The sequence below is a fragment of the Pseudomonas sp. MWU13-2105 genome (assembly GCF_023242315.1).
In the GTDB taxonomy this organism is placed as follows: domain Bacteria; phylum Pseudomonadota; class Gammaproteobacteria; order Pseudomonadales; family Pseudomonadaceae; genus Aquipseudomonas.
In genome coordinates this window covers 1-456,585 of record NZ_JALLIY010000002.1, presented here as the reverse complement: position 1 = coordinate 456,585, position 456,585 = coordinate 1, and the positions used below count along the sequence as shown (strand labels likewise).

The following is a 456,585-nucleotide window of genomic DNA, read 5'->3' as shown; positions in this document are numbered from 1 at the left end:
CTACACGCTGCTGTCAACACCTCTTTTACTCCGCTTTCGATCGAGAAGATCGAACCGCTGAAGAGGCGAAAACACACTGCCTTTTTCAGCTACTTCTGGGCCTCGATGAACTGAAGCGAACCACCTGCCAAAACCCTCAAAACCTTTGTAACTCATTGAATCCCAAAGGCTTTTCCGTTTCGACTGCGCCGGAAGTGGGGCGAATTATAGAGCCACAGGATTTCCCGTCAACGCTTATTTTCACTTTTCTGCCACAAAGATCAAAAGCAGCGCAAAAACGACTATGGGAGCCAGCGGCTCCCATAGTGTTGTTTTCTATCTATAAAGCAGTGTTACTCGGCCTTGAGGGTGATCCGGGCAAATGCCTTCTTCCCCGCCTGGCAAACATGGGTAGCGCCCAGCTTGTATATAAAGGCGCGATCGACAACCTCACCATCTATACGCACACCACCGGAACCCAGCAGATCGCGAGCGACCGCCGAGTTCTTCACCAGGCCGGCTTTATTCAGGACAGCGGCAATCGGCATGTCTTCAGTCGCGCTGATCTCAACCTCAGGCAGATCGTCCGGCAGCTCGCCATCTTTCATGCGATTGCCCGCCGCACGGTGGGCATTGGCCGCAGCCTCCTCACCATGGAAACGCGCGACGATTTCCTCAGCCAGCAGGATCTTGATATCACGCGGATTCGCACCCGCCTCGACATCCTTGCGCAGCTGATTGATCTCATCCATCGAGCGGAAGCTCAGCAGCTCGAAGTAGCGCCACATCAAGGCATCCGGGATCGATACCAGCTTGCCGTACATGACGCCCGGCGCTTCCTGGATCCCCACATAGTTACCCAGGGACTTGGACATCTTCTTCACGCCATCCAGCCCTTCGAGCAGCGGCATGGTCAGAATGCATTGAGCCTCCTGCCCATAGGCGCGTTGCAGCTCACGCCCCATCAGCAGGTTGAACTTCTGGTCGGTACCGCCCAGCTCGACATCCGCGCGCAGCGCAACCGAGTCATAGCCTTGCACCAGCGGATAAAGGAACTCATGGATGGCGATCGGCTGGTTGGTGGTATAGCGCTTGTCGAAGTCGTCACGCTCGAGCATGCGCGCCACGGTGTACTGCGAGGTCAGGCGAATGAAGTCCGCCGGCCCCATCTTGTCCATCCAGGTGGAGTTGAACGCGACCTCGGTCTTGGCCGGATCGAGGATCTTGAACACCTGGGTCTTGTAGGTCTCGGCATTGTCGAGCACCTGCTCACGCGTCAGCGGCGGGCGCGTGGCGCTCTTGCCGCTCGGATCACCGATCATGCCGGTGAAATCGCCGATCAGGAAGATTACCTGATGCCCCAGCTCCTGGAACTGGCGCAGCTTGTTAATAAGGACTGTGTGGCCCAGGTGCAGATCCGGTGCCGTCGGGTCGAAGCCGGCCTTGATACGCAGCGGCTGGCCACGCTTGAGCTTCTCGACCAATTCGGACTCGACCAACACCTCTTCCGCACCACGCTTGATCAGCGCGAGCTGCTCTTCAACCGACTTCATAACCAACCTGCAAGGCTCAGATTCAAAGGGGACCAACCATACAAGATCGCCGCCCAAATACAAGTTTTGCCCGGCATACGGGCACGAAACGCCCGCCCGAACATGACAGACTTGCTTCAGCGATGATTTGGTTATATTTTATACAGTTATTTCATCTTCATCATGTCATTCATCTTTTCCAATTCATCTTCTTCAAAGTCAAATTACCTATGACCACAGAGCCGACTAAAGCGCCCCCGCTTTATCCGAAGACCCACCTGCTGGCCGCAAGTGGCATCGCCGCCCTTCTCAGCCTGGCGCTACTGGTATTCCCTTCCAGTGACGTAGAAGCCAAGAAGACAACGCTGAGCCTGGAGCTGGAAACCCCAGCGGATCAACTGACACAAGACAAAGACGCTGTCGAACTCGATCAAGCCACAAATGAAGGCAATCCATCGCCTTTCGCGCAGATCGACAACAGCGCCGAAGAGCCCCACGAGACCGCCAAGACCGAGCCGGCACCCGAGGAAAGGAAGCTGCCTGGCCACCGGGAAGTCACCGTAGCCCGGGGCGATACGCTTTCCACCCTGTTCGAGAAGGTCGGGCTGCCCGCTGCTTCAGTACATGAGGTCTTGGCCAGCGATAAACAAGCCAAGCAGTTTTCCCAACTCAAGCATGGCCAGCTCCTGGAGTTCGAGCTGACTCCCGACGGCCAGTTGAACAACCTGCACAGCAAGGTCAGCGACCTTGAAACCATCTCCCTGACCAAGGGCCCGAAAGGTTTCACCTTCAATCGCGTGGTCACCCAGCCGGTGGTACGTTCGGCCTATGTGCACGGGGTGATCAGCAGCTCGCTGTCACTCTCCGCGCAACGCGCCGGCATGCCCCACAGCCTGACTCGCGAAATGGCCCATGTCTTCGGCTACGACATCGACTTCGCCCAGGACATCCGCCCCGGCGACGAATTCGAAGTGATCTACGAGCAAAAAGTGCTCAACGGCAAGACTATCGGCACCGGCAATATCCTTTCCGCGCGCTTCACCAACCGCGGTAAGACCTACACCGCCGTGCGCTACACCAACAAGCAGGGCAACAGCAGCTATTACACGGCTGACGGCAACAGCATGCGCAAGGCCTTTATCCGCACCCCGGTGGATTTCGCCCGCATCAGCTCGCGCTTTTCCATGGGCCGCAAGCACCCGATCCTGAACAAGATCCGCGCCCACAAAGGCGTCGACTATGCCGCTCCGCGCGGTACGCCGATCAAGGCCGCCGGCGATGGCAAGGTTCTGCTGGCCGGTCGGCGCGGCGGCTACGGCAATACCGTGATCATCCAGCACGGTAATACCTACCGGACCCTGTACGGTCATATGCAAGGTTTTGCCAAGGGCATCCAGACCGGCAGCAACGTCAAGCAGGGCCAGGTGATTGGCTATATCGGCACCACCGGGCTGTCGACCGGCCCGCACCTGCACTACGAGTTCCAGGTCAATGGCGTACACGTCGACCCGCTGGGCCAGAAACTGCCCATGGCCGATCCGATCGCCAAGTCCGAACGCGCCCGCTTCCTGCAACAGAGCCAGCCGCTGATGGCGCGCATGAACCAGGAAAAATCCAGCAAAGTCGCTTCGGCCAAACGGTAAACCACGATGCTCTACATAGGTGTGATGTCCGGAACCAGTCTTGATGGGCTGGACATTGCCCTCGTGGCGCTCGATGACTCCATCCAGCTGCTGGCCAGCCACTACATTCCCATGCCCGACGCTTTGCGCGTCGAGCTGCTTGGCCTATGCGCCAGCGGCCCCGACGAGATAGCCCGCAGCGCGATCGCCGAGCAGAACTGGGTAAACCTTGCCGCCCAAGGTATCAATACCCTGCTGGAGCAACAGCAACTCGGACCCGAGTCGATTCGCGCCATTGGCAGCCACGGCCAGACCATCCGCCACGAACCGGCACGCGGCTTTACCGTGCAGATCGGCAACCCGGCCTTATTGGCGGAACTGACCGGCATCACCGTCGTCGGCGATTTCCGCCGCCGCGATGTGGCAGCGGGCGGCCAGGGCGCGCCACTGGTGCCGGCCTTCCATGAGGCGCTTTTCGAAGAACGCGAAGGCCAGCGCGCCGTGCTGAATGTCGGCGGCTTCAGCAATCTGAGCCTGATCGAGCCGGGCCAGGCGGTAGCCGGCTTCGACTGCGGCCCAGGCAACGTGTTGCTCGATGCCTGGATCCAGGATCAACGCAACGAACCCTACGACCGCAATGGCCGATGGGCGGCCAGCGGCCAGGTTGAACCGCGGCTGCTACAGGCGCTGCTCAGCGATCCGTTCTTCCAGACCAAGGGCCCGAAAAGCACCGGCCGCGAGGTTTTCAACCTGACCTGGCTGAAGCGACACCTGGGGCGCCTGCCGCCCCTCGCAGCCGAAGACATCCAGGCTACCCTGCTCGAACTCAGCGCAAGAACCATCGTCGAGTCGCTGACTGGCGCCCAGCAGAACACGCAAGAGTTACTGGTCTGCGGCGGCGGCGCCCATAACGCGACACTCATGGCCCGGCTCAGCCAGTTGCTGCCCGCCACCCGGGTTGCCAGCACCGCCAGCCATGGCGTGGACCCCGACTGGGTTGAAGCCATGGCCTTCGCCTGGCTGGCCCGATGCTGCCTTGATGGCATCGCCGCCAATCGCCCCAGCGTCACCGGTGCCCGCGGCCTGCGGGTGCTCGGCGCGATCTACCCCGCCTGACACACAGCAAAACGCCGCGAAATTCGCGGCGTCGAGGGTAAAGCGCTATCTGCGATCAGATCGAGAACGACGACCCGCAACCACAAGTGGTGGTGGCATTCGGGTTCTTGATCACAAAACGCGAGCCTTCCAGGCCTTCCTGGTAATCCACCTCGGCACCCGCCAGGTACTGGAAGCTCATTGGATCGACCACCAGGCTGACGCCTTCGCGCTCGACGATGGTGTCATCATCGGCCACTTCCTCATCGAAGGTGAAGCCGTACTGAAACCCTGAACAACCGCCGCCCGTAACGAATACGCGCAGCTTCAAGCGATCATTACCCTCTTCATCGACCAGGCTCTTCACCTTGTGCGCGGCACCGTGGGTGAATTGCAAAGCCGTGGGGGTGAAGGATTCGACGCTCATGCTGACTATCTCCCGGCGCTACGCCGCCATAATGCGTGATGACGGGCATTATCCGCTTCTCCTAGAAAAGCGGTCAACTATTGTTGTTACGATATATCAACCAACATGGCCTCACACCATGGAGCTCGCGATGGTCGTTAACGATGACGCGAGGCATCTAATGCCCCGCACCGCCTGGACTACCAACGCGAGCAAGCTCGCTCCTGCAAGAGGATCGATGCCTTACGGCAGCATGCCCGCGTGGGACAGGCCCAGGCGCTCGTCCAGACCGAACAGGATGTTCAGGTTCTGCACCGCCTGGCCCGAGGCGCCCTTGACCAGGTTGTCGATTACCGACAACACCACCACCAGGTCACCATCCTGCGGACGGTGCACGGCAATCCGGCAGACGTTGGCGCCACGCACGCTACGGGTTTCCGGATGGCTGCCGGCCGGCATCACATCGACGAACGGTTCGTTGGCATAACGCTTCTCGAACAGCGCCTGCAGGTCTACCGAACGGTCGACCACGGTCGCGTAAAGCGTGGAGTGGATACCACGGATCATCGGCGTGAGGTGCGGCACGAAGGTCAGGCCCACGTCCTGGCCCGCCGCGCGGCGCAGCCCCTGGCGGATTTCCGGCAGGTGACGATGGCCCTTGACCGCATAGGCCTTCAGGCTTTCGGAGGTTTCCGAGTACAACGAGCCGACGCTGGCACCGCGACCGGCACCGCTGACGCCCGACTTGCAGTCAGCAATCAACCGCGTTGTATCCGCCAGGCCGGCTTCAAGCAGCGGCAGGAAACCCAGTTGGGTCGCGGTCGGATAACAACCCGGTACGGCAATCAGGCGCGCCCGCTTGATCTGCTCGCGGTTCACTTCCGGCAGGCCGTAGACCGCCTCGTCCAGCAACGCCGGCGCACCGTGCGGCTGGCCATACCACTTGGCCCATTCTTCGGCATCCTGCAGGCGGAAGTCGGCGGACAGGTCGATGACCTTGGTCCCGGCGGACAGCAGCTCACCGGCCAGGGCGTGGGCGACACCATGGGGCGTGGCGAAGAACACCACGTCACAGGCACCGAGAGTCTTGATGTCCGGCACGCTGAACGCCAGGCCGTCGTAATGACCGCGCAGGTTCGGGTACATATCGGCCACGGCCAGGCCGGCCTCGGATCGCGAAGTGATAACTGCCACTTCTGCCTGCGGATGCTGTGCCAGCAGACGCAGCAATTCGACACCGGTGTAACCCGTGCCGCCGACGATACCGACCTTGACCATGACCTGCCCCTCAACGAAACCACTGGAAAGGCCACGATAATAGGGGCCATGCGCGCCTGCGACAACCGCCAAGGTGACGTGCGGACGCACAAGCCTCTACTATTCGGCCTACCGTGAACCTGGGAATAACCAAAAATGCTCTATCTGTGGGTCAAAGCCTTTCATATCGTCAGTGTCGTCTGCTGGTTTGCCGGCCTGTTCTATCTACCGCGCCTGTTCGTCTACCACGCCCAGAGCGAGGACAACGTCAGCCAGGAACGCTTCAGCGTCATGGAACGCAAGCTGTACCGCGGCATCATGGGCCCGGCGATGATCGCCACGCTGGTCTTCGGCGGCTGGCTGATCGCCCTCAACCCGAGCATCTTCAGCCAGGGCGGCTGGATCCATGCCAAGCTGACCCTGGTGGTGGTGCTGATCGGCTATCACCATATGTGCGGGGCCCAGGTAAAACGTTTTGCCCGTGGCGAAAACACCCGCAGTCATGTCTTTTATCGCTGGTTCAATGAAGTGCCGGTTCTGCTATTGCTGGCTATTGTCATCCTGGTCGTTGTCCGGCCGTTCTAGCCAGCCGTCCCCCCCTGCCCGGAGCACATTCCATGTCGTTGCCCACCCTGCTCGAACAACGCCTGCGCTTACCCGTGGTGGCCGCGCCGATGTTCCTGATTTCCAACCCGCAACTGGTGCTCGCCTGCTGTCGCAACGGGGTGGTGGGCAGCTTCCCCGCCCTGAACCAGCGCGAGAGCAGTGGCTTCAAGGCCTGGCTCGAGGAAATCGAAGCCGGCCTGGCGACCCTGGACAATCCGGCGCCGTACGCCGTCAACCTGATCGTGCACAACAGCAACCCACGGCTCCAGGCGGATCTGCAGATCTGTATCGAGCACCAGGTGCCGATCGTTATTACCAGCCTGGGCGCGGTCAAGGAGTTGGTGGACGCCGTGCACAGCTATGGTGGCCTGGTGTTCCACGACGTGACCACCCGCCGCCATGCCGAGAAAGCCGCCGAGGCCGGTGTCGACGGGCTGATCGCCGTGGCGGCCGGTGCCGGCGGGCATGCCGGCACCTGGAGCCCGTTCGCCCTGATCGCTGAAATCCGCCAGTTCTTCGACAAGACCCTGCTGCTGGCCGGCTGCCTGAACCACGGTCACGAGATTCTCGCCGCCCAGTTGCTCGGCGCGGATCTGGCCTACTTCGGCACGCGCTTTATCGCAACCACGGAAAGTCATGCCCCCGAAGCTTATAAGGAGATGCTGCTCACATCCCAGGCGGCCGATATCGTGCACACTGCGGCGGTATCCGGGGTGCCCGCGAGCTTTATGCGTCAAAGCCTGGAAAATGCCGGTTTCGACCTCGCCGCGTTGCAAGGCAAGGGCGAGGTGAACTTCGGCGCCAAGCTCAAGCCGCTCGGCGACGAGGCCAAGGCCTGGAAAACCGTCTGGTCGGCCGGCCAGGGCGTCGGTGAGATCGATGACCTGCCCAGCGTCGACCAACTGGTCGCCCGGCTCGATGCCGAGTATCGCAAGGCCCAGGCACTGGCCGCAGAGTTGCCCCGGCACTGGCCACGACCGTAACATCCGTGTTGCAGGCTTACCCTGCAATGCCAATGACATGTGACAAGGACGCCCTTCATGAGCGAAAACCGCTTCAAAATCGTGTTCGACGGCACCTTGCAGGCCGGCGTGGACAAAAGCACCGCCCAGTTCAACCTGGCCGCGCTGTTCAAGACCGACGTGGCTTCGGTGGAACGGCTGTTCAGTGGCCAGCCGGTCGCCCTGAAGCGCGACCTTTCGGCCGCCGAGGCCGAGTCCTATCTGCAAGCCTTGCGCAAGACCGGCATCGAAGCCCGCCTGGAGGCCGAACCGGCGGCCGTCGAACTGAGCCTGGCGGATATCGATGACCTGCCGGCCAGCACCGCGCCAGCGGAGCCAGCGACTTACCAGTCACCCTACGCGCCGCCGCAAGCCCAGGTCGGCGATACCCTGCCCGCCTTCGGCCAGCTCCAGGCCTTCACCACCCGCGGGCGTATCGGCCGGCTGCGCTACCTGGCCTGGAGCATGGTCCTGATGTTCGTGACCCTACCGGTGGCCGGCGCGATCTTCGCCTTCGCCATGGGCACCGCGGCAGCCTCGCTGAACACCGCGATCACCATTGGCGTCGTACTCGGCGGCGCTGCCTTGATCGCCTTCATGGTCTTTTCCATCCAGATCGCCGTACAACGCCTGCACGATATCGGCTGGTCCGGTTGGCTCTGGCTACTGACCCTGGTCCCCTTCGTCGGCAGCCTGTTCCCCTTTGTGCTGATGTTCTGCCCCGGCAATAGCGGCGCCAACCAATACGGCGCACCGCCCCCACCGAACAGCACCGCGGTCAAGGTCTTGGCCGTGCTCTCGGTCGTCTGCGGGGTCATCTTTGGCATCGTTGCGGTAACCGGCGGTCTGAGCAACCTGGAGAGAGACTACAACAACGAATCGACCAGCTATTCGCAAAGCAGCGACGCCGTCAGCGCCGACGAGGCCGACAGCCCCGACGATGCGGCAGCGGCAGCCGAATCCGCGCCGCCCGCTGTAGACTATGAGCAAGATGAAAAAGAATAACCGCTTCTGAGCCTGCGACCCTCTGTCCCAAGGCTCGGAGCCGTTGTGATGGAGAATTGCATGACCCGTTACGCCCTGATCACCGGCGCCTCCAGCGGTATTGGCCTGGCCCTGGCCGAAGCCCTGGCGCGCCGTGGCCGCAGCCTGATTCTGGTGGCCCGCCAGCGTGATCAGCTGGAAACCATTGCCCTGGAACTGACCCAGCGCTTTGGCGTCGAGGTGTTGTTTCGTGCCTGCGACCTGAGCGAGCCGCTGCGCCTGTCCGGCTTCCTGTTGGAGCTGGAGGAAGGCGAGCGACAGATTGACCTGCTGGTCAACTGCGCCGGCCTCGGCACTTGCGGGCCGTTCCTGGCCCAGGATTGGGGGACCGAGCAAGACCTGATCGAAGTCAATATCCTCGCCCTGACCCGACTTTGTCATACCCTGGGTAACCTCATGGCGATACAGGGTGGCGGGCAGATTCTCAACGTCGCCTCCATCGCGGCGTTTCACCCGGCGCCCTGGATGAGCAGTTATTACGCGAGCAAGGCTTACGTGCTGCACTTCTCCGAAGGCCTGCGCGAAGAGCTTAAGAAAACCGGGATCAAGGTCTCGGTGCTCTGCCCCGGCCTGACCCGGACCGCGTTCTTTCGCAACGCACAGCTGGCCGTAGAAAAGCTTTCGCACAGCAAACTGATGATGAGCCCCGAAGAAGTCGCACTGTACGCGGTACGCGCGCTGGAGAAGAACCGCGCGGTGATCATTCCCGGCTGGCGCAACCGCTGGCTGGCCCGCGTCCCGCGCCTGATGCCGCGCTGGGCGATGCGCAAGCTCGCCGGTGTCGCGACCAGGACCTATTGCCCGCGCTGAAACTTGAACTCACGGCCGTGTCCGTACAGACTCTGGCCCGAACCACTCAACGGAGAAACAGCTGTGGATACTCTGTTCACCAAGATCATCAACAGAGAAATACCCGCGAAGATCATTTACGAGGATGACCAGGTCCTGGCCTTCCACGATATCGCCCCGCAGGCACCGGTGCATTTCCTGGTTATTCCGAAAAAGCCGGTACGCACCCTCAATGACCTGACCGAAGACGACAAGGCCCTGGCCGGACATATCCTGTTCACCGCCCAACGTCTGGCCCTGGAGCTGGGTTGTGAAAAAGGCTTCCGCGTGGTGATGAACTGCAATGAAGAGGGTGGACAAACCGTCTATCACATTCATATGCACGTACTGGGTCAGCGCCAGATGCACTGGCCACCGGGCTGATACAACTTCACGAACACCCCGATCTGTAGGAGCAGGGCTTGCCCGCGAAGCTTTTAGCGTCCTTGCGGACCTCGTCGCTGCGATACGGCGACCCGACAAGCCAGGCTCCTGCAGGACTAACGGTGTCTGCAAGATCGCGTACAGCAGCAACATCCCCCCGCCCCCCTGACCCAACGCAAACCTTCCGCTCTCGATTGCGGTAAACTGCAGGCCGAGATTTTTCCCGGAGGTCAGCATGACTACCCAACGTCACTACTCGCCGATTGACCGTCTTCTGCTGCAAGCCGATACCGCGATGCGCACCTTGCTGCCGTTCAGCGGCCAGCCCTACCGCCCTTCGCCGGCTATCGTGCAGCCCGACGCGCCGATGAGCGAAGACGACAGCCGTCACGTCGCCGGCCTGATGCGCATCAACCATACCGGGGAAGTCTGTGCCCAGGCCCTCTATCAGGGCCAGGCCTTGACCGCCAAGCTGCCCCATGTGCGCGCCGCCATGGAAAAGGCTGCCGAAGAAGAAGTCGATCACCTGGCCTGGTGCGAACAGCGCATCCGCCAGTTGGGCAGCCATCCCAGCGTGCTCAACCCGCTGTTCTATGGCCTGTCCTTCGGCATCGGTGCCGCCGCTGGGCTGATCAGCGACAAGGTCAGCCTGGGCTTTGTCGCAGCCACCGAAGACCAGGTGTGCAAACACCTGAACGAACACCTGGAGCAGTTGCCGGCCGAGGACGAAAAGTCCCGGGCGATCCTTGAGCAGATGCGCATCGACGAAGAACATCACGCCGAGTCCGCGCTGAACGCCGGCGGCTTCCGCTTCCCGGCTCCGGTGAAGTTCGGTATGAGCCTGCTGGCCAAGGTCATGACCAAGAGCACCTACCGCATCTGAGCCACCGCGGCTACGCCAAGAAACAGGTAAAAAAAGAAGGGCGCCACTCGGGCGCCCTTCTTTTTTGGCCAGGAAACTTACGTCGGCATATTGCGTGCGTAAAAAATCTCCAGCATTTCGTGCTTCACCCGCTCGGTCACCTGGGCACGCTGCTCCGCCGACAGGTTGTTGGTCGCGTCGCCGAACAGGTAGTTGTCCAGTTCGAACTCCTTGAGCAGCATCTTGGTGTGGAACATGTTCTCCTGATACACATTCACATCCGTCATCTGATAGCTCTTGCGGCTGTCTTCCGAAAGATAGTTCTGGATCGAGTTGATCTCGTGGTCGATGAAGTGTTTCTTGCCTTCGACATCACGGGTGAAACCACGTACGCGATAATCGACGGTGACGATGTCCGAGTCGAACTGGTGGATCAGGTAGTTGAGGGCTTTGAGCGGTGAAATGACGCCGCACGTCGACACATCGATGTCCACACGGAACGTCGCGATACCGTCGACCGGATGGATTTCCGGGTAGGTATGCACCGTGATGTGGCTCTTGTCGAGGTGAGCCAGGATGGTCTCGGGCAACGGGCCCGGGGATTCTTCGATCTGACTGTCGGTCGGGGTCACCGGCTGTTCGGAGATCAGGATCGTGACACTGGCACCTTGAGGGTCGTAGTCCTGACGCGCGATGTTCAGGATGTTGGCACCAATGATATCCACCACTTCCGTGAGGATCTGCGTCAGGCGTTCCGCGTCGTATTCCTGGTTGATGTACTCGACGTAGGCCTGCTGGTCCTGCGGGGTTTCCGCATAGCAGATGTCATAGATGTTGAAGCTCAAGGTCTTGGTCAGGTTATTGAACCCGTGGAGCTTGAGTTTGCTTTTCACCGTTAAAAACTCTCTATATCGATGCGGCACCGCCGCGTGATCAAGCATGCCCGTCAGTTGTGAACGACACAGCTGCGTAGGACGGTTAACACCTCTTCGCGATGGCGATTTTGGTTGTCTGTTCGGGTCCGTGGCCGCAGGTGTGCTGCTGGCCAGGCGCCCTGAAAAAAGTGGCGCATTATGCAGACCTGAACGACTGATCGCCAGAGTCTGCATGGACTTTATGATAGTTGAATGTCGACTCAGCCGAGTTCGATGATCTCGTAATCATGGCTGATGGCAACGCCAGCGGCACCGAGCATGATCGAAGCCGAGCAGTATTTCTCCGCTGACAGCTCGATCGCCCGCTTGACCTGGGCTTCCTTCAGGCCGCGGCCCTTGACCACGAAGTGCAGGTGGATCTTGGTGAACACCTTGGGGTCTTCGGTGGCGCGCTCGGCCTCGAGAAAGGCTTCGCAGCTCTCAACCGGCTGACGCGACTTCTTCAGGATGCTGACCACGTCGAAGTTACTGCAACCGCCCAGGCCCAACAGCAACATTTCCATGGGACGAACGCCCAGGTTACGGCCACCGCTTTCCGGCGGACCGTCCATGACCACCACATGCCCGCTACCGGACTCTCCGAGGAACATGGCTTCGCCAGCCCATTGGATGCGTGCCTTCATCACCTAGACTCCACTGCTGAAAAAAGGGAGCCAGCTTAGCACAGCGGCCCGCCCCGACAGGAAACCGGCAATGGGCGACGACTGGTCAAGCGAGCACATAAATTCCCCATTTTCCACACAATGCCTCTGTTATGCTGGCGCCAAATCACTGGCGTTATGCCAGCCTTGCAGCTATGCCTAAAACAACAAACCACACCGTGCAGTCTTTTCGGGAAACAACCATGGTTGCTCTGGCTTCCGCTTCCGCCCCCAAGATCAAGAACCTCGACAAACTGCTGATGCATTGTCAGCGCCGCCGCTATCAGGCCAAGAGCAATATCATTTGTGCCGGTGACCGTTCGCAAACCCTGTTTTTCATCATCAAGGGCTCAGTCACGATCCTCATTGAAGATGACGACGGGCGGGAAATGATCATCGCCTACCTCAATTCCGGGGACTTTTTCGGCGAGCTCGGCCTGTTCGAACAGGCCGGCCTGGAGCAGGAGCGTAGCGCCTGGGTACGGGCCAAGATCGAGTGCGAAGTGGCAGAGATCAGCTACTGCAAATTCCGCGAACTGGCCCAACAGGACCCGGATATTCTCTACGCCCTCAGCGGCCAGATTGCCCAGCGCCTGCGCAACACCACGCGCAAGGTCGGTGACCTGGCATTCTTCGACGTCACCGGCCGCGTGGCCCGTTGCCTGCTCGAACTGTGCAAACAACCCGATGCCATGACTCACCCCGACGGCATGCAGATCAAGATCACCCGCCAGGAAATCGGCCGGATTGTCGGCTGCTCGCGGGAAATGGTCGGACGGGTGCTCAAGGATCTGGAAGAGCAGAACCTGGTGCACGTCAAAGGCAAGACCATGGTGGTGTTCGGCACCCGTTAAGGGTGGAAGATATCCTGCAGCATCTGTTGGTACAGCTCGCTGAGCCGCTCAAGGAATAGCGGCGCGGCATAGACTTCATGCAAGGCGACATGGCTTTGCGCCCGGACCCGGGCATCCAACTGGCAGGTCTGGTTGAAGCGATTGACCGCGGCCACCATCGAGTCGCGCTCGTTATCCATCAACATCGCACCGTGCACCAACCCCACGGGCCGAGTGCCACCCTGGCTCTGGCGCCAGCGCTGGGCGGTGCCGACCATCTTGCGAGCATTGAGGTTGACGTTGAAGCGACCGTCGCAGAACGCGCCATCGATTTCGCCCAGGGATGAAACACCGCCCAACTCATCCAGCGCATCGCAGATCGGCTGGCACAGGCGCCGATAGCCGGTCTCGATACGATTCTGGTCACCTTCGTGACGGGGCGGGGCATACACCAGGGCGATATTCACTGTAGCGCCGGACTGCGGTACCGGCTCGCCGCCGGTTTCACGCAGCAATACCGGCCAACCGCTGGCTGCCAGGGCATCGCAGGCGGCGTCGAAACCCGGCAAGCGATTCAAGCGCCGTGGCATCACCAGCGCGCGATCGCTGGGCTGCCAGAACAACAGCCCCCAATCCTGCTCACCGGCACAGACCGAGGCCAGCAGATCCTGTTCGGCACGCAGGCCGGCTTCGACGGTGAGGGCAACGAGCTGGGGCATCGAGGTCATCCTGATAACGAGCCCTGCTCAGTCGAGGGTCGAGCCAGTGATTGCCGGGGCGCCACGCTCCGGGAAAAACAGGCGCTGCAATTCATCGCCCGGGCTGTCCGCGCGCATGAATGCCTCGCCCACCAGGAACGAATAGACTTCGCTGATTTCCATCAACTCGACATCCGCCCGGTTGAGAATACCGCTCTCGGTAATCACCAGGCGATCACGGGGGACCATCGGCAACAAGTCGAGGGTGGTTTCCAGGCTGACCTCAAAAGTATGCAGGTTGCGGTTGTTGATCCCGATCAGCGGCGTATCCAGCACCTTCAAGGCCCGCTCCAGTTCGGCGGCGTCATGGGACTCCACCAGCACATCGAGACCGACGCCCTTGGCCACCGCGGCCAATTCAGCCATCAAAGCATCGTCCAGCGCCGCGACGATCAGCAGGATGCAATCGGCGCCGAGGGCACGGGCTTCGACGATCTGATACGGGTCGACCATGAAATCCTTGCGGATCACCGGCAGCTTGCACGCCGCGCGCGCCTGCTGCAGGTAGAGGTCGGCGCCCTGGAAATAGTCGACGTCGGTCAACACCGACAGGCAGGTCGCCCCGCCCTTTTCGTAGCTGCGAGCGATGTCGGCCGGAATGAAGTTCTCGCGGATCACGCCCTTGCTCGGCGAAGCCTTCTTGATTTCGGCAATCACCGCCGGCTGCTTCTGCTTCGCCCGCTCGATCAGCGCCTGGGCGAAACCGCGCGGCGCGTCGGCGATCCGAGCCATGGCCTCGAGCTCGGCCAGACTCACGCGAGCGCTGCGCTCAGCCACTTCCTCGGCCTTGCGGGCGAGGATCTTTTCCAGAACGGTTGGCACACTCATCCTTCATTCTCCTGCTTGAATACGGCGGTGAACGCGCCCAGCTCTTCGAGCTTTTCCCGGGCGAGGCCGGTGTGCAGTGCATCGTGAGCCAGGGCAACGCCTTCTTTGAGGCTGCTGGCATGGTCGGCGGCATACAGCGCGGCACCGGCATTGAGCACGATCATTTCCGCGGCTTTCTGGCCGTTCTCGGTCTTGCGACGCCCCAGGGCATCACGGATCAGTTCCAGGGATGCCGCCGGGCTCTCGACCACCAAGCCAAACAGACTCTGGCTTTTTATACCCAAGTCTTCAGGCTGGACCCAGTATTCAGTTATTGCACCATCTTTCAGCTCCGCCACGAAGGTGGGTGCGGCCAGGCTGAATTCATCCAGGCCGTCCTGGGAATGCACCACCAGTACGTGCTTGCTGCCCAGGCGGTGCAGCACTTCGGCCAATGGCCGGCAGAGGGCCTGGGTGAACACGCCGACCACCTGATGCTTCACGCCAGCCGGATTCGTAAGCGGGCCGAGCATGTTGAACAGGGTGCGCAAGCCCAGGTCGCGGCGCGGCGCGGCGGCATATTTCATCGCACGGTGGTGGGTCTGGGCGAACATGAAGCCGATCCCGACATTATCGATGCAGCGCGCCACCTGGACCGGCGTCAGGTTCAGGTAGATGCCGGCGGCCTCCAGCAGGTCGGCACTGCCACTTTTACCCGACACCGCGCGGTTGCCATGCTTGGCCACGGTGCAACCGGCAGCCGCCACGACAAAGGCGGAAGCGGTGGACACGTTGAAAATATTCGCCCCGTCACCGCCGGTGCCGACCACATCGACCACACCGTCGAGGGTCTTGAGTTCGACCTTGTCGGCCAACTCGCGCATCACCGAGACCGCGCCGACGATTTCGTCGATGCTTTCGCTCTTCATGCGCATGGCCATCATAAAGGCGCCGATCTGCGCCTCGGTGCATTGCCCGGTCATGATTTCACGCATGACATCGCGCATTTCATCGGTGCTCAGGTCCAGATGGCCGACGATACGGCCCAGCGCAGTCTTGATATCCATGAAAACTCCTTAGCGCGTGCCGCCGGTCTGTTTGAGAAAGTTGGCGAACAGCTCGTGGCCCTGCTCGGAGAGAATCGACTCGGGGTGGAATTGCACCCCTTCGATGTTCAGTGTCTTGTGGCGCAAGCCCATGATCTCGTCGACCGAGCCGTCGTCCAGCTGGGTCCAGGCGGTCAGTTCCAGGCAGTCCGGCAAGGTTTCGCGCTTGACGATCAGCGAGTGATAGCGGGTAACGGTCAACGGCAGGTTCAGGCCTGCGAACACACCCTTGCCTTCATGGAACAGCGGGCTGGTCTTGCCGTGCATCACCTGGCGGGCACGCACCACATCGCCGCCAAAGGCCTGGCCGATGGATTGATGGCCGAGGCAGACACCGAGGATCGGCAGCTTGCCGGCAAAATACTTGATCGCCTCCAGGGAAATACCCGCCTCGGTCGGCGTGCAGGGCCCCGGCGAGACCACGATGCGTTCCGGCTTGAGGGCTGCGATTTCGGCCACGGTCAATTCGTCGTTGCGCACGACCTTGACGTCCGCGCCCAACTCACCGAGGTATTGCACGACGTTGTAGGTAAACGAGTCGTAGTTATCGATCATCAGCAACATGACAAAAAGCTCCTCAGGCGTCGGACGCGGGGGTTTGTTCAGCGAGGGCGACAGCACGGAACATCGCGCGACGCTTGTTCAGCGTTTCTTCCCACTCCAGCGCCGGCACCGAGTCGGCGACGATGCCGCCACCGGCCTGCACATGCAGCTCGCCGTCCTTGATCACCGCGGTGCGAATGGCGATGGCGGTGTCCATGTTGCCGTTCCAGGCGTAATAGCCGACCGCGCCGCCATACACGCCACGCTTGACCGGTTCCAGCTCGTCGATGATTTCCATCGCGCGGATCTTCGGCGCACCGGACAAGGTGCCCGCCGGCAGGATCGCGCGCAGGGCGTCCATGGAGGTCAGGCCGTTCTTCAGTTGCCCGGTGACGTTGGAAACGATGTGCATCACATTCGAGTAACGCTCGATCACCATCTTCTCGGTCAGCTTCACCGAACCGATCTCGGAGACCCGGCCGGTGTCGTTGCGGCCCAGGTCGATAAGCATCAGGTGCTCGGCGATTTCCTTGGCGTCGGACAGCAGGTCGTCTTCCAGTGCCCGGTCGGCTTCCTCGCTGGCGCCACGCGGACGGGTACCGGCGATGGGACGGACGGTGATCAGGTTGTCTTCGACTCGCACCAGCACTTCCGGCGAACTGCCGACCACATGGAAGTCGCCGAAGTTGAAGAAGTACATGTACGGCGTCGGGTTGAAGCAGCGCAACGCCCGGTACAGGTCGATCGGCGCGGCCTTGAAGTCGATGGACATGCGCTGCGACGGCACGACCTGCATGCAGTCACCGGCGAGGATGTATTCCTTGATGGTATCGACCGCCCGCTCATAGTCACCCTGGGTGAAACTCGAACGGAACAGCGGGTCGGCGGCTGGCGGCCGATCGAGCTCCAGGCCGCGACGCGGGGTGATCGGCTGGCGCAGTTGCTCAAGCAGTTCCCGCAGGCGCGCCTGGCCTTGTTCGTAGGCGTTGTCCTGGGCTGGATCGGCGAGGACGATGGCGTGCATCTTGCCCGCCAGGTTGTCGAACACCACCACGGCATCGGAAACCATCAACAGGATATCCGGCACGCCCAGCGGGTCCGGGTTCGGACACTTGCCCAGACGCTTCTCCACGTAGCGCACGCAGTCATAACCGAAGTAACCCACCAGCCCGCCGTTGAAGCGCGGCAGCCCGGCAATGGTCGGCACGTTGTAGCGCGCCTTGAAGGTCTCGACGAAGTCCAGCGGGTCCTCGGCTTCGCAGCGCTCGATCTCGACGCCGTCATGGGTCACGCTGACCTGATGGTCATGCACCCGCAACACCGTGCGGCACGGCAGGCCGATGATCGAATAACGGCCCCATTTCTCGCCGCCCTGTACCGACTCCAGCAGATAGGAGTTGGGTTGGTCGGCCAGTTTCAGGTAGATCGACAACGGGGTATCGAAGTCGGCCAGGGTTTCGCAGGCAAGCGGGATGCGGTTGTAGCCGGCAGCGGCCAAACGCAGGAATTCTTCGCGGGTCATGATATGCCTCGTGGCTTGAGGGTCGAACAGTCAGGTATGCAAACACGCCGGATAACCGGCCAGGATCAAGTCAGGCGCGCCAACGCCAGCGGGCCAGGGCCTTGATGACTTTCATCCAGAGTTTGCGAGTGACCACCACGATGGGGTTTCCAGGAGGGGATTGAACACAGTCCGCCGACATTAGCTCAGCGCCAGCTTCCAGGCAACCGGGAATCAGCGCGCGCAGGTCGTCGATGACCAGAGCCGGCTGTTCTTCGGCGATCGGCCGGCCATGGTTGTAGCCATAGCTGAGGGCCACGCAGGTGACACCGGCGGCCTTGGCAGCCTGCACATCACTGCGCGAGTCACCGATGAACAGGCATTGCGAGGCCGGGATACCGGTCATTTTCATCACGTGGAACAGCGCCGCCGGGTCCGGCTTGCGCTGCGGCAAGGTATCGCCGCCGATGATCAGGCGGAAAAACCGTCCCAGTTTCATTTCATCCAGCAAGGGTGCGACAAACTGTTCGGGCTTGTTGGTGATCAGGGCCATCTCCATGCCCTGCTTGTGCATCCAGCTCAGGGTTTCCTGGACACCGGGATAGACCTGGGTCAGCTCATGGCCGCCGGCATAGGCCTCCATGAAGATCGCCAAGGCCTGCTCGGCTTCGCCGTCATCGACAGCGGAATGATCGAGACCACCAGCCAGCGCCCGGCGCACCAGGACCGGCACGCCGTTGCCGACCCACTCGCGGACCCCATGCAGCCCGGCCACCGGACGTCCGAGGGCGAGCAGCATTTTATCCACCGCCAAGGCCAGGTCGGGCACCGAATCCACCAGTGTCCCATCCAGATCGAACATGACCAGCCTGGGCAGACGGTCCGGAAAAAGCTGCTCGAACACGGTCATGATCGAGCCAGCGCCAGTTCGGCGCGCATTTTCTCGATGACTTCACGGTAGTCCGGCGCATTGAAGATCGCCGAGCCGGCGACAAAGGTGTCGGCCCCGGCGGCGGCGATTTCGCGGATATTGTTGACGTTCACGCCGCCGTCGATTTCCAGGCGAATATCGCGGCCCGAGGCATCGATCAAAGCCCGCGCCTCACGCAGCTTGTCGAGGGTGCCGGGGATGAACTTCTGCCCGCCAAAGCCCGGGTTGACGCTCATCAGCAGGATCATGTCGACCTTGTCCATCACGTACTTGAGCACGTCCAGGGGCGTGGCCGGGTTGAACACCAGGCCGGCCTTGCAACCACCTTCGCGGATCATTTGCAGGGAGCGATCGACGTGCAGCGTGGCTTCCGGGTGGAAGGTGATGTAGGTCGCACCGGCGTCGATGAAGTCACCGATGATGCGGTCCACCGGGCTGACCATCAGGTGCGCGTCGATGGGCGCGGTGATGCCGTACTTGCGCAACGCCGCGCAGACCATCGGGCCGATGGTCAGGTTGGGTACATAGTGGTTGTCCATGACATCGAAGTGCACGATGTCGGCTCCGGCAGCGAGCACGTTGTCCACTTCCTCGCCCAGGCGGGCGAAATCGGCGGAGAGAATCGACGGAGCAATGGCGAAGGGCTGCATGACGCACCTTTTTTGAGCAGAATCACAATGGCGGGCATTGTATACCGCCCGCTTTGCCCCGCCCACCGTGACCGCGACGATTGGCCGGACAAGCCCGCAATGCCCGCGCCAAAGCCCTCAGTAAGCGGCGCGGTAGATTTTTTCGATATCCACGGCGCTCAGCCGCCGCGGATTGTTGCGCATCAGACGCTCGGTAGCCGCCGCTTCCTCGGCCATGGCCGGGATCGCGTCCAGGGGCACGCCGAAGCTTGCGAGGCCGGCGGGGATTTCCACGGCGGCACATAGATCGGTCATGGCGGCGACGGCCTTGTCGGCCGCCTCGATCAGGCTCAAGCCGGTCACATTGACGCCCATGGCGATGGCTATGTCCTGCATGCGCTCGACACAGGCGATTTTGTTCCAGCTCATGACATAGGGCAGCAACAGGGCATTACTGACCCCATGGGCGATATTGAAGCGCCCGCCCAACGGGTAGGCCAGGGCATGCACGGCACCGACGCCGGCATTGCCGAAGGCCATCCCGGCCATCAGGCTCGCGGTGGCCATTTCTTCACGGGCCTGGAGGTTGGAGGGGTTGGCGTAGGCTTTGGGTAGCGCCGTGGCGATCAGCTTGATCGCGCCAATGGCCAGGGCGTCGGTGATCGGCGAGGCATTGAGTGACAGGTAGGCTTCAATGGCGTGGACCATGGCATCCACGCCGCTGGCGGCGGTCACGCTACGCGGGCAGGTCAGGGTCATCTGCGGGCTGACCAGCGCCACGTCCGGCAGCAGGTAATCGCTGACGATGCCCTTTTTCAGTTGGGCCTGCTTGTCGGAGAGAATGGCGACATTGGTCACCTCGGAGCCGGTGCCGGCGGTGGTCGGGATGGCAATCAGCGGCGGCCCCTTGCGCGGCACCTGGTCGATGCCGAACAGGTCCTCCAGAGCCCCGTGATAACCGGCGTAGGCACCGACGCTCTTGGCGATGTCGATGGCGCTGCCACCGCCCAGGCCGATCAGACCGTCATGCCCACCTTCGCGGTAGGCCCGCATGCAGTCCTCGACAATGGCGATTTCCGGGTCGGGCAGCACGCGGTCGAAGATGTCATAAGTGCGCCCACCCAAGTGGGCCAATGCCAGCTCGACGGTCCCTGACTTGACCAGTGCCGCATCGGTCACGATCAACGGATGGTCGACATTCAGCCGGGTCAGCTCATCAGCCAATTGCTCGATGGCGCCACGGCCGGTGATCAATTTATGGGCGATCTTGAATGAGGAAATGCTCATGCTCGCAGCCTTCTTGTCGTGATGATCAGGGCACGAGCAAGCATAACCGGGATTGGCTTTACGCTGTCATGCAGAAGTTGCATTCAGAGCGTGAATGGGAAGCGTGTCTCATGAACGCCAGCAAACCTGTGGGAGCCGGCTTGCCGGCGATGACGAGCGCAAGAACGATACAAGACTCAAGGGCCTCATCGCCGGCAAGCCGGCTCGGTTTTTCGCGGCGCCCTCCAGGCGCCCTTCTCATACCTGGGTGGTGCGCAATTTCTCGCTACGCCCACGCAGCCACTCCAGGGTCAGCAGCAGGATCACCGAGAAGGCAATCAGCAGGGTCGCCGCCGCGGCGATGGTCGGGCTGAGGTTCTCACGAATGCCACTGAACATCTGCCGGGGCAACGTTGCCTGTTCGGGGCCGGCGAGGAACAGGGTCACCACCACTTCGTCGAACGAGGTCGCAAAGGCAAACAGAGCCCCGGAAATCACCCCCGGGGCGATCAGCGGCAGGGTCACCCGACGGAACGCCGTCAGGGGCGACGCACCCAGGCTGGCGGCAGCGCGCACCAGGTTGTGATTGAAGCCTTGCAAGGTCGCCGACACGGTGATGATCACAAAGGGCACGCCCAACACCGCATGCACCACGATCAACGAGAAGAAACTGTTACCCAGCCCCAGCGGGGCGAAGAACAGGTAGCTGGCCACACCGATGATCACCACCGGCACCACCATGGGCGAGATCACCAGGGCCATCACCAGCGGCTTGCCGGGGAAATCGCCGCGGGTCAGGCCGATCGCCGCCAGGGTCCCGAAGACCATCGCCAGCACCGTGGCCGCCGGGGCGACGATGATGCTGTTGCGCAAGGCGCGCATCCATTCCGCCGAGGCGAAGAAGTCCTGGTACCAGTGCAGCGAGAAGCCTTGCAGCGGATAGACCAGGAAACTGCCCGAGTTGAACGACAGCGGAATGATCACCAGCACCGGCAAGATCAGGAACAGCAGGATCAAGCCGCACAGAATGCGCGAACTGTAGAACCAGACCCGCTCGACGGGCGACATGTAGGGGCTCAGCATTTCTTATTCTCCTTAGCTCAGGCGCAGGCGGCTGGCGCCGACCAACCGGCTGTAAATCAGGTACAGGACCACGGTCGCCAGCAGCAGCAAGCCACCCAGGGCGGTCGCCATGCCCCAGTTGATGCTGGTGTTGGTGTAGAACGCCACGAAATAGCTGACCATCTGGTCGTTCGGGCTACCGAGCAATGCCGGGGTGATGTAGTAACCAATCGCCAGGATGAACACCAGCAGGCACCCCGCGCCAACACCGGCATAGGTCTGCGGGAAGTACACCCGCCAGAAGCTGGCGAACGGATGACAGCCCAGGGAAATCGCCGCGCGCATATAGGTCGGCGAAATGCCCTTCATCACGCTGTAGATCGGCAGGATCATGAACGGCAGCAGGATGTGCACCATGGAGATGTAGACGCCGGTGCGGTTGAACACCAGTTCGAGGGGCTTGTCGATCACGCCCATGGCCATCAGCGCGCTGTTGATCAGGCCACCGGATTGCAACAGCACGATCCAGGCCGCGACCCGCACCAGGATCGAGGTCCAGAACGGCAGCAGGACAAGGATCATCAACAGGTTGCTCTGCCGTGACGGCAGGTTCGCCAGCAGATAGGCCAATGGGTAGGCCAGCACCAGGCAGATGGCGGTGATCACCAGGCCCATCCAGAAGGTGCGGGCAAAGATGTCAAGGTAGATCGCCTGGTCCGGCGTGGCCGGGGCCAGTTCGCCGAGGTCGTCGATCCGATGGTCGACGGCCGCCAGCAGGTAATAAGGGGTGATGCTGCTGGTGTTGCGCCGGATCGCCTGCCAGTACGCCGGATCGCCCCAGCGTTCGTCGAGGGCTTCCAGGGCTTCTTTATAGGAGGCCGGCTCGGTCTTGAAGGGCAAGGCCCGGGCGGTCTTGGTCAGCAGGCTGCGATAGCCGGCCAGTTCCATGTTCAGGCGCTTGGACAGATCGCCCAGGGTCTGATTCTTGCGGGCGTCGCCGAGGTCTTCGCTCAAGGCTTTGTAGACCGGCTCACCGGGCAGGCTCTTGCCATCCCAGGCGGCAACGGCGGCCACGGTACGCGGCATGGCGCCGACCACTTCCGGGTTACCGACACTTTTGTAGAGCAGCGCCACGATGGGCACCAGGAACACCAGCAACAGAAACAGCACCAGCGGTGCAATCAAGGCCTGGGCCTTCCAGCGGTTGACCCGCTCGGCACGCGCCAGGCGCTGCTTCAAGGTGGGACTGGTGACCTCGTTCAGAGGAACGGTGAGGGCCATGGCGAACTCCGGAATTCTTTTATTGTTACAGCGGGTGGCGTCCCGTTTCGGGACACCGCCTGTTGTTCTTCTGAAACACACAAACCCAACGGGCAGAACACAAACCCTTGTGGGAGCCGGCTTGCCGGCGATGAGGCCCTTGAGCCTTGCGTCGATTTTCCAACGCCATCGCCAGCAAGCCGGCTTCTACAGGGTTATGCAGCGTCTGCCGGCGCGTGCTCTGTTACTTGGCCGCCCAGGCGTTGAAGCGCTGCTCCAACTGCTCGCCGTTATCCGCCCAGAAGGCCACGTCGATCTGCACCTGGTTGGCGATGTTTTCCGGGGTGGTCGGCATATCTTTCAGGATGGCTTTATCGAGCAACGGTACCGCTTGGACATTGGCCGGGCCGTAGGCGATGTTTTCCGAGTAGACCTTCTGCTGCTGCGGCATGACCGAGAAGGCGATGAATTTCTTCGCCGCTTCAAGACGCTCGCCCTTCAGGCCTTTTGGAATCGCCCAGGCGTCGAAGTCATAGACACCGCCGTTCCAGACCACCTTCAGGTTGCTTTCTTTCTGTACCGCGGCGATCCGACCGTTGTAGGCCGAGCTCATCACCACGTCACCGGAGGCGAGGTACTGCGGTGGCTGGGCACCGGCTTCCCACCACTGGATATTCGGCTTCAGCTCGTCGAGCTTCTTGAACGCACGGTCCTGGCCGTCCTTGCCCGCCAGTACCTTGTAGACGTCTTTCGGCGCAACGCCGTCAGCCATCAACGCGAACTCCAGGGTGTACTTGGCGCCCTTGCGCAGGCCACGCTTGCCCGGGAATTTCTTGGTATCCCAGAAGTCGGCCCAGCTGGTCGGTGCGCTGCTCACTTTGTCGGCGTTGTAGGCCAGGACCGTCGACCAGACGAAGAAGCCCACGCCGCAAGGCTGGATGGCGCCCTTGACGTAGTCTTCGCTCTTGCCGAACAGCGCCGGGTCGAGAGGCTCGAACATGTCTTCGTCGCAACCGCGGGACAGCTCGGGCGACTCGACTTCCACCAGGTCCCAGGACACGCTCTTGGTGTCGACCATGGCCTTGACCTTGGCCATTTCACCGTTGTACTCACCGGCAACGATCTTGCCCTTGCCCGCCGCCTCCCACGGCGCATAGAACGCCTTGACCTGTGCGGCCTTGTTCGCGCCACCAAAGGACACCACGGTCAGGTCAGTCGCCGCCATGGCATTTGCCGCGCACATCAGCCCAAGGGTCAGGGCGCTGAATTTCAGGGATTTAAGCATTTATTCTTCTCTCCACAGTGCAGGTTGGTGAAGCACGGGGCGATGGATTCGCCTCTTGGGTTACCGCGCTCAGCTGGCGTCCAGTAATGGATCGAGCGCGCGAACGTGCTCCACCTGCCAGCCGAGAGGTACGACGTCGCCGACCGCCAGGGCTGGGTCCAGCTCGGCAATCGGCTGTTTCACGAAAAAGTCGGTCTTGCCGCAGACTTCCAGGCGCACACGGACGTGGTCGCCCAGGTAGATGAACTCGGCCACACGGCCCGAGAAGCGGTTGGCGCAGGACTCGCTGGAGCCGTTGAGGCTGATGCGTTCCGGACGGATCGACAGCGTCACCGGCTCGCCGGTCTTGCCGACATTCACCGCCAGCGCCTCGACCTTTTCACCGCGGCCGAGCTCGACCACGCAGCGATCACCACTGTGACTGTGCAGGCGGCCGTTGAGGCGGTTGTTCTCGCCGATGAAGTTGGCAACGAAGGTGTTCTTCGGTTCTTCGTAGAGGGTCCGTGGTGGCGCGATCTGCTGGATCTCACCCTGGTGGAACACTGCAACGCGGTCGGACATGGTCAGGGCTTCGCCCTGGTCGTGGGTCACGTAGACCACGGTCACGCCGAGGCGCTGGTGCAGGTGCTTGATTTCCATCTGCATGTGTTCGCGCAACTGTTTGTCCAGGGCACCGAGGGGCTCGTCCATCAGTACCAGCTGGGGCTCGAACACCAGGGCCCGGGCCAACGCCACCCGCTGCTGCTGGCCGCCGGACAACTGCGCCGGGTAGCGCTGGGCAAACTTGTCGAGCTGGACCATCCCCAGCACCCGTTTGACCCGCTCACTGACGTCGGTCTTGCTCAAGCCACGCACGGTCAACGGGAACGCCAGGTTCTCGGCGACAGTCATGTGCGGGAACAGGGCATAGTTCTGGAACACCATGCCGATGTCGCGTTTGTGTGGCGGGACATTGTTGATGGAGCGGCCGGCCAACTGGATTTCGCCGGCGGTCGGGGTTTCGAACCCGGCCAGCATCATCAGGCTGGTGGTCTTGCCGGAGCCGGAAGGCCCGAGCAGGGTCAGGAACTCGCCCTTGCGAATATCCAGGTTGAGGTCTTTGACGATCAGGTTCTCACCGTCGTAGCTTTTTTGTACGCCACGAAAGCTGACCAGTACATCGTTCGCCCCAGCGCTTGAATCAACCTCGCTCATACCCTCACCTTTTTGTTTTGGACTGCCGTGGGGCTAAGCCTAGTGAAGGCTCGCGGCAGCGCAAATCGGCAGGCGGGAGAGATTGGCCTCAGCCGTCTGGAAGAATTGGGGTAGGGATCGCCCTACAAGGATGGCGGGATTGGATATGCCCACGGGCCATTCCTGGCGGCAAGGCCCGGAACAGCGTCAAAGGGCTGTCGAAAACTGTCGCAAATGGATATGCGCGCGGGGTTTTCTTTTGTAGGAGCCAGCTTGCCGGCTCCCACTGGGACCGTGTCGTTGACAGAGGGCGCGCGTGCTCAGAGCAACTTGTGCTCCATCGCGTATTTCACCAGTTCGGCCAGGGAGGTGATGTTGAGTTTCTGCATCAGGCGCGCCTTGTGGGTACTGATGGTCTTGCTGCTCAGGGCCAGTTGCTGGGCGATGTCGTTGACGTTGGCGCCCTGGGCCAGGCGCTCGAAGACCGAGAACTCGCGCTCCGAAAGCAAGGCGTGCAGTGGCCGCGAATCGGTCAGGCCGACTTCGAAGACCATGCGGTCGGCCAGGTCCGGATCAATGTAGCGACCACCGGCCGCAACCTTGCGGATCGCCGTCAGCAACAGCGCCGGATCGCTGTCCTTGGTGGCGTAGCCGGCGGCACCGATCTTGAGCGCGCGCGCCGCCATCTGCGCCTCGTCGTGCATGGACAGCACCAGGATCGCCGGCGGATTGTTCAACGCGCGAATCCGCGGGATCGCCTCCAGGCCATTGACACCGGGCATGGAGATGTCCAGCAGGACCACTTCGCAGGGGATCTGGCGCAGGACTTCGAGCAGTTGTTCACCATTGCAGGCCTCGCCCACCACGGACAGGTCCTTGGCCAGACCGATCAACTGCTTGATGCCCTCGCGGACAATGGTGTGGTCTTCAGCTACCAGTACGCGGATCACGCTTATCTCCAGGTTGAGTCAGTCGGACTGCTTTCGCCGGCTCGCCGGCGATAGGGTCATCAGGGCCTACACGTCCAACGGCACCCGCACACTAAGGGTCGTGCCCTCGCCCACCACGCTTTCCAGCCGCAGCGTGCCGCCGAGCATCAACACCCGCTCACGCATGCCCACCACGCCAAAGGAGGTCGGCCTGCCACTGTCAGAGACGAATCCTACGCCATCATCACTGATGGTCAGGCATAAATCCTCGCCCTCAATAGCCAGTGTCAGTTCAACAGTATGCGCCTGGGCATGGCGCATGACATTGGTCAGTGCTTCCTGGAGGATACGGAACAAGCCAATGGCCTTGGCATCGCTGAGAGCCGGCAGATGCTCCGGCACTTGCACCAGGCAGGGAATCTGCGTCCGCGCCTCGAAGCGCCGGGCCTGCCACTCGATGGCCGAGGCAATCCCGGCATCGAGAATCGGCGGACGCAAGGCGGTCGCCACATCCCGGACCAGCTGGAACAACTGCGCAATCAGCTTCTTCATGCTGTTGAGCCGGTCATTCAGGCCGGGATCGAGTTGGGCATAGGCCAGTTCGCACATAGAGGTTTCCAGCTTGAGCACAGTCAGCATCTGACCCAGCTCATCGTGAACTTCCCTGGCGATGCGTGCCTTTTCCTCTTCACGGACGCTTTCCAGGTGCGCCGACAGCTCGCGCAACTGTTCACGGGACGCGGCCAGCTCCAGCTCGATGCGCTTGCTTTCACTGATATCCCAGACGATGCCGTCCCAGACCACGGTACCGTCCTCCAGGCGACGGGTGATGGCCTTGATCTCGGCCCAGCGCTGCCGACCTTCACGGGTCATGATCCGGCCTTGCCAGGACCAGTCGCTGTCCGCATCGAGGGCACGGTCCTGGGTCTCGTGGTAACCAGCCTTGTCGTCCGGATGTACCAGGCTGCGCAGCCCGATGTCCTGCCGACGCAAGGTCGCCGGGGCATAACCGACCAGGCTTTCGCTACCTTCGCTGATGTAGGGAAAATGCAGCTCTCCGGTCAGCGGTACACGCTCCAGGCGAAACACCAGGCCCGGCACGTTGGCGGCGATCGCCTTCAAGCGCGCCTCACTTTCCTGCACCGCCGCCAGCGCGCGACGGCGCTCGGTGACGTCGTTGAGGTAGACAACCAGGTATTCACCCCCGCGAAAACGCAGGAAACTCAACGACACATCGGCCGGCAGGATGCTGCCATCGGCGCGAATACACTGGGTCTCAAAACTTTGCGGCCCTTCCTCACTGGCCCGGGCACGTTTCCACAGGTTCAACCAGCGATCCATGTGCAGGTTGGGCTCGAAGTCGATCAAAGGACGATCGAACACCCCGCCCGGCGGATAGCCGAGCATCTCTTCCGCCGCCCGGTTGGCGTAACGGACATGACTGTCCCAGTTGACCCAGAGAATCCCCACCGTGCTCTGGTCGATGGAAAACTGGGTCAGGCGCAGGGCCTCTTCGCTTGCCTCACGCCGGGCGAGGGTGTCCCGAGCCGCGAGCAACTCATGCTCCAGGCTATGCTGCTGGCGACGCAGCCAGAAGACAATCGCCAGGCCTGCCAGCAGCAACACCGCCAGCAACAGGCAAAGGTTTTGCCAGAACCCCGGCGACTCGGCCAGGCGCGGATACTTCGGTTGCAGCCAGCGGGCATGCAATTGCTCCAGATCCCGGGCAGGGATGGCGTGCAGGGCCTTCTCCACGACAGCAGCCAGTTCCGGCCAGTCCCGCCGCGTCGCGACCCGCAGCAACTGTGGCAAGCCGATATCGCCGACCACCGCCAGCCCGGCGAACTCCTCTTCACTGGACAGGCGACTGAGCTGCGCCTCGTCGATCACCGCATAACGGGCCTGCTGGCTCGCCAACAATTGCAGGGCCTGGCGCTCCAGCGGCACGCCCTGCAAGTTCAGATTGGGGTAGGTGTTGCGCAGGTAATCGGCAACCGTGCTGGGCATGCGCACGGCCACGCGGGTCTGGCTGTCGAGCTTTTCCAGCTCCACGGCGCCGGCACCGTTGCGCTCGCCCACGACCAATTGCGGCACGCGCATGTAAGGATCGGAGAACAGCCACAGACGCAACCCCAGCGGGGTCTGGGTCAGGCCCGGCGCCAGGTCGATCTCGCCCTCGCGCAAGGCTTTTTCCAGTTGCGCCTGATCGGGAAAGTTACGCCAGGTCAGCTCGACATCGAGGCTCTTGGCGACCCAGGCCATGAGCTCCACGTTGGCCCCGGACAAGCGCTGCAGCCGGCGGTCGTATTGCGCATATGGCGCCTGCAGGACCAGGCCAACCCGCAGTTCGCGGTGCTGCTCGATCCACTCGTGCTGTTCGCCGGACAAGACAATCCCCGGCCCATGGGGAGCAGGCGCCGCCCAGGCCATCAAGGGAAAACACAAACAGCCGATAACCCACAGGCAGCAAAACCGTATCATTCGACGCTCACACACTGACAAATGCTGACCAACCCATTAGGCTCTGTACGATAACTGCTTGCACGACGATCATGCTGTGTTAAAAACAGGCTCGGACGAACGAAGTGAGAACGTCCGAAAGACGACCCGGAGGGCGAGCGAAGCGAGTAATGCTCATTTAGTGGACTAAACTGCGCTTCCTCGCCTGTTTTTGCCTTGCCTGATCGCCGCTCGGCGAGTTCTCGTACAGACCCTAGGCTGCCAGGATGACTCTGGCCTGGAAAATCCGATGCCCCTTCTCTACCGCCTGGCACTGCCTGCGCTGTGCCTGTCGCTGATACTACCTTGTGCCACGCCCGTCATGGCCGCCGACCCGACGCCAGCCCCGGCGCAAAAGCCCGCCGACAAGCCGGTGGAGCGCCAGCCGCTGCCTGAGCGTAGCCAGGAAGACGCGACCGCGCTGGAGCGACAATTGCCCCAGCAGGAACAACAGCAACTACAAGCCGGCGGCGACAGCTTCCTGGCCTTGTGGAAACCGGCCAACACACCTTCCCCCCTGGGCGCCGTGATCCTGATTCCCGGCGCCGGCGAAAGCGCCGACTGGCCCCAGGCAATCGGTCCGTTGCGGCGCAAGTTCCCGGATGCCCAGTGGAGCAGCCTGAGCCTGACCCTGCCGGACCTGCAAAGCGACGCAATCCAGCCACGGCTGGCCGAGGCGCCCAAGGCCCCGGCGGCGACCGCCAGCAACAGCAAGGACGCCAGCACCACGGCCAAGCCCATCGAACAGGCGGCCAGCGCCGAAGCCGAGGTGGTCGACCAGGCCGCCGCGCAAACCGCCGAAGACCAACTGAAGGCCGATGCTGATCGGATCTTCGCACGAATCGACGCGGCGATTGCCTACGCAAAACAGCAAAATGCCCGCAGCGTGGTGCTCCTGGGTCATGGTACCGGTGCTTACTGGGCCGCCCGCTACATGAGCGAGAAGCCCTCGCCGCAGATCCAGAAACTGCTCCTGGTGGCCGCGCAGACGCCGACCACTGCCCCACAGAACCTGGCTCAGATCACCCCCGGACTGAAACTGGCGACGGCGGACTTCTTCTATCAGGACCGGCCACTGGATCGCAAAGCCGCGCTGGAACGGTTGCAGGCCAGCAAGCGGCAAAAAACCTCGAGCTACAACCAGATTGCACTGAAGGCCCTGCCGGGCAATGCCGGGCAGGAGCAATTGTTCCGGCGCATCCGCGGCTGGTTGAACCCGCAGGATGTCGGCGGTCTCTGAAGCGGACCGCCTAGCGGAAATCCCTTCGCTCGCGAATCAGCACATAGGCATTGTGCAGATCGCGGGTTTTCTCCGTGGCCTCGCGCACTTGTAACGGCGTCGCACCGTTTCCCGCCACCTTGTCGGGGTGGTGGCGGCTGAGCAGGCGTCGATACGCCCGCTTGATTTGCGCGGGCTCACTGTTGGCCGCCACACCCAATAACAGCAGCGCCTCCTCGTAAGTTCCAGTCGCGCTCGACAGCGTCTTGCGACCAGGCTCGTAGTCATTGGCCAGGGCCTGGACCTGTTGGCTGGTCCAGCCCAGCCATTTGCCCCAGAGCATGATCAGCTCACGCTCCTTCGACCCGACCCGGCCATCGGCCCAGACCATTCGCCAACACGCCCGCAAAACGCCTTCGGCGGCATGGGGCTGCTCCTTCAGATGGTTCAGGTAGCCGCGCAGACGATCACGCCCCGACTTGCCCCGGTTGAACGCGGCAATCGCTCGGCGCCGCGCCGCGTCGTGCATGTCCAGTTGGCGCATTTCCTCGCGCGCCTGCTGGATATGTCCGTCGACCACCTGCCCATCGCTCTTGGCCAGTCGTCCCAGCAGGACAAACAGCAATTCATCGTTGCGCAACGCCGGCTTGCCCCCCAGGCGTTCGCGCAAATGTGCAAAACTGTGCAACTGCAGGCGCCGATCCAACGCCTGCCCGAGTAACGCGCCCAACATGGCCCCCGGAATACTGGCGATAGCAAAACCCGCCCCGGCTCCAATCAGAGTCCCTGGCCACAACATAATCAGTGTCTCTCTTTCAACAGTTGCTCGACTTGCGCCAGGCGCTCCACGGTGCCGACATCCACCCAATGCCCGTGCATGTGCTCTCCACTTACCAGCCCCCGCGCCATCGCCTCGCGCCACAACGGCGCGATCTTGAAGGCAGCGTCCGAGCAGCCGGCAAACAGCTGCGGATGCAGGACTGAAATACCGCTGTAGGTCAGTTTCTCGCCCTGGGTCCCACCGTCATACAGTCGACCGTCGAACAGGTTGAAGTCGCCCCCGGCCGGGTGATGCGGCGGATTGTCGACCATGACCAGGTGCGCCAGGCCGGTGATCGGCCGACGCAACGAGGCAAAATCATAGTCGGTCCAGATATCGCCATTGACCACCAGGAAAGGCTCGTCACCCAGCAGCGGCAAGGCACGAAAAATCCCGCCGCCGGTTTCCAGCGGCTCGCCCTCCGGCGAATAGGCGATGCTCAGGCCGTAGCGGGAACCGTCGCCCAGATAGTCTTCGATCTGCTGTCCGAGCCAGGCGTGGTTGATCACCACCTGCGTGAAACCGGCGGTCGCCAGCGCGTGCAGGTGATAGTCGATCAACGGCGTGCCATTGGCGCGGATCAGCGGCTTGGGGGTGTGCAAGGTCAACGGACGCATCCGTTCGCCTTTGCCGGCGGCCAGGATCATCGCCTTCATACCACGGCTCCCACCGGCTGACGCAGACCGGCCAGCAACTCACCCAGCTCGGCCAGCTCAGGCCGGCGTGCGACCACTGCTTCTATATAAGCGAAGAAACGTGGCACATCCGCCAGGTAACGTGGCTTGCCATCGCGATGACAGATACGCGCAAAGATCCCGATCACTTTCAGATGGCGCTGCACACCCATCAGGTCGCTGGCCCGGAGGAATTCCTCGGAATCGGCCTGCACAGCAACTCCCGCACCTATCGCCCGATGCCAGTAGTCCAGCAGCCAGCCACGGACCCGCGCCTCCGGCCAACTGAGGAAAGCGTCCTTGAACAGACAGGTAATGTCATAGGTCACCGGCCCGTAGACCGCGTCCTGGAAATCCAGCACGCCGGGGTTGGGCTCGCTGGCCATCAGGTTGCGCGGCATATAGTCACGGTGCACCAGCACTTTCGGCTGGGCCAGGGCGCTGTCGATCAGCAGGTCGCTGACCCGTTGCCACATCGCCAGTTGCGCGGGATCGAAAGCCCGTCCCAGCTCATGCCCCACGTACCACTCGGGGAACAGCTCCAACTCACGGCGCAGCAAGGCCACGTCATAACTCGGCAGTTCACTGTCCATCGGCAGTTGCTGGAAGGCCAGCAAGGCATCGATGGCATCGGCGAACAAAGCATCGGCATTGTCGGTGTCAATCACATCCAGATAGGTCTGGTTGCCCAGGTCGCTGAGCAAAAGAAAACCGTTTTCCAGATCCTGTGCGTGAATTTTCGGCACGTTGATTCCGGATTTCGCCAGCAAATGGGCGATATCCACGAAGGGTTTGCAGTTTTCCCGGGGTGGCGGAGCGTCCATCACGATCAGACTGCGGCCCTCGCCCTCCCAGCGGAAATAACGTCGAAAACTCGCGTCACTGCTAGCCGCGGTCAACGTGGCCGGGGGGATGGCGCCCCGGCCTTCGGCCAGAAAGAGCTTTTCCAACTGCAGATCCAGCCAAACTTTCAGGTGTTGCAAGCGTACATCTTGGTCAGGCATTACATGGGTCTCCGACGACGCTAGCCGTCAAGCGGGTGTTGCTTTATTATCCAGCATCTTGTGCGACACGCGTAGCGTGCCTCCAGCTTGGCGATGAGGAGTCATCGTCAGGGGTTTCTCTACTGAGAACCAATAGTCCGGCACCCAATCCGGGAAACAAAACCGCCCAAGAGGTCCATCGCTTAAAAGGACTCGTTGACGCTGCGGCGCAATAGCGAAACCCAAAGGCCGCCCAGCACTCGGACGCGCGGCTATGGTCCCTCAAGGACCGGGAGTGCTCTGTCACAGCGCAGGAATCGACATGCATAAGCGTCGAATTCATACAGCAGATGTATCGGCAGGCCAGGCAGATCTCCACAATTGTTTTTCAGGAGTTTTGTCCAGACTGACCGGCAACTTTGGCTTGATGATTGCCGTTTTCACAGCAGTCATGGTTATGGCCATCCATCTCGACAAGTAGCGCTTCACATCGGCCGTTTGGCCTCACCCTGGCGGGAAGAATCCCCGCAGGGGTTCCTCTTGCCTGAAAACAGGAGGAAACATCATCTCGACAGGCCGCTCAAGGTCCCTGTCAATTTCCAACCGGAGACACGAGCGAAAGCTCCGTCTGTCATTGTCCAACCATTGCCTTCATGGAGTGGGAGCGGACTCGTTGTGCGACCAACGATAGCCTAGGAAGACATGCGTCACTGGTAACGGTGAGGTATGAAGCTCTTCCAACAACGTAGCCCCCGCAAGGGCATGAACTTACCGCGAGGTAAGCCATGGATGCTCGGAGCAGTACCGGGTTGAGGCGCTAGGCTGGCTGGCACGGGTAACGTAAGTGAACTGCTGATAAACGCCGTAAGGATAACCATGCCCAAACTGCTGTCAGGCATGAACCAAAAGGTACGGGGCCAGTTATTCCTGTGGGATGTGGGAATACGTCGCTACAAAGGCCCCCGGTGGAAAGGCAGACCCTAAACCAATCGTGTGACAGACAGGGAACGTGGTAAGCCCGTATGGCTGCCTTCGGGCAGGTGAACCGCAAGGGGATCTGTTGGCTATGCGGGTATGGGATCGCAGAGAAAGCGAACGCCGGACTGTAATCGTTCGGATAGGGGTTGGAACATCACCCCACGGGAAACCGGGCAGACTTCTGCGTGGTCTTTTATCGCATGAATGCTGAGTGAGACTGTCTCAATGAACACGGAGGTCCCGCGGTAGCGGACCTTCTATTAACCCACCCTGACGGGGACGTCCATTCCCGTCAGGGGATGCATACGTCTTCGCTTGGGGAAACTTGAGAGGAAGGCAGCATGTTAGAACACAGCCAAATGGCCGTGTCTGCGCCTTCCGGCGCTCCGCAACAATGGCACGACATCGATTGGTGCCGAGTCCAGCGGAACGTCCGGGCGATGCAGTTACGGATTGCGAAGGCTTGTAGGGAAGGCGACTGGCGCAGAGTGAAAGCCCTGCAACGAATGCTGACCCGCTCACCCTCGGCCAGATATCTGGCCGTACGGCGAGTCACTGAAAACCAGGGCAAGCGTACGGCGGGAGTCGACCGCGTGCTCTGGGATACACCCGACGCCAAATGGAAAGCGGTCGATGGAATGAAGCGGCACGGATACAAGCCCCGGCCCTTAAGGCGGGTATTTATTCCAAAGTCGAATGGAAAGGAACGCCCTCTGGGCATCCCGACCATGGCGGACAGAGCAATGCAGGCGCTGCATCTGCTAGCTCTGGCCCCCATTGCTGAAACTACCGGTGATCCGAACAGCTACGGCTTTAGGATCGAAAGATCCACGGCGGATGCAATGGGACAGCTGTTCGTTTGCCTATCCAAGAAGCTCTCAGCCAAATGGGTTTTGGAAGCGGACATAAAAGGTTGCTTCGACCATATCAACCACGACTGGCTGATCAACAACGTCCCTACGGACAAAGTGATCCTTCGGAAATGGTTAAAAGCTGGAGTGATTCATAAAGGCCAGCTACAGGCAACGGATGCCGGTACGCCACAAGGCGGGATTATCTCGCCGACCTTGGCAAACATGACGTTGGATGGCCTGGAAACACAGCTCAAGCAACATCTGGGCGTGACAAAGGCCAAGAAGCTGAAAATCAACGTGGTGCGGTATGCGGACGATTTCGTCATCACCAGCGACTCGAAAGAGGTACTGGAAAATGAGGTCCGCCCTTGGATAGAGCATTTTCTGGCGGTACGCGGACTACAGCTCTCTCCCGAGAAAACGCACGTCATTCACATTGAGAAGGGCTTTGATTTTCTGGGTTGGAATTTCCGCAAGTACGATGGGAAGCTTCTGATCAAGCCAAGCAAGAAAAACGCGAAAGCGTTCTACCGCAAGGTAAAGGAGGTCATCAGTACCAACAAAGCGGTATCACAGGAGGATCTGATCCACCTGCTGAACCCAATGCTGCGGGGCTGGGCACTGTATCACCAACCCGTAGTAGCCAAGAAAGCGTACAGCCGCATGGATTTCCAAATATTCCAAGCAATATGGCGCTGGGCAAGACGGAGGCACTCGAACAAAAGCCTCGACTGGATCAGAAAGAAATATTTTCAGACCGTCGATGGCCGAAATTGGGTGTTCTGCACCACGTTACTGACAGAGGCAGGTGACAAGAGGGCGATCAGGCTGTACACCCTGGAGGATACGCCGATCGAGAGGCACAGAAAAATCAGCGGGGAATACAACCCGTTTGATCCTGAGATGGAAGAAATGGGCGAGAAGCTTCGGATGTCCCGGATGTTCGGGAAGCTGAAATACCGCAAGCAGGTATCAACCCTGTTTCAATCACAACAAGGGCTCTGTCTACTTTGCAAGAATCCCATAACTAGGGAGACTGGGTGGCATGACCACCACATCATTTATCGCTCACAAGGCGGTGGTGACTCGCTAAACAACCGGGTACTATTGCATCCCATTTGCCACCAGCAGCTTCACGCTCGTGGTTTGACAGTGTGCAAACCGGCTCCCGATTCTGGGGGTTCAATAAAGACTTGAGCCGTATGCGCTGAAAGGCGCACGTACGGTTTTTAGGGGGGAGCAGGCCAGAGATGGTCTGTTCCTACCCAACTTTCTGACCATCGATAGGCGTGTGACCCCCACCGCGGGCAGATGGCACGCAGGAAGCCCGGACTAATAAGATGGCATTGAAATCCCCCGCGTTTCGTAAAAAATTTCCGTTGCTGGTTACCGGCGGTTTGCTGGCTCTGCAACCTCTTGCCACCCCATTCGCGGTCGCCGCGGAACAGTATGACTGCTCCGTCTCTGCTTCCGGCTCCTGGGATTGCGCGCCCAAGACCACTACGGCCCAACTGCCGCCACGCCCCGTGCATGACGGCAGCGCCGAGGCCCTGGGTAGCAATGCCCCGGCGGACAGCGGTTCCAGCAGCGAGAAAGCCGCCGGCCCGGTGCTGGTCACCGAGGCCAAGGGCCGCGGCCTGAAGTCGCGCAGCGCCGACTACAGTCACCTCGACTGGGTCCCGCGTGAGAAGCTGACTGCCGCACAGTTGGCCGAAACCGGTCCTTATTGCTCTGGTTCCTATATCGAACCAATTCGTCCTGGCATGAATGACACGACGAATAAAAGTGACGCGCCGACCTTTATCGGCGCCAAGGCCTCGCGCTATGAACAGGACAAGCAGGTCGCGACACTGGCCGGCGACGTCGTCATGCGCCAGGGCAGCATGCAGGTCGAGGCCGACGAAGCCAGCCTGTACCAGGCGGAAAACCGTGGCGAGCTGAACGGCAACGTGCGCGTTCGCGACCAGGGCGCCCTGCTGGTCGGCGACCATGCCGAAGTGCAACTGGACACCGGTGAGTCCAAGGTCGACAACGCCGAATATGTGATGCATAAATCGCATATCCGCGGTAACGCGCTGTATGCCAAGCGTGCCGAGAACGCAATCATCCGTCTCAAGGACGGCACGTACACCACGTGCGAACCAAACAGCAATGCCTGGCAGCTCAAGGGTAATAACATCACCCTGAACCCGGCGACCGGTTTCGGTACGGCAACCAACGTGACCTTGCGAGTGAAGGACATCCCGGTCCTCTATACCCCGTATATCTACTTTCCGATCGACGACCGTCGCCAGTCCGGTTTCCTGCCGCCGAGTTTCTCCAGTGACAGCACCTCGGGCTTCAACCTGACCACGCCTTACTACTTCAACCTGGCACCGAACTACGATGCCACGTTGTATCCGCACTACATGAGCAAGCGCGGCATGTTGACCGAAGGTGAGTTCCGTTACCTGACCAAGTCCACCGAAGGTCAGTTCGGCGGTGCATTCCTGAGTGACGAAAGTAACGACCGTTCCAAGCAGTCGGACGCAACCAAAGATCGCTACATGGTCAACTGGCAGCACAAGGGCGGCTTGGATTCACGTGTACTGACCACCGTCGACTACACCAAGATCAGCGATCCGTATTACTTCCAGGATCTGCAGAGCAACCAGGTCGGTGTCAGAAGCGTCGACTATGTGAATCAACAGGCAACCGCGAGCTATCGCGGCGACGACTTCACCGCCCAATTGAATGTGCAGGCCTATGAGTTGGCGAGCGTGGCGGTTATCACTCCGTACAACCGCCTGCCACAACTCACCCTCAGCGGTAGCCTGCCTTATCATCCGGAAGGCCTCAATTTCACCTACGAAACTGAAGCCACTCGCTTCGAGCGGAGCCTGGAAAGCGGGACCTTCGCCGACAAGGATGGCGTCACCGCGCCGCGCCTGGACACCAACGTGACCGGCCTGGCCCGTGCCAACGGCGACCGCCTGAACCTCAAGCCGGGTGTCAGCCTGCCACTGAACTGGACTTATGGCTTTGTCACGCCGTCGCTCAAGTATCAGTACACCCAATACGATCTGGACCTGGGGTCGCTGGGCCAGTCTCAAATCGTGGCAGCCCAGGCGGCTAATCCGAATTACATCGGTGGGACCTACAGCACCTCACAGAGCCGTGGCGTCCCTATCGCCAGCATCGACAGCGGCCTGTACTTCGACCGCAACACCGAACTGTTCGGCACCAACTATCGCCAGACCCTGGAACCGCGCCTGTTCTATCTCTATGTTCCGGAGAAAGACCAGAAAGACATTCCCGTATTCGACACTGGCGAATACAGCTTCAACTATGCCTCGCTGTTCCGTGAAAACCGTTTCTCCGGCAACGACCGCGTCGGTGACGAGAATAAACTGTCCCTGGGGGTCACCAGCCGCTGGATCGAGGACAACGGTTTCGAACGTCAGCGCGTGAGTGTTGGCCAGGCTTACTACTTCAAAGATCGCACCGTGCAATTGCCGGGTGTCGACTTCAATACCCGCGCCGACGCCAAGACCAATGTCTCGCCGTACGCCCTGGAGTACGCCTACAACTTCAACCGCGACTGGCGCGCCACCGCCGACTACAACTGGGATCCGAAAAGTCACCAGCCACGTTCCGGCAGTGCGATGTTCCACTACCAGCCTGAAGACAACCCGAACAAGGTTATCAACGCCGGCTATCGCTATCGCAACGACCAGGTGATCTACAACCAGAACACCGGCCAATGGCAGTTCGGCGGCGACTATGGCACCCCTGGCCAACCCGGCTACGTGAAGGACTACTACAAGATCGAGCAGCACGACTTCTCGGTCATCTGGCCGGTCGTCCCCCAGTGGAACGTCATCAGCCGCTGGCAGTACGACTACAACCGCAACCGTACGCTGGAAGCCTTTGGTGGTTTCGAGTACGACAACTGCTGCTGGAAAATGCGCCTGATCAACCGCTACTGGGTCCAGTATGACGAGTTCAGCCAACAAGCTCCGCAAAACGAACGAGGCGACCACGGCATCTTCCTTCAGTTTGTCCTGAAGGGCCTGGGTGGCGTCATGGGCAACAAGGTAGAGAGCTTCCTCGACAAAGGCATTCAAGGTTATCGTGAACGTGAAGATCAAGCTTTCTGATTGTCTGCGCCCGCTGATGCTGGGCGCGCTGGTCCTGAGTGCGGCGGTTCATGCCGCCGTACGGCCCCTCGACAACGTCGTGGCCATCGTCGACAACGATGTGATCATGCAGAGCCAACTGGACCAGCGCGTCCACGAGGTTCAGCAGACCATCGCCAAGCGTGGGGGCGGCGTGCCGCCCACCAGCGTCCTCGATCAACAGGTCCTGGACCGGCTGATCGTCGAAAACCTGCAACTGCAGATCGGCGAGCGCTCGGGTATCCGCATCAGCGATGATGAGTTGAACCAGGCCATCGGCACCATTGCCCAACGCAACAACATGAACATCGATCAATTCCGCGCAGCCCTGGCGCACGACGGCCTCTCTTATGAGGACGCCCGTGACCAGGTTCGCCGGGAAATGATCATCAGCCGTGTACGTCAGCGTCGTGTCGCCGAGCGGGTCCAGGTGTCGGAACAGGAAGTGAAGAACTTCCTCGCCTCGGACCAGGGCAAAATGCAGCTCTCCGAAGAACTGCACCTGGCCAATATCCTGATCTCGACCCCGGACAGCGCCAGCTCGCAAGTCATCCAGGCGGCAGCGGCGCAGGCCCAGGATATCTACCGGCAGCTCAAGCAAGGCGCTGACTTCAGTCAGCTGGCCATTGCCCGCTCCGGCAGCGACAACGCCCTGGAAGGCGGCGACATGGGCTGGCGCAAGCCGGCCCAGTTGCCACCACCGTTCGACCGCATGCTGAGCAGCATGGCGATCGGCGATATCAGCGAGCCGACACGCACCCCAGGTGGATTCATCATCCTGAAGGTCCTGGAGAAGCGCGGTGGCGAGACGCAGATGCGCGACGAAGTGCATGTCCGTCACATCCTGATCAAGCCCAATGCCATTCGCAGCGAAGCCGAAACCCAAGCCCTGGCGCAGAAGCTCTACGAGCGGATCTCCAACGGCGAAGATTTCTCTACCCTGGCCAAGAGCTTCTCGGAAGACCCGGGCTCGGCGCTCAATGGTGGTGACCTGAACTGGGTCGACCCGAACGCACTGGTACCGGAATTTCGCGAAGTGATGGCCAAGACCCCGCAAGGCGTCCTGTCCAAGCCGTTCAAGACCCAATACGGCTGGCACGTCCTGGAAGTCCTCGGCCGTCGCGCCACCGACAGCACTACCCAGGCCCGCGAACAGCAAGCCATGACCGTGCTGCGTAACCGCAAATACGATGAAGAGCTGCAAACCTGGCTGCGTCAGATCCGCGACGAAGCCTACGTTGAAATCAAGCTCCCCGGCGCGGAACAGGCGCCAAAGTGAAACCGCGGCGTTTCGCATTGACCCCCGGCGAGCCGGCGGGCATTGGTCCAGACCTTTGCCTGCTGCTCGCCTCGCAGCCCCAGCCCTACCCCCTGATTGCCATTACCAGTCGCGACCTGCTCCGTGAGCGGGCCACACAACTGGGCGTGGCCGTCAATCTGCTGCCCGTGGCTCCAGGCCAATGGCCTGAGCAACCGGCACCAGCGGGCAGCCTGTATGTCTGGGACACCCCGCTGGCGAATCCGGTCGTCGCCGGGCAACTGGACCAGGCCAATGCCGCCTTTGTCCTGGAAACCCTGACCCGCGCGGGCCAAGGCTGCCTGGACGGCGACTTCGCCGGCATGATCACCGCCCCGGTGCACAAAGGCGTGATCAACGAATCCGGGATCGCCTTTTCCGGCCATACCGAATTCCTCGCCGACCTGACCCACACCGCCCAGGTGGTAATGATGCTGGCGACCCGCGGACTGCGCGTGGCCCTGGTGACCACCCACCTGCCCCTGAGGCAAATCGCCGATGCCATTACCCCGGAGCGCCTGGAGCGGGTCACCCGCATCCTGCATGGCGACCTGCGGGAAAAGTTCGGCATCGCCAACCCGCGTATCCTGGTCTGCGGGCTCAACCCCCATGCCGGCGAAGGTGGGCACCTGGGCCACGAAGAAATCGACATCATCGAACCGACATTGGAGCGCCTGCGCGGCGAGGGCATGGACCTGCGTGGCCCGCTGCCTGCCGACACTCTGTTTACCCCCAAATATCTGGAGCACTGCGACGCGGTGCTGGCGATGTACCACGACCAGGGCCTGCCCGTGCTGAAATACAAAGGTTTCGGCGCCGCAGTCAACGTGACCCTGGGCTTGCCGATCATCCGCACTTCGGTCGACCACGGCACCGCCCTGGACCTGGCCGGCAGCGGCAATATCGACACCGGCAGCCTGCAAGTCGCCCTGGAAACCGCCTACCAGATGGCCGAGACCCGTTTATGACCGAGCAATACCAACACCGGGCGCGCAAGCGTTTCGGGCAAAACTTCCTGCACGACGCCGGCGTGATCGACCGCATCCTGCGCGCCATCCATGCCAAGCCCGAAGACCGCCTGCTGGAAATCGGCCCGGGCCAGGGCGCCCTGACCGAAGGCCTGCTGAACAGTGGTGCACAACTGGATGTCGTCGAACTGGACAAGGACCTGGTGCCGATCCTCAACCAGCAATTCGCTGGCCGGGACAATTTCAGCCTGCACCAGGGCGACGCGCTGAAGTTCGACTTCACCAGCCTGAACCCGGCGCCCAACAGCCTGCGGGTGGTCGGCAACCTGCCCTACAACATCTCCACGCCGCTGATCTTCCACCTGCTGCACAACGCCAGCCTGATTCGCGACATGCACTTCATGCTGCAGAAAGAAGTGGTCGAACGCCTGGCCGCAGGCCCTGGCGGTGGCGACTGGGGTCGCCTGTCGATCATGGTCCAGTACCATTGCCGCGTGGAGCACCTGTTCAATGTCGGCCCGGGCGCCTTCAACCCGCCGCCCAAGGTCGAGTCGGCCATCGTGCGCCTGGTGCCCCACGCCGTCCTGCCCCATCCGGCCAAGGATCACCGGCTGCTGGAGCGCGTTGTGCGCGAAGCCTTCAACCAGCGTCGCAAAACCTTGCGCAACACCCTCAAGGCCCTGCTCAGCAATGCCGAGATCGAAGCCGCCGGCGTTGACGGCAGCCTGCGCCCGGAACAGCTCGACCTGGCCGCCTTCGTGCGCCTGGCCGACAAACTCAGTGAGCAGCCAGTCCCGGCACCCGACGCCAACTGATCCCGCGGGTAGCAGGCCAGCGTGGATGTCTGGCCTACTACCCGGGACTTGACCTAGACTGGGCTTCGTCCAGCGTCTCTTGCGCTTCAGCTTCCAAGGCCTCTTGCATGTCCGATCCTCGTTACCAGGTCGACGTCAGCGTCGTCACCCGCTTCCTTGCAGAACAATCGCAACCCGAGCAGAACCGCTTTGCCTTCGCCTACACCATCACGGTGCAGAACAACGGCGAACTGCCCGCCCGGTTGATGTCGCGGCATTGGGTGATCACCGATGGCGACGGTCACGTGGAAGAAGTCCGCGGCGCCGGCGTTGTCGGCCAGCAACCGCTGATCGAGGTCGGCCAGAGCCACACCTACAGCAGCGGCACGGTGATGACGACGAAAGTCGGCAACATGCAGGGCAGCTATCAGATGCTGGCCGAGGACGGTAAGCACTTCGACGCCGTGATCGCGCCCTTCCGCCTCGCCGTCCCGGGGTCCCTGCACTGATGGCGGTGTACGCCGTCGGCGACCTGCAAGGCTGCCTGGAACCGCTCAAGTGCCTGCTCGAACGCGTCAGGTTCGATCCGGCCCAGGATAAGCTGTGGTTGGTCGGCGACCTGGTCAACCGGGGCCCGCAATCCCTGGAAACCCTGCGTTTCCTCTACGCTATGCGCGACTCGCTGGTCTGTGTACTGGGTAACCATGACCTGCACCTGCTCGCCGCCGGCCATAACGTCGAACGCCTGAAAAAAAGCGATACGCTGCGCGAGATCCTCGACGCGCCGGATCGCGCCGACCTGCTGGACTGGTTGCGCCGCCAGAAGCTGCTGCACCATGATGCCGAGCGCAATGTGGCCCTGGTCCATGCCGGCATTCCGCCCCAATGGACACTGAAGAAAGCGCTCAAATACGCCGCCGAAGTGGAAACCGCCTTGCGCGACGACAACCTGCTGACGCCTTTCCTCGACGGCATGTACGGCAATGAGCCGAACAAATGGAGTAGCGACCTGCAAGGCGTGACCCGCCTGCGGGTGATCACCAACTATTTCACCCGCATGCGCTTCTGCAGCGCCGACGGCAAGCTCGATCTCAAAGGCAAGGAAGGCGCCAACACCGCGCCCCGCGGCTACGCCCCCTGGTTCAGCTACAAGGAGCGCAAGACCCAGGGCCTGAAGATCATCTTCGGCCACTGGGCCGCCCTTGAAGGCCAATGCGACGAGCCCGGCATCTTCGCCCTCGATACCGGCTGCGTCTGGGGCGGCGCGATGACCCTGATGAACGTCGATACCGGCGAACTTCTGACCTGCAAATGCGATGCCCAGGGTGGCGTCGCTCCGCCACCGACCCTGGCCGAGCGCTTTCGAGCCTGGTTATATCGCTAGACTGAAAGACCTACCCGCCCCCGACGGAGCCCAGCATGACCGAATTCAAACGTATCCCGCCCGAACAAGCCCAGGCCCTGCGCGAGCACGGCGCCGTGGTTGTCGACGTCCGCGACCCGCAGGCTTTCGCCCTGAACCACATCAGCGGCGCCCGCCACCTGGACAACCACAACATCGCCGATTTCATTCGCGCCGCCGACCTCGATGCGCCGCTGGTGGTGTGCTGCTACCACGGCAATTCGAGCCAGAGCGCGGCCGCCTACCTGGTCAGCCAGGGCTTCAGCGAGGTCTATAGCCTCGATGGTGGCTTTGAGCTATGGCGCACGACCTATCCGTCAGAAATTGCTCAAGATATTTCCGAATAATTTTTTTCTTTTGCTGGAGCCCGCGGGATTCGCGGGCTAGAGCCTTTCCTGACGAACGGTCAGGCGCAACTAATTGCTCATCTTGACTTGCCCCCGCCGATTCCGAACTATCCTTAAGCGCAGGCCATCCAAATCAGGGGAGAGCCGGTACACCGGCGTACGGGTCATCGGTAGTAATTTTCAAAGTGGTCGTCGCTTTGAAGGTGTTCTGGGGGGTAAACGGCAACGGCTTTCGCGGTTGCATGCCAGCACTGGACTGATTGATCCGGCACCGGCTCCACGTATCGAGCGAGGTGACGTCATGAGCATTTTCAGCCATTTCCAACAACGCTTCGAATCCACACGGCAAGAAGAACTCACGCTGCAGGAGTACCTCGAACTGTGCAAAAAGGATCGCAGCGCTTACGCGTCGGCAGCTGAAAGGCTGCTACTGGCAATCGGCGAGCCCGAACTGCTGGATACGTCCACCAACTCACGGTTGTCGCGCATCTTCTCCAACAAGGTAATTCGGCGCTATCCGGCCTTTGAAGACTTCCACGGGATGGAAGAATGCATCGACCAGATCGTCTCGTATTTCCGCCACGCCGCCCAAGGCCTGGAAGAGAAGAAGCAAATCCTCTATCTGCTCGGTCCGGTGGGCGGCGGTAAATCGTCCCTGGCCGAAAAGCTGAAACAGCTGATCGAGAAAGTCCCGTTCTACGCCATCAAGGGATCGCCGGTCTTCGAGTCGCCCCTGGGGTTGTTCAACGCCACGGAAGATGGCGCGATCCTCGAGGAAGACTTCGGAATTCCGCGGCGCTACCTGAACACCATCATGTCGCCCTGGGCCACCAAGCGCCTGGCCGAATTCGGCGGTGACATCAGCCAGTTCCGGGTGGTCAAGCTCTACCCTTCGATCCTCAACCAGATCGGCGTGGCCAAGACCGAACCGGGCGACGAAAACAACCAGGACATCTCCGCCCTCGTGGGCAAGGTCGATATCCGCAAGCTCGAAGAGTTTCCACAGAACGACGCCGATGCCTACAGCTACTCGGGCGCCCTGTGCCGGGCCAACCAGGGCCTGATGGAGTTCGTGGAAATGTTCAAGGCACCGATCAAGGTGCTGCACCCCCTGCTGACCGCTACCCAGGAAGGCAACTACAACAGTACCGAAGGCCTGGGGGCGATTCCGTTCACCGGCATCCTGCTGGCCCACTCCAACGAATCGGAGTGGCACACCTTCCGCAACAACAAGAACAACGAAGCCTTCATCGACCGGATCTACATCGTCAAGGTCCCGTATTGCCTGCGGGTCAGCGACGAAGTGAAGATCTACGACAAACTGTTGTTCAACAGCTCCCTGGCCAAGGCCCACTGCGCGCCCGACACCCTGAAGATGCTGGCCCAGTTCACCGTGCTCTCGCGCCTCAAGGAGCCGGAAAACTCGAACATCTACTCGAAAATGCGCGTCTACGACGGCGAAAATCTCAAGGACACCGATCCGAAGGCCAAGTCGATCCAGGAATACCGCGACAACGCCGGTGTCGACGAAGGCATGAACGGCCTGTCGACCCGCTTCGCCTTCAAGATCCTCTCGAAAGTCTTCAACTTCGATCCCCACGAGATCGCCGCCAACCCGGTGCACCTGCTCTACGTGCTGGAACAGCAGATCGAACAGGAACAGTTCCAGGCCGAAACCCGCGAACGCTACCTGCGCTTCCTCAAGGAATATCTGGCGCCGCGCTATATCGAGTTCATCGGCAAGGAAATCCAGACCGCGTACCTGGAGTCCTACAGCGAATACGGCCAGAACATCTTCGACCGCTACGTGCTGTACGCGGACTTCTGGATTCAGGATCAGGAATACCGCGACCCGGAAACCGGCGAAATCCTCAACCGCGTAGCCCTGAACGAAGAGCTGGAGAAAATCGAAAAACCCGCCGGCATCAGCAATCCGAAGGATTTCCGCAACGAGATCGTCAACTTCGTCCTGCGCGCCCGGGCCAACAACAACGGCAAGAATCCGACCTGGCTCAGCTACGAGAAGCTGCGGGTGGTGATCGAGAAGAAAATGTTCTCCAACACCGAGGATCTGCTGCCGGTCATCAGTTTCAATGCCAAAGCCAGCAAAGAGGATCAACAGAAGCACAACGACTTCGTCACCCGCATGGTCGAACGTGGCTACACCGACAAACAGGTACGACTGCTCTCCGAGTGGTACCTGCGGGTCAGAAAATCGCAGTAGTAACGGCAGCTGCAAGCGGCACTCGACAAGCCGCGGGCACGTTTATCGACGTGCTTGCGGTGCAGGAGCTGACCGCTTGTCTTTAAGCTTCCAGCTTGGCGCTTGAAGCTTGTAACTTGAAGCTGTCCGGAGGGCTCCTCATGAGCTATGTGATCGACCGACGTCTCAATGGCAAGAACAAGAGCACGGTGAACCGTCAGCGCTTCCTGCGGCGCTACCGTGACCATATAAAAAAGGCTGTCGAGGAAGCCGTAAGCCGGCGCTCCATTACCGATATGGAACACGGCGAGCAAATCAGCATCCCCGGCCGCGATATCGATGAACCCGTGCTGCACCACGGCCGTGGCGGCAAGCAAACCGTGGTGCATCCCGGCAACAAGGAATTCACCAGCGGCGAGCACATCCCCCGGCCTCCCGGCGGCGGTGGCGGCCGTGGCCCGGGCAAGGCCGGCAACTCGGGCGAAGGGATGGACGAATTCGTCTTCCAGATCACCCAGGAAGAGTTTCTCGAGTTCATGTTCGAGGACCTGGAACTGCCGAACCTGGTCAAACGCAACCTTACCGGCACCGACACCTTCAAGACCGTCCGCGCCGGGATCAGCAACGAGGGCAACCCCTCACGGATCAACATCATCCGCACCCTGCGCTCGGCCCACGCGCGGCGGATCGCCCTGTCCGGCAGCAGCCGCGCCAAACTCAAGGAAGCCAAGGCCGAACTGGAGCGCCTGAAACGCGAAGAGCCGGACAACTTCGGCGATATCCAGGAAATCGAGGCGGAAATCGAGAAACTCAGCGCGCGTATCCATCGCATACCGTTCCTCGACACCTTCGACCTCAAGTACAACCTGCTGGTCAAGCAACCCAACCCCAGCTCCAAGGCGGTGATGTTCTGCCTGATGGACGTGTCCGGCTCCATGACCCAGGCGACCAAGGACATCGCCAAGCGCTTCTTCATCCTGCTGTACCTGTTTCTCAAACGGAACTACGACAAGATCGAAGTGGTGTTCATCCGCCATCACACCAGCGCCCGGGAAGTCGACGAGGAGGAGTTCTTCTACTCACGGGAAACCGGCGGCACCATTGTTTCCAGCGCGCTGAAGCTGATGCAGGAAATCATGGCCGAACGCTATCCGACAAACGAGTGGAACATCTACGCCGCCCAGGCCTCCGACGGCGACAACTGGAACGACGATTCGCCGATCTGCCGCGACATCCTGATCAATCAGATCATGCCGTTCGTGCAGTACTACACTTACGTTGAGATCACCCCTCGCGAACACCAGGCCCTGTGGTACGAATACGAGCGCATCAGCGAGGCGTTCAGCGATACGTTTGCCCAGCAGCAGCTGGTGTCGGCCGGTGATATCTACCCGGTCTTCCGTGAACTCTTCCAGCGCAGGTTAGTGACATGACCGCCAGAGAGCCGAAACAACAGAAGCGCCAACCCCTCTCCACCGGTTCGGAGTGGACCTTTGAGCTGATCCAGGCCTACGACCGCGAAATCAGTCGTATCGCCAACCGTTATGCCCTGGACACCTACCCCAACCAGATCGAGGTGATTACCGCCGAGCAGATGATGGACGCCTACGCCTCCGTCGGCATGCCCCTGGGTTATCACCATTGGTCCTACGGCAAGCACTTTCTCAGCACGGAAAAATCCTATAGCCGCGGCCAGATGGGCCTGGCCTACGAGATCGTGATCAACTCGGACCCGTGCATCGCCTACCTGATGGAAGAAAACACCATCTGCATGCAGGCACTGGTGGTGGCCCATGCCTGCTATGGCCACAACAGCTTCTTCAAGGGCAACTACCTGTTCCGCACCTGGACCGATGCCAGCTCGATCATCGACTACCTGGTCTTCGCCAAGCAGTACATCATGCAATGCGAGGAGCGCCATGGCATCGACGCGGTCGAAGACCTGCTCGACTCCTGCCACGCCCTGATGAACTACGGTGTCGACCGCTACAAACGCCCCTACCCGATTTCCGCCGAAGAGGAACGGCGGCGGCAGAAAGACCGCGAAGAGCACCTGCAAAAGCAGATCAACGACCTGTGGCGCACCATCCCCAAGGGCGCGGACAAATTCAGCGACAAGGACAATGCGCGCTTCCCCTCCGAACCCCAGGAAAACATCCTCTACTTCATCGAAAAACACGCGCCGCTGCTGGAACCCTGGCAACGGGAAATCGTGCGGATCGTGCGCAAGATCGCCCAGTATTTCTACCCGCAACGCCAGACCCAGGTGATGAACGAAGGCTGGGCGACGTTCTGGCACTACACCCTGATGAACGACCTCTACGACGAAGGGCTGGTCACCGACGGCTTCATGATGGAGTTCCTCACCTCCCACACCAGCGTGGTCTTCCAACCGGGTTTCGATAGCCCCTACTACAACGGCATCAACCCCTATGCCCTGGGGTTCGCCATGTACCGCGACATTCGGCGGATGTGTGAACATCCCACTGACGAAGACCGCCACTGGTTCCCGGAACTGGCCGGCAGCGACTGGCTTTCGAGCATCAAGTTCGCCATGAGCAGCTTCAAGGACGAGAGCTTCATCCTGCAGTACCTGTCACCCAAGGTGATTCGCGACCTCAAGCTGTTCAGCATCCTCGATGACGACCAGCGCGACGACCTGCTGGTACCGGCCATTCATGACGAAGGTGGTTACCGGACCATCCGTGAAACCCTGGCCGCCCAGTACAATCTGGGCAACCGCGAGCCCAACATACAGATCTGGAGCATCGACCGCCGTGGCGACCGTTCGCTGACCCTGCGTCACCAGCAACACGACCGCAAACCCCTGGGCGACTCAACCGAGGAAGTGCTCAAGCACCTGCACCGGCTCTGGGGTTTCGATATCCACCTGGAGACCCTGCAAGGCGACCAGGTCATGAAAACCCACCACGTCCCGCCCAAGGGCGAGCACAGCGAAGGGGAATATGGTCGGCTGGACCTGGCCGTGATTCATCTCTGAAAACCCGCCCGACCTCCGCTGACGCGACGCACGGGTTATCCTGTCGTGCCAACGGAGGTTTTTCATGCAGATTTATAAAGTCGGCGGCGCGGTTCGCGATCGCCTGCTGGGTCAGCCGGTCACCGATATCGACTGGGTGGTGGTGGGTGCCAGCGCCGAAGACATGCTCGCCAAGGGCTTTCGCCCGGTCGGGGCGGACTTTCCGGTGTTCCTTCACCCCGCGAGCGGCGAGGAATATGCCCTGGCCCGGACCGAGCGCAAGAGCGGACGCGGTTATGGCGGATTCACCTTCCACGCCAGCCCCGATGTCACCCTCGAAGAAGACCTGATCCGCCGGGACCTGACCATCAATGCCATGGCTGAAGACGAGCACGGCAACCTGACCGATCCCTACCACGGCCAAGCCGACCTCGATGCTCGCCTGTTGCGCCATGTTTCCCCGGCTTTTGCCGAAGATCCACTCCGGGTCCTGCGCGTTGCCCGCTTTGCCGCGCGGTATGCCGCCATGGGCTTCAAGGTCGTCCCCGAGACCCTGGCGTTGATGCGCCAACTGGCCGAATCGGGCGAGCTACAGGCCCTGACGCCGGAGCGCAGCTGGAAGGAAATCTCCCGCGCACTGATGGAAGACCAGCCCCAGGTGTTTATCCAGGTGCTGCGCGACTGCGGCGCGCTCGCCGTGTTGCTTCCGGAGGTCGACGCACTGTTCGGTGTACCGCAACCTGAAGCCCATCATCCGGAAATCGACAGCGGCGTGCATACCTTGAGCGTGCTGGAGCAAGCCGCACGCCATCAGCAGCCCTTGACCGTGCGCTGGGCGTGCCTGCTGCACGACCTCGGCAAAGGGCTGACACCCGAAAGCGAATGGCCAAAGCATATTGCCCACGAGTTCAAGGGACTGAAGCTGATCAAGGCGGTGAATGAGCGCTACAAGGCGCCGCGCGACTGCCAGGAGCTGGCCTTGCTGGTGGGCGAGTACCACACCCACGGTCATCGCGCCCTGGAGCTCAAGGCCTCGACTTTGCTGGAGTTGCTGCAGAGTTTCGATGTCTATCGACGACCGCAGCGTTTCGAGGAGTTTATCGCCGCCTGCGAGATGGATGCGCGCGGACGCCTGGGGCTGGAGCTGCGAACTTATCCACAGGCGGATTATTTACGCGGGGCGGCGGCGGCGGCCAAGGCAGTTGCGGTTCAGCCGCTGCTGGAGCAGGGTTTCAAAGGACCGGAACTGGGTGAAGCGCTCAAGCGTGAGCGCCTCAAAGCCCTCAAGGCCTACAAGGCCTACAAGGAAAAAAGTACTGGCTGAAACGCCCTCTCCCTGCGGGAGCCGGATTTATCCGCGAAGAGGCCCTTGAGGGGGTCAAAAGCTTCGCGGGCAAGCACCGCTCCCACATTGGCTATCGGGTCGCATGCAAGCTCTTGATCCGACACTAAACATCCTGGGAGCCGGCTTGCCGGCGATGGCGGCCGAACAATCGCTGCTAGGCTTGCGGGCCTCATCGCCAGCAAGCTGGCCCCCACAATGACCGCGCCGACCTTACGACCTACAACAGATCCGGCGGCGTCAACTGTACCCCACGCCACTCAAACGCCACGGGGGCCAGCACCTGGTCGATCCGCGCCTCTTGCCACAACGCCGCGAAAGACTTCCCCGCCTCGGGATGCAACCGATCAGGGGCAATCAGCGCCAACGGCCACAACACAAAGGCATTCCTGAGAATTTCCGCCCGCGGCAGGATCAGCCCGTCGAAATTCCCAGCCAGCCCACCATACAACAGCACATCGATATCCAGCGGCAACCCCTTGCGGTCCGGCGCATAGCGGCCATTGTCGGCCTCGATGAACTTCAAGCGGCGATCCAGCTCCAGCAACGGCAGGTCGGTAAACGCCGACACCACCAGGTTGAAGAACGGCCCGCTCTTGATGCCCACCGGCTGGCTTTCGAACACCGCCGAACAGCGGATATCCACCAGGAAAGCCGCCAGCGCGTCCAGCCCGGCCCGCAAGTGGGTTTCGCGCTCGATATTGCTGCCGAGCCCGAGATAAACCTGAGTTAGCGACATCCGCGCTCGATCTCCACGCCCACGCCCTTGGCCGCCGCAACGGCGCCCGGCTTGGTCAGCTTGAGGTGCAACCAGGGAATCTGGAACTCGCTCATCAGCACCTGGGCCAGGCGCTCAGCGAAGGTTTCCACCAGTTGGAACTGCGACTGCTCGGCAAACAGCTGGATGCGCGCGGATACGCTCGCATAATCGAGGGCCAGGCTCAGATCGTCGCCGGCCGCCGCCGGGCGGTTGTCCCAGGCAAAACTGAGATCAAGGCGCAAGCACTGACGGATGCCGCGCTCCCAGTCATAGGCACCGATCACGGTGTCGACTTCCAGGCCCTCGATAAACACTCTGTCCAAGCACTTCTCTCCGCAGCACGACAAGGGCGCAATGCGCCGTTAGAATCAGGGCGTCCCCGCCCGGAATAGTTAGCATGTTTTGGTTACTGGCGATCCTCGCCTACCTGCTCGGCTCTCTGTCCTTCGCCATTTTGCTCAGCCGCCTCACCGGAAATCCCGATCCGCGAATGAGTGGCTCGGGCAATGCCGGCGCGACCAACATGCTGCGTTTGGCCGGCAAGAAGCTGGCCATCCTGACCTTGCTCGGCGACCTGTGCAAAGGCCTGCTGCCGGTGCTGATCGCCGGTTTCGCCGGGCTGTCGCTCCAACAGCAAGCCTGGGTCGGGCTCTGCGCCGTCCTCGGCCACCTGTTTCCATTGTACTTCCGCTTTCGCGGCGGCAAAGGTGTCGCCACGGCCGCCGGCATGCTGCTGGGGCTGTATCCGCCCGCGGCCTTGCTGGCCCTGCTGACCTGGCTATTGACCTTCCACCTCACCCGCACCAGCTCGTTGGCCGCCCTGATCGCCACGCCGCTGACCCTGCCGCTGCTGGCCTGGCAGGAACCGGCCGCCTTGCTGCCGATGAGCGTGGTGACCGGACTGATCGTCTGGCGCCATCGCGGCAATCTACGCGACCTTTTCGCAGGGCGCGAACGACATTTCTGATCCTGGACATGAAGAGGGCGCCCCCCCCATCCATTGAGCCCGACTCAGATCGCCGACAACTGCTCCATCGGCCAACGTGCTTGCACACTGATTGCCAGGCTTTCCTTTTGCCCGGCCTGCAAGCGCTGGCAGCCGGCAAACGCGATCATTGCGCCATTATCGGTGCAGAATTCGGGACGGGCATAGAACACATCGCCTCTCATCTCACCGAGCATTTTTTCCAGCGACACACGCAGGGCCTTGTTGGCGCTGACGCCCCCGGCGATCACCAGGCGCTTCATGCCCGCCTGCTTCAACGCACGCTTGCACTTGATGGTCAAAGTCTCCACCACCGCCTGCTGGAAGGCCAGCGAGATGTCGCTACGGGTTTGCTCGCCGTCGTCTCCAGCGCTGACACACTGCTGCCAGGTATTCAGGGCGAAGGTTTTCAAACCGCTGAAACTGAAATCCAGCCCCGGGCGATCGCACATCGGCCGCGGGAAGACGAAGCGCCCCGCTACACCCTGCTCGGCCAGGCGAGCGATTTCCGGGCCGCCCGGATAATTGAGCCCCATCATCTTCGCGGTTTTGTCGAAAGCTTCGCCGGCCGCGTCATCCAGGCTTTCCCCGAGCAACGCGTATTGGCCGATGCCATCGACCCGAACCAGCTGCGTATGCCCGCCGGAGACCAACAAAGCGACGAACGGAAATTCCGGCGGCCGCTCTTCCAGCATCGGCGCCAGCAAATGGCCTTCCATGTGGTGCACGCCCAAGGCCGGGATGTCCCAGGCAAAAGCCAGCGCCTGGGCGCAGGAAGCCCCGACCAGCAAGGCCCCGACCAGGCCAGGGCCGGCCGTGTAGGCAATCGCGTCGATCTCGGTCGGCGCGCAGTCGGCCTCGGCCAGGACCTGGCGAATCAACGGAAGCATGCGCTTGACGTGATCGCGGGAGGCCAGCTCCGGCACCACGCCACCATAGGCGCGATGCAGGTCGATCTGGCTGAACAGCGCATCGGCGAGCAGCCCGCGCTCACTGTCGTACAGCGCGACGCCGGTTTCGTCGCAGGAAGTTTCTAATCCCAGTACTAGCATGGGTTTGCGCCTTGTAGAGGCTAGATTCGAAGGCGCGCATAATAGTCGTCACTCCAGGCCCCTACCAGCGGTTTTCGATCAGAGGCTTTGCATTCCGCGTCATGAGGGGTTAACATCCGCAACCCTTAAAAACCGACGATCTCCAGTGCGCTTTTGCCTGAGGACGTCGACCCCGGTAATGAATGAAGGTAGCTCTGGATGCCAGCCGTCAAAGTTAAAGAGAACGAACCCTTCGACGTAGCTCTGCGTCGTTTCAAGCGCTCCTGCGAAAAAGCCGGTGTTCTGGCTGAAGTTCGTAGCCGCGAATTTTACGAGAAGCCGACTTCGGAGCGTAAGCGCAAGGCAGCAGCTGCTGTCAAACGCCACGCCAAGAAAGTTCAGCGCGAACAGCGCCGCGCCGTTCGTCTGTACTAATACACAGACGTTCGTTGCAAGCTTCTGCCAAGCCCGGCCCTCAGCCGGGCTAATGGCATTTGCGGATATCGCTTGATGCTTCACCGTCGAAGCCGCCGATGCGACCCAGACGAACCTGCTTGACCCCGTCAGACCTGGCACTCGCCAGCGGTGCGCGTCTTTACTGACGAGCCTTCCAAGGCTAACGACGAGCACACCCTTTCCGTTCCAGCTATCGAGCACTCTGCGATGATGAGAACGCCATGGCCGGGCTAATTCCCCAAAGCTTTATTGACGACCTGCTCAACCGCACCGACATCGTCGACGTGGTGAGTTCCCGTGTGCAACTGAAAAAGGCCGGCAAGAACTACACCGCCTGCTGCCCGTTTCACAAGGAAAAGACTCCGTCCTTCAGCGTCAGCCCGGACAAGCAGTTCTACTACTGCTTTGGCTGCGGCGCTGGCGGCAACGCCCTCGGCTTTCTCATGGACCACGACAACCTGGATTTCCCCCAGGCGATCGAGGACCTGGCCAAAGCCGCCGGCATGGAAGTCCCCCGCGAGGAAAGCGGGCGCGCGCACAAGCCGCGCCAGCCGACCGATTCACCGCTCTACCCGCTCCTGACCGCGGCCGCCGACTTCTATCGCCAGGCCCTGAAAAGCCATCCGGCGCGCAAGGCGGCGGTGGACTACCTCAAGGGCCGCGGCCTGACCGGCGAGATTGCCCGGGATTTCGGCCTGGGCTTCGCTCCGCCGGGCTGGGACAACCTGTACAAGCACCTCGCCAGCGACACCCTGCAACAAAAGGCCATGATCGACGCCGGCCTGCTGATCGAGAACGCCGAAACCGGCAAGCGCTACGACCGTTTCCGCGACCGCGTGATGTTCCCCATCCGCGACAGCCGTGGCCGGATCATCGCCTTTGGCGGCCGGGTGCTGGGCGACGACAAGCCGAAATACCTGAACTCCCCGGAAACCCCGGTATTTCACAAGGGCCAGGAGCTCTACGGCCTGTTCGAGGCGCGCAAGAACAACCGCAACCTCGACGAAATCATCGTCGTCGAAGGCTACATGGACGTCATCGCCCTGGCCCAGCAAGGCCTGCGCAATGCCGTCGCGACCCTGGGCACCGCCACCAGCGAAGAACACCTCAAGCGCCTGTTCCGCGTGGTACCCAACGTATTGTTCTGCTTCGACGGCGACCAGGCTGGCCGCAATGCCGCCTGGCGCGCCCTGGAAGCAACCCTGGGCAGCCTGCAGGACGGCCGCCGCGCACGCTTCCTGTTCCTGCCCGAAGGCGAAGACCCGGACACCCTGATTCGTGCGGAAGGCACCGATGCCTTCCGCGCCCGGATCAACCAGCACGCGCAGCCGCTGGCGGATTATTTCTTCCAGCAACTGACCGAAGAGGCCGACCCGCGCTCGCTGGAAGGCAAGGCGCACATGGCCACCCTCGCCGCGCCGCTGATCGACAAGGTACCAGGCGCCAACCTGCGCACCCTGATGCGCCAGCGCCTGACCCAGATCACCGGCCTGACCCACGAAACCGTCAGTCAACTGGTGCACAATGCACCGAGCGAAGCGCCACCGGCTTATGATCCCGGCATCGACTATGACGCCATGCCCGACTATTCGGACTATCATGCGCCACAGCAGGAGGCCTACGCCCCCCAGCAGGAGTGGACGCCGAAAAAGCCCGGGGCGGGCGGCAAGAAATGGGACAAGAAACCCTGGGACAAGAATGGCAAGCGCGGCGGCGACCGCGACGAGCCTCGCGGCCCGCGGATCCCGGCCGCCGTCGAGCCACCGACGCTTACCGCCCTGCGCACCCTGGTCCATCACCCGCAACTGGCCGGCAAGGTCGAGACCGCCGGTCACCTCGCGGACGAAGAAAACACCCATGCACAGCTGCTCGTGGCCTTGCTCGAAGCCGTGCAAAAGAATCCTGGGCTAAGCTCATTTCAACTGATTGCGCGTTGGCACGGCACCGAGCAGGGTCGATTACTCACCCGTTTGGCGGAAAAGGAGTGGCTGATTGAAGGAGAGAACCTTGAACAACAGTTTTTCGACACCATAACCAGCTTGTCAGCCCGTCAAACCGAGCGAAAGCTGGAACAACTCATCAGGAAGTCGCGACAGGGCGATTTGAGCGCTGAAGACAAAATTCAGCTGCTTGATCTACTAAAACGCAATCTTCCTGCATCAAACCCGACCTCAACTGGCGCGTGAGGTCATAGCTCGGGTATAATCCTCGGCTTGTTTTTTGCCCGCCAAGACCTTCAGTGGATAGGGTGTTATGTCCGGAAAAGCGCAACAGCAGTCTCGCCTCAAAGAGTTGATCAGCCGTGGTCGTGAGCAGGGTTACCTGACTTACGCGGAGGTCAACGACCACCTGCCGGAGGATATTTCAGATCCGGAACAGGTGGAAGACATCATCCGCATGATCAACGACATGGGGATCAACGTATTCGAGAGTGCTCCGGATGCGGATGCCCTTTTGTTGGCCGAAGCCGATACCGACGAAGCCGCTGCCGAAGAAGCAGCGGCTGCGTTGGCGGCCGTGGAAACCGACATCGGTCGCACTACCGACCCGGTGCGCATGTACATGCGCGAAATGGGTACGGTAGAGCTGCTCACACGTGAAGGCGAAATCGAAATCGCCAAGCGTATCGAGGAGGGCATCCGTGAAGTGATGGGCGCAATTGCGCACTTCCCTGGCACGGTTGATCACATCCTCAGCGAATACGATCGTGTTACCAGCGAAGGCGGTCGGCTGTCCGACGTCCTGAGCGGCTACATCGACCCGGACGATGGCATTGCGCCGCCGGCCGCCGAAGTACCGCCGCCTGTCGATGCCAAGGCGGTGAAAGCCGACGACGACACCGACGACGAAGAAGCCGAAGCCAGCGACGACGAAGAAGAAGCCGAAAGCGGTCCCGATCCGGTCATTGCCGCACAGCGCTTCGGCGCCGTGGCCGAGCAGATGGAGATCACTCGCAAGGCCCTGAAAAAGCACGGTCGCAACAACAAGGCGGCGATTGCCGAACTGTTGGCCCTGGCCGAGCTGTTCATGCCGATCAAACTGGTACCGAAGCAATTCGAAGGCCTGGTCGAGCGTGTTCGTGGCGCCCTGGATCGCCTGCGTCAGCAGGAACGCGCCATCATGCAGCTGTGCGTGCGTGATGCCCGCATGCCGCGTGCCGACTTCCTGCGCCAGTTCCCGGGCAACGAAGTCGACGAAAGCTGGACCGATGCCCTGGCCAAAGGCAAGAGCAAGTACGCCGAAGCCATTGGTCGCGTACAGGCCGATATCGTCCGTTGCCAGCAGAAGTTGACCGCGCTCGAGACCGAAACCGGCCTGACCATCGCCGAGATCAAGGACATCAACCGTCGCATGTCGATCGGTGAGGCCAAGGCCCGCCGCGCGAAGAAAGAGATGGTTGAAGCGAACTTGCGTCTGGTGATCTCCATCGCCAAGAAGTACACCAACCGTGGCTTGCAATTCCTCGACCTGATCCAGGAAGGCAACATCGGCCTGATGAAGGCGGTGGACAAGTTCGAATACCGTCGCGGCTACAAGTTCTCGACCTATGCCACCTGGTGGATCCGTCAGGCGATCACTCGCTCGATCGCCGACCAGGCCCGCACCATCCGTATTCCGGTGCACATGATCGAGACCATCAACAAGCTCAACCGTATTTCCCGGCAGATGTTGCAGGAAATGGGTCGCGAACCGACCCCGGAAGAGCTGGGCGAACGCATGGAAATGCCTGAGGACAAGATCCGCAAGGTATTGAAGATCGCTAAAGAGCCGATCTCCATGGAAACCCCGATCGGTGATGACGAAGACTCCCATCTGGGTGACTTCATCGAAGACTCGACCATGCAGTCGCCAATCGATGTCGCCACCGTTGAGAGCCTTAAAGAAGCGACTCGCGAAGTACTCTCCGGCCTCACCGCCCGTGAAGCCAAGGTTCTGCGCATGCGCTTCGGCATCGACATGAATACCGACCACACCCTTGAGGAAGTCGGTAAGCAGTTCGACGTGACCCGTGAGCGGATTCGCCAGATCGAAGCCAAGGCGCTGCGTAAGCTGCGCCACCCGACGCGAAGCGAGCATCTACGCTCGTTCCTCGACGAGTGATACCAAAACCCCCGGCTCGCCGGGGGTTTTGCTTTCTGCAGATTCCCCCTCTCTCTATCCGCCACCCGCGCGCCGCCCGTCTACACTCGAATCATCCCTCCGAGCCATAACGAGACCGTTATGCCCAGACTGACGGCCCTGCTTCTGTTGTCGCTGCTTACCTGGACCGCAACGGCTGGCGCGTTGAATCTCACCGATGATGAACGTGACTGGCTGAAAGCCCACCCGCAGCTGCGCCTGGGTGTCGATGCCTCGTGGCCGCCCTTCGAGTTCAGGGGCGAAGGCGGCGCCTACCAGGGACTGGCGGCCGATTACATCCACCTGATCGAAGACCGCCTGGACATCAAGCTCAGCCCCATCGAGCCAGTGAGCTGGACCGAGGTGCTGCAAATGGCCAAGGCCGGCCAGGTCGACCTGCTACCCGGCATCATGTCGACCCCGGAACGCCAGACCTACCTGTCCTTTACCCGTCCTTACCTGGACTTTCCGATTGTTATCCTGGCCCACGAAGGCGGTGCCAAACCCCATAACATGAAAGAGCTGTATGGCTTGAAGATCGCCGTGGTGGAGAACTACGCGCCCCACGAGCTGTTACGCAGCCATCACCCGGACCTCAACCTCGTGGCCCTGCCCAACGTCAGTTCGGCCCTGCAGGCCCTGGCCACCGACGAAGTCGACGCTGTCGTCGGCGATCTTGCCTCGAGCGTCTGGAGCCTGCGCCAGCTCAAGCTCGAAGGGCTCTACGTCAGCGGCGAAACACCCTATCGCTATCAATTGGCCATGGCCGTGCCGCGAGATCAGAAAATCCTCGTGGGGATTCTCGACAAAGTGTTGGCCGACATGAGCGTCGCCGAGACCGAGGCGATCCAGAAACGCTGGGTAGGCAACGTCCTGATCAATCCCACGTTCTGGAGCGACCTGCTGCTCTACGGCCTGCCTGGTTTCCTGCTGCTGGTCAGCGTGCTGGTGGTGGTCATCCGCATCAACCGTCGGCTGAGTTCGGAAATCTCCCGGCGCGTGGCTCTCGAACAGGAACTGCGCAGCAGCGAATACCATTATCGCGGCCTGGTGGAGAGCCTTTCGGCCATCGCCTGGGAGGCGCGCCTGGACTACACCTACACCTATGTCTCGCCCCACGCCGAAGCTTTGCTCGGCTATCCGCTGGCCCATTGGCTGATCCCCGGCTTCTGGCGCAGCATCACCCATCCCGCCGATCTGACCCGCGCCCAGGCTTTCTGCGATACGGAAATCTTCGAAGGCCGCGACCACACGCTCGACTATCGGGTGATCAGCGCCGATGGCCGCACACTCTGGGTGCGCGATCTGGTCAGCCTGATCGAACATGACCATGAACCGCTCATTCGCGGGCTGATGATCGACATCAGCGAAATCAAACGCACCGAAGAGGCATTGCGCCTGTCCGAGCAAAAGTTCGCCTCGGTCTTCCGGCAATGCCCGGACATCCTGGTCATCGCCCGCCTGTCCGACGGCTGCCTGCTGGAAGTCAACAAAGCCTTCGAGGAACAGATCGGCCTGCAGGGCCGCGAGGTGATCGGGCATACCGCCACAGAACTCAACATATGGGGCATCGACGGTGTCGGCGCGGGACTGTTGCAACGCTTGCAGGGCGGCAGTATCCGCAACCTGGAAATGCCCTTCAGACGCAGCAATGGCCAATTGTTTACCGGGTTGATCTCCGCCGAGCCCTTCGAGCTCGACACCACCCCGGCCCTGGTGGTGGTGGTCAGGGATATCAGCCAGCTCAAGCAAACCCAGCAGCAACTGCAGACCTCCGAAGAAAAGTTCGCCAAGGCCTTCCATGCCTCCCCCGATGGCTTGCTGCTGAGCCGGCAAAGCGATGGCCTGCTGCTGGAAGTCAACGAAGGCTTCAGCCGCCTTACCGGCTACAACGCCGCCACCTCGCTGGACCGTTCTACCCAGGACCTGGGCATCTGGGTCAACCTGAACGAACGCAAGCACATGCTCGAACTACTGCAGCGCGATGGTTTCGTCCGCGACTTCAGTTGCCATATCCGTCGCAACGACGGGCAGATCCGCCTGTGCGAACTCTCCAGCCGGCCGCTACCGATCGGCGGCGAGGACTGCATGCTGACCATCGCCCGGGACATCACCGAACGCCACGTCATGCAGGAAAAGCTGCAACAGGCCGCCACCGTCTTCGAAAGCACCGCCGAAGGCGTACTGATCACCGACACCCAGCAACACATCAGCGCAGTCAATCGGGCCTTCAGCGAAATCACCGGCTACAGCGAAACCGAAGCCCTCGGCCACACCCCACGCCTGCTTGCTTCTGGCCAGCATGACAGCGCCTTCTATGCCGCCATGTGGCACCAATTGACCGCCGAAGGCCATTGGCAAGGCGAGATCTGCAACCGGCGCAAGAATGGCGAGCTCTACCCCAGCTGGCTGACCATCAGCGCCGTACGTAACCGCGATAACATCATCACCCACTTCGTCGCCGTGTTCGCCGACATCTCCAGCCTGAAACATGCCCAGGCGCGTCTGGACTACCAGGCCCACCACGACCCGTTGACCGGACTACCCAACCGTACCCTGTTCGAAAGCCGCTTGCTGGCCGCCCTGAACAACCAGGCCGAGAACGGCGGCCAGGGCGCGGTGCTGTTTCTCGACCTTGACCGTTTCAAACACATCAACGACAGCCTTGGGCATCCGGTCGGCGACCTGTTGCTCAAGGGCATTGCCATCAGGCTCAAGGAACAGCTGCGAGACATAGACACCGTGGCCCGCCTGGGCGGCGACGAGTTCATCATCCTGCTGCCGGGCCTGCAGCAGGCCAGCGATGCCACGCACCTGGCCAACAAACTGCTGGGTTGCTTCAGTGCGCCGTTCCAGGCTGGTGAGCACGAGTTCTTCATCAGTGCCAGCATCGGCACCAGCCTCTACCCCAAGGACGGCAGTGACGTCGCCACCCTGGTCAAGAACGCCGACGCGGCGATGTACCGCTCCAAGGCCAAGGGCCGCAACCGGGTGGAAAGCTACACCCGCGACCTGACGGCCCAGGCCAGCGAACGCGTAGCCCTGGAACACGAATTGCGCCGGGCCATCGAGCGCGAGGAACTGCACCTGCTCTACCAGCCCAAGATCAGTCTCGACAGCGGCCACCTGGTGGGGGCCGAAGCCTTGATTCGCTGGCAGCATCCGACCCTTGGCGAGGTGCCACCGGAGCATTTCATTCCACTGGCCGAAGAGAACGGCATGATCCTGCAGATTGGCGATTGGGTACTGGAGCGCGCCTGCCGGCAGATGCAGCGCTGGAACAGGACCCATGGCGACTTCGGCCCGCTCTCGGTCAACCTCGCCGGCGCGCAGTTGCGCCAGCCGAACCTGCTCGCGCGGATCGAGCAGTTGCTCAGGGACTACCGGCTGGAGCCGGGTTGCCTGCAGTTGGAGATCACCGAAAACTTCATCATGAGCCAGGCCGAGGAAGCCCTGGAGGTTCTGCATCAGCTCAAGCGCCTGGGAGTGCAACTGGCCATTGATGACTTCGGTACCGGCTATTCGTCACTGAGCTACCTCAAGCGCCTGCCATTGGATGTGCTGAAAATCGACCAGTCGTTCGTGCGCGGCCTACCGGATGATCCCCACGATGTCGCTATCGTCCGTGCCATCATCGCCCTGGGCCGCAGCATGCAGTTCACAGTGATTGCCGAGGGTGTGGAGAACCAGGCACAGCAGGCGTTCCTGGCCGCCGAGGGCTGCGAACAGATCCAGGGCTACATCGTCAGCCTGCCGCTACAGGCCGAGGAATTTGCCGCAACCTTTCTTCATATGCGGCTTTCGGAGTTTTCGGATAGCCCCCGCGAGAAACCATCGCTATAATTCGCGGCCTACTGAGGGCCTATAGCTCAGTTGGTTAGAGCAGAGGACTCATAATCCTTTGGTCCACGGTTCAAGTCCGTGTGGGCCCACCACCTTTGAAAGCCGCGCAGTGCGCGGCTTTTGCGTTTCTGGCAAAGCGAACTTTCCAGCGCGGAAAACTGCCCCCTTCCTGAAAGAACACTGCGGGCCGACCACAATGGCGTGGCCGATGTGGCAAGCCGTGAGAATTTTGCCTTCGCCCCCCACCTACCTTGCCCACCCTTGATGGTGCTCGCCACCCACGGAACACCAGACCCGGAATGCAAACAGGGCCGGCAGTGCGAGCAAATCCTCGATCTGCCTAGCCGACTAAAGTCGCTCCCCATCCCCCTGCAGTTCCCCCGGGGTATGGCTTATATTGCCCCGCTTCAACCAAACACGGCCTGTGCCAGCAAGTTCGCAGCACTTTAAGGAAAGATAATGTTCAGAAGTTTCAGCCAGGCCCTGAGTAATATCGGTGTCAACGCCAAGCTTGCCTTGGGCTTCGGCCTGCTGTTGTTGATGACTTTGCTGATTGCGCTGACCGGCTGGCACAGCACCGCCAACATGATCGAACGCAGCAACAAGATCAGTGCCATCGGCACCTTGAGTTCCCTGACCAACGATTTGCGCGCCAAACGTCTACGCTACCTGGCTGATCGTAACGAACAGAACAGCGCAGCCGTGTCACTCGTACTGGACCGTATCCAGGAGCGTCAGCGGTCCCTGAGTGGCGCACTGAGTATTCCGGCAGACCTGCAGCTTATCGAGGAACAAGGCCGCATCGTCGGGGACTATCGGACCCACTTCAACACGCTTGAGCAAACCTTCAAAGAGCGTGAAGCCTCGCTCGCGAAGTTGGTACAGAGCGCAGCGCAAATCACCGACGCGCTCAATGAAGCCACCCAGGATCTCGTTAACGCCCCAGCGGTTGAAGGACAAGACGAACATCTGCGTCTGAGCCAGTTTCAAGCCACTAGCTTGCTCGCCGTACATATCCAGCAGGCGCGCATCGTGGTGTACGGTTTCATCTACAGCAATGATCCGAGCAAAGAGCAAGGCGCCCTGGCCAGTATCGACCAGATCACCAGCGAACTGCTCAAGGTTCGCGCCGCCGCCGCTCAACAACAAGGCATCCTGACGCAAGCGGAACACCTGCTGCAACAGTACCGTAAGGATGTGCAGAACTATGCCGCGCAAGTACACACCAGCCTGGAAACGCTCGATCAGATGGCGGCGTTGGGCGTCAGGCTTGAAGACCTTAGCCAGAAGCTCATGGACAACCAGAGCCAGACGCGGGATAGCGAGGCGGAAAGTGCCCGCCAATTGCTGATGATCAGCACACTGCTGGCATTAGCCCTGGGCATCCTCGCGGCCTGGTTTATCACCGGGCAGATCGTCCATCCGCTGCTGGAAACCCTGAAAGTCGCGGAGCGTATCGCGGGCGGGGATCTCAGCCACGATATCAAGACCGCGCGACGTGACGAGCTGGGCCAATTGCAGCGCAGCATGCAATACATGACGGTGAGCCTGCGCAAGCTGATCGAAGGCATCAGCCTGGGCGTCACCCAGATTGCCAGCGCAGCGGAAGAGTTGTCAGCTGTTACCGAGCAGACCAGCGCGAACGTGAACAGCCAAAGAGTCGAGACGGATCAGGTCGCGACCGCCATGAACGAAATGGCCGCCACCGTCCAAGAAGTGGCACGCAATACCGAAGAAGCCTCAAATGCCGCCGCGGCTGCGGATACAGAAGCGCGCGCCGGTGAAAAAGTGGTCGGTGAAGCGATCGATCAAATTGAGTTACTGGCCATCGAAGTCGGCAACTCCACCGAAGCGATGAATCTTCTGGAGTTGGAAAGCGAAAAAATCGGCGGCGTGCTCGACGTGATCAAAGCCGTGGCTGAACAAACCAACCTGCTGGCACTCAATGCGGCCATTGAGGCCGCGCGAGCCGGTGAAGCCGGACGCGGCTTTGCGGTCGTGGCCGACGAAGTCCGAAGCCTGGCCCAGCGCACGCAAAAATCCACCGAAGAAATCGAGGGGCTGATCGCCGGCCTGCAAAGCGGTACCCAGAAAGTCTCGGCGGTCATGGAAAGCAGTCGTGTCCTGACGGATAACAGCGTCGACTTGACCCGTCGCGCCGTGACATCGCTGGAAAGCATCACCCGCACGGTGTCGACGATCCAATCGATGAACCAGCAGATTTCCGCCTCCGCCGAGCAGCAGAGTGCCGTGGCCGAGGAGATCCATCGCAGCTTGCTCAACGTGCGCGACATCTCCGAGCAAACCGCGGGTGCCAGCGAGGAAACGGCGGCCTCCAGTGTCGAACTGGCCAGGCTGGGCCACGAGTTGCAGGAAATGGTCAGCCAATTCCGCACTTGAGAACAAGCCAGCACCTGAGCGGCATGACCGAGTGCTGGAACAACAGCCACCGAGAGCGGTGGTTGCTAATGGAAATTGCTCTTCATGCTTGCACGGCTGGCTGAGTAGTCTGAAACCCAACGCAGCATGCGCCACTTCAATCAAGTGGGCGCTCGTCTAATCCCGCTGAGGTGTGATGGGGTGAGGACGAGGGCTCGACAATGAACATAGACTACCGGGTAGATCCTGATGAAACCGAGCCCGCGCAACTGACAAAAATATTGAGCGGCGGCAAACAGGCGGCGCGCAGAATCAAACAAGCACAGATTCTGCTGGCCGCCGATGTCGGGATCAGTGATGAAGAGATTATTCCTCCAGACCAGCGCCCAGCCCTTATTGCAGCTCGAACCCCTGGCTTTTCAAAGCGACGACGCAAGCATCATGATCCTGTTGCGCGTTACCGCCCGAGATGCCGATTGCTCCGACGACCTCAGCATTGAGAATGATTGGGTAGCCACCGCCGACCGCGACAAGTCGAGGACGATGCGCCAGTTGGGCGACCTGCCCATTCTCGAGGATCTCGTTCCACTTCTGCGTAGCCAAGCCGAACGACGCGGCGGTCCAAGCCTTGTCGATGGCAACCTCAGCAGTCAAAAAAGCCGCTTTGTCGGAACGTTCGAAAGCCTTCAAGTGACCGGCTGCGTCAGTAATGGCGATCGTAACCTCGATGCCGATATCGCGGCAGGCCGCGCGTGCGGCATCGATCAAGGATAATGCGGCGTCGCGGGAAATGGTCGAGATGGCGACCGTTTGGCGGGACTGGGTGATTGCAGGTGCGTTCATAGTGCCTCCGATTGCGTGGCAAGTTGTCGTGAGGCGAATTCTGTATTGGTAAGATAAAATTGATAAGGCCCATTCACGGCTATTACTTTCAAATGAAAATTGAAAATATCGGCGACCTGGTGGTACTGGTATATACGGCGCGCACTGGCAGCCTAACCGGGGCGGCCAAGGTCATGGGGGTGACCCCGGCAGCCGCTAGTGCGATGCTCAAACGGCTGGAAACACAGTTGGGTACACGCTTATTCGAGCGCTCGACACGCGCCATGCGTTTGACCGAGCAAGGCCAGACGCTACTTGAATACGCGAGCCGCGCATTTGACCTGGTTGCGGAAGGGGAGGCTCAGGTAGCGGCGGAGCATACGGGCCTGGTTGGAAAGTTGCGCGTGGCGGCGCCTTCCGATCTGGCCCGAACCACGTTATTGCCCTGGTTCGATGAATTCCTTGCCCTGCATCCAGCTATCGAGTTCGCCCTGGCAGTCGGGGACCGAACACTCAATGTCATACAGGATGAAGTAGACATCGCCATTCGATACGGCAATCTGGCGGATTCTCGTATGGTTGCACGCCCGCTATTGATGCAAAGGCCTATCGTTACGGCATCGCCCGAGTATTTGAGACGGCATGGTACGCCCATGACCCCGCTCGATTTGGCGCAGCATAACTGCCTTGTATTTGGCCGTGGCGGGCAGGAACACCGTCTGTGGAAGTTCTCCAGGAATGGTAAGGACATGCAGGTGCGGGTGAGTGGTGACCGCTGCGTCGACGACGCATCCCTCGCCCGCGAATGGGCCATCGAGGGCGCTGGCTTTCTATTCAAGACCCCGCTCGAATTACTACCAGAACTAAGGGCAGGGCGTCTGGTACGTGTCCTGCAGGACTGGGAAACCGATCCCTATCCCTTGCAGGCGCTGCTCCCGAGTGGGCGGTTCGTTCCAAACCGGGTGCGCGTCTTCGTGGCATTCATCTCCGACAAGTTCAACCAATCGGCATTCGGCGAGCATATAACAGCGCCACGTGACTGACAGGACATTGGCTTTAAATGTGACGTATACCGAACCTTTTTGAAAAACCAAAGCCGCTAGACGATGGGCGAATAAATTACACAATCGGCTCACCATATGAGCCGAATATGCCATTTATTCGGCTCACGCTCATGCGGAGTCCTCTATGAACGATCTGCGTCACTGGATCTGGCAGCAGCCCGACGGGCCTCATTTCACCTGGCAGGAAAAGGCCCTGACGCCGCTGCTGCTGAAATGCGTGTACGCCCAGAGACGCCTGCTCGGCATGACCGCCGCCATAGGACCCGCTACCAGATTCCCGGCCTGTGCGGCACTACCACCTGACAAGGAATATAACTCCAAAGGAATTTTCCATGGTTTCTGATCTGAGACAATGGAGGCAAACAATGAGAAACAATAAGATCAGAACCGAGCTCTATCTTGACGTCCTATTCCTGTTCTTCGTGGTGCAAGCGGTCAGCCGACCGATTCATAGGGCTATCCAGCTATTCGGCTCACACCAGGTAGTGCAGTCCCCGAACGAACGCTTCGAATCCCACCAATGCATCCGAGTCTGTAACATGTGGGGTGTCTTCAACACCCGCCACCGGAGCCCCAACCTTGTCCGACACCCGCCCACTCGCCCTCGACGAAATCGACCGTCAGTTGATTTCCGCCCTGCAGATCAATGCCCGCGAAAGCGTGGCGATGCTGGCGCGGCAGCTGGGGATTGCGCGTACCACGGTCACCTCGCGGCTGGCCCGCCTGGAAAAGGCCAAGGTGATTACCGGTTATGGCGTGCGCCTGGGTCAGCGAGTGGTTGATGGCGGTTTGCAAGCCTATGTCGGGATCACCGTCCAGCCGCGTTCTGGCAAGGATGTGGTGCGGCGTCTCAGTGCCATGGCGCAGATCCAGCAACTCTGTGCCGTGAGTGGCGAGTTCGATTATGTAGCGTGGCTGCGCAGCGATTCGCCGGAACAGCTGGACCAGTTGCTCGACCAGATCGGCAGCGTTGAAGGGGTGGAGAAGACCACGACCTCGATCATTCTCAGTAGCAAGGTGGATCGGGGGCAGCCGGTTTAAACCCACCTTGCAGATAGCGTCTTGCCCCTGGGCCCATAACGCCAGTCGAACGCGGTCATTGTAGGAGCCGGCTTGCTGGCGATAGGGCCAGTGAGTCTTGCATCGCCCGGTCGGACGCTATCACCGGCAAGCCAGCTCCTACAGGATCGCGTCAATTCGAATAATAGCTTCGTCATAAAGCATCGCTTTCAGTCAAAACGACGACACTTTGCGTCTTATTAACGCACTCCCCGCTCCCTACAATGGCCTCAGTCTTTTCCTATCTATACTCCAGCCGGACACTCCGCCCGGCCCGAGTCGCCAGCAAGGTCAGCCATGAACAAGAACAATCGCCATCCTGCCGACGGTAAAAAACCCATCACCATCTTCGGCCCGGACTTTCCGTTCGCCTTTGACGACTGGATCGAACACCCGGCCGGACTGGGCAGCATCCCGGCGCAAAACCACGGCGCCGAAGTGGCGATTGTCGGTGCCGGGATCGCCGGGCTGGTGGCCGCTTACGAACTGATGAAACTGGGCCTCAAGCCGGTCGTCTACGAGGCCTCGAAAATGGGTGGGCGCCTGCGCTCCCAGGCCTTCGAAGGCGCCGAAGGCATCATCGCCGAACTCGGTGGCATGCGTTTCCCGGTGTCCTCCACCGCGTTCTACCACTACGTCGACAAGCTCGGCCTTGAGACCAAGCCCTTCCCCAACCCGCTGACCCCGGCTTCCGGCAGCACGGTGATCGATCTCGAAGGCGAAACCTACTACGCCGAGAAACTCGCCGACCTGCCCGCCCTGTTCCAGGAAGTGGCCGACGCCTGGGCCGATGCCCTGGAAGACGGCTCGCGCTTCGGCGATATCCAGCAGGCCATTCGCGACCGTGACGTGCCGCGCCTGAAAGAACTGTGGAACACCCTGGTGCCACTGTGGGACGACCGCACCTTCTACGACTTCGTCGCCACCTCCAAGGCCTTCGCCAAGCTGTCGTTCCAGCACCGCGAAGTGTTCGGCCAGGTCGGCTTCGGCACCGGCGGCTGGGACTCGGACTTCCCCAACTCGATGCTGGAAATCTTCCGTGTGGTGATGACCAACTGCGATGACCACCAGCACCTGGTGGTTGGTGGCGTTGAACAGGTACCGCTGGGCATCTGGCGCCATGTACCACAGCGCTGCGCCCACTGGCCGTCCGGCACCAGCCTGAGCAGCCTGCACCATGGCGCGCCACGCACCGGCGTCAAGCGCATCAGCCGCGACGCCGACGGCCAGTTCGCGGTCACCGACAACTGGGGCGATACCCGTCACTACGCCGCCGTCCTCGTCACCTGCCAGAGCTGGCTGCTGACCACCCAGATCGAATGCGAGGAATCGCTGTTCTCGCAGAAGATGTGGATGGCCCTGGACCGCACACGCTACATGCAGTCCTCGAAAACCTTCGTCATGGTCGACCGCCCGTTCTGGAAGGACAAGGACCCGGAAACCGGTCGCGACCTGATGAGCATGACCCTCACCGACCGCCTGACCCGCGGCACCTATCTGTTCGACAACGGCGACGACAAACCGGGCGTGATCTGCCTGTCGTATTCGTGGATGAGCGACGCCCTGAAAATGCTCCCGCAGCCCATCGACAAGCGGGTGAAACTGGCCCTCGATGCACTGAAGAAGATCTACCCGAAAGTGGATATCGCCGCGCGCATCATCGGCGATCCGATCACCGTGTCCTGGGAAGCCGACCCGCATTTCCTCGGTGCCTTCAAAGGCGCCCTGCCCGGCCACTACCGCTACAATCAGCGGATGTACGCGCACTTCATGCAGGCCGAGATGCCGGCCGAACATCGCGGCATCTTCATTGCCGGTGACGATGTATCCTGGACCCCGGCCTGGGTCGAAGGCGCGGTGCAGACTTCGCTCAACGCCGTGTGGGGCATCATGAACCACTTCGGTGGACGCACCCACGCCGAGAACCCGGGACCGGGCGATGTCTTCAATGACATCGGCCCGATTGCCCTGGCCGACTGAAAGGAACGCGCTTGTGCAGATCGCTCTCTATCAATGCCCGCCGCAACCGCTGGATGTCGCGGGTAACCTGCAGCGCTTGCAGCGCCTGACCGGTGAAGCCCGCGGCGCGGATGTGCTGGTACTCCCGGAAATGTTCCTGAGCGGCTACAACATCGGCGCCGAAGCGGTCGGGGCCCTGGCCGAAGCCAGCGATGGCCCCAGCGCACAACATATTGCCGCCCTCGCCCGGGCGGCGAACATGGCGATTGTCTACGGCTACCCGGAGCGCGCCGAGGACGGCCAGCTCTACAACGCGGTGCAACTGATCGACGCCCAGGGCCAGAGCCTGTGCAACTACCGCAAGACTCACCTGTACGGCGACCTCGATCATTCGATGTTCAGCGCCGGCCCCGACCACTTTCCGGTGGTGGAACTGGGCGGCTGGAAATTCGGGCTGCTGATCTGCTACGACGTCGAGTTCCCGGAAAACACCCGGCGCCTGGCCTTGGGCGGCGCCGAGGTGATCCTGGTGCCGACGGCCAATATGGTGCCGTTCGATTTCGTCGCCGATGTCACCATTCGCGCCCGGGCCTTCGAGAACCAGTGTTTTGTGGCCTACGCCAACTACTGCGGCCATGAGGGCGACATCCAGTACTGCGGCCAGAGCAGCATCGCCGCGCCGGACGGCAGTCGCCTGGCCCGTGCCGGCCTGGATGAGACCTTGATCGTCGCCACCCTGGACCGTTCGCTGATGCAGGCCTCCCGGGCCAGCAACCGCTATCTGCTGGACCGCCGTCCGGCGCTCTATACCGGGCTGAGCCAGGACTGAGCGGGCGTTATCCGCTAAAATGGGCGTTCCTCTTCCAAGGAAACGCCCATGCCCCTGCCAACCGCCCCCGACTCCGAAGGTCCAGCGTCCTCGAACGAAGCCGGGGAGCTGGTGCAAACACCGCCGCCCGTACCGCCCTCGGAACCCGCCGAGCGCGCCGGCCTGATTCGCGGACAAACCAGTGCCCACCGAGGGCTGCGCACCTTCGCCCAGGACCGCTCACGCAATCGCCGCGAACGCTAGGCCAATATCTGCAGGCCGTATTTCTGCACGATGCTCAGCAACTTGAGCGCCATGCCACTGGGTTGCTTGTCACCCGCCTCCCACTGCTTCACGGTCGAGGCACTGGTGTTCAGGTAACGGGCGAAAACCGGTTGGCTGACATGGTTGCGCTCACGCAATTGCTTGATCTGCTCCGGCGCGATTTCATCCGGCACCTGCGCCAGGCAGGACTCATCGAACTCGCGCATGGTCGCCTTGCTGATCGCGCCAATGGCCTGCAACGCGCTGGCGGACTCATGAATCGACTCCAGCGCCTCGCTTTTAAATGTCTTGGTCATGACCTATCTCCACAAACGCTTTCATTTCCAGTAGCTGTTGGACCTGCTGCTCACTGAGTCCCTCATAAGCCTTGGCCAACGCCTTGAAGGCACTGAGCTCCTGCGCCGTGATATTGCTCTGATCGATTTTGGCGAACAGAAACTGGAAGACCCAGTAACAACGCCCCCTCGCCAATACAATGGAACGATGGCGGTTCTCGTTGAGGCGTTTCTTCCAGACACCGCCGCCCAGATTATCCGCCCGACCACTGATGACTTCTCTCATAGCCGCGACCAGCGCTGCATCGGTGATCAGTGCCTTTCTCGCATCGACGCTGAAGCGCCGGGTTTTGAAAAACCTGTATGGCATGGAAATCCTTCTCCGTTAAACATGCCACTTAGTGGTATATAAATTCAAGTCCGTCACACACCTCGTTGGCCGGACTCCTGGAGGAACGTCCTTGTGCGAAACAGTGCGCTTGAGCGCCGCCGACAAAAAAAACGCCCCGTGCCAAAAGAGTCAGGCACAGGGCGACGCGTTATACCGCGAGACGGTTCGGGAATTAGTTGAAGAAAAAGAGTCGGTCAGTGTCAGACGGCAATACCTTTGCGACACTGCACCTGGGCGGTTCGCACTCGGGAAAAGGCATGGGCCAGGCGCTGCAACATCTCGTCGATGTCGCTCTTGCTGACGTTCAGCGCCGGAGAGAAACGCAGGCAGTCGGCTTTCGGTGCATCGAGCAGCAGCCCTTCCAGCAGTGCGGCCTTGACCAGCGCATCGGCCGACTCGTCAGCCAGGGTCAAGCCCCAGAGCAAGCCGGTCCCGCGCAATTCTCCCTGTGCATAACGTTGCGCCAGACGCGTCAGCCCTTCACGCAGGTACTGTCCGGTTTCACGCACCTTGCTGAGAAAATCACCCGCGAGCAGCGTCTCCAGCACCGCCAACCCGGCGCTGCACATCATGGCATTGCCGTGATGACTGCCACCGATTTCGCCTGGTGCAAAACAGCCCGCCTTGCCCCGCGCCAGCAGGGCGGCCAGCGGCACGCCGCCGCCCAGGCCCTTGCCCAGGGTGATGATGTCCGCCTTCACCCCATACTGCTGCTCGACCAGCAAGGTGCCACAGCGCCCCATGCCGGTCTGCACTTCATCCAGGATCAGGAGGATGCCCAACTCACGGCATAGCCGCTCGACGCCCTTGAGGTAGTGTCCGGTCGCCGGAATCACCCCCGCGGCACTCTGGATCGGTTCCAGCATGATCGCGACGGTCTTGGCGTCCACGGCCGCATGCAAGGCCGGCAAATCATTGAACGGCACCTGGCTGAAGCCCGGCAGGCGGGGTTCGAAGCGATTGTCGAAGGCATCCGGCGCCGACGCCGCGAGGGCACCGAAACCGCTGCCGTGACAGGCATTGCTCAACGAAATGATCCGCGACGCGCCACCGCGATACAGCTGCCCCCATTTACGCGCCAGCTTGATCGCCCCCTCACAGGCTTCGGAGCCGCTGTTGAAAAAATGCACCTGGTCGCAGCCGGTGCTCTCGCACAATCGCTGAGCCAGATTCAATTGCCCCTGGTTATGCAACCCGCCGCCGACGTTGATCAAGCCATAGGCCTGATCGGACAAAGCCCGGGCCAGCACACCGGGACTGTGGCCCAGACTGTTGCTGCCACCGCCCTGGCTGAAATCCAGGTAGGCCTGACCCTGCGCATCCCACACCGAGGAGCCCTGGCCGCGCACGAACACCGGGGCAGGGCGCTCCGCCGCCGGCATCAGGTAGGCATGGGTGACACTGTCACGCCGGGTGGCTTGTCGATACTCGGCCGTCAAGTCATCGAGACTCGGCGCGGTGCGCCGCAAGCTGAACAGGTTCATGCGCGCAGCCCTTCCAGAGGCAGGCCGAGCAGCCGCGCCGACCAGTCTTCGACCCGCCCGCTGCGCAGGCGCTTGATGGCCGTATCGCGCCAGCGCGAGGACAGCGCCGGACAATCCACCAGTTTCTTCAGCCCCGCATGCTCCAGGGGCTCCTGATAGAAGGCATGCAGCGCCCAGGCCACGGTCAGGCCGGGGTAGCTGCGCTGAATCAGTTCGAAGGGTTGATCGGCGCTGACAAACCCCGACTTCAGCACCCGATAGAACCAACCGCAGCGCCCTGTGTCCTGGGCTTCTTGCGGCAGCTCCGGCAATGTCCCGAGGCGGCTGAGGCGATAGCAGGCCGAGCGCGGTTGACTGACCTGCAACAACGCGCCGCCCCAGCGAAACAGATCGCCCAGGCAGACCTGCTCTTCGCTCAGGCCCCGCGTCGACAGATTCTCGCCAAAGGCCGGTGCCGCCCAGTCGAGTTGTGGATAACGTTTGCGCCAGTAGGCGTAATGCTCGGCCGGGTAGTGATGCAGCGCCCGTTCCGGTCCGGTATGGAAGCGCGGATCGCCATGCTCGTCACTGCCCAGGCCCTGTGGCCACAACCAGAGCCGGTTGGCAACCCGGTGTTTATCCGTATCCCCCACCAGACCCTGGCCGAGATTTTTTGCCTTGCCTATGTAAACACCGTCCACGTAAACAGTATTCATCGCACGCTATGGCCCTGTAAGCCCTTTTAATTGCGGGTAGACTAGGCTTCCCCGGCACTTGCGGCCATTTCGTTTTTCGAGCATTTTTAATAAGTACAGCTTATGGATTTCAAGCAACTGCGTTATTTCGTCGCGGTGTATGAAGAAGGCCATGTCGGGCGGGCCGCGGAGCGCCTGTCGATCTCGCAACCCGCCCTCTCGCAGCAGATCCGCCAGCTCGAACACAACCTCGATGTGGCCCTGTTCGAACGCAGCAGCAAGCGCCTGCTGCCGACCCTCGCGGCGCATACGCTGTACAACCATGCGCTGCCACTGCTCGATGGCCTGCAACGGGCCCGCGACGACCTGCGCAACTTCCAGGGCCAGGCCCTGCGCACCCTGGCCATCGGTGTACTGCAGACCGTGCACACCAGCCTGGTGCCGCAGATGCTGGAACGGGTGCGCAAGGCCCAGCCGCACCTGGTGGTGCAGATCTACGAATTGACCGGCATGGAGATCGAACGACGCCTGCTCAACGGTTCGCTGGATATCGGTATCAGCTACCTGCCGCCGCGCCAGCCCGGCTTGCACGGAGTGCTGTTGTACGAAGACGAACTGCAACTGGTGATTCCCAGCGATCATCCATTGCGCGAATTCAAGAAGGTCTCCCTGAGCCAGGCCGCAGAACTGCCGATGTTGCTGCTGGGCGAGGAGTTCCAGATCCGCCAGATCTGGCAGGGACAACTGGCCAACCTGGGGCGACGCCCTCAGGTCCAGGCCGAGCTGAACAATATGGCCGGCATCCTCGACAGCCTGCCGCACACGCGGCTGGCAACAGTGCTACCGGGCCGCTCGCGCCATGAGCATGACGACGACCTGCTGCTGTGGAAGCCGCTGACCGAACCGCGGGTCGCCTTGAAAGTGGGGCTGGTGTGCCGCGACATGCAGCGCCAACAGGCGACGCTGGAGTTGTTGCGCAACTTGCTCGAAGACGTGACAAACCACCCGGGCGGGCATCCACCAGCGGTACGCGAAGGACTGAACTGACTGCTACTTTTTCACGGGCAAAAGAAAACCCCGCCGAGGCGGGGCTTTGCAGACTGTTTCCCTGACATCCCTTTCACTCCGCCGTCCTGGCAGAATCCTACGTGTCCCTGTTGTTGCTTTGAGCTTCCTGCTCGACGTCCTTGGTACAAAGATTATCGCTGGATCCAATCTGGCGATAGGGGCAAAGAGCAGCGCGTTATGTAAGTAAATGCTTACAAGACATCCGAAGAATCAAAATTGCTCGGCATCCAGTAGGAACAACGACTCGCTCCCAGCTTTTACCGAGGCCGTCAGCGAGTGAATACGCGGCAACAGACGCGCGAAATAGAACCGCGCCGTGCCCATTTTGCTTGCGTAGAACGTCTCCTGACTCTCCTTGCCCAACGCTGCCTTGGCCATCAACGCCCACATGTAGGCATAGGCGGTGTAACCGAAGGCTTGCAGGTATTCGACAGATGCCGCACCGATCTCGTCCGGATTGCTCTTGGCGCGTTCCAGGACCCAGGCCGTCAGGTCATCGAGATTATCCACGGCGGCGCTCAGCGGCTGGGTGAACTCGGCCAGCCCGACGTCGGCGGTGTTGATGAAATGGCGAATCTCTTCGGCGAACTGCTGGTAGTAGACGCCGCCGTTGCCGACGATCTTGCGCCCCACCAGGTCCAGGGCCTGGATACCGTTGGTGCCTTCGTAGATCTGGGTGATACGCACATCGCGCACCAGTTGCTCCTGGCCCCACTCGCGGATATAGCCATGGCCGCCGAACACCTGCTGGCCGTGCACGGTGGTCTCCAGGCCGAGGTCGGTGAGGAATGCCTTGGCCACCGGGGTCAGCAAGGCCACCAGGCCATCCGCGCGCTCGCGGGTGCCGGAGTCTTCGCTGAACTTGGCGGTGTCCAGTTGCATTGCCACGTAGGTGGAAAACGCCCGGCCACCTTCGTTGGAGGCTTTCATGGTCAACAGCATGCGCCGCACGTCGGGGTGCACGATGATCGGGTCGGCGACCTTGTCCTTGGCCTTCGGTCCGGTCGGCGAACGGCTTTGCAAGCGATCGCGGGCGTACTCGACAGCGTTCTGGTAAGAACGCTCGCCCGATGCCAGGCCCTGGATACCCACCCCCAGGCGCTCGTAGTTCATCATGGTGAACATCGCGGCCAGGCCCTTGTTCGGCTCGCCGATCAGGTAGCCCACGGCTTCGTCGAAGTTCATCACGCAGGTCGCGGACGCCTGGATGCCCATCTTGTGCTCGATGGAACCACAGCTCACCGGATTGCGCGCGCCGAGGCTGCCATCGGCGTTGACCAGGAACTTCGGCACCAGGAACAGCGAGATGCCCTTGGGACCGGCCGGGGCATCCGGCAGCTTGGCCAGCACCAGGTGAATGATGTTCTCGGTCAGGTCGTGTTCGCCGCCGGTGATGAAGATCTTGGTCCCGCTGACCTTATAGGAACCGTCCGCCTGCGGCTCGGCCTTGGTGCGGATGATCCCCAGGTCGGTACCGGCATGGGGTTCGGTCAGGCACATGGAACCGGCCCAGACGCCCGAATACATGTTCGGCAGGTAGGCGGCTTTCAGCTCTTCGCTGGCGTGGGTATTGATCGAGACACAGGCACCGGCCGTCAGCATCGGGTAGAGGCCGAAGGCGAGGCTGGAAGAGTTGATCATTTCTTCGACCTGGGCCGACACCGCCTTGGGCATGCCCATGCCGCCGAAGGCCGGATCACCGCCGACGCCGACCCAGCCGCCTTCGGCGTAGGTCTGGTAGGCCTGCTTGAAACCGCTCGGCGTGAACACCGCGCCGTTGTCCCAGCGACAGCCTTCCTCATCGCCGCCGCGGCTCAGGGGTGCGATGCTCTTGGCGGTGACCTTGCCGGCCTCTTCGAGAATCGCCTCGACGGTTTCGGCATCGACGCTCTCGGCCAGGGCGGGCAGTTGGGCCCAGAGCTTCGCCACCTCGAACACTTCATTGAGGACGAAGCGCATATCGCGCAGGGGCGCTTTGTAGTCAGCCATGGCAAACCTCGCAGGATCTAAACGACAGGCCCCGGATGGGGCCGATTTTCTATGGCTTGAGTTTACCCCAACAACTTTTACGACACATAGGGTCTATGCGTGACTTTTTTGTTATTTTTGGTCACAACCCTATCGGCGTCATGCGCCTCCTGTCCCGACGCCTTCGCGACGGTGTGGCGATTCGACAAGCTCCGCTCCCACAGGTTTTGTGCCGTGCACGAGACTCGTGTTCGACACGGATATCAATGTGGGAGCGGAGCTTGCCCGCGAAAGGGCCCTCAAGATCGCCAACTCGCTAAAGAGAAAACAGCTCCGCCGGCAGGCGCATCAGGCACTCACTCCCCGCTTCCACCGCCGCCCGATGGGCGGTCGTGCGCGGTAGCAGGCGCTTGAAGTAGAACTCGCAGGTCGCCAGCTTGCCCTGGCAATACTCGGCCTCACCGCTACCGTCGTCCAACTGGGCCTGGGCCACCAGTGCCATGCGCAACCAGAGGTAGGCCAGGATGATGTAGCCGCTGTACATCAGATAATCCAAGGCCGCCGCGCCCACTTCATCCGGGTTCTTCAGCGCCGCCATGCCGACCTGGGTGGTCAGTTCGCCCCACTGCTGGTTCAAGTCGCCCAACTGCGCCACATAGTCCTTGAGCTGTGGATGCCCGGCATTCGCCAAACAGAACTTGTGCACGATCTTGGTAAAACCGCGCAGTAACCTGCCCTGGCTGCCAAGCACCTTGCGCCCCAGCAGATCCAGCGCCTGAATCCCGTTGGTGCCTTCATAGATCGGCGCGATCCGGCAATCGCGGACCAGTTGTTCCATCCCCCACTCACGAATGAAGCCGTGGCCGCCGAACACCTGCATGCCATGGTTGGTCACCTCAAGACCAGTCTCGGTCATGAAGGCCTTGCAGATCGGTGTCAGGAACGCCAGCAGATCCTCGGCCTCCTGGCGCTGCGTCGCATCGGCGCCCAGATGAGCGATATCCAGCCACTGCGCGGTGAAGTAGGTCAGCGCCCGGTTACCTTCGTTGAAGGCCTTCATGGTCAGCAGCATGCGTCGCACATCGGGATGCACGATGATCGGGTCGGCGACCTTGTCCGGCGCCTTGGGACCGCTGAGCGAACGCATCTGCAGGCGGTCGTTGGCGTAGCGGATCGCGCCCTGGAAGCTTGTCTCGCCCAGGCACAGGCCCTGCATGCCGGTGCCGAGCCGAGCATGGTTCATCATGGTGAACATGCAGTTCAGGCCCTTGTTGGCCTCGCCGATCAGAAAGCCCCGGGCCTCGTCGAAGTTCAGCACGCAGGTCGCGGAAGCCTTGATCCCCATCTTGTGCTCGATGGAGCCACAGTGCACAGCGTTACGCTCGCCGGCATCGCCGGCGGCATTGACCAGGAACTTAGGCACGATGAACAGGGAAATGCCCTTGGTACCCGCAGGCGCGTCCGGCAGCTTGGCCAGCACCAGATGCACGATGTTCTCGCTCATGTCGTGCTCGCCGGCGGAGATGAAGATCTTGCTGCCGCTGATTGCATAGCTGCCGTTGGCCTGGGGCACGGCGCGGGTCTTGATCAGCCCCAGGTCAGTGCCGCAATGGGCCTCGGTCAGGCACATGGTGCCGGTCCAGCGCCCCTCGGTCAGTTTACTCAGGTAGGTGTTTTTCTGCTCCTCGGTGCCATGGGCATGGATCGCCGACATGGCGCCGTGGGTCAGGCCCGGGTACATGCCCCAGGAGGTATTGCTGGAGCCGATCATCTCGCTGATCACCAACCCCAGGGACAGCGGCAGGCCTTGCCCGCCATAGGCCGGATCCGCCGCCAGGCCATGCCAACCGCCTTCGACATACTGGGCAAAAGCCTGCTTGAAGCCCTGGGGCGTGGTCACCACGCCATTATCGAAATGGCAACCCTCTTCATCGCCGGAGCGGTTCAGCGGCGACAGCACCTGCTCGCAGAACTTCGCGCCCTCCTCCAGGATCGCGCCGACCATGTCGGGGCTGGCATCGCTGGCGCCGAGGGTGAGGTAGTGGGTGTGGAAATCGAAAACATGGTCGATCAGAAAACGCATGTCGCGTAGCGGGGCTTTGTATTCAGGCATGGTCGTTTCTCCGGCAGCAGATGCCTCAACCTACTGTCCTGCCCGAGCCCGGACAATCACCGTCCAAGCGCTGAATGCTCCACCATCACTCAGCCGACGGCTTCACCCGTGCGAACCGCGCCACGCCGGCTCTGCCCCGCCGCGACCACGCAGTTACGCCCCGCGCCCTTGGCGGCATAGAGCGCCTGGTCGGCGGACTTGAGCACTTCCTCCGGGGTGCGCTGCTCCGGCTGACGCTCGGCGACACCGATACTCACGGTCACCGAGACACTGGTAGCCCCGCTGCCGGCCCGGCGCTGCCGCCCCTGCTGGTCGTCCTGGGGACGGTTGTCCTGGTTGCGCAACTGGATATGGTAATTGGCGATCACTTCACGAATGACCTCCAGGTGCGGCATGCACTCTTCCAGGCTCTTGCCGGCAAACACCACCGCGAACTCTTCACCGCCGTAGCGATAGGCGCGACCGCCGCCGCTGACCTTCGCCAGCTTGCTGGCCACCAGGCGCAACACCTGGTCGCCGACGTCGTGACCGTGGGTGTCGTTGAATTTCTTGAAGTGGTCGACGTCGGTCATCGCCAGCACATAGTTGCGCCCCAGGCGCTGCATGCGTTCGTTCAGCGCGCGGCGTCCCGGCAAACCGGTGAGTTCGTCGCGGAAGGCCATCTGATAGGCCTCATGGGCCACCGCCGCGGCAATCATCAACATCACCTGGCTGCACATGATGTTCAGGGTGAACGGCAGGATGAAGGTCTTCGGCAACATCCAGAACAACCCGAGCAAGCCGGTCAGTTGCGCCGCGTGCAGCGGTCGCGGATTGCGCCAGTACTGGACCGCGAGCAAGAGGAAGGAAGCGAAGAACACCGGGTAGGACAACTGGATCAGGCTCATCCAGTCCCCGTGCAGCGAAGGCCAGCGGATTTCCGCCAGCCAGTCGAGCAAGGTTTGCGGATAACTCTGCTCCAGGCCCAGCGCCACGCTGCCCACCGCCAGCAGCACGGCGAACCGCGCGACCATGTCCTGGAACAGGTGCGTACGTTCCTGCCAGGCGGCGTACACGCCAAACAGCAGCGGCAGTAACAGGCAACACAGGTGGAAGACCACTGCGGCGTCCTCGCGGACCTTGCCGTGATCCCGGTAATAATCGGTCTGGGTGGAAAGCAGGAAATAGGCGATGTACACCGTCACCATCAGGAACAGTTCGCGCTGGCGTCGGTATACCGCGCAGTAGGACCCGCCCAGCAGCAAAACCAGGGTCGGCAGCACGTTGAACAGCGAGGTGAAGAAGACGTTGAGTTCCTTGACGTAGGCAGCCGCGAGCCCCGCAAGCAACAACAGGAGAGAGGGTAAAAAATGACCAGCATGGACAGCGGAAGAACGCGGCAAGGGTAAAGCTCCGACCGGCAAAGCAATAAATGGCATTGTGCCTGTATTCTAAGAACTAAAGTACGGCAATGTGACATCAGTCACAAATGCCATCTCTTTAACGGCAGCGCGGCGATTCTTCTTAGCGATTTAGTCGGGAATTTTTTCTCTGCGCGGCGCCACCGGCCGCACGCAAAAAAGCCGCTTCTCCCGAAGGCGAAGCGGCTTTGGCGGAGGACTCAGCAGGGCTTAGTAGCCCAGGCTGAAGTTCTCTTCCTTCATGTCCATCAGGTTGTTCGCGCCCGACAGCATGGTTGCCACGTGAGTACGGGTACGCGGCAGGATGCGTTGGAAGTAGAAACGCGCGGTCTGCAGCTTGGCGGTGTAGAAGCCTTCCTCGGTGGTACCGGCAGCCAGCTTCTCGGCCGCCAGGCGCGCCATGTCGGCCCAGAAATAAGCCAGGCAGGCATAACCGGAGTACATCAGGTAATCCACCGAAGCGGCACCGACTTCTTCACGGTCCTTCATTGCGGCCATGCCGACTTTCATGGTCAGCTCACCCCATTCCTTGTTGATGGCCGCCAGCGGTGCGACGAACTCGCTGACCGCCGCGTTGCCTTCGTTGGCCTGGCAGAACTTGTGGACGATCTTGGTGAAGCCCTTCAGCGCTTCGCCCTGGGTCATCAGCACCTTGCGCCCCAGCAGGTCGAGGGCCTGGATGCCGGTGGTGCCTTCGTACAGCATGGAAATGCGGCTGTCGCGCACGTTCTGCTCCATGCCCCACTCGGCGATGAAGCCGTGGCCGCCGTAGATCTGCACGCCATGGTTGGCGGCTTCGAAGCCGACTTCGGTCATGAACGCCTTGGCAATCGGGGTCATGAAGGCCAGCAGTGCATCGGCTTTCTTCTTCTCTTCTTCATCCTGGCCGTACTTGACGATGTCGACCTGTTTGGCGGTGAAGTAGACCATCGCACGGTTGCCTTCGGCGAAAGCCTTCATGGTCAGCAGCATGCGCCGCACGTCCGGGTGCACGATGATCGGGTCGGCGGCCTTGTCCGGCGCTTTCGGACCAGTCAGGGAACGCATCTGCAGACGCTCGCGCGCATATTTCAGGCCGCCCTGGAAACCGATCTCGGCGTGGGCCAGGCCTTGCAGCGCGGTCCCCAGGCGAGCGGTGTTCATGAAGGTGAACATGCAGTTCAGGCCCTTGTTCGGCGGGCCGATCAGGAAACCGGTGGCCGCGTCGAAGTTCATCACGCAGGTGGCGTTGCCGTGGATGCCCATCTTGTGTTCGAGGGAACCACAGGAAACGGCATTGCGCGCACCGACGCTACCGTCGGCGCTCGGCAGGAACTTGGGCACGATGAACAGCGAAATACCCTTGGTACCGGCCGGCGCATCCGGCAGGCGGGCCAGGACGATATGGACGATGTTGTCGGCCATGTCGTGTTCACCGGCCGAAATGAAGATCTTGGTGCCGCTGACCTTGTAGGAACCATCAGCCTGAGGCTCGGCCTTGGTCCGCAGCATGCCCAGGTCGGTACCGCAGTGCGGTTCGGTCAGGCACATGGTGCCGGTCCACTCGCCGGAAACCAGCTTGGTCAGGTAGGCCTCTTGTTGCTCAGGAGTACCGTGTTCGGAAATGGTGTTCATCGCGCCATGGGACAGGCCCGGGTACATGCCCCACGACCAGTTGGCTTCGCCGACCATTTCGCTGACCGCCAGGCCCAGGGACTCCGGCAGGCCCTGGCCGCCGTGTGCGACGTCGTGGGCCAGGCTTGGCCAGCCGCCTTCGACGAACTGCTTGTAGGCTTCCTTGAAACCGGTCGGGGTCTTAACGCCGGACTCACTCCAGGTGCAGCCTTCGGTGTCGCCGACCCGGTTCAACGGGGCCAGTACCTGCTCACAAAACTTGGCGCCTTCCTCGAGGATGGCGTCAACCATGTCCGGGGTAGCGTCCTGGCAAGCCGGCAGGCTCTGATAGTGCGCTTCGTAACCGAGCAGCTCGTCACGGACGAAGCGAATATCACGCAAGGGGGCCTTGTAGTCAGGCATAGCGATAAACCTCTGCTGATGAATCCTGGAATAAGCGACCGCGTCGATTTGCCACGCCGGTCAAACGGTTGTTTGAAACATACGTTTGCGCTCAATCCTTGTCAAGTGTCGTTCATGCTCCATTCGTCATACACGGGTGAAAGAGGCGCAGGAAAAGGCCGGCGGCCTTGAAGGGCGGCCAGGGGCGTGTAGTAGAAAGAATAGTCGAGGGTAAGCGGGTGCTTATGAAACGAGGGAGAAGTTCAGGAATTGCCGCTGTGGCGAGCGGGCTTGTCGGAACGCCGCACCGCCGCTCTGGGTTGCGAAGCAGCCCTAAAACCTGCGAATCCGGTGCATCAGGTAGACCGAGGCGGCCGGTTTTGCGGCTGCTGCGCAGCCGAGCGTGGGCAAGCCCACTCGCCACAAATCTCGGTCAGGCTTGAGATCATTCGTAGTTGAACAGCATTGGGGTTGCCCCCCACATCAAGCGTAGGTATCGATCAAAGTACCCAGCGCCTGATCCGCGGCCTTGGCTACCTTGGCGCCCAACTCGACCTGAAGCTTGCCCTGGGACATATCCACCATGGTGCTCGACAGATCCTGCTGACTGCGATCCACCGACAACAGCCGGTTGACCTGGGTATCGGACGACTGGCTCTTCAGCGAGCGCTCGGCAATGGTATCGGCCACCTGGCTGGCCGATTGATCGACGCGATTCTGCCCGGTCCGAATAGTGCTCAGACCGGCATACAGAGCGGTATTTCCTGAGATTTCCATGGGCAAACTCGACTGGAGACAGAATCGACAGTCTGCATTTAAGCAGACCTGTCAAAGAAACACCCGTCAAAAACAGTAATGGCAGATTGCCTGTTGATAGCCAGAATCTTAGGGATGCCTCAATCAAGCCGCAGACGCCGCCGCACGGCGCCTAGTCCAGCAGGTCCAATTGCAGGTACTGCGCCACGGCTCCGGCGCTCGCCACCTTGAGCCGCGGCACCCGCCCCAGGCAGGGCGCGGGCAGGCGTTCGGCGAGGGTCGCGAGGTTCTCTTCCAGGCGCGAAGTCTTCGGATCGATGATATTGGCGACCCAGCCGGCCAGTTGCAGCCCATCGCGGCCGATGGCTTCGGCGGTCAGCAGGGCGTGGTTGATGCATCCCAGACGCACCCCCACCACCAGGATCACCGGCAAGGCCAGCCCCTGGGCCAGATCCGACAGACTGGCCTGATCCGCCAATGGCACCCGCCAGCCTCCAGCGCCCTCAATCAAGGTGAAGTCGGCCTGCTTGGCCAATATTTGTCGCATCGGTCTGAGCAAGGACTGCACGGTCAACTTGACCCCCGCCTCACGCGCCGCCAGATGCGGGGCAATTGCCGGCTCGAAGGCCACCGGATTGACTTCGGCATAGCTCAACGGTAACGAGCATTCGGCCAGCAACGCCAGGGCATCGGCATTGCGCAACCCCTCGGGCGTCACCTCGCAACCGGACGCCACCGGCTTGCCCGCCGCAGTGCTCAGGCCGGCCTGACGGGCCGCGTGCAGCAGCCCGGCGGCAATCGTGGTCTTGCCCACATCGGTGTCGGTGCCGGTAATGAAATAGGCAGCACTCATAGCGGTTTCTCCAGAATGGCGTAGACCACCTGATAGGTCGCCGGCAAACCCTCGGCCTGGCGAAACGCTTCATAGGCCTGCATCAACCCGAGAATCCGTGCCCGCCCGGTCAAACCGCCCGGCCGGCCGGGGTTGAGGTTATGCGCGCCCAACGCCTTGAGTTCATGGGTCAGGCTGCGCACATCCGGGTAGTACAGCACCTGCGGCCGGCTTTCCAGGCTGACCACGCGCAAACCGCTGTTCCGGCACAACTGCTGATAGTCGCTGAACAAGCGGAAGCGGTTGACGTGCACCAGGCCATCCACCGCCCGCCAGCTTTCCCGCAACTCGTGCAGGGTGCCGACACACAGGCTGGCAAAGGCCATTACACCGCCCGGTCGCAGTACCCGGTGGGCTTCGCCGAGTACCGCGGCGAAATCGGCACACCACTGCACGGCCAGACTGGAGAACACCAGGTCGCAGCTGCCGGCCTGCAATGGCAGGCGCTCGGCGTCCCCGGCGACAAAGTGCCGGGCGCCGCCCAAGGGACGGGCGTGCTCCAGCATGCCCTGGGCAATATCCAGGGCCACGCCTTCGCCCGACGCGAAGTGAACGCCGAGGGCCCGGCTGAAATAGCCGGTGCCACAGCCCATGTCGAGCCAACGGGACGGACTCAACCCGGCCGGCAAGCGGCCGAGCAATTCGTGGCCGACATCGCGCTGCAATTGGGCAACGCTGTCATAACTGGCCGCCGCGCGGGAAAACGAGGCAGCCACCTGACGCTTGTCGGGCAAACCGCCCGGCAATACAGGGTGGGAAAGATCAGTCATCACCGGACTCATGCAAAAAAGCCTGGATAGCCCCCGCCACTCCGTGGGGGTCGTCCAGTAGAAAGGCGTGGCCAGCCTGTTCGATCAGGCCGATTTCGACATCCGGCAACAGCGCCAGCAAATCACCGGCGGCCTCCGCCGGCACCAGGCCATCCTGGCCGGCGAACAGGTGCAGTTGCGGACCGCGATAGGCTTGCAGGGCCTGGCGAGTGTCCAGTTGTGCCAACACCTCCAGCCCGTTCAACAGGCTTGCTGGCGTGGCATGCGGCGCACCGCCCAGGAGCAGTCGCGCCTGCCCGCGCGGGTCCGCCGAACCCTGGGCGCAGAGCAGACTGAAGCGCTTGAGGGTGGTTTGCGGATCGGCGCGACAGCCGGCCAGGAACAGGTCGAAGGTGTCGTTCGGCATCGCCGCGGACCAGCCGTCACTGACCACGAAACACGGGTTGCTCGCCAATGTCAGCAAGCCGCAACAGCGCTCGCCACGGCGGGTCGCCAACGCCGAGGCAAGCATCCCGCCCAGGGACCAACCGCCCAGCCAGGCGTTGTCCGGCAGGCTCGCATCGAGTTCGTCGAGCCACTCGTCGGGGTCCCCCGAGACCAGTTCCGGCAAGGGTTCGATTTCCACCCGCAAGTGTTCATCCAGCCCGCGCAAGGCGGCGGCCAGGGGCTCCAGCGGCGAGATGCCGAGGCCCCAACCGGGCAACAGGATCAGACGATCACGCATGGTTCGGCTCCAACGGCTCAAAGGGGCCCAACACGCTGAAACACGCGGCCAGCCCCTCTAACAATAGCTGCACCTGCGCCTCGCTGTGAGCCGCGGACAAGGTCACCCGCAGCCGGGCACTGCCCGCCGGGACGGTCGGCGGACGAATCGCCGTGACCATCAGCCCGCGCTCACGCAACAGTTGCGAGAAGCGCAGCGCCCGGCCGCTGTCGCCGATCAGGATCGGCTGGATCGGGGTGAAGCTGTCCATCAGGGTCAGGCCGATCTGTTCGGCGCCCTGGCGGAACTGGCGGATCAGCCCATTCAAGTGCTCGCGCCGCCAGTGTTCGGTGCGCAACAGTTCCAGACTCTTCAACGTCGCGCAGGCCAGGGCCGGCGGTTGGCTGGTGGTATAGATGTAGGGCCGGGCGAACTGGATCAGGCTTTCGATCAACTCCTCACTGCCGGCGACGAAGGCGCCGGACGTGCCGAAGGCCTTGCCAAGGGTACCGACCAATACCGGCACGTCTTCCTGGCTCAGACCGAAATGCTCGACAATGCCGCCGCCGTTGGCCCCCAGCGGGCCGAAACCGTGGGCATCGTCGACCATCAGCCAGGCGCCCTTGGCCCGCGCTTCACGGGCCAGGGCCGGCAAGTCGGCGAGGTCGCCGTCCATGCTGAAGACCCCGTCGGTGACCACCAGGGTATTGCCGCTGGCTTTCTCCAGGCGCTTGGCGAGGCTGGCGGCGTCGTTGTGCAGGTAACGGTTGAAGCGTGCCCCCGAGAGCAACCCGGCATCCAGCAGCGACGCATGGTTGAGACGGTCCTCCAGCACCGTGTCGCCTTGCCCGACCAACGCCGTGACCGCACCGAGGTTGGCCATGTAGCCGGTGGTGAACAACAGCGCACGTGGCCGACCGGTGAGATCGGCCAGCGCCTCTTCCAGCGCATGATGCGGCCCGCTGTGACCGATCACCAGGTGCGATGCACCGCCGCCGACACCCCAGCGCGCCGCGCCGGCCTGCCAGGCTTCGACGACCTGCGGATGATTGGCCAGGCCCAGGTAATCGTTGTTACAGAAGGCCAGCAGGGGCTGGCCATCGACCACCACTTGCGGGCCTTGCGGACTCTCCAGCAGCGGGCGCTGGCGATAGAGGTTTTCGGCACGCCGGGCGGACAGCCGGGCAGCGAGATCGAAGGACATTGGGGCCTCGCAGATGCGATCCGAAGAACACTGTGTGGGAGCAGGATTCATCCGCGAAGGCGTCTTCAAGATCGCTAAAAGCTTCGCGGATAAATCCTGCTCCCACACAGCCGAGCGGTGTCTTGGGTGATCAGATAGCGGCGTTGTAGAACTGCTCGCTGCTCTTTTGCTCCACCAGGGCCTGCTCGATGGCCGCCTGGTGCACTTCGTCGGCGTGCTCTTCACGGGCCTCGGGGAGGATGCCCAGGCGCGTGAACAACTGCATGTCCTTGTCGGCCTGCGGGTTGGCGGTGGTCAGCAATTTATCGCCGTAGAAGATCGAGTTGGCACCGGCGAAAAACGCCAGGGCCTGCATCTGGTCATTCATCGCCTCACGGCCCGCCGACAGGCGGACGTGGGATTGCGGCATGAGGATCCGCGCCACCGCGAGCATGCGGATGAAATCGAACGGATCGACGTCATCGGCATTTTCCAGCGGTGTACCGGCGACCTTGACCAGCATGTTGATCGGCACCGATTCCGGGTGTTCCGGCAGGTTCGCCAGCTGGATCAGCAGCCCGGCGCGGTCGTCGAGGGACTCACCCATGCCGAGGATACCGCCGGAGCAGATCTTCATCCCGGCATCGCGGACATAGGCCAAGGTCTGCAGGCGCTCGCTGTAGGTACGGGTGGTGATGATGCTGCCGTAGAACTCCGGCGAGGTATCGAGGTTGTGGTTGTAGTAGTCCAGGCCGGCGTCGGCCAGGGCGGCGGTCTGGTCCTGGTCGAGCTTGCCCAGGGTCATGCAGGTTTCCAGGCCCATGGCCTTCACCCCCTTGACCATCTGCAGCACGTAAGGCATGTCCTTGGCCGACGGGTGTTTCCACGCCGCGCCCATGCAGAAGCGGGTCGAACCTATGGCCTTGGCCCGCGCGGCCTCCTCCAGCACCTTCTGCACTTCCATCAGCTTTTCTTTTTCCAGCCCGGTGTTGTAGTGGCCGGACTGCGGACAGTACTTGCAGTCTTCCGGGCAGGCGCCGGTCTTGATCGACAGCAGGGTCGACACTTGCACGCGATTGGCGTCGAAGTGCGCGCGGTGCACGGTCTGGGCCTGGAACAGCAGGTCGTTGAACGGCTTGACGAACAGAGCCTTGACCTCGGCCAAAGACCAATCGTGACGCAAAGTGGCGGTGATGCTGGCGCTCATCGGCGGAGTTCCTTGTTTTATGCTGGGCAAGCGGCTGGGGCAAAGGAATACCCACAGACGCGACACGGATGCTCGGCATATTTAAGGAAGACGCATGCACTGTCAACCACGATACACAGGACCGGTTTACATCTGGTTAAAAAACAAACAAACTTGTTTGTTGTGCGATGAGGCCACCGACACCCCTCACCCGATCTGTACCCCCTGCGAGAGCGAGCTGCCCTGGTTGATGGATGCGTGCCAGGTCTGCGCCCTGCCCTTGTCGGCGGCGGGGCTGACCTGCGGGCAGTGCCTCAAGCAGCCGCCGGCCTTCGAGCAGGTGATAGCACCCTGGACCTACCGTTTCCCGCTGGACAGCCTGATCACCCGTTTCAAGCACCAGAGCCAATGGCCGTTGGGGCGACTGCTGGGGGAGTTGCTGGCCCAGGCGTTGCGCGTGCGCTTTGACGATGGCTTGCCAAGGCCGGAGCTGTTGCTGCCGGTACCCATGGCGACCCGGCGCTTGCGTCAACGGGGTTACAACCAGGCGGCGATGCTCGCGACCTGGCTGAGCCAGAACCTGGAAATCTCCGCAGATGAACACTTTCTACTGCGTGTTCAGGACACCATCGCGCAACAGGAACTGGATGCCAGGGCTCGCCGACGCAACCTGTTGAACGCCTTTGCCTTGGCGCCCGGTGCACAGGTCGAAGGCCTGCACCTGGCGCTGGTGGACGATGTGCTGACCACCGGCGCCACCACCGAAAGCCTGGCCCGACTGCTGATGAAGGAAGGTGCGCGACGGGTCGATGTCTATTGCCTGGCGCGGACACCGAGCCCGGAAAGCCGCTAGCCGTCCCAGGGACACCAACAAAACCTGTGGCGAGCCGGCTTATCAGTCAAATTCGAAACAGAACGCGGTCTTGTGGCGAGCGGGCTTGCCCGCGTTCGGCTGCGAAGCGGCCGCAAAACCGCTCAACTCGGTTGACCGGACACACGGCGCGCCCAGGTTTTAGGGCCGCTTCGCGCCCAGGAGCGGCGGTGCGGCATTCCGACAAACCCGCTTTCCACAAATCTCGGCCAAACTCAAGATCGCTCTTAACCAGGCGGAATCAGGGATTGTCAGGACGCCGCAGCGCGGCGATAGCGTCCACAAGGCCTATACAAGGATTACCGGGCCTCATCGTCGGCAAGCCGGCGCCTACAGAAGCCGCGTTCGGCTTGACGTCGCGGATACCGAGAGGCACCTTGCCCAATACCGCCTGCCACCCGAAGTCCGTCCCATGTCCCTGCCCGTCCTGCTGACCCAACACATCGTCCGCCGACCACAACGCATCGCCCTGCTGCAACATATCGCCGAACAGGGCTCGATCACCCGCGCCGCGAAAAGTGCCGGCCTCAGCTACAAGGCGGCCTGGGACGCCATCGACGAGTTGAACAACCTGGCCCAGAAACCCCTGGTGGAACGTAGCGTCGGCGGCAAGGGCGGCGGTGGCGCAAAGTTGTCCGCCGAGGGCGAACGGGTGCTGCGTCTTTACCAACGGTTGCAAACTATCCAGGCCCAGGTCCTCGCGGCCGCCGAAGACAGCGGCGACCTCGACCTGCTTGGCCGCCTGATGCTGCGCACCAGCGCCCGTAACCAACTCCACGGCACCGTGCAGGACATCACCAGCCAAGGACGCAACGACCTGGTGCGCCTGGCCTTGGCCGGGGGGCTCACGCTGCGGGCGCAGATCACCCATGACAGCACCCTGCGCCTGGAGTTGGCAAGCGGCACCGAAGTGGTCGCCCTGATCAAGGCCGGCTGGCTGGAATTGGATGCAATCGGGCAGCCGGCAAAATCTGGACACAATTCTCTGGCCGGTCAAATCGAGGAAATTTCCGCGGATGAAGACGGACCTTCGGAAGTCAGGATCGCGCTGGCGAACGGACAAACTCTCTGTGCGCTGGCAGCACCGGAGCAGATAAAAAATCTCGGCTTGGGGGTCGGAAGCCCGGTGCAGACGGTGTTTGCACCGTCCCTGGTGATTCTGGGCACACCGTTATGAGGCCATCGCCAGCAAGCCGGCTCCTACCGAAGAGCGCATCCCCCTTGTAGGAGCCGGCTTGCCGGCGATCGATCGCGCAGTGATCCCCCGCTTTTCCTGCAACAAATCCGTCACAACGCATTACTAAGGTGAGCCCCTGACCCGCAGGGAGCCTGATCATGAATCTCTTAGACGAAAACCAACCGACCGACCTGGAACAGATGGTCGGCCTCAGCCGTCGTGGCTTTATCAGTGCCGGCGCCTTGTGCGGCGCGGCGATGTTCCTCGGCGGCAACCTGCTGACCCGCAGCGTGATGGCCGCCAGTGTCGGCGCAGCCTCCGGCAAACTGCTGGGCTTCGACAGCATCCCGGCCGCCAGCACCGATACGCTTACATTGCCCCCGGGTTACAGCGGACAAGTGCTGATCAGCTGGGGCCAACCGCTGACCAAGAACGGCCCGGCCTTCGACCCGAGCGGCAACGGCACCGCTCAGGCCCAGGAAGTGCAGTTCGGCGACAACAACGACGGCATGAGCCTGTTCCCCTTCCCCGGCGACGACAACCGCGCGCTGATGGCGATCAACAACGAATACACCAACTACCGCTACCTCTACCCCCACGGCGGCCAGCCACAATCCCTCGAAGACGTGCGCAAGGCCCAGGCCAGCGAAGGCGTCTCGGTGATCGAAATACAGCGCAAGGACGACCAGTGGCACTTCGTCCAGGGCTCGCCCTACAACCGGCGGATCCACGGCAACACACCGATCCGATTCGGCGGCCCGGCAGCCGGCCATCCCTGGCTGCAGACCCAAGCCGACAAGCAGGGTCGCAAAGTCCTCGGCACCTTCCAGAACTGCGCCAACGGCAAGACCCCCTGGGGCACCTACCTGACCTGCGAAGAGAACTTCACCGACTGCTTCGGCAGCAGTAATGCCGAACAGAAATTCGATGCCGCGCAAAAGCGCTATGGCGTCGTTGCCAGCAGCAAAGAGATCAACTGGCACACTCACGATTCGCGCTTCGACATGGCCCTGAATCCCAACGAGCTGAACCGTCACGGCTGGGTGGTGGAAATCGATCCGTTCGACCCACAGTCGACGCCGGTAAAGCGCACCGCCCTGGGCCGTTTCAAGCACGAGAACGCCGCCCTCGCCGAAACCCGTGACGGCCGTGCCGTGGTCTATATGGGCGACGATGAACGCGGCGAGTTCATCTACAGGTTCATCAGCCGCGACAGGATCAATCACAAGAACCCCAAGGCCAACCGCGACCTGCTGGATCACGGCACCTTGTATGTCGCACGGTTCGACAACGGCGACGGTAACCCGGACCGGCCGAAGGGCGCTGGCGAATGGGTGGAACTGAGCTTCGGCAAGAACGGCATCGATGCCGGCAGTGGTTTCGCCAGCCAGGCCGAGGTGCTGATCCACGCCCGCCTGGCCGCCAGCGTGGTCAAGGCCACCCGCATGGATCGTCCGGAATGGATAGTCGTCAGCCCCATCGACGGCCAGGTCTACTGCACCCTGACCAACAACTCCAAGCGCGGCGACGAGGGCATGCCAGCCGGCGGACCGAATCCCCGGGAGAAGAACGTCTACGGGCAGATCCTGCGCTGGCAGGCCGCCGGCAATGATCATGGCGCCAACACCTTTGGCTGGGACCTGTTCGTGGTCGCGGGCAACCCTGCCGCGCACCCCGGCACGGCCAAGGCCGGCTCATCCAATATCACCCCGCAGAACATGTTCAACAGCCCCGACGGCCTGGGTTTCGACAAGGCCGGCCGCCTGTGGATCCTCAGCGACGGCGACTACAGCAACGCCGGGGACTTTGCCGGCATGGGCAACAACCAGATGCTCTGCGCCGATCCGGCCAGCGGCGAGATCCGTCGCTTCATGGTCGGCCCGGTGGGCTGCGAAGTGACCGGCATCAGCTTCGCGCCAGACCAGAAGACCTTGTTCGTCGGCATCCAGCATCCCGGTGAGGCCGGTAACTCGACTTTCCCCGAGCATTTGCCGAACGGCAAGCCGCGCTCGTCGGTGATGGCGATCCGGCGAGAGGATGGCGGGATTATCGGCGCCTGATCAACCCAGCTCGAAAATGCCCCCCCCTGCAGGAGCTGGTTTGCCGGCGACGGCGTCCCTGAGGTCGATACTGGACTCAAGGACCTCATCGCCGGCACGCCGGCGCCCACAAAGACCGCGACCGGTCTGGGGAGCAGCCACGCAACCCCAACGTCTTCGCGGGCAAGCTCCGCTCCCACAGGTTTTCTGTCGTAGGCGGGATCCAGGCTTGACTCAAATATTGCGGGAGCGGAGCTTGCCCGCGAAGAGGCCGGAACAGCCGACACCTTTCTGCGCCCCGGTGCGCTAACATGCTTGGCCGGACGCGGCCGCCTGCCGCCCGCAGGAGTCAGCATGTCCCACCCGTTTGAAACACTCACCCCCGACCTGGTGCTCGACGCCGTGGAAAGCATCGGCTTTCTCAGTGATGCCCGGGTCATGGCGCTCAACAGCTACGAAAACCGTGTCTATCAGGTGGGCATCGAAGACAGCGAACCGCTGATCGCCAAGTTCTACCGCCCGCAGCGCTGGACCAACGAGGCCATTCTCGAGGAACACAGCTTCACCTTCGAGCTGGCTGAGCGCGAAATCCCCGTCGTCGCCCCGATGATCCACAACGGCGCCAGCCTGTTCGAACACGCCGGCTTTCGCTTCACCCTGTTCCCCCGGCGGGGCGGCCGGGCACCGGAGCCGGGCAATCTCGACCAGCTCTATCGCCTCGGCCAACTGCTCGGCCGCCTGCACGCCGTGGGCGCCACCCGTCCGTTCGAACACCGCGAAGCCCTGGGAGTGAAGAACTTCGGCGACGACTCGCTGACCACCCTGCTGGAAGGCAACTTCATTCCCCGCAGCCTGCTGCCGGCCTATGAGTCCGTGGCCCGCGACCTGCTCAAGCGGGTAAAACAGGTCTACGCCGAGACCCCACACCAGAACATCCGCATTCACGGCGATTGCCACCCCGGCAACATGATGTGCCGCGACGAGATGTTCCACATCGTCGACCTTGATGACTGCCGCATGGGCCCGGCGGTGCAGGACCTGTGGATGATGCTCGCCGGCGATCGCCAGGAATGCCTCGGCCAGTTGTCGGAGCTGATGGACGGCTACAGCGAATTCCACGACTTCAATCCCCGCGAACTGGCGCTGATCGAGCCCCTGCGCGCCCTGCGCCTGATGCACTACAGCGCCTGGCTGGCACGGCGCTGGGACGACCCGGCGTTTCCCCACAGCTTCCCGTGGTTCGGCAGCGAGCGTTACTGGGGCGATCAGGTCCTGGCCTTGCGCGAACAACTTTCCGCATTGAATGAAGAACCGCTGAAATTATTCTGACGGTTGTGGCAGGATTTAGCGGCGGCGGCGTCTGAAAGGACGCCATCGCGAGCAAGCTTGCTCCTACAAGAGCACGTTTGTTTGCCAGGCTCTGCCACCCTCCCGACGCGCCCGGAACCCATGCTCTACACGGCCCGTGTAGGAGCTGGCTTGCCAGCGACAGGGCCCTTAGCCTCACCGCACCAACCAAGACCAGCGCATCACCCCCACAATTAGTCAGCAGCCTAAGCAAGGACTCTGCATGCAAGCCGCCAACCCGCGTCGCGGGTACATCCTCGGCCTCAGCGCCTACATCATCTGGGGCCTGTTCCCGATCTACTTCAAAGCCATCGCCGCCGTACCGGCCGTCGAGATCATCATCCACCGCGTGCTCTGGTCGGCCTTGTTCGGCACCCTGTTGCTGATGGTCTGGAAACACCCGGGCTGGTGGCGCGAACTGCGCGACAATCCGCGCCGCCTGGCGGTCCTGGCCCTGAGCGGGACCCTGATTGCCGCCAACTGGCTGACCTACGTCTGGTCGGTGAATAACGGGCGCATGCTCGAAGCCAGCCTGGGCTACTACATCAATCCGCTGGTCAACGTGCTGCTGGGCATGCTGCTGCTGGGCGAACGCCTGCGCCGCCTGCAATGGATCGCCGTCGGCCTGGCCGCAGTGGGCGTGGCGCAGCAGGTCTGGCAGGTCGGTAGCCTGCCCTGGGTCTCGCTGGTGCTGGCACTGACCTTCGGCTTCTACGGGCTGATCCGCAAACAGGCACCGGTCAAGGCCCTGCCGGGGCTGGTGGTGGAAACCTGGATGCTGGTGCCCATCGCCCTCGGCTGGCTGTTGCTGCACCCGCTCGCCACCAGCGCCCAGGCCGAATTCTGGAGCACCTCGCAAGCCTGGTGGCTGATCGCCGCCGGCCCGGTCACGCTGATCCCGCTGGTGAGCTTCAACGCGGCGGCGCGTCACCTGCCCTACACCACCCTGGGTTTCCTGCAATACCTGGCACCGACCCTGGTCCTGCTGCTAGCCGTGCTGCTGTACGACGAACACCTGACCTCCAGCAACCTGGTGGCCTTCCTGTTTATCTGGACCGGATTGGCGGTGTACAGCGTCGATGCCTGGCTCAGCCTGCGCAAGCGCAGCTGATCAAAAAACACACAAAAGCCTGCATACCTTGCTGCACTTGGGCTGTAGGCTTCTACCCCAAGGTTATCCACAAGCCGGTCCACGGCGTTTGTGCACAAGCCCTTGAAACTGCTCGTTTTTCGCTCAAGTCTTGGAAAGCCCCGGCCGGCCTGGCCGGGCGCCGGCTCTCCCCAGGTTATCCACAGGCCCGTCCCCGTTAAAACTGGATAACCCGCCTCACTCTTCGTCGCCGCGCAACATCAACTCCACCATCAGCTCATCGGCCAGGGTTTCCAGGCACGACTGCAAGGCTTCCAGCGGCAGCTCCAGGGGCACCGCCAGGATCGCCTCGGCATGAAACAGCAGGTCACCGCTCATGGGCGCGGGGCTCACGTCGGTCACCAGTTGCTCCAGGTTGATGCCCTGTTCAGTCAGCAATCGGGTGATATCCCGCACAATACCCGGGCGATCATTGCCCACCAGTTCCATCGCGATGGGTTTCCACTGGCCGGGAGTTTCGCCGCTACCGGGAATCACCTGGATCTGGATACCCTGGCTGGCGAGTGCCTGGAGCGCCTTGATCAACGCATCATGGGCCTGGGTCGGCGCCTCGACCCGGACAATCCCGACAAACTGCCCGGCCAGGCCCGACATACGGCTTTCCAGCCAGTTGCCGCCGTGCTCGGCGATACACAGGGCAATCTGTTCGACCTGGCCGGCCTTGTCGGGTGCGAATACAGTCAGTACGAGATGGTCCACGGGATAGCCCTCTTGTCGTTGATCGGTCCAGTATAGGCAAGGGGTGCCCCCACGACGACGGGCTTGAAAAAACAAGCCTCCGTTCTTGCAGAGGCTTGCACAACACCTACCGGGCTAAGCACCTGGAAACTTATGACACCGCCTGAACATTTGCTTCTCGTTGGCCAGGCCCCCGCTCTTGTCAGCAACGAGGACGGGACTATTCTCGCTGAAGGAAGAAAGAGTCAAAACTTCCGAGTTAGCTGCAGATCTACGTATATATACATAATCGGGTCTTGACTCTTCGAAATCCCACCATATATCAAAAGGCATGGACTTGCTTGTAACGATGAGCTCACCGAGATCCCCTATAGCCAAGTACAAGTCGAATGGAAAACATTGAATTGTGTAACCATCTCTGCCGGCTGGTTCTATCATCCAGAGCACGAACAGCAGATCACTGGCAATACTGACCACGTGATCATTGCCATGCAAAGTGAAAAGCGCAAGCTTGCCCAACTGACCGGTGACGAGTTGGGCCCCGACAGCAAAAATCAGGGGTTTTTACGCCCCTGGCCACTCTTGCATCTGCTTGCCAAAAACAGCACTCATAATACAACTTTGAATTTTTGACTGTTGGCCCCTGTGCGTCTGAGGCAGAGGACCTCAGTATCGTCTGCCGCACTGGCTCCTTCGACAGACAAAACCTTACCGGAAAAGGCTAGATTTTCGATATACATATAATTACTTCCCGCATCCGTAATTTTCCAAAATTGACTATCCTGCCCACTATCAACTGCAGCAAGGACTTCATCTTTAGAACTAGCCGCAGTCATGACCCTGTCAGCGGTGGCACTTCTGATTTGATAAGCCTTTTTTAAGTCGCTATAAGTTAACACCCAGAGGTAAAACGGACCGGACTTACTTGTAATCCTTATTATAGGATCGGATGCGCTGCGAAAAAAAAGAAAACTATCTCCGAAGTTCAAAGCCGTGAATATTTTTTGTGTCCCTGCTGAAACAGATCCTCCCCGGCTTGGGCCATCTTCAAGCGCCTGGTCTGGCGTTGCAGGTTCAGGGGTTTTGGTGCTCTTTTTCATTGCCGTTCTCCTTTGCTTGCTGATTGAGGCAACAGCAATGGATACAGCAATGGCGAAAACCCGAGGCAGCTTGCCAACGACTGGCTGATACATAATACCCAACCCCCCAGTATAGCTTGAGAATGAAAGGCGCAAGCTTGCACCTGGCCCTGACTGACCGGCGACGCTAAGCCCGCACTTGAAGCCAAGCCCCCTCCCCGACAGTCACCGCCGCCCCTCCAGCCAGTCAACCGACCGAAAAACAAATCGTGTACGATTTTCAGATTTATCTGGAACAATCCATGCTTTTCTTGAGAGCATCAGCGGCTAGTGCGTGACCGGACAGAACCCAATGGTCGCGAAACGACGTATTTAGTCTAATTTTCACAACCGCAATGCATCATGTAGTATGCGCCGGCACGCACTACATAACGTTGGATGGACGTCTGCCCGAGTGTCTGTGAGATCACGGAAAGCCCCGCCGGCTCAGGTCGGCCGGGCGAGCCCAGCCGCCCGCGAGGGCATGTTCTGGTACTGTGTTCAGAGAAGCACGCAAGGCTTTAAACAGAAGAGCTGAATAGCTGAGCAGAGTGAGGCAAGCAATGACTGAACACGTTCAAGTCGGTGGCCTTCAGGTCGCCAAAGTCCTGTTCGACTTCGTGAACCACGAAGCCATTCCCGGTACCGGCCTGACCGCCGACCAGTTCTGGGCCGGTGCCGACAAGGTCATCCATGACCTGGCGCCGAAGAACCAGGCCCTACTCGCCAAACGCGATGATTTCCAGGCTCGCATCGACGCCTGGCACCAGTCCCGGGCCGGCCAGGCCCACGACCCCGTGGCTTACAAAGCCTTCCTGCAAGACATTGGTTACCTGCTGCCAGAAGCGGCGGATTTCCAAGCCACTACCCAGAATGTCGACGACGAGATCGCCCGCATGGCCGGCCCGCAGCTGGTGGTGCCGGTAATGAACGCGCGTTTCGCCCTCAACGCCTCGAACGCCCGCTGGGGCTCGCTGTATGACGCGCTCTATGGCACCGATGCCATCAGCGAAGCCGACGGCGCGGAAAAAGGCAAAGGCTACAACAAGGTCCGTGGCGACAAGGTCATCGCCTTCGCCCGCGCCTTCCTCGACGAAGCCGCGCCCCTGGCGGCCGGCTCCCATGTCGACTCGGTGGGCTACAAGATCGTCGACGGCAAGCTGGTGGTCAGCCTCAAGGGCGGCACCAACAGCGGCCTGCGCAACGACGCCCAGTTGATCGGATTCCAAGGTCAGGCCGCGGCCCCTGGCGCGATCCTGCTGAAGAACCATGGCCTGCACTTCGAAATCCAGATCGACGCCAGCAGCCCGGTCGGCCAGACCGACGCCGCCGGCGTCAAGGACCTGCTGATGGAAGCGGCCCTGACCACCATCATGGACTGCGAAGACTCGGTCGCCGCCGTCGATGCCGATGACAAGGTGGTGATCTACCGCAACTGGCTCGGCCTGATGAAGGGCGACCTGGCGGAACAGGTTGCCAAGGGCGGCACCACCTTCACCCGCACGATGAACGCCGACCGCACCTACACCGCCGTCGACGGCAGCGAACTGAGCCTGCACGGTCGCTCACTGCTGTTCGTGCGCAACGTCGGTCACCTGATGACCATCGACGCGATCCTCGACAGCCATGGCAACGAAGTGCCTGAAGGCATCCTCGACGGCCTGGTCACCAGCCTCGCGGCGATCCACAGCCTCAACGGCAACAGCGTGCGCAAGAACAGCCGCACCGGCTCGGTCTATATCGTCAAGCCGAAGATGCACGGCCCGGAAGAAGCCGCGTTCACCAACGAGCTGTTCGGCCGTATCGAAGACGTCCTGAACCTGCCGCGCAACACCCTGAAAGTCGGGATCATGGACGAAGAGCGACGCACCACCGTCAACCTGAAAGCCTGCATCAAGGCCGCCAGCGAGCGCGTGGTGTTCATCAACACCGGCTTCCTCGACCGTACCGGCGACGAGATCCACACCTCCATGGAGGCCGGCGCGATGGTGCGCAAGGCGGCCATGAAGACTGAGAAATGGATCGGCGCCTACGAGAACTGGAACGTCGATATCGGTTTGAGCACCGGCCTGCAAGGTCGCGCCCAGATCGGCAAGGGCATGTGGGCCATGCCCGACCTGATGGCAGCGATGCTCGAACAGAAGATCGCCCATCCACTGGCCGGAGCCAATACCGCCTGGGTGCCATCGCCCACCGCCGCCGCGTTGCACGCGCTGCATTACCACAAGGTCGACGTGTTCGCCCGCCAGGCCGAACTGGCCAAGCGCGCGCGGGCTTCGCTCGACGATATCCTGACCATCCCGTTGGCGAGCAATACCGACTGGTCGGCCGAGGACATCCGCAACGAACTGGACAACAACGCCCAGGGTATCCTCGGCTACGTGGTGCGCTGGATCGACCAGGGTGTCGGTTGCTCGAAGGTGCCGGACATCCATGATGTCGGCCTGATGGAAGACCGCGCCACCCTGCGCATTTCCAGCCAGCACATCGCCAACTGGCTGCGCCATGGCGTGGTCACCCAGGACCAGGTCATGGAAAGCCTCAAGCGCATGGCTCCGGTGGTCGATCGGCAGAATGCCGGTGATGCGCTATACCGCCCGCTGGCCCCGGACTTCGACAGCAACATCGCCTTCCAGGCGGCGGTCGAACTGGTGATCGAAGGGACCAAGCAGCCCAACGGCTACACCGAACCGGTGCTGCACCGTCGGCGTCGCGAGTTCAAGGCCCGTAACGGCCTGTAATCCCGCGCTGAAAACAAAAAGCCCTGATCGGTAACGATCAGGGCTTTTTCATTCCAGGCATCCTGCTGCGCCGCACACCTTAGTAGGAGCGAGCTTGCTCGCTCCTACACCACCATCCCCAGCTCGCGCTTGACCAGCTTCAGCAACTGCGTGGTATCGATAGGCTTGAGCAGGAAATCCACCACGCTCAAATGCATCGCATCAATGGCATCGCGCACATCGGCATTGCCCGAGACGATGATGATCGGCAACGCCGCCCGCTCCGAGCCGCGCACCTTGCGGATCAGGTCCAGCCCGTCGTCGGCCATGCGCAAATCGGTGATCAGCAGGCCGATGCCGCGGTTGGACTCCAGCAAGGCAAAGGCGGCCGCGCCACTGGCGGCGGTCACGCAATGGATATCGTGCAGGGCCAGGATTTCCGACAGCAGTTCCCGGGCATCCTGATCGTCATCGACGATCAGGACCCGCTGATACGACAATTGCGGCGCCTGCATCACCTGCAGAATGGCCTCGCGCTCGGCATCGCTCAAAATATCGTGGTCGGACATACGGCTCTCTGGTATCCCTTGGCAATCCAATTCCCTAGCACAGTGCTCAGACATCGCTAAACGGATGCTCAATGTGCACTTCGTCGGAAAGTTTTCCAAGTCGATATTTGTTAAGAATCTGCTTATTCAACTGTAGGTCATTTCACAAACCTAGACTTACGTCCAATGGGCACCCGGGAAGCGGGGGCCGACCATGCTTGCAACAGCGATTCTTCGCACCCACCACAACGAACAAAAAGCGGTAGCGGTCATGAGCAAAGCGGATGCTTTTACCCAGGCCGGGAAGACTGCGGTGTTGCAGAACATCCACGGCACCTTGCAGTTCCTGCAGCGATTCCCGCCCTTCAACCAGATGGAGAACACCCACCTGGCCTATCTGGTCGAGCAGTGCCAGTTGCGTTTCTACGGCACTGGCGAGAGCATCATCAAGCCCAACGACGGGCCGGTGGAACACTTTTATATCGTCAAGCAGGGCCGCGTGGTCGGCGAACGCCCGTACACCGCCAAGGACGGTACCGAAACCGTCTTCGAGATCACCAGCGGCGAGTGTTTCCCCCTAGCGGCGTTGCTCGGCGAACGGGCCACCCGGACCGAACACCTGGCCGGCGAAGACACCTTCTGCCTGCAATTGAACAAAGCGGCGTTCATCAAGCTGTTCTCCTCCTCCGAGGTTTTTCGCAACTTTGCCCTGCGCAGCGTCAGCAGCCTGCTCGACCAGATCAACCAGCAGGTCCAGCGCAAGGCCGTGGAAACCCTGGGCACCCAATATTCGCTCAACAGCCGCCTGGGCGAACTGGCAATGCGTCACCCCGTGACCTGCAGCCCAGGCACCCCGCTGCGCGAAGCGGTGAGCCTGATGCACGAGCAACAGGTCGGCAGCATCGTGGTGGTCAATGAAGCCAAGGCTCCGGTCGGTATCTTCACCCTGCGCGACCTGCGCCAGGTGGTGGCCGATGGCGTCCAGGACTTCAGCCAACCCATCGACCGGCACATGACCCAGGCGCCTTTTGCCCTGAGCCCGGACCACAGCGCCTTCGACGCCGCGATTGCCATGACCGAACGGCACATCGCCCACGTCTGCCTGGTCAAGGAGCAGCGCCTGTGCGGCGTGGTGTCCGAACGCGACCTGTTTTCCCTGCAGCGGGTCGACCTGGTGCACCTGGCGCGGACCATCCGTAGCGCGCCACGCCTGGACAGCCTGATTGCCATTCGCGGCGAGATCGGCCCGTTGGTGGAACGCATGCTGGCCCATGGTGCATCGTCGACCCAGATTACCCAGATCATCACCTTGCTCAACGACCACAGCGTCTGCCGGGTCATCGAACTGACCCTGGCCGACAAGGGCGACCCGGGCGTGCCGTTCAGCTGGCTGTGCTTCGGCAGCGAAGGCCGCCGCGAACAGACGCTGTACACCGACCAGGACAATGGCATCCTCTTCGAGGCCCGCGATGCCGCGCAGGCCGCCGAGATTCGCGGCAAGCTGCTGCCCCTGGCGCAGCAGATCAACCAGAACCTGGCACTGTGCGGTTTCAGCCTGTGCAAGGGCAACATCATGGCAGGCAACCCCAAGCTGTGCCTGTCGCGGGCCGAATGGGCGCGGCTGTTTGCCGCCTTTATTCGCGAAGCCACCCCGGAAAACCTGCTGGCATCGAGCATCTATTTCGATTTGCGGGTGGTCTGGGGCGAGGAGCAGGGCTGCGAACAACTGCGCCAGGGCATCCTCGAGCAGGTCGCCGACAACCGGCTGTTCCAGCGCATGATGGCCGACAATGCCTTGCGCCAGCGCCCGCCAGTGGGTCGTTTGCGCGAGTTCGTGCTGACTCGCAACGGTGGCGACAAGGCGACCCTGGACCTAAAAGTCCAGGGCCTGACCCCCTTCGTCGACGGCGCCCGCCTGCTGGCGCTGGCCAATGGCGTCGAAGCCGGCAATACCATCGAACGCCTGCGCCAGCTGGTGGCCAAGGAGGTGATCGAACGCCTTGACGGCGCGGCCTATGAGGAGGCCTACCACTTCATCCAGCAGACCCGCCTGCAGCAGCATCAACTGCAAACCCGGCACAACCTGCCGCACTCCAACCGGGTCGATCCGGACAGCCTCAACCAGCTGGACCGGCGCATCCTGCGCGAAGCCCTGCGCCAGGCGCAACGCCTGCAAAGCAGCCTGGCCTTGCGGTATCAACTGTGAAGCTGTTTTCCTGGCTGAGAGCCAGCGGACCGACACTGGATGCCACGACACTGGCACGGCTCAGCCAGTTGCCCGCCGCCAAGCCCCTGGGCGAGTGCTCGCTGCGGGACCAGCGCTGGATTGTCGTCGACCTGGAAACCAGCGGCCTGAACCTGAGCCGCGACCAGGTGCTGTCCATCGGCGCGGTGGTCATCGAAGATGGCGCCATCGACCTCGGCCAGTGTTTCGAACGGACGTTGCTGCGCCCCGGGCAGAGCGTCAATCCCAGCGTGCTGATCCATGGCCTGGGTCCGAGTGCGTTGGCCGCTGGCAGCGATCCGGCGCAAGCCTTGCTGGAGTTCATGGAGTTCGTCGGCGACAGCCCGCTGCTGGCGTTCCATGCGCCCTTCGACCAGCACATGCTTGCGCGCGCCCTGAAAGACAGCCTCGGTTACCGCCTGCAACATCCATTTTTCGACGTTGCCGATATAGCGCCATTGCTGTGCCCGCGGGCGACCTTGCGCGAAGCCGGGCTTGACGATTGGATCGAGTATTTCAAGCTGCAGGTGGAAGATCGGCATAACGCCAGCGCCGATGCCCTGGCCACCGCCGAACTGGCGTTGATCCTGTTCAGCCGGGCGCGGCAGCAGCAGATCCATAGCCCGCTGAATCTGCAACAGCGTCTGGGCCAGTGGAAGCGTCGCCAGCAGACGCCTTCCTTCTAAAGGCTGCCACATCCTCTTGTGGGAGCGGAGCTTGCCCGCGGAAGCGTCAGTCCTGGCGCCGCAGTACCTGAGGGCCTCATCGCCAGCAAGCCGGCTCCCACAAGGTCCATGTCCATCCAGACAAATGGCACACGGCCAACCGACCAGCAGCCATTGCGCCTTTTCCAGCGCCCTGACACAATCGCGAATAATTCTCGTTAGTTTAAACTTCTTGTCGGTGATGTCCGTTGTCGTCAGTCCGAAGCCCCCATCATGCCCTTGTCGGTGCGTTGTATCGCGACCATCGCAGCTGGCTTCTGGCGTGGCTGCGCCGCAACATCGCTTGCCCGCAGCGGGCCGAAGACCTGAGCCAGGACACCTTCGTCCGCCTGCTGGGCCGCGACCAACTGCCCAACCCTCGGCAACCCCGGGCGTTCCTGGTGGCCATCGCCAAGGGCCTGCTGTTCGATCACTTCCGCCGCGCCGCGCTGGAACAGGCCTACCTCGGTGAACTGCTGCTGATCCCGGAAGACGAGCAACCGTCCCCGGAAGCACAGCACCTGATCCTCGAGGACCTGCGGGCCATCGACCGGCTGCTGGGCAAACTGTCGAGCAAGGCCCGCGCCGCGTTCCTCCACAGCCGCCTGGATGGCCTCGGTCATGCCGAGATCGCCGAAAAGCTCGGGGTTTCCGTGCCCCGGGTGCGCCAATACCTGGCCCAGGGCATTCGCCAGTGTTATATCGCGCTGTACGGCGAACCGACATGACCCCGTTCAGCGCCAAGCCGGTGTCCGCCCGCGTCCTCGATGCCGCCATCGCCTGGCAGTTGTGCCTCGACTCAGGTAGCCGCAACACGCTGGAGCAGGCCGAGTTCGAGAAATGGCACGCGGCCCATGAAGAACACGCCCGTGCCTGGTCGCAGTTGGGCCTGCTCGACCAACGCTTCAGCGGCACCAGCGGCCCGGCGCGCGGCGCCCTGTTGAAATCCCGCGACGGCGTTCGACAGCGGCTGCGCAAGCTCGGTAGCGGCCTGGCCAGTGTGATGCTGGCTGGCGGCCTGGCGCTGTTCCTCGGCCATCGTTACCTGCCCCTCGATTACTGGCTGGCCGACCAGCGCACCGCCACCGGCGAGCAACGCACCCTGCACCTGGCCGATGGCACCGTGATCCAGCTCAATACCCACAGTGCCCTGGATGTGCGCTTCGATGAGAGGACCCGACGCATCGTCCTGCGCGAGGGTGAGATCCTGATCGAGACCGGGCATAACGATGCCCGGCCGTTTATCGTCGAAACCGATGCCGGGCGCATGCGCGCGCTGGGCACACGCTTCCTGGTCAAGCGTGAAGATGACGGCACGCGATTGAGCGTCCTGCAATCGGCGGTGGCCGCCCGCCCGCAGGCCGGCACCGACGAACAGATCCTCCATGAAGGCCAGCAGGTGCTGATGCAGCGTGACAGCCTGGGTCCACTGCTGGCCCTCAACCCCGGCGCCGATGCCTGGACCCGGGGCATGCTGGTGGTGGACAACGTGCGCCTGGCCGACATGCTCGAGGAGTTGGGCCGCTACCGTCGCGGCCATCTGGGGGTCGACCCGAAGGTCGCCGACCTGCGGATCAGCGGCAGCTTCCCGCTACACGACACCAACCTGGCGCTGAGCGCGTTACTGCCGACCTTGCCGGTGCGGATCGCGCGGCATACGCAGTGGTGGGTGACGGTGCAGGCCAAGGCCGAGACCAGGCCCTGAGCCGAATCCGAGATGAACTCTGTGGTGAGGCTGCTTGCCCCAATCCCAGCCAGTTCAAAAACCTCAAGCCGAACGCGGTGTTGTGGTGAGCGGGCTTGCCCGCGCTCGGCTGCACAGCAGTCGCAGAACCGGCTATCCCGGTCTGCCTGATACACCGAGTTCTCCGGTTTTAGGGGGCTTCGCCCCCCCAGAGCGGTGGTGTAGCGTCCCGACAAGCCCGCTCGCCACAAGGTAGATCACGGTTTGCGCCTACCGCCGATGTGAATCTAAATTATTTTCAATCAGCTCTATCACTTTCTGGATTTCGTCCGGCCCATAGGCATTGAGAAACATTTCCATTCAGGAACCCGCCCTATGTCCCGCTCGCTCGATACCTTGCTGCGCCCCAGTCTTCTCGCCGTCGCCATCGCCCTTGGCAGCCCGCTGCTCAGCCCGACGCTGGTCGCCGCCGAAGAGGCGGCCAGCGTCCATGCTTATAACCTGCCGGCCGGGCCGCTGGGTTCGACCCTGAGCCAGCTCGCCAGCCAGGCCGGCCTGGCCCTGAGCCTCGACCCGGCGCTGGCCTCGGGCAAGACTTCGGTACCGGTCAAAGGCCAGTTCGATGCCATCAGCGCCCTGCACACCGCTCTCGGCGGTACCGGCCTGCAGTTGCTCCAGAGCAGCACGGGAACCTACACCCTGATCGCCATCCCGGGCGGCGTCGTGGCCTTGCCGGAAACCACTGTCACCGGCCAGGGCATCGCTGAAAGCGCCTGGGGCCCGGTCGAAGGCTATACCGCCACGCGCACCGCCGCCGGCACCAAGACCGATACGCCAATCGTCGAAGTCCCACGCTCCCTGTCGGTGATCACCCGCCAGCAGATGGACGACCGCAGCGTGCTCAACCTCAACGACGCGCTGCGCTATGCCGCCGGCGTTACCAGCAGTGGCTACGGCTCCGACTCCCGGGCCGACTGGCTGCGGATTCGCGGTTTCGACCCGACGCAGTTCCTCGATGGCCTGCCGCTGCCCAAAGGCTCCTACGCCAACCCGAAAGTCGAGCCCTGGGACCTGGAGCGCATCACCGTGCTGCGCGGTCCGGCGTCCTCGGTCTACGGCCAGACGCCACCCGGTGGCATGCTCGACATGGTCAGCCGCCGCCCGCAGGCTGAAAGCGCACACGAAATCGAACTGCAGGCCGGCAACAACGAGCACAAGCAGATCAACTTCGACAGCAGCGGAAAAATCGATGACGAGGGCCGGTTTCTCTACCGTGTCAGCGGCGTGGTGCGCGACAGCGGCTCGGCCACCGATCATATCCCCGACGAACGCTACAACATCGCCCCGAGCCTGACCTGGAATATCGCCGACGACACCCATCTGACCCTGATTTCCCAGTACACCCACGACAACACCGGCATCACCGGGCAGTTCCTGCCCCTGCAAGGGACGAAGATCGACTCGCCGTTCGGCCCGATCTCCCACGGCAAGGACCTGGGTGACCCGAACTGGGAGTTCTACCACCGCACCTATTACGCACTCGGCTATGCCTTCGATCATCGCCTGAACGACGTCTGGCGATTCAAGCAGAACCTGCGCTACACCAAGAGCGAACTGGACTTCCAGGGCCTGACCGTGGCCAACGGCGTCAACGCGGTCGACGCCGACGGCAACATCGGCCGCTCCGCCGGTATCGTCAACGAAGACATCGCCCAGATCGCCGTGGACAACAACTTCCAGGCCGACTTCCAGACCGGCGCCCTGGCGCATACGCTGTTGCTCGGCCTGGATCACCAGCGCTCCGACACCGACTACCGCTGGCAATACGGCACGGCGCCGGGCACCAATGTCATCCGCCCGATCTACGGCCAGAATTTCGCCAATATCCAGTACTTCGACCTGTACAACTACAACCAGAAGACCGACCAGACCGGCCTCTACGCCCAGGACCAGATCAGCCTCGACCAATGGCGCCTGACCTTCGGCGGCCGCGAGGACTGGGTCCACACCGGCACCACCTTCAACAATAACAACGGTGTCACCAGCACCCAGCGCGACAGTGCCTTCAGCGGCAACGCCGGCCTGAACTACGTCTTCGACAACGGCGTCACGCCCTACATTTCCTATACCGAGTCCTTCCAGCCGGCCGCCGGGGCCAATGTCAGCGCCACCAGCTCGCTCAAGCCGACCCAGGGCCGCCAGTACGAGACCGGGATCAAGTACCAACCGCCTGGTAGCAGGACCCTGCTGACCGCCGCCGTATACGACCTGCGCCAGAAGAACGTCTCGATCACCGAGAACAGCATCACCAGCCAGATCGGCGAGATCAAGGCCCAGGGCCTGGAGCTGGAAGCCACGGCCGACATCACCGACAACCTGAAGCTGGTGAGTTCCTACAGCTACACCGAGACCCGGATCCTCAACGGTGACGACAAAGGCAACCGCGTACCGCAGATCCCTCGCAACCAGGCGACCTTCCGTGGCGACTACACCTGGCATGACGGTGTGCTCGACGGCTTTGGCATCGGCGCCGGGATGCGCTATGTCGGCGACACCTATGGCAACCAGAGCAACACCTATCTCGGTCATGTCGGTGCCTACACCATCTATGACGCCTCGCTGCACTACGACCTCGGGCGCCTGCACCAAAGCCTCAAGGGCGCCGCGCTGGCCGTGGACGCCAAGAACCTGTTCAACAAGGACTACCTCGCCACCTGCGACGGCTACTGGTGCTACTACGGCGACGAACGCAGCGTGGTCGCCAGCGTGAACTACAAGTGGTAACCGCACCCGCATACACCCTGATCACGCGGACCACCTGAAACACCGCGAACCTTGTGGGAGCCGGCTTGCCGGCTCCCACAAGGTTCTGCGGCTTTCCAAGATCCCATTTGCTTAGCGGGACAACCTTGAGGCAAGCCCTTTTCTATAGCGGCCCCCATCCAGACTGTGGCGAACCATGAAAAGCCAAACCATCCGCCGCTGGTCCCTTGTCCACACCTGGACCAGCCTGATCTGCACCCTGTTCCTGCTGATGCTGGCACTGACCGGTCTGCCGTTGATCTTCCACCATGAAATCGACCACCTGCTGGGCGACGCCGCCGAGCTGCCGGCACTGCCCGCCGATAGCCCGCGCCTGGACCTGCAGCAACTGGTCCGCGCCGCCGCGGCCCATCGCCCGGGCGAAGTCATGCAGTACTTCGGCTGGGACGAGGACGAGCCCAACGGCGTGACCACGATCATGGCGCAAACCGCCGGCACCGAACCCAACGCCTCCCACACCTTCATGCTCGACGCCCGCAGCGGCCAGGCCGTGGAACTGCCCTCGGCCAACAGCGGGCTGATGATGGTCATGCTGCGCCTGCACGTGGATATTTTCGCCGGGCTTCCTGGCAAACTGCTGCTGGCCTTCATGGGGGTGCTGTTCGTGCTGGCGATCATCTCCGGCGTGGTGCTCTACCTGCCGTTCATGCGCCGGTTGAGATTCGCCAGCGTGCGCCGGCATAAATCCACCCGCCTGCGCTGGCTCGACCTGCACAACCTGATCGGCATCGTGACCCTGACCTGGTGCCTGGTGGTGGGCATCACCGGGGTGATCAGCGCCTGTGCCGACCTGCTGATCGCAGCCTGGCGCACCGACAGCCTCGGCGCCATGGTCGCGCCGTACCGCAACGCCCCGCCACTGACCGAGCTCGCCCCGGCCACCCGCCTGCTGGAAATCGCCGCCGACGCCGCCCCCGGCATGAGCCCGGACTTCATCGCCTTTCCCGGCACGCGCTTTTCCAGCGAACACCACTACGCGGTGTTTATGAAAGGCAGCAGCCACCTGACCTCGCACCTGCTGACCCCGGTGCTGATCGACGCCGCTACCCTGCAAGTCACCGCTATCGGCCAGCGCCCCTGGTACATGGACGCCATGGGCCTGTCGCAACCGCTGCATTTCGGCAACTACGGTGGCAGGCCGATGAAGGTCCTCTGGGCGGTGCTGGATGGCTTGACCATCATCGTGCTCGGCAGCGGCGTGTACCTGTGGTGGATACGTCGAGGGGCCAGCCGGAAAAACGAGGGCGCACAATGAAACCGCACTCATCGATTTTCTGGAGGGTCTTCGGCATTCCCACGCTGATCGCCCTGCTCAGCGCCGCCGGCCTGTTCGCCGCGCTCCTGGGCGATGGCGCCTGGGACGCGCTGAGCTGGCTGGGGCTGGGAATTCCGGCGGCTATTTCCCTGCGTGGCCTGTTGGACAATCACAATGGGTAACCGCCGGTGAGACCTCAAGACAAAGCGCTACGCAACTTGGAACGGGGCGTGCCCGTGAAGCTTTCAGCAATCTCACGGGCCTCTTCGCGAGCAAGCTCTGCTCCTACAAAGACCGGGTTCGGTCTTGACTGACTGGCCTTGAGCAAACGGGCCAACTCCGCGCCCCATTGCTGATCCTCGCGCAACCCCAGCGACCTACTCATGGGCGGCTCCGGTATCAAGGTTCAGCGCTCCGGCAGGCTTGCCCTGGCCGATCCCGTACCAATCGAGTTTGCGGGTCAGCACCATGAACACCCCGAGCAGGCAGAACAGCAGCAGCGAGCCCATCAGCAACGCATAGTCCTCGGCGCTGAGCAGTCCGTAGAGCAAGCCATACAAGGCGGCCAGGGCGACAGCGAAGCCAAGGCCATGGGCCAGGCTGCGCAACACATGACAGACATAAAAACCGATCAACCCGACACAGGCACCAGCCGACAACAGATATGCCAGGCCAAACCCCAGGTGCTCGGACAACGACAGCAACAGCAGATAGAAGAAGGCCAATGCAACCCCGACCAGGGCATACTGGATCGGGTGTACCGCCAGGCGCTTGAGCACTTCGAACAGGAAGAAGCCGGCAAAGGTCAGGGCGATGAACAGCAGCGCATATTTGATCGCCCGGTCGGACTTGAGGTACTGGTCCACCGGCTCGATAAAACTCACGCCGAAGCTGCGGGCCTTGAAGCCGTCGCAGTCGCTGGTCTGCAGGCAGTTGTTCAGGGCTTCACGCAGATTGGTGGAGAAGAACGACGTCTGCCACTGGGCACTGAAACCCTGGTCGGTCACTTCCCGCTTGACCGGCAGGTAGTTGCCGATAAAGCTCGGATGCGGCCAATCGGCGCTCAAATGGATAGTGCTGGTCTTGCCCACCGGCAACACCTGCAACTGACCGGTACCCTGTAGCACCAAGTCGAAGGAGAAATCGAGGCGTTGCTCCTCGCGGCCATCGACGCGCGGCAAGTTCACATGCACACCGTCGCCCAGCCAACTGACCTGGGTCCCGGGCCGGAACTCCAGGTTCTGGCTGCCCACCTGCAAGGTCAGGGCGTTTTCGATGCCACGGATATCGCTGATGCCCACGGCCAGGTACGGTTCGTCGAAGCGATAATCGGCAAAGCCTTCAGTGATGCCCAATTGCAGCGGCAACACAAAGTTACCGCTGATCCGGTTATTGGCGTGAAACAGCCGCGCTTCATAAATGCCCCGCGAGCGCAGCTCGGTCTGGACCTTGCCATCGAGCTCGAAACGCTCCGGCAAAAAATACAGCCGCCCGCTGACTTCGCTGCTTTGCTGGTAGCGCTCGCCCTTGGCATCGGTCTTCCATTCGCGGACCGTCTGGCGATACGGCACCACCAGCAGCGGACCATTCAATTGCTGGCTGTAGCTGGAACTGCGGGCGATATCTTCCAGGACGCCGTCACGCAAGCGCTGGCGTTCGCTGATCACCCCATCGATCATCATCAACGGAACCAGCAACAACAGCATCAGTAGGGCAATCGCCCCGAGTTTTATAGCCAGACCGCGGTTCATGGGTTCTCTCCCTGTTGGTATGGGGGAGAGTCTGCGCAACCAGTGTGGGGGCTTGATGGGGCGAATGTGGAGACTGTGTGGAGATGCCGTGTTTATCCGGGAAAGCTCAGGCTGACCTCGACGCCACCGAGCACATTGCCGATGTGCAATTCGCCGCCGTGCAGCTTCATCACTTCCTCGACAAAGTTCAGTCCCAGCCCGGTACTTTTGCGACCGCTGCCCGGCCTTGGAAGGGAGTAGAAACGCTCGCTCAATCTTGGCAGCGCATACTCGGGGATCGCCTCGGCCTGGTTGAACAGCGTCAGGCACAGCTCCCGGCCAAGGCGTTCGGCCTTGAAGCGCACAAGTCCTTGCGGCGGAGTGAAATCCAGCGCGTTGTCCAGCAGATTGCCGATGGCCTGGCGCAGCAGGAACGGTTCGCCAAACAGCGTCAGGTCCGGCGCGATCGACTGCTCCACCTGCAAGTGCCCGCGCTCGATTCGTGCGGCCTGGGCCTGCAACACCTCATCCACCAGTTTGGCCAGTGGGACCTCTACCTGCTCCTCCAATGCCTGACGCTGCTCCACCAGTGCCAGGTTCAGCAGTCGCTCGATCAACTGCTGCATCCGCGCGCTTTCGCTGTCGATATTACTGACGAAGCGCTCACGCTGAGCCTCCGGCATCTCGCCCTGCAACAACTCCGCTGCCCCGCGAATCGCCGCCAACGGGCTTTTCAGTTCGTGGGTCAGGGTGTGTACATAGCGCTCGACATAGGCCTTGCCCTCCAACTGCGTACGCATATGCTCCACGGCGTTGGCCAACTGCGCCATCTCGCCACCGCGATAGCGCGGCAACTCGGCTTTATGACCTTCGCTGACCGCCTGGGCGTAAGCGGTCAGGCGCCGCAACGCCGCACTCAGCCACCAGGACAATAGTGCGCCGAACAACAGGCCGAGGCCGATCAACCCGGCGCCGTATAGCAGCAGGCGATGCTCAGTGCGGTCCACATAAGGCTGCAACGAACTGTTCGGCTTGGCCACCGTGACCACGCCAATAATCTGGCCGTTATCGGTGATCGGCGCGCCAACGTGCATCACCGAAGAGTTCGGGTCGCCATCCACCGTGCGGGTCGAGCGGGCGCCGTACTCGCCGCGCAGGGTCAGGTAGACATCGTTCCAGTTCGAATAGTCCTGCCCCACCGCCTGCTCGGCGGAATCGAGCAATACCATGCCGTGGGCGTCGGTCACGTAGATCCGGTGGTTGACCTGATTCTTCTCCAGCCCCCAGATGGTCGCCGCCGGCTTGCGCTGGCCGTAGGCTTTCAGTGCCTGCGGCAGGCGACTCTGGCTGAGGGTGCCGTTCTTCACGTCGTCGTGGAGGATTTCCGCCAGCAGGTTGGCGGTGTCCACCAGGGTTTCCTCGGTGGACTGACGCACGCCTGGGCGGATTTCCTTCATCACCGTGTTCAGCACGAAATAGCCGGTCAGACCGACGAAAAGGAAGTACACCAGGAAAATCCGGATCCCCAACGGCATCAGCTGTTCCCCGGACTGTAGCTGTAGCCCAGGCCGCGATGGGTCTGGATCGGTTCGGCATCGCCAGCCACCGCCCGCAGCTTGGCGCGCAGGCTCTTGATGTGACTGTCGATATTGCGCTCGTAGCCGGCATCCGCCGCCACGCCCAGGGCATCGAGCAACTGCTCGCGGCTGAAGACCCGTTCGGGTTGTTCCAGCAGGCTGGCGAGCAGGCGGAATTCGTGGCGGGTCAGGTTCAAGGGCTGGCTGCGATAGCTGATCTGTACCCGTTCGTGATCGACCAGGAAGCGCTCGCTGGAAACCGCCGACAGCGCCGGGGGCACCACACGCTTGAGGATCGCCCGCACCCGCGCCGCGACTTCCCGTGGGCTGAAGGGCTTGACCACATAATCGTCGGCACCGATTTCCAGGCCCACCACGCGGTCGATCTCACCATCGCGGGCGCTGAGGAACATCACTGGCACTTCGGTAAAGCGCCGCAGTTGCTTGCATACCTCGAACCCGCTGATATCCGGCAGGCCGATATCGAGGATCAGCAGGTCGGCGGGCATCGCCCGCTGGTGCTCGACCGCCGCACCACCCAGGTTCAGCCAAGTGGTGGTGAACCCTTCACCCTGCAGGGCATAGATCAGGGTATCGGCAATCGCCGCTTCGTCTTCGACAATCAGGATATGGGGCATGGCGTCCGAGCACTGGTATTGATCGCGCAACGGTGCCGCAGCCAGTACGCGGCGTCAATCGGCGGACAGACCCGCGCGCACCTTGTTGGTCCAGAAACCTGATACTTCTACCAGTAGGCAAGCGCCCGAAATCAGATAACACTGGGCCCAGGTACTCTCGATCTTGCACGGAGCCCGAGCGATGCCAACCGCCGCCCAGAAAACCCTTCTATGCAGCTATCGCTACGACCCACTGGATCGGCTGGTCGATTGCTTGCCGATCAACCAGGCCAATCTCCAGCGCTTCTACTGCAAAAGCCGACTGGCCAGCGAGATTCAGGGCGCGACTCAAACCAGCATTTTCCAGCACGACGAACAGCTGCTGGCCGAACAACGGCGTCATGGCCGCGCCTTCGACACCCACCTGCTCGCCACCGACGCCCAGCGCTCGGTGTTGCAGAGCCTCAGTCTCGGGCAACGCCAGTCCAGCGCCTATGCCCCGTATGGTCACCGTACGGCGGAAAATGGTGTGCTCAGTTTGCTTGGATTCAATGGCGAAAGAGCGGATGCCGTGACCGGGCATTATATATTGGGCAATGGTTATCGGGCATTTAACCCTGTATTGATGCGTTTCAATAGCCCGGACAGTTTCAGTCCATTTTATGAAGCTGGCCTCAATAGCTACGCTTTCTGCCATGGGAACCCCATAAACCTTATAGATCCCAGTGGGCACTTTCCCTTACAGTCTTTTCTCACAAGGCTTTCAGAGCTCTATTTAAACTTCATCGAAGTACCTTTCATGGGAGTTAAAACGAAAGCCATCACGAACTACAAATCTATAGGTGATGGAATTTACACCCTCACTGACATATATAAAGGCAAGCCACGACTAACTATAGAGGCTCACGGAGGTCCACCCGTCGACGGAAAATACCCGTACATTATCGAAGGAAAAAAACCCATAACTCCAAAACAGCTTTACTCCAAACTATTAGACAACGACATAATACCAGAACAATTCGACAATATCAGACTAGCCGCCTGCTATTCAGCCAACGGAGATCAGTCATTTGGCTTGCAATTTAACCAGATAACAAACACCCCTGTAAAAGCATTTAACGGAATTGTATCAATCGCTCCATCACAGACCCAAAAAAACCTACCTATAGGTGTAGTTGATAAAAAAGCAACAACGTACGTAACCTATCAGAAGCGCGGAATGTTTAAATTATTTGCTCACTATAAGCCTCAAAAATTCGCCAATCACATCAGGCAAACCCAAGGATGACCCGAAATAGTCATGTAGCTCTAACCACTCTCAGGCCTCGCCGAACGGTGAATCGATCAAAAAACGATCGATTCATTTACTCATTTTTGAGTTTTTAGGTGTGCGGTCTCACAACGACTCTTTCAACTTTTAACACGCACCACTCAACAATCCGGCTTATCCGCCGTATAACGCCGCGCCGGATTCACCGCTGCACCGAACTCACGCAGCGCCTTGGCGCCGATCAGCAGCGGGTAGTTGAAGCTGCTGCGGTTGGTCAGGTTGACCTCCACGCTGCGCTTGACGTTACCCAGGCACATCTCCAGTTCCACCACCGGGCGCTTGCTCGCGTCGCTGGCTTCGCCGTCTTCGTCTTCCTCGGCGCGGGTCTTGATCTTGCTGATGCGCGCAACCTTGTGCTCATAGACCTTGCCGTCGGCATCGGCCGTGCCCAGGCGGAAACGTACCCAGTCCTCGCCGTCGCGTTTGAACAACTCGATATCCTTGGCCGACAGCGAGGCGGTCAGGGCACCGGTGTCCATCTTGGCCTTGAAGGTCTGGCCGATTTCCGGCAGCTGGATGTATTCGTAGCGCCCGTAGAGGGTCGGTTCGGCTGCCATGACCGGCAGGGCCAGGAGGGACAACAGGGCAAGAATGGATTTCACTTCGGCTGTACCTTTGAGTGGACGCACAAGGGGCGCCATTTTAGACCGCTGTTCGCGCGTTGGTTCATGAACAAATCTGACAGACCACTATCAACCTATCCGACATCCCGTGAAACATTTGTCGCCCGGGCAATTTGGCGTCTGCCCGCGCCCGCCTTTATCATGGCGCGCCCTCACGTTTTGAAAGAGTCCCTGTATGCGCCGCCTGCTCACCGGCAGTTTCGTCACGCTCCTGCTTTTGCTCAACACGCTGGTACTGTTCGGCCCGCTGATGCTCTTCGCTCTGCTCAAGCTGCTGCTGCCCGGTCGTTTTCGCGACTACGCCAGCGCGGCGGTGATGTGGATCGCCGAAACCTGGGCCGAGATCGACAAGCTGATCTTCGCCCTGTGCATCCCCACCCGCTGGGATATTCGCGGCGCCGAAGGCCTGCGTCGCGACACCTCGTATCTGGTGGTCTGCAACCATCAATCCTGGGTCGATATCCCGGCGCTGATCCAGACGCTCAACCGACACACACCGTTCTTCAAGTTCTTCCTCAAGAAAGAACTGATCTGGGTGCCGTTCCTGGGCCTGGCCTGGTGGGCACTCGACTACCCGTTCATGAAGCGCTATTCCAAGGCCTTCCTCGACAAGCATCCGGAACTCAAGGGGCATGACCTGGAAATCACCCAGGCCGCCTGCGAGTTGTTCAAGCGCCAGCCGGTGACCGTGGTCAACTACCTGGAAGGCACCCGCTTCAGCCCGGCCAAGCGCCAGGCACAGGATTCGCCCTTCACTCACCTGCTCAAGCCCAAGGCCGGCGGCGTGGCCTTCGTACTGGCGGCCCTGGGCCAACAGCTGGACGCGATCCTCGACGTCACCGTGGTTTATCCACAGGAGCGGATTCCGGGGTTCTGGGATTTGATCAGCGGCAACCTGCCCAAGGTCATCATCGACTTCCAGACCCGCGAGTTGAGCGCGGACCTGTGGCAGGGCGACTACGAGAACGACCCGCTGTTTCGCCAGCGGATCCAGGACTGGGTCAACCAACTCTGGAACGAGAAGGACCTGCGCATCGCGGCCTTGCGCAGCGAGAGCGCATCGACAGACCACCCTGCTTGACCACCAGCCGTGGGGATATATCCGCGGATAGCCCGGCAAGGCCGCTGATAGCTCCGCTCCCACAGTCTTCGGCCGTATGTGAACTCTCGGTTCGACACAGACATTGTGGGAGCCGTTCGATGCGTTTTTATTCGAGCCCGATGCTTGATCAGTTACCGGCGCCCCAGATGCCCCCCAGGCTCTTGAGCAGCGGACCACCGACGCCCTGCTGCCCGAGGTATTGCAGGATCACCGGGGCAAACTGGCCGACCATGCCGCTGTCCATGCCCAGGGCGCCGAAGGCCTGGTTCAGGTCACTGGTGTTTTGCACATTGCCCAGCGCGCTGCCCACTGCCGACGAGTTGCCCGACTGGCCGAGCAAACCGCCCAGGCCGGCCAGGGCGCCACCACCCGACAGTTGCTCGAGTCCCGGCACGCTCTGGCTCAACTGCGAATAATCATTGCCGCTGAGCTTGTTCTTCGCCAGGCCGAGCATCGCACCGGTGCCACCCACCGCCTGTTCCGGGGTGACATGCAATTGCGAACCCAGGGCACTGAGCAGGCCACCCGCCGGTGCCACCGCATTGCCATTCTGCCCGCCCTGCATGGACGAGACCGCATTGGCCGCGTCGTTCAGGCTGAACGCCGCGAACACCGGGGTAGCGGCGAATGCCATGAGCGAAGCCAGTACAACACCGCGAGAAATCTTCATTGCCACACCTCGAAAGTCATCAAGACCACCCGCCGGCAGGGACGGGCGCTGAACACTTGCCGTTGGAGTCAAAAAACCCGGACTTGTTCCGCGCATACCGAATCCTCCCACCACCCTTGTAAAAAAACTGTACGGCCGGTGCATCCGATCCTCGATCCCTTGCGTATATCGGGCACGGACAGAACTCCCTGACCGACTTCGTACCGACAAGGATCCCTCATCATGAAACGCACCTCGATCAAAGCCCCCCTGATTGCCAGCTTGCTGACCCTCGCGTTGTCCGCCGGCCTGACCCAGGCGGCCAGCATGAGCATGGACCACGACAGCGTGACAGTCGGCGGACAAAGCATGCTGCCGAGCAAGGACATCGTCGATAACGCAGTCAATTCCGCCGACCACACCACCCTGGTCGCCGCCGTGAAGGCCGCCGGCCTGGTTCCTACCCTCAAGGGCCAGGGCCCGTTCACAGTCTTCGCCCCGGTGAACTCCGCCTTCGCCGCCCTGCCCGCCGGCACCGTCGACAACCTGCTCAAACCGGAAAACAAAGGCACTCTGACCCACATCCTCACCTATCACGTGGTGGCCGGAAAACTGGATATGGCCGAGCTGGCCAAGCGCATCAAGGCCGGTGGCGGCAAGACCGAGCTGACCACCGTGGCCGGCGGCAAGTTGTGGCTGACGATGAACGGCCCGCACAACATCGTGATCAAGGATGAGAAAGGCAGCACCGCCGACATCACCACCTACGACGTGATGCAATCCAATGGTGTGATCCAGGTGATCGACAAGGTGCTGCTGCCTAAAAGCTGAAGCCCTCCCAGCCGCCGCTCTATCTGTAGGAGCCAGCTTGCTGGCGATGAATTCAAGGACGCCGGGGTGTTTCAGGCATCCCGTTCCATCGCCGGCAAGCTGGCTCCTACAGGGGCCGCGTTGGCTGTAATGACGGGGCTATGGCCGAGATCGTGCCACCCGCGAGGAAACACCCATGAATGGAACAACCGCGTGCCGTGAACTACCCTCAGCCGGTAACGAGCGCAACGCGCGGCCCATACATCGTCTTTTGATTGTCTGGAGAACAGCCATTTCCACCGCCGACGCCGATCAACTCAGGCAACTGTTGGCCCACTGCTCGCAGGGCAACCGCCACGCTTTTGAAACGCTGTATCGCAGCGTCGCCCCGCGCCTGCACGGCGTGGCTTTGCGGTGCCTGGGTCGGGCCGACCTGGCCGAGGAAATCCTCCAGGAGAGCTTCGTGCGCATCTGGAACAACGCCTCGCGCTACGAAGCGCACCTTTCGGCGCCGATGACCTGGATGGTCAATATCACCCGCAACCTGGCCATCGACCAGTTGCGCAGGTTGCGTGAAGTGCCCCTGACCGATGGGCAGGAAGACAGCTTGGCTGACGACAGTCCGTCGGCCCACGAACTGCTCGACAGCGCCCGCGAGGCCAGCGCCCTGAACCGCTGCCTGGCGACCCTGGAAAGCCCGCAACGCCAGGCAATCACCCTGGCCTATTTCCATGGTTTGTCCTACGCGGAACTGGCCGAACAGTTGCCCGCGCCCCTGGGCACGGTCAAGTCCTGGATACGCCGCGGCATGGAACGCCTGCGCAGGTGCCTTGAATCATGAACTACCAGAATCCCCGCCTGCGCCGTGCCCTGGCCGCCGACTATGCCATTGGCCTGATGTCCAAGGCCGCGCGCCGGCGCTTCGAAGAATTGATGCGCGATGACGCGAAACTGCGCGCCCAGGTTGCCGAATGGCAAGAAAACCTGATGGCCCTGACCGAGTCCGTGGCCGATCAGCCGGTGCCGGATCGCGTCTGGCAAGGCGTTGTCGCACGGATCGACCCGCAACGCTTGCACCTGCCCGAGAAACGGCGGTTCTGGAGCGGACTGCGGATCCTCGCAGCGGCGTGTTCACTGGTGCTGGTGGTCGCCCTGGGCGTGTTCTACAACCATGATCCGGCGAGCGCCAGCGCGACCCTGCTCAGCGGCACGCAAACCCCGGCATTGCGGGTCCAGGCCCATGCCGGCTATCTGCAAGTGGAGCCCTTGAGCCTGGCGGCGGTGCAAGCCGACCGCAGCCTGGAACTCTGGGTGATTCCGGTGGGCGGCAAGCCGGTGTCCCTGGGACTGCTACCAAAAGAAGGCAAGGGGCGAGTCGAGTTGAGCGAAGCGCATAAGGCGTTGCTCGGCACCTCGGTGGTGCTGGCGGTCAGCCTTGAGCCAACGGGCGGCTCGCCGACTGGGCAACCGACCGGACCGGTGTTGTATCAAGGACCGCTGGCGGCGCTTTGAAGCCAAAAGCCGCGTGGTCCTTGCAGGATCAGCGGCGCTCCATACTGACTATTGCGCAAGGTATTCAATAGCGGCCTGCACCAACGGCCGCGCCCATTGTGGTGTGCCCTGCAAGGCAGCGGCATCTTCCGGATCCGGGAAAGTGATCTGTCCAGCCACCATCTCCAGAATCAGCACGGGGTCTGGAATATCCTCGCCCGGCGCGGCGTCGGTGCTGTTATCGAAGACTTGCAAGTGCGCCAACAATGGCATCAGGCTGACCAGATTCGCTCGAGAGGAGACCCAACGCTCGCGAATCTTCTTTTCCGCAATATCGTGACCACCGACAGACACGCGAAAACGTACCCGTTGCAGATGCTGCTCCGCAGAAGACAATCCGCAAAACAGCATCACCACATCATGAGTCCGGGCGGCCTGTGCCAGCAAACGCGCAATCGTGTTACCACCCAGCGTGGTTTCGAACGCATGGTTGTGCCCCTGGAGCAACGCGGTTTCCAGCCGGGAGCGACCGTACTCCCAAGCCAGGGCATTAGCCTGAACAGGATCAATGCCCCGGGAACCGAGCAACTCACGCGCCATGCTATCCGGGTTGAACCACTCCAGCCCGTGTTCCGCCAGGAGCGCACCACCTACCGAGCTTTTACCGGCACCATTGACACCTGCCAAGACGAAAATGTAAGGACGTTCGCTGGGTAACACTTCACTCATCAGTAGGAAGATCCGGCCTTGGGTCGCTTGCCCAGCTTGCCTTTGGCCGCCAGCAGCGAGCGTACGCCAGTGACAGATTCAGGCTGTTGCAGAACCTCCAGGCGGGCATCGAAACGCTGGGTCAACTCCTCCAGGGCCGATTGCTCCCGGGCCTTGTAGGCTTGTACTTCGGCGATCAGTTGCTGATAGGTCTCGGCGGCCAGCAGCACCATTTCCACGGTCGAGTGGTTGGTTACGGCCACGGTACCGGACTGATGGACCAGACGGACAACGTCGGCCCACTTGTTCTTCACCTGGGAGGCATTCTGGCGGGGCAGATCAAGCAGGTCAGGCAAGGCAATCATGGCAAGTGCTCGCAAGCTGGGAGGGCCTGTTCACTATAGCAACGCTGCAGAAATCTGGCTATTTTTGCCATATTTTTGTTTTTTCAAGAGCTGTTATGCAGGGTGCTTTCCATAACTATCTATCACCGTCCCCCGCTCGACATTGGCGAAGATGACTGTGCAGGACAACCCCCCTCAATCAATGCACAGAGGCTTGAATATGGATATGTTCACCAGCGCAATCATCGAAGCAGGCATCGACACCCTGTCTGCTCTCGCGGACGCCGACCATGCGACCTGCCTGGAACATCAGCCCCTCGAAAACGGCTATAGAAAGTTTGTGTTTTTCCTGAAAAAACGCCCGGACGAAGAGCAACTCGAAGTCAGGATCAACGCCCGAATCAGCCTGTTGTACGACTGCAACATGTCTGATTACCTCCGGCGCGAGGGCCTCGAGAGCAATCTTGAGAAAACAACGGCCGGTTATTACCGGCTCGCTCGACCGCTTTATGCGTCAACGAAAATGGGCTGCCCGCCCCCCAAGCATGTAGAAACTCATAAGCTCAAGGGCCAGGGCTACACCCTTCCTTACAACAGCAACACCCCCATCGTTATCCATGCCTTCGCGGGCTTCGATCCGAAGGAAGATGTGCATATCTCCTACGACATCATCGAAAAGGCCGCGATCAACGCGATAGGTCTCTAAGCTCAAAAAACCGCTAGCCCCCCCCTGGAATGTCGAGCGGACAAAAAAACCACCTCGCCTTTCCAGAGCCAAAATAAAAACCGCAGCATTAAAAAGGGCGACCGAAGTCGCCCTTTTTCCGTCTTGCCCTTTACTGCTTACGCTGCACTGAACAGCTTGTGCGGGTCAATCACGAACTTCTTCGGTACGCCCGAATCGAACTCGCCGTAACCGCGTGGCGCGTCATCCAGGCTGATCACTTCGACGCCGACGATATCGGCGATCTTGATCCGATCCCACATGATTGCCTGCATCAGCTGGCGGTTGTACTTCATCACCGGAGTCTGGCCGGTGTGGAAGCTGTGGGACTTGGCCCAGCCGAGGCCAAAGCGGATGCTCAGGCTGCCGATTTTCGCGGCGGCATCCACCGCACCCGGGTCTTCGGTCACGTACAGGCCCGGAATACCGATCTTGCCCGCCACCCGGACCACGCCCATCAGCGAGTTGAGCACGGTGGCCGGAGCCTCGTGCTTCACGCCTTCATGACCGTGACCACGGGCTTCGAAGCCCACGGCATCGACGGCGCAGTCCACTTCCGGCTCGCCGAGCAACGCGGCGATCTGCTCGTGCAACGGGGTGTCCTTGGACAGGTCGGCGATTTCAAAACCCTGGGCCTTGGCGTGGGCCAGGCGGATAGGGTTGACGTCACCGATGATCACCACCGCCGCGCCCAGCAGGCGTGCCGAAGCCGCCGCCGCGAGACCGACCGGACCGGCACCAGCGATGTACACGCTGCTACCCGGGCCAACGCCCGCGGTGACCGCGCCGTGGTAGCCGGTGGGAAGGATGTCGGACAGGCAGGTCAGGTCGCGGATTTTCTCCATGGCCTTGTCGCGATCCGGCAGTTTCAGCAGGTTGAAGTCGGCGTACGGCACCAGCACGTATTCGGCCTGGCCGCCGGTCCAGTCGCCCATGTCGACATAACCATAGGCACCGCCGGCACGGGCCGGGTTGACGGTCAGGCAGACGCCAGTGTGCTGCTCCTTGCAGGAGCGGCAGCGCCCGCAAGCCACGTTGAACGGTACCGAGACCAGGTCGCCGAGCTTCAGGTTCTCGACATCGCGGCCCTTCTCGATCACTTCACCGGTGATTTCATGACCCAGGACCAGACCGGTCTGGGCGGTGGTACGGCCACGGACCATGTGCTGGTCCGAACCACAGATGTTGGTGGAGACGACGCGCAGGATGACACCGTGCTCAATCTTCCTGCCGCGTGGGTCCTGCATTTTCGGATAGTCGATTTTTTGCACCTCGACCTTGCCATTGCCGAGATACACCACACCACGATTGCCAGACATGCTTTCACCTCGCTGTTGTTTTTATGTAGCAACACGTTGCCAGGGGGCAGCGCGTAGATTGCTCGGGTTATTGCCTGTGGTTGTTGCGTTGTTTTTACGGGCTCCATCGCCGGTAAGCCGGCTCCTACAGGGGTGTTGCGTCACGGCAGGCACCGCGCCCACTGCGGGAGATTGCTCGGGTTACTGCTTGTGATTGTTGCGTTGTTCTTGCGGACCTCTTCGCGGGCAAGCTCCGCTCCCACAGGTCCCGAGTCGTATGTACTTTCTGAGTACGACACAAACCTAATGTGGGAGCGGAGCTTGTCGGATCGCCGCACCGCCGCGAAGGTCGTAAAACGACCACCTTTTAAAGCACTACTGTTCGGTTGGCGTTCAGAAAAACCCGGCGTTCAATGTGATAACCCACCGCCCGCGCCAACGTCAGCCCTTCGATATCGCGGCCCTTGGCGATCAGGTCCTCGGGGTAGTGACTGTGGTCCACCACCTCGACGCCCTGGGCGATGATCGGGCCTTCGTCCAGGTCGTTGTTGATGTAGTGCGCGGTAGCCCCCACCAGTTTCACACCCTTGTTGTAGGCCTGGTGATAAGGTTTGGCGCCCTTGAAACCGGGCAACAACGAGTGGTGGATATTGATTGCCTTGCCGTCGAGCTTGCGGCACAGCTCGGGCGAGAGCACCTGCATGTAGCGGGCAAGGATCACCAGCTCCGCGCCGGACTCCTCGATCACCTGCCAGACCTGGCGCTCCTGGCCCGGCTTGTCGTTCGGGTCCAATGGGAAATGGTAGTAGGGAATCTGGTGCCAGTCGGCCAGGGGCTTGAGGTCCGGGTGGTTGGAGACCACGGCGGCCACGTCCATGGACAATTGACCGATACGCTGGCGATAGAGCAGGTCGTTGAGGCAGTGATCGGCCTTGGAGACCATGATCACCACTTTCGGCCGGTAGTTCGGCGCGGTCAGTTCGAACAGCATGCCGAAGGACTCAACGCGCAGGGCCAGGCCGGCGCGGAAGGCCAGCTCGTCGAAACCGTCAGGCTGGCGAAACTCCACGCGAATGAAGAAACGCCCCGAGAGGCGATCATCGAACGAATGGTGTTCAGTGACGTAGCAGCCCTGTTCGAACAGGTAGCGGGTCACCGCATCCACCGTGCCGAGCACGCTGGGGCAGTCGGCGGTCAAAATCCATGTATCGGGGGCGCGGCTCATGCGGTGACTCCTGTTCTTGAATACCTGCACGCCAACCGGCGCAATACAAAACCTGTGGCGAACCTGGTTACTGTGGCGGGGGGGCTTGCCCCCGTTCGGTTGCGAAGCAGCCGTAAAACCGGTAATCGCGTAGTGTCAGACAAACCGCGCCTTCAGGGTCTGGGGCTGCTTCGCAGCCCCGCGGGGGCAAGCCCCCTCGCCACATTGAGTCCACTGAACACGTTGAATCTGTATCAGGCCTGGACGCTGAGACCGTATTCGGCCGCCGCATCCTGCAACCACAACCACCAGTAATCCGAGAAGCTGCGACGGATCACCAGCTCCCAGGTGTCTTCGGCGGTATGGCGGATCATCAGCTGCGACTTGGCGAAGACAGTGCCGACGGCCTTGCCCACCGGGAAGTTGTCCGGGTGCACGTCGTAGCTGGTGGATTTCATCAGCACCTGGCGCACGTTCGGGCCGCTCAGCTCCAGCAGTTGCTGGCCGCCGCTGACATTGACGATGGCGATATGCAGGTCACCCAGGGCTTCGCGCAACGCCTTCTCGGCCGCGAACTCTTCGCCGCTCGGAACGATCAGCAGCCACTCGTCGGGGCCGAGCCATTGCAGGCTGGTCTCGCCCTTGGCCACCACGGTCAGCGCCACCGGCAGCTCCAGGCCGAGGGCCTTGTGCACGCCGGCGGCGAAGGCCGCGTCATGGCCGTCGCCACGGATGGTCAGGTGACCGAGCAATTTCTTTTCCCGCACGGTCACACCGGCGTTCTTGCGGCCTTTACCCACCAGGCTGGCGAGGTCGGCGTGGTGCAACGACGACTCGGCCTTGGCCCCGGAAGTCGGGCGTTGTTGGTAAACGTTGGCTGTGGTCATGTGAAACACCTGTGTTGAATTCTGTCTTTGCGGTGGGTCAGTGCCTGACTCCACCTCATGAACAACCGCTCCCACTGGACTACGGCGTCAGATGTTCTGGCGGTCCCCTTTAGGATCGAAGAACACCGAAGAAACGATTTCCGCCTCAATCACGCTGCCATCGGCCAAGGGTGCGAACACCCGCTCACCCATGCGCTTCAAGCCGCCCTTGACCACCGCCATGGCAAACGAATAGCCAAGCGAGTTGTGGGCATAGCTGGAGGTGACGTGACCGACCATCTTCATCGGGATCGTCTGCTTGGTGTCGAACACCAACTGCGCGCCTTCCGGCAGCCACTTGGTCGGATCGATCGGCTTGAGCCCGACCAGTTGCTTGCGCTCTTCACGCACGCAGTCTTCACGGTTCATCCCGCGCCAGCCGATCCACGAGAACGGCTTGGTCCGGCCCACGCACCAACCCATGTTCAGGTCGTCCGGGGTCATCGAGCCGTCAGTGTCCTGGCCGACGATGATGAAGCCCTTCTCGGCCCGCAGCACGTGCATGGTCTCGGTGCCGTACGGGGTCAGGTTGTACTGCTTGCCGGCCTCGACGACCTTCTCCAGCACACCCATGGCGTAGTCGGCCTGGACGTTGACCTCGTAGGACAACTCGCCGGTAAAGGAAATCCGGAACACCCGCGCCGGCACACCGCCGACCAGGCCTTCTTTCCAGGTCATGAACGGGAACGCGTCCTTGTCCAGGTCGATGTCGGTGACTGCGCTGAGCAGCTTGCGGCTGTTCGGCCCGGACAGGGTCATGGTCGCCCAGTGGTCGGTCACGGAGGTGAAGTACACCTTCATGTTCGGCCATTCGGTCTGATGGTACAGCTCCAGCCACTGCAGGACGCGAGCCGCACCGCCGGTGGTGGTGGTCATCAGGAAGTGGTTGTCGGCCAGACAGGCGGTGACGCCGTCGTCGAAGACCATGCCGTCTTCCTTGCACATCAGGCCGTAGCGGGCCTTGCCCACATCGAGCTTGGTCCAGGCGTTGGTGTAGATGCGGTTGAGGAACTCACGCGCGTCCGGGCCCTGGATATCGATCTTGCCCAGGGTCGAGGCGTCGAGCAGGCCGACGCTGTCGCGCACGGCCTTGCACTCACGCTTGACCGCGGCGTGCAGGTCTTCGCCGTTACGCGGGAAGTACCATGGACGTTTCCACTGGCCGACGTCCTCGAACTTGGCGCCCTGCTTCACATGCCAGGCCTGCAAGGCGGTGTAGCGCACCGGCTCGAAGATATGCCCGCAGTGCCGGCCGGCGACCGCGCCGAAGGTCACCGGCGTGTAGTTCGGACGGAACATGGTGGTACCCATCTGCGGGATGGTCACGTTCAGCGAACGGGCGGCGATGGCCAGGCCGTTGACGTTGCCCAGCTTGCCCTGGTCGGTACCGAAGCCCAGTGCGGTGTAGCGTTTGACGTGTTCGACCGATTCGAAGCCTTCGCGGGTCGCCAATTCGATGGCGGCGGCGGTGACGTCGTTCTGCAGGTCGACAAATTGCTTCGGCGCCCGTGCAGTGGCTTTTTCGTGGGGTACCTGGAACAGCGCCAGGGTGGGCTCTTCCAGACGCGACAGGGCTTTGGGCAGCACGCCTTCGACAGCCTTGAAACCGGCTTCGCTGGCGGCGCGAACGCCACCTTCAAAACCATCGGCCAGGGCATCGGCCAGGACGTACACGCCGTTGATGCCGCCGACGCATACGCGTTTCTGCGGTGCTTCGCCGGGCACGAAACCGAGGATATCTTCGCGCCAGGTCGGCTTGCCGCCCAGGTGCGAGGCCAGGTGGACCACCGGGCTGTAGCCGCCGGAGCTGGCCACCAGGTCGCACTCCAGCCATTCGCCTGGGCTGGTGACTTTATGCGCCTTGACGTCGATGGCGGCGACGCGCGCCGCGGTCACGTGCTTGCTGCCACGGGCTTCGATCACCGCACTGCCGGTGAGGATGCGAATCCCCTTGGCCCGTGCTTCTTCCACCAGCGCACCGCGTGGGTTGCTGCGGGCATCGGCGATGGCCACCACTTGCAGGCTGGCATCGAGCCAGTCCAAGGCCACGCGATAGGCGTGATCGTTGTTGGTGCTCAGCACCAGCTTCTTGCCCGGGGCCACGCCGTAACGGCGGACGTAGGTCGAAACGGCACCGGCGAGCATGTTGCCCGGCACGTCGTTGTTGCCGTAGACCAGCGGACGCTCATGGGTACCGGTGGCCAGGACCACGCGTTTGGCGCGGACCCGGTGGATACGCTGGCGCACCTGGCCGATCGGCGCACGGTCACCGAGGTGATCGGTGAGGCGCTCGTGAATGGTCAGGAAGTTGTGATCGTGGTAGCCGTTGACGGTAGCCCGTGGCAACAGCAGCACGTCCGGCAGGCCTTTCAATTCGGCGATGACGCTGGCGACCCACTCGGCCGCCGGCTTGCCGTCGAGGCTTTCGCGGGAGTCGAGCAGGCTGCCGCCGAACTCTTCCTGCTCATCGGCCAGGATCACCCGCGCGCCGCTGCGCGCGGCGGCCAGTGCGGCGGCCAGGCCGGCAGGGCCGGCACCGACGATCAGCACGTCGCAGTGCTGGTTCATGTAGTCGTAGGTGTCCGGATCGTTCTCGGTCGGCGAGCGACCGAGGCCGGCGGCCTTGCGGATGTACTTCTCGTAGGTCATCCAGAACGACTGCGGGTACATGAAGGTCTTGTAGTAGAAACCCGGCGGCATCAGCTTGCCGCCGACCTTGCCGAGAATCCCCATCATGTCGTTGTTGACGCTCGGCCAGCCGTTGGTGCTGGTGGCCACCAGGCCCTGATACAGCGCTTGCTGGGTGGCACGCACGTTGGGGATCTGGGTGGCTTCGGTGGCGCCGAGTTGCAGCACCGCGTTCGGCTCTTCGGCACCGGCGGCGAAGATGCCCCGGGGACGGGAATACTTGAAGCTGCGGCCGACGATATCAACGCCGTTGGCGAGCAACGCGGCGGCCAGGGTGTCGCCTTCAAAGCCTTTGTAGACCTGGCCGTTGAAGGTGAAGCTCAAGACTTTGTTGCGGTCGATCCGACCACCGTTGGACAGGCGATTGACCTGGCTCATACCTTCTCTCCCACAGCCGCGCCGGGCACTTTCGAACTGTCTGCTTTAGCGGTGAATTGCGGCTTCTCGCCAATCTTGTAGCTTTCGAGAATCTCGTAGGTGACGGTGTCGCGGGTCACGTTGAAATACTGCCGGCAACCGGCAACGTGGTCCCACAGCTCGTGGTGCAGGCCGCGCGGGTTGTCGCGGAAGAACATGTAGTCGCCCCACTGCTCGTCGGTACAGGTGCCCGGGTCCAGGGGACGCGGGATATGCGCCTGGCCGGAAGCGTGGAATTCCTCTTCGGAGCGCAGCTCGCCGCAATGAGGACAGAAGATATGCAACATAGGGATTTCTCCTGTTAGTGGGCGACCGCAGCAGCACCGTGTTCGTCGATCAACGCACCGTTATGGAAACGGTCGATGGAGAAGGGAGCGGCCAACGGGTGCATTTCACCCTTGGCCAGGCTCGCGGCAAACACGTTGCCCGAGCCGGGGGTAGCCTTGAAGCCGCCGGTGCCCCAACCGCAGTTGAAGAACATGTTCGGGACCGGGGTTTTCGAAATGATCGGGCAGGCGTCCGGGGTGGTGTCGACGATGCCGCCCCACTGACGGTTCATGCGCACGCGGGACAACACCGGGAACATCTCGACGATGGCCTGGATGGTGTGCTCGATCACCGGATACGAACCGCGCTGGCCGTAGCCGTTGTAGCCGTCGATACCGGCACCGATCACCAGGTCGCCCTTGTCGGACTGGCTGATGTAGCCGTGCACGGCGTTGGACATGATCACGCTATCGATGATCGGCTTGATCGGCTCGGACACCAGCGCTTGCAGCGGGTGCGACTCGATCGGCAGGCGGAAGCCGGCCAGCTTGGCCATGTGCCCGGAGTTACCGGCGGTGACCACACCGACACGCTTGGCGCCGATAAAGCCCTTGTTGGTCTCGACACCGATGCACACGCCGTTTTCCTTGCGGAAACCGATCACTTCGGTCTGCTGGATCAGGTCCACGCCGAGGGCGTCGGCCGCACGGGCGAAGCCCCAGGCCACGGCATCGTGACGGGCCACGCCGCCACGACGCTGGACGGTGGCGCCCATCACCGGGTAACGGGCATTCTTCGAGCAGTCCAGGTACGGAATCTCGTCCGCCACCTGTTGGGCGTTGAGCAGTTCGCCGTCGACGCCATTGAGGCGGTTGGCACTGACCCGACGCTCCGAATCACGGATGTCCTGCAGGGTGTGGCAAAGGTTGTAGACACCACGCTGGGAGAACATCACGTTGTAGTTCAGGTCCTGGGACAGGCCTTCCCACAATTTCATCGCGTGTTCGTACAGGTGCGCCGATTCGTCCCACAGGTAGTTGGAACGCACAATGGTGGTGTTACGGGCGGTGTTGCCGCCGCCCAACCAGCCCTTCTCGACCACGGCGACGTTGGTGATGCCATGTTCCTTGGCCAGGTAGTAGGCGGTCGCCAGGCCATGCCCGCCACCGCCGACGATGACCACGTCATAGACCTTTTTCGGGGTCGGCGTGCGCCACATTTTCTGCCAGTTTTCATGATGGCTGAGAGAGTGCTTGAAGAGGCCGAAGCCCGAATAGCGTTGCATAGTCATTTACTCCAAAACCGCTCTCAGCGATAAACCGGGAAGTCCGCGCACAGGGCTGTCACGTGCTTGGCGACGTTCGCCTCGACATCGGCGTCGCCGAGGTTGTCGAGGATGTCGCAGATCCAGCCGGCCAGCTCGACGCACTGGGCTACTTTGAAACCACGGCTGGTGACGGCCGGGGTACCGATGCGCAGACCGGAAGTGACGAACGGCGACTGCGGATCATTCGGCACGGCATTCTTGTTCACGGTGATATGGGCACGGCCCAGGGCGGCATCGGCCTCTTTGCCAGTCAGGCCCTGACGGATCAGGCTGACCAGGAACAGGTGGTTGTCGGTGCCGCCGGACACTACATCGTAGCCGCGTTTGATAAATACGCCCGCCATGGCCTGGGCGTTATCGATCACTTGCTGCTGGTAGACCTTGAAGCTCGGCTCCAGCGCTTCCTTGAAGCTCACGGCCTTGGCGGCGATCACATGCATCAGCGGGCCGCCCTGGCCGCCGGGGAATACCGCGGCGTTGAATTTCTTTTCCAGCTCTTCGTTGGCCTTGGCCAGGATCAGGCCGCCACGGGGACCGCGCAGGGTCTTGTGGGTGGTGGTGGTGACCACATCGGCATACGGCAGCGGGTTCGGGTACAGGCCCGCGGCGACCAGGCCGGCGACATGGGCCATGTCGACGAAGAAATAGGCGCCCACTTTGTCGGCGATTTCACGGAAGCGTGGGAAATCGAGGGTTTTCGAGTAAGCCGAGAAACCGGCGATGATCATTTTCGGCTTGTGCTCGACGGCCAGGCGCTCGACTTCGTCATAATCGATCAGGCCGGTGTTGGTGTCGATGCCATACTGCACGGCGTTGTAGAGCTTGCCGGAGAAACTGACCTTGGCGCCGTGGGTGAGGTGACCGCCGTGGGCCAGGCTCATGCCCAGTACGGTGTCGCCGGCGTTGAGCAGGGCCAGGTAGACCGCGGCATTGGCCTGGGAACCGGAGTGCGGCTGGACGTTGACGTAGTCGGCGCCGAACAGTTGCTTGGCGCGTTCGATGGCCAGGGCCTCGACCTTGTCCACGTGCTCGCAGCCGCCGTAGTAGCGCTTGCCCGGATAGCCTTCGGCGTATTTGTTGGTCAGGCCACTGCCCTGGGCCTGCATGACGCGCTTGCTGGTGTAGTTTTCCGACGCGATCAGCTCGATGTGATCTTCCTGGCGCTGCTCCTCGGCATTCATGGCCGCCATCAGTGCATCGTCATAACCCTGGATCTGGTCTTGCTTGCTGAACATCGCGTCTCTCCCAGCGGCGGCGGTGCGCCATTCGTCTCGGTGAGGCCTTTACCTTACGGCAGTGCCCTTTGGATGCGATGGTATGGCCGACGCAGACCGATCAAATGCCTATGGACGCCACGCAAAGGTGCGTTTACGACATGACTTCAAGCACAAGGATGATCAATGCCTGGACAACCCCGTGGGAGCGGAGCTTGCCCGCGAAGGCGTCGGCACTGTCGAGCTATTTTGTGTGTTGCTGACCCTGGCCCCTTCGCGGGCAAGCTCCGCTCCCACAACTGTGCCTGTGCGATAAGGTCAATTCTGGTTACAGTGCGCACCATAATCGTTCACAAGGACCGGGCCATGACCGACAAGAGCCAACAATTCGCCAGCGACAACTACTCCGGTATCTGCCCCGAGGCCTGGGCCGCCATGGAACAGGCCAACCACGGCCACCAGCGCGCCTACGGCGACGACGAATGGACCCAGCGCGCCGCCGACGGTTTCCGCCAGCTGTTCGAAACCGACTGTGAAGTGTTCTTTGCCTTCAATGGCACCGCGGCCAACTCCCTGGCCCTGTCGTCGCTGTGCCAGAGCTACCACAGCGTGATCTGCTCGGAGACCGCCCACGTCGAAACCGACGAATGCGGCGCGCCGGAGTTTTTCTCCAACGGTTCCAAGCTGCTCACCGCGCGTACCGAAAACGGCAAGCTGACCCCGGACGCGATCCGCGAGATCGCCCTCAAGCGCCAGGACATCCACTACCCCAAGCCCCGCGTGGTGACCCTGACCCAGGCCACTGAGGTCGGCAGCGTCTACACCCCGGATGAAATCCGCGCCATCAGCGCCACCTGCAAGGAACTCGGCCTGCACCTGCACATGGACGGTGCGCGCTTCTCCAATGCCTGCGCCTACCTCGGTTGCACCCCAGCCGATCTGACCTGGAAGGCCGGCGTCGACGTGTTGTGCTTCGGCGGCACGAAAAACGGCATGGCGGTGGGTGAAGCGATCCTGTTCTTCAACCACGACCTGGCGGTGGATTTCGACTATCGCTGCAAGCAGGCCGGACAGTTGGCCTCGAAAATGCGCTTTCTCTCGGCGCCCTGGGTCGGCCTGCTGGAAAACGACGCCTGGCTCAAGCACGCCCGCCACGCCAACCACTGCGCGCAGCTGCTCAGCAGCCTGGTCAAGGACATCCCCGGCGTGGAACTGATGTTCCCGGTGGAAGCCAACGGCGTGTTCCTGCAACTGTCGGAAGCGGCCATCGCCGCGCTGACCGCCAAGGGCTGGCGCTTCTACACTTTCATCGGCAAGGGCGGCGCACGCTTCATGTGCTCGTGGGACACCGAGGAAGAGCGGGTGCGGGAACTGGCGGCGGATATTCGAGAAGTCATGTCCATCTAGCCCAACTTCTTTCAATCGCGCTTTTCAAGATAAAGCGCGATATGGCTTGCTCGACTTTTCAACCAGCCAAATATCCTGAGCCGTTATGAAATTTCACAATAAACCGCTGCACCCTGATCAGCAACGGGAATACCCTCGCACGCAAACAATCAACAGTAAAAAATAAACCTTATAGAAAACAATCCTCTGCTCCCGGGCTCACGCCCTATCAAACTCAAAACACAAAACCCAAGCGGCGTCTACTGTCAAGTTTGACAGTAGACGCGTGCAGCGCTCAAAAACAAGATCAGTACGACCTTGAGCGATGAGGCAGGCAATACGCACTCCGTAGTATCAATTGAGGCAGGGAAAATAGTCTTTCTTCAATAATTGATATAAAGAAGAGGTGACTCACCATGCCACGGGCGCTGGAGATCTATATTTCTTTCATCGATGGGCCACACTATGTGGTCCCCCACAATGATGCACATCGAGAGATTCTTGTTGGCGCGCAGAACGGCGACTTTGTTGTCGTAACCGTTAATGGAAAACAACACTTTGGAAGGGTAGTCGAAAAAACATCATGATGGGCGCCGATCAGAACTGGGCGCTTAGTTTGCTTCTACTGCAACGCCCAATACCACCTAACGTTGAAAAACTTCAAAACAAACCTGCTTGAATGTCATCACCCTAGCGGGTTGGCATAACGGGTTCATTTATCCATGGATAAGTCATTAACACGACCCACCTATTCAATACAGATAAACGAACCCGTCACCCGGCCATGAATATAGACAAGCTTTGATCACCGCCGACACTCCAGTGCTCGGCCCAGGACGGCCAACGCATCCAAACGGGACTATCCGGGCTGCCCAACCGACCGCGCAATCACCTCGACCGTGGCGCTGACCTGCTCCTGGTAACGGTCGAGCTCCTCGCGGTGACGCTGCTGTGCTTCGATCTGCTGCGAGCACAGGTTCAACGCCGCCAATACCAGCAGTTTATCGCCGATCAGCGTGGGGAACTTCTTCTTGGTGTCGGCCAGGGCGGCCCTGAGCATCACGGTCGCATCCTGCAACGTCCGTTCCTGGCCGGCGGGTGCCTTGATCGAATAGTCCTCGCCGAGGATCGAAATGACCGTCACCCCATCGCTGCTGGTTCTCATGCGCTCACGGGACCCGCGCTGACACGCTCGACCAGCGCCTGGATACGGGCGGCGGTGGTGCCGTGCTTTTCTTCCTGCTCCATCAGGCTCAGTTGCAGGCTTTCATTTTCATCCCTGGCCTGGGCCAGCTCGGTGCTCAGCGCGGTATTGGCGGCCAGCAGCTCCTGTTTTTGCTGAACCAGCTCGCTGACCAGTTGTTCCAGTTGACTGAGGGAAGCTTCCAACATTTTTCTTGATCTCTCGGGCAGTTTCAAAGGGCGCGTACGATAAAGAAAAGCCCCCTTGTTTGCCAGGGGAAAACTGTCGCAAAGCCTTGATTTTCCTGGCGGGATACTTTTCTTCGAACCTTAGGGACTGCGATTGCCAGGACATGTTCCCCACCCCCTGTCGGAAACCTTCAACTGCGACAAATACGCGCAGGGACTTAAGACTTTAGTCTAATGACCGATAGGTCTTTCAGACACGTTTTAAAAGCCGCACGGAATGCGCCCTCCTCTCAGGTAGCCACCATGTCCCTACGCAACATGAACATTGCCCCGCGCGCATTCTTCAGCTTCGCCCTGATCGGCGCGCTGATGCTGATCCTGGGGATATTTGCCCTGAACCAGATGAGCAAGATCCGCGGAGCGGCCGAAGAGCTCAGCACCAACGGTGTACCGAGCATCAAGAGCCTCGACGATCTCACCCAACTGACCCTGCGCCTGCGGGTCTTATCCTATCGCCTGGTGACCAACCGTGCGCCCGACGAGCAACAGAAAATCCTCGACCTGCTCACGCAGCGCAACCAGCAGATCGGCAAGGCCCAGGCCATTTACGAAAAACTGATCACCAGCCCGGAAGAGCGCACGGCCTACGACCAGTATGTGCAAGTGCTCGGCCAGTACCGTCAGCTCGAAGAGCGCATGAAGGGCCTGTCGCGCAACAATCAGGTCAGCGAACTGGCGAGCCTGATCAACACCGAGTTACTGGCCAACTCCGACCAGATCAATAACGTGCTCGCCAAGCTGGTGGAAATCAATACCCAGCAGACCAGCGATACCAATCAACAGGCCTCCGACCAGTACGCTTCGGCGTTCAACCTGGTGGTGGGCTTGCTGGTGGTGGCCACCGGCCTGACCTTGCTGTTTGCCTGGCTGCTGACCAACAGCATTACCCGCCCCATCGCCGACGCCCTGACCGCCGCCGAGCAGATCGCCGAAGGCGACCTGACCCGGCCGATCAAGGTCGAGGGCAACGACGAAGCCGGTCGCCTGTTGCAGGCCATGGTCAAGATGCAGCAAAAACTACGCGACACCCTGCAGCGTATTTCCGGCTCGGCGACCCAGCTTGCATCCGCGGCGGAAGAGCTGAACACCGTCACCGACGAAAGCGCCAAGGGCCTGGTGCGGCAGAACAACGAGATCGAGCAGGCCGCTACCGCCGTCAATGAAATGACCAGCGCCGTGGAAGAAGTCGCGCGTAATGCCGTGAGCACTTCAGAAGCCTCGAAGAATGCCACCGCCTCGGCCGGTGACGGTCGCGACCTGGTGCAGGAAACCGTCGGCGCCATCGAACGCATGAGCAGCGATGTACAGAGCACGGCGACGCTGATCGGCAACCTGGCCAAGGAGTCCCAGGACATCGGCAAGGTGCTCGACGTGATTCGCGGCCTGGCTGACCAGACCAACCTGCTGGCCTTGAACGCGGCGATTGAAGCGGCACGGGCCGGGGAAGCCGGTCGTGGTTTTGCCGTGGTGGCGGACGAGGTCCGCGCCCTGGCGCACCGTACCCAGCAGTCCACCAGCGAAATCGAACGGATGATCGGCAGTATCCAGGGTGGCACCGAGCAGGCGGTGGATTCGATGCGCAACAGCACCGAGCGGGCTGAGTCGACCTTGAACATCGCCAAGGGCGCGGGGATGGCGCTGGATACCATCAACACGGCGATTGTCGAGATCAACGAGCGCAACCTGGTGATCGCCAGTGCGGCGGAAGAGCAGGCTCAGGTGGCCCGCGAGGTGGATCGCAACCTGGTGAATATCCGCGATCTATCGGTGCAATCGGCGACCGGGGCGAACCAGACCAGCGCGGCCAGCAGTGAGCTGTCGCGCCTGGCGGTGGATTTGAACAGCATGGTGGCGCGTTTTAGTCTGTAAACCTCAAAGCTGCGGATCGCCGCCCCTTGTGGCGAGGGGGCTTGCCCCCGCTCGGCTGCGCAGCAGTCGTAAAATCAGCAAATGCGGTGTGTCAGGCTGACCGTGTTTTCAGGGTTTGGGGCTGCTTCGCAGCCCAACGGGGGCAAGCCCCCTCGCCACAAAGAGACCGCGGTCTTTCTGTCAGTACTCGATCCGCACATCGCCCTTCGGCACGCTGCAGCACGACAGGATATAACCCTCGGCCACATCGTCGTCGGTGATCCCGCCGTTGTGCTCCATCTCCACTTCACCGCCCAGCTTCAACACCTTGCAGGTGCCGCAGATGCCCATGCCGCAGGCCTTGGGAATCATCAGGCCAAGCTTGGCCGCCGCCGCATGCACGGTTTCCCCCGGCGCCACGCGAATGCTCTTGCCGGTCGCGGTGAACTCCACCTGGTGCAGGTCCGCGGCATCCACTTCCGGCGCCTCGGCGGCCTGTTCGGCCTGTTCCACCGCGTCGGCTCGCGCCTCCGCAGGGGTCGCGCCAAACGACTCCTCGTGATAACGGCTCATATCGAACCCGGCCGCCTCCAGCAGACGCTTGACCGCGTTCATATACGGCGTCGGGCCGCAGCAGAACACTTCGCGTTCGAGGAAGTCCGGCGCCATCAGTTCCAGCATCTTGTGGTTCAGGTAGCCACGATAGCCGGCCCAGGGCTCGCCCAGGCCGTGCTTTTCACAAATCAGGTGCAGGCTGAAGTTATCGATCCGCGACGCCATGTGCTCCAGCTCGCGGTGATAGATGATGTCCTTCGGCGAACGGGCGCTGTGGATAAACACCATGTCGACATTCCCGTTGGTGTCGTAGAACCAGCGGGCCATGGACATCACCGGGGTGATACCAACGCCGCCGCTCAGGTACAGCACCTTCGGGCTCGGGAAATCGATGGCATTGAACAACCCCACCGGCCCATGCACCGCCAGCTCCTGGCCCTCGTGCAGGGTGTCGTGCAACCAGTTCGAGACACGGCCGCCGGGTACACGCTTGATGGTCACGGAAAAGCTGTAGGGCACCGAGGGCGAGCTGGAAATGGTATAGGAGCGCATGATCGGCTCGCCTTCGATCTCCAGCTCCAGGGTGACGAACTGCCCCGGCTTGAAAAAGAACATGATCGGCTGGTCAGCCATGAAGCAGAAGGTGCGTACATCCCAGGTTTCCTGGATGACTTTCACACAGCGCACGATATGCCGACCATTGGCCCAGGTCTGGGTCGTTACCGGATTCAGGAAGTTGTTCGACATATTGTTCTCCACCGCCGACTGTCGGCTCTATGTTGGCGATTCTGCGCAAGGGTCGAAGCGACCATTTACCTATCCGCGACATTGGCATGCTTATCGCGACCAGCCCGCAACGACCGGGGGTTGCGCGTCGGGAACGGATTCGGCCATGTCGCCCATGGATAAGGTTCGTGTCGCTGCCAGCCGCACACTCCATCGCAAATGATCCACTGTATTTCCGTACTTGCGTGCTAACCGTATCAGCCACTATTCGCCGGCCACACCGCATGGCCATGAGGACTAAATCGATGGACGTCACCGCAACCCTGAGCTTGGGCGATCCGCTGGAACCCGCACGCAAGGCCACCGCGCAAATGCTGCAAGAGCGCGAGCGCACCTTCTCCCTGCCGCAACCGTTCTACTCCGATGAGCGGCTATTCGAAATCGATATGCAGGAAATCTTTCAGAAAGAGTGGTTGATCGCCGGCATGACCTGCGAAATCCCGACCAAGGGCAACTACATGACCCTGCAGATCGGCAAGAACCCGATCATCGTGATTCGCGGCGCCGACGGCGTGGTCCACGCTTTCCACAACGTCTGCCGCCACCGCGGTTCGCGCTTGTGCACCAGCGACAAGGGCAAGGTCGCCAAGCTGGTCTGCCACTATCACCAGTGGACCTACGAGCTGGATGGCCGCCTGCTGTTCGCCGGTACCGAGATGGGCGCCGACTTCGACATGAAGCAGTACGGCCTCAAGCCGGTACACGTGAAGACCTCCGGTGGCTACATCTTCATCAGCCTGGCGGAAAACCCACCGGCCATCGATGAGTTCCTGACGACCCTGAACCACTACATGGAACCCTACGACATGGAAAACACCAAGGTGGCGGTGCAAACCACCTTGATGGAAAAGGCCAACTGGAAGCTGGTGCTGGAGAACAACCGCGAGTGCTACCACTGCGGCGGCTCCCACCCGGAACTGCTGAAAACCCTGCTGGAATGGGACGACGTCACCGACCCGCGGGCCGACCAGAAATTCAAGGACCACGTGGCCGAATGCACCGTGGCCTGGGAAGCCGAGAAGATCCCTTACGCCCACGCCAGCTTCGGCCTGCGTAACCGCATCGTGCGCATGCCGCTGCTCAAGGGCACCGTGTCCATGACCATGGACGGCAAGCAGGGCTGCAAGAAGCTGATGGGCCGGATCAAGAACCCGGACCTGGGCTCGATGCGCATCCTGCACCTGCCGCATTCGTGGAACCACTGCATGGGCGACCACATCATCGTGTTCACTGTGTGGCCAATCAGCGCCCAGGAAACCATGGTCACCACCAAGTGGCTGGTGCACAAGGATGCGGTCGAAGGCGTCGACTATGACGTGGCGCGCATGCGCGAAGTCTGGGATGCGACCAACGACCAGGACCGTCGCCTGGCCGAAGAGAACCAGCGCGGGATCAACTCCACGGCCTACCAGCCGGGCCCGTACTCCAAGACCTACGAGTTTGGCGTGGTCAACTTCGTCGATTGGTACAGCGAGCGGATGTTGAGCAACCTGGGGGCCGAGCCTGCGCCGTACCTCAAGGGCGTGCCGGTGCACGGCTAAGGTCAAAAGCTTCGCGGGCAAGCTCCGCTCCCACAGGGGTTTTGTGATCGGTCGCAAAACTGCGGTACGACACAGATCCTGTGGGAGCGGAGCTTGCCCGCGAAGACGCCGGTACAGTCAACACAAGCCTACCCGTGAGACGACCACCTCAGCGACCCATCCTCGCCAATGAACTCCTCGATAATATTCTCCCCGCTCAAGCGCACCTTGACGTAACCATTGAGCACCCGCTCCGGGTATTCGTCGTCCATGGCATTCTTCGATTCGGAAAACAGCACCCGCTCGTTACCGTCCAGCTCGCTGGTCACGCCATAGGGGATCGCCCCATGCCCGGCACAGCGCGCCCGCAACCCGCCCTGCTCGGCATAGACGATGCCATTGTGCAGATGCCCCCAGTACCAGTAGTCCGGCACACGCCCCAAGGCATCACACACCGGTTGGTACAGCGCGGTCTTGTTTTTCCCACCGATATCGAACCCCTGATGATGGCTGAGCACCAGCAGTTTCTTGCCCTTGGGCAGGCTTTTCAGCCAGTCGATCTGCTGCTGGTTCAAGGCACCATCCATATAGAGATTGAGTGGCGCCGAGGCATAGGCCGAATCCAGCCCGACAATCAACCAGTGGTCGTTGTACAAGGCGAAGTAACTGGTGCCCTGCTGCACCGGGAAACGTGAGTTGAGTTCCGCGAAATAGCCATGGGCACCGCTGTACATCTCGTGGTTGGAGTTGAGGGTGAAGGCGCCGTGCCTGCCTATCGGCCAGCCGGCCATGTCGACATCCTCCTGGGAGCCGGTGCCGGCGTAATAGACGTCGCCCAGGTGAATGGTGAAATCGGCCTGGGCCAGTTGCATCTGGTTGGCTACATTGACCGCCGGGGCATGGCTTTCAAACGGCCCGGTGCCCCAGTCGCCGGCAATCGCCAGGGTCGCGTCATTGTCGATCATCATCACCATCGGCGTGCTGCCGAAGGTTGCATGGCGCCGCAGGTTCTCGATCCACTTGATCAGCGCCTCGCTCCACAACAGGTCGAGCAGCTCCCATTTGCGACAGCCCAGCAATGTACCGTCCTTGAGCACCCGGGTCGGCAGCTGTGCCTCCGAGGTCGGCAAGGCCTGGGCGCTCCCCAAATGCAGGATCGACAGTCCATGGGACAACTCCCACGGCACCGACGGCTCGTCCGTCGGCAGCTCGCCGTGCTCCAGCACGTACTGGGCCTGGTCATGCCCGCGTTGCAGCAACGCCTGGATGGCCTGGAATTCCTCGGGCTCGATATCGCTGACGAGCTTTTTCCAGGACAACTCCATCCGGGCTTTCAGACCACTGAGACGGACGCGGATTTTCGCAAGTTCATGTTCCAGATGAGGCAAGTTCATGGCTGTCTCCCTACAACGTCTTCATGAATTCGATCAGCGCCCATTTTTCGGCGTCGGTCAGTTGGGTCCCGTACAGGTGTCCACTGTTGTGGTTACCCTCCAGGCGTGTGTCGTACCTGAAGTAGGTCGGCGCCTGGACCTGGACGCCGCTGGTGACGAAACCGACCTTGACCGGGTCGTAGACATCCGAGCCGGTGTTGAATAGCACCGGGCGTTTCTCCGGTGTCTGCAGCAGGTCCCACAGGCTCGGCACCGAGCCGTTGTGCAGGTACGGTGCGCGCATCCAGATACCGTCGGTGGGGGTATTGCTGTAGCTCTGGGTCTTGCGATAGGCGTTGAAATCGAATGGCGGTTTCTTGAAACCATGGAACGCCTGCACCAGGCCGACGGTGAAGGAATCAAGGCGATGGGGGTCGGTGCCCAGCTGGTCGATATTGGTCGTGACCTGGCCGGTGTCGGTCTTGCCGAACTCATGGCAGCCCGCGCAGTTGTTGTCCCAAAGTGGCTTGCCCTGGGCCACCCGCGCCTGATCCAGGGCGAACGGCCAGGCCGGCGGCTTGGTGCCGAGCAGCCAGTTGGTGACCCGGTTGAAACTCTCCGGCAGCACTGACTGCGGCGTCGCGCCGACGGCCATGGCGGCGGCGTAGTTGCGCTCGTGGATATCGTTGTTGTTGCCGTCCCAGTGCAGGTACAACGATTCGCGCGGCTTCTGGTTCCAGATCTGCGGCAGGTCGACGGTGCCGATGGTCGAGTCATCCGGAAAACCGAAGACCACCATCTTGGTCGGGTTGAAGGTATCCGTGCGTCCCGGCCCCTGTGCCGGCCGCAGTTTCTGCCAGGCGTAGGCCTGCTTCTGCTTGAGCAGCGCGGTCTTGGCCATGGGGATGATCAGGTAGCGGTTGTACAGGCGCTCGAAGAAGCCCAGCTGGAACTTGCCATTGATCGCCGTCATCACCGCATCGGTGGTGAATTTCGGGTCGCTGGCGCAATCGTAGGCGAACCACTGGAAGGCTTGCAGTTGCAGGGTATTGGCCGGCGCCGTGACGACCGGCTTGCTGACATCGCCCGCCGAGGCGCGGTAGGAGCCGGTGTGGCACAGGGCGCAGTTGGGCTCCACGGTCGGGTAGCCGATCTGCCGCTTGGCCATGCCGATGGGCAGGTCGCGGCCGTTTTCAAAGAGGAAGCCGAACGCCTCCCAGCCACCCGGCCTGGGCATTTTTTCCGGGCACATCTGCGGCAGCACGGCAAACAGGTAATAGGGGATTCGCGCCTCGATGCCCAGGCCGATGGCGGCATACTTGAAGTGGTCTTCGTCGGAGGCGAATTTCTCTTCGGGGACGACCCGGAGCATGTTGTACCAGCTCTCGTAGCCGATAAAACCCAGTACCAGCAGGGTGATCAGCAGGCCAACCCGGAAGCCGTGGCGCCGCCAACGGACTTCCCAGCCGTGACACCAACTATGCCAGCCATCGACCAGCAAGGCCCAGGGCCGGTTGGCCGGCGTGCAACCCATGTAGAGCGTGACACCCAGCAGCAGGAACATGCTCAGGTCGCCATAGAGCATGGGTACGAACACCGAAGGGCTGTTGCTGGTCTGGACCAGATAGATCCAGAACGCCACGGCGACCAACCGGCTCAATACGCATAACCAGGAGTGGATCACAAAGCGTCGGGCGTTGAAGCCCGAGGGCATGTAGAACAGGCTGATCCCCACCAGCAACATGCCGGCGTTTTCCAGCCAGGGGTCCGAGAGCACCGGCGGCAGGCCGACCAGCGAGGTCAGCAGTGCCGGAGCGAACAGGGCAGGCAGTGCGAACACCATGTTCATCACGATGCCTATCCAGATAAAGCGTTGAAACCAGCGGATGTAATTGTCCATATCACCCTTCCTTGTTATGCGGGAGCACCCTTCTTCTTGCGGCCAACGGGCTAACTTGTGGCAAGCGGGCTAACTTGTGGCGAGCGGGCAAGCCCCCTTGCCACAACCACAAGTAAGCCTCCACCCCACAACAAGCTCGCTCACCACAGGTGCCGGCCTCAGCCCAGCGCGGTTTTCTCCAGATGTTCAAGGATCAGCGGATACACATCGACCACCGCGCTCTTGCCGAACATGCAATCGATATGGCCATAACCCGGCACCACATGGCGGCTGAACAACTCAGGGCCATGCAGGTCGACCAGGCGGTCATAGGTCTTCTCGGTGCTTTCCGGCAGGTAGCACTGGTTGTCGGCGCCGCTGATAAAGCAGATCGGCAACTGCAGTCGGTTGAAATGCGGCATGTAGACATCGTTGCCCTTGAAGTCCACCAGGTGGCCCTTGCGGCAGATCAGCGCCAGGTGCTCGAAGGTCTGGATATTCGATTGGCCGAACAGTTCGTGCAGGTTGTCGTGCAGGGTTTCGTTGAGGGTGTCGTGGCGGTACAGCGAGGCATACATGAAGGTGATCCGGTGACAGACCGGGTTGGTGCAATAACCCTGCGCCTCGATCCGCGCATAGACGTTCAGGGCTTTGTCATAGAGCTTGTTGAACCAGCTTTCCTTGCTGTCGGCATAGGCCGTCAGCGACTTGATCCCCACCGCATCGAGCATCCCCGGCAGGTGCAGGCCGGCCTTGATCCCGGTGGCCGTGGCCACCACCGTGTCCGCGGCGATCTGCGAGCAGACCACCGAGCGCACATCCTGCAGCCCCGCCAGCAACGACATGAAGAAGGTCGTCGCGCCGTAGCAATGCACCACGCACTGCACGTCCAGGGCGCCGGTGGCCTGGCGGATCTGCGCAATGGCCGCCTTGTAGTCGTACTCGGCGATCTGGTCGCCGTTCCACTCGTGCTTGCTCGCCGGCAACAGGATACTGACGCGCAAATCCAGCAGCCAGACGTCATAGTCGTGCTTGCACAGGTACTCCAGCAAGTTGGTCTGGATGGTGTCGGTGGAGAAGATATTCGAGCCCACGCCCAAGCCATGCACCAGCATCACCGGACCTTTGCTGCCGGCCTGGTAGCGGGTCAGGCGCAGCTGGACCTTGTCCTCGGTCTCGAAGAAATGCACGCTCGGCACCGGCGCATCCAGCGGCCGCTTGTGCCGGGGCGGCGCATCCGGGTTGAAGTAGATATCGCCGGCAAACACCCCGCCATAGCTGTCCCAGAGAATCCCGGCAAAGAATTTGCCGAAACGCGCCAGGGCCTCGATCCGCTCGCGCTCGTTGCGGGCATTGAGCACCTTCATGGTGGTCATCTGCTTGGCGAAGTCGGCGGGCTGGATATGCATGACGCCGGAGCCGATCACCGCGCCGCTCTTGTCCGCGCCCTGATACAGCGTGACATAGAGGGTGCTGGTGTCCGGCCAGATATTCAGCACGCCATTGTCTTCGGGGACGGTCTTGAAGGCGCTGAAGTAATAGTCGCGACCGTCCTCGGCGGTCAGTTTCATGTCGTAGTTCATATGGCGCACGCCGACCTGCTCCTGGTACTGCTCGAACAGGTTGAACACGCCGTTGCTGGCCGTCAGCGGATAAGGCGACAACGCCGGGGCATTGAGGGTGCCGACCAGGGTCGCGGCGTGCTCCGGTTCCTTGATCAGGCGATTGAGGTCGTTGGCGGTGATGGTCAGGGTGAACTCGATGGGTGAGTTCTGCGCCTCACCGCTCCTGGCGGCCGCCTGGTAGCGCGCCAGGTCCGTGCCCTGGGGCTGGGTAAAGTCCCTGGAGAAATAACCTTTCATGGTTTCGGTGAACTGCACCCCCAGGGTCGGTGGCGCCACCGGTTTGCGCGGTGCCGACGGCAGGCGGTAGTCGATGATCCAGCCGCGATCGGCGGCCAGCAGGCCCATGTTGCGCTCGCTGACCGCCGAGATGGTCAGCAACGGGTTGACCGCCAGTGAGGTCGGAATCACCGCCCCGTCGGTTACGTACAGCCCCGGATACACCGCGTTGCCGTGGGTCCCGCTGAACACCTGGCCCTTGTGGTTGACCACACCCTGTCCGGCGTCTTCGCCCATCACGCAGCCACCCAGCGGGTGCACCGAGACGATGCTGTGCTTGAGCAACTTGGTCCAGATCGGGTTCGGCACCCAGACCCCGCCCAGGGCCTTGGTCGACTGGTGCAGGCGCTCATTGCCGAGCTTGAAGTTTTCCTGCTCGCCCACGCCCGGCCAGTCAATGCGCAACTGGTCCCGGTCATCCAGCAGCATGCGCCCCTTGCCGTCGTCATGGCTCATGATCAGGTAGGTCTGCATATTGTGCAGCGCGCCGTAATACGGGCCGCGCAGGAAGCTTTCCAGCTCGCGGGCCTTGTAGTGAAGCTCGGCGCTGACGCCCTTGTCGGTGGCCTCGCCGATCATCCCGGCAAAACCCGCCATGGCCGGCACCATGGGCCGTCCCAGCGCCCCCGGGATCGACCCCTCTTCGATCACCATGCGGCTGCGCCAGTCGCCTTCGGTGCGCATGTCGATGATCGAGGTGATGCACGGCCCGACCGGTTCCATCTCCTTGGCCGAGTGGGCACCGAAACCGATGCCGTTGATGGTCTGTTCGCAATTGTGGCCGAAGCCGAGGATATCGCCGTTGCCGCTCATGTGTTCGCCGAGCTGATCGGACATCGGCACGCCTTTGCTGCGCGAACGCAGGAGGATTTCCGTGGAGCCCAGGGTGCCGGCGGAGACCACCACGATGTTGGCCTTGACGAACAGGGTCGGCGCCGAGAATTTCTCGCGGCCACTGTCCAGGTACTGGAAGTGCACGATCCAGCCATCGCCATCGCGTTCCAGGTGCCGGACCTCGGCCTGGCAGAAGATCTCCGCGCCGTGGTTCCAGGCATCCGGCAGGTAGTTCATCAGCGTGGTGTTCTTGGCCTTGTTGTTACAGCCCGAGACGCAGTCGCCGCACTGGTTGCACGGCAGTTGCTCAACGCCGACATGGTTGAGGTTGTTGGGCAGCTTATCGAAGGTCACGTTGATCGGTGGCGTATAGAAATGCGCTTTTTCCTCGAGGAAATCCGCCGACTTGCGGTTGGCGTCCAGCTTCGCCAGTTTCGGTCCGGAGGCCGGATACGGGTTGGGCTTGAGCATTTCCCGGGCACGCGCATAACCTTCGGCCAGTAGCGTGTCACGGTGTTCGCGTACCGCCCGCGGCCAACGCGGGTCATCGAAGACCCCCGGCTCCGGCTCCAGGGACACATTGGCATTGATCAGCGAGGTGCCACCCAGGCCGCAACCGACCACCACGTTCTGTTGGGCATTGACGTGCAGGTCGAACAAGCCGGTACGCGAGCCGATATGGCCGTCCGGATCATGCACCTGCAACTCCTCCGTCGCCGCGACCATGGTGTTGGGGTATTCCCCCGGCTGGATCTCGCGCCCGCGTTCCAGCAGGCAGACACTTTTCCCGGCACGCGCCAACCGCGACGCGGCGATACCGCCGCCGTAACCGGAGCCGATCACAATGACGTCGTAGCGTTCCTTGATCTCACTGATGGATGTCGAAATCCGTGGCATGGTCATTTCCTCTATCAGGCTAGGTCGGGCAACTCTGCGATTGCCGCTACAGGGGCAGACGGTGATGCAACAAACGCACGCGCACACGGGTTCTCCAGACAAGCCGGGCATGCAGGCGAAGACGGGGATGGCGCTCAGGCGCTATAGGCGAGCACGCTGATTTGTGGCATGGCGGTGAATGCGCCTGGGAACCAGGGCACTGGCCCGGGCCACGGCATTGAAGGTGGGGAGTGGCGGTGGACGGTGGTGCTTTGGGCGACCCATCAAGCGTTCTCCCTGAACCTGATATGGATGCGAATAAGTTGTGTCCTTGAGCCATGAGTGAAGACTTTGCACAAGGGGGTGTCAATAAACCCCCTTAGAACTGTATGAAATTTGATCTATAACGTTGCACGCTATAAGAACCGGGGCTTACAGACCTTAGCGAACAACTTATCCACAGAACCACCCACAGCAAATGTGGGCAAGTGGCAGTTTATGCACCGTCGGCGCTGATGGAATCTGAATAAAATCCGTGACTTATCCAGAAAGGCCTATTCGGGCAGCCTTTGATCATTTTTTGACCTAAACCTTGTAAGCCACGATTTTAAAGGCCTGTAGAGGACCGCGAACACCTTATCCACAGAAGCGCCAACAGACTTTGTGTGCAAGTCGGGCACTTTCCCCATCGTCTGTGGAAAACCGCTGAAAGCCGCGAGATATGAAGGTTACAGCTCGATCAAAGGCCATAAAAAGCTTAATTGTGCATTTTTTAACCATCCCTCTGTAGACCATATAAAACAAGGCCTACAGAGGACAGCAAACATCTTATCCACAAATACGCCAACAGACTTTGTTAACAAGTCAGCATCGGCACAATACCCAGCAACGTCCTTATCCACATAAAAATCTGAATAAAAACCGTCGGTTAGGTTGATCATTTTTCGTACGAAGGGCTACAGGCGTTGATCGGCATGGGCTGTAGCCATGCACAAACACCTTATCCACAGGCCGGCCCACAGTCTCTGTGGACACTTGTTCATCGGGCGAGGGTTGCCGGCTCTACAGAAGAGAAAATGACGCCAACCAACAGCCGGCTACACTCTTCCACAGCGCGCCATGTTCTTGCAGTGAAGGTGTCTTGGCAGGACGCATTTGCGAGGGAGCCCGATGCGCCATCCATGCACAATGCTCGTCTTCCTCTACCTGATAATGGCCAGCAGCGCCGCGGCCAACTGCTTTCAGGACGCCGGCGAGCGGTATCACATCGACCCGTTGCTGCTCTACGCCATCGCCCAGGTCGAGTCGGGCATGAACCCGGCGGCCCTCAATACCAACCGCGACGGCAGCCGGGATATCGGCCTGATGCAGATCAACAGCCGGCATCTGCAGCGTCTGGCGACCTTCGGGATCGACGAGCAGAAGCTACGGAGCGAGCCTTGTACCAGTGTCATGGTCGGGGCCTGGATTCTGGCGCAGTTCGTTCAGCAGTTGGGTTACGGCTGGCAGGCCGTGGGCGCCTACAATGCCGGCGCCCTGCCGGAGCAGGGCGCCGGTCGCGAGCGCTACGCATTGCAGGTGTGGCACTACTACCGTGCCCTATTGACGTTGTACCGACCGACACGGCGCTGAACAGCGCCGGAACCGGCCTCAGCGCAACACGCCTTCCTCGATCAACAACTTGAGAATGGCGTCGGCCCCGGCCTCGGCGCTGACGCCCTTGAGTACCTGACCGCCGCCGCCACTGGCCTTGGCCGTGGCCGCCTTCATCCGGTCGGCGCCGCTCTTGGCCTTGATCACCTTCAAGCGCTTGGGCCGTGGCTTGGCCGGTTGCAGCAAGGCGCCGGTGAATAACTCATCCTCCAGCACCTCCACTTCCTCGGCCTGCAGCACGCCACGTTGCGCCGGGCCGTAGGCGCTCTGCCGAGGCTTGGGCGCGGCGTTATCCACTGTCGCGAGAAACGGTAGGCGGACTTTCAAGCGCCGCCGCTGCCCGCGTGGCAAGGCTTGCAGTACATGGGCCACGCCGTTTTCGATGGACTCGACCTGGGCCAGGCCCACCACCAGCGGCCAGCCGAGGTTTTCCGCCAGCAGGAACGGCAGCATGCCCGAACCTTCACCGGTTTCCGCCTGGCTCCCCGTGAGCACAAGCTGAGCCCCGGTATCGCGCAGATAATCGGTCAGGACCGGCAGCGCATCGGCCCCGGCCGGTTGTTCCAGCACCCGCAACTCGTCCAGGCCCATGCCCAGGTACGCGCGCAGCGCCGGCTCCGAGACATCGCCGGCATGCACCACCTGCAAGTTATCCCCAGCCAGTTGCAAACCCAGTTCCACCGCGCGGGCATCCTGTTCGGCGCGACGGGCGCGGCCGGAGGTCGGGTGGGCGCCGATGGAGACCAGGCTGATTACATTCGTACTCATGACGTCATCCCTACCTTAAGCCGCATCGCGCTTGGCGCCGTTGCGGTATGCCGTCACCGCCGCGATCAGGGCGCGGAAGATCTCGCTGCTTTCGCCGATCACCGACAGGTCGGCGCGCTTGATCATGTCGCAACCCGGATCGAGGTTGATCGCCACCACCTTGTCACAGGCACCGATGCCTTGCAGGTGCTGGATCGCCCCGGAAATCCCCACGGCCACATAGACCCGCGCGGTGACCCAGGTGCCGCTGGCGCCGACCTGACGGTCGCGGCTCATGAAGCCGTCGTCGACCGCCACCCGCGAAGCACCTTCGGTGGCGCCCAGGGCTGCCGCTGTTTCGTGGAACAGTGCCCAGTCCTTGACCCCATTGCCGCCGGAGAAAATAAACTCGGCCTCGGCCATCGGAATCGCTCCCGGGTCCACCGCCACCGCACCAAGATCCTCGATCCGCGGCAGGCTGCGAGCGATGCTTGTGGATAACTCCACGGGCAAGGCTTCATGTCGGGTTTCGCTGACCGGTTCGGCGCATTCGGCAGCGGCCAGGATCAAGCGCGCCAATGGCCGCGCCAAGTCCTGCAGGCCAGCACCGGCGCGACCGATGCACTGCTCGCCCTTGACCTGCCAGACCCGCGTGGCCGGGCGTTCGCCCAGGCTGGCGGCAAACCGTCGACCCAGCTCGCCACCACCGCTGCGGCTGTCCGGCAGCAACCAGTGACGCGGATTGAACTGGTTATCCACAGCCCGCAGGCCCTGGACCCGTTGTTCCGGTGAATAACCGCTGAATTCATTGCCGTCGAGCACCAACAGGCGGTCGACGCCGGCGGTTTCGAAGGCGGACTCCTTGTGCTCGCCAAAGACCACGGCCAACACCGCTCCGTCCTTGCCCGCCATCTGACGGGCCAGGCCCAGCAGGTCGCGGTCGTGACTGCTCAGGCGACCGCCGACCATATCCGGCACCACACTGATATAGAACGCCGGTTGCGGCACCTGGTGCAGCGGCAACTGCGCCTCGACGCTGGCCGAACGCTTGGTCGCGCCGCCCTGCTGGGCGCCGCTGCGGTCGATGCGCTTGATGCCGTTGGGGCCGATAAAACCGACGCCATGGACATTCTTGCGGATAAGGCCGTTAGGTCCCATCCAGCTCTGTTGCTGCGGTTGCATGGCTGCGTGCAACGGGTGCAGGCGGTTACGGGCGATCCACTCGGCGCGAGGGTCACGGCGGATAATGTCGCTCATCAGTGCACCTCCGCGGGTTCACGCTTGGGGGCTGGTTTGCTTGGCGCCGCCTCTTCAAGCAGGGCGTCGGCGACCAGTTCGGCCAGGTCCTTGATCAAGGGGCGCGGTTCGACCACGCCTTCGAGCATCGCCGTGCATTGCGGGCAACCGACGGCCACCAGTTCGGCGCCGGTTTCGCGAATGTCGTCCATGCGCATGTCGGGAATCCGCTGTTTGCCGGGAATATCGGTGATCGGCGCGCCGCCACCACCGCCGCAGCAACGGGAACGGAAACCGGAACGCTGCATTTCCTTGACCTCGATCCCCAGGGCGCGCAGCACGTCACGCGGTGCTTCATACTCGCCGTTGTAGCGACCGAGGTAGCACGGATCGTGATAGGTCACGCTGTTGCCTTTGTGCTGCCCGAGGTTCAAGGCACCGGCACCGATCAGCTCGGCCATATAAGTGCTGTGATGCTGCACCTGATAGTTGCCGCCAAAAGCACCGTATTCGTTTTTCAGTACATGGAAACTGTGCGGGTCGCAGGTGACGATGCGCTTGAAGCTGTACTTGGCCAGGGTCTGGATATTGCGCTTGGCCAACAGTTGGAAGGTCGCCTCGTCGCCCAGGCGCCGGGCCACGTCGCCACTGTCGCGCTCTTCCAGGCCGAGTACCGCGAAGTCGACCTTGGCCGCCTTCAGTACTTTGACGAAAGCCCGCAGGGTGCGCTGGTTGCGCATGTCGAAGGCACCGTCACCGACCCAGAACAGCACGTCGGTGGTTTTCTTCTCGCCGAGCAGATTGAGGTTCAGGTCCGCCGCCCAGTTCATCCGCCCACCCGGAGCGAAACCGCCGGGGTTGTCGGTGGCGATCAGGTTTTCCAGGACTTCGGCGCCCTTGTTCGGGGTGGCGCCTTTTTCCAGGGTCAGGTGACGACGCATATCGACGATCGCATCGACGTGCTCGATCATCATCGGGCATTCCTCGACGCAGGCGCGGCAGGTGGTGCAGGACCACAGGGTCTCGGCGTCCACCAGGCCGTTGACGATCGGCTGGTGCGGATTGCCGGAATGCTCGCCGATGGTTTTGCCTGGATACGGGCTGCCGGCGAAACTCGCATCAGTGCCGCCGGCCAGGCCGACCACCATGTCCTGGATCAGTTTTTTCGGGTTCAGCGGCTGGCCGGCGGCGAACGCCGGGCAGGCGGCTTCACATTTACCGCACTGCACGCAGGCGTCGAAGCCCAGCAGTTGGTTCCAGGTGAAGTCCTTGGGTTTCTCCACCCCCAGCGGTGCTTTCGGATCGCTCAGGTCCAGCGGCTTGAGGCCGGTGGAACGGCCGCCGCCGAAGCGTTCGGCGCGACGGTGCCAGGCCAGGTGCAGGGCACCGGCGAAGGCATGCTTCATCGGGCCGCCCCAGGTCATGCCGAAGAACAGCTCCGATACGCCCCATAGCACACCGATGCCGAGAATCACGGCCATGACCCAGCCACCGAAGTCTTCCGGCAGGATACCGGCCACCGGTAGGGTCACCAGGAAGAACGACGCCGAGAATGCCAACAGGCTTTTCGGCAGGCGCATCCACGGGCCTTTCGACAGACGGCTCGGCGGGTTGCGACGGCGCAGATAAACGAAGATCGCGCCGACAAACATCAGCGCCGACATCAGCAGCAAGGCATAGCCGAGGATCTGGTTATGCAGGCCGAAGCCGTGCACCAGGATCGCCAGCACGATCGACGCCACCGCGCCGCCGGCCGTGGCGACGTGGGTGTTGGCGATGTATTTGTCCCGCGCCACCACATGGTGCAGGTCGACCATATAGCGCTTGGGCATGGCGAAAAGGCCGCCGAGCAGATCGACTTTCGCCGGTCGGCCGCGACGCCACATGGCTACCCGCCGCAATGCGCCGAGGACGCCAAGGCCCAGGGCAGCAAACAGCAGGATGGGAAGAAGGGTGTTCAACATGGTGCAGCTCCCAAAGACCTCGGGTTTCGCAAGGGGCCATATGCATGCAGGTGAAGAGCATGCACCTACTTGTGGCGAGCGGGCTTGCCCGCGCTGGGCTGCGAAGCGGCCCTAAAACCGGCTACCTCGGTCTATCAGGTAGACCCAGGTAGCAGACTTTGCGACTGCTTCGCAGCCGAACGGGGGCAAGCCCCCTCGCCACAACAAGCCCCTCGCCACGGTGATGCCGTTAGAAATCCTTGCACAGACGCAGCGCGTCATAGATCGCCGCGTGCGTGTTGCGCTGGGCCACACAGTCGCCGATGCGGAACAGCAGGTAGCCATCACCCGCCTCGCTCAGCGAAGGCTGCGGCTTGATCGCAAACAGGGCTTCGACATCGATCTGGCCCTTGTTGCGCGAACCTTCCTTGAGCCCGTAGTAGATTTCCTCATCCGGACGCACGCCGTTCTCCACCACTACCTGGTCGACTACCCGCTCTTCCTTGGCGCCGGTGTATTCGTTCTCCAGCACCGCCACCAGCTTGTCGCCCTCGCGATAGACCTTTTCCAGCATCATATCGCCGGTCATGATCACTTCTTTCGGGTACATGCTGCGGTAGTAAGTCGGGAACGACGTACCGCCAATCGCCACGCCCGGCTTGATATCGTCGGTGACGATTTCCACCTGGCTGCCCTTGTCGGCGAGGAAGTCGGCCACCGACATACCAGTGAATTCGCAGATGGTGTCGTAGACCAGCACGTTCTTGCCCGGTGCGACCTTGCCATCGAGCACGTCCCAACTGCTGACCACCAGCCCTTCGGCGGCGCCCCAGTGTTCATTCTGCTCCAGGTTCGGATGCCCACCCACGGCCAGCACCACGATATCCGGGCGCAGGTCGAGGATGGTCGCCGCATCGGCGGCGGTGCCCAGGCGCAGGTCGACCTTCAGGCGTGCCAGCTCCAGCTGGAACCAGCGGGTAATACCGGCGATCTGGTCACGTTGCGGCGCTTTCGAGGCCGTGGTGATCTGCCCACCGATAGCGTCTTTCTTCTCGAACAGGGTCACGTCGTGCCCACGTTCGGCGGCCACGCGAGCGGCCTCCATCCCGGCAGGACCGGCCCCGACGATCACCACCTTGCGCTTGATCCCGGTGGATTTCTCGATGATGTGCGGCACGCCCATATATTCACGGGAGGTCGCGGCGTTCTGGATGCAGAGCACGTCCAGACCCTGGTACTGGCGGTCGATGCAGTAGTTGGCGCCGACGCATTGCTTGATCTGGTCGATCTGGCCCATCTTGATCTTGGCGATCAGGTGCGGGTCGGCGATATGTGCGCGGGTCATACCGACCATGTCGACATAACCGCCTTCAAGGATGCGGGTAGCCTGGTTCGGATCCTTGATGTTCTGCGCGTGCAGCACCGGAACCTTGACCACTTCCTTGATCCCGGCCGCCAAGTGCAGGAACGGCTCCGGCGGGAAGCTCATGTTCGGGATCACGTTGGCCAGGGTGTTGTGGGTGTCGCACCCCGAGCCGACCACGCCGAGGAAATCGAGCATGCCGGTGTCGTCGTAATACTTGGCGATCTGCTTCATGTCCTCGTGGGACAGGCCATCCGGGTGGAATTCGTCACCGCAGATGCGCATGCCGACACAGAAGTCGTCGCCGACTTCCTTGCGCACGGCCTTGAGCACTTCCAGGCCGAACTTCATCCGGCCTTCGAAGGTACCGCCCCATTCGTCGGTGCGCTTGTTGACCCGCGGGCTCCAGAACTGGTCGATCATATGCTGGTGCACGGCGGACAGTTCGACGCCGTCAAGGCCCCCTTCCTTGGCCCGGCGCGCGGCCTGGGCGTAGTTGCCGATCACCCGCCAGATCTCTTCCGGCTCGATGGTCTTGCAGGTGGCACGGTGCACCGGCTCACGCACGCCCGAGGGCGACATCAGGGTCGGCCAGTTGAAACCGTCCCAGCGCGAGCGACGCCCCATGTGGGTAATCTGGATCATGATCTTGGCGCCATGCTTGTGCATGGCGTCGGCCAGGTTCTGGAAGTGCGGGATGATGCGGTCGGTGGACAGGTTCACCGAGCTCCACCATTCCTGCGGGCTGTCGATCGCCACCACGGACGAACCGCCGCAGATCGCCAGGCCGATACCGCCCTTGGCCTTCTCTTCGTAATAACGGATATAACGTTCGGTGGTCATCCCGCCGTCGGTGGCATAGACCTCGGCGTGGGCGGTACTGAGCACGCGGTTGCGGATGGTCAGTTTGCCGATCTGGATCGGCTGGAACATAGCTTCGAAAGCCATAATGCGATCCTCGACTTACAACGGCTTGACAGTGAACAGGCCATCGTCGTGACCTTCTTCGGAACCACCGTAGACCTGCTCGGCAACGGTGCGGATCGCGCTGCCACGGGCGGCCAGGATCTGGTCCATGGCGCCGGCGAACCAGCCGGTGAACATATAGTCGACCTTGCGCCCGACCTTGCCGTAGACGTAGACGAAGGCCGAGTGTTCGAGCTTGACGCTGGCGGTGCCTTTGTCGAGGTCGATGTCCTGGATCTTGAACAGGCCCCAGCCGCGTTGCGACAGGCGCTTCATGTAGTGCTCGAACACCGCGACGCCTTCCAGGCCATGGCATTCGGCTTCTTTTTCACACCAGTGCCAGGCGGACTTGTAGCCGGCCTTGTAGAGGATCTCGGCGTAGGCCTCGGCGCCCAGGACTTCTTCGATACCCATATGGTTGTTGACGAAGAAGTGCCGCGGCACGTAGAGCATCGGCAGGGCGTCGGAAGTCCAGACACCGGTTTCGCTGTCGACTTCGATAGGCAGTTGCGGGGCGATTTTAGCCATGGGTAACACTCCAGAATTCGTTGATCGCGGCTGGCCGCTTACACCCTGCGCGACCGGCGCGCAGGGTGTGTGTCAGTTGGGAAAAGACCGCGGCGTTATTCGCCCCAGACGTCCTTGAGGACGGTGACCCAGTTTTCGCCCATGATCTTGCGCACCACGCGCTCGGGGTGACCGCGCTTGAGCAGGGTCTCGGTGAGGTTGGGGAACTCGCCCACGGTGCGGATGCCCAGCGGGTTGATGATCTTGCCGAAGCTGGTCAGGCGACGGGCATAGCCCTTGTCGTGGGTCAGGTATTCGAAGAAGTCCTGGCCGTGGCCCTGGGTGAAGTCGGTGCCGATACCGATGGCGTCTTCGCCGACGATGTTCATCACGTACTCGATGGCCTCGGCGTAGTCGTCGATGGTCGAATCGATGCCCTTGGCCAGGAACGGCGCGAACATGGTCACGCCGACAAAACCACCATGGTCGGCAATGAACTTCAGTTCGGCATCGGACTTGTTGCGCGGATGCTCTTTCAGACCCGAAGGCAGGCAGTGGGAGTAGGTCACCGGCTTCTTCGATTCGAGGATGACTTCTTCGCTGGTCTTGGAGCCGACGTGGGACAGATCGCACATGATGCCGACCCGGTTCATCTCGGCGACGATCTCGCGACCGAAGCCCGACAGGCCGCCATCACGCTCGTAGCAGCCGGTGCCCACCAGGTTCTGGGTGTTGTAGCACATCTGCACGATACCGACGCCCAGTTGCTTGAAGATCTCGACATAGCCGATCTGGTCTTCGAAGGCGTGGGCATTCTGGAAACCGAAGAGGATGCCGGTCTTGCCCAGCTCCTTGGCCTTGCGAATGTCGGCGGTGGTACGCACCGGCATCACCAGGTCGCTGTTCTCGCGGATCAGCTTCTGGCTCGAGGCGATGCTGTTGACGGTGGCCTGGAAGCCCTCCCACACCGACACGGTGCAGTTGGCGGCGGTCAAGCCACCTTTGCGCATGTCCTCGAACAGTTCGCGGTTCCACTTGGCAATGATCAGCCCGTCGATAACGATGCTGTCGGCGTGCAGTTCGGCTGGGCTCATCAGGCTGTCCCCTATTGGCGATTCACGCGCCGAATCGTCTGCCGGCGCTTTGGGATCAGCATATGCCCAGGGGACCGCAGAGCCGGGTGCAAAAACGACAGGGGAATTGCCGAAAGCGTCAATCCGCGACAAAGGGGCATTGCCGCACGGATTTCCGGGTCGTAGGTTTAAGTACTTGTCCATGTACGACTATTCTTTGACGCGGGCTTGAGACAGAATTGCCCTCCATCGCTCTGCCACCTCTTTTGATCAAGGATCGGGACGCCGCAATGAAATCGATTTTCCTGGCTTTGGCGCTTGTCAGCCTGACTGCCCACGCGGCCGAAGACGCGGACAACTCGCCCTGCGACGCGGTCGAAAACGACCAGCAGACCCTGGAGTGCGCCACCTACAGCAAGAACACCGCCGAGCAATTGCTCAAGGAAAACTTCGAAGCGCTGCTGGAGCGGGTCAAGACGCAATACGCCAATGACAAGGCGCAAGCAGCCGATATCACCGGCAAGCTGCAGGCTGCCCAACAGCTCTGGATCAAGTCGCGGGATGCCGATTGCGCCATTGCGCCGCTGCCGGCCAAACCCGGGACCAAGCCGTTCACCATTGACCAATACGACTGCCTGGCGAGCAAGAGCGACGAACGGTCGGAGTTTCTCGAGTCGATTGCCCAGGAATAATCCCGGGCGGCTGTCTACACTGGAGCGCATCCCGTCCTGAATTGGCTGTACAGGCGAGTCGTTGACGATCATCACAGGATCTTCATATGCGCTCACTTTCAGCCATTCCGCTGTATGCCTTGGCAATTTTTATCGCCATTGTGCTGTTTATTGAAATCGGTCGCCGCATCGGCAACCGCCATCTGGCCCTCGACCCCGAGGGTGCGCGGACCGGCACCAGCGCTATCGAAGGCGCGGTTTTTGGCCTGTTGGCGCTGTTGATCGCCTTTACCTTTTCCGGCGCGGCCACCCGGCTGGATGCCCGGCGCAATCTGATCGTCGAAGAAACCAACGCCATGGGCACCGCCTGGTTACGCCTGGATCTGTTGCCGCCGGCCAACCAACCGGCCTTGCGCCAGGCGTTTCGCGACTATGTGGACGCGCGCATCGCCTACTACCACGACCTCAACGAACTCGACCGTTCCAGCCTGGACAACGCGCGGGGTAATGCCTTGCAGCTGGAGATCTGGAAACAGTCGGTCGCCGCGCTGCCGCAGATGCCCACGCCAGCGCTGGGCTCAAATCTGCTGCAAGCCCTCAACTCAATGATCGACATCACCACCACCCGTGGGGTGGCACAGGAAACCCACCCTCCGCTGGTGATCTACCTGATGCTGGTCGCCCTGACCCTGGTCAGCGCCCTGTTCATCGGCTACGACATGGCCGGCACGGCCAGGCGCAACTGGCTGTACAGCCTGGGTTATGCGCTGGTGATGGTCTGCGTGCTGTATGTGATCCTGGATTTCGAGTACCCGCGGATCGGCGTTATCCGCGTCGACTACTTCGACCAGATCATGCTCGACCTGCGTAAAACCATGGATTAACACGCCCTGCACGGACAGCGACTAGACTGGGCAGTGAACCCACTCATTCAAAAGGAACTTGAATGTACGCGCCCCGAGAAACCGAACAAGACTACCTCTTTACCCGAGGCGTCCTGCTGCTTTTCCTGATTTTCCTGGCCTTTGGCATGGCGGCGTTATCCAAGAGCGGCGGGCTGCTGTATGCCGCCATCAAGGCGGCGCCACGGGAAGTGACCGGCACCATCACGCAAATCATCGACACCCGCAGACAGGCATCCCCAGTGGATATCTACTACGCCTTCGACTACGAGTTGGGCAACCGCGGCCAAGGCGTTCACTCCCTGAACGCGATGGTGGTGAACCCGACCTACCAGATCGGCGATCATGTGCAGATTGTCTATTCCGACTGGTTTCCGAGCTTTCACAGCCTGAAGAGCGAATTCAGCTTCAAGCGCGCGGACTTCTATATCTTCAGCGCCAGTGTGAGCCTGATTGCGCTGTGCCTTTGCCTGCTGTGCTGGAATTACCGGCAGATGGCCAGGTTTCGTGAGGAAGGTGTCTACTACTGATTGACCCCTGAATAGCTTGGCCCGCCGACGTAACATCAGGACAATGTTCAGGCGTTGTCCTGCGGGAAGATATAAGTAAGCATTCGCAATTCTTATAAAAGACTTATATCATCCCATGAATACGATTTTCTGGACCCGAAAGGCGGCCAAGCAACTTCTGAGATTGCATTCCCGGGATCAGGTTCACATTCGCGATTCAGTGACCATCCTTAGCGGCATGCCGGACGTCAGCGACGTCAAGGCGCTGAGTCAGCATGACTATGGCTACCGTATGCGAGTCGGTCGCTACAGGATTCTGTTCGATTGGGAAGGGACGATCAAAGTAGTCAGTATTCAAGAGGTCAAGAAGCGCGATGAACGTACCTACTGAAATCCAGATCATCAACGGTGCCGACGGGCGGCCGGCGTTCGTTGTCATCCCTTATGCGCAATACGTGGCGCAGCAGACAGAAGCCGACTTGATTCCCCACGAAGTCGTCAGCCGCATCGTCGATGGCGCCACTCCCATTCGCGCGTGGCGTGAGCATCTGGACCTGACGCAGGATGAAGTGGCCAAGCGCCTGGGGATTTCCCAGCCGGCCTATGCCCAGCAGGAGTCCGTGAACAAGCCCCGCAAGGCGACCCGCGAGAAAATTGCCGCGGCCTTCGGCATCAAAGCCGACCAACTGGAACTCTAAGCCTTTCCTCTTTTTTCCAAGGACTCCAATGACCCTCTGCGGCATCGAAATCAAAGGCAGCGAAGCCATCTTCGCCATCGCCACCTTGCAGGGCAGCGCCCTTGCGCATGTGGCCGTCGCCATCAAGAAAATTGCCCTGGACGAGGATGATGAAGCGGCCAACGTCAAAGCCTTCGCCGCCCAGATCAAGGCGTTCGTCCAGGACGCGGGCATCGAGCGGATTGCCATCAAGAAGCGCAGCAAGAAAGGCGAATTTGCTGGTGGGCCGACCACCTTCAAGATCGAAGGGATTTTCCAGTTGCTGGAAAACTGCGAGGTGACGCTGCTGTCGCCACAGACCATTAACGCGCAGAACAAGAAGTTCGACTTCGCCCTGCCGGCCACATTGAACAAATATCAACATGAGGCCTATAAAACGGCCTGTGCGGCGCTGATGAAAAAGTAAGCAGACTTGAACCCATTTCCAAGGTACCGCGAACACTGTGGGAGCTGGCTTGCCGGCGATAGCGGTGGTGAATGTAACATCGCAATCGCCGGCAAGCCGGCTCCCACAACGACAGCGTTCAGCCTTCCTATCCTGTTTCGCCGAAGCGCCACCCAGGCCGTACACGCCAATGCAACAGCCAGCTCCTACGCCTTGATCCCGCGCCGATCCTCCCGCGGACACTGGGCAAATCGCGCCCGGTAGCTGCGGGTGAAATACGACGGCGATTCAAACCCACTGGCGATGCTCACCTCCAGCACGCTCATGTCCGTCTGGCGCAACAACTGCCGCGCCTTCTCCAGCCGCAAGCCCAGGTAGAAATTGCTCGGTGTGTCCTTCAGGTACAGGCGAAACAACCGCTCCAACTGGCGCCGCGTGACCTTGATCGATTCCGCCAGCTCCAGCGTGCTCAACGGCGGCTCCATGTGCTGCTCCATCTCGCCGACCACCTGCACCAGCTTCTTGTTGCTGATGCCATAACGCGTGGCGATCTGCATGCGTTGGTGATCCTTGCGCGGGCGGATGCGCCCGAGCACGAACTGCTCGGAGACCTGGATCGCCAGTTCCGGGCCGTGGGCCTGGCCGATCAGGTCGAGCATCATGTCGATGGACGCGGTACCGCCGGCGCAGGTGATCCTCCGGCGATCGATCTCGAACAGCTCCTGGGTCACTTCCAGCTGTGGATAAGACTCCTTGAAGGCCTCCAGCGCTTCCCAGTGCAGGGTCACCCGGTGCCCTTCCAGCAGGCCGGCCTCGGCCAGCACCACAGTGCCGGTATCGATACCGCCGAGGGTCACGCCCTCATGATCCAGACGCCGCAACCAATGCGCCAACGTCGGAGTGACGAACTTCAGCGGCTCGAAACCGGCCACCACCAACAGCGTGGCGCCCTTCTTCAACGGCTCCAGCGCCGCATCGGCGTTGACCGACATGCCATTGCTCGCCAGCACCGCTCCACCGTCCGCACTCAACACATGCCAACGATACAGCTCGCCGCGAAAGCGATTGGCCACCCGCAGGGGCTCGATCGCCGAGATAAAGCCCATCGCCGAAAAACCCGGCATCAACAAGAAATAGAAATCCTGGGACATGGAACGCGCTCGCAAGACGGGTAGCGTTCCCGACGTGATACGCCAGTTGCGCGACGGCCACAAGAGCACAGGTCGCTGCTGTGCAAGAGTCGGTCGCCGCTGTGCGTTTTCAGCAAGGCCCGGCTGCGTAACGTGGCATCACCGGCGCACGAAAGACGCCGGAACCGACAATAAACGACCTGCCGAGGAAACCATCATGAAACGACTGATCAGCCGCTGTGCGCTCGCACTCACCGGTACCGCGCTCCTGAGCACAGGGGTCATGGCCGCGGAGCAAGCCTCCTGCCAGAACGTTCGCCTCGGTGTGGTCAACTGGACCGATGTCATCGCCACCAGCGCCATGACCCAGGTCCTGCTTGATGGCCTGGGCTACCAGGTCAAGCAGACCAGCGCGTCCCAGCAGATCATCTTCGCCGGTATCCGCGACCAGCGCCTGGACATGTTCCTCGGCTACTGGAACCCGCTGATGACCCAGACCATCACCCCGTTCGTCGACGCCAAGCAGGTCAAGGTCCTGTCCGAACCGAGCCTCAAGGACGCCCGCGCCACCCTGGCCGTGCCCACCTACCTGGCCGACAAGGGCCTGAAGACCTTCGCCGACATCGCCAAGTTCGAGAAAGAGCTGGGCGGCAAGATCTACGGCATCGAACCCGGCTCGGGCGCCAACACCCAGATCAAGGAAATGATCGCCAAGAACCAGTTCGGCCTGGGCAAGTTCCAACTGGTGGAGTCCAGTGAAGCGGCCATGCTCTCGGCGGTGGATCGCGCCGTGCGCCGCAAGGAAGCCGTGGTGTTCTTCGGCTGGGCGCCGCACCCGATGAACGTCAACGTGCAGATGACCTACCTCACCGGTAGCGAAAACGCCCTGGGCCCGAACGAAGGCATGGCCACCGTCTGGACCGTCACCGCGCCGACCTACGCCGAACAATGCCCGAACGTGAACAAGCTGCTGAGCAACCTGACCTTCAGCGCCGCCGACGAGAGCCGCATGATGCAACCGCTGCTCGACCACAAGGACGCGCTCGAGTCGGCCAAGCAGTGGCTCAAGGATCACCCGCAAGACAAGGCCCGCTGGCTGGAAGGAGTGACCACCTTCGATGGCAAGCCGGCCGCAGAAAACCTGCAATTGACCAGCAAATAAATCACCGAAAATCGCACCCGCAGCCCTTGATGGCTGCGGTGTGAACCACCACGCCTGTAAGGAACCCGCACCATGAACCACGACGTCATCATCACCTGCGCACTCACCGGTGCTGGCGACACGACCGGCAGAAGCCCTCACGTTCCGGTCACGCCCAAACAGATCGCAGCGGCTGCCGTGGAAGCGGCCAAGGCCGGCGCCACCGTGGTGCATTGCCACGTGCGCAATCCCGAGACCGGCAAGTTCAGCCGCGACGTGGCGCTGTACCGCGAAGTGATGGAGCGTATCCGTGAAGCGGACGTGGACATCATCGTCAACCTCACCGCCGGCATGGGCGGCGACCTGGAAATCGGTGCCGGCGAGAACCCGATGGAGTTCGGCCCGAACACCGATCTGGTCGGTCCGCTGACCCGCCTGGCCCACGTCGAGGCGCTGCTGCCGGAAATCTGCACCCTGGACTGCGGCACCCTGAATTTCGGCGACGGCGACACCATCTACGTCTCCACCCCGGCGCAACTGCGCGCTGGCGCCAAACGTATTCAAGAGCTGGGCGTGAAAGCCGAGCTGGAAATCTTCGACACCGGTCACCTGTGGTTCGCCAAGCAACTGATCAAGGAAGGCCTGCTGGACGATCCGTTGTTCCAGCTGTGCCTGGGCATCCCATGGGGCGCTCCGGCGGACACCACCACCATGAAAGCCATGGTCGACAACCTGCCGGCGGGCGCGGTGTGGGCCGGTTTCGGCATCGGTCGCATGCAAATGCCGATGGCCGCGCAAGCGGTGCTGCTGGGCGGCAACGTGCGGGTCGGCCTGGAAGACAACCTGTGGCTGGACAAGGGCGTGCTGGCGACCAACGGTCAGTTGGTCGAACGCGCCGCGGAAATCCTCAGCCGCCTGGGCGCCCGCGTCCTGACCCCGGCTGAAGGGCGGGTGAAGATGGGGCTGACCAAGCGCGGTTGATCGATACATTTTCGGACCTTTGGGAACGGGCCCGTCCGCGATTGTTTGGCGACCTCAGGGGCCTCTTCGCGGGCAAGCTCCGCTCCCACAAAGTCCGAGTCGTCAGCACCTTCTGTGCACGGCAAAAATATTGTGGAAGCGGCGTTTTTCGGATGGCCGCACCGCCACGAAGACGGTGGTACAGGCACAGCCGCTTACACGGCGTGCACTTAAACATCGAGCTGCCCACCTCAAACCGACACTTTTGCAGGAATTTGCCATGAGCTTTATCACCGAAATCAAAACCTTCGCCGCCCTGGGCAGCGGTGTCATCGGCAGCGGCTGGGTCTCCCGCGCCCTCGCCCACGGCCTTGACGTTATCGCCTGGGACCCGGCGCCCGGCGCCGAAGCGGCCCTGCGCAAGCGCGTCGCCAATGCCTGGGGTGCCCTGGAGAAACAGGGTCTGGCCCCGGGTGCTTCGCAAGAGCGCCTGCGCTTTGTCGCGACCATCGAAGAGTGCGTGAAAGACGCCGACTTCATCCAGGAAAGCGCCCCCGAACGCCTGGAGCTGAAACTCGAACTGCACGGCAAGATCAGCGCCGCGGCCAAGCCCGATGCCCTGATCGGTTCCAGCACCTCGGGACTGTTGCCCAGCGAATTCTACGAAGGCGCCACCCATCCGGAGCGCTGCGTGGTCGGACACCCGTTCAACCCGGTGTACCTGCTGCCGCTGGTGGAAGTGGTCGGCGGCCAGAACACCGCGCCAGAAGCCGTGCAGGCGGCAATGAAGGTTTATGAATCCCTTGGCATGCGCCCCCTGCACGTACGCAAGGAAGTCCCGGGCTTTATCGCCGACCGTCTGTTGGAAGCGCTGTGGCGCGAGGCCCTGCACCTGGTCAACGACGGCGTCGCCACCACTGGCGAAATCGACGATGCGATCCGCTTTGGCGCCGGCCTGCGCTGGTCGTTCATGGGCACCTTCCTGACCTACACCCTGGCCGGGGGCGATGCCGGTATGCGCCACTTCATGGCTCAGTTCGGCCCGGCGTTGCAATTGCCGTGGACCTACCTGCCGGCACCGGAACTGACCGACAAGCTGATCGACGATGTGGTCGACGGCACCAGCGAGCAGTTGGGCAAACACAGCATCTCGGCCCTGGAACGCTATCGTGACGACTGCCTGCTGGCGGTGCTGGATGCGGTGAAAACCACCAAGGCCAAGCATGGCATGAGTTTCAGCGAGTAAGTTTATCGGTGTCCGGGCGGGCCCCTTCGCGGGCAAGCTCCGCTCCCACAAGGTCAGATGTCGTACACAACAATAAGTGCCCGACACAAACCCTGTGGGAGCGGAGCTTGCCCGCGAAGACGGCCTCCCAAGCACAACACCTCTGCGATCAGCCCACTTCAGGGAGCCCTGCATGCCCACCCTCACCACCTACACCACCGAAGTCATCCCGGACTGGGTCGACTACAACGGCCATCTGCGCGACGCCTTCTACCTGCTGATCTTCAGCTATGCCACCGACGCCCTGATGCTGCGCCTGGGCATGGACAGCGACAACCGCGAAGCCACCGGCAGCTCGTTGTTCACCCTCGAACTGCACCTCAACTACCTGCACGAAGTGAAACTCGGCGCCCAGGTCGAAGTGCACACCCAGATCATCGGTCACGACGCCAAGCGCCTGCACCTCTATCACAGCCTGCACCTGGTGGGTGGCGACAAGGAACTGGCCGGCAACGAACAGATGTTGCTGCACGTCGACCTCGCCGGCCCGCGCTCGGCGCCCTTCACTGACGCCGTGCTGGAAAAACTGCAAGCCATCGTCGAAGACCAGAGCGAGCTTCCCCCCCCGGAATACATCGGTCGCGTCATTGGATTGCCCGCGAAAAAATAACACCCCCCGAAAAGGAGCTCACCGTGAACACCGCCGCCGCGTTTGCCGATTTCCGCAGTTACCCGCTGATCAGTGCCCTGACCGCTGTGCATCCGCTAGCGGACCGCGTCGAGGTGTACTGGGCGGACGGGCGCATCAGTCCGTACCATCATGTCTGGCTACGGGACAACTGCCCGTGTCCGCAGTGCGTGTACACGGTGACCCGGGAACAGGTGTTGGAGATCGTCGATGTGCCCGAGGACCTGGCGCCGGCCGCCATCCGCATCGACGACGGCGGCTGCCTGTGCATCGACTGGCAGGACGGCCACGCCAGCCGCTTCGACCCGGGCTGGCTGCGGGCGCATGCCTATGACGACGAGACGCGTGCCGAACGCCAGGCCGGCAAACCGAAAAGCCGGATGTGGAGCAGTAGCCTGGAGCTGCCGGTGTTCGAGTTCGCCGCCCTCAGGGAAGACCCGAAAGCCCTGCTGCACTGGTTATTGGCATTGCGCGACACCGGCCTGACCCAGGTCCGCGGCGTCCCCACCGAGCCTGGTGCGCTGACCGAGGTGGCGAAGCTGATCGCGTTTGTCCGCCAGACCAACTTCGGCGTGCTGTTCAACGTGCAGTCCAAGGCCGACGCTGACAGCAACGCCTACACCGCCTTCAACCTGCCGCTGCACAGCGACCTGCCGACCCGCGAGCTGCAACCGGGCCTGCAATTCCTGCATTGCCTGGTCAATGACGCCGAGGGCGGCGAGAGTATTTTCGTCGATGGCTTTGCCATTGCCACCGCGCTGCGCCGGGAGGATCCGGCGGCGTTCCGCGCCCTGAGCGAAATCCCGGTGGAGTTCCGCAACAAGGACCGGCACAGCGACTACCGTTGCCTGGCGCCGGTCATTGCGCTGGACAGCACCGGGCAAGTCAGTGAGATCCGCATGGCCAACTTCCTGCGCGGCCCGTTCGAAGCGTCAGTGGAACAGATGCCGGTGTTGTACGGCGCCTATCGGCGCTTTATCGCCATGACCCGCGAAGCGCGTTTCCGCGTGATGCGGCGGCTCAACCCGGGCGAGCTGTGGTGCTTCGACAACCGCCGCACGCTGCACGCGCGCAATGCCTTCGACCCGGCCACCGGGGCACGGCATTTCCAGGGCTGCTATATCGACCGGGATGAATTGTTATCGCGGATATTGGTGTTGCAGCGCTGAGTCCTGGGCAAACTGACAAATCGCGTTCCCGGGCCTGCTGCGCCCTGAGCTTGGCTTGCCAGCAAAGCTTTTGGCGATCTTTAGGGCCTCTTGGTGGGCAAGCCCACAGGCAAAAAAAACCCCGATCAAGCCGTGACAGGATCGGGGTGAGAGAGTGTGTCCACAGAAACCCGGACCGAGGGTGACCAAACCGTCGACAGGTCTACTGGTACCCAGTGTGCTCGCTTGCCCTACCGGCGAGTTAGCCGAAAACGACCTGTTCATAGGTATCAGAGCCACTCGGGCAATCGGCTCTTGCCGACACCGCGCAGGGCTACCAGAATCGAAACACGACCACATCGGAACAAGGACCAGCGCCATGATGTACGCGGATCTGATTGACCAGGAAGACCTGTTGGGCCAACTCAAATCCCTCGGCCTGCAAGTGCCGAGCGGGGCCACCGCCGAGCAGGCCTGCGAATGTGCCGTACGCGGCCTCGACGACACCCGGGCCTATGAGCTGCGCAAGATGGTCAAGGACATGTACACCAGCAGCGCGACGATCCTGCCGGCGGTGCGCCAGGCGATCGACAAGCAGTTGTTGCCGGCATTGGCGCAGTACCAGCAGACGCGGCCCTGACAGAAAAAACACAAGACCGTGGCGAGTGGGCTTGCCCACGCTGGGGTGCGAAGCGCCCCTAAAACCGGCAAACCCGCTCTGTCAGTCAGATCGCGATGGCAGGTTTTGCGGCTGCTACGCAGCCGAGCGCGGGCAAGCCCGCTCGCCACAAGACCGTGCTCGGGTTCAAATTACATGAATAGGTATTAGGGCGGCCGCCAAACCGGGCCGCCCCAAGCAACCGGGCTTACAGCCTCACACTGGCAAACGTCGACTCATTACGCGCCTGGCTCAACGCCGACATCGGCCCGGACAACGGCGCCAATACCAACGCCTGCGGAATCGGCATCATCGCTACCTGCTGCGTGGTGTTGGAACCGACGCGCTCGTCACGTGGCGGAATACCGAAGTACTCGCGATAGCACTTGGAGAAGTGCGGCGTCGAAACAAACCCGCACACCGACGCCACTTCGATGATCGACATCGGCGTCTGCTTGAGCAACTGCCGCGCCCGGATCAGGCGCAGCTTCAGGTAGTAGCGCGACGGCGAACAGTGCAGGTATTTCTGGAACAAGCGCTCCAGCTGTCGACGGGACACGGCGACATACACCGCCAGTTCGTCCAGATCGATCGGTTCTTCCAGGTTGGCCTCCATCAGCGCGACGATTTCCTGCAACTTCGGCTGGTTGGTGCCGAGCATGTGCTTGAGCGGCACACGCTGGTGATCCTGCTCATTGCGGATACGCTCGTAGACAAACATCTCCGAGATCGCCGCCGACAATTCACGGCCATGGTCACGGCTGATCAGGTGCAGCATCATGTCCAGCGGCGCGGTGCCGCCGGAGCTGGTGAAGCGGTTGCGGTCGAGGGTGAACAGGCGGGTGCTCATGGCCACGCGCGGGAAGGCTTCCTGCATCGCCGCCAGGCACTCCCAATGCACGCTGCAATCGAAGCCGTCGAGCAACCCGGCACAGGCCAGGGCCCAACTGCCGGTGCACACGGCGCCGAGGCGGCGCGACTGACGCGCCTGGCTCTGCAACCAGGACACATGCTCGCGTGTGACGGTGCGTTGAATGCCGATACCGCCACAGACAATCACGGTGTCCATCGCGGGCGCTTTGTGCATGGAGGCGTCAGGCGTGATCTGCAGGCCGTCGCTGGCCCAGACCTGCCCGCCGTCGACGCTCAGGGTCGTCCAGCGATACAGCTCGCGACCGGACAACTGGTTGGCCATGCGTAGGGGTTCTACGGCGGAGGCCAGGGAAATGAGCGTGAAATTATCCAGCAGCAGGAAGCCGATGGATTGAGGCGCACGGTTCTGGGGTTGAGCCCCGGACTGGAACGACGTCATCGCGATATCTCCTCACACAAAGCGGGTGATGGCCTCAGGCGGAGGCTCTTGTTATGGCCCTCATTCTCTTGCAGAGAGGGGCTTTGATATCGACAGAGCAATTGCCGTGCCGAAAGTTGAATGGGTATTCAATAACTCCTGAAAACGACATCCAGATGTGTCTATATAGCCCCTGCCACGAGTGCGGGTTATAAGCCGTGGGGAAGCTCTGCAGACGCCCTGGCCAGGTGCCTTGAGCACTTCGGTAGCACTTGTGTGCCGGGCGCTGGGCAGCTCCGGGAAGGAGTGTCACCGCAAGCACAGTCGACCGGCGGTAACGGAGTAAACGCAGGTCGTTGCGAAGGACCGCCAGTTATCTGTTTGCGACGCGCCAAAAGGTGGCGCGGCATGGGGTGAATGGGCGATTTGTGCACAGGTTTTATTCTGCGTCGCCTGGACGGACGCCTTCGCTGCGGTGCGGAGCTTGCCCGCGAAGAGGCCGGCACAATCAGTACATCTTCCGGATCAGCACTCCACGGCACTGACCGCCAACCCACCCCGCGAAGTCTCTTTATACTTGTCATGCATATCGGCGCCGGTATCGCGCATGGTGCGGATCACCCGGTCCAGGGAAATGAAGTGCTGGCCATCGCCACGCAAGGCCATCTGCGCCGCGTTGATCGCTTTCACCGCGGCAATCGCATTACGCTCGATGCACGGCACCTGCACCAACCCGCCGACCGGATCGCAGGTCAGCCCGAGGTTGTGTTCCAGGCCGATTTCCGCCGCGTTGCACAATTGCTCCGGCGTCGCTCCGAGCACCTGCGCCAAACCCGCCGCCGCCATGGCGCAGGCCGAGCCCACTTCGCCCTGGCAACCGACCTCGGCCCCCGAGATCGAGGCGTTCTTCTTGCACAGGATGCCCACCGCCGCCGCCGCGAGGAAATAGTCGACGACATTGGCGTCGGTTACCACCTCGCTGAACTTCATGAAGTAATGCAGCACCGCCGGGATAATCCCCGCCGCGCCATTGGTCGGCGCCGTGACCATGCGCCCGCCCGCCGCGTTCTCTTCGTTGACCGCCAGGGCGAACAGGTTCACCCACTCCATCGCGCTCAGGGTCGAGCCGATGACATTGGGTTTGTTCAGTTCCTGCAGGCTACGGTGCAACTTGGCCGCGCGCCGACGCACATTCAGGCCGCCAGGCAGGATGCCCTCGTGCTTGAGGCCCTGTTCGACGCAATCCTGCATGGCACGCCAGAGCTTCATCAGGCCGCTGCGGATCTCGTCTTCGCCCCGCCAGACCTTTTCATTGGCCAGCATCAACTCGGCAACGCTCAGGCCATGCCGCTGGCACAACTCGAGCAATTCCACCGCACTGGAAAAATCATACGGCAGCACCGTGCGGTCCATGTCCGCCACGCCGCTTTCCGCCTGGGCCTGGTCGACAACAAAACCACCGCCCACCGAATAGTAGGTATCGCGATGCAACTCGCCAGCTGCGTCTTCGGCCACCAGGGTCATGGCGTTGGGATGGAAGGCCAGGTTCTCGTCGATCAGGCGCATGTCCCGTGCCCAGACGAACGGAATCGCCAGGCGGTTGTCCAGCAACAAGGTGTCGGTTTCACGCAAGGTGGCGATGCGCAGGCCGATCTGCGACGGATCGATCGCGTCCGGCCATTCGCCCATCAGGCCCATGATTACCGCGTTGTCGCTGCCGTGGCCGATGCCAGTAGCCGACAGCGAACCGTAGAGCTGCACCTCGACCCGCGTCACCCGCTCGAGCTCGCCGCGCTCACGCAGCCCCTGGACGAACAACGCCGCGGCGCGCATGGGCCCCACGGTGTGGGAACTGGAGGGACCGATACCGATCTTGAACAGGTCAAACACACTGATTGCCATTGTTGCGAAGTCCTCTGAGTGCCTGTTCCAGACGCCTGAGCGTCCGGTGGCGGAGCTGCTACGCTCAAGGATCGCAATCCGCCGGGATAAAACATCATCAGCCTTTTGACAGCCCCCGCGACGTCTCACACCGACGCACCCATGTCCAGTAACGCCAGCGTCCGCGCACAGGTAATTTCCGGCGTTTTTTTGCGGCGCAGAGGGGAAAAAAGGCCGGAAAAAAGCTGTAAACGACCTCACCGACACTGGAAGCGACCCTCCCTGTACTGGATACGACGCACCCTGTAGGCGACAGATTTAGGCTGGTACATGATCAGTCTCGACTCGATTGCAAGGCACCGGGGTAGAGCCGTCCTCAGCGCCTACAACCGCAACACAATAACTAAGAGCGATCGTCCAGTCGGACCACTGCCAAAAATAAACACCCAGGAGTCCACCCCATGAAAGGTTCCCCGTCGTTGTTGTTGGCCGCCATGCTGAGTCTGCCGATGCTGGCCCAGGCCGCAGAGCCGGCACAGTGCAGTACCGTTAACTTCTCTGATGTCGGTTGGACGGACATCACCGCCACCACGGCAACCACCAGCGTGGTACTCGACGCCCTGGGCTACAAGACCAAGACCACGATGATTTCCGTGCCGGTGACCTACAAGTCCCTGGCCGACGGCAAGAACATGGACGTATTCCTCGGCAACTGGATGCCGACCATGGAAAACGACATCAAGGCCTACCGCGATGCCGGCACCGTGGAAACCGTGCGCACCAACCTCAAGGGCGCCAAGTACACCCTCGCCGTCCCTCAAGCGCTGTACGACAAGGGCCTGCATGACTTCGCCGATATCGCCAAGTTCAAGAAGGAACTGGACGGCAAGATCTACGGCATCGAACCAGGCAACGACGGCAACCGCCTGATCCAGAGCATGATCGACAAGAACGCCTTCGGTCTGAAAGACGCCGGCTTCAAAGTCGTCGAATCCAGCGAAGCCGGCATGCTCTCGCAAGTCGACCGCGCACAGAAACGCGACACCGCCGTGGTCTTCCTGGGCTGGGCGCCGCACCCGATGAACAAGCGTTTCAAGATCCAGTACCTGACCGGCGGCGACGACTACTTCGGCCCGGACTTCGGCGCCGCGACCGTCCTGACCAACACCCGCAAGGGCTACACCCAGGAATGCAGCAACGTCGGCCAACTGCTGAAGAACCTCGAGTTCACCGTCGACATGGAAAGCTCGCTGATGGGCAACATCCTCGACGACAAGATGAAGCCTGAAGCCGCGGCCAAGGCGTGGTTGAAGAAGAACCCACAGGTGTTGACCACCTGGCTGGCGGGCGTGACCACCATTGACGGTAAACCAGGCCTGGAAGCCGTGAAAGCCAAGCTCGCGCAATAACCGCCAGGTCCGGGCGGGTTCGCCCGCCTGGACCGGCATTTATTTCCCCGCATGTGGACGTTCAATACCATGCTGACTGAACATAAAATCCCCCTGGGCCAGTACATCGCGGCGTTCGTCGAATGGTTGACGAAGCACGGTGCCAACTACTTCGATTTCATCGCCTCGACGCTGGAAGCGATGATCCACGGCGTGACGTTCGCGCTGGCCTGGTTCAATCCGCTGGCATTGATCGCGCTGATCGCGGCGATCGCCCACCTGATCCAGCGCAAATGGGGGCTGACCGCCTTCGTGATTGCCTCCTTCCTGCTGATCCTCAACCTGGGGTACTGGCAGGAAACCATGGAAACCCTGGCCCAGGTGATGTTCGCCACCCTGGTCTGCGTGGTCATCGGCGTGCCGCTGGGCATCGTCGCCGCGCACAAGCCGATGTTCTACACCCTGATGCGTCCGGTCCTCGACCTGATGCAGACCGTACCGACCTTCGTGTACCTCATTCCAACCCTGACCCTGTTCGGTCTGGGTGTAGTCCCCGGTCTGATCTCCACGGTGGTGTTCGCGATTGCCGCGCCCATCCGCCTGACTTACCTGGGTATCCAGGATGTACCGCAAGAACTGCTGGACGCCGGCAAGGCCTTTGGCTGCTCGCGCCGTCAACTGCTCTCACGGATTGAACTGCCCCACGCCATGCCGAGCATCGCCGCCGGTGTCACCCAGTGCATCATGCTGTCGTTGTCGATGGTGGTGATCGCCGCACTGGTAGGTGCCGATGGCTTGGGCAAACCCGTGGTCAACGCACTGAACACCGCTGATATCGCCCTCGGCTTCGAAGCCGGCCTGGCGATCGTATTGCTGGCAATCATGCTCGACCGTATCTGCAAACAACCCGACGCACAGGTAAGGGGTGACGCATGAGCATCATTCGCTTCGACAAGGTAGACGTCATCTTCTCCAAGAACCCGCGAGAGGCCCTCGCGTTGCTGGACAAAGGCCTCAAGCGTGAAGAAATCCTGAAAAAGACCGGACAGATCGTTGGCGTGGAGAACGCCAGCCTGGAAATCGAAAAAGGCGAGATCTGCGTACTGATGGGGCTCTCCGGCTCCGGCAAATCCAGCCTGCTGCGCTGCATCAACGGCTTGAACACGGTCAGCCGCGGCCACTTGTTCGTCGAGCATGAAGGACGGCAGATCGACATCGCCAACTGCACCGACGCCGAACTGAAGATGATGCGCACCAAGCGTATCGCCATGGTGTTCCAGAAGTTCGCCCTGATGCCCTGGCTGACGGTGCGCGAGAACATCAGCTTCGGCCTGGAGATGCAGGGCCGTCCAGAGAAGGAACGCCGCCAGCTGGTGGACGAGAAGCTGCAACTGGTGGGCCTGGAACAATGGCGCAACAAGAAGCCCGACGAACTGTCCGGCGGCATGCAACAACGCGTGGGCCTGGCCCGCGCCCTGGCGATGGACGCCGACATTCTGTTGATGGACGAACCTTTTTCGGCCCTCGACCCCCTGATCCGCCAAGGCTTGCAGGATGAACTGCTCGACCTGCAACGCAAGCTGCACAAGACCATCGTGTTCGTCAGCCACGACCTGGATGAGGCCCTGAAGCTGGGCAGTCGCATCGCTATCATGAAAGACGGGCGAATCATCCAGTACAGCAAGCCGGAAGACATCGTGCTCAACCCGGCGGACGAATACGTGCGCACCTTCGTCGCCCACACCAATCCGCTCAACGTGCTCTGCGGGCGCAGCCTGATGCGTACCCTGGACAACTGCAAGCGGGTCAACGGTTCGGTGTGCATCGACCCGGGCGGCGATTCGTGGATCGACCTGGCCGAAGGCAACACCATCAAGGGGGCGCGCCAGAACGGTGCCAGCCTGAACCTGCAAAGCTGGGTGCAGGGGCAAGCGGTGGAAGCCCTGGGGCGCACGCCGACGCTGGTGGACTCGAACATCGGTATGCGCGATGCGTTGCAGATCCGCTACCAGACCGGCCACAAGCTGGTCCTGCATGACAACAACAAGGTGGTGGGGATTCTCGGCGACAGCGAGCTGTATCACGCGCTGTTGGGCAAGAACCTCGGTTGAGACACCTGTAAGGACGCCGCGAGCGCATCGCGGCGTCTCTGTTTTCGGAATGTCGTTTTACCACTGACTGCAGGGGGGAAGAGCCACCGGATAACGGTGATTCGGCTTGACCCCGGTTTTTTGTTAATTGAACGTTCAATCAAAACAAAATAGACTGGTCCCCATACCGGTAGCCGCTTCCTGGCTACCAGCAGGTCTGAGGAGAGGTGCACGATGCCCAAGGTCGGTATGCAGCCCATACGCCGCCAGCAATTGATCGCCGCCACGTTGACGGCGGTCGACCAGGTCGGGATGGCGGATGCCAGCATTGCGTTGATCGCCCGCTTGGCCGGGGTTTCGAATGGCATCATCAGCCACTACTTTCAGGACAAGAATGGCCTGATCGCCGCCACGATGCGCTACCTGATGAATGTCTTGATCGAGAACGTCGCCGCGCGCCGCCGGGTGCTGACAGACGACAGCCCCAGGGCGCATCTACAGGTGATTATCGAAGGCAACTTCGATGCCAGCCAGGTCAATGGCCCGGCGATGAAAACCTGGTTGGCCTTCTGGGCCACCAGCATGCACCACCCGTCTTTGCACAGGTTGCAGCGGATCAACGATCACCGTCTGTATTCCAACCTGTGTTGCCAGTTCCGCCGCGTCCTGCCGCTGCCCGCAGCACGCAGCGCGGCACGTGGACTGGCCGCGTTGATCGATGGTTTGTGGTTGCGCGGCGCGCTGTCGGGAGACGCTTTCGACACCCAGCAAGCACAACGTATCGCTTATGAATACATGGATTTCCAACTGGCAAAACAGGTGTGCATAAGCGGCCAAGAACGCTTCGGCACCTGAACGATCGCGGACTCGGGTTGCCCCGGCTACAGGGCTCCCGCTCCAAGGTCAGCCAACCCACACTGCACTTGCGAGGACACTATGGCCCGTTTCGAACTGCAAAAACTCTACATCGACGGCGGTTACTCCGACGCCAGCGGCGATGCCACTTTCGATGCCATCAACCCGGCTAACGGTGAAGTGCTCGCCACAGTGCAGCGTGCGACCAAAGAAGACGTCGAGCGCGCCGTGGTCAGTGCCGAAAAGGGCCAGAAAATCTGGGCCGCAATGACCGCCATGGAGCGTTCGCGGATCCTGCGGCGCGCCGTCGACATCCTCCGTGAACGCAACGACGAACTGGCCGCCCTGGAAACCCTCGATACCGGCAAGGCTTACTCCGAGACCCGTTACGTCGACATCGTCACCGGTGCCGATGTGCTGGAATACTACGCCGGCCTGGTGCCCGCCATCGAAGGCGAGCAGATCCCGCTGCGCACCACCTCGTTCGTCTACACCCGTCGCGAACCACTGGGCGTGGTCGCCGGGATCGGCGCGTGGAACTACCCGATCCAGATCGCCCTGTGGAAATCCGCACCGGCCCTGGCCGCCGGCAACGCGATGATCTTCAAGCCCAGCGAAGTCACTTCGCTGACCACCCTGAAACTGGCCGAGATCTACACCGCGGCCGGCGTGCCGGACGGCGTGTTCAACGTCCTGACCGGCAGCGGCCGTGAAGTCGGCACCTGGCTGACCGAACACCCGCGCATCGAGAAAGTCTCCTTCACCGGCGGCACCGACACCGGCAAGAAGGTCATGGCCAGCGCCTCCAGCTCATCGCTCAAGGACGTGACCATGGAACTGGGCGGCAAGTCGCCGCTGATCATTTTCGACGATGCCGACCTCGACCGCGCCGCCGACACCGCGATGATGGCCAACTTCTACAGCTCCGGCCAGGTCTGCACCAACGGCACCCGCGTGTTCGTCCCGAGCCGGCTGAAGGCCGCCTTCGAAGCCAAGATCGTCGAGCGCGTGGCACGGATCCGCGTCGGTAACCCGCAAGACGAGAACACCAACTTCGGCCCGCTGGTCAGCTTCGCCCATATGGAGAGCGTGCTCGGCTACATCGCCAAGGGCAAGGAAGAAGGCGCGCGCCTGCTGTGCGGTGGCGAACGCCTGACCGCCGGTGACTTCGCCAAGGGCGCTTTCGTCGCCCCGACGGTGTTCACCGACTGCAGCGATGACATGACCATCGTCCGTGAAGAAATCTTCGGCCCGGTGATGAGCATCCTCAGCTACGAAACCGAGGAAGAAGTGATCCGCCGCGCCAACGACACCGAGTTCGGCCTGGCCGCCGGTGTGGTCACCCGCGACCTGAACCGCGCCCACCGGGTGATTCATCAACTGGAAGCCGGTATCTGCTGGATCAACGCCTGGGGCGAGTCCGACGCCAAGATGCCGGTCGGCGGATACAAGCAGTCGGGTGTCGGGCGTGAAAACGGCATCAGCTCGCTGAACAACTTCACCCGGATCAAATCGGTACAGGTCGAGTTGGGTGAATACAACTCGGTGTTCTAAGCCAACACGGAGCCTGCGGTTGGGCCAATCGTGGCGAGGGGGCTTGCCCCCGTTGGGCCGCGAAGCGGCCCCAAACCCGGGCTCCGCGTTGCCTCAGACAGAACACGGTCGCTGACTTTGCGACTGCCGCGCAGCCGAACGGGGGTAAACCCCTTCGCCACATTTGAATCGCATCGGCCTGCGCCCGACCCACCTCAACGAGGGCTGCATTTCATGTCCCAAGAATTCGATTACATCATCATCGGTGCCGGCTCCGCCGGTAACACCCTGGCCACCCGCCTGACCGAAGACGCCGGTGTCAGCGTCCTGCTGCTCGAAGCCGGCGGTCCCGATTACCGCTTCGACTTCCGCACCCAGATGCCCGCGGCCCTGGCTTTCCCGCTGCAGGGCCGGCGCTACAACTGGGCCTATGAAACCGACCCGGAACCGCATATGGACGGGCGCCGCATGGAGTGCGGACGCGGCAAGGGCCTCGGCGGCTCCTCGCTGATCAACGGCATGTGCTACATCCGCGGCAACGCCATGGACTACGACGGCTGGGCCAAGCTGCCAGGCCTGGAAGACTGGGCCTATCTCGACTGCCTGCCGTATTTCCGCAAGGCCGAAACCCGTGACATCGGTCCCAACGACTACCACGGCGGCGAAGGCCCGGTCAGCGTGACCACACCCAAGGCCGGCAACAATCCACTGTTCCACGCCATGGTCGAAGCCGGCGTGCAGGCCGGTTACCCGCGTACCGTCGACCTCAACGGCTACCAGCAGGAAGGCTTCGGTCCGATGGACCGCACCGTGACGCCCAAGGGCCGTCGTGCCAGCACCGCCCGCGGTTACCTGGACATCGCCAAGCAGCGCTCGACCCTGACCATCGTCACCCACGCCCTGACCGACAAGATCCTCTTCGAAGGCAAGCGTGCGGTCGGCGTGCGTTACCTGCTGGGCTCGGCCGAAGAGCCGGTCGAAGTCCGCGCGCGCAAGGAAGTCCTGCTGTGCAGCGGTGCCATTGCCTCGCCGCAGATCCTCCAGCGCTCCGGCGTCGGCCCGGCCAAGCTCCTGCAAAGCCTGGACATCCCCGTGGTCCACGACCTGCCGGGCGTCGGTGAAAACCTCCAGGACCACCTGGAGCTGTACCTGCAATACGCCTGCACCCAGCCGGTCTCGCTGTACCCCTCGCTGCTGTGGTGGAACCAGCCGGCCATCGGTGCCGAATGGCTGTTCAACGGCACCGGCATCGGCGCCAGCAACCAGTTCGAAGCCGGCGGTTTCATCCGCACCCGCCCGGAATTCGAATGGCCGAACATCCAGTACCATTTCCTGCCGGTGGCGATCAACTACAACGGCAGCAATGGCGTGAAGGAGCATGGTTTCCAGGCACACATGGGCTCCATGCGCTCACCGAGCCGCGGTCGGGTGCAGGCCAAGTCCAAGGACCCGCGCCAGCACCCGAGCATCCTGTTCAACTACATGGCCACCGAGCAGGACTGGCAGGAGTTCCGCGACGGCATCCGCCTGACCCGGGAAATCATGCAGCAACCGGCCCTGGATATTTACCGTGGTCGTGAAATCAGCCCGGGCATCGAAGTGCAGACCGACGAGCAACTGGACCAGTTTGTCCGCGAGCACGCCGAGACCGCGTTCCACCCGTCGTGCTCGTGCAAGATGGGCAGCGACGAGATGGCGGTGGTCGACGGTCAGGGTCGGGTGCATGGCATGCAGGGCCTGCGGGTGGTCGATGCGTCGATCATGCCGATCATCACCACCGGCAACCTGAATGCGCCGACGATCATGATCGCCGAGAAAATCGCCGACAAGATCCGTGGCCGCCAGCCCCTGCCACGCAGCAAGGCCGACTATTACGTGGCGGGCGACGCGCCGGTGCGCGGCAAGCCGCTGCGTGAAGTGAGTCGTACCGCGCAGTAACCCGCCAGCCCCCTGCCACCACTCGTTGTGGCCAGGGGGCAATCCCCAATGCCGCTCAGCTCAAGATATTTGAAGTAGAACGCGATCTTGTGGCGAGCGGGCTTGCCCGCTTGCCACAAGGTAGGTTATCTCCGTACCAAACCCTCCACTTCGGCCACACAACGTAAACAATCCCCACACTGCCCCGCCCTTGCTCCTACCCACCGCGCAGGCCTAAGCTAATGGCGCGCAAACGTTTCACCCCGCCCCAATTCGACACGCCGCCACATTGCTGGCCACGAGGCTTTCCCATGTTTGATGTCGTATCTTCGAGCAAATGGCCCACCGGCTACCTGATCAACCCGAACCCTGAACCACTCGATCCAAAATGGCTGAAGGAGTTCAGCAAGATCCCGGCCGCCGCGGTCAGCGATTGCCTCGGTCGTAACGTCGGCGGCCTGGGCCTGCGACCGTTCCACGGCAACACCCCGATGCTTGGCAATGCCCTGACCGTGCGTGTGCGTCCGGGCGATAACCTGATGATCCTCAAGGCCATGCAGATGGCCCGTCCAGGCGATGTGCTGGTGATCGACGGCAGCGCCGACCTGACCCGCGCCGTGTTCGGCGGCATCATGCGCGCCATGGCCCTCAAGGCCGGGATCGTCGGCGTGGTGATCAACGGCGCGCTGCGCGACCTCGACGAATGGCAGACCGGCGAACTGCCGGCCTATGCCATCGGTGGTGTGCACCGTGGCCCGAGCACCGACGGCGGTGGCGAGATCAACGTACCGATTTCCTGTGCCGGCATGCTGGTCACCCCGGGCGACCTGATGATCGGCGACGGTGACGGCGTCGTTGCCGCGGCCCGCGCCGAACTGCCGGAGTTGCTGGTGCGCTGCCATGACCTGCTGGCGCGGGAAAAAGCCACCCTCGCGGCGATTGAAGCAGGCACCCTGGACCCGGACCGCTTCGACGCGATCCTGCGCGCCAAGGGCTGCCCGCTCTAAGGTCAAAAGCCTCAAGAGCTTCGCGGCGCTGCGGCGATCCGACAAGCCCTGCTCCTACAGGGTGGCGGACACAACTTCTGTGAACGACAAAAAACTGTAGGAGCAGGGCTTGCCCGGGAAGAGGCCCTCAAGACCGCCAGAGTCCTCGCCGGTAAGCCAGGCTACAGAGTCACAGCGCTAGTAAAATCGCCTTTTCCTGACAGACTGGCATTGGGGGCGTCCATACCTTTGCCCTCACGGCCGCCGCCATTTCCAGGGAGGTTCCCCATGTTCGACTTCCACCCCCAGCTCAAGCAGCGTTTCGCCGGCTTGCGCACGGGCGCTGAATTCTTCTCGCTGCGTTACGTGCGCGAATCCGGCCAATACCTGTCGGTCCGCAAGAACGTCGCGGAACCCCCGAGCCTGCGTCTCGACGAAGGCGCCATGCTGACCGTGCGGGTCAACGGCGTCGAAGCCTATGCCGCCACCAACGATCTATCCCAGGCCGGGCTGCAAAGCGCCCTCGATCGCGCCGAAAACTACGCCCGCCTGATGGCCCCCCACGCCCTGCTCGACCTGCGCCAACAGGCCGTGTCCAGCGACCGCGCCGATTACCGCTCGCTGCAGCTCGACCTGCCCTTCCCGTCCCTGAGCGACTGCTACGCCCTGCTCGGCGCCGAATCCGCCGCCGTGCCCAAGGATGAGCGGCTGGTCAACTGGGAAGCCAGCCTCGGCCTGACCCAGGTCGAACAGATCTACCTCAACAACGTCGGCGCCGAACTGCGCCAGGCGCTGCGCTTCGTCTACCCGGGCCTGAGCGTCACCGCCTACGACGGCGCGGACAGCCAGACCCGCACCCTGGGTCGGGAAAACTTCGGCCAGCAAGGCGGCGCCGATGTCATCAGCCGTTCCGGGCTGATCGGCTCCGGCAGGCGGATCGCCGACCAGGCCCTGCAACTGCTGCTGGCGCCCAACACCCCGCAAGGCCCGCGCGACCTGCTGCTGACCCCGGACCAGATGATCCTGCAGATCCACGAATCCATCGGCCACCCGCTGGAGCTGGACCGCATCCTCGGCGATGAGCGCAATTACGCCGGCACCAGCTTCGTCAAGGCCAGCGATTTCGGCAGCCTGCAATATGGCTCGGCGCTGCTCAACGTGACCTTCGATCCGACCATCGCGCAACAGCTGGCCAGCTACGGCCATGACGACGACGGCACCCCGGCCCGCAAGGAATTTCTGATTCGCGAAGGCCGCCTGTTGCGCCCGCTGGGCGGCGCACTGTCGCAGTTCCGCTCCGGCCTCGACGGAGTCGCCAACAGCCGCGCCTGCAGCTGGAACCGTGCGCCCATCGACCGCATGGCCAACCTCAATATCGAACCGGGCGACCAGTCCTTCGCGCAACTGGTCGGCGGTATCGAGAACGGCATCCTGATGTCCACCAACCGTTCCTGGTCCATCGACGACGCCCGCAACAAATTCCAGTTCGGCTGCGAATGGGGTCAGTTGATCGAGAACGGCGAACTCAAGGGCGTGGTGAAAAACCCCAACTACCGGGCGATCTCCGCACAGTTCTGGCGCAAACTCAGCGCCGTCGGCAATGCCGAGACCTTCCAGGTGCTGGGCACGCCGAACTGCGGCAAGGGCGAGCCGAACCAGGTGATCCGGGTCGGGCATGCATCGCCCGCCTGTGTCTTCAGTAATGTCGATGTGTTTGGAGGAGATGCCTGATGAGTACCTCACTGAGTCAGGTCGAACACTTCCGCGCCCTGGTCGAGGGTTTGCAGGAACAACTGCACGCCACGGAACGCTTTACCCTGGGTTATGCCGCCGAAGCGTCGGACTTCATTCGCTTCAACCACGGCCGGGTGCGTCAAGCCGGGCAGGTGCAACAGGCCAGCTTGAGTTTCAAGCTGATCAACGACGGTCGCCACGCCGACTTGCAGATCACTCTCTCCGGCGAACCGGAGCCGGACCGTCAGCGCCTGGCGGACGGCCTGCAACAACTGCGCGAAATCCTCCCGCTGTTGCCGGCGGACCCGTACCTGTTGCTCAACCACAACGCCTGGCAAAGCCAGAACGTGCAGAGCCATGCCTTGCCGGAGACGGCCCGGGTACTGGAGGAAATCAGCCGCGCTTCGGTCGGCCTGGATATGGTCGGGTTTTATGCCGCCGGGCCCATCAGCCGCGGCTTTGCCAGTTCCGACGGGGCCTTCGGCTGGCACCAGGCCAACAGTTTCAACTTCGACTGGAGCCTGTTCCACGATAACGGCCAGGCGGTGAAGGCCAGCTACGCCGGGCATGACTGGGACAGCGACGGCTTTGCCCGGCGCTTCCAGCAGGCCCGGGAACAGCTCGAGTTTCTCGGGCGCCCATTGCGTACCCTGGCACCGGGCGAGTATCGCGCCTACCTGGCACCAGCGGCGCTTGAGGAAGTCATGGGCATGCTCTGTTGGGGCGGTTTCTCGGCCCAGGCTATCGGCAGCAAGCACAGCCCGCTGCAGAAGCTCTATGCCGGCGAGGCCAGCTTCAGCCCCAGGGTCTGGCTCGGTGAGCAGATCAGCGGCTCGCTGAGCCCGGCGTTTTCCAACGAGGGTTATCCACGCGCCGATGTGTCGCTGGTGGCGGCGGGCGCGGCTGATCAACAATTGATCAATTCCCGCAGTGCCGCCGAATACGGGCTGACCACCAACGGTGCCGGCGCCGGCGAGTACCCCGGGGCCTTGCAGATGCGCGCCGGGCAGCTGGCCCAGGCCGATATCCTCAAGCAACTGGGCACTGGCTTGTACATCAGTAACCTGTGGTACCTGAACTACTCGGACCAACCGGCGGCGCGGATGACCGGCATGACCCGCTTCGCCACCTTCTGGGTGGAAAACGGCGAGATCCAGGCGCCGGTCAGCACCATGCGCTTCGATGACAGTGTCTACAGCCTGTTGGGTAGCCAGTTGGAAGCCCTGACCGAGGAGCGCGAACTGCTGCTGTCAGCGAGCACCTACGACCAGCGGCAGACCGCCTCGAACCTGCTGCCGGGGGCGCTGATCAGCAAGCTGACCTTGACCTTGTAACACCACAAAACCCACTGGGAGCCGGTTTGCCGGTAATGGCGACCGATCAGGCGATGCAAGGCTCACTGACCTCATCGCCGGCAAGCCGGCCACAGGCTCTACAGCGGTCACAGCATCGCGCTGACCGAAATACCCGCACACCTATCCGTTCAGCCAGTTGCCCTCACGCCGTCCGGCGCGCTATACATCCCCTCTGCTTTCTTCACACTATCAAAACGCCACCTTCGTACAGCAATATCCAGAAAAACCAGGCTCTACCCGCGATTTTCTGACTCAACACCGCACCTCTTTCTCCCCCCGAAAGTGCTTTGCTGGAGCTTGATATGAATCATGGAAGCTTTGTCATCAACAACCTGTACCGGCATTTCAACATCCACGTCGAGCGCCTCGGCGACGACCCGCGGCGCAAGACGGTCCTGCTGGTCAATGGCGCCCTGGCCACCACCAGTTCCTTCACCCGCACCAGCAAGTGCCTGGCCGAACACTTCAACGTGGTGTTGTTCGACCTGCCCTTTGCCGGGCGCTCGCAACCCTACAATCCCGATCCGGGGTTGGTGACCAAGGACGACGAGGTGGAGATCCTCCTGGCCCTGGTGCGGCGCTTCGAGGTCAATCACCTGGTGTCAGCCTCCTGGGGTGGCATTTCCACCCTGCTGGCCCTGACCCGGCACCCGCCGACTATCGAAAGCTCGGTGGTGATGGCCCTGGCACCTGACCTGAACCCGCCGATGCTGGCGTACGTGCAACGGGTCCACGAATTGATCGCGGTGGACGATAAATCCGCCATCGGCCACCTGCTCAACGACACTGTCGGCCACTACCTGCCGACGCGCCTCAAGGCCACCAACCACCAGCACCTGTCATCGATGCCGAGCACCGAGTACCGCCAGGCGCGCTTCCATATCGACCAGGTGCTGCAACTGGGCGACGGCAACTACCTGCGGGGACTGTCGGCGATCCAGAGCCCGGTGCATTTCATCAACGGCGCCAAGGACATCTACACTCCGGCCGAAGGGGCACGGGTGTTTCAGGAATACATCCCCCGATGCAGTTTCTCCGTCGCCGAGGACACCGGCCATCTGCTCGACCTGGAATCTCGCCAGGCGGCCAACGCGGTGCATCAGGCATTGCTGGGGTTTCTGCTACCGACCAGCGCCGGATAGCCGCCAATAAGGCCCGGCACACTATCCGCATCGGGCGAGAACCTGTGGGAACGGAGCTTGCCCGCGAAGCTTTTGACGGCCTTGGGGGCCGCCTCGCAAATAAATCCGACTCCAACAGGACTTGTGTCCGACAACAGAAAGCAAGCGCGCCTACACCGTTCCTGACCGATCAGGCATACTGCAACTACGTAGCCAGCTAACAAATAGAGCCGCCCATGCCCGAACGCGCCCCTCTCGACGTAACAACCGCTCGCTGGCTACCATGGGTGGTGGCCATAGCCTTCTTCATGCAGTCCCTCGACGGGACCATCCTCAACACCGCACTGCCGGCCATGGCCCAGGACCTGGCGGAAAACCCCTTGCGCATGCAAGGCGTGGTGATCGCCTACATGCTCACCGTGGCCCTGCTGATCCCGGCCTCGGGCTGGATTTCCGACCGTTTCGGCACCAAGCGCATCTTCTTCGGCGCGATCCTGCTGTTCAGCATCGGCTCCCTGTTCTGTGCCCTGTCGAGCTCGCTGAACATGCTGGTCGGCGCACGTATCATCCAGGGCCTGGGCGGTTCGCTGATGCTGCCGGTCGGGCGGCTGGTGGTGCTGCGGGCCTACCCGCGCTCGGAGCTGGTGCGGATCATGGGTTTCATCACCATCCCCGGCCTGCTTGGCCCGTTGATCGGTCCGACCATGGGCGGCTGGATGGTGCAATACCTGACCTGGCACTGGATCTTCCTGATCAACCTGCCGGTGGGCCTGCTCGGCTGCTATGCGGTATGGAAGTTCATCCCGGACCTGCGCGGCAGCGAACGCACGCGCTTCGACGGCATCGGTTTCCTGCTGTTCGGCGCGGCGATGCTGCTGATCACCATCGCCATGGAGGGCCTCGGCGAACTGCAACTACCGCACCTGCGGGTCATGTTGCTGCTGTTCGCCGGCCTCGCCTGCCTGGCGGCGTACTGGTTGCGGGCCGGGCATATCGACAATCCGTTGTTCGCCCCGTCGCTGTTCAAGACCCGGACCTTTGCCGTGGGCATCCTCGGCAACCTGTTCGCCCGCCTCGGCAGCGGCGCCCTGCCGTTCCTGGTGCCCTTGCTGCTGCAAGTGGCCCTGGGTTACTCGCCGTCCCAGGCCGGGATGAGCATGTTGCCCCTGGCGGCGGCAGCGATGTTCGCCAAGTCGATTGCCCGGCCGCTGATCGAGCGCCTGGGTTATCGCATCGTGCTCACCGGCAATACCCTGGCGCTGGGCATCATGCTCGCGGTCCTGGGCCTGGTCACCGAGCACACGCCTTACCCCCTGTTGCTGGCCATGCTGGCGATTGCCGGGGCGATCAACTCACTGCAGTTCACCGCGATGAACACCGTGACCCTGATCGACCTCGACGACAAATCCGCCAGCAGCGGCAACAGCCTGCTGTCGGTGGTCGCGCAACTGTCCCTGAGCCTTGGCGTGGCCTGCGCCGGCGCCCTGCTCGGCGGTTTTACCGCCGCCGTCGGCAACGATGGCGTGGAGACGGTGCTCGGTGCCTTCCAACTGACCTTCCTCACCGTGGGCGTCATGGCGATGCTGGCGGCGGCGATTTTCCTGCAGCTTTCACCCCAGGACGGGCGGCGGGCCAGGGAGGTTCAGGAGCAACACATCGAGCACTGACATGGTGACGGAATACTCATTCCTGACTTTCGGCAGGGACCCAATGTGGCGAGGGGGCTTGCCACAAGCGTGGGTTCAAAGCCCAGCTTTCCTGAAATGGCTTAGCACGGGCACTATTTGGCTACTTTTCGTCCAGAATTTGCAGCGCCGCCAGTCGGGACTGATACACTGCGCGACATTTTGTTTTGCAGGCCCGTCCCGTGACCACCATCGCCACCGCGTTTAACTCTTTGCCACTGTCCGCCGCCATGCTGGCTAACCTCGACTCCCTCGGTTATGCCCAGATGACGCCGATCCAGGCGCAAAGCTTGCCGGTGATCCTCAAGGGCATGGACCTGATCGCCCAGGCCAAGACCGGCAGCGGCAAGACCGCCGCCTTCGGCATCGGCCTGCTGAACCCGATCAACCCGCGCTTCTTCGGCTGCCAGGCGCTGGTGATCTGCCCCACGCGCGAACTGGCCGACCAGGTCGCCAAGGAAATCCGCCGCCTGGCCCGCGCCGAGGACAACATCAAGGTGCTGACCCTCTGCGGCGGCGTGGCCCTGGGCCCGCAAATCGCCTCCCTGGAACACGGCACGCATATCATCGTCGGCACTCCGGGGCGCATCCAGCAGCACCTGCGCAAGGGTTCGCTGGTCCTGCACGGCCTCAACACCCTGGTCCTCGACGAAGCCGACCGCATGCTCGACATGGGCTTCTACGACGCCATCGAGGAAATCATCGCCCAGCTTCCGGAGCGGCGGCAGACCCTGCTGTTCTCCGCCACCTACCCGGTGAGCATCAAGCAACTGGCCGCCAAGTTCATGCGCAATCCACAGCAGGTCAAGGCCGAGGCAATGCATGCCGACAGCCAGATCGAGCAGCGCTTCTACGAGATTTCCCCGGAAGAGCGCATGGAAGCCGTGGTCAAGGTGCTCGACCATTTCCGCCCACAATCCTGCGTGGCGTTCTGCTTCACCAAGCAGCAGGTCCAGGAAACCGTCGACACCCTGACCGCCAAGGGCGTGTCCGCCGTCGCGCTGCATGGTGACCTGGAACAACGCGACCGCGACCAGGTCCTGGCAATGTTCGCCAACCGCAGTATCTCCGTGCTGGTGGCCACCGACGTGGCCGCGCGCGGCCTGGATATCGATGCGTTGGACATGGTGATCAACGTTGAACTGGCGCGCGATTCGGAGATGCATATCCACCGCGTCGGCCGTACCGGACGGGCCGGCGAGACCGGCCTGGCGATCAGCCTGGTAGCACCGTCCGAAAGCCTGCGCGCGCGGGCCATCGAGGAAGTGCAGAAATCGCCGTTGAACTGGGACCAGCTCGACAACCTCAAGTCCCAGGGTGGCAGCCCGCTGCTGCCGGTCATGAGCACCCTGTGCATCAGTGGCGGGCGCAAGGACAAGGTCCGCCCGGGCGACATCCTCGGCGCCCTGACCGGCGATGCCGGGATTCCCGGTACCCAGGTCGGCAAGATCGCGATTTTCGACTTCCAGGCCTATGTGGCAGTGGAGCGCGGCGTCGCCAAGCAAGCCTTGCAGCGCCTGAACGACGGCAAGATCAAGGGCCGCTCGCTGCGCGTGCGGATTCTCTGAAACGGATCTGCATCCTGGGATCACTGTAGGAATGGTGCTGGTGTAGCTGATGGTGCTTTTTGTGGGAGCGGAGCTTGCCCGCGAAGCTTTTGGCGGCCTCAAGGGCCTCTTCGCGGGCAAGCTCCGCTCCCACAGGTTTAGTACTGTTCTGAAGATCTCTGTTGTGCTTGCAAGACCGCGTTCCCCCTACCTGAACTCCCGAGGACATCGTTGTGCCCGTTACTGAAGTTGTGATCATCGGCGCCGGTGCCGCCGGCTTGATGTGCGCCTTTACCGCCGCCGCCCGCGGGCGCCAGGTGATGCTGATCGACCACGCCAACAAGGCCGGCAAGAAAATCCTGATGTCCGGCGGTGGTCGCTGCAATTTCACCAACATGTACAGCGAGCCCGGCAACTTCCTCTCGCAGAACCCGCATTTCTGCAAGTCGGCCCTGGCACGCTATAGCCAATGGGATTTCATCGCGATGGTGGCCAAGCACGGCGTGCCCTATCACGAGAAAAAACTCGGCCAGCTGTTCTGCGACAACAAGTCCAGCGACATCCTCGGCATGCTCCTCGACGAGTGCGACCAGGCCGGCGTCAGCCTGCACCTGGACACTGCCATCCAGCACATCGAAAAGCTGGAAAGCGGCTACCTGCTGCAAGCCACCCTCGGCCAGATCACCTGCCAGTCACTGGTGATCGCCACCGGCGGCCTGTCGATCCCGACCCTGGGCGCGACCGGCTTCGGCTATCAGGTGGCCAGGCAGTTCGGCCACCAGGTGTTACCGACCCGTGCGGGCCTGGTGCCGTTCACCATTACCGATCAACTCAAGGAACTCTGCACCGAACTGTCGGGGACCTCGGTGGATTGCCTGGTGAGCTGCAACGAGCAGAGCTTCCGGGAAAATATCCTGTTCACCCACCGTGGCCTCAGCGGCCCGGCGATCCTGCAGATTTCCTCGTTCTGGAATCCCGGCGATACGTTGCATATCAACCTGCTGCCGGACCATGACGCGCTGGACTGGCTGCAACAGCAACAGGCCGAACGGCCCAACAGCGAACTGAAAACCCTGCTCGGCGAGCTGTTCACCAAGAAGATGGCCAACCTGCTGGCCGAGCACTGGTTCGTCTCCAAGCCGATGAAGCAGTACACCCCGGCGGAGCTGGCCGAGGTCGCGCAGAAGCTCGGCGACTGGCGCCTGGTGCCGGCCGGCACCGAAGGTTATCGCACCGCCGAAGTGACCTTGGGTGGCGTCGATACCCGGGAAGTGTCGTCGAAGACCATGGAATCGCTGAAAAGCCCGGGGCTGTATTTCATCGGCGAAGTGCTGGATGTCAGCGGCCACCTGGGCGGCTTCAATTTCCAGTGGGCCTGGGCCTCGGGGTACGCGGCGGCGCAATTCGCCTGACCTTTGCCGGCGATGGCGTTCGAACAGGCGATGCAAGGCGCAATGGCCCACCTCCAGACTGATAACAGGCCACATCCAGGGACAATCGTTGATCACGGAACAAATATTGCTGTAGACCTATGTGGCGTCATTGCAATGCCGCCCGTCTACCCATCATTCTGATCAACCGCTCGGCAGGCTCTCTCACCTTCATGGCATCGACCTCGTTCAACCAGTCCCTGCGCCGTCTTTGGGCGCTGGACAAATTCAGCTATAGCGTTCGGGTGTTTATCGCCCTGACCGGCATCATGACCCTGTGCTGGTTGCAGAACGAGATGAAGCTCTTGATCCCGCTGTTCCTCGGGGTCATCGCCAGCGCCCTGGCCGAGACCGACGACAGTTGGCAGGGCCGCCTCAATGCCCTGGCGGTGACGCTGGTGTGCTTCAGTGTCGCGGCGTTCTCGGTCGAGCTGCTGTTCCCCTACCCACTGCTCTTCGTCTGTGCCATGGCCCTGGCGGCCTTTGCCCTGACCATGCTCGGCGCCTTGGGCGAACGCTATGGCGCCATAGCCTCGGCGACCCTGATCCTTTCGGTCTACACCATGATCGGCGTCGACCAGCGCGGCGGCGAAGTCGCCAACCTCTGGCACGAGCCGCTGCTGCTGGTGACCGGCGCGGCCTGGTACGGCGTGCTCTCGGTGCTCTGGCAGGCGCTGTTCTCCAACCAACCGGTGCAACAGAGCCTGGCCCGGCTGTTCCGCGAGCTGGGCTACTACCTCAAGCTCAAGTCCTCGCTGTTCGAACCGATCCGCCAACTGGACGTCGAAGCCCGGCGCCTGGAACTGGCGCAGCAGAACGGCAAGGTGGTGGCGGCGCTGAACAGCGCCAAGGAAATCATCCTGCACCGGGTCGGCAACGGCCGGCCGGGGTCGAAGGTCAGCCGCTACCTGAAGCTGTATTTCCTCGCCCAGGACATCCACGAGCGCGCCAGTTCCTCGCACTACCCCTACAACGCCCTGGCCGAAGCGTTCTTTCACAGCGACGTGCTGTTCCGCTGCCAACGCCTGCTGCGCGAGCAAGGCAAGGCCTGCCAGGCCCTGGCGGTGTCGATCCAGTTGCGCCAGCCGTTCGTCTACAACGCCAGCTTCGCCGAAGCCCTGGGCGACCTGCATGCCTCCCTGGAGCACCTGCGTATCCAGAGCAACCCGGCCTGGCGCGGCCTGCTGCGTTCGCTGCGAGCCCTGGCAGCCAACCTCGGCACCCTCGACCGCCTGCTGAGCGACGCGAGCAACCCCGACAGCCTCGCCGACGCCACCGACAGCAGCCTGCTGGACCGTTCGCCGCGCAACCTCAAGGATGTCTGGACGCGCCTGCGCACCCAACTGACCCCGACCTCGCTGCTGTTCCGCCACGCGCTGCGCCTGCCGCTGGCACTGAGCATCGGCTATGGCATGGTGCATCTGGTGCATCCGTCCCAGGGCTACTGGATCATCCTCACCACCCTGTTCGTCTGCCAGCCGAGCTACGGCGCCACCCGGCGCAAACTGGGCCAGCGGATCATCGGCACGGCCATCGGCCTGACCGCCGCCTGGGCCTTGTTCGACCTGTTCCCGAGCCCCTTGATCCAGGCCTTGTTCACCATCGCCGCCGGGGTGGTGTTCTTTATCAACCGCACCACCCGCTACACCCTGGCGACCGCCGCCATGACCCTGACAGTGCTGTTCTGCTTCAATCAGGTGGGTGACGGCTACGGCCTGTTCCTGCCGCGCCTGCTCGACACCCTGCTGGGGGCGCTGATCGCCGGCCTCGCGGTGTTCCTGTTCCTGCCGGACTGGCAGGGTCGGCGCCTGAACAAGGTGCTGGCCAATACCCTGAGCTGCAACAGCCTGTACCTGCGCCAGATCATGCGCCAGTACGCCCAGGGCAAGAGCGACGACCTCGCCTACCGCCTGGCCCGGCGCAATGCCCACAACGCCGACGCGGCACTGTCCACCACCCTGGCGAACATGCTGATGGAGCCCGGACACTTCCGTAAGGAAGCCGACGTCGGTTTCCGCTTCCTGGTGCTCTCGCACACCTTGCTCAGCTACCTCTCGGGGCTCGGCGCGCACCGTGACAACCAACTGCCGGAAGCCGTGCGCGATCATCTGCTCGAGGGTGCTGGCAGCACCTTGGCGGCGAGTATCGAAGAGATTGCCCTCGGACTGGCGAACAAGACCCCCATCGCCATTCAAAGCGATGCCGAGGAAGCCCTGGCCAGTGAGTTGGAACAGATGCCGGACGAGATCGACGAGATCCAGCGGCTGGTGCAGACCCAACTGGCGCTGATCTGCCGCCAGCTGGGGCCGCTGCGCACCCTGGCGGCGCACCTGATCAAGGGCCCGGAAGAAAACGCAGAATCCTGAAAACGCCACGCTCCCCCGTAGGAGCAGGGCTTGCCCGCGAATGGGCCCTTGAGTCTGGCATTGCCCCTGCGGCGGTCATCGCCAGCAAGCCAGCTCCTACAAGGTTTCGCGGAGCTGGTTACATCCCGTGCGACTTGAGCAGGCGCTCATAGCTGCCGTCGGCCTTCATCGCCGCGATCTCGCGATCGAAGCCGGCGACAATCTGTTCATGCTGCGGATTCTTCAGGCTGACCAGGATATGCAGGCTGTTCTCGCTCAGCGGCTTGGGCAGGAACTCCACGGCGTTGCGTACCCGCGGCGCCTCGCTCTTGAGGTAGTAGCGCGCCACATACTCGTCTTCCAGCGTCAACTTCACGCGGTCCGCCGCGAGCATGCGCACGGCCATGGCGAAGTTGTGCACCGGGATCTTCTGCAACTGCGTGTCGCCATCGAACTCGGCGCTATAGGCATAGTCACGCACCACCGCAATCGGCAGGTCGTGCAACTGGCTCAAGTGATCGAACTCGATGGCCGATTCCTTGCGCTTGAGAAACAGCACGCGATTGACCAGGTACGGTGCCGAGAACTGCCCCAGCAGGGTGCGTTCGTCGCTGTACCAGGCATTGACCAGCACGTCATAGCGCCCTTCGCCCACGCCTTTGAGCGCCCGCGCCCAGGGTACCTGCTCGAAGTCGCTGGCATAGCCGGCCCGCGCCAGCGCCGTGCTGACGATATCGGTGGCCAGACCGCCGTTGACCAATGTCGCATCGGTAAACGGCGGCCAGCCATCTGCCACCAAACGCAATTTATCCGCGGTGGCTCCCTGTGAAAGCAGCAGCAATCCAAGCAAAACAAAAGCTCGATGCAATCGCGGCATGCTAAAGATCCTTAGCGAGCACATAGCCCAGCAGAGTTAGCCGAAGCCCGAGGAGGCCGTCTCGAAACAACCGGCCACATCCCTGGTCCTAACATTAGCTCATTCGAGCCATAGCAAAAGCATGGCCCAGCAGATTACACAAAGATGACGATGCCGGGCAAAGTGAATGATAGCAAGTAGCCGCTATCTAACCGAAACGCGCGCGCACAACCCCCGCAAGGAGCCTTCCAGCTCCACTCCTGGCGGGCAAAAAAAATCTTGGTTGGCGACCTCGGGCAAGCCGCCTAGTATCGATATCAACTGATTGAATCCCGAGGCGAGAATGACCATCGATTGGCTCTGCAAACATCATGGCGATCTGAGCAAGGAACAGTTGTACGGCATCCTGAAACTACGGACCGAAGTCTTCGTGGTCGAACAGAAATGTCCCTATCAGGAAGTCGACGGCCGCGATCTGGAGGGCGATACCTGCCATCTGATGGGCTGGTGCGATGATCGGCTGGTGGCTTACCTGCGCCTGCTCGACCCGATGTCCCAAGGCGGCGACGTGGTGATCGGGCGGGTGGTGATCGCCCCCGAGGCCCGCGGCCAGGGGCTGGGGCACGAGTTGATGGCCCAGGCCTTGAAACACGCCGAGAAGCTCTGGCCAGGGGTGCCGATTTATCTGTCGGCCCAGGCCCACTTGCAGGTTTATTACGGGCGTTATGGGTTCGCGGTGGTGGGCGAGGTGTATCTGGAAGACGATATCCCGCATATCGGGATGCGCAAAAGCTGAGGTTTGTGCTGCTCTCCAGGGCCTCTTCGCGGGCAAGCACAGACAGCGCAAAAACTCAGGGATAGCCCAGCACCTGCTTGATCGAAGCCAGGTTACGACCGATCCAGCCTTTGTCGATGGCGCCCCAACTACGAATCCGGTACCGCCCGGCATGATTGCGCGCGCCGTCCTCCTGCTCGAACTCGCAGATGATGTCCAGGTCCGCCAGGGCCAGGATCGTATCCTGCGCCGTGCGCCGGGGCATGCCGGTGGCTTCGGTCAGGGCCGGAACGCTGCTGGCAACCTCGCTGTCGATCAGCCAGGCCACGTACAGGCGGCGGTAGAAACTGCTCTTGGTCTTGCTGACGTCCATCCGGTAGTCCTTGGGGTTGACCTTCCAATGCTTCGACTCAAGCGTGCGCCCGGCGCCTACGGGTTGGCGGACTTGCCCTGCAGGTCACGCCAGGTCAGGTACACCCGCAGGTCGAACTCCAACTGGTGATAACCGGGCTGCATGTATTCACACAGCTGGTAGAACGCCTTGTTGTGATCGGATTCCTTGAGGTGCGCCAGTTCGTGCACCACGATCATCTTCAGAAACTGCGGCGCCGCCTCCTTGAACAGCGAGGCGATGCGGATTTCCTTCTTGGCCTTGAGCTTGCCACCCTGGACCCGCGAGATCGCGGTGTGCAGGCCGAGAGCACGATGGGTCAGGTCCAGGCGGTTATCGAAAAGCACCTTGTCGATGGCCGGCGCATTGCGCAAATGTTCCTGCTTCAACGCCAGGGCATAGCTGTACAGCGCCTTGTCGCTCTGCACCGCATGCCGTTCCGGATAACGCTGGCTCAGGTAGTCGCCCAGGGCGTCCCGGGCAATCATCTGGCGAACCTGTTCCTGCAAGGACGTGGGATAAGCCTGAAGGTATTTCAGCACAGTCATGACAGGCCTTACGTACACCTAAAAGAAGCCAGTGTAGCGAATTCAGGCGGACAACGCGCTCCAGTCAAACGCCGAGCCGAAGCCGGTAGCGTCCTTGGCCGTCAGCGGTCGGGCCACCAGGAAGCCCTGGACCATCGGGCAGCCATTGGCCTTGAGCCACTGCCACTGCTCCACGGTTTCCACCCCTTCGGCGATCACCAGCAAGCCGAATTGCTCGCACAGGTCGATCACCGTGCGGGCCAGGGCCGCATCCCGCGGCGAATCGAGGATCTTGGCGATCAACTGGCGATCGAGCTTGAGTGTGTCCAACTCGAGGTCGCGCAGGTGGTTCAGCGAACAGTGCCCGGAACCGAAGTCGTCCAGGGCCACGCGCACACCCTGGGCGCGGATCCGCCGCAGTTGCTTGCGCGAAGACTCGAAGTCCTGCATCAAGGCCGCCTCGGTCACCTCCACTTCCAGTTGGTGCGCCCGCAGGTCATGGCGCTCCAGCACTTCCTGCAGCTCGTCCGCCAGGTTCGGCATGCTGAATTGCGTGGCGCTCAGGCTGACGCTCAGCACCAGGTCATCGGCGAACACGCCGCTCCAGGCGTGCCGCTGGGTCGCCGCCTGGCGATAGATCCAGCTGCCCAGCCGGCTGATCAGGCGCACTTCTTCCAGCAATGGCAGGAACAACCCCGGCGGCACATCGCCGACACTGGGATGGTGCCAGCGCAGCAAAGCCTCGAACCCACGCAGGCGGCCGTCGACGAGGGACACCTGGGGCTGGTAGACCATCTTGAATTCCTTGCTCTCGATGGCCGTGCGGACGCTTTCCTCCAGCATCAAGCGCGAGCGCGCGCGACCGTTCATCTCGTGATCGTAGTAGCGATACTGCTGGCGGCCGGCACGCTTGGCTTCGTACATGGCAATGTCCGCCGCCCGCAACAGGCCATCGAGGTTGGCCCCGCAATCCGGGTAGGTGGCAATGCCGATGCTGACCCCGAGCGTCATTTCCATGCCGTCGATCTGTTGCCGAATCGATACCCGCTCGATCAATCGCTCGGCGATTCTCGCCGCCTGCTCGGGGTGCTCCAGGTTGAGCAAGGTGGTGAACTCGTCACCGCCCATGCGCGCCAGGATATCGAAGGGATTGAGGCAGGACTTCAACTGCTCGGACACCCAGCGCAGCACCCGGTCGCCGGCTTCATGGCCAAGGGAATCGTTGACCCGCTTGAAGCCGTCGAGATCCAGGTACATCAGCACCAGCGACTTGTCCGCGCCGTCGCTGCGGCGCAAGGTATTTTCCGCGGTCTGGTAGAAGCCGCGACGATTGAGCAGGCCGGTCAGCGGATCGGTCACCGCCTGGAACTCCAGTTGCTGGTGCAGATGACGCACCACCGACATGTCCAGCACCGTCACCACCATGGCCTTCTGGTCGGCGGGCAGCGGCGCGCAGGACAAGGCCACCGGCAGCATCTGGTCCTGGCTGGTGCGCAGGTACGCATCATGGACCCGATAGGTTTCGCCCTTGCAGTACTCTTCGTACAGCGGTGAGGTCTGCCAGTCGCTAAAGTGCGGGTTCTGCAGGAAATCCAGGAACGGCTGGCCGACCAGGGTTTGCAGCGACAGGTTGAGCAAACGCGAAATCGCCGGGTTGGCGAACCGGATCGTGCCGTCGTCGTTGACCACCAGAATACCTTCGGCGGCATTCTCCAGCACCGAGGCATTGAATGCCCGGGCCGCCTCCAGGTCGCGGCTCAGGCATTGCAAGGCACGGCGATTGTGTTGTTGCTCCAGCAACGCCTGGACCTTGGGCCTGAGAATATCGGGATTGAAGGGTTTGAACAGGTAATCCACCGCGCCGCTGGCATAACCCTTGATCACGGCGTCCTGGGACTGCTCGTTGGCGGTGAGGAAAATAATCGGGGTCAGACGCGTACGCTGGCTGCCGCGCATCAGGCGGGCCACTTCAAAACCGTCCATCCCGGGCATCTGTACATCCAGCAGCACCAGGTCAATCTCATGCTCAAGCAGTAACGTCAGTGCCTCAATGCCTGAGGCGGCGGTGACCACCTGCCAATCCTGACGTTCCAGCAAGGCACGCATGCTGATCAGATTTTCAGGGTAATCATCGACGACCAGAAGGACGGAACTACCATCACCGGGTATCTGTTGCACGCAATCCATGCTGCTTCTCTTGTTCGAGGAACTCCGCCGGAAATCATCAAAGAAACCGGGCTAAACCTAAGGACTACTCTAGACCGGGATTGTGCAAAGCGTAGTGAGCAATAGGCCATCATCCAGGCATCACCACAATCTCCCGACTAACGGTCGCTGAACGCCCCCAGGACGCGGCTCGGAAAACGCCTCAGGCCTGCAAGGCCGCGTCGTACCACGGTGACGACCGTCAGTACGGCCGGTCAAGGTTATGAGGTTCTATATTGCGCGATAGGTTCAATTTCGTAGATCTCGTCGAAACGCACCGTATTGTACAAGCCGAATTCGCCATGATAGGTCAGCGTTCGGTGGGTCCAGTCGATGCCACACAGCTCGCCGCGCTCGGACTCCACCGGCCCGCCGTGCAGCCTGCCGCGCAGGGTGATCTTTTGTTTGCGCTTGAAGTACTTCAGATATTCAGGCTCGTTCTGTGCTTCCTCTTTGTCCATAGTGAAACCCTTTTCTTGTTAGCTACCGGACCTTTATCCTGTGAATTCACCTGTTGAAAAACAACTGTCATAAATAACAGGTGTCTATATCGCTTTTTAATAAAAGCTCAACACGATCATTCTATGCATGGCCATAAGCCTCCTGTTCGGCGGCGGATTGACGTCAACCGTTCGCCGGATCGGCGTTAACAAACTATTCTTCAACCGTTATAAAGGACGCCGAAAGCGCGAGCCAAAGCGGTTTGTCTGAATTTTCCCAGACTGAATCGCTGCCCGCGCGCAAGCGGTTTATACGGAAGGAACGGACATGATCGACCTGACAACCTGGAACCTCAGCGTTCCCGTCGGCACTCCGCCAGCGACGATCGATACGCCCAAGCTGGTACAGGGCTTCAAGGATCAATACTTTCACTCCGACAGCGGCACCTTGTTCTTCTGGTCGCCGGTCACCGGTTCCAAGACCGAAAACGCCATCTACCCGCGCAGCGAATTGCGCGAGACCTGGCCCGATGGCCGGCTGCGCAACTGGTTGTACAGCGAGTCCAACAACTACCTGCGCGCCACCCTGGCGGTGAATCAGGTGCCCTCCTCGGGCAAGATCGTCGTCGGCCAGATCCATGCGTACAACAGCACCCAGCCGATGCTCAAGGTCGAGTACCAGTACAAGGACAGCCGCAAGACCGGGATCATCGTGGTGAAGATCCGCAACCACCCCGACGACAAGGAAAGCCGGGTGATCGAGATCGCCGATAACGTCCCCTTGGATAAATCCTTCACTTATGTGATTCACCTGAGTCGCGGCGGCTACCTGAGCGTGCACGCCGCCGATGCGTCCTGGTACACCCAGATCAGCAGCACTTGGCGGGAAAAACCGCTGTATTTCAAGGCCGGGGTCTATGTACAGGACAATACCGGCTATACCAGCGAGGGCGGGAAGGTGACCTTCTACAAGCTCGATATCGATCATGTGAAGAGCTGAGGCCGGCCAATCATACGGCTCACCTGAGTCCGAACACTTACCCTGTGGGAGCGGAGCTTGCCCGCGAAGGGGTCCCTGAGACCGCTAAAATCTTCGCGGACAATCGAACGTCGACCGGCCGCGCCTACCGATCATGTGGCGTTTTCAATAATTCTATTTCCTTAATTGAGCGGCATTGGGGCTTGCCCGCTCGCGCCCCCTAAACTTCACCGACTATTTAAAACACAGCTTTATATTTTAAGGCACTACTCACTATTCGGAAATTGTCTATACACCTGTCACTTCTGACAGTAGACCAGTTTGCAACGCCCGATCAACATGTTCAGCAACGAGCCATCAGAAGTGTATTTTCCCTGAGGCGTTGGTCTACGTGGTGTCACTCCGAAAACAATGTCTATCCAGTAAACATCACGCCTGTACTACACGATGAATAAGGAAACCCATCATGAAAAAAGAAAGCACATCTCCTGAGCAGACGCCCAAGGGCGCCCCTGAGACGCTTTTTCAAGTTACAGCCGGCGTCTATAAGATTCGCACAGCTTTAAACAACTCCAGCCTTGTGGACATGGCACTCACTGAAAATAGCGACCGCACCCATAATGTTAAGCTGTATCACGCCAATGATGAACCCGAGTCCACGTGGCAAATCCATCAAGCACCCAACGGCAAATACCGGATTAAGAATGGAAAACACGCTCATTTATCACTCACAACTAGCGACGACTGGGTAATTGCCAAATCTGACAACACTACATATCCAAATATGTGGACCTTTAAGAAAGCAGACGATGAATTTGTTTTTATCGAAGCTGACAGCAAAGTTATGGACGTGAGAGGTTCCAGCACGAAAGATAACACCCCTATTATCGTTTGGCCCAATCAAGAGTCGAGAAACCAGAAATTCAAACTGATAAAAATAAGGGACCTTTAAAGTCATAGTAAAGCTGTATTGATAGCGCAAGGGTGCCAGTCACCGCATTGGGAAAGATGCGCCGATTGCGGGTCTATTGGCGCATCGCCCTGCTCAACGATTCGATTGCATTGGCTCTTGATACCGCTAAAAGCTTCGTCGGGACGTCGCCCGGATCAAGCCCCGTTTCCACACCGTATCATTTCAGATCCAATGCCCTTAAGTGACCAACAGGGACGACCTGTCAGAATTTTACACTGTCATTTGCAGGGCATTTCCTAGAAAATTGTAATCGCCCCCGAGCGGCTTGCGCCCTTGAATTCTTCGCGTCTAGTCTTCGTTCACCACTGCCTATCAGTGGTCGGATGTGGAAGTCCGAAGCACAGAAAAGTGCACAGAAGCTCAAATACGAATACGACTGTTCGTTCGTGTCATGGCGGCTGTGCGCGGGGTACCTTCGGGTGCGCCGGGGTTTTCTGTGGCCCGGTCTTCCACACCTGCGTACAGCTGCCACCTTCTTGCGTGGAAGTGAGAGCCGGCAGCTTCTTGTCATCCACAGGAAGTCACGAATCATGAAAAAGCTCGTCCCCGATCCACCCATCAACTACCCCATCAGCGCATCACCGCGATCCTCAAGGAAACCAACGAGGCCTTGCTGCAAGTGATGCGCGACAGCAAACGTCCCCTCCTGGACACCCTGCCCTCCACCGGCCTGAGCACCTTTGGCTGCCTCGACGGAGAACATCAACCGTTGTTTGCCGTGCGCCCAGGAATCAGTGCCGAAGAAGCGTTGCGGCATGTTTCTCTGCTGCTGATTGGCGCGGAAGAAATCTCCGATGAAATCACCGAGGCCAGCGGCGTCGAGCGCGGCCTGATCGGCTCCATGGTCCGCTCCGTGGAAATGGCCCGGGCGGTGGTGGATGCATTGCTGGAAGGCGAGGTCATACAGTCGACGTAAAGCTTCAAAACAGAACCAGAAGGGCTAATGTCCGTCAGCAAATAAAATGTGAGGCCGAGCCGGACCTTGTGGCGAGCGGGCTTGCCCGCGCTGGGGTGCGAAGCGCCCCCAAAACCTGCAATCACGGTGTATCAGACGTACCCGGGACCATGGTTTTACGACTGCTGCGCAGCCGAACGCGGGCAAGCCCGCTCGCCACAATTCTGCACCTCCGCACCTCCGCACAAAGAATGGGATCTGTAATACACGGTAAACCTTCCACTCCTTCCATCGTCGTGCGCGCTGCTAGCGTTAGTAACATCTCCTCCAGCAAAGAGAGTGCAACGGATTGCCTCGACATCCCGACTCACATCGCCTGCGTATCGGTCGATACTCCGAACCTGGCCGCGCCTACCTGGTCACGGCAGTGGTGCATAAACGATCACCGCTATTTGCCAACTGGCAGTTGGCACGCTTGCTCGTCGCCGAAATGAGGCGAGCCCATGAGCAAGGCCGGGTGGAATCCATGGCCTGGGTGATCATGCCGGATCACTTCCATTGGCTGTTTCAACTACACCATAGTCATCTCTCACAGGTTATTGGCAGCATCAAATCCCGCAGTACGCTGACCATCAATCGAGCCACTCATGGTTGCGGCCGTTTCTGGCAAAGCGGTTATCACGACCGAGCCATTCGTGATGGCGAAGACTTACGCAACACCGCTCGATACATCGTCGCCAACCCTCTGCGCGCGGGCTTGGTCGAACAGATTGGGGACTACCCGCTGTGGGATGCCATTTGGCTTTGAAGCAAGCAGCCGAAACGATGGCAGGCGATGCTCTCACACCGCCGTTATCCCCTATGTGGCGAGCGGGCTTGCCCGCGCTGGGGTGCGCAGCGCCCCCAAAACCTCTAGGCACGGAGTATCAGATATAGCGCAAACTATGATTTTACGACTGCTACGCAGTCGAACGCGGGCAAGCCCGCTCGCCACAAATACCCGCAAGACTTGAGATCATAATCCTTCGAACAGCACAAAAGACGCCCCCCCGAGTAAATGGATTAAAGATCAGCATTTTTTAACCTATAGCGGACATTTTTCACTGTGCGAACAGTTAGTCCGTCTTGGCGGACATTTCCAAGCATCTGGCGTACGGCGGCTGAATCAAAGCGCTCAAAAAACGAACAATAAAAAACCGTCTTACGACGGTTTTTTATAACCCCAAGTGGTCTTAGTTGACCTTGGCGTTCAACTCACCCTTCAAGTAACGCTGGAACATCGCTTCCAGCGAGACCGGTTTGATCTTCGAAGCGTTGCCGGCAGTACCGAAAGCTTCGTAACGAGCGATACACACGTCACACATGGCCGTCACGGTGGCGCCGAAGAACTTGCGCGGGTCGAACTCGCTCGGGTTGGTGGCCATCAGGCGACGCATGGCACCGGTGGAAGCCAGGCGCAGGTCGGTGTCGATGTTGACCTTGCGCACGCCGTGCTTGATGCCTTCGACGATTTCCTCAACCGGCACGCCGTAGGTTTCCTTGATGTCGCCACCGTACTGGTTGATGATCGCCAGCCACTCTTGCGGCACCGACGACGAACCGTGCATGACCAGGTGGGTGTTGGGGATGCGCTTGTGGATTTCCTTGATGCGGTCGATCGCCAGCACGTCGCCGGTAGGCGGCTTGGTGAACTTGTAGGCGCCGTGGCTGGTGCCGATGGCGATAGCCAGGGCGTCGACCTGGGTCTTCTTGACGAAGTCCGCGGCTTCTTCGGGGTCGGTCAGCATCTGGCTGTGATCGAGCACGCCTTCGGCGCCGATACCATCTTCTTCACCGGCCATGCCGGTTTCCAGCGAACCCAGGCAACCCAGCTCGCCTTCAACTGAAACGCCACAGGCGTGGGCCATGGCCACGGTCTGTTGGGTCACGCGGACGTTGTATTCGTAGTCGGTCGGGGTCTTGCCGTCTTCGCCAAGGGAACCGTCCATCATCACCGAGCTGAAGCCCAACTGGATGGAGCGCTGGCAGACGTCCGGGCTGGTGCCGTGGTCCTGGTGCATGCACACCGGGATATGCGGGAACTCTTCGATGGCGGCCAGGATCAGGTGCCGCAGGAACGGCGCGCCAGCGTATTTGCGGGCACCGGCCGAAGCCTGGACGATCACCGGGGAGTCAGTCTTGTCAGCGGCTTCCATGATGGCGCGCATCTGCTCAAGGTTGTTGACGTTGAAGGCTGGAACGCCGTAGCCGAATTCGGCTGCGTGGTCCAACATCTGGCGCATGCTGATAAGTGCCATTGTGCGTGTCTCTCCCGGTCGAGGGTCGTTAATCGTGCAAGCCTGCCGGAGCGGCGGCTGCTATTCAAGTCATTGCAGATCAGGGGTTACCCCGGATCGCTGGTTCAGTCGTACAAAAATCCTCTGGGTCGACACGTCCTTTGTAGGAGCTGGCTTGCCGGCGATGAGGCCAGTCAGCCTTGCATCGCCTGATCGGCCGTCATAGCCGGCAAGCCAGGCTCCTGCAAGGGTTGTATCTCCCCGGCCTAGGGCGCCTTGCAGGCCCGGCCGATCAAATCGTTGGTGGCAACCCAGTAAACCAGGCCTTCCTCACCTTTTTTGTGAAACGCCAAGACGTTGTCGCTGTACAGCACACCACTGTCGACCGCACCGGCCTCGGGCTTGAGGCGATAGACTTGGTCCCCGCTGGCCAAACGCACGTCAACCGCCCGCTGCGCACTGTCGGTATAACGCCAGAACACTTCGGCCTGGCTGTCACAGGTCCAGCGTGTCCAGTTGTCCGCCGGAGCCGACGACTGGTTGAAAGTGGCATTGAAGGCGGCGCAGCCACCCAGTGCTACCAGTGAAACAAGGGCGATTAAGCCTTTCATGCCGGTTCCTCGACTGGCGACCCCTGGCCGCCAGCACTGCATGTAGTGAATCTGACCCGTCAAGGACAACCCTGTTCCCGGGTCCCGGACGCTGTGTCGTATTTTTCCAACCCGTCCGGGCCCAGGCGCTTGTTGATCACCGGGGCGGTTTCCGCCTGCCAGTCGGCCTGGTAGCAACCTTTATCGGCCGCCGGAGCGGCCTCCGCCGCAGGTACGGCCTTGGGCTTGCCGGCACAACCGACCAGCAAACCGGCCAGGACCAGCAACGTCAACGGCTTGACCATATGAAGACTCCCTGTCGAAGGCCAGTACCGGCTCAACCCTTGGCGCGGCTTTCCAGCACTTCCACGGCCGGCAGTACCTTGCCCTCGACGAATTCGAGGAAGGCGCCACCACCGGTGGAAATGTAGGAGATATCCTTGGCAACGCCATACTTGTCGATGGCCGCCAGGGTGTCGCCACCGCCGGCAATGGAAAACGCCGAGCTATCGGCGATGGCCTGGGCCAGGACCTTGGTGCCGTTGCCGAACTGGTCGAATTCGAACACCCCGACCGGACCGTTCCACAGGATGGTCTTCGACGACTTCAGCAGTTCGGCAAAGTGCGCGGCGGTCTGCGGGCCGATGTCGAGGATCATGTCGTCAGCGGCGACGTCGGCGATCAGTTTCACCGTAGCCACGGCGCTCTCGGCGAACTCCTTGGCCACCACCACGTCCACCGGCAACGGCACGCTGACCTTGGCCGCGATGGCGCGGGCAGTGTCCAGCAGGTCCGGCTCGTAGAGGGACTTGCCCACCGGATGACCGGCCGCCGCGAGGAAGGTGTTGGCGATACCGCCACCCACAATCAGTTGGTTGCAGATCTGGCTCAGGCTGTTGAGCACGTCGAGCTTGGTCGAGACCTTGGAGCCGGCGACGATGGCGGCCATCGGCTGGGCCGGCGCGCCCAGGGCCTTGCCCAGAGCCTCCAGTTCGGCGGCGAGCAAGGGACCCGCAGCGGCGACCTTGGCAAACTTGGCCACACCGTGGGTCGACCCCTCGGCACGGTGCGCGGTGCCGAAGGCGTCCATCACGAACACGTCGCACAGGGCGGCGTATTGCTTGGCCAGCTCGTCGGCGTTCTTTTTCTCGCCCTTGTTGAAGCGCACGTTTTCGAACAGCACGATATCGCCGGCCTTGACCTCGACACCGTTCAGGTAGTCGGCCACCAGCGGCACTTCGCGGCCCAGGGCCTTGCCCAGGTAGTCGGCGACCGGTTTGAGGCTGTTCTCGGCCGAGAACTCGCCTTCGGTCGGACGGCCCAGGTGCGAGCAGATCATGACTGCCGCGCCTTTTTCCAGGGCCAGCTTGATGGTCGGCAGCGAGGCCAGGATACGCGCATCGCTGGTGACAACTCCGTCCTTGACGGGGACGTTGAGGTCTTCGCGGATCAGTACGCGCTTACCTTGCAGATCGAGGTCGGTCATCTTCAACACGGTCATGGGTCGCAATCTCTGGTTTACGGTTTGTGGTGAATGGTGTGCAGGTAGTGCTCTGCAACATCCAGCATTCGGTTGGCAAAACCCCATTCGTTGTCGAACCAGGCCAGTACGTTTACCAGCCGCGGGCCGGAAACTCGGGTCTGACTCGCATCGACAATCGCCGAATGGGGGTCATGGTTGAAATCACAGCTGGCGTGGGGCAGCTCGGTATAGGCCAGCAGGCCCTTGAGCGGGCCATGGGTGGCGGCCTCGCGCAGGATCCGGTTGACCTCCCCGGCATCGGTGTCGCTGACGGTCTGCATCGTAATGTCGAGGCAGGACACGTTGACCGTCGGCACCCGTACGGCTTTGGCCTGGATTCGGCCGGCAAGTTCCGGCAGCAGGCGTTCGATACCACGGGCCAGGCCAGTGGACACCGGGATCACCGACTGGAACGCCGACCGCGTGCGGCGCAGGTCTTCGGCGTGGTAGGCGTCGATCACCGGCTGGTCGTTCATCGCCGAGTGGATGGTGGTGATGGAGACGTATTCCAGCCCGATGGCCTGGTCCAGCAGGCGTAGCAACGGCACCCCGCAGTTGGTGGTGCAGGAGGCATTGGACACCAGGCGCTCGTCGCCGGTCAGGCAGTCCTGGTTGACGCCGTAGACGATGGTGGCGTCGACATCGGTCTCGCTGGCCATCGGCTGGGAAAACAGCACCCGGGGGGCGCCGGCGGCGAGGAAGCGCTCGCCGTCCTCGCGGGTGTGATAGGCGCCGGAACACTCCAGCACCAGGTCGACGTCGAGCGCGGCCCAGTCGATTTGTTCGGGGGAGGCACAGCGGAAGACTTTCACGCAGTGGCCATTGATATGCAGACAATCGTCCTCGACCCGCACTTCGCCGGGAAAGCGACCGTGGGTGGAGTCGAAACGTGTCAGGTATTCGAGGCTGGCCATATCGGCCAGATCGTTGAGGGCAACGATTTCAAAAGCGGCCCGATCCCCTCGCTCGAACAGCGCACGCAGGACACAACGACCGATACGGCCGTAGCCGTTGAGTGCAACTCTGTAAGGACGCGGTTGGGGCATGGGGATCTCGCCGAAGCTTGAATATCAAGCACCCCATGCCGAGGCAGGGGTTTTGTGGGAACGGGCTTGCCTGTGAGCCTGGGAGTGAGGCGGTGTCTGTGAGGCCGCCTTCGCGGGCAAGCTCCGCTCCCACAGGTTTGATGTCGAGCCAGAATTCCTTGGCCAGGCACCGATACTGTGGGAGCGGAGCTTGCCCGCGAAGAAGCCGGAGCAGGCGCCGCCACTCTCGAACTCAGTCTTCCAGCAGCTCTTCAGCCTGGCCCAGGATGTTTTCCAGGGTGAAGCCGAACTCCTCGAACAAGGCTGGCGCAGGCGCCGACTCGCCGTAGGTGGTCATGCCGATCACACGACCTTCCAGGCCCACGTACTTGTACCAGTAGTCGGCATGCGCGGCTTCGATGGCGATCCGCGCGCCCACTTGCAGCGGCAATACCGCCTGCTTGTAGCTGGCGTCCTGGGCATCGAAGATGCTCGTGCAGGGCATCGACACCACACGGACCTTGCGGCCCTGTTCGGTCAGCTTGTCGAACGCCTGCACCGCCAGGCCCACTTCCGAACCGGTGGCGATCAGGATCAGCTCAGGCTCGCCGGCGCAATCCTTCAATACATAACCACCGCGGTTGATGCATTCGATCTGCACGGCATCGCGGTGCTGATGTTGCAGGTTCTGCCGCGAGAAAATCAGCGCCGAAGGACCGTCCTTGCGCTCGATGGCATTTTTCCAGGCCACGGCGGATTCCACCGCGTCGGCCGGACGCCAGGTGTCGAGGTTCGGCGTGCACCGCAGGCTCGCCAGTTGCTCGATCGGCTGGTGGGTCGGACCGTCTTCGCCCAGACCGATGGAGTCGTGGGTATAGACATGGATCACGCGCTTCTTCATCAGCGCCGACATGCGTACCGCGTTGCGCGCGTATTCCATGAACATCAGGAAGGTCGCACCGTAAGGCACCAGGCCGCCGTGCAGGGAGACACCGTTCATGATCGCGGTCATGCCGAATTCGCGCACGCCGTAGTACATGTAGTTGCCGCTGGCGTCTTCGGCGCTGACGCCCTTGCAACCTTTCCATAGGGTCAGGTTGGAACCGGCCAGGTCGGCCGAACCGCCGAGCAGCTCAGGCAACAGCGGGCCGAAGGCGTTCAGGGTGTTCTGGCTGGCCTTGCGGCTGGCGATGGTTTCGCCCTTGGCCGCGACTTCGGCGATATAGGCCGAGGCTTTTTCCGAGAAATCCGCCGGCAGTTCGCCGCTCAGGCGACGCACCAGTTCATTGGCTTCCACCGGGAAGGCCGCGGAGTAGGCAGCGAAACGCTGGTCCCACTCGGCTTCGACAGCACGACCGGCTTCCTTGGCATCCCACTCGGCATAGATATCGGCCGGGATTTCGAACGGGCCGTAATTCCACTTCAGCGCCGCCCGGGTCAGGGCGATTTCCGCGTCACCCAGCGGGGCGCCGTGGCAATCTTCCTTGCCTTGCTTGTTCGGCGAACCGAAGCCGATGGTGGTCTTGCAGCAGATCAGGGTCGGACGCTCGCTTTTGCGCGCGGTCTCGATGGCGGTCTTGATCTCTTCCGGATCATGCCCGTCGACGTTGCGGATCACCTGCCAGTTGTAGGCTTCGAAACGCTTTGGCGTATCGTCGGTGAACCAGCCTTCGACTTCGCCGTCGATGGAGATGCCGTTGTCATCGTAGAAGGCGATCAGCTTGCCCAGGTCCAGGGTCCCGGCCAGGGAAGCGACTTCGTGGGAAATACCTTCCATCATGCAACCGTCACCAAGGAACACATAGGTGTGGTGGTCGACGATGTTGTGGCCCGGGCGGTTGAACTGCGCGGCCAGGACTTTCTCCGCCAGGGCGAAGCCGACGGCGTTGGCCAGACCTTGGCCGAGCGGGCCGGTAGTGGTTTCCACGCCCGGGGTGTAGCCGTATTCCGGGTGACCCGGGGTGCGGCTGTGCAACTGACGGAAGTTTTTCAGGTCGTCGATCGACAGGTCGTAGCCGGTCAGGTGCAGCAACGAGTAGATCAGCATCGAGCCATGGCCGTTGGACAGCACGAAACGGTCACGGTCGGCGAACGACGGGTTGCTCGGGTTGTGCTTCAGGTAGTCACGCCACAGTACTTCGGCAATATCCGCCATACCCATGGGGGCACCGGGATGGCCGCTGTTGGCTTTTTGCACGGCATCCATGCTGAGGGCACGAATGGCGTTGGCACGCTCACGACGGCTGGGCATCGCTGATCTCCTGGGGATGTTGATTCGAAAGTAAATAAAACGAAACGGAAAAAAGGCGAGCATTTTCCCTCAGGGACCGCCAAGGGGCAATGACAGATAGTCACCGCAAGGCGTTTTTCCTGCGGATAGTTGCGCATTCCTCGGATGAAACCTTTCCGCCGTGGATCTGTATAGACCAGCGCAGGCCTGAAAGTGCCACTTATCGTTCAATATCAAAACTTTTTGATATTGGTCTTGCTAGGCCGTCGATGGGTCACTAGACTGCTGGCCTTATGAATTTACGTGTGCCCGCGATTCGTCATGACGCCAGCGACGACCTGTCCGCCCTGTGCAAGGCTGGCGGCGATCCGTTGCGCCTGAACGTCTTGCGCGCCCTGGCCAACGATTCGTTCGGCGTGCTGGAGCTGGCGCAGATCTTCGGCATCGGCCAATCGGGCATGAGTCACCATCTGAAGGTACTGGCCCAGGCCGACCTGGTGGCGACCCGTCGCGAAGGCAATGCAATCTTCTACCGCCGTGCCCTGCCCCACACTGAACGACTGGGTGGCAAGCTGCACGCGGCGCTGCTGGAGGAAGTCGACGAGCTCGACCTGCCAGGTGATGTGCAAGCCCGTATCGGCTTGGTACACGGCCAGCGTGCCGCCGCCAGCCAGGACTTTTTCTCACGGGTGGCGGAGAAATTCCGCGCCCAGCAAGACTTGATCGCCGGCCTGCCGCAGTACCGCGAAAGTGTCCTCGCACTGCTCGACAAGCTGAGCTTCGGCCCCCAGGCCACCGCCCTGGAAGTCGGCCCCGGCGACGGCGCCTTCCTGCCGGAACTGGCACGGCGCTTCCAGCAGGTCACGGCGCTGGACAACAGTCCGGCCATGCTCGAACTGGCCCGCCAGGTGTGCGAGCGCGAGGCGCTGGGCAATGTCAGCCTGCAACTGGCCGATGCCTTGCAAGACCAGCATGGGCCGGTCGACTGCGTGGTCTTGAACATGGTGCTGCACCATTTCGCCGCGCCGGCCGAGGCCCTCAAGCAGATGGCCGGCCTGCTGCAACCTGGCGGTAGTTTGTTAGTGACAGAATTGTGTAGCCACAACCAGAGCTGGGCCAGGGAGGCCTGCGGTGATCTCTGGTTGGGGTTCGAACAGGACGATCTGGCCCGTTGGGCCATCGCCGCGGGGCTCATGCCCGAGGACAGCCTCTATGTAGGCTTACGTAATGGTTTCCAGATTCAGGTTCGCCATTTTCAGCGACCGGCTGGCACCACTCTCCATCGGTAACTCAGGAAAACCATCGATATGAGCGAATATTCCGTTTTCACCTCCGAGTCCGTGTCCGAAGGGCATCCGGACAAAATCGCCGACCAGATCTCCGATGCGGTGCTGGATGCCATCATTGCTGAAGACAAGTTCGCCCGCGTCGCGTGCGAAACCCTGGTGAAAACCGGTGTCGCCATCATCGCTGGCGAAGTGACCACGTCGGCCTGGGTCGACCTCGAAGACATCGTCCGTAACGTGATCCTCGACATCGGCTACAACAGCTCCGACGTCGGCTTCGACGGCGCCACCTGCGGCGTGATGAACATCATCGGCAAGCAGTCGGTGGACATCGCCCAGGGCGTTGACCGCAGCAAGCCGGAAGACCAGGGTGCCGGTGACCAGGGCCTGATGTTCGGCTACGCCAGCAACGAGACCGCGGAACTGATGCCCGCGCCGATCGCCTTCTCCCACCAACTGGTGCAGCGCCAGGCCGAAGCCCGTAAATCCGGCCTGCTGCCTTGGCTGCGCCCGGACGCCAAGTCGCAAGTGACTTGCCGTTACGAAGGCGGCAAGGTTGTCGGTATCGACGCCATCGTGCTGTCGACCCAGCACAATCCGGAAGTCTCCTATAAAGACCTGCGCGAAGGCGTGATGGAACTGATCGTCAAGCACGTGCTGCCTGCCGAGCTGCTGACCAAGGACACCCAGTTCCACATCAACCCGACCGGCAACTTCATCATCGGTGGCCCGGTGGGCGACTGCGGACTGACCGGCCGCAAGATCATCGTCGACAGCTACGGCGGCATGGCCCGTCACGGCGGTGGCGCGTTCTCCGGCAAGGATCCATCCAAGGTTGACCGTTCCGCCGCCTACGCCGGTCGCTACGTGGCCAAGAACATCGTTGCCGCCGGCCTCGCCGACCGTTGCGAAATCCAGGTGTCCTACGCCATCGGCGTCGCTCAACCGACCTCGATCTCATTGAACACCTTCGGCACCGGCAAGATCAGCGATGACAAGATCATCAAGCTGGTTCGCGAAATCTTCGACCTGCGCCCATACGCCATCACCACCATGCTCGACCTGCTGCACCCGATGTACCAGGAAACCGCGGCCTACGGCCACTTCGGTCGCACCCCGGAGCAGAAGACTGTCGGCGACGACACCTTTACCACCTTCACCTGGGAAAAGACCGACCGCGTCGACGCGCTGCGCGCGGCTGCCGGCCTGTAATGTAGCCTGCGTCACAAAAGCCCCCCATGGCTGGCCATGGGGGGCTTTTTCATGCCTGGCGAAACTTGCACGCCGGGGCACGGATCCCTAGAATCGCGCCCCCTCTCGAACCCTTTCCCACTTGGATATTGCGCGGCGCCTGTTCGAGATTCCCTTTCGTGCCGCCAATCGAACATTGAGGTTTGTCATGCGTTTCTCCACTCTCGCCCCTGCCGCCATCCTGCTCGGCCTGTTCTCCCTGTCCGCCCAGGCCGCCGACCTCAGTACCCTGGCCGGTGGCCTGACCTCGCAACTGGGCGGCGGCGCGGCCGCACCAGCAACGGCCACCACCGCAGGCTCGGGCCCGTGCAACAAGCAGATCCAGGACCTGCAGGCGAAGATCGACAGCGCCAAGGCCAAGGGCGACGACCTGAAGGTCAGCGGCCTGCAAATGGCCATGGACCAGGCATCCAAGGGCTGCACCAAGCTCAACGGTCAGGCGGCCGCGGCCCCACAAGCAGCCGCGGCCCCCGCGACTGCCGGCCAAGACCCCAAGGCCCAGGCCGCGGATGCTGGCATGAAGGCACTGGGTGGCCTGCTCAAGTAAGCTGACACACGCAGTAAAAAAGCCCCGCCGGTCGCGGGGCTTTTTTATGCGTGACGTGATCTAGGCTTGGGTTTTAGTTCGAGCAAGGATGCTCAGAATGCGCCTGTTCAGTGGTTTCCTGCTGTTTGCCCTCTGCCTCGCGGCCCATGCCCAGACGTGCCCGGACTGGCAGGCGGAACGCGCCCGAGGCGAAATCGACGCCCTGCAGGAGCAGTTGGCCGAATGGGACCACGGCTACCATCGCCTGGGCCTCTCGGCGCTGGCCGACGAACTCTACGACCAATCCCGCCTGCGCCTTGAGCAATGGCGCGCCTGTTTCCAACACCCCTCGGGCAAGCCGGCAACAGCGGCAGGCGCGAGCGGCCCCGCCCGCCACCCGAGCGCCCATACCGGCCTCGACAAACTGCCCGACGCCGAGGCAGTCCGGGCCTGGATGCGGGGTCGCGCGGGCCTGTGGATTCAGCCCAAGGTCGATGGCGTGGCCGTCACCCTGGTGTATCGCCGGGGCCGGCTGCACCAGGCCATCAGCCGCGGCGACGGCTTGAGCGGGCAGGACTGGACCGCCTCGGCGCGCAAGATTCCGGCAATCCCCGACAGCTTGCCGGTGGTCCGCGACCTGGTCCTGCAAGGCGAGTTGTACTGGCGTTTGCCGAACCATGTGCAGGCCCGCCAAGGCAGCCTGAATGCCCGGGGCACGGTGGCCGGGTTGATGGCCCGACACCAGCTTGGCCGTGCGGAGGCGGCGGGTATCGGCCTGTTTGTCTGGGACTGGCCGGAGGGGCCGGCGACACAGGAGGAACGGCTGGACGAATTGCAGGCACTGGGCTTCCCGGACAGCAAGACCTACAGCCAGCCCATCGCCGATTTCAACGAAGCGCGGTACTGGCGCGATCACTGGTACCGCCAGCCGTTGCCGTTCGCCAGCGACGGCATCGTCCTGCGCCAGAGCCGGCGGCCCGCCGCAACAGCCTGGCAGGCCCAGCCGCCCTCCTGGAGCGTGGCCTGGAAATACCCCCATGCCCAGGCCTTGGCCCATGTGCGCAAGGTCAGTTTCAACGTCGGGCGCACCGGGCGAATTACCCCGATGCTGGAACTGACGCCGGTACGACTCGATGACCGCCGGATCAAACGGGTCAGTCTCGGCTCGCTGCAACGCTGGCAAGCCCTGGATATCCGCCCCGGCGACCAGGTGGCGATCAGCCTCGCCGGCCTGACCATTCCGCGCCTGGACAGCGTGGTCTGGCGCAGCCAGCAACGTGAGCCGCTGTCCATCCCCGACCCCAGGCACTTCCATGCCCTGAGTTGCTGGGAATATGGCCCGGGCTGCGAAAGCCAGTTTCTCGCCCGCCTGCGCTGGCTAAGCGGCAAGCAGGGGTTGGATCTGCCGCACCTGGGCGGCGGCACCTGGGAAAAGCTGCTGGCCAGCGGACGGGTCACGCGACTGCTCGATTGGTTAACCCTGGAGGGGGAAGAGCTTGCTACCATTGCCGGCTTCGGCCCGCGCAGCCATGCGCGATGGCTGGAGACGCTGCAGTTGGCCCGACAACGGTCGTTCGAGCGCTGGCTCAAGGCGCTGGGGCTGCCTCCCAGCGCGACGGCTGCGCTGGACGAGCCCTGGCCGGTATTGGCAAGCCGTACGGCCGAGGGGTGGCAGGCGATACCCGGTATCGGCGCGGAGCGGGCCATGCAACTGAGCGCATTTTTCCGCGCCCAGGAAGTACAGGCCCTGGCCGAATCATTACGTGATGCCGGGATCGCGGGATTTTAAGGAGACAATCCCTGTCTATTTCAGATTATTCATACAGACAGCACGGCCATCTATTTTCAGAGTGACTGTTTTTCAATCAGTGTTTCAGTCCGGAGTGTTTATGCGATTTTTTCCACCGCTGGCGGTTTTCACCTTGTGCAGCGTCCTGGCCGCCCCCCTGCTGGCCGCCGAAGAACCCACCGAACTGACCGGTTGCGCGGCCAAGCGCCAGGCCATCAGCAGCCAACTCGAGATCGCCAGGGCCCAGGGCAACAGCGAACAACAGGCCGGCCTGGAAAAGGCACTCGATGAAGTGACCACCCATTGCACCGATGCCTCGCTGAAAAGGGAGCGGGAAAACAAGGTGCTCGACGCCAAGCACGAAGTCAGCCGCCGTCAGGCCGACCTCGACAAGGCGATGAAAAAGGGCGATCCGGACAAGATCAATAAACGCAAGGAAAAGCTCGCCGAGTCACGCAAGGACTTGCAGAACGCGCTGGATGAGCTGGACAAGTAGGCCGGCGGAATTGAAAACACCGTACAACCAGGAGCGGGCTTGCCAGCGATGGCGATCTCACATTCATCACCGCCTCGCCGGCAAGCCAGCTCCTACATTAGTCTCCGCCGCTCTTGCTCTCAATGATCGCGAAATTCCTTATGACAGGCATCGCAAGCATCCTCGACCTTCTCGACCGCCGGCTTCAGGGTACTGGCCTTGTAAGGCTGGACCTGACTGGCAACCCGCAGCTCCCCGGTAGCCGCTTCCAGCGAACGCGCCAGCTCCTGGAAATGTGCCTGCTTCTGCCAGACCGTGTCCTTGGCGCTGGTATGCTCCGCTTCCTTGACTTGCGGGAAGTGCTTCCACGGCTCACGGGACAGGCTGTCGAGCTGGTTCGCCCCCGTGACGAAACGCGGTCCGTCGAACGGGATACGGCCACGCAACATGCCACCCAGGTCTTCGCTGGTCTTGAGCATCTGCTTGAAAATGGCCTTGCGTTGTCCCAACGGGGAGTCAGGATCGACGCCGCCGCAAGCACTGAGGGTCAGGCAGGCCAGCAATACAACAGAAAGGCTTTTAAGAGTCATGATGGCTTCAGGTCACGGGAAACGGCGGCCAGTATCCTCGTCTCATCACCAAAGACCAATAGCTGGAAGCGCCCTTAACCACACTAAGTCAATGGATTTGCTGAACAGAGTCTGAACAGGCAATCACCCTAGGAATTTACTGCTGTATGAACACCACTTTCAAACGATTGGCCGCAAGCCTTTGCGTCCTCGCCCTGCTCGCCGGCTGCAAGCCCAAGCAACCCCCAGCGCCCCCGCCCCCCGTGACCACCTACCTCAAGACGGACTGGCAGGCGCTGCCGACAGTGTCCGACGCGGACCTGCAGGCGGGTTTCAGTTCGTGGCGCAGCGCCTGCGCCCGGCTCAAGGCCGATGCCAACTGGGGCCCGACCTGCCTGGCAGCCGCCAATGTGGCCGATACCCCGGCGACCATCCGCGACTTTCTCCAGCAGAACCTCGAGGTCTACGGCCTACGCTCGGCACAGAACAGTGCCGACGGCCTGATCACCGGCTACTACGAGCCGGTCTACCCTGGCAGCCTGACCCAGACCGCCAGGGCCACGGTGCCGGTCTATGGCGTACCGGACGACCTGATCATCGTGCAGCTCGACAGCCTCTACCCCGAACTCAAGGGCAAGCGCCTGCGCGGCCGGCTGGAAGGTCGCGTGGTGAAACCCTATGACGACGCGGCGCTGATCGCCACCCAGGGCGTCAAGGCTCCGGTACTGGCCTGGCTGACCGACCCGATGGACCTGCAATTCCTGCAGATCCAGGGCTCGGGGCGGATTCGCCTGGACAACGGCCAACAGTTGCGGATCGGTTACGCCGACCAGAACGGCTACCCCTACCGCGCGATCGGTCGCTGGCTGGTGGAACAGGGCGAGTTGAAGAAGGAAGACGTCACCATGGGCGCCATCAGCGCCTGGGCCAAGGCCCATCCGACGCGGATCCCGCAATTGCTCGGCAGCAACCCCAGCTATGTGTTCTTCGCCCGCAACCCGGACAGCAACGAAGGGCCACGCGGTTCGCTGAACGTGCCGCTGACCGCCGGTTATAGCGTGGCGGTGGATCGCAAGGTGATCCCGCTGGGCAGTTTGTTGTGGTTGTCGACCACCAAGCCGGACGGCAGTGCCCTGGTCCGCCCGGTGGCGGCCCAGGATACTGGCGGCGCGATTGCCGGCGAGGTCCGCGCCGACCTGTTCTGGGGTACTGGCGATGCGGCGGGGCAACTGGCCGGGGATATGAAGCAGAAAGGTAATATCTGGATGCTGTGGCCCAAGGGCGTGGCGCTGCCCAAGGCGCCGGATGTCGGTAGCTGATCCTGCGCCGCCCGTTCGATCGCCTTCGCGGCGGTGCGGAGCTTGCCCGCGAAGAGGCCCGGACAGAAGCTGTATAACCCAATGACTGAAACGCCCCTCAGATCGACACGAAAAAGAACGCCGCGATCAGGGCCACGCCGACAAACCACACCAGCGAGCGCAGCATCGCCCAATCCGCCAGGTAGCAGATGATGTAGAGCAGGCGGCTGGTGATGAACAGCACCGCCAGCACATTGATGGTCACCAGCGATGCGACGCCGGCGATATGGGCAATGATCACCGCCGCGGCAAACGCCGGAGTGACCTCGAAACTGTTCAACTGCGCCGAATGGGCGCGCTTGGCGAAACCCTCCAGGCCTTCGAGAAAGGCTCGGGGATCATGATTCTCCCGCGGGCCGAACTTGCCGCCACTGAACTTGGCGATGCCAATGCACAGGTAAGGCAGGAAAATCGCGATCAATACACACCAGAAAGCAGCGGTCATAACAAATTCCTTGAAAAGTGCCCGACGGCGTCGCCCACAACACTAGCGCATAACCGGACACACCACAGAAACCGATTCGCCAACGCTGTGCAGCTGTTTATACTGAGCGCACCACGCCGCACTTCATGCGCATAGACCTATTCCTATAAATTCCGCTTCTGCTCGATCGCTCGCGATCGGGCCAGTGGCATGCGTACACCCGGCCCTGCTGCCCAAAGAGATCGACCGCATGCCGCTCGCCTTGCTTGCCCTCGCCATTGCCGCCTTTGGCATCGGCACCACCGAATTCGTCATCATGGGCCTTCTGCCCGATGTCGCCCACGACCTGGGCGTCAGCATTCCCAACGCCGGCCTACTGATCACCGGATACGCCCTGGGCGTGGTCTTCGGTGCGCCGATCCTGGCCATCGGCACCGCGAACATGCCGCGCAAGGCCACGCTGCTGGGCATGACCCTGATGTTCATTCTCGGCAATATGCTCTGCGCCCTGGCACCGAACTACGCCACCCTGATGGCCGCACGGGTGGTCACGGCGTTGTGCCATGGCGCGTTCTTCGGCATCGGTTCGGTGGTGGCCGCAGGCCTGGTCGCCCCCAATAAACGGGCCCAGGCGATTGCAATGATGTTCACCGGCCTGACCCTGGCCAATGTGCTCGGCGTACCGCTGGGCACCGCCCTGGGGCAATACGCCGGCTGGCGTTCGACCTTCTGGGCGGTGTCGGTAATCGGGGTGATCGCGGCCATCGCGCAGTGGGTCTGGCTGCCGAAGCACATCGCCATGGACAAGGCTGACCTGGCCAGCGAGTTCCGCGTCCTGGGCAAGAGCAATGTGCTGCTGGCCCTGGGCATGAGCGTGCTGGCCTCCACCAGCCTGTTCAGCGTCTTCACCTATATCGCGCCGATCCTGCGGGACGTCACCGGCGTCAGCCCCCACGGCGTCACCCTCATGCTGTTGTTGTTCGGCGTCGGCCTGACGGCGGGCAGCATGCTCGGCGGGCGCCTGGCCGACAGCCGCTTGCTGCCGGCGCTGGTGGGCATGGCCCTGGCGGTGGTGCTGGTGCTGGCGGCGTTCAGCCAGACCAGCCGCGCGCTGATCCCGGCGGCGATCACCCTGGTGCTGTGGGGGATCTTTGCCTTTGCCCTGTGTCCGATCCTGCAACTGCTGATCATCGACCAGGCCCATGAAGCACCGAACCTGGGTTCGACCCTGAACCAGAGCGCCTTCAACCTGGGCAATGCCGCCGGCGCCTGGATCGGCGGGCTGGTGGTCGGCAGCGGTATCGACCTGGCGGACCTGCCATGGACCGGGGCGTTGAGCGGCTGCGTCACGCTGCTGGCGGCGCTGTTCTTTATCTTCCAGCAGCGCCGCAACCGGCAACTGGTCAACGCTTAAGCGTCAGCGTCTTTCACCACTGGTTGGTATTTCAGCAGATCGCCGGGCTGACAATCGAGCGCCTCACAAATGGCCTCGAGGGTCGCCAGGCGAAAACCCTTGACCTTGCCCTGCTTCAACAACGACAGGTTCTGCTCGGTAATGCCAATTCGTGCCGCCAGGTCCTTGGACTTGACCTTGCGCATGGCCAGCATCACATCCAGCGTTATTTCAATCGGCATCGACACGTCCTACTAGATGAATTGTTGATTCTCACGGGCCATCTGGCAGGCATTACCCATGATCCGCGCCACCAGCATGACCGCGGCGGCCAGGAACAAGGCCACCAGTTGAGCAGGGCTGAAGCCGAGACTCAGCAGGCGCTCTCCCGGTGGCAGCAACAGGGTTATCCACACGCTCATCAGCGGGTACAGCAGCACACTGCACAGCACCCAAAGGCTGACACTCTTGCCCAGCGCGCCCAGCAAGTCGGCGGTTTCCCGGGAAAAATACTCACCTTGCGCATAGGTCTGGAACAATGCACGCAACGCTTCCAGGCCACGCGTCAGGATCAGCAACGGAATGCTGCTCAGCAGCATGCCACCGCCCACCTGCCACCAGGGCATGACGGCAATATCGACCTCAAGCTCCCCGACCAGGGCGGTCAGGTTGAAGCCCAACCCGTGCTCGACCAGCACCGGAAACAGCCAGCAAGCCAGGTTCAACAGCAACATGCTCACCAGCAAGACCAAGGTGGCATTTGCCAACCAACGACTGTGCCTGATCAAACGATCTTCGTTCATTGAATACTCCTGTCAGTTCTTTGGTCGGATGACCCGGCAAAGAAACTAACAGGGAATAAAATTATCGCAAAACGATAATTTATTGCAAAATAACAACAAAAAATGCCCTTATGCCACAACCCAACCGATCACTTCTGGACCGGCTCGTCGTCCTTGAACTGATCCTTCACATAGCGGATCTCGGTCCGCCCGTGAGGCGATGGCAGGCCATCCTCGCCGAGATTGACGAAGACCATCTTTTCCACGGTCAGGATGCTTTTGCGGGTGATCTTGTTGCGCACTTCGCAAGTCAGGGTAATGGACGTACGGCCGAACTCGGTGGCGGTGATGCCCAGCTCGATGATGTCGCCCTGGCGCGAGGCGCTGACAAAGTTGATTTCCGAGATGTACTTGGTCACCACGCGCTGGTTGCCCAGTTGGACGATGGCGTAGATCGCCGCTTCCTCGTCGATCCAGCGCAACAGGCTACCGCCGAACAGCGTGCCGTTGGGGTTGAGGTCTTCGGGTTTGACCCATTTGCGGGTGTGGAAATTCATGCTCACTCCTGACCGTCTTGCCGATTGATACCCGGCATCATGGCAGAGCGGACGGTCAAGCTCCATGCAGGGTCGACTATGGTCGTCATCGACAATCTTGATGTTGCCGACAGAAACCCTTGGGAAGTCCGTTCCGGGCAGCTATAATGCCCACCGTTTCAAAACGGTCATCTTCCCTTGATACCGTTTTCCCGCCACCTGTCCGAGGGGCGCTGCAGCAGGTTCGACCTGTCAGGCTCGGATGGGGCGTTGTTCGCTCGGGGCTCCCTGCACGGACACTAAACGCACAACGGCGCCCATTCGCATACTACGAATGGAGGCTCTTCATGAGCGCTGTCAACACGCCTGCAGATTTCAACGACTATAAAGTCGCCGACATGTCCCTGGCTGCCTGGGGCCGTCGCGAAACCATCATCGCCGAATCGGAAATGCCGGCCCTGATGGGTCTGCGCCGCAAATACGCCGGTGAGCTGCCACTCAAAGGCGCCAAGATCATCGGCTGCATCCACATGACCATCCAGACCGCCGTGCTGATCGAGACCCTGGTTGTCCTGGGTGCCGAAGTGCGCTGGTCGTCCTGCAACATCTTCTCGACCCAGGACCAGGCCGCTGCCGCCATCGCCGCCGCCGGTATCCCGGTGTTCGCCTGGAAAGGCGAAACCGAGCAAGAGTACGAGTGGTGCATCGAGCAGACCATCCTGAAAGACGGTCAGCCTTGGGACGCCAACATGATCCTCGACGACGGCGGCGACCTGACCGAGATCATCCACAAGAAATACCCGGCCATGCTGGAGAAAATCCACGGCGTGACCGAAGAGACCACCACTGGCGTGCACCGCCTGCTGGACATGCTGGCCAAGGGCGAGCTGAAAATCCCGGCCATCAACGTCAACGACTCGGTGACCAAGAGCAAGAACGACAACAAGTACGGCTGCCGTCACAGCCTGAACGATGCCATCAAGCGCGGCACCGACCACCTGCTGTCCGGCAAGCAAGCGCTGGTGATCGGCTACGGTGACGTGGGCAAGGGCTCGGCCCAGTCCCTGCGTCAGGAAGGCATGATCGTCAAGGTCTCCGAAGTCGACCCGATCTGCGCCATGCAAGCCTGCATGGACGGTTTCGAAGTGGTTTCGCCGTTCCTCAACGGCCTGAACGACGGCACCACCGCCAGCATCGACACTGCCCTGCTGGGCAAGATCGACCTGATCGTGACCACCACCGGTAACGTCAATGTCTGCGATGCGAACATGCTCAAGGCCCTGAAGAAGCGTGCCGTGGTCTGCAACATCGGTCACTTCGACAACGAAATCGACACCGCTTTCATGCGCAAGAACTGGGCTTGGGAAGAAGTAAAGCCACAGGTGCACAAGATCCACCGCACCGGCCATGGCGATTTCGACCCACAGAACGACGACTACCTGATCCTGCTGGCCGAAGGCCGCCTGGTGAACCTGGGCAACGCCACTGGTCACCCGAGCCGCATCATGGACGGCTCGTTCGCCAACCAGGTACTGGCACAGATCTTCCTGTTCGGCCAGAAATACGCCGACCTGTCCGCCGCTCAGAAAGCCGAGCGCCTGACCGTTGAAGTACTGCCGAAGAAACTCGACGAAGAAGTGGCCCTGGAAATGGTCCGCGGCTTCGGCGGCGTGGTCACCCAACTGACCAAGACCCAGGCCGACTACATCGGCGTGGCCGTCGAAGGTCCGTTCAAGCCGCACGCCTATCGCTACTGATACGCCCGGCTCCTTGTAGGCGCGAGCTTGCTCGCGATAGCGGTGTCACCGAGACTCCGCATCGCGTTCATCGCGAGCAAGCTTACGCCTACGAGAGCCAGCGTCCGGCTTTCGCGTTTCCAAGGATCCGACCATGTCCCAAGATCGTCGCTACAGCTTCGAGTTCTTCCCGACCAAGACCGACGCTGGGCAGGAAAAACTGCTCGCCACTGCCCGTCAGTTGGCCAGCTACAATCCCGACTTCTTCTCCTGCACCTACGGTGCCGGTGGCTCGACCCGCGACCGCACGATCAACACCGTGCTGCAGCTCGAGAGCGAAGTGAAGATTCCCGCCGCACCGCACCTGTCCTGCGTCGGCGACAGCAAGGCCGACTTGCGCGGCCTGCTGGAACAATACAAGGGCGCCGGCATCCAGCGCATCGTCGCCCTGCGCGGTGACCTGCCTTCCGGCATGGGCATGGCCAGCGGCGAATTGCTGCACGCCAATGACCTGGTGAGCTTCATTCGTGAAGAAACCGGCAGTCACTTCCATATCGAAGTCGCCGCCTACCCGGAAATGCACCCGCAAGCACGCAATTTCGAAGAAGACCTGCGCAATTTCGTGCGCAAGGCCAACGCCGGCGCCGACAGTGCGATCACCCAGTACTTCTTCAACGCCGACAGCTACTTCTATTTCGTCGAGCGTGTCCGGGCGATGGGCGTGAATATCCCGATCGTGCCGGGCATCATGCCGATCACCAACTACAGCAAGCTCGCGCGGTTCTCCGACGCCTGCGGCGCGGAAATCCCGCGCTGGATCCGCAAGCAACTGGAAGCCTACGGTGATGACACCAAGAGCATCCAGGCCTTCGGCGAGCAAGTGATCAGCCAGATGTGCGACCGCCTGCTGCAAGGTGGCGCTCCAGGGTTGCACTTCTACACCCTGAACCAGGCGGAACCGAGCCTGGCGATCTGGAACAATCTGAAGCTGCCGCGCTGAAAACTGCAAGCCCCTGGAAATCCGGGGGCTGCAATCCGGTCATCCGAGAGAAAACGCTCCAGAGCTTCTATTCGCTGCTCTAGCGTCGTACTCTCCAGCCATGTCCGTCATTGCCCGCCTTCTGACAGCCGTGCTTTTTGCCAGCCTGAGCTTCGCCGCTCAAGGTGAAAAGCTGCGTATTGTCACCGAACCCTGGGCCCCTTACGTCTACGAAGAAAACGGCCAGGCCAAAGGGCTCGACTACGAAACCACGGCCATTGTCTTCCAGCGCCTGGGCGTCGAGGTGGACTGGCAGTTCCTGCCCTGGAAACGCTGCCTGATGCTGCTGGAACAAGGCCAGGCCGATGGTGCCCTGGATATCTTCCAGAACCACGAGCGCGACAACAGCCTGCTCTACCCCGGCGAGCCCTTGTCGGAGGTGGAGTTCGTGTTGTTCTATGCCAAGGCCCGCCCTCACCCATTCAGCACCCCCGGCGATCTCAAGGGCCTGACCGTCGGCACCTCACCCGGTTATCTATACGGTTCGGTGTTCAAGGACACCACGGACCTCAAGCGCGAAGACGGGCCCAGTCACGAAGCCAACTTCGGCAAACTGGTCCGCGGCCGCATCGACCTGCTGATCACCGATCGCCGGGTCGGCCAACGCCTCTTGAAACAACTTCAGCTGCAGGACCAGGTCGACCAGTACCCGAAGGTGATTGCCCGGGAAAACCAGTACCTGGCGGTCCGTCGCAACGCCGGGATGGACCTGCTGGTCCAGCGCTTCGGCACCGAGTTGCGGCGTTTCAAGCATGAACCGGCCTATGCCGAGCTGGTTGCCCGCTATACTGACAAGGCCAAAAACCCAAAGCCTTGAAGCATTCGCGACCTGTAGGAGCCGGCTTGCCGGCGATGGCGGCCGACCAGGCGATGCAAGGCTCACGGGCCTCATCGCCGGCAAGCCGGCTCCTACAAAAGAAGCACGTATTGGCGCCACGATAACGAAAGCACAAACCGTTGAGCAGCAGGAAAGCGGCGCGCGGCGTTTGCTCTGTTATACTCCGGCGTTCCCGCCAGGCTCACGCCCGGACGCTCGACCTTGCATCAGGTATTCCGACACTGCGACCAGCGCCGCCCAACGGCCCGCGCGAGCAGTGCGTAGAGCCTCAAGGCCCAGCAGGACCGGACGGGATGTGCCCACCAGGGGTCTGTAAGAAAGCTCGCCGGGCTGCAAGACATGCGCCCAGCTTTCCTCCTACAGAACCTGAAACGCCATTCGCGCCAGGCAAGATTCCCATCGGGCCAAGCCCTTACTGAACAGGATTACTCATGTCCTTTGCTTCCCTCGGTCTCTCCGAGGCTTTGGTCGCTGCCATCGAGGCAGCCGGCTATACCGAGCCTACTCCGGTGCAACAGCGGGCCATTCCCGCCGTGTTGCAAGGTCGCGACCTGATGGTCGCGGCACAGACAGGTACGGGTAAAACCGGAGGCTTCGCCCTTCCGATTCTGGAACGGTTGTTTCCCAACGGTCACCCGGACAAATCCCAGCGTCACGGCCCGCGCCAACCCCGCGTGCTGGTCCTGACCCCGACCCGTGAACTGGCTGCCCAGGTCCACGAGAGCTTCAAGGTCTACGCCCGCGACCTGAAATTCGTCAGCGCCTGCATCTTCGGCGGTGTCGGCATGAACCCACAGGTCCAGGCCATGTCCCGTGGCGTCGACGTACTGGTGGCCTGCCCGGGTCGTTTGCTCGACCTCTGCGGCCAAGGCAGCGTCGATCTGTCCCACGTGGAAATCCTCGTGCTGGACGAAGCCGACCGCATGCTCGACATGGGCTTTGTCCATGACGTGAAGAAGGTCCTCGCGCGCCTGCCGTCCAAGCGGCAGAACCTGCTGTTCTCGGCGACCTTCTCCAAGGACATCACCGACCTCGCCGGCAAGCTGCTGCACAACCCGGAACGCATCGAAGTCACGCCGCCGAACACCACGGTCGAGCGTATCGAACAGCGTGTGTTCCGCCTGGCCGCCAGCCACAAGCGTTCGCTGCTGGCGCACCTGATCACCGCCGGCGCCTGGGAACAGGTCCTGGTGTTCACCCGCACCAAACACGGCGCCAACCGCCTGGCCGAGTACCTGGACAAGCACGGCCTGAGCGCTGTCGCCATCCACGGCAACAAGAGCCAGAACGCCCGCACCAAAGCCCTGGCTGATTTCAAGGCCGGTGAAGTGCGCATCCTCGTGGCCACCGATATCGCCGCTCGCGGCTTGGATATCGACCAGTTGCCGCACGTGGTGAACTTCGAACTGCCGAACGTCGATGAAGACTACGTGCACCGTATCGGCCGTACCGGTCGCGCCGGGCGTTCGGGCGAGGCCATTTCCCTGGTCGCGCCGGACGAAGAAAAGCTGCTGAAAAGCATCGAGCGCATGACCAAGCAGAAAATCGCCGATGGCGACTTGATGGGTTTTGACTCCAGCGCCGTGGAAGCTGAGAAGCCGGAAGTGCGCGAGCGTCCGGATGTGCGTAATCCACGTACCCCCCCTCGCGGTCCGAAGGGCGATGGCCCGAATGGCGGCGGCGGTGGTGGCGGACGTCGGGACAAGGGCAAGGACAAGGGCGGCAAGGAAAAAGCCCCTGCGAACGGGCGCGGTGAGCGTCCAGCCCGTGAGCAGAAGCCCCGTGAAGGGACTCCGGCCCGCGAACAGCGTCAGCCAAGCCAGCCGCCGCGCCCGTCGGCCGATCGTGCTCCGGATGAGTTCCTGGATGACGATGTGGATAACTTTGGCAACCGCGTTGATTACGTGCCCCAGGCCAAGCCGGCCCAGGGTCGTGGTCGTCGTCCGGGAGCTCCGGCTCAGGGCGCGGGCGCCGGTGCTCCGCGTACCGGACAGCCACAGGGTCGTCAGAATGGGCCGCGCAGCAGTAACGGCGCGACTACCGGTACTCCTCCGGCCAAGCGCAGCGGGCCACGCAATGGCGCTCCGCGTGATGGCCAAGCCCGTCGCGAAGAGTCGCGCAATCGGCGTCCGAACCGGGATGATCAGCCTCGGGAAGAACCAGCGGTGCAAAACCCGCGTGGGCCAGGGCCGAAGATCATTCACAAGGAGTCGAAGAGCGATCGCTTCCCGACACCTGAGCAGTTGGATCAATTGCCAGGGCGTCCGCGCGGTGAGAAACCGGCGCTGTTGACTCGCAATCGCTGAGTTTGTAGCGCAATAAAAAATGCCCCCGGTTCGTGAGAGCCGGGGGCGTTTTTTTGTCTGGCGTAAAGCACCGAAACCTGACACTTAACTGCGGGAGCAGAGCTTGCTCGCGAAGGGGACCTTGAAGCCGCCAAAAGCTTCGCGGGCAATCGAGCGTCGCGGCTGCTCCTACAGTCTCAGCATTACTTCGCTTTCACACCCTCAAACGTGATGTACAGCTCTACCGCATCAGACGCCGGACCCAAATCCATCATCTTGCCGAAATCCGAACGCTTGATATGCGCTACACCTTCGAAACCAGCACGGTAGCCGCCCCATGGATCCTTGCCTTCACCCAGGAAGGTAGCCTTGACCACGATCGACTTGGTCACGCCATGCAGGGTCAGGTCGCCAGTGACGTCAGCCGTGTCCTTGCCATCGGCATTCTTGCCGGTGGATTTGACCGCGGTGGAGACGAACTTGGCATCAGCAAAGGTGGCAACCTCGAGGAAGTCCTTGCTGGAGATGTGCTTGTCGCGCTCGGCATTGTTGGTGAACACGCTGGCGGTACGCACGTTGACTTCAATTTTGCTGTCTTCAGGCTTGGCCGCATCGAAGCTGAACTTGCCGTCCAGGTCCTTGAAGGTACCCATGATGAAGCTGTAGCCCAGGTGGCTGATCTTGAAATTGACGAAGGCGTGCTGGCCTTGCTTGTCGATCACATAATCCGCAGCCATCGCCTGACCGGCAACAAACAATGCAGAACCGATTGCCAGAGCGGCGAGAGTCTTTTTCAACATACTTCTATTCCTTTTGAGTCGAGGTTGAACATCAGGCTTTGCGACCCAGCATGCGGGTCAGCGTCGCATCACGGTCGATAAAGTGGTGTTTCAGGGCAGCCAGAGCGTGGAGAAGCGCAAAGATCACCACCGTCCAGGCCAGGAACAAATGCACGCTGCCAGCCACATCCGCCTGATCGGGGATGCTGGAAATCAAGGCAGGCACATCGAACAGGTTGAACACCGGAATCCCGACACCTTCGGCGGTGGAAATCAGGTACCCGGAAAACATCAAGGCAAACAAGCCGAGATAGAGGAACGCATGACCGAACTTGGCTCCCAGGCGGGTCAGTCGACCATGATTGGCCGGTGACGGCGGCGGCGGGCTGATAAAACGCCAGATCAGCCGCAGCACCATGACCGCGAACAGGGTCAGGCCAATACTTTTATGCAGGTCCGGGGCCGCCTTGCGCCACTCGCTGTAGTAGTCGAGCCCGACCATCCACAAGCCCAGCGCAAAAAGACCGAACACCACCAGGGCAACGCCCCAGTGCAGGAAGATACTGACAGCACCGTAGCGAGAGGATGAGTTGCGTAGCTGCATTGCCGGAATCCTGTAAGTGATGCGCCCAAGACTAATGGTTTACCTATCGAATTAAAGCGGAAAATTTCGCTTTGAAATATCGAAAAATACGATCATCAGTCTGAAACGAGCGGGTTAAGAAAATATTAAGGTCGTCTCCAGGGTAAACACCCGGGCGCGCGGTTTTATTCACCCCAGCCGTGGGGCCAGAGCGCGGCCATGGGTTGTCCTGCGGCCGCGCATTGCATAGGCTTGCGCGATTGTGTGTCCGCCCGCGTCGCGGACTGCCTGCCGGAGAGTCGAAATGAGCCTGAACAACCAGTGGATGCAACGCGATCTCGCGGTGGTGTGGCATCCCTGCACCCAGATGAAAGACCACGAGCAACTGCCGATGATCCCCATCAAGCGCGGCGAAGGCGTCTGGCTGGAGGATTTCGACGGCAAGCGCTACCTCGACGCGGTCAGTTCCTGGTGGGTCAATGTGTTCGGTCACTGCAACCCGCGTATCGGCCAGCGCATCAAGGACCAGGTCGACCAGCTCGAGCATGTGATCCTCGCCGGTTTCAGCCATCAGCCGGTGATCGAGTTGTCCGAACGCCTGGTGAAGATGACGCCCGAGGGCCTGACCCGCTGCTTCTATGCCGACAACGGTTCGTCCTGCATCGAAGTCGCGCTGAAGATGAGCTTTCATTACTGGCTCAACCGCGGCCTGCCGGACAAGAAGCGTTATGTCACCCTGACCAACAGCTATCACGGCGAGACCGTGGCGGCGATGTCGGTGGGTGATGTGCCGTTGTTTACCGAAACCTACAAGGCCCTGCTGCTGGACACCATCAAGGTACCCAGCCCGGATTGCTACCTGCGTCCGCAAGGCATGAGCTGGGAAGAGCATTCGCGCAACATGTTCCTGGTCATGGAACAGACCCTGGCGGAAAACCACGCCAGCGTCGCCGCGGTGATCGTCGAACCGCTGATCCAGGGCGCCGGCGGCATGCGCATGTACCATCCGGTCTACCTCAAGCTGCTGCGCGAGGCCTGCGACCGTTATGGCGTGCACCTGATCCACGATGAAATCGCCGTGGGTTTCGGCCGGACCGGGACCATGTTCGCCTGCGAGCAGGCCGGTATCCGCCCGGACTTCCTGTGCCTGTCCAAGGCCCTGACCGGCGGCTACCTGCCGCTGGCGGCGTGCCTGACCACCGAGGACGTCTACAGCGCCTTCTACGACGACTATCCGACCTTGCGGGCGTTCCTCCACTCCCACAGCTACACCGGCAATCCGCTGGCCTGTGCGGCGGCCCTGGCGACCCTGGATATCTTCGAGCAGGACAACGTCATTGAAAACAACAAGGCCCTGGCCCGGCGCATGGCCAGCTCGACCGCGCACCTGGTGGACCATCCGCACGTTTCCGAGGTTCGCCAGACGGGTATGACCCTGGCGATCGAGATGGTCCAGGACAAGGCGAGCAAGACTGCCTATCCGTGGCAGGAGCGCCGTGGCCTGAAGGTCTTCCAGCACGCCCTGGAGCGCGGCGCCTTGCTGCGGCCGCTGGGCAGCGTGGTGTATTTCCTGCCGCCGTATGTCATTACCCCGGAGCAGATCGACTTCCTGGCTGAAGTGGCCAGCGAAGGGATCGATATCGCCACCCGCACGGGTGTCAGCGTGGCGGTGCCGGGCAATTTCCATCCGGATTTCCGTGATCCGGGCTAGAGGACAATAATAAAGACCTGTGGCGAGCGGGCTTGCCCGCGCTCGACTGCGAAGCAGTCGTAAAACCGGATATCTTGGTCCATCTGATAGACCGGGTTCGCTGGTTTCAGGGGGGCTTCGCGCCCCAGCGCGGGCAAGCCCGTTCGCCACAGAGATATCATCCGCCTGAGCAAATACGATTTTCAGCAGAGACTTCAGATGAGACTGTCCCGCTTCTTTATCGACGCCCCCCTGGGCCTCGGCGAACACGAACTGCCCGAGGCCCAGGCCCACTACATCGGCCGCGTGCTGCGCATGGCCGAAGGCGACGCCCTGCAAGTGTTCGACGGGTCGGGCACGGAATTCCTCGGCAGCTTGCTGGAAGTCGGCAAGAAGCGCGTACGCGTGCAACTGACCGAAAGCTTCGCCGGGCAAACCGAATCCCCCCTGCACATCCACCTCGGCCAGGGCCTGTCCCGGGGCGAGCGGATGGACTGGGCGATCCAGAAAGCCACCGAATTGGGCGTGAGCGAAATCACCCCGATCGTCAGCGAACGCTGCGAAGTCCGCCTCAAGGACGAGCGCGCCGACAAGCGCCTGGCCCATTGGCGGCAGATCGCGATCAGCGCCTGCGAACAGTGCGGGCGCTCGACACTGCCGGTGATTCATCCGCCACTGTTGCTGGCCGAGTGGGTGAAACAGACCGAAGCCGAACTCAGGCTGGTGCTGCACCCGGTGGCGGAGCCGCTGACCAGCCACCCCAAGCCGGGGACGCTGGCGTTCCTGATCGGCCCGGAAGGCGGGTTGTCGGACGGCGAAGTGGCCCAGGCCGCGCAAGCCGGTTACCTGCCGGCGCGCCTTGGCCCACGGGTACTGCGGACCGAAACCGCGCCGGTGGTGGCCTTGGCCGTGGCCCAGCAGCTGTGGGGCGATTTCTGATTTTCTGACACACCGCACACCCTGTAGGAGCCGGCTTGCCGGCGATGGCGGCCGATCAGGCGATGCCAGGCTCACTGGCCTCATCGCCGGCAAGCCGGCGCCTACAGGAGTCCGTGTTCACCATTGGATCGTGGCGTCAGATCACGTACCAGGAAATCGCCACGAAATGCAGCACGCTGCCGGCAATCACGAACAGATGCCAGATCCCGTGGGCATGCCGCAGTCGATAATCCAGGGCAAAAAAGATGATCCCCAGGGTATACAGTGCCCCGCCGGCTGCCAGCCAGACAAACCCTGCCGTCCCCAATGCGGCGAGCAGCGGTTTGACCGCCACCAGCACGATCCAGCCCATCACCGCGTAGATCACGATGGACAGGATCCGCGCCTCTGAACGCGGCTTGATCTCCTGCAACATGCCGATCACCGCCAGGCCCCAGACGATCCCGAACAGCGTCCACCCCCAGGGCCCACGCAGCGTCACCAGGCAGAACGGCGTGTAGCTGCCGGCAATCAACAGGTAGATCGACAGATGATCGACCTTCTGCATGATCACCTTGGCCCGCCCGCGCACGCTGTGATAAACCGTCGACGCGCTGTACAGCAACAACAGGGTCACGCCATAGATCGCTACACTGACAATCTTCCAGGGGCTGCCGTCCAGGCTCGCCACCACCAGCAACCAGACCGCCCCGATACACGCCAACACGGCCCCTACCAGATGGGTCCAGGCGTTGAGTCGTTCCCCATGATACATCTGCTACTTACCTCGCTTGATCGATACAACTGCGCGCAAGGCTCAGGCCTGGCGGACAAAAGCACAAGGGTCTTGGCGTGGTACCGCCAGGAAGGCGCTTTGTAGCGTCACCTTCCGATAAAAAACAAAGCCCCCCCGCCCTCTATATATCGCTCCATAAGTTAAGAAAAAAAGACCTGTCCACACATAAAATGAAAGGTCCGGAAAGGTTTGCGCCGGACAACAATACACACCCCGCCCTGCTCCTTGATGGCCATCGGCGGCAACATCGTGGCCATGGGCGATATCCACCGCTACACCGAGCCCCAGATGAACCGGATCAACGCCGCCGTGGTCTATTTCAGTCGGGTCAATACCCTCTGGCCGATCATCGTCGGCGTCGCGCTTGGCTTGCTGAGTCGCACCCTGGGCGCCAACTGGTTCTGAAAAAAGCCCCAGCCAAAACCCCGGGACTTGGGCACAATCGGGGCATTCGAAAAAGAGCCCACGCCATGCTGATCGACGAAGAGCTGACCCTGAAAAAGCTGGAGGTGTTCCTGGCCTTCATGCGCACCGGCAACCTGGCGCGGGCGGCGGCCGAGTTGCAGACCAGCAATGTCAGCGTGCATCGGGCCATCCACTCCCTGGAAAATGCCCTGCGCTGCCCGTTGTTCAAGCACGAAGGGCGCAACCTGACCCCGCTGGAAAGTGCCTATGTGCTGGAAGAGCGCGCGCAGAAGCTGATCCAGGATGTGCTGGAAACTGTCCGCATGACCCGCGAAGCCGCCGGCTTCTCCGCCGAGCGTTTCAAGCTCGGATCGCTCTATTCGCTGACGGTAAAAACCGTGCCGCAGCTGATCATGGGCCTGAAGATCCGTCGCAGCGAGCTCAATATCGACCTGATCCTGGGCTCGAACTTCGACCTGCTGTACAAGCTCAAGAACATGGAAGTGGACGCGATCCTGGTATCGCTGGATGAGACCACCAACGACTCCGACTGCGAGCACCTGCCGCTGTTTTCCGATGATATTTTCCTGGCGACGCCCGCCGACTCGCCCTTGTCCCAACAGGACGAAATTGACCTGGCGGACCTGAAGGACATGACTTTCATTACCCTGACCCAGGGCTTCGCCACCCACCGGGACGGCAATCGGGTGTTCGAGCAGGCCGGGTTCGAGCCGAAGGTGGCGATGCAGGTCAACGATATCTTCACGCTGTTGAGCATGGTCAGTTCCGGCGTCGGCTATGCCTTGCTGCCGGGGCGGATTGCGGCGGTGTACGAGAATCGGGTGAAGCTGATTCCGTTACAGGCGCGCTACCGCCTGCAACAGCATATCGGGGTGGTGTTTCTGAAGGCCAAGGAGCGTGATCCCAACTTGTTGGCGCTGTTGGCGGAGTGTCGAATGTATGCCAACAGGTTGACCTGAGCTGCCCATGGGCAGGTTCGATCATGCATTTTCGGTGGTCTCGAGGGCCTCTTCGCGGGCAAGCTCCGCTCCCACAATGTCCACGGAGGACGAAGGTTGAGCGCACGACTCATAACTTGTGGGAGCGGAGCTTGCCCGCGAAAAAGTCAGAACAGGCACCGCATTATCAGGGTCAGCCCAGCAACCCGCGCACGATGAAAAACAACAGCGAAGGCCCCAGCAGGCAGCCCAGCCCAGTATGGAAGGTTGCCGTCAGCGCGCCATAGGGCACCAGCCGCCGATCCGTCGCCGCCAGCCCGGCGGTCACCCCACTGACCGTCCCCGCCAGGCCACCGAACACCATCGCCGAACGCGGGTTGTCCAGGCCCATCCAGCGCGCCGCCACGGGTGTGCCGACCATCACCAGGATCGCCTTGATCAAGCCCGTCGCAATCGACAGCGCCACCACCTCGGAACTCGCGCCGATCGCCGCCCCGGTCACCGGCCCGACAATATAGGTCACCGCCCCGGCACCAATGGTGGTGATGCTCACCGCATCGCGATAGCCGAAGGCCCAGGCCATGCTCGCCCCGACAATGAACGGCAGCAACGTACCCAGCAGCAAAGCCAGGGCACCGATCAATCCGGCCTTCTTCGCCTCCGTCGCCTGGACCTCGAAGGCCGTGGCGACGATGGCAAAGTCGCGCAGCATCGCCCCGCCCATCAAGCCGACACCGGAAAACAGCGCCACATCCGCCAAGCCCTTCTGCCCGCCGGTCAACGTGCCGCCGATCCAGGCCAGCAGCAGGCCGATGGCGATGGCAATCGCCGAGCCGTGGATCCGGCCATAGGTCAGGCGCTTGGACAGCACCACCGACACCCACATCACCAGGCCAACACCGGCAAATGCGGTGATCAACCCATTCTGTCCCAGGTCCTTGCCAATGAGATCCCACATATCAGCGACCTCCCGCGACGGTGGAAGTCGGGGTAAGCGCGACCGGCTCTTCCGGCAACGGCTCGCCTTTATGGGTCCGGCTGATCAGGGCAATGGTGCAGCCGCAGACCAGCACCGAGCCAATCGCCGCCAGCAGCGCCAGCGGTCCGCCGTGCAACGCCGCGACCACGTTCTGGTTGGCGGCCATGGCGACTACCACCGGAATGTACATGGCGCCCCAGAAACCGACGCCCATCTCGCAATCCCTGGTCAGGCCACCGCGTTTGTGCATCCACAAACGGACGCAGATCAGCAGGATCATCGCGATCCCGACCCCGCCGACATTGGATTTCACACCCAGCAATACGCCCAGCATGTCACCCAGAATCACCCCTGCCAGCGTACAGATCGCCAGCAGTGCCACACCGTAGATAATCATTCTTGTTGTCCTCACATTGCATTGTCGAAGTTGTTGTTTTTGTCCTTCGAAGCAGCAGCCGGTGTTTATCGGTGACGGCGTCCCTCCTCATCCAGCAGCGCCTTGAGGGTGTCCAGGCGGGCCGCATCGAACGCGATGACGGTGCCTTGCTCGAACACCCGGCGCGCCAGGCCGGTAAGGACCGAACCCGGAGGCAGTTCAATCTGCAGGCGGGCCCCGCGCTCATAGGCGCTTTGCACGGTGCCGCGCCAATCGACGACCCGGCACATGTTGAAGGCCAGGTCATCGCGGATCTGTTCAGCGCTACGCAGCAGTCGCGCGCTGCTGCCGCTGAGGTAGCCCAGGCGCGGTGCCTGCATCGGCACCTTGGTGAAGGCGGCGGCCAGCACCCGGGCCGGTTCGTCCAGCAGCGGACAATGGGACGGCACGCTGACCGCCAGGCGCCGGGCCACGCCAGCCTTTTGCATCAGGGCCACCAGGGCGCTCATTGCCGCGTCGCCCCCGGCGATCACGCATTGGTTATCGGCGTTGATATTCGCCAGGTAAACCGGCGTGCGCTCGCTATGCACCTGGGCCAATAACTTATCCACAGCCGTCAGTTCCAAGCCGATCAGGGCGGTCATGCCATAGCCCTGTGGATAAGCTTGTTGCATCAGTTCGCCGCGCAGACTGACCAGGCGCAGGGCATCGCTGAAGCTCAGCGCCTCGGCCAGTACCGCTGCCGGGTAGGCACCGATGGACAAGCCTGCGACGTAATCCGCCGGTGCGCTGTTTTCCATGAGCAGGCGGGCACAAGCCACACCGGCGACCAGCAGGCAAAGCTGCACCGCCCGGGTCGAGGCCAGGGCTTGCGGGCTATCCAGCAAGCTCGCGTCCTCGCCCAGCACATCGCTCGCCTCGTGCAGGCACCCGCGAACGATCGCGGCGTCGGGTAGACGATGCAGCATGCCGGGCTGTTGCGCGCCCTGGCCGGGAAACACCAGCAAGCTGCTCATGCCGCTTGCTCCCGGGCATTCCAGGGATCGAGCACCAGTTGCACACCCGCGGCCCGCTTGAGCAGGACACGACGTGCCGGGCCCGCCCACTCCAGCAATGCCAGCGCGCCCAGTGGGGTTTGCAGTTGCAGGTCGACGCGACAGAACGGGTTGTCTAGTTGTAACAACAAACCATTGGCCTGACGACGCGACAGCGCTTGCGGTACGCGCAGAATCAAATCCAGGTCGCTGTGTTGATGCAACGTCGGCAAGCCGCTGGCCAACTCGAAACCGGCACTGCCGCTGACCCCCCAGACCAGACCCGACGCATTCAACAACGGCCGCAGGTAATGCAGCGCCTGCAGGGCCGGCCAGTCCTGTGCACAGACTTCAATATCGATAAGGGCTTCGGGCCGCACGCAGCGCTCGACCAACGCCCGTGGCATCAGCGTGGCGAAACGCTGCTCGCGCAAAGCCCCGCGCACGCCCACCGGCACCTGATCCGGTGCGGTCAGCGCCCGGCGGACCACCACCGGCTGGCCGAGGCCCAGTGCCTCGCCCACCCAGGCCGGCGCAGCCGCCGGCAACTGCTCTGGGGTCAGCCCCCAGAGCAGGTCGTGGGGCAGGAAGTCGTCGTCAGCGCGCATCACGGCTCACCACTGTTCGCGCAACAGTTGCCGAACCCGGCTCGACGCCGCCCGATTGCTCGCGCCGAGCCGTCCACTCAAGTCCGTGCCCTTGGCCGCGACATCGTGGATGGCCTCGACCAGGCAGTCTTGGACTTGCGCCAGATCGGCGGCGGTAGGCTGTTCGATCTGCTCCACGCCCAGGGTTTTCCACAGAAGGCCGAGACTGGCGTAGCTGTCGATGTCATAGGCCATCGGCGGCACGCTGGCGGCCAGGGCCTCCAGCTCTTCGACGCTGCGCAAGGTCACCCGCGCCGCCGACGCCTTGCCCATGGCATGCACCATCACTCCGGGATCGCGCAGGGCGATCAGCCGGTTGGCCTGATAACCGTGGGCGAGGAACGCCCCGGACATCGCCTTGCCCACCAGCAGTGCGATCACCGCATGCCCCGCCAGGCGAGCCCGGGCATAACTGTCCACCGCGCCGGCCAAGGCCTGGTGAATGCCCAGGGCTTCTTCACGACGGCCATAAGCCTGGCTCGGCACATCGACAATGGCGATCAAGGCGCGCTTCTCGGCACGACCGCTGTCGGCCTCGATCACCTCGTCCACGGCCTTGGCCAGGCCCCAGCCTTCGAGCAGTCCGACCTCGCCGTTGCGGGCACGGACAAAGCGGTTGGCCGGATCGGCCACCACTGCCAGAAAGCGCACCGGCTGACCCGCGAGCTGGGCGTCCGCGACCTTCAATGAAGGTGGCAAGCCGGACACGTCAACGGCATCCGCCGCCAGCGCCTGGAACCAGTGCAAACCACGCAGGGAATAAGCGCTCATGGGCGATCTCCTTGGAAAAGACGGCGTACCGTGGCCGGGTCGATTTGCGGTTCGGCATCCAGCTCAGCGAGCCGTTGCAGGTACCAGTCAGCCAGCCGACTGCGCTGCACGTCGGGCAAGCCGGCCGCCAGCAGCGCGGCAACCTGTTGCCGGATCGAGGCCACATCGTCGGCCACATAACGATCCACCAGACCGCTGGCGAAACGCTGCTCGCCGCCGGTCAGGCTCCAGATAAACGGCCGGTCACGGGAGTCGTATTCGTCCAGCCCCGCCTCCTGCTCGATCACTTGCGGGCCGTTGAGCCCCAGGCGCGCTTCCTGGGTCACCAGCAGATAACTGCACAGCGCCGCCGCGATGGACATGCCGCCAAAACAGCCGACGCTGCCGGCCACCACGCCGATCACCGGCTGATAACGGCGCAGGTCGACAATCGCCGCATGGATATCGGCGATGGCCGCCAGCCCCAGATTGGCTTCCTGCAAACGCACGCCGCCGGTTTCCAGCAGCAACACGGCGCGGGTCGGAATGCCATTGCGGTTGTCTTCAGCCGCCAGCTCCAGGGCACCGGCGATTTTCGCGCCACCCACTTCACCGAGGCTGCCGCCCTGGAAGGCGCCTTCGATGGCGGCGATCACCACCGGCAAACCATCGATACTGCCCTTGGCGATCACCACACCGTCGTCGGCCTGGGGCACCACGCCCTGGCGTTCAAGCCAGGGCGACATGACCCGGGCAAAGGGGTCGAGCAATTCACGAAAACTACCGCTGTCGAGCAAGGCCCGGGCGCGCTGGCGGGCGCCAAGTTCGACGAAGCTGTGCTTGTGCAACAAACGCTGGCTGTCAGTCATGGCCGATCTCCTCGAAACCTTGTTCCAGGCGCAGTCGGACCACACCGGGGGTGGCTCCGAAATCGTGGATATCGATAGCCAATGCCGGCGGCAACTGGCCGTCGAACAGACGCTCGAACAGGTGTTGCCAGCGCGAAGCACTGCCGTTCACCGAGGTGGTCACCTGGATCGACAAGGTGCCGGGAGGGCCGGGCTGCAGCAGCACTTCCAGGTCACCCGAGCCGACGCAGCCCACCAGTGCGCGGCCTTTGGGCGGTTGCCCGGCGGGGAATTCAAAGGACAACTTTTCCATCACAAGGCTTCCTGTTCGAGGCGGTCGATCAGCAGGCAGGCGGCAAGCAGATCCGCCGCGCCTCCCGGTGAAGCGTTCATCGCCAACAGCTGTTGATCCAATTCATGCAGGCAGCGGCGGCCGGCCAGGCTGGCACTGCCGCCCGCTTCCAGCACGGCGCGGGCGCCCTGTTGCATGGCCTGCAAACCCAGCACGCCGGCGCGGTAGAGCACGCAGGTGTCAGCCAGGTCGGTCATGATTGCGAGCAAGGCATCCAGCCGGGCGTTCTGTTCGCCGTGGCCGGCAAGCCGGCTGCGTTTGAGTTGCGGCAGGCCGAGGCGAGTCACCGCCGGAAAGCCCAGTTGTGCCTCTTCGCGAGCACCGCGCACGCCGTAGCGTTGGGCGACCTGGCTGCCGTGGCTGGCGGTGCGGGGGGCGTAGCGGTCTTCCAGCAAGGCCAGGCGGGCGGCGCGCAGGGTCAGGGTATTGGCACTGATGGCGCTTGGGTCCAGTGCGGCTGCGGCTACCAACAACCCCAAGGCCCAGATCGCCCCGCGATGGGTGTTCACCCCGCCAGTGGTCTGCAGCATCGCCAGCTCGCCTTCGCGACCGATGCGGCCCAGGGCTTCACGCAACGACAGGTCGATAGCGGTTGCCGGTGACAAGGCGCCGTGTCGGACGGCTGAACGCCCACAGGCACTCTTGTGCTTTTCAGATAGCACTTCACAGGGGGGCAAGCCCCATCGCCACAATGTCCGCTCTTGGCTGGCGATAGCAGCATCGGCCATCTCCTTGAACATCGGCCACAGCGACAACGCCGAAGCATGCATCAGGCCCAGGTGCAGGTCGGTATGGGCACCGTTGCCACGGCGATCCACCAACGCCGGCTTGGGCGACAGGTCGGCTTCGTCGATCAATGCTTCCACCGCGAAGTCCGCCAGGCGCTCGGCCAGGGGCAGGGGCAGGGGTTGGGCTTGCAGATTGAAGGCGTGCATTTACCAGCTCCTGAATTTGGCGGGCGGGTTGTAGAGGCCTCCCGACCATTCCACCAGGTCGGCCACGCTCTTGGCCGCCAGCAATTCGCGACTGGCATCGGTGCGCCGGATACCCAAGTCTTCGGGCAAGGCGATCAGGCCTTCGCGACGCATCCGCAGGGTGTCCTTGGGGTTATGCCGCAAACCGATAGCCGTGACACCGGCTACGGCGGCGATCATTGCCTGACGCTCTTCCAGGGAGCGGGCCTTGTACAGGTAGGCGATGCCCTCTTCGGTGAGCAAATGGGTGACGTCGTCACCGTAGATCATGATCGGCGCCAACGGCATCCCGCTTTTCCTGGCCACTTCCACGGCATCGAGGGTTTCGACGAAGGTCGGTTTTCCGCCCTCCTGGAAGGTCTCGACCATCTGTACCACCAGCTTCTTGCCGCGTTCGAGCAAGGCTTCGGGCGCATCGCTGGTATCCAGGCGCATATCCAGCCAGGCCGGAGTGCCATGCCGGCGACCGCGCGGATCATGGCCCATGTTCGGCGCCCCGCCGAAACCGGCCAGGCGGCCACGGGTGACGGTAGACGAATGACCGTCACCGTCGACCTGCAAGGTCGCGCCGATAAACAGGTCAACCGCATACTGCCCGGCCAATTGGCAGAACATCCGGTTCGAACGCATCGAACCGTCGCGCCCGGTGAAGAACACATCCGGGCGGGCCGCGATATAGTTTTCCATACCCAGCTCAGTGCCGAAGCAATGCACGCTTTCGACCCAGCCGCTTTCGATGGCGGGAATCAGCGTCGGGTGCGGGTTGAGCGTCCAGTTGCGGCAGATCTTGCCCTTCAGGCCCAGGGACTCACCGTAGGTCGGCAGGATCAGCTCGATGGCTGCGGTGTTGAAACCGATCCCGTGGTTGAGGGACTGCACATTGTGTTTTTCGTAGATCCCGCGAATCGCCATCATTGCCATCAGCACATGCACCGGCTTGATATGACGCGGGTCGCGGGTGAACAGCGGCTCGATATAGAAAGGTTTGTCGGCCACCACCACGAAGTCGACCCAGGACGCGGGAATATCCACCCGGGGCAACTCGCTGACATCATCGACCAGTTGATTGACCTGGACGATCACGATCCCGTCGCTGAACGCCGCCGGCTCGATCAATGCCGGGGTGTCTTCGGTGCTGGCCCCGGTGTAGATATTGCCGGCGCGGTCTGCCATGAAGCCGGCGCTGAGTACCACGTTGGGGATCAGGTCCACCACCAGGCGCGCATAGAGTTCGATGTAGGTGTGAATCGCGCAGATTTCCAGCAGGCCGTCTTCCAGCAACTGGCTGATACGCAGGCTCTGGGTGCCGGCGAAGGAGAAGTCGAGCTTGCGGGCGATGCCACGTTCGAACAGGTCCAGGTGCTCGGCGCGACCGACACTGGGCATGATCATGTGCAAATCGTGGAGCTTGGCCGGATCGGCTTTTACCAGGGACCGGGAGAGGAAATCCGCCTGCTTCTGGTTATTGCCCTCCAGCACCACCCGGTCGCCAGGCATGATCAGGGCTTCGAGGGCGGCGACGATCTTGTCGGTCGGCAACACCACGCCATCGGCGAGGGCTCGCACCTGCTCGAGACGGCGCTGCTTCTCGGTGCGCCGCCGCGTCCAGCGCGAGTCGGGGGATATTGTTGTCATGCTCACTCCACGGGTTCGCTTTCGTGGAGTAGACAGTAGGAGTGAATCGCCCGGGCATCAATCAAGCCCAGCGGCAGATCGTTACGCTTGGGGTAATGGTTATTATTGAATAAGCGAGAGGTAGCACACCCGTGAGATTTCTGGCGTCTGGGCCGCCTTCTTCGCGGGCAAGCTCCGCTCCCGCAATATTCGGGTAATACGCAAGTTCAGTGTACGACGCAAAAAACGGTGGGAGCGGAGCTTGCCCGCGAAGAGGCCAGCGGCCGTTACGCAAACGCTCGGACTGCCCACGGCGCTTATCAGACCAGCCCGGACTCCAATACAAACCGCTTGTCGGTCAACCGCTTCACCCTGTCAGTTCTGACAGTAGGCAAACGACCGTCTCCAGCTTCTACTGAAAGCTGCGCTGTGATCTCCAATGTCCGGCTCCACGGGCAGGATCAAAAGCGCCTGTGACCGGAGAAACAAACATGAAAAACCTGGATGATTTTACCGATTTCAAAGAAGGTAATTGGAACGGCTGGAAAAATGGCCCGGGAATTCGACCCGCCGGAGAGCTCAAGACCGAAAAAGGTTCGAATACGTTCTGGTCCGGCAAGCTGGAAAAGGAACGGGGGAGCGCGACGGGAATTCAGCCATCCCTTTTTAAAGAGTTTGCTATTCAGGACGGAGAGGAGAGGAAAGCACAGTATCACGTAACGTTCGATTATCGCATTCACCCACTGGAACCGGGTGAAGCGGAACAGATCGCGATCACGGTTACCACGGAGACCACAAGGCAATGGGTCAATAATTGGACGCAGCCTGACACTGAGCTCAACAAGTGGCATCACGTAACGTGGGGCTTTATCGGCAAGCTTTTCGCGGACGGTTCGAAACAAGTCTGGATCGGTACGCGAGGCGGGGCAGATTTCGAAACGTCCCGCAAGGTGGACATTGACAACATCCGAGTCCAGCGACTTTCCTTTCAGTATGAGCAGAGATCCCAAACCTCCGCCTGAACGGCTTGCTCGCGAAGGGCCGGCAGCCGTTATGCCAGAGTCCGGGTTGTCAGGCCAACCCGGACTCCAGTACCAACTGTTCCAACCCCAGCAGGTCAGGTACCTTCGCCACCCACTCGCCGACCTGCACCGCCGCCTTCTCCAACCGGTACAGCGGCACATCGACAAAACTCAGCTGGCTGTCGAGCTTGTACGAACGCGGGATCCCCTGGATCACCAGCGCGATGAACTTCAACTCCGGTCGCCCGCCGAGCGCATTGAGCACCACGATCCGCGCCCGATCCCCCACCGCCAGCGGACAGCCACAGGCGGCCTCGAAGCTGATCAGCGGCAATTGCTGATTGCGCCAGGTCACCTGCCGTAAATACCACGGTGGCGCATCACTGGCCGGTTCGCCGCGCTGGTAGTCGATCAACTCCGCCACCGCGACATTCGGCAGCAACAGGTAACGATCCGCCAACGGCAGCATCAGCCCCGTCAGGCTGCTGGTGCTGTGCTCATGCATGAAGCTGGCTCCAATGGGCTATGCTCTCCAGCAACGCCGACTCCTGGTAGGGCTTGCCCAGGTATTCGTTGACGCCAATGGCCATGGCCCGGTCGCGGTGTTTCTGCCCGGTCCGCGAAGTGATCATGATGATCGGCAAGTCCTTGAGCCGCGCATCGTTACGGATCCGCGTCGCCACCTCGAAACCGTCCATGCGCGGCATTTCAATGTCCAGCAGCATCAGGTCCGGGGTGTGCTCCTCCAGCAACATCATGGCATCCACCCCATCCTTGGCCGTCAGCACGTTCATGCCGTTGCGTTCCAACAGGCGACTGGTGACCTTGCGCACGGTGACCGAGTCGTCCACCACCATCACCAGGGTCGGACGCACCGGCGTCGCATCCACGCCGTTACCATTGGACGAGGACTGTACCGGCGGCCGTGCCAGGGCGTTGCGCACATGGGCAATCAAATCGAGAATCAGCACCACGCGACCATCGCCGAGGATGGTCGCCCCCGACAGCCCCGGCACCGCGGCGAACTGCGGCCCGAGGTTCTTCACCACGATTTCCCGCGAACCCGCCAGGGCGTCCACTTGCAGCGCCATGCGCTGGTCATTGCAGTGCACCAGCAACACCGGCAGCGCCAGGTTCTGGCCGAGCAACTTCGGCTTGCCCACGGTTTGCAGCAGTTCACCGAGGTAGCGCAGTTCATAGGTCTGCCCGGCGTATTCGTAACGCGGCGGATCCAGTTGGTAATAACCTTCCAGTTCCCCCGGCAACACCCGCACCAGCCCTTCCACGGTGTTCAACGGCACCGCATATTGCTCGTCGGCACACTGCACCATCAACGCACGGTTCACCGAGACGCTGAACGGCAGGCGGATCTGGAAGTGCACGCCCTGTCCCGGGATGGAATCGATGCGCATGCTGCCGCCCAGTTGCCGCACCTCTTCGTGGACCACGTCCATGCCGACGCCGCGCCCGGAAATCTGGGTGATCTTTTCCGCCGTGGAAAAGCCCGGCTGGAGGATGAACTGCAACACGTCGCGATCGCTGATCGGCATGTCCGGCTCCAACAACCCGCGCTTGATCGCCTTGCGCCGTACCGCTTCGAGCGGCACCCCGGCGCCGTCATCACGAATATCGAAGACGATGTCACCACCTTCGTGGGACAGGTCCAGGGTGATCAGCCCCTGTTCCGGCTTGCCGGCGGCACGCCGGCCTTCGGCATTTTCCAGGCCGTGGTCGACGGCATTGCGCAACATATGCTCCAGGGGCGCGACCATGCGCTCCAGGACATTGCGGTCCATCTCGCCCTCGGCATTGCCGACGACGAAATCGACCTCCTTGCCCAACTCCCCCGCCACCTGCCGGACGATGCGCTTGAGGCGCGGCACCAGGCGCTCGAACGGCACCATGCGCGTGCGCATCAGGCCTTCCTGCAACTGGGTGTTGACCCGCGCCTGTTGCGCCAACAGGTTTTCCGCATCCTGGTTGCGCCCGGCCAGGGTTTCCTTGAGATCCAGCAAGTCGGAGGCGGATTCGAACAAAGCTCGCGACAGTTGCTGCAACTGCGAATGCCGGTCCATTTCCAGCGGATCGAATTCTTCATAACCCAGGCGCTCGGCTTCCACCTGCTGACGGCTGAGAATCCGCCCCTGGGTCTCGGTATCGAGGCGGCGCAACTGGTCGCGCATGCGCTCGATGGTGGTCTCCATCTCGTTGAGCGCGATCCTGGCGTCATTGACCTGCTGTTCGATACGGCCACGGAAGATCGAGGTTTCGCCCGCCAGGTTGACCAGGTCTTCGAGCACATCCGCCGAGACCTTGACCATATCCTGGGCCGCCCGCTCGGCCTCGGTCACCGTCGGCACCTCGGGCTTGGCCGCGGCCGGCGCGACAACCGCGGCCGCGACCGGTAGATTGACCGGCGACTGCCGGCCAAACGCCTGGATATCCTGGATCAGCGCATCGGCGGGCAGTACCGGCTGTTCGGCGCGCACCGCATCGAGCATCTGCGCCAGTCGATCATGACCGGCCTGCAACAGGCCGAATAGCTCGACACTCGGTTGCAGCAGCCCCGCCGACAATCCTTCGTAGAGAAACTCCAGCTCATGGGCCAGGTCGCCGATCGGCGCGATTTCCACCATGCGCGCACTGCCCTTGAGGGTGTGCAGGTCGCGCAGCAGGGTTTCCACGTCCTGGCGATTTGCCGGCTCAGTCTGCCAGCGCAGCAAGGCCGCGCCGGAGCTTTCGAGGATATCGAAACCTTCTTCAAGGAAGATCTCCAACAACTCCGGGTCGTTGCCGGTAAGGGCCCCAGGCGTTTCTGCGGCTTCGCTGACTTCCAGCGGCGCGCTGCTACCCTGGCGGAACAGACGCAAGCTCTCGATCAGCGCACTCGGATCGCCCAGGGGTTGATGCCCCTGGAGCTGGTCGAGCAGGACCGCCAGGCGGTCATGGCTTTTCTGCAACAGCAGCGCCAGTTCGGGAGAATGACTGAAGCGCCGGTCCACCAGCCCTTCATAGAGATTTTCCAGCTCGTGGGCCAGATCGCCCACCGGGCCGATCTCGGCCATCCGCGCGCCGCCCTTGAGGGTGTGCAAGTCGCGTTGCAGGGACAACAGCGGCGTGGCGTTGTCCGGCTCGTCGAGCCAGCGCAGCAAGGCCGCGCCGGCACTGTCGAGGATATCCGCGGCCTCTTCGAGGAAGATCACCACGATCTCATCGTCGAGGTCCACCTCATCGAGAGCCTGGCTCGCCTCGGCAGTCGCGGCGCCCAACTCGGCAACGCTCAGGGCACGACTGCCGTCAGTCTTGATCAAGCCGGTGGCGGACGGGTCGAGGGCCTCGTCGAGCAGCTCGCGCAAGGCCCGGAGCCGTTCCGGCTGTGCTTTGATTTCCTGGCCGGCGGCCAGTTCGTCGAACATGTTGATCAGCGCTTCATGGGCGTTCTGCGCCTCATGGAAAAACCGCTCGCTGACCGCCAGGCTGCTTTCTTCGACCGCACCGTACAGGTCGAGCAAGGCTTCGCAGAGCTCGTCCACCGGGTGCAGGTCGGCACTGTGGGCGCCCTGGCCGAGGGTGGTCAGTTCGTCCAGCAGCTCGTTGAGTTCCTGGCGCTCGCCGGGGTGCTGTTGCCAGCGCAGCAGCAGGTTCTCCGCGTCGAGCAGGATGTCCATGCCCTGGGCGAGGAAGTTGTTGATCAGTTGCGGGTCGCGCTTGGTGCTGCTGGCCACGCTGAGCAAGGACTCCAGCCGGGCCGCGAGCAGCGCCTCGGCACGCCGGATCAGCTCCGGGGCACCGTCGATGGCCGCCAACGGATCGTCCGCCAGTTGCTTCAAGCCCTGGTGCAACAGGACCTCGGCCTCCAGCAGCAGCTCGACCTCGTCCAGGTCCAGTGGCAACAGGTGGGCCTTGAACTCACGCACCAGATGGTAGAACGGCGCCGCCAGTTCGGCGATCGGTCGCACGCCCGCTACGTAGGCGCTGCCCTTGAGGGTGTGCAAGGCACGTTGCAATTCGTCGCTGGCGGCCAGCGGCAGGTGTTCGGTGGCCTGTTCGAGGAAATGGTTGAGGCTGTCCAGGTGGGTCTCGGCCTCGTTGCGGAAAATCTCCAGCAACTGCCGGTCGATCGACTCATCCTCGGTCTCTGTCTCGTCCCCGCTCCCGCTCTCGCCCGAACCCGCCAACTCATGGGCGCGGGCGGCCAACAGGTCGACATCGTCGCGCTGACGCTGGGCCTGTGCGGCAAACTCGCTGACCAGTTCCGGCAACACCCGCAGCACATCGTCGAGCAATTGGTGGACCGCGGCGTCGGCCTCGACGCTGTGTTCGAGCACACGGTTGAGCAGGTTCTCCACGGCCCAGGCCAGCTCCCCCAGTACCAGCGCCCGGACCATCCGGCCGCTGCCCTTGAGCGTATGGAACGCCCGGCGCAACTCGGTCAGGGCTGACTTGCTCTCGGTATTCAGCGCCCAGCGCGGCAGGTATTCGCGCAGTACATCGAGCACTTCCGCGCATTCTTCAAGGAAGACTTCACGTAATTCATCGTCCACCGGCGCCTCGTCGCCCGGTGGCGGCAGCAAACTGCCCGGCACCTGGCGGGCCGGCGGGTTGAGAGCCGACACCGGGCTGGCCAGGACATCGGCCAGGGACTGCACCACCTGCGGGTTGTCCAGCGTCTGCAAGTCCTGCATCACCAGGGCTTCGTTGGGGCTGAGGACATCCTCGAGCACCGGCACGTCCTGTTCGGCAGGCGTATAGCCAAGGGCGTCGAGGCTTTCCTCGGCCATGTCCAGCACCCGTTCACCCGGCGCCTCGTGGTCTTCGCCCAAGCGTTCGAGGTAGTACTCGATACTGGTCAGGGCATCGGCCAGGCGGTCAAGTTGCTGCCAGGACGGCGGTTGCGGGCCATTCAACAGATGGTCGTGGATATAACGATTGCAGGTTTCCAGCAGGCTCGCGGCCCGGCCGAGGGGAATCATCGACAAGGCGCCACGGACCTGGGTCAGCAGCTCGGGCAAGGGTAGCAAGCGCTCGCGGTCCCAGTCGGCATCGATGTACTCGATGATCAGGTCCTTGGCCTGTTGCAGGCAGATCCGCGACTCCTTGACCACCAACTGGTGGATCTGGGTCAGGTCGGTGGTCGGCAGGCGACTTTCCTCGCGACTTTCCGGTTCCACGGTGCCGATCATCCCGGCCAGGGTCGCCTCGACGTAGAGCAAGGCCCCGGCAACGTCCATCAGCACCGCGTCATTCGGTTCGCGCTGGCCCTGGACCAGGCCCAGGACCACCGCCGTCTGGTCGATGATGACCTTGCGCGGCTGACCGAAGCCGAGCACCGCCAGGGTATCGGCGATCTGCCGCAGGGGCGCCAGCAGGCTGGACAGCTCGTCGGTGTGCTGGCGGTCGCCACGCACGAACAGATGCAGGCGCTCCTTGACCCGCACCAGCTCCTCGCACAGCGCCGCGACCACCGAACGCATCGCATCGCGGTCCGGACCGGCCAGGCGCGCCCGCTCTTCGTCGACCACTGCCGTATCCGGCAGGGCCTCATCGAGGCCATAACGTTCTTTCAAGGCAAACATCTGCGCCGTCGGCTGCCGCGCCTTGGCGATATAGAACAGCAGGCTCTTGAGCAATTCTTCCGGGGCCGGCTGATTGATTCCGGCAATGCCCTGCTCCAGCAGGCGCTTGAGTTCCTTGTCGGAGTCCTTGAGCAGGCTGCGCAGGGCCGGGCTGTTGGCGATGGTCCCGGCAAGCATGCCCTCGACCAGCGCCGAAGCGACTTGCCAGAGCGCGCCCAACGGCGCCTCCAGGCAGAGGCTTTCCAGGCGCGCGAAGACCTTGGCCATATAGCCGAGGTTGGTCTCGTCGTCCTGTTCGCGCAGCAAACCGACCAGCGCGGTCTGCAGCATTTGCCGCAGCTTGCGCAACAAGGCCGGCAGTTCCGCCGGGGTCAATTCGGCGAGGCTCGCCTCGTCCAGCGCGGGGACCTCCGGCAGGGTCGGGCTGAACAGGCTGGTTTCCGAGAGCAGGCTTTCGCCGCGGGCGCTGCGCAGGTCGTTGAGCAGCGGCAGCACCACCAACGGCAGATCGCGGCGGGCACTGTGGACCCGGTCCAGGTACAGCGGCATCTGCCCCAGGGCCTGGCGCAGCAATTTCAGCGCTTCCGGCAGATCGACCACCCGTCCTTGCTCCACGGCCAGGGCCAGGGCTTCGGTTTCTTCGGCGAGTAGGGCCGCACCGTAGAACTCGACCATCTGCAGGCTGCCATGGACCTGGTGGATGCATTCCAGGCATTCGGCGATGTCCTGGGCCGAGTGCGCCGGCTCATCGTAGGCATCCAGGGCCTGGCGCGCCTGCTTCAGGGTATCGGCGATTTCGCCCTTGACCCATTCCAGGGCCACATAGTCGTGCTGATCGCTCATGACGACTCCACTAACGGGTTTCACGCGCATCTTGCGTCGCCGGCAAGGTAAAGCCGGAGACCGAACGCCGCAGTTGGCTGGCCATTTTCGCCAGGTTGCCGATGCTCTCGGCAGTGGCGGTCGAACCCGATGAGGTCTGGGTGGTGATCTGCTGGATCACGTTCATGGTCAGCGAAATCTGCCCCGCCGACGAAGTCTGTTGCTGGGCCGCGTTGGAAATACTCTGGATCAAGGCGGCCAGGGTCTTGGACACGCCTTCGATCTCTTCCAGGGCCACCCCGGCATCCTGGGCCAGGCGGGCGCCGCGCACCACTTCGGTGGTGGTCTGCTCCATGGAGATCACCGCCTCGTTGGTGTCGGTCTGGATCGCCCGCACCAGAGTCTCGATCTGCCGGGTCGCCGCCGACGAACGTTCCGCCAGGCGTTGCACTTCATCGGCCACCACCGCGAAACCGCGCCCGGCATCGCCGGCCATGGACGCCTGAATCGCCGCGTTGAGGGCGAGGATATTGGTCTGGTCGGCAATGTCGTCGATCAGGCTGACGATATCGCCGATTTCCTGGGAAGACTCGCCGAGACGCTTGATCCGCTTGGCGGTGTCCTGGATCTGTTCGCGAATATTGTCCATGCCGTGGATGGTGTTGTGCACCACCTCGTTGCCCTTGTTGGCGATTTCCACCGAGCGTTCGGCCACCGCCGACGACTCGGCGGCATTGGCCGAGACCTGGTCGATGGACTCGGCCATGTCGCTGATGGCGGTGGAGGCTTCGGAAATCTGCTGGGCCTGGTGCTCGGAGGCCTCGGCCAGTTGCATGGCGGTGGCCTGGGTTTCCTGCACGGCGGCGGCGACCTGGCCGGCGGTGAGGTTGATGGTGGCCACCAGATCGCGCAACTGGTCGACGGAATAGTTGATGGAGTCGGCAATGGTCCCGGTGAAATCTTCGGTAACCGAGGCGGTCACGGTCAGGTCACCGTCGGCCAGGTCCTCGATTTCATCCAGCAGGCGCATGATCGCGTGCTGGTTGCGCTCGTTCTTCTCGGCGGTCTCGTGCAGTTGCCGGTTGGTCTCGCGGACCATCACCAGGCCGATCAGGATGATCGAGGCCAGGGCCAGCAAGCCGAGGACATAACCACCGATGGTGTCCAGGGAGCGTTCGCCGGCGAGGTTTTCAAAACCGTTGGCCAGGTGCGAGGCTTCGTCCAGCAGGGTTTGCGACAGGCTGAAGATATTGCCCGCCGACTCGCGGACCTGGAACAGCTGCGGCGAGGTTTCGAGGATTTCATCCACCGAGCCCGAGACGAATTCGAAGAGCTCGGCGATATCCCCCAGGCGGGCGCGGGCGTCCTTGTCTTCGACCTGGGTGATTTTCAGGGTCGCATTACCCTGCAGCATGCCGTTGAGCACCTGGCCGAAACGGGCGGCGTCGCGCCCGAAGGCATCGGCGGCCTGGGACGAGGTTTCATCGCCGGCCAGCACGGTGTTCACCGCGCCGAGGATCCGCTCGGCGAGCAACGACTGGCGCTGGGCCATGGCCACCTGCGCCGCCGGGGCGCCGCGTTGCAGGAGGATTTCCACGACCTTTTCGTATTCGACCTGCAACTGCGGCACGGTTTCGGCCAGGGTCGCGGCCACCTGATGCAACGACAGCACGGTCTGTTCGCTGGCGAGGATGGCGTCGGTGTTGCGCAGCAGGTTTTCCCAGTCCTGCTGCACGGCGTGCATTTCCGTACGCACGGCGGGCGGCGCGGCGGGCAGCCCGGTGGTCGGGTCGCCTTTCTTCAGGTAACCCCAGCGCTGGGCGAAATCGTTGCGCGCATCGCTCAGCAGCTTGAACGCCGCGGCCTTGCCGGACGCCGCCTCGGTGGCGTTCTTGGCGATCCGCTGGGACAGCACCCGCAGCTCGCCGGCATGGCTGATGTATTGCTTGTCGTAGGTGGACTGGGTGTTCAGGTAGGCGAAGTTGGCGAACAGCAGCATGATGAACACGATCAGGGCGATAAACAGCACGATGATCTGCGAACGACTGCGCGAAGCTGCCAACGGTTTGCCCGGTTTAGCGTTTGTCATCGATCAGGCCCCTGCCTGTAAGGCCACATCCAGAAACCCCGGCGCCTGCGCCAGGGCAAACGGGCTGAACACCCACCAACTGCGTTCACGCTCGAAACGGCCCTGGACAAAGGGCGCCACCGCCGCATCCGGCGGCGGCAGTGCAAGCCCTTGCTGGCCGCCCCGGGGAAAGTGTTGCAGGCCAGCCACTTCATCCACCATCAGGCCGGCGAACACATCTTTGTACTCCACCACCAGCACCCGCCGCTGTTTGCGCAAGGCGGACAGCTCATGACCGAAAAAACCGCACAGGTCCATGATCGGCAGCAGGCGTCCGCGCAGGTTGGCCACGCCCTTGACCCAGGGCTTCACCCCCGGCAACAGGGTATGACGCGGCTCATGCAGGACTTCGCCGACTTCGCCCATCGGCGCCACGTACCAGTGCTCGCCGAGGCGAAAGCCGATGCCGCTCCAGGTATCCTGGCGGGCCTGCTGCGACGGCAGGTCGGCCGCCAACAGGCGACAGCGCTGGTCGATTTCCAGCAGCAGCTGGAAGGCGGTCTGCGACGGGCTCATGGGCGCGGGCCGTCAGCCGGCGAGGACGCTGTTCAGGGTCTTGATCAGGGTGTCTTCTTCCACCGGTTTGGTCAGGTAGTCGCGAGCGCCCTGGCGCGTGCCCCAGACCTTGTCGGTTTCCTGATCCTTGGTGGTGATGATGATCACCGGGATATGGCTGGTTTCACTGTCCTTGGTCAGCTGCCGGGTGGCCTGGAAGCCATTGAGGCCGGGCATGACGATGTCCATCAACACCGCGTCGGGCTTTTCCTGGCGGGCCAGGGCCACGCCATCGGCGCCGTTCTCGGCCTTGAGCACCTCATGACCGTGCTTTTCCAGCATGCCGGTCAGTTTGTACATTTCAGTCGGCGAATCATCGACGATCAGGATACGTGCCATGGTGTTCCCCACTGCTTATAAGGCGGGCGGCCAGGCGGCCGGCCGTCAATGTGCTTGTTCTACCGCCGCGAAACCCGGCACATGGGCCTTGATCGCGGCCAGCAGTTCTTCCTTGCTGAACGGTTTGGTCAAAAACTGATCGGAACCGACGATACGCCCCTTGGCCTTGTCGAACAGGCCGTCCTTGGAGGACAGCATGATCACCGGCGTGGACTTGAACGCACGGTTGTTCTTGATCAGGGCGCAGGTCTGGTAGCCATCCAGGCGCGGCATCATGATATCGACGAAGATGATACCCGGATGATGGTCGGCGATCTTGGCCAGCGCATCGAAGCCGTCGATGGCCGTGATCACTTCGCAACCCACGTGTTTCAACAGCGTCTCGGCGGTTCGGCGAATCGTCTTGGAGTCGTCGATGACCATCACTTTCAAGGCTGTGGAATGCTGTTCCATATCTGCTCTACCATCGCCACAGCGACTCGATTGACTGCATTTAAGCGCTTTTCAGGCGCGAAGCCCTTGATGTGTAAGCGCTTCGAGCGGCATGCGAGCCTTTTTAGCACAGTCTCAAGATGCAATCTATCAACCGCCCCCGACCCCACCGGGACAGGCGGTTTTTCCTTGACCGGGAATCGGTGTAGCGCCACTCTGACGCCACTTTTTCAAGCCATTTCGGCCATCACGGCCCATAGAGGATATAGCCCATGAGCGTTCGTCTCGGGATTGTCATGGACCCCATCGCCAACATTTCCTATAAAAAGGACAGCTCCCTGGCGATGTTGCTGGCCGCCCAGGCGCGCGGCTGGAGCCTGTTCTACATGGAGCAGCAGGACCTGTACCAGGATGCCGGCGTGGCGCGGGCGCGGATGCGGCCACTGAAAGTCTTCGCCAACCCCGAGCACTGGTTCGAACTGGAAGCCGAGACCGACACGGCCTTGAGCGACCTGGACGTGATCCTGATGCGCAAGGATCCGCCCTTCGACATGGAGTTCGTCTACTCCACCTACCTGCTGGAACAGGCCGAGCGCGCCGGGGTGCTGGTGGTCAACAAGCCGCAGAGCCTGCGCGACTGCAACGAAAAACTCTTCGCCACCCAGTTCCCGCAGTGCACGCCGGCGACCCTGGTCAGTCGGCGCGCCGATGTGTTGCGCGAGTTTGCCGCCAAACATGGCGATGTCATCCTCAAGCCGCTGGACGGCATGGGCGGTACCTCGATCTTCCGCCACCGGGTCGGTGATCCGAACCTGTCGGTGATCCTCGAGACCCTGACCGCCCTGGGCAGCCAGCAGATCATGGCGCAGGCCTACCTGCCGGGGATCAAGGACGGCGACAAGCGTATCCTGATGGTCGATGGCGAGCCGGTACCGTATTGCCTGGCGCGGATCCCCGCGGCCGGTGAAACCCGCGGCAACCTGGCGGCCGGTGGCCGCGGCGAAGCCCGTCCGCTGACCGAGCGCGACCGCTGGATCGCCGCCCAGGTCGGTCCGACCTTGCGCGAAAAAGGCCTGCTGTTCGTCGGCCTGGACGTGATCGGCGAGCACCTGACGGAAATCAACGTCACCAGCCCGACCTGCATCCGCGAAATCGACAACGCCTTCGGCACCGACATCGGCGGCCTGCTGATGGATGCCATTGAGCGCAAGCTGCAAGCCCGCTGATGTAGAACAGCCGAGAAAAAACCAACATTGCGTTATCATGCCGGGCTCTTGATACGTGCGATGTTGGTTTCCTGGTCATGACGCTTCCCGCCGATCTGCCTCCCGAACTGTCCCGCGCCGGCGTACGCCCGGCGGATCGGCTCGGCTTCACGCTTTTCCTGGCGGCGCTGATCCACCTGGCAGTGCTCCTCGGCGTGGGCTTCACCTTCGTCGAGCCCAAGCAGATCAGCAAGACCCTGGAAATCACCCTGTCCACCTTCAAGAGCGAGAAGCCGCCGGAAAAAGCCGACTTCCTCGCCCAGGACAACCAGCAAGGCAGCGGCACCCTGGATAAGAAGGCGATTCCCAAGACCACCGAGGTCGCGCCGTTCCAGGACAACAGCATCAATCAGGTCACCCCGCCGCCGCCCGCCAAACAGGAAGTGACGGAAGCGGCACCGAAAGCGGTGGTCACCACGGTGGCGCCGAAGCCAAAGAAAGCGGTGATCAAGCATGAGCAGGTCAAGACCGAGACCGCCCCCCAGGAGCAGGCACCGACGTTCGACAGCTCACAGCTGACCAGCGACATCGCCAGCCTTGAAGCAGAGTTGGCCAAGGAACAGCAACTGTATGCCAAGCGCCCGCGGATTCATCGCTTGAGCGCGGCCTCGACCATGCGCGACAAGGGCGCCTGGTACAAGGATGACTGGCGCAAGAAGGTCGAGCGCATCGGCAACCTCAATTACCCCGAAGAAGCCCGGCGCCAGCAGATCTACGGCAACTTGCGGCTGATGGTCTCGATCAACCGCGACGGCTCGCTGTATGAAGTGCTGGTGCTCGAGTCCTCCGGGCAGCCGCTGCTGGACCAGGCGGCGCAGCGTATCGTGCGCCTGGCGGCACCGTTCGCGCCGTTTACCGGCGATCTGTCGGATATCGACCGCCTGGAGATCATCCGCACCTGGCGTTTTTCCCGGGGCGACAAGCTGTCCAGCAACTGACCGCATCCAATTGAATGCCCCTGGCGGACCTCGAACCTGTGGGAGCGGAGCTTGCCCGCGAAGGCGCCCTTGAGATCGCTAAAAGCTTCGCGGCGGTGCGGCGATCCGACAAGCTCCGCTCCCACAGGTTCCGCGCCCGAAGTGCAAGCGTGCCGCATCAAGCACTCGATCCGCTTGTCAGGTCGCCCGCCCACGGCCACACTAGGGCTCATGAAAAACCTCACCCCGACGTACCTCAAGCATCACTTCCTGATCGCCATGCCGCATATGGCCGACCCGAATTTCGCGCAGACCGTCACTTATATAGTCGAGCACAGCGCGAACGGTGCCATGGGGCTGGTGATCAACCGCCCGCAATCACTGAGCCTGGCCGATATCCTTGAACAGCTGCGCCCGGACATCGAGCCGCCGGCCCTCTGCCAGCATGTGCCGATCTATACCGGCGGCCCGGTACAGACTGACCGCGGTTTTGTCCTGCACCCCATCGGCAAGACCTACCAGGCCACCGTCGAACTGGAAGGCCTGGCACTATCCACCTCCCAGGACGTGCTGTTCGCCATTGCCGACGGCGACGGCCCGCCGCGCAGCCTGATCGCCCTGGGCTATGCCGGCTGGGAAGCCGGGCAACTGGAAGCGGAACTGGCCGACAACGCCTGGCTGACCTGCCCGTTCTCCGCGGACATCCTCTTCGAAACCGATAGCGACGCACGCCTGGCCGCCGCCGCCGCGCACCTGGGCATCAATCTCAGCCTGCTCACCAGCCAGGCGGGCCACGCCTGATGGCCGCCATCCGCCTGCTGCTGGGTTTCGACTACGGCACCAAACAGATCGGCGTCGCCGTCGGCCAGATGATCACCGGGCAAGCCCGCGAACTGTGCACCCTGAAGGCACAGAACGGCATTCCCGACTGGAACCAGGTCGAAGCCCTGATCAAGGAGTGGCAACCCGACGCCGTGGTGGTCGGCCTGCCGCTGAACATGGACGGCAGCCCCAGCGACATGTGCGCCCGGGCGGAGAAATTCGCCCGCCGGCTCAACGGTCGCTACAACCTGCCGTTCTTCACCCAGGACGAACGCCTGACCACTTTCGAAGCCAAGGGTGAACGCATGGCCCGGGGCGGCCAGAAAGGCACCTATCGCGACAACCCGGTGGATGCCATCGCCGCCAAGCTGCTGCTGCAAAGCTGGATCGAAGAACACCCGACGCCCGCCGAATCCTGAACCGCGGCGGCGCCCGAACCTTTCACCCTCGCCTTGATTCCCCGCAAGGGCCCTTGAAGGAGCAACCATGAGCCTGCCCAATCCCGCCGACCTGATCAGCCAGATGGCCGTCGATCTCAACGCCCACCTGAGCAAGCGCGGCATTGCCGAGCCGCGTTTCATCGGCATCCGTACCGGCGGCGTGTGGGTCGCCCAGGCGCTGCTCAAGGCCCTCGGCAGCCCGGCGCCCCTGGGCACCCTGGATGTGTCCTTCTACCGCGACGACTTCAGCCAGAACGGCCTGCACCCGCAAGTGCGCCCGTCCGAGTTGCCGTTCGAGATCGAAGGCCAGCACCTGGTGCTGATCGACGACGTACTGATGAGCGGCCGGACCATCCGCGCCGCCCTCAATGAACTCTTCGACTACGGCCGTCCGGCCAGCGTGACGCTGGTCAGCCTGCTCGACCTCGATGCCGCCGAATTGCCGATCCGCCCCGATGTGGTCGGTGCAACACTGTCGCTGGCTCCCACGGAACGGGTAAAATTGTCCGGCCCCGCGCCGCTCCAACTCGAACTTCAAGACCTCGCCCTTTAAGAGTCCTTTGCGATGACGCCTCTAGACGCCAAGCGCCCGCTGCAGCTCAATGATCAGGGCCAGCTGCGCCATTTCCTCTCGCTCGATGGCCTGCGCCGCGAGCTGTTGACCGAAATCCTCGACACCGCCGACTCCTTCCTCGAAGTCGGCGCCCGGGCAGTGAAGAAAGTCCCGCTGCTGCGCGGCAAGACCGTATGCAACGTGTTCTTCGAGAACTCGACCCGCACCCGCACCACCTTTGAAATGGCCGCCCAGCGGCTGTCGGCGGACGTGATCACCCTGAACGTGTCCACTTCCTCGGCGAGCAAGGGCGAAACCCTGCTCGACACCCTGCGCAACCTCGAGGCCATGGCCGCCGACATGTTCGTCGTGCGCCACGGCGACTCCGGCGCCGCGCATTTCATCGCCGAACACGTCTGCCCGCAGGTGGCGATCATCAACGGCGGCGACGGCCGCCACGCGCACCCGACCCAGGGCATGCTCGACATGCTGACCATCCGTCGGCACAAGGGCGGTTTCGAAAACCTCTCGGTGGCCATCGTCGGCGACATCCTGCACTCGCGGGTGGCCCGGTCGAACATGCTCGCGCTCAAGACCCTGGGTTGCCCGGATATTCGTGTGATCGCGCCGAAGACCCTGCTGCCGATCGGCATCGAGCAATACGGGGTGAAGGTCTACACCGACCTGGCCGCAGGCCTGAAGGACGTCGACGTGGTGATCATGCTGCGCCTGCAGCGTGAACGCATGACCGGCGGCCTGCTGCCCAGCGAAGGCGAGTTCTACCGCCTGTTCGGCCTGACCACCGCGCGCCTGGCCGGGGCCAAGCCGGATGCCATTGTCATGCACCCGGGACCGATCAACCGTGGCGTGGAGATCGAATCGGCGGTGGCCGACGGTGCGCATTCGGTGATCCTCAACCAAGTTACCTACGGCATCGCCGTACGCATGGCCGTGCTGTCCATGGCCATGAGCGGGCAGACCGCCCAGCGCCAACTCGACCAGGAGAACGCCCAGTGAAACTCAGCATACTCGGCGCCCGCGTCATCGATCCGAGCAGCGGCCTCGATCAAGTGACCGACCTGCACCTGGACGCCGGCAAACTGCTTGCCATCGGCGACGCCCCGGCGGGTTTCGCCGCCGTTGAAGTGATCGACGCCAAAGGGCTGGTGGCCGCTCCCGGGCTGGTCGACCTGAACGTGTCCCTGCGCGAGCCGGGCTACAGCCGCAAAGGCAGTATCGCCAGCGAAACCCGCGCGGCGGCGGCCGGCGGCGTCACCAGCCTGTGCTGCCCGCCCAAGACCAAACCGGTGCTGGACACCTCGGCGGTGGCCGAACTGATCCTCGACCGCGCCCGCGAAGCCGGCTACACCAAGGTGTTCCCCATCGGCGCCCTGAGCAAGGCCCTGGAAGGCGAGCAACTGGCTGAGCTGGTGGCCTTGCGCGACGCCGGCTGCGTGGCCTTCGGCAATGGCCTGGAGAGCTTCCGCAACACCCGCACCCTGTGCCGGGCGCTGGAATATGCGGCGACTTTCGACCTGACGGTGATTTTCCACTCCCAGGACCATGACCTGGCCTACGGCGGCCTGGCCCATGAAGGCCCTACCGCGAGCTTCCTCGGTTTGCCGGGGATTCCGGAAACCGCCGAGACCGTGGCCCTGGCCCGGGACCTGTTGCTGGTGGAACAGAGCGGCGTGCGCGCGCACTTCAGCCAGCTGACCAGCGCCCGTGGCGTGGCCCTGATCGCCCAGGCCCAGGCCCGCGGCTTGCCGGTGACCGCCGATGTGGCCTTGTACCAGTTGATCCTGACCGATGAAGCGCTGATCGACTTCTCCAGCCTCTATCACGTGCAACCGCCGCTGCGCACCCGCGTCGACCGCGACGGTTTGCGCGCGGCGGTGAAGTCCGGGGTGGTGAGCGCCATCTCCAGCCATCACCAGCCCCATGAGCGCGATGCCAAGCTGGCGCCGTTCGGCGAGACTGAACCGGGCATCAGCAGCGTCGAGCTGTTGCTGCCGCTGGCCCTGACCCTGGTGGAAGATGGCCTGCTGGACCTGCCGACCCTGCTCCAGCGCCTCAGTGCCGGTCCCGCCGAGGCCTTGCGCCTGCCGGCGGGCAAGCTGGCGGTGGGCGCGGCGGCGGACCTGGTGCTGTTCGATCCGAGCACCTCGACCGTGGCCGGTGAACACTGGTTGTCCAAGGGCGAGAACTGCCCGTTCCTCGGCCATGCATTGCCGGGAAGCGTGCGTTATACGCTGATGGATGGGCGGATCACGCACCAGGCCTGATCCCCACCTGTAATTGTGGGATGGCTATAACTGTGGCGAGCGGGCTTGCCCGCGTTCGGCTGCGAAGCAGTCGTAAAACCGATCACCTCGGTCAACCTGATGTACCGAGGTTTCTGGTTTCAGGGCCGCTTCGCGCCCCAGCGCGGGCAAGCCCGCTCGCCACAGGACCGCGCTCGACTTCAAACTTTCTGATTCAGCCCCGCCCGCTGTTCCTCAGCGACACCTGGTCATTCAGCGTCCAGAAGTCATACAGCACGCCCAACCCCAGCAACCCGCCCGTCACCAGGTAAAGCAGCCCGGTCAGCCACTTGCCCATGTACATCCGGTGCACACCGAGCAGCCCCAGGAACGTCAGCAGCAACCAGGCGACGTTGTAGTCCAGCGGACCCGCAGTGAAACGCAGGTCCGCCTCGCGGTCCATGCTCGGAATCAGGAACAGGTCGATCAGCCAACCGATCCCGAATACCCCGAAGGTAAAAAACCAGATCGTCCCGGTAATCGGCTTGCCGTAATAGAAGCGGTGTGAACCGGTAAAACCAAAAATCCACAGCAAATACCCGAGTAAAACGTTGTGGGTATTCGCGGGTGTGCCGTCCTGCCGATAGGTGTTCATCAACGCCGTCTCCGAGCCCGATAGATAAATATTTCGTAATTTCGTGTGACTTTTTTACTGTCTCAAAACATGTAACAAACCCTTACCAGAAATCGCTGAAAGCCTTGTGGGGCCTGACTTTCACGTGACCCATGGGTCGGTTTGCGCAGCTGCGGGCCACTTCAACCCCCTGTATTGATTCGACAAACGGGCCCAGAAGTGACCAAAAAGCTGTTATAAAGTTGCGCGATCACCCATTTAGAGCCTTGCCTAATGCGTCCATTTTTCAAGACATGGCTAACCATCTGCCTATTAATGCCACTGGCCGCCCACGCCACCAACCGTGAGCAACGTCTTCCTTCCGTCAACGGTCACACTGCCAAATCACCGGTTTCCGTTGCCCATGCTACCGATCTGAGCGCGCCTGTGGTCAAGCGCCCGGGCAAACACGGCAGCCATGGCAAAGCCCATCATAATACCGTGGCCGCCATCAATCCGGCCGCACCGAACGCCAAGCAGAGCAGCGCCGTGCTCAGCCGTGCGGTGAACGTGTTGGGGACGCCCTATCGCTGGGGCGGCAGCAGCCCGAGCAAGGGCTTCGACTGCAGCGGCCTGGTCAAGTATGCCTTCAATGGCGTAGCCGCCAGTGACCTGCCGCGGACTTCCAATGCCATGGCCGCCGGCCACGGGCAGAAAGTCGCGCGCAAGGATCTCAAACCTGGCGACCTGCTGTTCTTCACCCTCAAGAGCCGCAAGGTCAACCACGTGGCCATCTACCTGGGCAACGACCGGTTTATCCATGCGCCGCGACGCGGCAAGTCGGTGAGCATCGACACACTGAAGAAGCCGTACTGGGATAGCCACTACGTGATTGCCAAGCGAGTGATCCCGAAAGAGCAGAACCATATGCGGGTTGTGCAGCGCTGATCGGATTGGTGGTGCGCCTGTGAAGCTTCAGGCGCTCTCGTGGGTCTCTTCGCGGGCAAGCTCCGCTCCCACAATGACCGAGTCAATCTCAGAGTTTGGATCCACCCGGCTCCCACAGGTTTTCAGCCGTACACAAGACTCAGGCACGAGCCGAATCTAGTGTGGGAGCGGAGCTTGCCCGCGAATACGGCAGAACAGCCACCACAAGACTCCTAGGCCGGCCCCAGGCTCAAGCTATCCGCCCCGTCGCCACCCGCGCCCTTCTCCAGCTTGATCATCAGCCGCAAGTCATTGGCCGAGTCGGCGTACGCCAAGGCATCGCGGTAACTGATCGCGCCCTCCTGATATAGCGCATACAACGCCTGGTCCAAGGTCTGCATACCCTGTTCGGTCGAGCGTTTCATCAACGGTTTGAGTGCCTTGATCTCGCCCTTGCGAATCAGATCGGCCATCAGCGGCGTATTCAGCAACACCTCCACCACCACGCGCCGGCCCTTGCCATCGCGACTCGGTATCAGTTGCTGGGCGACAATCGCCCGCAGGTTGAGTGACAGCTCCATCCAGATCTGCGGATGACGGTCCACGGGAAAGAAGTTGATGATCCGCTCCAGCGCCTGGTCGGCATTCGGCGCGTGCAGGGTCGCCAGGCACAGGTGCCCGGTTTCCGCGAAAGCCAGGGCGTGGCCCATGGTTTCCCGGGTGCGTACTTCGCCGATCATGATCAGGTCCGGGGCCTGGCGCAGGGTGTTTTTCAGCGCCACCTCATAGGAGTCGGTGTCGATCCCCACTTCACGCTGGGTAATGATGCAGTTCTGGTGTTCGTGGACGAACTCGATGGGGTCCTCGACCGTGACGATATGACCGCTACCCCGCAAGTTACGGTGGCCGATCATCGCCGCCAGGGTGGTCGACTTGCCGGTCCCGGTCGCCCCGACGAGCATCACCAGGCCGCGCTTGAGCAGCGACAGTTGCTCGATGATCGGTGGCAGTTTCAGTTCGGCCAGATCGGGAATCCGCGTCTCGATGCGCCGCAACACCATGCCCGGTTGGCTGCGCTGGTAAAAGGCGCTGACCCGGAAGCGGCCGATATCCTTGGGATGGATGGCGAAATTGCATTCGTGCAGATGGGTGAAGTCCAGCTTCTGGCGCTCGGTCATCAGCCCGAACACTGCGTCGCGAGTCTGCTCCTGGGTCAACGGCGTGCGACTCACCGGCTGAATCTGGCCATTGACCTTCAGAGAAGGCGGCAGGCCAGGGGTGATAAACAGGTCGGAACCGCCCTTCTCGACCATCAGGCGCAGCAGTTTCTCGAACTCCATGAGCTTCTCCGCGTCGAATCAGGCACACACTTGTCTGACAGCGTAGAAGCTCGTGGGGCTTACGTCAGAAGTTGTCCGGAATCTTCGCCTTCTCCCGGGCGTTGTCACGGGTGATCAGGCCCTTGCTCAGCAGGTCCTTGAGGCACATGTCCAGGGTCTGCATGCCCAGCGAACCGCCGGTCTGGATCGAGGAATACATCTGCGCCACCTTGTCCTCGCGGATCAGGTTACGGATCGCCGGGGTACCGAGCATGATCTCGTGGGCGGCAATCCGCCCGCCGCCGACCTTCTTCAGCAGGCTCTGGGAAATCACCGCCTGCAAGGATTCGGAAAGCATCGAGCGGACCATCGACTTCTCCTGCGCCGGAAACACGTCGACCACCCGGTCGATGGTCTTGGCCGCCGAGGTGGTGTGCAGCGTGCCGAACACCAGGTGACCGGTTTCCGCGGCGGTCAGGGCCAGGCGGATGGTTTCCAGGTCGCGCATCTCACCCACCAGGATCACGTCCGGGTCCTCACGCAGGGCCGAACGCAGGGCCGCGGCGAAACTCTGGGTGTCGCGGTGCACTTCGCGCTGGTTGACCAGGCACTTCTTCGATTCGTGGACGAACTCGATCGGGTCCTCGATGGTCAGGATATGGTGATGCTTGTTGTTGTTCAGGTGGTCGACCATCGCCGCCAGGGTGGTGGACTTGCCCGAACCGGTCGGTCCGGTGACCAGCACCAGCCCGCGCGGCACCTCGGTGATCTTGCGGAACACCTCGCCCATGCCCAGGTCGCTCATGGTCAGGACTTTCGAAGGAATGGTGCGGAATACCGCGCCCGAGCCCCGGTTGTGGTTGAAGGCGTTGACCCGGAACCGTGCCACGCCCGGCACTTCGAAGGAGAAGTCGGTTTCCAGGAACTCTTCGTAGTCCTTGCGCTGGCGGTCGTTCATGATGTCGTAGATCAGGTCGTGGACCTGTTTGTGATCCAGCGCCGGCAGGTTGATCCGCCGTACATCGCCGTCGACCCGGATCATCGGCGGCAGGCCCGCCGAGAGGTGCAAGTCCGACGCGCCCTGTTTGGCGCTAAAGGCCAGCAGCTCGGTGATATCCATGAGACTCCCCAATACAGGTAGAATGCCGCAGACTTTTGACCTGCTGGCGAATTTGAATGACCACGATAGCAGACAACATCAGCGCCGTTGCAGCCCGCATCGCCGCCGCCGCACAAGCCACCGGCCGCGACAGCGCCAGTATCGGCTTGCTCGCCGTGAGCAAGACCAAGCCGGCCGCCGCCGTGCGTGAAGCCTATGCCGCGGGCCTACGGGACTTTGGCGAGAACTACCTGCAGGAAGCCCTGGGCAAACAGGGTGAATTGACCGACCTGCCCTTGTGCTGGCACTTTATCGGCCCCATTCAATCGAACAAGACTCGCGCCATCGCCGAGCATTTCGACTGGGTGCACTCCGTGGATCGCCTGAAAATCGCGCAACGCCTGTCCGAACAGCGCCCGGCCAACCTGGCGCCGCTGAATATCTGCATCCAGGTCAATGTCAGCGGCGAGGCCAGCAAGTCCGGCTGCGCCCCGGCCGACCTGCCGGCCCTGGCGGCGGCGATCAGCGCCTTGCCGAACCTGAAGCTGCGCGGGCTGATGGCGATCCCCGAACCCACCGAAGAGCGTGCCGAACAAGACGCCGCGTTCGCCACCGTGCGGACCTTGCAAGACAGCCTCAACCTGCCGCTCGACACACTTTCCATGGGCATGAGCCACGATCTCGAGTCGGCCATTGCCCAAGGCGCCACCTGGGTGCGGATCGGTACCGCGCTGTTTGGCGCCCGCGATTATGGCCAGGCCTGAAATGGCCTCACACACTCGTTTCAAGGATCCGTCATGAGCATGAGCAAGAATCGAATCACTTTCATCGGCGCCGGCAACATGGCGGCCAGCCTGATCGGCGGCCTGCGGGCCGAGGGTCTGGACGCCGCGCTGATTCGCGCCAGCGATCCAGGTGCCGAGACCCGTGCGCGGGTCTCGGCCGAACACGGTATCGAAGTGTTCGCCGACAATGCCGAGGCGATCCTCGGGGCTGACGTGGTGGTCCTGGCGGTCAAGCCGCAGGCCATGAAAGCCGTGTGCGAAGCCTTGCGCCCCAGCCTGAAAGCCAATCAGCTGGTGGTGTCGATTGCCGCCGGGATCACCTGTGCCAGCATGAACCGCTGGCTCGGCGAGCAACCGATCGTGCGCTGCATGCCGAACACCCCGGCGCTGCTGCGCCAGGGCGTCAGCGGCCTGTTCGCCACCGCGCAGGTCTCCGCCGAACAGCGCCAACAGGCGCAGACCCTGCTGTCGGCGGTGGGCAGCGCCTTCTGGCTGGACGAAGAACGGCAACTGGACGCGGTCACCGCGGTGTCCGGCAGCGGCCCGGCGTATTTCTTCCTGCTGATCGAAGCCATGACCGCCGCCGGCGAAAAGCTCGGCCTGCCGCGCGACATCGCCAGCCAACTGACCCTGCAGACTGCCCTGGGCGCCGCCCATATGGCCGTCGCCAGTGATGTCGAGGCCGCCGAGCTGCGCCGACGCGTAACCTCGCCCGCCGGCACCACGGAAGCCGCGATCAAGACTTTCCAGGCCGGCGGCTTCGAAGCCCTGGTAGAAAAGGCGCTCGGCGCCGCCGCCCATCGTTCGGCCGAAATGGCCGAGCAACTCGGTCAGTAACCCACGAGGGAACACTTAATGTTTGCATTCAATAGCGCTGCCATTTTTGTCATTCAAACCCTGGGCAGCCTTTATCTGTTGGTGATTTTGCTGCGGTTCATCCTGCAACTGGTCCGGGCCAACTTCTACAACCCGCTCTGCCAGTTCACCGTCAAGGCCACCCAGCCGCTGCTCAAGCCGCTGCGCCGGATCATTCCAAGCATGTTCGGCCTGGACATGTCCTCGCTGGTGCTGGCGATTATCGTGCAGATGCTGCTGATGGCGGTGATCCTGCTGCTCAGCTACGGCGTCACCGGGAATATCGCCTACCTGGCGATCTGGGCGGTCATCGGCATCACCTCGCTGTTCCTCAAGGTGTTCTTCTTCGCCATGATCATCAGCGTGATCCTCTCCTGGGTCGCCCCCGGCAGCCATAGCCCGGCGGCCGAGCTGGTATTCCAGATCAGCGAGCCGGCCCTGGCGCCGTTCCGCAAGATCGTGCCGAACCTCGGCGGCCTGGATATCTCGCCGATCCTGGCGTTCCTGGTGATCCAGTTGATCCAGAGCTATGTGATTCCACCGCTGGCGGTCATGAGCGGCATGCCGGAAGTGCTGTTCCGCTTGATCTGATCAGCGTGGGGGCGGTGCTTGCAGCGCAAGCAGGACCTGTTGCAGGCACAGCGCCTATCATGGGAGCGGAGCTTGCCGCTGCTCCCCCCGCTCATTAGACTTACGCCTCATTCAAGCGTGAGCAGGGTCGATGTCCACTGTCTTTCCCCACGATTCCGTCGGGCTGGTCGTGCCGCAAACGGCACACTTCAGCGAGCCCCTGGCCCTGGCCTGTGGCCGTTCCCTGCCGGCCTACGACCTGATCTACGAAACCTACGGCACCCTCAATCCCGCGGCGAGCAACGCCGTGCTGATCTGCCATGCCCTTTCCGGCCATCACCACGCCGCCGGTTTCCATAGCCCGGATGAGCGCAAGCCCGGCTGGTGGGACAGCTGCATCGGCCCCGGCAAGCCCATCGACACCAACAAGTTCTTCGTCGTCAGCCTGAACAACCTCGGCGGCTGCAACGGCTCCACCGGCCCGAGCAGCCTCAACCCCGAGACCGGCAAACCGTTCGGCGCCGATTTCCCGGTACTGACCGTGGAAGACTGGGTCCACAGCCAGGCCCACCTCGCCGACCGCCTCGGTATCGGCCAATGGGCCGCGGTGATCGGCGGCAGCCTCGGCGGCATGCAGGCCATGCAATGGAGCATCACTTACCCCGATCGCGTGCGCCATTGCGTCGCCATTGCCTCGGCCCCCAAGCTGTCGGCGCAGAACATCGCCTTCAACGAAGTGGCACGCCAGGCGATCCTCACCGATCCGGAGTTCCACGGCGGCTCCTTCCAGGAACACGGCGTGATTCCCAAGCGCGGCCTGATGCTGGCGCGCATGGTCGGGCACATCACCTACCTGTCCGATGACTCCATGGGCGAAAAATTCGGCCGTGGCCTCAAGAGCGAAAAGCTCAACTACGACTTCCACAGCGTGGAATTCCAGGTCGAGAGCTACCTGCGTTACCAGGGCGAGGAGTTTTCCGGACGTTTCGACGCCAATACCTACCTGCTGATGACCAAGGCCCTGGACTACTTCGACCCGGCGGCCAACTTCGGCGATGACCTGGCGAAAACCTTCGCCGGCGCCAGCGCGCGCTTCTGCGTGATGTCCTTCACCACCGACTGGCGCTTCTCGCCGGCCCGCTCGCGGGAAATCGTCGATGCGCTGATGGCCGCGCGCAAGGACGTCTGCTACCTGGAAATCGACGCCCCACAGGGCCACGACGCTTTCCTGATTCCGATCCCGCGTTACTTGCAGGCGTTCGGCAACTACATGAACCGAATTTCGCTGTGAGGACGCCATGAGAGCCGACCTGGAAATCATCCAAGACTGGATCCCCGCCGGCAGCCGCGTGCTCGACCTCGGCTGCGGCGACGGCGAACTGCTGACCTGGCTGCGCGACCACAAGCAGGTCAGCGGCTACGGCCTGGAAAACGATCCGGACAATATCGCCACCTGCGTGGCCAAGGGCATCAACGTCATCGAGCAGGACCTGGACAAGGGCCTCGGCAACTTCGCCAGCAACAGCTTCGATATCGTGGTCATGACCCAGGCCCTGCAAGCCGTGCACTACCCGGACAAGATCCTCGACGAAATGCTCCGGGTCGGCCGCCAGTGCATCATCACCTTCCCCAATTTCGGGCACTGGCGCTGTCGTTGGTACCTGGCAAGCAAGGGCCGGATGCCGGTCTCGGAGTTCCTCCCGTACACCTGGTACAACACGCCGAACATCCACTTTTGCACCTTCGAAGACTTCGAGGCGCTGTGTCGCGAACGCTCGGCCAAGGTCATCAACCGGCTTGCCGTGGATCAACAGCACCGCCATGGGTGGGCCAGTAAGCTATGGCCTAATCTGTTAGGGGAGATCGGCATTTATCGCGTCAGCAGTCCGGGCCTCGCCGATCATCAGCTCGCGGTGTAAACCACACGGTTTCGAGGAGAATGATCATGCTACGTTCCATTGTGTTTCTAGTGGCGGTCTGTTTCGGCGTCACGGCCATGGCCGCCGACGCCATCAAGGGCGAGCGCCAGGAAGTGTTCGGTGATATCACCGTGCACTACAACACCTTCAATTCCACCTATATTCAACCGGACGCTGCCCAGCGTGCGGAGTTGGTACGCAGCAAGAACCAGGGCGTGATCAACATCTCGGTGGCCAAGGCCGGCAAACCGCTGGTCGCTCAGGTCAGCGGCAATGTGAAGGACCTGACCGGCCAGAATTTCAAGCTGGTGTTCAAGCAAATCACTGAGCAGGGCGCCGTCTATTACCTCGCGCAATATCCGGTCCCACAGCAGGAAAACCGCACCTTCGACATTAGCGTCACCACCGGTGGCGATACCCACACCTTCAGCTTCAATCAGGAACTTTTCCCAGGCGAATGATGAATTTCAGCCAACTGGTACTGGCCAGCCACAATGCCGGCAAACTCAAAGAACTCCAGGCCATGCTCGGCGGCTCGGTGCAACTGCGCTCGATCGGTGAGTTCAGCAGCGTCGAACCGGAAGAAACCGGTTTGTCATTCGTCGAAAACGCCATCCTGAAAGCCCGCAATGCCTCGCGTATTTCCGGCCTGCCGGCGCTGGCCGACGACTCCGGGCTGGCGGTGGACTTTCTCGGCGGCGCGCCGGGCATCTATTCGGCCCGTTATGCCGACGGCCAGGGCGACGCGGCGAACAACGCCAAGCTGCTCGAGGCCCTGAAGGACGTCCCCAGCGCCGAGCGCGGCGCGCAGTTCGTCTGCGTGCTGGCCCTGGTACGGCATGCCGACGACCCCTTGCCGATCCTCTGCGAAGGCCTGTGGCACGGGCGCATCCTCACTGCCGCCAGTGGCGAGCACGGCTTCGGCTACGATCCGCTGTTCTGGGTACCGGAACGCGACTGCTCGAGCGCCGAACTGGGTCCGGTGGAGAAGAACCAGCTCAGCCACCGCGCCCGCGCCATGGCGCTGTTGCGCCAGCGCCTGGGCCTGCAATGACCCAGCCCGACTCCGCGCTGCCGCTGATCCACGGCAACGCGCCAACACCGCGGGCGACCATGCCAGACCTGCCGCCCCTGGCGCTGTACATCCATATCCCCTGGTGCGTGCGCAAATGCCCGTATTGCGACTTCAACTCCCACGCCGCCAGCCCGGTGCTGCCGGAAGAGGAGTACGTCGACGCGCTGCTGGCCGACCTCGACCAGGACCTGCACGCGGTGTACGGCCGGGAGTTGAGTTCGATCTTCTTCGGTGGCGGCACCCCCAGCCTGTTCAGCGCCCAGGCGCTGGGGCGCCTGCTCAGGGGCGTCGAAGCACGCATCCGCTTTGCCGGTGATATCGAGATCACCCTGGAAGCCAACCCCGGGACCTTCGAGCAGGAAAAATTCATCGCCTATCGGCAGTCGGGGATCAATCGGCTGTCCATCGGCATCCAGAGCTTCCAGGAAGACAAGCTCAAGGCCCTCGGCCGCATCCATAGCGGCGGCGAAGCGGTGCGGGCGGCGGACATGGCGCGCCAGGCCGGCTTCGACAACTTCAACCTGGACCTGATGCACGGCTTACCGGACCAGTCCCTGGAGGATGCCCTGGGCGACCTGCGCCAGGCCATTGCCCTGCGGCCCACGCATCTGTCCTGGTATCAGCTCACGCTGGAGCCAAACACGGTGTTCTGGAACCAGCCGCCGACGCTGCCGGAAGACGACACCCTGTGGGATATCCAGGAAGCCGGCCAGGCCCTGCTGGCCGAGCACGGCTACGCCCAGTACGAAGTCTCGGCCTACGCCCAGCCCGGGCGGGCGGCGCGGCACAACCTCAATTACTGGAGCTTCGGCGATTTCATCGGTATCGGCGCCGGCGCCCATGGCAAGCTCAGCCACCCGGACGGGCGCATCGTACGGACCTGGAAAACCCGCCTGCCGAAGGACTACCTGAACCCGGCCAAGGCCTTCCAGGCCGGGGAAAAGGCCCTGGCCAACGAAGAACTGCCGTTCGAGTTCCTGATGAATGCCCTGCGCCTGACCGCGGGCGTTGACGCCGTCTTGTTTGCGCAACGTACCGGGCTTAGTCTCGACAGCTTGAACGAAGCACGCGCCGAGGCCGAACAAAGCGGCCTGTTGCAGGTCGAACCGTCACGCCTGGCGGCCACCGATCGCGGGCAGCTGTTTCTCAACGACCTGCTGCAATACTTTTTGACCTAAGGAAACCCCATGGACCTGGTACTCGACCTGCTCGCCACGGTATCGCGTTGGAGCCGCAGCAACCTGTCGGAAATCGCCCTGGCGCTGGTGGGCTGCCTGCTGGTGCTGTTTGGCGCGGACATCAAGGGTTGGATCGATCAGCGCCTGGGCAGCATTGCTGGCGCCTTGCGCGTACCGCTGCTGGCCCTGCTGTGCATGATCGGCAGCGGCGCGGCCTTGATCTACGCCACGCCCTGGGTGGTGCGCGGCTTGAGCCAGTTCAACAACTACAGCCTGGCGCCGGTGTTGTTGGTGGTGCTGGTGTTGATCGGGGTGGTGGCGGATCGGCGCTGATTGGAAAACGCCGAAACCTGTAGCTCGATTGCCAGCAAAGCTTTTAGTAGTCTTGGGGGATTCTTCGCGGCGGTGCGGCGATCCACAAGCTCCGCCCCCACAAGTTCTGTATTCGACCACTCATCTATGGCACAACAGGAATCCTGTGGGAGCGGAGCTTGCCCGCGAAGCTCTTGGCGGCCTTGAGGGCCCCATAGCCGGCAAGCCGGCTCCACAGGGGTTGCGCGGCGTCCGACGCGCCTCAGCGCCTCAGCGCCTCAGCGCCTCAGGCCAGCTTCTCGAACTTCAGGTCCCAGACCCCATGCCCCAGCCGCTCGCCACGGCGTTCGAACTTGGTGATCGGACGCTCGGCCGGACGCGGCACGCATCTGCCGTCTTCGGCCAGGTTGCGATAACCCGGGGCAACGTTCATCACTTCCAGCATGTACTCGGCATACGGCTCCCAATCGGTGGCCATGTGCAGGATCCCGCCGACCTTCAGCTTGCTGCGCACCAGCTCGGCAAACGACGCCTGGACGATACGGCGCTTGTGGTGCCGGCTCTTGTGCCACGGATCCGGGAAAAACAGCATCAGCCGATCCAGGCTGTTGTCCGCCACGCAGCGGTTGAGCACTTCAATGGCGTCGCAGTCGTAGACCCGCAGGTTTTTCAACCCCTGGGTCAGCACGCCATTGAGCAGCGCGCCAACACCCGGACGATGCACTTCGACACCGATAAAGTCCTGCTCCGGCGCCGCCGCCGCCATTTCCAGCAGGGAGTGGCCCATGCCGAAGCCGATTTCCAGCGAGCGTGGCGCCGAACGGCCAAACACCTGGTCGAAATCCACCGGCGCATCGGCCAGCGGCAGGACGAACAGCGGCGTGCCCTGCTCCAGGCCCTTCTGCTGGCCTTCGGTCATGCGCCCGGCGCGCATCACGAAACTCTTGATACGGCGGTGTTGGCGCTCGTCACCGGCTTCCGGCTGGAGCGGCGTGTCGTTCGATTCAGTCATCAAAGGCTCTTACTTGATCAGACCATCCAGCGGCGAGGAGGCGCTGGCATAGAGTTTTTTCGGCATGCGCCCGGCCAGGTAAGCCAGGCGGCCGGCAACGATGGCGTGTTTCATGGCTTCGGCCATCAGGATCGGCTGCTGGGCGTGGGCGATGGCCGAGTTCATCAGCACCGCTTCACACCCCAGTTCCATGGCGATGGTGGCGTCGGAGGCGGTACCGACACCGGCATCCACCAGCACCGGGATCTTGGCTTCTTCAAGGATGATCTGCAGGTTGTACGGGTTGCAGATCCCCAGCCCGGTACCGATCAGACCGGCCAGCGGCATGACCGCGATGCAGCCGATTTCCGCCAGTTGCCGGGCGATGATCGGGTCATCGCTGGTGTAGACCATCACGTCGAAACCTTCCTTGACCAGCACTTCGGCGGCCTTGAGGGTTTCGATCACGTTGGGGAACAGGGTTTTCTGGTCGGCCAGGACTTCCAGCTTCACCAGGTTGTGACCGTCCAGCAGCTCACGGGCCAGGCGGCAGGTGCGCACGGCTTCGATGGCGTCGTAGCAACCGGCGGTGTTCGGCAGGATGGTATAGCGATCCGGCGGCAGGATATCCAGCAGGTTCGGCTCGCCCGGGTTCTGCCCGAGATTGGTCCGGCGCACCGCCACGGTAACGATCTCGGCGCCCGAGGCCTCGATGGCCAGGCGGGTTTCTTCCATATCGCGGTATTTACCGGTACCCACCAGCAGACGGGACTGATAGGTACGGCCGGCCAGCACGAAGGGCTTGTCGCTGCGAACAGTGCTCATTCGGAAATCCTCTTGAAAGGTTGAGGGCTTGCAGGGTGGATCAGGGCATGGGACCGCAGGGGCGATTAACCGCCGCCGATAGCGTGTACCACTTCGACCTGATCGCCTTCACGCAGGGCGGTATCGGCATGCTGGCTGCGCGGAACGATATCCAGGTTCAGCTCCACCGCCACCCGCCGCCCGACCAGGTCGAGCCGGGTCAGCAGCGCCGCGACGGTCTCGCCATCGGGCAGTTCAAAGGGTTCACCGTTCAATTGAATGCGCATGCGCCGGGCTGCCATCATTTTTAGGGGTCAGCATTCTAGCCCGATCAGTCCGGGCGACCCAAGCCATTCGTCGACCTGGCGGTCAGCTCAAGCCGCCTGCAGGCGCCAGGCGGCCAGACCGAGGCAGAACCAGCCGATCAGGAAGCCCAGGCCACCGAACGGGGTGATGATGCCCAATTTGCCGATACCGCTCAGGGTCAACAGGTACAGGCTGCCAGAGAACAGGATAATCCCGATGGCGAACGCAGCCCCGGCCCAGGTGACCAAACGCCCCGGAACATGGGTTGCCAGCAAGGCGACGCCGAACAGTGCCAGGGCATGCACCAGCTGATAGGTCACGCCGGTGTGGAAAATCGCCAGGTACTCCGCGCTCAGGCGGTCTTTCAGGCCGTGGGCGGCAAAGGCACCGAGGGCGACGCCGGTAAAACCGAAAAAGGCGGCCAGCAGCAGAAAACCACGCAACATGACGAACTCCATTCAGGGGGCACAGGGTCTGTATAATGGCCCGCTCCCACGCCCCGGCCAAGCCATCTCTATGTTGCAATTCCTTTTCCGCCGCCTTGTCACCGCCCTGAAATGGTTCGCCATCGGCAGTGTGTTGCTGGTGCTGCTGTTTCGTTGGGTGCCGCCGCCCGGTACCGCGTTGATGGTCGAACGCAAGATCGAGTCCTGGACCGACGGCGAGCCCATTGACCTGCAACGCAGCTGGCGTCCGTGGGAGCAGATCTCCGACGAGCTGAAAGTCGCGGTGATGGCCGGTGAGGACCAGAAATTCCCCGAGCACTGGGGTTTCGACTTCGATGCGATCCAGGCCGCCTTCGAGCATAACGAGCGTGGCGGATCGATTCGCGGCGCCAGCACCTTGAGCCAGCAGGTATCGAAGAACCTGTTCCTGTGGTCCGGCCGCAGTTATTTGCGTAAGGGGCTGGAGGCCTGGTTTACCGCGCTGATCGAGCTGACCTGGCCCAAGCAGCGGATTCTCGAGGTGTACCTGAACAGCGTCGAGTGGGACGACGGCGTGTTCGGCGCGGAGGCGGCGGCGCGGCATCACTTCGGCGTGAGCGCGGCGGGCTTGTCGCGCCAGCAGGCCAGCTTGCTGGCGGCGGTTCTGCCCAATCCGCGGGAGTGGAGCGCCAGTCATCCAAGCACCTATGTGGCGCGCCGGGCCGGCTGGATTCGCCAGCAGATGAGCCAGTTGGGTGGCGATGAGTATCTGGTGGGGTTGAACAACTCGCGCAAGGCGCCCTGGGCGTTATAAAAGTTATCGCTGCGGAGCCTGTGCTGCCGTCTTCGCGGCGGTGCGGCGATCTGACAAGCTCCGCTCCCACAAGTTTTGTGGCGCATACAAAATTGGCGTACAACTCGGTCCACTGTGGGAGCGGAGCTTGCCCGCGAAGAGGCCCGCAATAACCCAACATGACTAGCAGCCTGTCACCACCTCAAACAAAAACGCCCCGATCGGATCGGGGCGTTTTTCATTGCTTCAGCGCTTACGCGGCAATCGACAGCTTCAGCTTGTTCATCGCACTCTTTTCCAACTGGCGAATCCGCTCGGCGGAAACGTTGTACTTCTGCGCCAGGTCGTGCAGCGTGGCCTTCTCTTCCGCCAACCAACGCTGGTAGAGAATGTCGCGGCTGCGCTCGTCGAGCACTTCCAGGGCTTCATGCAGGTTGCTGTTGGAGTTTTCGCTCCAGTCGGCATCCTCCAGTTGACGCGCCGGGTCATACCGGTGGTCTTCCAGGTAGTTGGCCGGAGACTGGAAGGCACTGTCGTCGTCGGCTTCCGCCGCCGGGTCGAAGGCCATGTCCTGGCCGGTCAGCCGGCTTTCCATCTCGCGCACTTCACGGGGTTCCACGCCGAGGCTTTCGGCCACGCGGTGGACTTCCTCGTTGTTCAGCCAGGCCAGACGCTTTTTCTGGCTGCGCAGATTGAAGAACAGCTTGCGCTGGGCCTTGGTGGTGGCCACTTTGACAATGCGCCAGTTGCGCAGGATGAACTCGTGGATTTCCGCCTTGATCCAGTGCACGGCGAACGACACCAGGCGCACACCCATTTCCGGGTTGAAGCGCTTCACGGCCTTCATCAGGCCGACGTTGCCTTCCTGGATCAGGTCAGCCTGGGCCAGGCCGTAGCCGGAATAGCTACGGGCGATATGGACGACAAACCGCAGGTGGGCGAGCACCATCTGCCGAGCCGCCCCCAAATCCTGCTCATAGTAGAGACTCTCGGCCAGTTCACGCTCCTGCTCCGGCGTCAGCAATGGAATGCTGTTCACCGTGTTCACGTAGGCTTCCAGGTTCGCACCCGGGACCAGCGCGTAGACAGGTTGCAAAGAAGTGGTCATACGAAAAAACCTCCGACTCACATAACTCGTGCAGTGATGCACTGCGAAAATTGACCGGGAACCGTAGGACAAGTTCCCTAAACCACCAATACGGTCAATACAAACGAAACCACATTAATCTGACATTAACTACTTCGGTGCCAGCTCACGTAAATGCCGTGCGACCGCAATCCAAGCACCGATATACCCCAAGAGCACCGCCCCAAGCAACAGGGACAGACCATCGGCAACCGGCACACCGGCCAGGGCGAAATCACTGCCGTAGAGACCGGCCAGCCCGACCACCGCGTCATTCAGCCAGTTGAGGCCGTAAGCCAGCACACCCCAGGACAAAAACCCGGCACCAAAGCCGTAAAGCGCGCCCATGTAAAGAAAAGGCCTACGCACATAGCTATCAGTGCCTCCGACCAGTTTAATCACTTCGATCTCGGTGCGGCGGTTTTCAATATGAAGACGAATGGTATTGCCTATCACCAAAAGTAATGCAGACACCAGCAGCACCGTCAGGCCGAAGACAAACCGGTCGCCCAGCTTGAGGATCGCCGCCAGGCGCTCGACCCAGACCAGGTCCAGTTGCGCCTGCTGCACCTTGGGCAACTCGGCCAGGCGCTGGCGCAGCGCTTCCAGGGTCGCCTTGTCGACTTCGTTCGGCGTCACCAGCACCACCCCCGGCAAGGGGTTCTGCGGCAATTCCTTGAGGGCTTCGCCCAGGCCCGACTGTTGCTGGAACTCGTCCAGGGCCTTTTCCTTGCTGATGTACTCGGCATCCGCCACGCCGGGCATGGCCTTGACCTGCTCGCTGAGGTGCTCGCCTTCGGTCGGGCTGGCATCCAGTTGCAGGTACAGGGAAATCTGCGCCGCGCGCTGCCAGGAGCCGCCGAGGCGCTCGACATTGTTCAGCAGCAGCGACAAGCCCATGGGCAGGCTCAGGGCCACGGCCATCACCAGGCAGGTAAAGAAGCTGCCGATCGGCTGCTTGCCCAGGCGCCGCAGGCTGTCCACCAGGCTGGCGCGATGACTTTCGATCCAGGCGTGCAGCAGGGTACTGAAATCCGGGCCGTCGTCTTCGTCGCGCTTTTTCTTCGGCGGCTGCGGGTCGGAGGCCTTCGGCGCGACGCGTTCGGCTACTTTCGGACTGCGGGTCGCACTCATACGCCAGCCTCCCCGTCGCCGATCAATCGGCCACGTTGCAAGGTCAGCATGCGGTGACGCATGCGGGCGATCAGGGCCAGGTCGTGGCTGGCGATCAGCACACTGGTGCCCAGGCGGTTGATGTCTTCGAACACACCCATGATTTCCGCCGCCAGGCGCGGGTCGAGGTTACCGGTGGGTTCGTCCGCCAGCAGCAGCGCCGGGCGATGGACGATGGCCCGGGCAATACCGACGCGCTGTTGCTGGCCGGTGGAGAGGTCGCCGGGGTAGAGGTCGGTCTTGTCCGACAGCGCCACGCGTTCCAGGGCCGAATCCACCCGCTTGACGATCTCGGCCTTGGACAGGCCGAGGATCTGCAACGGCAAGGCGACATTGTTGAACACCGTGCGATCGAACAGCAACTGGTGGTTCTGGAACACCACGCCGATCTGCCGGCGCAGGAACGGAATCTGTGCGTTGCTGATCTGGCCCAGGTCCTGCCCGGCCAGCAGCAGTTTGCCGGTGGTCGGACGCTCCATCGCCAGCAGCAGGCGCAACAGGGTACTTTTGCCCGCGCCGGAATGTCCGGTGACGAACAGGAATTCACCACGACGCACCCGAAAGCTCAGTTCATGCAAGCCGACATGCCCGTTCGGATAGCGTTTACCGACCTGTTCGAAACGAATCATGAATGCTCCCGCTCGGCGAAAAGGGCCTGGACAAAGGGTTCGGCTTCGAAGGTGCGCAGATCGTCGATCCCTTCGCCGACGCCGATGTAACGAATCGGCAGGCCAAACTGCTTGGCCAGGGCAAAGATCACCCCGCCCTTGGCGGTCCCATCGAGCTTAGTCAATGCCAGGCCGGTCAGCTGCACCGTCTGGTTGAATTGCTTGGCCTGGTTGATGGCGTTCTGCCCAGTACCGGCGTCGAGCACCAGCAGCACTTCGTGCGGCGCCTCTACGTCGAGCTTGGCGATCACCCGGCGAACCTTCTTCAGTTCTTCCATCAGGTTGTCTTTGGTGTGCAGGCGACCGGCGGTGTCGGCGATCAGCACGTCGATACCGCGCGCCTTGGCCGCCTGGACCGCGTCGAAGATCACCGAGGCCGAGTCGGCACCGGTGTGCTGGGCGATGACCGGGATCTGGTTGCGCTCGCCCCACACCTGCAATTGTTCCACCGCCGCCGCGCGGAAGGTGTCGCCCGCCGCCAGCATGACTTTCTTGCCGTCGAGCTGCAGCTTCTTCGCCAGCTTGCCGATGGTGGTGGTCTTGCCGGCGCCGTTGACGCCCACCACCAGGATCACGAAGGGTTTCTGCTGCGAAACGATGTTCAGCGGCTGCTCGACCGGTTTGAGCATCGCGGTCAGCTCGGCCTGTAGCGAAGCATAGAGCGCGTCACTGTCGGTCAACTGCTTGCGGGCGACCTTCTGGGTCAGGCTCTGGATGATCACCGAGGTGGCTTCGACGCCGACGTCGGCGGTCAGCAGACGGGTTTCCAGTTCATCCAGCAGGTCGTCGTCGATGGCCTTCTTGCCCAGGAACAGGCTGGCCATGCCTTCGCCGATACTGGCGCTGGTCTTGGACAACCCCTGCTTGAGACGGGCGAAGAAGCCGACCTTGGTCTCTTCGGAAACCGGCTTGGCCGGCTCGGCGACCACGGGTTCAGCCAGCGCAACCGGCGCAGGCGCAACCACTGGCGCAATGACTGGCGCTGACACCGGTTCGGCGACGAACGGCTCAGACGCCGCCGCTTCAGCGACAGCCACGGTGGCAGTCACCGGGATCGGCGGAGTGATATGCACTGCCTGGACATCCTCGACCAGAGCCACCGGCTCTTCGGCCACAGGCAAGCTCAGCCAGGGCTCATGCACCGGGGCGACCGGGGCGACAGCCGGCGTTTCAGCCACCGCGACATTGACCGGCACCGGCTCAGTGGTAACCGGCAACGCCTCGCTCACTGGCGCGGGCGTGGCCTCGGGGGTCGGTTGTGGCTGTTCGACGACGGCTTCCTGCGGTTTTTTACGCAGCCAGCCGAACAGGCTTTTTTTCTCGCCAGCCGGGGCTGGGGTCTTCTTGTCGTCGTTGGAACCAAACATGGAGGACGGCTATCTCACGGTAGCGACGCGCCAAGGTGGCGCTTCGGCAAATAATATTCTGATGCGCAACAGACTGCCTTTTGACCAGATTGTTCGCGCGCAACGCAGTATCCTAGCACCTCCTCGCCCGCCGACGCTAAGATCACGCGGGCCGTACTACAGGTTTGAAAACGAATGAATGCTCTAGCCCGCCGTGCCGCTGGCCTGTTGCTCGGCACGCTCTGTCTGCCCCTGGCCGCCTTGGCCGCCGACCCGCAACCGACCCACGAATTCTCCCTCGATAACGGTCTGAAGGTCGTGGTCCGCGAGGATCACCGCGCCCCCGTGGTGGTCTCGCAGATCTGGTACAAGGTCGGCTCGAGCTACGAGACACCTGGCCAGACCGGCCTGTCCCATGCCCTGGAACACATGATGTTCAAGGGCAGCGCCAAGGTCGGCCCGGGCGAAGCCTCGCTGATCCTGCGTGACCTGGGCGCTGAAGAGAACGCCTTCACCAGCGACGACTACACCGCGTATTACCAGGTCCTGGCCCGCGACCGCCTGGGCGTGGCCCTGGAACTGGAAGCCGATCGCATGGCCAGCCTGCGCCTGCCGGCCGACGAGTTCAGCCGGGAAATCGAGGTGATCAAGGAGGAGCGCCGCCTGCGCACCGACGACAAGCCCATGGGCAAGGCCTTCGAGCGCTTCAAGGCGATGGCCTACCCGGCCAGCGGCTACCACACGCCGACCATCGGCTGGATGGCCGACCTCGACCGGATGAAGGTCGAGGAGCTGCGCCACTGGTACCAATCCTGGTATGTGCCGAATAACGCCACCCTGGTGGTAGTGGGCGACGTCACCCCGGACGAAGTCAAAAGCCTGGCCCAGCGCTATTTCGGCGCCATCCCCCGGCGTGACACGCCGCCGGCGAAGATCCCGCGGGAACTCGACGCGCCCGGCGAACGCCTGATCACCCTGCATGTGAAGACCCAACTGCCGAGCCTGATGCTCGCCTTCAACGTGCCAAGCTTCGCCACCGCCGAAGACAAGCGTGCGGTCAGCGCCCTGCGCCTGATCGCCGCCCTGCTCGACGGCGGCTACAGCGCGCGCCTGCCGTCGCAACTGGAGCGCGGCGAGGAGCTGATCTCCGGCGGCTCGTCGAGCTACGACGCCTACACCCGCGGCGATACGCTGTTCCTGCTCTCGGCCACCCCCAACAGCCAGAAGAACAAAACCCTGGCCGACACCGAGACCGGCCTCTGGCGCCTGCTGGAGCAGTTGAAAACCCAGGCCCCAAGCGCCGAAGAGCTGGAGCGCGTACGTGCCCAGGTGATCGCCGGCCTGGTCTACGAGCGTGACTCCATCACCAGCCAGGCCAGCGCCATCGGCATCCTCGAAACCGTCGGCCTGTCCTGGAAAATGATGGACACCGAACTGGCCGACCTGCAAAGCGTCACGCCGCAGGACCTGCAGAACGCCGCCCGTACCTACTTCACCCGCGAGCGCCTCAGCGTCGCCCATGTATTGCCCGAGGAGAGCGCCCAATGAGTCAGTCCAAGGGGCCACGTTTCGCCCTGCTCGCCCTGACCCTCGCCATCGCGGCGGGCGGTATCGGCTTTTATCTGTTCGATTCACGCAACTCCCAGGCCAGCCAGGCCCTGGACGCGGCCAAGGCCGGCCACAAGCTGCAATCGCTGGCCGAGCTGGACGGCAAGGCGCCGGCGCACCGCACGCTGAATGTGCAGACCTGGAAAACCGCCGAAGGCGCCAAGGCGCTGTTCGTCGAAGCCCATGAACTGCCGATGTTCAACCTGAACCTGACCTTCGCCGCTGGCAGCAGCCAGGACGGCGACGCGGCGGGCCTCGCCACGCTGACCAACGCCATGCTCAACGAAGGCGTGGCCGGCAAAAACGTCGGCGCCATTGCCCAGGGCTTCGAAGGCCTCGGCGCCGACTTCAATAACGGCTCCTACAAGGACATGGCCATTGCTTCGCTGCGCAGCCTCAGCACCCCGGACAAACGCGAGCCGGCACTGAAACTGTTCGCCGAGGTGGTCGGCAAGCCGACCTTCCCCGCCGACTCCCTGGCGCGGATCAAGAACCAGTTGCTGGCCGGCTTCGAATACCAGAAGCAGAACCCCGGCAAGCTGGCGAGCCTGGAATTGTCCAAGCGCCTGTATGGCGATCACCCCTACGCGCACCCTAGCGAAGGCACGGCACAGAGCATCCCGCCGATCAGCCTGGAACAGCTGCGCGCCTTCCATGCCAAGGCCTACGCGGCCGGCAACGTGGTGATCGCGCTGGTCGGCGACCTCACGCGCAGTGAAGCAGAAGGCATCGCCGCCCAGGTTTCCAGCTCCCTGCCCAAGGGCCCGGCCTTGCCGAAGATCGCCCAGCCGGCCGAACCGAAAGCCAGCATCGGACATATCGAGTTCCCGTCCAAGCAGACCACCATCCTCATGGCCCAACAGGGCATCGACCGTACCGACCCGGACTATGCGGCGCTGTCCCTGGGCAACCAGATTCTCGGCGGCGGCGGTTTCGGTACCCGCCTGATGAGCGAGGTCCGCGAAAAGCGCGGCCTGACCTATGGTGTCTATTCGGGCTTCTCGCCGATGCAGGCCCGCGGCCCGTTCCAGATCAACCTGCAAACCCGCGCCGAAATGAGCGAAGGCACGCACAAGCTGGTGGACGAGGTGGTCTCCGACTACCTGAAAAACGGCCCGACACAGAAGGAACTCGACGACGCCAAGCGCGAAATGGCCGGCAGTTTCCCGCTCGCCAATGCGAGCAACAGCAGTATCGTTGGCCAACTGGGCCTGATGGGTTTCTATGACCTGCCGCTCGATTACCTGGAAAACTTCGTGCAACAGACCCAGGCGCTGACCATCGAGCAGATCAAGTCGGCGATGAACAAACACCTGAGTGTCGACAAGATGATCGTCGTCACCGCAGGGCCCACGGTGCCGCAAAAGCCCCTGCCGCCACCGACTGACAAACCCGCCGAGCAGCCGCTCGGGGTTCCGGAGCATTAATGGCCAGCCCATCGCGTCCCAGCAAGAAACCCGCTCACCCGCATAACGGCGTGAATCAACTGCGTATCATCGGCGGCGAATGGCGCAGCCGACGCCTGAGCTTCCCGGATGTCCCGGGACTGCGTCCAACCCCGGACCGGGTGCGCGAAACCCTGTTCAACTGGCTGGCGCCCTACGTCGCCGGGGCCAAGGTGCTCGATCCGTTCGCCGGCAGCGGTGCCCTGTTCCTCGAGGCCCTGTCCCGCGGCGCCGTCATGGGCCAGGCGCTGGATGCCAGCAACCTGGCCGTGGCCAACCTGCGCGAACACCTGGGCACCCTGCGTTGCAGCGTCGGCCAAGTGCAGACCGCCGACGCCATGCGCTACCTGGAAACCCACGCGGCCACGGCCTTCGACCTGGTGTTCCTCGACCCGCCGTTCAACCAGAACCTGCTGCCCGGCATCTGCGCCCTGCTGGAAGAACGCCAGTGGCTGGCCGACGACGCCTGGATCTACACCGAAAGCGAAACCGCGCCCTCGGGCCTCGGCCTGCCGGGCAACTGGCGCCTGCACCGCGAGCAGAAGTCCGGGCGGGTCTACTACGCGCTGTGGCAACGCAGCGTAGCCAGCCAGTAATGTGAGCCTCAAGGGCGGTTCGAGCCTCGGACCGCCCTCACTATCCCGCTACCGCCCGCTCCTCTGTCCGCCGGATCAAGGTATTCCTTTGCAACTCAAAAGGATCCCTGACGGATGAAACCCGCCGCCCCCCGGCATGCACTCGGCTTGCTTTTGCTGCCGCTCATCGCCCTCGCCAGCCCCTCGCCCAGCACCCACGAACTGACACTCGACAACGGTTTGAAAGTCATCCTGCGCGAAGATCATCGCGCCCCCGTCGTGGCCGCCCAGCTTTGGTACAAAGTCGGCTCCAGTCACGAGCCGCCTGGCGAATCCGGGCTTTCCCATGCCCTGGAACACCTGCTGTTCCAGGGCAGCGGCAAAGTCTGCCCCGCCCAGGCGTTCCAGATCATGGAACGCCTGGGCGCCCGGATCAACGCCTTCACCAACCACGACGCCACCACCTACGAATACCTGATGCCGCGTCATGTCCTGGGGGTCGCGCTGGAAATCATGGCCGACCAGATGAGCTCCGCCCAACTCTCGCCAGCGGCCTTCCGACGTGAAATCGAGGTCATCAAGAACGAGCGCTTGCAGAATATCGACGATGCGCCCTGGGCCATGCTCGACGAGAAGCTTCGCAGCCTGGCCTTTCCCACCAGCGGCTATGGCACCGCCACCGTCGGCTGGCAACACGACCTGCAACGCATGGACGTCCGGCAACTGCGGCGCTGGTACACCAACTGGTACGCGCCGAACAACGCCACCCTGGTGCTGGTCGGCGACGTCACCGCCGAGGAGGTCGAAGCCCTGGCCCGTCGCTACTTCGCCGGGTTGTCCAGGCGGGTGCTGCCCGAGACCCGGCGCCCACTGGAATTGAACGAGCCCGGCGAGCGACGAATCACGCTACAGACCCGCAATGAGTTTCCCAGCCTGATCATGGCCTTCAACGTCCCCAGCCTGGCGACTGCCGCCGATCCGCATACCGCGTACACCTTGCGCCTGCTCAACGAATTGCTCGGCGTCGGCGGCGGCTCGCGGATTTTCAGGCAGTTGAAGTTCCGCGAAGAGCTGATCACCCAGGCCCATTCCAGCTACGAGGCGTTCAGCCGAGGAGACGCCTTGTTGATGATTGCCGTCGACCTGGACACCCAGAAGAATCCGAGCCTGGAAGATATCCAGGCCCGCCTGTGGCAACTGCTGGATGAGTTCAAACGTACGCCTGTCAGCGCGCAGGAGCTTGACCGCGCGCGCACCCGGATGCTGGCGCAACGGGTGTTTGCCCGCGACTCGGTGGAAAACCAGGCGCAGAAACTCGGCAGCCTGGAAAGCGTCGGCCTGTCGTGGACCCTGGAAGAACGGGAACAAGAGCAACTGAAAGCCGTCACGCCGCTGGATATTCAGCATGCCGCGCAAACCTACCTGACCCACGAGCGACTCAGCGTGGCCTTGGCCAGCCCCGGAAAAAGCAACCATGAATAAAGCCCACACGGTGTTATCGAGCGTCTTGCTGGCGCTGCTCGCCATGCCATTAATTCCTGGCTCGAAGGCTGCGGCCACGACCGCTGAGTCGACCGTCAGCCCTCTGCAGTCGCTGGGCGAGATCCAACACCTGGAGGCCACTGCCTCCCCCCCTGCTGTGCGGGGCTGGAAAACGCTCCACGGGACCAAGGTGCTCTTCGTTGAAGCCCGTGGCCTGCCGTTGCTTGACGTGGCCGTGAGCTTTGCCGCAGGCAGCCGTTACGATGGCGCACAACCCGGCTTGGCGGCCATGACCCTGAGCCTGCTCAACGAAGGCACGGTCGGTAAGGACGTCGACGCGATCATGACCGCGTTCGACAGCCTGGGGGTGAACGTCAGCAATGACATCGACCGCGACCATGCGCGGTTCACCCTGCGCAGTCTCAGCGACGAAGCCATCCGCACACCGGCCCTGCAGTTGCTGAGCGATGTGCTGAGCAAGCCCAGCTTCAGCGCCGATGCGATTCGCCGGGTAAAGAGCGAGGCCCTCGATCAACAAATGCGCCAGGATGTTGCCTTCGACACCTGGGTCAGCCACCGCTTTCCACCGCCACTCTACTCGCGACACCCTTATGCGCAGCCCCTCTATGGCACCCGGGAGAGTATCGAAAAAATCACTGTTGATCAGCTGCGGGCCTTTCACAACAAGGCTTACAGCGCAGGCAACGCCATTATCCTGCTGGTCGGCGATCTCTCGCTGGAGCAGGCACAGAGCCTCAGCGTGAAGATTGCCGATGCCTTGCCCAAAGGCCCGGCGCTGCCAGCCACCGCCGGCGCCCACCGTGAAGACAGCGTCGTCGGCACCACCCACATCGAACGCCCGACTCTGCTGGTCCATCTGGATCTGGCCCAGATCGCCATCCCCCGACACCATCCCGATTACGTCGCGCTCTACGTCGCCAGCCTGATCTTTGGCGGCGGCTTCGATAGCCGGCTGATGCAGGCCTTGCGCGAGCAACATGGCGTCACCTACTCGGCGGTGGCCCAACTCAGGAACTGGCAAGCCCGTGGACCGTTCCATATCAACCTCTCGACCCCGCCCGAATACCGCGATGCGGCCATCCAGCGGATCAAGCTGATGTTCGAGCAGTTCCTGAGAGAAGGCCCGACCGAGCAGGAATTGCAGAACATCAAGCAGAGCCTGCGCGGTGAGATGGCGCTGGACGGCGCGAGCAACGCGGATATCCTCCAGGCCTTGTTGTTGATCGCTCGTCACGACCTGCCACTCAGCCTGACCGACTATGCCAAGCAGGCGCAGCGGCTGACCCGCGAAACCATCAGGGTCGCCTTGAACACGCATTTCGATACCGAAAGCTGGGTGGTGACCAGTACCGGCCCAAGCATCACCCAGCAAGCGCTGCCTGATCTGCGTAGCCCGGGGCCAGGTTGCCGGGCCGGCGCCCTGCCGCCCGGATAAAAAGCTGCGGTAATGGACAGCACTGTGGCAATTTAGACGTATCGCACGCGCAAGCGTGGCTGCCATGACGACTTGCTTATGGCAGCACCGGACCTGTCCATTCCCACTGCGAGACTCGCTGCGTTGCCGTCACTTTCTCCGCCCACTCATTTGCCGGGCTTCACCCCCGCCCCGGGCCTGGGCAACCCACATCTGCAAACCTTGTGGGGACCGCTCTGGCGCAAGACTGTCCACCTCGACCGCCGGCGTGAACGCTTGTGGCTGGACGACGGCGATTTCCTCGACCTCGACTGGCATGGCCCGCACGCCGCCGAGACGCCGCTGGTGTTGATCCTGCACGGGTTGACCGGCTCGTCGAACTCGCCCTATGTCGCCGGCCTGCAACAGGCGTTGACCCACCAGGGCTGGGCCAGCGTGGCGCTGAACTGGCGGGGCTGTTCGGGGGAACCCAACCTGCTGGCACGCAGTTATCACTCCGGGGCCAGCGAAGACCTCGCGGCAACGGTCGCCCACCTCAAGGCGCTGCGTCCGCTGGCACCGCTCTACGCCGTCGGCTACTCCCTGGGCGGCAACGTGCTGCTCAAGCATCTGGGGGAAAGTGGCCAGGACAGTGGCTTGCAAGGTGCCGTCGCAGTGTCGGTGCCGTTTCGCCTGGACCAGTGCGCCGACCGCATCGGCCGGGGTTTTTCACGGATCTACCAGGCACACTTCATGCGCGAGATGGTGGCCTATATCAAGAACAAGCAGCGCCAGTTCCAGCACGACGGACGGATCGAGGGCCTGGCGACTTTGAGCGACCTGGGGCCGCTGACCGGTATGCGCACGTTCTGGGACTTCGACGGCCGGGTCACGGCACCGCTGCATGGCTTTGCCGATGCGCAGGATTATTATCGCCGCGCCTCCAGCCGCTATTTCCTTGGGGCGATTCGCACGCCGACGCTGATTATCCAGGCCAAGGACGACCCCTTCGTGTTTCCCCACAGCCTGCCGGAGCCTGGCGAGCTGGCAGCGGACACCCAGTTCGAATTGCAGGCCAAGGGTGGGCATGTGGGGTTTGTCGACGGCAGCCTGGGCAAACCGACTTACTACCTGGAACGCCGGATTCCGCAATGGCTGGCCGATAGAGGATGTTGATCACCCTGCGCCACAATCAGTCGCCCGTCGCCACCGTCCGCTGCGGATCGGTAATCCATTCGCTCCATGACCCGGCATACAACGTCCCCAACGGATAACCCGCCAGGCACAGGGCAAACAGGTTGTGACACGCCGTCACCCCGGAACCGCAATACGCCACCAACTCCTGCGGCGAGCGCTGTCCCAGCTTGGCAGCGAAACGCTGCTTGAGCTGATCCGCCGGCAGAAAATGTCCATCCGCATCCAGATTCTCGTTGAACGCCGCACATAAGGCGCCGGGGATATGTCCGGCCACCGGATCGATCGGCTCCACTTCCCCGCGAAAACGCGGCAAGGCACGGGCGTCCAGCAGGGTCATCGACGGCTGCCCGAGGCGCTGTTGCAATTGTTCGGCGCTGATCTGCAACGATGCGTCCGGCGTACCCTCGAAGGTTCCACGGCCGGCGGCCGGCGGATTCAGGCTCAGCGGCTGTCCGGCGGCATGCCAGGCTTTCAGGCCACCATCGAGCAGGAACACGCCGTCGCGCTTGCCCAGCCAGGCCAGCAGCCACCAGGCCCGGGCGGCGTACATGCCCGGGCCGTCGTCATACAGCACGACCTCGCTGTCGGCACTGATACCCCAGGCCCGCAGGCGCTCGACCAGGGCCGCGGGGTCCGGCAGCGGATGACGCCCGGTCAGGCCGCGGGTCACCGGACCACTCAGGTCCCGCTCCAGATCGGCCTGATGCGCGCCTTCGATATGCCCCTGGGCATAACTGCGCTGCCCGTAATCCGGGTCCTCAAGGGCAAAACGACAATCCAGGATCACCAACCCGGGCCGAGCCTGGCGTTCGGCCAGTTGCCGGGGGCTGATCAGTTGCGCAAGGGACATGGCGAACTCCTCATTTTAACGAAGCGGATAAGGGACAGCTTGGCGACGGGCGCGGCCTAGCTTGCTGATGCCTGGCTTCCTTCATCCAGGGCCTGTGCCAACGGCACATAAAACTCGTTGAGCAACTTGTCCACCGCCGCCCGCGACTGCGCGGTGACAAAACCCGACTCCAGCACCAGCACCTGGTAGACCCCACGCTTGATCGACTCTTCGCTCAGGTGATGGGCGTTCTCGCGGGTAGTGCTCAGGAAGCGTACCCAGGAGGTCAGGATAATCCAGGCATTGAGGGTCAGTGCCTCGGTCTGCACGACATCCATGCCCAGGATGCCAGCCTCGACAAACCCCGCGTAGATCGCCTGGCCCTGGATCAGGCAGCGCTGGGAGAAGCGTCGGTAACGGGCGGCCAGTTCGGCATCGCTTTCCAGCAGATGTTCGAGATCCCGGTGCAGGAAGCGATAACGCCACATCGCCGCGAGCAAGGCCTTGAGATAGAAACGCTTGTCGTCGATGGTCGCGGCGCGGCCCTGGGGCGGGCGCAGGAAGCTGTCGACCAGCGCTTCGTACTCGGCGAACAGCACGGCGATGATCGCCTGCTTGTTGGGGAAGTGGTAGTAGAGGTTACCCGGCGAAATGTCCATGTGCGCCGCGATGTGGTTGGTGCTGACACTGCGCTCGCCCTGCTGGTTGAACAGATCCAGGCTGTTCTGGACGATGCGCTCGCTGGTTTTTATTCGAGGGGCCATGACTTCAGCTTTACTTCCAGAAGACGGTATCGACCATCTTACGGCCTATCCGCTCGCGGATAAATCGCCATGCTTCTCAGCCGCTATCAGTTGCAAAGCCCAGGCGTTGCCTGTTGACTTTATGGAGTATTAGCTCTAAACATTCGTTTAAAAACAAAATCACACCTCCTGGAGTCCGCCATGTCTGCCGAAATCGCCTATCTGCAGGAATCGCAGCAGCAACTGGACCAGCTCCAGCACCTGTTCCAAGCGCAACGCCAAGCCTATGCCGCGCACCCCATGCCCCCCGCCGAGCAACGTCGGCAATGGCTCGACAGCCTGCGCCAACTGCTCAGCGACGAACGCCAGGCGCTGATCGACGCCATCAGCCAGGACTTCGGCAACCGCAGCGCCGATGAAACCCTGCTGGGTGAACTCATGCCCAGCCTGCAAGGCATCCACCATGCCCGCCAACACCTCAAGCGCTGGATGAAACCGTCGCGCCGGCGGGTCGGCCTGGCCTTCCAGCCGGCCTCGGCGAAAGTCGTCTACCAGCCCCTCGGGGTAGTCGGCGTGATCGTGCCCTGGAACTACCCGTTGTTCCTCAGCATCGGCCCGCTGGTGGGCGCGTTGGCGGCGGGTAACCGGGTGATGCTCAAGCTCAGCGAATCGACCCCGGCCACCGGCCTGTTGCTCAAGGAGCTGCTGGGCCGGGTGTTCCCGGAAGATCAGGTCTGCGTGGTGCTCGGCGAGGCCGAAATCGGCATGGCCTTTTCCAGGCTGCCGTTCGATCACCTGTTGTTCACCGGCGCCACCAGCATCGGCCGGCACGTGATGCGCGCGGCGGCGGAAAACCTGACCCCGGTGACCCTGGAACTGGGCGGCAAGTCGCCGGCCATTGTGTCCCAGGACGTGCCCCTCAAGGATGCCGCCGAACGCATCGCCTTCGGCAAGACCCTCAACGCCGGCCAGACCTGCGTGGCACCGGACTACGTGCTGGTGCCGGAAGATCGGGTCGGCGCCTTTGTCGAGGCCTACCGCCAGGCAGTGCGCGGCTTTTATCCGACACTGGTCGACAACCCGGACTACACCAGCATCATCAACGATCGCCAGCTGGCCCGGCTCAACGGCTACCTCAGCGACGCCACCAGCAAGGGCGCGCTGCTGATTCCGCTGTTCGAGCAGAACCAGCAGCGGCGCATGGGCCACAGCCTGCTGCTGAACGTCAGCGATGAGATGACCCTGATGCAGGACGAGATCTTCGGCCCGTTGCTGCCCATCGTGCCGTACAAGGACCTGGATGAAGCCTTCGCCTACATCAATCGCCGACCTCGTCCCTTGGCGCTCTACTACTTCGGTTACAACAAGGCCGAACAACAACGCGTGCTTGATGAAACCCACTCCGGCGGCGTCTGCCTGAACGACACCCTGCTCCACGTGCCCCAGGAGGACCTGCCCTTCGGCGGTATCGGCCCCTCGGGCATGGGCCATTACCACGGCCACGAAGGTTTCCTGACCTTCAGCAAGGCCAAGGGCGTACTGACCAAGCAGCGCTTCAACGCGGCGCGGCTGATCTATCCGCCTTATGGCAAATCGATCCAGAAGCTGATCCAGAAACTCTTCGTTCGTTGATGTTCCACTGCCCAGGTGAATAACAAGAATGCCAAGCCTGTCTGAATCTCCCGTACTGAGTCGCCGTGGCGTACTGAAAATCGGCCTCTGCGCCGGCGCCTTCCTCAGCACCGCCGGGCTCGCCGCCAGTCTCAGCGGCTGCTCGGCCGGCCAGCCGGCCAGCGGCTTTGCCGTGTTGCAGGCCAACGACCTGCCGTTCTTGCAAGCGCTGATCCCGGTCATGCTCGAAGGCGCCGTCGCCGCCGGGAAAATGCCCGCCGCCATCGACCAGACCCTGGCGAGCCTGGACTCCAGCCTCAACCACCTGTCGCCGGAAATGCTCAAGCTGACCCGGCAACTGTTCGACGTTCTCGGCATGGGCATCACCCGTGGGCCGCTGACCGGTATCTGGGGCAGCTGGGAAAATGCCAGCGACGCGCAGATCCACGCCTTTCTCGAACGCTGGGAAAACAGCTCCCTGAGCCTGCTGCGCATGGGCCACGCGTCACTGCTGCAACTGGTGATGATGGCCTGGTACAACCGCGCCGAAGCCTGGGCCCACTGCGGTTATCCCGGACCGCCGAAAGTCTAGTCCTTATAGATGCACGGCTCTCCGCCGCGAAGAACGATAACGCGGTGTCTCTGGAGAACCGCGGCGTTCTTTTCGCGGGCAAGCTCCGCTCCCACGCAAGTCGGGCAAACCCGACAAAACAACAATAAAAGAGGCTGCACATGCCCGTACCCGATCTGTTTCGCGAAGGCCTGGCCCGAGGCTGGAAAACCTACAACGGTGCTCGCCTGGAGCAGGACCTGACGCTGGAGGCCGATGTCGCCATCATCGGCAGCGGCGCGGGCGGCGGCACCACCGCTGAAATCCTCAGCGCCGCCGGCTACAAGGTCCTGCTGATCGAGGAAGGCCCGCTGAAAACCAGCAGCGACTTCAAGATGCTCGAAGACCAGGCCTACACCAGCCTCTACCAGGAAGGCATCGGTCGCATGAGCAAGGATGGCGCCATCACTATCCTCCAGGGTCGCGCCGTCGGCGGTACCACGCTGATCAACTGGACCTCGAGCTTTCGCACGCCGGACCAGACCCTCGAACACTGGGCCAAGGTGCACAACGTCAAGGGCCACGCCAGCGCCGAGATGGCGCCGTGGTTCGAGAAGATGGAACAGCGCCTCGGCGTCGCGCCCTGGAGCATGCCGCCGAATGCCAACAACGACGTGATCCGCAACGGCTGCGAAGCCCTCGGCTACAGCTGGAAAGTCATCCCGCGTAATGTGCGCGGCTGTTGGAACCTGGGCTACTGCGGCATGGGCTGCCCGACCAACGCCAAGCAGTCGATGCTGGTCACCACCATTGCGGCGACCCTGGAGAAAGGCGGCGAGCTGCTCTATCTGGCTCGGGCCGAGCGCTTGCTGATCGAAGGCGACCAGGTCAGCGGTCTGCTCTGCGTGGCGATGGACGAGCGTTGCGTAGCCCCCAATGGTCGGACCATCAAGGTCAAGGCCAGGCATTACGTGCTGGCGGGAGGCGGCATCAACAGCCCGGGGTTGCTGCTGCGCTCCAAGGCGCCGGATCCCAGCGGCCAACTGGGCAAGCGCACCTTCCTGCACCTGGTGAACTTCTCCGCCGGACAGTTTTCCGAAGTCATCAATCCGTTTTACGGCGCCCCCCAGTCGATCTATTCCGATCATTTCCAGTGGAATGCTGGCGTCACCGGGCCGATGTCCTACAAACTCGAGGTCCCGCCGCTGCAACCGGCGCTGGCCAGCACCCTGCTGGGCGGCTTCGGCCCGCAAAACGCCCTGCGCATGGAGCAACTGCCGCACACCCACATGATGCTGGCGCTGATGCGCGACGGCTTCCACCCGGACAGCCCCGGCGGCAGCGTGGAACTGCGCGGCGACGGCACACCGGTGCTCGATTACCAGGTGTCCGCCTATGCCTGGGACGGCTTGCGCCGGGCGTACCACAGCATGGCCGAGATCCAGTTCGCTGCGGGGGCCAAGTCGGTACTGCCGCTGCACGCCGATGCCGACTATGTGAATAGCCTGGCCAAGGCCCGCGTCCTGATCGACGAGCTGAGCCTGGAGCTGTACCGCACACGCCTGGGCAGCGCCCATGTGATGGGCGGTTGCGCCATGGGTGAAGAGGCGAAAAGCGCGGTCACCGACAGCCTCGGCCGCCACCATCAGTTGCGCAATCTGTCGGTCCATGACGGCTCGCTGTTCCCCACCAGCATAGGCGCCAACCCACAGCTTTCGGTCTATGGTCTGACAGCGCAGTTGGCAACTGCCCTCGCGGAGCGCTTGAAAAACCCGTAAAAAAGAGGACTATTCGCCGCGACTATAGTGCTTTCTTCCCGGTATCCTGACTTGGCCGGCCGGAAAGGCTGCGATACCATCCGACTCCCGCAAACGGACACCCGCCAGGACGACGCGATGAACCGAGTGTTGTACCCAGGTACCTTCGACCCGATTACCAAGGGTCATGGCGACTTGGTCGAGCGCGCCGCGCGCCTGTTCGACCACGTGATCATCGCCGTGGCTGCCAGCCCGAAGAAAAACCCGCTGTTCCCCTTGGAGCAACGTGTGGAATTGGCCCGAGAGGTCACTCGACACCTGCCCAACGTGGAAGTGGTGGGCTTTTCCACGCTGCTGGCGCATTTCGCCAAGGAACAGAATGCCAACGTCTTCCTGCGTGGCCTGCGCGCGGTATCGGACTTCGAATACGAGTTCCAGTTGGCGAACATGAACCGTCAACTGGCCCCGGACGTCGAAAGTCTGTTCCTGACGCCGTCGGAGCGTTATTCCTTCATTTCGTCGACGCTGGTCCGGGAAATCGCGGCTTTGGGAGGAGATATCACCAAGTTTGTCCACCCGGCGGTGGCCGACGCACTGACCCTGCGCTTCAAGAAATAACGCTCGGCTCAGGCACAGTCGAGGCCGGCCATTACGGCGGCCTCGACGTGCGCGCGTGCACTGTGCGCGCCAATGCGGCACAATTGACGCATTAGTTTTCATGTCGCCCGGGCCTGTCGTCCGGGCCGGAGTGCCCATGTCCCTGATCATCACCGACGATTGCATCAACTGCGACGTCTGCGAACCCGAGTGCCCGAACGCCGCCATTTCCCAGGGCGAAGAGATCTATGTGATCGACCCGAACCTTTGCACCCAGTGCGTCGGCCACTACGACGAGCCGCAATGCCAGCAGGTCTGCCCGGTGGACTGCATTCCACTGGATGAAGCCCATCCGGAAACCGAAGCCGAGTTGATGATCAAGTACCGGAAGATCACCGGCAAGGCTTGAGCGTTGTAGCGAATCCAAGGCCCTTTTCGCGGGCAAGCTCCGCTCCCACAGGTTTTGTGCCGTACACAATATCCAGGCTTGGCTCAAATATCGTGGGAGCGGAATTTGCCGGGACACCGGAGCGCCGCGAAAGAGCCGGTTCGCCTGAGCCCTGCGGGAGCGGAGCTTGCCCGCGAAAAGGCCATTATTGGCGCCGTAGCCACCTAAGGTGGTACCGGGCGTTATAGACGCCAAGCCAACCTACTGGTCGCCGTCAAAACCTTCCGCCGTGCAACCCAGGCAACGGGCAAAGGCCGCTTTTCCAGGGGCGAGCACCAGTGACTTGCCGGCCTTGCCCATGCCGTCGACGCCGCCGAACGCGGTAAACGGCAACGACACCACGAACACCGCCGTGCCCACCAGGGTCGCACCCACCAGCAAGGGACGGGCGATGATCAGGTCGGCGATCATCGCGTAGGCCGGTGGATTCTGGATCGTGTAGGTCGGATCGCCGCTGCTGCCATCGTCCGCCAGAACCGGCAACGCCTGCAGGCCAAAACTCAGGGCCACAACCAGGCCCAGGGTGCGAAACGGGTTCATGGCACTATCCTTCAACAAAGCAATGGATGGCAAAGTCTTAACTATAACAGCGTCCGCACGCTTGTCAGGTCAGCTCTGGCAACGCGGACAATACACGCTGGCGCGCTGTCCCAGGCGAATCTCGCGCAGGCCGCTGCCGCAGACCTTGCAGTGCTCGCCGCCACGCCCGTAGACGAACAATTCCTGCTGGAAATAGCCGGGCTGGCCATCGCCGCCGATAAAGTCGCGCAAGGTCGTGCCGCCACGCTCGATGGCCGCCGCCAGGATCCGCTTGATTTCGATCGCCAGTGCCAGGTAACGCCCCCGCGAGATGCTCCCGGCCTCGCGGCGCGGATCGATGCCGGCGGCGAACAGGGCCTCGGTTGCATAGATATTGCCGACTCCCACCACCACGGCGTTATCCATGATGAACGGCTTTACCGCCATCGAACGCTTGCGCGACAACTGGAACAGCCGCTCACCGTCGAACAGCTCGGTCAGAGGCTCCGGCCCCAGGCGCGCGAGCAATTCGTGATTGAGCGGGTCCAGGCTCCAGAGCATCGCGCCAAAACGCCGTGGGTCGGTGTAGCGCAGGGCCAGTCCGGACTCCAGCTCGATATCCACATGCTCATGCTTGGCCGCCGGCAAGCCGGCCTCCACCAGGCGCAGGTTGCCCGACATGCCCAGGTGACTGATCAGGGTCCCGACCTCGGCCTTGATCAACAGATACTTGGCCCGCCGCTCCACCAGCACGATACGTTGCCCGGACAGGCGCACATCAAGATCTTCCGGGATCGGCCAGCGCAGCCGGCGATCGCGCACGATCACCCGGCTGACCCGCTGGCCTTCCAGATGGGGCGCGATACCGCGCCGGGTGGTTTCGACTTCAGGTAATTCAGGCATGGCAGCCCCAGTCAGGCAATAACGGGCTCGGCGACAGTGCTCGAACGCTTAGTGAGTGCCGAGCTCGCGGATATTCTCCCTGAGGTTTTCGAAGTCATAGTCGGACAGGCCGACATAATCGAGCACCAGAGGACCGATGGCATTCCATTCGTGGTCTTCGGCCTGGTTGCCCAGCACCCGATGGGACGCACAGATGTGTTCGGCCATTTTCAGGATCGCCAGCAGGTTCTTCAACTGGCTGTTGCGGGTCGACTCGTCGCTGAAGATCGCCAGGGCGTTGTGGTGATTGGCGATGGCGTTGGTCACATGCTCCGGCAGGCGCCAGGATTTGGCCGTGTAGTAGCCGACCACCGCGTGGTTGGTGTTGAACTCGGTGTTTTCCGTGTCCACCACGCGCTGCTCCGAACTGGCATTGGCGTAGGCCTGTTCGAGCACCGTCATATAGTTGGGGAAACGCTTGATCATCAGCGGAATACCGCAATCGTGGAACAGCCCCAGGGCATAGGACTCATCGACCGCCTGGCCGCCGGTACGCTTGGCCAGGGTCAGGCTGGTCATGGCCACATCCTGGGCTGTATCCCAGAAGCGGTTGAGGGTCACGATGGTTTCGTCGGCCATCTCGCCCTTGATCGACTGCGCGTTGATCAGGTTGATGATCGAACGGCTGCCCAGCAGGTTCACCGCGCGCTGGATCGAGGCGATCTTGTTCGACAGGCCGTAATAGGGCGAGTTGACGATTTTCAGCAACGCGCCGGAGAGGCCGGGGTCCTGACTGATCAACCGGGCGATTACCTCCAGGTCCGGATCAGGCATGTACTGCTCCATCTGCAAATCCACCATGATTTGCGGCTGAGGCGGCACACTGATGCCTTGCAGGGCCTGCTGGATCTGTTCGGCTGAAAGTTCTTGGGACATGGGTACACACTCCGGGCGAGTCAGGGATTCTAGCGGAAATCTCTTACAGCATGGGCCGAGCATACAAACGCTTACATGAAACATGACGACACGATCCCCCTGAACTCCCGCTATAATTCCGCTCTTTTTTCCCGGAGCGACGTCATGTCCCTGCCTAGCCTACGCCTCAAAGCCAACGCCGACCGACGCCTGCGCAACGGTCACCTGTGGGTCTACAGCAACGAAATCGACGTGGTGGCCACCCCCCTCCATGGCTTCAAGGCCGGTGACCAGGCCGTTCTGGAAGCCGCCGGCGGCAAACCGCTGGGCATCGTCGCCATGAGCCCGAACAACCTGATCTGCGCCCGCCTGCTGTCGCGTGACATCAAGCTGCCGCTGGACAAGTCGCTGCTGGTGCACCGTCTCAACGTGGCCCTGTCGTTGCGCGAACGACTGTTCGACAAGCCGTTCTATCGCCTGGTCTACGGCGATTCCGACCTGTTGCCGGGGCTGGTGGTGGATCGTTTCGGCGATATCCTGGTGGTCCAGCTCGCCTCGGCGGCCATGGAACGGCACAAGGATGAAGTGATCGCAGCGCTGGTCCAGGTCCTGAAACCGAGCGGCATCCTGTTCAAGAACGACTCCGCGGCCCGCGATGCCGAAGGCCTGGAGCGTTATGTCGAGACTGTGTTCGGCCTGGTGCCGGAGTGGGTCGCCCTGGAAGAGAACGGCGTGAAGTTCGAAGCGCCGGTGATGGAAGGCCAGAAAACCGGCTGGTTCTACGACCACCGCATGAACCGTGCGCGCCTGGCGCCCTATGCCAAGGGCAAGCGGGTACTCGACCTGTTCAGCTATATCGGCGGCTGGGGTGTACAGGCCGCGGCGTTCGGGGCCAGCGAAGTGTTCTGCGTCGATGCCTCGTCCTTTGCCCTGGACGGTGTCGAACGCAACGCGGCGTTGAACGGCTTTGCCGAGAAAATGACCTGCATCGAAGGCGACGTGTTCGAAGCCCTGAAGGAACTGAAGGCCTCCGAAGAGCGTTTCGACGTGATCGTCGCCGACCCGCCCGCCTTCATCAAGCGCAAGAAAGACCTGAAGAACGGCGAAGGCGCCTACCGCCGCCTGAACGAACAGGCCATGCGCCTGCTGAGCAAGGACGGCATCCTGGTCAGCGCCTCGTGCTCGATGCATTTGCCGGAAGATGACCTGCAGAACATCCTGCTCACCAGCGCCCGCCACCTGGACCGCAATATCCAGCTGCTGGAACGCGGCGGCCAGGGCCCGGACCATCCGGTACACCCGGCGATCCCGGAAACCCGTTATATCAAGAGCATTACTTGTCGGTTGTTGCCCAATAGCTGATTTTACCGTAGCGCGGAGCTGCCCCGCTCCGCGCCACTGGGCTCGTTAAACATCCGCCTCATTCTCCGTCCAAACTCAATAACACCTCCTACAACACCCACGCGTCAAACTTGTGTCTACAACGACAAAAACACATAACCCGTCCTACGCTATATAGACATCACTTACAGAACTCCTGGAAATCTCCTACCCAACTTTCCCTTGCTAACAACCACAACCAAACTATTATTGAGTTTAGTCATTCCACATATGACTAAACTCAGAAACACCAACCACCCAACTCTCACGAGTAGAATGGAGCACCCACCATGAAAGCAATTAATCTGGAATCAAAAAAAATCGCCAACCTTCACTGCCTGGTAGCGACCAAGCAACGTTAATATAAATGAGGGATCGGGAAGTGCCGGCAGCCCGATTCCCTCTTGCTAGCTTTCCCCAAGAAGGTGGCACACCATGCATATAAACCCGAACCTATTTATAATTGCTCGACCACCCAACCAGATCGTATGGAACTACAAGACACATACGCAGTACGAGCTAAATATTCATTATGCAAAACGCCTGAGCGAACTTATTAACAACCCTAACTCATTTGACGCCGATGCTTCAATGGACGCAGAATTTCTTGCTTCCGGAATAATAAGCACATCAAAACAGACCACCCCCACTTGGAAATGGGACGAGCTATCGAAAATATTTCACATTGGTACCAAAGATATCCCTTGCGAACATGAACCCCAAGATATTGAAGAATGGTCAGTGCACTATCTGGAGCATTGTAATGAAATACTGAAAAAGCCGGCACCCGACTTTCTCTCAGAGAAATGCTCTCCACTCGATTTAATCCCTCTGCCACCTCCCTTGTTGACAGGATCATTGGAGATGCCGCTAGCTCAAAGCCTGATCAGTAGAAAAACCTGTCGATCATTCACCGAAGATGAGATATGCCTAAGCCACGCCAGCACGCTGCTCTATCTCTCACTCGGTTACCTGAAAGAGCGAGAGCAGGATGCCGATGAGACAATTCCTGAGACGTTACGATCACGGCGCAGTAGCCCTTCCGGGGGGGGCCTGAACGCATGCGATGGTTTTATCTATGCCCGTCGGATTAAAGGATTGAGTCCTGGTATTTATCGCTATCATCCAGACCATCACGCATTGAGTCTTGCTCGTCCGTTGCCGGCTAAACCTCTGGGCCTGCTCCTGGCGGGTCAGCACTTCATCAACACACTGCCTTTCGGTGTGTTCCTCACCTGTCGCTTTGACAAGTTGTGGTGGAAATATGAGCATTCGCGAGCCTATCGGATGGCCTACGTCGAAACAGGTCATATCTCCCAAACTTTCCAACTGATTGCCACTGCACTTGGACTAAAAACCTGGCTGACCGGCGCTATGGCTGACGAGCGAATTGAAGATTTGCTGGGATTGAAAAATAGTCCTGAACAGGTTTTATTCTTCGTAGGGTGCGGAAAGGGTGATGCAGAAGCTCACTGCGAAGAACTCCGCGCGCTGATCAAAGAACGGAGTGCCCAACATTGAAGCCCTCCAACCCCAACACCATAAACAACACTCTCTGTTTTACCTTGGGAGACTGGAACAACAAAGCCTGTGTAAGAAACAAAAAAGGCAATTATTTTCTACCTCCCGAGCAGGAGCTCGGATTTGAACTAAAAAGTAAATACTGGTTCCCTCCAACTTTTATGCCTTACCTACAACATCCGCTGCTCACAGACATAGACAAAAGAATCAAGCAAAAACTCACAGCCAATCACTTGATTCACTTTCTAGACTACACAACCGTACTGGAACACAAAATCGTCAATCGCTCGGTAGAAACCATCATCCATGGAGAATTATCAATCGACACACCCGAAGAAATGAGGTCGGCGGCCTTACAGCTCTACACTGACGAGGGCTATCATGCGCTTTTTTCTTATGAGATAGCCAAACAGGTAGCGGAATATTATGGAATTCAACACCTACAGACCAAGCCACTACGAATCACCCTACTGCTTGAATTTATCGACAGCGTTGATATAGAACACAAAGCACTAGCATGGCTCTTGATTGGCTTTGTGTCGGAGACAATCATCGCCAAAGAACTGCTCAAAGTCACCTGCCACACCATAGTTTCCAGTGTTTACACAATCCTAAGACAGCATTTGGAAGATGAAGCTCAGCACAGTCGATTTTTTGCAGAAGTTTTTTACTATTTTTGGCAGAACATTGAGACGGACCAGCAACTACTTGCAGCAAAACTACTCAAAGATATCATTTTTATTTTTTCAGAAATTGATAAGCCGTGGCTGACGAAAAGTCTATGCAGCACAGGTTTCTCTGCGGCTCAGGCCTGCGCCATCATTCAGCCACTCCTCAATAAACCGGCAGCGATTCAACGCATCAGAGTCGGCGCCGCTCCCACCTTAATGGCCATGAAAAGAGCCGGTGTTTTCGATAATAAATATAATAGACTCCATTTCAAGGAGGCGGGACTGATCGATGATTGAGCCAAATCCAGTCACAAAGAAAAACAAAAAAACCTCAGCTATTGCGCTCTTGCTATCTATGGTACTGCTAGGGGTATTTCCAATTGATGTGCTACTTCCGTCTTTTCCTTCGCTATCCTCTCATTTCAATCGCTCACCTGCCGACATTGCCCTATCCATTAGCCTGTTCGCCGTCGGAATATCCATCTCTCAGCTGTTCATTGGCCCACTATCCGATAAAGTAGGTCGAAAAAACCTCCTCCTGGTGGGTATGGCAATATCCATGCTGGGGGCACTGGGGTGTGTGCTCGTTAGTGAATACAGTCTGTTTTTATTTTTTCGCTTGGTCCAAGCAGCCGGGTGCGGGTGTTTCGTACTGTCACAGGCCCTCGTCCAGGATCTATTCGAGGGTAAAGAACGAGATCAGTTACGTATTCTCATCGTTACTGCCAGCGGTGTTTTCATATCACTATCGCCCTTGGCCGGTGCTACATTACAAAAGTGGCTGAACTGGTCAGGCAGTTTCTATATATTCACCATGGTTGCGGCTATGGTATTCATCAAAGCCTGCCTATTCCTAGAGGATACAATAGCGAAACAAAGCCCTTACCGCTCAATCTTCCAGGCCTATCGCAACATCTGCACAGATATGCAATTCCTTGTCTACTGGCTGATCGCTGCATTGGTTTTCACCTGCCATTTTTCGTTTATCGTTGTTTCGCCATTGATATTCATGGAGCTTCTGCAACTTTCCGAGTATGAGTTCTCATTAACGCTAGTGCTCTACGGCGCCGCCTATATCATAGGTGGTACCGTCGCGGGATACCTCAGTGCCAGAATAACTGCCAACACCCAAATCTCGGTGGGTCTGTGCTTTATTTTTTGCGCGGGGATGATGCTATTTTACCTATCAAGTCGCTTCACCCTGTCGACTATCACGATATTGATACCGATGGTCATTTGCACTGCGGGTACAACCATCACTCGTCCAGCTGCAACCTCAAAAGCCATGGAGCGTTTCCCGGATCAAGCTGGCGCAAGCGCCTCGGCTGGTAACACGTTGATTTTCCTTTGCGGCGGACTGATCAGTGCGCTAGTCAATCTCAGCCCAATGGCACTGGAAACTACGCTCGCCTGCTCATTCCTGCTCCTGAGTACGACGGGGCTTGGTCTGAACACGCTCATCCGGCGGCGCAGCCAACGACCGGCTTTAGAGTGAGAGCATCCCTATCATTATTCTTCACACTCCATAATCCCAACCTCAATACCTGTGCCCATTCCTTCCCGCCGCCAGCGGTGTAGAATCGCGCTATTCATCGCCAGTCATCCCCCGGCGGGTTTATGAGCTCAGGCCCAGGCGCGCGGCGATCCCGCGAGGCCAACGGCAGCTTTCGGGCACCCGGCTATTTTCGGTGTGCGCCAGAGGCCCATAGAAGCTCACTTCCCTTTGTGTACCTGATTAGCCGCCCGGAGTGCTCCATGCCTGATTACCGCTCGAAAACATCCACCCACGGCCGCAACATGGCCGGTGCCCGCGCCCTCTGGCGCGCCACGGGGATGAAAGACGCCGACTTCAAGAAACCGATCATCGCCGTCGCCAACTCCTTCACCCAGTTCGTCCCCGGCCACGTCCACCTCAAGGACATGGGTCAACTGGTCGCCCGTGAAATCGAACGTGCCGGTGGCGTGGCCAAGGAATTCAACACCATCGCCGTGGATGACGGCATCGCCATGGGCCACGACGGCATGCTCTATTCGCTGCCGAGCCGCGAAATCATCGCCGACTCCGTCGAATACATGGTCAACGCCCACTGCGCCGACGCCATCGTCTGCATCTCCAACTGCGACAAGATCACCCCGGGCATGCTGATGGCCGCCCTGCGCCTGAACATTCCGGTGATCTTCGTTTCCGGCGGCCCGATGGAGGCCGGCAAGACCAAACTGGCCGCCCACGGCCTCGACCTGGTGGACGCCATGGTCATCGCCGCCGACTCCAGCGCTTCTGACGAGAAGGTTGCCGAGTACGAGCGCAGCGCTTGCCCGACCTGCGGCTCGTGCTCCGGCATGTTCACCGCCAACTCGATGAACTGTCTTACCGAAGCCCTGGGCCTGGCCCTGCCGGGCAACGGTTCGGCGCTGGCGACCCACTCCGACCGCGAGCAACTGTTCCTCCAGGCCGGTCGTACCATCGTCGAGCTGTGCCAACGCTACTACGGCGACAACGATGACTCGGTGCTGCCGCGCAATATCGCCAATATCAAGGCGTTCGAAAACGCCATGACCCTGGACATCGCCATGGGCGGTTCCACCAACACCATCCTGCACCTGCTGGCCGCCGCCCAGGAAGCCGAGATCGATTTCGACCTGCGGGACATCGACCGCCTGTCCCGGCACGTACCGCAACTGTGCAAAGTCGCGCCGAACATCCAGAAATACCATATGGAAGACGTGCACCGCGCCGGCGGGATCTTCAGCATCCTCGGCGAACTGGCCCGTGGCGGCCTGCTGCACACCGACCTGCCGACCGTGCACAGCAAGACCCTGGCCGAGGGCCTCGCCAAATGGGACATCACCCAGACCAACGATGAAGCGGTGCACACCTTCTTCAAGGCCGGTCCCGCCGGTATCCCGACCCAGACCGCGTTCAGCCAGTCGACCCGTTGGGAAACCCTCGACGACGACCGTGAAAACGGCTGCATCCGCAGTGTCGAGCATGCCTATTCGAAAGAAGGCGGCCTGGCCGTGCTGTATGGCAATATCGCCCTGGACGGCTGCGTGGTGAAAACCGCCGGCGTCGACGAGTCGATCCACGTGTTCGAAGGCAACGCGAAGATCTTCGAAAGCCAGGACAGCGCCGTACGCGGCATCCTCGCCGACGAAGTGCAGGCCGGCGATATCGTGATCATCCGTTACGAAGGCCCGAAAGGCGGTCCGGGCATGCAGGAAATGCTCTACCCGACGTCCTACCTGAAGTCCAAGGGCTTGGGCAAAGCCTGCGCCCTGCTGACCGACGGACGTTTCTCCGGCGGCACCTCGGGCCTGTCCATCGGCCATGCCTCTCCGGAAGCGGCCGCGGGGGGCGCGATTGGCCTGGTCCAGGACGGTGACAAGGTGCTGATCGACATTCCGAATCGCTCGATCAACCTGTTGGTCAGTGATGAAGTACTGGCGGCACGTCGCGCCGAACAGGACAAGAAAGGCTGGAAGCCGGTGGAAGTGCGTCCGCGCAAAGTGACCACGGCCTTGAAGGCGTACGCATTGCTCGCCACCAGTGCCGACAAGGGCGCGGTGCGTGACAAGGCGATGCTGGACAAGCTGGTCCCTTGAGAAGCTCCGCACGATGAAAAGCCCGGCTCAAGTGCCGGGCTTTTTTATATCGTCGTTTTTTCAGAAAACCCTCGACTTCACTGCAGTCGAATGGCCACCACCGGGTCCATGAGATTGATGCCATAGGCTTTCTGGATTTTTTGATCCTGAAAGAAAGCACTGATAAACAAGGAAAGGTTCTTTGCCGAAGCAAAGGTCGCCTGGCCAAAATTAGGATCAAAAAAACGCACTTTCTGATCCGCCTCCTTGAACACCGCGCACGCATGTTTTCCGGCAACCAGGATAAAGGCTCCCGGGGTATTCATCATATAACCGGTGACTTGCACATAGGGTGCGACGCAAGCGTTATATCCCGAGACTCGCCAACCGGTCTGCAGGGCCGCCAATTCAACCCGCCGGGGAACCTGCGGGAAAAGACCCGGTGTATTATCCGGGCTATTGATAATCGCCTGTAACTTGTCTGCGTAAATCCAGGTCGCCGCTTCCTCCTTGGCGCTGCGGAACTCGACGCCATTTCGGCGCATGGCAAGGTAGGTCAAGCACAGCGCGTAGCAGACGCCATCTTTATTGCGCAGATCATGATGATTTATATAATCGCCTTGTTTGAGCTTGCCGCAAGTCCCTTCAAAATTTTTCGCATACCTTGCAAAAGCTCCCATTACCACTCCCATAGATAAAAATTCAAAAGCACGGCCACCCACCTATCAACTACAAAAACCGTACAGCGCCAATTTTAATAAACCGGTAAAAACCCTCGATATAAATTAACGCCCACGAAAGCTATAACATCGCAGTCAATATCACCCCTGTTGCCAGCCGCCCAGGACGCCAGCCAGTTATTGCAAAAAAAAACAATAACCGGGCGTTTATAAGACAGTTCCAATACAAGCGAAATTACCGATGCATTATTAAATGCAGTACGGCCAATGGAACGCTGTTCCATTGGCCGCGCAAGAGACGGCGGATTTGAGCGTTCCCGCGCCAGCGGGCGGGAATGATCGGTGTTGCCTGTTACTGAATATCTTCGGGCTTGACGATCACCCAGTTCTTGTCCGCCGTCACCGCCAGGCCTTCTTTCGCCTGGGCCTCGGCATTGCTCTTCATCATGCCGTTGAGCTGGGTCATGTACTTGTCCTTGCGATTGACCCACAGGTGTACGCCGCCCTTGGCCACATCGACGCTGTGGAAGAGCATGTAGCCGTCGCTGCTCGGGGTATCGCCACCCACCAGCACCGGCTTCTTCCACTGGTCGATATAGGTCAGGATCGCTGCCTGTTTGCCAGCCATCCAGGTCGCCGGAGTCCACAGGTAGGGGGTCAGCTCAAGGTCCAGGTTGGCCTGCTCGTCATACTTGCCGGCGCTGATCTGTTTGCGCGCGGTGGTCAATTCGCCGGTCTTGCGGTCCTTGAGCAAGGTGCTCACGCCGATGACGTTCTGCGGCTTGACGTTGTAGCCGTACTTGGGATCCGCCGCGACCATGCGCACCAGCTCCTCCGACGCCGCGGTCATCACGTAGACCTCGATGCCGTTTTCCATCAGCTTGTTGTACAGCTCGGCCTGGCCGGTGAAGACCTTCGGCGGCTGGACTTCGGTGTTCTTCACCACATCGCCGTCGTAATAGGTGGTCGGCACCGGCTTGCCCGAGGCCATCATCTCGTCGACATAACCCTTGAGCTCCTTGAGGGTAAAGCCGGAGAACACCTGGGCCACCCACGGGTAGCAGACCATATCGTCGACTTCGCACAGGCGGTAGTAGTAACTGAACAGGCTTTCCTTGTGCTCGGCGGTGTCCTTGAACGGAATCAGCTTCAGGGACGGATCGAGGCTCTCGCGGGTGATCAGGCCCTTGTTTTCCAGATATGGCAGCAGGGACTCTTCGAGGTCATAGCGGTAGCTGGTGTTGTCCATGTCGAACACCGCAAAATTACCCTTGTTGGCATTGGCCGCGATCATTGCATCCAACTGCTGGGCCTGGGCTTCTGGCCAGTGCTTCAACTCGGTGGCGCAGACCTGGCCGGCAAGGCCCAGGCAAAGTGCGGCGGCGAGAAGCGTGGGGGTGAATTTCATGGTTGGTTTTCTCCCTGAATGAAAGTGATTCACGCTAGCAAATGCATATGACAGTCCTCATCCACGCACGACCCTCGGTGTTCCGATCACGTCATCCCCATACGCCCAAGCGCCAGCGGCTTATTCCAAAAACGACAGGAACCATTCCATATCGTTATTAAATTCATATATATCAAGCTGTTAGGCTTGCCGGCTGACAATTGCCGACTAGGGTAATTGGCACCTATCGTTTTCCGGAGCTTCAATGAATCTGCCGCTGATTCTCAACCTGCTGGTATTCCTCGTCCTGCTGCTGGGCCTGGCCCAAACCCGCCGCAGCACCTTCAGCCTGGCGAAAAAAGTCCTGCTCGCCCTGGTCCTGGGGGTGCTCTTCGGGGTCGCCCTGCACGGCATCTACGGTGCCGGCAATCCGGTGCTCAAGGCGTCCATCGGCTGGTTCGACCTGATCGGCAACGGCTACGTGCAATTGCTGCAGATGATCGTGATCCCGCTGGTGTTCGCCTCGATCCTCAGCGCCGTGGCCCGCCTGCACAACGCCACGTCCCTGGGCAAGATCAGCTTCCTGACCATCGGCACGCTGCTGTTCACCACGGCCATCGCCGCGCTGATCGGCATCGGCCTGACCAACCTGTTCGGCCTGAGCGCCGAAGGCCTGGTGGCCGGCACCCAGGAGTTGGCCCGCCTGCAAGTGATCCAGAGCGATTACGCGGGCAAGGTCGCCGACCTGAATGTGCCGCAACTGCTGCTCTCGTTCATTCCGCAGAACCCCTTCGCCGACCTGGCCCGGGCCAAGCCGACCTCGATCATCAGCGTGGTGATCTTTGCCGCGTTCATGGGCGTGGCCGCGCTGCAACTGCTCAAGGACGATGCCGAGAAAGGCCAGAAGGTGGTGAATGCCATCGATACCCTGCAAGCCTGGGTCACGCGCCTGGTGCGCCTGGTGATGAAGCTCACGCCTTACGGCGTACTGGCGCTGATGACCAAGGTGGTCGCCGGCTCCAACCTGCAGGACATCATCAAGCTGGGCAGTTTCGTGGTGGTGTCGTATATCGGCCTGGGCCTGATGTTCGTGGTCCACGGGCTGCTGGTGTCGCTGGCCGGGATCAACCCGCTACGGTTCTTCCGCAAGATCTGGCCGGTACTGACCTTTGCCTTCACCAGCCGCTCCAGCGCGGCGAGCATTCCGTTGAGCATTGAAGCCCAGACCCGGCGGTTGGGGATTCCGCAGTCGATTGCCAGCTTTGCCGCGTCGTTCGGCGCGACCATCGGCCAGAACGGTTGTGCCGGGCTGTATCCGGCGATGCTGGCGGTGATGGTTGCGCCGACGGTGGGGATCAACCCGCTGGATCCGCTGTGGATCGCGACATTGGTGGCGATTGTGACCTTGAGTTCGGCCGGAGTGGCCGGGGTCGGTGGCGGGGCGACGTTCGCCGCGCTGATCGTACTGCCGGCGATGGGCTTGCCGGTCTCGCTGGTGGCGCTGCTGATTTCCGTGGAGCCGTTGATCGATATGGGGCGCACGGCACTGAACGTCAGCGGTTCGATCACCGCCGGGGCGATTACCAGCCAGGTCATGCAGCAGACCGACAAGGCACTGCTGGAGGCTGAAGAGCATAGGGAGCTGGCGCAGGCTTGAGTCCCCCGGCGCCTGTTCCAATGCTTGCCCGCGAAGCTTTTAGCGTTTTTCCCAGACTTCGAAACTGAACGCCGGCTTGCCATCCGCCGCCGGGTGCGGCTCATCCGATACCAGCGTCCACTGGTTCTCATCAATCTGCGGAAACCAGGCATCGCCTTCCGGACTCAATGCCACGCGGGTCAGGTACAGCCGGTCCGCCTGCTCCAGGCCCTGGGTATACAGCTGCGCCCCGCCGATCAGCATCAGCTCGTCCGCGCCCTGCTCCAGCGCCCACTGTTCAGCGCGTACCAGCGCGGCCTCCAACGACGGAAAAACCTCCGCACCCTCCAACTGCAAACCGGCCTGGCGACTGACCACCAGGTTCAACCGGCCCGGCAATGGCCGGCCCAGCGAATCCCAGGTCTTGCGCCCCATGATGATCGGCTTGCCGAGGGTCGTGGCCTTGAAGTATTTGAAATCCGCCGGCAAATGCCAGGGCATGCTGTTGTCGACGCCGATCACGCGGTTTTCACCGAGGGCCGCGATCAGGCTTAAAGGGAGAGTTCTGTTCATGCCGCCGAGGATACCAGAGCCCATGGGCCGACTCGGACATACGCCGACAAAATTAACTGGCCCTTGCCTGCGCAGACCGCGGGATGCAGCTACCCGCCACAGCGGTTATGCTTCCAGCTCACTTGAGCCCAGGATGCCGCGTGACTGAACCGACTCCCCTGCACCGCCTCTGGCTGACCGAGACCGTGCGCCTGCGCGAAGAACAGGCAGGCCCGCTGGAAGACCTCGAGGCCAATCGCCGCGCCCGCGCCGCGGGGGGCGACCTGCCGACCCGCATCCAGCAGCGCGCCCTCTGGCTGGCCGAACGCGATGGCCTGCTCACCGCCTTGCACCATTGGTTGCAAGGCGCGCGCCTGGCGCTGCTGGTCCTGGCGCTGCTGGTGATCGTCAGCGGCGCCGGCATGGCCTTCGCCGCCCTGGGCAACGGCCAGGTAGCGGTCAATGTGTTCTGGGCCCTGGGCAGCCTGCTCGGGCTGAACCTGCTGTTGTTGCTGAGCTGGGCCCTGGGCCTGGTCTTCGCCGGCGAACACGCGGCCAGCTTCGGCCGTCTCTGGCTGTGGCTCAGCGAAAAGCTCGCCCGCGATGCCCAGGCCGCGCAACTGGCACCCGCGCTGCTGCTGATGCTGCAACGGCGACGGCTCAATCGCTGGGCGATCGGCACGCTGGTGCATGGTCTCTGGCTGCTGGCCATGCTCAGCGCCCTGGTCCTGCTGCTGCTGTTGATGTCGACCCGGCGCTACGGCTTCGTCTGGGAAACCACCCTGCTGCGCGGCGACACCTTTGTCGCCGTGACCCAGGCCCTCGGCGCCCTGCCCGCCCTGCTCGGATTCGGCCTGCCCGACCCCGACCTGATCCGCGCCAGCGGCGATAGCGCGCTGAACCTGGAAAACGCCCGGCACACCTGGGCCTCCTGGCTGGTGGGGGAGCTGGTGGTCTATGGCGTCCTGCCGCGCCTGCTGCTGGCGGGGTTTTGCCTGTGGCGCTGGCGGCATGGCAGCCGCTCCCTGAGCCTGGACCTCAACCTGCCCGGTTATGCGCAACTGCGCGAACGGCTGATGCCCAGCAGCGAACGCCTGGGGGTCAGCGATGCGGCACCCGAGGCGCTGCACAACGCCGAGACCGGCGCCACCGCCCTGGAGAGCGAAGGCGCCTTGCTGGTCGCCATCGAACTGGACAACCAGCGCCCCTGGCCGCCAACCTTGCCGAAAACCGTCAGGGACGCCGGTATCCTCGACAGCCGCGAGTCACGGCAAAAGCTCCTCGAACAATTGACCCGCTTCCCGCCGGCGCGCCTGGCGATTGCCTGTGACCCACGGCGTTCGCCGGACCGTGGCAGCCTCGGGCTGATCGCCGAGCTGGCCCGCAGCGCCGGCGCGACCCGCATCTGGCTGCTGCAAGCGCCACCCGGCCAGGCCCTGGATGCCGACCGCCTCGGCGATTGGCACAGCGCCCTGCTACAACTGGAACTGCCCTTCGCCGACAGCGCTCCGCTGAACTGGCTGGAGAGCGGCCATGACTAGAGCCCTGAAACTGGCCGTGGTCGGCCACACCAATGTCGGCAAGACCTCGCTGTTGCGCACCCTGACCCGAGACGTCGGCTTCGGCGAAGTCTCGCATCGTCCCAGTACCACCCGGCATGTGGAAGGTGCGCGGCTGTCGGTGGACGGCGAAGCCCTGCTGGAACTCTACGACACCCCCGGCCTGGAAGATGCCATCGCCCTGCTCGACTACCTCGAACGCCTGGATCGACCCGGCGAACGTCTCGACGGTCCGGCCCGTGTCGCGCGTTTTCTCGACGGCAGCGAGGCCCGCCAGCGCTTCGAACAGGAAGCCAAGGTGTTACGCCAATTGCTGGCCTCCGATGCCGGGCTTTATGTGATCGATGCCCGCGAGCCGGTGCTGGCCAAATACCGCGACGAACTGAGCGTACTCGCCAGTTGCGGCAAGCCGCTGTTGCCGGTGCTCAATTTCGTCAGCAGCGCCGAGCAGCGCGAACCGGAATGGCGTGAGGCCCTGGCCCGCCTGGGGCTGCACGCGCTGGTACGGTTTGACAGCGTGGCCCCGCCGGAGGACGGCGAGCGGCGTCTGTATGAAAGCCTGGCGTTGTTGCTGGAAGGCGCGCGTCCGCAGCTGGAACGCCTGGTCCTTGATCTGGAGGCCCAGCGCCTCGCTCGGCGGCAAAGCGCCAACCGGTTGATCGCCGAACTGCTGATCGACTGTGCGGCCTGTCGGCGTAGCGTGGTCAGTGCCGCCGACGCGCAAACCCGGGCCATCGGCGAGCTGCGCCAGGCCGTGCGCCAGCGGGAACAACGCTGCGTCGAAGCCTTGCTCAAGCTCTACGGCTTCCGGCGCGACGACGCGGCGGCCGGCGACCTGCCGCTACTGGACGGACGCTGGGGCGACGATCTGTTCAACCCGGAAACCCTCAAGCAACTGGGGGTGAAGGTCGGCGGGGGGATTGCCGCGGGTGCGGCGGCGGGTGCCGGTATCGACCTGCTGGTGGGTGGCCTGACCCTCGGTGCGGCCGCCCTCGCCGGAGCAATCGCCGGCGGCGCCCTGCAAACCGCTCGCGGCTATGGCAGCCGCCTGCTGGGCAAACTCAAGGGCCAACGGGAACTGACCGTCGACGACAGCGTGCTGCGCCTGTTGGCGCTGCGTCAACGGCAACTGCTGCAAGCGTTGGAGGCGCGTGGGCATGCGGCGATGGACAGCATCCAGATGAGCCTGCCGGCGGATACCAACTGGCGTGAAGGCAAGTTGCCCGATGCTTTGCACAAGGCCCGGGCGCATCCGCAGTGGTCGTCGCTCAACCCCCAAGCCCGGTTGAGCCAGCCAGAGCGCCAGGAACAGATCGACCTGTTGCTGGGTCGCCTGACTGAATCCTGACAGAGTCTCGGTGCAATACCGGCCAGCCAAAGCTGAAGCCGAACGCAGTCCTGTGGCGAGCGGGCTTGCCCGCGCTCGGCTGCGTAGCAGTCGCAAAACCTGTGACTGCGTTCTGTCTGACACCCCGAGGTCGCTGATCTTAGGGCCGCTTCGCGCCCCATAGCGGCGGAGCGGCGTTCCGACAAACCTGCTCGCCACAGGAGTGGGCTCGACCTCAAACGGGCATTGTGCGCAACGACTGCGGAGCTTTCAGCTATACCACTTGAACTTCAAAAAGGTCCGCCCCATGAACTTCGCCCATTCCTCCTCCTTGCGGCTGACAATCGTCTCGTCCTCGAGATCGAAGTAAACCACCGAGTCCAGGGTCCCGTCATTGTCGGTGTCATGGACCGAGGCTTTGTAGATCAGGGTTTGATTTCTCGGCGTACCGGTCCCTTCATGAATATGAAGTCTCACGATATTGGGCGTCTTGTCGCGGTGGTAGTTCTCGGCAAACACCTTGATATAACGCTGCCAGCTTTTCCCCAGGTTGAACCAGCCAAGCTTCAGGAAACTGTTGGCAAAGGCGCGGATCAGCTTTTCATCCTTGGCGTTGTCCCTGCCATCACGGTTGACGTCACCGCCGAACTGCAAATCGCTCACCCCATCGGCGTTCACGTCGACCGCCGCGGCCTTGAACACCAGTTTGTCGGGCTGGCCGGGGACTTCTTCATAAAAGCGCAGCAACACGGTATCAGCCCGGCCATTGCCGCTACGATCCTGGGCGGTCATTCTCAGATAACGCATAAAAGACTCCTTTCCATGTGAGTCCTCACGTTAATTCGCCATAACCAGCGCTCACCAGAGCCGGATTCCTGACCTCGGGTACGAAATCGCACATCGCCTGGAAAGACGCGACGCCACTCAGGACCAACCGCCACCCAGGCTCTTGTACAGCGAGATACGATTGCCCACCTGCAACAAACGGGTCCTGATCAGCGCTTGCTGCGCCGTGCTCAGGCCACGCTGGGCATCGAGCACTTCGAGGTAGCTGTTCAGGCCATCCTGATAGAGCAACTGCGCCAGCTCGACGCGGCGCGATTCGCTGCGCACCAGCCGTTGCTGCACATCGAGCTGCCGATTGAGCGGTTCGTTCGACGCCAAGGCATCGGCTACTTCACGAAAGGCCTGCTGGATCGAACGCTGATACTCGACCACGGCAATCTCACGCTGCACCTTGGACAGCTCAAGCTGCGCCAGGCGTCGGCCCATATCGAACAACGGCAACGTCACGGCCGGGGTGAAGGACCAGCCCTTGGCCTCCCCGGAAAACAGCTCGCTCAATTGCGGGCTGCTGACACCGAAGAACCCGGTCAGGGAAATGCTCGGCAGAAAAGCCGCCCGGGCCGCGCCGATATTGGCGTTGAAGGCCTTGAGCCGGGCCTCGGCGGCGCGGATATCCGGACGCCGCACCAGCAACTCTGAGGGCAGGCCCGGAGCGATCTCCGGCAACTGCGGCCCAGCGCCGCCGGGCGCGGAGGAAAACCGCCCAGGCTCCAGTGTCGTCCCCACCAACAGCTCCAGCCGGTTCAGGGCCAGGCGTTGTTGACGGTCCGCGTCGGCCATTTCGGCCTCCAGCGTCAAGGCCAGTGCATCGGCCTGACGCAACTCCAGCTCGCTCGCCAGCCCCAGTTCCTGGCGGCGCCCGATCAGACGTTTCGACTCGCCCGCCCGCTCCAGCAACCGCTGGTTCTGCCGATGCAACTCAAGATAGGCACGATGCTCGTAGTAAGCCGTCGCGACCTCGCCGACCAGGCTGATCTGCACGCTCAAGGCATCTTCCTCACGGGCGACCAGACGCTGCCCGGCTTCAGCTTTCAACGCCCGGACCCGCCCCCAGAGGTCCAGTTCAAAGGCGGTGATGCCCAGCCGGAACTGCCCCTGCTCATGGATCACCGCCTTGCGGGTAGGCGAGTCCGCCGCGGAAATCTTCTGCCGCTGTACCGAGCCGTCGACGCCCCCGCCGGGCCATTGATCGGCAGCGGAAATCCCATACAACGCTCGCGCCTCATCAATACGCAGGACGGCAACCTGCAGATCACGGTTATGCGTGCGCGCCAGCTCGATCAGCGCTTGCAGCTCGGGGTCTAGAAAAACTTCGCGCCAGTCCGGCAACGACCCGGTATCGCCCTGCGCCCCCGCGTCACGCCAGTGCTCGGCCACGCCTGGCGACGGCTGCCGGTAGCCGGGAATGAACGAACAGCCCGCCAATAGCAGGACCATCAGCACCGGGTAGAGCGCCGTCATCCGAGCCCTCGCCGCTGCAGAAGCCCCGGCAGTCCCGAGGTTTTTTCCTCCGAGGTCTTTTGCCGCTGATAGAAGGCCTCCATCCGTGACAGGTAGAACCACTGCTCCGGAGCCGCGCCGATAAACGCCTCCATCGCCCGCGCCCAGTGCGCCTGCATATCCGCCGCGGCGGTCCTGCCGATCCACTGGATCACATGCAGTTCACCGCAACCGCCGAGCCGGGCACGATGCCCCGCCAGCAGTACATCGCACTTCATTTTCGCCGCGAGGAACATCGGCCCCTTGACGAATTGCGCGGCGCGGCCGAACAGGAGTCCATCCACCGGCTCGCCGGAACGCACCCCGCCGAAGCTTACCGGCAGGTCGGCAAAGATGATCACCTGGTCGCCGCGCCTGAGCGCCCGGACAATCGCCAGCGCGGTTTTCGGATCCTTGCTGTCGAGAATATCCACGCGGTGACCGAAGGCTTCCAGGCTCTTGAGGGAGCGCCGGGTCAGCGGATCGTTGAAGTTCCAGATCGGGATGATGAAACGCTTCGGGGCCGGGTAGCGCTCGATCAGGCAGGCCACCGCCATCCAGTACTCGCCCGTGTGAGCCAGCACGATGATGGTCGAACGCACCCGCGTACGCGGCCAATGTTGCTCGGGGTCGTGCCAGGCAATCGCGCGAATCCAGGCGCGCAAGCGTTCGGGATGATTGCGCGGATAAAGTACCTGGTAGATCGCGCACTGCAACTGGATGGCGCTGTAGCGGCAGGCCACCAGCCGACAGGCGCGGGGTTCCAGTCCGAACAATTCGAGGTTCTGCCGGCACGCGTTGTAGTCCGGGCCGCGCCACGCCGACGGCAACCGCAGCAGGATCGCCGGCAACAGCGGCAAGCCTCGGTGTGCGATTTTCAGGCGAAAGATCAACGCCAGCCCTTTCACCAGGCGCACCCGCAACCCGGCCTTGCAACGCATCCACCACAGCCAGCGGCGGATCGGCCAGCCCGGGCGAAACGGATTCATCGCGCCGCGCCGCTCAAGGGTCGCAAACGCCCCTGATGCATCAGCAACACCGTGTCGCAGGCCGCGGCCACGGCCTTGTCGTGGGTCACGATCACACACAGCATGGGCAAGCGGCGCACGGTCTCGATGATGACATCGCGAGCACTGGGGTCCAGATGGGAGGTCGGCTCATCGAGCAACAACAACTCCGGGCGCCGATACAACGCCCGGGCGATCAGCAAGCGTTGCTTCTGGCCCGAGGACAATTGCACCCCCATGGGCCCAAGCAAGGTGTTGAAGCCGTTGCTCAGTTTCAGGATGCTCTCCAGCAACCCGGCCTGCTCGACACAGCGCTGCAAACGCGTGCCGTCCAGTGGGTCGCTGTCCATCAGGATATTCTCGATCACCGTACCGGCGATGATCTCGTCGTGAGCGGTGACATAGGCCACACTCTGGCGGTAGCGGCGCAAACCGAAATGCCGCATCGCCAGACCGTTGATCCTGAAGCGCCCGGCGTCCAGGCTGTAAAAACCGGCGAGCACTTTCAGGAAGGTGCTCTTGCCGCAGCCCGAAGGGCCGAATATCGCGATGCGCCGGCACGGGCCTTCCAGGCTGAAACTCAGCTCCTCGAAGGTTGGCCGGTCGAACGAACTGTAGCGAAAGCGCGCGCCCTCGATCTGGATCGAGCGCAAGGGTTGCTGCTGGCCGAGGGGATCGGCGCTGTAGACACTCGACTCCACCGGCTCGACCGGCTCATCGACGATTTCCTCGACCCGCTTGAGCTCGACCTTCACCAGCCGCAGGTTCATATAGCTGTCGACCACCTTCAGCGCACAGCCCATGAACATGTCCTTGTAGAGGACGAAGGCGAACAGGTCGCCGACGCTGTTCTCGCCATGGAGCACGGCCAGCGCGCCAAGGGCGCTGACCAGCAGCGAATGGCCGTGGGACAGCCCTTCGTGCACCACCTGGTTCATCGCCTGCAACCGCTGGACGCCGGCGCGGGCCATTTCGGTGTCGGTGTGCTGGTTGCTCCAGTTAGCCAGCTTGGCCGCTTCGTAGTTGTAGAGCTTCATCGACTCGACGTTGCCCAGGGTGCCGAGCAAGGTCACGTTGCGCGCCGTCTCGGCTTCGATCGAGGTCTTGTGGTGCTTCTCCATCACCGGCAGGGTCAGGCCGCGAAACAGGAAAAACAGCAGGCACAGCAATAGCGACAGGGCCGCCAGCTTGGCGTTGATCAAGGCCATCAGCGCAAGGAATGCCACGCCGAAGGCCAGGTCGATGGCGATATCCATCCAGCCGGCGGTGAACTGCACGAAGGCTTTGTCGATGGCCTGGGTCCGCCGCAGGATATCGCCGGGCGCCCGGCGTTCGAAGTAGCTCACCGGCAGCCGTAGCAGCCAGGCGATAACCCCGGTGGACAGGTCCTGGCTCAAGGCGATGCGCAGGCGCATGTCGAGGACCGCCCGCAGCCAGGCGGCGAGGCTCTTGAACAGGAAGATCCCGCCAAAGACATAGAGGATCAGAAAGAGGAAATCCTCGTCGTTCTTCGCCACCACTTCATCGATGGTCAGGGAAAACAGCTTGGGCGCGGCGATGGCGCCGAAGTAGCCGACCACCGAGAGCAAGCCCATGGGCACCAGGTAGCGCAACAGCCAGGTGTTGTTGCGCAGCACGCCAAGCGGACCGAAGGTACCGGGCAGCCGCCGCTGGACCTGGGTGGTGAAGCCCAGCCCCGGAAGCATTTCCAGCGCCGCGCCGCTGAACATCGACAGCGCCTCTTCCCAGCTATAGAAGCGCCGCCCCACCGCCGGGTCGACGATCTGCAGCCCCTGGCGGTTGCTGGATTGCAGCACGACGAAGTGCATGTTGTTCCAGAACAGGATCGACGGCGTGCGCAGTTGCCGCACGTCATGCAGTTGCAAGCGCAGCGGGCGGCAGCTGAAGCCCAGTTCTTCGCTGACCTTGATCACCTGGAACAAGGACATGCCGTCCCGCGCCACCCGATAGCGTTGGCGCATCTCGCGCAAGGTCAGGGCCTTGCCGTGATAGCCGGCGACCATGGCAATCGAGGCCATGCCGCATTCGGACATTTCGTCCTGGAGAATCACCGGGACCGTGCGCTGGAACAGCTGCCGCGAACGGGCCAGGGCTTCGCGCAGCGACTGCTTGAGCCGGCTCATGCCGACTCACCCACGGGTCGTGCCGGGGTGCCCAACGCCGGCAGATAGTCCGGATTGCCGGCCAGCCCCCGGAGTACCGGCAGGAACAGCCACTCCATCAGGTTCAGGCGCTCCAGGCGCAACGAACCGCTGAGGGTCATGCCGTCCTTGAGCCAGTCCTGGCGGATCTTGGTGCGCGGGTCGGAAAAGTCGAGCTTCACCTCGGCCCGATAGGTCGGCCCCGGTTCCTCGCCATCGGTTCTGGCACCGGGTGGGGCTTCCAGGTAGGTGCTGGCAGTGCTGCGCACGATCTGCCCTTTGATCACGCCATAACGTTCATAGGGAAACGCATCGACCCGCACGATGACTTCGGTACCGGCGCCGGCGAAACCGATGGCCGCGGGACTGACATCGAGGACCACCACCGGTGCCTCCTGCAGCGCCCGGCTGATGCGCAGCAACATCATCGGCTGGCCACCCTGGGCCCGGGCGCCAGGGAATACCGAGACGGCATCGACCACCCCCTCGACGGGCGACAGCAGGACATATTCCTGGCTCTTGTTGAGGTTTTCGAGGCGTTCGCGCAAGTCATGCCGTTGCCGGGCAAGGTCACTGAGACGGCTGGTAAGAGTGTGATCGGCTTCGCTGCCGCGCTGCTCCAGCTCGAGGATCCGCTGCTGCGCGCTGGCCTGGGCGAGGTCGTTGTTGGCCAGGTCCTGGAGGACCGTCTCGTGCTTGACGATCGCCTCGTTCAGCGCCGCCACGGACACCGCGCCTTCGGCCGCCAGGCGCTCGTGACGCTGGTGGTTTTCCTGGGCAATCGCGACCCGGCGCTGGATCGAACGCTTGATGGTGGCGGTGAGTTGCAGATCCTTGTGCAACTGCTCGATCTGCAATTGCAGGAGTTTTTTCTGGGTTTCGTGAGCCGAACGGGCCTGGGTTTCATCGCTGGCGGCGTCCTCCAGCAGGCTGCCGAGGCGCTCGGCGCTTTGGGCGGAAAGGGGTTTGTCACTGCCTTCGTTGAAGCTTTCCGGCTCCAGGGTACGGATCCGTACCAGAGGCTGGTCCTTGCTCACCGAAGCACCGGCCTCGACCAGCACTTCGCGGATATGAGCGGGGCGCTCACTGGTGATGCGGACCACATCGCGGGTAAGGACCCGGCCCTGGACATCTTCTTTCTTCGCGTAATTGCCGATAAACAGCAAGACCAGGCCACCGGCGAAAAACAGGCAGACGAACCAGGCGAAGACCACGGGGGCCGGCGCCGCTCGCGGCGCGACCTTGCCCAACTCAAGCATAGGTGAACTCGTGCATGACAACCGACGCGACAGGGCACGCGCCGATGAAGGAATACAGACTGGGGACACGATGCACCCTGCAGGAACCGGCTTGCGGGCGATACGGCCGTCAGGTCTCGCGTTGCCCATCCGGACGCCATCGCCAGCAAGCCGGCTCCTACACAATGGGCGATAGCTATCGCCCTGGCATCAAGTGCCCGATCAGCTGGCTTTTTTCAGGCCTTCGGAGATCCAGTCGACGGCTTTGTCGAGGATCGGACCGAAATCGGTGAAGAACCCGGAACCACGAACGTCCTGGGTTTCTTCGAGGGTCATTTCCTGAAGGGTGTTTTCTTGTTGGGTTGCTTCCAGCATGGGTATGGACCTCGGCATTATTATTGGATGAAGACAACATCGAATCGACCGGCGAGAGCACCGTCGAAGCGAACTTTCAGACAGTTCCGGAACGACGCGCCGTGCTTGAACTGCGAGAGCCATCTTCGGTCAAGGTCGTATTTATTTATATCCGAATAGTCTCCGGAGAACAGCGCAAAGCCGCATGAGCATGTAGGAACTTCGCCGCCTTGGCGCGTAACAGCTGCAGGCCGATCACCGGCACTTCCTCACGCTTGGCCTGCTCGTCCCAATGCCTCATCCGCAGGCTCACCGCGCACAACGGGTCAAGTTCGAATTCCCGGGCCTCGTCCTCCGTCATGACACCGCCTTGATACTCCAGGGTCCGCCGACTCGCTTCGCTCAAACGCTCGTAGTACCCAGGCTCACGCAATGTCAGAAAACGCTTGGCCTGAACGTGATACTCCACCAGCCGCGCCAGCCGCTCGCTGAAGCCGCACCGACGCAAGTAGTCGGCACCGAGGTGCTCGTGACTGACCACGCCATAACCGCCCATGTCCCCTCCCGGCTGTTCATCAGACGGGCAGATATGCCCGATATCGTGGAAGAACGCCGCCAGCACCACTTCGTCGTCGAAGCCCTCGGCCAATGCCAGCTGCGCGGCCTGGGACATATGCTCCAGCTGGGACACCGGCTCACCGATGTAGTCGGCGCTGCCGAACTGCCGGTACAAACCGAAGACTTCGTCCAGCACCTGCTCGACTGACTTCATGCCGACTCCCCCAGCAAGCGGGCAATATTGCCTTCGCCAAGGGCCGGGCCGACGCTCATGCCAACACCCGTGTGCATCAGCGCGGCGCTCAATCCCGGTGCGGCTCGCAGGAACGAAAACGGTCCCGGCCCCTTGGCGCCGTAGACCCCCTGCCAACGCTCCTGCACCTGCACCTTGCAGCCCAGGGTCTGCTCGGCCAGTTCCAGCAGCCAGGTATCAACCTGTTCGGCATTGAACGGCGAGGCGTCACTGCCGTAGTGGTGGGAGTCGCCGATGATCAGGTCGCCATAAGGGGTCGGGCTGATCAGCAGGTGGATGCCGTGTTCGTGCAGGTGCGGGCTGTCGCGCAGGATCTCGGCCTGGACGGCCGCCGCTTCCGGCAGATCGGCAAAGGCGCCGTAATGCACGCAACTCAAGCCGGTGAGCAAGGCGTGTTGCAGGTTCAGCTCGACCCGGGGCCGGGCGCGGAGCATTTGCAAGCGGCAGATGCCCGGTTGCAACTGGCTGATGGGTTCGGCCAGCAGGGTCTGATAATCGTGGCCGGAACAGACGATGATCTGTCCCGCGTGGAAGCTGCCGGCGGTGCTGTGCAACTGGCCGGACTCGACCTCGCGAACCAGGGTCGAGAAGTGGAAGGTCACGCCCAGCTCGCGGCGCAGGTACTCGATCAGCGTCGGGATCGCCTCGCGGGAATAAAGCTGCTGGTCGTCCAGACCGTGCAGCGCGGCGCGGTGATGGCTGAATTGGCCGCCATAGAGATCGTTCAGCGCGGCGCCGCGCAGCAACTCGACGCGGTAGCCCCGGACCTCGGCGCGGCCGCCGCAAAATGCCTCGAGCAGATGCTCTTCGGCTTCAGTGCGGGCGAACAGGTACGAGCCGTTGCGTTTGAGCGCAAAGCCGGCCTGCTGCGCCCATTGGGCCCAGATCTCCCGGCTGGCGCGGGCCAGCTCGGACATGATGCCCGGCGGCTGGCCGGTGACCAGGGCCTGGCCGAAGTTGCGCACCGAAGCGCCCAGGGGCGTGGCGCTGCGCTCGAAGACCGTGACCTTGAGACCGCGCCGGGCGGCGGCATAGGCGTGGGACAGGCCAAGGATGCCGGCGCCGACGATGAGGATGTCGCTGTGATTTTTCATTGAGGGGGGTCCTGAGGGGAATGGCCGCTGCGCGGTTCGCGGGCAAGCACCGCTCCCACAGATCCGTGTCGTACGCGCATGATGTGTTCGACGCGAACCTGTGGGAGCGGTGCTTGCCCGCGAAGAGGCCCGCGAGTCAGACAAAGATGTTACTGAGGCAATTTCTCCGACTTGCCGTCATAACGCTTGCGCCATTCAGTCAGGATTTCGTCGCGGTTCTTCGACGCCCAGGCAAAGTCGTTCTTGATCAGGCGCTGCTCGTAGTCCGCCGGCAGTTCGGTCTGCGGCGTGGCAATGCCCGGCTGCGCCAGCACGGCGAAGTTTTCCTTGTACAATTCCATCGCCGCGGGGCTGGCCGAGAAATCCGCCAGCTTCTTCGCCGCCTCTTCATGCGGGGTGCCCTTGATCACCGCCGTGGCCTCGATCTCCCAACCCAGGCCTTCCTTCGGCAGGATGATGTCCAGTGGCGCGCCCTGGCGCTTCAACTGCACAGCCGGGTATTCAAACGAAATGCCGATCGGAAACTCGCCCGACGCCGCCAGCTTGCACGGCTTGGAGCCGGAGTGAACGTACTGGCCGATGTTCTGGTGCAGGTCATCCATGTACTTCCAGCCCTGTTGCTGGCCGAAGGTCTGCAACCAGGCGCTGACATCGAGGAAGCCGGTACCCGACGACGCCGGGTTCGGCATCACGATCTTGCCCTTGTACTCGGGCTTGGTCAGGTCCTGCCAGCTCACCGGCTTGCTCAGGTGCTGCTTCTCGGCTTCGATGGTGTTGAAGCAGATGGTCGCCGCCCAGACGTCCATGCCGACCCACGCCGGCGGGTTCGCCGCGTCGCGATAGTTGTTGCCGATCTTGCCCAGGTCCTTGGGTGCGTAGCTTTGCAGCATGCCCTGCTGATCGAGGATCGCCAGGCTGGAAGCCGCCAGGCCCCAGACCGCATCGGCCTGCGGACGGGCCTTTTCGGCCAGCAGCTTGGCGGTGATGATGCCGGTGGAGTCGCGCACCCACTTGATTTCCACGTCCGGGTAGGTCGCCTCAAAGGCTTTCTTGTAGGCGCTCAACTGCTCGGACTCGAGGGCCGTGTACACGGTCAGCTCGGTTTTCGCGGCAAAGGCATTCAGGCTGAAAGCAGTGAGGACAGCAGCGGCAAGAGCCAGGGGCTTGAACATGATGCGGTTCCTTGGTGAGTGCGGTTGGGGTTGGGCAAAACGTTGTCGCGGGTTCAATGGCCCGACTCGCTCTGTCGCCAGGCCTGGGAGCGGCGCAATACGCCGCGCGAAGCCCAGGCCAGCAGCAGCGACACGGCCACCGAGGTAAACAGGATCAGGCTCGACATGGCGGCGGCGCCGCCGACGTTGCCGGCATCGTCCATGTTCAGCACCGCCACCGCCGCGAGGATGGTGTCCGGGCTGTAGAGAAAGATTGCCGCCGACACCGTGGTCATTGCCGAGACGAACAGGTAGCGCACGATGTCGAGCAACGCCGGCAGGCAGATCGGCAGCGTGACCCGCAGGTAATGCCGGTAGAGCGGCGCCTTGAGCGACAGGGCGGCGGCTTCGAACTCGTTGTCGAGCTGGCGCAGCGCGGTGGTGGCGGTCATATGCGCGGTGGTCAGGTAATGGGCGATGGTGCAGACCACCAGCAGGGTCATGGTCCCGTAGAACACATTCAGCGGGTTGCCGTTGAGGTTGAAGAAGAACACGTAGCCCAGGCCCAGGACCAAGCCCGGGACCGCCATCGGTACGAAGCCGAGCACCCGCAGGGCCAGGTTCAGACCGCGCTGGCCACGGGTCTTCTCCATCAGGTAGGCGCCGGTGAAAATCAGCCCGCTGCCGATCAGTGCTGTGCTCAAGGCCAGGGTCAGGCTGTTGCGGTAGGCCAGCCAGCCGCTGCCGGTGGTCGCATTGAAGGCGTAGTGACTGAACGACAGCGACAGGTTGTACGGCCAGAACTTCACCAGCGACGAGTACACCGCCATGCCGAATACCAGCAGCAGCGCCGCGCAGATCAACAGCACGATCGCCAGGTAGCAGGCATCGCGGCGGCGCGACGATGCCGGCTTGAACACCTGGGCCCGGCCGCTCATGGCTTCGCCATGGCGACGGCGCAGCCAGGCATCGACGGCGAAACTGAACAGCGCCGGCAGCAGCAGGATCATGCCGATCAAGGCACCGCGGCCGAACTGCTGCTGGCCGACCACCGCCTTGTAGGCTTCCAGCGCCAGCACCTGATAGTCGCCACCCACCACCACCGGCACGCCGAAATCGGTGATGGTCAGGGTGAATACCAGGCAGAAAGCGGCGAACAGTGCCTGGCGGCTGGCCGGCCAGGTGATGCTGCGAAAGGCTTTCCAGGGACTGGCGCCCATGCTCGACGCGGCGTCGAACAAGCGCGCATCGGCCAGGGACAAGGCCGAGATGAGGATCATCAGGGCATGGGGAAAGGTGTAGATGACCTCGCCGAGAACCATGCCCCAGAAACCGTAGATATTCTCCGACAGCAAGCCACGCAGCAGGCCCTGGTTGCCGAACAGATAGACCAGCGCGATCCCCGGCAACATCGACGGCGCCATCAGCGGCAACAGCGACAGCGCGCGCCACAGCGGCTTGCCGGGAATCAGCGTCCGTTGCAGGGCGTAGGCAAACAGATAAGCCAGGGGAACGACGATGGCCGCCACACTGAGGGAAACCTTCAGGCTATTGCCCAGCAGCCAGTGGAAGTTGTCGCTGTTCACCAGCTCCTTCGCCGCGACCCAGCCCCCGCCCTGCCCGGCTTCACTGCTGAACCCGCGCCAGAAGATCGCCAGCAACGGCAGCAGCACCGCCACGCCCAGCAGGCAGAGCCAGAGCAGCTTGCCGCCGACCACGAACAGGCGGTCGCCGAGGCCGGCCCGGGCGGCCTTCACGCTCGATTGCCGGGACAACGGCAGGCTGATCTCCACGGCCATCTCAGGCAAAGACCTGGAGGCTGCGCGGCGGCAAGGCCACCCAGATATCCGGCGCGCCTAGGCGCGGCATGTCCTGTGGGCCGACTTCGGCCAACAGCGCGTGCCCGGGTAATTGGTTGAGTTCGAAACTCATGCGGCAGCGATTGCCGAGGAAGGTGATTTCACGCACCCGCGCCGGAAACAGGTTTTCCTCATGCACCGGCGGGTTGACGTTGATCGCTTCGGGGCGGCAGAACAGCCGACCGGAGGCGGCGCGGGCGCTGCCATCGGCCAGGCGCACATCCATGCCGCCGACCCGCGCATGGCTGTCGCTGCTGCGTTGGAACGGCAGCCAGTTGCCCTGGCCGACAAATTCGGCGACGAACGGCGTGGCCGGTTTGTTGTAGATTTCCTGGGGCGTGGCGTACTGCTCGACCTTGCCGTTGTTCATCACGGCGATGCGGTCAGCCATCAGCATGGCCTCGTCCTGGTTGTGGGTGACCATCAGGGTGGTCACGCCAAGGTTGCGTTGCAGCTGGCGCAGCTCTGTGCACAGATGCTCGCGGACCCGCGCGTCGAGGGCCGACATCGGTTCGTCGAGCAGCAACAGCGAGGGTGCCGGGGCCAGTGCGCGAGCCAGGGCGACCCGTTGCTGCTGGCCGCCAGAGAGTTGCCCGGGGTATTTCCTTTCGCTGCCGAGCAGGCCGACCAGTTCCAGCATCTGGCCGACGCGCTTGCGGGTTACCTCGCGCCCGCTGCCGGCAAGGCCGTAGGCGATATTCGCCTCGACCGTCAGATTCGGGAACAGCGCGTAGGACTGGAACAGGATGCCGTAGTCACGGGCTTGCGGTGGCAGTTCGGAGACGTTGCGTTCGCCGAGGAACAGCTCACCGTCATCCTGACGCTCGAGGCCGGCGATGCAGCGCAGCAAGGTGGTCTTGCCGCAGCCGGACGGGCCGAGCAGGCAGACCAGTTCGCCGGCGGCCACGTCCAGGGAGACATTGTCCAACGCGGTGAAGGCGCCGAAACGCTTGCGCACACCGCGCACCTTCATCGGTGCGCCGGGGTTGGCCAGGGCGTTGGCGGTCGAGTTGTTCATGGACGGACCTCATCAAGCGGATGAGGGTCATGTTAGGGAGGGAATGCGTAGGCTATGTGGCAACGAGGCCAAAGTTGCCGATAGTGGTATTGGTAGATTTGGGTTGAAGACTTGAGTCGCCTGGGCCGACGCCTTCGCGGCGCAGCAGGCGGCCATTCACCACCGAACTATCAGGCCGGCGCCATTTCCTGCGCCAACCCCAGAAACGCCGCCGGCAGGCGTGCCGCCTTGCGTTCCTTGAGGCAATACAGGTACTCGGGGATCTGCGGCGCGTTCTCGATGGTCAGCACCCGCAGTTGCGGGTCATGGGGGACTTCCTGCCGAGCAATGATGCTGATGCCGATATTGCGCAGCACCGCCTCTCGGATCGACTCACGACTGCCGATCTCCAGCAACGGGCCATAACTGACCTGTGCGTTACGCAACAGCTCTTCCGTCAGTTGCCGGGTGGTCGACCCCGGCTCGCGCATCAGCAGGCAATGCCCGGCCAGCGCACTCAGCGGCACATGATCATGCACCGCCAGGGGATGATTGCGATGCACCGCCAGCACCAGCGGATCGCTGCCCAGCACCCGGCGGATCAGCCGCGGGTCCTCCAGCAACTGCGACGAAGCCGCGACATCGACCCGATAATCCTCCAGCGCCTCCAGCACCTGCTGCGAGTTGCCGATCTCCACCGACACTTCCACCTGCGGCAAGCGCTCGCGAAAGGCCTTCACCAGATCGAGGATGTAGTACGGCGCGGTCGCGGCAATCCGCAGGGTGCCCTGTACCTGCCCGGCGTTGCGCAGGAAAAACTCGATATCGGCCTCCTGCTGCAACAGCGTCTTGACCATCGGCAGCAAGCGCGCGCCGTCTTCACTGACGCTCAAGCGCCGACCACCGCGATAGAACAACTCGACCGAGTACTGGCTTTCCAGATGACGGATCTGGGTGGTCACCGTGGGCTGGCTGAGTCCGAGCTTTTTCGCCGCCAGGGTGATGCTGCCCAGGCGGGCGACCAGGTAAAACGCCTTCAGCTCGGCACTCAGCACATCACCCTCTCATTCGTTTACTTGCGCAACAGGCGCAACCCATTGAACACCACCAGCAGGCTGACGCCCATGTCGGCGAACACCGCCATCCACATGGTTGCAAAACCCAGGAACGTCACCACCAGGAAGATCGCCTTGATCACCAGCGCCAGGGCGATATTTTGCCTGAGGATACGCGCGGTCTGGCGCGAAAGGCGAATGAAAGCCGGAATCTTGCGCAGATCATCGTCCATCAGGGCGACATCGGCGGTCTCGATGGCGGTGTCGGTACCGGCGGCGGCCATGGCGAAACCGATCTCGGCGCGGGCCAGGGCCGGGGCATCGTTGATACCGTCGCCGACCATGCCGACCTGATGGCCACGGGCATACAGATCTTCGATGGCCTGCAGTTTGTCGCTGGGCAACAGGTCGCCGCGGGCCTCGTCGATCCCGACCTGGGCGGCAATGGCGGCGGCGGTATGGACGTTGTCCCCGGTCAGCATCAGGGTCTTGATCCCCAGCGCATGCAACTCGCGGATCGCTTCGCGGCTGGAGGTCTTGACCGTATCAGCCACGGCGAACAAGGCCACTGGACCGGAAGCGTCGAGCAACAGCACCACGCTCTTGCCTTGTTTTTCCAGGGCGAAGAGCTTTTCCTCGAGGGCCGGCGAGCAGAGGCCGAGGTCTTCCACCAGGCGATGGTTGCCCAGGTGATAACCCTTGCCGCCGACCTCGCCGTGCACCCCACGCCCGGCCAGGGCCTCGAAGGCTTCGACGTCGCGCAGCGTCCACTGTTTGTCCCGTGCATCCTTGGCAATCGCCAGGGACACCGGGTGATCGGAGCGCGCCGCGAGGCTGGCGGCGATCAGCGGTGCGGTCTCGAGAAACAGTGGGTTGAGGGTCAGATAGTCGGTCAGCGCCGGCTTGCCGTGGGTGATGGTGCCAGTCTTGTCCAGGGCCAGGTAATCGAGTTGGTGCCCGCTTTCCAGATACACCCCGCCCTTGACCAGAATGCCCTTGCGGGCCGCGGCGGCCAGGCCGCTGACGATAGTCACCGGGGTCGAGATCACCAGCGCGCACGGACAGGCAACCACCAGCAGGACCAGCGCCCGGTAGATCCAGTCGAACCACAGGCCGTTCATGAACAACGGCGGCAGCACCGCCACCGCCAGGGCGAAGGCGAATACCGCCGGGGTATAGATTTTCGCGAAGGTGTCGACAAAACGCTGGGTCGGCGCCCGCGCGCCCTGGGCCTGCTCGACGGCATGGATGATCCGCGCCAGGGTCGAGTTGCCCGCCACGGCCGTCACCCGATAGTCCAGCGAGCCGGCCTGGTTGATGGTGCCGGCGAAGACCTTGTCGCCCGGATTCTTCTCGATGGGTAGGCTTTCACCGGTGATCGGTGCCTGATCGACGCTGGAGCTGCCATAGACCACTTCGCCGTCGAGGCCGATGCGCTCACCGGGCCGCACTCGCACCAATGCGCCCAGTTCGATGCTTTTCACCTCACGTTCGACCCATTCCCCCTTGGGCTGGCGTACCGTGGCCTTCTCCGGCGTCATCTGCATCAGGCCGCTGATGGCGTTGCGCGCGCGGTCCAGCGACTTGGCTTCGATCAACTCGGCGACGGTGAAAAGGAACATCACCATCGCCGCTTCCGGCCACTGGCCGATCAGCACGGCGCCGGTTACGGCGATGCTCATCAATGCGTTGATGTTCAGGTTACGGTTCTTCAGGGCGATCCAGCCCTTTTTATAGGTGCTCAGGCCGCCGCTGAGGATGGAAACCAACGCGACGATGGCCACCACCCAGGTCGGCGCCAGGCCGGTGAAGTGAATCACTTCGGCGGCCAAGGCGCCGACACCGGACAGCGCCAGGGGCCACCAGGGCTTCTTCGCCGGCGGCTGGCTTGGGGTTTCGGCGCTTGCGCCCTCTTCCAGCGGCTCGGCCAGCATGCCCAGGGACTTGATGGCATCGATGATCGGCGTGGTCGACGACAGGTCATGGGTCACGCCCAGGATCCGGTTGATCAAGTTGAACTCAAGCTGCTGCACGCCCGCCAGCTTGCCGAGCTTGTTCTGGATCAGCGTCTGCTCGGTAGGGCAGTCCATGGCTTCGATGCGGAAACGACTCAAGCGCGCGTTGGCGCTGGTGGTCTCGCTGAGCTTGATCAGCGCCGGGGCTTCGGCGCTCGAACAGCAGCTGTGCGCATGCCCGGCCGCGCCATGGACGTGGGCAGCCTCTACCGGCTGGAGGACACGGAAAGACTGGAAAGCCTGTTTGTCGACATGGCCGTGGTCATGACTATGATCATGGCCATGCTCATGCTTGTGATCGTGATCGTGATCGTGATCGTGATCGTGACCAGCATGCGCGTGATCGCTGCCGGGCTTGTGCGAAGGATGGATGGAGTCGCTCATGGGTGCGTCCCTGAAAGTGCTTGTTGCCAAGTGAACACCCTGTAGCCACTATAGGGTCAAGCACCCTTTTGCGAGATCGAACGATGAAGATTGGCGAAGTGGCGAAACTCACCGACTGCCAGGTGGAAACCATCCGTTACTACGAAAAGGAAAACCTGCTGCCGGAACCGGCGCGCAGCGAGGGCAACTACCGCCTGTACACCCAGGCGCATGTGGAGCGCCTGACCTTTATCCGCAACTGCCGCAGCCTGGACATGACGCTGGAGGAAATTCGCAGCTTGCTGGGACTGCGCGACAGTCCGCAGGACCAGTGCGAAAGCGTGAATGCGCTGATTGATGAGCATATCCATCACGTCAAGGCGCGGATCGACGGGTTGCTGGCGTTGCAAACGCAGTTGCTGGATCTGCGCCAGCGTTGTGGCGGCGGGCCGGACCTGGATCAGTGCGGGATTCTGCAGCGGTTGGAAGTCAGCGGCAGTGTGGTGGCGGCTGAAGAGCACTCACATGTCGGAAGAAGTCACGGGCATTGAGGGCCTCTGTGGCGAGCGGGCTTGCCCGCGCTGGGGGGCGAAGCGCCCCCAAAACCTGTGACTGCGTTCTGCCTGACACAGTGGGGTAGCTGATTTTAGGGGGGCTTCGCCCCCCAGCGCGGGCAAGCCCGCTCGCCACAAATCTCGGCCAGACTTGAGACCGCTTGACTGAGACGGCTCAAACCGCCATCGGCGCCGTCATCGGCGCATGGTGCTGGTAGCCTTCCAGCGAGAAATCCCCCGGTTCCACCAGCTCCAGCCACTCCGGCTGATAAACACCGGTCTTGGCAAACTCCGGCACACGGTCCGAAATCACCAACTTCGGCATCGGGAACGGCTCGCGGGTCAGCTGTTCGTTGAGCATATCCAGGTGGTTTTCATACACATGGGCATCGCCGATGAAATAGGTGAACCAACGCGGCGTATAACCGGTCAGGCGCCCGATCAGGCTGAGCAGCGCCGCGCCCTCGGTCAGGTTGAACGGCGTGCCCAACCCCAGGTCGTTCGAACGGATGTAGAGGGTCAGGGAAATCTCCTTCGTCTCCACATTCGGATGGAACTGATAGAGCAAATGGCACGGCGGCAAGGCCATTTCATCCAGCTGCGCGCAGTTCCAGCCATGGAACAGGATCCGCCGGCTGCCCGGGTCCTTGATGATGGTGTCGACGCACTGGCGCACCTGGTCGATGGCCTTGTACAGCACCACATAGGCCTGGCCGCCTTCCTCGCCCTCGGCAATCTGCCGGTAACCCTGGCCCAGGGTCTGCTCGATAGCCGCGACATTACTCTTGGCAATCTGCTTGTACGCCGGCCATTTACGCCATTGCACCCCGTAGATCTCGCCCAGGTCGTCTTCGCCCTGGCGGAACGGATTGGCCAGCCACTGCGCGTTTTCGTTGGCGTTCTGATCCCAGACCTTGCAGCCCAGCGCACGGAACTCGGCGGCGCTGTTCACCCCACGGAGAAAACCGCACATCTCGCCGACGGCGGACTTGAAGGCCATCTTGCGGGTGGTGATCGCCGGGAAACCTTCCTGGAGGTCATAACGCAGCATCGCCCCGGGAAAGCTGATGGTGTTCACACCGGTGCGGTTGGCCTGCTTGGTGCCGTTGTTGATGACGTGGGCGACCAGTTCGAGATATTGCTTCATGAATTACCTGCATCCTTGAATACGGGGCCCGCGGGCCCCGATCCGAATTTAAAGCGCGGCGCCTTTCGCGGCCGGTGGGGTCGCGGCGCGGTGATAGGCGAACCACAGCAAACCCAGGCCGCCGATGATCATCGGCAGACTGAGGATCTGCCCCATGGTCACCCAGCCGAACGCCAGATAGCCGAGTTGCGCATCCGGCACCCGGACAAACTCGACGACAAAACGGAAGATCCCGTAGAACAACGCGAACATGCCCGAGACCGCCATGGTCGGCCGCGGCTTGCGCGAGAACAACCAGAGGATCACGAACAGGGCCACGCCTTCCAGGGCGAACTGATACAGCTGCGACGGATGACGCGGCAACTGGGCCGGGTCACTGAACGGCGGGAAGATCATCGCCCACGGCAGATCGGTCGGTTTGCCCCACAGCTCGGCGTTGATGAAGTTGCCGATGCGCCCGGCCCCCAGGCCGATCGGCACCATCGGCGCGACAAAGTCCATCAGTTGGAAAAACGACTTGCCGTTGCGCCGGCCGAACCACCAGGCCGCCAGCATCACCCCGATGAAGCCGCCATGGAACGCCATGCCACCTTTCCAGACCTCGAAGATCAGCGTCGGGTTCGCCAGGTAGGCGCTCAGGTCGTAGAACAGCACATACCCCAGGCGCCCGCCGACGATCACGCCCATGGCCAGCCAGAAGATCAGGTCGGAGAGTTTTTCCTTGGTCCAGGTCGGGTCGAAACGGTTCAGGCGCCGGGAGGCCAGCAGCCACGCACCGCCAATGCCGACCAGGTACATCAGGCCGTACCAGTGGATTTTCAGCGGGCCGATGGCCAGGGCCACCGGGTCAATCTGCGGGTAAGGCAGCATTGCAACTCCTCGATAGAGTAAAAATTCAGGGCCCGGCGAACAGCTATCACCCGGGCCGGCGGGTCATGTTGCAACCGCGCCATTAAGCCAATATTGCGTCGACATGACTGAACCGGGCCTGTGACTCAGATCAGGAACTTCAGACCGACAACGAACAACAGGCCGGCAAACAGCCGCTTGAGCAACAACGGCGACAACTGGTGCGCCAACTGCACACCGAAACGCGCAAAAAACATACTGGTCAGGGCAATCCCGAGCAAGGCCGGCAAATAGATAAAGCCCAGGCTGTGGGCCGGCAACAACGGATCGTGCCAACCCAGAATCATGAAACTCAAGGTACTGGCCAGGGCAATCGGCAAGCCGCAGGCCGAGGATGTCGCCACCGCCTGCTGCATCGGCACGCTGCGCCAGGTCAGGAAAGGTACGGTCAGGGAGCCCCCGCCGATGCCGAAAATCGCCGAGGCCCAGCCGATCACCGCCCCCGCCAGGCCGAGGCCGAACTTGCCGGGTACGCTACGGCTGGCCTTGGGCTTGAGGTTCAGGGCCATCTGCGCCGCCACCACCAGGGCGAACACACCAATGATCTTCTGCAGGTTCGGGCCGGCGATAGCCTTGGCGGTCAACGCGCCGAGGCCCGAACCGAGCAGGATACCCACGGCCATCCAGGTAAAGACCGGCCAGAGCACCGCACCGCGCTTGTGATGCCCGCGAATGGTGTTGAACGAGGTGAAAATGATCGTCGCCAGGGACGTGCCCACCGCCAGGTGCGTGAGGATCTGCGGATCGAACCCTTGCAGGGTGAAACTGAACACCAGCACCGGGACGATAATGATCCCGCCGCCCACGCCGAACAGTCCGGCCAGCACACCGGCACAGGCCCCCAAGACCAGATAGAGCAGAAATTCCATGCGCGCCCCCGCGAAACAAGTCCGGCATGGTAACGGAAGGAGGCACACGGCTCTACTGGATGGCGATGGATACCCTGCGTAGAGTGAGCAAAAACATCGAGGATCCGCTGATGTGCCTGATTGTCTTTGCCTGGCGCCCGGGCCATGCCCAGCCGCTGATCGTCGCGGCCAACCGTGATGAATTCTATGCCCGGCCGAGCCTGCCGCTGGCGCAATGGCCTGAAGCGCCGCAGGTCTATGCGGGACGCGATCTGGAAGCGGGCGGTACCTGGCTCGGGATCGGTGCCCGGGGCCGCTTTGCGGCCTTGACCAACATCCGCAACCCGCACCAACCAGTGGCCCGGCGTTCGCGCGGGGAGCTGGTGGCACGTTTTCTCACCGGGGAGTTGTCGGTTGACCAGTATTTAGCCGAAGTTCGTGCCAGATCGCTGGAATATGCCGGTTTCAACCTGCTGTTGGGCACAACAGAGGCGCTGTGGCATTTCAATTCCCATGAAGGCGAGCCGCGGCAGCTGGCCGAAGGAGTGTACGGACTGTCCAATGCCGGACTCGATACGCCATGGCCGAAACTGCTCAAGGCGCGGGCGGCATTGTCCTGGGCGCTGGCCGATCCCCGGCCGGAGGCTTTGCTGGCGATGCTCGGCGATCCGACGACCGCGGCCTTTGCCGAGCTGCCGGACACCGGAGTGGGCCTCGCCACCGAGAGCCTGTTGTCCAGCGTGTTTATCGCCAGTCCCAGCTACGGCACCCGGGCCAGCACGGTGCTGATCAGCCACGCCGACGGCACGCGCCATCTTGTGGAGCGCAGCTTCGGACCTTATGGCGGGCATCTGGGAGAGGTGGAGCTAAAGGTCTAGCGCCTCCCCCCTCAATGTGTGACGGTCGGCACCACCATCCGTGACAAGCCGAGGTTCTTCAGCGCCAACTGCAAGGTACTGCGAATCACCTGCGGGTTGTCGATGGTCATCACCTGGGCCAGCAGTTCCCGGGCCTTGCTCAGGTTGATCTGGCGCAGCATCCATTTCACTTTCGGCAGGTTGGTGGCGTTCATCGACAAGCTGTCAAAGCCCATCGCCATCAACAACACCGCCGCCATCGGATCGCCGGCCATCTCGCCGCAGATACTCACCGGCTTGCCTTCGGCATGGGCGTCGCGCACCACATTCTGCAGGGCTTGCAGCACCGCCGGGTGCAGGTAGTCATAGAGGTCCGCGACCCGAGGGTTGTTGCGGTCCACGGCCAGCAGGTACTGGGTCAGGTCGTTGGAGCCCACCGAGAGGAAGTCCACCTGCCGCGCCAGCTCGCGGGTCTGGTACACCGCCGCCGGAATCTCGATCATCACCCCCACCGGCGGCATCGGCACGTCGGTGCCTTCGTCGCGCACTTCGCCCCAGGCCCGGTGGATCAGGTGCAACGCCTCTTCCATCTCATGGATGCCCGAGATCATCGGCAGCAGGATCCGCAGGTTGTTCAGGCCCTCGCTGGCCTTGAGCATGGCCCGCGCCTGCACCAGGAAGATTTCCGGGTGGTCGAGGGTCACGCGGATACCGCGCCAGCCGAGGAACGGATTGTCCTCTTCGATCGGGAAATACGGCAGCGACTTGTCGCCGCCGATGTCCAGGCTGCGCATGGTCACCGGTTGCGGATGGAACGCCGACAACTGCTCGCGATAGATCGCCAACTGCTCCTTCTCGCTCGGGAAGCGCTGGTTGATCATGAACGGGACTTCGGTGCGGTACAGGCCGACACCTTCGGCGCCGCGCTGCTGCGCCCGGGCCACATCGGCCAGCAGGCCGGTGTTGACCCACAGCGGCATGCGATGACCGTCAGGGGTCACGCAGGGCAGTTCGCGCAAGGCGTCCAGGCCCTCGGACAGCTGGCGTTCTTCTTCCACCACACTGGCGTATTGCTTGCGCAGGACTTCGCTGGGGTTGGTAAACACCTCGCCACGCGCACCGTCGACGATCATCTCGATGCCGTCGACCTTCGAGTAAGGCAGGTCGACCAGGCCCATGACCGTCGGAATGCCCATGGCCCGCGCCAGGATCGCCACGTGGGAGTTACCCGAACCCAGTACCGAGACCAGGCCCTTGAGCTTGCCTTCCGGCACCTCGCCGAGCATGGCCGCGGTCAGCTCTTCGCTGACCATGATAGTGTTGTCCGGGTAGACCATGGCCTGCTGGCGTTCGGACTGCAGGTAGGCCAGCAACCGGCGCCCGAGGTCCTTGACGTCCGACGCGCGCTCGCGCAGGTAGGCGTCGTCCATCAGTTCAAAACGGTTGACGTGATCGGTGACCACCTGGCGCAAGGCGCCCTGGGCCCATTGGCCGGTCTTGATCACATTGGTGATCTCGCTGCCCAGGGAGGCATCGTCAAGCATCATCAGGTAGACGTCGAACAAGGCCCGCTCTTCCGGGCGCAACTGGGTCGCGAGTTTTGCCGAGAGCGTGCGCATATCGGCGCGCACGCCTTCGATGGCGGTCTTGAACAGCGCCAGCTCGGCGTCAATATCGATGATCGCCTTGTCCGGCACCACGTCCAGGTCCGCCGGCGGCAACATGACCACCGCGGTACCGACCGCCGCGCCCGGCGAGCCCGGCACACCGATGAACTTGGCTTCCTGGATGCCCTTGCCTTCACGCCCCAGCCCGCGAATCGAACCGGTGGCCTCGGCATGGGCGATAACGCCGGCGAGCTGGGCGCTCATGGTCACGAGGAAGGCTTCCTCGCCCTCATCGAACTGGCGCCGCTCTTTCTGCTGGATCACCAGCACGCCGACAACGCGGCGATGGTGGATGATCGGCGCACCGAGGAAGGAGGCGTAACGCTCCTCGCCGGTTTCGGCAAAGTAGCGATACCGCGGGTGATCGGCGGCGTGCTCCAGGTTCAACGGTTCTTCGCGCGTACCCACCAGGCCAACCAGGCCTTCGTTCGGCGCCATGCTGACCTTGCCGATCGAGCGCTTGTTCAAGCCCTCGGTGGCCATCAGGACAAAGCGGTTGGTCTCGGGGTCCAGCAAATAGACCGAGCAGACCTGGCTGCCCATGGCCTCTTTGACGCGCAATACAATAATGCCCAACGCCGCCTTGAGATCCTTGGCGGCGTTAACTTCCTGGACGATCTTGCGCAGCGTATTGAGCATGGCTCGGGGTCGAACTCCGTGTCAGTCGCGCGCCAACAGGCGCGGGGCAAGCTCTTTGAGCGCGCGACGGTAGACCTCGCGCTTGAATGTCACCACCTGGCCCAACGGGTACCAATAGCTGACCCAACGCCAGCCATCGAACTCCGGTTTACCGGTCAAATCCATCCGCACCCGCTGCTCGTTGGAGAGCAAGCGCAGGAGAAACCATTTCTGCTTCTGGCCGATGCACAGCGGTTGGCTGTGGGTACGTACCAGGCGTTGCGGCAAACGATAGCGCAACCAGCCCCGGGTACAGGCGAGAATTTGCACATCTTCTCGTTCCAGGCCGACTTCTTCGTTCAATTCGCGGTACAAAGCGTCTTCGGGCGTTTCGTCTGGATTGATCCCGCCTTGCGGAAACTGCCATGCATCTTGGTTGATACGGCGTGCCCAGAGGACCTGCCCAGCATCATTCGTCAGAATTATCCCGACATTAGGACGGAAACCATCGGGGTCGATCACGGCAACCACCTCGCAAACGCATGTCATCGCATTGTTCCACAAAGGTTGTGAAAGCAGCAACGAGCCTGCCTACCTTATGTGCACTCTTGTGAAAAGACCGTATTCTGGAGACCTTTTTACAGGCTTATCAGCGAGTAACCGCAATGCGTCTGGCTTTATTCGACTTGGACAACACACTTTTGGGCGGCGACAGCGACCACGCCTGGGGCGATTACCTGTGCGAACGGGGGATTCTCGATCCGGTGGCCTATAAAACCCGCAACGACGAGTTCTACCAGGATTACCTGGCGGGCCGCCTGGACAACGCCGCATACCTGAACTTCTGCCTGGAGATTCTCGGCCGCAGCGAGATGGCGCAACTGGACGAATGGCATCGCGACTACATGCGCGACTGCATCGAACCCATCGTGCTGCCCAAGGGCCTCGAACTGCTGGCCCAGCACCGCGACGCGGGCGACAAGCTGGTGATCATCACCGCCACCAACCGTTTTGTCACGGCGCCGATTGCCACACGACTAGGGGTCGAGACCCTGATCGCCACCGAGTGCGAGATGATCGACGGCCGCTACAGCGGGCGCAGCACCGATGTCCCATGCTTTCGCGAGGGCAAGGTGACGCGCTTGAATCGTTGGCTGGAAGAAACCGGGCATGGCCTGGAGGACAGCTATTTCTACAGCGACTCGATGAATGACCTGCCGCTGCTGGAGCAGGTGACCAATCCGGTGGCGGTGGATCCGGATCCGAATCTGCGGGCGGAAGCCGAGAAGCGTGGGTGGCCGGTGATCAGTCTGCGTGGCTGATGGCCTCTTCGCGGGCAAGCTCCGCTCCCACATTGGATTTGTGACGAGCACAGAAAGTGCGTACGACTCAGGACCCGATGTGGGAGCGGAGCTTGCCCGCGAAGAAGGCGACTCGGTGCCGGATCAGGCCGGCTTGGCGACCATCAGGTAGAAAATCGCCATAAACGACAAGAACGCCGGCCAGCCCAGGACAAACCACCAGCGCATATAGGTTTCGGCCTCGATCGGCATCGCCGTGCCATCGCGCAAGGCCTGCCCGGCCATCCTGTGCACCCGGATCTGCAGCCAGACCACCGGTAGCCAGCAGATCCCCGCCACCACGAACAGGCCCAGGCTCCACATCAGCCAGCCTTGCTGAATAGGCCAACCCGCCAGGTGCATCAGCCCCAACCCGCTCAACGGCTGGAACACTGCCGTGGTGGTGGTAAAGGCCCAATCGGCGAACACCAGGTGCTTGAAGGTCGCCGCGATCACCTCGACCTGCCCCGTGCGCCAGGCGCGCAAGGCGTAATAGGCGGAACCGGCACCCAGGCCGAAGAGAATGGTGGAAGACAGGATATGCAGGGTTTTCAGCAGCAGGTAAGCACTCATCGACGCGGTTCGGTCCAAAGCAGCCAAAGGGTCGCCACCATCAGCACCAGGTTCTTGGCGACGGCGGCATAAGGGTCAAACCAGTAGTGCGGCAGCACGAAACTGATAATCAGGGTGTAGATGCCCATCAACAGCAATTGCCCGCGGAACGCCCACTTGCGCGTACGCCGCAGCAGCATCCCCAGGCCCAGTAGCCCGTCGCACAGCGACCCGGCATAGACCGCGAACACCGCGGGCGTCCCGCTCACACCGGCCTCGGCCATGATCCGCAGGCTCCAGTCGTAACCAGGTCCGAGGCAAACCGCCGCCGTGCCCAGCCAGATCAGCAACATCACCGCCAGCAATAACGGTCGCAGCGCCCACTGGACGCTCTGGCCGGCGTTCGGCCAGTCCAGCAGGCGGGTTGATAACGGCGCGACCCGGTAACCACAGACCGCGGCCAGCGCCTCAGGGTCGGCGACATTGTCACGCGGCGCCATGCGCAGGCTCTGGCGATTCAAGGCCCGCCAACCGAGGCGCTCGCCCAGCCAGGCCCCGGCCCGCGACAGGATCCCCGGCGCCTTCAGGTAGCGCGCGGGCCCCCAGCCCTGGGCCGCGCGCAACTGGTCAAGCACCTGAGCCAGTGTCAGCACTTGCGGCCCCACCAGCGGCAACACCTGGGAATGCGCCGGCCAATGGCGCAGCAAAGCCAGCACGGCGGCGGACAGATCGTCGATGTGCAGCGGTTGCAGGCGGGCTTGCAGGTCCAGCAGGGGAATCAGCGGCCACGGAGACAGCCGCGCCAACCAGGCACTGCTGGCCCCGCCGGCCCCCAGCAACAACGAGGGGCGCAGGACCACGGCGGGCACGCCGAGCGCCATCAGGTAATCATCCGCCACCGCCTTGCTCGCCAGGAACGGCACATCCGGCTGCTCGCCGGCGCCCAGCGCGGAAATATGCAGCACCCGCACGCCCCGGCGCGCCGCCAGGTCGAATAGCGCGCGGGCTCCCAGGTCCTGGGTCAGGCGCAATGCCTGTTCATCGACGCTCAACAATCCGGCGGCATTGATCAGCAGATCGATACCGTGGGGCAGGATGAAATGCTTGGCGTCCTCGGCCAACCGATCCAGGTCGAGCACCTGCCATTCGACACCTGGCAGCGAGCGGATGTGCTGCCCACGGCTGGTGGCGACCACTTCGTGGCCCGCGGCATGCAACGCCGCCAGCAAATGGCGACCGACGAAACCCGTGGCCCCTACCAGAAGCACCTTCATGGCAACTCCCCGGCCTGACGGTTTAAACCGGTTTCGCGCCCATCAGGCCCGCAATGGCGACAAAACAGACGGCCGTGAAAATGGCCAGGGCCAGCGTGAACCCTGGATGGCGCGCCGTCATGCCACGGCGCAGGCGATTGAGACGGACCACCAGCCACACCCAGCTCAGGGCACCCAGGGTGTAGAGCACGCTCGAACCCAACAGCCAGCTCTGGCCCAGCGGCCAACCAGCCAGGTGCACCAGCCACCAGCCGCTGACCGGCAGCACCGCAAGGCACAGCGCCATCAGGGCCCAGACGAAGAACCAGGGGCGCTGCAAGGTGTGACTCTGGATAGTCACATCGCCAGCACGGCGTCCGCGCCAAAGCCGGATCGTCACCGCCAGCGCGCTACCGAGCAAAAGCACCGGTGTCACGCCGTGTAGCAGTTTCAAGGCAGTGAGAGTTTCCATTTCATCGTTTCCTTGGTGTTTACGAGCAACTTTCGAGCAACGAGCCGAACACAACCCTTGTAGGAGCTGGCTGGCCGGCGATGGGGCCCCAGAGACTTGCATCGCCCTTGCAGGCCTCATCGCTGGCAAGCCAGCTCCTACAGGGTTTTGTAGCGTCCCCAGAAACCGGGCCTGCCCACCAGCTTAGCAGCCATCCGCCGCGTTTCAGCCAAGGAACAAGCGATACGCCGGGTTCTCGCTTTCATCCCAATACGGGTAGCCGATTTTCGCCAGCGCCGCCGGTACCAGATGCCGCTCGTCCTCTGGCACCTGCAGGCCCGCGACCACCCGGCCATCAGCGGCACCATGGTTGCGGTAATGGAACATCGAGATATTCCAGCGCCCGCCAAGCTTGTTGAGGAAGTTGAACAATGCCCCCGGACGTTCCGGGAACTCGAAACGCAGCACCATCTCGTCGCTGACATGGGCGGCATGCCCACCGACCATATGACGGATATGCAGCTTGGCCAGTTCGTTGTCGGTCAGGTCGAGCACCGGGAAGCCCTGGCCGGTCAGGCTGTCGATCAGGGCGCTGCGCGGATCGCTGTCGGGGTGGGTCTGCACGCCGACGAAAATATGCGCTTCGCGGCCGGTGTGATAACGGTAATTGAATTCGGTGATCTGGCGCTTGCCGATGGCCTCGCAGAACGCCTTGAAACTGCCCGGCTGCTCCGGAATGGTCACGGCGATGATCGCTTCGCGCCCTTCACCCAGCTCGGCACGCTCGGCGACATGGCGCAGGCGGTCGAAGTTGACGTTGGCGCCGGAGTCGATCGCCACCAGGGTCTGCCCGCTGATCTTGCGCGACTCGACGTACTTCTTGATCCCCGCCACGCCCAGGGCACCGGCCGGTTCGGTGATCGAGCGGGTATCGTCGTAGATATCCTTGATGGCGGCGCAGATCTCGTCGGTACTGACGGTGATCACCTCGTCGACATAGTCCTTGCAGATATCGAAGGTGTGCTGGCCGATCTGGGCCACGGCCACACCGTCGGCGAACAGCCCCACGGAGGGCAATATCACCCGCTCGCCGGCGGCCATGGCCTGTTGCAGACAGTTGGAGTCATCCGGCTCGACGCCGATCACCTTGATCTCCGGCCGCAGGTACTTCACATAGGCCGCGATCCCGGAAATCAACCCGCCACCGCCGACCGGAACGAAGATCGCATCCAACGGCCCCGGATGCTGGCGCAAAATCTCCATCGCCACGGTACCCTGCCCGGCAATGGTATGCGGATCATCGTAGGGGTGGATGTAGACGTAGCCTTTTTCCTCGACCAGCCGCAGCGAATGCGCCAGGGCTTCGGCGAAGGAATCGCCATGCAACACCACTTTGCCCCCCCGGGAGCGAACACCTTCGATCTTGATTTCCGGCGTGGTCTTGGGCATCACGATGATGGCCTTGACCCCCAGCACCTTGGCCGCCAGGGCCAGGCCCTGGGCATGGTTGCCCGCTGAAGCCGTGACCACGCCACGGGCGCGCTCGGCCTCGCTGAGCTGGGTCAGTTTGTTGTAGGCCCCGCGAATTTTGAAGGAAAACACCGGCTGCAGGTCTTCGCGCTTGAGCCAGACCTGGTTGCCCAGCCGCTCGGAGAGCTGGCGAGCGGTCTGCAATGGGGTTTCCACGGCAACGTCGTAGACGCGCGAGGTGAGGATCTTCTTGACGTACTGTTCAAGCATCGGAAGGCATCGCTGGCGGGTGTGGACAGGGACCGAGGAGTCTAACCCAGCGCTTGCGGCAACGACCACAGGGTTCCTGAGGTTTATTGCCGGGGCCTGCGGCCAAACGGACAATGACCTTCCCCGCCCCAGCGCTTATAATGCCGGCCTTTCGCACATCCCCTGCCCGCCTTCGGAGCCCGCATGACCCAGGATCAACTCAAACAGGCCGTGGCCCAAGCCGCTGTCGACTTCATCCTTCCCAAGCTCGATGACAAAAGCGTCATCGGCGTGGGCACCGGCTCCACCGCCAACTGCTTTATCGACGCCCTGGCGCAACACAAGGGCGCCTTCGACGGCGCGGTCGCCAGTTCCGAAGCCACCGCCGCGCGCCTCAAGGGCCACGGGATTCCGGTCTATGAACTGAACACCGTCAGCGACCTGGAGTTCTATATCGACGGCGCCGATGAAAGCGACGCACACCTGAACCTGATCAAGGGCGGCGGCGCGGCCCTGACCCGCGAGAAGATCGTCGCGGCCGTGGCCAAGACCTTTATCTGCATCGCCGACGGCAGCAAGCTGGTTCCAGTGCTCGGCGCGTTCCCACTGCCGGTCGAAGTCATCCCGATGGCCCGCAGCCATGTGGCGCGCCAGCTGGTGAAACTGGGGGGTGATCCGGTGTATCGCGAAGGCGTGTTGACCGATAACGGCAACATCATCCTCGATGTGCACAACCTGCGGATCACCAACCCGGTGGAGCTGGAAAGCCAGATCAATGCGATTGTCGGCGTGGTCACCAACGGCCTGTTCGCGGCGCGTCCGGCGGATCTGCTGCTGCTGGGCACCAGCGAAGGCGTGAAGACCCTCAAGGCCTGACACCGGACTGTGGGAGCCGGCTTGCCGGCGATGGCGTCCGTGAGAGCAACGCCAGGCTTGCCGGCCTATCGCTGGCAAGCCAGCTCCTACAGAAGAAGACCGCGTCGCTCCTGCGGAAGAAAGCCGTCGTGATTAACGGACGCTACTGCTGAAGCTGCTGGCGCCCGGCAATTCCAGTACCAGCTCATCCCCGACATTCAGCGGGCCGACGCCCACGGGCGTACCGGTCAGGATCACATCGCCGGCCTGCAGCGAGAAACACGCGGCCATGTACTGGATCATCGGCACGATCGGGTTGAGCATGTCGCTGCTGATCCCGTCCTGGCGGACCTGGCCGTTGATGGTCAGGCGAATGCCGATCCGGGTCAGGTCCGGGAAGGTACTGCCGACCACGAACGGCGACAGCACGCAGGCACCGTCGAACGACTTGGCGATTTCCCAGGGCAAACCCTTGCTCTTGAGCTCGGCCTGCTTGTCGCGCAGGGTCAGGTCCAACGCCGGGGCAAACCCGGAAATGGCATCCAGCACCTCTTCGACACTCGGCTTGTTGGACAGCGGCTTGCCGATCAATACGGCAATCTCGGCCTCGTAATGCACCGAACCGCGGTCCGCGGGAATGGTGAAACCACCCTCGATCGGCACCACGCAACTGCCCGGCTTGATAAACAACAGCGGCTCGGTCGGCACCGGATTGTCCAGTTCCTTGGCATGTTCGGCGTAATTGCGGCCGATGCACACCACCTTGCCGAGAGGGAAGTGAATGCGGGTACCGTCGACATACTGGTGCTGATAGCTCATTACCGACTCCTGGTCTTTGTTATCAGTGACTTCAGGCTCAAACCGCGAAGATCTTGCCCGGGTTCATGATCCCGTTCGGATCAAACACCGCCTTGATCGCCTTCATGTATTCAATTTCAACCGGGGAACGGCTGTAGGTCAGGTAATCGCGCTTGGTCATGCCCACACCGTGTTCAGCGGAGATCGAGCCGTTGTACTTCTCGACGGTTTCGAACACCCACTTGTTGACGGTAGCGCACTTGGCGAAGAATTCGTCCTTGCTCAGGTTTTCCGGCTTGAGGATGTTCAGGTGCAGGTTGCCGTCGCCGATGTGACCGAACCAGACGATTTCGAAGTCCGGGTAGTATTCGCCGACGATGGCATCGATTTCCTTGAGGAACGCCGGTACTTTCGACACGGTGACTGAAATGTCGTTCTTGTACGGCGTCCAGTGGGAAATGGTCTCGGAGATGTACTCGCGCAGCTTCCAGAGGTTCTGCAACTGGGTTTCGCTCTGGCTCATCACGCCGTCCAGCACCCAGCCCTGCTCGACACAGTGCTCGAAGGTTTCCAGGGCGTGGTTGGCCACTTCTTCAGTGGTCGCCTCGAACTCCAGCAGTGCGTAGAACGGGCAGTCGGTTTCGAACGGTGCCGGCACGTCGCCACGAGCGAGGACCTTGGCCAGGGCCTTGTCGGAGAAAAATTCGAAGGCGGTCAGGTCCAGCTTGCCCTGGAACGCATGCAGCACCGGCATGATCGAGTCGAAATCCGGGGTGCCGAGGACCATGCAGGTCAGGTTCTTCGGCGCGCGGTCCAGGCGCATGGTGGCCTCGACCACAAAACCCAGGGTGCCCTCGGCGCCGATGAACAGCTGGCGCAGGTCGTAGCCGGTGGCGTTCTTGATCAGGTCCTTGTTCAGTTCCAGCACATCGCCCTTGCCGGTCACCACCTTCATGCCGGCCACCCAGTTGCGGGTCATGCCGTAGCGAATCACCTTGATCCCGCCGGCATTGGTGCCGATATTGCCGCCAATCTGGCTGGAACCGGCCGAAGCGAAGTCCACCGGGTAGTACAGGCCCTGTTCCTCGGCGACGTTCTGCAAGTGCTCGGTGACCACGCCCGGCTGGCAGACGGCGGTACGGTCGGTCAGGTTGATATCCAGCACCTGGTTCATATAGTCGAAGGACACCACCACTTCACCGTTGGCCGCCACGGCCGCGGCGGACAGGCCGGTACGCCCGCCGGATGGCACCAGCGCGACCTGGTGCTGGTTGGCCCAGCGCACGATGGCCTGGACCTGCTCGGTGGTCTTCGGGAACACGATGGCCGTCGGCGCGGGGGCGAAATGCTTGGTCCAATCCTTCCCGTAAGCATTCAGGGAGTCAGCATCGGTCAGGACCTTACCAGGCTCAACCAGGGTCTTCAGCTCATCAATCAGGGCAGGATGGGTCATCGACAGAACTCTCGAACTATTCATGGTCATCCTGAGGACGCTTCACGTCGCAGAATGAGTGTTTGCGGGTCGCATATGCTAGCATACGCCCCCCGCAGAAGCGTGCTATCAGGCCGATCTGCGGTGCCGGCGATCACGCCGCGCGGTCAGCTCAAGCTGTCCATTTCCCTGCCATTTTTCTCCGGGACACAGGTTTACGCAGATGAGCAAGACTTCTCTCGATAAGAGCAAGATCAAGTTCCTTCTTCTCGAAGGCGTCCACCAATCCGCTGTCGACGTCCTCAAGGCCGCCGGGTACGCCAATATCGAGTACCTCACTGGCTCCTTGCCAGAAGCCCAGTTGAAGGAAAAGATCGCCGATGCACACTTCATCGGCATTCGCTCGCGCACCCAACTGACCGAGGAAATCTTCGATCACGCGAAGAAGCTCGTCGCGGTCGGTTGTTTCTGCATCGGCACCAACCAGGTCGACCTCAACGCGGCTCGCGAGCGCGGCATCGCCGTGTTCAACGCGCCCTACTCCAACACCCGCTCCGTTGCCGAGCTGGTGCTGGCCGAAGCGATCCTGTTGCTGCGCGGCATTCCCGAGAAGAACGCTTCCTGCCATCGCGGTGGCTGGATCAAGAGCGCGGCCAACTCCTTTGAAATCCGTGGCAAGAAGCTCGGGATCATCGGTTACGGCTCGATCGGTACGCAGTTGTCGGTCCTCGCCGAAGGCCTGGGCATGCAGGTGTTCTTCTACGACACCCTGACCAAGCTGCCGCTGGGCAACGCCACACAGGTCTCGAACCTGACCGAGCTGCTGGGCATGTCCGATATCGTCACCCTGCACGTTCCGGAAACCGCCGAAACCCAGTGGATGATCGGCGAAAAGGAAATCCGCGCAATCAAGAAAGGCGGGATCCTGATCAACGCCGCACGCGGCACCGTGGTCGAGCTGGACGCCCTGGCGAACGCGATCAAGGACAAGCACCTGATCGGCGCGGCCATCGACGTATTCCCGGTGGAGCCACGCTCCAACGACGAAGAGTTCGAAAGCCCGCTGCGTGGCCTGGACAACGTGATCCTGACCCCGCACATCGGTGGCTCGACCGCCGAAGCCCAGGCCAACATCGGCCTGGAAGTGGCGGAAAAGCTGGTCAAGTACAGTGACAACGGTACTTCGGTGTCCTCGGTCAACTTCCCCGAAGTGGCCCTGCCGGCTCACCCTGGCAAGCACCGCCTGCTGCACATCCACGAAAACATCCCGGGTGTGATGAGCGAAATCAACAAGGTCTTCGCGGAAAACGGCATTAACATCTCCGGTCAGTTCCTGCAGACCAATGAGAAAGTCGGTTACGTGGTGATCGACGTCGACGCCGAATACTCGGACCTGGCGCAAGAGAAACTGCAACACATCAACGGCACCATCCGCTCCCGCGTGTTGTTCTAAGCCTCAGGCGCTGGACGAAAAAAGGGAGGCCTGCAAGGGCCTCCCTTTTTTTCTGTCGGATTTACTTCACGTTGACGGTGATGACTTTCGAGGCGACCGTTGGATTGAATTGCATGTGCCCCTTGTCGCCGGCCACCAATTGCAAGGTGTGCTTGCCCGGGGTCAGGGTCAGTTGGGTTTCGGTCTGGGCCTTGCCGTAGTGGATCACGGTGTCGGTCGCCGGGATCGGCAGGGCCGGGTCCGGCAGGGCCTTCTGGTCAACCAGCAGGTGGTGGTGACCGGAGCCTGGCGTCTCATCACCGGCCGGCTTGAGCACCAGGCCCTTCATGCCGAACTTGACCGTGAAGGTCTTGTCGACCGTCGCGCCGTTTTTCGGCGAAACGATAAAGACCTTGGCGTCCTTGGGCGCCGCAATACGCGGAAGATCATCCGCAACCGCCAGCATCGAAGAACCCAGTAAAACAGTAGCCAACGCAACACGAGACACTAAGGTTTTCATTAACTTCTCCAGTTTTCCGTCATTTCAGTGCGGTTATGACAACTTTGTGGCGATTTGTGGTCCAAGGCACTCAACAACATAGCAAAACGTGCCTGAACGGCGCGGTACATATTTGTATTCCAATTCGGGAGCGACCATGCGTTTTCTGCCTGGCCTATTACTTTTACTGCCCCTCACCAGCCCTTTTGTCCAGGCTGAACTGATTGATGACGTCAACGACCGGGGCGAGTTGCGCATTGCCCTGGAAGGCGACATGCGGCCCTTCGGCTTTACCGAAGACGGGCGCCTGACCGGCTTCGAAGTCGAGCTGGGCGAACAACTGGCCCGGGAACTGGACGTACAAGCCTCGTTCGTCCCCACCGACGCCAGCGATCTGCTGCAAGGCGTCGAGACAGGCAAATACGATGTCGCCATCAACCACATGGCTATGACTGCGGAACTGCGCAAACGTTACGACTTCAGCGAACCTTATGGTTACGCCAGCGCACAATGGCTGGTGCACAAGGAAGCGCAGCCGACGCAGATTCCATTCGCCATGGGCGCAAGTACATTAGCAGTCACGCAGGACGCGTCCGAGGCGCCGATAGTGACCCTGGCGATTCCGTTCCAGAAAGGTAATCCGGCGTTCCAGGCCAGCCTCGACAACGCGTTGCAGCGCCTGAGGGCGGACGGGCGCCTGGCGGCGCTCTCGCAGAAGTGGTTCGGGATGGATGCAACCCAACCGCCGAAGCAGTGAGCAGGCAGCGAATTGAATGCGCAAATCAGGCCCTGGAAGCAAAGCGGACCTGTAGGAGCAGGGCTTGTCGGATCGCCGCAGCGCCGCGAAGCCTTGAGAGCGCTAAAGGCTTCGCGAGCAAGCTCTGCTCCTACAGGGCCGGTATATCCAGGCGCTGCAAGGCGACAAGCGCTTCAGGCAGTTCCAACTCACTGAACACCTGCACGCCAGCCTGCTTCAACAGCGCCGCCGTGACCCCTTCGCCGCGGACCTTCACCCCGCTGAAGGTCCCGTCGTAGGCCAGCCGGTTGCCACAGGACGGGCTGTTGGCCTTGAGTACCGCGATCCGGATGTCATGCCGCCGCACCAGCTCCAGCGCCTGATGCGCGCCAGAGAGAAAGGCCTCGCTGACATCCTCGCCGTCGCTGGTAATCACCCGGGCCAGCCCTTCCAGAACCTGCGCGCCCTGCCCGCCGGGAATTTCCGCCGCCGCCCGGGGCGTCGGCAAGCCGCCGGCTACTTCCGGGCACAACGGCACAACCCGCCCTTCGGCCTGCCACTGGGACAACTGCGCATAAGGCCCGCTGGCCCCACCGTCATAACGAACCAGATGCCCCAGCAAGCAGCGACTGACCAGGATCTTCTGCATCACGGGAACGGATCGCTGCCGCGTCGACGAAACCAGCCGGTCAGTGACAGGCGCTCACGCGTTGCCGGCAAGACTTCATGGGGCACCTCACCCGAGAGGAACAGCACCAGGCAACCGCCGGTCGGAACCACGTCATGTTCCACGTCGTCCTTCAGATACATGCGCAGCTGGCCGCCGTGCTCCGGCAACCAGGCATCGTTCAGGTAGATCACCGCCGAGACCGTCCGTCGGTCGTCGTCACGAAAACGGTCCACATGTTTTTTGTAAAAGGCCCCGGGCGGGTACAGCGCGAAATGGCTTTCGAAGTCCTCGAGCCCCAGGAACAACCCACGATTGAGGGCTTCACGCAGGCTCTCCATCAAGCCCATGTATTCATCGCAGGGCCCGGTCTGGCCCGGCTCCAGCCACTGGATATGATCGCCACGAATCGCCTCGCGGACTTCCTGGGCCGGCCCGCGCCCCACCCCGGCCGGGGCCAGCTCGCCCTCGGCGGCGCGCTGGCGGCACTCGGTGGCCAGGGCGACGGTCAGCGCTTGTGGCAGGAAGATGTTCTGCTGCGACCAGCCGCGCTCGGCCAGGTCGTCGACGATACGTAACAGCAGCGGATGATCAGAGGGAATGTGCATGCCGCGCATAGTATCCAGATGCCCGGAAATCCGACAGAGCCCCCCGAACGACTTACAGGAATTCTCGACAAGTACCGCGCTCGCCGGGACAATAGCCGGCTGTAGACAGGAGTCCCTATGCGCCGTTTGCTTTTTTCACTGTTGATGTTCTGCACCTTGCCCGCCTGGGCAGACAACCACGACCAGCTGTATCGGGTCGCCGGTTGGCCGGAACAACGCGCGCATTTCAACGATGCCCTGAGCGCCGCCCAGCAAAAGTACCGCAACAGCCTGCCACCGGCGGTCTATGACGCGCTGGTGAACAACAGCAACCAGCGTTTCGCGCCCCAGGCCATGGACCAGCGGGCGGAGGCCCAGTTGCGCCAGAACCTCGACAACCCGAAGCCGGCCCTGGCGTTCTTCCAGTCGCCGCTGGGGCGCAAGATCGTCTCCGCCGAATTGCTCGCCACCCGCCGCGACCAATTGGCCAAGAACGCCAAGGGCCTGCCGCATATCGAAGCCAGCGCCACCCGCCGCCTGCTGATCAACCACCTGGGCCGGGCACTGCCGGCGCGCGAGGCCGGGGCGGAAGTCAGCCTGGCCATCGCCGGCGTGGCAGCCGACAGCCTGAGCTCGATGATCCCCGGCCTGCTGGGCGCCGGCGCGGCACAAAGTATGTTGAACGGCCAGCGCGAGCGCTTGATGGAACAGATCGGCAACGACCTGGATAACACCTTGCTCTATGTCTATCGCGGCCTGTCCGACCCGGAGCTGGAAGAGTTCAGCAACTTTGCCGAGTCGCCGGAAGGCAAGGCCTACTACCAGGCCGCACTGGCGGCGATTCGCGCCGGGCTGGCGGTGGGTCAGAACCTGTCGGCCAAGCCGCCCGGAAACTGACGGCAATGCTCAGTGACCGGCAAGCTACCGCACCATGAGAACGGGGCTGGCGGCAGCCTAGAATCTGAGCCAGTCCGCCCCTGGAGCTGCGCACCACGCTTATGCGGGTTGTGCCTGCCCCTCAAGGGACCAGGCTGCGACCCACTCCCGCACATCAGCGTAGGGATAGGCCTCCAGCGCCGAAAACCCCGGCAGCGCCCTCGCTTTCAACTTCGTGAACAACGGCACGCTGATACCGCACAGGAATCGCGTCAGACACTCCGCGCTCGGCGAATGCCCATTATGCTCCTGGTGCCTGTGGATAAATCCACTGCAAAGCCCCGGGAAGTCGCGCTGATCAAGGGCAGGCAATGCCGGTGGCTCCGGCAGGCACGCCACCTGCCCGTGACACACCGAACAATGCCCGCAACGCTCAGGCGCCTGCTCGTCGCCGAAATAGCGGGCCAGCCGATAACCCAGGCATTGCTCGGTCGCAAACAACGCCAGCATCGCGTGAATCCGGGCAATCTCGCTGACCTCATGCTGGGCAAAATAAGCGTACAGCTCCAGGCTCAGGGCATGGGGATCGAAGTCACTGACCAACAGGCTGTAGACCTCGGTCATCTGCTTGCTTTCCAACTCGATCCAGCGCCGCTCCTGGAAGAAGTCCAAGGCCTTCACTACCCGGCCACGCTCAGCCTGATGCTGTTGATACAAGGCGTCGAAATTCACCGTGGCCCAGGTCCGCGCGCGACTGGAGGTCTGGATAATCGCCGAGACGAAGTCGCGCCGCTCGCCCTCGAACTTCGCCAGCAACACCTCGGGCTCCACCAGGAACTTGAACCGGTATTCGGCAAAATACGCATAGCGCGGCGCAATCAAGCCACGTAACTCCAACTGGACCAGCAAGGTCTTGAGCGGCAACTGGCGGATATTGCTCTGGTCCGCCAAAGGCCCGAGCAAGAACTCCCACTGGCCGTCCGGAATCGTCCCCTTCAACTCGTCCAGCACCCGGCGAATCCCCTCCAGCTCCGGCGTATCGCCATAGACGAAGTTCTCCAGCACATTGAGGCTGTCGCGGTTGGCCAGCACCAGACAATCGGAAGGCAGGCCATCGCGCCCGGCTCGGCCGATTTCCTGGCTGTAATTCTCGATGGACTTGGGCAGGTCGAAATGCACCACATTGCGGATATCGGCCTTGTCGATACCCATACCGAACGCGATGGTGGCGACGATGCAGTTCAACTGCCCGGCCATGAACTGCTTCTGGATCGCCTCCCGCTGCTCATGGGGCAAACCGGCGTGATAGGCCGTGGCCGGGATTTCGTTGCGGCTCAGGTGCTGGGCGATCTGCTCAGCGGTCTTCTGCAAGGTGACGTAGACAATACTCGGCTGCCCGAGGCGCCCGCCCAACCACTCCACCAGCCGACGATGCTTGTCCTGGCCGCCGACCGATTCTACCAGCAGGTTCAGGTTCGGCCGATAGAAACCGGTGGTGACCACATCGTCCGGCGCAATGGCGAACTTGGCCTGCATATCGGCAATCACCTTCGGCGTCGCGGTGGCGGTCAGCAGCAAGGCCTGGGGAATGCGGAACTGGCGCTGATAGTCCGGTAACTTCAGGTAGTCCGGGCGGAAATTGTGACCCCACTCGGAAATACAGTGCGCCTCATCCACCACCAGCAGGGAAATCTGCACCTGCTGGAGAAAATTGCGGAAGCGCTCGTTCTTCAGGCGCTCCACGGAAATCATCAGGATCTTCAGCTCGCCGGAACGGGCCCGGGCCATCACCGCATTGGCTTCATCGCGGCTCTGCGCCGAGTCGATGCTCGCCGCCGCAATACCGTGGCGTTGCAGAAAGGCCAACTGGTCCTGCATCAGCGCCAGCAGTGGCGACACTACCAGCGTCAGGTGTGGCAGGAGCAGCGCAGGCAGTTGATAACACAAGGACTTGCCGGAACCGGTGGGAAAGATCGCCGCCGCCGAACGCCCGGCCAATACCGAGCCGATCGCCGCCTCCTGGCCGCCGCGAAACTGTGGATAACCAAAAACCCGCTGGAGGGTGTCGTGCATAAGCTGTCACTCCGTTGACCGCTGTGGATAAACAAACCCTAGGCGGTCGGGCGAGAAAAGGTCCGAGGCAAGCATTACAAACTGCTACGGCGCGCCAGACTAGCGCAAAGCAGGCCGCGGTTGCGCGATGGCGGCCAATACCCGGATACAAATCCACAGATACGCTCCTGTGGAAATATCGATTGCATCAACTTCTCCGGGAACGTTATGCACAGGGGCTTGCCGACTCACACAACGCCCCCTGTAACGACCTCCGGAAACGAACAACGCGCCAGACAGGGCGCGTTGCAGGGGTAGATCAGTTTGCGATCTCAGCGATTTTTAACCCGCTCGATCGCCGTGTCATACACCGGGTTGGCTTTCTGTTCCTTGGCCAACTCGTAGTGGCGCTGGGCGTCGGAGAACTGCCCGGCGTCTTCGTAGATACGCGCAATGTTGTAGTAGGAACTGGCGCGCACGGTGTTGGCCGAGCTGCCAGCTGCCAGGGCCACTGCCTTGCGGTTGGCCCAGATGGCTTCAGCGGTATTGCCGGCCTTCTGATACGCCAGACCGAGGTTGCTGTAGGCCTGACCAAAGCCGTTGTTCAGATCGATGGCCTGACGGAAGAAGGCAATCGCCTGTTCCAGATTACCGGCCTTGTAAGCCGCCTCGCCCTTCACATTCAAAGCCTTCGCATCGATCTGCGCCGTCGAGCTGACCGCTACAGCGGCGACCGCGACCTTGTCGTCGAGCAGCGGCGAGACTTCATTCAGCACATCCTTGGCGCCCACGGTCACGCCACTGAAGGTGTTGATGTCCTGGAAATCACCGTTGCCGGTCATGCGGAATACGGTCCACAGGTTACCGCTGCGATTGACGGGAACGTAATAGGTACGGACCAGCGACTGGCCCATGTACACAAACACCGTGGCCTGGCTGTTGGACAACTGCCGAGAGCTCGGATTGCCAGCGTTGGTGTAATCATGCACCGCATACACATAGCTTTCGCCGTAGTGCTTCTTCTGCAGGGTGATGGTTTCCGGGCCATAGCTGTCGGTGTCATCCACATCCAGCTCGGCGTCGGCGCCCTTCTGTTGTTCGAAGTAGATGTTGTTGCCAGGGAAAATCATGTGCGAGTCGAGGTCTGCCGGGGTCTTGCCCCAGGTCAGCACCACGCGCAGGCCGTCGAGGCTCTGCATCACCGGACTGACGGCGTAGGTCATATCCTTGCAGGGACACTTGACCACCAGATTGGAATAACCGGCCTTCTTGATGATCAGCAGGTTGCTGGCATCGTCGGCAAAGTTGGCCTCAAGGACCACTTGGCCCTGGGCGTTGGTCTTGCCGACCACGTTCTGCTCGCCGTTGCGCTGCAACAGCACTTCGGCGTCAGCGATCTTCTGGTCCTTGACCACGGCACTGAGGACTTCGATGGGCAATTGCCCGGCCTGGACCGACCAGGCGGCGGCACACAACGACAAGACCGAGGCCACGCGAAGCAGAGACATACTTAACTCCCTTTAAGTGAAAAATTCGAGCACCGGATGGCACCCACGAATTTGCTGGGAAACATACCGATTTTTTGTCTGATGCGTCTGCTTTTTAAAAGGGAAATTTCATTTTTGTGGAGGCGTCGTTACTCGCCAACGGCCGTTTGACGATTTAATCTGCGACTCCCCTCAAAGCCCACGAGAAAGCGCCGATAACCCGCTGACTCACCAAGGAAGGCAGCGGCGACATGCATCCCCCCGAGCAAGAAGATGACGATGGCGTCATCCGTTTCAAACGCCTGCACCCCGAACATTTTGACGTGGTGCTGGGATCGCATCCGGCCAAACAGAAAGTACCGCGCCCAGCGCAGCCCAAATCCTATGGAATGTGGGTATTGGTGCTGATTCTGGTGGGCATGCTCGGCTACATGACGGTCAACCGTAACAGCAGCCACCCGATCCCTGTTGTACCACTGCCGGCGGATGAGCCAGTGCCGATTGAAACGGCCAAGCCGTCCGAAGCGCCAGTGGAGCCGGTATCGCATCCAGAACCTACCGCCAAACTCGTGCCAGCGCCTGCACCGCAAGTGGTTGTCGTGGTGCAGACCCAGACGCCCGCAGCAGTAGCACACGCCGCAGCCCCACCCACCCCGAAGGTCCAGGGCCTGGTGTCGGCCAGCTACCTGGCTGGCTACCAAGCCAACTTGAACGCGCCTGAAGCCAGACAGACACGCCAATACGAAATCGCCACGGTGAGCATTCGCGAATGGGATGGCCGCGACCGTTATCAGGCGAAATGGCGGATCTTCAACAACGTCATCGACAATGCCAGCGTCTGCGGCAACTTCCTCGCCGGCAGCACCGAACGCCGTGAATGCCGTAAATCGGCGGAGGTGTTTTTCAAGGAGCAGTGCGGCGAATGGGGCAAGCGCTGGGACCGCGACCAGGATGAGAAAAGCAAGGAAATGCAGGTGCGCTATTGCACGGCGATGAAGACGTATAGCGCGGCGGAGTAAATCTGACGCTCCTGCCGAGCCCCATCTATCGATGCCACTTCGGCTGACCCGAAACAAGCGCCTATCAACGCCTTCAGGCGGCCAGCGACCTGCTGGAAACCATGACGTGTGTGAGCCTCATCACCACCTGCGACAAAGACTTCACCCACATCACCAATGCCGCGTAACTGTTGGTGCGTGAAGGCTGCGACCTGTTGCCGCTGGCTCAGCAGCGGACAATGGCGTTGAGCAGGCAAGTCGCTCAGTAACACCATCAAAGACAGGCCATTTCTCTACAGGAAATGGCCTACTTAGCTTGGGTAATTCACAACCCATTTTGAGAGTCTGGCTACGAGAATGAAGGTAAGAGCTGATCCACAGCAGGTATCAGCGCCTTCATTTGTTTTCCGCCAAACGTGAATCGTTGCGAAACAGGGCCCGCAGATAAACGTTATACATTGCCCATGCCCAGCCCGAATCATGGGCTAGCGTTACACTTTAAAACCTCTGCCCAGTGGCAAGCCTTATGAGCAAACTGACCTTTCAAGAAAAGCAGGATCACTACAACAAGATCCGCAGATCAAACCGCCTGACCAGTCTTCGCCTGGCAGGTTTCAATACCACACCTACCGATCTGGAAAGACCACTTCCGACGATGGAAGCCATCCTCAAAAAGTGTCGCGACACCTCACGCTCTGGGTGAACAAATACAGCCCCCCATCACTTTGATTTTCAAACCCGCATTAACCAAAAAGCCGCCCCAAGGGGCGGCTTTCTTTTCAACCAGCAGAGCAACCGATACTTACAACTTCGGCCCAGCCGCCTTGATCGCGTCACTCACGTCGAACTTCTTGAAGTTCTCAATGAACAGACCCGCCAGCGCTTTCGCCGCTTCGTCGTAGGCAGCCTTGTCAGCCCAGGTGTTGCGTGGGTTCAACAGGCCAGTCTCGACGCCCGGTACGGCCAACGGCACGTCCAGATTGATGGTGTCCAGGTGCTCGGTTTTCGCGCCAATCAACGCGCCGCTCTGGATCGCGGCAATCACGCCACGAGTCGTCGGGATGTTGAAGCGCTTGCCGACGCCGTAGCCGCCGCCGGTCCAGCCGGTGTTGACCAGGTAGACCTTCGAGCCGAAACCACGGATGCGCTTGATCAGCAGTTCAGCGTACTCGCCAGCCGGACGCGGGAAGAACGGCGCGCCGAAGCAGGTGGAGAAGGTCGACTTGATGCCGGCGCCCGAACCCATTTCAGTCGAGCCCACCAGTGCGGTGTAGCCGGACAGGAAGTGGTAAGCCGCCTGCTCTTCGCTGAGGATCGACACCGGTGGCAGTACGCCGGTCAGGTCGCAGGTCAGGAAGATCACGGCATTCGGCTCGCCACCGAGGTTTTTCGGTGCGCGTTTTTCGATCAGTTCACGCGGGTAGGCCGCGCGGCTGTTCTGGGTCAGGCTGTCGTCGGCGTAGTCGGCCTTCTTGGTCACTGGGTCCAACACGACGTTTTCCAGCACGGCGCCGTGCTGGATGGCTTTCCAGATCACCGGCTCGTTCTTCTCGGACAGGTCGATGCACTTGGCATAGCAACCGCCTTCGATGTTGAACACCACGCCCACGCCCCAGCCGTGTTCGTCGTCACCGATCAGGTAACGGCTTTCGTCAGCCGACAGGGTGGTCTTGCCGGTGCCCGACAGACCGAAGAACAGGGTCACGTCGCCCTCTTCGCCCATGTTCGCCGCGCAGTGCATCGGCAGCACGTCGACCGCTGGCAGCAGGAAGTTCTGCACCGAGAACAGGGCTTTTTTCATCTCACCGGCGTAACGCATGCCGGCGATCAGGACTTTCTTGGCCGCAAAGTTGAGGATCACGGTGCCGTCGGAGTTGGTGCCATCACGCTCTGGCACGCACTCGAATTCCGGCACGTTGAGGATCTGCCATTCGTCCTTGCCACCGGCGTTGTACTGGCCGGCTTCCGGGTTGATGAACAGGCAACGGCCGAACAGGTTGTGCCAGGCGGTACCGGTGGTCATCTTGACCGGCAGGTAGTGCGCCGGGTCGGAACCGACATGCACATGGGAAACAAAACGATCGCGCTCGCCGATAAAAGCTTCGACACGGTTCCACAGGGCGTCGAACTTGTCGGCCGGGAACTTGCGGTTGATCGGGCCCCAGGCAATCTCAGCCTGGGTCGACGGCTCTTCGACGATAAAACGGTCGACCGGCGAACGACCGGTACGGTGACCGGTGCGCACGACCAGCGCGCCGGTGTCGGCGAGTTCGCCTTCACCACGAGCCAGGGCTTCTTTTACCAGATCGTCAACACTCAGATCGGTGTACACGGCATTGTTTGCTTGCGTCATGAGATTCCCCGTCGGCCACTGGCCGAGTGCTCCAAACGTTTTGTAGTAGAAAGTCGCGCACTACTACCGCGAAAAAAGTGGGCCGGATTATGCCAGAAAAGCCCAAAAAAAGTAGGGTCCTCCTGTCAGAACGCCCATTTTCTGTCGTTTGACAGGAGATTTACCTGCACTGAAACGTTTTAGTGACGAGTATCTGACGGGGTGTCGACGCCGGCGCCGGCGAACAGTTGCAAAACATCGGCGGCGTCGAACAGGTAACGCTGGTTGCAGAATTGGCAATCGACCTCGATGTGGCCCCCATGTTCGACCACCAGTTGCTGGGCATCTTCCAGCCCCAGGCTGACCAGCGCATTGCCCGAACGCTCCCGTGAACAGCTGCAATGGAAGCGCAGCGGCTGGAGGTCGAACAGGCGCACGGCTTCTTCGTGGTAGAGGCGGTGCAGGACGGTTTCGTTGTCCAGGCTCAGCAGCTCGTCGGCGCTCAGTGTGCTGGCCATGGCGGTCAGGTGCTGCCAGCTGGCATCGCGTTCGTCCTGCTCGCGCAGGCGGTCGGCGGGCAGTTGTTGCAGGAGCATGCCACGGGCACGACGGCCGTCGGCGTGGAGCCAGAAGCGCGTGCCGACCTGCTGGGACATGACGAAGTAGTTGGTGAAACACTCCGCCAGGGTTTCGCCGTCGAGGTCGACGATGCCCTGGTAGCGCTGGCCCTGGGTCGGGTCGACGGTCAGGGCGAGCACGCCGTTGGGCATCAGGTCGGCCAGGGTCGCGTCAGCCGGGATCAGCTCCGCGTCATAACGGGCCAGGCCACGGATCTCGCGCTCGCTGGAGCATTCGATCATCAGCAGCGGCACCGGGCCGTCGGAACGCGCCTGGAGAATCAGCAGGCCGTCGAACTTCAGGGTACCGACCAGCAACGACGCGGCGGCCATCAGCTCACCGAGCAGTTGCGCGACAGGCTCCGGGTAGGGGTGCTTGGCCAGCACTTCGGCGTAGCTGCGCTCCAGCGACACCAGTTCGCCGCGAGTGTCGCTGTCATCGAAGATGAAGCGCTGGGTGTAGTCGGTGTCCGGTAGGTCTGACATAGGTATCGATTCTGGAAGTGGGAATAAGGGTGTTCTGCCCAGGCAAGTGAGCATTTTATGAACAAACAGGATTTGTACCAAGCAACATGGGGGCGAATGGCGCTCAGTCAAGGGCATAAGATCCCGTAAGCCGTGCAGGGCCAACAAGGGCGGCGGCGAATCGCGCATCGCCATCGCCGGCAAGGACAGCACCTGTCCGCTAAACCTGATCTCCCGCACGGCGCCCTAGTCGGCGGCGCTGCCCCGGAACTTGAACAGATCACGGCGCTGTTTCTTGCTCGGCTTGCCGTCGGTGGTCAGGCCCAGCGCGCCGGCCTTGCGCTGCGCCGCGGCGGCCTCGCGCTTGGCCAGGCTCTGCTCGGTTTCGGCATAGAGCGTTTGCGCCTCCGGTGCGCCACGGCGGACCAATGACAGCGCCCGCACCACCACGGTCCGTTCGTCAAAACCGGTGCGAATCTGGATCTCGTCGCCCACCCGCGGCTCCTTGCCCGGCTTGCAGCGCTCGCCACGACAATGCACCTTACCGCTTTCGATCGCCGCCTTGGCCAGGGCACGGGTTTTATAGAAACGTGCCGCCCACAACCACTTGTCCAGCCGAACCTTGTCGTCCTCTTCCGCTTTCTGCGCCACTGTCCGTCCTCAAACTGAAATATTGTCGAACTGTACTACCGTTGCTGTCGAAGCTGAATGGTCCTGGCCAGTCTAGAATGCCTGGTGATCCTGGGGGTAATTTCACAACCTGAAACAGCTCGCTGAGATAACTATCGCCATTTACCCAATATTCTGCGTGAATACCGCGATTACGGCTGCCAGGCAGCCCGGGCGCCTTTCTCCACCGGTTGAGCATTTTGAAGACATTTGACCATTTGACTGTTGTGGGTCTGCGCGAGTGGGTGGCGCTTCCGGATCTGGGAGTCGCCGGCCTGCGGGCGAAAATCGACACCGGCGCCAGCACCTCCAGCCTGCATGCCACCGAAATCGAGCCCTTCGAGCGTGATGGCGAGAAGTGGGTGCGTTTCACCGCCCACCTGGGCAGCGTGGTGCAACTGCGCCACCGTCGCTGCGAAGCGCCGCTGCTGGCGATGAAGACCATCAAGAGCTCCAACGGCCACGCCCAGGTGCGTTACGTGATTGCCACCACCCTGGCCCTGGGCGACCGGGTCTGGCAGGTGCAGTTCACTCTCGCCTGCCGCAAGGCCATGCGTTATCGCCTGTTGCTCGGTTCCAAAGCCCTGATCGATGGCCAGTTGGTGGTCAATCCGGGGCAAAAATACGTTCAAGACAAGCCGGTTTTCCCGGTCACTACTACCTCTGCCACAGGTGTTGCATGAAGATCGCTGTGCTGTCGCGTAATCCGCGTCTGTATTCCACTCGTCGCCTGGTAGAGGCCGGCGTCGCCCGTGGCCATGAGATGGTGGTGGTCGACACCTTGCGCGCCTATATGAACATCGCCAGCCACAAGCCGCAGATCCACTATCGCGGCAAGCCCCTGGAAGGTTTCGATGCGGTGATCCCGCGGATCGGCGCCTCGGTGACGTTTTATGGCTGCGCGGTGCTGCGCCAGTTCGAAATGATGGGGGTGTTTCCCCTCAACGAGTCGGTGGCTATCGCCCGTTCACGGGACAAGCTGCGTTCGCTGCAATTGCTCTCGCGGCGCGGGATCGGCTTGCCGGTGACCGGCTTTGCCCACTCGCCGGACGATATTCCCGACCTGATCGCCATGGTCAACGGCGCACCGCTGGTGATCAAGGTGCTCGAAGGCACCCAGGGCATCGGCGTGGTGCTGTGCGAGACGGCGACGGCGGCGGAATCGGTGATCGAGGCGTTTATGGGCCTGAAGCAGGACATCATGGTCCAGGAGTACATAAAGGAAGCCGGTGGCGCCGATATCCGCTGCTTCGTGGTTGGCGACAAGGTGATTGCGGCGATGAAGCGCCAGGCCAAGCCCGGGGAGTTCCGCTCCAACCTGCACCGCGGCGGCAGCGCCAGCCTGATCAAGATCACCCCGGAAGAACGCATGACCGCGATTCGCGCGGCCAAGGTGATGGGCCTGAGCGTGGCCGGGGTGGATATCCTGCGCTCCAATCACGGCCCGCTGGTGATGGAGGTGAACTCCTCACCGGGACTGGAGGGTATCGAGGTGACCACCGGCAAGGATGTGGCCGGGATCATCATCGAGCACATCGAGAAGAACGGCGGCCCGAACATGACCCGGACCAAGGGCAAAGGCTAAGCCCCAGGGTCTGCACGAGAACTAGCCGAGCTGCGATCAGGCGAGCCTGTTTTTTAACGCCGCATGGTCGCTGCGCAGGCAGGTCTCGTGCAGAGCCTAGACCGCGTCGCGGGGCAACATCAGCCCCAGCGGCAAGCGAACCCGTGCCTCCAGGCCACCACCGGCGCGGTTGCGCAGTTCGACATTGCCACCATGCATCGAGGCGATCCGCCTGACGATCGCCAGCCCCAGGCCCGTGCCCTTGCCGCCACGGGCCTTGTCGCCCCGGGTGAAGGGATTGAAGATGCCTTCCAGTTCCGCCGGATCGATCCCCGCCCCGCGATCCATGACACTCAGCACCACATAAGGCGCGCTGCTGTCGCCCGAGACATAGGCCGCCACTTCCACCCCTTCGCCGGCATGGTGCAAGGCGTTGCCGATCAGGTTGTTCAACAGCCGCTTCATCGACACCCGACGCAACGGGAACGGCTGGATCGGTTGCAGCCGCGTGCGCACCCGCTCTTCGCTCTGGTTGTAGGGCGCCACCACTTCACGCACCAGCTCGCTCAGGTCGACCTCTTCCACCGACTCGTCACGGCCGTCGCGGATAAACGCAAGGAACTGGTCGAGAATCGCGTCCATGTCCTCGATATCGCGGACCATTTCGTCGCTGAGATCGTCATGGTTGCCCATCAGCTCCAGCGACAGGCGCAGCCGCGTCAAGGGCGTGCGCAAGTCATGGGACACCCCGGCCAGCATCAGCTCCCGTTCTCGCCCCGCCTGTTCGACGTCCTCGGCCATCTGGTTGAAGGCGCGGTAGACTTCGGTCATTTCGCTGGGAGTATCACTGATCGGCAGCCGTACGCTGCGCCCCTGGCCGAGTTGCCGCGCGGCATCGACCAGGCGCTTCAGCGGCTGGTTGAGCTGGCTGACGAAGATCCAGGCAGACGCTGTGGAGAGCAGGCCGATAGCCAGGAACCAGCCCAGCACACTCCAGATTTTCTGCCCGCGCAGCGGGTGCGGATACAGCGGCACTTTCAGCCAGCCGGCACCCAGGCTCGGGGCCCGTACCCAGAGGGCCGGCGGCGAGTGCATGCGCAATCGCACCTCGGTGTCGGCGCCCAGCTCGGCCTGCATCTGGCGCTGGTAGATCTCGCTGTAGGGCCAGTGCTGTTCACCTTCCGGCACCCCACCGCTGACCACCCGGATCAAGCCGGCGGCATCGGCGATCTTGTCGCGATCGTCCTCGTCCGCCGCCCAATAGGCGCGCAGGGTCAGGGCCACGCCGTGACTGTACTGACGGTCCACCAGCACGTCTTCGTTCATCAGCAGGTAGACCAGGGTCAGCGCCTTGGAGAACAGCACGACGATCAGCACCAGCCAGAGGGTGCGGGCGAAGAAACTTTGGGGGAACCAGAGAGGGGTTTTCATGGGCAGCCGCTGGACACTTTGCAGAGGCGAGCGGGCGGGCTCGCATATTGCGGATTGCGACTCGCCCGGGGGCTTGCGCACACCCGGGCGAATCGTTCCTACCAATCAACAGGCGCCCGTCAACAGGCACCGGGCATCGTCACTTGGTCGCGGCGCCGTCCGGCACGAACACGTAACCCACGCCCCAGACGGTCTGGATATAGCGCGGCTTGGACGGATCCGGTTCGATCATGCGGCGCAGACGGGAAATCTGTACGTCGATGGAGCGCTCCAGGGCATCCCACTCACGGCCACGGGCCAGGTTCATCAACTTGTCGCGGGTCAGCGGCTCACGGGCATGCATGACCAGCGCCTTGAGCACGGCGAACTCGCCGGTGGTGAGCATGTGCACTTCTTCGCCGCGCTTGAGTTCGCGGGTGGCGAGGGACAGTTCGTAGTCGCCGAAGGTCACGCTTTCGTCTTCGCTGCCCGGTGCGCCCGGCACCGGTGCCGACTGGCGACGCAACACGGCCTTGACCCGGGCCATCAGCTCGTCGGGGTTGAAGGGTTTGGCCAGGTAGTCGTCGGCGCCCAGTTCCAGGCCCTTGATCCGGCTCAGCTCGTCGCCCTTGGCGGTGAGCATGATGATCGGCACCTGGTTGTTCGCCGCGCGCAGGCGACGGCAGGCGGTCAGGCCGTCTTCGCCGGGCAGCATCAGGTCGAGGACCACCAGGTTGAAGACTTCGCGCGACAGCAGGCGGTCCATCTGTTCGGTGTTCGCCACTGCGCGGGCGCGATAGCCCTTGCTGGTGAAAAAACGTTCCAGCAGGCTGCTCAGCCCGGGATCGTCATCAACGATGAGAATTTTTTCGCCTTCAGCAGGGTTTGCAGTGCTGCTCATTGGATGCTCCTTTGATCTCGGCACGCATTATGGGCCCAGCGGCCCTTATCCGTATCCGGTGCATTGTTAGCAGATTTTTCCTCAACTACCAGTAAACGCTCTAAAGGCCCCGCGCGGGTGCACAATCCCCGCAAGCCGGGAACGCTGGTTATAATGCGCCGCCTCTTGTCTCAGGCAACGTCTGATCATTGCTGTGGTGTGCCGCTCTTTATTTTCCAAGGCACACAGCAATGTGCTGATTTCATGGGTCTCAAGGCTGCCTTTTGATCCCAAACCAGATTCGTCCCGATGGCTTGAGAGCCTCGACGCGTCTGCTTTCACACTTTGTCAGGTGGTTTTATGGACAGCATCAACAGCCGCATCGCCGCAGAACTCGGCGTCCGCCCACAACAGGTCGAAGCGGCCGTCGCTCTACTGGATGAAGGCTCCACCGTGCCCTTCATCGCGCGCTACCGCAAGGAAGTGACCGGCAGCCTGGATGACATCCAGCTGCGTCACCTGGAAGAGCGCCTGCGCTATATGCGAGAACTCGACGAACGGCGCATCAGCATCCTCGCCAGCATCGAGGAGCAAGGCAAGCTGACCCCGGAGCTGGCCCGCGATATCAAGCTGGCCGACACCAAGACCCGCCTCGAAGACCTTTACCTGCCGTACAAGCAGAAGCGCCGCACCAAGGGCCAGATCGCCCTGGAAGCCGGCCTCGGCGAGTTGGCGGACGGCCTGTTCAACGACCCGGCGCTGAACCCGGAAAGCGAAGCCGCGCGCTTCGTCAACGGCGAAAAAGGCGTGGCGGACGTGAAGGCGGCCCTGGAAGGCGCCAAGTACATCCTGATGGAACGCTTCGCCGAAGACGCCGGCCTGCTCGACAAGCTGCGCAACTACCTCAAGCAGGAAGCCACCCTGAGTGCCCGGGTGATCGCCGGCAAGGAAGAGGAAGGCGCCAAGTTCCGCGACTACTTCGAACACGACGAGCCGCTGAAAAGCATGCCGTCGCACCGCGCCCTGGCGATTTTCCGTGGCCGCAACGAAGGCATCCTCAGCTCCGCGCTGAAGGTCGGCGACGAGCAGCCGGGCAGCATGCACCCGTGCGAAGGGATGATCGGACAACAGTTCGGCATCCAGAACCAGAACCGCCCCGCCGATAAATGGCTGGGCGAAGTGGTGCGCTGGACCTGGAAGGTCAAGCTCTACACCCACCTGGAAACCGACCTGCTGGGCGAACTGCGCGACGGCGCGGAAACCGAGGCGATCAATGTATTCGCCCACAACCTGCACGACCTGCTGCTGGCCGCGCCGGCCGGCCCGCGCGCCACCCTGGGCCTCGACCCGGGCCTGCGCACCGGCTGCAAGGTCGCGGTGGTGGACGCCACCGGCAAGCTGCTCGACCACGCCACCGTCTACCCGCACGTGCCGCACAACAAGTGGGACCAGACCCTCGCCGTGCTCGCCGCCCTGTGCGCCAAGCACTCGGTGGACCTGATCGCCATCGGCAACGGCACCGCCAGCCGTGAAACCGACAAGTTGGCCGCCGAACTGATCAAGAAATACCCGGCGATGAAGATGACCAAGGTCATGGTTTCCGAAGCCGGCGCCTCGGTGTATTCGGCCTCGGAGCTGGCCTCCAAGGAATTCCCCGACCTCGATGTGTCGATCCGCGGTGCCGTGTCGATTGCCCGTCGCCTGCAGGACCCGCTGGCCGAGCTGGTGAAGATCGATCCGAAATCCATCGGTGTCGGCCAGTACCAGCACGACGTGTCCCAGCTCAAGCTGGCTCGCGGCCTGGATGCGGTGGTGGAAGACTGCGTGAACGCCGTCGGCGTCGACGTGAACACCGCCTCGGTGGCGCTGCTGGCGCGGATTTCCGGCCTCAACCCGACCCTGGCGCAGAATATCGTCAACCACCGCGACGAAAACGGCGCGTTCAAGACCCGCGCCGCGCTGAAGAAAGTCGCCCGCCTCGGCGAGAAGACCTTCGAACAGGCCGCCGGCTTCCTGCGGGTGATGAACGGCGACAACCCGCTGGACTCTTCCGCCGTGCACCCGGAAGCCTACCCGCTGGTACAACGCATCGCCGCCGAAACCGACCGCGACATCCGCTCGCTGATCGGCGACGCCAGCTTCCTCAAGCGCCTGGACCCGAAGAAATTCACCGACGAAACCTTCGGCCTGCCCACCGTCACCGACATTCTCCAGGAGCTGGAGAAGCCCGGCCGCGACCCGCGCCCCGAGTTCAAGACCGCTTCGTTCCAGGACGGCGTCGAAGATCTCAAGGACCTGGAACCCGGGATGATCCTCGAAGGCGTGGTGACCAACGTCACCAACTTCGGTGCCTTCGTCGATATCGGCGTGCACCAGGACGGCCTGGTGCACATCTCGGCGCTGTCCGAGAAGTTCATCAAGGACCCGCGTGAAGCGGTGAAAGCCGGCGATGTGGTGAAGGTCAAGGTCATGGAAGTCGACATCCCGCGCAAACGCGTCGGCCTGTCGATGCGCATGAGCGACACCCCGGGCGAAAAAGTCGACGGTGCCCGCGGCTCGCGTCCGGGCTCGGCACCACGGCCATCGCAGAACAGCGCGCCGCGCAAGGAAAGCACTCCGGCCGCGCCGAGCAATAATGCGATGGCCTCGCTGTTCGCCAACGCCAAACAGTTGAAGAAACGCTGATGGAGCTGCCTGACGGCCTCACCCAGAGCGCTTTCAGCAAGATGCTCGGCTGCCGCCCGCAACGCCTGGAAAATGGTGTTGCCGAAGTGGCCCTGACGCTGGAGCCGCACCTGCGTAATCGCGGTAACGTGATGCACGGCGGGGCGATCTTCAGCCTGGTGGACATCTGCATGGGGCTGGCCTGTTCCAGCTCCCATGGCTTTGACCAGCGCAGCGTGACCATCGAGTGCAAGATCAACTACATGCGCGCGGTATCCGAGGGCGAAGTGCTGTGCGTCGCCACGGTCATCCATCCCGGCCGCCGTACCCTGGTGGTCGAGGCCGAAGTGCGCCAAGGCGACAAACTTGTCGCGAAAGCACAAGGCACGTTCGCTGTTCTCTAGCCGCCCCTGCTCGATTTGGGTTAATTTCGACACTGTGAAAGCAGTGTCGGGGTTTTCCCTGTCACCGCCTCCGACCCAGGGAGGAAGTGTCGGCGTTTTCTGATATTTACCAGGCGACCACGCCAGTTCTCAACTTCACCCTTGTAGACCGTCTTGCCCACCCCCATATTGGGGCGACCGACGCGTGAAGGAATCCAACTTGAGCGAACTTCTCAACCGCCGCCTGGCTCTGCTCGGCGAGCGCGACCACCTCTCTCTGCTCGAACAGTGCCTGCACGGCATCGAGCGTGAATGCCTGCGCGTCACCAGCGAAGCTCGCCTGGCGCAGACACCGCACCCCGAAGAGCTGGGCTCCGCACTGACCAACGAACAGATCACCACCGATTATTCCGAGTCGCTGCTGGAGTTCATCACTCCGGCCCTCGCCGACCCGGCGGACACCCTCGCCAGCCTGGACAAGATCCATCGCTTCGCCTACAGCAAGCTCGGCAACGAGTACCTGTGGAGCCCGTCGATGCCTTGCCCGCTGCCAGCGGAAGAAGATATTCCGATCGCCTATTACGGCACCTCGAATATCGGCAAGCTCAAGTATGTGTACCGCCAGGGCCTGGCCCTGCGCTACGGCAAGACCATGCAGTGCATAGCCGGGATCCACTACAATTTCTCGCTACCGGAGAAGCTCTGGCCGGTGCTCAGGCAGGCCGAAGGTTTCGTCGGCAGCGACCGCGACTACCAGTCGCTGGCCTACATCGCACTGATCCGTAACTTCCGGCGCTACAGCTGGCTGCTGATGTACCTGTTCGGTGCCTCGCCGGCCCTGGACGCCGGCTTCCTGCGCGGTCGCTCCCATCAACTGGAGCAGTTCGATGCCGATACGTTGTACCTGCCCTACGCCACCAGCCTGCGCATGAGCGACCTGGGCTACCAGAGCAGCGCCCAGGCCGGCCTGACGCCGTGCTACAACGACCTGACCAGCTACACCGACAGCCTGCGCAAGGCGGTGGCCACGCCCTACGCGCCTTATGTGGAGATCGGCACGCACAAGGATGGCGAGTGGGTGCAACTCAACACCAACATCCTGCAGATCGAAAACGAGTACTACTCCACCATTCGCCCCAAACGCGTGACCTATACCGGCGAGCGGCCGATCCAGGCGCTGATGGCCCGTGGCGTGCAGTATGTCGAGGCACGTTGCCTGGACATCAACCCGTTCCTGCCGACCGGCATCGATTTGACCGAGGCACGCTTCCTTGATGCGTTCCTGCTGTACTGCGCGCTGAGCGACAGCCCGTTGCTTGAAAACAACGAGTGCGGCAATGCCACCGCGAACTTCCTCACCGTGGTCAAGGAAGGTCGGCGTCCGGGCCTGCAATTGCAGCGTCAGGGCCAGGCGGTGGACATGAAGGAGTGGGCCGCCGAGTTGCTGGAGAAGATCGCGCCGCTGGCGGCGTTGCTGGACCGCAGCCACGCTGGCGACAGCCACAGCAAGGCCCTGGACGAGCAGTTCGCCAAGGTCAAGGACTCGTCCCTGACACCATCGGCCCAGGTATTGGCGAGCATGACCCTGCACAAGGAAAGTTTTGCGCAGTTCTCGATGCGCCAGAGCCAGGCCCATGCCAAGTTCTTCCGCGACCAGCCGTTGAGCAAGGAAGAGCAGGCCGGCTTCGAGGAAGCGGCGCGCAAGTCGCTGGTGCAACAGGCTGAGCTGGAACAGAACGAGGTGGGGGATTTCGACGTGTTTGTCGGGTCGTACCAGGCGAGTATTCTGGCGATCAGTAACTGATGCTGCGCTGCCACTGACGCTTTCGCGGGCAAGCTCCGCTCCCACAAGATCGGTGTCGTACACAGAAGACGCGTACGACGCAGGCCTTGTGGGAGCGGAGCTTGCCCGCGAAGATGCCCTCAAGGCTAACAAAAGCCTCTCAGGCAAGATCCGCTCTCAAAGGTTAAAGGGCTTTTTCGAAGATCTTCGAATTACGCTGGTAGTTGTACAGCGAAGCCCGCGCGCTCGGCAGCCGCTCCACGCTGCTCGGCTCAAAGCCACGCTCGCGGAACCAGTGCGCGGTACGGGTCGTCAACACGAACAAGGTTTTCAAACCCTGCGCCCGCGCCCGCGCCTCGATCCGCTCCAGCAGTTCATCGCCGCGACCGCCATGGCGATACTCCGGGTTCACCGCCAGGCACGCCAGCTCCCCCGCCTCTGAATCGGCGATCTGATACAACGCCGCACAGGCGATGATCATGCCTTCGCGCTCAACCACGCTGAACTGCTCGATCTCGCGCTCCAGCACTTCCCGCGAACGCCGCACCAGGATGCCCTGCTCTTCCAGCGGGCTGATCAGGTCGAGCAAACCACCGACATCTTCAATGGCCGCCTCGCGCACCAGTTCGAACTGCTCCTGGGCCACCAACGTACCGCCGCCGTCACGGGTAAACAGCTCGGTCAACAGCGCGCCATCCTCGGCATAACTGACGATATGACTGCGCGCCACGCCGCCACGACAGGCCTGAGCCGCCGCATCCAGCAATTCGCCCTGGTAATCGTTGCCCAGGCGCAGCAGATGCGCCGGCACCTGCTGCGGACGCAGCTCGCGGACCAGCTTGCCATTTTCATCGATCAAGCCGTGATCGGCACCGAACAACAGGAGTTTCTCCGCTCCCAGGTCGATGGCGGCACGGGTCGCCACGTCTTCGCAAGCCAGGTTGAAGATTTCCCCGGTAGGCGAGTAACCCAGCGGCGACAGCAAGACAATCGAGCGCTCGTCCAGCAGGCGGTTGATGCCCTTGCGGTCAACCCGGCGAACTTCACCGGTGTGGTGATAGTCGACTCCTTCGAGCACCCCGATCGGCCGCGCCGTGACCAGGTTGCCGCTGGCGACCCGCAACCGCGAACCCTGCATCGGAGAGGCCGCCAGGTCCATCGACAGACGCGCTTCGATGGCGATCCGCAGATGGCCCACGGCATCGATCACGCATTCCAGGGTTGCCGCATCGGTAATCCGCATGCCGTGGTGGTAATGCGGGGTCAGGCCACGCGCCGCCAGGCGGCTTTCAATCTGTGGGCGCGAACCGTGCACCAGCACCAGCCGCACCCCCAGGCTGTGGAGCAGCACCAGGTCGTGGACGATATTGCCGAAGTTGGGGTGTGCGACGCCGTCGCCGGGCAACATGACCACGAAGGTGCAGTCGCGGTGGGCATTGATATAGGGAGACGCATGGCGAAGCCAATTCACGTAATCGGGCATAAACCTGAACCTGTATAAAAAACAGCCAATAAAAAATAGGTGCAACGTCAAAACGCACAACGGGCTGTTGGTTATCGTCGGAACAGGCTTGGCGACACGCGCGCTCTCCTTGGTATCTCGTAAAAAGTCAGTCAGCCGCGCATTTAACTCAAGGTTGCGGCCGGGCTCAAGCAGTAATGTTGAATCAATTCACGCAGTAGATGCACGGTAGGCTGCAAACGTGACATTTCGAGGTATTCCCCCGGCTGATGCGCACAAGCGATGTCGCCGGGGCCCAGGACCAGGGTTTCGCAGCCAAGGCGCTGAAGATAAGGCGCTTCGGTGCCAAATGCCACTGCCTCGGCGCGATGACCGGTGAGTTTTTCGGCAACTTGTACCAGTTCCGTGTCAGCGGCCTGTTCGAATGGCGGCACTTCGGCAAACAGTGGCGCGTAGTCGATCTTCACCTGGTGCCGCTGCGCCAGGGGTTCGAGCTTGGCGCGGATCGCCGCGCGCAGCACGCTCGGGTCCATCCCCGGCAAGGGCCGCAGGTCGAACTCCAGGGAGCATTGGCCGCAGATGCGGTTGGGGTTGTCGCCGCCATGGATGCAGCCGAAGTTCAGGGTTGGCTGCGGCACGCTGAATTGCGGGTTGTTGTACTCGCGCTGCCATTGCCAGCGCAGGCCCTTGAGTTCGCCGATGGCGTCGTGCATGGCTTCCAGGGCGCTATGCCCCAGGCTCGGGTCCGAGGAGTGGCCGCTGCGGCCGAGAATCTCGATACGCTCCATCATCACCCCCTTGTGCAGGCGGATCGGCTTCAGGCCCGTGGGCTCGCCGATAATCGCGGCACGGCCCAGCGGCCGACCGGCCGCGGCCAGGGCCCGGGCGCCGGACATGGAGCTTTCTTCGTCGCAGGTGGCGAGGATCAGTAACGGCTGTTTGAACGGTTGGTCGAGCAAGGGCAGCACGGCCTCAATGGCCAGGGCGAAAAAGCCCTTCATGTCGCAACTGCCCAGGCCGACCCAACGGCCATCGACTTCAGTCAGTTTCAGCGGGTCGGTCTGCCACAGCGCGCCATCGAACGGCACGGTGTCACTGTGTCCGGCCAGCACCAGGCCGCCGGGGCCGCTGCCGAAGCTGGCGAGCAGGTTGAATTTGCCGGGACTGACCTGCTGGATATCGCAGTTGAAGCCCAGGTCGCCGAGCCAGGTTGCCAGCAGGTCGATGACCGGCCGGTTGGACTGATCCAGGCTCGGCTGGGTGCAGCTTACAGACGGGACTGCAATCAGCGCAGCGAATTGATCTTTCATCGACGGCAACGGCATGACGCTGACTCCCGAACTCCAAGGCGAGGCTCATCATAGAGCCATCCGGCAACTGGAATAAACCGTCGCGACGCGTGCCGCCCGCTTGTCCTGTACACTGCACGGCCTAGGCAGCCCCCTTCTCCCCGGCTGCGCTCCCGATCCTGGATTTTCCGGCCATGCAGAAAGAAACCGAAATCAAACTCCGCGTCAGCCGCGAAACCCTCGCCGCCCTGCGCGAGCACCCGCTGCTGAAAAAACGCAACAAAAGTGGCTGGGAACGTCGCGAGCTGACCAATCAGTATTTCGACACCCCCGAACGCGACCTGGCCAAGGCCAAGGTCGCCCTGCGCCTGCGCCGTGACGGCGAAGAAGTGATCCAGACCCTCAAGACCCGTGGCCAGAGCGTTGCCGGCCTGTCGGAACGCAACGAGTACGACTGGCACCTGGCCAAGGCCAAGCTCGATGTGAAAAAACTCGACGGCGAATGCTGGCCCGAGGCATTGGCCGAGCTGGACAAGAAAACCCTGAAGCCGATCTTCACTACCGATTTCGTCCGCGAGCGCGCCGAAATCGCCTGGGGTCGCGGCAAGGCCAAGGTGGTGATCGAAGCCGCGCTGGACCTGGGTTTTGTCATCGCCGGCAAGCAGAAGGAAGAGATCTGCGAGCTGGAACTGGAATTGCGCGAAGGCGAACCGGCGGCACTGCTGGAACTGGCCGCCGAGCTGGCCGAGAAGCTGGCGCTGATGCCGTGCGATATCAGCAAGGCCGAGCGCGGTTATCGCTTGTTCGATGCCAACAGCTATTCGCTGAGCCTGCCGGCCCCGCAGTTGAGCGCCGAGATGCCGCTGGACGATGCGTTCGCCGCCTTGGGCTGGCATTTGCTCGCCAGCAGTCAGCGGCTAGCCGAACAATATCGCTTCAATGGTCACTGGCGTTTGCTGCAGGACTGGGTCGAGCAGTTGATCGAGTTGCGCGCCCTGCTCGGCAGCCTCGGCCAGGCCGCACCACGGCAATCCACCAGCGAACTGCGCAGCGCCCTGGATGCGTTGCTGGAAGACTGGCGTCCGCTGATCAATGCAGGCCTGGAAGACGAAGACGTGCGCAAGGCGGCGCCGGAGCAGTTCCTTGAAGAGCTGGAAGATGTGCGCTGGGGCCTGTTCTCGCTGAACACCTCGCGCTGGCTGCTGGCCCGTAGCTGGACCGCCGAGCGCACCACCCGCGGCAATCGCCAGGGTGCGGCGCAGTTGCAGAACTGGTTGCCACGGCTGCTGGCCGAAGAAGCCACCTCGTTGCAACTGGGACGCTACCAGCAGCAACCGGAAGACCTCGCCGAACAACTGCCGCGTATCGAACGCATCCAGGCCTGGCTGCATCTGGCCCGTGGCGTGCTGGAGTTGCCGGAGCTGGATCGCCTGTTCGGTGAAATGAACAAGCTGGCGCAACTGGCCGAGACAGACATCAGCGATGAAGTGCTGGAGGCCCGGGTGCAGCAGGCACTGACGGTGTTCCAGAGCCGTGCCTGGAAGACCTTGTTGCGTCTGTAACGCCCCAGCGCGGTCCACTGTAGGAGCCGGCTTGCTGGCGATGCGATCAGATAGCCGACATCGTTGTCGCCTGATAAATCGCTATCGCCAGCAAGCCGGCTCCTACAGGTAAACGTGCCACAGCCGTGCGCTGTTCGACATGACACACGCCGAAAATTTCTTGCATCGGTAAATCTGGTCTACATTTGAACCTGATAGATCAATAAAGCACTCTGGATTAACACTAAGTGCCTTCGGTTCTATCGCAAGACGTTCAGGCGACACCTTTAAGAACACCATCGTTTGCCCACCGCCCGGTAGGCATGCAGCACGACGGCATTGTGTGATTAGCCGTATCTGTCCCCTTTCAAGATTTTCTTAGAATGGTACGGATGGGTGCTGTCATGCAGCCTTCAGATGACGACGATGATGTTGCGAACCTGATGGGAAAGTTCGGTGCCAAGGCCGACCGCTATCGGGAAATCGAGGTGGCCCGGGTCTTCGCCGAAACGCCAGCGGCCCCCCCTGCGGCCCCCCAGCCTCCAGCCCCCACGCCTGCCGAACCGACCTCGCCGCCGCTCGTCCAGGGAGATACCGGCACGCCTGAAACAACCGCAGCCCCGTCCCTGCGCACACTGCTCCAGGATCTCGCCCGGCAACGCCAGGCGCAGGCCACGCAACAACCCCAGCCGGCCCTCGCCGCCCAGGTTCCGGGCCGGATCATTGCGGTGGTCTCGACCCGTGGCGGCGTCGGCCGCAGCACCCTGGCCAGTCTCCTGGCCATCCTGCTCAACAGCACTGATCGGCAGGCCATCGTCCTCGAACTCGACCCACAGAATGCGCAATACCATCACCTGGGCACCCGCCCACCCGCACAAGGTATCTGCCAGGCCAGCCTGGAACAGCGCAGCTGGCGCGATCTCGCGCAAACCGGCTACGCCAACACCCGGCTGCTGGCCTTCGGCGAGAACGACCCGCAACAGTTGCAAGCCCTTGAACACCAGCTCGAAGGTGACCCGCACTGGCTGGCCCGCCACCTGAACGAACTGGCCCTCGGCAAGCACGACACACTGATCATCGACACCCCTCCCGGCAGCACGATCTATCAGCAGCAGGCGCTGCACATGGCCGACCTGGTGATTGCCGTCGTCCGGCCCGACGCCGCCTCCCACGCCGCCCTCGAGCGCCTGATCACCGCGATCAAGCCCCACCTGGGCGGTGACAGGCCGGCAAGCTGCTGGTTCGTGATCAACGGCGTGGACAACGCCCACCCCTTGTCCGTGGACATCGCGCAGATCCTCGAGCGCCAACTGAAAACTCAACTGCTCGGAACCATCACCTGGGACGAGGCCATCGCCGAGGCGCTGGCCTATGAATGCAATCCGTTCGAGCAATCCGCAGAATCCCGCGGCTGCCAGGACCTCCTGGCCATCGCCGACAAGCTCCACGATCAGCTGGAGTCAAAGCACCCATGACCTTCGAACGCCGCGTCCAACGCCTGCTCGGCACCGCCCTGCACCACATCCGCCAATGGTCGCAGCCGCTGCGCCTAGGCTTGATCCTGTGCGCCGCGATCCTCTGCGCCGTGGTCCTGGCCGGGGTGATCAGCGCGCCCGCGGACCTGCTCCAGCAAACCCTGTTCGGACTTGCCTGCCTGGTCGCGGTCCTGGTCCTGCGACGCGTCGAAGGCCACCTGCCGATCATCGCCATGATCAGCCTGTCGCTGATTGCCTCGTTGCGCTACATGTACTGGCGCCTGACCGAGACCCTGGAGTTGGAGAACGTCCACGACATGCTGTTCGGCTACACCCTGGTGCTGGCCGAGCTCTATGCGCTGCTGGTGCTGGTGTTCGGTTATGTGCAGACCGCCTGGCCGCTCAAGCGCCGGCCGATCCTGCTCAGCGAAGACCCGGCGCAATGGCCCAGCGTCGATGTGTTCATCACCACCGTCAACGAGTCGCTGGAGATCGTCAAGATCACCGTGTTCGCCGCGCTGCGGATGAACTGGCCGGCGGACAAGCTCAAGGTTTATGTGCTGGATGACGGCCACCGCGAGGAGTTCCGGCTGTTCTGCGAGAGCGTCGGCGCCCACTACCTGACCCGCGACAACAACCTGCACGCCAAGGCCGGCAACTTCAACGCGGCGCTCAAGGTCACCCACGGCGAATATATTGCCGCCTTCGACGCCGACCACGTGCCCTCGCGCTCCTTCCTGCAAATCAGCATGGGCTGGTTCCTCAAGGACCCGAAGCTTGCGATGCTGCAGACCCCCCATGTGTTCTTTTCCCAGGACCCCTTCGAAAAAAACCTCAAGACCTACCAGCAGGTCCCCAACGAAGCCGAGTTGTTCTACGGCCTGGTGCAGGACGGCAACGACCTGTGGAACGCCGCGATGTTCTGCGGCTCCTGCGCCCTGATGCGCCGGGCGCCGCTGGAAGCCGTCGGCGGGATGGATGAAACCACGCTCACCGAAGACGCTCACACTTCGCTGAAACTCAACCGCGCCGGCTACAACACCGCCTACCTGGCCCTGCCGCAAGCCGCCGGCATGGCCACCGAAAACCTCTCGCGGCATATCAATCAGCGGGTGCGCTGGGCCCGCGGCATGACGCAGATTTTCCGCACCGACAACCCCTTGCTCGGCCGCGGCCTGACCCTGGGCCAGCGCATCTGCTACAGCAACGCCATGCTGCACTTCTTCTATGGCTTCCCGCGCCTGGTGTTTCTCACCGCGCCTCTGGCCTACCTGATTTTCGGTGCGCAGATCTTCCATGCCGCGCCGCTGATGGTGGCCGCCTACGCGGCGCCGCACCTGCTGCTGGCCAACCTGACCAATTCGCGCATCCAGGGGCGCTTCCGCCATTCGTACTGGAACGAGGTCTACGAAACGGTGCTGGCCTGGTACATCCTGACGCCGGTGCTGATGGGTATGCTCAGGCCGAAATCCGGGCATTTCAACGTCACCGACAAGGGCGGAGACCTGCACCATGGCTTCTTCGACTGGAAGATGGCCCGGCCTTACATCGTGCTGCTGGTCCTGAATATCGCCGCCGTGGTGTACGGGGTCTACGACTACCTCGGCGCCGATGTCACCACCGATGAAACGGTGCTGCTCAACCAGGTCTGGGCCCTGTACAACGCCCTTATGTGCGCCGCCGCCATCGCGGTCGCCAGCGAAACCCGCCAGGTACGGGCCGCCCCCCGGATCGAGGCGAAACTGCCGGTCGGCCTGCGGCTGGCCGACGGCACCGAGTATCACAGCCACACCCAGGACTTTTCCCAGGGCGGCCTGGGCCTGAAGCTGGCGCCGGGTCAATCGATTCCCCTCGGCACGCCGTTGCGGGTCTCGCTGTTTCGCCACCAGCAGCACTATCACTTCGACGGCAGCGTGGTCTTCAGCCGCGACAATACGGTCGGCATCCGCTTCGACCCGATGACCTTGAGCCAGCAAAGCGACCTGGTCCACCTGACCTTCTCGCGCGCCGACACCTGGGCGCGGAATTGGGGCACCAGCGTACCCGACCCCCCCCTCAAGGCCCTGCGCGCGATCAGTGTCATCGCCGTGCACGGCGTTTCCGAGTTGCTCAAGGCAACCCTCAGATTACCCGGCCAGGCGCTCGAACGGCGGCGCTCTGGCACCTCTTCCTCAGCACCTGCCCTGGACACGCCATGAGCCCGATATTCTCCGCTGGCAGCGATGGACGCTGCATTCGTTACGCCCTCCTGTTGCTGCTCTGCTGCGGTGTCTATCCGGGCTCCGGCAACGCCATGACGCAAACAGACAACCGCAGCAGCCCCGCTGCCGGCACCAGCCAGGCCCCGGTGATCGCCGGTGACAAGAACAGCTACAGCCTGACCTTCAAGCAACTGGGACGCCGCGACCCCTTGTACCTGCGCGGTGTCGAGTCGACCGACAGCGTCGACTTCGGGATTCGCGCCGACCAGGTGGTGACCGGCGTCCAGGTGGTCCTGCATTACGGTTATTCGGCACTGATGCTGCCCGAGCTGTCGCAGATCAACGTGCTGGTCAACGACAGGGTCGCCGTCAGCCTGCCGCTGCCCCGGGAGCAGGCCGGCAAGGACCTGGAGCGGGTGGTCGAGATCCCCGCGCGGCTGATCACCGACTTCAACCGGCTGGACCTGCAACTGATCGGGCACTACACGATGCAGTGTGAAGACCCGTTGCACTCGAGCCTGTGGGCCAGGGTCGGCAACGACAGCCAACTGAATATCCAGTATTCGCCCATCGCCCTGAAAAACGACCTGGCCCTGCTGCCGGTGCCGTTCTTCGACCGCCACGACGCGCGCCCGCTGGTCCTGCCCTTTGTGTTCGACGCAAACCCCAGCCCGGCCAAGCTGGAAGCCGCCGCGGCGATCGCGTCCAAATTCGGAGCCCTGGCCAGCTACCGCACCGCGACCTTTCCCGCCAGCGTCGGGCAGCTGCCGGCCAAGGGCAATGCCATTGTCTTCGTCACCCACCGCGAAACCCTGGCGCTGGGCGAGCCGTCGAGCAATCCGGCCAGCGGCCCCAGCGTGACCATGATGACCAACCCCAACGACCCCTATGGCAAGTTGCTGGTGATCAGCGGGCGCAACGACGCCGAACTGAAGACCGCCGCCATGGCCGTCGCCCTGGGCAGCCAGTCGCTGTCCGGCGCCACCGCGCTGATCGACCACCTCGACCCGCTGCCGGTACGTGTGCCCTATGACGCGCCCAACTGGCTGCCGACCGACCGGCCGGTGAAGCTCGGCGAACTGGTCGAAGCCCGGCAATTGCATGTTTCCGGATACAGCCCCGAGGACATTATCATTCCCCTGCGTCTGCCGCCGGACCTGTTCGAATGGCGCGGACGCGGCGCCCCTCTGCTGCTCAAATACCGTTACACACCACAGCAGTTCTCGACCAACTCGGCGCTGCTGGTACACCTCAACGATCACCTGGTGCGTTCGATGCAATTGCCGTCGATCCCCAATCTCAACGGCGGTCCGGACCTGCTCGAGTGGCTGAAGAAAGACGACAGCCTGCCCCGCGAAGCCAGCATGTACCTGCCCCTGGATATCGCCACCTACGAGTCGCAGCTGCAAATGCGCTACCTGTATGACTATGTCAAACAAGGTGAGTGCCGGGACGTTATCGTCGAAGACATGCGCGGCCAGATCGAAGGCGATTCGACCCTCGACCTGCGCAACCTGGACCACTACACCGCGATGCCCGACCTGGGCAAGTTCCGCGACAGCGGCTTCCCCTTCACCCGCCTGGCCGACCTCTCGGAGACCGCGGTGGTGATGCCCGACACCCAGGAGCCCGCGACCCTCAGCGCCTTCCTTACCGTGCTCGGGCGTTTCGGCGAGTCCACCGGCTATCCGGCCACCGGCCTGCAGGTGATCCAGGCCCGGGACGTCGAGGCCGCCAGCGACAAGGACCTGCTGGTGTTTGCCACCGGCAACGACCAGCCCCTGGTCAAGCAATGGGCCGACGCGTTGCCGGCCCGTAGCGAAGGTAGCCGGCACTTCTTCGACCTCAGCGACCTGGCCTTGCGCATTCACGACTGGTTCAGCCCCGACTCGCAAGCGGCGATCCGCAAGACCCGCGCCGCCCTGGCCTGGTCGGGCAGCGGCACGCCTTACCTGGCGGGCTTCGAGTCGCCGCTCAAAAGCGGTCGCAGTGTGGTGGTGGTCGCCAGCAGCGACCCGGCGCGGCTGACCGAGATAACCGCGGCGCTGATCGGCGGCGACGATTACAAGGACCTGATCCAGGGCCGCCTGGCCGTGATCCAGGACAAGCAGATCACCACCCTCACCGCCGACCAGCCGTACTACGTCGGCCACCTGGGCTGGTTCCGGCACTTGCAGCTGCTGCTGTCGCGGTATCTGAGCGGGATGCTGCTCGCCGCCCTGATCGGCTTCGTGCTGCTCTGCACCTTGATCTTCCTGGGGCTGCGGGCCCAGGCCAAACGGCGGTTGTCGTGAATCCACGGCGCGGGAGAACAGGCATGCGCCACACCCTCACCCTGACGTTACTGTTTGCCCTGGCCAGCCCGGCCCTTCAGGCCCGGGCCGACGATCCGCAGGCGCAACTGATCGAGCAAGGGCGCTACTGGCAGTCGCAGAACAACCCCGACCGGGCCATGGACGCCTGGAACAAGTTGCTGCTGATCGTCCCCGATCAACCGGAAGCGCTCTATGGCCTGGGGCTGAGCAACGTCCAGCTCAAGCGGCCGGAGGAAGCGAGAAAGTACCTTGCCCGTTTGCAGGCACTGGTGCCGCAACCCCGCCAGGCCCAGCAACTCGAACAGGACATTGCCCTGGGCAGCGATGAGCAGACCCGACTGCTGGCCCAGGCCCGGCAACTGGTGGACGCCGACAAATACGACGACGCGGTGAAAGTCTACCGCCAGTTGCTCAACGGTCGGCAGCCCCAGGGCACCCTGGCCCGCGAGTATTACTACCTGCTGGGTTATACCAAGGGCGGCGAACAGGAGGCCCGCGCCGGTCTTGAACGATTGCTGCGCGAACGCCCGGACGACCGCGCCGTGGCGCTGTTCCTGGCCAAGCACATGGTCCGCAACCTCGACACCCGGGCCGAAGGCATCCGCCGCCTGGCGGTCCTCGCCAAGGACAAGGATGTCGGCGGTGACGCCAACGAAACCTGGCGCTTCGCCCTGACCTGGATCGGCCCGCCGGCGCCGACGCAAGTCCCGCTGTTCGAGCAGTTCCTCGCCGCGCACCCGAACGACAAGGAAATCCGCGACCTGATGAACAAGGGCAAGACCCTGGCCCGCAGCAGTGCGGCACCCGCCCGCAAAGTGCCCGCCTGGCAACGCGACCCGCAGGACGCCCAAGGCCTGCAGGCGCTTGAGGGCGGTGACCTGGCCGCCGCCGAGCAGGCGTTTCAAACCCGTCTCAAGGAAAAACCCAACGACCCCGACGCCCTCGGCGGCCTGGGTGTCCTGCGGCAAAAGCAGGAGCGCCTGAACGAGGCCGAAGACCTGCTGCTCAGGTCCACCCAACAGCCCGGCGGACATCCCTGGAAACAGGCACTGGACAACGTCCGCTACTGGCGACTGATGGCCGGCGCGAGCGAGGCGCAAAAGGCCGGACGTGAGGACCAGGCGCGGAACATGATCGAACAGGCCGCCCGGCAGAACCCCGGTCAGCCGGCCAGCCAGGTGGCGCTGGCCAACTTGCAGGCCGAGCGGGGCCAACTGGCCCAGGCCGAGACCAGCTACCGGCGTATCCTCGCCAGTCATCGCGACGATCCCCAGGCCCTGAGCGGGCTGATCGCGGTGCTCTCGCAGCAGGGTAAAGCCGATGAAGCGCTCAAGCTGATCGACTCGATTCCCCCGGCGGACCAGGTCCGCCTGGGCTCCGCCGTCTCCATCCGCTCGTTGCGCGCCACCCAGGTCGCGCGGCTCGCCGAACAGCGCGGCGACCTGCGCGCCGCCGAGCAAGCCTATCGCCAGGCGCTGGTGGACGACCCGGGCAATACCTGGACGCGCTTTGCCCTGGCGCGGATCTACCTGGGACAAGGCCGCAACCAGGCCGCCAAGGACCAGGTCAACGACCTGCTCAAACGCCACCCCGACCAACCCGATGCGCTCTATACCCGGACCTTGCTCTCGGCCCAGTTGGGTGAATGGCAGGACGCCCAGGCCAGCCTCGCACGTATCCCGCCGGCCAGGCGCAGCCGCGAGATGGACGAACTGGGCAAGGAGATCGCCCTGCATGTACAGACCGAAGCCGCCGTCGACAACCTCAGGCGCGGCCAGCGCCAGGAAGCCCAGGCGCTGCTGGCCCGCAGCCAGGCGCTGACCGCCGGCAAGCCGGATCGGGTGGCGATCCTGGCCGCGGCCTATATCGACGCCGGACAGCCGCAACAGGGCGTGGCCCTGATGCGCGACATGGTGGAGCGCTCCCCCACTCCCGCCCCCAAACTGCAACTGCTATACGCCGACATCCTGTTCAAGGCCGACCAGGACAACGATGCCGCGGATATCCTCCGCTCCCTGCAAGGGACGCGGTTCAACGACAGCGATCACCGACACTACGCCGAGCTGGTGAAACTCTATCGCATCAAACAGGCCGACCAGTTGCGCGAGAAAGGCAATCTGGCCGGGGCCTACGACCTGCTCAAGCCGATCCTGAAGCAATACCCCCACGACACCCAGGCGATCTCGGCGCTGGCACGGATGTATGCCGCCAACGGCAATAACGCCAAGGCCATGGCCCTGTACAAACCCCTGTTGCAGAACGACCCGCGCAACGCCGACCTGCAACTGAGCGTGGCCAGCCTGGCCGCCCAGGACCACGACTACACCCAGGCCGACAAGTCCCTCAAGACCTCCCTGGCGCTCAAGCCGGGAGTGCCGAAGGTGCTGACCAGCGCCGCCGCAACCTACCGCGCCATGGGCAAAAGTGCCGAGGCCGCCGAACTGCTGCGCCAGGCCGTGGCCATCGAAAGCGGCCAACGCCGCGACGGCCAGCCCCTCGACCTCCAGGACGACGACAGCGACAACCCGTTCCGCAATCAAACCGGGCAGCCGCGTCGAGGTACCGCCCGTACAGCCGATCCGCTGGCACCGGGCGGCGAGGCTGCCGATACGATGCCACCCGACCCGGCCATGGCCCCGCAGCTCTACAGTGCCTCGGACGCCGTGCCCGACAGCGGCCTGGACAGCGACCCGGCACCGAGCGCCAATCCCTTTGCCCCCGGACGCCGTTCGGACGACCCCGCGCGCCTGAACCAGAGCCCGGCGCAGCTCGCGCTGGACGAAATTCTCCAGGAGCGTAGCGGTTATATCGCCCAGGGCCTGAGCGTGCGCAGCAACAACAATGAATCGGGCCTGAGCAAACTGACCGATGTCGAAGCGCCGTTCGAAGCCAACCTGCCCGCCGGCGACAATCGCGTGGCGCTGCGGGTGACGCCGGTTTCGCTGCATGCCGGCAGCGTCAAGAGCGACAGCCTCACCCGCTTCGGCAGCGGCCTGGCCAGCGGCTCCCCCGGTTCGCAGCAGGCCAACGGCGTGGGTATGGCCGTGGCAGTGGAGAACCCGGAGCACGGCATCAAGGCCGATATCGGCGTCAGCCCGGTGGGCTTCACCTACAACACCGTGATCGGCGGCGTGAGCCTGGACCAGCCGCTGGTGTCCAGCCCCAACATGCACTACAGCATCGCCCTGTCGCGGCGCCCGGTCACCGACAGCGTGACCTCATTCGCCGGCACCGAGGACCGGCGGACCGGCGTGAAGTGGGGTGGAGTGACCGCCAACGGCGGGCGCGCCCAGCTCGGCTATGACGACCAGGAAGTCGGGGTCTATGGCTACGGCGCCCTGCACAAGCTGGTCGGCAACAACGTCGAGTCCAACACCCGCGCCGAACTGGGCGGCGGGATCTACTGGTACCTGGACAACCAGCCCGACGACAAGCTGACCCTGGGCCTGAGCACCTCGGTCCTGTCCTACGAGAACAACCAGGGGTTCTTCACCTACGGCCACGGCGGCTACTTCAGCCCGCAGACGTTCTTCTCCATGGCGGTCCCGGTCACCTGGTCCCAGCGCTCCGACCGCTTCACCTACAAGCTCAGCGGCGCGGTGGGAGTCCAGCATATCGACCAGAAAGGCGCCGACTACTTTCCCGGCCACAGCGCCGAGCAGGCCGCCAACAACCTCACGTATCCGGGCCAGAACAGCACCGGCATCGGCTACAACCTGAATGCGGCGGGCGAATACCGGCTCGGTTCGAATGTGCTGCTCGGCGGTTCGCTGGGGGTGGATAACGCCCAGGATTACCGACAGGTGAGCGCCGAGCTGTACCTGCGTTACCTGTTCGAGAAGATGACCGGGCCCATGGCCTTGCCGGTCAGCCCCTATCGTTCGCCTTACTCCAACTGACTCCAGGGAGCGTGCACTGTGGCAACCTCATCCCTACTGGCGGGCCTGACCATCCTGATCATCGGCGACAGCCACCTGGCCACTCCGGATTTCCTGCTCAACCCGCTGCACGAGGCCCTCAGCCGACAGGGTGCCCAGGTCCACTCCCTGGGGATCTGCGGGGCCAATGCCGGCGACTGGCTCAAGGCCACGCCCAGCCCCTGCGGCGGCGCCGAACGCCGGGGCACGGCCGAAGCCACGGTGCTGGTCGGCGCATCGACCCGCTCGATCGGCGATTTGCTGGACAGCGACAAACCCAACCTCACCCTGATTGTCATGGGCGACACCATGGCCAGCTACGACAAACCGAGTTTCCCCAAGGCCTGGATCTGGAAACAGACCGACAGCCTGGTCAAGGCCATCGCCGCCCACCACACGCCCTGCGTCTGGGTCGGGCCGAACTGGGGCAGCGAAGGCGGCATGTACGGCAAGACCTACGAACGGGTCAAGACAATGTCGGACTTCCTGTCGAAAAACGTCGCGCCGTGTAGCTATATCGACTCGTTGCAGTTCTCCAGCAAGGGCCAATGGGCGACCATTGACGGCCAGCACCTGACCCGCACCGGCTACCAGACCTGGAGCGAGGACATCGTCAAGGCACTGTTGCAGGCACCGGCGCTCAAGGCAGCGGGAAAATGAATCGGATGCGCGCACTGCTGCTGGGCCTGGCGATGCTGATGAGCTTCGCTGCCGCCCACGGCGATACCGCGCTCTATCCCACCGGGCCGAGCCGGGACTCAGGATTCATTCGCTTCGTCAACGCCCTGGACAGCCCCCTCGAGGTGCTTCCGGAGGGCGAACAGACACCTTCGACACTGGCGCCTGCGATCGTCTCGGTATTCTCCGCGGTACCCGCCGACCAACCGATCACGGGCGCGTTGAGCAGTGCCGGCGTCAGCGTGCCGGTCAAGTTGAACCTGGCCCCCGGCGAGTTCGTGACCTTCGTGGTGGTCCCCGGCGACAAGGGCTTTGAACTGCTGACCGTGCGCGAACAACCGAAAGACTTCAATGGCCTCCAGGCGTCGCTGGCGCTGATCAACGCCGACCCCGACTGTACCGGCGGCGGCTTGCGTCGTGCAGGTCGGCAGGAGCAGCCGATTTTCCATGACCTGAACCCCGGTCTGCTGGAGCGACGCGACGTCAACCCGGTCAAGCTGTCCGTGCAAGGTTTCTGCGACGGTACCCTGGTCACCGCGCCCTTGAGCCTGGGCATGCTGGAATCGGGAGAGCGCTACACGGTGCTGCTCCTGTCCCAGAACGGCAAACCGGTCCTGGTGTTCGTCAAGGACATCTTTGCCCAATGAACCCTCAGGCCGGGCGCAATACCGGCAAGCTGGTGGTGGACTTGATCTCGGACAGGGCAACGATGGAGTTGACCTCCTGGATTCCCGGCACCATCGACAGCTTCTCGAAGAAAAACCGCTCATAGGCCTCGATGTCCGCCGTGACGATCCGCAGCAGGAAATCCACCGCGCCCATCAGCACATAACACTCCAGCACTTCCGGGAAACCGCGAATCGCCTCGGTGAACTCGGTGAAATTGGAGCGCCCATGGGCATTGAGTTTGACCTCGGCGAAGATCTGCGTGTTGAGGCCGATTTTCTTGCGGTCCAGCAAGGTCACCTGGGCACGGATCACCCCCTCTTCCTTGAGCCGCTGAATCCGCCGCCAGCAGGGCGACTGGGACAGTCCCACCTGCTCGGCAATCTGCGCGCTGGAAAGCGAGGCGTCTTCTTGCAGCAAGGCCAGGATCCGGCGGTCGTAGGTGTCCAGCTCGCCTTGCATAAAAAACCCCTCTAACTGGCTACTAGCGAATAGATCATGTCTTGATCAGAGCTTATCAGCCCATCATAGATAAGAAATACCCGGCTCGGCGTGTAAAAATTTCTCCAACCTATCCCGTCGCCGCCCCAGGAAATCCACCATGCCTTCTCCCGCAGCCCTCCATGACGCCCCCACCCGTGCCGATGTCTGGGCGGCGGGCAATGCCCACTGCCAGGTGCGCTACCAGGTGCTGGCCGAAGCCGAACCGGACCTGCTCTGCCGCCTGCTGAACCTGTTTGCCCTGCAGTTCCTGACCCCGCGACAGGTCCAGGCGCAACAGGACGACGGACTGCTGGCGATCGATATCGTGCTGGACGGCCTGAGCTGGCACCGCGCCCAGGTCATCGGTGAAAAAATGCGCAACCTGATCAGCGTCTGCTCGGTGGCCCTGCAACCGACCCAAGGCGCACAACTGCACAGCGCACAAGCCGTGGGCTGAAGGTTTTTTGCAAAGAATCGCAATCTTTGTCTTGGTATCGACGCCAACGTCAGGCAGCCTCGCGTCTATTCTTGGCAATTGACGATCAGACAGGGACTACGTCTGGATCGCTGGTTGCAGGACCGACCGAATAGGAGCCCGCATGCCCGTCGCCCCCCTCTCCCCGGATCGTTGGCTGGATGTCAACGAGCTGTTGCGCGAACTGGTCGCCCAGGGCTTTATCAGCCAGGACGCGGCCGAACAGGCCCTGGCCACTCGGCGTAACTCGCGCACGACCCAGCAGCATCCGCTGGAGTTCATCGCCGGCCAGCAGCTGGATGACCTGAGCCGTCCGGGTAAGACCCTGGACCTGGAAAGCCTGACCCTCTGGCTGGCCCGCCACGTCGGCCAGCCGTATCTGCGCATCGATCCGCTGAAGATCAACGTGGCCGCGGTAACCGCGTTGATGTCCTACGCCTTCGCGCAACGACACAAGATCCTCGCGGTGGCGGTCGACCGTGACAGCGTGACCATCGCCAGCGCCCAACCCCATGTGCGGGCCTGGGAGGCCGACCTCAGCCACGTGCTGAAACTGCCGATCCGCCGGGTGGTGGCCAACCCGCTGGATATCCAGCGCTTCACCGTGGAGTTTTTCCGCCTGGCCAAGTCGGTCAGCGGGGCCAGCCTGGTCGATCAGAAAAACCACAACCCGGGCAACTTCGAGCAGTTGCTCAACCTCGGCGCCAGCGACCAGGAGCCGGACGCCAACGATGCCCATATCGTCAACATCGTCGACTGGCTGTTCCAGTACGCCTTCCAGCAGCGGGCCAGCGATATCCATATCGAGCCGCGCCGCGAACAGGGCACGGTGCGCTTCCGCATCGACGGCGTGCTGCACAACGTCTACCAGTTCCCGCCCCAGGTGACCATGGCGATTGTCAGCCGCCTGAAAAGCCTGGGCCGGATGAACGTCGCGGAAAAGCGCAAGCCCCAGGACGGCCGGGTCAAGACCAAGACCCCGGACGGCGGCGAAGTCGAGTTGCGCCTGTCGACCTTGCCCACCGCGTTCGGCGAGAAGATGGTGATGCGCATCTTCGACCCGGAAGTGCTGCTCAAGGATTTCGACCAACTCGGTTTCGGTGCCGACGACCTGCGCCGCTGGCAGGACATGACCCGCCAGCCCAACGGCATCATCCTGGTCACCGGCCCCACCGGCTCGGGCAAGACCACCACGCTGTACACCACCCTGAAGAAGCTGGCGACCTCGGAGGTCAACCTCTGCACCATCGAGGACCCGATCGAGATGATCGAACCGGCCTTCAACCAGATGCAGGTCCAGCACAATATCGACCTGACCTTCGCCAGCGGCGTGCGCGCACTGATGCGCCAGGACCCGGACATCATCATGATCGGCGAGATCCGCGACCTGGAAACCGCCGAAATGGCGATCCAGGCCGCGCTCACCGGGCACCTGGTGCTCTCGACCCTGCACACCAACGACGCGCCGAGCGCCATCAGCCGCCTGCTGGAACTGGGGGTGCCGCATTACCTGATCAAGGCCACGGTGCTCGGGGTCATGGCCCAGCGCCTGGTGCGCACCCTGTGTCCGCACTGCAAGGCGCCGACCCAGCTGGAAGAGGAGGACTGGCAAAGCCTGACCCGGCCCTGGCAGGCGCCGATGCCGAGCGGCGCCCAGCGCGCCGTCGGCTGCCTGGAATGCCGCGATACCGGCTATCGCGGGCGCGCCGGGGTCTACGAGATCCTGGTGTTGAACGACGGCCTGAAGGCGCATATCCATGCCGACACCGACCTCCTGGCCCTGCGTCGCCAGGCGTTCAAGGACGGCATGCGCAGCCTGCGCCTGTCCGGCGCGCAGAAGGTCGCGGCGGGGCTGACCACCGTCGAGGAGGTGTTGCGGGTCACGCCGCAGAGCGAGCAGCGCTGATGAAAGTGTCACGACATGCGTCCATTGCCGAGTAAACACTTTTTATCCCGGCAAGCCCCGTTACACTCAAGGTAACCGCCTTCTCGATCAACACTTGCAACAGGGAATCGTCATGCAAATCGGTAGCGTACTCCTACTCTTCGTCGGCCTGGCCATTGCCCTGGTGTTCATGGGCTTCAAGGTCGTGCCCCAGGGTTATCAATGGACGGTGGAGCGCTTCGGGCGCTACACCAACACCCTCAAGCCGGGCCTGAATATCATCATCCCGGTCATGGACCGCATCGGCCGCAAGATCAACGTGATGGAAAGCGTGCTCGACATTCCGCCCCAGGAAGTCATCACCGCCGATAACGCCACGGTCCAGATCGATGCCGTGTGCTTCTTCCAGGTGGTCAATGCCGCCCAGGCCGCCTACGAGGTGAACAACCTCGAACACGCCATCCGCAACCTGTTGCAGACCAATATCCGCACCGTGCTCGGCTCCATGGAGCTGGACGCCATGCTCGGCCAGCGCGACGCCATCAACGAGCGCCTGTTGCGCACCGTCGACGAAGCCACCGCGCCCTGGGGCATCAAGGTGACCCGCATCGAGATCAAGGACATCAGCCCGCCCGCCGACCTGATGGCGGCCATGTCCGGGCAGATGAAGGCCGAACGGGTCAAGCGCGCGCAAATCCTCGAAGCCGAAGGCCTGCGCGCCTCGGCGATCCTCACCGCCGAAGGCAAGAAGCAGGCGCAGATCCTCGAAGCCGAGGGCGCCCGGCAGTCGGCCTTCCTCCAGTCCGAGGCCCGTGAGCGCCAGGCCGAAGCCGAAGCCCGGGCCACCCAGGTGGTCTCCGAGGCCATCGCCAAGGGTGACGTGCAGGCGGTGAACTACTTCGTCGCGCAGAAATACATCGACGCCCTGGGCAAGCTGGCCTCGGCCAACAACAGCAAGGTGATCCTGATGCCGTTGGAAGCCAGCCAGGTGATCGGCGCGATAGGTGGCATCGGCGAGATCGTCAAGGCCACGTTCGACAGCAAGAAACCCTGAGGCAGCGCCCATGTGGGAATTCCTGCAACACCTGTCCTTCTGGGACTGGCTGGCCCTCGGCACGCTGTTGTTGATTCTCGAAATATTCGGTGCCGGCGGTTACCTGCTGTGGGTCGGGACCGCCGCCGCCGCCGTGGGCGTCCTGACCTACCTGATTCCCGGCCTGCACTGGACCTTGCAATTCGTCCTGTTCGGCGTGCTGTCGATCCTCACCGCCTGGCTCTGGTGGAAGCGCCAGCGCAGCAACGCCCGGCCCAGCGACCAGCCTGGGCTCAACGAACGCGGTCATGATCTGGTCGGCAGGACCTTCATGGTGCATGTCGCCATTGTCGCCGGCCGCGGCAAGATCAAGGTCGGCGACAGTGTCTGGATGGCCAGCGGGCCGGATTGCGAGGTCGGCACCCGGGTCCGGGTGGTCGGCCAGGACGGCAGTACCTTGCATGTGCAAAGGATTGAGTGAAGTCAATTGAACTCCGGCATGACAACGGCAATCAAACCTTTCAAATACCCACACCGGAGTCACCCTCATGCGTCTTAAAACAGCAGTTGTCGCATTGGCCTTGTTTACCCTTCCCGTTGGCGCGGCGATGGCCGACGAGTTCTGGCGCAACGTCCTTTCCTCTGGCGCCACCACCGGTTCCACCTACCTGACCTTCAGGAAAGACCACAAGCTGGTGGCCGCGGCCCAGGACGATGCCAGCAGCTTCGTCGCCAGCAATGGCGGCATCCGTGGCCCTTACCTGGAGGCCGCCATGCAGAAACTGCGAGCCGACAACCCGGGCCTGAAGGTCACCGACATGGAGCTGGCCAACGCCATCCTGGCGAAGAACACTGTCGCCGAAGACTGATCCAAAGGCTTCCCCCCAGTCAAAACGCCGCTTAACCGCGGCGTTTTGCGTTGCCCGGCAGAAACCGCCGGCCGTCGCCCGGGCAGCGGCCCGGCGTGTTCGTTCAGCGTCCGGACAGCAAAAAAAGCACTGAATTTTCACCTTAAAACAGTATCATCGGCAGCATTGCAGCCTTGCTGCCTACTCTTCACTGCCGGTAGAGCACTGCCGGCCTTCACAGCGGACGTCACGACCCCATGAGCGAACTTCCTTTCCTGCCTTTTTCCAAACCGACCATCGACGAAGCGACCATTGCCGCCGTCGGCGATGTCCTGCGTTCCGGCTGGATCACCAGCGGTCCGAAGGTCGCGGCCTTTGAAGCGCAACTGTCGGAGTACTTCGGCGGGCGTCCGGTACGCACTTTCAACTCCGGCACCTGCACCATGGAAATCGCCTTGCGCATCGCCGGTATCGGCGCGGGCGACGAAGTGATCACCACGCCAATCTCCTGGGTGGCGACCGCCAACGTGATCATCGAAGTCGGCGCGACCCCGGTTTTCGCCGATATCGACCCGGTGACCCGCAATATCGACCTGGATAAGGTCGAGGCCGCCATCACCCCACGCACCAAGGCGATCATCCCGGTTTACCTGTCCGGCCTGCCGGTGGACATGGACCGCCTGTACGCCATCGCCAAGAAACACAACCTGCGCATCGTCGAAGACGCCGCCCAGGCCCTGGGTTCGGAATGGAACGGCCAGAAGATCGGTGCCCTCGGTGACCTGGTGTCGTTCAGCTTCCAGGCGAACAAGAACATCACATCCTCCGAAGGCGGCTGCCTGGTATTGAACAACGCCGAAGAAGCCCGCCTGGCCGAGAAGTATCGCCTGCAGGGCGTGACCCGTACCGGCCATGACGGCCTCGACGTGGACGTGCTGGGCGGCAAGTTCAACATGACCGACGTGGCCGCCGCCATCGGCCTGGGCCAGTTTGCCCATATCGACAAGATCACCCCGCACCGCCGTGAGCTGGCCGAATATTATTTCGAATGCTTCGGCAGTGATTTCGAAGAGAAATACGGCGCGCAGCTACCGGTGAAGGATTTCACCAACAGCAACTGGCATATGTTCCAGCTGGTACTGCCGGAGCGTCAGGACGGCCAGCCGGCCCGGGCAACCTTCATGGAAGAGATGAAGCAGCGCGGCATCGGCATCGGCTATCACTACCCGGCGATCCACCTGCTGAGCCTGTACCGCGAGCGCGGTTTCAAGGAAGGCATGTTCCCGATCGCCGAGCGCGTCGGGCGCCTGATCGTGTCGCTGCCGATGTTCAACGCCATGACCAAGGCCGATGTCGAGCGTTCGGTGGCCGCGGTCAAGGCGGTCCTGCAACCGTAACACCGGCAACGCCCTCTTCCACTGCGATGGAGAGAGGGCTTGCTCAGTCCTGTGGCGAGCGGGCTTGCCCGCGCTGGGCCGCGAAGCGGCCCTAAAACCAACGAACGCGGTAGATCAAAGCCGAGTTAGTCGGTTTTGCGACTGCTTCGCAGCTGAGCGTGGCGGTGCGGCGTTCCGACAAGCCCACTCGCCACCAGTGAGCGCACTCAGAAAATGAGTGCTCCCACAAAAACCAGGCTGGTGGATTACTCGCCGATAGCCTTCTTGTAACCCGCCGCATCCAGCAACTTCTCCAGCTCCGCCGCATTGCTCGGCTTGAGCTTGAAGATCCACGCGCCGTACGGATCGGAGTTCAGCAGCTCAGGCTCGCCGGACAACGCTTCGTTGACCGCGATCACCTCGCCCGACACCGGCGAATAGATATCCGAAGCGGCCTTCACCGACTCGACCACACCGGCCGCATCGCCAGCGGCGAACTCGGTACCGACTTCAGTCAACTCCACGAACACCACATCGCCCAAGGCTTCCTGGGCATGGTCGCTGATGCCGACGGTAACTGTACCGTCAGCTTCCAGGCGGGCCCATTCGTGGCTTTCGGCAAAACGCAGATCAACTGGGATATCGCTCATATTCAGTGTCCTCAAATTTAAGTATCAGTGGCGGAGCGATCGAGGGCCCGCCGGAAAAATCAGATCAAGGTTTTGCCATGACGCACGAACGTCGGCTTTACCACGCGAACCGGGTACCATTTGCCACGAATTTCAACTTCGGCGCGATCAGCCGTGGCGGCAGGAACACGCGCCAGCGCAATCGACTTGCTAAGCGTAGGAGAGAAACTACCACTGGTGATCTCTCCTTCGCCAACCTCGGCGATCCGAACCACCTGGTGAGCCCGCAGAACGCCGCGCTCTTCCAGCACCAGTCCGACCAGCTTGAGCTTGGCGCCGGCGGCTTTTTCCGCCTCCAGGGCGCTACGCCCGATAAAATCGCGATTCGCCGGCTCCCAGGCAACGGTCCAGGCCATATTGGCCGCCAACGGCGAAACGTCCTGGTGAATATCCTGGCCGTAAAGGTTCATGCCGGCTTCCAGGCGCAGGGTGTCACGGGCGCCAAGGCCGATGGGCGAAATACCCGCGCCCACCAGATCGTTGAAGAAACCCGGCGCCTGCTCGGCCGGCAGGATGATTTCCAGGCCGTCTTCCCCGGTGTAGCCGGTGCGGGCGATAAACCAGTCACCGTCGCTGCGGCCTTCGAAGGGCTTGAGTTGCTGGATCAGTTGGCCGCGGGACTGGCTCACCAGTTCGGCGATCTTGTGCCGGGCCTGGGGCCCCTGGATCGCCAGCATCGCCAGCTCCGGACGCTCGTGCAGTTGCACGTCGTAACCGGCGAGCCGGGCCTGCATCCAGGCCATGTCCTGATCACGGGTGGCGGCATTGACCACCAGGCGGTAACCGGCCTCGGTGCGATAGACAATCATGTCGTCGACCACCCCACCGTGCTCGTTGAGCATCGCGCTGTACAAGGCGCGACCGGCACCGTCCAGGCGCTCGACATCATTGGCCAGCAGGTGGCGCAACCAGGCCTTGGCCTGGCTGCCACTGATATCGATCACGGTCATGTGCGAGACATCGAACACGCCGCAGTCCCGTCGCACCTGATGGTGCTCCTCGACTTGCGAGCCGTAATGCAGTGGCATATCCCAACCGCCAAAATCGACCATCTTCGCGCCGAGGGCGAGGTGCAGGTCATAGAGAGGCGTACGCTGTCCCATGGGTTTCTCCTTCCGGGCGTGGCGAAGGCGCGGACAGGCAGGAAACCGGCTTGAGCCCTTTATGGATGGGGCCTTGAGTCCTGTTTCGTACCCGGTCTGTCAGACGGACCGCACCGAATGCCGCGCATTGTAGCCGCAAGGGGGAGCCATGACACCTAGCCGATGCGATGCGCCGAACGACGAATCAAGCCGATCACCGGCAACAACCCGACCAACACCAGCGTCAAAGCCGGCAGCGAGGCCCGTGCCCACTCCCCTTCGCTGGTCATTTCGAAGATCCGCACCGCCAGCGTGTCCCAGCCAAACGGACGCATCAGCAGGGTAGCGGGCATTTCCTTGAGCACATCGACGAACACCAGCAAGGCCGCGCTCAAGGCCCCGGGCAGCAGCAACGGCAGATACACTTTGCAAAATAGTAGTGGCCCACTGACCCCAAGGCTGCGCGCCGCCTCGGGCAAAGAAGGTCGGATACGGGCCAGGCTGTTTTCCAGCGGGCCATGGGCCACGGCGATAAACCGCACCAGATAGGCCAGCAACAAGGCCGACAGGCTGCCCAGCAACAACGGCTTGCCCGCCCCGCCCAGCCAGCCCGACAGCGGAACCACCAGGACCCGGTCCAGATAGCTGAACGCAAGCATGATCGACACCGCCAGCACCGAGCCCGGTAGTGCGTAGCCGAGATTGGCCAGGCTGACCCCGGCGCGAATGGCCCGGGTCGGCGCCTGGCGCCGGGCAAAGGCCAGCAGCAGGCCCACGCTGACGGTAATCAGGGCCGCCAGGACGCCCAGGTACAAGGTGTGCAGGATCAGCCCGGAGTAACGCTCGTCGAGATCGAAGCGACCGCGCTGCCAGAACCAGGCCAGCAATTGCAGCAGCGGGATGACGAAGGCGCAGGCGAATACCAGAAGGCACCAGGCACTGGCCGCCAGGGCCTTGAAGCCGTGCAGGTGATAAAGCGGCTGGGCCCGTGGGCGTTCATTGCCGCTGCGCACGGCACCACGGGCGCGACGTTCGCCGTAGAGCACCAGCATCACCGCCAGCAGCAGCAGGCTGGCCAACTGCGCGGCGCTGGAGAGACTGAAGAAGCCGTACCAGGTCTTGTAGATGGCGGTGGTGAAGGTGTCGAAGTTGAACACCGCGACGGCCCCGAAATCCGCCAGGGTCTCCATCAACGCCAGGGCCACGCCGGCGCCGATGGCCGGACGTGCCATGGGCAACGCCACCCGCCAGAACGCCTGCCAGGGCGATTGCCCGAGCACCCGGGCGGCTTCCATCAGGCCCTTGCCCTGGGCCATGAAGGCGCCGCGCGCGAGCAGGTAGACGTAGGGGTAGAAAACCAGCATCAGGACCAGGATCACCCCGCCGGTGGATCGCACCCGGGGCAGGCGCAGGCCGCTGCCGAACCACTCACGCAACAGGCTCTGCACCGGACCGGAGAAATCCAGCAGGCCGACAAAGACAAACGCCAGCACATAGGCAGGGATGGCGAACGGCAGCATCAGCGCCCAATCCAGCCAATGCCGACCGGGGAATTCGCAAAGGCTGGTGAGCCAGGCCAGACTGACGCCAAGCAAGGTGACGCCGACGCCGACGCCCAGCACCAGGGTCAGGGTGTTGCCCAGCAGGCGTGGCAGCTGGGTGTCCCAGAGATGGGACCAGATCTGCAGGTCGATCGCCTGCCAGGACAACAGCAGCACGCTCAGCGGCAGCAGGACCAGGGCGGCGACGGCAAAGACCGGAAGGTACCAGCGGCGTTGAGCGGGATGGGCCAAGGTGGTTCTCGGAGCAAAGGGATACGGCGATCAGTTGGGCTGACCATTTGTGGTGAGCGGGCAAACCCGCTCGCCACACCAGCCCGCTCACCACAGGATGGCATCTGGCCTGGAGTTGTAGCTTGCTCAATTCCAGCCGGCGCGATCCATCAGGCGGATGGCTTCAGCCTGGCGCTTGCCGGCAATTTCCACCGGCAAGGTATCGGGAACGAACCGGCCCCAGCTCGCCACTTCCGCCGACGGCGGCACCGCCGGGTTGGCCGGGAACTCCTGGTTCACGTCAGCGAAGATGCGTTGTGCCTCGGGGGTGGTCAGCCACTCCACCAGGGCCTTGGCCGCTTCCGGATGGGGGGCGTACCTGGTCAGGCCGATGCCCGAGAGATTCACATGCACGCCACGATCGCCCTGGTTCGGCCAGAACAGTTTGACCGCCAGGTTCGGGTTCTGCTTGTGCAGGCGACCGTAGTAGTAGGTGTTGACGATCCCGACGTCGCACTGCCCGGCATTGATCGCCTGCAACACGGCAATATCGTCGGAGAACACATCGGTGGACAGGTTACCAACCCAACCCTTGAGGATCTGCTCGGTCTTCTCGGCGCCATGGACTTCTATCAGGGTGGCGGTCAGCGACTGGTTGTAGACCTTCTTCGCCGTGCGCAGGCACAGACGGCCTTCCCACTGCTTGTCGGCGAGGGCTTCGTAGCTGCTCAGGTCGGCGGGCTTGACCCGTTCGGAGGAGTACGCCAGGGTCCGCGCGCGCAGGCTCAGGCCGGTCCACGCATGGGCGGACGAACGGTATTGCGGCGGAATATTGGCATCGATCAGCCTGGACGTGAAGGGCTGCAGGATGCCCATTTTTTCCGCCTGCCAGAGGTTGCCGGCATCGACGGTGAGCAGCAGGTCGGCGCTGGCGTTTTCGCCTTCGGCCTTGATCCGCTGCATCAGCGGCGCTTCCTTGTCGGTGATGAACTTGATCTTGACCCCGGTCTTCGCGGTATAGGCGTCAAAGACCGGCTTGATCAGTTCGTCGATGCGCGAAGAGTAGACCACCACTTCGTCGGCGGCGTGGGCAGTGCTGGCCATGAAGGAAAGGGCCAGGGCCGTCAGTAGACGCTTGGGTGCCAACATGGGGCGGTCTCTCGATTACGAAATGAGCGCGAAATGATAGTGACTCACATTTCGCTTCTCAAACCTAACCGTAGACGGAGGAGTTACCAGATGTTGCACAAGGGTCTGCCCATGAGACCGTGTAATCGTTCATCGCGAGCAAGCCCCGCTAAAACCATCAAGCCCTGGCCAGTTCCGGCAGATCGCCCGTCAGCCCCAGCGCCTGGCGTACGAACAGCGCCTTGGCTTCGGGCATCTGTTCGACGCTCTTCAATCCGGTGTTACGCAGCCAGCGCAGCGCCAGCGAGTCGGCCTGGAACAGCCGCTCGAAGCCTTCCATCGCCGCCATCAACCCCAGGTTGTGGGGCATGCGCCGCCGTTCGAAACGGCTGAGCACGCGCACATCCGCCAGCCGCTCGCCGCGCTCGCACGCATGCAACAGCACTTCAGCCAACACCGCCGCATCGAGGAAGCCCAGGTTCACGCCCTGGCCGGCCAATGGGTGAATGGTGTGCGCCGCATCGCCGATCAGCGCCAGGCCTTCGGCCACATAACGCTTGGCATGGCGCTGGCGCAGCGGCACGCAGAGCCGCGCATCAGCCGAAAGCACCGTGCCCAGCCGCCCTTCGAAGGCCCGCTCCAGTTCCCGGCAGAAGTCTTCCTCTTCCAGCAGCATAAGGCGCTGCGCCTGCTCCGGTGTGGTCGACCAGACGATCGAGCACCAGTCCTGCTGGCCATCGCGCTCCAGCGGCAAAAAGGCCAACGGGCCGTCATCGGTAAAGCGCTGCCAGGCGGTCATCTGGTGCGGTCGCGAGCTGCGCACACTGGTGACGATGGCGTGGTGCAGATAGTCCCATTCGCGGGTGGCGCAACCGGCCAAACGACGGACCGCCGAGTTGGCGCCGTCCGCCGCGATCACCAGCGGCGCGCGCAGCTTGCGGCCATCGGCCAGGGTCAGCAGCCAATCGTCGCCGGAGCGGCGCATCTGCTCCAGACGTGCGTTGGCCAGCAGGCCCATGTCGCAGTCATGCAGACGCTCGAGCAGGGCATCCTGGACCACCCGGTTCTCGACGATATGCCCCAGCACCTCGGCATGCACGCTGGCCGCCGAGAAGTGGATCTGCCCGGTGCCGCTGCCATCCCAGACCTGCATGTCGCGGTACGGGCTGGCCCGCCTGGCGCTGATCCCGGCCCACACACCGAGGCGTTCGAGAATCCGCTGGCTGGCGGCGGACAAGGCGCTGACCCGCGGCTCGAAAGCCGCCTGCGGGTCGAACGGCTTGACGCTCAGCGGGCTACCATCGAGCAGGAGGATCTCCAGCCCGCTGTCTTTCAACGCCAGGGCCAGGGCGCTTCCGACCATTCCGGCCCCGACAATCAGCACATCTGCGCGCATTTCCATGCTTTAAGCCTGTAATGAAGAGTGAGCATGCCCCTTGCGGGAGCCGGCTTGCCGGCTCCCGCAGGGTTTGGGATGTCGATACAGGCCCTAGACATCGGAACGGGTACCCAGGCCCATCGCTTGCCGGGCGAACCAGCGTTTGGCCGGCGGCAGCAGGTCGAGGCCCAGCAGGCCGATATTGCGCCCCAGGGCCACCAGCGGCTGGGCGTTGCCGAACAGGCGGGTGACCTGGTCGGAGAAACCCACTGTAAGCTGTTGGTCCAGGCGCTGACGCGCCTGGTAAGCCTGCAAGGTCGCCAGGTCGCCCAGCGCCGCGGTGCTCGCCAGCAAGGCCTCGGCCAGGGCCTGGGCATCGCGCAGGGACAGGTTGAAACCCTGCCCGGCAATCGGATGCAGGCTGTGGGCGGCGTTACCCAGTACCACCAGATGCGCCCGCACCTGCTCTTCGGCTTCCACAAGGCTCAGCGGGTACAGGTGCCGCGCACCGACCTGGCGCAAGGTGCCCAGGCGATAACCGAACACCCCCTGCAACTCCGCGAGGAAACTGCGCTCGTCCAGTTCGGCCAAGCGCTGGGCGTCCATCCCCTGCCGGGTCCAGACCAGCGCACAACGATTCTCCGGCAACGGCAGCAAGGCCATCGGCCCCTCGTCGGTAAAGCGCTCGAAAGCCATGCCGTTGTGGACTTCACTGGTGGTGATATTGGCGATCAGGGCACTCTGGTGATAGGAGCGTTTGCGCACCCCGATCCCCAGTTGCTCGCGCAACCCGGAGCGGCCACCGTCGGCGAGTATCGCCAGGTCGCAGTCCAGCTGGGTTTCATCACCCAGGGTCAGTCGATAGCCGTCTTCCAGCGGTTGCAGGTGGGTGACTTCGGCCGGGCATCGCCAACTGATCACGTCCCGGTCCAGCGCCTGCCACAGGCATTGCCCCAGCCAGGCGTTCTCCACCACGTAGCCCAGGGCCGGCACGCCCTCCTCCATCGCGGACAAGCGCGCCGTGGAGAAACGTCCGCGGTCGGACACATGAATCTGCTTGATCGGCTCGGCCCGCTGGCTGATCGACTGCCACACACCCAGGCGCTGATAGATCTGCCGGGCGCCGAAGGACAGCGCCGAAGAACGCGCGTCGTAGCTGGGCTGATAACTGTCGCCGGGGGCGAACGGTTCGATCAGGGTAATCTTCCAGCCCCGGGCCTTGGCCCCGGCCTGCAAGGCCAGCGCCAGGCTGGCACCGACCAGGCCACCACCGATGATCGCCAGATTGACCCGACTCATGCCGCTTCGGTCCGGGCAGCGGCCATCAATGCCTCGATCCCGGCGACGGTCTTGGGCACGCCGCCGGTAAGAATTTCACAGCCTTGCCTGGTCACCACTACATCATCCTCAATGCGCACACCGATGCCTCGCCATTTCTTCGCCACGTTCTGGTTGTCCGGGGAGATATAGATCCCCGGCTCCACGGTCAGCGCCATGCCGACCTCCAACACGCGCCATTGATCACCGACCTTGTAGTCGCCGACATCATGCACATCCATCCCCAGCCAATGACCGGCACGGTGCATGTAGAACGCCTTGTGGGCTTCGGCGGCGATCAACTCGTCGACATTGCCCTGCAACAGCCCCAGTTCGACCAGCCCGGCGGTAATCACCCGCACCGTGGCCTCGTGGGCCTGGTTCCAATGCTTGTCCGGCGCGATCTCGGCGAAGGCCGCTTCCTGGGCCGCCAGCACCAGTTCGTAGATCGCCTTCTGCTCCGGCGAAAACCGTCCGCTGACCGGCCAGGTGCGGGTGATATCGCTGGCGTAGCAGTCGATCTCGCAACCGGCATCGATCAGCACCAGGTCACCGTCCTTGAGCACCGCGTCATTCTGCTGGTAATGCAGGATGCAGCTGTTGCGCCCGGCCGCGACGATGGAGCCATAGGCCGGCATCTTCGCCCCGCCCCTGCGGAACTCGTAGTCCAGTTCGGCTTCCAGGCTGAATTCATGCAAGCCGGCGCGGCTGGCCTGCATCGCGCGCACATGGGCCCGGCAGGAAATCGCCGCGGCCTCGCGCATCACCTTCACTTCCGCCGCCGATTTATACAGGCGCATGTCGTGCAGCAGGTGATCCAGGGCAACGAATTCGTTCGGCGGTTGCGCACCGAGGTGGGCCTTGGAACGGATCACGTTGATCCACTCCATCAGGTGCCGGTCGAATTCCGGGTTGCTGCCCATGGCCGAATAGACCCGGTCGCGCCCTTCGATCAGGCCCGGGAGAATGTCGTCGATATCGTTGATCGGAAACGCGTCGTCGGCGCCGAAGTCACGGATCGCGCCCTCCTGGCCGGCGCGCAGGCCGTCCCAGAGCTCGCGCTCGACATTGCGCTCACGGCAGAACAACAGGTATTCGCCGTGGGGGCGGCCAGGGATCAGCACGATCACCGCCTGGGGCTCGGGAAAGCCGCTCAGGTACTGGAAGTCGCTGTCCTGGCGATAGACGTGCTCGACATCGCGATTGCGGATTGCCACGGCAGCGGCCGGCAGGATCGCGATGCTGTTGGGTTCCATCTGCGCCATCAGGGCCTTGCGGCGCCGGGCGTATTCCGCTTTCGGGATATGGATCATGGGCAGATGGGGCTCCCTGTCTGAAGGCGTCTTAATGCAGAGAAGGCTTGGCAGCCGGTTCAGCCGGTTTGTTGATTTCGGTGAACAGCAGCAACGGCGCGACCCGCAGGTATTCCATGACTTCCATGTAATCGCTTTCGCCGTCGTCGGACTCTTCCAGGGCATCCTGCACCTGGGCGATGGCCGCCAGGTCCTGGAGCACCTCGGTGGCTTCGACGCTCAGGGCGTTGGCGCGGTAGGTCAGGCCGAAACCGGCGAGGAAACCCTGGCACCACTGGCCCAGGGCAATGGCGCGCTCGGTCAGCGGCGCGTCGTCGGTGGGCAACAGCAGGACAACGGTCATGTCGTCGCTGGTAAGCTCGCCCTTGACCATCTCCTGCAAGCCGATCAGGGCGTTGCGCACGTTATCTTGCGGTTCGCCTTCGAGCAGCTCGGCGGCGTCCACCAGCCAGCTGTCGGCTTCGAAGCCGGCACCGGCGCAGCTGCGGCCGAGCAACAGGCCGTGCAGTTCGGCCGGCGAGACAGGGTGACCGCTGGTGCTCAGCAGGGTGGCAAAGGCGTTATACGGGGAATTCTGAATAGGCATGGGCGGCTAGGCGCCAAGCGGCGCAATGTCTAGAATGAAGGCCTTGTATCCTAGCATTCGCGCACGAGCCAGACCATCGGCCGTCCAAACGTTTGCTCCATGCTGTGATTACTACCGCTCATCAGTCATATTCAGTGGATACCCGATGGAAGACACCGACCTGCACGCGCTGATGGCCAGACTCGAACTGCTGATTACCCGGGTCGAGCAACTAAAAAGCCAAAACGGACTCTTACTAGCTCAGGAAAAGACCTGGCGCGAGGAGCGCGCAACCCTCATTGAAAAAAACGAAATCGCCCGGCGTAAGGTCGAATCAATGATTTCGCGCCTCAAAGCCCTGGAGCAAGACTCATGAGTTCAAGCAATAACGTGACCGTGCAGATCCTCGACAAAGAATATTCGATCATCTGCCCGCAGGAAGAACGCAGCAACCTGGTCAGTGCCGCTCGTTACCTGGACGGCAAGATGCGCGAGATCCGCAGCAGCGGCAAAGTCGTCGGTGCCGACCGCATCGCCGTGATGGCCGCGCTGAACATCACCCACGACCTGCTGCACCGCCAGGAGCGCCCTGATGTACAGGCCAGTGGCTCGACCCGCGAACAGGTACGGGATCTGCTCGATCGTGTCGATTTGGCGCTGTCCGCTGATCCGGACAACAGCAAAGGCTGATTCCTACGGCCAGTTTCGGGTATACTGATGCCACTCCCTGGAGTGCTTGCCAGTTGGTGATGTCCCTGAGCCGATTCGCAAAACCACGGGAGTTGCACGTTGGGGCCGGTGCGCATGTCCGCTAGACGGAAAGCCTTAAGGCCTCCTGCAACTTCCACCTTGAACTCTCGGGTTCAAGGGCTAAGCCGACAGCGGTACGTCGGGGAGCCTGATTCCAATCCACTGCCGGCTATCATTGCCGGCATTGGTGTTAACGAGTTGCCGTCCTGGTCGCTCGATTGCCCAAGCCAGATGCCATGACCGAACCTGCGCCGCCTTCCCGCCCGCAACTTCGACGACTGCTGCGCAAAGCCCGCCGCGCACTCAGCGCCAGCGAACAACGCCAGGCTGCTCGCGGCCTGTATCGGCAATTGGCACAACACCCGCTGTTTCGTCGCGCCCGCCATATCTCCCTGTACCTGCCCACTGACGGTGAGATCGACCCGCGCCTGCTGCTGCGTGAAGCACAACGACGCGGCAAGCACACCTATCTGCCGGTGCTGAGCGCCTGGCCGCGCACGCGGATGGTGTTCCAGCGCATTCGGCCGGGGGAGAAGCTGCAACCCAATCGTTTTCGTATTCTCGAACCACGGGTCAACCTGGCCGCGCAACGCAAGGTCTGGACATTGGACCTGGTGCTGCTGCCATTGGTGGGTTTCGATATCGAGGGTGGACGCTTGGGGATGGGCGGTGGTTTCTATGACCGCAGCCTGGCTTATCTGGCCCGCCGCCAAAGCTGGCGCAAGCCGACGCTGCTGGGGCTGGCCCATGAATGTCAGAAAGTCGGGAAGTTGAATCAGGCCAGCTGGGATGTGCCATTACAAGGCACGGTCACGGACCGCGCCTGGTATTTCGCGCAATAACGAGTCGGGGCGATCCGGCAAGAGCCGCCGGGATCAGCGCTTGAACAGGGTCGACTGCTGCGGCTGCTGCTGGACGATTTCCACCGGCACGTCTTTCTTGCCGGACCAGAGGCCCTGGGCATAGCCGGTAGTGACCACGCCCAAACCGAACAAAATCACCAAAATCCATAGTAAATCCGGTTTGCGTTTCATCGATTGCCCCCCTAGGCAAATGATCCACGATGACAGCAACGGTTTTCGTTATAGGCCGTGCAGCAGCGTCAAGCTTAAAATCCCGGCATTTTGCGATAACGTGAAGCACTACGCAAACATTGGCGTCAACCGACCGTCGGTTAGTACGCGGAATTGCCCGACAAATTGCCCAAGGAGCAAAACCATGGCCTATTGGCTGATGAAATCCGAGCCCGACGAGCTGTCCATCGGCGGCCTGGCCAAGCTCGGTGAGACGCGCTGGGATGGCGTGCGCAATTACCAGGCGCGCAATTTCCTGCGGGCTATGGCGCTCGGCGACGAGTTTTTCTTCTATCACTCAAGTTGCCCGGAGCCGGGGATTGCCGGGATTGGCCGGATTGTCGCGGCGGCCTATCCGGACCCGACGGCGCTGGACCCCGAGAGCGCGTATCACGACCCCAAGGCCAGTGCCGAGAAGAATCCCTGGAGCGCATTGCAGGTCGCCCATGTGGAAACCTTTGGCAAGGTGCTCGGGCTTGGTTACCTGAAGCAGCAGGCCGAGTTGGCGGAGATGCCGCTGGTGCAGAAAGGCAGCCGGTTGTCGGTGATGCCGGTCACCGCCGAACAGTGGGCCGCAGTTCTGGCCTTGCGCTGAATCCAAGGGCCTCTTCGCGGGCAAGCTCCGCGAAGAGGCCGGCACGAACAACACAACGTCCAACGATGCACCCTGCACCCGATTCAGGTTAGGCTTACCGTTCATTTGACCAATATCAACGCGTTTCGCCACGCATTCGGTCAAGATCGGCCGCTACTGACGCAGGATGCAGCAATGTCGATGAATCAACACAGTTCCCGTCTTTTCGCCGCCGCCCTCCTCGTGCTACTGGCCGCCGCCGGTGGCTTCGGCTACTGGAAATCCCTTCACGACCGCCTGCCCGAAGGCCTCGGCATGGGCAACGGCCGCCTCGAAGCCACCGAAGTGCAGATCGCCAGCAAAACCCCGGGGAGGCTGGCCGAAGTGCTGGTCAACGAAGGCGACAAGGTCACCCAGGGGCAACTGCTCGCCCGCATCGACACCCGCACCCTCGAAGCCCAGCGCAACCAGGCCGAAGCCGAAGTGCTGCGGGCCCGCGAGAACTTCGCGGCGAACCAGGCCAACGTGCAACTGCGCCAAAGCGAACTGTTGCTCGCCGGCCAGGAGCTCAAGCGTTTTCGCGAACTGTCCCAGCGCGGCTTCGCCAGCGGCCAGGTGATCGACCAGCAACAATCCCGCTACGATACCAGCAGCGCCGCGCTGACCGCCGCCAAGGCCCAGGTCTCGGCCACCAGCGCCGCCATCGGCGCGGCCCAGGCCCAGGTCGCCCAGCTGACCAGCGAAATCGATGACAGCAGCCTGCGCGCGCCCCTCGACGGCATTATCCAGTTGCGCCTGGCCGAACCCGGGGAAGTCCTCGGCGCCGGCGGCCGGGTGTTGCTGCTGATCGACCCCAACGACCAGTACATGAACCTTTACCTGCCCGCCTCCGTGGTCGGCCGCCTGACCCAGGGCGACGACGCCCGGGTCGTGCTCGACGCCCTGCCCGAACACCCGTTGCCGGCGAAAGTCGCCTTCGTCGCCGCCAAGTCGCAGTTCACACCCAAGGAAGTGGAGACCCGTGACGAGCGGCAGAAACTGGTGTTCCGGGTCAAACTGCGCCTGACCGAGCCCGCCGCCGTGCCCCAGGCCAAGCCCGGCATGCCCGGCGCCGGCTACGTGCGCACAAGCCCCGTGGACTGGCCGGCCAATCTGAAATGAGCGACCTGGCGCTGCAAGCCAGTGGCATCCAGCATCGCTACGGCGACCAACAGGCCCTGGTCGATATCGCCTTCAGCCTGCCCGTCGGTACCCGTTGCGGTCTGATCGGCCCGGACGGCGCCGGCAAATCCAGCCTGCTAGGATTGATCGCCGGGGTCAAGAAGCTCCAGCAAGGCCAACTGCAAGTGCTCGGTGGGGCGATCGACGAGCGCCGCCACCGTGCCAGCCTGTACCCGCGCATCGCCTTCATGCCCCAAGGTCTGGGCGGCAACCTTTACCCCGACTTGTCGATCAGCGAGAACATCCGCTTCTTCGCCACTCTGTTCGGCCTGGGCAAAGCCGAGTGCAACCTGCGCATGCACAACCTGCTGCGCGCCACCGACCTTGAGCACTTCAGCGAACGGCCGGCCGGCAAGCTCTCCGGCGGCATGAAGCAGAAACTCGGCCTGTGCTGCGCGCTGATCCACGACCCCGACCTGCTGATCCTCGACGAGCCCACCACCGGCGTCGACCCGCTGTCGCGGCGGCGCTTCTGGGAACTGGTGGACGAATTCCGCCGCCAACGCCCGCAACTGACGCTGCTGGTGGCCACCGCCTATATGGAAGAGGCCGAACAGTTCGAGCATTGCCTGATGCTCGACCGTGGCCGCCTGATCGCCGCGGGCCCGAGCCCGGAGCTCGCCGCCAGCACCGCGAGCGGCAAGCTCGACGACGCCTTCACCCATTACCAGGGCGACAGCGGCCACGACAACCAACCCCTGGTGATCCCGCCACGCAGCGGCAGCCAGACCGATATCGCCATCGAAGCCCACGAATTGACCTTGCGTTTCGGCGACTTCACGGCGGTAAACAAGGTCAGCTTCGCCATCGGCCGCGGCGAGATCTTCGGTTTTCTCGGTTCCAACGGCTGCGGCAAGACCACCACGATGAAGGTCCTCACCGGCCTGATGCCGGCCAGCGAAGGCAGCGCCACGCTGCTCGGCAAGCCGGTGGACGCCGCGGACCTGGCAACCCGCAAACGCGTCGGCTTCATGTCCCAGAGTTTCTCGCTGTATGGCGAGCTCAGCACGCGGCAGAACCTTGAATTGCATGCACGCCTGTTCGACCTGCCCAAGGCCGACAGCGCGACACGGATCGAAGAGCTGATCCAGCGCTTCGACCTCGGCCAGATCGCCGAGCAGCCGTCCGGCGCCCTGCCCCTGGGCCTGCGCCAGCGCCTGTCGCTGGCGGTGGCGGTGCTGCATCGCCCGGAAGTGCTGATCCTCGACGAACCCACCTCCGGAGTCGATCCGGCGGCTCGGGACGACTTCTGGCGCCTGCTGATCGAACTGTCGCGGGAACAGGGAGTGACGATCTTTCTCTCCACCCACTTCATGAACGAAGCCCAGCGCTGCGACCGCATTTCCTTGATGCATGCCGGCCAAGTGCTCGCCTGCGACACCCCGGACGCCCTGCAACGGCAGTTCCACGGTGACACACTGGAGGCGGCCTTTGTCCGCTGCCTGGAGCAAGCACAAGGCAGCTCGCCGGAGCCCCAGGCCGCCACAGGCGACACGGCGCCGCCGACATCCAGCCTGGCACCGAACAAGACCGGCTTCAGCCCCGCGCGCCTGCTGGCCGTGGCCAGCCGCGAAGGCAAGGAACTGCTGCGCGACAAGGTACGGCTGGCCTTCGCCCTGCTCGGCGCGCTGTTCATGATGGTGATCTTCGGCTACGGGATTTCCCTGGATGTGGAGAACCTCGCCTTCGCCGTCTATGACCAGGACCAGACACCGCAAAGCCGGGCCTACCTGGAAGCCTTCCGCGGCTCGCGCTACTTCGATGAGAAAACCCCGATCCGCGATGCCGCGCAACTGCACCAGCGCCTGCAACGCTCGGAAATCAAGCTGGCGCTGGAGATCCCCCCGGGCTTCGGCCGCGACCTGTATGCCGGACGCCAACCCACGGTGGCCGCCTGGCTGGACGGCGGCATGCCGTTCCGTGCCGAAACCAGTCGCAACTATGTCGAGGCCGTGCATCAGGCCAACCTCGAACAACTGGCGGCGCAAAGCAGCCCGGCCTACGACACTCGCCCCGCCGCCCGCCTGGAAACCCGCTTTCGCTACAATCAGGACGTGGTCAGCGTAAACGCCATCGGCCCCGGCGTCATGGCGCTGATCCTGGCCTTTATCCCGGCGATGCTCACCGCCCTGGGCATTGTCCGCGAGAAGGAGCTCGGTTCGATCACCAACTTCTATGCCACGCCCCTGACCCGCCTGGAGTTCCTGCTGGGCAAGCAGGCGCCTTATCTGGCAGTCAGCCTGGTCAACCTGGCCCTGCTGGTGGCGATGAACCGCTGGCTGTTCGGCGTGCCGTTCAAGGGCAGCGGCCTGACCCTGGCCCTGGGCGGCGTGCTCTATGTGCTGGCGACCACCGGCATGGGCCTGCTGATCTCGGCCTTCACCCGTACCCAGATCGCCGCGATCCTCGGCACCATGATCATCACCAGTCTGCCGACCATCCAGTTTTCCGGATTGATCGTGCCGCGCTCGTCGCTGGACGGCGGTGCCGCGCTGATGGGCATGCTGTTCCCCGCCGGGCACTTTCTCGATATCGCCGTCGGCACCTTCACCAAGGCCCTGGACCTGCGTGAGCTGTGGCCGCAGTGCCTGGCGCTGTTCGGATTCTTCGTCGCCTTTACCGGCCTGAGCCTGATCATGCTCAAGAAGCAGGAGGCCTGATGCACAAGCTCACCCACATCCTGCGCCTCGGCATCAAGGAACTGACCAGCCTGCGCCACGACAGCGTCCTGCTGCTGTTCCTGTTCTATGCCTTCAGCGTGGCGATCTACATGCCCGCGGCCGGCTCGGTGATCGGCGTGCACAACGCCAGTGTCGCCCTGGTGGACGAGGACCGCAGCGCACTGTCGCGCAAACTGGGCGATGCCCTGCAACCGCCGGAATTCCAGCGCCCGGCGGCGCTGGCCTACGACCGCCTGGACGCCGCCCTGGACAGCGGCCAGTACACCTTCGTGATCAATGTGCCGGCCAACTTCCAGAGCGACCTGCTGGCCGGCCGCTCACCCACCATTCAGGTCAATGTCGACGCCACTGCCATGAGCCAGGCCTTCATGGGCGCCGGCTATATCGGGCGGATCTTCCAACGCGAACTCCTCGAGTACGGCGGCCAGGCCGACGCCGCGAGCCAGACGCCGGTGCTACTGACCAGCCGGGCGTTGTTCAACTCCAACCTGGAAGGTGGCTGGTTCCTGGCGGTGATCCAGATCGTCAACAACATCACCATCCTGGCGATCATCCTCACCGGCACCGCGCTGCTGCGCGAACGCGAGCACGGCACCCTGGATCACCTGCTGGTGCTGCCGCTCACGGCCCTGGAAATCATGCTGGCGAAAATCTGGAGCAACCTGCTGGTGGTGGTGATCTGCACCTGGGTGTCGCTGGAGGTGATCGTCAAGGGCGCACTGGGCGTGCCGCTGGCCGGCTCGCTGGGGTTGTTCCTGGGGGTAACGGCGCTGTATCTGTTCGCCAGCACGGCGCTGGGGATTTTCCTCGCAACCCTGGCCCGCTCGACCCCACAGTTCGGCTTGCTGGCGATCCCGGTGATTATCCCCATGCTCCTGCTGTCCGGCGGCAGCACGCCGCTGGACAGCATGCCGCAGTGGCTGCAATGGGTGATGCAGGGCTCGCCGTCGACGCACTTTGTCAGCCTGAGCGCGGCCATCCTGTTCCGCAATGCCGGAATCAGCGTGGTCTGGCCGGATGTACTGGCGCTGGCGACTATCGGCCTGGTGTTCTTCTCGATTGCCCTGGCGCGGTTTCGCAAGAGCCTGGCGTCCTGAGTTGCCACTCAGCCAAAGCCGAGCACGGTCTTGTGGCGAGCGGGCTTGCCCGCGCTGGGGGCGAAGCCCCCTAAAACCGGAGAAATGGGTGTGTCAGGTAGACCGAGATAGCCGGTTTCAGGGCCGCTTCACGCCCCGGCGCGGGCAAGCCCGCTCGCCACACGGGGCCCGGTATGCCTCTTGAGCGTTACTGAACGATCAGGTTATTGAACAGCAGGTCCTCGATCACCGGCTTGCCGGTTTCATCGCTCATCACCTGCTGAACCTGCTTCAGCGCTTCCTGGCGCATCTTTTCCTTGGCCTCGACATTGCTCATCGACTCCACGGTCTGCTGGGCGAACAGCGCCACCAGCTGGTTACGGATCAACGGCTCATTGGCCTTGACCGCCTTGGCCGCCTCTTCACCGGTCACGCGCAGGGCCACATCGGCCTTGTATACCTTGAGTTTCGGGCTGCCATCGAGGCCATAGTTACCGACAAACGGCGGCGTCAGGCTGATATAGCTGACTTTCGGGCCCGCCGCTTCCCCTTCCTTGGCTTCTTCCGCTGCCACTGCCGCCAGTGGCAGGGACAGGGCCAACATCAACATGATCAACGCTTTCACAATTCGCTCCTTATCCGGTTTGCGGCCTAGCATAGCGACCCGCACCGCCCTGCCCAAGCAAAAAGCTTATGGCGGACTATCAGGGTGGGGCATGCTCGTTGACCCTTCGATTCACACACCTACACTTATCGGCCATCACTCCCAAAGGAATAGCCCGATGAAAGCCGTGCTCTGCAAAGCCTTCGGCCCCGCCGAAACGCTGGTGCTGGAAGAGGTCGCCAGCCCGCTGCCCGCGAAGAACGAGATCCTGCTGCAGGTGCACGCCGCCGGGGTGAACTTCCCGGACACGCTGATCATCGAGGGCAAGTACCAGTTCAAGCCACCCTTCCCGTTTTCCCCGGGTGGCGAGGCCGCCGGCGTGGTCGCCGCGGTGGGCGAGAAGATCAGCCACCTCAAGGTCGGCGACCGGGTGATGGCCTTGACCGGCTGGGGCAGTTTTGCCGAAGAGGTGAAAGTGCCCGGCTATAACGTGCTGCCGATCCCCGCCGCCATGGACTTCACCACCGCCGCCGCCTTCAGCATGACCTACGGTACCTCCATGCACGCGCTCAAGCAGCGCGCGCAATTGCAGCCGGGGGAAACCCTGCTGGTGCTCGGCGCCTCCGGAGGCGTGGGCCTGGCCGCCGTGGAAATCGGCAAGGCCATGGGCGCCCGGGTGATCGCCGCCGCCAGCAGTGCCGAGAAACTCGCGGTGGCCAAGGCCCTCGGTGCCGACGAACTGATCAACTATGGCCAGGACAACCTCAAGGATGAAATCAAGCGCCTGACCGACGGCAACGGCGTCGACGTGATCTACGACCCGGTCGGCGGCGACCTGTTCGACCAGGCCATCCGCTCCATCGCCTGGAACGGTCGGCTGCTGGTGGTGGGCTTTGCCAGCGGGCGCATCCCGGAGCTGCCGGTGAACCTGGCGCTGCTCAAGGGTGCCTCGGTGGTCGGAGTGTTCTGGGGCTCGTTCGCCCAGCGCCAGCCCCAGGACAACGCCGCCAACTTCCAGCAACTGTTCAGTTGGTACGCCGAGGGCAAATTGAAGCCGCTGGTGTCGCAGACCTATCCACTGGCGCAGGCCGGCCAGGCCATCAATGACCTGGCCCAGCGCAAGGCCGTCGGCAAAGTGGTGGTGCAGGTGCGTTGAGACGCTGACAATAGTTTCACCCGGCCGGATGCCGGAATGCCGCTATATTTTGCCCATGGCCCGGGTGCGCTCATGGCGAGCGCGCCCCCTACGTCCCCACGAGGCAAATCCATGCTCAAACTGCTACAGACTCTGCTCCCCGGCGTACTCGCTTGCTCGGCGCTGATCCTCGCCACACCGGCCATGGCGCACAAGGAAGTCGGCTTGAGCGATGTCACGGTGCTGATCGTCCGCCACGCGGAAAAACCCGACCAGGGCCGCGGGCTCAGCCCCGCCGGCGAACATCGGGCCCAGGCCTACGCCAGCTACTTCGATCCCTTGTCGCTCGACGGCTCGCAACTGACCCCGCAACGGCTGATTGCCACCCGTGACAGCAAGGAAAGCGACCGCCCGCGCCTGACTCTCACACCCTTGTCGCAACGCCTGGAACTGCCCATCGAACAACCCTACGCCGACGAGGAGGTCGACCAGTTGGTCAAGTCCCTGGGCAAGGACAACAGCGCGCCGGTGGTACTGATCGCCTGGCACCATGGGCATATCGACAATCTGATCGAAGCCTTCGGCGGCGATGCGAAAAAGCTCACCGGGCAAAAGCACTGGCCGGAAGCGGTCTATGACTGGCTGATCGTGCTGCGCTTCGACCATAAAGGGCAGTTGATCGAATCCCGCAGTGAAAAAATCCAGGAGCCGCTATTTCCCGGCTGACACGCGGGGGAGCGCCGCTACACCTCGTAGTGTCCTTTCGGGCTCACCATGAGCCCCAACTGACGATGCCAGCCCGGATTCAAGCCGAGGACGTAGTCGAAACTCAACAGCCTGAGCAATTGCTTCAGATCCGCCACGCTCCGGGCGCAATAGGCCTGTTCCCCGGGGGTAAAGAACAGGCAGGGAAAATCAATATCGTAAACCAGCGGACGGCCCGCTTCGTCGCTGTGATGCACCACATCGCCGCCCTGATAGCCTTCCGCGCGAACCGCTGTGTTCAGGGCTTTGCGGAGCAGGTTGAGACGCGGCGTCATGTTGCCCCGATGTGGGTCCTCATGCTGATCGAAAAAACGCTCGTCATGGCGCCAGCGATCGCTATCCGGCACCCTGCGCCGGTCCACCCCTGAACGGGAATAGCTGTCGCGTCCGGGAAAGACCGCCCACAGGTCATAATCGCAGGTGGTCGCGGCCCGATAAGTACGGCGTGCCTCCTCCGGACAGCCGGGATCGACGATGGCCATGACCGGGAGCAGGTTTGCCCGATCGGAAAGCTGATTCCGCCCGGTCAGGCTATTGGACAGCCGACGCTCTTGCGCTCCATAAAACACCGCCCAGAGGCCCTCGCCCCTGGCGCCGGCAACCGAGGTTGTATATTTCAAGACAAAGTTCATGGAAACACCCAGCGGCGCGCGCGCCGTATAGTGCCTTTCCTGGTGATTACCGCCCACCAACGTCATGCACTTCAACTGGCCCTCCAACGCTTGACGTCGGCGGTCGCTAATATACAAGGGTGTTTCGTCCGCGCCGAAGTCCACGGCCTCTTGCAGTGCCTCGCGCTGACTGGAGAAGTCCGGATTCTTGGTGAATCGGGGGTCGGCCAGGACAAACCCGGCCATTGGCCCCCAGGTGCAACTTTTGGCTTTATTGTGAAAGCCCTTGGTGGCATAACTTTCCAGCAACAAACCAGTGGCACAAGGGCCCACGGCCCGTACGGCGATGACGCACTTGTGAGCGTCGGCCACACGCTGAAAGGCCCGTCCATGCTGTATCGGCATACCGGTACTGATAATGGCGGACAGGCCATGGGACATATTCAGATTCATCTACAACTTCACTCGACCGCAAAGATCAGGCGTTATAGCACTGCAATACCGCACTCATGAACGTGGATAATGAAACAATTCTTGAAGCCCCCAAACAGCCCAACAACAGACGATCAGCCGATTAATAACCCGCTCTTGTACTGATATAAAATAGCGCTTTCAACGACGATAAAATCAGCGTGTTATATTTCTCTTTGCTTCTTTTAATAGCTCTTCGGGCAACCCGATCATCGACATGATTGCACTGCGCCAGAGGGGTTTATCGATCCATCGAACCGAACACGATCCCTTGTGGGAGCCGGCTTGCCGGCGATGAGGCCGGCAAGTCCTGCATCGACATCGGTCCGCCATCGCCGGCAAGCCGGCTCCTACAGGTTCGCGGGGTGCCTGGTATTAGTGAGAAGCCGAACGACAGCGCTTGAGCCGCGCCTCCAGGTTGCGATCCGGCATGGCGTGGCTGCGCAAGGCGCTGGCGGTCTGCTCGACGTAGTCGCGGGTGCTGCCATAGCGCCCGCAGGCGCTTTCGAGTACCTGGTTCAACACATGGTCCGGCAGGTTGCCGGCATAGCTGGGAAGGTGCCGCTCCAGCACAAAGCCCAGCGCCTGAACCGTCTGCCCGGTGGCCAAGCGGCAATTGAGCCAGTGCGGTCGATAGGACGGCACCGGCATCTCCCGCTGCCACAAGGCATAGAGCGATGCTTCCAGTTGATCGTCCGACAGGCGATAGGCGAAACCGCTGCAGGAACCGCCGCGATCCAGGCCGAACACCAGTCCCGGAAACTCCGGCGTGCCCCGGTGTTCATGGGACCACAGGTACAAGCCCCGATGGTAACCATGAACCCGCCCGCGTACCCGCTCCACGGCGGAGCACTCGGGACGCCAGATCAACGAGCCGTAGGCGAACAGCCAGACCGGTCCGCCTTTGTGCCGGGCCATGGTGGCCTGCATGGAGCAGAGCAGTTGCTCGTGGGACAGTTGCGCCCCCAGCTCCAGGCGCGGCGGATAGGCCAAACTCGACAACGCAGGATCGATAGCGGTCATGACAAATTGCGTGGGGTTCCTGATCATTACCAGTTGTAAGTCACTTTACCGTAATAAAACCCGCCGCTGTAACCGTACGGCGAAAAAGTGCTGCAGGTCAGGATGCCGCCGTTATTGATGTAGCCATTGCTGACTCGATAGAGGCCAGCGGCCCGGCGGATATATATCCTAATGTTCTGTAACAAATAAATTAAATATTAAAATCGCATAACGATAAGCTAAACATCGCGTACGGGAATAACCCTACATACACTTCAGAGGCCACGGTCTGACAATCCGATTTCGACTTACGTATAACGGCCGCCTACTTCAATCGCTACGTTTCACCAGGGGCCAATGACCATGAAGCAATCATTCCTTATTCGGGGCTTGTGCCTGTTCCTGCTGGCGCCCACCGCCTGGGCGTCGAACGATTCGAGCGCTGCTGACAAGGGCTTCTGGTACCTGCAGACCAGCGTCGTCACCCGCCATTTCTCGCCGGACCCGGACCACAACAATCACCAGGACCTGATCGGCCTGGAACGCAATGAGGCCTCGGGTTTTCTCTATGGGGCGGCGACGTTTCGCAACTCGTTCAGCCAGCGCTCGTATTACGCCTATGCCGGCAAACGCTTCGAGAGCGCCGATTATCCGGTGTACCTGAAAGTCACAGGTGGCTTACTGCAGGGCTACAAAGGCCAGTACCGCGACAAGATCCCGTTGAACCACCTGGGCGTTGCGCCGGTGATCATTCCTTCGGTCGGCGCGCATTACGGGCCGGTGGCGGCGGAGGTGGTGTTGCTGGGTTTCAATGCGGCGATGCTTACCGCCGGGGTGCGTTTCTAAGGGTTTTTCAGCGGTCTTGAGGGCCTCTGTGGCGAGGGGGCTTGCCCCCGTTGGGGCGCGAAGCACCCCTAAAAGCTAACACCTCGTTTTACCTGATACTCCTCGATCACTGGTTTCGGGGCTGCTTCGCAGCCCAGCGCGGGCAAGCCCGCTCGCCACAAGGTGCCACCCGTACAGGAGCAACTGCGGGGTTAGGGCCTGGGCGCATAGGCAAACACATCGGCACGCATCTGGTGTGCATCCATCCCGGCATTCACCAGGGCGTCCAGCGTCGCGTAGATCATCGCCGGCGAGCCGCTGGCATAGACACTCACCCCCGACAAGTCGGCAATGTCTTCGCGGACCGCCTCGTGCAGCATGCCGCAACGCCCTTCCCAGCCACACAAATCGCTGACCACCTTGTGCAGGAACAGGTTCGGCAGTTGCTTCCACTCCTCCCAGTGCTCCAGGGTGTAGAAATCCTCGGGCCGACGCACACCCCAGTACAAGTGCACCGGATGCTGGAAGCCAGTGGAACGGCAATGCTCGATCAGGCTGTTCATCTGTGCCATGCCGGTGCCCGCCGCGATCAGCACCAGCGGTCCATCGGGCAACTGGGCCAGGTGGGTATCGCCAAACGGCAATTCGACCCGAGCCATGCCGTTGCGCTGCAACTGCTCGATCAGACTCTGGGCGCTGGCCTCGCGCACCAGCACATGCAGCTCGAGATCACGCCCGGCGTGCGGCGCCGAGGCCAGGGAAAACGCCGATTTCTCACCGTTGTCGCGCTCGATCATCAGGTACTGGCCGGCGTGATAACGCGGCGGCTTGCCCGCCGGCGCACGCAGGCGCACGCGCCAGACATCACCGCCGATCTCGACGCATTCGATCAACTGGCAGGCCAACTTGCGCACCGGCAGTTCTCCTTGCGCGAGCACGCCATCCCACAGCAGCACACAGTCTTCCAGGGGCTCGGCGATACAAGTGTAGAACTCGCCATGATCACGCACATCGCCGGCCTGCGCGACCCGTCCTTCCACCAGCAACGCCGCGCACACATGGCAGTTACCGTTGCGACAGCTTTGCGGGCAGTCATAACCCAGGCGCCGGGCACCGTCGAGAATCCGCTCGCCGGGCCGTATCTCAAGCACGGCGCCGGACGGCTGCAAGGTCACACGCATCAATCTATTCCTAACTGATTCCAAATGGCATCGACCCGTCGGGTCACGGCCTCATCCTTGACGATCACCCGGCCCCACTCACGCGTGGTCTCGCCGGGCCATTTGTGCGTGGCATCGAGCCCCATCTTCGAACCCAGGCCGGAGACCGGCGAGGCGAAGTCGAGGTAGTCGATCGGCGTGTTATCGATCATCACCGTGTCGCGCTTGGGGTCCATGCGCGTGGTGATGGCCCAGATCACGTCGTTCCAGTCGCGGGCGTTGATATCGTCGTCGGTGACGATAACGAACTTGGTATACATGAACTGTCGCAAAAACGACCAGACACCCAACATGACGCGCTTGGCGTGGCCCGGGTACGACTTCTTCATGGTGACGATGGCCATGCGGTACGAGCAACCTTCCGGCGGCAGGTAGAAGTCGGTGATTTCCGGGAACTGCTTCTGCAGGATCGGCACGAACACTTCGTTCAACGCCACGCCGAGAATCGCCGGCTCATCCGGGGGCCGGCCGGTGTAGGTGCTGTGGTAGATCGGCTTGATCCGGTGGGTGATGCGCTCCACCGTGAACACCGGGAAGTTGTCGACTTCGTTGTAATAGCCGGTGTGGTCGCCGTACGGGCCTTCCGGGGCCATCTCGCCCGGATGGATCACACCTTCCAGGACGATTTCCGCCGAGGCCGGCACTTGCAAATCATTGCCCCGGCACTTGATCAGCTCGGTGCGGTTGCCCCGCAGCAGGCCGGCAAAGGCGTATTCGGAAAGGCTGTCCGGCACCGGGGTCACCGCGCCGAGAATGGTCGCCGGGTCCGCGCCCAGGGCCACGGACACCGGGAACGGCTGGCCCGGGTGCTTTTCGCACCACTCGCGATAATCCAGCGCACCGCCACGGTGGCTGAGCCAACGCATGATCACCTTGTTGCGGGCGATCACCTGCTGGCGATAGATGCCGAGGTTCTGGCGGTCCTTGTTCGGCCCCTTGGTCACCGTCAGGCCCCAGGTGATCAGCGGCGCGACATCGCCCGGCCAGCAATGCTGGACCGGCAACTTGCCGAGGTCGACGTCATCGCCTTCAATGATGATTTCCTGGCAGGGCGCGTCCTTGACCACCTTCGGCGCCATGGCAATGATCTTGCGGAAGATCGGCAGCTTGGACCAGGCGTCCTTGAGCCCCTTGGGCGGCTCCGGCTCCTTGAGGAAAGCCAGCAGCTTGCCGATTTCGCGCAGTTCGCTGACCGCTTCGGCCCCCATGCCCAGGGCCACGCGCTCGGGCGTGCCGAACAGGTTGCCGAGCACCGGGATATCAAAACCGCTGGGCTTTTCGAACAGCAGCGCCGGTCCCTTGGCCCGCAAGGTGCGGTCGCAGATCTCGGTCATTTCCAGGATAGGCGACACTGGAACCTGGATGCGCTTGAGTTCGCCGCGCTGTTCCAGGCCGCTGATAAAGTCGCGCAAGTCGCGATACTGCATGCGTGAGCCTCGTAGGGTCCGTGGCGTTCGGGGTGGGCAGTTTACCCGGTTCGCCCCGATACCGCGCAATCGAACAACGCCCAGACAGCAAAAAGCCGGGTTTCCCCGGCTTTTGCGTTCCTGCTCGAGTTACTTGCGTTTCATCGAGAGGAAGAACTCATCGTTGGTCTTGGTCTGTTTCAGCTTGTCGATCAAGAACTCGATGGCCGCGACTTCATCCATCGGATGCAGCAGCTTGCGCAGGATCCACATGCGCTGCAGCTCGTCGTCGGCGGTCAGCAACTCTTCGCGGCGGGTACCGGAACGGTTGATGTTGATCGCCGGGAAGACGCGCTTTTCAGCGATCTTGCGGTCCAGGGGCAGTTCCATGTTGCCGGTACCCTTGAACTCTTCGTAGATCACTTCGTCCATCTTCGAGCCGGTTTCAACCAGCGCGGTGGCGATGATGGTCAGCGAACCGCCTTCCTCGATGTTACGCGCGGCACCGAAGAAACGCTTTGGCTTCTCCAGGGCGTGGGCATCGACACCACCGGTCAGGACCTTGCCGGAGCTCGGGATCACGGTGTTGTAGGCACGCGCCAGACGGGTGATGGAGTCGAGCAGGATCACCACGTCCTTCTTGTGCTCGACCAGGCGCTTGGCCTTCTCGATGACCATTTCGGCCACTTGCACGTGACGGGTTGGCGGCTCGTCGAACGTCGAGGCGACCACTTCGCCGCGCACGGTGCGCTGCATTTCGGTCACTTCTTCCGGGCGTTCGTCGATCAGCAGGACGATCAGGTGCACTTCCGGGTTGTTGCGGGTGATGTTCGCCGCAATGTTCTGCAGCATGATCGTCTTGCCGGCTTTCGGCGGCGCCACGATCAGGCCGCGCTGGCCCTTGCCGATCGGTGCACAGAGGTCGATCACGCGACCGGTGAGGTCTTCGGTGGAACCGTTACCGGCTTCCATCTTCATGCGCACGGTCGGGAACAGCGGGGTCAGGTTCTCGAAGAGAATCTTGTTCTTCGCGTTTTCCGGACGATCGAAGTTGATCGTGTCGACCTTGAGCAGGGCGAAATAACGCTCGCCTTCCTTCGGCGGACGGATCTTGCCGACGATGGTGTCACCGGTACGCAGGTTGAAGCGGCGGATCTGGCTCGGCGAGACGTAGATGTCGTCCGGGCCGGCCAGGTAGGAGGCATCCGAAGAGCGGAGGAAGCCGAAGCCGTCCTGGAGGATCTCCAGCACGCCATCACCGGAGATTTCCTCGCCGCTTTTCGCGTGCTTTTTCAGCAGGGAGAAAATCACATCCTGCTTGCGCGAACGGGCCATATTTTCTATGCCCATCTGTTCGGCCAATTCGAGCAGTTCGGTAATCGGCTTTTGCTTGAGTTCAGTCAGATTCATATAGGAATGACGTAATCATTTATGGAGGGGGGAGAAATTAAGCTTTTGGCTTAATGAGGCCGCGCCGCAGAGAAGGCGACAGGATCGCGTACTTGTTCGAAAAGGAGAGCGTCGGCGACGGCTTGCAGGGGGCAGTGGAGAAACCAGTGCGGGGCCGAATGTAACACCTGTCATTCTGGACGTCTAGCCCCTGACAACGAAAAAAGCCCCGCTATTTGCGGGGCCTTTTTGACGATGCCAACCTTACAGGTGGGCGTCGAGGAACGCGGTCAGCTGGGACTTGGACAGCGCGCCGACCTTGGTCGCTTCGACGTTGCCGTTCTTGAACAGCATCAGCGTCGGGATACCGCGCACGCCATGCTTGGCCGGGGTTTCCTGGTTTTCGTCGATGTTCAGCTTGGCGACGACCAGTTTACCTTGGTAGGTCGTGGCAATCTCGTCCAGGACCGGGGCGATCATCTTGCAGGGGCCGCACCATTCAGCCCAGTAGTCGACCAGCACAGCGCCTTCGGCCTTGATTACATCGGCCTCGAAGCTAGCGTCGCTAACGTGTTTGATCAGATCGCTGCTCATGGAAGTCTCCAGGTTGTAAGCAAAAAACGTCGCTCATCATAGCTGGCCTTCCTACGTACAGGAAGCCGCAGTTAATTGAGTCTAACTATGACAAATCATCAGTTTGGGTATAGCCCAATCCGATTTCTTCTGCACAAATGCGCGCGCGTGAGCACCACCGCCCCTTGTAGAGCCTGGCTTGCCAGCGAAGCCTTCAGCGATCTCACGGGCCTCTTCGCTGGCAAGCCAGGCCCCTACAGGTTCCGCGTCCAGCCTCGATGGGGGCGATCAGGCCGGCGTGACGAAGACAATACCAGTACGCAGGGCGGCGTTGCGCACATGCTCCTGCATCGCCTTCTGTGCCGGGCCCGAGGCGCGCCGCGCCAGGGCGCGGAGGATCTTGCGGTGCTCCTGCCAGGTCTCCATGGCCCGCTCCGCCCGGATGAACGGCAGCTTCTGGCTTTCGAGGAACAACTCGGCACTGGCACTGAGGATGCCGACCATGGCCTGGTTGCCGCTGGCCAGCAGGATGCGCCGGTGAAAATCGAAGTCCAGCCGGGCGGCCGCGTCGAAATCCCCGGCCTTGAGTTCCAGCCGCAGGGCCTCGACGTTGTCCTCCAGGGCATCCAGCTCGTCGGCGCTCAAGGTCACCGCCGCCAGGCCCGCGGCAAAACCCTCCAGGGCATAACGCAACTGGAAGATGTCCTGCGCTGAGGCCTGGGCCGCGAACGGCCACGCCAGGCCGCCGGCCGCCGGTGCCAACTCCACCGGCGCCTGCACGAACACGCCCTTGCCCGGCTGCACGCTGATCACCCCCAGGGCACTCAGCGACGACAGGGCCTCGCGCAGCGACGCCCGGCTCACCCCCAGGCGCAGCGCCAGGTCGCGCTGCGAAGGCAACACGTCACCCGGGCCGAAACCTTCGTCGGCAATCAGTTTGCGAATGGCTTGCAGCGCCACTTCCGGGACGGCGCGGGAGATCGAATTCATTGTTTTTTTCAGCTGTTGGTCCGGGAAAGCGCTAGTTGTAAAGCTATTGGGCGGATCCGGCAAGTCACGCCCAGCGCTGGTTCAGCGCCGCGAACGAATGCTCGATAAGAGTGCGAAAGCCTTGCTACTGTTCAGACCAGTAAGACCATGAAAAGTCCCGCCCCGCCAGCAGGAACAGGGTTTCGCACAAGTGTGGCATGGGCTGTGCACTGCACCGGACAGAGATCGCCCTTCTGGATTCGGAGAGTTGCCATGATCAAACGCCGCAGCGCCCTGCTCACTGCCTTGCTGGCCAGCCTGATGCTGAGCCAGGCCCCCGCCCAGGCCAATGGCCTGGACGACATCATCGCCCGTGGCACCCTCAAGGTCGCCGTGCCCCAGGACTTCCCGCCGTTCGGCTCGGTGGGTCCGGACATGAAACCCCGTGGCCTGGATATCGACACGGCGAAACTGCTGGCCGAACAACTCAAGGTCAAGCTGCAGCTGACCCCGGTCAACAGCACCAACCGCATTCCGTTCCTTACCACCGGCAAGGTCGACCTGGTGATCTCCAGCCTCGGCAAGAACCCCGAGCGGGAGAAGGTCATCGACTTCTCCCGGGCCTATGCGCCCTTCTACCTCGCGGTCTTCGGCCCGCCGGAGGCGCCGATCAACAGCCTGGCGGACCTCAAGGGCAAGACCATCAGCGTCACCCGCGGCGCCATCGAGGACATCGAGCTGACCGCCGTGGCCCCCGAGGGCGTGACCATCAAGCGTTTCGAGGACAACAACACCACCATTGCCGCGTACCTGGCCAAGCAGGTCGACCTGATCGCCAGCGGCAACGTGGTGATGGTGGCCATCGCCGAGCGCAACCCGAAACGCATCCCGGCGTTGAAGGTCAAGCTCAAGGACTCGCCGGTCTACGTCGGGGTGAACAAGAACGAGCCGGCCCTGCTGGAAAAAGTGAACCAGATCCTCGCCACGGCCAAGGCCGACGGCAGCCTGGAGAAGAACGCCCAGTTGTGGCTCAAGCAGCCGCTTCCGGCCGACCTCTGATCGCGCTCGCCTGAGGTCCGCTCCATGGCTTATCAGTTCGACTTCCTGCCGGTGCTGCACAACGCCGACCTGCTGTTGCGCGGCGCCCTGTTCACCCTGGAACTGACCGCCATCGGCACCTTGCTCGGGGTCGGCCTGGGCATTGTCGGGGCCGTGGTCAGGGCCTGGCAGATCCGCCCCTTCGCGGCGATCTTCGGCGTCTACGTCGAATTGATCCGCAACACGCCGTTCCTGGTGCAGCTGTTTTTCATTTTCTTCGGCCTGCCGTCCCTCGGCCTGCAGATTTCCGAGTGGCAGGCGGCGGTACTGGCGATGGTGATCAACCTCGGCGCCTATTCCACGGAGATCATCCGTGCCGGTATCCAGGCGATCCCGCGCGGGCAACTGGAAGCCGCCGCGGCACTGGCCATGACCCGCTTCGAAGCCTTTCGCCATGTGGTCCTGCTGCCGGCGCTGGGCAAGGTCTGGCCGGCCCTGAGCAGCCAGATCATCATCGTCATGCTCGGCTCGGCGGTCTGCTCGCAGATCGCCACCGAGGAGCTGAGCTTCGCCGCCAACTTTATCCAGTCACGCAACTTTCGCGCCTTCGAAACCTACACCCTGACCACCCTGATCTACCTGGTCATGGCGCTGCTGATCCGCCAGTTGCTGAACTGGCTGGGACGCCGCTACATCACGAGGAACCGCTGATGGATTTCACCTTATGGGACATCCTCGACAACCTGCTGGTGGGCCTGCAATGGACCGTCGTGCTGTCGCTGGCGGCCTTTGCCGGCGGCGGGCTGATCGGCCTGCTGGTGATGGTCCTGCGCATCAGCGACAACGGCTTGGCCCGGGGTTTCGCCCGGGCCTACATCGAGCTGTTCCAGGGCACGCCGCTGCTGATGCAGTTGTTCATGGTGTTTTTCGGCGTGGCCTTGCTCGGGGTGGATATCTCGCCCTGGCTGGCGGCGGCCATCGCCCTGACGCTGTTCACCAGCGCCTACCTGGCGGAGATCTGGCGCGGCTGTGTCGAGTCGATTCCGGGCGGCCAGTGGGAAGCCTCGGCGAGCCTGGCCCTCACCCCCTACGAACAATTGCGCCATGTGATCCTGCCCCAGGCCCTGCGCATTGCCGTGGCGCCGACCGTGGGCTTTTCGGTGCAGGTGATCAAGGGCACCGCGGTGACCTCGATCATCGGCTTCACCGAGTTGACCAAGACCGGTGGCATGCTCGCCAACGCCACGTTCGAACCCTTCATGATCTACGGCCTGGTGGCCCTCGGTTATTTCCTCCTGTGCTACCCCCTGTCCCTCAGTGCGCGCTACCTGGAAAGGAGACTGCATGCCGCTTCTTAGAGTTTCTGCCCTGCATAAGTATTACGGCGACCACCACGTGCTCAAGGGCATCGACCTCAGCGTCGAGGAAGGCCAGGTGGTGGCGATCATCGGTCGCAGCGGCTCGGGCAAGAGCACCCTGCTGCGCACCCTCAACGGCCTGGAGTCGATCAACGACGGGGTGATCGAGGTCGACGGCCACTACCTGGACGCCGCCCGCGCCGATCTGCGCACCTTGCGGCAAACGGTCGGCATGGTGTTCCAGCAGTTCAACCTGTTCCCGCACCTGAGCGTCGGCGAAAACGTCATGCTCGCGCCCCAGGTGGTGCAGAAAATGCCCAGGGCCAAGGCCGCCGAGCTGGCGCGACAGATGCTCGAACGGGTCGGCCTGGGGGAAAAATTCGATGCCTTCCCGGAACGCCTCTCCGGCGGCCAACAGCAGCGCGTGGCGATCGCCCGGGCCCTGGCGATGTCGCCCAAGGTGCTGCTGTGCGACGAAATCACCTCGGCGCTGGACCCGGAACTGGTCAACGAAGTGCTCAGCGTGGTCCGTCAGTTGGCCAAGGAAGGCATGACCCTGATCATGGTCACCCACGAAATGCGCTTCGCCCGGGAAGTCGGCGACAAGCTGGTGTTCATGCACCAGGGCAAGGTGCACGAAGTGGGCGACCCCAAGGTCCTGTTCGCCCACCCGCAAACGCCGGAGCTGGCGAACTTTATCGGCAGCGTCGAACAACCGGCCTGAGCCGTTACTCGCCCGACAGCAGTTCGAAACGCCCGCGACCTTCGACCGGCGTCTCGTCGTGCACCCGGATCGCACTGACCGGCAGGTGCGTGTCGATCTCGACCTGTGCCGAGAAAAACTGCCCCTTGGCCGGCAGGTCCCGGGCCAGAACCACCAGGCTCTGGCCCGGGACCATCAGGCGACTGGCCGCCGCCTCGGCCGGACCTTGCGCCGCGGCCAGGGTCACCGGCTGGCCATCGAGCCGGGCATTGCTCAGGCCCACCGTGAAACGCCCCTGGCGATCAAAGCGAAAGGCCTGCGGCCCCGCCGCCGGCCCGTCGAAACGCAGCATCATCGAGGTCGGCCGGGAGCAGGCAATGCTCAGGCTCAGCCGGCGGGCGCCGAGGAACAGCTCAGACTGCCCGGGCAGCAGTGACAAGCCGCCCGGGCGCAACGCACCCAGCTCGATCTGCGACTGGCTCAGCGACAGCCTGCAGTCATTGGCCCCGGCCGGGACCGAAAACAGCAACAGCACGACGCAACAACGTCGTGAAAGCGCGCGGATGCAAGAGTTCATAGCGGTCGTCATAGGGTTAACTCGCCCGGCAAACCGCCGTGGCCGTTTCATAGAGCCGGTCGCCGTCCGTGGACTCGGACAACTCGACCGGCAGCGTGCAGGCCGTGTGATCCGCCAGCCTGATCTCGAGCCGTTGGCCGGCCTCGACATTGCTCAGGAAAATCAGGCCATCGCCGACCACCGTGGTCAGGAACGCCTGGTCACCGCTGAACACCGACGAGCCCTGGGGCAACGGCGCGGCATTTTCGTCGGTGACCTTGAGCAGCAGCCGTCGCACCTTCACCACCGTGAAATCCACCCGATTGAATGACCCGCGCCCGGCTTCGAGGGTTTTCGTCCCGTTGCGCAAGTCGATCCGCCGCGGCAACGAGCGGGTGTCGACTTCCAACTGGCTGCTGCGATAGGCCGGCACGCCGGCGAGCACCGCCTGGCCGCTGGCGTCGGTCCAGACCGGGCCCTGGGGCGTGGCAATCCGCGCCCCGGAAAGATCGCCCACAGAGACCACGCCGAAGGTCTCCTGGATCGCGTAGGGCGAGAAGGTCAGGCCGCCCTCGTGCAGCGCAAGGCCTCCGGACAGCTGCCCGCTGTAGCCGGTGCTGGAGGGGCTGCGGGTCACCCCCAGGCCGACCTGGGTGTAACGCGGCATCAGGTTCACGTTGCCCCGGGTGATCTGCCGATCGCCCCTGAGGTCCTGCTCCAGGCCCAGGTCATAGCTGAGCGTGTCACTGACCCGTTCGCGGTAGTCGCCACCGATATCGAGACGCTCGCCACGATGATTGAGGTAGCTGCCGATGCGCCGCTCACCGCCCAGCGGCACACTGACCCCCAGGCGCACCCCCAGGCCCGAGTCGCGGGCATGGCGATCGCCGCCCGCACCGACGTCGGAGCCGACACTGAGGCTCAGGCTGGCGTAGCGGTAGCTCTTGCTCCATGAACCGTGCAGCCGCCGGGACAAGCGCCCGTCGAACATCACATTGCGCGAGTAACCGAAGCTGAAACCACCGAGCCGCGAGTCCGACCAGCCAAGCGCGGCGGTGTGCTGCCGCTTGAAGCGTGAGCCGGGATCATCCACCAGGCCCGCCTCACCGGCCTGCGGCAGGTCGCGATAGCCGGTACTGCGCAGGGTGGTGCTGAGGTCCAGATCGACACCCGCCACCAGCGGGATGTTCAGCGACAGGCTGTCCTGGCTTCCCGCCAGCGCGCGCCGGGTATCATGGGACAGGCTGTTGCGCAGGCCGACGCCGACCTGCGGCCAAAGGCGGCTGTCGAGCGCCCAGCCGGTTGCGCGGTAATTATCGCTGCCCAGTAGCCCGGCGCTGAAGGCCCCCGCCCGGCCAACCCCCCAGGTGCCGCTGCCGGTGGCGAGCAACGGCGGTTCCTCGACGCGGCCATGACCACCGCGCAGTCGCCCCAGGGCCAGGTAGTAGCCGGGCTGGACCGCCGCCGCGCCCGGAAAAGAGGCGGCGGGCACGACGAAACGGCGCTCGGCGCCGGACTGGTCGATCACCTTCACCTCCAGGTCGCTGGTGCCGTTGAGCAGCGGCAAACCGCCCAGGCTGAACGGACCTTGCGGGACCAGGGTGGTATGGATCAGCGCCCCGGACTGGCGGACCTCGACCCGCGACGCGTCGAAAGCCACGCCCTCGACCAATACCCCGTGGCCGGCCTGGCCCCGCTGTGCGCCATCGGGCATGAGCTGCATGCCGGAAAGCCGGACCCCGGCAAACACCGGTCCGGCACTGTTGATCTGGCCGGCCTGGAAGGTCGTCTGCCACGGCAGGAAATCTCGCTGCGCATAGGCATACAAATGCGAGGTCTGCTCCTGCCCGTCATTGGAAACGTGCAACTGGCGGCTGCGGACCACCCAGTCACCAGCATTGAACCCGGCCTCGGTGGTCGCCGAAAAGAAACGCCCGCCGCCCTGGCGTGAACGCGTATCGAAACCTAGCACATCATAGTTGAGCAGCCCGGCCGTGCCGCCACGGGCATAGACCCCACTGTCCAGCGCCGCCCCGCGCAGGGCCTGGGTCGGCACCAGCAGGGCAACCTCCTCGCTGTTGGGCCGCAGCATGACCCGGGTCTGCGGGTACTCGCGCAGAAAGGCATGACAATCCTCCCCGGTGGCCCGCGCGTCGGCGTCGGGCATCTGCAACCCGGCCTTGTCCAGCAACCCGGAGGTGAAACACAACTCGCCGTCCCGGTCGAAACGTAGCGCTGTCAGTCCCAGGCGATTGCCGTTGAGTTCCAGCATCACCCACTGCATCCCTTCGCGAAAGCGTGGCGCCGAGCGAAAGTAATCGGCCACCTGCGGATCGAGGCCGCGCTCGGAAAGCACCGACAGGTCAAACTCCGCATCCGCCCCATCATCCTTGTTCTCGGCGGCGAGCGGCTCGCCCAGGCCCAACAAGGCCGCGACACCGAGCGCCTTGGCCAACCCCGATGCCGGAGCGAACTTACCTGGCGGTCCCGGGTTTCTCATGAGGCCGTCACAGCGCCTCGGCCAGGATCGGGGCTTCGTGACGCGCGACGGCAAAACCATAGACCGTGGCCGGCTGTAGCGTGACCGAGGTGGCCGGGGGCTGCGTCGCGTCCATTTCGATCGCCAGCGCCTCCCCCGGCAGGACATAACCGCGACTCAGCATCACGCTGACCTTGTGCGGATTGAGTTCCAGCTCCGGCGACAGGCGCACCACATAGGGACTGTCGTTGCGCACCACCAACCGGGATTTTTCCCGATGCCAGGTCAGCTCCTTCCAGGGCGCCGGATGCCGGGCCAACCCCTTGGGATGCAGGATCAGCGGCAGGTTCTGGCGCAGGCTGATGCCAACGGTAGCGCCGACCCTGGTCTTGCGCTGGGGAATGCCTTCAAAGGTAACGCGCTTCAAACGCTGGGTCTTGAGTGGCTCGCTGTTGGCGCTGAGCAAGCGGACCAATTGTGTCTCACCGGCATCGACCCGGGTGACGGGCGGCGTGATCACCACCAGCGACTCAAGATCCTCGGGAATGGATTCGATAGCCGAATGTAGCAAGGCCGGACCGTTATCGGTGTTCTTGATCTGGATACTCGCCTCCCCCTCCTCCTCATAGAGAACCACCACCGTGGTTTCCGGTTGCATGCCATCGGCACGGGCGACACTCCAGGAAACCCCGAGGAGAAAGAACAGCACACCGGCCCACAAAGACCCGGACACCGGTACAAGGGTCACAACTTTCAAGCGATATGCTCCTGGCGAACGAGTTCTTATTGTTCGACACAAATTACAACGGAGCACCGGCACATGAACTTGTGCCGGTCGCCCTGTTACTTATATCAACATGACTCAGAGATAACGCAGTTCCAGCGTCGCCAGACCGTCCAGGTATATCTCTTCGGTCACATCCAACTCGGAAGTCTTGTTGATAACCGCCTGGACTTCCAAGGTGCCGCTGATCCGTTGTACCGCCGCCGGATGATTGGCAAAGACCCCACTCCAGGACATGATGTTCTGGTACTGGCCCAAGGCGCCGTTACCACGATTCCAGCTCAAGCCGTTATTGGTCGAGACGATCGTGTTGACCAACGGAAAATCAGCCACGGAGTCTTTCACGCTCAGGGCGTAACCGCCGATCCGCTTGCCATGCGCCGTGGTACCCAGGCCGTAGTTGTAGACATCGCCATACTCCGGGCCGATGGCCGACTGCAGGATCCCCGGGACCTTGCTGGCGGAACGATTGTCGAGGGTCTTCACCCCGACCCGGGTGCCGCCGTCGCAATTGACCGAAAACGGTACCCCTCTCGGCTGCAGGGCCGTGTAGGCGTTGACACCCAACTCGGCAGCACGGATTTTCCCATAATCGACCACCCCGCCATTGTGCAGGCTCAAGGTGCAACTGGCCGGAACGATCGTTCCTTTGACCAACAGGTCCGCCGCGTGGACATTGCCCCCCAGCGCAACCAATAAAGCACCGAGCGTCCAGCCGGATACCAACTTCATTTTCCTACTCCCTATTATTAAGTTTTAGCAGATGTATGTTATTCAGGACGGCGGGTTTCAATCCCGGGTCTCACCCGAAACAGGGCAAGTACTCAGGCCTCCCGAGTGTTGCCAAATAAATAATTAACACCCAGGCTTGATTGCCAGACGCTAGTTTCCACGCTGGCCCCTGACAAAAAAACCGGAAGTGGCCATGCTGGCGGTAAGACAAGGAAACAAGCAGTGCCAACTTTCACAAAGATCACCGTCATCACAACTCATGACCCAGGTCATCAATGTGAAATATTTATGTAGGAAAATTGAAGTAATGATTTTCCAACCCGCCCACCGCAAGCCCCAGGCCTGATGTTCCAAGGCGTCCTACGTTGGCGTCGGCGCCTGATCGTGGCACGATGGCGAGGTTATCGACCGAGATCCTTCAACCATGCCGCAATCCCAAGCCAAGAATCTGTCCCTGATCGCAGCCATCGACCTGGGCTCCAACAGCTTCCATATGGTCGTGGCCAAGGCCCAGAACGGAGAGATCCGGATCCTGGAGCGCCTCGGCGAGAAGGTTCAACTGGCGGCCGGTATCGACGAGGACCGTCAGCTCACCGAAGAATCCATGCAGCGCGGGCTCGACTGCCTGAAGCGCTTTGCCCAGTTGATCAACGGCATGCCCCTGGGCGCCGTCCGTATCGTCGGCACCAACGCCCTGCGCGAAGCGCGCAACCGCGGTGAATTCATCCGCCGCGCCGAAGAAATCCTCGGCCACCCGGTGGAAGTCATTTCCGGCCGTGAAGAGGCCCGGCTGATTTACCTCGGCGTGTCCCATACCCTCGCCGACACCCCGGGCAAGCGCCTGGTGGCCGATATCGGCGGCGGCAGTACCGAATTCATTATCGGCCAGCGTTTCGAGCCGCTGCTACGCGAAAGCCTGCAAATGGGCTGCGTCAGCTACACCCAGCGCTATTTCCGCGACGGCAAGATCACCCCGGCCCGCTACGCCCAGGCATATACCGCGGCACGCCTGGAAATCATGAGCATCGAGCACGCGTTGCACCGCCTGACCTGGGATGAGGCCATCGGCTCGTCCGGGACCATCCGCGCCATTGGCCTGGCCCTCAAGGCCGGCGGCCAGGGCAGCGGCGAGGTCAATGCCGAAGGGCTGGCCTGGCTCAAGCGCAAGCTGTTCAAGCTCGGCGACGTCGAGAAAATCGATTTCGAAGGGATCAAGCCCGACCGTCGTGCGATCTTCCCGGCGGGCCTGGCGATTCTCGAAGCGATCTTCGACTCCCTCGACCTGCAACGCATGGACCACTGCGACGGCGCCCTGCGCGAAGGCGTGCTCTATGACCTGCTTGGCCGCCATCACCACGAGGATGTGCGCGAGCGCACCCTCAGTTCACTGATGGAGCGTTACCACGTCGACCTGGAGCAGGCGGCGCGGGTCGAGCGCAAGGCACTGCATGCCTTTGATCAAGTGGCGGATGCCTGGGAACTGTCCGACGGGGTCTGGCGCGAACTGCTGGGCTGGGCCGCCAAGGTCCATGAAGTAGGCCTGGACATCGCCCACTACCAGTACCACAAGCACGGCGCCTACCTGATCGAGCACTCGGACCTGGCCGGCTTCTCACGGGAAGACCAGCAAATGCTCGCGCTGCTGGTGCGCGGGCACCGGCGCAATATTCCCAAGGACAAGTTTGCCGAGTTCGGCGATGACGGCATCAAGCTGATTCGCCTGTGCGTGCTGCTGCGCTTCGCGATCCTGTTCCATCACATCCGCGGTACCCAGGAAATGCCGCAGGTCACCTTGCGGGCCAACGGCGATAGCCTGGATGTGGTGTTTCCCAAGGACTGGCTGGAGCAGAACCAGCTGACTCAGGCCGACTTCGCGCTGGAAGCGGAGTGGCTGACCCGAGTCAGTATTACCCTCAACGTACGCTGAGGACCGGGTTGCTCAGGCGTTCGAGCAAGGTCGCCTGGGCACTGCGCGGGTTCTGGTTGCCGGTCGGCGTGTTGCGGATATAGCGACCGTCCGATTGCAGGCTCCAGCTGTGGGTGTTATCGGTGAGATAACTTTCCAGCTCTTTCTTGACCCGCAGGATCAGCTTCTTGCCCTCCACCGGGAAGCAGGTCTCGACGCGCTTGTCGAGGTTGCGCTCCATCCAGTCGGCACTGGAGAGGAACATCTGCTCCTCGCCGCCGTTGAGGAAGTAGAACACCCGGGTGTGTTCCAGGAAGCGGCCGATGATCGAACGCACATGGATATTGTGCGAAACCCCGGCAATGCCCGGACGCAGGCAGCACATGCCGCGTACCACCAGGTCGATACGCACGCCGCACTGGCTGGCCTTGTACAATGCGCGGATGATCTTCGGATCGGTCAGCGAGTTGAACTTGGCAATGATGTGCGCCGGCTTGCCGTCGATGGCGAACTGGGTTTCCCGGGCAATCATGTCGAGCATGCCCTTCTTCAGGGTAAACGGCGCGTGCAGCAACTTCTTCATGCGCAGCGTCTTGCCCATGCCGATCAACTGGCTGAACAGTTTGCCGACGTCTTCGCACAGCGCGTCGTCGGACGTCAGCAGGCTGTAGTCGGTGTACAGGCGGGCGTTGCCTGCGTGGTAGTTACCGGTACCCAGGTGTGCGTAGCGGACGATCTCGCCGGCCTCGCGACGCAGGATCAGCATCATCTTGGCGTGGGTCTTGAAGCCGACCACGCCGTAGATCACCACCGCCCCGGCTGCTTGCAGGCGGCTGGCCAGTTGCAGGTTGGACTCTTCGTCGAAGCGCGCGCGCAGCTCGATCACCGCGGTGACTTCCTTGCCGTTGCGCGCCGCGTCCACCAGGGCGTCGACGATTTCCGAGTTGGCGCCGCTGCGGTACAGGGTCTGGCGCACGGCCAGGACGTGCGGGTCCTTGGCCGCCTGGCGCAGCAGGTCGACCACCGGGGTGAAGGATTCGAACGGGTGCAGCAGCAGGATGTCCTGCTTGCTGATCACGCTGAAGATATTCTCGCTGTTCTGCAGCAGTTTCGGGATCTGCGGGGTGAACGGCGTGTATTGCAACTCCGGATGGCTGTCGAGGCCGGTGATGCTGAACAGCCGCGTCAGGTTCACCGGACCATTGACCTGATACAGCTCGGTCTCGTTCAGGTTGAACTGCTTGAGCAGGTAGTCCGACAGGTGTTTCGGGCAGGTATCGGCCACTTCCAGGCGCACGGCGTCACCGTAGCGGCGGGAGAACAGCTCACCGCGCAGGGCGCGGGCCAGGTCTTCGACATCTTCGGAGTCCAACGCCAGGTCGGCGTTACGGGTCAGGCGGAACTGGTAGCAGCCCTTGACCTTCATGCCCTGGAACAGGTCGTCGGCGTGTGCGTGGATCATCGACGACAGGAATACATAGTTATCGCCAGGCCCACCCACGTCTTCGGGTACCTTGATGATCCTCGGCAGCAGCCGTGGCGCCGGGATGATCGCCAGGCCCGAGTCGCGGCCGAAGGCGTCGATGCCTTCGAGCTCGACGATAAAGTTCAGGCTCTTGTTCACCAGCAACGGGAACGGGTGCGTCGGATCGAGGCCGATCGGGGTGATGATCGGTGCAATCTCGTCACGGAAATAGCGACGCACCCAAGTCTTCAGCTTGGTGGTCCAGTAGCGCCGACGGATAAAGCGCACCTGGTGCTTTTCCAGCTCCGGCAACAGGATGTCGTTGAGGATCGCGTACTGCCGATCGACATGCCCGTGCACCAGCTCGCTGATGCGCGCCAGGGCCTGGTGCGGCTGCAAGCCATCGGCGCCGGCCTGTTCGCGGGCGAAGGTGATCTGCTTCTTCAGCCCGGCGACGCGAATTTCGAAGAACTCGTCCAGGTTACTGGAGAAGATCAGCAGGAACTTGAGGCGCTCCAGCAGCGGATAGGACTCGTCCAGCGCCTGTTCCAGCACGCGGATGTTGAACTGCAGCTGCGACAGCTCACGGTGGATGTACAGGCTGCTGTCATCCAGGCCGGGAATCGCCACCGCCGTCGGCGCCACCACGGGCGGCGCCTCGGCAACCACCGGCACGGGCTCCAGCTCCGGCGGGGTTTCGACGATCTGCTCGACCACCGGTTGAGCGTCTTTTACTTCAACTTCGCTGAGTCCTTCGGTATTCATCGAGTGTTCCTGTGAGGGCTATTTCTGCTCTCGTAGCAGTTGAGCGGCGCGGGCGGCAAAGTAGGTCAGGATGCCATCGGCACCAGCCCGTTTAAAAGCGGTCAAGGATTCAAGAATAACGCCTTCACCCAGCCAGCCATTCTGGATGGCCGCCATGTGCATGGCGTACTCACCGCTAACCTGATAGACAAATGTCGGCACCTTGAATTCATCCTTGACCCGAAAAAGGATATCCAGATACGGCATGCCCGGCTTGACCATGACCATGTCGGCGCCTTCGGCGAGATCGGCGGCCACTTCATGCAGGGCTTCGTCGCTGTTGGCCGGGTCCATCTGGTAGGACGCCTTGTTCGCCTTGCCCAGGTTCAGGGCAGAGCCGACGGCATCGCGGAAAGGACCATAGTAGGCGCTGGCGTACTTGGCCGAATAGGCCATGATCCGCACATTGACATGATCGGCCAGTTCCAGGGCTTCGCGGATCGCCTGGATGCGTCCGTCCATCATATCGGAAGGCGCGACCACCTGGGCGCCCGCCTCGGCATGGGACAGTGCCTGCTTGACCAGGGCATCGACGGTAATATCGTTCTGCACGTAACCGTGCTCGTCGAGAATGCCGTCCTGCCCGTGGGTGGTGAACGGGTCCAGGGCGACGTCGGTAATCACCCCCAGCTCCGGGAACCGCGCACGCAGGGCGCGGGTGGCGCGCTGGGCAATCCCTTCCGGGTTCCAGGCCTCGCTGGCGTCCAGCGACTTGAGTTCCGGCGGCGTCACCGGGAACAGCGCCAATGCCGGAATCCCCAGTTCGACCCAGTTCGCCGCTTCTTCGAGCAGCAGGTCGATGCTCAGGCGCTCGACTCCCGGCATCGACGCCACGGCTTCGCGGCGATTTTCGCCGTCCAGGACAAACACCGGCAGGATCAGATCATCGACTGTCAGAACGTTCTCACGAACCAGACGGCGAGAAAAATCATCACGGCGATTGCGACGCAGGCGGGTAGCAGGAAACAAGCGATTGGCGGGGGTAAAGCTCACGGCAGACTCCTGAGCCCGCACAAGCGGGCGAGCATGGCAGTTATAAGCGGCCATTATGACGAAGGAATTACAGTTGTGCTTACTCCTGCGACCCGTCGCCACAGTCGCTGTCCTTGTAGGAAATGTTAACGTCGAGACACATTTCGACACTTTCCTCTCTGTCACCGAAGGGTTAGGCTGCGCGTTCATTTCGCCAGCATCCAGACAATGCTCCAACAATTTCTGCAGGATTTCGGCTACTTCGCCCTGTTTCTCGGCACGTTTTTCGAAGGCGAGACCATTCTGGTACTGGCCGGCTTCCTCGCGTTCCGCGGATACATGGACATCAACCTGGTGGTTATCGTGGCGTTCTTCGGCAGCTATGCCGGCGACCAGCTGTGGTATTTCCTGGGGCGCAAGCATGGTCGCAAATTATTGGCCCGCAAGCCGCGCTGGCAATTGATGGGTGACCGGGCGCTGGAGCATATCCGCCGTCATCCGGATATCTGGGTGCTGAGTTTCCGCTTCGTCTACGGCTTGCGCACGGTGATGCCGGTGGCAATCGGCCTGTCGGGTTATCCGCCGGGCCGCTACCTGTTGCTCAACGGCATCGGCGCGGCGATCTGGGCGGCGGCCCTGGCCGCGGCCGCCTACCACTTCGGGGCGATCCTCGAAGGAATGCTCGGCAGCGTGAAGAAATACGAGCTGTGGGTGCTCGGCGGCCTGCTGGTGGGCGGCCTGCTCCTCTGGAGCTGGCGGCGCATCAGGAGCGCGCGCCTGGCCCGAGCCGAAGCCCGCCTGGCCGAAACTACGAACCGGCCAAACGAATGACCCGCGGTTTGCCGCAGTAATAAAGACCGATCAGGCTCAACAGGCTGTAACTGAACACAGCGACCCAGCCCAACGGGCTGGCCGGCCACAGCCCGACCAACGGCGCCCACCAGACCAACGGCAGGTTGGACGCCAGGCGGACCAGCTCCAGCCGCAACGCCCAGGGACGATTCTCCAGCGCCGCGCCAAGCACGAACAACCCCAGCACCAGGCTGCCAGCGCCCAGCAGCAGTGCCGCCAGCGGCAAATGCTCGGCGAAATTCATCAGATAACTGCCCAAGCCGACATACAGCGCGAACTGCAGGGCCAGGTAAACCTGCTGACGTACCTCCAGGGGGACTTCGAACTTGCGGAACTGGCTCAGGTCCGGCTTGTTCAGCGGGTATTTGGCCGCGACATCGGCCGGACGCCAGCCAGTGCGCATAAACCAGATCCGCAGCTTGTCCCAATGGCTTTGCGCACGCCGCGCATCGGCCCATAGCTGCGCATAGAACTGCAGGTTGGCCCACAACGGGTTCCAGCTGGCCAGCGGCGTGGTCACGCCGAAGATCACCGGCTCGCGCTCGTCCTCTTCCTGGAAGGTGCCGAACAGCCGGTCCCAGAGGATGAACACCCCGCCGTAGTTGCGATCCATGTAGAGCGCGTTCTGCGCATGGTGCGCCCGATGGTTGGACGGCGTGACAAAGAACCATTCGTACCAGCCCAGCTTGGGCACGTGGCGGGTATGTACCCAGAACTGATACAACAGGTTCAGCGAGGCCACGCTGATAAACACCACCAGCGGCACGCCGAGCACCGCCAGCGGCAGATAGAAGATCCAACTCAGCAGGAAACCGGTGCTGGTCTGGCGCAGGGCGGTGCTGAGGTTGTAGTCCTCGCTCTGGTGATGCACCGAATGGGCGGCCCAGAGGATATTGCGCTCGTGCCCCATACGGTGCAGCCAGTAGTAGCAGAAGTCGTAGGCGACAAAGGCGAACACCCAGACCCAGGGCTTTTGCGCGGACAGTTCGAACAGCGCCAGGTGCTGCAGCGCAAAGGCGTAGCTGAGAATCCCGACGCCCTTGGTCAGCAGCCCGGTGGTGGTCGACAGCACGCCGGTGCTCATGCTGTTGATGGCATCCGCCAACCGATAGTTGCTCACGCCACGCCAGCGATCGGCGAGCAGCTCGATAACGATCAGGGCAATGAAAAACGGTACCGCGTAAGGCACGAAGTCCATAGGGCCAACCTTCCAGAGTCGATCTGCAAAGATTAGGGGCTGTCACGGAAAAATCCGCTGACAATGAATGCCAAAGCCGTAGACATTTAACGCCAGAAATCAGGGAACGTCGAACACGTTCCCGGTAGGTCAACGCGATCCCTGTGGGAGCGGAGCTTGCCCGCGAAAGGGCCCTCAAAGCCGCCAAAAGCTTCGCGGCGGTGCGGCGATCCGACAAGCTCCGCTCCCACAAGGTCGGCAGGGTTCTCAAGTTCCCGCAGGCACTAGGCAGCCGCCTGGACCCGACGCTTTTCCGCCAACCGGCTGCGGCCGTACAACACCACAATCGCCAGCAACGCCAGCGCCTGGGCGCCCAGCGAGTAGGCGTCGGCATGAATCCCCAACCAGTCGAACTCGAAGAACGCCACCGGCCGCGTGCCGAAGATCCCGGCTTCCTGCAGGGCCTTGACCCCGTGTCCGGCAAACACCACCGACAAGGCGCAGAGCAACCCGGCATTGATCCCGAAGAACAGTGCCAGCGGCAGCTTTGCCGAACCGCGCAGGATCACCCAGGCCAGGCCGATCAGCAGCACCAGCGCGGTGCCGGCACCGGCCAGCACGGCGTTGTGCCCGGCGGGGCCAGCTTGCAGCCAGAGGGTTTCATAGAACAGGATCACTTCGAACAACTCGCGGTACACCGAGAAGAACGCCAGCAGCGCGAAGCCGAAGCGTCCGCCGCCACTGACCAGGCTGCTCTTGATATAGTCCTGCCAGGCCGCCGCATGTCGCCGGTCATGCATCCAGACCCCGAGCCAGAGCACCATGACGCTGGCGAACAACGCCGTGAAACCCTCCAGCAGTTCACGCTGGGCGCCGCTGACATCGATCAGGTAGGCCGCGGCCGCCCAGGTCAGCAACCCGGCGAACAGCGCCAGGCCCCAGCCGACATGCACGCTGCGCACCGCCGACTGCTGGCCGGTGTTGCGCAGGAAGGCCAGTACCGCCGCCAACACCAGGATGGCTTCCAGGCCTTCGCGCAGCAGAATCAGCAGCCCGGAAATAAAGCTCAGCGACTGACTCAGGCCATCGTTGCCCAGCAGGTCGGCCGACTCCTTGAGCTTGCCCTTGGCCACACTCAGGCGCTGCTCGACCTGCTCCAGCGGCAAGCCGTCCTGCAGCGCTTGCCGATAAGCCATCAGCGACTTCTCGCTATCCTTGCGCAGCGTGGCATTGACGTTGTCCAGGGAGCTTTCCACCAGCTCGAAGCCTTCCAGGTAGGCGGCAACGGACAGGTCGTAGGCTTGCTCACGATCGCCGGCACGGTAGGCCGCAAGGCTCTTGTCCAGGGTTGTCGCGGTGTAGTCAAGCAATTGCCCCGGACCGCGCTTGACCTGTGGCGGCTGGGCGCGCTGGGCACGGAAGCTGACGGCGGCGGCAGGGCCTTCGGCGGCCTGCACTTCAGCCGGCGTCGAGCGGGCCAGATCGGCCAGGTTATAGGTTTTCTCGCTGTTGGTAGCAGCAGGAGCGGCACTGAAGCCGGCAATGTAAGTCGCCAGGTCCCAACGTTGACGCTCATCCAACTGGTCGGCGAACGCCGGCATATCGGTGCCTTCGACGCCCAGGCCGAGGGTGGTGTAGATCGCATAGAGACTCAGCCGATCCAGCCGCGCGGCATCGCGCAGGTTGGCGGGCGGCGGTGTCAGGCCGACACCGGCCGGGCCGTCGCCGGCCCCCGCCTCGCCATGACACACCGAACAGTGCTGGGCATAGAGCGGCGCGCCGCGAGTCGGATCCGGGGTAATGATCGGGGCCTGGCTGACCTCATAGGCCACCGCCAGCTTCGCCCCCAGTTGCCGGGCCTGGCGGGCAACGCTTTCACCCTCCTCCCGAGCACTCACGGCCGCCTGCAAACGCTCGACGCCCAGCACCAGCTCGGCCTGCTCCGGCTTGGCCGGCAACGCAGCGACCAGCCCTTGCAGGACCTTGATAAATTCCTGCTGCTCGCGGTACTCGGAGTCGTCGACCACCTGGCCCGCGCGCACCGTGGGCGGGTAGTCCGCGCCGATGTAATCCAGCAGGTGCAGGGCCTGGGGTGCGCCCTCCACTGTTTCCGCCAGCAGGTTGGCGCTGCACAGAGCGAACAGCGGCAGCATCAGCCACGCCAGGAAACGAGAGGGAAGAGTCATGGAAAAACCTAAATCTAAATGCGAAGTAACACATTGTTCCCTCTCAATGCGTTTGGCTCAACCCTGATCGGCCCGAATCCTGAATGTTTTTGATCCCGCTCAGGCGGCGTGATGCCGAAAAAACCCCTCTCGGTGGCAGCGAGGAGTGTGGCGGGTCAATGATGGCGATGTAATATTCACCCGCGCTATCGCCGGCAAGCCAGCTCCCACCGGTTCCCCTGGGTGTCAGATGTCTTGCGTTAACGCTCACCATCTGCAAATCGGCCACGGCAAGACAAGGAACGACACCCGATGCCCTCCCGCCTTTTACTCACGCTGCTCTGCTGTGCGCTGCTCCTGGGCGGTTGCGGGCTACTTCACAACTACGACCGGGAACTCCAGGCCACCAACGAGCAGTTGATCTCGGGCAACGTCGATGGCGCGCTGCAGTTGCTGGAGCAACACAACCCCTGGGACGACAAGGACCTGCTCTATTCCCTGGAAAAAGGCGAACTGCTGCGGGTCAAGGGCGACCTGTCTCGCAGCCAGGACGCCTGGCGCACGGCGGACCGACAGGTGTCCCAGTACGAAGAAGGGACGCAGGTCGTCGCCACCCTGAAGAACCTGGGGCTCGACCAGATCCTCGGCATCGGACTCATCGGCGACAAATTGCATCGCTACGAGGGCTATGACTACGAGAAGGTCATGCTGACCACGCAAATGGCCCTCAACCAGCTGGCCCGCAACGACTTCGACGGCGCCCGCGTCGATATCAAGAAAAGCCACGAGCGCGAAGCCCTCATCGCCGCCCAGCGCGACAAGCAATACCTGGCGGTCGAAGACCAGGCCAAGGCCAAAGGCATCAAGTTGCGCTACAAGGACCTGCAGGGCTACCCGGTGACGACCCTCGACTCGCCGCAGGTCATTGCCCTGAAAAACGGCTACCAGAGTGCGTTCAGCCATTACCTCGCCGGCTTCGTCTATGAAGCCCTGGGCGAACGCGACCTCGCCGCGCCGGGTTACCGCCAGGCCATCGAGTTGCGGCCCAATACACCGCTGCTGGAAAAAGCCCTGTCCAACCTGGGCAAGGCCGCCGACACCGCCCCTGACAGCGACGTGCTGATCATCGTCCAGACCGGCCTGGCCCCGGCACTCATTTCCATACGCGTGCCCATCCAGGTGCAGACCGAGGACGGCCAGGTGATCACCGTGAACCAGCCTTTTCCGGTGCTGGTAGCCGACAAGTCGACAGCGCCCCTCAAGCAGATCAGCGTGGATGGCAAACCACAGTCGCTGACCCTGCTCAACAGTACGACCGACATGTCATTGCGCACCCTGCACGACGACATGCCCGCGATCATCAACTTCGCCCTTTCGAGCGCACGCTTCAATGCCGGAATGCAGGCCCAGGAGAACAAACGCAAGCCGGACAAGGCTTCTTCGGTTTACCAGGGCTTCACCAGCGACTCCGACACCCGCACCTGGCGCACCCTGCCGGACAACACGCTGGTCATGCGCCTGCGCCTCAAGCCCGGGGCGCACAAATTGCTGCTGGCAGGCGTCAAGGGCGCGGTACCGGTCAGCCTGAATATCGAGCATCCCTTCCAGGTGGTCAGCCTGCGGGTCATCGGCAACCGGGTGTTCCTCCTGCCCGGATGAGGCTAAAAAGCCATTACATAGCCAATGGCCACAGTTATACTGGCGCGTCCTCGTTATCGCGATAGGGCATTAAAAGCTCCTCGATTCATGAGGAATTGGCAGGGTAGCCGCTTTCCCTCTCAATGGGTCCTTCTCAGCCCGACCAGCATGCTCGGCTGATTTTTTTCATCAGGGAAGATCCCATGGCATCCCGTGCCCTCCTCTCGTTCGCCCTCGGCGCCGCGACCTTGCTGTCCGGCTGTTCGATCATGCGCAGCTACGACACTGAACTGGCGCAAACCAACCAGCAACTGGCCTCGGGGAATGTCGACGGGGCGCTGACCCTGCTGGAAAAGAACAACGGCGACGCGGACAAGGACCTGCTGTATTACTTCGAAAAAGGCGAGTTGCTGCAGGCCAAGGGTGACCTGGCCGGCAGCCAGAAAGCCTGGGGCAGCGCCGACCAGATGGTCGGCCAGTGGGAAGACGCGGTCAAACTGGACAGTGCCAGGTACCTCGCCCAGTTCGGCAGCTTCCTGGTCAATGACAAGGTCCGCCGCTACGAAGGCTACGACTACGAAAAGGTCATGCTGACCACCCAGATGGCACTGAACCGGTTGGCGCTGAACGACTTCGACGGCGCGCGCATCGCGATCAAGAAAACCCACGAGCGCGAAGCGGTGATCGCCGACCTGCGCGACAAGCAATACCTCAAGAGTGAAACCGAGGCCGGCCAGCAGGGCATCAAGACCCAGTACAAGGACCTCCAGGGCTATCCGGTGGCCAGCCTCGACGCCCCGGACGTGGTCGGCCTGAAGAACAGCTACCAGAGCGCGTTCAGCCACTACCTGGCCGGTTTCGTCTACGAAGCCATCGGCGAGAAAGATCTCGCCGCCCCCGGTTATCGCCAGGCGATCGAACTGCGCCCGAACACGCCGCTGCTGGAGCAGGCGCTGGTCAATCTCGACAAACCCGCCGGCAAGGACGACGACAGCGATATCCTGATCGTCGTGCAGAGCGGCCTGGCGCCGTCCCGCGCCTCCATCAGCATCCCGCTGCCGCTGCCGATCGACAACCATCTGGTGATCACCCCGCTGTCGTTCCCGATCATCCAGGCCGACACCTCGACGGCCACCTTCGGCCAGATCGGCGTGGACGGCCAGCCGCAGAACCTGACCCTGCTCAGCAGCACCAGCGCCATGTCCCGCCGCGCCCTGCGTGACGACATGCCGGGGATCATCCTGCGCACCAGCGTCCGAGCCATCAGCCGCGGCGCGGCGCAGGCCAAGCTGAACAAGACCAACCCGCTGGCCGGGCTGGCCGTGGGCATCACTTCCGCAGTCCTCGAAGGCGCCGACACCCGTACCTGGCGGACCCTGCCGGACAGCACCCAGGTAGTACGCGTGCGGCTGAAAAAGGGTGAACACCAGGTCACCCTGCCCAACGCCCTCGGCGGCTCACGCGTAGCGTTCACGGTCGACCGTCGCTACCAGGTGATCAGCCTGCGCGCCGTGGCTAACCAGGTGTTCACCAGCGGCGTAGCCACTCAACGACTGGCGGATGCCGGGCCGACGGCCGTGGCCAGCCTCAAACAACCTTGAAGAAAGGAGTCTCGTGCATGCGTTTCAAACTGACTGCTGTCGTTGCCCTGGCCCTCCTGGCCGGGTGTGCCACCCCTCCACCTCCGCCTCCGGCCCCCGGTAGCGCGGCGAGCAAGATCGTCGCCATGGGTGAAATGGAGAACATCGAGGTCGGGGCCATCCGCGTCGCCCGGGAAAACGGCTTCCTGACCGTCAAGGTGCAGCTGAGCAACACCCGCACCAAGAACAAGATGATGTATTACCGTTTCGCCTGGTTGGGCAACGACGGTTTCCCGGTGGCCGACGACGAAGTCTGGAAGACCCTGAACCTGTATGGCGCCCAGAGCACCTTCCTGCCGGCCATCGCGCCGACGCCCAAGGCCACCGATTTCCGTCTTGAAGTCAAAACCCCCTGAGTCGACGCCGCCCTCTCGCGTCCTTTTGAAGAGAATCATTCCATGTTTGCACGCCTGTCCCTCCTCGCCGTCGTCGCCCTGCTGGCCAGCGGCTGCGCCAACAACACCTCGCCCGTGCTGGGCGGCGGAAACATCAGCTACGGCGACACCAAGGCCGTGGAACTGGTGACCAATGAGTTCGGCTCCACCGACCTGCAGATGATCGCCGAGTCCATGACTCGCTCCCTGGCCCAGTCCGGCGTCCTGCAAGGGCGTCCGGTGGTGCAGGTCTATGACGTGAAGAACAAGACCAGCGAGTACATCGATACCCGCGAGATCACCACCTCGATCAAGACCCAACTGATGAAGAGCGGCACCGCCCGTTTCGCCAGCGACAACACCGAGATGCAGAGCCAGGTCGACCAGCTGAAGCTGCAGAACCAGAGCGGCCTGTACAAGAAGAGCACCGTCAGCAAGACCGGCAACATGATCGCCGCCAAGTACCGCCTGGAAGGGTCGATCAGCTCGATCGTCAAGCGCAGCAGCGATTACAAGGACGTGTTCTACAAGTTCAGCCTGCAATTGATCGACGTCGAAAGCGGCCTGGCCGAATGGATGGACGAAAAAGAGATCCGCAAAACCACGGAGCGTTGAACAATGCGTGCATGGATTGGCATGATCGGCCTGGTCTGCGCCTTTGGCGTCCAGGCCGCGCCCAAGGTGGCGGTGGCGGACCTGGCGTACCAGGCGCAGGTGGAACAGTACATCCACAATATCTCGGCGCGGGACAACCACCAGGAGAGCTACTACGGCGCCAGTGGCTCATCGAGCTACGACGAGTACGAGAGCCGCAGCAGCTATATCGAGCAGGGCGAGCTGCGCCGCTTCACTGGCGATATCAAGGGTGAGATTCTGCGCAGCGGGATGTTCCAGCTGGTCCAGGGCACGCCCTATACCGCCAATTCCAAGGGTGATGTCTACGACGTCATTAAGCGGATCAAGGGCGGCAGCTTCAAGGGTGCCGACTACGTGCTGTTCGGCACCGTGTCGGACATCGACTTCACCCAGGACATCAACGAGCTGGCCAATACCAACAGCTACTCGGCGGTGCTGGGACTGACGTTGGTGGGCGATTTCAGCCTGATCAACACCCGCACCTACGAGATCACTTCGGCGTTCACCGCCATGGGCGAAGGCCAGGACACCAAGCTGGTCAACAGCCGGGACATCCACGTGTCGCTGAACCGGCCGCGGGTGGTGCGTGATGTGTCCAAGGCGCTGGGCGAAGATGTGGCGCGGCAGTTGAGCCTGCAGTTGGGCGGGCCGGACATGGGTCCGGGTTCAGCTCCGCCGCTGCGCAACAACCTGCCGCCGGATGAGGCGCCACGGGTTCTGCACTGATCCGCGAGCGCGTTATCGCTCATCGCCGGCAAGCCGGCTCCCAGAGGAAAAAAGGGCGCCCCAGAATTCGGGGATCGACACAAAACCCGTGGGAGCAGAGCTTGCTCGCGAAGGCGTCCGATCAGGCAACGCTGAAACTCAGGTGGCCGCCTTGTGCAAGGTCGCCAGGAACCCCGCCGCGCCAACGAACAAACCGGCGAAGGTGCGGTTCATCCGGCGCTGCTGCCTGGGCGTGCGCAACAGGCGCAGGACCTTGGCCGCCAGGCCCGTGTAGCCGGCCATGACAACCATATCGACGGCAATCATGGTCACGCCGAGAATCAGGTACTGATGCACCAGCGGTGCGTGGGGATCGATGAACTGCGGCAGCACGGCGAGCATGAACACCAGGGCCTTGGGGTTGCTGACGTTCACCAGGAAACCGCGGAACATCAAGGTCAGCGGCTTGCCGACCGGGCGAATCGCCGACTCTTCGGCCATGTTGCTGGGCAGCGCGCGCCATTGCTTGACCGCCAGGTACACCAGGTAGACCACGCCGAACCATTTGATGGCATAGAAGGCCGAGGAAGATGCCGCCAGGATCGCCCCGACGCCCGCGGCAATCACCGCGATCTGCGCCGCCAGCCCCAGTTGCAGGCCGAGGGCGTTCCAGTAACCGCGCAGGAAACCGTATTGCAGGCCGCTGGACATCGAAGCGATGGCGCCAGCGCCCGGGGATAGGCTGATGACCCAGCACGCGGCAAAAAAGGCCAGCCATGTCTCAAGCAGCATCACGCACCTCGGATAAGAGTTGTAACAAACCTCTAAGCTAATCCGCGGGCGTGAAATTGACTATCGTTTTTTGTCGGCCAGAGATGTCGTTGGGCTTGATCCAATTTGAAACCGGACACGGACTTGTGGCGAGCGGGCTTGCCCGCGCTGGGCTGCGGAGCAGCCCTAAAACCAGCCGCCTCATTGTGTCAGGCAGAGCGCGGTCACCTGTTTTAGGGCCGCTTCGCGCCCCAGCGCGGGCAAGCCCGCTCGCCACAAATTTCGACCAGACTTAAGGTCGCTGGGCGCGTCAGGACAGCGCTTCCAGCTCCGCCTGCATGCTTTCCAGCAGCTCCAGGGCTTCCATCCAGGCTTCTTCCAGCTCAGACTCGCGCACTTTCAACTTGGCCTGCTCGGCCAGTAGATCACGCAGTTCATCCTTGCGACCGGCTTCGTAGATTGCACTGTCACCCAGGCTCGCCTCGATCTTCGCCAGCCGCTCGTGCAGCTTGCCCAATTCGGCTTCGAGCTTGTCGGCTTGACGCTTGTGCGGGGCCAGTTGCTGACGCAACGCGGCGGCCTGCTGACGCTGGGCCTTCTTGTCGGTCTTGTCGAGATTGACCGGCGTATTGCTCACCGGGGCATTGCGCTGGCGATATTCGATCAGCCAACGCGCATAGTCTTCCAGATCGCCATCGAACTCTTCGACCTTGCCGTCAGCCACCAGGTAGAAATTATCGGTGGTGCTCTTGAGCAGATGACGGTCGTGAGAGACCACCAGCACCGCACCGCTGAACTCCTGCAAGGCCATGGTCAGCGCCAGGCGCATTTCCAGGTCGAGGTGGTTGGTCGGTTCGTCGAGCAGCAACAGGTTCGGCCGCTCCCAGGCAATCAGGGCCAGTGCCAGGCGGGCTTTTTCACCACCGGAGAAGTTCAGCACCGGCTCGTCGATGCGCGCGCCGCGGAAGTCGAAACCACCGAGGAAGTCACGCAGGGTCTGCTCGCGTTCGGTCGGCGCCAGGCGTTGCAGGTGCAGCAACGGACTGGCCTTGGAATCCAGCGAGTCGAGCTGGTGCTGGGCAAAGTAGCCGACCACGGTGTTTTCACCGCGGGTCATGCGTCCCGCCAGTGGCGACAGCTCGCCGGCGAGGTTCTTGATCAGCGTCGACTTGCCCGCGCCGTTGGGGCCGAGCAGGCCGATCCGGGCACCCGGGGTCAGTTGCAGCTTGACCTTCTCCAGGACGGTCTTGTCGCCATAACCCAGGCGCGCGTCCGACAGGTCGAGCAAGGGGCTGGAGATCTTCTGCGACTCGCGGAACACAAAGTCGAACGGCGAATCGACGTGGGCCGCGGACAGCTCTTCCATCCGCTCCAGGGCCTTGATCCGGCTCTGCGCCTGGCGGGCCTTGGTGGCCTGGGCCTTGAAGCGGGCGATGTAGCTTTCCATGTGCGCACGCTGCGCCTGCTGCTTCTCGTAGGCCTGCTGCTGCTGGGCCAGGCGCTCGGCACGGGCGCGCTCGAAGGCCGTGTAGCCACCGCGGTAGAGGGTGATCTTGCGCTGGTCGACATGGGCCACGTGATCGACCACTTCGTCGAGGAAGTCACGGTCGTGGGAGATCAGCAGCAAGGTACCGGGGTAACTCTTGAGCCAGTCTTCCAGCCAGATGATCGCGTCGAGGTCCAGGTGGTTGGTCGGTTCGTCGAGCAGCAACAGGTCCGACGGGCACATCAGCGCCTGCGCCAGGTTCAGGCGCATCCGCCAGCCACCGGAGAACGCCGAGACCTGATGGTCCATCTGGTCGTTGGTGAAGCCCAGCCCAGCCAGCAGCTTGCGCGCGCGGGCATCGGCGGTGTAGCCGTCGGCGCTGTCGAGCTCGGCGTGCAGGCGGGCCTGGGCGGCACCGTCATGGGCCGCTTCGGCCGCCGCCAGGTCGTGTTGCACCTGGCGCAGGCGCACGTCGCCATCGAGCACGTAGTCGACCGCCAGGCGTTCGAGGGTATCGACCTCCTGGCGCATGTGGGCGATACGCCAATCGGCCGGCAGGAAGCAATCACCCGAGTCCGGGTGCAGCTCGCCCCGCAACAGGGCGAACAGGCTGGATTTGCCGGCGCCGTTGGCACCGATCAGGCCGGCTTTGTGGCCGGCGTGCAGGGTCAGCTCGGCGTCTTCTAGCAGACGTTGCGGGCCACGCTGTAAAGTCAGGTTCTGAAGTCGAATCATAATGGCGGCGGAGTCTACCAGCTTCCCTCGCAACTGGCGCGGATCTCACCATGCATGCTGACCTGTGGACGTTTTCCCTGAACACTTACGCCAAGCCCGGCGTGGAACAGACCTGCCTGGCGCTGCAGGCGCAGGGGGCGAATGTCTGCCTGCTGCTCTGCGCGGCCTGGCTGGGCCAGCGCGGGGTAGGCTGCGAGGCCGGACGCGCGCGGCAATTACAGGCACTCGCCGAGCCCTGGCACGAGCAGGTGGTGCAACCACTGCGACAGTTACGCACGCAATGGCGCACGGCGGCCGCGGAGGACGTCGAGTTGAAGGTACTGAGGGATCAGGTCAAGGCATTGGAACTGGCCGCCGAACAACAGCTATTGCAGCGCCTGGAAGCGCTGGCGCGGGATTGGCCAGAGGTCGGGGCGGAAGATCTCGACGCGTGGCTGGAGGCTGTCACCCGCCAGGCCGCACGGCTCAATAGCGACGCGCTGCGGCAGCTGCGCGTCGCGGTGAGCCAGGCTTAGGAAGCGCTGCTCGGGGTTACGGCAGGTGCTACGGCAGCTGGCGCGGTCGGAGCAGCCGGAGCCGTTGGCGCAGCAGCTGGCGCGATCTGGGCAGGCGCTGCCGGCTTGGCTGCGCTCACGGCAGGTTTTACCGCTGCTGGTTTTGCGGCGGCTGGCTTGGCAGCGGGCTTGGCGGCGGCAGCTTTGGCAACAACAGGTTTCGCGGCTGGCTTGGCGGCAGCAGCTTTGGCAGCTACAGGTTTCGCGGCTGGCTTGGCGGCAGCAGCTTTGGCAGCTACAGGTTTCGCGGCTGGCTTGGCGGCAGCAGCTTTGGCAGCAGCGGGCTTCGCGGCAGCCGGCTTGGCAGCGGCAACTTTTGCGGCAGGTTTGGCGGCAGCGGGTTTAGCAGCGACAGGTTTGGCGGCTGGCTTAGCGGCAGCAGGCTTGGCGGCAGCGGATTTTGCAGCGGCAGGTTTGACAGCTGGCTTGGCGGCAACCGGTTTGGCAGCAGCAACTTTTGCGGCAGGCTTGGCAGCAGCGGATTTTGCAGCCGCCGGTTTAGCAGCAGGTTTGGCAGCGGGCTTCGCGGCAGCAGGTTTGGCAGCGGCAGGTTTGGCGGCAGCGGGTTTAGCAGCGACAGGTTTGGCGGCGCGAGTCGACAGCGCCTTGGTGACGGCCTCTTTCACACGACCAACACCCTGGGCCAGTTTCAGGCTTTCCTGGGCATCGCGCTTGAGTTGCAGGATGTAGCCACGGGTGTCCGACTGGCTGGCTTTCAGCTTGTCCAGCAACTCTTCGAGTTCACCGACCGCGCTCTTGGCCTTGGCTTGTGCCTTGGCTTTTCCGGCAGTGGCGGCGTCCTGCAATTTGGTGCGCGCCTTGTGCAGTTTTTCCTGAGCTTTACCGCGTTGTTTTTCCAGTTTGGCGAGCAGTTTTTCAGCATCAGCCAAGGCTTGGGTGCAAGCAGTTTCCAGATGTTCGAGCAGGCTGCCCGACAACTGTTGGAGCAAATGCAACGGAGTATTTACGGGCTTCTTGGTGGCCGACATGGTGTACCTCCTGACTGACGTGAATGCGGCTCATACTAGCCCTCTGGGACTACCGCCGCTAGGGCATGTTGACAGTATCGAAGGGCCTGCGTTGCATGCGCTGAAAAATGCTTCTTCAGCAACCCATCCGGAGCACTGGCATAATCCCTTGCACCTGAGGTCGGAGAGTGTTTATGCCGCGTTATTTTCTGCTGTCACTGTGTGTGTTCTGGCCGCTTGCGCAAGCCGCGCCGGAGGTCGTGAACGACGACGCTCACGACCTTGCCTACAGCCTCGGCGCCAGTCTCGGCGAGCGTCTGCGCCAGGATGCCCCGGACCTGCAGATCAAGGCCCTGCTCGACGGTTTGAAGCAGGCCTACCAGGGCAAGCCGCTGGCTTTGACCGACGAACGCATCCAACAGATTCTCATCGCGCATGATGCCCAGGTCGCTCAGGACACAGACAAACCACAGAGCGAAATTGCGCTAGAAGCTGAGCGAAAATTCCTCGCTGAAGAAAAGACCAAGCCCGGTGTCCACGAATTGGCCGATGGTATCCTGATGACCGAACTGACCCCGGGCAGCGGAGAAAAAGTCGCGGCCAACGGCAAGGTCCAGGTGCGCTATGTCGGACGCTTGCCCAACGGTACGGTGTTCGATCAGAACCGCCAGCCGCAGTGGTTTCGCCTGGACAGTGTGATCAATGGCTGGCGCACGGCCTTGCCAGAGATGCCGGTGGGTGCGAAATGGCGCTTGGTGCTGCCCTCGGCGCAGGCGTATGGCGCGGACGGTGCCGGCGACCTGATCGCCCCCTACACACCCCTGGTGTTCGAAATCGAGCTGCTCGGCGTGGCCGGCTGAGAGTCGCCGCCATAACGAAAAACGGTGCGCCTGAGCGCACCGTTTGCATGTGTAGCGACCAGCATCAGGCCTGGGCTTCGGCCTTTTCCTTGTGCGCCGTATGCAGCACCTCGATCAGGCAGTCTTCCAGTTCGAAGCGCTCGTGAAGCAGGCCACCCAGCTCCTGGAATTTATGCGCCACGCACTGGCCTTCGTCGCACAGGTCGTTGAAGGCCAGCAGCTTCTCGGTAATGACATCGATACGCGGATAGATCGTCTCGGCCAGCTCCAAGCCGCGCTTGTCGCCAAAGGCCTTGGCCTCGCCGGTCAGCTGCTCGTAGATTTCGAAGTGGCCAGCCGATACGTAATCCACCAGCAGACCGCAGAATTCCTGCAAGGGCTTGGGATTCTGCGCCAGGGTACCCGGCTCGGCACCGAGGGCGTCGTAGGCCCGTACGAGCTCGTGACGCTCCTTCAGCCAGCGATCAATCAGCAGATGCACTCCACCCCAGCGTTCCTGAGCATTCCGACAACTTTCGAGCATGGTGATCTCTTCCCTTCTGGGTCATGCCGACCGATACCCCGAGCACATCGAGGCTCCTGACTTGGCCAAACAGAACAAGCTGATTGCGATAACGCGATGCGGGCCAGATTATGCCCGCTCGACACCTGCTTCAAGGTACGCAGGAGAGAAAGTTCATACAAGTGTTTAATCCGGAGCACGACTGCCGGTTACTTCTGCGTCCCGCCAGCGACCGAATCCGGCCCCGCCAACTGATAGATCATCAACAGGCTCATGCCCACGAACGCCAGCAGGCTCCACTCGGGAATGCTCAGGTCGAAGAGGGTCCACTGGATCTGCGCGCACTCGGCCGTGGCCCGGAACATCAGTTTGAACGCCTCGAGGGGCGGCACCTGCTGGATCAGGCAATGCAGGTCGGGCTGGCAGATCATCAGCTGCTCGGCCGGTACTCGCTGCAGCAAGACCTGCCGCGCCGCCGTGGCGGCACCGGCCAGGGCCAGCAACAGACTCAGGCCGCCATAGATCCAGCGCCCGATGCGACCCGGACCGTGCAACATCGCCGTCAGGCTGACCAGACAGAACCCCGCGAGAAAAAATCGCTGGACGATGCACAGCGAGCAAGGCTCCAGCCCGGTCACACGCTCCAGGTACAGCGACGCCCCCATGACCAGGGCACCTGTCAACAAGGCCAGGGAGAACAGAGAACGTGAGCGGGCCAAGAACATGGCTTATCCGTAACAGGAGAGACAGGCAGTTACGGTAGAGGAAAGCCCTTGGCCCTTTCAAGGCGAGCCAGAGCAGACAATTCCTTAAGCCTGTAAGGAATTACCGACAGACATCCTATGAAACCATTAATCCAACAGTAGGAATCAGACTTCATCAGGGCAAGGGAAGCATCCTGATACGCAAAGACGGGATGCTTGCAGCCGCACCCCGTCGCCCAGGACTTTTTACACCGGCAGCGGCGAGGCCAGCAAACGCTTGTCCAAAAGGCCCAGGCCTTCCTGGAACAGCTGGTTGCTGCGCTCGGCATCACCCAGTTGGGCGAGCAAACGCGCCAGCTCCGCACAGGCTTCAGGATGGCGCTGCACCCGCAGGCTGCTTTCCAGGTAGTCGCGGGCCTTGCCCCACAGACTGTTCTGCAGGCTCAGGCGTCCCAGTGTCAGCAACAGGCCGGCATCCTCCGGATGGTCTTTCAACCAACCTTCCGCGGTCTGCAACTGCCGGACCGGGTCACGACCACGCAACAAGCCGTACAACCGCGCCAGATGGCTGTCGTACTGGCGCTTCAACGCCTCGCGCAGCGCTGCTTCGGCCTGGGCGTCGGCGCCCAGCTGGCGCAGTTGCTCGGCATAGGCCAGCACCAATGGCGGCTCCTGGCGCTGCGCCGAGCTCAATTGTTGCCAGGCCCGCTCCAGCGCCTGCAGGCCCGCTTCGCCCTCTTCGCGCTGGGCCGCCAGGCTCAGGTTCTCACCCCAGGCACGGCGCTCCAGCTCGGCCAACTCGGCCTTGGCCAGCACCCTGTCCTTGCGCAATTCCGGCAACAGGCGGATCAGCGCCGACCAGTCGCCGCGCTGCTGATACAGGCGTTGCAACTGACGCAGGACCTGGATGCTGTGGGGATGACGCTCATGCATGGCTTGCAGGGTATTCAACGCCCCGTCGCTGTCACCACGGTCGACTTGCAATTGCGCGTGACTGAGGGCAATCGCCAGCTCGGCCTGGGGCTGGCGGTCGAGGGCGCGTTCCAGCAGGCTGTCGCACTCCTCGTACTTGCCTTGTTCGTTGGCCGCCCGCGCCGCGCCGAGGTAGTACAACAGCGGCTGGCGCTCGGCTTCGGCGGCCCGTTGCAAATGGCGCTGGGCACTGGCCCAGCGGCCCTCGGCGAGGTCCATCTGGCCCTGTTCGATGGCCACCTGGGTGCGCCGACTGCGATTGCGCCGGGACCAGGGATTGGCCACGGAACCGGAGGTGGTCACCAACCCGACGAGGAATTTCACCAGCCACAGCAGCAGCCATGCCAGCAGCAACACGGCCAGGAACGCCCACAGGCTCGATTCGTAACGGAAGCTGTCATAGGCGATCAGGACGTAGCCCGCGTGCCGCGAGATCGCATAGCCGAGGCCCGCCGCAATGGCGGCGACCAGCAACAGGATCAGGAAGAAACGCTTCATGGGCTGGTCCCCTCGACCGGGGTCGCGCTCGGGCTGACCGGGGTCTCGATCTCTACATGCCGCCGCTCGAGATAGGCCTGCACCGCCGCCAGGGTCCCGGCCAGGTCCGGCGTGACCACGGTCACCGGCTGTTTGCTCAGCTCGGCCAGGCGCTCGATCATGATCTTGCTCTGCGGGTTGTCCGGGTTGAAGCTGCCGGTCAGCACGTCGCGGGCCTCGGTCAACGCCTGGCTGTAGACTCCGGCCTGACCGTTCAAGGCGGCCCACTGGGCTTGCTCCAGGGCCAGGCCGAGGGCCAGGCGGACCTGCGCCAGGCTCTGCCCGGCCAGTAACGGCCGGATGTTCTTGTTGGCATTGAAGTCGATGCGCACATAACGCGAAATCTCATCCCACCACACAGCCCAACGGCTGGCGCCATCGCCGTCGACGGTCAGACCGAGCAAGGAGTCGCCGCGATCCTTGTACTCCGGCGCCAGCTCGTTGAGCTGGGTCAGCTGGTCACGCAAGGCGCCCAGTTGCAGGAACAGGCCGGTACGATCCGGCTGCTCGGTGCTACGCAGCGCCGCCAGGCTCCTGGCCACCTGCTCGCGGGCGGCAAAGGAGCCCGGGTCGTTCTGTTCGCGCAGGATATCGTCGGCGCCCTGCACCAGGGCCAGGGCGCTGCTGATGTCCTGCAAGGCCGACAAGCGCAGACTGGCCAGGCGCAGCAAGTGCTCGGCCTCGGCCAGGCGCCAGTCCTTGCGGCTGGCACCCAGCACGCTCTCCACGCGCTGGCTGAGGCGCTGCTGATCGCCCTGCAGTTGCGTCACCAGGCGCCGGCGTTCCTCCAGCTCGCCGGCACCCGGCAGCTGATCCAGGCGCGCGGCCAACTGCTGTTCGCTCAATTTGAGGGACTGCGCCTGGCTGCCCAGGTCCTGCAACTGCCCGGTCTGCTGTTGATGGTTGGCTTGCAGGTTGCGCACCTGCCAGACACCCCAGCCACCCGCCGCCGCGCCGGCGGCGCCGAGCAACAAGGCGAGGAGCGCCAGGCCATTGCCACGGCGCGCCACGGGCGTCACCGGCGGTTGAACCGGGGTATCGCCCACCGGTTGGGCTTGTTCTTTGGGCAAGGCTGTTTCGCTCACGTGTCCATCCTTTGCATTCTAGAGAGCGGGTACGGGATGCTCCCGCAACGCCGCTAGCAAAGCCGTGGCGCTGGCACCACGACAATCCACCACATGTTGGGCCCCTGCGGCGCGCGCCATCTCGGCCACCCGCGGGCTTGGAACAAACAACGGCAGGCGCGCCAGTTCCGGCCAGGCCGTCGCCGCCAACCGCAGCAGGTGTTGAAAACCCTGCCCACTGCTGACCACCAGGGCGTTCAGGCGTTCCGCCGCGACACGCTGGGCCAGGATACCCTCGGCGTACTCGGGCAGCAGCCGACGGTACAACTCAAGGTAGTCGACACTAGCACCCTGGCTGAGCAAACGCTCGGCCAGCAGCTCGCGCCCGCCCTCGCCACGCAGGATCAATACCCGCGGCTCGGGGTGCGCCAGCGCCTGCTGCAACGCCGGCAAGGCGAGCAAGGCCTCACTGTCGTCGCCCTCGGCGGGATAATCAACCTCAAGACCGTAATCGGCGAGGATCCGCGCGGTCGCCGCGCCCACCGTGAACCACTGCAGCAACGGCGGCTGCGGCCAGTACTGGTCCACCAGCTCGACCGCCAGGCGCGCCGCCGGCTTGCTGACCACGATCACCGCATTATAGTGGGCCAGGTCGTAGATCATCGCCCGCCCGGCCCCATCGAGGGGCAAGGCTTCGATGTCCAGCAACGGCAGGCTGCTGCTGAAAATCCCGGCAGCGGCCAAGGTGCTCGCCAGCTCCGCCGACTCGGACGCCGGCCGGGTCAACAACAGGCGCCAACCGCTCACTCTTCGCCGGCCTCGCCGTAGACCGCCTGGAGAATCGCATCCGCGCCCTGGGCCAGCAGCGCTTGCGCGACCTGTACGCCGAGGACCTGGGCATCGCCTCGCGGCGCCCGGGCATCGGCGCTGAGCAACAGCCCGCCCTTGGGATCGCCGACCAGGCCTCGCAGCCAGACCTGCTCGCCTTCCAGCACCGCGTAACAGGCAATCGGCACCTGGCAACCGCCATTCAGATGCTTGTTCAAGGCCCGCTCGGCGGTGACCCGCACGGCGGTATCGGCATGGTGCAGTGGCGCCAACAGCGCATGGATCTCAGCGTCAGCGCTGCGGCACTCGATGCCCACCGCGCCCTGGCCGCCGGCCGGCAGGCTGTCTTCGACACTGATGGCGGAAGTGATGCGATCTTCAAAGCCGAGGCGGATCAAGCCCGCCGCGGCGAGGATGATGGCGTCGTACTCGCCGGCGTCCAGCTTGGCCAGGCGGGTATTGACGTTGCCGCGCAGGAAGCGGATCTGCAGGTCGGGCCGACGGGTCAGCAATTGCGCCTGGCGACGTAGGCTCGAAGTGCCGACCACGCTGCCGGCCGGCAGTTCGTCAAGACTGGCGAAGGTGTTGGAAACGAAGGCGTCGCGCGGGTCTTCGCGCTCGCAGATGCAGAACAGGCCGAGCCCCACGGGGAAATCCATCGGCACGTCCTTCATCGAATGCACGGCGATGTCGGCCTCGTGCTCAAGCAGCGCGGTTTCCAGTTCCTTGACGAACAGCCCCTTGCCGCCGATTTTCGACAGCGGCGAGTCCAGCAGCTTGTCGCCACGACTGACCATGGGGACCAGGACCACCGACAAACCGGGATGAGCCTGTTCCAGGCGGGCCTTGACGTATTCGGCCTGCCACAGGGCCAGCGCGCTTTTACGGGTAGCGATGCGGATTTCGCGAGAAGACATGGATCGATCCGTACTGAATAGATACGGCAGATAATAACAGCTCGGCCCGGCCCGCTTTGACTTGTATCAGCCAATAAGCGGCCTCCCTGGCCTGGAATTACCGGGTGGACGGTACCTTGCGCGCCGCGCAAGGCACGGATTAAAGCTGTTGCATCATCTTGCGCACGCCAGCGACATGGCGTCGGCTGACGATCAGCGCGTCGCCGCCCAGGCCCTTGAGGAACAGCTGGAAGTGCCCCAACGGCGTCCGTTGCAGGCGCTCGATGCGTTCACGGGCCACCAGGGCGTTGCGATGAATACGCACAAAGCGGTCGCCGAACTCGTCTTCCAGGGCCTTCAACGGCTCGTCCAGCAACACTTCGCCACCCTCGTGGCGCAAGGTCACGTACTTGTGGTCGGCGATGAAGTAGATCACCTGGTCCAACGGAATCAGCTCGATACCCTTGCGGGTACGGGCGCTGATGTGGGTGCGCGGACCGCTACCGGATTCGGCGGCGGGCCGCGTCAGGGCCGCCAGTTGCACGCGATTGGGACGCTCGGCCTTCTTCAGCGCTTCGAGCAAATGCTCGGCGCGCACCGGCTTGACCAGGTAACCCACGGCACTGACCTGGAAAGCCTCCAGGGCAAACTCGTCATGGGCGGTGCAGAACACCACGGCGGGCGGGGCCTCGCGCTCGCACAGCCGTGCCGCCACTTGCAGGCCGTCGAGGCCTGGCATGCGGATATCGAGCAGGACCACATCGGGCCTGAGGCTATCGATCAGGGACAATGCCTCTTCGCCATTGGTGGCGCTGGGCTCCAGGACACTGTAACCCTCGAGTTCGCCGACCAAACGGCTCAGACGCTCGCGGGCCAGGGGTTCGTCATCAACGATCAGGACATTCATATTGCACTGGATTCCTGCGTGAGTCTCGCACAAGGATAGCGTAGACAGGTGAAGTGACGACCGTCACGGCGATCCACGCTAAGACTAGCGCGAGGCCCGAAAAGTGCCGTAAGTCGGGCACCGATATTTGCCAGTGCCAATTGAGTACCGCTCGACACCTGCCGTGGTGCGGCATCGTCGTAGGGATTGCTGATACACAATATGAACTCTCCCTCTTTGTAGTCGGCTTCGACCCTGACCACGCCGCCTTCGATGCGCGGTGCGATGCCGTAGATCAGAGCGTTTTCCAACAGTGGTTGCAAGGTTAATTGCGGGATCGGCAAATCCTCTGGAATTGTGCCCACCCTCCAGTCCAACTGTAGACGGTTGCCAAGACGATATTGCTCAATCGACAAATATCGTTGCGCTAATTCCAGCTCGTCACGCCAGGTCACCAGGTTGCCGGGTTTGGCCAGGCTGGCACGAAACAGGTCGGACAGATCCAGCACGGCCTGCTCGGCCTGTTGTGGATGGGTCGCCACCAGGCTGGCGATGCTGTTCAGGCTGTTGAACAGGAAGTGCGGGCGGATCCGCGCCTGCAAGGCTTCGATGCGCGCCTGCAACTCCGCCTGCTGTTGACGACGCCACTGACTCTGCAAGTAAAAGTAGCGCAACATCAGCGCCGACATGATGAGGCTGATCAAGCCATGGCGCAGATAGTGCCCCAGCGCGCCCTCGGCCGAGGTCGGACCGGCCAGGGCGAAATACTCGGTGAGACCGGTGCAGGCCAGGCTCAACCCGACCACCAGGGCACAGCACAACGCCCCGGCCAGCCCCGGGCGCAACCGCGCCAGCCAAGCCCGCGCGCCGCAGAGCAACGCCGCCGACAGCAGCACGATCCACTGCACGTACAAGGAGGTCAGTGCCAAGCGCACCCAGTCGAAACCGACTGGCATCGGTTCGGCCAGCACCAGCACCATCACCAGCAACTCGGCCAGCACCACCAGCACCAGCAGCGCCTCGGGCAGGCAGAGTTCCGGGAGGAAGAATTCCTGGGTCGCGGGCGCATCACGCCCTTCGTTCGATCGTGAAATAGGCATGGGCCCAGTCTCTGCGCCCGCGCCCGCGACGACAAGCGGTCCGACAGATTCGGTCAAAATATAATCCGCCGCTGGCGCAAATCAGCCCTGTGCACGCTGGCCGGCTGACGAGCATTGGCGCAACCCTGTTATGATCGGCGACGACTTTTCCGGCAACCCACTTTCAGCAGATCACGAGCGAATCCATGAGCACCGACAAGACCAATCAGTCCTGGGGCGGCCGCTTCAGTGAACCCGTCGACGCCTTCGTCGCACGTTTCACCGCCTCCGTCACGTTCGACCAGCGCCTCTATCGCCACGACATCATGGGCTCCATCGCCCACGCCACGATGCTGGCCAAGGTCGGCGTACTGACCGATGCCGAACGCGACAGCATCATCGCGGGCCTGACCACCATCCAGGGCGAAATCGAGGCCGGCAACTTCGACTGGCGCGTGGACCTGGAAGACGTGCACATGAACATCGAAGCGCGCCTGACCGACCGTATCGGCGTCACCGGCAAGAAACTGCACACCGGGCGCAGCCGCAACGACCAGGTGGCCACCGATATCCGCCTGTGGCTGCGCGACGAGATCGACCTGATCCTGGCTGAAATCACCCGCCTGCAAAAAGGCCTGCTGGAACAGGCCGAGCGCGAAGCCGGCAGCATCATGCCCGGTTTCACGCATCTGCAGACCGCCCAGCCGGTGACCTTCGGGCACCACATGCTGGCCTGGTTCGAAATGCTCAGCCGCGACTACGAGCGCCTGGTCGACTGCCGCAAGCGCACCAATCGCATGCCCCTGGGCAGCGCCGCGCTGGCCGGCACCACCTACCCGATCGACCGCGAATACACAGCCCAGTTGCTGGGTTTCGACGCGGTCGGCGGCAACTCCCTGGACAACGTCTCGGATCGTGACTTCGCCATCGAGTTCTGCTCGGCGGCCAGCATCGCGATGATGCACCTGTCGCGCTTCTCCGAAGAGTTGGTGCTGTGGACCAGCGCGCAGTTCCAGTTCATCGACCTGCCAGACCGCTTCTGCACCGGCAGTTCGATCATGCCCCAGAAGAAGAACCCGGACGTGCCGGAGCTGGTACGCGGCAAGACCGGCCGGGTGTTCGGCGCCCTGATGGGCCTGCTGACCTTGATGAAGGGCCAACCGTTGGCCTACAACAAGGACAATCAGGAAGACAAGGAACCGCTGTTCGACGCCGCCGACACCCTGCGCGATTCGTTGCGGGCGTTTGCCGACATGATCCCGGCGATCAAACCCAAGCACGCAATCATGCGTGAAGCGGCGCTGCGCGGCTTCTCCACCGCGACCGACCTGGCGGATTACCTGGTGCGCCGTGGCCTGCCGTTCCGTGATTGCCACGAGATCGTCGGCCATGCGGTGAAGTACGGCGTGGAAACCGGCAAGGACCTGGCGGAAATGAACCTGGAAGAACTGCGCAAGTTCAGCGACCAGATCGATGAGGACGTGTTTGCCGTGCTGACCCTGGAAGGCTCGGTGAATGCCCGCAACCATATCGGCGGGACTGCGCCGGCGCAGGTGAAGCTGGCCGTTGCACGCGGCCAGGCGCTGCTCGCCAGCCGCTGATCCGTAGTGTAGGGAAGCCAGGCAAGAGCGATTTCAAGCCTGGCTGAACCCTGTGGCGAGCGGGCTTGCCCGCGCTGGGCGGCGAAGCAGCCCTAAAACCTGCGACCCTGGCACATCAGACAGACCAAGATATCAGCGTTTGCGACTGCTGCGCAGCCGAGCGCGGGCAAGCCCGCTCGCCACAGGGTCGTGCCCGATCTCAAAAGGGTATTGCGCTGTACCCAGCTCCACGCCGCGCATTTCTTATTTCTTGGCCGCAACCATCGCCAGGAACGCCGGCATCCCGGCTTCCTTGTCCGCCGCAATCCGCTGCACATTCGGCCACTGCTGCAAGCGCTCCAGCAATGCCTTGGCCTCAGGCATCTCGGCCATGAAATCAATCCCGAACAACTTCTGGCCGACCGCGCAGGCCAGGTCGACGCTGTAGAGAAAATAGATATCCGCCACGCTGAACTCGCTGCCCGCGACATAAGGCGCAAACGCGCCATGACGCTTGAGCGAGGCAAAGCCCAACAGTAATTCGGCCTTGGTCTTCTCCTTGATCGCCTCCGGCACCGGCATCCCGAAGAAGGCTTCAGCAAACGAAGCACGCGCCGGCAACTCGATGTACAACTCGATTTCCTTGGCCAGCGCCAACACCCGGGAACGCTGGAAAGGATCGGCCGGCAGCAGCTTCAGCCCCGGCTGGGTGTCATCGATATATGGCAGGATCACCGCGGTTTCGTTGATAAACCCTTGCGCGGTACCCAGCACCGGGACCTTGCCACGAGGACTGATCGCCAGGGCTTCCGGGGTCTGTCCGGCATAAAACGGCACTTCCTCGAAGGGCACGCCCTTTTCCAGCAGCGCCAGCTTGACCATGTTGTAGTAGTTGCTGACCGCGAATCCATAAAGTTTGAGCATCACAAAGCCTCCAGGCCGTGCAGGGGGTTGGCCCCGGCAGTTATAGAGCCTCGAACGAGCTCTCGCCAGCAGCATCACGCCGCTGAATGCAGTTAAACTGGTCGCCTTTCCTTGAGGAGTCCGCCATGAGCGAACCAACCGATATCGACAACGACGACGAAGCGTTCGCCGAGAGCACCCTGACCCAGGCCATCGAAAACCAGATCGAGACCGACAATCCGCCGGCGGCCAAGGCGATCTTCAACAAACTGACCCTGGTGGGTTACGAGCGCGAAGAGATCCTCAACCTGATGGCCCATGTGCTGGCGGTAGAGATCGATGCGATGCTCGATGAGGATCGCCCGTTCAACACCGAATGGTACGAGACCGCCTTGCGCGCCCTGCCGGAGCTGCCGCCCGAGAACCAGTGAAGCCACTGGATTTGCCGCGCCTCCCGTCTACACTGAAAACGCCCCGCCACCACCCGGGTCCGGGGCGTTGTCCCCAGCGTCCGGCCACACACGCATCGAAGACTGGACAGAGCGCTCAACTGCGATCACCTTAGGGGCGCTGTCGTCCAATAATTCCTAGAAAGTCTGGAGTCCTTATGTCGTATACCCCTGAGCTGGTTGCCGAACTGGAAATCCTTGCACTGTTCAATCTGGACAATTCCCAGGAAGGCCTGAAAATTCATCAGACCGCTGCCCCAAAAGCCATCGCCGCCGCCCAACGCCTGTTCGAGAAAGAGCTCATCACCCAACCCGATGGTGGTTACCTGACCAGCCTGGGCCGTGACGCCGCCGAACATGCCCAGGGCCTGCTGACCATCCTGGACATCAAAGAAGCCGCCTGACCCCTCGCCGCGCCCACGGGATCTCCTCCTGCCGGATCTCGCGGGCGCCGACGACAAGACGCCGAAAAACCGGCGTCAAGAAAAAATCTATTTAAGCGTCCTGGCACTTCGGCGCTAAACTGCCACCCTTGCAACCCCCTTCCTTTCGAGCCCCGCGAGCCGGTTTGAGTTAGACATGACGCGTACCCACGAAATTCGCCCGAACCTGGACGAGGGAATCGATCGCAAAGTCCTCAGCCAACTGCGTGCGCGCTTCCTCAAGCTCAACCAGGGCCGCCTGGATCGTGCCCTCGAAGGCCTGTCACCGCGGCAACAGGTAGTGCTGAACCTGCTGCCGCTGTTTTTCCACGTCAATCACCCGCTGCTGCCCGGTTACGTCTCCGGCAGCACCCCGGCCGGGCTATCGCACTACGAGCCCGACGAACTGGCCCTGGCCGAAGCCCAGCGCCTGACGCGCTCCTTTTCCTATAAGACCCGCCACGGCAATCCGCCGCGGCCGATCCACGGCCTGTTCCTGATGGGCAGCCTCGGTACCCTGGCCCAGGCCGAGCAGAGCGACATGGACATGTGGGTCTGCCACGCCAGCGATCTGAGCCAGGGCGAACTGGCCGAACTGCGCAAGAAGTGCCAGTTGCTCGAGGAGTGGGCCGCCAGCCAGGGCGCCGAGGCGCATTTCTTCCTGATCGACCCGAGCCGCTTCGTACGCGGCGAGCGCGACACGCAACTGAGTTCGGAAGACTGCGGCACCACCCAGCACTACCTGTTGCTGGACGAGTTCTACCGCACCGCCATCTGGCTCGCCGGGCGCACACCGCTGTGGTGGCTGGTGCCGGTGTACGAGGAACGGCACTACGACCAGTACACCCACACCTTGTTGTCCAAGCGCTTTATCCGCGCCAACGAAACCGTCGACCTCGGCCACCTGGCGCGGATTCCACCGGGAGAATTCATCGGTGCCGGGCTCTGGCAACTGTTCAAGGGCATCGAGTCACCCTACAAATCAGTGCTCAAGCTGCTGCTGATCGAGGTCTACGCCAGCGAGCACCCGCAAGTCGAGTGCCTGAGCCTGCGCTTCAAGCAGGCGGTGTTCGCCAACCAGTTGGACCTCGACGAGCTGGACCCCTACATCGTGGTCTACCGGCGCATCGAGGAGTATCTCCAGGCCCGCAACGAACCGGAACGCCTGGAACTGGTGCGCCGCAGCCTGTACCTGAAGGTCAACCGCAAGCTCACCGGCCAGGGCGCGCGCAGCACCAGCTGGCAGCGTCGACTGCTGGAACGGCTGGCCAGCGAATGGGGTTGGGACCGTCGGCAACTGGCGCTGCTCGACAGCCGCAGCCAGTGGAAAGTCCGCCAGGTCAGCGCCGAACGCCGGGCCCTGGTCAACGAACTCAATTACAGCTACCGCTTCCTGACCCAGTTCGCCCGTACCGAACAGGCGGTCAGCCTGATCAACAAGCGCGATCTCAATGTCCTCGGTCGCCGCCTGTACGCCGCGTTCGAACGCAAGGCCGGCAAGATCGAGTTCATCAACCCCGGCATCGCCCCGGACCTGGCCGAAGACACCCTCACCCTGGTCCAGTCGCCGAACCGCAAGGAACCGGGGCAAACCCACTGGGGCCTGTACAACGGCAGCCTGAACGCCCTGGAATGGGAAAATTTCGCCCCGATCAAGCGCAGCCGCGAACTGCTGGAACTGTTGACCTGGTGCCACCGCAACGGCGTGATCGACGCCACCACGCGCCTGTCACTGCACCCCGGCAGCAGCGACCTGACCGAGTTCGAACTGTTCAACCTGCTGGGCAGCCTGCAACAAACCCTCGCCCTGCCGCTGGGCAGCGTCAGCGAGGAACAGTTGCTGCGCCCCAGTATCGCGGCCGAGGTGCTGCTCCTGGTGAACGTCGGCGTGGACCCGCTCAAGCACCATCGCGACCTGAATATCCTGATGACCACCGAGCGCACCGACTCCCTGAGTTACGCCGGGGTCAGGGAAAACCTGGTGCTGACCCTCGACCAGGTGACGCGCAACAGCTGGAATGAAGTGCTGATCAAGCGCTACCACGGCCCCCATGCACTGCTCGACTGCGTGCGCGATTACCTCAACCACCTGCCTGTCGGGCGCCCACTACCACGGTTGCGGGTACGCTGTTTCTGCCACAACCGCGCGCAGTTCATTGCCCAGCGGGTCGAGGAAGTGCTCAACACCGCCCAGGAACTGCTGCTCGGCAACCTCAACCATCGTTATCTGGTCCAGGTCCAGCAGCACTATCACGTCCTGGAGCTGGTGGCGGGCCAGGTCAAGCATGTCGCCCTGGACAGCCTGCCGGCGCTGTTCAACTACCTGAACCAGGATCTGTCCGTCTACAGCCCGCTGTACCTGGATATCCGGGCAATGGAGGAGCACGACCTGGCCCTGGCGCTGCCCATGGGCCAGCCCGAATGTGTGCAGGTGTTCTATCGGATCAACGAGACGTACGCCGAACTGTACGTGCTGGACGAGTTCAACGCCCTCTGGCAGCAACGCTTGCCGTTCCATGACGAGCAAAGCCTGCTGGTGCCGCTGCAACGCTTCCTGCAGTCGATTCTCTACCGCCGCGAGGCGCTGATGCCCATGGACACGACTCAGCCATCGGCGGCGCTGGAAACCCTGTACTACCAGTTGCTGCCCACAGGCCCCGGGCGAGCGCGCCGGGTTGAAGCCCGGCCGGCGCCACAAACTCCGGTCAACAAGCCGTTCTATGACGTCCAGGCGATTGTCGGCAAGGCCGGGACGGACATGGTCCAGGTCACCTTGTACTGCAATCAGCGGGAGTTTTCCGAGCTGGAATACGGTGACCAGCTGTTTATCACGGTCGCCCGGGAAATCGTCGGGCAGCGCCGGGAAGTCGAACGCTACCGCTGCTACATCACCGACCTCGACCTGAGCGCGCTGATCGGTGACGGACAGGGTTCGAGCAATCTCTACCTGCGCTACAAGGCCGAACTGGAAAGCGCGCTGAACCTGGCACTGGACCAGGTCTGAGGGCGCCAGCTGGGATCGGCGCTCGGGCGGTTACACGCCGCAGCGCCCGCACCTGGCGAAAAGCGCCGCGGCGGGCTCAGAGGTGGAAGTCGCCGGCGGCTTCCGGCTGGTATTCCACTTCCAGCAAGTTCAGCTTCAGGGTCTTGCCGCCCGGCGCCGGCCAATTGATGTGCTGGCCCACCTGCAAACCGAGCAGGGCGCTGCCCACCGGCGCCAGAATGGAAATCCGCCCTTCATCGGCATTGGCATCCTGCGGATACACCAGGGTCAGGTGATAGTCCTTGCCGCTGACCTCTTCACGACAGTGCACCCGGGAGTTCATGGTCACGACACCGGCGGGCACTTCTTCGTGACCTACCACGCTGTCGGCACGGTCCAGTTCGGCTTGCAACGCGATGACGCCGGGCAGCGTGTCGTCCAGGCTGTCGATCAGGCGCTCCAGACGTTGCACGTCAAGGCGGGTGAGGATGATGGAAGGTGCGGTGCTCATGATCCAGGCAGACTCCTTTTTTCTGCACGATAAAAGCAAAACCCCGCCACGAAAGGCGGGGTTTTCACAGGCCTCGTCGACGCGAGGCGTACCCGGACACTACCACAGCGGCGTAAATACACAACCCGGGAAAAGGGCCCGGTCCGGTGCAGAGATGGGATCTAGAGGACTGACCTGTGGCGAGGGGGCTTGCCCCCGTTGGGGCGCGAAGCGGCCCTGAAACCGTTGAGCGCGGTTTGTCAGGTAAGACGCATCCGCCGGGTTTACGGCTGCTTCGCAGCCGAACGGGGGCAAGCCCCCTCGCCACAGGCAAGCCCCTGCCACAGGCAGCTCCATCGCCACAGGCAGCCCCCTTCTCCACAATGCCCCAGCGACCTCGTCAGGCCCGGGCCTGGCGCTGCCGGGCCTGCTCGCAGATCGCCCGGCGGCGCGCGTCATCCGCCGCGCGCCACTCGCGGATATCCTCGACGTGCCGAAAACAGCCGATACAAATTTTCTGCTCATCCAGCCGGCAAAGGCTCACACAAGGCGACGGCACGGCCGGGCTGACGTTGCTGTACAACGGCTTCGCCGGGCGTACCGGGGCGGTTTGCTGCGTCACGATCAGATCTCTTCGAAATCCAGGTCGACACCGGCCTGGTCCAGGGTAAAGCGCGCCAGGATCTCGTTGAGCTTCTCTTCGCTCTTCACACAGAACCAATAGCTGCCGTCTTCATCCTCGCTGCTGCTTTCCTTGTACTCGAAGTGATAGCCGCCGGTGGGCTTGGACGTCGCCAGCCAGAGCTGACGCAGCGGCTCCTGGCGACTGAAGATCAGCTGGCTGCCGCCTTCGAACTTCACGGTCAGCACACCGCCGGAGTTTTCCAGGTCCACATCCAGGCCACTCTCGTCGAACACATCTTCCAGATTTTGCTGGGTGTTATCGACCAGATCGTGAAAACGGGCTTCAGTCAAACTCATTGCGCGAACCTCGAAAAATGCCTGTCCCTTCAAGCGCCGCAAGATACGAGCGCTCCCGGACGATTGCAAAGCATAACCACGTGGGGCCAAGAGTGACATCAATAATCCACAAACGGTGCCCGGGCACCGCCGGACGGGCAGCGGCCCGCATAGGCAAGCCGCCGGGTGGCCGGTATACTCCGGCGCAATTAATGCTTTTTCAAAGGATTTCGCCATGAAGCGCCTGATCTCTTCCCTTGCTGCGCTCCTCGCGATCGCTTGCCTCGTTTCCGCCTGTGGTCAAAAAGGTCCGCTGTATCTGCCGGACGACAACCAGAACCCGGACGACCAGGCCAAGTCCTCGCAGGCCAAAGCGCACAAGCACGACACCTCCTACTAAGGGATCACCATGGAAGCCTTTAACTACCGTGGCGGGGAGCTGTTCGCGGAAGGTGTAGCCTTGTCCGCCATTGCCGAGCGCTTTGGCACGCCAACCTACGTCTACTCCCGTGCCCACATCGAGGCGCAGTACAACGCCTATGCCAATGCCCTCGAAGGCATGCCGCACCTGGTCTGCTTCGCGGTGAAAGCCAACTCCAACCTGGGCGTGCTGAACGTCCTGGCGCGCCTCGGTGCCGGTTTCGATATCGTCTCCCGTGGCGAACTGGAGCGGGTCCTGGCCGCCGGCGGCAGCGCCGACAAGATCGTCTTCTCCGGCGTCGGCAAGACCCGTGAAGACATGCGCCGCGCCCTCGAAGTCGGCGTGCACTGCTTCAACATCGAGTCCACCGACGAGCTGGAACGCCTGCAAGTGGTGGCCGCCGAGCTCGGCGTGCGTGCGCCGATCTCGTTGCGGGTCAACCCGGACGTCGACGCCGGCACCCACCCGTACATCTCCACCGGGCTCAAAGAGAACAAATTCGGTATCGCCATTGCCGATGCCGAGGATGTCTACATCCGCGCCGCACAGCTGCCGAACCTGGAAGTGCTCGGCGTCGATTGCCATATCGGCTCGCAACTGACCACCCTGGAACCCTTCCTCGACGCCCTCGACCGCCTGCTCGCGCTGGTCGACCGCCTCGGCGAATGCGGCATCTACCTGCAGCATATCGACCTCGGTGGCGGCGTCGGCGTGCGTTATCGCGACGAAGAGCCGCCCCTGGTCGGCGACTACATCAAGGCCGTGCGCGAGCGTATCGCCGGTCGCGACCTGGGGCTGATGTTCGAGCCAGGCCGCTACATCGTCGCCAACGCCGGCGTGCTGCTGACCCGGGTCGAGTACCTCAAGCACACCGAACACAAGGATTTCGCCATCGTCGACGCGGCGATGAACGACCTGATCCGTCCGGCCCTGTACCAGGCCTGGATGGGTGTCAGCGCCGTGCGTCCACGCGCAGCCGCCGGGCGGGTCTACGACATCGTCGGGCCGATCTGCGAGACCGGTGACTTCCTGGCCAAGGAACGTCAGCTAGCCCTCGAGGAAGGCGATTTGCTGGCCGTGCATTCGGCCGGCGCCTACGGTTTCGTCATGAGCTCCAACTACAACACTCGCGGCCGCGCCGCCGAAGTGCTGGTGGATGGCGAGCAGATGTTCGAAGTGCGTCGTCGCGAGACGCTCGCCGAGTTGTATGCCGGCGAAAGCCTGCTGCCGGAGTAAGACCATGCTGCTGCGTTTTACCAAGATGCACGGCCTGGGCAATGACTTCATGGTCCTCGACCTGGTCAGCCAGCACGCGCACATCCAGCCCAAACACGCCAAGCAATGGGGAGACCGCCACACCGGCATCGGCTTCGACCAGTTGCTGATCGTCGAGGCGCCGAGCAATCCGGAAGTGGATTTCCGCTATCGGATCTTCAACTCCGACGGTTCGGAAGTGGAACAGTGCGGCAACGGCGCGCGCTGCTTCGCCCGTTTCGTGCTCGACAAGCGCCTGACCGCCAAGCGCCAGATCCGCGTCGAAACGAAGAGCGGGATCATCGAACTGGATGTCCGCCAGGACGGCCAGATCAGCGTGAACATGGGCCCGCCGCGCCTGGTGCCGGCCGAGATTCCGTTCCAGGCCGAGCAACAGGCCAGCAGCTACGCCGTGGATGTCGACGGCCAGAGCGTCGACCTGGCCGCCGTGTCCATGGGCAATCCCCATGCGGTACTGCGGGTCAGCGACATCAACAGCGCGCCGGTGCATGAATTGGGACCGAAGATCGAGCATCACCCGCGCTTTCCGGCCCGGGTCAACGTCGGCTTCCTGCAAGTGATTGACCGCCACCGCGGACAACTGCGAGTCTGGGAACGTGGTGCCGGGGAAACCCAGGCCTGCGGGACCGGCGCCTGCGCCGCCGCGGTGGCGGCCATCAGCCAGGGCTGGATGGATTCGCCGGTGACCCTCGACCTGCCGGGTGGGCGGCTGTCCATCGAATGGGCGGGTGTCGGCGAACCGGTGATGATGACGGGTCCTGCCGTTCGGGTGTATGAAGGACAAGTGCGTCTATAAGCGAGCCAATACCATGACCGACCAGCCTCAGGTTCCAGCCGAACAGCCCAACGAGTCGCCTGCACAGAGCCTTGAGGCGGCGCAGGTCGCCGCCTACCTGGAGGCCAATCCGGATTTCTTCGTCGCGCACGAGGAACTGCTGCCGGCGTTGCGTATTCCCCATCGACGCGGCGATACCGTGTCGCTGGTCGAACGCCAGATGAAGATCCTCCGCGAGCGCAACATCGAAATGCGCCATCGCCTGTCGCAACTGATGGACGTGGCCCGGGACAATGATCGCCTGTTCGAGAAAACCCGCCGCCTGATCCTTGCGCTGATGGACGCCGCCAGCCTCGACGACCTGGTCATGGCCGTGGAAGACAGCCTGCGCCAAGACTTCCAGGTGCCCTTCGTCAGCCTGATCCTGTTCGGCGACAACGCCATGCCGGTGGGCCGCTGGGTCAGCCATGCCGAAGCCCAGCAAGCCATCGGCGGCCTGCTCTCGGAAGGCAAGAGCATCAGCGGCAGCCTGCGTGAGCACGAGCTGGACTTCCTGTTCGGCGAGGAGCAACGCAAGCAGATCGGCTCCACCGCGGTGGTCGCCATCAGTCATCAGGGCGTGCATGGCGTCCTCGCCGTGGCCAGCCGTGACCCGCAACAGTACAAAAGCTCGGTAGGCACCCTGTTCCTCAGCTATATCGCCGAAGTCATGGGCCGCGTGGTTCCGCGCTTCACCCCCGCCCTGCGCTCGGTGCGCTAGTCATGGAGCGACAGCTGGATGCCTACTGCGAGCACCTGCGCAGTGAGCGCCAGGTGTCGCCCCATACGCTGCAAGCTTATCGTCGCGACCTGGACAAGGTCATGGGCTTTTGCGCCAAGGAACAGATCGGCAGCTGGAGCGCCCTGGATATCCAGCGCCTGCGCCGCCTGATCGCCCGCCTGCACCAGCAGGGCCAGTCCTCTCGCAGCCTGGCCCGGCTGCTTTCGGCGGTGCGCGGGCTGTACCAGTACCTCAACCGCGAAGGCCTGTGCAACCACGACCCGGCCATCGGCCTGGCCCCGCCCAAGGGCGAACGCCGCCTGCCCAAGACCCTGGACACCGACCGCGCCCTGCAACTGCTGGACGGCGGAGTGGAGGACGACTTCATCGCCCGTCGCGACCAGGCCATTCTTGAGCTGTTCTACTCCTCGGGTCTGCGCCTCTCGGAACTGACCGGACTCGATCTGGAGCAACTGGACCTGGCCGACGGCCTGGTGCAGGTCCACGGCAAAGGCAGCAAGACCCGCGTCCTGCCCATCGGCCGCAAAGCCCGGGAAGCCTTGCACGGCTGGCTGCCGTTGCGCGCCCTGAGCAATCCGCCGGATGATGCGCTGTTTGTCAGCCAGCAGGGCCGCCGCCTGGGCCCGCGGGCCATTCAGTTGCGGGTCAAGGCCGCCGGCGAGCGCGAACTGGGGCAGAACCTGCACCCGCACATGCTCCGGCACTCCTTTGCCAGCCACCTGCTGGAATCATCCCAGGATTTGCGCGCCGTGCAGGAACTGCTCGGCCACTCGGACATCAAGACCACGCAGATCTATACCCACCTGGACTTCCAGCACCTGGCAACCGTCTATGACAGCGCCCACCCCCGGGCCAAACGCAGCAAGGACAGTGAGTAATGACGATTCAGCTGATCACCTTCGACCTCGACGACACCCTGTGGGATACCGCACCGGTGATCCACAGCGCGGAGAACGTTTTGCGTGAATGGCTGGCCGAGCATGCACCAAACCTGGGCGGCGTACCGGTGGAACACCTGTGGGCGATCCGCGAACGGGTACTGCTCAAGGAGCCGACGCTCAAGCACCGGATCAGCGCCTTGCGCCGGCGTGTGCTGTTCCATGCCCTGGAAGAAGCCGGTTATCCGCACGCACAGGCCTCGCAGCTGGCGGATGAGAGCTTCGAGGTGTTTATCCACGCCAGACACCAGATCGAGGTGTTTCCGGAGGTTGAGCCGACCCTGCGGGCCCTGGGCCGCTCCTTTGCCCTGGGAGTGGTCACCAATGGCAATGCCGACGTGCGCCGTCTCGGGCTCGCCGACTATTTCCGCTTTGCGCTGTGTGCCGAGGACATCGGCATTGCCAAGCCGGACTCGCGACTGTTCCATGAAGCCCTGGTGCGCGGCGGGAATGTTCCGGCCAGCGCGGCGGTGCATATCGGCGACCACCCCGGGGACGACATTGCCGGGGCCCAGCAGGCCGGCCTGCGGGCGATCTGGTACAACCCCACGGGCAAGGCCTGGGAAGCGGAACGGCAGCCGGATGCGCAGGTTCGCAGCCTGACCGAGTTGCCGGTACTGCTGGCCGACTGGAACAGCCCTGCCTGAGTACCACTTGTGGCGAGCGGGCTTGCCCGCTCGCCACAGACCCGCCGCCCCTGCCCAATCAGGAGCCATGAAAAAGCCCGCAGCGACGGCGGGCTTTTTCAACAAAGCAGAAACCGGACGCTGAAACTCAGATAGGCCGGCTACCGTATTTGTTATCCGGCTTCTTGGGTGGATCGGCCACCACATTGGCCTCGACTTCCTGCACCTTGCCGCCACGCGCCAGGAACTCTTCCATGGCCTTGGCCAGGGCATCGCGCTCCTTGTTCTTGGCTTCAACACTCGGCAGTTCGTCAACCGATACCGCAGCCTTGGCCTTGCCCTTGGCAGTCGGTACCGGCGCGTCACCGCCGTCGTCGTCGGCAACGTCTACGTCTTCGGCCGCCGCTTCCAGGCCTTCTTCGGTTTCGTCGTCTTCACCGACCTCAAGGTCGTCGTTTTCCAGATCATCGTCGCTCATGTTCTACCTCATGACTTGCGAAAAGCAGATTAGTTATAGCCCAGCTACGCCGACTGTCGAAGGCCGCCGGAAAAAATTCAACATCCGCTGAACACCAGCGGCTTATGCCCCGTCACCATAAAGGGTGGCAAGGACTTTACGAGCACCGCCATGATCCCGGTGCTCGCCCAGATAGACACCTTGCCAGCTACCCAGGGCCAACCGTCCCGCCGTTACCGGCAAAGTCAGCTGACAGCCTAGCAAACTGGCCTTGAAGTGCGCCGGCAGGTCGTCCGCGCCTTCGTCGTTGTGTTCATAATCGGCCTTGACCTGGGGTACCAGCCGGTTGAAAAAACGTTCGAAGTCGCGACGGACCGCCGGATCGGCGTTCTCGTTGATGGTCAACGAAGCCGAGGTATGCTGCAGCCACAAATGCAACAGACCGACCTGGCATGCCTGGAGCCCAGGCAAACCGTCGAGCAACTCCTGGGTCACCAAATGAAAACCCCGGGGCCTGGCCCGCAAGGTAATCAGGGTCTGTTGCCACATACAGTTCTCCGCCCTTCGGCGCGCATTCTAGCGCGCTGTGGAAAAAAGCAAAGCGCCTAATACTCTTGCTTTGCTGTAAGCAATTGGCCCTTACAAAAACGCCCTGGGGTTTTGGCCGTAATGCCTTTGGATAAATCCTTTCAGTACTTTTTTCAAGGACAAATTCCAGGCAAAAAAATGCCCGGCAAGCCGGGCAATTTTTTTTGCTGCGTTTACACGTTGTAACCGCGCTCGTTGTGTTGCGCCAGGTCCAGGCCCACCGACTCTTCTTCGTCGGTCACACGCAGCCCCATCACGGCGTCCAGCACCTTGAGGATGATGAAGGTGACGATCGCCGTGTAGATGACGGTAAAGCCGACACCTTTGCACTGGATCCAGACTTGTGCCGCGACGTCGGTGGTGGCTGCGTTGAAGCCGCCCATCGACGGTGCCGCGAACACACCGGTGAGGATCGCGCCGAGGATACCGCCGATACCGTGCACGCCGAAGGCGTCCAGGGAGTCGTCGTAGCCCAGTTTGCGTTTCAGGGTGGTGGCGCAGAAGAAGCACACCACGCCGGCCGCCAGACCGATGATCAGCGAGCCCATCGGGCCAACGGTACCGGCAGCCGGGGTGATGGCAACCAGACCGGCAACCACGCCCGAAGCGATGCCCAGGGCACTTGGCTTACCGTGGGTCAGCCACTCGGCGAACATCCAGCCCAGTGCGGCGGCGGCGGTAGCGATCTGGGTGACCAGCATCGCCATGCCGGCGGTGCCGTTGGCCGCGGCGGCGGAACCGGCGTTGAAGCCGAACCAGCCGACCCAGAGCATGGCCGCGCCCATGAGGGTGTAACCGAGGTTATGTGGCGCCATCGGGGTGGTCGGGAAGCCTTTACGCTTGCCCAGCACCAGGCAGGCCACCAGGCCAGCGACACCGGCGTTGATGTGCACCACGGTGCCGCCGGCGAAGTCGAGCACGCCCCAGTCGCCCAGCAGGGAACCCGGACCGCTCCAGACCATATGCGCAATCGGCGCATAGACCAGGGTGAACCACACGCCCATGAACACCAGCATCGCGGAGAACTTCATGCGTTCGGCGAAGGCACCGACGACCAGCGCCGGGGTGATGATGGCGAAGGTCATCTGGTAGGTGACGAACACCGACTCGGGGAACAGCGACGTCGGCCCGGTGATGCTGGCCGGCGTGATGCCCGCGAGGAAGGCCTTGGCCAGGCTACCGACGAAGGAGTTGTAGTTGACGACGTTGGCTTCCATCCCGGTGGTGTCGAACGCCATGCTGTAGCCATAAATGAACCACAGGATGGTGATCAGGCCGGTAATGGCGAAGCACTGCATCATCACGGAAAGAATGTTTTTCGAGCGCACCATGCCGCCGTAGAACAGCGCGAGGCCTGGGATGGTCATGAACAGCACGAGGGCTGTCGAGGTCAGCATCCAGCTGGTATCGCCGGAATTGAGGACTGGAGCAGGTACCGGGTCCGCCGCCATGGCCAAGGCTGGCATTACGAGGGACAACAGGGCTCCTAGCCCTGCGAATTTACGCAGAGTCATATTGTTTTCTCCTGGGGCGTTGGGGTTTGGCGGCTTAGATTGCGTCGGTATCGGTTTCGCCGGTACGGATGCGAATAGCCTGTTCCAGATTGACCACAAAGATCTTGCCGTCACCGATCTTGCCGGTGTTGGCCGCCTTGGTTATCGCCTCGATAACCCGGTCAAGATCCTTGTCGTCAATGGCGACATCAATCTTCACCTTGGGCAGGAAGTCGACCACGTATTCCGCGCCGCGATACAGCTCGGTGTGACCCTTCTGCCGACCGAAGCCTTTGACCTCAGTAACGGTAATGCCCTGCACGCCGATCTCGGACAACGACTCGCGCACGTCGTCCAACTTGAACGGCTTGATGATGGCAGTGACTAGCTTCATGAAACTCTCTCCCGAATTGGTGGACTTGCCCCAGGAAAACAAACCCGACTCAAGTCTAAGCGCAGTGCCTGGCTTTGTAACGCATCGTCGGTCCACATCTACCGCTCGACGCCAGCTAACCGCTGCTGGCGAAACTTCCCAGCTTCGTCTGCCGCACTGCATTCGTCACAGCGACTGCATCAGTGCATGGGTCACTGGCAACTAAGCAGAAAGCTTGCCAGCTCCGTAAAAATCATTGATTTCAGTCCCTTGGCCGCTGTGGAGGGTGAAAAAGCACGTTGCACCCGGGCGATACGCACAACAACGGTGCGCACTGCGCTGGCGTGATGCGCGAAAACCGTGCGCCCACCCCCATGGAAATGACTATAGACACTGCGTGGTACACTGGTCGGTAATCTGTTTCCGGAACCTTAGCCATGCTTGCGCCCAAAGCTTTCCTCGATGCCCTGAGCGGCCACGCCTCCCGTTTGTTCAGCGGTGAACCCCCCCTGCCCCGCCAGGAATTCGAAAGTCAGTTCAAGGTGCTGTTGCAGAGCGGCTTCAGCAAGCTCGACCTGGTCAGCCGCGAGGAGTTCGACAGCCAGATGGTGGTGTTGGCGCGGACCCGTGCACGGTTGGAGAGTTTGGAGGCGAAGGTGGCGGAGCTGGAGGCGCGGCTGGCTCCAGCCCAGCAATAACCTCCGGCACCACCGCTGCATCGAACCGCTGAGCCGCTATCCAGGCGCATTCGGTCCATGGGCAGGCCAGCAGCCTTCCTGGCACATGGGATCAGAGGCGGAAACGGCCGACCAGCGTATTGAACGACAGGGCCAGGTTCGACAACTCCTGGCTCGAAGCGCTGGTCTGGTGCGCGCCAGCGGCGGTCTGGGTCGAAAGACTCTGGATATTCACCAGATTGCGATCGACCTCACGGGCCACATGGGCCTGCTCCTCGGAAGCCGTGGCGATCACCAGGTTACGGTCATTGATCTGCGCAATACCGTCGGCGATCTGTTCCAGCGCCTCGCCGGTGGTCTGGGCCAGGCCCTGGGTCTCGGTCACCAGCGCCTGACTCTTGCCCATGGCATCGACTGCGCTGTCGGCACGGTTCTGTACCGCGCGAATCATGCTCTCGATTTCACCGGTGGACGCCTGGGTGCGCGCAGCCAGGGCGCGAACCTCATCGGCGACCACGGCGAAGCCGCGACCCTGCTCGCCGGCGCGGGCGGCCTCGATGGCCGCATTGAGGGCCAGCAGGTTGGTCTGCTCGGCGATCCCGCGAATCACCTCCAGCACCTTGCCGATATCGCGAACCTGCACGGCAAGGTCCCTGACCAAGCCGGTGGATGCAGTGATTTCCTGGGTTGCATTGTTGATCGCCTGCATCGCGCTACGTGCCTGGTCGCGGCCATTGCTGGCCCGCAGACTGGTCGATTGCGAGGCTTGCGAGGTGGAGACCGCATTGCGAGCCACCTCTTCGACTGCCGAGGTCATCTCGGTCACAGCCGTGGCCGCCTGCTGGATCTCGTCATTCTGCCGGGTCAAGGCACGGCTGCCATCGTCGGTGACCGCCGTCAGCTCCTCGGCGGCGGAAGCCAACTGATCCGAAGCGCTGGCAATCTGCTGGATCGTCGACTTCAGGCTGGCCTGCATATCCCCCAGGGCCTTGAGTAACTGGCCGGCCTCATCGCGGCGCTGACTGCTGATGTGCTGGGTCAGGTCGCCCTCGGCGATGCGTTGCGCGCAATCGACCGCCGTGGCAATCGGTCGACTGATCAGGCGACTGATAAACAGCCCCAACAGCAACGCCGCTATAAAGGCCACGATAATGCCGCTGTACAACACGGTCCTGGCCGATACCTCTTGAAGCGTGGCGGCCTTGGCATCTTCACTGATCTGGCGATCATTGGAGTCGATCATGATGGTCAACTGATCCATCACCTTGCGATAAGTCTTCTGCAGGTCACCCAGCAGCAGGGTGCGCCCCTTCTCCAGGTCGCCGGCCGCCATCAGCGCCACATACTGCTGCACCATCGCCTGGTAGACCGGCCAGTCGCGGGCCATCTGATCGCCGGCAAGGCGCTCATCTTCGGCCAGGGGCCCTTTGCGATACGCGGCGAACGCCTGCTCGCTGGCCAACTGGTTGGCTTTCATCGAGGCGAGAAACTCATCCTTCATGCTCTGCGGGGCATTGCCCGCGGTGGCGACATACAGCCGGTACATGTCACGCGTCTGGCCAACCGCCTTGGTCTTGGTCTGCGAGGTGTTGGCGACCGAGACCAGGTTGTTGCTGAACACCGCCTGCAGGCGCGCCGACAACGCGGAAACACCGCTGATGCCGAGCATCCCCACAGCGAGCGTGATCAAAGCGCAGAGGACAAAGGAAGTGATCAGTTTGGTCGAGAATTTTGCGTCATTGAGCCAGTTCATCGGTGGATCCTCATAGGGTGCTGATCGCACAGCCCTGTTATGTGTGCATTTCCCTGCTCCCGCGTGATGCCAGGTGAAGGGACCGTGTCGGAACTCCATCGCCACTCGAGCCCGTCAGGCGACAGCGCAGGCACTACCGGCGCAATGCCTGGCGGTTTTTTTCAACATGACGTCGTACCACGGCACAAACGCACAAGCCAAAACCCCCGCCGGCTCTCAAGCTTGATGGGGTCAAAAAGAACGACTTCCTTTCTCGCCGTCCCATCGCACTCACGATGATTCCGGCCTACATAACGCTGAAATACCCTTTCTAGAGCCATCCACATAAAAAAATAAATAGTGGCCATCTGCCATTTTTGTTGAGAAAGATTACCTCATATGAAATATTAACTGCAATGTACGACATCGTATGACGCTAAAAAACCTTTGCCGTATCCGAGCAAGATCACGCGAGCAAGCCAAACCGTGAGGAGTTACCTATGCATCCGCAGAGGATGGGTCAGCCATTGCCAGGTGTGCACAAGGCAAAACCCATGAGGATTACGATCGCTGGGGGCCTGGCCCTGATGGCGGTCAGCCTGACGGCGCATGGCGAGGCGCTTGATGCCAGCGCTTCGCCAGGCAAACGCCTGGCGCTGGCTGCTGATTGCGTGGCCTGCCATAGCAGCGACACGGGCAAGCCCTTTGCCGGCGGTTACCCACTCAACTCGCCGATGGGTGTCATCTACTCGACGAATATCACCCCGTCGAAAACCGCCGGTATCGGCAATTACAGCCAGGCCGACTTCTCCCGCGCCGTGCGCGACGGCGTGACCCCGGATGGCACCCGCCTGTACCCGGCGATGCCCTATACCTCCTACGCGAAGCTGACCGATAGCGATGTCGCCGCCCTGTATCAGTACTTCATGCAGGAAGTCGCGCCGGTGGATGTGCCCAGCCGCAAGACCGAACTCGACTTTCCGTTCAATATCCGCACCTCGATGCGCGGCTGGAACGTCCTGTTCCACAGCCAGAAACGCTTCGTGGCGGATCCGGACAAGTCCAGGCAGGTCAATCGCGGCGACTACCTGGTCAATGCGCTGGCCCATTGCGACACCTGCCATACCCCGCGCAACTTCCTGATGGCCGCGGATAACGACAAAGCGCTGTCCGGCGGCTCGCTGGGGGCCTGGTACGCACCGAACATCACCTCGGACAAGACCAGCGGGATCGGTGCCTGGTCGAGCGACGAGATCGTCGCCTACCTGCGCAGCGGCCATGTCGAGGGCAAGGCACAGGCTGCCGGACCCATGGCCGAGGCGGTCGAGCACAGCCTGCAGTACCTCGCCGAAGATGACCTCAAGGCCATCGCGGCCTACCTGTTGCAGACCCGCCCCATCGCCAGCGGCGAGCGCCAGGCCCGGCATACCTTCGGCCAGGCGTCGAACGACGAACTCAGCCTGCGCGGTGGCAATCCGCAGGACAATCCGGGCTGGCACATCTTCAGCGGAACCTGCGCCAACTGCCACCAGGCCAACGGCCAGGGCAGCCGCGAGTACCCGTCACTGTTCCATAACACCGCGACCAGCCGCCGCGACAACCTGATCGCGACCATCGTCTACGGCGTGCACCGCGAAGTCGACGGCAGGGCAATCGATATGCCCGCCTTCGGCCCCGACGCGCTGTTCACTGATCGCCTCGACGACCAGCAGATCGCCGATGTCAGCAATTACGTCCTGTCTCGCTACGGCAATCCCGAACTGAGCGTGAGCGCCGCCGATGTGGCGCGCGTACGCGAAGGTGGTCCCAAGGCACCGCTTGCCGTGCTGGCGCAGTTCAGCGTGCCTGGCCTGATCATGCTCGGCCTGCTGATCATCCTGGCACTGTTCAGGTTCAAGGTGCGTCGTCGGTATAGGGAAGCCTGAGCAATGGAAACTTCGATGATTGACAAGTACGTGCCCGCACCATCCGCCCCCACCCATGCCTTGTCCCGCCGCAGCCTGCTAAGCGGCTCGGTCACCCTGGGCCTGGCGGCCCTGGTCGGCGGTTTCGGAGCCTGGCAACCGGTCATGGCCATGGCCGAAAGCGACCAGGACTTTATTGCTTTGTCGCAATTCCTGGTCAGCCGCCCGGTCAACCCGGCCCTGGCGGCACGCTACTACCGCGCCCTGAGCCGGCGCGCGGCGAATTTCAGCGGCAATGTCGGCGCCCTCAAACAACTGATCGCCGGACAGGGCTTCAAGCATGTGGATGAATACCTCGCCCTGGCCAACCCCGATCCAGCATTGAAGGCGACCGCGACCAGCATCATTTCGGCCTGGTACCTGGGCACCGTCGGCGAGCTCGCCGACGCCGAGCTGGTCAGCTACGCCGAGGCACTGATGTACCGTCCGACCCACGGCATCCTCATCGTCCCAACTTACGGTGGCGGCCCCGACTCCTGGGGCAGCAAGCCAGCCGACACTCAGGATTTCAAACTATGAGCAGCATGGCTTACGACGCCGACGTGGTCGTCATCGGTTCCGGCGTGATGGGTGGCCTGATTGCGAGCAACCTGGCCAAGGCAAACAAATCCGTGATCGTCCTCGAAGCAGGCCCACGGGTGAACCGCCGCGAGATCGTCGAGACCTTCCGCAATTCCGCAGTCAAACTGTCGCTGGCCAATGCCAAGCTGCAGGGGGCAGGCTCGCCCTATCCGAGCCTGCCACATGCGCCATCCACCTATGGCGACTACCTGCAGCAGGTCGGCCCGGTCAAATACAACACCTCCTACCTGCGCGTGGTCGGCGGCACCACCTGGCACTTCGGCTCCTCGCTGTGGCGCATGCTTCCCAATGACTTCCGCCTCAACTCCCTCTATGGTCGTGGGCGTGATTGGCCGATCAGCTACGACGAACTGGAGCCCTTCTACGCCCGTGCCGAAACCGAGCTGGGCGTCTCCGGGGTCGATGGCCAGGACGAAAGCGGCCAGGGCGGCAAAGCCTATCCGCCGCGCTCGATCCCCTACCCGATGCAGGGCCTAAAGCCGAGCTACATGTTCCAGCGCCTCTCGACCCTGCTGAGCAAGGGTGGCTACCACCCGATCCTCGAACCCAACGGCCGTGCCACCCGCCCCTATGGCAAGCGCCCACCGTGCGCGGGCAACAACAACTGCAACCCGGTCTGCCCGATTGCCGCCAAGTACGACGGCTCGATGCATATCGACGAGGCCGAGCGCCATGGCGCCAAGGTCCTGGAAAACTCGGTGGTGTATAAAATCGAGGCAGGCGACGATGGCAAAATTACCGCGATCTGGTACATGCGCCCGGACAAGACCCAACATCGCCTGACCGCCCGTTACTTCGTGTTGGCGGCCTATGGCATCGAATCGCCGAAGCTGTTGCTGATGTCCACCTCCGAGAAATATCCCAATGGCATCGCCAACGCTTCCGACCAGGTTGGCCGTAACCTGATGGACCACACCGGCGTCAGCATGAACGTGATGACCAAGGAGGACATGTGGCCCGGCGAAGGGCCGACCCAATTGCTGGTGTACCTGAACAGCCGCGACGGCGCCTTCCGCAAGGACTACCCGAGCTACAAGATCAAGGTCCGCAACACGGTCCCGACCTCGCAGATCACCAGCAACCTGATCGCCAAGGGCGTGCTCGGCTCGAAGCTCGACGAACAGATACGCCTGCAGTCGGCACGCTCGCTGAACTGGGCAGTGGACTTCGAGACCCTGCCGCTGCCGGAAAACCGCATCACCCCGAGCAAGACGCGCTTCGACGCGATCGGCCTGCCGATGCCGGAAATCTACTACAGTGTCCCCGACTACTGGCATGCCGGTAAGGAAAAGGCGCTGGAGGATCTCAAGCAGTTCGCCCATCTGCTCGACGCCGATATCCTCGGCACTGATGTCAACTTCCAGAACCGCCAGCACATCATGGGCACCACCATCATGGGCGACGATCCAAAAAACTCGGTGGTCGACCGCGACTGCCGCAGCCATGACCACGCCAACCTGTTTATCGCCGGAACCAGCGTGATGCCATCGTCATCTTGCGTGAACCCCACATTGACCGGCGCCGCGCTGAGCATTCGTATCGCCGATCAATTGCTGACGGAGGTGTAGACCTCTACCGTGACAAGCCAACCTGGCTTGTCACGCCTCCTCGGACATGGAGCGAATTGTCCCTTTATTAGAATCAATGATTCCCGTTTTTGCCGGATTGTTTCGAGAGATACAGAACAATAAAGTACACCCATGCCGCAGCCACTGACCGAAACGACAAGCTGCCGCCGAATTCAATCTCTCAACACTCTCGACTCATAAGGAAATCAATCATGTCCAACCGC

Annotated in this window: 415 protein-coding genes, 1 tRNA gene, 1 other RNA gene, 3 pseudogenes and 1 riboswitch; of the genes and pseudogenes, 212 read left to right on the top strand and 208 right to left on the bottom strand. The window is 62.3% G+C overall.

Annotated features, from left to right (window positions below; translation table 11 throughout):
• Positions 1-332: 332 nt before the first annotated feature.
• The gene (gene tyrS, locus M5B96_RS04800; protein ID WP_248795405.1) at positions 333-1,532 is read right to left on the bottom strand and encodes a tyrosine--tRNA ligase; all 1,200 of its coding nucleotides are present in this window, start codon (positions 1,530-1,532) and stop codon (positions 333-335) included.
• A gap of 209 nt (positions 1,533-1,741) precedes the next feature.
• On the opposite strand from tyrS, the gene M5B96_RS04795 reads away from it, so the two are divergent.
• Positions 1,742-3,154 (top strand): peptidoglycan DD-metalloendopeptidase family protein, encoded by a 1,413-nt coding sequence (locus M5B96_RS04795; protein WP_248795403.1) that lies wholly within the window; start codon positions 1,742-1,744, stop codon positions 3,152-3,154.
• Between the two features lie 6 nt (positions 3,155-3,160).
• Positions 3,161-4,249 carry an anhydro-N-acetylmuramic acid kinase gene (locus M5B96_RS04790; protein ID WP_248795401.1) on the top strand — a complete coding sequence of 363 codons (1,089 nt, stop codon included), beginning with the start codon at positions 3,161-3,163 and terminating at the stop codon, positions 4,247-4,249.
• Between the two features lie 55 nt (positions 4,250-4,304).
• Here the strand turns inward: M5B96_RS04790 and erpA are convergent, their stop codons facing one another.
• Complete coding sequence (gene erpA, locus M5B96_RS04785; protein WP_007906865.1) at positions 4,305-4,655, bottom strand: iron-sulfur cluster insertion protein ErpA; 351 nt, start codon at positions 4,653-4,655, stop codon at positions 4,305-4,307.
• A gap of 222 nt (positions 4,656-4,877) precedes the next feature.
• Complete coding sequence (argC, locus tag M5B96_RS04780; protein ID WP_248795400.1) at positions 4,878-5,912, bottom strand: N-acetyl-gamma-glutamyl-phosphate reductase; 1,035 nt, start codon at positions 5,910-5,912, stop codon at positions 4,878-4,880.
• A 135-nt stretch (positions 5,913-6,047) separates the two neighbouring features.
• On the opposite strand from argC, the gene hemJ reads away from it, so the two are divergent.
• From hemJ to coq7, 6 genes are all read left to right on the top strand, one after another.
• Positions 6,048-6,476 (top strand): protoporphyrinogen oxidase HemJ, encoded by a 429-nt coding sequence (gene hemJ / locus M5B96_RS04775; protein WP_248795399.1) that lies wholly within the window; start codon positions 6,048-6,050, stop codon positions 6,474-6,476.
• Between the two features lie 32 nt (positions 6,477-6,508).
• Positions 6,509-7,480 carry an NAD(P)H-dependent flavin oxidoreductase gene (locus M5B96_RS04770; protein WP_248795398.1) on the top strand — a complete coding sequence of 324 codons (972 nt, stop codon included), beginning with the start codon at positions 6,509-6,511 and terminating at the stop codon, positions 7,478-7,480.
• Between the two features lie 57 nt (positions 7,481-7,537).
• Positions 7,538-8,503: a DUF805 domain-containing protein gene (locus tag M5B96_RS04765; protein ID WP_248795397.1), complete on the top strand. Its 966-nt coding sequence runs from the start codon at positions 7,538-7,540 to the stop codon at positions 8,501-8,503.
• A gap of 60 nt (positions 8,504-8,563) precedes the next feature.
• The gene (locus M5B96_RS04760; RefSeq protein ID WP_248795396.1) at positions 8,564-9,352 is read left to right on the top strand and encodes an SDR family NAD(P)-dependent oxidoreductase; all 789 of its coding nucleotides are present in this window, start codon (positions 8,564-8,566) and stop codon (positions 9,350-9,352) included.
• A 63-nt stretch (positions 9,353-9,415) separates the two neighbouring features.
• On the top strand, positions 9,416-9,754 hold the full coding sequence (locus M5B96_RS04755) for a histidine triad nucleotide-binding protein (RefSeq protein WP_008027110.1): 339 nt from the start codon (positions 9,416-9,418) through the stop codon (positions 9,752-9,754).
• Positions 9,755-9,989: 235 nt separating this feature from the next.
• Positions 9,990-10,637 (top strand): 2-polyprenyl-3-methyl-6-methoxy-1,4-benzoquinone monooxygenase, encoded by a 648-nt coding sequence (gene coq7, locus M5B96_RS04750; RefSeq protein WP_248795395.1) that lies wholly within the window; start codon positions 9,990-9,992, stop codon positions 10,635-10,637.
• Between the two features lie 77 nt (positions 10,638-10,714).
• On the opposite strand, the gene speD is transcribed toward coq7, so the two are convergent.
• Positions 10,715-11,509, bottom strand: a complete 795-nt coding sequence (speD, locus tag M5B96_RS04745; RefSeq protein ID WP_248795394.1) for an adenosylmethionine decarboxylase — start codon at positions 11,507-11,509, stop codon at positions 10,715-10,717.
• Between the two features lie 242 nt (positions 11,510-11,751).
• Complete coding sequence (locus tag M5B96_RS04740; protein WP_121135108.1) at positions 11,752-12,174, bottom strand: OsmC family protein; 423 nt, start codon at positions 12,172-12,174, stop codon at positions 11,752-11,754.
• A gap of 221 nt (positions 12,175-12,395) precedes the next feature.
• On the opposite strand from M5B96_RS04740, the gene crp reads away from it, so the two are divergent.
• Entirely contained in the window at positions 12,396-13,046 is a 651-nt protein-coding gene (gene crp / locus M5B96_RS04735; RefSeq protein WP_248795392.1) for a cAMP-activated global transcriptional regulator CRP, read from the top strand.
• On the opposite strand, the gene M5B96_RS04730 is transcribed toward crp, so the two are convergent.
• The 14 genes from M5B96_RS04730 to M5B96_RS04665 form a co-directional block, all read right to left on the bottom strand.
• The gene (locus tag M5B96_RS04730; protein ID WP_248795390.1) at positions 13,043-13,744 is read right to left on the bottom strand and encodes a biotin/lipoate A/B protein ligase family protein; all 702 of its coding nucleotides are present in this window, start codon (positions 13,742-13,744) and stop codon (positions 13,043-13,045) included. The two genes, crp and M5B96_RS04730, sit on opposite strands and share 4 nt — an antisense overlap.
• Before the next feature lie 27 nt (positions 13,745-13,771).
• The gene (trpC, locus tag M5B96_RS04725; protein WP_248795388.1) at positions 13,772-14,611 is read right to left on the bottom strand and encodes an indole-3-glycerol phosphate synthase TrpC; all 840 of its coding nucleotides are present in this window, start codon (positions 14,609-14,611) and stop codon (positions 13,772-13,774) included.
• Positions 14,608-15,657, bottom strand: coding sequence for an anthranilate phosphoribosyltransferase (gene trpD, locus M5B96_RS04720; protein ID WP_248795387.1), 1,050 nt, complete (start codon positions 15,655-15,657; stop codon positions 14,608-14,610). Before trpD ends, trpC begins: the two co-directional genes overlap by 4 nt.
• A 9-nt stretch (positions 15,658-15,666) precedes the next feature.
• On the bottom strand, positions 15,667-16,260 hold the full coding sequence (locus M5B96_RS04715; protein WP_248795386.1) for an aminodeoxychorismate/anthranilate synthase component II: 594 nt from the start codon (positions 16,258-16,260) through the stop codon (positions 15,667-15,669).
• 13 nt (positions 16,261-16,273) lie between these two features.
• Complete coding sequence (gene trpE, locus M5B96_RS04710) at positions 16,274-17,761, bottom strand: anthranilate synthase component I (protein WP_248795385.1); 1,488 nt, start codon at positions 17,759-17,761, stop codon at positions 16,274-16,276.
• 70 nt (positions 17,762-17,831) lie between these two features.
• Entirely contained in the window at positions 17,832-18,650 is an 819-nt protein-coding gene (locus M5B96_RS04705) for a phosphoglycolate phosphatase (protein ID WP_248795384.1), read from the bottom strand.
• Complete coding sequence (gene rpe / locus M5B96_RS04700) at positions 18,647-19,321, bottom strand: ribulose-phosphate 3-epimerase (protein ID WP_248795383.1); 675 nt, start codon at positions 19,319-19,321, stop codon at positions 18,647-18,649. Before rpe ends, M5B96_RS04705 begins: the two co-directional genes overlap by 4 nt.
• A 117-nt stretch (positions 19,322-19,438) precedes the next feature.
• Positions 19,439-20,587: an iron-containing alcohol dehydrogenase gene (locus M5B96_RS04695; RefSeq protein ID WP_248795382.1), complete on the bottom strand. Its 1,149-nt coding sequence runs from the start codon at positions 20,585-20,587 to the stop codon at positions 19,439-19,441.
• A 237-nt stretch (positions 20,588-20,824) separates the two neighbouring features.
• The gene (locus tag M5B96_RS04690) at positions 20,825-21,649 is read right to left on the bottom strand and encodes an ABC transporter permease (RefSeq protein WP_248795380.1); all 825 of its coding nucleotides are present in this window, start codon (positions 21,647-21,649) and stop codon (positions 20,825-20,827) included.
• A 12-nt stretch (positions 21,650-21,661) separates the two neighbouring features.
• Positions 21,662-22,909, bottom strand: a complete 1,248-nt coding sequence (locus tag M5B96_RS04685; RefSeq protein WP_248795378.1) for an ABC transporter permease — start codon at positions 22,907-22,909, stop codon at positions 21,662-21,664.
• 223 nt (positions 22,910-23,132) lie between these two features.
• Positions 23,133-24,173 (bottom strand): ABC transporter substrate-binding protein, encoded by a 1,041-nt coding sequence (locus M5B96_RS04680; RefSeq protein ID WP_248795376.1) that lies wholly within the window; start codon positions 24,171-24,173, stop codon positions 23,133-23,135.
• A 69-nt stretch (positions 24,174-24,242) separates the two neighbouring features.
• Entirely contained in the window at positions 24,243-25,367 is a 1,125-nt protein-coding gene (locus M5B96_RS04675; RefSeq protein WP_248795375.1) for an ABC transporter ATP-binding protein, read from the bottom strand.
• 299 nt (positions 25,368-25,666) lie between these two features.
• The gene (locus M5B96_RS04670) at positions 25,667-26,296 is read right to left on the bottom strand and encodes a response regulator (protein ID WP_248795373.1); all 630 of its coding nucleotides are present in this window, start codon (positions 26,294-26,296) and stop codon (positions 25,667-25,669) included.
• Positions 26,297-26,362: 66 nt separating this feature from the next.
• Positions 26,363-28,756 (bottom strand): PAS domain S-box protein, encoded by a 2,394-nt coding sequence (locus tag M5B96_RS04665; protein WP_248795371.1) that lies wholly within the window; start codon positions 28,754-28,756, stop codon positions 26,363-26,365.
• Between the two features lie 268 nt (positions 28,757-29,024).
• On the opposite strand from M5B96_RS04665, the gene M5B96_RS04660 reads away from it, so the two are divergent.
• On the top strand, positions 29,025-30,014 hold the full coding sequence (locus tag M5B96_RS04660; RefSeq protein WP_248795370.1) for an alpha/beta hydrolase family protein: 990 nt from the start codon (positions 29,025-29,027) through the stop codon (positions 30,012-30,014).
• Between the two features lie 10 nt (positions 30,015-30,024).
• On the opposite strand, the gene M5B96_RS04655 is transcribed toward M5B96_RS04660, so the two are convergent.
• The 3 genes from M5B96_RS04655 to M5B96_RS04645 are packed head-to-tail and all read right to left on the bottom strand — an operon-like array spanning position 30,025 to position 32,491.
• Positions 30,025-30,792 carry a TerB family tellurite resistance protein gene (locus M5B96_RS04655; protein WP_248795368.1) on the bottom strand — a complete coding sequence of 256 codons (768 nt, stop codon included), beginning with the start codon at positions 30,790-30,792 and terminating at the stop codon, positions 30,025-30,027.
• Positions 30,793-30,794: 2 nt separating this feature from the next.
• Positions 30,795-31,469, bottom strand: a complete 675-nt coding sequence (gene murU, locus M5B96_RS04650; protein ID WP_248795366.1) for an N-acetylmuramate alpha-1-phosphate uridylyltransferase MurU — start codon at positions 31,467-31,469, stop codon at positions 30,795-30,797.
• Positions 31,466-32,491 carry an aminoglycoside phosphotransferase family protein gene (locus M5B96_RS04645; protein ID WP_248795364.1) on the bottom strand — a complete coding sequence of 342 codons (1,026 nt, stop codon included), beginning with the start codon at positions 32,489-32,491 and terminating at the stop codon, positions 31,466-31,468. The genes murU and M5B96_RS04645 overlap by 4 nt, the downstream gene beginning before the upstream one ends.
• A gap of 301 nt (positions 32,492-32,792) precedes the next feature.
• Between M5B96_RS04645 and M5B96_RS04640 the strand changes: the two genes are divergently transcribed.
• The 13 genes from M5B96_RS04640 to M5B96_RS04580 all read left to right on the top strand — a co-directional run bounded on the left by M5B96_RS04640 (position 32,793) and on the right by M5B96_RS04580 (position 49,774).
• A complete protein-coding gene (locus M5B96_RS04640; RefSeq protein ID WP_177103792.1) occupies positions 32,793-32,951 on the top strand; it encodes a hypothetical protein in 159 nt (52 codons plus the stop codon).
• 838 nt (positions 32,952-33,789) lie between these two features.
• Positions 33,790-35,499 carry a group II intron reverse transcriptase/maturase gene (ltrA, locus tag M5B96_RS04635; RefSeq protein WP_152741045.1) on the top strand — a complete coding sequence of 570 codons (1,710 nt, stop codon included), beginning with the start codon at positions 33,790-33,792 and terminating at the stop codon, positions 35,497-35,499.
• 143 nt (positions 35,500-35,642) lie between these two features.
• Entirely contained in the window at positions 35,643-38,441 is a 2,799-nt protein-coding gene (locus M5B96_RS04630; protein WP_248795362.1) for an LPS-assembly protein LptD, read from the top strand.
• Positions 38,422-39,738 (top strand): peptidylprolyl isomerase, encoded by a 1,317-nt coding sequence (locus M5B96_RS04625; RefSeq protein ID WP_248795361.1) that lies wholly within the window; start codon positions 38,422-38,424, stop codon positions 39,736-39,738. Before M5B96_RS04630 ends, M5B96_RS04625 begins: the two co-directional genes overlap by 20 nt.
• A complete protein-coding gene (pdxA, locus tag M5B96_RS04620; RefSeq protein WP_248795359.1) occupies positions 39,735-40,724 on the top strand; it encodes a 4-hydroxythreonine-4-phosphate dehydrogenase PdxA in 990 nt (329 codons plus the stop codon). Before M5B96_RS04625 ends, pdxA begins: the two co-directional genes overlap by 4 nt.
• The gene (gene rsmA, locus M5B96_RS04615; RefSeq protein WP_248795357.1) at positions 40,721-41,539 is read left to right on the top strand and encodes a 16S rRNA (adenine(1518)-N(6)/adenine(1519)-N(6))-dimethyltransferase RsmA; all 819 of its coding nucleotides are present in this window, start codon (positions 40,721-40,723) and stop codon (positions 41,537-41,539) included. Before pdxA ends, rsmA begins: the two co-directional genes overlap by 4 nt.
• Positions 41,540-41,646: 107 nt before the next feature.
• Complete coding sequence (gene apaG / locus M5B96_RS04610) at positions 41,647-42,027, top strand: Co2+/Mg2+ efflux protein ApaG (protein ID WP_248795356.1); 381 nt, start codon at positions 41,647-41,649, stop codon at positions 42,025-42,027.
• Entirely contained in the window at positions 42,027-42,902 is an 876-nt protein-coding gene (locus M5B96_RS04605; protein WP_248795354.1) for a symmetrical bis(5'-nucleosyl)-tetraphosphatase, read from the top strand. Before apaG ends, M5B96_RS04605 begins: the two co-directional genes overlap by 1 nt.
• A gap of 35 nt (positions 42,903-42,937) precedes the next feature.
• Positions 42,938-43,267: a thiosulfate sulfurtransferase GlpE gene (glpE, locus tag M5B96_RS04600; RefSeq protein ID WP_248795352.1), complete on the top strand. Its 330-nt coding sequence runs from the start codon at positions 42,938-42,940 to the stop codon at positions 43,265-43,267.
• Positions 43,268-43,568: 301 nt separating this feature from the next.
• The gene (locus M5B96_RS04595) at positions 43,569-45,491 is read left to right on the top strand and encodes a PrkA family serine protein kinase (RefSeq protein WP_248795350.1); all 1,923 of its coding nucleotides are present in this window, start codon (positions 43,569-43,571) and stop codon (positions 45,489-45,491) included.
• Positions 45,492-45,631: 140 nt separating this feature from the next.
• Positions 45,632-46,903 carry a YeaH/YhbH family protein gene (locus M5B96_RS04590; protein WP_248795348.1) on the top strand — a complete coding sequence of 424 codons (1,272 nt, stop codon included), beginning with the start codon at positions 45,632-45,634 and terminating at the stop codon, positions 46,901-46,903.
• The gene (locus M5B96_RS04585; RefSeq protein ID WP_248795346.1) at positions 46,900-48,471 is read left to right on the top strand and encodes a SpoVR family protein; all 1,572 of its coding nucleotides are present in this window, start codon (positions 46,900-46,902) and stop codon (positions 48,469-48,471) included. Before M5B96_RS04590 ends, M5B96_RS04585 begins: the two co-directional genes overlap by 4 nt.
• Positions 48,472-48,535: 64 nt before the next feature.
• Positions 48,536-49,774 carry a multifunctional CCA addition/repair protein gene (locus M5B96_RS04580; protein ID WP_248795345.1) on the top strand — a complete coding sequence of 413 codons (1,239 nt, stop codon included), beginning with the start codon at positions 48,536-48,538 and terminating at the stop codon, positions 49,772-49,774.
• A 238-nt stretch (positions 49,775-50,012) separates the two neighbouring features.
• Here M5B96_RS04580 and folK read toward each other — a convergent pair whose 3' ends face one another.
• Together folK and folB are read right to left on the bottom strand one after the other, a co-directional pair.
• Complete coding sequence (gene folK / locus M5B96_RS04575) at positions 50,013-50,531, bottom strand: 2-amino-4-hydroxy-6-hydroxymethyldihydropteridine diphosphokinase (protein WP_248795343.1); 519 nt, start codon at positions 50,529-50,531, stop codon at positions 50,013-50,015.
• Complete coding sequence (gene folB / locus M5B96_RS04570; RefSeq protein WP_040063453.1) at positions 50,522-50,875, bottom strand: dihydroneopterin aldolase; 354 nt, start codon at positions 50,873-50,875, stop codon at positions 50,522-50,524. Before folB ends, folK begins: the two co-directional genes overlap by 10 nt.
• A gap of 74 nt (positions 50,876-50,949) precedes the next feature.
• Here folB and plsY point away from each other — a divergent pair, with 74 nt between their 5' ends.
• Positions 50,950-51,519 carry a glycerol-3-phosphate 1-O-acyltransferase PlsY gene (gene plsY / locus M5B96_RS04565; protein WP_248795341.1) on the top strand — a complete coding sequence of 190 codons (570 nt, stop codon included), beginning with the start codon at positions 50,950-50,952 and terminating at the stop codon, positions 51,517-51,519.
• Positions 51,520-51,563: 44 nt separating this feature from the next.
• On the opposite strand, the gene tsaD is transcribed toward plsY, so the two are convergent.
• Positions 51,564-52,589, bottom strand: coding sequence for a tRNA (adenosine(37)-N6)-threonylcarbamoyltransferase complex transferase subunit TsaD (tsaD, locus tag M5B96_RS04560; protein WP_248795339.1), 1,026 nt, complete (start codon positions 52,587-52,589; stop codon positions 51,564-51,566).
• A gap of 198 nt (positions 52,590-52,787) precedes the next feature.
• Between tsaD and rpsU the strand changes: the two genes are divergently transcribed.
• From rpsU to M5B96_RS32665, 7 genes and pseudogenes are all read left to right on the top strand, one after another.
• Positions 52,788-53,003 (top strand): 30S ribosomal protein S21, encoded by a 216-nt coding sequence (rpsU, locus tag M5B96_RS04555; RefSeq protein ID WP_002551877.1) that lies wholly within the window; start codon positions 52,788-52,790, stop codon positions 53,001-53,003.
• Between the two features lie 242 nt (positions 53,004-53,245).
• Complete coding sequence (gene dnaG, locus M5B96_RS04550; protein ID WP_248795338.1) at positions 53,246-55,210, top strand: DNA primase; 1,965 nt, start codon at positions 53,246-53,248, stop codon at positions 55,208-55,210.
• A gap of 67 nt (positions 55,211-55,277) precedes the next feature.
• On the top strand, positions 55,278-57,125 hold the full coding sequence (gene rpoD, locus M5B96_RS04545) for an RNA polymerase sigma factor RpoD (RefSeq protein WP_248795336.1): 1,848 nt from the start codon (positions 55,278-55,280) through the stop codon (positions 57,123-57,125).
• 120 nt (positions 57,126-57,245) lie between these two features.
• A complete protein-coding gene (locus M5B96_RS04540) occupies positions 57,246-60,986 on the top strand; it encodes a bifunctional diguanylate cyclase/phosphodiesterase (RefSeq protein WP_248795334.1) in 3,741 nt (1,246 codons plus the stop codon).
• A 15-nt stretch (positions 60,987-61,001) separates the two neighbouring features.
• A tRNA-Ile gene (locus tag M5B96_RS04535) sits at positions 61,002-61,078 on the top strand.
• 367 nt (positions 61,079-61,445) lie between these two features.
• Positions 61,446-62,528: pseudogene (locus M5B96_RS32670) on the top strand (methyl-accepting chemotaxis protein); the annotation flags it as partial.
• Positions 62,514-63,386, top strand: a complete 873-nt coding sequence (locus M5B96_RS32665) for a methyl-accepting chemotaxis protein (RefSeq protein ID WP_412548581.1) — start codon at positions 62,514-62,516, stop codon at positions 63,384-63,386. The pseudogene M5B96_RS32670 and the gene M5B96_RS32665, both read left to right, overlap by 15 nt.
• Positions 63,387-63,758: 372 nt before the next feature.
• On the opposite strand, the gene M5B96_RS04525 is transcribed toward M5B96_RS32665, so the two are convergent.
• A complete protein-coding gene (locus M5B96_RS04525; protein WP_248795332.1) occupies positions 63,759-64,208 on the bottom strand; it encodes a GlcG/HbpS family heme-binding protein in 450 nt (149 codons plus the stop codon).
• 92 nt (positions 64,209-64,300) lie between these two features.
• On the opposite strand from M5B96_RS04525, the gene M5B96_RS04520 reads away from it, so the two are divergent.
• The 6 genes from M5B96_RS04520 to M5B96_RS04495 all read left to right on the top strand — a co-directional run bounded on the left by M5B96_RS04520 (position 64,301) and on the right by M5B96_RS04495 (position 69,341).
• Positions 64,301-65,230 carry a LysR family transcriptional regulator gene (locus M5B96_RS04520; RefSeq protein WP_248795331.1) on the top strand — a complete coding sequence of 310 codons (930 nt, stop codon included), beginning with the start codon at positions 64,301-64,303 and terminating at the stop codon, positions 65,228-65,230.
• A 145-nt stretch (positions 65,231-65,375) separates the two neighbouring features.
• Positions 65,376-65,594 carry a DUF4172 domain-containing protein gene (locus tag M5B96_RS32660; protein WP_412548579.1) on the top strand — a complete coding sequence of 73 codons (219 nt, stop codon included), beginning with the start codon at positions 65,376-65,378 and terminating at the stop codon, positions 65,592-65,594.
• Between the two features lie 236 nt (positions 65,595-65,830).
• Positions 65,831-66,292, top strand: a complete 462-nt coding sequence (locus M5B96_RS04510) for an Lrp/AsnC family transcriptional regulator (protein ID WP_248795330.1) — start codon at positions 65,831-65,833, stop codon at positions 66,290-66,292.
• A gap of 315 nt (positions 66,293-66,607) precedes the next feature.
• Positions 66,608-68,290 carry a flavin monoamine oxidase family protein gene (locus M5B96_RS04505; RefSeq protein ID WP_248795329.1) on the top strand — a complete coding sequence of 561 codons (1,683 nt, stop codon included), beginning with the start codon at positions 66,608-66,610 and terminating at the stop codon, positions 68,288-68,290.
• Positions 68,291-68,303: 13 nt separating this feature from the next.
• Positions 68,304-69,098: a carbon-nitrogen hydrolase family protein gene (locus tag M5B96_RS04500; RefSeq protein ID WP_248795328.1), complete on the top strand. Its 795-nt coding sequence runs from the start codon at positions 68,304-68,306 to the stop codon at positions 69,096-69,098.
• Positions 69,099-69,146: 48 nt separating this feature from the next.
• Complete coding sequence (locus M5B96_RS04495) at positions 69,147-69,341, top strand: hypothetical protein (protein ID WP_248795423.1); 195 nt, start codon at positions 69,147-69,149, stop codon at positions 69,339-69,341.
• On the opposite strand, the gene M5B96_RS04490 is transcribed toward M5B96_RS04495, so the two are convergent.
• The 4 genes from M5B96_RS04490 to M5B96_RS04475 form a co-directional block, all read right to left on the bottom strand.
• Positions 69,338-69,658: a helix-turn-helix domain-containing protein gene (locus M5B96_RS04490; protein WP_103497065.1), complete on the bottom strand. Its 321-nt coding sequence runs from the start codon at positions 69,656-69,658 to the stop codon at positions 69,338-69,340. The genes M5B96_RS04495 and M5B96_RS04490 overlap by 4 nt on opposite strands.
• Positions 69,642-70,007 (bottom strand): type II toxin-antitoxin system RelE/ParE family toxin, encoded by a 366-nt coding sequence (locus M5B96_RS04485; RefSeq protein ID WP_248795327.1) that lies wholly within the window; start codon positions 70,005-70,007, stop codon positions 69,642-69,644. Before M5B96_RS04485 ends, M5B96_RS04490 begins: the two co-directional genes overlap by 17 nt.
• 221 nt (positions 70,008-70,228) lie before the next feature.
• A complete protein-coding gene (locus tag M5B96_RS04480; protein ID WP_248795326.1) occupies positions 70,229-71,512 on the bottom strand; it encodes an aspartate aminotransferase family protein in 1,284 nt (427 codons plus the stop codon).
• The gene (locus tag M5B96_RS04475) at positions 71,509-72,207 is read right to left on the bottom strand and encodes an MOSC domain-containing protein (RefSeq protein WP_248795324.1); all 699 of its coding nucleotides are present in this window, start codon (positions 72,205-72,207) and stop codon (positions 71,509-71,511) included. Before M5B96_RS04475 ends, M5B96_RS04480 begins: the two co-directional genes overlap by 4 nt.
• Before the next feature lie 102 nt (positions 72,208-72,309).
• Between M5B96_RS04475 and M5B96_RS04470 the strand changes: the two genes are divergently transcribed.
• Positions 72,310-73,233 carry a LysR family transcriptional regulator gene (locus M5B96_RS04470; protein ID WP_248795322.1) on the top strand — a complete coding sequence of 308 codons (924 nt, stop codon included), beginning with the start codon at positions 72,310-72,312 and terminating at the stop codon, positions 73,231-73,233.
• A gap of 231 nt (positions 73,234-73,464) precedes the next feature.
• Here M5B96_RS04470 and M5B96_RS04465 read toward each other — a convergent pair whose 3' ends face one another.
• From M5B96_RS04465 to bioB, 10 genes are all read right to left on the bottom strand, one after another.
• On the bottom strand, positions 73,465-75,243 hold the full coding sequence (locus M5B96_RS04465; RefSeq protein WP_248795320.1) for an acyl-CoA dehydrogenase C-terminal domain-containing protein: 1,779 nt from the start codon (positions 75,241-75,243) through the stop codon (positions 73,465-73,467).
• Between the two features lie 295 nt (positions 75,244-75,538).
• Positions 75,539-77,335 (bottom strand): acyl-CoA dehydrogenase C-terminal domain-containing protein, encoded by a 1,797-nt coding sequence (locus M5B96_RS04460; RefSeq protein ID WP_248795319.1) that lies wholly within the window; start codon positions 77,333-77,335, stop codon positions 75,539-75,541.
• A gap of 89 nt (positions 77,336-77,424) precedes the next feature.
• Complete coding sequence (locus M5B96_RS04455; RefSeq protein ID WP_248795317.1) at positions 77,425-78,717, bottom strand: GGDEF domain-containing protein; 1,293 nt, start codon at positions 78,715-78,717, stop codon at positions 77,425-77,427.
• Positions 78,718-78,945: 228 nt separating this feature from the next.
• Positions 78,946-80,751 (bottom strand): phenylacyl-CoA dehydrogenase, encoded by a 1,806-nt coding sequence (locus M5B96_RS04450; RefSeq protein WP_248795315.1) that lies wholly within the window; start codon positions 80,749-80,751, stop codon positions 78,946-78,948.
• 462 nt (positions 80,752-81,213) lie between these two features.
• Positions 81,214-81,507 carry a pyrroloquinoline quinone biosynthesis protein PqqE gene (locus M5B96_RS04445; protein WP_248795314.1) on the bottom strand — a complete coding sequence of 98 codons (294 nt, stop codon included), beginning with the start codon at positions 81,505-81,507 and terminating at the stop codon, positions 81,214-81,216.
• Positions 81,508-81,658: 151 nt separating this feature from the next.
• Positions 81,659-82,339: a dethiobiotin synthase gene (gene bioD, locus M5B96_RS04440; RefSeq protein WP_248795312.1), complete on the bottom strand. Its 681-nt coding sequence runs from the start codon at positions 82,337-82,339 to the stop codon at positions 81,659-81,661.
• Positions 82,336-83,148, bottom strand: coding sequence for a malonyl-ACP O-methyltransferase BioC (gene bioC / locus M5B96_RS04435; RefSeq protein WP_248795311.1), 813 nt, complete (start codon positions 83,146-83,148; stop codon positions 82,336-82,338). The genes bioD and bioC overlap by 4 nt, the downstream gene beginning before the upstream one ends.
• Positions 83,141-83,872: an alpha/beta fold hydrolase gene (locus M5B96_RS04430; RefSeq protein WP_248795310.1), complete on the bottom strand. Its 732-nt coding sequence runs from the start codon at positions 83,870-83,872 to the stop codon at positions 83,141-83,143. Before M5B96_RS04430 ends, bioC begins: the two co-directional genes overlap by 8 nt.
• Positions 83,865-85,055 (bottom strand): 8-amino-7-oxononanoate synthase, encoded by a 1,191-nt coding sequence (gene bioF, locus M5B96_RS04425; protein ID WP_248795308.1) that lies wholly within the window; start codon positions 85,053-85,055, stop codon positions 83,865-83,867. Before bioF ends, M5B96_RS04430 begins: the two co-directional genes overlap by 8 nt.
• A 130-nt stretch (positions 85,056-85,185) precedes the next feature.
• Positions 85,186-86,241 (bottom strand): biotin synthase BioB, encoded by a 1,056-nt coding sequence (gene bioB, locus M5B96_RS04420; protein WP_248795307.1) that lies wholly within the window; start codon positions 86,239-86,241, stop codon positions 85,186-85,188.
• A 94-nt stretch (positions 86,242-86,335) separates the two neighbouring features.
• Here bioB and M5B96_RS04415 point away from each other — a divergent pair, with 94 nt between their 5' ends.
• From M5B96_RS04415 to rarD, 5 genes are all read left to right on the top strand, one after another.
• Positions 86,336-87,073: a ComF family protein gene (locus tag M5B96_RS04415; RefSeq protein WP_191489586.1), complete on the top strand. Its 738-nt coding sequence runs from the start codon at positions 86,336-86,338 to the stop codon at positions 87,071-87,073.
• Between the two features lie 430 nt (positions 87,074-87,503).
• Positions 87,504-88,268 carry a TOBE domain-containing protein gene (locus M5B96_RS04410; protein ID WP_248795305.1) on the top strand — a complete coding sequence of 255 codons (765 nt, stop codon included), beginning with the start codon at positions 87,504-87,506 and terminating at the stop codon, positions 88,266-88,268.
• A 158-nt stretch (positions 88,269-88,426) separates the two neighbouring features.
• Complete coding sequence (locus M5B96_RS04405) at positions 88,427-90,328, top strand: PhoX family protein (RefSeq protein ID WP_248795303.1); 1,902 nt, start codon at positions 88,427-88,429, stop codon at positions 90,326-90,328.
• A 333-nt stretch (positions 90,329-90,661) separates the two neighbouring features.
• Positions 90,662-91,636 carry a serine/threonine protein kinase gene (locus M5B96_RS04400; RefSeq protein ID WP_248795302.1) on the top strand — a complete coding sequence of 325 codons (975 nt, stop codon included), beginning with the start codon at positions 90,662-90,664 and terminating at the stop codon, positions 91,634-91,636.
• A 241-nt stretch (positions 91,637-91,877) separates the two neighbouring features.
• Positions 91,878-92,765, top strand: coding sequence for an EamA family transporter RarD (rarD, locus tag M5B96_RS04395; RefSeq protein ID WP_248795301.1), 888 nt, complete (start codon positions 91,878-91,880; stop codon positions 92,763-92,765).
• Positions 92,766-92,981: 216 nt separating this feature from the next.
• Here rarD and M5B96_RS04390 read toward each other — a convergent pair whose 3' ends face one another.
• Positions 92,982-93,503: a glycine cleavage system protein R gene (locus M5B96_RS04390; RefSeq protein WP_248795300.1), complete on the bottom strand. Its 522-nt coding sequence runs from the start codon at positions 93,501-93,503 to the stop codon at positions 92,982-92,984.
• 378 nt (positions 93,504-93,881) lie between these two features.
• Between M5B96_RS04390 and M5B96_RS04385 the strand changes: the two genes are divergently transcribed.
• Positions 93,882-94,115 carry a hypothetical protein gene (locus M5B96_RS04385; RefSeq protein ID WP_248795299.1) on the top strand — a complete coding sequence of 78 codons (234 nt, stop codon included), beginning with the start codon at positions 93,882-93,884 and terminating at the stop codon, positions 94,113-94,115.
• On the opposite strand, the gene M5B96_RS04380 is transcribed toward M5B96_RS04385, so the two are convergent.
• A complete protein-coding gene (locus tag M5B96_RS04380; protein ID WP_248795298.1) occupies positions 94,091-94,582 on the bottom strand; it encodes an RICIN domain-containing protein in 492 nt (163 codons plus the stop codon). The two genes, M5B96_RS04385 and M5B96_RS04380, sit on opposite strands and share 25 nt — an antisense overlap.
• Positions 94,583-95,163: 581 nt before the next feature.
• Between M5B96_RS04380 and M5B96_RS04375 the strand changes: the two genes are divergently transcribed.
• Positions 95,164-97,341: a malate synthase G gene (locus M5B96_RS04375; protein WP_248795297.1), complete on the top strand. Its 2,178-nt coding sequence runs from the start codon at positions 95,164-95,166 to the stop codon at positions 97,339-97,341.
• 104 nt (positions 97,342-97,445) lie between these two features.
• Here M5B96_RS04375 and M5B96_RS04370 read toward each other — a convergent pair whose 3' ends face one another.
• Positions 97,446-97,889, bottom strand: a complete 444-nt coding sequence (locus M5B96_RS04370) for a response regulator (RefSeq protein WP_248795296.1) — start codon at positions 97,887-97,889, stop codon at positions 97,446-97,448.
• Positions 97,890-98,139: 250 nt separating this feature from the next.
• On the opposite strand from M5B96_RS04370, the gene M5B96_RS04365 reads away from it, so the two are divergent.
• The 7 genes from M5B96_RS04365 (at position 98,140) to M5B96_RS04335 (ending at position 106,740) form a co-directional block, all read left to right on the top strand.
• Positions 98,140-100,074, top strand: coding sequence for a putative nucleotidyltransferase substrate binding domain-containing protein (locus M5B96_RS04365; protein WP_248795294.1), 1,935 nt, complete (start codon positions 98,140-98,142; stop codon positions 100,072-100,074).
• A complete protein-coding gene (locus M5B96_RS04360) occupies positions 100,071-100,778 on the top strand; it encodes a PolC-type DNA polymerase III (RefSeq protein ID WP_248795292.1) in 708 nt (235 codons plus the stop codon). The genes M5B96_RS04365 and M5B96_RS04360 overlap by 4 nt, the downstream gene beginning before the upstream one ends.
• 227 nt (positions 100,779-101,005) lie before the next feature.
• Positions 101,006-101,524, top strand: a complete 519-nt coding sequence (locus M5B96_RS04355) for an RNA polymerase sigma factor (RefSeq protein WP_248795291.1) — start codon at positions 101,006-101,008, stop codon at positions 101,522-101,524.
• Complete coding sequence (locus tag M5B96_RS04350; RefSeq protein ID WP_248795289.1) at positions 101,521-102,501, top strand: FecR family protein; 981 nt, start codon at positions 101,521-101,523, stop codon at positions 102,499-102,501. The genes M5B96_RS04355 and M5B96_RS04350 overlap by 4 nt, the downstream gene beginning before the upstream one ends.
• Positions 102,502-102,855: 354 nt before the next feature.
• Positions 102,856-105,264, top strand: coding sequence for a TonB-dependent siderophore receptor (locus tag M5B96_RS04345; RefSeq protein ID WP_248795287.1), 2,409 nt, complete (start codon positions 102,856-102,858; stop codon positions 105,262-105,264).
• 175 nt (positions 105,265-105,439) lie between these two features.
• On the top strand, positions 105,440-106,558 hold the full coding sequence (locus M5B96_RS04340) for a PepSY-associated TM helix domain-containing protein (RefSeq protein ID WP_248795285.1): 1,119 nt from the start codon (positions 105,440-105,442) through the stop codon (positions 106,556-106,558).
• Positions 106,555-106,740, top strand: a complete 186-nt coding sequence (locus tag M5B96_RS04335; RefSeq protein WP_248795283.1) for a hypothetical protein — start codon at positions 106,555-106,557, stop codon at positions 106,738-106,740. The genes M5B96_RS04340 and M5B96_RS04335 overlap by 4 nt, the downstream gene beginning before the upstream one ends.
• Before the next feature lie 14 nt (positions 106,741-106,754).
• On the opposite strand, the gene M5B96_RS04330 is transcribed toward M5B96_RS04335, so the two are convergent.
• From M5B96_RS04330 to creB, 4 genes are all read right to left on the bottom strand, one after another.
• Positions 106,755-106,943: a hypothetical protein gene (locus M5B96_RS04330; protein ID WP_248795282.1), complete on the bottom strand. Its 189-nt coding sequence runs from the start codon at positions 106,941-106,943 to the stop codon at positions 106,755-106,757.
• Positions 106,936-108,309, bottom strand: a complete 1,374-nt coding sequence (gene creD / locus M5B96_RS04325; protein ID WP_248795281.1) for a cell envelope integrity protein CreD — start codon at positions 108,307-108,309, stop codon at positions 106,936-106,938. The genes M5B96_RS04330 and creD overlap by 8 nt, the downstream gene beginning before the upstream one ends.
• A gap of 92 nt (positions 108,310-108,401) precedes the next feature.
• The gene (creC, locus tag M5B96_RS04320; protein WP_248795280.1) at positions 108,402-109,823 is read right to left on the bottom strand and encodes a two-component system sensor histidine kinase CreC; all 1,422 of its coding nucleotides are present in this window, start codon (positions 109,821-109,823) and stop codon (positions 108,402-108,404) included.
• A complete protein-coding gene (creB, locus tag M5B96_RS04315) occupies positions 109,823-110,503 on the bottom strand; it encodes a two-component system response regulator CreB (RefSeq protein ID WP_248795279.1) in 681 nt (226 codons plus the stop codon). Before creB ends, creC begins: the two co-directional genes overlap by 1 nt.
• A gap of 181 nt (positions 110,504-110,684) precedes the next feature.
• Here creB and M5B96_RS04310 point away from each other — a divergent pair, with 181 nt between their 5' ends.
• On the top strand, positions 110,685-111,770 hold the full coding sequence (locus M5B96_RS04310; RefSeq protein ID WP_248795278.1) for an RHS repeat-associated core domain-containing protein: 1,086 nt from the start codon (positions 110,685-110,687) through the stop codon (positions 111,768-111,770).
• 143 nt (positions 111,771-111,913) lie between these two features.
• On the opposite strand, the gene M5B96_RS04305 is transcribed toward M5B96_RS04310, so the two are convergent.
• Complete coding sequence (locus M5B96_RS04305; protein ID WP_248795277.1) at positions 111,914-112,414, bottom strand: ATP-dependent zinc protease; 501 nt, start codon at positions 112,412-112,414, stop codon at positions 111,914-111,916.
• 196 nt (positions 112,415-112,610) lie between these two features.
• Between M5B96_RS04305 and M5B96_RS04300 the strand changes: the two genes are divergently transcribed.
• Complete coding sequence (locus M5B96_RS04300; RefSeq protein ID WP_248795276.1) at positions 112,611-113,516, top strand: acyltransferase; 906 nt, start codon at positions 112,611-112,613, stop codon at positions 113,514-113,516.
• 148 nt (positions 113,517-113,664) lie between these two features.
• Here M5B96_RS04300 and M5B96_RS04295 read toward each other — a convergent pair whose 3' ends face one another.
• Positions 113,665-114,207, bottom strand: a complete 543-nt coding sequence (locus M5B96_RS04295) for a DUF2780 domain-containing protein (protein WP_248795275.1) — start codon at positions 114,205-114,207, stop codon at positions 113,665-113,667.
• Positions 114,208-114,429: 222 nt separating this feature from the next.
• On the opposite strand from M5B96_RS04295, the gene M5B96_RS04290 reads away from it, so the two are divergent.
• The 3 genes from M5B96_RS04290 (at position 114,430) to M5B96_RS04280 (ending at position 116,508) form a co-directional block, all read left to right on the top strand.
• On the top strand, positions 114,430-115,017 hold the full coding sequence (locus M5B96_RS04290) for a fasciclin domain-containing protein (RefSeq protein WP_248795274.1): 588 nt from the start codon (positions 114,430-114,432) through the stop codon (positions 115,015-115,017).
• 175 nt (positions 115,018-115,192) lie between these two features.
• Complete coding sequence (locus M5B96_RS04285; protein ID WP_248795272.1) at positions 115,193-115,837, top strand: RNA polymerase sigma factor; 645 nt, start codon at positions 115,193-115,195, stop codon at positions 115,835-115,837.
• Entirely contained in the window at positions 115,834-116,508 is a 675-nt protein-coding gene (locus M5B96_RS04280) for an anti-sigma factor domain-containing protein (RefSeq protein ID WP_248795271.1), read from the top strand. Before M5B96_RS04285 ends, M5B96_RS04280 begins: the two co-directional genes overlap by 4 nt.
• A gap of 48 nt (positions 116,509-116,556) precedes the next feature.
• On the opposite strand, the gene M5B96_RS04275 is transcribed toward M5B96_RS04280, so the two are convergent.
• Positions 116,557-117,216, bottom strand: a complete 660-nt coding sequence (locus M5B96_RS04275; protein WP_248795270.1) for an AAA family ATPase — start codon at positions 117,214-117,216, stop codon at positions 116,557-116,559.
• Complete coding sequence (locus tag M5B96_RS04270) at positions 117,216-117,560, bottom strand: type II toxin-antitoxin system Phd/YefM family antitoxin (RefSeq protein ID WP_103499646.1); 345 nt, start codon at positions 117,558-117,560, stop codon at positions 117,216-117,218. Before M5B96_RS04270 ends, M5B96_RS04275 begins: the two co-directional genes overlap by 1 nt.
• 199 nt (positions 117,561-117,759) lie before the next feature.
• Here M5B96_RS04270 and M5B96_RS04265 point away from each other — a divergent pair, with 199 nt between their 5' ends.
• Complete coding sequence (locus M5B96_RS04265) at positions 117,760-118,245, top strand: ecotin family protein (protein WP_248795268.1); 486 nt, start codon at positions 117,760-117,762, stop codon at positions 118,243-118,245.
• A 137-nt stretch (positions 118,246-118,382) separates the two neighbouring features.
• On the opposite strand, the gene fdhA is transcribed toward M5B96_RS04265, so the two are convergent.
• The 7 genes from fdhA to glyA form a co-directional block, all read right to left on the bottom strand.
• The gene (gene fdhA, locus M5B96_RS04260) at positions 118,383-119,582 is read right to left on the bottom strand and encodes a formaldehyde dehydrogenase, glutathione-independent (RefSeq protein ID WP_248795266.1); all 1,200 of its coding nucleotides are present in this window, start codon (positions 119,580-119,582) and stop codon (positions 118,383-118,385) included.
• Positions 119,583-119,928: 346 nt separating this feature from the next.
• A complete protein-coding gene (gene purU, locus M5B96_RS04255) occupies positions 119,929-120,786 on the bottom strand; it encodes a formyltetrahydrofolate deformylase (RefSeq protein ID WP_248795264.1) in 858 nt (285 codons plus the stop codon).
• A gap of 233 nt (positions 120,787-121,019) precedes the next feature.
• Positions 121,020-121,652: a sarcosine oxidase subunit gamma gene (locus M5B96_RS04250; RefSeq protein ID WP_248795263.1), complete on the bottom strand. Its 633-nt coding sequence runs from the start codon at positions 121,650-121,652 to the stop codon at positions 121,020-121,022.
• An 87-nt stretch (positions 121,653-121,739) separates the two neighbouring features.
• Positions 121,740-124,757: a sarcosine oxidase subunit alpha gene (locus M5B96_RS04245; protein WP_248795261.1), complete on the bottom strand. Its 3,018-nt coding sequence runs from the start codon at positions 124,755-124,757 to the stop codon at positions 121,740-121,742.
• Positions 124,754-125,083 carry a sarcosine oxidase subunit delta gene (locus M5B96_RS04240; protein ID WP_100938567.1) on the bottom strand — a complete coding sequence of 110 codons (330 nt, stop codon included), beginning with the start codon at positions 125,081-125,083 and terminating at the stop codon, positions 124,754-124,756. The genes M5B96_RS04245 and M5B96_RS04240 overlap by 4 nt, the downstream gene beginning before the upstream one ends.
• A 14-nt stretch (positions 125,084-125,097) precedes the next feature.
• The gene (locus tag M5B96_RS04235; RefSeq protein ID WP_100938568.1) at positions 125,098-126,348 is read right to left on the bottom strand and encodes a sarcosine oxidase subunit beta; all 1,251 of its coding nucleotides are present in this window, start codon (positions 126,346-126,348) and stop codon (positions 125,098-125,100) included.
• A gap of 23 nt (positions 126,349-126,371) precedes the next feature.
• Positions 126,372-127,625, bottom strand: coding sequence for a serine hydroxymethyltransferase (glyA, locus tag M5B96_RS04230; RefSeq protein ID WP_248795260.1), 1,254 nt, complete (start codon positions 127,623-127,625; stop codon positions 126,372-126,374).
• 345 nt (positions 127,626-127,970) lie between these two features.
• On the opposite strand from glyA, the gene M5B96_RS04225 reads away from it, so the two are divergent.
• The gene (locus M5B96_RS04225; RefSeq protein WP_248795259.1) at positions 127,971-129,011 is read left to right on the top strand and encodes a threonine aldolase family protein; all 1,041 of its coding nucleotides are present in this window, start codon (positions 127,971-127,973) and stop codon (positions 129,009-129,011) included.
• Positions 129,012-129,849: 838 nt separating this feature from the next.
• Here the strand turns inward: M5B96_RS04225 and M5B96_RS04220 are convergent.
• Positions 129,850-130,155, bottom strand: a complete 306-nt coding sequence (locus M5B96_RS04220) for a cell division protein ZapA (RefSeq protein ID WP_248795257.1) — start codon at positions 130,153-130,155, stop codon at positions 129,850-129,852.
• Positions 130,152-130,382 (bottom strand): hypothetical protein, encoded by a 231-nt coding sequence (locus M5B96_RS04215; protein ID WP_248795256.1) that lies wholly within the window; start codon positions 130,380-130,382, stop codon positions 130,152-130,154. Before M5B96_RS04215 ends, M5B96_RS04220 begins: the two co-directional genes overlap by 4 nt.
• A gap of 213 nt (positions 130,383-130,595) precedes the next feature.
• Here M5B96_RS04215 and M5B96_RS32655 point away from each other — a divergent pair.
• A pseudogene (locus M5B96_RS32655) lies at positions 130,596-131,435 on the top strand (MCP four helix bundle domain-containing protein); the annotation flags it as partial.
• Positions 131,418-132,290: a methyl-accepting chemotaxis protein gene (locus tag M5B96_RS32650; RefSeq protein ID WP_412548580.1), complete on the top strand. Its 873-nt coding sequence runs from the start codon at positions 131,418-131,420 to the stop codon at positions 132,288-132,290. The pseudogene M5B96_RS32655 and the gene M5B96_RS32650, both read left to right, overlap by 18 nt.
• 180 nt (positions 132,291-132,470) lie before the next feature.
• On the opposite strand, the gene gbcB is transcribed toward M5B96_RS32650, so the two are convergent.
• Positions 132,471-133,571, bottom strand: coding sequence for a glycine-betaine demethylase subunit GbcB (gbcB, locus tag M5B96_RS04205; RefSeq protein WP_248795252.1), 1,101 nt, complete (start codon positions 133,569-133,571; stop codon positions 132,471-132,473).
• 284 nt (positions 133,572-133,855) lie between these two features.
• Here gbcB and gbcA point away from each other — a divergent pair, with 284 nt between their 5' ends.
• Positions 133,856-135,151, top strand: a complete 1,296-nt coding sequence (gene gbcA, locus M5B96_RS04200) for a glycine-betaine demethylase subunit GbcA (protein WP_248795250.1) — start codon at positions 133,856-133,858, stop codon at positions 135,149-135,151.
• Between the two features lie 128 nt (positions 135,152-135,279).
• Here the strand turns inward: gbcA and M5B96_RS04195 are convergent, their stop codons facing one another.
• From M5B96_RS04195 to M5B96_RS04185, 3 genes are all read right to left on the bottom strand, one after another.
• Positions 135,280-136,524 carry a metallophosphoesterase family protein gene (locus M5B96_RS04195; protein ID WP_248795248.1) on the bottom strand — a complete coding sequence of 415 codons (1,245 nt, stop codon included), beginning with the start codon at positions 136,522-136,524 and terminating at the stop codon, positions 135,280-135,282.
• Positions 136,525-136,534: 10 nt separating this feature from the next.
• Positions 136,535-138,403, bottom strand: a complete 1,869-nt coding sequence (locus tag M5B96_RS04190; protein ID WP_248795246.1) for a hypothetical protein — start codon at positions 138,401-138,403, stop codon at positions 136,535-136,537.
• A 158-nt stretch (positions 138,404-138,561) separates the two neighbouring features.
• On the bottom strand, positions 138,562-142,014 hold the full coding sequence (locus M5B96_RS04185) for a GMC family oxidoreductase N-terminal domain-containing protein (protein ID WP_248795245.1): 3,453 nt from the start codon (positions 142,012-142,014) through the stop codon (positions 138,562-138,564).
• Positions 142,015-143,163: 1,149 nt separating this feature from the next.
• Between M5B96_RS04185 and M5B96_RS04180 the strand changes: the two genes are divergently transcribed.
• On the top strand, positions 143,164-143,625 hold the full coding sequence (locus tag M5B96_RS04180) for a transglycosylase SLT domain-containing protein (protein WP_248795244.1): 462 nt from the start codon (positions 143,164-143,166) through the stop codon (positions 143,623-143,625).
• A gap of 18 nt (positions 143,626-143,643) precedes the next feature.
• On the opposite strand, the gene M5B96_RS04175 is transcribed toward M5B96_RS04180, so the two are convergent.
• From M5B96_RS04175 to M5B96_RS04150, 6 genes are all read right to left on the bottom strand, one after another.
• Complete coding sequence (locus M5B96_RS04175) at positions 143,644-144,414, bottom strand: electron transfer flavoprotein subunit beta (protein ID WP_248795243.1); 771 nt, start codon at positions 144,412-144,414, stop codon at positions 143,644-143,646.
• 15 nt (positions 144,415-144,429) lie between these two features.
• Positions 144,430-145,650, bottom strand: coding sequence for an electron transfer flavoprotein subunit alpha/FixB family protein (locus M5B96_RS04170; RefSeq protein WP_248795242.1), 1,221 nt, complete (start codon positions 145,648-145,650; stop codon positions 144,430-144,432).
• Entirely contained in the window at positions 145,650-147,593 is a 1,944-nt protein-coding gene (dgcB, locus tag M5B96_RS04165) for a dimethylglycine demethylation protein DgcB (protein ID WP_248795241.1), read from the bottom strand. The genes M5B96_RS04170 and dgcB overlap by 1 nt, the downstream gene beginning before the upstream one ends.
• Before the next feature lie 229 nt (positions 147,594-147,822).
• Positions 147,823-149,883 (bottom strand): dimethylglycine demethylation protein DgcA, encoded by a 2,061-nt coding sequence (gene dgcA / locus M5B96_RS04160; protein ID WP_248795240.1) that lies wholly within the window; start codon positions 149,881-149,883, stop codon positions 147,823-147,825.
• Between the two features lie 15 nt (positions 149,884-149,898).
• Positions 149,899-150,429 (bottom strand): DUF5943 domain-containing protein, encoded by a 531-nt coding sequence (locus tag M5B96_RS04155; RefSeq protein WP_040071353.1) that lies wholly within the window; start codon positions 150,427-150,429, stop codon positions 149,899-149,901.
• 95 nt (positions 150,430-150,524) lie between these two features.
• Positions 150,525-151,502: a dipeptidase gene (locus M5B96_RS04150; protein WP_100942521.1), complete on the bottom strand. Its 978-nt coding sequence runs from the start codon at positions 151,500-151,502 to the stop codon at positions 150,525-150,527.
• Positions 151,503-151,771: 269 nt separating this feature from the next.
• Between M5B96_RS04150 and M5B96_RS04145 the strand changes: the two genes are divergently transcribed.
• From M5B96_RS04145 to M5B96_RS04120, 6 genes are all read left to right on the top strand, one after another.
• A complete protein-coding gene (locus M5B96_RS04145) occupies positions 151,772-152,173 on the top strand; it encodes a lysozyme inhibitor LprI family protein (protein ID WP_248795239.1) in 402 nt (133 codons plus the stop codon).
• Between the two features lie 86 nt (positions 152,174-152,259).
• Positions 152,260-153,036, top strand: coding sequence for a DUF4239 domain-containing protein (locus M5B96_RS04140; protein WP_248795237.1), 777 nt, complete (start codon positions 152,260-152,262; stop codon positions 153,034-153,036).
• Positions 153,037-153,098: 62 nt separating this feature from the next.
• Positions 153,099-153,584, top strand: coding sequence for a DUF3592 domain-containing protein (locus M5B96_RS04135; RefSeq protein ID WP_248795234.1), 486 nt, complete (start codon positions 153,099-153,101; stop codon positions 153,582-153,584).
• A 115-nt stretch (positions 153,585-153,699) separates the two neighbouring features.
• Positions 153,700-153,954 (top strand): type II toxin-antitoxin system RelE family toxin, encoded by a 255-nt coding sequence (locus tag M5B96_RS04130; protein WP_248795232.1) that lies wholly within the window; start codon positions 153,700-153,702, stop codon positions 153,952-153,954.
• Complete coding sequence (locus tag M5B96_RS04125; protein WP_040071358.1) at positions 153,938-154,261, top strand: helix-turn-helix domain-containing protein; 324 nt, start codon at positions 153,938-153,940, stop codon at positions 154,259-154,261. The genes M5B96_RS04130 and M5B96_RS04125 overlap by 17 nt, the downstream gene beginning before the upstream one ends.
• Before the next feature lie 28 nt (positions 154,262-154,289).
• The gene (locus tag M5B96_RS04120) at positions 154,290-154,706 is read left to right on the top strand and encodes a DUF3010 family protein (RefSeq protein ID WP_248795230.1); all 417 of its coding nucleotides are present in this window, start codon (positions 154,290-154,292) and stop codon (positions 154,704-154,706) included.
• 185 nt (positions 154,707-154,891) lie between these two features.
• On the opposite strand, the gene M5B96_RS04115 is transcribed toward M5B96_RS04120, so the two are convergent.
• Positions 154,892-155,836 carry a GlxA family transcriptional regulator gene (locus M5B96_RS04115; RefSeq protein WP_248795228.1) on the bottom strand — a complete coding sequence of 315 codons (945 nt, stop codon included), beginning with the start codon at positions 155,834-155,836 and terminating at the stop codon, positions 154,892-154,894.
• Positions 155,837-156,032: 196 nt separating this feature from the next.
• On the opposite strand from M5B96_RS04115, the gene choX reads away from it, so the two are divergent.
• From choX to M5B96_RS04085, 6 genes are all read left to right on the top strand, one after another.
• Positions 156,033-156,977 (top strand): choline ABC transporter substrate-binding protein, encoded by a 945-nt coding sequence (gene choX, locus M5B96_RS04110; RefSeq protein ID WP_248795227.1) that lies wholly within the window; start codon positions 156,033-156,035, stop codon positions 156,975-156,977.
• A 72-nt stretch (positions 156,978-157,049) separates the two neighbouring features.
• Positions 157,050-157,937 (top strand): 3-keto-5-aminohexanoate cleavage protein, encoded by an 888-nt coding sequence (locus M5B96_RS04105; RefSeq protein ID WP_248795226.1) that lies wholly within the window; start codon positions 157,050-157,052, stop codon positions 157,935-157,937.
• Between the two features lie 259 nt (positions 157,938-158,196).
• On the top strand, positions 158,197-159,162 hold the full coding sequence (locus M5B96_RS04100; protein WP_248795224.1) for an L-carnitine dehydrogenase: 966 nt from the start codon (positions 158,197-158,199) through the stop codon (positions 159,160-159,162).
• Positions 159,163-159,334: 172 nt separating this feature from the next.
• Complete coding sequence (locus tag M5B96_RS04095; protein ID WP_248795222.1) at positions 159,335-159,811, top strand: thioesterase family protein; 477 nt, start codon at positions 159,335-159,337, stop codon at positions 159,809-159,811.
• 23 nt (positions 159,812-159,834) lie between these two features.
• Positions 159,835-160,998 (top strand): gamma-butyrobetaine dioxygenase, encoded by a 1,164-nt coding sequence (locus tag M5B96_RS04090; protein ID WP_248795220.1) that lies wholly within the window; start codon positions 159,835-159,837, stop codon positions 160,996-160,998.
• Between the two features lie 358 nt (positions 160,999-161,356).
• The gene (locus M5B96_RS04085; protein WP_248795218.1) at positions 161,357-161,617 is read left to right on the top strand and encodes a hypothetical protein; all 261 of its coding nucleotides are present in this window, start codon (positions 161,357-161,359) and stop codon (positions 161,615-161,617) included.
• 226 nt (positions 161,618-161,843) lie between these two features.
• Here the strand turns inward: M5B96_RS04085 and M5B96_RS04080 are convergent, their stop codons facing one another.
• Both M5B96_RS04080 and M5B96_RS04075 read right to left on the bottom strand, forming a co-directional pair.
• Positions 161,844-162,947 (bottom strand): GlxA family transcriptional regulator, encoded by a 1,104-nt coding sequence (locus M5B96_RS04080; protein WP_248795216.1) that lies wholly within the window; start codon positions 162,945-162,947, stop codon positions 161,844-161,846.
• A gap of 504 nt (positions 162,948-163,451) precedes the next feature.
• Positions 163,452-164,828: an L-serine ammonia-lyase gene (locus M5B96_RS04075; RefSeq protein ID WP_248795214.1), complete on the bottom strand. Its 1,377-nt coding sequence runs from the start codon at positions 164,826-164,828 to the stop codon at positions 163,452-163,454.
• 440 nt (positions 164,829-165,268) lie between these two features.
• Here M5B96_RS04075 and M5B96_RS04070 point away from each other — a divergent pair, with 440 nt between their 5' ends.
• From M5B96_RS04070 to yccS, 14 genes are all read left to right on the top strand, one after another.
• Positions 165,269-166,216: a choline ABC transporter substrate-binding protein gene (locus M5B96_RS04070; RefSeq protein ID WP_248795213.1), complete on the top strand. Its 948-nt coding sequence runs from the start codon at positions 165,269-165,271 to the stop codon at positions 166,214-166,216.
• A 69-nt stretch (positions 166,217-166,285) separates the two neighbouring features.
• Entirely contained in the window at positions 166,286-167,131 is an 846-nt protein-coding gene (choW, locus tag M5B96_RS04065; RefSeq protein WP_191489520.1) for a choline ABC transporter permease subunit, read from the top strand.
• Positions 167,128-168,306 carry a choline ABC transporter ATP-binding protein gene (choV, locus tag M5B96_RS04060; RefSeq protein ID WP_248795212.1) on the top strand — a complete coding sequence of 393 codons (1,179 nt, stop codon included), beginning with the start codon at positions 167,128-167,130 and terminating at the stop codon, positions 168,304-168,306. The genes choW and choV overlap by 4 nt, the downstream gene beginning before the upstream one ends.
• 213 nt (positions 168,307-168,519) lie before the next feature.
• Positions 168,520-169,140, top strand: a complete 621-nt coding sequence (betI, locus tag M5B96_RS04055) for a transcriptional regulator BetI (protein ID WP_248795211.1) — start codon at positions 168,520-168,522, stop codon at positions 169,138-169,140.
• A gap of 81 nt (positions 169,141-169,221) precedes the next feature.
• On the top strand, positions 169,222-170,694 hold the full coding sequence (gene betB / locus M5B96_RS04050) for a betaine-aldehyde dehydrogenase (RefSeq protein ID WP_248795210.1): 1,473 nt from the start codon (positions 169,222-169,224) through the stop codon (positions 170,692-170,694).
• 213 nt (positions 170,695-170,907) lie between these two features.
• On the top strand, positions 170,908-172,611 hold the full coding sequence (gene betA / locus M5B96_RS04045; protein ID WP_248795209.1) for a choline dehydrogenase: 1,704 nt from the start codon (positions 170,908-170,910) through the stop codon (positions 172,609-172,611).
• Between the two features lie 290 nt (positions 172,612-172,901).
• Positions 172,902-173,597 (top strand): RraA family protein, encoded by a 696-nt coding sequence (locus M5B96_RS04040; protein WP_248795208.1) that lies wholly within the window; start codon positions 172,902-172,904, stop codon positions 173,595-173,597.
• Positions 173,598-173,864: 267 nt separating this feature from the next.
• On the top strand, positions 173,865-175,307 hold the full coding sequence (locus tag M5B96_RS04035) for a TldD/PmbA family protein (RefSeq protein ID WP_248795207.1): 1,443 nt from the start codon (positions 173,865-173,867) through the stop codon (positions 175,305-175,307).
• The gene (locus M5B96_RS04030; RefSeq protein WP_248795205.1) at positions 175,307-176,644 is read left to right on the top strand and encodes a TldD/PmbA family protein; all 1,338 of its coding nucleotides are present in this window, start codon (positions 175,307-175,309) and stop codon (positions 176,642-176,644) included. Before M5B96_RS04035 ends, M5B96_RS04030 begins: the two co-directional genes overlap by 1 nt.
• A 323-nt stretch (positions 176,645-176,967) precedes the next feature.
• A complete protein-coding gene (locus tag M5B96_RS04025) occupies positions 176,968-177,807 on the top strand; it encodes an alpha/beta fold hydrolase (RefSeq protein ID WP_248795204.1) in 840 nt (279 codons plus the stop codon).
• Between the two features lie 215 nt (positions 177,808-178,022).
• On the top strand, positions 178,023-179,453 hold the full coding sequence (gene mdtD, locus M5B96_RS04020) for a multidrug transporter subunit MdtD (protein ID WP_248795203.1): 1,431 nt from the start codon (positions 178,023-178,025) through the stop codon (positions 179,451-179,453).
• Positions 179,454-179,701: 248 nt separating this feature from the next.
• On the top strand, positions 179,702-181,039 hold the full coding sequence (gene dbpA / locus M5B96_RS04015; RefSeq protein WP_248795421.1) for an ATP-dependent RNA helicase DbpA: 1,338 nt from the start codon (positions 179,702-179,704) through the stop codon (positions 181,037-181,039).
• Between the two features lie 212 nt (positions 181,040-181,251).
• On the top strand, positions 181,252-182,430 hold the full coding sequence (locus M5B96_RS04010) for an NAD(P)/FAD-dependent oxidoreductase (RefSeq protein WP_248795202.1): 1,179 nt from the start codon (positions 181,252-181,254) through the stop codon (positions 182,428-182,430).
• Positions 182,431-182,621: 191 nt separating this feature from the next.
• A complete protein-coding gene (gene yccS / locus M5B96_RS04005) occupies positions 182,622-184,814 on the top strand; it encodes a YccS family putative transporter (RefSeq protein ID WP_248795201.1) in 2,193 nt (730 codons plus the stop codon).
• Positions 184,815-184,932: 118 nt separating this feature from the next.
• Here the strand turns inward: yccS and M5B96_RS04000 are convergent, their stop codons facing one another.
• Complete coding sequence (locus M5B96_RS04000; RefSeq protein WP_248795198.1) at positions 184,933-185,670, bottom strand: substrate-binding periplasmic protein; 738 nt, start codon at positions 185,668-185,670, stop codon at positions 184,933-184,935.
• Positions 185,671-185,992: 322 nt separating this feature from the next.
• Between M5B96_RS04000 and M5B96_RS03995 the strand changes: the two genes are divergently transcribed.
• Positions 185,993-186,445, top strand: coding sequence for a GNAT family N-acetyltransferase (locus tag M5B96_RS03995; protein ID WP_248795192.1), 453 nt, complete (start codon positions 185,993-185,995; stop codon positions 186,443-186,445).
• A 55-nt stretch (positions 186,446-186,500) separates the two neighbouring features.
• Here M5B96_RS03995 and M5B96_RS03990 read toward each other — a convergent pair whose 3' ends face one another.
• From M5B96_RS03990 to M5B96_RS03975, 4 genes are all read right to left on the bottom strand, one after another.
• Positions 186,501-186,797: a winged helix-turn-helix domain-containing protein gene (locus tag M5B96_RS03990; RefSeq protein ID WP_248795191.1), complete on the bottom strand. Its 297-nt coding sequence runs from the start codon at positions 186,795-186,797 to the stop codon at positions 186,501-186,503.
• Between the two features lie 56 nt (positions 186,798-186,853).
• A complete protein-coding gene (locus tag M5B96_RS03985; protein ID WP_248795190.1) occupies positions 186,854-187,363 on the bottom strand; it encodes a YgjP-like metallopeptidase domain-containing protein in 510 nt (169 codons plus the stop codon).
• Between the two features lie 42 nt (positions 187,364-187,405).
• Complete coding sequence (locus M5B96_RS03980) at positions 187,406-189,529, bottom strand: putative bifunctional diguanylate cyclase/phosphodiesterase (protein ID WP_248795181.1); 2,124 nt, start codon at positions 189,527-189,529, stop codon at positions 187,406-187,408.
• Between the two features lie 239 nt (positions 189,530-189,768).
• Entirely contained in the window at positions 189,769-190,008 is a 240-nt protein-coding gene (locus tag M5B96_RS03975; protein ID WP_248795180.1) for a hypothetical protein, read from the bottom strand.
• A gap of 307 nt (positions 190,009-190,315) precedes the next feature.
• Here M5B96_RS03975 and M5B96_RS03970 point away from each other — a divergent pair, with 307 nt between their 5' ends.
• The 4 genes and pseudogenes from M5B96_RS03970 (at position 190,316) to M5B96_RS03955 (ending at position 193,642) form a co-directional block, all read left to right on the top strand.
• On the top strand, positions 190,316-190,987 hold the full coding sequence (locus M5B96_RS03970) for a polysaccharide lyase family 7 protein (protein WP_248795179.1): 672 nt from the start codon (positions 190,316-190,318) through the stop codon (positions 190,985-190,987).
• Positions 190,988-191,432: 445 nt separating this feature from the next.
• Positions 191,433-191,918 carry an RICIN domain-containing protein gene (locus tag M5B96_RS03965; RefSeq protein WP_248795178.1) on the top strand — a complete coding sequence of 162 codons (486 nt, stop codon included), beginning with the start codon at positions 191,433-191,435 and terminating at the stop codon, positions 191,916-191,918.
• Between the two features lie 551 nt (positions 191,919-192,469).
• Positions 192,470-192,855 (top strand): annotated as a pseudogene (locus M5B96_RS03960) (DUF3077 domain-containing protein).
• A 328-nt stretch (positions 192,856-193,183) separates the two neighbouring features.
• Positions 193,184-193,642 carry an REP-associated tyrosine transposase gene (locus M5B96_RS03955; RefSeq protein ID WP_248795177.1) on the top strand — a complete coding sequence of 153 codons (459 nt, stop codon included), beginning with the start codon at positions 193,184-193,186 and terminating at the stop codon, positions 193,640-193,642.
• Positions 193,643-194,066: 424 nt separating this feature from the next.
• On the opposite strand, the gene fba is transcribed toward M5B96_RS03955, so the two are convergent.
• The 6 genes from fba to tkt all read right to left on the bottom strand — a co-directional run bounded on the left by fba (position 194,067) and on the right by tkt (position 200,498).
• Positions 194,067-195,131, bottom strand: a complete 1,065-nt coding sequence (fba, locus tag M5B96_RS03950) for a class II fructose-bisphosphate aldolase (protein WP_248795176.1) — start codon at positions 195,129-195,131, stop codon at positions 194,067-194,069.
• Positions 195,132-195,376: 245 nt separating this feature from the next.
• On the bottom strand, positions 195,377-195,721 hold the full coding sequence (locus tag M5B96_RS03945; RefSeq protein WP_248795175.1) for an MliC family protein: 345 nt from the start codon (positions 195,719-195,721) through the stop codon (positions 195,377-195,379).
• A gap of 59 nt (positions 195,722-195,780) precedes the next feature.
• A complete protein-coding gene (locus tag M5B96_RS03940; RefSeq protein ID WP_248795174.1) occupies positions 195,781-196,005 on the bottom strand; it encodes a hypothetical protein in 225 nt (74 codons plus the stop codon).
• Between the two features lie 32 nt (positions 196,006-196,037).
• A complete protein-coding gene (locus tag M5B96_RS03935; RefSeq protein WP_248795173.1) occupies positions 196,038-197,201 on the bottom strand; it encodes a phosphoglycerate kinase in 1,164 nt (387 codons plus the stop codon).
• 17 nt (positions 197,202-197,218) lie between these two features.
• Positions 197,219-198,268 carry an erythrose-4-phosphate dehydrogenase gene (epd, locus tag M5B96_RS03930; protein WP_248795172.1) on the bottom strand — a complete coding sequence of 350 codons (1,050 nt, stop codon included), beginning with the start codon at positions 198,266-198,268 and terminating at the stop codon, positions 197,219-197,221.
• A gap of 232 nt (positions 198,269-198,500) precedes the next feature.
• The gene (gene tkt / locus M5B96_RS03925; protein WP_248795171.1) at positions 198,501-200,498 is read right to left on the bottom strand and encodes a transketolase; all 1,998 of its coding nucleotides are present in this window, start codon (positions 200,496-200,498) and stop codon (positions 198,501-198,503) included.
• A 272-nt stretch (positions 200,499-200,770) separates the two neighbouring features.
• Here tkt and M5B96_RS03920 point away from each other — a divergent pair, with 272 nt between their 5' ends.
• From M5B96_RS03920 to M5B96_RS03900, 5 genes are all read left to right on the top strand, one after another.
• Positions 200,771-201,766: an ArsR/SmtB family transcription factor gene (locus tag M5B96_RS03920; protein WP_248795170.1), complete on the top strand. Its 996-nt coding sequence runs from the start codon at positions 200,771-200,773 to the stop codon at positions 201,764-201,766.
• An 18-nt stretch (positions 201,767-201,784) separates the two neighbouring features.
• Positions 201,785-202,975 carry a methionine adenosyltransferase gene (gene metK / locus M5B96_RS03915; RefSeq protein WP_248795169.1) on the top strand — a complete coding sequence of 397 codons (1,191 nt, stop codon included), beginning with the start codon at positions 201,785-201,787 and terminating at the stop codon, positions 202,973-202,975.
• 187 nt (positions 202,976-203,162) lie between these two features.
• A complete protein-coding gene (locus tag M5B96_RS03910) occupies positions 203,163-203,561 on the top strand; it encodes a DUF1090 family protein (RefSeq protein ID WP_248795168.1) in 399 nt (132 codons plus the stop codon).
• 97 nt (positions 203,562-203,658) lie between these two features.
• Entirely contained in the window at positions 203,659-205,329 is a 1,671-nt protein-coding gene (gene ligB / locus M5B96_RS03905) for an NAD-dependent DNA ligase LigB (RefSeq protein ID WP_248795167.1), read from the top strand.
• A 100-nt stretch (positions 205,330-205,429) separates the two neighbouring features.
• Positions 205,430-205,825 carry a DUF1090 domain-containing protein gene (locus M5B96_RS03900; RefSeq protein ID WP_248795166.1) on the top strand — a complete coding sequence of 132 codons (396 nt, stop codon included), beginning with the start codon at positions 205,430-205,432 and terminating at the stop codon, positions 205,823-205,825.
• A 119-nt stretch (positions 205,826-205,944) separates the two neighbouring features.
• Here the strand turns inward: M5B96_RS03900 and M5B96_RS03895 are convergent, their stop codons facing one another.
• Entirely contained in the window at positions 205,945-206,394 is a 450-nt protein-coding gene (locus M5B96_RS03895) for a c-type cytochrome (RefSeq protein WP_248795165.1), read from the bottom strand.
• Between the two features lie 146 nt (positions 206,395-206,540).
• Here M5B96_RS03895 and M5B96_RS03890 point away from each other — a divergent pair, with 146 nt between their 5' ends.
• Positions 206,541-207,692: a murein transglycosylase A gene (locus M5B96_RS03890; RefSeq protein ID WP_248795164.1), complete on the top strand. Its 1,152-nt coding sequence runs from the start codon at positions 206,541-206,543 to the stop codon at positions 207,690-207,692.
• A gap of 97 nt (positions 207,693-207,789) precedes the next feature.
• Here the strand turns inward: M5B96_RS03890 and M5B96_RS03885 are convergent, their stop codons facing one another.
• A complete protein-coding gene (locus M5B96_RS03885; RefSeq protein ID WP_248795163.1) occupies positions 207,790-208,176 on the bottom strand; it encodes an MAPEG family protein in 387 nt (128 codons plus the stop codon).
• A 229-nt stretch (positions 208,177-208,405) separates the two neighbouring features.
• Between M5B96_RS03885 and M5B96_RS03880 the strand changes: the two genes are divergently transcribed.
• Positions 208,406-209,569, top strand: a complete 1,164-nt coding sequence (locus tag M5B96_RS03880; protein ID WP_248795162.1) for an MFS transporter — start codon at positions 208,406-208,408, stop codon at positions 209,567-209,569.
• Here M5B96_RS03880 and M5B96_RS03875 read toward each other — a convergent pair.
• The 3 genes from M5B96_RS03875 to M5B96_RS03865 form a co-directional block, all read right to left on the bottom strand.
• Positions 209,566-209,790, bottom strand: a complete 225-nt coding sequence (locus M5B96_RS03875; RefSeq protein ID WP_248795161.1) for a helix-turn-helix domain-containing protein — start codon at positions 209,788-209,790, stop codon at positions 209,566-209,568. The two genes, M5B96_RS03880 and M5B96_RS03875, sit on opposite strands and share 4 nt — an antisense overlap.
• A gap of 12 nt (positions 209,791-209,802) precedes the next feature.
• On the bottom strand, positions 209,803-210,351 hold the full coding sequence (locus M5B96_RS03870; protein ID WP_248795160.1) for a DUF2975 domain-containing protein: 549 nt from the start codon (positions 210,349-210,351) through the stop codon (positions 209,803-209,805).
• 128 nt (positions 210,352-210,479) lie between these two features.
• On the bottom strand, positions 210,480-210,887 hold the full coding sequence (locus tag M5B96_RS03865) for an acyl-CoA thioesterase (RefSeq protein WP_318654825.1): 408 nt from the start codon (positions 210,885-210,887) through the stop codon (positions 210,480-210,482).
• Between the two features lie 198 nt (positions 210,888-211,085).
• Positions 211,086-211,192, top strand: a riboswitch (S-adenosyl-L-homocysteine riboswitch).
• 21 nt (positions 211,193-211,213) lie between these two features.
• Between M5B96_RS03865 and M5B96_RS03860 the strand changes: the two genes are divergently transcribed.
• The 4 genes from M5B96_RS03860 (at position 211,214) to M5B96_RS03845 (ending at position 216,785) form a co-directional block, all read left to right on the top strand.
• Positions 211,214-212,623 (top strand): adenosylhomocysteinase, encoded by a 1,410-nt coding sequence (locus M5B96_RS03860; RefSeq protein ID WP_248795159.1) that lies wholly within the window; start codon positions 211,214-211,216, stop codon positions 212,621-212,623.
• A gap of 133 nt (positions 212,624-212,756) precedes the next feature.
• Entirely contained in the window at positions 212,757-213,602 is an 846-nt protein-coding gene (gene metF, locus M5B96_RS03855; RefSeq protein WP_248795158.1) for a methylenetetrahydrofolate reductase [NAD(P)H], read from the top strand.
• A 100-nt stretch (positions 213,603-213,702) separates the two neighbouring features.
• On the top strand, positions 213,703-214,458 hold the full coding sequence (locus M5B96_RS03850; protein WP_248795157.1) for a substrate-binding periplasmic protein: 756 nt from the start codon (positions 213,703-213,705) through the stop codon (positions 214,456-214,458).
• A 452-nt stretch (positions 214,459-214,910) separates the two neighbouring features.
• On the top strand, positions 214,911-216,785 hold the full coding sequence (locus M5B96_RS03845; protein ID WP_248795156.1) for a DEAD/DEAH box helicase: 1,875 nt from the start codon (positions 214,911-214,913) through the stop codon (positions 216,783-216,785).
• Between the two features lie 182 nt (positions 216,786-216,967).
• On the opposite strand, the gene M5B96_RS03840 is transcribed toward M5B96_RS03845, so the two are convergent.
• Both M5B96_RS03840 and M5B96_RS03835 read right to left on the bottom strand, forming a co-directional pair.
• Positions 216,968-217,564 carry a YceI family protein gene (locus M5B96_RS03840; protein ID WP_248795155.1) on the bottom strand — a complete coding sequence of 199 codons (597 nt, stop codon included), beginning with the start codon at positions 217,562-217,564 and terminating at the stop codon, positions 216,968-216,970.
• 31 nt (positions 217,565-217,595) lie between these two features.
• Positions 217,596-218,147: a cytochrome b gene (locus M5B96_RS03835; protein ID WP_248795154.1), complete on the bottom strand. Its 552-nt coding sequence runs from the start codon at positions 218,145-218,147 to the stop codon at positions 217,596-217,598.
• 283 nt (positions 218,148-218,430) lie between these two features.
• On the opposite strand from M5B96_RS03835, the gene M5B96_RS03830 reads away from it, so the two are divergent.
• On the top strand, positions 218,431-219,837 hold the full coding sequence (locus tag M5B96_RS03830) for an adenosylmethionine--8-amino-7-oxononanoate transaminase (protein WP_248795153.1): 1,407 nt from the start codon (positions 218,431-218,433) through the stop codon (positions 219,835-219,837).
• A 198-nt stretch (positions 219,838-220,035) separates the two neighbouring features.
• Positions 220,036-220,755 carry a 16S rRNA (uracil(1498)-N(3))-methyltransferase gene (locus M5B96_RS03825; RefSeq protein WP_248795152.1) on the top strand — a complete coding sequence of 240 codons (720 nt, stop codon included), beginning with the start codon at positions 220,036-220,038 and terminating at the stop codon, positions 220,753-220,755.
• A 136-nt stretch (positions 220,756-220,891) separates the two neighbouring features.
• Here M5B96_RS03825 and trhA read toward each other — a convergent pair whose 3' ends face one another.
• A complete protein-coding gene (gene trhA / locus M5B96_RS03820; protein ID WP_103499349.1) occupies positions 220,892-221,509 on the bottom strand; it encodes a PAQR family membrane homeostasis protein TrhA in 618 nt (205 codons plus the stop codon).
• A gap of 210 nt (positions 221,510-221,719) precedes the next feature.
• On the opposite strand from trhA, the gene M5B96_RS03815 reads away from it, so the two are divergent.
• Both M5B96_RS03815 and M5B96_RS03810 read left to right on the top strand, forming a co-directional pair.
• Positions 221,720-221,935 carry a hypothetical protein gene (locus tag M5B96_RS03815; protein ID WP_248795151.1) on the top strand — a complete coding sequence of 72 codons (216 nt, stop codon included), beginning with the start codon at positions 221,720-221,722 and terminating at the stop codon, positions 221,933-221,935.
• A 65-nt stretch (positions 221,936-222,000) separates the two neighbouring features.
• Positions 222,001-222,915, top strand: a complete 915-nt coding sequence (locus M5B96_RS03810) for a LysR substrate-binding domain-containing protein (RefSeq protein WP_248795150.1) — start codon at positions 222,001-222,003, stop codon at positions 222,913-222,915.
• A 172-nt stretch (positions 222,916-223,087) separates the two neighbouring features.
• Here M5B96_RS03810 and madM read toward each other — a convergent pair whose 3' ends face one another.
• The 9 genes from madM to mdcA form a co-directional block, all read right to left on the bottom strand.
• A complete protein-coding gene (madM, locus tag M5B96_RS03805; RefSeq protein ID WP_248795149.1) occupies positions 223,088-223,852 on the bottom strand; it encodes a malonate transporter subunit MadM in 765 nt (254 codons plus the stop codon).
• 1 nt (position 223,853) lies between these two features.
• On the bottom strand, positions 223,854-224,270 hold the full coding sequence (madL, locus tag M5B96_RS03800; RefSeq protein WP_248795148.1) for a malonate transporter subunit MadL: 417 nt from the start codon (positions 224,268-224,270) through the stop codon (positions 223,854-223,856).
• Positions 224,271-224,335: 65 nt separating this feature from the next.
• Positions 224,336-225,265 carry a malonate decarboxylase subunit epsilon gene (gene mdcH / locus M5B96_RS03795; RefSeq protein WP_248795147.1) on the bottom strand — a complete coding sequence of 310 codons (930 nt, stop codon included), beginning with the start codon at positions 225,263-225,265 and terminating at the stop codon, positions 224,336-224,338.
• A complete protein-coding gene (locus tag M5B96_RS03790; protein WP_248795146.1) occupies positions 225,262-225,891 on the bottom strand; it encodes a malonate decarboxylase holo-ACP synthase in 630 nt (209 codons plus the stop codon). Before M5B96_RS03790 ends, mdcH begins: the two co-directional genes overlap by 4 nt.
• A 6-nt stretch (positions 225,892-225,897) precedes the next feature.
• The gene (mdcE, locus tag M5B96_RS03785; protein WP_248795145.1) at positions 225,898-226,701 is read right to left on the bottom strand and encodes a biotin-independent malonate decarboxylase subunit gamma; all 804 of its coding nucleotides are present in this window, start codon (positions 226,699-226,701) and stop codon (positions 225,898-225,900) included.
• Positions 226,698-227,549 carry a biotin-independent malonate decarboxylase subunit beta gene (locus M5B96_RS03780; protein WP_248795144.1) on the bottom strand — a complete coding sequence of 284 codons (852 nt, stop codon included), beginning with the start codon at positions 227,547-227,549 and terminating at the stop codon, positions 226,698-226,700. The genes mdcE and M5B96_RS03780 overlap by 4 nt, the downstream gene beginning before the upstream one ends.
• Positions 227,542-227,841 (bottom strand): malonate decarboxylase subunit delta, encoded by a 300-nt coding sequence (locus M5B96_RS03775; RefSeq protein WP_248795143.1) that lies wholly within the window; start codon positions 227,839-227,841, stop codon positions 227,542-227,544. The genes M5B96_RS03780 and M5B96_RS03775 overlap by 8 nt, the downstream gene beginning before the upstream one ends.
• The gene (locus M5B96_RS03770) at positions 227,841-228,815 is read right to left on the bottom strand and encodes a triphosphoribosyl-dephospho-CoA synthase (protein WP_248795142.1); all 975 of its coding nucleotides are present in this window, start codon (positions 228,813-228,815) and stop codon (positions 227,841-227,843) included. Before M5B96_RS03770 ends, M5B96_RS03775 begins: the two co-directional genes overlap by 1 nt.
• Positions 228,816-230,489: a malonate decarboxylase subunit alpha gene (mdcA, locus tag M5B96_RS03765; protein WP_248795141.1), complete on the bottom strand. Its 1,674-nt coding sequence runs from the start codon at positions 230,487-230,489 to the stop codon at positions 228,816-228,818.
• Between the two features lie 470 nt (positions 230,490-230,959).
• On the opposite strand from mdcA, the gene M5B96_RS03760 reads away from it, so the two are divergent.
• Positions 230,960-231,490 carry a hypothetical protein gene (locus M5B96_RS03760; protein ID WP_248795140.1) on the top strand — a complete coding sequence of 177 codons (531 nt, stop codon included), beginning with the start codon at positions 230,960-230,962 and terminating at the stop codon, positions 231,488-231,490.
• Positions 231,491-231,539: 49 nt separating this feature from the next.
• Here M5B96_RS03760 and M5B96_RS03755 read toward each other — a convergent pair whose 3' ends face one another.
• The 6 genes from M5B96_RS03755 to pilG are packed head-to-tail and all read right to left on the bottom strand — an operon-like array spanning position 231,540 to position 241,363.
• Positions 231,540-231,995: a chemotaxis protein CheW gene (locus M5B96_RS03755; protein ID WP_248795139.1), complete on the bottom strand. Its 456-nt coding sequence runs from the start codon at positions 231,993-231,995 to the stop codon at positions 231,540-231,542.
• Entirely contained in the window at positions 231,988-237,909 is a 5,922-nt protein-coding gene (locus tag M5B96_RS03750; RefSeq protein WP_248795138.1) for an Hpt domain-containing protein, read from the bottom strand. Before M5B96_RS03750 ends, M5B96_RS03755 begins: the two co-directional genes overlap by 8 nt.
• A 10-nt stretch (positions 237,910-237,919) precedes the next feature.
• Positions 237,920-239,977, bottom strand: a complete 2,058-nt coding sequence (locus tag M5B96_RS03745; protein WP_248795137.1) for a methyl-accepting chemotaxis protein — start codon at positions 239,975-239,977, stop codon at positions 237,920-237,922.
• Positions 239,978-239,980: 3 nt separating this feature from the next.
• Positions 239,981-240,532, bottom strand: a complete 552-nt coding sequence (locus tag M5B96_RS03740; protein ID WP_248795136.1) for a chemotaxis protein CheW — start codon at positions 240,530-240,532, stop codon at positions 239,981-239,983.
• 12 nt (positions 240,533-240,544) lie between these two features.
• Complete coding sequence (gene pilH, locus M5B96_RS03735; RefSeq protein WP_191489457.1) at positions 240,545-240,910, bottom strand: twitching motility response regulator PilH; 366 nt, start codon at positions 240,908-240,910, stop codon at positions 240,545-240,547.
• A gap of 45 nt (positions 240,911-240,955) precedes the next feature.
• Positions 240,956-241,363 (bottom strand): twitching motility response regulator PilG, encoded by a 408-nt coding sequence (pilG, locus tag M5B96_RS03730; RefSeq protein ID WP_100944626.1) that lies wholly within the window; start codon positions 241,361-241,363, stop codon positions 240,956-240,958.
• Positions 241,364-241,614: 251 nt separating this feature from the next.
• Between pilG and gshB the strand changes: the two genes are divergently transcribed.
• The 7 genes from gshB to M5B96_RS03695 all read left to right on the top strand — a co-directional run bounded on the left by gshB (position 241,615) and on the right by M5B96_RS03695 (position 247,624).
• Positions 241,615-242,568: a glutathione synthase gene (gene gshB, locus M5B96_RS03725; RefSeq protein ID WP_248795135.1), complete on the top strand. Its 954-nt coding sequence runs from the start codon at positions 241,615-241,617 to the stop codon at positions 242,566-242,568.
• Between the two features lie 77 nt (positions 242,569-242,645).
• Positions 242,646-243,545 carry an energy transducer TonB gene (locus M5B96_RS03720; RefSeq protein ID WP_248795134.1) on the top strand — a complete coding sequence of 300 codons (900 nt, stop codon included), beginning with the start codon at positions 242,646-242,648 and terminating at the stop codon, positions 243,543-243,545.
• A 210-nt stretch (positions 243,546-243,755) separates the two neighbouring features.
• Positions 243,756-244,325, top strand: a complete 570-nt coding sequence (locus tag M5B96_RS03715; protein WP_248795133.1) for a YqgE/AlgH family protein — start codon at positions 243,756-243,758, stop codon at positions 244,323-244,325.
• Positions 244,325-244,765, top strand: coding sequence for a Holliday junction resolvase RuvX (gene ruvX / locus M5B96_RS03710; RefSeq protein ID WP_191489452.1), 441 nt, complete (start codon positions 244,325-244,327; stop codon positions 244,763-244,765). Before M5B96_RS03715 ends, ruvX begins: the two co-directional genes overlap by 1 nt.
• Positions 244,766-244,832: 67 nt before the next feature.
• Positions 244,833-245,339, top strand: coding sequence for a bifunctional pyr operon transcriptional regulator/uracil phosphoribosyltransferase PyrR (gene pyrR, locus M5B96_RS03705; protein ID WP_248795132.1), 507 nt, complete (start codon positions 244,833-244,835; stop codon positions 245,337-245,339).
• A 12-nt stretch (positions 245,340-245,351) separates the two neighbouring features.
• Complete coding sequence (locus tag M5B96_RS03700) at positions 245,352-246,356, top strand: aspartate carbamoyltransferase catalytic subunit (RefSeq protein WP_248795131.1); 1,005 nt, start codon at positions 245,352-245,354, stop codon at positions 246,354-246,356.
• Positions 246,353-247,624 carry a dihydroorotase gene (locus M5B96_RS03695; protein WP_248795130.1) on the top strand — a complete coding sequence of 424 codons (1,272 nt, stop codon included), beginning with the start codon at positions 246,353-246,355 and terminating at the stop codon, positions 247,622-247,624. The genes M5B96_RS03700 and M5B96_RS03695 overlap by 4 nt, the downstream gene beginning before the upstream one ends.
• Before the next feature lie 193 nt (positions 247,625-247,817).
• On the opposite strand, the gene M5B96_RS03690 is transcribed toward M5B96_RS03695, so the two are convergent.
• A complete protein-coding gene (locus tag M5B96_RS03690; RefSeq protein WP_248795129.1) occupies positions 247,818-248,237 on the bottom strand; it encodes a TM2 domain-containing protein in 420 nt (139 codons plus the stop codon).
• Between the two features lie 252 nt (positions 248,238-248,489).
• On the opposite strand from M5B96_RS03690, the gene M5B96_RS03685 reads away from it, so the two are divergent.
• A complete protein-coding gene (locus tag M5B96_RS03685; RefSeq protein WP_248795128.1) occupies positions 248,490-249,143 on the top strand; it encodes a C40 family peptidase in 654 nt (217 codons plus the stop codon).
• Between the two features lie 212 nt (positions 249,144-249,355).
• Here M5B96_RS03685 and M5B96_RS03680 read toward each other — a convergent pair whose 3' ends face one another.
• Both M5B96_RS03680 and M5B96_RS03675 read right to left on the bottom strand, forming a co-directional pair.
• Entirely contained in the window at positions 249,356-250,462 is a 1,107-nt protein-coding gene (locus tag M5B96_RS03680; protein WP_248795127.1) for a PilT/PilU family type 4a pilus ATPase, read from the bottom strand.
• A gap of 64 nt (positions 250,463-250,526) precedes the next feature.
• Entirely contained in the window at positions 250,527-251,561 is a 1,035-nt protein-coding gene (locus M5B96_RS03675; protein ID WP_248795126.1) for a type IV pilus twitching motility protein PilT, read from the bottom strand.
• Between the two features lie 56 nt (positions 251,562-251,617).
• On the opposite strand from M5B96_RS03675, the gene M5B96_RS03670 reads away from it, so the two are divergent.
• The 9 genes from M5B96_RS03670 to M5B96_RS03630 all read left to right on the top strand — a co-directional run bounded on the left by M5B96_RS03670 (position 251,618) and on the right by M5B96_RS03630 (position 258,255).
• Entirely contained in the window at positions 251,618-252,304 is a 687-nt protein-coding gene (locus M5B96_RS03670; protein WP_248795125.1) for a YggS family pyridoxal phosphate-dependent enzyme, read from the top strand.
• A gap of 39 nt (positions 252,305-252,343) precedes the next feature.
• Positions 252,344-253,162 (top strand): pyrroline-5-carboxylate reductase, encoded by an 819-nt coding sequence (gene proC, locus M5B96_RS03665; RefSeq protein ID WP_248795124.1) that lies wholly within the window; start codon positions 252,344-252,346, stop codon positions 253,160-253,162.
• A gap of 18 nt (positions 253,163-253,180) precedes the next feature.
• Positions 253,181-253,771, top strand: coding sequence for a YggT family protein (locus tag M5B96_RS03660; protein ID WP_248795123.1), 591 nt, complete (start codon positions 253,181-253,183; stop codon positions 253,769-253,771).
• A 130-nt stretch (positions 253,772-253,901) separates the two neighbouring features.
• A complete protein-coding gene (gene metX, locus M5B96_RS03655; RefSeq protein ID WP_248795122.1) occupies positions 253,902-255,041 on the top strand; it encodes a homoserine O-succinyltransferase MetX in 1,140 nt (379 codons plus the stop codon).
• A gap of 7 nt (positions 255,042-255,048) precedes the next feature.
• Entirely contained in the window at positions 255,049-255,669 is a 621-nt protein-coding gene (gene metW / locus M5B96_RS03650) for a methionine biosynthesis protein MetW (RefSeq protein WP_248795121.1), read from the top strand.
• Between the two features lie 26 nt (positions 255,670-255,695).
• A complete protein-coding gene (locus M5B96_RS03645) occupies positions 255,696-256,130 on the top strand; it encodes a DUF4426 domain-containing protein (RefSeq protein ID WP_248795120.1) in 435 nt (144 codons plus the stop codon).
• Positions 256,127-256,723, top strand: a complete 597-nt coding sequence (gene rdgB / locus M5B96_RS03640; RefSeq protein ID WP_248795119.1) for an RdgB/HAM1 family non-canonical purine NTP pyrophosphatase — start codon at positions 256,127-256,129, stop codon at positions 256,721-256,723. Before M5B96_RS03645 ends, rdgB begins: the two co-directional genes overlap by 4 nt.
• Complete coding sequence (hemW, locus tag M5B96_RS03635) at positions 256,720-257,922, top strand: radical SAM family heme chaperone HemW (RefSeq protein WP_412548578.1); 1,203 nt, start codon at positions 256,720-256,722, stop codon at positions 257,920-257,922. The genes rdgB and hemW overlap by 4 nt, the downstream gene beginning before the upstream one ends.
• 9 nt (positions 257,923-257,931) lie before the next feature.
• Positions 257,932-258,255 carry a DUF3392 domain-containing protein gene (locus M5B96_RS03630; RefSeq protein ID WP_060781995.1) on the top strand — a complete coding sequence of 108 codons (324 nt, stop codon included), beginning with the start codon at positions 257,932-257,934 and terminating at the stop codon, positions 258,253-258,255.
• 265 nt (positions 258,256-258,520) lie between these two features.
• On the opposite strand, the gene trmB is transcribed toward M5B96_RS03630, so the two are convergent.
• The 4 genes from trmB to M5B96_RS03610 all read right to left on the bottom strand — a co-directional run bounded on the left by trmB (position 258,521) and on the right by M5B96_RS03610 (position 260,781).
• Entirely contained in the window at positions 258,521-259,246 is a 726-nt protein-coding gene (gene trmB, locus M5B96_RS03625) for a tRNA (guanosine(46)-N7)-methyltransferase TrmB (RefSeq protein ID WP_248795118.1), read from the bottom strand.
• 9 nt (positions 259,247-259,255) lie between these two features.
• Entirely contained in the window at positions 259,256-260,050 is a 795-nt protein-coding gene (locus M5B96_RS03620) for a thiazole synthase (RefSeq protein WP_100944605.1), read from the bottom strand.
• Between the two features lie 65 nt (positions 260,051-260,115).
• Entirely contained in the window at positions 260,116-260,316 is a 201-nt protein-coding gene (gene thiS / locus M5B96_RS03615; RefSeq protein ID WP_248795117.1) for a sulfur carrier protein ThiS, read from the bottom strand.
• Between the two features lie 87 nt (positions 260,317-260,403).
• The gene (locus M5B96_RS03610) at positions 260,404-260,781 is read right to left on the bottom strand and encodes a DUF423 domain-containing protein (protein ID WP_248795116.1); all 378 of its coding nucleotides are present in this window, start codon (positions 260,779-260,781) and stop codon (positions 260,404-260,406) included.
• Positions 260,782-260,851: 70 nt separating this feature from the next.
• On the opposite strand from M5B96_RS03610, the gene mtgA reads away from it, so the two are divergent.
• A complete protein-coding gene (gene mtgA, locus M5B96_RS03605; protein WP_248795115.1) occupies positions 260,852-261,574 on the top strand; it encodes a monofunctional biosynthetic peptidoglycan transglycosylase in 723 nt (240 codons plus the stop codon).
• Positions 261,575-261,806: 232 nt separating this feature from the next.
• On the opposite strand, the gene rpoH is transcribed toward mtgA, so the two are convergent.
• From rpoH to ftsY, 4 genes are all read right to left on the bottom strand, one after another.
• Entirely contained in the window at positions 261,807-262,661 is an 855-nt protein-coding gene (rpoH, locus tag M5B96_RS03600) for an RNA polymerase sigma factor RpoH (protein WP_100944601.1), read from the bottom strand.
• Between the two features lie 129 nt (positions 262,662-262,790).
• Positions 262,791-263,813 carry a permease-like cell division protein FtsX gene (ftsX, locus tag M5B96_RS03595; RefSeq protein WP_248795114.1) on the bottom strand — a complete coding sequence of 341 codons (1,023 nt, stop codon included), beginning with the start codon at positions 263,811-263,813 and terminating at the stop codon, positions 262,791-262,793.
• The gene (gene ftsE / locus M5B96_RS03590; protein ID WP_040071500.1) at positions 263,810-264,481 is read right to left on the bottom strand and encodes a cell division ATP-binding protein FtsE; all 672 of its coding nucleotides are present in this window, start codon (positions 264,479-264,481) and stop codon (positions 263,810-263,812) included. Before ftsE ends, ftsX begins: the two co-directional genes overlap by 4 nt.
• Entirely contained in the window at positions 264,478-265,887 is a 1,410-nt protein-coding gene (gene ftsY, locus M5B96_RS03585) for a signal recognition particle-docking protein FtsY (protein ID WP_248795113.1), read from the bottom strand. The genes ftsE and ftsY overlap by 4 nt, the downstream gene beginning before the upstream one ends.
• Before the next feature lie 174 nt (positions 265,888-266,061).
• Here ftsY and M5B96_RS03580 point away from each other — a divergent pair, with 174 nt between their 5' ends.
• From M5B96_RS03580 to M5B96_RS03555, 6 genes are all read left to right on the top strand, one after another.
• Positions 266,062-267,414, top strand: coding sequence for a M16 family metallopeptidase (locus tag M5B96_RS03580; RefSeq protein WP_248795112.1), 1,353 nt, complete (start codon positions 266,062-266,064; stop codon positions 267,412-267,414).
• Entirely contained in the window at positions 267,411-268,901 is a 1,491-nt protein-coding gene (locus tag M5B96_RS03575) for a M16 family metallopeptidase (RefSeq protein WP_248795111.1), read from the top strand. The genes M5B96_RS03580 and M5B96_RS03575 overlap by 4 nt, the downstream gene beginning before the upstream one ends.
• Positions 268,901-269,515: a 16S rRNA (guanine(966)-N(2))-methyltransferase RsmD gene (gene rsmD, locus M5B96_RS03570; protein WP_248795110.1), complete on the top strand. Its 615-nt coding sequence runs from the start codon at positions 268,901-268,903 to the stop codon at positions 269,513-269,515. The genes M5B96_RS03575 and rsmD overlap by 1 nt, the downstream gene beginning before the upstream one ends.
• A gap of 114 nt (positions 269,516-269,629) precedes the next feature.
• Positions 269,630-270,976, top strand: a complete 1,347-nt coding sequence (locus tag M5B96_RS03565) for a M16 family metallopeptidase (protein ID WP_248795109.1) — start codon at positions 269,630-269,632, stop codon at positions 270,974-270,976.
• The gene (locus M5B96_RS03560; protein ID WP_248795108.1) at positions 270,969-272,432 is read left to right on the top strand and encodes a M16 family metallopeptidase; all 1,464 of its coding nucleotides are present in this window, start codon (positions 270,969-270,971) and stop codon (positions 272,430-272,432) included. The genes M5B96_RS03565 and M5B96_RS03560 overlap by 8 nt, the downstream gene beginning before the upstream one ends.
• 78 nt (positions 272,433-272,510) lie before the next feature.
• Positions 272,511-273,566: a hydrolase gene (locus M5B96_RS03555; RefSeq protein WP_248795107.1), complete on the top strand. Its 1,056-nt coding sequence runs from the start codon at positions 272,511-272,513 to the stop codon at positions 273,564-273,566.
• 16 nt (positions 273,567-273,582) lie between these two features.
• Here M5B96_RS03555 and M5B96_RS03550 read toward each other — a convergent pair whose 3' ends face one another.
• Together M5B96_RS03550 and M5B96_RS03545 are read right to left on the bottom strand one after the other, a co-directional pair.
• The gene (locus M5B96_RS03550) at positions 273,583-274,437 is read right to left on the bottom strand and encodes a sulfurtransferase (RefSeq protein ID WP_248795106.1); all 855 of its coding nucleotides are present in this window, start codon (positions 274,435-274,437) and stop codon (positions 273,583-273,585) included.
• Positions 274,438-274,493: 56 nt separating this feature from the next.
• Positions 274,494-275,180 (bottom strand): TetR/AcrR family transcriptional regulator, encoded by a 687-nt coding sequence (locus tag M5B96_RS03545; RefSeq protein ID WP_248795105.1) that lies wholly within the window; start codon positions 275,178-275,180, stop codon positions 274,494-274,496.
• Positions 275,181-275,360: 180 nt separating this feature from the next.
• On the opposite strand from M5B96_RS03545, the gene M5B96_RS03540 reads away from it, so the two are divergent.
• From M5B96_RS03540 to M5B96_RS03520, 5 genes are all read left to right on the top strand, one after another.
• Positions 275,361-276,791: a coniferyl aldehyde dehydrogenase gene (locus tag M5B96_RS03540; protein ID WP_248795104.1), complete on the top strand. Its 1,431-nt coding sequence runs from the start codon at positions 275,361-275,363 to the stop codon at positions 276,789-276,791.
• A 28-nt stretch (positions 276,792-276,819) separates the two neighbouring features.
• Entirely contained in the window at positions 276,820-277,362 is a 543-nt protein-coding gene (locus M5B96_RS03535; protein ID WP_248795103.1) for a twin-arginine translocation pathway signal protein, read from the top strand.
• 140 nt (positions 277,363-277,502) lie between these two features.
• Entirely contained in the window at positions 277,503-279,098 is a 1,596-nt protein-coding gene (locus tag M5B96_RS03530) for a GMC family oxidoreductase (RefSeq protein WP_248795102.1), read from the top strand.
• A 117-nt stretch (positions 279,099-279,215) separates the two neighbouring features.
• The gene (gene coaD, locus M5B96_RS03525; protein WP_248795101.1) at positions 279,216-279,695 is read left to right on the top strand and encodes a pantetheine-phosphate adenylyltransferase; all 480 of its coding nucleotides are present in this window, start codon (positions 279,216-279,218) and stop codon (positions 279,693-279,695) included.
• A gap of 136 nt (positions 279,696-279,831) precedes the next feature.
• Complete coding sequence (locus M5B96_RS03520) at positions 279,832-280,083, top strand: YfhL family 4Fe-4S dicluster ferredoxin (RefSeq protein ID WP_248795100.1); 252 nt, start codon at positions 279,832-279,834, stop codon at positions 280,081-280,083.
• 240 nt (positions 280,084-280,323) lie between these two features.
• On the opposite strand, the gene M5B96_RS03515 is transcribed toward M5B96_RS03520, so the two are convergent.
• From M5B96_RS03515 to M5B96_RS03505, 3 genes are all read right to left on the bottom strand, one after another.
• Positions 280,324-280,662, bottom strand: a complete 339-nt coding sequence (locus M5B96_RS03515) for a multidrug transporter (protein WP_248795099.1) — start codon at positions 280,660-280,662, stop codon at positions 280,324-280,326.
• Between the two features lie 69 nt (positions 280,663-280,731).
• The gene (mutM, locus tag M5B96_RS03510) at positions 280,732-281,544 is read right to left on the bottom strand and encodes a bifunctional DNA-formamidopyrimidine glycosylase/DNA-(apurinic or apyrimidinic site) lyase (protein ID WP_248795098.1); all 813 of its coding nucleotides are present in this window, start codon (positions 281,542-281,544) and stop codon (positions 280,732-280,734) included.
• A 48-nt stretch (positions 281,545-281,592) separates the two neighbouring features.
• A complete protein-coding gene (locus tag M5B96_RS03505; RefSeq protein ID WP_248795419.1) occupies positions 281,593-282,405 on the bottom strand; it encodes an HDOD domain-containing protein in 813 nt (270 codons plus the stop codon).
• A 198-nt stretch (positions 282,406-282,603) separates the two neighbouring features.
• On the opposite strand from M5B96_RS03505, the gene M5B96_RS03500 reads away from it, so the two are divergent.
• The 5 genes from M5B96_RS03500 to ilvD all read left to right on the top strand — a co-directional run bounded on the left by M5B96_RS03500 (position 282,604) and on the right by ilvD (position 289,613).
• Positions 282,604-283,800: a class I SAM-dependent rRNA methyltransferase gene (locus M5B96_RS03500; RefSeq protein WP_248795097.1), complete on the top strand. Its 1,197-nt coding sequence runs from the start codon at positions 282,604-282,606 to the stop codon at positions 283,798-283,800.
• Between the two features lie 453 nt (positions 283,801-284,253).
• Positions 284,254-285,339: a SagB family peptide dehydrogenase gene (locus tag M5B96_RS03495; protein ID WP_248795096.1), complete on the top strand. Its 1,086-nt coding sequence runs from the start codon at positions 284,254-284,256 to the stop codon at positions 285,337-285,339.
• Positions 285,336-286,307, top strand: a complete 972-nt coding sequence (locus M5B96_RS03490) for a diiron oxygenase (RefSeq protein WP_248795095.1) — start codon at positions 285,336-285,338, stop codon at positions 286,305-286,307. Before M5B96_RS03495 ends, M5B96_RS03490 begins: the two co-directional genes overlap by 4 nt.
• Positions 286,300-287,505 (top strand): multidrug effflux MFS transporter, encoded by a 1,206-nt coding sequence (locus tag M5B96_RS03485; RefSeq protein ID WP_248795094.1) that lies wholly within the window; start codon positions 286,300-286,302, stop codon positions 287,503-287,505. Before M5B96_RS03490 ends, M5B96_RS03485 begins: the two co-directional genes overlap by 8 nt.
• 260 nt (positions 287,506-287,765) lie before the next feature.
• On the top strand, positions 287,766-289,613 hold the full coding sequence (gene ilvD / locus M5B96_RS03480; protein WP_248795093.1) for a dihydroxy-acid dehydratase: 1,848 nt from the start codon (positions 287,766-287,768) through the stop codon (positions 289,611-289,613).
• 77 nt (positions 289,614-289,690) lie between these two features.
• Here the strand turns inward: ilvD and M5B96_RS03475 are convergent, their stop codons facing one another.
• Both M5B96_RS03475 and M5B96_RS03470 read right to left on the bottom strand, forming a co-directional pair.
• A complete protein-coding gene (locus M5B96_RS03475; RefSeq protein WP_248795092.1) occupies positions 289,691-290,272 on the bottom strand; it encodes a YopT-type cysteine protease domain-containing protein in 582 nt (193 codons plus the stop codon).
• A gap of 352 nt (positions 290,273-290,624) precedes the next feature.
• Positions 290,625-291,680 (bottom strand): haloacid dehalogenase-like hydrolase, encoded by a 1,056-nt coding sequence (locus M5B96_RS03470; protein ID WP_248795091.1) that lies wholly within the window; start codon positions 291,678-291,680, stop codon positions 290,625-290,627.
• A gap of 244 nt (positions 291,681-291,924) precedes the next feature.
• Between M5B96_RS03470 and M5B96_RS03465 the strand changes: the two genes are divergently transcribed.
• Positions 291,925-293,316, top strand: a complete 1,392-nt coding sequence (locus M5B96_RS03465) for an L-cystine transporter (RefSeq protein ID WP_248795090.1) — start codon at positions 291,925-291,927, stop codon at positions 293,314-293,316.
• 39 nt (positions 293,317-293,355) lie between these two features.
• On the opposite strand, the gene M5B96_RS03460 is transcribed toward M5B96_RS03465, so the two are convergent.
• Positions 293,356-293,868 (bottom strand): dihydrofolate reductase, encoded by a 513-nt coding sequence (locus M5B96_RS03460; protein WP_248795089.1) that lies wholly within the window; start codon positions 293,866-293,868, stop codon positions 293,356-293,358.
• 140 nt (positions 293,869-294,008) lie between these two features.
• Between M5B96_RS03460 and M5B96_RS03455 the strand changes: the two genes are divergently transcribed.
• Together M5B96_RS03455 and M5B96_RS03450 are read left to right on the top strand one after the other, a co-directional pair.
• Complete coding sequence (locus M5B96_RS03455) at positions 294,009-295,388, top strand: DUF2868 domain-containing protein (protein ID WP_248795088.1); 1,380 nt, start codon at positions 294,009-294,011, stop codon at positions 295,386-295,388.
• Positions 295,381-296,754: a DUF3482 domain-containing protein gene (locus M5B96_RS03450; RefSeq protein WP_248795087.1), complete on the top strand. Its 1,374-nt coding sequence runs from the start codon at positions 295,381-295,383 to the stop codon at positions 296,752-296,754. The genes M5B96_RS03455 and M5B96_RS03450 overlap by 8 nt, the downstream gene beginning before the upstream one ends.
• Before the next feature lie 249 nt (positions 296,755-297,003).
• On the opposite strand, the gene M5B96_RS03445 is transcribed toward M5B96_RS03450, so the two are convergent.
• From M5B96_RS03445 to M5B96_RS03385, 13 genes are all read right to left on the bottom strand, one after another.
• Positions 297,004-297,540 carry a hypothetical protein gene (locus M5B96_RS03445; RefSeq protein ID WP_248795086.1) on the bottom strand — a complete coding sequence of 179 codons (537 nt, stop codon included), beginning with the start codon at positions 297,538-297,540 and terminating at the stop codon, positions 297,004-297,006.
• Positions 297,541-297,657: 117 nt separating this feature from the next.
• A complete protein-coding gene (locus M5B96_RS03440; RefSeq protein WP_248795085.1) occupies positions 297,658-299,040 on the bottom strand; it encodes an efflux transporter outer membrane subunit in 1,383 nt (460 codons plus the stop codon).
• Entirely contained in the window at positions 299,037-300,047 is a 1,011-nt protein-coding gene (locus tag M5B96_RS03435) for a hypothetical protein (protein ID WP_248795084.1), read from the bottom strand. The genes M5B96_RS03440 and M5B96_RS03435 overlap by 4 nt, the downstream gene beginning before the upstream one ends.
• Positions 300,044-302,209: a peptidase domain-containing ABC transporter gene (locus M5B96_RS03430; RefSeq protein ID WP_248795083.1), complete on the bottom strand. Its 2,166-nt coding sequence runs from the start codon at positions 302,207-302,209 to the stop codon at positions 300,044-300,046. The genes M5B96_RS03435 and M5B96_RS03430 overlap by 4 nt, the downstream gene beginning before the upstream one ends.
• Positions 302,206-303,486, bottom strand: coding sequence for an HlyD family secretion protein (locus tag M5B96_RS03425; protein ID WP_248795082.1), 1,281 nt, complete (start codon positions 303,484-303,486; stop codon positions 302,206-302,208). The genes M5B96_RS03430 and M5B96_RS03425 overlap by 4 nt, the downstream gene beginning before the upstream one ends.
• Before the next feature lie 201 nt (positions 303,487-303,687).
• Entirely contained in the window at positions 303,688-303,840 is a 153-nt protein-coding gene (locus M5B96_RS03420) for a hypothetical protein (RefSeq protein ID WP_191489403.1), read from the bottom strand.
• 145 nt (positions 303,841-303,985) lie between these two features.
• Complete coding sequence (locus M5B96_RS03415) at positions 303,986-304,591, bottom strand: phosphonate degradation HD-domain oxygenase (RefSeq protein WP_248795081.1); 606 nt, start codon at positions 304,589-304,591, stop codon at positions 303,986-303,988.
• The gene (locus M5B96_RS03410) at positions 304,588-305,724 is read right to left on the bottom strand and encodes a TIGR03364 family FAD-dependent oxidoreductase (protein ID WP_248795080.1); all 1,137 of its coding nucleotides are present in this window, start codon (positions 305,722-305,724) and stop codon (positions 304,588-304,590) included. Before M5B96_RS03410 ends, M5B96_RS03415 begins: the two co-directional genes overlap by 4 nt.
• A gap of 149 nt (positions 305,725-305,873) precedes the next feature.
• Complete coding sequence (locus M5B96_RS03405; protein WP_248795079.1) at positions 305,874-306,896, bottom strand: putative 2-aminoethylphosphonate ABC transporter substrate-binding protein; 1,023 nt, start codon at positions 306,894-306,896, stop codon at positions 305,874-305,876.
• A gap of 53 nt (positions 306,897-306,949) precedes the next feature.
• Positions 306,950-308,674: a putative 2-aminoethylphosphonate ABC transporter permease subunit gene (locus M5B96_RS03400; protein ID WP_248795078.1), complete on the bottom strand. Its 1,725-nt coding sequence runs from the start codon at positions 308,672-308,674 to the stop codon at positions 306,950-306,952.
• A 1-nt stretch (position 308,675) separates the two neighbouring features.
• Positions 308,676-309,752: a putative 2-aminoethylphosphonate ABC transporter ATP-binding protein gene (locus M5B96_RS03395; RefSeq protein WP_248795077.1), complete on the bottom strand. Its 1,077-nt coding sequence runs from the start codon at positions 309,750-309,752 to the stop codon at positions 308,676-308,678.
• A 170-nt stretch (positions 309,753-309,922) separates the two neighbouring features.
• The gene (locus M5B96_RS03390) at positions 309,923-310,786 is read right to left on the bottom strand and encodes a LysR family transcriptional regulator (protein WP_248795076.1); all 864 of its coding nucleotides are present in this window, start codon (positions 310,784-310,786) and stop codon (positions 309,923-309,925) included.
• A gap of 17 nt (positions 310,787-310,803) precedes the next feature.
• Positions 310,804-313,185 carry a heavy metal translocating P-type ATPase gene (locus M5B96_RS03385; RefSeq protein WP_248795075.1) on the bottom strand — a complete coding sequence of 794 codons (2,382 nt, stop codon included), beginning with the start codon at positions 313,183-313,185 and terminating at the stop codon, positions 310,804-310,806.
• 83 nt (positions 313,186-313,268) lie between these two features.
• Between M5B96_RS03385 and cadR the strand changes: the two genes are divergently transcribed.
• Entirely contained in the window at positions 313,269-313,715 is a 447-nt protein-coding gene (cadR, locus tag M5B96_RS03380) for a Cd(II)/Pb(II)-responsive transcriptional regulator (RefSeq protein ID WP_248795074.1), read from the top strand.
• Positions 313,716-313,893: 178 nt separating this feature from the next.
• Here cadR and M5B96_RS03375 read toward each other — a convergent pair whose 3' ends face one another.
• From M5B96_RS03375 to M5B96_RS03365, 3 genes are all read right to left on the bottom strand, one after another.
• The gene (locus M5B96_RS03375; RefSeq protein WP_248795073.1) at positions 313,894-314,865 is read right to left on the bottom strand and encodes a thymidylate synthase; all 972 of its coding nucleotides are present in this window, start codon (positions 314,863-314,865) and stop codon (positions 313,894-313,896) included.
• A 48-nt stretch (positions 314,866-314,913) separates the two neighbouring features.
• Positions 314,914-315,735 carry a prolipoprotein diacylglyceryl transferase gene (lgt, locus tag M5B96_RS03370; protein WP_248795072.1) on the bottom strand — a complete coding sequence of 274 codons (822 nt, stop codon included), beginning with the start codon at positions 315,733-315,735 and terminating at the stop codon, positions 314,914-314,916.
• 125 nt (positions 315,736-315,860) lie between these two features.
• Positions 315,861-316,643: a sulfite exporter TauE/SafE family protein gene (locus M5B96_RS03365; protein ID WP_248795071.1), complete on the bottom strand. Its 783-nt coding sequence runs from the start codon at positions 316,641-316,643 to the stop codon at positions 315,861-315,863.
• Positions 316,644-316,753: 110 nt separating this feature from the next.
• Between M5B96_RS03365 and M5B96_RS03360 the strand changes: the two genes are divergently transcribed.
• A complete protein-coding gene (locus tag M5B96_RS03360; RefSeq protein ID WP_248795417.1) occupies positions 316,754-317,500 on the top strand; it encodes an NRDE family protein in 747 nt (248 codons plus the stop codon).
• An 11-nt stretch (positions 317,501-317,511) separates the two neighbouring features.
• Here the strand turns inward: M5B96_RS03360 and ptsP are convergent, their stop codons facing one another.
• Positions 317,512-319,785 carry a phosphoenolpyruvate--protein phosphotransferase gene (gene ptsP, locus M5B96_RS03355; RefSeq protein ID WP_248795070.1) on the bottom strand — a complete coding sequence of 758 codons (2,274 nt, stop codon included), beginning with the start codon at positions 319,783-319,785 and terminating at the stop codon, positions 317,512-317,514.
• A 21-nt stretch (positions 319,786-319,806) separates the two neighbouring features.
• Positions 319,807-320,286 (bottom strand): RNA pyrophosphohydrolase, encoded by a 480-nt coding sequence (locus tag M5B96_RS03350; protein ID WP_040071746.1) that lies wholly within the window; start codon positions 320,284-320,286, stop codon positions 319,807-319,809.
• A gap of 143 nt (positions 320,287-320,429) precedes the next feature.
• On the opposite strand from M5B96_RS03350, the gene M5B96_RS03345 reads away from it, so the two are divergent.
• Complete coding sequence (locus M5B96_RS03345; protein ID WP_248795069.1) at positions 320,430-321,086, top strand: HAD family hydrolase; 657 nt, start codon at positions 320,430-320,432, stop codon at positions 321,084-321,086.
• 123 nt (positions 321,087-321,209) lie between these two features.
• On the opposite strand, the gene M5B96_RS03340 is transcribed toward M5B96_RS03345, so the two are convergent.
• The 4 genes from M5B96_RS03340 to ilvA all read right to left on the bottom strand — a co-directional run bounded on the left by M5B96_RS03340 (position 321,210) and on the right by ilvA (position 325,169).
• A complete protein-coding gene (locus M5B96_RS03340) occupies positions 321,210-321,677 on the bottom strand; it encodes a DUF2269 family protein (RefSeq protein ID WP_248795068.1) in 468 nt (155 codons plus the stop codon).
• On the bottom strand, positions 321,674-322,930 hold the full coding sequence (locus M5B96_RS03335) for an SDR family oxidoreductase (protein WP_248795067.1): 1,257 nt from the start codon (positions 322,928-322,930) through the stop codon (positions 321,674-321,676). Before M5B96_RS03335 ends, M5B96_RS03340 begins: the two co-directional genes overlap by 4 nt.
• A gap of 22 nt (positions 322,931-322,952) precedes the next feature.
• On the bottom strand, positions 322,953-323,381 hold the full coding sequence (locus M5B96_RS03330; RefSeq protein ID WP_248795066.1) for a DUF2269 domain-containing protein: 429 nt from the start codon (positions 323,379-323,381) through the stop codon (positions 322,953-322,955).
• A gap of 204 nt (positions 323,382-323,585) precedes the next feature.
• Entirely contained in the window at positions 323,586-325,169 is a 1,584-nt protein-coding gene (ilvA, locus tag M5B96_RS03325; protein ID WP_318654824.1) for a threonine ammonia-lyase, biosynthetic, read from the bottom strand.
• Positions 325,170-325,283: 114 nt separating this feature from the next.
• Between ilvA and rpiA the strand changes: the two genes are divergently transcribed.
• A complete protein-coding gene (gene rpiA, locus M5B96_RS03320; RefSeq protein WP_248795064.1) occupies positions 325,284-325,955 on the top strand; it encodes a ribose-5-phosphate isomerase RpiA in 672 nt (223 codons plus the stop codon).
• A gap of 132 nt (positions 325,956-326,087) precedes the next feature.
• On the opposite strand, the gene M5B96_RS03315 is transcribed toward rpiA, so the two are convergent.
• Complete coding sequence (locus M5B96_RS03315; protein ID WP_248795063.1) at positions 326,088-326,753, bottom strand: fumarylacetoacetate hydrolase family protein; 666 nt, start codon at positions 326,751-326,753, stop codon at positions 326,088-326,090.
• Positions 326,754-326,790: 37 nt separating this feature from the next.
• On the bottom strand, positions 326,791-328,185 hold the full coding sequence (locus tag M5B96_RS03310) for an FAD-binding oxidoreductase (RefSeq protein WP_248795415.1): 1,395 nt from the start codon (positions 328,183-328,185) through the stop codon (positions 326,791-326,793).
• Between the two features lie 202 nt (positions 328,186-328,387).
• On the opposite strand from M5B96_RS03310, the gene serA reads away from it, so the two are divergent.
• Positions 328,388-329,617: a phosphoglycerate dehydrogenase gene (serA, locus tag M5B96_RS03305; protein WP_248795062.1), complete on the top strand. Its 1,230-nt coding sequence runs from the start codon at positions 328,388-328,390 to the stop codon at positions 329,615-329,617.
• Between the two features lie 61 nt (positions 329,618-329,678).
• On the opposite strand, the gene M5B96_RS03300 is transcribed toward serA, so the two are convergent.
• The gene (locus M5B96_RS03300) at positions 329,679-330,116 is read right to left on the bottom strand and encodes a DUF4399 domain-containing protein (RefSeq protein ID WP_103497960.1); all 438 of its coding nucleotides are present in this window, start codon (positions 330,114-330,116) and stop codon (positions 329,679-329,681) included.
• A gap of 136 nt (positions 330,117-330,252) precedes the next feature.
• Here M5B96_RS03300 and M5B96_RS03295 point away from each other — a divergent pair, with 136 nt between their 5' ends.
• Positions 330,253-330,852: a transporter substrate-binding domain-containing protein gene (locus tag M5B96_RS03295; protein WP_248795061.1), complete on the top strand. Its 600-nt coding sequence runs from the start codon at positions 330,253-330,255 to the stop codon at positions 330,850-330,852.
• 130 nt (positions 330,853-330,982) lie between these two features.
• On the opposite strand, the gene M5B96_RS03290 is transcribed toward M5B96_RS03295, so the two are convergent.
• Positions 330,983-331,480, bottom strand: coding sequence for a DUF523 domain-containing protein (locus tag M5B96_RS03290; RefSeq protein WP_248795413.1), 498 nt, complete (start codon positions 331,478-331,480; stop codon positions 330,983-330,985).
• Complete coding sequence (locus M5B96_RS03285; RefSeq protein WP_248795060.1) at positions 331,480-332,115, bottom strand: 2OG-Fe(II) oxygenase; 636 nt, start codon at positions 332,113-332,115, stop codon at positions 331,480-331,482. The genes M5B96_RS03290 and M5B96_RS03285 overlap by 1 nt, the downstream gene beginning before the upstream one ends.
• A 108-nt stretch (positions 332,116-332,223) precedes the next feature.
• Between M5B96_RS03285 and M5B96_RS03280 the strand changes: the two genes are divergently transcribed.
• Positions 332,224-332,982 carry a DUF2059 domain-containing protein gene (locus M5B96_RS03280; protein WP_248795059.1) on the top strand — a complete coding sequence of 253 codons (759 nt, stop codon included), beginning with the start codon at positions 332,224-332,226 and terminating at the stop codon, positions 332,980-332,982.
• 99 nt (positions 332,983-333,081) lie between these two features.
• Here the strand turns inward: M5B96_RS03280 and M5B96_RS03275 are convergent, their stop codons facing one another.
• Together M5B96_RS03275 and M5B96_RS03270 are read right to left on the bottom strand one after the other, a co-directional pair.
• Positions 333,082-335,034, bottom strand: coding sequence for an ATP-dependent DNA helicase RecQ (locus M5B96_RS03275; protein WP_248795058.1), 1,953 nt, complete (start codon positions 335,032-335,034; stop codon positions 333,082-333,084).
• A gap of 311 nt (positions 335,035-335,345) precedes the next feature.
• Positions 335,346-336,521, bottom strand: coding sequence for a tetratricopeptide repeat protein (locus M5B96_RS03270; protein WP_248795057.1), 1,176 nt, complete (start codon positions 336,519-336,521; stop codon positions 335,346-335,348).
• A gap of 230 nt (positions 336,522-336,751) precedes the next feature.
• Here M5B96_RS03270 and M5B96_RS03265 point away from each other — a divergent pair, with 230 nt between their 5' ends.
• Both M5B96_RS03265 and M5B96_RS03260 read left to right on the top strand, forming a co-directional pair.
• Complete coding sequence (locus M5B96_RS03265; protein ID WP_248795056.1) at positions 336,752-337,519, top strand: hypothetical protein; 768 nt, start codon at positions 336,752-336,754, stop codon at positions 337,517-337,519.
• Between the two features lie 505 nt (positions 337,520-338,024).
• Positions 338,025-338,201, top strand: a complete 177-nt coding sequence (locus M5B96_RS03260) for a YhfG family protein (RefSeq protein WP_248795055.1) — start codon at positions 338,025-338,027, stop codon at positions 338,199-338,201.
• A 99-nt stretch (positions 338,202-338,300) separates the two neighbouring features.
• Here M5B96_RS03260 and M5B96_RS03255 read toward each other — a convergent pair whose 3' ends face one another.
• From M5B96_RS03255 to M5B96_RS03245, 3 genes are all read right to left on the bottom strand, one after another.
• Positions 338,301-339,851 carry a phosphoenolpyruvate carboxykinase gene (locus tag M5B96_RS03255; protein WP_248795054.1) on the bottom strand — a complete coding sequence of 517 codons (1,551 nt, stop codon included), beginning with the start codon at positions 339,849-339,851 and terminating at the stop codon, positions 338,301-338,303.
• 179 nt (positions 339,852-340,030) lie between these two features.
• A complete protein-coding gene (hslO, locus tag M5B96_RS03250) occupies positions 340,031-340,933 on the bottom strand; it encodes an Hsp33 family molecular chaperone HslO (protein WP_248795053.1) in 903 nt (300 codons plus the stop codon).
• Between the two features lie 225 nt (positions 340,934-341,158).
• Positions 341,159-341,563 carry an RNA-binding S4 domain-containing protein gene (locus M5B96_RS03245; protein ID WP_248795052.1) on the bottom strand — a complete coding sequence of 135 codons (405 nt, stop codon included), beginning with the start codon at positions 341,561-341,563 and terminating at the stop codon, positions 341,159-341,161.
• 218 nt (positions 341,564-341,781) lie between these two features.
• On the opposite strand from M5B96_RS03245, the gene M5B96_RS03240 reads away from it, so the two are divergent.
• Complete coding sequence (locus tag M5B96_RS03240) at positions 341,782-342,264, top strand: ATP-dependent zinc protease (protein WP_248795051.1); 483 nt, start codon at positions 341,782-341,784, stop codon at positions 342,262-342,264.
• A complete protein-coding gene (gene rimK, locus M5B96_RS03235; RefSeq protein ID WP_040071574.1) occupies positions 342,261-343,166 on the top strand; it encodes a 30S ribosomal protein S6--L-glutamate ligase in 906 nt (301 codons plus the stop codon). The genes M5B96_RS03240 and rimK overlap by 4 nt, the downstream gene beginning before the upstream one ends.
• Positions 343,167-343,262: 96 nt before the next feature.
• Here rimK and M5B96_RS03230 read toward each other — a convergent pair whose 3' ends face one another.
• Together M5B96_RS03230 and ompR are read right to left on the bottom strand one after the other, a co-directional pair.
• A complete protein-coding gene (locus tag M5B96_RS03230; protein WP_248795050.1) occupies positions 343,263-344,576 on the bottom strand; it encodes an ATP-binding protein in 1,314 nt (437 codons plus the stop codon).
• A gap of 139 nt (positions 344,577-344,715) precedes the next feature.
• Entirely contained in the window at positions 344,716-345,456 is a 741-nt protein-coding gene (gene ompR / locus M5B96_RS03225) for a two-component system response regulator OmpR (RefSeq protein ID WP_100942051.1), read from the bottom strand.
• 339 nt (positions 345,457-345,795) lie between these two features.
• Between ompR and M5B96_RS03220 the strand changes: the two genes are divergently transcribed.
• The 3 genes from M5B96_RS03220 (at position 345,796) to gshA (ending at position 350,286) form a co-directional block, all read left to right on the top strand.
• Positions 345,796-348,120 carry a Tex family protein gene (locus M5B96_RS03220; RefSeq protein ID WP_248795049.1) on the top strand — a complete coding sequence of 775 codons (2,325 nt, stop codon included), beginning with the start codon at positions 345,796-345,798 and terminating at the stop codon, positions 348,118-348,120.
• On the top strand, positions 348,120-348,503 hold the full coding sequence (locus M5B96_RS03215; RefSeq protein WP_248795048.1) for a PaaI family thioesterase: 384 nt from the start codon (positions 348,120-348,122) through the stop codon (positions 348,501-348,503). The genes M5B96_RS03220 and M5B96_RS03215 overlap by 1 nt, the downstream gene beginning before the upstream one ends.
• Positions 348,504-348,702: 199 nt before the next feature.
• Complete coding sequence (gene gshA, locus M5B96_RS03210) at positions 348,703-350,286, top strand: glutamate--cysteine ligase (protein WP_248795047.1); 1,584 nt, start codon at positions 348,703-348,705, stop codon at positions 350,284-350,286.
• A gap of 163 nt (positions 350,287-350,449) precedes the next feature.
• On the opposite strand, the gene argA is transcribed toward gshA, so the two are convergent.
• Both argA and argE read right to left on the bottom strand, forming a co-directional pair.
• Positions 350,450-351,748, bottom strand: a complete 1,299-nt coding sequence (argA, locus tag M5B96_RS03205) for an amino-acid N-acetyltransferase (RefSeq protein WP_248795046.1) — start codon at positions 351,746-351,748, stop codon at positions 350,450-350,452.
• Between the two features lie 143 nt (positions 351,749-351,891).
• Positions 351,892-353,052, bottom strand: a complete 1,161-nt coding sequence (gene argE, locus M5B96_RS03200) for an acetylornithine deacetylase (protein ID WP_248795045.1) — start codon at positions 353,050-353,052, stop codon at positions 351,892-351,894.
• 158 nt (positions 353,053-353,210) lie between these two features.
• On the opposite strand from argE, the gene M5B96_RS03195 reads away from it, so the two are divergent.
• The 7 genes from M5B96_RS03195 to M5B96_RS03165 all read left to right on the top strand — a co-directional run bounded on the left by M5B96_RS03195 (position 353,211) and on the right by M5B96_RS03165 (position 365,790).
• Positions 353,211-354,578: an inorganic triphosphatase gene (locus M5B96_RS03195; protein ID WP_248795044.1), complete on the top strand. Its 1,368-nt coding sequence runs from the start codon at positions 353,211-353,213 to the stop codon at positions 354,576-354,578.
• A 383-nt stretch (positions 354,579-354,961) separates the two neighbouring features.
• On the top strand, positions 354,962-356,032 hold the full coding sequence (gene bcsQ / locus M5B96_RS03190; RefSeq protein WP_248795043.1) for a cellulose biosynthesis protein BcsQ: 1,071 nt from the start codon (positions 354,962-354,964) through the stop codon (positions 356,030-356,032).
• Positions 356,029-358,230 carry a UDP-forming cellulose synthase catalytic subunit gene (gene bcsA, locus M5B96_RS03185; protein WP_248795042.1) on the top strand — a complete coding sequence of 734 codons (2,202 nt, stop codon included), beginning with the start codon at positions 356,029-356,031 and terminating at the stop codon, positions 358,228-358,230. Before bcsQ ends, bcsA begins: the two co-directional genes overlap by 4 nt.
• Positions 358,227-360,527 carry a cellulose biosynthesis cyclic di-GMP-binding regulatory protein BcsB gene (gene bcsB, locus M5B96_RS03180; RefSeq protein WP_248795041.1) on the top strand — a complete coding sequence of 767 codons (2,301 nt, stop codon included), beginning with the start codon at positions 358,227-358,229 and terminating at the stop codon, positions 360,525-360,527. The genes bcsA and bcsB overlap by 4 nt, the downstream gene beginning before the upstream one ends.
• A gap of 23 nt (positions 360,528-360,550) precedes the next feature.
• Positions 360,551-364,447 carry a cellulose biosynthesis protein BcsC gene (locus tag M5B96_RS03175; RefSeq protein WP_248795040.1) on the top strand — a complete coding sequence of 1,299 codons (3,897 nt, stop codon included), beginning with the start codon at positions 360,551-360,553 and terminating at the stop codon, positions 364,445-364,447.
• Between the two features lie 18 nt (positions 364,448-364,465).
• Positions 364,466-365,125, top strand: coding sequence for an SGNH/GDSL hydrolase family protein (locus M5B96_RS03170; protein WP_248795039.1), 660 nt, complete (start codon positions 364,466-364,468; stop codon positions 365,123-365,125).
• The gene (locus M5B96_RS03165) at positions 365,122-365,790 is read left to right on the top strand and encodes an alginate O-acetyltransferase AlgF (RefSeq protein WP_248795038.1); all 669 of its coding nucleotides are present in this window, start codon (positions 365,122-365,124) and stop codon (positions 365,788-365,790) included. Before M5B96_RS03170 ends, M5B96_RS03165 begins: the two co-directional genes overlap by 4 nt.
• Before the next feature lie 4 nt (positions 365,791-365,794).
• Here the strand turns inward: M5B96_RS03165 and M5B96_RS03160 are convergent, their stop codons facing one another.
• The gene (locus M5B96_RS03160; RefSeq protein WP_103495529.1) at positions 365,795-366,271 is read right to left on the bottom strand and encodes an Lrp/AsnC family transcriptional regulator; all 477 of its coding nucleotides are present in this window, start codon (positions 366,269-366,271) and stop codon (positions 365,795-365,797) included.
• Positions 366,272-366,410: 139 nt separating this feature from the next.
• Here M5B96_RS03160 and M5B96_RS03155 point away from each other — a divergent pair, with 139 nt between their 5' ends.
• The 6 genes from M5B96_RS03155 (at position 366,411) to M5B96_RS03130 (ending at position 371,930) form a co-directional block, all read left to right on the top strand.
• Positions 366,411-366,749: a hypothetical protein gene (locus M5B96_RS03155; RefSeq protein WP_248795037.1), complete on the top strand. Its 339-nt coding sequence runs from the start codon at positions 366,411-366,413 to the stop codon at positions 366,747-366,749.
• 142 nt (positions 366,750-366,891) lie between these two features.
• On the top strand, positions 366,892-368,673 hold the full coding sequence (locus tag M5B96_RS03150) for a GspE/PulE family protein (protein WP_248795036.1): 1,782 nt from the start codon (positions 366,892-366,894) through the stop codon (positions 368,671-368,673).
• A 112-nt stretch (positions 368,674-368,785) separates the two neighbouring features.
• Complete coding sequence (locus tag M5B96_RS03145) at positions 368,786-369,706, top strand: SPFH domain-containing protein (RefSeq protein ID WP_248795035.1); 921 nt, start codon at positions 368,786-368,788, stop codon at positions 369,704-369,706.
• Between the two features lie 10 nt (positions 369,707-369,716).
• Entirely contained in the window at positions 369,717-370,166 is a 450-nt protein-coding gene (locus M5B96_RS03140; RefSeq protein WP_248795034.1) for an NfeD family protein, read from the top strand.
• Between the two features lie 67 nt (positions 370,167-370,233).
• On the top strand, positions 370,234-370,554 hold the full coding sequence (locus M5B96_RS03135) for a DUF2388 domain-containing protein (RefSeq protein WP_248795033.1): 321 nt from the start codon (positions 370,234-370,236) through the stop codon (positions 370,552-370,554).
• A gap of 236 nt (positions 370,555-370,790) precedes the next feature.
• Positions 370,791-371,930: a DegT/DnrJ/EryC1/StrS family aminotransferase gene (locus M5B96_RS03130; protein WP_248795032.1), complete on the top strand. Its 1,140-nt coding sequence runs from the start codon at positions 370,791-370,793 to the stop codon at positions 371,928-371,930.
• A 245-nt stretch (positions 371,931-372,175) separates the two neighbouring features.
• On the opposite strand, the gene gcvH is transcribed toward M5B96_RS03130, so the two are convergent.
• From gcvH to M5B96_RS03090, 8 genes are all read right to left on the bottom strand, one after another.
• Entirely contained in the window at positions 372,176-372,559 is a 384-nt protein-coding gene (gene gcvH, locus M5B96_RS03125) for a glycine cleavage system protein GcvH (protein WP_248795031.1), read from the bottom strand.
• A gap of 59 nt (positions 372,560-372,618) precedes the next feature.
• Complete coding sequence (gene gcvT / locus M5B96_RS03120; RefSeq protein ID WP_248795030.1) at positions 372,619-373,701, bottom strand: glycine cleavage system aminomethyltransferase GcvT; 1,083 nt, start codon at positions 373,699-373,701, stop codon at positions 372,619-372,621.
• A 155-nt stretch (positions 373,702-373,856) separates the two neighbouring features.
• Complete coding sequence (locus M5B96_RS03115) at positions 373,857-375,473, bottom strand: ABC transporter permease (RefSeq protein ID WP_248795029.1); 1,617 nt, start codon at positions 375,471-375,473, stop codon at positions 373,857-373,859.
• Between the two features lie 126 nt (positions 375,474-375,599).
• Positions 375,600-376,601 carry an extracellular solute-binding protein gene (locus M5B96_RS03110; protein WP_248795028.1) on the bottom strand — a complete coding sequence of 334 codons (1,002 nt, stop codon included), beginning with the start codon at positions 376,599-376,601 and terminating at the stop codon, positions 375,600-375,602.
• 157 nt (positions 376,602-376,758) lie between these two features.
• On the bottom strand, positions 376,759-377,976 hold the full coding sequence (locus tag M5B96_RS03105) for a 2-octaprenyl-3-methyl-6-methoxy-1,4-benzoquinol hydroxylase (RefSeq protein WP_248795412.1): 1,218 nt from the start codon (positions 377,974-377,976) through the stop codon (positions 376,759-376,761).
• 93 nt (positions 377,977-378,069) lie between these two features.
• Entirely contained in the window at positions 378,070-379,257 is a 1,188-nt protein-coding gene (gene ubiH / locus M5B96_RS03100) for a 2-octaprenyl-6-methoxyphenyl hydroxylase (protein ID WP_248795027.1), read from the bottom strand.
• Positions 379,254-380,588, bottom strand: a complete 1,335-nt coding sequence (gene pepP, locus M5B96_RS03095) for a Xaa-Pro aminopeptidase (protein WP_248795026.1) — start codon at positions 380,586-380,588, stop codon at positions 379,254-379,256. The genes ubiH and pepP overlap by 4 nt, the downstream gene beginning before the upstream one ends.
• A gap of 31 nt (positions 380,589-380,619) precedes the next feature.
• Positions 380,620-381,174 (bottom strand): YecA family protein, encoded by a 555-nt coding sequence (locus tag M5B96_RS03090; protein ID WP_248795025.1) that lies wholly within the window; start codon positions 381,172-381,174, stop codon positions 380,620-380,622.
• Between the two features lie 145 nt (positions 381,175-381,319).
• Between M5B96_RS03090 and M5B96_RS03085 the strand changes: the two genes are divergently transcribed.
• The 4 genes from M5B96_RS03085 (at position 381,320) to M5B96_RS03070 (ending at position 382,745) form a co-directional block, all read left to right on the top strand.
• Complete coding sequence (locus M5B96_RS03085) at positions 381,320-381,529, top strand: TIGR02449 family protein (protein WP_100942079.1); 210 nt, start codon at positions 381,320-381,322, stop codon at positions 381,527-381,529.
• A complete protein-coding gene (locus tag M5B96_RS03080; RefSeq protein ID WP_100942080.1) occupies positions 381,526-381,843 on the top strand; it encodes a cell division protein ZapA in 318 nt (105 codons plus the stop codon). The genes M5B96_RS03085 and M5B96_RS03080 overlap by 4 nt, the downstream gene beginning before the upstream one ends.
• A 31-nt stretch (positions 381,844-381,874) precedes the next feature.
• Positions 381,875-382,053, top strand: a non-coding RNA gene (ssrS, locus tag M5B96_RS03075) — 6S RNA.
• Between the two features lie 86 nt (positions 382,054-382,139).
• A complete protein-coding gene (locus M5B96_RS03070) occupies positions 382,140-382,745 on the top strand; it encodes a 5-formyltetrahydrofolate cyclo-ligase (protein ID WP_248795024.1) in 606 nt (201 codons plus the stop codon).
• A 33-nt stretch (positions 382,746-382,778) separates the two neighbouring features.
• Here the strand turns inward: M5B96_RS03070 and M5B96_RS03065 are convergent, their stop codons facing one another.
• Positions 382,779-382,937 (bottom strand): hypothetical protein, encoded by a 159-nt coding sequence (locus M5B96_RS03065; RefSeq protein ID WP_100942082.1) that lies wholly within the window; start codon positions 382,935-382,937, stop codon positions 382,779-382,781.
• Positions 382,938-383,121: 184 nt separating this feature from the next.
• Here M5B96_RS03065 and M5B96_RS03060 point away from each other — a divergent pair, with 184 nt between their 5' ends.
• The 4 genes from M5B96_RS03060 to M5B96_RS03045 all read left to right on the top strand — a co-directional run bounded on the left by M5B96_RS03060 (position 383,122) and on the right by M5B96_RS03045 (position 388,549).
• On the top strand, positions 383,122-383,571 hold the full coding sequence (locus M5B96_RS03060; protein WP_248795023.1) for an EVE domain-containing protein: 450 nt from the start codon (positions 383,122-383,124) through the stop codon (positions 383,569-383,571).
• A gap of 174 nt (positions 383,572-383,745) precedes the next feature.
• On the top strand, positions 383,746-384,711 hold the full coding sequence (locus M5B96_RS03055) for an HlyD family secretion protein (RefSeq protein WP_248795022.1): 966 nt from the start codon (positions 383,746-383,748) through the stop codon (positions 384,709-384,711).
• Positions 384,708-387,431 carry a ribosome-associated ATPase/putative transporter RbbA gene (rbbA, locus tag M5B96_RS03050; RefSeq protein WP_248795021.1) on the top strand — a complete coding sequence of 908 codons (2,724 nt, stop codon included), beginning with the start codon at positions 384,708-384,710 and terminating at the stop codon, positions 387,429-387,431. Before M5B96_RS03055 ends, rbbA begins: the two co-directional genes overlap by 4 nt.
• Entirely contained in the window at positions 387,431-388,549 is a 1,119-nt protein-coding gene (locus tag M5B96_RS03045; RefSeq protein WP_248795020.1) for an ABC transporter permease, read from the top strand. The genes rbbA and M5B96_RS03045 overlap by 1 nt, the downstream gene beginning before the upstream one ends.
• 187 nt (positions 388,550-388,736) lie before the next feature.
• Here the strand turns inward: M5B96_RS03045 and M5B96_RS03040 are convergent, their stop codons facing one another.
• Complete coding sequence (locus M5B96_RS03040) at positions 388,737-389,153, bottom strand: flagellar basal body-associated protein FliL (RefSeq protein ID WP_248795019.1); 417 nt, start codon at positions 389,151-389,153, stop codon at positions 388,737-388,739.
• Positions 389,154-389,310: 157 nt separating this feature from the next.
• Here M5B96_RS03040 and M5B96_RS03035 point away from each other — a divergent pair, with 157 nt between their 5' ends.
• Together M5B96_RS03035 and M5B96_RS03030 are read left to right on the top strand one after the other, a co-directional pair.
• Positions 389,311-390,288: an NADPH:quinone oxidoreductase family protein gene (locus tag M5B96_RS03035; RefSeq protein WP_248795018.1), complete on the top strand. Its 978-nt coding sequence runs from the start codon at positions 389,311-389,313 to the stop codon at positions 390,286-390,288.
• Between the two features lie 111 nt (positions 390,289-390,399).
• Positions 390,400-390,993, top strand: a complete 594-nt coding sequence (locus M5B96_RS03030) for a flagellar basal body-associated protein FliL (RefSeq protein ID WP_248795017.1) — start codon at positions 390,400-390,402, stop codon at positions 390,991-390,993.
• Positions 390,994-391,010: 17 nt separating this feature from the next.
• Here the strand turns inward: M5B96_RS03030 and M5B96_RS03025 are convergent, their stop codons facing one another.
• The gene (locus tag M5B96_RS03025) at positions 391,011-392,096 is read right to left on the bottom strand and encodes a CyaA/EF/ExoY family adenylyl cyclase toxin (protein ID WP_248795016.1); all 1,086 of its coding nucleotides are present in this window, start codon (positions 392,094-392,096) and stop codon (positions 391,011-391,013) included.
• A gap of 393 nt (positions 392,097-392,489) precedes the next feature.
• Positions 392,490-393,137, bottom strand: a complete 648-nt coding sequence (locus M5B96_RS03020; RefSeq protein WP_248795015.1) for a gamma-glutamylcyclotransferase — start codon at positions 393,135-393,137, stop codon at positions 392,490-392,492.
• 342 nt (positions 393,138-393,479) lie between these two features.
• Here M5B96_RS03020 and M5B96_RS03015 point away from each other — a divergent pair, with 342 nt between their 5' ends.
• Complete coding sequence (locus tag M5B96_RS03015; RefSeq protein ID WP_248795014.1) at positions 393,480-393,962, top strand: sn-glycerol-3-phosphate transporter; 483 nt, start codon at positions 393,480-393,482, stop codon at positions 393,960-393,962.
• Positions 393,963-394,153: 191 nt separating this feature from the next.
• Here M5B96_RS03015 and M5B96_RS03010 read toward each other — a convergent pair whose 3' ends face one another.
• From M5B96_RS03010 to M5B96_RS02990, 5 genes are all read right to left on the bottom strand, one after another.
• Positions 394,154-395,122 carry a CDP-6-deoxy-delta-3,4-glucoseen reductase gene (locus M5B96_RS03010; protein ID WP_248795013.1) on the bottom strand — a complete coding sequence of 323 codons (969 nt, stop codon included), beginning with the start codon at positions 395,120-395,122 and terminating at the stop codon, positions 394,154-394,156.
• Positions 395,122-396,588, bottom strand: a complete 1,467-nt coding sequence (gene ubiD, locus M5B96_RS03005; protein WP_248795012.1) for a 4-hydroxy-3-polyprenylbenzoate decarboxylase — start codon at positions 396,586-396,588, stop codon at positions 395,122-395,124. Before ubiD ends, M5B96_RS03010 begins: the two co-directional genes overlap by 1 nt.
• 129 nt (positions 396,589-396,717) lie before the next feature.
• Positions 396,718-397,977, bottom strand: a complete 1,260-nt coding sequence (gene rho / locus M5B96_RS03000; protein WP_100942095.1) for a transcription termination factor Rho — start codon at positions 397,975-397,977, stop codon at positions 396,718-396,720.
• A 243-nt stretch (positions 397,978-398,220) separates the two neighbouring features.
• On the bottom strand, positions 398,221-398,550 hold the full coding sequence (trxA, locus tag M5B96_RS02995) for a thioredoxin TrxA (RefSeq protein WP_248795011.1): 330 nt from the start codon (positions 398,548-398,550) through the stop codon (positions 398,221-398,223).
• 267 nt (positions 398,551-398,817) lie between these two features.
• Positions 398,818-399,519 carry a FadR/GntR family transcriptional regulator gene (locus M5B96_RS02990; protein ID WP_248795010.1) on the bottom strand — a complete coding sequence of 234 codons (702 nt, stop codon included), beginning with the start codon at positions 399,517-399,519 and terminating at the stop codon, positions 398,818-398,820.
• A 252-nt stretch (positions 399,520-399,771) separates the two neighbouring features.
• On the opposite strand from M5B96_RS02990, the gene M5B96_RS02985 reads away from it, so the two are divergent.
• The 4 genes from M5B96_RS02985 to M5B96_RS02970 are packed head-to-tail and all read left to right on the top strand — an operon-like array spanning position 399,772 to position 402,618.
• Positions 399,772-400,557, top strand: coding sequence for a transporter substrate-binding domain-containing protein (locus M5B96_RS02985; RefSeq protein ID WP_248795009.1), 786 nt, complete (start codon positions 399,772-399,774; stop codon positions 400,555-400,557).
• Between the two features lie 24 nt (positions 400,558-400,581).
• Positions 400,582-401,247 (top strand): amino acid ABC transporter permease, encoded by a 666-nt coding sequence (locus M5B96_RS02980; RefSeq protein WP_248795008.1) that lies wholly within the window; start codon positions 400,582-400,584, stop codon positions 401,245-401,247.
• Entirely contained in the window at positions 401,244-401,894 is a 651-nt protein-coding gene (locus tag M5B96_RS02975; protein WP_248795410.1) for an amino acid ABC transporter permease, read from the top strand. Before M5B96_RS02980 ends, M5B96_RS02975 begins: the two co-directional genes overlap by 4 nt.
• On the top strand, positions 401,881-402,618 hold the full coding sequence (locus M5B96_RS02970) for an amino acid ABC transporter ATP-binding protein (RefSeq protein ID WP_191490094.1): 738 nt from the start codon (positions 401,881-401,883) through the stop codon (positions 402,616-402,618). The genes M5B96_RS02975 and M5B96_RS02970 overlap by 14 nt, the downstream gene beginning before the upstream one ends.
• Before the next feature lie 4 nt (positions 402,619-402,622).
• Here M5B96_RS02970 and M5B96_RS02965 read toward each other — a convergent pair whose 3' ends face one another.
• From M5B96_RS02965 to M5B96_RS02950, 4 genes are all read right to left on the bottom strand, one after another.
• The gene (locus M5B96_RS02965) at positions 402,623-403,174 is read right to left on the bottom strand and encodes a hypothetical protein (RefSeq protein ID WP_248795007.1); all 552 of its coding nucleotides are present in this window, start codon (positions 403,172-403,174) and stop codon (positions 402,623-402,625) included.
• Positions 403,175-403,190: 16 nt separating this feature from the next.
• Positions 403,191-405,653: a fimbria/pilus outer membrane usher protein gene (locus tag M5B96_RS02960; protein ID WP_248795006.1), complete on the bottom strand. Its 2,463-nt coding sequence runs from the start codon at positions 405,651-405,653 to the stop codon at positions 403,191-403,193.
• Positions 405,654-405,660: 7 nt separating this feature from the next.
• Positions 405,661-406,338 (bottom strand): fimbria/pilus chaperone family protein, encoded by a 678-nt coding sequence (locus tag M5B96_RS02955; RefSeq protein ID WP_263859444.1) that lies wholly within the window; start codon positions 406,336-406,338, stop codon positions 405,661-405,663.
• Between the two features lie 156 nt (positions 406,339-406,494).
• Complete coding sequence (locus M5B96_RS02950) at positions 406,495-407,148, bottom strand: DUF1120 domain-containing protein (RefSeq protein ID WP_248795005.1); 654 nt, start codon at positions 407,146-407,148, stop codon at positions 406,495-406,497.
• Positions 407,149-407,572: 424 nt separating this feature from the next.
• Here M5B96_RS02950 and ppx point away from each other — a divergent pair, with 424 nt between their 5' ends.
• Positions 407,573-409,075 carry an exopolyphosphatase gene (gene ppx, locus M5B96_RS02945; RefSeq protein WP_248795004.1) on the top strand — a complete coding sequence of 501 codons (1,503 nt, stop codon included), beginning with the start codon at positions 407,573-407,575 and terminating at the stop codon, positions 409,073-409,075.
• Here the strand turns inward: ppx and ppk1 are convergent.
• Together ppk1 and hemB are read right to left on the bottom strand one after the other, a co-directional pair.
• Positions 409,062-411,284 carry a polyphosphate kinase 1 gene (gene ppk1, locus M5B96_RS02940; RefSeq protein ID WP_248795003.1) on the bottom strand — a complete coding sequence of 741 codons (2,223 nt, stop codon included), beginning with the start codon at positions 411,282-411,284 and terminating at the stop codon, positions 409,062-409,064. The two genes, ppx and ppk1, sit on opposite strands and share 14 nt — an antisense overlap.
• An 18-nt stretch (positions 411,285-411,302) precedes the next feature.
• Positions 411,303-412,316 carry a porphobilinogen synthase gene (hemB, locus tag M5B96_RS02935; protein ID WP_248795002.1) on the bottom strand — a complete coding sequence of 338 codons (1,014 nt, stop codon included), beginning with the start codon at positions 412,314-412,316 and terminating at the stop codon, positions 411,303-411,305.
• A 207-nt stretch (positions 412,317-412,523) separates the two neighbouring features.
• On the opposite strand from hemB, the gene M5B96_RS02930 reads away from it, so the two are divergent.
• Positions 412,524-413,126, top strand: a complete 603-nt coding sequence (locus tag M5B96_RS02930) for a DedA family protein (RefSeq protein WP_248795001.1) — start codon at positions 412,524-412,526, stop codon at positions 413,124-413,126.
• Here M5B96_RS02930 and M5B96_RS02925 read toward each other — a convergent pair.
• Together M5B96_RS02925 and M5B96_RS02920 are read right to left on the bottom strand one after the other, a co-directional pair.
• Positions 413,104-414,345, bottom strand: coding sequence for a sterol desaturase family protein (locus M5B96_RS02925; RefSeq protein ID WP_248795000.1), 1,242 nt, complete (start codon positions 414,343-414,345; stop codon positions 413,104-413,106). The two genes, M5B96_RS02930 and M5B96_RS02925, sit on opposite strands and share 23 nt — an antisense overlap.
• A 263-nt stretch (positions 414,346-414,608) precedes the next feature.
• Entirely contained in the window at positions 414,609-416,510 is a 1,902-nt protein-coding gene (locus M5B96_RS02920) for a cytochrome c/FTR1 family iron permease (RefSeq protein ID WP_248794999.1), read from the bottom strand.
• A 291-nt stretch (positions 416,511-416,801) separates the two neighbouring features.
• Between M5B96_RS02920 and M5B96_RS02915 the strand changes: the two genes are divergently transcribed.
• From M5B96_RS02915 to M5B96_RS02895, 5 genes are all read left to right on the top strand, one after another.
• Positions 416,802-418,148, top strand: coding sequence for a COG3014 family protein (locus M5B96_RS02915; RefSeq protein ID WP_248794998.1), 1,347 nt, complete (start codon positions 416,802-416,804; stop codon positions 418,146-418,148).
• A gap of 182 nt (positions 418,149-418,330) precedes the next feature.
• Entirely contained in the window at positions 418,331-419,728 is a 1,398-nt protein-coding gene (locus tag M5B96_RS02910; RefSeq protein WP_248794997.1) for a COG3014 family protein, read from the top strand.
• A gap of 17 nt (positions 419,729-419,745) precedes the next feature.
• Positions 419,746-420,123, top strand: coding sequence for a YcfL family protein (locus M5B96_RS02905; RefSeq protein WP_248794996.1), 378 nt, complete (start codon positions 419,746-419,748; stop codon positions 420,121-420,123).
• Between the two features lie 42 nt (positions 420,124-420,165).
• Positions 420,166-420,756 (top strand): penicillin-binding protein activator LpoB, encoded by a 591-nt coding sequence (lpoB, locus tag M5B96_RS02900; RefSeq protein ID WP_100942115.1) that lies wholly within the window; start codon positions 420,166-420,168, stop codon positions 420,754-420,756.
• 3 nt (positions 420,757-420,759) lie between these two features.
• On the top strand, positions 420,760-421,503 hold the full coding sequence (locus tag M5B96_RS02895; RefSeq protein WP_248794995.1) for a penicillin-binding protein activator LpoB: 744 nt from the start codon (positions 420,760-420,762) through the stop codon (positions 421,501-421,503).
• Between the two features lie 138 nt (positions 421,504-421,641).
• On the opposite strand, the gene M5B96_RS02890 is transcribed toward M5B96_RS02895, so the two are convergent.
• Entirely contained in the window at positions 421,642-422,274 is a 633-nt protein-coding gene (locus M5B96_RS02890) for a LysE family transporter (protein WP_248794994.1), read from the bottom strand.
• 289 nt (positions 422,275-422,563) lie between these two features.
• Entirely contained in the window at positions 422,564-424,474 is a 1,911-nt protein-coding gene (locus M5B96_RS02885; protein ID WP_248794993.1) for an ATP-binding cassette domain-containing protein, read from the bottom strand.
• A gap of 50 nt (positions 424,475-424,524) precedes the next feature.
• On the opposite strand from M5B96_RS02885, the gene M5B96_RS02880 reads away from it, so the two are divergent.
• Positions 424,525-424,989: a TIGR02444 family protein gene (locus M5B96_RS02880; RefSeq protein ID WP_248794992.1), complete on the top strand. Its 465-nt coding sequence runs from the start codon at positions 424,525-424,527 to the stop codon at positions 424,987-424,989.
• Here M5B96_RS02880 and M5B96_RS02875 read toward each other — a convergent pair.
• Positions 424,986-426,017 (bottom strand): AlgP family protein, encoded by a 1,032-nt coding sequence (locus M5B96_RS02875; protein ID WP_248794991.1) that lies wholly within the window; start codon positions 426,015-426,017, stop codon positions 424,986-424,988. The genes M5B96_RS02880 and M5B96_RS02875 overlap by 4 nt on opposite strands.
• A 173-nt stretch (positions 426,018-426,190) precedes the next feature.
• On the opposite strand from M5B96_RS02875, the gene M5B96_RS02870 reads away from it, so the two are divergent.
• Entirely contained in the window at positions 426,191-426,856 is a 666-nt protein-coding gene (locus M5B96_RS02870; protein ID WP_248794990.1) for an FKBP-type peptidyl-prolyl cis-trans isomerase, read from the top strand.
• Positions 426,857-426,920: 64 nt separating this feature from the next.
• On the opposite strand, the gene rsd is transcribed toward M5B96_RS02870, so the two are convergent.
• From rsd to M5B96_RS02830, 8 genes are all read right to left on the bottom strand, one after another.
• The gene (rsd, locus tag M5B96_RS02865; RefSeq protein WP_218224538.1) at positions 426,921-427,379 is read right to left on the bottom strand and encodes a sigma D regulator; all 459 of its coding nucleotides are present in this window, start codon (positions 427,377-427,379) and stop codon (positions 426,921-426,923) included.
• Between the two features lie 188 nt (positions 427,380-427,567).
• On the bottom strand, positions 427,568-428,083 hold the full coding sequence (locus M5B96_RS02860; protein WP_248794989.1) for a disulfide bond formation protein B: 516 nt from the start codon (positions 428,081-428,083) through the stop codon (positions 427,568-427,570).
• Positions 428,084-428,308: 225 nt separating this feature from the next.
• Positions 428,309-429,532, bottom strand: coding sequence for a heme biosynthesis HemY N-terminal domain-containing protein (locus M5B96_RS02855; RefSeq protein ID WP_248794988.1), 1,224 nt, complete (start codon positions 429,530-429,532; stop codon positions 428,309-428,311).
• A complete protein-coding gene (locus tag M5B96_RS02850) occupies positions 429,529-430,656 on the bottom strand; it encodes a uroporphyrinogen-III C-methyltransferase (RefSeq protein WP_248794987.1) in 1,128 nt (375 codons plus the stop codon). The genes M5B96_RS02855 and M5B96_RS02850 overlap by 4 nt, the downstream gene beginning before the upstream one ends.
• An 18-nt stretch (positions 430,657-430,674) precedes the next feature.
• Positions 430,675-431,442, bottom strand: a complete 768-nt coding sequence (locus M5B96_RS02845) for a uroporphyrinogen-III synthase (protein ID WP_248794986.1) — start codon at positions 431,440-431,442, stop codon at positions 430,675-430,677.
• Complete coding sequence (gene hemC, locus M5B96_RS02840) at positions 431,439-432,380, bottom strand: hydroxymethylbilane synthase (protein ID WP_248794985.1); 942 nt, start codon at positions 432,378-432,380, stop codon at positions 431,439-431,441. Before hemC ends, M5B96_RS02845 begins: the two co-directional genes overlap by 4 nt.
• 139 nt (positions 432,381-432,519) lie before the next feature.
• Complete coding sequence (locus M5B96_RS02835; protein WP_248794984.1) at positions 432,520-433,266, bottom strand: LytR/AlgR family response regulator transcription factor; 747 nt, start codon at positions 433,264-433,266, stop codon at positions 432,520-432,522.
• Positions 433,263-434,345, bottom strand: coding sequence for a sensor histidine kinase (locus M5B96_RS02830; RefSeq protein WP_248794983.1), 1,083 nt, complete (start codon positions 434,343-434,345; stop codon positions 433,263-433,265). The genes M5B96_RS02835 and M5B96_RS02830 overlap by 4 nt, the downstream gene beginning before the upstream one ends.
• A gap of 185 nt (positions 434,346-434,530) precedes the next feature.
• On the opposite strand from M5B96_RS02830, the gene argH reads away from it, so the two are divergent.
• Positions 434,531-435,925 carry an argininosuccinate lyase gene (gene argH / locus M5B96_RS02825; RefSeq protein ID WP_248794982.1) on the top strand — a complete coding sequence of 465 codons (1,395 nt, stop codon included), beginning with the start codon at positions 434,531-434,533 and terminating at the stop codon, positions 435,923-435,925.
• A 243-nt stretch (positions 435,926-436,168) separates the two neighbouring features.
• Here the strand turns inward: argH and M5B96_RS02820 are convergent, their stop codons facing one another.
• Entirely contained in the window at positions 436,169-436,828 is a 660-nt protein-coding gene (locus M5B96_RS02820; protein ID WP_248794981.1) for a glutathione S-transferase family protein, read from the bottom strand.
• 125 nt (positions 436,829-436,953) lie between these two features.
• Between M5B96_RS02820 and M5B96_RS02815 the strand changes: the two genes are divergently transcribed.
• The 3 genes from M5B96_RS02815 to M5B96_RS02805 all read left to right on the top strand — a co-directional run bounded on the left by M5B96_RS02815 (position 436,954) and on the right by M5B96_RS02805 (position 440,682).
• Positions 436,954-437,238, top strand: coding sequence for a hypothetical protein (locus M5B96_RS02815; RefSeq protein WP_248794980.1), 285 nt, complete (start codon positions 436,954-436,956; stop codon positions 437,236-437,238).
• A 176-nt stretch (positions 437,239-437,414) separates the two neighbouring features.
• The gene (locus M5B96_RS02810; RefSeq protein WP_191490120.1) at positions 437,415-437,660 is read left to right on the top strand and encodes a TIGR02647 family protein; all 246 of its coding nucleotides are present in this window, start codon (positions 437,415-437,417) and stop codon (positions 437,658-437,660) included.
• A gap of 175 nt (positions 437,661-437,835) precedes the next feature.
• Complete coding sequence (locus M5B96_RS02805) at positions 437,836-440,682, top strand: class I adenylate cyclase (RefSeq protein ID WP_248794979.1); 2,847 nt, start codon at positions 437,836-437,838, stop codon at positions 440,680-440,682.
• A 76-nt stretch (positions 440,683-440,758) separates the two neighbouring features.
• Here the strand turns inward: M5B96_RS02805 and rnk are convergent, their stop codons facing one another.
• The 3 genes from rnk to cyaY all read right to left on the bottom strand — a co-directional run bounded on the left by rnk (position 440,759) and on the right by cyaY (position 442,132).
• Positions 440,759-441,172, bottom strand: coding sequence for a nucleoside diphosphate kinase regulator (rnk, locus tag M5B96_RS02800; protein WP_248794978.1), 414 nt, complete (start codon positions 441,170-441,172; stop codon positions 440,759-440,761).
• A 379-nt stretch (positions 441,173-441,551) separates the two neighbouring features.
• Positions 441,552-441,776, bottom strand: a complete 225-nt coding sequence (locus M5B96_RS02795) for a DUF1289 domain-containing protein (RefSeq protein WP_248795407.1) — start codon at positions 441,774-441,776, stop codon at positions 441,552-441,554.
• Complete coding sequence (cyaY, locus tag M5B96_RS02790) at positions 441,776-442,132, bottom strand: iron donor protein CyaY (protein ID WP_248794977.1); 357 nt, start codon at positions 442,130-442,132, stop codon at positions 441,776-441,778. Before cyaY ends, M5B96_RS02795 begins: the two co-directional genes overlap by 1 nt.
• Before the next feature lie 214 nt (positions 442,133-442,346).
• Here cyaY and lptM point away from each other — a divergent pair, with 214 nt between their 5' ends.
• Genes lptM through M5B96_RS02760 form a run of 6 tightly spaced genes read left to right on the top strand, consistent with a single transcriptional unit; the run spans position 442,347 to position 446,948 of the window.
• On the top strand, positions 442,347-442,511 hold the full coding sequence (lptM, locus tag M5B96_RS02785) for an LPS translocon maturation chaperone LptM (protein ID WP_248794976.1): 165 nt from the start codon (positions 442,347-442,349) through the stop codon (positions 442,509-442,511).
• A 9-nt stretch (positions 442,512-442,520) separates the two neighbouring features.
• Entirely contained in the window at positions 442,521-443,768 is a 1,248-nt protein-coding gene (gene lysA / locus M5B96_RS02780; protein WP_248794975.1) for a diaminopimelate decarboxylase, read from the top strand.
• A 4-nt stretch (positions 443,769-443,772) separates the two neighbouring features.
• Positions 443,773-444,603: a diaminopimelate epimerase gene (gene dapF / locus M5B96_RS02775; protein WP_248794974.1), complete on the top strand. Its 831-nt coding sequence runs from the start codon at positions 443,773-443,775 to the stop codon at positions 444,601-444,603.
• 13 nt (positions 444,604-444,616) lie between these two features.
• Positions 444,617-445,342 (top strand): DUF484 family protein, encoded by a 726-nt coding sequence (locus M5B96_RS02770; RefSeq protein WP_248794973.1) that lies wholly within the window; start codon positions 444,617-444,619, stop codon positions 445,340-445,342.
• A gap of 2 nt (positions 445,343-445,344) precedes the next feature.
• Complete coding sequence (gene xerC / locus M5B96_RS02765) at positions 445,345-446,241, top strand: tyrosine recombinase XerC (protein ID WP_248794972.1); 897 nt, start codon at positions 445,345-445,347, stop codon at positions 446,239-446,241.
• Entirely contained in the window at positions 446,241-446,948 is a 708-nt protein-coding gene (locus M5B96_RS02760; RefSeq protein WP_248794971.1) for an HAD family hydrolase, read from the top strand. Before xerC ends, M5B96_RS02760 begins: the two co-directional genes overlap by 1 nt.
• A 127-nt stretch (positions 446,949-447,075) precedes the next feature.
• Here M5B96_RS02760 and sutA read toward each other — a convergent pair whose 3' ends face one another.
• From sutA to glnK, 4 genes are all read right to left on the bottom strand, one after another.
• Positions 447,076-447,405 carry a transcriptional regulator SutA gene (gene sutA / locus M5B96_RS02755; RefSeq protein WP_040071667.1) on the bottom strand — a complete coding sequence of 110 codons (330 nt, stop codon included), beginning with the start codon at positions 447,403-447,405 and terminating at the stop codon, positions 447,076-447,078.
• 102 nt (positions 447,406-447,507) lie between these two features.
• Positions 447,508-447,933: a secondary thiamine-phosphate synthase enzyme YjbQ gene (locus tag M5B96_RS02750; RefSeq protein ID WP_248794970.1), complete on the bottom strand. Its 426-nt coding sequence runs from the start codon at positions 447,931-447,933 to the stop codon at positions 447,508-447,510.
• A 212-nt stretch (positions 447,934-448,145) separates the two neighbouring features.
• The gene (locus M5B96_RS02745) at positions 448,146-449,486 is read right to left on the bottom strand and encodes an ammonium transporter (protein ID WP_191490132.1); all 1,341 of its coding nucleotides are present in this window, start codon (positions 449,484-449,486) and stop codon (positions 448,146-448,148) included.
• 34 nt (positions 449,487-449,520) lie between these two features.
• Complete coding sequence (glnK, locus tag M5B96_RS02740; RefSeq protein ID WP_002555808.1) at positions 449,521-449,859, bottom strand: P-II family nitrogen regulator; 339 nt, start codon at positions 449,857-449,859, stop codon at positions 449,521-449,523.
• Positions 449,860-450,275: 416 nt separating this feature from the next.
• On the opposite strand from glnK, the gene M5B96_RS02735 reads away from it, so the two are divergent.
• Positions 450,276-450,536 carry an accessory factor UbiK family protein gene (locus tag M5B96_RS02735; RefSeq protein WP_248794969.1) on the top strand — a complete coding sequence of 87 codons (261 nt, stop codon included), beginning with the start codon at positions 450,276-450,278 and terminating at the stop codon, positions 450,534-450,536.
• Between the two features lie 91 nt (positions 450,537-450,627).
• Here the strand turns inward: M5B96_RS02735 and M5B96_RS02730 are convergent, their stop codons facing one another.
• Positions 450,628-452,268, bottom strand: coding sequence for a methyl-accepting chemotaxis protein (locus M5B96_RS02730; RefSeq protein ID WP_248794968.1), 1,641 nt, complete (start codon positions 452,266-452,268; stop codon positions 450,628-450,630).
• Between the two features lie 533 nt (positions 452,269-452,801).
• On the opposite strand from M5B96_RS02730, the gene M5B96_RS02725 reads away from it, so the two are divergent.
• From M5B96_RS02725 to M5B96_RS02715, 3 genes are read left to right on the top strand one after another with little or no spacing between them, the layout of a single operon-like run.
• A complete protein-coding gene (locus M5B96_RS02725; protein WP_248794967.1) occupies positions 452,802-454,172 on the top strand; it encodes a cytochrome c in 1,371 nt (456 codons plus the stop codon).
• Between the two features lie 15 nt (positions 454,173-454,187).
• Positions 454,188-454,730 (top strand): sorbitol dehydrogenase family protein, encoded by a 543-nt coding sequence (locus tag M5B96_RS02720; protein ID WP_248794966.1) that lies wholly within the window; start codon positions 454,188-454,190, stop codon positions 454,728-454,730.
• Complete coding sequence (locus tag M5B96_RS02715; protein ID WP_248794965.1) at positions 454,727-456,361, top strand: GMC family oxidoreductase; 1,635 nt, start codon at positions 454,727-454,729, stop codon at positions 456,359-456,361. Before M5B96_RS02720 ends, M5B96_RS02715 begins: the two co-directional genes overlap by 4 nt.
• Positions 456,362-456,585 lie beyond the last annotated feature (224 nt).

Coding starts and splice junctions, on each gene's coding strand:
- M5B96_RS03425 (WP_248795082.1), bottom strand. CDS start 303,486: ATGCTTGAGTTGGGCAAGGTCGCGCCGCGAGCGGCGCCGGCCCCCGTG.
- rbbA (WP_248795021.1), top strand. CDS start 384,708: ATGAGCGACCTGGCGCTGCAAGCCAGTGGCATCCAGCATCGCTACGGC.
- M5B96_RS03365 (WP_248795071.1), bottom strand. CDS start 316,643: ATGGAATTTCTGCTCTATCTGGTCTTGGGGGCCTGTGCCGGTGTGCTG.
- M5B96_RS04795 (WP_248795403.1), top strand. CDS start 1,742: ATGACCACAGAGCCGACTAAAGCGCCCCCGCTTTATCCGAAGACCCAC.
- rsd (WP_218224538.1), bottom strand. CDS start 427,379: ATGCTCGAAAGTTGTCGGAATGCTCAGGAACGCTGGGGTGGAGTGCAT.
- M5B96_RS04345 (WP_248795287.1), top strand. CDS start 102,856: ATGTCCCGCTCGCTCGATACCTTGCTGCGCCCCAGTCTTCTCGCCGTC.
- mtgA (WP_248795115.1), top strand. CDS start 260,852: ATGTTGCAATTCCTTTTCCGCCGCCTTGTCACCGCCCTGAAATGGTTC.
- ubiH (WP_248795027.1), bottom strand. CDS start 379,257: ATGAGTCGGGTCAATCTGGCGATCATCGGTGGTGGCCTGGTCGGTGCC.
- M5B96_RS04400 (WP_248795302.1), top strand. CDS start 90,662: ATGTCCCACCCGTTTGAAACACTCACCCCCGACCTGGTGCTCGACGCC.
- M5B96_RS03745 (WP_248795137.1), bottom strand. CDS start 239,977: ATGACAAACGCTAAACCGGGCAAACCGTTGGCAGCTTCGCGCAGTCGT.
- M5B96_RS02750 (WP_248794970.1), bottom strand. CDS start 447,933: ATGTGGCAACAGACCCTGATTACCTTGCGGGCCAGGCCCCGGGGTTTT.
- M5B96_RS03565 (WP_248795109.1), top strand. CDS start 269,630: ATGAAACCCGCCGCCCCCCGGCATGCACTCGGCTTGCTTTTGCTGCCG.
- M5B96_RS03255 (WP_248795054.1), bottom strand. CDS start 339,851: ATGACGCAAGCAAACAATGCCGTGTACACCGATCTGAGTGTTGACGAT.
- M5B96_RS03965 (WP_248795178.1), top strand. CDS start 191,433: ATGAAAAAAGAAAGCACATCTCCTGAGCAGACGCCCAAGGGCGCCCCT.
- M5B96_RS02950 (WP_248795005.1), bottom strand. CDS start 407,148: ATGAAGTTGGTATCCGGCTGGACGCTCGGTGCTTTATTGGTTGCGCTG.
- M5B96_RS02730 (WP_248794968.1), bottom strand. CDS start 452,268: ATGAACTGGCTCAATGACGCAAAATTCTCGACCAAACTGATCACTTCC.
- rnk (WP_248794978.1), bottom strand. CDS start 441,172: ATGAGCACCGCACCTTCCATCATCCTCACCCGCCTTGACGTGCAACGT.
- tsaD (WP_248795339.1), bottom strand. CDS start 52,589: ATGCTAGTACTGGGATTAGAAACTTCCTGCGACGAAACCGGCGTCGCG.
- coaD (WP_248795101.1), top strand. CDS start 279,216: ATGAACCGAGTGTTGTACCCAGGTACCTTCGACCCGATTACCAAGGGT.
- M5B96_RS03145 (WP_248795035.1), top strand. CDS start 368,786: ATGCAAATCGGTAGCGTACTCCTACTCTTCGTCGGCCTGGCCATTGCC.
- trpE (WP_248795385.1), bottom strand. CDS start 17,761: ATGACCCGCGAAGAATTCCTGCGTTTGGCCGCTGCCGGCTACAACCGC.
- M5B96_RS03560 (WP_248795108.1), top strand. CDS start 270,969: ATGAATAAAGCCCACACGGTGTTATCGAGCGTCTTGCTGGCGCTGCTC.
- M5B96_RS03790 (WP_248795146.1), bottom strand. CDS start 225,891: ATGCGCGCTGACGACGACTTCCTGCCCCACGACCTGCTCTGGGGGCTG.
- M5B96_RS04130 (WP_248795232.1), top strand. CDS start 153,700: ATGAATACGATTTTCTGGACCCGAAAGGCGGCCAAGCAACTTCTGAGA.
- M5B96_RS03645 (WP_248795120.1), top strand. CDS start 255,696: ATGCTACGTTCCATTGTGTTTCTAGTGGCGGTCTGTTTCGGCGTCACG.
- pilH (WP_191489457.1), bottom strand. CDS start 240,910: ATGGCACGTATCCTGATCGTCGATGATTCGCCGACTGAAATGTACAAA.
- pepP (WP_248795026.1), bottom strand. CDS start 380,588: ATGATCCATATCCCGAAAGCGGAATACGCCCGGCGCCGCAAGGCCCTG.
- ptsP (WP_248795070.1), bottom strand. CDS start 319,785: ATGCTCAATACGCTGCGCAAGATCGTCCAGGAAGTTAACGCCGCCAAG.
- M5B96_RS04340 (WP_248795285.1), top strand. CDS start 105,440: ATGAAAAGCCAAACCATCCGCCGCTGGTCCCTTGTCCACACCTGGACC.
- M5B96_RS03530 (WP_248795102.1), top strand. CDS start 277,503: ATGCCCGTACCCGATCTGTTTCGCGAAGGCCTGGCCCGAGGCTGGAAA.
- M5B96_RS03700 (WP_248795131.1), top strand. CDS start 245,352: ATGACGCCTCTAGACGCCAAGCGCCCGCTGCAGCTCAATGATCAGGGC.
- M5B96_RS02925 (WP_248795000.1), bottom strand. CDS start 414,345: ATGGACTTCGTGCCTTACGCGGTACCGTTTTTCATTGCCCTGATCGTT.
- M5B96_RS03260 (WP_248795055.1), top strand. CDS start 338,025: ATGAGCAAACTGACCTTTCAAGAAAAGCAGGATCACTACAACAAGATC.
- M5B96_RS04310 (WP_248795278.1), top strand. CDS start 110,685: ATGCCAACCGCCGCCCAGAAAACCCTTCTATGCAGCTATCGCTACGAC.
- M5B96_RS04525 (WP_248795332.1), bottom strand. CDS start 64,208: ATGAACGCACCTGCAATCACCCAGTCCCGCCAAACGGTCGCCATCTCG.
- glyA (WP_248795260.1), bottom strand. CDS start 127,625: ATGTTCAGCAAGCAAGACCAGATCCAGGGTTATGACGATGCACTGATG.
- M5B96_RS04250 (WP_248795263.1), bottom strand. CDS start 121,652: ATGACCACAGCCAACGTTTACCAACAACGCCCGACTTCCGGGGCCAAG.
- M5B96_RS04430 (WP_248795310.1), bottom strand. CDS start 83,872: ATGCGTGATCGTCTGATCCTGTTGCCCGGTTGGGGCCTCGGCATCTCG.
- rpiA (WP_248795064.1), top strand. CDS start 325,284: ATGACCCAGGATCAACTCAAACAGGCCGTGGCCCAAGCCGCTGTCGAC.
- bcsB (WP_248795041.1), top strand. CDS start 358,227: ATGAGCCCGATATTCTCCGCTGGCAGCGATGGACGCTGCATTCGTTAC.
- M5B96_RS03375 (WP_248795073.1), bottom strand. CDS start 314,865: ATGAAGCAATATCTCGAACTGGTCGCCCACGTCATCAACAACGGCACC.
- M5B96_RS04730 (WP_248795390.1), bottom strand. CDS start 13,744: ATGCCCCAGCTCGTTGCCCTCACCGTCGAAGCCGGCCTGCGTGCCGAA.
- choW (WP_191489520.1), top strand. CDS start 166,286: ATGCTGACTGAACATAAAATCCCCCTGGGCCAGTACATCGCGGCGTTC.
- dgcB (WP_248795241.1), bottom strand. CDS start 147,593: ATGTTGAACACCCTTCTTCCCATCCTGCTGTTTGCTGCCCTGGGCCTT.
- bcsQ (WP_248795043.1), top strand. CDS start 354,962: ATGCAGCCTTCAGATGACGACGATGATGTTGCGAACCTGATGGGAAAG.
- M5B96_RS03465 (WP_248795090.1), top strand. CDS start 291,925: ATGAATCTGCCGCTGATTCTCAACCTGCTGGTATTCCTCGTCCTGCTG.
- M5B96_RS03045 (WP_248795020.1), top strand. CDS start 387,431: ATGCACAAGCTCACCCACATCCTGCGCCTCGGCATCAAGGAACTGACC.
- M5B96_RS03720 (WP_248795134.1), top strand. CDS start 242,646: ATGACGCTTCCCGCCGATCTGCCTCCCGAACTGTCCCGCGCCGGCGTA.
- M5B96_RS02830 (WP_248794983.1), bottom strand. CDS start 434,345: ATGCCTATTTCACGATCGAACGAAGGGCGTGATGCGCCCGCGACCCAG.
- M5B96_RS02960 (WP_248795006.1), bottom strand. CDS start 405,653: ATGAGAAACCCGGGACCGCCAGGTAAGTTCGCTCCGGCATCGGGGTTG.
- M5B96_RS03890 (WP_248795164.1), top strand. CDS start 206,541: ATGAACACCACTTTCAAACGATTGGCCGCAAGCCTTTGCGTCCTCGCC.
- yccS (WP_248795201.1), top strand. CDS start 182,622: ATGGCATCGACCTCGTTCAACCAGTCCCTGCGCCGTCTTTGGGCGCTG.
- M5B96_RS03070 (WP_248795024.1), top strand. CDS start 382,140: ATGACCGAACCTGCGCCGCCTTCCCGCCCGCAACTTCGACGACTGCTG.
- xerC (WP_248794972.1), top strand. CDS start 445,345: ATGGAGCGACAGCTGGATGCCTACTGCGAGCACCTGCGCAGTGAGCGC.
- M5B96_RS04655 (WP_248795368.1), bottom strand. CDS start 30,792: ATGTTGTGGCCAGGGACTCTGATTGGAGCCGGGGCGGGTTTTGCTATC.
- mdcA (WP_248795141.1), bottom strand. CDS start 230,489: ATGACAACAATATCCCCCGACTCGCGCTGGACGCGGCGGCGCACCGAG.
- trpC (WP_248795388.1), bottom strand. CDS start 14,611: ATGAGTGTGCCAACCGTTCTGGAAAAGATCCTCGCCCGCAAGGCCGAG.
- M5B96_RS03520 (WP_248795100.1), top strand. CDS start 279,832: ATGTCCCTGATCATCACCGACGATTGCATCAACTGCGACGTCTGCGAA.
- fba (WP_248795176.1), bottom strand. CDS start 195,131: ATGGCACTTATCAGCATGCGCCAGATGTTGGACCACGCAGCCGAATTC.
- argE (WP_248795045.1), bottom strand. CDS start 353,052: ATGCCGTTGCCGTCGATGAAAGATCAATTCGCTGCGCTGATTGCAGTC.
- M5B96_RS03140 (WP_248795034.1), top strand. CDS start 369,717: ATGTGGGAATTCCTGCAACACCTGTCCTTCTGGGACTGGCTGGCCCTC.
- mdcE (WP_248795145.1), bottom strand. CDS start 226,701: ATGAGCGCTTATTCCCTGCGTGGTTTGCACTGGTTCCAGGCGCTGGCG.
- M5B96_RS04025 (WP_248795204.1), top strand. CDS start 176,968: ATGAATCATGGAAGCTTTGTCATCAACAACCTGTACCGGCATTTCAAC.
- mdcH (WP_248795147.1), bottom strand. CDS start 225,265: ATGAGCAGCTTGCTGGTGTTTCCCGGCCAGGGCGCGCAACAGCCCGGC.
- M5B96_RS03460 (WP_248795089.1), bottom strand. CDS start 293,868: ATGAACAGAACTCTCCCTTTAAGCCTGATCGCGGCCCTCGGTGAAAAC.
- M5B96_RS03840 (WP_248795155.1), bottom strand. CDS start 217,564: ATGTTGAAAAAGACTCTCGCCGCTCTGGCAATCGGTTCTGCATTGTTT.
- cadR (WP_248795074.1), top strand. CDS start 313,269: ATGAAGATTGGCGAAGTGGCGAAACTCACCGACTGCCAGGTGGAAACC.
- bioC (WP_248795311.1), bottom strand. CDS start 83,148: ATGACTGATCTTTCCCACCCTGTATTGCCGGGCGGTTTGCCCGACAAG.
- M5B96_RS04675 (WP_248795375.1), bottom strand. CDS start 25,367: ATGAGCGAGGTTGATTCAAGCGCTGGGGCGAACGATGTACTGGTCAGC.
- apaG (WP_248795356.1), top strand. CDS start 41,647: ATGTCCGATCCTCGTTACCAGGTCGACGTCAGCGTCGTCACCCGCTTC.
- M5B96_RS04520 (WP_248795331.1), top strand. CDS start 64,301: ATGAAAATTGAAAATATCGGCGACCTGGTGGTACTGGTATATACGGCG.
- M5B96_RS03900 (WP_248795166.1), top strand. CDS start 205,430: ATGCGATTTTTTCCACCGCTGGCGGTTTTCACCTTGTGCAGCGTCCTG.
- M5B96_RS03270 (WP_248795057.1), bottom strand. CDS start 336,521: ATGTCTCTGCTTCGCGTGGCCTCGGTCTTGTCGTTGTGTGCCGCCGCC.
- M5B96_RS03550 (WP_248795106.1), bottom strand. CDS start 274,437: ATGTCCCTTGCGCAACTGATCAGCCCCCGGCAACTGGCCGAACGCCAG.
- dbpA (WP_248795421.1), top strand. CDS start 179,702: ATGCTGGCTAACCTCGACTCCCTCGGTTATGCCCAGATGACGCCGATC.
- M5B96_RS04790 (WP_248795401.1), top strand. CDS start 3,161: ATGCTCTACATAGGTGTGATGTCCGGAACCAGTCTTGATGGGCTGGAC.
- M5B96_RS03970 (WP_248795179.1), top strand. CDS start 190,316: ATGATCGACCTGACAACCTGGAACCTCAGCGTTCCCGTCGGCACTCCG.
- M5B96_RS04460 (WP_248795319.1), bottom strand. CDS start 77,335: ATGCCTGAATACAAAGCCCCGCTACGCGACATGCGTTTTCTGATCGAC.
- M5B96_RS02745 (WP_191490132.1), bottom strand. CDS start 449,486: ATGACTCTGCGTAAATTCGCAGGGCTAGGAGCCCTGTTGTCCCTCGTA.
- M5B96_RS04475 (WP_248795324.1), bottom strand. CDS start 72,207: ATGAATACTGTTTACGTGGACGGTGTTTACATAGGCAAGGCAAAAAAT.
- M5B96_RS03055 (WP_248795022.1), top strand. CDS start 383,746: ATGTCGATGAATCAACACAGTTCCCGTCTTTTCGCCGCCGCCCTCCTC.
- M5B96_RS02875 (WP_248794991.1), bottom strand. CDS start 426,017: ATGTCGGCCACCAAGAAGCCCGTAAATACTCCGTTGCATTTGCTCCAA.
- sutA (WP_040071667.1), bottom strand. CDS start 447,405: ATGAGCGACGATGATCTGGAAAACGACGACCTTGAGGTCGGTGAAGAC.
- dgcA (WP_248795240.1), bottom strand. CDS start 149,883: ATGGCTTTCGAAGCTATGTTCCAGCCGATCCAGATCGGCAAACTGACC.
- M5B96_RS03395 (WP_248795077.1), bottom strand. CDS start 309,752: ATGAACAACTCGACCGCCAACGCCCTGGCCAACCCCGGCGCACCGATG.
- M5B96_RS03555 (WP_248795107.1), top strand. CDS start 272,511: ATGGCAGCACCGGACCTGTCCATTCCCACTGCGAGACTCGCTGCGTTG.
- M5B96_RS03515 (WP_248795099.1), bottom strand. CDS start 280,662: ATGAACCCGTTTCGCACCCTGGGCCTGGTTGTGGCCCTGAGTTTTGGC.
- M5B96_RS03220 (WP_248795049.1), top strand. CDS start 345,796: ATGGACAGCATCAACAGCCGCATCGCCGCAGAACTCGGCGTCCGCCCA.
- argC (WP_248795400.1), bottom strand. CDS start 5,912: ATGGTCAAGGTCGGTATCGTCGGCGGCACGGGTTACACCGGTGTCGAA.
- M5B96_RS03535 (WP_248795103.1), top strand. CDS start 276,820: ATGCCAAGCCTGTCTGAATCTCCCGTACTGAGTCGCCGTGGCGTACTG.
- M5B96_RS02885 (WP_248794993.1), bottom strand. CDS start 424,474: ATGATTCGACTTCAGAACCTGACTTTACAGCGTGGCCCGCAACGTCTG.
- M5B96_RS03025 (WP_248795016.1), bottom strand. CDS start 392,096: ATGAATCTGAATATGTCCCATGGCCTGTCCGCCATTATCAGTACCGGT.
- M5B96_RS03085 (WP_100942079.1), top strand. CDS start 381,320: ATGGAAGACACCGACCTGCACGCGCTGATGGCCAGACTCGAACTGCTG.
- fdhA (WP_248795266.1), bottom strand. CDS start 119,582: ATGTCTGGCAATCGTGGTGTGGTGTATCTCGGCAATGGCAAGGTCGAG.
- M5B96_RS03130 (WP_248795032.1), top strand. CDS start 370,791: ATGAGCGAACTTCCTTTCCTGCCTTTTTCCAAACCGACCATCGACGAA.
- erpA (WP_007906865.1), bottom strand. CDS start 4,655: ATGAGCGTCGAATCCTTCACCCCCACGGCTTTGCAATTCACCCACGGT.
- hemC (WP_248794985.1), bottom strand. CDS start 432,380: ATGTCTTCTCGCGAAATCCGCATCGCTACCCGTAAAAGCGCGCTGGCC.
- mutM (WP_248795098.1), bottom strand. CDS start 281,544: ATGCCTGAATTACCTGAAGTCGAAACCACCCGGCGCGGTATCGCGCCC.
- M5B96_RS04240 (WP_100938567.1), bottom strand. CDS start 125,083: ATGTTGCATATCTTCTGTCCTCATTGCGGCGAGCTGCGCTCCGAAGAG.
- M5B96_RS04175 (WP_248795243.1), bottom strand. CDS start 144,414: ATGAGTACGAATGTAATCAGCCTGGTCTCCATCGGCGCCCACCCGACC.
- M5B96_RS02760 (WP_248794971.1), top strand. CDS start 446,241: ATGACGATTCAGCTGATCACCTTCGACCTCGACGACACCCTGTGGGAT.
- madM (WP_248795149.1), bottom strand. CDS start 223,852: ATGTGGGATCTCATTGGCAAGGACCTGGGACAGAATGGGTTGATCACC.
- ligB (WP_248795167.1), top strand. CDS start 203,659: ATGCGCCTGTTCAGTGGTTTCCTGCTGTTTGCCCTCTGCCTCGCGGCC.
- M5B96_RS04690 (WP_248795380.1), bottom strand. CDS start 21,649: ATGCTGAGCCCCTACATGTCGCCCGTCGAGCGGGTCTGGTTCTACAGT.
- M5B96_RS04410 (WP_248795305.1), top strand. CDS start 87,504: ATGTCCCTGCCCGTCCTGCTGACCCAACACATCGTCCGCCGACCACAA.
- M5B96_RS03360 (WP_248795417.1), top strand. CDS start 316,754: ATGTGCCTGATTGTCTTTGCCTGGCGCCCGGGCCATGCCCAGCCGCTG.
- M5B96_RS03295 (WP_248795061.1), top strand. CDS start 330,253: ATGCGTTTTCTGCCTGGCCTATTACTTTTACTGCCCCTCACCAGCCCT.
- murU (WP_248795366.1), bottom strand. CDS start 31,469: ATGAAGGCGATGATCCTGGCCGCCGGCAAAGGCGAACGGATGCGTCCG.
- M5B96_RS04645 (WP_248795364.1), bottom strand. CDS start 32,491: ATGCCTGACCAAGATGTACGCTTGCAACACCTGAAAGTTTGGCTGGAT.
- M5B96_RS03835 (WP_248795154.1), bottom strand. CDS start 218,147: ATGCAGCTACGCAACTCATCCTCTCGCTACGGTGCTGTCAGTATCTTC.
- M5B96_RS02895 (WP_248794995.1), top strand. CDS start 420,760: ATGCGTGCATGGATTGGCATGATCGGCCTGGTCTGCGCCTTTGGCGTC.
- M5B96_RS02910 (WP_248794997.1), top strand. CDS start 418,331: ATGGCATCCCGTGCCCTCCTCTCGTTCGCCCTCGGCGCCGCGACCTTG.
- M5B96_RS04075 (WP_248795214.1), bottom strand. CDS start 164,828: ATGGCAATCAGTGTGTTTGACCTGTTCAAGATCGGTATCGGTCCCTCC.
- gshB (WP_248795135.1), top strand. CDS start 241,615: ATGAGCGTTCGTCTCGGGATTGTCATGGACCCCATCGCCAACATTTCC.
- M5B96_RS03750 (WP_248795138.1), bottom strand. CDS start 237,909: ATGAGCGATCAGCACGACTATGTGGCCCTGGAATGGGTCAAGGGCGAA.
- M5B96_RS03160 (WP_103495529.1), bottom strand. CDS start 366,271: ATGCAAGGCGAGCTGGACACCTACGACCGCCGGATCCTGGCCTTGCTG.
- rimK (WP_040071574.1), top strand. CDS start 342,261: ATGAAGATCGCTGTGCTGTCGCGTAATCCGCGTCTGTATTCCACTCGT.
- M5B96_RS03035 (WP_248795018.1), top strand. CDS start 389,311: ATGAAAGCCGTGCTCTGCAAAGCCTTCGGCCCCGCCGAAACGCTGGTG.
- M5B96_RS03975 (WP_248795180.1), bottom strand. CDS start 190,008: ATGGACAAAGAGGAAGCACAGAACGAGCCTGAATATCTGAAGTACTTC.
- M5B96_RS04585 (WP_248795346.1), top strand. CDS start 46,900: ATGACCGCCAGAGAGCCGAAACAACAGAAGCGCCAACCCCTCTCCACC.
- M5B96_RS03945 (WP_248795175.1), bottom strand. CDS start 195,721: ATGAAAGGCTTAATCGCCCTTGTTTCACTGGTAGCACTGGGTGGCTGC.
- M5B96_RS03030 (WP_248795017.1), top strand. CDS start 390,400: ATGCTCAAACTGCTACAGACTCTGCTCCCCGGCGTACTCGCTTGCTCG.
- M5B96_RS03810 (WP_248795150.1), top strand. CDS start 222,001: ATGCTGATCGACGAAGAGCTGACCCTGAAAAAGCTGGAGGTGTTCCTG.
- bioF (WP_248795308.1), bottom strand. CDS start 85,055: ATGTCCTTCGATCTCGCTGCCCGGCTGTCCGCCCGGCGTGCCGAAAAC.
- M5B96_RS02735 (WP_248794969.1), top strand. CDS start 450,276: ATGCTTGCGCCCAAAGCTTTCCTCGATGCCCTGAGCGGCCACGCCTCC.
- creD (WP_248795281.1), bottom strand. CDS start 108,309: ATGAACCGCGGTCTGGCTATAAAACTCGGGGCGATTGCCCTACTGATG.
- M5B96_RS03880 (WP_248795162.1), top strand. CDS start 208,406: ATGCCGCTCGCCTTGCTTGCCCTCGCCATTGCCGCCTTTGGCATCGGC.
- mdtD (WP_248795203.1), top strand. CDS start 178,023: ATGCCCGAACGCGCCCCTCTCGACGTAACAACCGCTCGCTGGCTACCA.
- choX (WP_248795227.1), top strand. CDS start 156,033: ATGAAACGACTGATCAGCCGCTGTGCGCTCGCACTCACCGGTACCGCG.
- M5B96_RS04105 (WP_248795226.1), top strand. CDS start 157,050: ATGAACCACGACGTCATCATCACCTGCGCACTCACCGGTGCTGGCGAC.
- M5B96_RS04630 (WP_248795362.1), top strand. CDS start 35,643: ATGGCATTGAAATCCCCCGCGTTTCGTAAAAAATTTCCGTTGCTGGTT.
- serA (WP_248795062.1), top strand. CDS start 328,388: ATGAGCAAGACTTCTCTCGATAAGAGCAAGATCAAGTTCCTTCTTCTC.
- M5B96_RS04490 (WP_103497065.1), bottom strand. CDS start 69,658: ATGACCAAGACATTTAAAAGCGAGGCGCTGGAGTCGATTCATGAGTCC.
- M5B96_RS04465 (WP_248795320.1), bottom strand. CDS start 75,243: ATGGCTGACTACAAAGCGCCCCTGCGCGATATGCGCTTCGTCCTCAAT.
- M5B96_RS03865 (WP_318654825.1), bottom strand. CDS start 210,887: ATGAATTTCCACACCCGCAAATGGGTCAAACCCGAAGACCTCAACCCC.
- M5B96_RS04290 (WP_248795274.1), top strand. CDS start 114,430: ATGAAACGCACCTCGATCAAAGCCCCCCTGATTGCCAGCTTGCTGACC.
- M5B96_RS04335 (WP_248795283.1), top strand. CDS start 106,555: ATGAAACCGCACTCATCGATTTTCTGGAGGGTCTTCGGCATTCCCACG.
- gbcB (WP_248795252.1), bottom strand. CDS start 133,571: ATGTCGAACAACTTCCTGAATCCGGTAACGACCCAGACCTGGGCCAAT.
- ilvD (WP_248795093.1), top strand. CDS start 287,766: ATGCCTGATTACCGCTCGAAAACATCCACCCACGGCCGCAACATGGCC.
- M5B96_RS03860 (WP_248795159.1), top strand. CDS start 211,214: ATGAGCGCTGTCAACACGCCTGCAGATTTCAACGACTATAAAGTCGCC.
- M5B96_RS03150 (WP_248795036.1), top strand. CDS start 366,892: ATGCCCGTCGCCCCCCTCTCCCCGGATCGTTGGCTGGATGTCAACGAG.
- creB (WP_248795279.1), bottom strand. CDS start 110,503: ATGCCCCATATCCTGATTGTCGAAGACGAAGCGGCGATTGCCGATACC.
- gcvT (WP_248795030.1), bottom strand. CDS start 373,701: ATGGGACAGCGTACGCCTCTCTATGACCTGCACCTCGCCCTCGGCGCG.
- cyaY (WP_248794977.1), bottom strand. CDS start 442,132: ATGAGTTTGACTGAAGCCCGTTTTCACGATCTGGTCGATAACACCCAG.
- rpe (WP_248795383.1), bottom strand. CDS start 19,321: ATGCAGCCCTTCGCCATTGCTCCGTCGATTCTCTCCGCCGATTTCGCC.
- metK (WP_248795169.1), top strand. CDS start 201,785: ATGAGCGAATATTCCGTTTTCACCTCCGAGTCCGTGTCCGAAGGGCAT.
- lpoB (WP_100942115.1), top strand. CDS start 420,166: ATGTTTGCACGCCTGTCCCTCCTCGCCGTCGTCGCCCTGCTGGCCAGC.
- argH (WP_248794982.1), top strand. CDS start 434,531: ATGAGCACCGACAAGACCAATCAGTCCTGGGGCGGCCGCTTCAGTGAA.
- M5B96_RS03300 (WP_103497960.1), bottom strand. CDS start 330,116: ATGAAAACCTTAGTGTCTCGTGTTGCGTTGGCTACTGTTTTACTGGGT.
- M5B96_RS03230 (WP_248795050.1), bottom strand. CDS start 344,576: ATGAAAACCCCTCTCTGGTTCCCCCAAAGTTTCTTCGCCCGCACCCTC.
- M5B96_RS04220 (WP_248795257.1), bottom strand. CDS start 130,155: ATGAGAACCAGCAGCGATGGGGTGACGGTCATTTCGATCCTCGGCGAG.
- M5B96_RS02870 (WP_248794990.1), top strand. CDS start 426,191: ATGCCGCGTTATTTTCTGCTGTCACTGTGTGTGTTCTGGCCGCTTGCG.
- ompR (WP_100942051.1), bottom strand. CDS start 345,456: ATGAGCAGCACTGCAAACCCTGCTGAAGGCGAAAAAATTCTCATCGTT.
- M5B96_RS04145 (WP_248795239.1), top strand. CDS start 151,772: ATGAAATCGATTTTCCTGGCTTTGGCGCTTGTCAGCCTGACTGCCCAC.
- M5B96_RS03500 (WP_248795097.1), top strand. CDS start 282,604: ATGTCCCTGCCTAGCCTACGCCTCAAAGCCAACGCCGACCGACGCCTG.
- M5B96_RS02835 (WP_248794984.1), bottom strand. CDS start 433,266: ATGAATGTCCTGATCGTTGATGACGAACCCCTGGCCCGCGAGCGTCTG.
- M5B96_RS03345 (WP_248795069.1), top strand. CDS start 320,430: ATGCGTCTGGCTTTATTCGACTTGGACAACACACTTTTGGGCGGCGAC.
- M5B96_RS03335 (WP_248795067.1), bottom strand. CDS start 322,930: ATGAAGGTGCTTCTGGTAGGGGCCACGGGTTTCGTCGGTCGCCATTTG.
- M5B96_RS04760 (WP_248795396.1), top strand. CDS start 8,564: ATGACCCGTTACGCCCTGATCACCGGCGCCTCCAGCGGTATTGGCCTG.
- M5B96_RS04100 (WP_248795224.1), top strand. CDS start 158,197: ATGAGCTTTATCACCGAAATCAAAACCTTCGCCGCCCTGGGCAGCGGT.
- ppx (WP_248795004.1), top strand. CDS start 407,573: ATGCCGCAATCCCAAGCCAAGAATCTGTCCCTGATCGCAGCCATCGAC.
- M5B96_RS02965 (WP_248795007.1), bottom strand. CDS start 403,174: ATGAACTCTTGCATCCGCGCGCTTTCACGACGTTGTTGCGTCGTGCTG.
- creC (WP_248795280.1), bottom strand. CDS start 109,823: ATGCCGTTGGGGATCCGGATTTTCCTGGTGTACTTCCTTTTCGTCGGT.
- lptM (WP_248794976.1), top strand. CDS start 442,347: ATGAAGCGCCTGATCTCTTCCCTTGCTGCGCTCCTCGCGATCGCTTGC.
- ftsX (WP_248795114.1), bottom strand. CDS start 263,813: ATGAGTGCGACCCGCAGTCCGAAAGTAGCCGAACGCGTCGCGCCGAAG.
- M5B96_RS03990 (WP_248795191.1), bottom strand. CDS start 186,797: ATGGACGTCAGCAAGACCAAGAGCAGTTTCTACCGCCGCCTGTACGTG.
- epd (WP_248795172.1), bottom strand. CDS start 198,268: ATGCCCCAACCGCGTCCTTACAGAGTTGCACTCAACGGCTACGGCCGT.
- M5B96_RS03175 (WP_248795040.1), top strand. CDS start 360,551: ATGCGCCACACCCTCACCCTGACGTTACTGTTTGCCCTGGCCAGCCCG.
- M5B96_RS04590 (WP_248795348.1), top strand. CDS start 45,632: ATGAGCTATGTGATCGACCGACGTCTCAATGGCAAGAACAAGAGCACG.
- M5B96_RS03135 (WP_248795033.1), top strand. CDS start 370,234: ATGCGTCTTAAAACAGCAGTTGTCGCATTGGCCTTGTTTACCCTTCCC.
- M5B96_RS03105 (WP_248795412.1), bottom strand. CDS start 377,976: ATGCGCGCAGATGTGCTGATTGTCGGGGCCGGAATGGTCGGAAGCGCC.
- M5B96_RS02915 (WP_248794998.1), top strand. CDS start 416,802: ATGCCCTCCCGCCTTTTACTCACGCTGCTCTGCTGTGCGCTGCTCCTG.
- M5B96_RS04375 (WP_248795297.1), top strand. CDS start 95,164: ATGACTGAACACGTTCAAGTCGGTGGCCTTCAGGTCGCCAAAGTCCTG.
- glnK (WP_002555808.1), bottom strand. CDS start 449,859: ATGAAGCTAGTCACTGCCATCATCAAGCCGTTCAAGTTGGACGACGTG.
- trhA (WP_103499349.1), bottom strand. CDS start 221,509: ATGTATCATGGGGAACGACTCAACGCCTGGACCCATCTGGTAGGGGCC.
- M5B96_RS03420 (WP_191489403.1), bottom strand. CDS start 303,840: ATGCTGGAAGCAACCCAACAAGAAAACACCCTTCAGGAAATGACCCTC.
- M5B96_RS32650 (WP_412548580.1), top strand. CDS start 131,418: ATGGTCAAGATGCAGCAAAAACTACGCGACACCCTGCAGCGTATTTCC.
- M5B96_RS04035 (WP_248795207.1), top strand. CDS start 173,865: ATGTTCGACTTCCACCCCCAGCTCAAGCAGCGTTTCGCCGGCTTGCGC.
- M5B96_RS04495 (WP_248795423.1), top strand. CDS start 69,147: ATGCCCCTGCCAACCGCCCCCGACTCCGAAGGTCCAGCGTCCTCGAAC.
- M5B96_RS03920 (WP_248795170.1), top strand. CDS start 200,771: ATGAATTTACGTGTGCCCGCGATTCGTCATGACGCCAGCGACGACCTG.
- ftsE (WP_040071500.1), bottom strand. CDS start 264,481: ATGATTCGTTTCGAACAGGTCGGTAAACGCTATCCGAACGGGCATGTC.
- M5B96_RS04505 (WP_248795329.1), top strand. CDS start 66,608: ATGAACAAGAACAATCGCCATCCTGCCGACGGTAAAAAACCCATCACC.
- bioB (WP_248795307.1), bottom strand. CDS start 86,241: ATGAGCGCCAGCATCACCGCCACTTTGCGTCACGATTGGTCTTTGGCC.
- M5B96_RS04155 (WP_040071353.1), bottom strand. CDS start 150,429: ATGGCTAAAATCGCCCCGCAACTGCCTATCGAAGTCGACAGCGAAACC.
- M5B96_RS04450 (WP_248795315.1), bottom strand. CDS start 80,751: ATGCCTGACTACAAGGCCCCCTTGCGTGATATTCGCTTCGTCCGTGAC.
- M5B96_RS03545 (WP_248795105.1), bottom strand. CDS start 275,180: ATGGCCCCTCGAATAAAAACCAGCGAGCGCATCGTCCAGAACAGCCTG.
- M5B96_RS04480 (WP_248795326.1), bottom strand. CDS start 71,512: ATGAACCTGTTCAGCTTGCGGCGCACCGCGCCGAGTCTCGATGACTTG.
- M5B96_RS03935 (WP_248795173.1), bottom strand. CDS start 197,201: ATGACCGTGTTGAAGATGACCGACCTCGATCTGCAAGGTAAGCGCGTA.
- M5B96_RS03540 (WP_248795104.1), top strand. CDS start 275,361: ATGTCTGCCGAAATCGCCTATCTGCAGGAATCGCAGCAGCAACTGGAC.
- M5B96_RS03675 (WP_248795126.1), bottom strand. CDS start 251,561: ATGGATATCACCGAGCTGCTGGCCTTTAGCGCCAAACAGGGCGCGTCG.
- M5B96_RS04300 (WP_248795276.1), top strand. CDS start 112,611: ATGCGCCGCCTGCTCACCGGCAGTTTCGTCACGCTCCTGCTTTTGCTC.
- gbcA (WP_248795250.1), top strand. CDS start 133,856: ATGGACGTCACCGCAACCCTGAGCTTGGGCGATCCGCTGGAACCCGCA.
- M5B96_RS04285 (WP_248795272.1), top strand. CDS start 115,193: ATGAATGGAACAACCGCGTGCCGTGAACTACCCTCAGCCGGTAACGAG.
- M5B96_RS04350 (WP_248795289.1), top strand. CDS start 101,521: ATGACCCCGTTCAGCGCCAAGCCGGTGTCCGCCCGCGTCCTCGATGCC.
- M5B96_RS03340 (WP_248795068.1), bottom strand. CDS start 321,677: ATGAGTGCTTACCTGCTGCTGAAAACCCTGCATATCCTGTCTTCCACC.
- M5B96_RS02880 (WP_248794992.1), top strand. CDS start 424,525: ATGCATGCTGACCTGTGGACGTTTTCCCTGAACACTTACGCCAAGCCC.
- M5B96_RS04680 (WP_248795376.1), bottom strand. CDS start 24,173: ATGCTTAAATCCCTGAAATTCAGCGCCCTGACCCTTGGGCTGATGTGC.
- pyrR (WP_248795132.1), top strand. CDS start 244,833: ATGAGCCTGCCCAATCCCGCCGACCTGATCAGCCAGATGGCCGTCGAT.
- M5B96_RS03330 (WP_248795066.1), bottom strand. CDS start 323,381: ATGGAAACTCTCACTGCCTTGAAACTGCTACACGGCGTGACACCGGTG.
- M5B96_RS04235 (WP_100938568.1), bottom strand. CDS start 126,348: ATGCAACGCTATTCGGGCTTCGGCCTCTTCAAGCACTCTCTCAGCCAT.
- M5B96_RS32660 (WP_412548579.1), top strand. CDS start 65,376: ATGAACGATCTGCGTCACTGGATCTGGCAGCAGCCCGACGGGCCTCAT.
- M5B96_RS03715 (WP_248795133.1), top strand. CDS start 243,756: ATGAAAAACCTCACCCCGACGTACCTCAAGCATCACTTCCTGATCGCC.
- trpD (WP_248795387.1), bottom strand. CDS start 15,657: ATGGATATCAAGACTGCGCTGGGCCGTATCGTCGGCCATCTGGACCTG.
- M5B96_RS03630 (WP_060781995.1), top strand. CDS start 257,932: ATGGACCTGGTACTCGACCTGCTCGCCACGGTATCGCGTTGGAGCCGC.
- coq7 (WP_248795395.1), top strand. CDS start 9,990: ATGACTACCCAACGTCACTACTCGCCGATTGACCGTCTTCTGCTGCAA.
- M5B96_RS04640 (WP_177103792.1), top strand. CDS start 32,793: ATGCATAAGCGTCGAATTCATACAGCAGATGTATCGGCAGGCCAGGCA.
- hemW (WP_412548578.1), top strand. CDS start 256,720: ATGACCCAGCCCGACTCCGCGCTGCCGCTGATCCACGGCAACGCGCCA.
- rho (WP_100942095.1), bottom strand. CDS start 397,977: ATGAATCTGACTGAACTCAAGCAAAAGCCGATTACCGAACTGCTCGAA.
- M5B96_RS03680 (WP_248795127.1), bottom strand. CDS start 250,462: ATGGAGTTCGAGAAACTGCTGCGCCTGATGGTCGAGAAGGGCGGTTCC.
- M5B96_RS03385 (WP_248795075.1), bottom strand. CDS start 313,185: ATGAGCGACTCCATCCATCCTTCGCACAAGCCCGGCAGCGATCACGCG.
- M5B96_RS04170 (WP_248795242.1), bottom strand. CDS start 145,650: ATGAGCGACATTATCCGCCGTGACCCTCGCGCCGAGTGGATCGCCCGT.
- M5B96_RS02810 (WP_191490120.1), top strand. CDS start 437,415: ATGTCGTATACCCCTGAGCTGGTTGCCGAACTGGAAATCCTTGCACTG.
- M5B96_RS03440 (WP_248795085.1), bottom strand. CDS start 299,040: ATGACGGCGCTCTACCCGGTGCTGATGGTCCTGCTATTGGCGGGCTGT.
- rarD (WP_248795301.1), top strand. CDS start 91,878: ATGCAAGCCGCCAACCCGCGTCGCGGGTACATCCTCGGCCTCAGCGCC.
- rsmD (WP_248795110.1), top strand. CDS start 268,901: ATGGCCAGCCCATCGCGTCCCAGCAAGAAACCCGCTCACCCGCATAAC.
- M5B96_RS04040 (WP_248795208.1), top strand. CDS start 172,902: ATGTTTGATGTCGTATCTTCGAGCAAATGGCCCACCGGCTACCTGATC.
- M5B96_RS04280 (WP_248795271.1), top strand. CDS start 115,834: ATGAACTACCAGAATCCCCGCCTGCGCCGTGCCCTGGCCGCCGACTAT.
- M5B96_RS04540 (WP_248795334.1), top strand. CDS start 57,246: ATGCCCAGACTGACGGCCCTGCTTCTGTTGTCGCTGCTTACCTGGACC.
- M5B96_RS04085 (WP_248795218.1), top strand. CDS start 161,357: ATGATGTACGCGGATCTGATTGACCAGGAAGACCTGTTGGGCCAACTC.
- M5B96_RS03080 (WP_100942080.1), top strand. CDS start 381,526: ATGAGTTCAAGCAATAACGTGACCGTGCAGATCCTCGACAAAGAATAT.
- M5B96_RS03660 (WP_248795123.1), top strand. CDS start 253,181: ATGTTTGCATTCAATAGCGCTGCCATTTTTGTCATTCAAACCCTGGGC.
- M5B96_RS03770 (WP_248795142.1), bottom strand. CDS start 228,815: ATGCACGCCTTCAATCTGCAAGCCCAACCCCTGCCCCTGCCCCTGGCC.
- M5B96_RS03445 (WP_248795086.1), bottom strand. CDS start 297,540: ATGCGTTATCTGAGAATGACCGCCCAGGATCGTAGCGGCAATGGCCGG.
- rdgB (WP_248795119.1), top strand. CDS start 256,127: ATGATGAATTTCAGCCAACTGGTACTGGCCAGCCACAATGCCGGCAAA.
- gcvH (WP_248795031.1), bottom strand. CDS start 372,559: ATGAGCGATATCCCAGTTGATCTGCGTTTTGCCGAAAGCCACGAATGG.
- M5B96_RS04030 (WP_248795205.1), top strand. CDS start 175,307: ATGAGTACCTCACTGAGTCAGGTCGAACACTTCCGCGCCCTGGTCGAG.
- trmB (WP_248795118.1), bottom strand. CDS start 259,246: ATGACTGAATCGAACGACACGCCGCTCCAGCCGGAAGCCGGTGACGAG.
- M5B96_RS03020 (WP_248795015.1), bottom strand. CDS start 393,137: ATGACCGCTATCGATCCTGCGTTGTCGAGTTTGGCCTATCCGCCGCGC.
- betA (WP_248795209.1), top strand. CDS start 170,908: ATGTCCCAAGAATTCGATTACATCATCATCGGTGCCGGCTCCGCCGGT.
- M5B96_RS03265 (WP_248795056.1), top strand. CDS start 336,752: ATGCATCCCCCCGAGCAAGAAGATGACGATGGCGTCATCCGTTTCAAA.
- M5B96_RS04225 (WP_248795259.1), top strand. CDS start 127,971: ATGACCGACAAGAGCCAACAATTCGCCAGCGACAACTACTCCGGTATC.
- M5B96_RS04190 (WP_248795246.1), bottom strand. CDS start 138,403: ATGGACAATTACATCCGCTGGTTTCAACGCTTTATCTGGATAGGCATC.
- M5B96_RS04125 (WP_040071358.1), top strand. CDS start 153,938: ATGAACGTACCTACTGAAATCCAGATCATCAACGGTGCCGACGGGCGG.
- M5B96_RS04380 (WP_248795298.1), bottom strand. CDS start 94,582: ATGAAAAAGAGCACCAAAACCCCTGAACCTGCAACGCCAGACCAGGCG.
- metX (WP_248795122.1), top strand. CDS start 253,902: ATGTCCACTGTCTTTCCCCACGATTCCGTCGGGCTGGTCGTGCCGCAA.
- M5B96_RS02980 (WP_248795008.1), top strand. CDS start 400,582: ATGGCTTATCAGTTCGACTTCCTGCCGGTGCTGCACAACGCCGACCTG.
- M5B96_RS04485 (WP_248795327.1), bottom strand. CDS start 70,007: ATGCCATACAGGTTTTTCAAAACCCGGCGCTTCAGCGTCGATGCGAGA.
- metW (WP_248795121.1), top strand. CDS start 255,049: ATGAGAGCCGACCTGGAAATCATCCAAGACTGGATCCCCGCCGGCAGC.
- M5B96_RS03985 (WP_248795190.1), bottom strand. CDS start 187,363: ATGACTGTGCTGAAATACCTTCAGGCTTATCCCACGTCCTTGCAGGAA.
- M5B96_RS03310 (WP_248795415.1), bottom strand. CDS start 328,185: ATGACCCATCCTGCCCTGATTGATGAGCTGAAGACCCTGGTTGAGCCT.
- M5B96_RS02820 (WP_248794981.1), bottom strand. CDS start 436,828: ATGCTCAAACTTTATGGATTCGCGGTCAGCAACTACTACAACATGGTC.
- M5B96_RS03940 (WP_248795174.1), bottom strand. CDS start 196,005: ATGGTCAAGCCGTTGACGTTGCTGGTCCTGGCCGGTTTGCTGGTCGGT.
- M5B96_RS03875 (WP_248795161.1), bottom strand. CDS start 209,790: ATGCCGATTGAAATAACGCTGGATGTGATGCTGGCCATGCGCAAGGTC.
- M5B96_RS03775 (WP_248795143.1), bottom strand. CDS start 227,841: ATGGAAAAGTTGTCCTTTGAATTCCCCGCCGGGCAACCGCCCAAAGGC.
- M5B96_RS02855 (WP_248794988.1), bottom strand. CDS start 429,532: ATGAAGCGTTTCTTCCTGATCCTGTTGCTGGTCGCCGCCATTGCGGCG.
- M5B96_RS03495 (WP_248795096.1), top strand. CDS start 284,254: ATGCATATAAACCCGAACCTATTTATAATTGCTCGACCACCCAACCAG.
- M5B96_RS32665 (WP_412548581.1), top strand. CDS start 62,514: ATGCAATACATGACGGTGAGCCTGCGCAAGCTGATCGAAGGCATCAGC.
- M5B96_RS04605 (WP_248795354.1), top strand. CDS start 42,027: ATGGCGGTGTACGCCGTCGGCGACCTGCAAGGCTGCCTGGAACCGCTC.
- M5B96_RS03980 (WP_248795181.1), bottom strand. CDS start 189,529: ATGGATTGCGTGCAACAGATACCCGGTGATGGTAGTTCCGTCCTTCTG.
- M5B96_RS03405 (WP_248795079.1), bottom strand. CDS start 306,896: ATGTTCAAGCCCCTGGCTCTTGCCGCTGCTGTCCTCACTGCTTTCAGC.
- crp (WP_248795392.1), top strand. CDS start 12,396: ATGGTTGCTCTGGCTTCCGCTTCCGCCCCCAAGATCAAGAACCTCGAC.
- M5B96_RS04000 (WP_248795198.1), bottom strand. CDS start 185,670: ATGCCGCGATTGCATCGAGCTTTTGTTTTGCTTGGATTGCTGCTGCTT.
- M5B96_RS03830 (WP_248795153.1), top strand. CDS start 218,431: ATGAGCCTGAACAACCAGTGGATGCAACGCGATCTCGCGGTGGTGTGG.
- rpsU (WP_002551877.1), top strand. CDS start 52,788: ATGCCAGCCGTCAAAGTTAAAGAGAACGAACCCTTCGACGTAGCTCTG.
- rpoH (WP_100944601.1), bottom strand. CDS start 262,661: ATGACCACTTCTTTGCAACCTGTCTACGCGCTGGTCCCGGGTGCGAAC.
- M5B96_RS04215 (WP_248795256.1), bottom strand. CDS start 130,382: ATGTTGGAAGCTTCCCTCAGTCAACTGGAACAACTGGTCAGCGAGCTG.
- M5B96_RS04115 (WP_248795228.1), bottom strand. CDS start 155,836: ATGTCCCAGGATTTCTATTTCTTGTTGATGCCGGGTTTTTCGGCGATG.
- M5B96_RS03110 (WP_248795028.1), bottom strand. CDS start 376,601: ATGTTGGCACCCAAGCGTCTACTGACGGCCCTGGCCCTTTCCTTCATG.
- M5B96_RS03485 (WP_248795094.1), top strand. CDS start 286,300: ATGATTGAGCCAAATCCAGTCACAAAGAAAAACAAAAAAACCTCAGCT.
- M5B96_RS04770 (WP_248795398.1), top strand. CDS start 6,509: ATGTCGTTGCCCACCCTGCTCGAACAACGCCTGCGCTTACCCGTGGTG.
- M5B96_RS03845 (WP_248795156.1), top strand. CDS start 214,911: ATGTCCTTTGCTTCCCTCGGTCTCTCCGAGGCTTTGGTCGCTGCCATC.
- M5B96_RS04195 (WP_248795248.1), bottom strand. CDS start 136,524: ATGAACTTGCCTCATCTGGAACATGAACTTGCGAAAATCCGCGTCCGT.
- ftsY (WP_248795113.1), bottom strand. CDS start 265,887: ATGTTTGGTTCCAACGACGACAAGAAGACCCCAGCCCCGGCTGGCGAG.
- M5B96_RS03450 (WP_248795087.1), top strand. CDS start 295,381: ATGACTAGAGCCCTGAAACTGGCCGTGGTCGGCCACACCAATGTCGGC.
- purU (WP_248795264.1), bottom strand. CDS start 120,786: ATGAGCCGCGCCCCCGATACATGGATTTTGACCGCCGACTGCCCCAGC.
- M5B96_RS04080 (WP_248795216.1), bottom strand. CDS start 162,947: ATGACGTCGTTCCAGTCCGGGGCTCAACCCCAGAACCGTGCGCCTCAA.
- tkt (WP_248795171.1), bottom strand. CDS start 200,498: ATGCCCAGCCGTCGTGAGCGTGCCAACGCCATTCGTGCCCTCAGCATG.
- thiS (WP_248795117.1), bottom strand. CDS start 260,316: ATGCGCATTCAATTGAACGGTGAACCCTTTGAACTGCCCGATGGCGAG.
- M5B96_RS03060 (WP_248795023.1), top strand. CDS start 383,122: ATGGCCTATTGGCTGATGAAATCCGAGCCCGACGAGCTGTCCATCGGC.
- M5B96_RS03870 (WP_248795160.1), bottom strand. CDS start 210,351: ATGAACGAAGATCGTTTGATCAGGCACAGTCGTTGGTTGGCAAATGCC.
- M5B96_RS04180 (WP_248795244.1), top strand. CDS start 143,164: ATGCGCCATCCATGCACAATGCTCGTCTTCCTCTACCTGATAATGGCC.
- M5B96_RS02990 (WP_248795010.1), bottom strand. CDS start 399,519: ATGAATTCGATCTCCCGCGCCGTCCCGGAAGTGGCGCTGCAAGCCATT.
- M5B96_RS04245 (WP_248795261.1), bottom strand. CDS start 124,757: ATGAGCCAGGTCAATCGCCTGTCCAACGGTGGTCGGATCGACCGCAAC.
- M5B96_RS04715 (WP_248795386.1), bottom strand. CDS start 16,260: ATGTTGCTGATGATCGATAACTACGACTCGTTTACCTACAACGTCGTG.
- M5B96_RS03090 (WP_248795025.1), bottom strand. CDS start 381,174: ATGCCTATTCAGAATTCCCCGTATAACGCCTTTGCCACCCTGCTGAGC.
- M5B96_RS03620 (WP_100944605.1), bottom strand. CDS start 260,050: ATGAGCACTGTTCGCAGCGACAAGCCCTTCGTGCTGGCCGGCCGTACC.
- trxA (WP_248795011.1), bottom strand. CDS start 398,550: ATGAGCAGCGATCTGATCAAACACGTTAGCGACGCTAGCTTCGAGGCC.
- M5B96_RS03415 (WP_248795081.1), bottom strand. CDS start 304,591: ATGAAGTCAGTCGAGCAGGTGCTGGACGAAGTCTTCGGTTTGTACCGG.
- M5B96_RS03575 (WP_248795111.1), top strand. CDS start 267,411: ATGAGTCAGTCCAAGGGGCCACGTTTCGCCCTGCTCGCCCTGACCCTC.
- M5B96_RS04370 (WP_248795296.1), bottom strand. CDS start 97,889: ATGTCCGACCACGATATTTTGAGCGATGCCGAGCGCGAGGCCATTCTG.
- M5B96_RS04120 (WP_248795230.1), top strand. CDS start 154,290: ATGACCCTCTGCGGCATCGAAATCAAAGGCAGCGAAGCCATCTTCGCC.
- M5B96_RS03285 (WP_248795060.1), bottom strand. CDS start 332,115: ATGCGCGGCATGCACATTCCCTCTGATCATCCGCTGCTGTTACGTATC.
- bioD (WP_248795312.1), bottom strand. CDS start 82,339: ATGAGTGCTGCCTATTTCATTACCGGCACCGACACCGATGTGGGCAAG.
- M5B96_RS04365 (WP_248795294.1), top strand. CDS start 98,140: ATGAGCAAAGCGGATGCTTTTACCCAGGCCGGGAAGACTGCGGTGTTG.
- M5B96_RS04140 (WP_248795237.1), top strand. CDS start 152,260: ATGCGCTCACTTTCAGCCATTCCGCTGTATGCCTTGGCAATTTTTATC.
- M5B96_RS04150 (WP_100942521.1), bottom strand. CDS start 151,502: ATGAGCCCAGCCGAACTGCACGCCGACAGCATCGTTATCGACGGGCTG.
- choV (WP_248795212.1), top strand. CDS start 167,128: ATGAGCATCATTCGCTTCGACAAGGTAGACGTCATCTTCTCCAAGAAC.
- M5B96_RS03315 (WP_248795063.1), bottom strand. CDS start 326,753: ATGAGCTATCAGCACCAGTATGTCGACGGTACCCGCATTCACTTCCCT.
- M5B96_RS04470 (WP_248795322.1), top strand. CDS start 72,310: ATGGATTTCAAGCAACTGCGTTATTTCGTCGCGGTGTATGAAGAAGGC.
- ltrA (WP_152741045.1), top strand. CDS start 33,790: ATGTTAGAACACAGCCAAATGGCCGTGTCTGCGCCTTCCGGCGCTCCG.
- M5B96_RS03435 (WP_248795084.1), bottom strand. CDS start 300,047: ATGAATCCGTTTCGCCCGGGCTGGCCGATCCGCCGCTGGCTGTGGTGG.
- ppk1 (WP_248795003.1), bottom strand. CDS start 411,284: ATGAATACCGAAGGACTCAGCGAAGTTGAAGTAAAAGACGCTCAACCG.
- M5B96_RS04405 (WP_248795303.1), top strand. CDS start 88,427: ATGAATCTCTTAGACGAAAACCAACCGACCGACCTGGAACAGATGGTC.
- M5B96_RS02930 (WP_248795001.1), top strand. CDS start 412,524: ATGCTCCAACAATTTCTGCAGGATTTCGGCTACTTCGCCCTGTTTCTC.
- betB (WP_248795210.1), top strand. CDS start 169,222: ATGGCCCGTTTCGAACTGCAAAAACTCTACATCGACGGCGGTTACTCC.
- glpE (WP_248795352.1), top strand. CDS start 42,938: ATGACCGAATTCAAACGTATCCCGCCCGAACAAGCCCAGGCCCTGCGC.
- M5B96_RS03780 (WP_248795144.1), bottom strand. CDS start 227,549: ATGACTGACAGCCAGCGTTTGTTGCACAAGCACAGCTTCGTCGAACTT.
- M5B96_RS04270 (WP_103499646.1), bottom strand. CDS start 117,560: ATGATTGCCTTGCCTGACCTGCTTGATCTGCCCCGCCAGAATGCCTCC.
- M5B96_RS04660 (WP_248795370.1), top strand. CDS start 29,025: ATGCCCCTTCTCTACCGCCTGGCACTGCCTGCGCTGTGCCTGTCGCTG.
- M5B96_RS04665 (WP_248795371.1), bottom strand. CDS start 28,756: ATGATACGGTTTTGCTGCCTGTGGGTTATCGGCTGTTTGTGTTTTCCC.
- M5B96_RS04695 (WP_248795382.1), bottom strand. CDS start 20,587: ATGAGCATTTCCTCATTCAAGATCGCCCATAAATTGATCACCGGCCGT.
- M5B96_RS04295 (WP_248795275.1), bottom strand. CDS start 114,207: ATGAAGATTTCTCGCGGTGTTGTACTGGCTTCGCTCATGGCATTCGCC.
- M5B96_RS04685 (WP_248795378.1), bottom strand. CDS start 22,909: ATGGCCCTCACCGTTCCTCTGAACGAGGTCACCAGTCCCACCTTGAAG.
- madL (WP_248795148.1), bottom strand. CDS start 224,270: ATGATTATCTACGGTGTGGCACTGCTGGCGATCTGTACGCTGGCAGGG.
- M5B96_RS04705 (WP_248795384.1), bottom strand. CDS start 18,650: ATGACCGTGTTCGAGCAGCTTTTTCCGGACCGTCTGCCCAGGCTGGTC.
- ruvX (WP_191489452.1), top strand. CDS start 244,325: ATGGCCGCCATCCGCCTGCTGCTGGGTTTCGACTACGGCACCAAACAG.
- M5B96_RS04185 (WP_248795245.1), bottom strand. CDS start 142,014: ATGCCACGGATTTCGACATCCATCAGTGAGATCAAGGAACGCTACGAC.
- M5B96_RS03610 (WP_248795116.1), bottom strand. CDS start 260,781: ATGTTGCGTGGTTTTCTGCTGCTGGCCGCCTTTTTCGGTTTTACCGGC.
- betI (WP_248795211.1), top strand. CDS start 168,520: ATGCCCAAGGTCGGTATGCAGCCCATACGCCGCCAGCAATTGATCGCC.
- M5B96_RS03995 (WP_248795192.1), top strand. CDS start 185,993: ATGACCATCGATTGGCTCTGCAAACATCATGGCGATCTGAGCAAGGAA.
- M5B96_RS04070 (WP_248795213.1), top strand. CDS start 165,269: ATGAAAGGTTCCCCGTCGTTGTTGTTGGCCGCCATGCTGAGTCTGCCG.
- folK (WP_248795343.1), bottom strand. CDS start 50,531: ATGTCGCTAACTCAGGTTTATCTCGGGCTCGGCAGCAATATCGAGCGC.
- lgt (WP_248795072.1), bottom strand. CDS start 315,735: ATGCTGCCTTACCCGCAGATTGACCCGGTGGCCCTGGCCATCGGCCCG.
- M5B96_RS03290 (WP_248795413.1), bottom strand. CDS start 331,480: ATGCAGAAGATCCTGGTCAGTCGCTGCTTGCTGGGGCATCTGGTTCGT.
- plsY (WP_248795341.1), top strand. CDS start 50,950: ATGTTTTGGTTACTGGCGATCCTCGCCTACCTGCTCGGCTCTCTGTCC.
- M5B96_RS03580 (WP_248795112.1), top strand. CDS start 266,062: ATGAATGCTCTAGCCCGCCGTGCCGCTGGCCTGTTGCTCGGCACGCTC.
- M5B96_RS02770 (WP_248794973.1), top strand. CDS start 444,617: ATGACCGACCAGCCTCAGGTTCCAGCCGAACAGCCCAACGAGTCGCCT.
- M5B96_RS02720 (WP_248794966.1), top strand. CDS start 454,188: ATGATTGACAAGTACGTGCCCGCACCATCCGCCCCCACCCATGCCTTG.
- M5B96_RS02815 (WP_248794980.1), top strand. CDS start 436,954: ATGAGCGAACCAACCGATATCGACAACGACGACGAAGCGTTCGCCGAG.
- ubiD (WP_248795012.1), bottom strand. CDS start 396,588: ATGCAGTATCGCGACTTGCGCGACTTTATCAGCGGCCTGGAACAGCGC.
- rsmA (WP_248795357.1), top strand. CDS start 40,721: ATGACCGAGCAATACCAACACCGGGCGCGCAAGCGTTTCGGGCAAAAC.
- M5B96_RS04275 (WP_248795270.1), bottom strand. CDS start 117,216: ATGAGTGAAGTGTTACCCAGCGAACGTCCTTACATTTTCGTCTTGGCA.
- M5B96_RS03895 (WP_248795165.1), bottom strand. CDS start 206,394: ATGACTCTTAAAAGCCTTTCTGTTGTATTGCTGGCCTGCCTGACCCTC.
- M5B96_RS03825 (WP_248795152.1), top strand. CDS start 220,036: ATGAGACTGTCCCGCTTCTTTATCGACGCCCCCCTGGGCCTCGGCGAA.
- M5B96_RS04415 (WP_191489586.1), top strand. CDS start 86,336: ATGCACTGTCAACCACGATACACAGGACCGGTTTACATCTGGTTAAAA.
- hslO (WP_248795053.1), bottom strand. CDS start 340,933: ATGTCAGACCTACCGGACACCGACTACACCCAGCGCTTCATCTTCGAT.
- M5B96_RS02860 (WP_248794989.1), bottom strand. CDS start 428,083: ATGTTCTTGGCCCGCTCACGTTCTCTGTTCTCCCTGGCCTTGTTGACA.
- tyrS (WP_248795405.1), bottom strand. CDS start 1,532: ATGAAGTCGGTTGAAGAGCAGCTCGCGCTGATCAAGCGTGGTGCGGAA.
- M5B96_RS03910 (WP_248795168.1), top strand. CDS start 203,163: ATGCGTTTCTCCACTCTCGCCCCTGCCGCCATCCTGCTCGGCCTGTTC.
- M5B96_RS03755 (WP_248795139.1), bottom strand. CDS start 231,995: ATGCATGAGCACAGCACCAGCAGCCTGACGGGGCTGATGCTGCCGTTG.
- rpoD (WP_248795336.1), top strand. CDS start 55,278: ATGTCCGGAAAAGCGCAACAGCAGTCTCGCCTCAAAGAGTTGATCAGC.
- M5B96_RS03690 (WP_248795129.1), bottom strand. CDS start 248,237: ATGAACACCTATCGGCAGGACGGCACACCCGCGAATACCCACAACGTT.
- M5B96_RS04330 (WP_248795282.1), bottom strand. CDS start 106,943: ATGAGTAGGTCGCTGGGGTTGCGCGAGGATCAGCAATGGGGCGCGGAG.
- bcsA (WP_248795042.1), top strand. CDS start 356,029: ATGACCTTCGAACGCCGCGTCCAACGCCTGCTCGGCACCGCCCTGCAC.
- M5B96_RS03215 (WP_248795048.1), top strand. CDS start 348,120: ATGGAGCTGCCTGACGGCCTCACCCAGAGCGCTTTCAGCAAGATGCTC.
- lysA (WP_248794975.1), top strand. CDS start 442,521: ATGGAAGCCTTTAACTACCGTGGCGGGGAGCTGTTCGCGGAAGGTGTA.
- argA (WP_248795046.1), bottom strand. CDS start 351,748: ATGCCCGATTACGTGAATTGGCTTCGCCATGCGTCTCCCTATATCAAT.
- hemJ (WP_248795399.1), top strand. CDS start 6,048: ATGCTCTATCTGTGGGTCAAAGCCTTTCATATCGTCAGTGTCGTCTGC.
- M5B96_RS04740 (WP_121135108.1), bottom strand. CDS start 12,174: ATGAAGGCACGCATCCAATGGGCTGGCGAAGCCATGTTCCTCGGAGAG.
- dnaG (WP_248795338.1), top strand. CDS start 53,246: ATGGCCGGGCTAATTCCCCAAAGCTTTATTGACGACCTGCTCAACCGC.
- M5B96_RS02725 (WP_248794967.1), top strand. CDS start 452,802: ATGAGGATTACGATCGCTGGGGGCCTGGCCCTGATGGCGGTCAGCCTG.
- M5B96_RS04765 (WP_248795397.1), top strand. CDS start 7,538: ATGAGCGAAAACCGCTTCAAAATCGTGTTCGACGGCACCTTGCAGGCC.
- M5B96_RS03155 (WP_248795037.1), top strand. CDS start 366,411: ATGCCTTCTCCCGCAGCCCTCCATGACGCCCCCACCCGTGCCGATGTC.
- M5B96_RS03850 (WP_248795157.1), top strand. CDS start 213,703: ATGTCCGTCATTGCCCGCCTTCTGACAGCCGTGCTTTTTGCCAGCCTG.
- M5B96_RS02890 (WP_248794994.1), bottom strand. CDS start 422,274: ATGCTGCTTGAGACATGGCTGGCCTTTTTTGCCGCGTGCTGGGTCATC.
- M5B96_RS04135 (WP_248795234.1), top strand. CDS start 153,099: ATGTACGCGCCCCGAGAAACCGAACAAGACTACCTCTTTACCCGAGGC.
- M5B96_RS03195 (WP_248795044.1), top strand. CDS start 353,211: ATGCAGAAAGAAACCGAAATCAAACTCCGCGTCAGCCGCGAAACCCTC.
- M5B96_RS04265 (WP_248795268.1), top strand. CDS start 117,760: ATGGATATGTTCACCAGCGCAATCATCGAAGCAGGCATCGACACCCTG.
- M5B96_RS02970 (WP_191490094.1), top strand. CDS start 401,881: ATGCCGCTTCTTAGAGTTTCTGCCCTGCATAAGTATTACGGCGACCAC.
- M5B96_RS03165 (WP_248795038.1), top strand. CDS start 365,122: ATGAATCGGATGCGCGCACTGCTGCTGGGCCTGGCGATGCTGATGAGC.
- M5B96_RS03400 (WP_248795078.1), bottom strand. CDS start 308,674: ATGGCCGTGGAGATCAGCCTGCCGTTGTCCCGGCAATCGAGCGTGAAG.
- M5B96_RS02805 (WP_248794979.1), top strand. CDS start 437,836: ATGACGCGTACCCACGAAATTCGCCCGAACCTGGACGAGGGAATCGAT.
- metF (WP_248795158.1), top strand. CDS start 212,757: ATGTCCCAAGATCGTCGCTACAGCTTCGAGTTCTTCCCGACCAAGACC.
- M5B96_RS03015 (WP_248795014.1), top strand. CDS start 393,480: ATGAAGCAATCATTCCTTATTCGGGGCTTGTGCCTGTTCCTGCTGGCG.
- M5B96_RS02985 (WP_248795009.1), top strand. CDS start 399,772: ATGATCAAACGCCGCAGCGCCCTGCTCACTGCCTTGCTGGCCAGCCTG.
- M5B96_RS04580 (WP_248795345.1), top strand. CDS start 48,536: ATGCAGATTTATAAAGTCGGCGGCGCGGTTCGCGATCGCCTGCTGGGT.
- M5B96_RS03410 (WP_248795080.1), bottom strand. CDS start 305,724: ATGAAAAATCACAGCGACATCCTCATCGTCGGCGCCGGCATCCTTGGC.
- M5B96_RS03065 (WP_100942082.1), bottom strand. CDS start 382,937: ATGAAACGCAAACCGGATTTACTATGGATTTTGGTGATTTTGTTCGGT.
- M5B96_RS03280 (WP_248795059.1), top strand. CDS start 332,224: ATGCGCCGTTTGCTTTTTTCACTGTTGATGTTCTGCACCTTGCCCGCC.
- M5B96_RS04595 (WP_248795350.1), top strand. CDS start 43,569: ATGAGCATTTTCAGCCATTTCCAACAACGCTTCGAATCCACACGGCAA.
- proC (WP_248795124.1), top strand. CDS start 252,344: ATGAGCAAGAATCGAATCACTTTCATCGGCGCCGGCAACATGGCGGCC.
- pilG (WP_100944626.1), bottom strand. CDS start 241,363: ATGGAACAGCATTCCACAGCCTTGAAAGTGATGGTCATCGACGACTCC.
- dapF (WP_248794974.1), top strand. CDS start 443,773: ATGCTGCTGCGTTTTACCAAGATGCACGGCCTGGGCAATGACTTCATG.
- M5B96_RS03010 (WP_248795013.1), bottom strand. CDS start 395,122: ATGCGTGTGACCTTGCAGCCGTCCGGCGCCGTGCTTGAGATACGGCCC.
- M5B96_RS02715 (WP_248794965.1), top strand. CDS start 454,727: ATGAGCAGCATGGCTTACGACGCCGACGTGGTCGTCATCGGTTCCGGC.
- M5B96_RS03470 (WP_248795091.1), bottom strand. CDS start 291,680: ATGAAATTCACCCCCACGCTTCTCGCCGCCGCACTTTGCCTGGGCCTT.
- M5B96_RS03670 (WP_248795125.1), top strand. CDS start 251,618: ATGACCACGATAGCAGACAACATCAGCGCCGTTGCAGCCCGCATCGCC.
- M5B96_RS03475 (WP_248795092.1), bottom strand. CDS start 290,272: ATGGGAGCTTTTGCAAGGTATGCGAAAAATTTTGAAGGGACTTGCGGC.
- M5B96_RS03685 (WP_248795128.1), top strand. CDS start 248,490: ATGCGTCCATTTTTCAAGACATGGCTAACCATCTGCCTATTAATGCCA.
- M5B96_RS03430 (WP_248795083.1), bottom strand. CDS start 302,209: ATGAGCCGGCTCAAGCAGTCGCTGCGCGAAGCCCTGGCCCGTTCGCGG.
- M5B96_RS02920 (WP_248794999.1), bottom strand. CDS start 416,510: ATGACTCTTCCCTCTCGTTTCCTGGCGTGGCTGATGCTGCCGCTGTTC.
- M5B96_RS04445 (WP_248795314.1), bottom strand. CDS start 81,507: ATGGAAATCTCAGGAAATACCGCTCTGTATGCCGGTCTGAGCACTATT.
- M5B96_RS03760 (WP_248795140.1), top strand. CDS start 230,960: ATGAAAAACCTGGATGATTTTACCGATTTCAAAGAAGGTAATTGGAAC.
- M5B96_RS03740 (WP_248795136.1), bottom strand. CDS start 240,532: ATGAGCCCGTCGCAGACCGCCTTCCAGCTGCTGCTGGAAATCGACCAG.
- M5B96_RS03885 (WP_248795163.1), bottom strand. CDS start 208,176: ATGACCGCTGCTTTCTGGTGTGTATTGATCGCGATTTTCCTGCCTTAC.
- M5B96_RS03275 (WP_248795058.1), bottom strand. CDS start 335,034: ATGCACGACACCCTCCAGCGGGTTTTTGGTTATCCACAGTTTCGCGGC.
- M5B96_RS02905 (WP_248794996.1), top strand. CDS start 419,746: ATGCGTTTCAAACTGACTGCTGTCGTTGCCCTGGCCCTCCTGGCCGGG.
- M5B96_RS04095 (WP_248795222.1), top strand. CDS start 159,335: ATGCCCACCCTCACCACCTACACCACCGAAGTCATCCCGGACTGGGTC.